Annotated in this window: 420 protein-coding genes, 3 tRNA genes, 25 pseudogenes and 1 riboswitch (2 of these 449 cut by a window edge); of the genes and pseudogenes, 202 read left to right on the forward strand and 246 right to left on the reverse strand. The window is 69.5% G+C overall.

What is annotated here, in order from left to right:
• From MJQ72_RS08295 to MJQ72_RS08305, 3 genes and pseudogenes are all read left to right on the forward strand, one after another.
• A protein-coding gene (locus tag MJQ72_RS08295; protein WP_240598544.1) for an amidohydrolase crosses the window boundary here: on the forward strand, positions 1–592 show its 3' end. It extends 1019 nt beyond the left edge of the window; the window shows 592 of its 1611 coding nt (coding positions 1020–1611); the start codon falls outside the window, past its left edge; the stop codon is at positions 590–592.
• Positions 593–601: 9 nt separating this feature from the next.
• Positions 602–2194, forward strand: a complete 1593-nt coding sequence (lnt, locus tag MJQ72_RS08300) for an apolipoprotein N-acyltransferase (RefSeq protein ID WP_240598545.1) — start codon at positions 602–604, stop codon at positions 2192–2194.
• 26 nt (positions 2195–2220) lie between these two features.
• Positions 2221–2987 (forward strand): annotated as a pseudogene (locus MJQ72_RS08305) (polyprenol monophosphomannose synthase).
• Here the strand turns inward: MJQ72_RS08305 and MJQ72_RS08310 are convergent.
• The gene (locus MJQ72_RS08310) at positions 2941–3738 is read right to left on the reverse strand and encodes a DeoR/GlpR family DNA-binding transcription regulator (protein ID WP_240601279.1); all 798 of its coding nucleotides are present in this window, start codon (positions 3736–3738) and stop codon (positions 2941–2943) included. The pseudogene MJQ72_RS08305 and the gene MJQ72_RS08310 sit on opposite strands and share 47 nt — an antisense overlap.
• 51 nt (positions 3739–3789) lie before the next feature.
• Between MJQ72_RS08310 and MJQ72_RS08315 the strand changes: the two genes are divergently transcribed.
• The 3 genes from MJQ72_RS08315 (at position 3790) to MJQ72_RS08325 (ending at position 6329) form a co-directional block, all read left to right on the forward strand.
• A complete protein-coding gene (locus MJQ72_RS08315; protein WP_240598547.1) occupies positions 3790–4164 on the forward strand; it encodes a DUF4406 domain-containing protein in 375 nt (124 codons plus the stop codon).
• Between the two features lie 44 nt (positions 4165–4208).
• Positions 4209–5477: a sigma-70 family RNA polymerase sigma factor gene (locus MJQ72_RS08320; RefSeq protein ID WP_240598548.1), complete on the forward strand. Its 1269-nt coding sequence runs from the start codon at positions 4209–4211 to the stop codon at positions 5475–5477.
• Between the two features lie 66 nt (positions 5478–5543).
• A complete protein-coding gene (locus MJQ72_RS08325) occupies positions 5544–6329 on the forward strand; it encodes an SDR family NAD(P)-dependent oxidoreductase (protein WP_240598549.1) in 786 nt (261 codons plus the stop codon).
• Here the strand turns inward: MJQ72_RS08325 and MJQ72_RS08330 are convergent.
• A complete protein-coding gene (locus MJQ72_RS08330; RefSeq protein ID WP_240598550.1) occupies positions 6222–7223 on the reverse strand; it encodes a LysR family transcriptional regulator in 1002 nt (333 codons plus the stop codon). The genes MJQ72_RS08325 and MJQ72_RS08330 overlap by 108 nt on opposite strands.
• A gap of 73 nt (positions 7224–7296) precedes the next feature.
• On the opposite strand from MJQ72_RS08330, the gene dapA reads away from it, so the two are divergent.
• Positions 7297–8202 (forward strand): 4-hydroxy-tetrahydrodipicolinate synthase, encoded by a 906-nt coding sequence (gene dapA, locus MJQ72_RS08335; protein ID WP_240598551.1) that lies wholly within the window; start codon positions 7297–7299, stop codon positions 8200–8202.
• Positions 8203–8329: 127 nt separating this feature from the next.
• Here dapA and MJQ72_RS08340 read toward each other — a convergent pair.
• The 3 genes and pseudogenes from MJQ72_RS08340 to MJQ72_RS08350 form a co-directional block, all read right to left on the reverse strand.
• Positions 8330–8676: pseudogene (locus MJQ72_RS08340) on the reverse strand (RNA polymerase-binding protein RbpA).
• Positions 8677–8902: 226 nt separating this feature from the next.
• On the reverse strand, positions 8903–9661 hold the full coding sequence (locus tag MJQ72_RS08345) for a thymidine kinase (RefSeq protein ID WP_240598552.1): 759 nt from the start codon (positions 9659–9661) through the stop codon (positions 8903–8905).
• Positions 9662–9691: 30 nt separating this feature from the next.
• Positions 9692–11092: an MFS transporter gene (locus MJQ72_RS08350; RefSeq protein ID WP_240598553.1), complete on the reverse strand. Its 1401-nt coding sequence runs from the start codon at positions 11090–11092 to the stop codon at positions 9692–9694.
• Between the two features lie 270 nt (positions 11093–11362).
• Here MJQ72_RS08350 and MJQ72_RS08355 point away from each other — a divergent pair, with 270 nt between their 5' ends.
• Positions 11363–12037: a transglycosylase family protein gene (locus tag MJQ72_RS08355; protein WP_240598554.1), complete on the forward strand. Its 675-nt coding sequence runs from the start codon at positions 11363–11365 to the stop codon at positions 12035–12037.
• A gap of 57 nt (positions 12038–12094) precedes the next feature.
• Here the strand turns inward: MJQ72_RS08355 and MJQ72_RS08360 are convergent, their stop codons facing one another.
• A complete protein-coding gene (locus tag MJQ72_RS08360) occupies positions 12095–12874 on the reverse strand; it encodes a glycerophosphodiester phosphodiesterase (protein WP_240598555.1) in 780 nt (259 codons plus the stop codon).
• A gap of 66 nt (positions 12875–12940) precedes the next feature.
• Here MJQ72_RS08360 and MJQ72_RS08365 point away from each other — a divergent pair, with 66 nt between their 5' ends.
• Entirely contained in the window at positions 12941–13324 is a 384-nt protein-coding gene (locus MJQ72_RS08365) for a hypothetical protein (RefSeq protein ID WP_240598556.1), read from the forward strand.
• Between the two features lies 1 nt (position 13325).
• Here the strand turns inward: MJQ72_RS08365 and MJQ72_RS08370 are convergent, their stop codons facing one another.
• Positions 13326–14306, reverse strand: a complete 981-nt coding sequence (locus MJQ72_RS08370; protein ID WP_240598557.1) for a tyrosine-type recombinase/integrase — start codon at positions 14304–14306, stop codon at positions 13326–13328.
• A gap of 603 nt (positions 14307–14909) precedes the next feature.
• On the opposite strand from MJQ72_RS08370, the gene MJQ72_RS08375 reads away from it, so the two are divergent.
• Positions 14910–15431 (forward strand): DUF4303 domain-containing protein, encoded by a 522-nt coding sequence (locus MJQ72_RS08375; protein WP_240598558.1) that lies wholly within the window; start codon positions 14910–14912, stop codon positions 15429–15431.
• Between the two features lie 45 nt (positions 15432–15476).
• Positions 15477–15905, forward strand: coding sequence for a VOC family protein (locus MJQ72_RS08380; RefSeq protein WP_240598559.1), 429 nt, complete (start codon positions 15477–15479; stop codon positions 15903–15905).
• Here the strand turns inward: MJQ72_RS08380 and MJQ72_RS08385 are convergent.
• Positions 15874–16242, reverse strand: a complete 369-nt coding sequence (locus MJQ72_RS08385; RefSeq protein WP_240598560.1) for a helix-turn-helix domain-containing protein — start codon at positions 16240–16242, stop codon at positions 15874–15876. The genes MJQ72_RS08380 and MJQ72_RS08385 overlap by 32 nt on opposite strands.
• Before the next feature lie 93 nt (positions 16243–16335).
• Between MJQ72_RS08385 and MJQ72_RS08390 the strand changes: the two are divergent.
• Positions 16336–17171: pseudogene (locus MJQ72_RS08390) on the forward strand (SDR family oxidoreductase).
• 49 nt (positions 17172–17220) lie between these two features.
• Entirely contained in the window at positions 17221–18060 is an 840-nt protein-coding gene (locus MJQ72_RS08395) for a class I SAM-dependent methyltransferase (protein WP_240598561.1), read from the forward strand.
• A 1-nt stretch (position 18061) separates the two neighbouring features.
• Here MJQ72_RS08395 and MJQ72_RS08400 read toward each other — a convergent pair whose 3' ends face one another.
• Genes MJQ72_RS08400 through MJQ72_RS08415 form a run of 4 tightly spaced genes read right to left on the reverse strand, consistent with a single transcriptional unit; the run spans position 18062 to position 20754 of the window.
• Positions 18062–18703: a class I SAM-dependent methyltransferase gene (locus MJQ72_RS08400; protein WP_240598562.1), complete on the reverse strand. Its 642-nt coding sequence runs from the start codon at positions 18701–18703 to the stop codon at positions 18062–18064.
• A gap of 10 nt (positions 18704–18713) precedes the next feature.
• A complete protein-coding gene (locus MJQ72_RS08405) occupies positions 18714–19472 on the reverse strand; it encodes a putative protein N(5)-glutamine methyltransferase (protein ID WP_240598563.1) in 759 nt (252 codons plus the stop codon).
• The gene (locus tag MJQ72_RS08410) at positions 19469–20236 is read right to left on the reverse strand and encodes an NAD(P)-binding domain-containing protein (RefSeq protein ID WP_240598564.1); all 768 of its coding nucleotides are present in this window, start codon (positions 20234–20236) and stop codon (positions 19469–19471) included. The genes MJQ72_RS08405 and MJQ72_RS08410 overlap by 4 nt, the downstream gene beginning before the upstream one ends.
• Positions 20237–20238: 2 nt before the next feature.
• A complete protein-coding gene (locus tag MJQ72_RS08415) occupies positions 20239–20754 on the reverse strand; it encodes a DinB family protein (RefSeq protein WP_240598565.1) in 516 nt (171 codons plus the stop codon).
• Between the two features lie 144 nt (positions 20755–20898).
• Here MJQ72_RS08415 and MJQ72_RS08420 point away from each other — a divergent pair, with 144 nt between their 5' ends.
• The 5 genes and pseudogenes from MJQ72_RS08420 to MJQ72_RS08440 all read left to right on the forward strand — a co-directional run bounded on the left by MJQ72_RS08420 (position 20899) and on the right by MJQ72_RS08440 (position 24835).
• A complete protein-coding gene (locus MJQ72_RS08420; protein ID WP_240598566.1) occupies positions 20899–21432 on the forward strand; it encodes an RNA polymerase sigma factor in 534 nt (177 codons plus the stop codon).
• A gap of 21 nt (positions 21433–21453) precedes the next feature.
• Positions 21454–21911, forward strand: a pseudogene (locus MJQ72_RS08425) (peroxiredoxin family protein).
• Positions 21912–21943: 32 nt separating this feature from the next.
• Complete coding sequence (locus tag MJQ72_RS08430) at positions 21944–22549, forward strand: TetR/AcrR family transcriptional regulator (protein WP_240598567.1); 606 nt, start codon at positions 21944–21946, stop codon at positions 22547–22549.
• A complete protein-coding gene (locus tag MJQ72_RS08435) occupies positions 22533–24152 on the forward strand; it encodes an acyl-CoA dehydrogenase family protein (RefSeq protein ID WP_240598568.1) in 1620 nt (539 codons plus the stop codon). Before MJQ72_RS08430 ends, MJQ72_RS08435 begins: the two co-directional genes overlap by 17 nt.
• A 251-nt stretch (positions 24153–24403) precedes the next feature.
• Positions 24404–24835 (forward strand): hypothetical protein, encoded by a 432-nt coding sequence (locus tag MJQ72_RS08440; protein WP_240598569.1) that lies wholly within the window; start codon positions 24404–24406, stop codon positions 24833–24835.
• A 4-nt stretch (positions 24836–24839) separates the two neighbouring features.
• On the opposite strand, the gene MJQ72_RS08445 is transcribed toward MJQ72_RS08440, so the two are convergent.
• Complete coding sequence (locus MJQ72_RS08445; protein WP_240598570.1) at positions 24840–26006, reverse strand: 4-hydroxybenzoate 3-monooxygenase; 1167 nt, start codon at positions 26004–26006, stop codon at positions 24840–24842.
• A gap of 53 nt (positions 26007–26059) precedes the next feature.
• Here MJQ72_RS08445 and MJQ72_RS08450 point away from each other — a divergent pair, with 53 nt between their 5' ends.
• Together MJQ72_RS08450 and MJQ72_RS08455 are read left to right on the forward strand one after the other, a co-directional pair.
• Positions 26060–26809 carry a helix-turn-helix domain-containing protein gene (locus MJQ72_RS08450; RefSeq protein ID WP_240598571.1) on the forward strand — a complete coding sequence of 250 codons (750 nt, stop codon included), beginning with the start codon at positions 26060–26062 and terminating at the stop codon, positions 26807–26809.
• Between the two features lie 149 nt (positions 26810–26958).
• Positions 26959–27606, forward strand: coding sequence for a DUF4865 family protein (locus tag MJQ72_RS08455; protein WP_240598572.1), 648 nt, complete (start codon positions 26959–26961; stop codon positions 27604–27606).
• Here the strand turns inward: MJQ72_RS08455 and MJQ72_RS08460 are convergent.
• On the reverse strand, positions 27543–28703 hold the full coding sequence (locus tag MJQ72_RS08460) for an SWIM zinc finger family protein (RefSeq protein WP_240598573.1): 1161 nt from the start codon (positions 28701–28703) through the stop codon (positions 27543–27545). The two genes, MJQ72_RS08455 and MJQ72_RS08460, sit on opposite strands and share 64 nt — an antisense overlap.
• On the reverse strand, positions 28700–31417 hold the full coding sequence (locus MJQ72_RS08465) for a DEAD/DEAH box helicase (protein ID WP_240598574.1): 2718 nt from the start codon (positions 31415–31417) through the stop codon (positions 28700–28702). Before MJQ72_RS08465 ends, MJQ72_RS08460 begins: the two co-directional genes overlap by 4 nt.
• Positions 31418–31485: 68 nt before the next feature.
• Between MJQ72_RS08465 and MJQ72_RS08470 the strand changes: the two genes are divergently transcribed.
• Positions 31486–32280, forward strand: coding sequence for a TetR/AcrR family transcriptional regulator C-terminal domain-containing protein (locus MJQ72_RS08470; RefSeq protein WP_240598575.1), 795 nt, complete (start codon positions 31486–31488; stop codon positions 32278–32280).
• An 88-nt stretch (positions 32281–32368) separates the two neighbouring features.
• Here the strand turns inward: MJQ72_RS08470 and MJQ72_RS08475 are convergent, their stop codons facing one another.
• From MJQ72_RS08475 to MJQ72_RS08495, 5 genes are read right to left on the reverse strand one after another with little or no spacing between them, the layout of a single operon-like run.
• A complete protein-coding gene (locus MJQ72_RS08475) occupies positions 32369–32596 on the reverse strand; it encodes a hypothetical protein (protein WP_240598576.1) in 228 nt (75 codons plus the stop codon).
• The gene (locus MJQ72_RS08480; protein ID WP_240598577.1) at positions 32593–33129 is read right to left on the reverse strand and encodes a hypothetical protein; all 537 of its coding nucleotides are present in this window, start codon (positions 33127–33129) and stop codon (positions 32593–32595) included. The genes MJQ72_RS08475 and MJQ72_RS08480 overlap by 4 nt, the downstream gene beginning before the upstream one ends.
• Positions 33113–34513 (reverse strand): WXG100 family type VII secretion target, encoded by a 1401-nt coding sequence (locus MJQ72_RS08485; RefSeq protein ID WP_240598578.1) that lies wholly within the window; start codon positions 34511–34513, stop codon positions 33113–33115. Before MJQ72_RS08485 ends, MJQ72_RS08480 begins: the two co-directional genes overlap by 17 nt.
• The gene (locus tag MJQ72_RS08490) at positions 34510–34797 is read right to left on the reverse strand and encodes a hypothetical protein (protein ID WP_240598579.1); all 288 of its coding nucleotides are present in this window, start codon (positions 34795–34797) and stop codon (positions 34510–34512) included. Before MJQ72_RS08490 ends, MJQ72_RS08485 begins: the two co-directional genes overlap by 4 nt.
• Before the next feature lie 36 nt (positions 34798–34833).
• Positions 34834–35781: a hypothetical protein gene (locus MJQ72_RS08495; protein WP_240598580.1), complete on the reverse strand. Its 948-nt coding sequence runs from the start codon at positions 35779–35781 to the stop codon at positions 34834–34836.
• Between the two features lie 43 nt (positions 35782–35824).
• On the opposite strand from MJQ72_RS08495, the gene MJQ72_RS08500 reads away from it, so the two are divergent.
• The 3 genes from MJQ72_RS08500 (at position 35825) to MJQ72_RS08510 (ending at position 39035) form a co-directional block, all read left to right on the forward strand.
• Entirely contained in the window at positions 35825–36958 is a 1134-nt protein-coding gene (locus tag MJQ72_RS08500) for a glycosyltransferase (protein ID WP_240598581.1), read from the forward strand.
• Positions 36955–38187, forward strand: coding sequence for an RNA polymerase sigma factor (locus MJQ72_RS08505; protein ID WP_240598582.1), 1233 nt, complete (start codon positions 36955–36957; stop codon positions 38185–38187). Before MJQ72_RS08500 ends, MJQ72_RS08505 begins: the two co-directional genes overlap by 4 nt.
• Positions 38188–38261: 74 nt before the next feature.
• Positions 38262–39035, forward strand: a complete 774-nt coding sequence (locus MJQ72_RS08510; protein WP_240598583.1) for an alpha/beta fold hydrolase — start codon at positions 38262–38264, stop codon at positions 39033–39035.
• A 50-nt stretch (positions 39036–39085) separates the two neighbouring features.
• Here MJQ72_RS08510 and MJQ72_RS08515 read toward each other — a convergent pair whose 3' ends face one another.
• Positions 39086–39577: a DUF1772 domain-containing protein gene (locus MJQ72_RS08515; RefSeq protein ID WP_240598584.1), complete on the reverse strand. Its 492-nt coding sequence runs from the start codon at positions 39575–39577 to the stop codon at positions 39086–39088.
• 32 nt (positions 39578–39609) lie between these two features.
• The gene (locus MJQ72_RS08520) at positions 39610–40437 is read right to left on the reverse strand and encodes an NmrA family transcriptional regulator (RefSeq protein ID WP_240598585.1); all 828 of its coding nucleotides are present in this window, start codon (positions 40435–40437) and stop codon (positions 39610–39612) included.
• A gap of 81 nt (positions 40438–40518) precedes the next feature.
• Here MJQ72_RS08520 and MJQ72_RS08525 point away from each other — a divergent pair, with 81 nt between their 5' ends.
• Complete coding sequence (locus MJQ72_RS08525; RefSeq protein WP_240598586.1) at positions 40519–41457, forward strand: AraC family transcriptional regulator; 939 nt, start codon at positions 40519–40521, stop codon at positions 41455–41457.
• Here the strand turns inward: MJQ72_RS08525 and MJQ72_RS08530 are convergent.
• Entirely contained in the window at positions 41436–42389 is a 954-nt protein-coding gene (locus MJQ72_RS08530) for a YafY family protein (protein ID WP_240598587.1), read from the reverse strand. The two genes, MJQ72_RS08525 and MJQ72_RS08530, sit on opposite strands and share 22 nt — an antisense overlap.
• Before the next feature lie 111 nt (positions 42390–42500).
• Here MJQ72_RS08530 and MJQ72_RS08535 point away from each other — a divergent pair, with 111 nt between their 5' ends.
• Positions 42501–43139: an SDR family NAD(P)-dependent oxidoreductase gene (locus MJQ72_RS08535; protein WP_240598588.1), complete on the forward strand. Its 639-nt coding sequence runs from the start codon at positions 42501–42503 to the stop codon at positions 43137–43139.
• A gap of 5 nt (positions 43140–43144) precedes the next feature.
• On the opposite strand, the gene MJQ72_RS08540 is transcribed toward MJQ72_RS08535, so the two are convergent.
• Positions 43145–43948, reverse strand: a complete 804-nt coding sequence (locus tag MJQ72_RS08540) for a pentapeptide repeat-containing protein (protein WP_240598589.1) — start codon at positions 43946–43948, stop codon at positions 43145–43147.
• Between the two features lie 260 nt (positions 43949–44208).
• Here MJQ72_RS08540 and MJQ72_RS08545 point away from each other — a divergent pair.
• A pseudogene (locus MJQ72_RS08545) lies at positions 44209–45392 on the forward strand (S8 family peptidase).
• A 354-nt stretch (positions 45393–45746) separates the two neighbouring features.
• On the opposite strand, the gene MJQ72_RS08550 reads toward MJQ72_RS08545, so the two are convergent.
• Positions 45747–46613: an SGNH/GDSL hydrolase family protein gene (locus MJQ72_RS08550; protein WP_240598590.1), complete on the reverse strand. Its 867-nt coding sequence runs from the start codon at positions 46611–46613 to the stop codon at positions 45747–45749.
• 110 nt (positions 46614–46723) lie between these two features.
• Between MJQ72_RS08550 and MJQ72_RS08555 the strand changes: the two genes are divergently transcribed.
• Positions 46724–47956 carry a helix-turn-helix domain-containing protein gene (locus tag MJQ72_RS08555; RefSeq protein WP_240598591.1) on the forward strand — a complete coding sequence of 411 codons (1233 nt, stop codon included), beginning with the start codon at positions 46724–46726 and terminating at the stop codon, positions 47954–47956.
• Here the strand turns inward: MJQ72_RS08555 and MJQ72_RS08560 are convergent.
• The gene (locus MJQ72_RS08560) at positions 47906–48757 is read right to left on the reverse strand and encodes a helix-turn-helix transcriptional regulator (protein ID WP_240598592.1); all 852 of its coding nucleotides are present in this window, start codon (positions 48755–48757) and stop codon (positions 47906–47908) included. The two genes, MJQ72_RS08555 and MJQ72_RS08560, sit on opposite strands and share 51 nt — an antisense overlap.
• Positions 48758–48842: 85 nt before the next feature.
• Here MJQ72_RS08560 and MJQ72_RS08565 point away from each other — a divergent pair, with 85 nt between their 5' ends.
• Together MJQ72_RS08565 and MJQ72_RS08570 are read left to right on the forward strand one after the other, a co-directional pair.
• Complete coding sequence (locus tag MJQ72_RS08565) at positions 48843–49622, forward strand: SDR family NAD(P)-dependent oxidoreductase (RefSeq protein ID WP_240598593.1); 780 nt, start codon at positions 48843–48845, stop codon at positions 49620–49622.
• 103 nt (positions 49623–49725) lie between these two features.
• Positions 49726–51375 (forward strand): hypothetical protein, encoded by a 1650-nt coding sequence (locus MJQ72_RS08570; protein WP_240598594.1) that lies wholly within the window; start codon positions 49726–49728, stop codon positions 51373–51375.
• Between the two features lie 14 nt (positions 51376–51389).
• Here MJQ72_RS08570 and MJQ72_RS08575 read toward each other — a convergent pair whose 3' ends face one another.
• Both MJQ72_RS08575 and MJQ72_RS08580 read right to left on the reverse strand, forming a co-directional pair.
• The gene (locus MJQ72_RS08575) at positions 51390–52310 is read right to left on the reverse strand and encodes a methylenetetrahydrofolate reductase (RefSeq protein WP_240598595.1); all 921 of its coding nucleotides are present in this window, start codon (positions 52308–52310) and stop codon (positions 51390–51392) included.
• A gap of 44 nt (positions 52311–52354) precedes the next feature.
• Positions 52355–53455: a response regulator receiver protein gene (locus MJQ72_RS08580; RefSeq protein WP_240598596.1), complete on the reverse strand. Its 1101-nt coding sequence runs from the start codon at positions 53453–53455 to the stop codon at positions 52355–52357.
• Between the two features lie 395 nt (positions 53456–53850).
• Here MJQ72_RS08580 and MJQ72_RS08585 point away from each other — a divergent pair, with 395 nt between their 5' ends.
• Positions 53851–55044, forward strand: coding sequence for a tyrosine-type recombinase/integrase (locus MJQ72_RS08585; RefSeq protein ID WP_240598597.1), 1194 nt, complete (start codon positions 53851–53853; stop codon positions 55042–55044).
• 37 nt (positions 55045–55081) lie between these two features.
• Here the strand turns inward: MJQ72_RS08585 and MJQ72_RS08590 are convergent, their stop codons facing one another.
• From MJQ72_RS08590 to MJQ72_RS08610, 5 genes are all read right to left on the reverse strand, one after another.
• Entirely contained in the window at positions 55082–55774 is a 693-nt protein-coding gene (locus MJQ72_RS08590; protein WP_240598598.1) for a class I SAM-dependent methyltransferase, read from the reverse strand.
• Between the two features lie 23 nt (positions 55775–55797).
• Positions 55798–55873: transfer RNA gene (locus MJQ72_RS08595), tRNA-Leu, on the reverse strand.
• Positions 55874–55878: 5 nt separating this feature from the next.
• Positions 55879–55952, reverse strand: a tRNA-Leu gene (locus MJQ72_RS08600).
• Between the two features lie 266 nt (positions 55953–56218).
• On the reverse strand, positions 56219–56965 hold the full coding sequence (locus tag MJQ72_RS08605; protein WP_240601280.1) for a dienelactone hydrolase family protein: 747 nt from the start codon (positions 56963–56965) through the stop codon (positions 56219–56221).
• Positions 56966–57008: 43 nt separating this feature from the next.
• Positions 57009–57782 carry an MBL fold metallo-hydrolase gene (locus MJQ72_RS08610; RefSeq protein WP_240601281.1) on the reverse strand — a complete coding sequence of 258 codons (774 nt, stop codon included), beginning with the start codon at positions 57780–57782 and terminating at the stop codon, positions 57009–57011.
• A 90-nt stretch (positions 57783–57872) separates the two neighbouring features.
• Here MJQ72_RS08610 and MJQ72_RS08615 point away from each other — a divergent pair, with 90 nt between their 5' ends.
• Positions 57873–58493, forward strand: a complete 621-nt coding sequence (locus MJQ72_RS08615) for an ABATE domain-containing protein (RefSeq protein WP_240598599.1) — start codon at positions 57873–57875, stop codon at positions 58491–58493.
• Here the strand turns inward: MJQ72_RS08615 and MJQ72_RS08620 are convergent.
• Positions 58484–59617, reverse strand: coding sequence for an NAD(P)/FAD-dependent oxidoreductase (locus MJQ72_RS08620; RefSeq protein WP_240598600.1), 1134 nt, complete (start codon positions 59615–59617; stop codon positions 58484–58486). The genes MJQ72_RS08615 and MJQ72_RS08620 overlap by 10 nt on opposite strands.
• A complete protein-coding gene (locus tag MJQ72_RS08625; protein WP_240598601.1) occupies positions 59614–60288 on the reverse strand; it encodes a TetR/AcrR family transcriptional regulator in 675 nt (224 codons plus the stop codon). Before MJQ72_RS08625 ends, MJQ72_RS08620 begins: the two co-directional genes overlap by 4 nt.
• A gap of 235 nt (positions 60289–60523) precedes the next feature.
• Here MJQ72_RS08625 and rox point away from each other — a divergent pair, with 235 nt between their 5' ends.
• Both rox and MJQ72_RS08635 read left to right on the forward strand, forming a co-directional pair.
• Positions 60524–61951 (forward strand): rifampin monooxygenase, encoded by a 1428-nt coding sequence (gene rox / locus MJQ72_RS08630; RefSeq protein WP_240598602.1) that lies wholly within the window; start codon positions 60524–60526, stop codon positions 61949–61951.
• Between the two features lie 68 nt (positions 61952–62019).
• Complete coding sequence (locus MJQ72_RS08635) at positions 62020–62400, forward strand: VOC family protein (RefSeq protein ID WP_240598603.1); 381 nt, start codon at positions 62020–62022, stop codon at positions 62398–62400.
• Positions 62401–62424: 24 nt separating this feature from the next.
• Here MJQ72_RS08635 and MJQ72_RS08640 read toward each other — a convergent pair whose 3' ends face one another.
• Positions 62425–62871, reverse strand: a complete 447-nt coding sequence (locus MJQ72_RS08640) for an Lrp/AsnC family transcriptional regulator (protein ID WP_240598604.1) — start codon at positions 62869–62871, stop codon at positions 62425–62427.
• A 92-nt stretch (positions 62872–62963) separates the two neighbouring features.
• Between MJQ72_RS08640 and MJQ72_RS08645 the strand changes: the two genes are divergently transcribed.
• Together MJQ72_RS08645 and MJQ72_RS08650 are read left to right on the forward strand one after the other, a co-directional pair.
• Entirely contained in the window at positions 62964–63833 is an 870-nt protein-coding gene (locus MJQ72_RS08645; RefSeq protein WP_240598605.1) for an LLM class flavin-dependent oxidoreductase, read from the forward strand.
• Positions 63830–64255, forward strand: coding sequence for a nucleoside deaminase (locus tag MJQ72_RS08650; protein WP_240598606.1), 426 nt, complete (start codon positions 63830–63832; stop codon positions 64253–64255). Before MJQ72_RS08645 ends, MJQ72_RS08650 begins: the two co-directional genes overlap by 4 nt.
• 44 nt (positions 64256–64299) lie before the next feature.
• On the opposite strand, the gene MJQ72_RS08655 is transcribed toward MJQ72_RS08650, so the two are convergent.
• Positions 64300–64488 (reverse strand): hypothetical protein, encoded by a 189-nt coding sequence (locus MJQ72_RS08655; protein ID WP_240598607.1) that lies wholly within the window; start codon positions 64486–64488, stop codon positions 64300–64302.
• Positions 64489–64513: 25 nt separating this feature from the next.
• Between MJQ72_RS08655 and MJQ72_RS08660 the strand changes: the two are divergent.
• Positions 64514–65025 (forward strand): annotated as a pseudogene (locus tag MJQ72_RS08660) (CGNR zinc finger domain-containing protein).
• Here MJQ72_RS08660 and MJQ72_RS08665 read toward each other — a convergent pair.
• Entirely contained in the window at positions 65022–66242 is a 1221-nt protein-coding gene (locus MJQ72_RS08665) for a hypothetical protein (RefSeq protein ID WP_240598608.1), read from the reverse strand. The pseudogene MJQ72_RS08660 and the gene MJQ72_RS08665 overlap by 4 nt on opposite strands.
• Before the next feature lie 151 nt (positions 66243–66393).
• Here MJQ72_RS08665 and MJQ72_RS08670 point away from each other — a divergent pair, with 151 nt between their 5' ends.
• Complete coding sequence (locus tag MJQ72_RS08670; protein WP_240598609.1) at positions 66394–67149, forward strand: SDR family oxidoreductase; 756 nt, start codon at positions 66394–66396, stop codon at positions 67147–67149.
• A 52-nt stretch (positions 67150–67201) separates the two neighbouring features.
• Complete coding sequence (locus MJQ72_RS08675) at positions 67202–68077, forward strand: LysR substrate-binding domain-containing protein (RefSeq protein ID WP_240598610.1); 876 nt, start codon at positions 67202–67204, stop codon at positions 68075–68077.
• Here the strand turns inward: MJQ72_RS08675 and MJQ72_RS08680 are convergent.
• Positions 68074–68538 (reverse strand): MarR family winged helix-turn-helix transcriptional regulator, encoded by a 465-nt coding sequence (locus tag MJQ72_RS08680; RefSeq protein ID WP_240598611.1) that lies wholly within the window; start codon positions 68536–68538, stop codon positions 68074–68076. The two genes, MJQ72_RS08675 and MJQ72_RS08680, sit on opposite strands and share 4 nt — an antisense overlap.
• A gap of 95 nt (positions 68539–68633) precedes the next feature.
• Between MJQ72_RS08680 and MJQ72_RS08685 the strand changes: the two genes are divergently transcribed.
• On the forward strand, positions 68634–69716 hold the full coding sequence (locus tag MJQ72_RS08685; RefSeq protein WP_240598612.1) for an epoxide hydrolase family protein: 1083 nt from the start codon (positions 68634–68636) through the stop codon (positions 69714–69716).
• A gap of 11 nt (positions 69717–69727) precedes the next feature.
• Here the strand turns inward: MJQ72_RS08685 and MJQ72_RS08690 are convergent, their stop codons facing one another.
• From MJQ72_RS08690 to MJQ72_RS08700, 3 genes are read right to left on the reverse strand one after another with little or no spacing between them, the layout of a single operon-like run.
• Complete coding sequence (locus MJQ72_RS08690) at positions 69728–70387, reverse strand: response regulator transcription factor (protein ID WP_240598613.1); 660 nt, start codon at positions 70385–70387, stop codon at positions 69728–69730.
• Positions 70384–71625, reverse strand: a complete 1242-nt coding sequence (locus MJQ72_RS08695) for a sensor histidine kinase (protein ID WP_240598614.1) — start codon at positions 71623–71625, stop codon at positions 70384–70386. Before MJQ72_RS08695 ends, MJQ72_RS08690 begins: the two co-directional genes overlap by 4 nt.
• Before the next feature lie 52 nt (positions 71626–71677).
• Positions 71678–72403, reverse strand: coding sequence for a TetR family transcriptional regulator (locus MJQ72_RS08700; RefSeq protein WP_240598615.1), 726 nt, complete (start codon positions 72401–72403; stop codon positions 71678–71680).
• A gap of 87 nt (positions 72404–72490) precedes the next feature.
• Here MJQ72_RS08700 and MJQ72_RS08705 point away from each other — a divergent pair, with 87 nt between their 5' ends.
• Complete coding sequence (locus MJQ72_RS08705; RefSeq protein WP_240598616.1) at positions 72491–72946, forward strand: glycogen operon protein GlgX; 456 nt, start codon at positions 72491–72493, stop codon at positions 72944–72946.
• 10 nt (positions 72947–72956) lie between these two features.
• On the opposite strand, the gene MJQ72_RS08710 is transcribed toward MJQ72_RS08705, so the two are convergent.
• The 4 genes from MJQ72_RS08710 to MJQ72_RS08725 form a co-directional block, all read right to left on the reverse strand.
• Positions 72957–73685 (reverse strand): VanZ family protein, encoded by a 729-nt coding sequence (locus MJQ72_RS08710; protein ID WP_240598617.1) that lies wholly within the window; start codon positions 73683–73685, stop codon positions 72957–72959.
• Between the two features lie 124 nt (positions 73686–73809).
• The gene (locus MJQ72_RS08715) at positions 73810–74415 is read right to left on the reverse strand and encodes a TetR/AcrR family transcriptional regulator (protein ID WP_125693492.1); all 606 of its coding nucleotides are present in this window, start codon (positions 74413–74415) and stop codon (positions 73810–73812) included.
• 28 nt (positions 74416–74443) lie between these two features.
• Positions 74444–75487 (reverse strand): hypothetical protein, encoded by a 1044-nt coding sequence (locus tag MJQ72_RS08720; protein ID WP_240598618.1) that lies wholly within the window; start codon positions 75485–75487, stop codon positions 74444–74446.
• Positions 75484–76959 carry an NAD(P)/FAD-dependent oxidoreductase gene (locus MJQ72_RS08725; protein WP_240598619.1) on the reverse strand — a complete coding sequence of 492 codons (1476 nt, stop codon included), beginning with the start codon at positions 76957–76959 and terminating at the stop codon, positions 75484–75486. Before MJQ72_RS08725 ends, MJQ72_RS08720 begins: the two co-directional genes overlap by 4 nt.
• A 229-nt stretch (positions 76960–77188) precedes the next feature.
• On the opposite strand from MJQ72_RS08725, the gene MJQ72_RS08730 reads away from it, so the two are divergent.
• Positions 77189–79012, forward strand: a complete 1824-nt coding sequence (locus MJQ72_RS08730) for a hypothetical protein (protein WP_240598620.1) — start codon at positions 77189–77191, stop codon at positions 79010–79012.
• 54 nt (positions 79013–79066) lie between these two features.
• Here MJQ72_RS08730 and MJQ72_RS08735 read toward each other — a convergent pair whose 3' ends face one another.
• The 4 genes and pseudogenes from MJQ72_RS08735 to MJQ72_RS08750 form a co-directional block, all read right to left on the reverse strand.
• Entirely contained in the window at positions 79067–79312 is a 246-nt protein-coding gene (locus MJQ72_RS08735; protein WP_240598621.1) for a hypothetical protein, read from the reverse strand.
• A gap of 63 nt (positions 79313–79375) precedes the next feature.
• Positions 79376–80114, reverse strand: a pseudogene (locus MJQ72_RS08740) (transposase family protein).
• Positions 80115–80170: 56 nt separating this feature from the next.
• Positions 80171–80896: a class I SAM-dependent methyltransferase gene (locus tag MJQ72_RS08745; RefSeq protein ID WP_240598622.1), complete on the reverse strand. Its 726-nt coding sequence runs from the start codon at positions 80894–80896 to the stop codon at positions 80171–80173.
• A gap of 198 nt (positions 80897–81094) precedes the next feature.
• Entirely contained in the window at positions 81095–81424 is a 330-nt protein-coding gene (locus tag MJQ72_RS08750; RefSeq protein WP_240598623.1) for a hypothetical protein, read from the reverse strand.
• 500 nt (positions 81425–81924) lie between these two features.
• Between MJQ72_RS08750 and MJQ72_RS08755 the strand changes: the two genes are divergently transcribed.
• The gene (locus tag MJQ72_RS08755) at positions 81925–82545 is read left to right on the forward strand and encodes a dihydrofolate reductase family protein (RefSeq protein WP_240598624.1); all 621 of its coding nucleotides are present in this window, start codon (positions 81925–81927) and stop codon (positions 82543–82545) included.
• 16 nt (positions 82546–82561) lie between these two features.
• Here MJQ72_RS08755 and MJQ72_RS08760 read toward each other — a convergent pair whose 3' ends face one another.
• From MJQ72_RS08760 to MJQ72_RS08770, 3 genes are all read right to left on the reverse strand, one after another.
• Positions 82562–83047, reverse strand: a complete 486-nt coding sequence (locus MJQ72_RS08760) for an NUDIX hydrolase (RefSeq protein WP_240598625.1) — start codon at positions 83045–83047, stop codon at positions 82562–82564.
• A gap of 104 nt (positions 83048–83151) precedes the next feature.
• Positions 83152–83673, reverse strand: coding sequence for an RICIN domain-containing protein (locus tag MJQ72_RS08765; protein ID WP_240598626.1), 522 nt, complete (start codon positions 83671–83673; stop codon positions 83152–83154).
• Positions 83674–83917: 244 nt separating this feature from the next.
• Positions 83918–84799 carry a barstar family protein gene (locus tag MJQ72_RS08770; protein WP_240598627.1) on the reverse strand — a complete coding sequence of 294 codons (882 nt, stop codon included), beginning with the start codon at positions 84797–84799 and terminating at the stop codon, positions 83918–83920.
• Positions 84800–85039: 240 nt separating this feature from the next.
• On the opposite strand from MJQ72_RS08770, the gene MJQ72_RS08775 reads away from it, so the two are divergent.
• Positions 85040–85810 (forward strand): SGNH/GDSL hydrolase family protein, encoded by a 771-nt coding sequence (locus tag MJQ72_RS08775; protein WP_240598628.1) that lies wholly within the window; start codon positions 85040–85042, stop codon positions 85808–85810.
• Here the strand turns inward: MJQ72_RS08775 and MJQ72_RS08780 are convergent.
• From MJQ72_RS08780 to MJQ72_RS08800, 4 genes and pseudogenes are all read right to left on the reverse strand, one after another.
• On the reverse strand, positions 85801–86373 hold the full coding sequence (locus MJQ72_RS08780; RefSeq protein ID WP_240598629.1) for a TetR/AcrR family transcriptional regulator: 573 nt from the start codon (positions 86371–86373) through the stop codon (positions 85801–85803). The two genes, MJQ72_RS08775 and MJQ72_RS08780, sit on opposite strands and share 10 nt — an antisense overlap.
• 30 nt (positions 86374–86403) lie before the next feature.
• On the reverse strand, positions 86404–86841 hold the full coding sequence (locus MJQ72_RS08785; RefSeq protein WP_396426979.1) for an SRPBCC domain-containing protein: 438 nt from the start codon (positions 86839–86841) through the stop codon (positions 86404–86406).
• Positions 86838–87155: a metalloregulator ArsR/SmtB family transcription factor gene (locus MJQ72_RS08790; protein WP_240598631.1), complete on the reverse strand. Its 318-nt coding sequence runs from the start codon at positions 87153–87155 to the stop codon at positions 86838–86840. Before MJQ72_RS08790 ends, MJQ72_RS08785 begins: the two co-directional genes overlap by 4 nt.
• Positions 87156–87256: 101 nt before the next feature.
• A pseudogene (locus tag MJQ72_RS08800) lies at positions 87257–87540 on the reverse strand (VOC family protein); the annotation flags it as partial.
• A gap of 138 nt (positions 87541–87678) precedes the next feature.
• Here MJQ72_RS08800 and MJQ72_RS08805 point away from each other — a divergent pair.
• Genes MJQ72_RS08805 through MJQ72_RS08815 form a run of 3 tightly spaced genes read left to right on the forward strand, consistent with a single transcriptional unit; the run spans position 87679 to position 90073 of the window.
• Complete coding sequence (locus MJQ72_RS08805) at positions 87679–88263, forward strand: NADPH-dependent FMN reductase (RefSeq protein ID WP_240598632.1); 585 nt, start codon at positions 87679–87681, stop codon at positions 88261–88263.
• Positions 88260–89702 (forward strand): DHA2 family efflux MFS transporter permease subunit, encoded by a 1443-nt coding sequence (locus tag MJQ72_RS08810; RefSeq protein ID WP_240598633.1) that lies wholly within the window; start codon positions 88260–88262, stop codon positions 89700–89702. The genes MJQ72_RS08805 and MJQ72_RS08810 overlap by 4 nt, the downstream gene beginning before the upstream one ends.
• Complete coding sequence (locus MJQ72_RS08815; protein ID WP_240598634.1) at positions 89699–90073, forward strand: MerR family transcriptional regulator; 375 nt, start codon at positions 89699–89701, stop codon at positions 90071–90073. Before MJQ72_RS08810 ends, MJQ72_RS08815 begins: the two co-directional genes overlap by 4 nt.
• Here MJQ72_RS08815 and MJQ72_RS08820 read toward each other — a convergent pair.
• From MJQ72_RS08820 to MJQ72_RS08850, 7 genes are all read right to left on the reverse strand, one after another.
• Complete coding sequence (locus MJQ72_RS08820; RefSeq protein ID WP_240598635.1) at positions 90063–90545, reverse strand: pyridoxamine 5'-phosphate oxidase family protein; 483 nt, start codon at positions 90543–90545, stop codon at positions 90063–90065. The genes MJQ72_RS08815 and MJQ72_RS08820 overlap by 11 nt on opposite strands.
• Positions 90546–90716: 171 nt before the next feature.
• Entirely contained in the window at positions 90717–92069 is a 1353-nt protein-coding gene (locus tag MJQ72_RS08825; protein ID WP_240601283.1) for an SPFH domain-containing protein, read from the reverse strand.
• A 58-nt stretch (positions 92070–92127) separates the two neighbouring features.
• Positions 92128–92559 (reverse strand): NfeD family protein, encoded by a 432-nt coding sequence (locus MJQ72_RS08830; RefSeq protein WP_063276642.1) that lies wholly within the window; start codon positions 92557–92559, stop codon positions 92128–92130.
• A 95-nt stretch (positions 92560–92654) separates the two neighbouring features.
• Positions 92655–93470 (reverse strand): DUF3097 domain-containing protein, encoded by an 816-nt coding sequence (locus MJQ72_RS08835; RefSeq protein ID WP_240598636.1) that lies wholly within the window; start codon positions 93468–93470, stop codon positions 92655–92657.
• A 50-nt stretch (positions 93471–93520) separates the two neighbouring features.
• Positions 93521–94414: an aminoglycoside phosphotransferase family protein gene (locus tag MJQ72_RS08840; RefSeq protein ID WP_240598637.1), complete on the reverse strand. Its 894-nt coding sequence runs from the start codon at positions 94412–94414 to the stop codon at positions 93521–93523.
• Positions 94399–95181 (reverse strand): SCO1664 family protein, encoded by a 783-nt coding sequence (locus MJQ72_RS08845; RefSeq protein WP_240598638.1) that lies wholly within the window; start codon positions 95179–95181, stop codon positions 94399–94401. The genes MJQ72_RS08840 and MJQ72_RS08845 overlap by 16 nt, the downstream gene beginning before the upstream one ends.
• Before the next feature lie 4 nt (positions 95182–95185).
• Positions 95186–95761: a DUF3090 domain-containing protein gene (locus tag MJQ72_RS08850; RefSeq protein WP_016334235.1), complete on the reverse strand. Its 576-nt coding sequence runs from the start codon at positions 95759–95761 to the stop codon at positions 95186–95188.
• A gap of 121 nt (positions 95762–95882) precedes the next feature.
• On the opposite strand from MJQ72_RS08850, the gene MJQ72_RS08855 reads away from it, so the two are divergent.
• From MJQ72_RS08855 to MJQ72_RS08870, 4 genes are read left to right on the forward strand one after another with little or no spacing between them, the layout of a single operon-like run.
• Positions 95883–97823, forward strand: coding sequence for a prolyl oligopeptidase family serine peptidase (locus tag MJQ72_RS08855; RefSeq protein WP_240598639.1), 1941 nt, complete (start codon positions 95883–95885; stop codon positions 97821–97823).
• A complete protein-coding gene (locus MJQ72_RS08860) occupies positions 97820–98707 on the forward strand; it encodes an LD-carboxypeptidase (protein WP_240598640.1) in 888 nt (295 codons plus the stop codon). Before MJQ72_RS08855 ends, MJQ72_RS08860 begins: the two co-directional genes overlap by 4 nt.
• A 48-nt stretch (positions 98708–98755) precedes the next feature.
• Positions 98756–99382 carry a bifunctional 2-polyprenyl-6-hydroxyphenol methylase/3-demethylubiquinol 3-O-methyltransferase UbiG gene (locus tag MJQ72_RS08865; RefSeq protein ID WP_240598641.1) on the forward strand — a complete coding sequence of 209 codons (627 nt, stop codon included), beginning with the start codon at positions 98756–98758 and terminating at the stop codon, positions 99380–99382.
• A gap of 14 nt (positions 99383–99396) precedes the next feature.
• The gene (locus MJQ72_RS08870; protein WP_240598642.1) at positions 99397–99813 is read left to right on the forward strand and encodes a TIGR03668 family PPOX class F420-dependent oxidoreductase; all 417 of its coding nucleotides are present in this window, start codon (positions 99397–99399) and stop codon (positions 99811–99813) included.
• Positions 99814–100046: 233 nt separating this feature from the next.
• On the opposite strand, the gene mptB is transcribed toward MJQ72_RS08870, so the two are convergent.
• The 6 genes and pseudogenes from mptB to MJQ72_RS08900 all read right to left on the reverse strand — a co-directional run bounded on the left by mptB (position 100047) and on the right by MJQ72_RS08900 (position 109197).
• A complete protein-coding gene (gene mptB / locus MJQ72_RS08875) occupies positions 100047–101606 on the reverse strand; it encodes a polyprenol phosphomannose-dependent alpha 1,6 mannosyltransferase MptB (protein ID WP_240598643.1) in 1560 nt (519 codons plus the stop codon).
• A 14-nt stretch (positions 101607–101620) separates the two neighbouring features.
• Positions 101621–103291 carry an ABC transporter ATP-binding protein gene (nikE, locus tag MJQ72_RS08880; protein ID WP_240598644.1) on the reverse strand — a complete coding sequence of 557 codons (1671 nt, stop codon included), beginning with the start codon at positions 103289–103291 and terminating at the stop codon, positions 101621–101623.
• Positions 103288–104193 (reverse strand): ABC transporter permease, encoded by a 906-nt coding sequence (locus MJQ72_RS08885; RefSeq protein ID WP_016334228.1) that lies wholly within the window; start codon positions 104191–104193, stop codon positions 103288–103290. The genes nikE and MJQ72_RS08885 overlap by 4 nt, the downstream gene beginning before the upstream one ends.
• Positions 104190–105221, reverse strand: coding sequence for an ABC transporter permease (locus MJQ72_RS08890; RefSeq protein WP_240598645.1), 1032 nt, complete (start codon positions 105219–105221; stop codon positions 104190–104192). The genes MJQ72_RS08885 and MJQ72_RS08890 overlap by 4 nt, the downstream gene beginning before the upstream one ends.
• Before the next feature lie 9 nt (positions 105222–105230).
• Positions 105231–107014, reverse strand: a pseudogene (locus tag MJQ72_RS08895) (ABC transporter substrate-binding protein).
• 392 nt (positions 107015–107406) lie between these two features.
• Positions 107407–109197, reverse strand: a complete 1791-nt coding sequence (locus MJQ72_RS08900) for a hypothetical protein (RefSeq protein WP_240598646.1) — start codon at positions 109195–109197, stop codon at positions 107407–107409.
• A 110-nt stretch (positions 109198–109307) separates the two neighbouring features.
• Between MJQ72_RS08900 and MJQ72_RS08905 the strand changes: the two genes are divergently transcribed.
• The 3 genes from MJQ72_RS08905 to MJQ72_RS08915 are packed head-to-tail and all read left to right on the forward strand — an operon-like array spanning position 109308 to position 111027.
• On the forward strand, positions 109308–109664 hold the full coding sequence (locus tag MJQ72_RS08905; protein WP_240598647.1) for a hypothetical protein: 357 nt from the start codon (positions 109308–109310) through the stop codon (positions 109662–109664).
• A complete protein-coding gene (locus MJQ72_RS08910) occupies positions 109661–110884 on the forward strand; it encodes a hypothetical protein (RefSeq protein ID WP_240598648.1) in 1224 nt (407 codons plus the stop codon). The genes MJQ72_RS08905 and MJQ72_RS08910 overlap by 4 nt, the downstream gene beginning before the upstream one ends.
• On the forward strand, positions 110881–111027 hold the full coding sequence (locus MJQ72_RS08915; RefSeq protein ID WP_240598649.1) for a hypothetical protein: 147 nt from the start codon (positions 110881–110883) through the stop codon (positions 111025–111027). The genes MJQ72_RS08910 and MJQ72_RS08915 overlap by 4 nt, the downstream gene beginning before the upstream one ends.
• A 263-nt stretch (positions 111028–111290) precedes the next feature.
• Here MJQ72_RS08915 and MJQ72_RS08920 read toward each other — a convergent pair whose 3' ends face one another.
• A complete protein-coding gene (locus MJQ72_RS08920; RefSeq protein WP_240598650.1) occupies positions 111291–112220 on the reverse strand; it encodes a toll/interleukin-1 receptor domain-containing protein in 930 nt (309 codons plus the stop codon).
• Between the two features lie 147 nt (positions 112221–112367).
• Positions 112368–112934, reverse strand: a complete 567-nt coding sequence (locus MJQ72_RS08925; RefSeq protein WP_240598651.1) for a TetR/AcrR family transcriptional regulator — start codon at positions 112932–112934, stop codon at positions 112368–112370.
• A 61-nt stretch (positions 112935–112995) separates the two neighbouring features.
• Here MJQ72_RS08925 and MJQ72_RS08930 point away from each other — a divergent pair, with 61 nt between their 5' ends.
• Positions 112996–113604 (forward strand): DUF2867 domain-containing protein, encoded by a 609-nt coding sequence (locus MJQ72_RS08930; protein ID WP_240598652.1) that lies wholly within the window; start codon positions 112996–112998, stop codon positions 113602–113604.
• A 58-nt stretch (positions 113605–113662) separates the two neighbouring features.
• Here MJQ72_RS08930 and MJQ72_RS08935 read toward each other — a convergent pair whose 3' ends face one another.
• Complete coding sequence (locus MJQ72_RS08935) at positions 113663–114100, reverse strand: helix-turn-helix domain-containing protein (RefSeq protein WP_043848115.1); 438 nt, start codon at positions 114098–114100, stop codon at positions 113663–113665.
• Between the two features lie 89 nt (positions 114101–114189).
• Between MJQ72_RS08935 and MJQ72_RS08940 the strand changes: the two genes are divergently transcribed.
• The 4 genes from MJQ72_RS08940 (at position 114190) to sigJ (ending at position 118795) form a co-directional block, all read left to right on the forward strand.
• Positions 114190–115371, forward strand: a complete 1182-nt coding sequence (locus MJQ72_RS08940) for a thiolase family protein (protein ID WP_240598653.1) — start codon at positions 114190–114192, stop codon at positions 115369–115371.
• Positions 115368–116402, forward strand: coding sequence for a (4Fe-4S)-binding protein (locus MJQ72_RS08945; protein WP_240598654.1), 1035 nt, complete (start codon positions 115368–115370; stop codon positions 116400–116402). The genes MJQ72_RS08940 and MJQ72_RS08945 overlap by 4 nt, the downstream gene beginning before the upstream one ends.
• A gap of 93 nt (positions 116403–116495) precedes the next feature.
• On the forward strand, positions 116496–117842 hold the full coding sequence (locus tag MJQ72_RS08950; RefSeq protein WP_240598655.1) for an FtsX-like permease family protein: 1347 nt from the start codon (positions 116496–116498) through the stop codon (positions 117840–117842).
• A 65-nt stretch (positions 117843–117907) separates the two neighbouring features.
• Positions 117908–118795 carry an RNA polymerase sigma factor SigJ gene (gene sigJ, locus MJQ72_RS08955; protein WP_240598656.1) on the forward strand — a complete coding sequence of 296 codons (888 nt, stop codon included), beginning with the start codon at positions 117908–117910 and terminating at the stop codon, positions 118793–118795.
• A gap of 72 nt (positions 118796–118867) precedes the next feature.
• On the opposite strand, the gene MJQ72_RS08960 is transcribed toward sigJ, so the two are convergent.
• On the reverse strand, positions 118868–119947 hold the full coding sequence (locus MJQ72_RS08960; RefSeq protein ID WP_037337618.1) for a glycoside hydrolase family 5 protein: 1080 nt from the start codon (positions 119945–119947) through the stop codon (positions 118868–118870).
• A gap of 177 nt (positions 119948–120124) precedes the next feature.
• Between MJQ72_RS08960 and MJQ72_RS08965 the strand changes: the two are divergent.
• Positions 120125–120878 (forward strand): annotated as a pseudogene (locus MJQ72_RS08965) (PIG-L deacetylase family protein).
• Here MJQ72_RS08965 and MJQ72_RS08970 read toward each other — a convergent pair.
• Entirely contained in the window at positions 120867–121433 is a 567-nt protein-coding gene (locus MJQ72_RS08970) for a CGNR zinc finger domain-containing protein (RefSeq protein ID WP_240598657.1), read from the reverse strand. The pseudogene MJQ72_RS08965 and the gene MJQ72_RS08970 sit on opposite strands and share 12 nt — an antisense overlap.
• A 208-nt stretch (positions 121434–121641) precedes the next feature.
• Positions 121642–122487 (reverse strand): LLM class flavin-dependent oxidoreductase, encoded by an 846-nt coding sequence (locus MJQ72_RS08975; protein WP_240598658.1) that lies wholly within the window; start codon positions 122485–122487, stop codon positions 121642–121644.
• 181 nt (positions 122488–122668) lie between these two features.
• Here MJQ72_RS08975 and MJQ72_RS08980 point away from each other — a divergent pair, with 181 nt between their 5' ends.
• A complete protein-coding gene (locus MJQ72_RS08980) occupies positions 122669–123934 on the forward strand; it encodes a family 1 glycosylhydrolase (protein WP_240598659.1) in 1266 nt (421 codons plus the stop codon).
• Here the strand turns inward: MJQ72_RS08980 and abc-f are convergent.
• Positions 123918–125540, reverse strand: coding sequence for a ribosomal protection-like ABC-F family protein (gene abc-f / locus MJQ72_RS08985; protein WP_240598660.1), 1623 nt, complete (start codon positions 125538–125540; stop codon positions 123918–123920). The two genes, MJQ72_RS08980 and abc-f, sit on opposite strands and share 17 nt — an antisense overlap.
• Positions 125541–125825: 285 nt before the next feature.
• Between abc-f and MJQ72_RS08990 the strand changes: the two genes are divergently transcribed.
• From MJQ72_RS08990 to MJQ72_RS44790, 4 genes are all read left to right on the forward strand, one after another.
• Positions 125826–126422: a hypothetical protein gene (locus MJQ72_RS08990; protein WP_240598661.1), complete on the forward strand. Its 597-nt coding sequence runs from the start codon at positions 125826–125828 to the stop codon at positions 126420–126422.
• Between the two features lie 42 nt (positions 126423–126464).
• On the forward strand, positions 126465–127292 hold the full coding sequence (locus MJQ72_RS08995; RefSeq protein ID WP_037337603.1) for a M55 family metallopeptidase: 828 nt from the start codon (positions 126465–126467) through the stop codon (positions 127290–127292).
• The gene (locus tag MJQ72_RS09000) at positions 127285–128580 is read left to right on the forward strand and encodes a M20/M25/M40 family metallo-hydrolase (protein WP_240598662.1); all 1296 of its coding nucleotides are present in this window, start codon (positions 127285–127287) and stop codon (positions 128578–128580) included. The genes MJQ72_RS08995 and MJQ72_RS09000 overlap by 8 nt, the downstream gene beginning before the upstream one ends.
• Positions 128581–128653: 73 nt before the next feature.
• Positions 128654–129784 carry a maleylpyruvate isomerase family mycothiol-dependent enzyme gene (locus tag MJQ72_RS44790; protein WP_315860844.1) on the forward strand — a complete coding sequence of 377 codons (1131 nt, stop codon included), beginning with the start codon at positions 128654–128656 and terminating at the stop codon, positions 129782–129784.
• Between the two features lie 6 nt (positions 129785–129790).
• On the opposite strand, the gene MJQ72_RS09010 is transcribed toward MJQ72_RS44790, so the two are convergent.
• Complete coding sequence (locus MJQ72_RS09010; protein WP_240598663.1) at positions 129791–131005, reverse strand: MFS transporter; 1215 nt, start codon at positions 131003–131005, stop codon at positions 129791–129793.
• Complete coding sequence (locus MJQ72_RS09015; protein ID WP_240598664.1) at positions 131002–132279, reverse strand: ATP-grasp domain-containing protein; 1278 nt, start codon at positions 132277–132279, stop codon at positions 131002–131004. The genes MJQ72_RS09010 and MJQ72_RS09015 overlap by 4 nt, the downstream gene beginning before the upstream one ends.
• 198 nt (positions 132280–132477) lie before the next feature.
• On the opposite strand from MJQ72_RS09015, the gene ovoA reads away from it, so the two are divergent.
• Positions 132478–134748 (forward strand): 5-histidylcysteine sulfoxide synthase, encoded by a 2271-nt coding sequence (gene ovoA, locus MJQ72_RS09020; RefSeq protein ID WP_240598665.1) that lies wholly within the window; start codon positions 132478–132480, stop codon positions 134746–134748.
• A 38-nt stretch (positions 134749–134786) separates the two neighbouring features.
• Here ovoA and MJQ72_RS09025 read toward each other — a convergent pair whose 3' ends face one another.
• Positions 134787–135389, reverse strand: a complete 603-nt coding sequence (locus MJQ72_RS09025) for a TetR family transcriptional regulator (protein WP_240598666.1) — start codon at positions 135387–135389, stop codon at positions 134787–134789.
• 66 nt (positions 135390–135455) lie between these two features.
• Between MJQ72_RS09025 and MJQ72_RS09030 the strand changes: the two genes are divergently transcribed.
• A complete protein-coding gene (locus MJQ72_RS09030) occupies positions 135456–137009 on the forward strand; it encodes an FAD-dependent oxidoreductase (RefSeq protein ID WP_240598667.1) in 1554 nt (517 codons plus the stop codon).
• A 1-nt stretch (position 137010) separates the two neighbouring features.
• Here MJQ72_RS09030 and MJQ72_RS09035 read toward each other — a convergent pair whose 3' ends face one another.
• Positions 137011–137850 (reverse strand): oxidoreductase, encoded by an 840-nt coding sequence (locus MJQ72_RS09035; protein ID WP_240598668.1) that lies wholly within the window; start codon positions 137848–137850, stop codon positions 137011–137013.
• Positions 137851–137946: 96 nt separating this feature from the next.
• Here MJQ72_RS09035 and MJQ72_RS09040 point away from each other — a divergent pair, with 96 nt between their 5' ends.
• Together MJQ72_RS09040 and MJQ72_RS09045 are read left to right on the forward strand one after the other, a co-directional pair.
• Entirely contained in the window at positions 137947–138849 is a 903-nt protein-coding gene (locus MJQ72_RS09040; protein WP_240598669.1) for a LysR family transcriptional regulator, read from the forward strand.
• 70 nt (positions 138850–138919) lie between these two features.
• Positions 138920–139993 (forward strand): GDSL-type esterase/lipase family protein, encoded by a 1074-nt coding sequence (locus MJQ72_RS09045; RefSeq protein WP_240598670.1) that lies wholly within the window; start codon positions 138920–138922, stop codon positions 139991–139993.
• 155 nt (positions 139994–140148) lie between these two features.
• On the opposite strand, the pseudogene MJQ72_RS09050 reads toward MJQ72_RS09045, so the two are convergent.
• The 5 genes and pseudogenes from MJQ72_RS09050 to MJQ72_RS09070 all read right to left on the reverse strand — a co-directional run bounded on the left by MJQ72_RS09050 (position 140149) and on the right by MJQ72_RS09070 (position 143560).
• Positions 140149–140447: pseudogene (locus MJQ72_RS09050) on the reverse strand (hypothetical protein).
• The gene (locus MJQ72_RS09055; RefSeq protein ID WP_007035425.1) at positions 140434–140661 is read right to left on the reverse strand and encodes a hypothetical protein; all 228 of its coding nucleotides are present in this window, start codon (positions 140659–140661) and stop codon (positions 140434–140436) included. The pseudogene MJQ72_RS09050 and the gene MJQ72_RS09055 overlap by 14 nt, the downstream one beginning before the upstream one ends.
• Before the next feature lie 46 nt (positions 140662–140707).
• Entirely contained in the window at positions 140708–141160 is a 453-nt protein-coding gene (locus tag MJQ72_RS09060; RefSeq protein ID WP_016334198.1) for an Lrp/AsnC family transcriptional regulator, read from the reverse strand.
• Entirely contained in the window at positions 141157–142299 is a 1143-nt protein-coding gene (locus tag MJQ72_RS09065; protein WP_240598671.1) for a Xaa-Pro peptidase family protein, read from the reverse strand. Before MJQ72_RS09065 ends, MJQ72_RS09060 begins: the two co-directional genes overlap by 4 nt.
• Positions 142300–142309: 10 nt before the next feature.
• Positions 142310–143560 (reverse strand): MFS transporter, encoded by a 1251-nt coding sequence (locus tag MJQ72_RS09070; RefSeq protein ID WP_240598672.1) that lies wholly within the window; start codon positions 143558–143560, stop codon positions 142310–142312.
• Positions 143561–143822: 262 nt separating this feature from the next.
• Between MJQ72_RS09070 and MJQ72_RS09075 the strand changes: the two genes are divergently transcribed.
• From MJQ72_RS09075 to MJQ72_RS09085, 3 genes are all read left to right on the forward strand, one after another.
• On the forward strand, positions 143823–144359 hold the full coding sequence (locus MJQ72_RS09075; RefSeq protein WP_240598673.1) for an NADPH-dependent FMN reductase: 537 nt from the start codon (positions 143823–143825) through the stop codon (positions 144357–144359).
• Positions 144360–144434: 75 nt separating this feature from the next.
• The gene (locus MJQ72_RS09080; RefSeq protein ID WP_240598674.1) at positions 144435–145379 is read left to right on the forward strand and encodes a 5'-3' exonuclease H3TH domain-containing protein; all 945 of its coding nucleotides are present in this window, start codon (positions 144435–144437) and stop codon (positions 145377–145379) included.
• Positions 145376–146344 carry a pirin family protein gene (locus tag MJQ72_RS09085; RefSeq protein WP_240598675.1) on the forward strand — a complete coding sequence of 323 codons (969 nt, stop codon included), beginning with the start codon at positions 145376–145378 and terminating at the stop codon, positions 146342–146344. Before MJQ72_RS09080 ends, MJQ72_RS09085 begins: the two co-directional genes overlap by 4 nt.
• Positions 146345–146401: 57 nt before the next feature.
• Here MJQ72_RS09085 and MJQ72_RS09090 read toward each other — a convergent pair whose 3' ends face one another.
• From MJQ72_RS09090 to MJQ72_RS09110, 5 genes are all read right to left on the reverse strand, one after another.
• Entirely contained in the window at positions 146402–147622 is a 1221-nt protein-coding gene (locus tag MJQ72_RS09090) for a GNAT family N-acetyltransferase (RefSeq protein WP_240598676.1), read from the reverse strand.
• A 43-nt stretch (positions 147623–147665) separates the two neighbouring features.
• Complete coding sequence (locus MJQ72_RS09095; protein WP_240598677.1) at positions 147666–148064, reverse strand: DUF4333 domain-containing protein; 399 nt, start codon at positions 148062–148064, stop codon at positions 147666–147668.
• A gap of 34 nt (positions 148065–148098) precedes the next feature.
• Entirely contained in the window at positions 148099–149298 is a 1200-nt protein-coding gene (locus MJQ72_RS09100) for a GNAT family N-acetyltransferase (protein WP_240598678.1), read from the reverse strand.
• A 41-nt stretch (positions 149299–149339) separates the two neighbouring features.
• Complete coding sequence (locus tag MJQ72_RS09105; protein WP_240598679.1) at positions 149340–150119, reverse strand: DUF4333 domain-containing protein; 780 nt, start codon at positions 150117–150119, stop codon at positions 149340–149342.
• Positions 150120–150340: 221 nt separating this feature from the next.
• On the reverse strand, positions 150341–153118 hold the full coding sequence (locus MJQ72_RS09110; protein WP_240598680.1) for an RNA helicase: 2778 nt from the start codon (positions 153116–153118) through the stop codon (positions 150341–150343).
• Positions 153119–153230: 112 nt separating this feature from the next.
• Between MJQ72_RS09110 and MJQ72_RS09115 the strand changes: the two genes are divergently transcribed.
• Positions 153231–153818, forward strand: a complete 588-nt coding sequence (locus MJQ72_RS09115; protein WP_240598681.1) for a hypothetical protein — start codon at positions 153231–153233, stop codon at positions 153816–153818.
• On the opposite strand, the gene MJQ72_RS09120 is transcribed toward MJQ72_RS09115, so the two are convergent.
• The 7 genes and pseudogenes from MJQ72_RS09120 to MJQ72_RS09150 all read right to left on the reverse strand — a co-directional run bounded on the left by MJQ72_RS09120 (position 153802) and on the right by MJQ72_RS09150 (position 158737).
• Positions 153802–154677, reverse strand: coding sequence for a diacylglycerol kinase family protein (locus MJQ72_RS09120; protein ID WP_240598682.1), 876 nt, complete (start codon positions 154675–154677; stop codon positions 153802–153804). The two genes, MJQ72_RS09115 and MJQ72_RS09120, sit on opposite strands and share 17 nt — an antisense overlap.
• Before the next feature lie 7 nt (positions 154678–154684).
• Entirely contained in the window at positions 154685–155656 is a 972-nt protein-coding gene (gene tatC, locus MJQ72_RS09125; RefSeq protein WP_240598683.1) for a twin-arginine translocase subunit TatC, read from the reverse strand.
• A 96-nt stretch (positions 155657–155752) separates the two neighbouring features.
• Complete coding sequence (gene tatA, locus MJQ72_RS09130) at positions 155753–156085, reverse strand: Sec-independent protein translocase subunit TatA (RefSeq protein WP_240598684.1); 333 nt, start codon at positions 156083–156085, stop codon at positions 155753–155755.
• Between the two features lie 38 nt (positions 156086–156123).
• Positions 156124–156333, reverse strand: coding sequence for a bacteriophage holin (locus tag MJQ72_RS09135; RefSeq protein ID WP_005150907.1), 210 nt, complete (start codon positions 156331–156333; stop codon positions 156124–156126).
• A 9-nt stretch (positions 156334–156342) separates the two neighbouring features.
• Complete coding sequence (locus MJQ72_RS09140) at positions 156343–157320, reverse strand: YafY family protein (protein ID WP_240598685.1); 978 nt, start codon at positions 157318–157320, stop codon at positions 156343–156345.
• Positions 157317–158296: pseudogene (locus MJQ72_RS09145) on the reverse strand (helix-turn-helix transcriptional regulator). Before MJQ72_RS09145 ends, MJQ72_RS09140 begins: the two are co-directional and overlap by 4 nt.
• Before the next feature lie 9 nt (positions 158297–158305).
• Positions 158306–158737: a helix-turn-helix domain-containing protein gene (locus tag MJQ72_RS09150; protein WP_240601285.1), complete on the reverse strand. Its 432-nt coding sequence runs from the start codon at positions 158735–158737 to the stop codon at positions 158306–158308.
• 103 nt (positions 158738–158840) lie between these two features.
• Between MJQ72_RS09150 and MJQ72_RS09155 the strand changes: the two genes are divergently transcribed.
• From MJQ72_RS09155 to MJQ72_RS09165, 3 genes are read left to right on the forward strand one after another with little or no spacing between them, the layout of a single operon-like run.
• Positions 158841–159776: an NADP-dependent oxidoreductase gene (locus MJQ72_RS09155; protein ID WP_240598686.1), complete on the forward strand. Its 936-nt coding sequence runs from the start codon at positions 158841–158843 to the stop codon at positions 159774–159776.
• 32 nt (positions 159777–159808) lie between these two features.
• A complete protein-coding gene (locus MJQ72_RS09160) occupies positions 159809–160261 on the forward strand; it encodes an SRPBCC family protein (RefSeq protein ID WP_240598687.1) in 453 nt (150 codons plus the stop codon).
• A complete protein-coding gene (locus MJQ72_RS09165) occupies positions 160258–160956 on the forward strand; it encodes an SDR family oxidoreductase (RefSeq protein WP_240598688.1) in 699 nt (232 codons plus the stop codon). Before MJQ72_RS09160 ends, MJQ72_RS09165 begins: the two co-directional genes overlap by 4 nt.
• Here the strand turns inward: MJQ72_RS09165 and MJQ72_RS09170 are convergent.
• The 6 genes and pseudogenes from MJQ72_RS09170 to pafA all read right to left on the reverse strand — a co-directional run bounded on the left by MJQ72_RS09170 (position 160953) and on the right by pafA (position 165694).
• A complete protein-coding gene (locus MJQ72_RS09170; RefSeq protein ID WP_240598689.1) occupies positions 160953–161816 on the reverse strand; it encodes a TIGR03620 family F420-dependent LLM class oxidoreductase in 864 nt (287 codons plus the stop codon). The genes MJQ72_RS09165 and MJQ72_RS09170 overlap by 4 nt on opposite strands.
• Positions 161817–161886: 70 nt before the next feature.
• Positions 161887–162228, reverse strand: coding sequence for a helix-turn-helix transcriptional regulator (locus tag MJQ72_RS09175; RefSeq protein ID WP_240598690.1), 342 nt, complete (start codon positions 162226–162228; stop codon positions 161887–161889).
• Between the two features lie 12 nt (positions 162229–162240).
• Entirely contained in the window at positions 162241–163284 is a 1044-nt protein-coding gene (locus tag MJQ72_RS09180) for an oxidoreductase (protein ID WP_240598691.1), read from the reverse strand.
• Positions 163285–163360: 76 nt separating this feature from the next.
• The gene (locus MJQ72_RS09185) at positions 163361–163867 is read right to left on the reverse strand and encodes a hypothetical protein (protein WP_240598692.1); all 507 of its coding nucleotides are present in this window, start codon (positions 163865–163867) and stop codon (positions 163361–163363) included.
• 50 nt (positions 163868–163917) lie between these two features.
• Positions 163918–164247, reverse strand: a complete 330-nt coding sequence (locus tag MJQ72_RS09190) for a hypothetical protein (protein ID WP_240598693.1) — start codon at positions 164245–164247, stop codon at positions 163918–163920.
• A gap of 89 nt (positions 164248–164336) precedes the next feature.
• Positions 164337–165694 (reverse strand): annotated as a pseudogene (pafA, locus tag MJQ72_RS09195) (Pup--protein ligase).
• Positions 165695–165841: 147 nt separating this feature from the next.
• Here pafA and MJQ72_RS09200 point away from each other — a divergent pair.
• The gene (locus MJQ72_RS09200) at positions 165842–167320 is read left to right on the forward strand and encodes a bifunctional phosphatase PAP2/diacylglycerol kinase family protein (protein ID WP_240598694.1); all 1479 of its coding nucleotides are present in this window, start codon (positions 165842–165844) and stop codon (positions 167318–167320) included.
• On the opposite strand, the gene MJQ72_RS09205 is transcribed toward MJQ72_RS09200, so the two are convergent.
• Positions 167317–168291 (reverse strand): helix-turn-helix transcriptional regulator, encoded by a 975-nt coding sequence (locus MJQ72_RS09205; RefSeq protein WP_240598695.1) that lies wholly within the window; start codon positions 168289–168291, stop codon positions 167317–167319. The genes MJQ72_RS09200 and MJQ72_RS09205 overlap by 4 nt on opposite strands.
• Before the next feature lie 284 nt (positions 168292–168575).
• On the opposite strand from MJQ72_RS09205, the gene MJQ72_RS09210 reads away from it, so the two are divergent.
• Positions 168576–169214, forward strand: a complete 639-nt coding sequence (locus MJQ72_RS09210; protein ID WP_240598696.1) for an RICIN domain-containing protein — start codon at positions 168576–168578, stop codon at positions 169212–169214.
• A 389-nt stretch (positions 169215–169603) separates the two neighbouring features.
• On the opposite strand, the gene prcA is transcribed toward MJQ72_RS09210, so the two are convergent.
• The 4 genes from prcA to dop all read right to left on the reverse strand — a co-directional run bounded on the left by prcA (position 169604) and on the right by dop (position 173126).
• On the reverse strand, positions 169604–170365 hold the full coding sequence (gene prcA / locus MJQ72_RS09215) for a proteasome subunit alpha (protein WP_240598697.1): 762 nt from the start codon (positions 170363–170365) through the stop codon (positions 169604–169606).
• Between the two features lie 52 nt (positions 170366–170417).
• Positions 170418–171254 (reverse strand): proteasome subunit beta, encoded by an 837-nt coding sequence (gene prcB / locus MJQ72_RS09220; RefSeq protein ID WP_240598698.1) that lies wholly within the window; start codon positions 171252–171254, stop codon positions 170418–170420.
• A 77-nt stretch (positions 171255–171331) separates the two neighbouring features.
• Positions 171332–171526 (reverse strand): ubiquitin-like protein Pup, encoded by a 195-nt coding sequence (locus MJQ72_RS09225; RefSeq protein WP_034306633.1) that lies wholly within the window; start codon positions 171524–171526, stop codon positions 171332–171334.
• A gap of 97 nt (positions 171527–171623) precedes the next feature.
• On the reverse strand, positions 171624–173126 hold the full coding sequence (gene dop, locus MJQ72_RS09230; protein WP_240598699.1) for a depupylase/deamidase Dop: 1503 nt from the start codon (positions 173124–173126) through the stop codon (positions 171624–171626).
• A 43-nt stretch (positions 173127–173169) separates the two neighbouring features.
• Between dop and MJQ72_RS09235 the strand changes: the two genes are divergently transcribed.
• On the forward strand, positions 173170–173688 hold the full coding sequence (locus tag MJQ72_RS09235) for an NUDIX hydrolase (protein WP_240598700.1): 519 nt from the start codon (positions 173170–173172) through the stop codon (positions 173686–173688).
• Here the strand turns inward: MJQ72_RS09235 and MJQ72_RS09240 are convergent.
• Genes MJQ72_RS09240 through MJQ72_RS09250 form a run of 3 tightly spaced genes read right to left on the reverse strand, consistent with a single transcriptional unit; the run spans position 173685 to position 175641 of the window.
• On the reverse strand, positions 173685–174290 hold the full coding sequence (locus MJQ72_RS09240) for a hypothetical protein (protein ID WP_240598701.1): 606 nt from the start codon (positions 174288–174290) through the stop codon (positions 173685–173687). The two genes, MJQ72_RS09235 and MJQ72_RS09240, sit on opposite strands and share 4 nt — an antisense overlap.
• A 56-nt stretch (positions 174291–174346) precedes the next feature.
• Positions 174347–175300: an aldo/keto reductase gene (locus MJQ72_RS09245; protein ID WP_240598702.1), complete on the reverse strand. Its 954-nt coding sequence runs from the start codon at positions 175298–175300 to the stop codon at positions 174347–174349.
• Positions 175297–175641, reverse strand: a complete 345-nt coding sequence (locus tag MJQ72_RS09250) for a hypothetical protein (protein WP_240598703.1) — start codon at positions 175639–175641, stop codon at positions 175297–175299. Before MJQ72_RS09250 ends, MJQ72_RS09245 begins: the two co-directional genes overlap by 4 nt.
• Before the next feature lie 144 nt (positions 175642–175785).
• Between MJQ72_RS09250 and MJQ72_RS09255 the strand changes: the two genes are divergently transcribed.
• Positions 175786–176697: a DMT family transporter gene (locus MJQ72_RS09255; protein ID WP_240598704.1), complete on the forward strand. Its 912-nt coding sequence runs from the start codon at positions 175786–175788 to the stop codon at positions 176695–176697.
• A gap of 54 nt (positions 176698–176751) precedes the next feature.
• Here the strand turns inward: MJQ72_RS09255 and arc are convergent, their stop codons facing one another.
• On the reverse strand, positions 176752–178554 hold the full coding sequence (gene arc, locus MJQ72_RS09260; RefSeq protein WP_037337492.1) for a proteasome ATPase: 1803 nt from the start codon (positions 178552–178554) through the stop codon (positions 176752–176754).
• Between the two features lie 363 nt (positions 178555–178917).
• Here arc and MJQ72_RS09265 point away from each other — a divergent pair, with 363 nt between their 5' ends.
• Together MJQ72_RS09265 and MJQ72_RS09270 are read left to right on the forward strand one after the other, a co-directional pair.
• Positions 178918–179739: a hypothetical protein gene (locus MJQ72_RS09265; RefSeq protein ID WP_240598705.1), complete on the forward strand. Its 822-nt coding sequence runs from the start codon at positions 178918–178920 to the stop codon at positions 179737–179739.
• 7 nt (positions 179740–179746) lie between these two features.
• Positions 179747–180202 carry a hypothetical protein gene (locus MJQ72_RS09270; protein ID WP_240598706.1) on the forward strand — a complete coding sequence of 152 codons (456 nt, stop codon included), beginning with the start codon at positions 179747–179749 and terminating at the stop codon, positions 180200–180202.
• 121 nt (positions 180203–180323) lie between these two features.
• On the opposite strand, the gene MJQ72_RS09275 is transcribed toward MJQ72_RS09270, so the two are convergent.
• Complete coding sequence (locus MJQ72_RS09275; RefSeq protein WP_007035384.1) at positions 180324–181148, reverse strand: tRNA (adenine-N1)-methyltransferase; 825 nt, start codon at positions 181146–181148, stop codon at positions 180324–180326.
• Between the two features lie 98 nt (positions 181149–181246).
• Positions 181247–182397, reverse strand: a pseudogene (locus MJQ72_RS09280) (site-2 protease family protein).
• A gap of 128 nt (positions 182398–182525) precedes the next feature.
• Between MJQ72_RS09280 and MJQ72_RS09285 the strand changes: the two are divergent.
• The 3 genes from MJQ72_RS09285 to MJQ72_RS09295 all read left to right on the forward strand — a co-directional run bounded on the left by MJQ72_RS09285 (position 182526) and on the right by MJQ72_RS09295 (position 185295).
• A complete protein-coding gene (locus tag MJQ72_RS09285; protein WP_240598707.1) occupies positions 182526–183419 on the forward strand; it encodes a RecB family exonuclease in 894 nt (297 codons plus the stop codon).
• 87 nt (positions 183420–183506) lie between these two features.
• Positions 183507–184292, forward strand: a complete 786-nt coding sequence (locus MJQ72_RS09290) for a thioesterase family protein (RefSeq protein ID WP_240598708.1) — start codon at positions 183507–183509, stop codon at positions 184290–184292.
• A 67-nt stretch (positions 184293–184359) separates the two neighbouring features.
• Entirely contained in the window at positions 184360–185295 is a 936-nt protein-coding gene (locus MJQ72_RS09295) for a ParA family protein (protein ID WP_037337476.1), read from the forward strand.
• Between the two features lie 58 nt (positions 185296–185353).
• Here the strand turns inward: MJQ72_RS09295 and hisG are convergent, their stop codons facing one another.
• The 5 genes from hisG to MJQ72_RS09320 form a co-directional block, all read right to left on the reverse strand.
• Positions 185354–186199, reverse strand: a complete 846-nt coding sequence (hisG, locus tag MJQ72_RS09300; protein WP_037337473.1) for an ATP phosphoribosyltransferase — start codon at positions 186197–186199, stop codon at positions 185354–185356.
• Between the two features lie 32 nt (positions 186200–186231).
• On the reverse strand, positions 186232–186495 hold the full coding sequence (locus MJQ72_RS09305) for a phosphoribosyl-ATP diphosphatase (RefSeq protein ID WP_016334149.1): 264 nt from the start codon (positions 186493–186495) through the stop codon (positions 186232–186234).
• A gap of 72 nt (positions 186496–186567) precedes the next feature.
• On the reverse strand, positions 186568–187059 hold the full coding sequence (locus tag MJQ72_RS09310; protein WP_240598709.1) for a methylated-DNA--[protein]-cysteine S-methyltransferase: 492 nt from the start codon (positions 187057–187059) through the stop codon (positions 186568–186570).
• Positions 187060–187073: 14 nt separating this feature from the next.
• Positions 187074–188537, reverse strand: coding sequence for an AlkA N-terminal domain-containing protein (locus tag MJQ72_RS09315; RefSeq protein WP_240598710.1), 1464 nt, complete (start codon positions 188535–188537; stop codon positions 187074–187076).
• A gap of 56 nt (positions 188538–188593) precedes the next feature.
• Positions 188594–189274: an HAD family phosphatase gene (locus MJQ72_RS09320; RefSeq protein WP_240598711.1), complete on the reverse strand. Its 681-nt coding sequence runs from the start codon at positions 189272–189274 to the stop codon at positions 188594–188596.
• A 178-nt stretch (positions 189275–189452) separates the two neighbouring features.
• Here MJQ72_RS09320 and MJQ72_RS09325 point away from each other — a divergent pair, with 178 nt between their 5' ends.
• On the forward strand, positions 189453–190352 hold the full coding sequence (locus tag MJQ72_RS09325; RefSeq protein ID WP_037337460.1) for a PAC2 family protein: 900 nt from the start codon (positions 189453–189455) through the stop codon (positions 190350–190352).
• A gap of 60 nt (positions 190353–190412) precedes the next feature.
• Here the strand turns inward: MJQ72_RS09325 and MJQ72_RS09330 are convergent.
• The 3 genes and pseudogenes from MJQ72_RS09330 to MJQ72_RS09340 form a co-directional block, all read right to left on the reverse strand.
• Positions 190413–191235 (reverse strand): annotated as a pseudogene (locus MJQ72_RS09330) (metallophosphoesterase family protein).
• 15 nt (positions 191236–191250) lie between these two features.
• Positions 191251–192489, reverse strand: a complete 1239-nt coding sequence (locus MJQ72_RS09335) for an MFS transporter (RefSeq protein WP_240598712.1) — start codon at positions 192487–192489, stop codon at positions 191251–191253.
• Positions 192486–193064: a helix-turn-helix domain-containing protein gene (locus MJQ72_RS09340; RefSeq protein ID WP_240598713.1), complete on the reverse strand. Its 579-nt coding sequence runs from the start codon at positions 193062–193064 to the stop codon at positions 192486–192488. The genes MJQ72_RS09335 and MJQ72_RS09340 overlap by 4 nt, the downstream gene beginning before the upstream one ends.
• A gap of 222 nt (positions 193065–193286) precedes the next feature.
• Here MJQ72_RS09340 and MJQ72_RS09345 point away from each other — a divergent pair, with 222 nt between their 5' ends.
• Positions 193287–193757 carry a MarR family winged helix-turn-helix transcriptional regulator gene (locus MJQ72_RS09345; RefSeq protein ID WP_240598714.1) on the forward strand — a complete coding sequence of 157 codons (471 nt, stop codon included), beginning with the start codon at positions 193287–193289 and terminating at the stop codon, positions 193755–193757.
• Positions 193758–193905: 148 nt separating this feature from the next.
• Positions 193906–195513, forward strand: coding sequence for an ABC-F family ATP-binding cassette domain-containing protein (locus MJQ72_RS09350; protein ID WP_240598715.1), 1608 nt, complete (start codon positions 193906–193908; stop codon positions 195511–195513).
• A 51-nt stretch (positions 195514–195564) separates the two neighbouring features.
• Here MJQ72_RS09350 and mshC read toward each other — a convergent pair whose 3' ends face one another.
• From mshC to MJQ72_RS09370, 4 genes are all read right to left on the reverse strand, one after another.
• Complete coding sequence (gene mshC / locus MJQ72_RS09355) at positions 195565–196803, reverse strand: cysteine--1-D-myo-inosityl 2-amino-2-deoxy-alpha-D-glucopyranoside ligase (RefSeq protein WP_240598716.1); 1239 nt, start codon at positions 196801–196803, stop codon at positions 195565–195567.
• 75 nt (positions 196804–196878) lie between these two features.
• On the reverse strand, positions 196879–197643 hold the full coding sequence (locus MJQ72_RS09360) for a MerR family transcriptional regulator (protein WP_240598717.1): 765 nt from the start codon (positions 197641–197643) through the stop codon (positions 196879–196881).
• 18 nt (positions 197644–197661) lie between these two features.
• On the reverse strand, positions 197662–199620 hold the full coding sequence (locus MJQ72_RS09365; RefSeq protein WP_240598718.1) for a VWA domain-containing protein: 1959 nt from the start codon (positions 199618–199620) through the stop codon (positions 197662–197664).
• Complete coding sequence (locus tag MJQ72_RS09370) at positions 199617–201014, reverse strand: ATP-binding protein (protein ID WP_240598719.1); 1398 nt, start codon at positions 201012–201014, stop codon at positions 199617–199619. The genes MJQ72_RS09365 and MJQ72_RS09370 overlap by 4 nt, the downstream gene beginning before the upstream one ends.
• Positions 201015–201256: 242 nt before the next feature.
• On the opposite strand from MJQ72_RS09370, the gene MJQ72_RS09375 reads away from it, so the two are divergent.
• Entirely contained in the window at positions 201257–202054 is a 798-nt protein-coding gene (locus MJQ72_RS09375) for a hypothetical protein (protein ID WP_240598720.1), read from the forward strand.
• Positions 202055–202063: 9 nt separating this feature from the next.
• On the opposite strand, the gene MJQ72_RS09380 is transcribed toward MJQ72_RS09375, so the two are convergent.
• Complete coding sequence (locus MJQ72_RS09380) at positions 202064–202684, reverse strand: VC0807 family protein (RefSeq protein WP_240598721.1); 621 nt, start codon at positions 202682–202684, stop codon at positions 202064–202066.
• Positions 202681–203565: an alpha/beta fold hydrolase gene (locus tag MJQ72_RS09385; RefSeq protein ID WP_240598722.1), complete on the reverse strand. Its 885-nt coding sequence runs from the start codon at positions 203563–203565 to the stop codon at positions 202681–202683. Before MJQ72_RS09385 ends, MJQ72_RS09380 begins: the two co-directional genes overlap by 4 nt.
• Positions 203566–203653: 88 nt before the next feature.
• On the opposite strand from MJQ72_RS09385, the gene MJQ72_RS09390 reads away from it, so the two are divergent.
• Complete coding sequence (locus MJQ72_RS09390) at positions 203654–204229, forward strand: TetR/AcrR family transcriptional regulator (RefSeq protein ID WP_240598723.1); 576 nt, start codon at positions 203654–203656, stop codon at positions 204227–204229.
• Between the two features lie 331 nt (positions 204230–204560).
• Here the strand turns inward: MJQ72_RS09390 and MJQ72_RS09395 are convergent.
• A pseudogene (locus tag MJQ72_RS09395) lies at positions 204561–205606 on the reverse strand (ferrochelatase).
• Between the two features lie 85 nt (positions 205607–205691).
• Between MJQ72_RS09395 and MJQ72_RS09400 the strand changes: the two are divergent.
• The 3 genes from MJQ72_RS09400 to MJQ72_RS09410 all read left to right on the forward strand — a co-directional run bounded on the left by MJQ72_RS09400 (position 205692) and on the right by MJQ72_RS09410 (position 207942).
• Positions 205692–206276: a TetR/AcrR family transcriptional regulator gene (locus tag MJQ72_RS09400; protein ID WP_240598724.1), complete on the forward strand. Its 585-nt coding sequence runs from the start codon at positions 205692–205694 to the stop codon at positions 206274–206276.
• 71 nt (positions 206277–206347) lie between these two features.
• Positions 206348–207529, forward strand: a complete 1182-nt coding sequence (locus tag MJQ72_RS09405) for a Cmx/CmrA family chloramphenicol efflux MFS transporter (protein ID WP_240598725.1) — start codon at positions 206348–206350, stop codon at positions 207527–207529.
• Positions 207530–207537: 8 nt separating this feature from the next.
• A complete protein-coding gene (locus tag MJQ72_RS09410) occupies positions 207538–207942 on the forward strand; it encodes a nuclear transport factor 2 family protein (protein ID WP_240598726.1) in 405 nt (134 codons plus the stop codon).
• 63 nt (positions 207943–208005) lie between these two features.
• Here the strand turns inward: MJQ72_RS09410 and fabI are convergent, their stop codons facing one another.
• Both fabI and fabG read right to left on the reverse strand, forming a co-directional pair.
• A complete protein-coding gene (gene fabI / locus MJQ72_RS09415; RefSeq protein ID WP_240598727.1) occupies positions 208006–208773 on the reverse strand; it encodes an enoyl-ACP reductase FabI in 768 nt (255 codons plus the stop codon).
• Positions 208774–208823: 50 nt separating this feature from the next.
• The gene (gene fabG, locus MJQ72_RS09420; RefSeq protein ID WP_016334125.1) at positions 208824–209528 is read right to left on the reverse strand and encodes a beta-ketoacyl-ACP reductase; all 705 of its coding nucleotides are present in this window, start codon (positions 209526–209528) and stop codon (positions 208824–208826) included.
• A gap of 192 nt (positions 209529–209720) precedes the next feature.
• On the opposite strand from fabG, the gene MJQ72_RS09425 reads away from it, so the two are divergent.
• The 6 genes from MJQ72_RS09425 to MJQ72_RS09450 all read left to right on the forward strand — a co-directional run bounded on the left by MJQ72_RS09425 (position 209721) and on the right by MJQ72_RS09450 (position 216010).
• Positions 209721–211079, forward strand: a complete 1359-nt coding sequence (locus tag MJQ72_RS09425; RefSeq protein ID WP_240598728.1) for an MFS transporter — start codon at positions 209721–209723, stop codon at positions 211077–211079.
• Positions 211080–211095: 16 nt separating this feature from the next.
• Complete coding sequence (locus MJQ72_RS09430) at positions 211096–211758, forward strand: response regulator transcription factor (RefSeq protein ID WP_240598729.1); 663 nt, start codon at positions 211096–211098, stop codon at positions 211756–211758.
• Positions 211759–211761: 3 nt separating this feature from the next.
• Positions 211762–213165 carry a HAMP domain-containing sensor histidine kinase gene (locus MJQ72_RS09435; RefSeq protein WP_240598730.1) on the forward strand — a complete coding sequence of 468 codons (1404 nt, stop codon included), beginning with the start codon at positions 211762–211764 and terminating at the stop codon, positions 213163–213165.
• Entirely contained in the window at positions 213162–214103 is a 942-nt protein-coding gene (locus tag MJQ72_RS09440; RefSeq protein ID WP_240598731.1) for a TAXI family TRAP transporter solute-binding subunit, read from the forward strand. The genes MJQ72_RS09435 and MJQ72_RS09440 overlap by 4 nt, the downstream gene beginning before the upstream one ends.
• A 100-nt stretch (positions 214104–214203) precedes the next feature.
• On the forward strand, positions 214204–215490 hold the full coding sequence (locus tag MJQ72_RS09445; protein WP_240598732.1) for a lipase: 1287 nt from the start codon (positions 214204–214206) through the stop codon (positions 215488–215490).
• A gap of 118 nt (positions 215491–215608) precedes the next feature.
• Positions 215609–216010, forward strand: a complete 402-nt coding sequence (locus tag MJQ72_RS09450; protein ID WP_396426980.1) for an acyl-CoA thioesterase — start codon at positions 215609–215611, stop codon at positions 216008–216010.
• Here the strand turns inward: MJQ72_RS09450 and MJQ72_RS09455 are convergent.
• Complete coding sequence (locus tag MJQ72_RS09455; RefSeq protein WP_240598733.1) at positions 215998–217593, reverse strand: alkaline phosphatase; 1596 nt, start codon at positions 217591–217593, stop codon at positions 215998–216000. The two genes, MJQ72_RS09450 and MJQ72_RS09455, sit on opposite strands and share 13 nt — an antisense overlap.
• A gap of 111 nt (positions 217594–217704) precedes the next feature.
• On the opposite strand from MJQ72_RS09455, the gene MJQ72_RS09460 reads away from it, so the two are divergent.
• Positions 217705–218166 (forward strand): tRNA (cytidine(34)-2'-O)-methyltransferase, encoded by a 462-nt coding sequence (locus MJQ72_RS09460; protein WP_240598734.1) that lies wholly within the window; start codon positions 217705–217707, stop codon positions 218164–218166.
• A 151-nt stretch (positions 218167–218317) separates the two neighbouring features.
• Here MJQ72_RS09460 and MJQ72_RS09465 read toward each other — a convergent pair whose 3' ends face one another.
• The 7 genes from MJQ72_RS09465 to MJQ72_RS09495 form a co-directional block, all read right to left on the reverse strand.
• Positions 218318–219298 (reverse strand): VWA domain-containing protein, encoded by a 981-nt coding sequence (locus MJQ72_RS09465; protein ID WP_240598735.1) that lies wholly within the window; start codon positions 219296–219298, stop codon positions 218318–218320.
• On the reverse strand, positions 219295–220179 hold the full coding sequence (locus MJQ72_RS09470) for a DUF58 domain-containing protein (RefSeq protein ID WP_225950060.1): 885 nt from the start codon (positions 220177–220179) through the stop codon (positions 219295–219297). Before MJQ72_RS09470 ends, MJQ72_RS09465 begins: the two co-directional genes overlap by 4 nt.
• Positions 220180–220248: 69 nt before the next feature.
• The gene (locus MJQ72_RS09475) at positions 220249–221319 is read right to left on the reverse strand and encodes a MoxR family ATPase (protein ID WP_037305078.1); all 1071 of its coding nucleotides are present in this window, start codon (positions 221317–221319) and stop codon (positions 220249–220251) included.
• Between the two features lie 92 nt (positions 221320–221411).
• Positions 221412–223007 carry a hypothetical protein gene (locus MJQ72_RS09480; RefSeq protein WP_240598736.1) on the reverse strand — a complete coding sequence of 532 codons (1596 nt, stop codon included), beginning with the start codon at positions 223005–223007 and terminating at the stop codon, positions 221412–221414.
• On the reverse strand, positions 223004–223687 hold the full coding sequence (locus MJQ72_RS09485; protein WP_240598737.1) for a hypothetical protein: 684 nt from the start codon (positions 223685–223687) through the stop codon (positions 223004–223006). Before MJQ72_RS09485 ends, MJQ72_RS09480 begins: the two co-directional genes overlap by 4 nt.
• Positions 223688–223731: 44 nt before the next feature.
• A complete protein-coding gene (locus MJQ72_RS09490; RefSeq protein WP_240598738.1) occupies positions 223732–224274 on the reverse strand; it encodes a molybdenum cofactor guanylyltransferase in 543 nt (180 codons plus the stop codon).
• Between the two features lie 3 nt (positions 224275–224277).
• On the reverse strand, positions 224278–225627 hold the full coding sequence (locus MJQ72_RS09495) for an NlpC/P60 family protein (protein WP_240598739.1): 1350 nt from the start codon (positions 225625–225627) through the stop codon (positions 224278–224280).
• A 341-nt stretch (positions 225628–225968) separates the two neighbouring features.
• On the opposite strand from MJQ72_RS09495, the gene acnA reads away from it, so the two are divergent.
• Both acnA and MJQ72_RS09505 read left to right on the forward strand, forming a co-directional pair.
• Positions 225969–228776 (forward strand): aconitate hydratase AcnA, encoded by a 2808-nt coding sequence (gene acnA / locus MJQ72_RS09500; RefSeq protein ID WP_240598740.1) that lies wholly within the window; start codon positions 225969–225971, stop codon positions 228774–228776.
• A 75-nt stretch (positions 228777–228851) separates the two neighbouring features.
• Positions 228852–229655: an alpha/beta fold hydrolase gene (locus tag MJQ72_RS09505; protein ID WP_240598741.1), complete on the forward strand. Its 804-nt coding sequence runs from the start codon at positions 228852–228854 to the stop codon at positions 229653–229655.
• A gap of 398 nt (positions 229656–230053) precedes the next feature.
• Here MJQ72_RS09505 and MJQ72_RS09510 read toward each other — a convergent pair.
• Positions 230054–230497, reverse strand: a pseudogene (locus MJQ72_RS09510) (MgtC/SapB family protein); the annotation flags it as partial.
• A 135-nt stretch (positions 230498–230632) separates the two neighbouring features.
• Positions 230633–231586, reverse strand: a complete 954-nt coding sequence (locus MJQ72_RS09515; RefSeq protein WP_240598743.1) for a LysR family transcriptional regulator — start codon at positions 231584–231586, stop codon at positions 230633–230635.
• Positions 231587–231660: 74 nt separating this feature from the next.
• Between MJQ72_RS09515 and MJQ72_RS09520 the strand changes: the two genes are divergently transcribed.
• Genes MJQ72_RS09520 through MJQ72_RS09530 form a run of 3 tightly spaced genes read left to right on the forward strand, consistent with a single transcriptional unit; the run spans position 231661 to position 234421 of the window.
• Positions 231661–233154: an MFS transporter gene (locus MJQ72_RS09520; RefSeq protein WP_240598744.1), complete on the forward strand. Its 1494-nt coding sequence runs from the start codon at positions 231661–231663 to the stop codon at positions 233152–233154.
• 13 nt (positions 233155–233167) lie between these two features.
• Positions 233168–234058: an SDR family oxidoreductase gene (locus MJQ72_RS09525; protein ID WP_240598745.1), complete on the forward strand. Its 891-nt coding sequence runs from the start codon at positions 233168–233170 to the stop codon at positions 234056–234058.
• Positions 234059–234073: 15 nt separating this feature from the next.
• The gene (locus tag MJQ72_RS09530) at positions 234074–234421 is read left to right on the forward strand and encodes a darcynin family protein (protein WP_240598746.1); all 348 of its coding nucleotides are present in this window, start codon (positions 234074–234076) and stop codon (positions 234419–234421) included.
• Here the strand turns inward: MJQ72_RS09530 and MJQ72_RS09535 are convergent.
• The 8 genes from MJQ72_RS09535 to MJQ72_RS09570 all read right to left on the reverse strand — a co-directional run bounded on the left by MJQ72_RS09535 (position 234411) and on the right by MJQ72_RS09570 (position 242984).
• Positions 234411–235130, reverse strand: a complete 720-nt coding sequence (locus MJQ72_RS09535) for a nucleotidyltransferase domain-containing protein (RefSeq protein WP_240598747.1) — start codon at positions 235128–235130, stop codon at positions 234411–234413. The genes MJQ72_RS09530 and MJQ72_RS09535 overlap by 11 nt on opposite strands.
• 218 nt (positions 235131–235348) lie before the next feature.
• Positions 235349–236953 carry an alpha/beta hydrolase gene (locus MJQ72_RS09540; RefSeq protein WP_240598748.1) on the reverse strand — a complete coding sequence of 535 codons (1605 nt, stop codon included), beginning with the start codon at positions 236951–236953 and terminating at the stop codon, positions 235349–235351.
• A 156-nt stretch (positions 236954–237109) separates the two neighbouring features.
• The gene (locus MJQ72_RS09545; protein ID WP_396426981.1) at positions 237110–237532 is read right to left on the reverse strand and encodes a nitroreductase family deazaflavin-dependent oxidoreductase; all 423 of its coding nucleotides are present in this window, start codon (positions 237530–237532) and stop codon (positions 237110–237112) included.
• A gap of 46 nt (positions 237533–237578) precedes the next feature.
• Entirely contained in the window at positions 237579–238556 is a 978-nt protein-coding gene (gene egtD, locus MJQ72_RS09550; RefSeq protein WP_240598750.1) for an L-histidine N(alpha)-methyltransferase, read from the reverse strand.
• Positions 238553–239317, reverse strand: a complete 765-nt coding sequence (gene egtC / locus MJQ72_RS09555; RefSeq protein ID WP_240598751.1) for an ergothioneine biosynthesis protein EgtC — start codon at positions 239315–239317, stop codon at positions 238553–238555. Before egtC ends, egtD begins: the two co-directional genes overlap by 4 nt.
• Before the next feature lie 5 nt (positions 239318–239322).
• Positions 239323–240672, reverse strand: coding sequence for an ergothioneine biosynthesis protein EgtB (gene egtB, locus MJQ72_RS09560; protein WP_240598752.1), 1350 nt, complete (start codon positions 240670–240672; stop codon positions 239323–239325).
• Complete coding sequence (locus MJQ72_RS09565) at positions 240669–241931, reverse strand: glutamate-cysteine ligase family protein (protein ID WP_240598753.1); 1263 nt, start codon at positions 241929–241931, stop codon at positions 240669–240671. Before MJQ72_RS09565 ends, egtB begins: the two co-directional genes overlap by 4 nt.
• 129 nt (positions 241932–242060) lie before the next feature.
• A complete protein-coding gene (locus MJQ72_RS09570; RefSeq protein ID WP_037337353.1) occupies positions 242061–242984 on the reverse strand; it encodes a LysR family transcriptional regulator in 924 nt (307 codons plus the stop codon).
• A 163-nt stretch (positions 242985–243147) separates the two neighbouring features.
• Between MJQ72_RS09570 and MJQ72_RS09575 the strand changes: the two genes are divergently transcribed.
• Entirely contained in the window at positions 243148–244335 is a 1188-nt protein-coding gene (locus MJQ72_RS09575) for a Glu/Leu/Phe/Val dehydrogenase dimerization domain-containing protein (RefSeq protein WP_240598754.1), read from the forward strand.
• Positions 244336–244380: 45 nt separating this feature from the next.
• Here MJQ72_RS09575 and pip read toward each other — a convergent pair whose 3' ends face one another.
• A complete protein-coding gene (gene pip / locus MJQ72_RS09580) occupies positions 244381–245286 on the reverse strand; it encodes a prolyl aminopeptidase (protein ID WP_396426982.1) in 906 nt (301 codons plus the stop codon).
• A gap of 255 nt (positions 245287–245541) precedes the next feature.
• Here pip and MJQ72_RS09585 point away from each other — a divergent pair, with 255 nt between their 5' ends.
• Positions 245542–246363: an SCO6745 family protein gene (locus tag MJQ72_RS09585; RefSeq protein ID WP_240598756.1), complete on the forward strand. Its 822-nt coding sequence runs from the start codon at positions 245542–245544 to the stop codon at positions 246361–246363.
• Between the two features lie 4 nt (positions 246364–246367).
• Here the strand turns inward: MJQ72_RS09585 and MJQ72_RS09590 are convergent, their stop codons facing one another.
• The 4 genes from MJQ72_RS09590 to MJQ72_RS09605 are packed head-to-tail and all read right to left on the reverse strand — an operon-like array spanning position 246368 to position 249485.
• Entirely contained in the window at positions 246368–247099 is a 732-nt protein-coding gene (locus MJQ72_RS09590) for an ESX secretion-associated protein EspG (RefSeq protein WP_240601287.1), read from the reverse strand.
• A 24-nt stretch (positions 247100–247123) separates the two neighbouring features.
• Positions 247124–248461, reverse strand: coding sequence for a hypothetical protein (locus MJQ72_RS09595; RefSeq protein ID WP_240598757.1), 1338 nt, complete (start codon positions 248459–248461; stop codon positions 247124–247126).
• The gene (locus tag MJQ72_RS09600; protein WP_240598758.1) at positions 248458–249084 is read right to left on the reverse strand and encodes a DUF3558 domain-containing protein; all 627 of its coding nucleotides are present in this window, start codon (positions 249082–249084) and stop codon (positions 248458–248460) included. The genes MJQ72_RS09595 and MJQ72_RS09600 overlap by 4 nt, the downstream gene beginning before the upstream one ends.
• 2 nt (positions 249085–249086) lie before the next feature.
• Positions 249087–249485, reverse strand: a complete 399-nt coding sequence (locus MJQ72_RS09605; protein WP_240598759.1) for a hypothetical protein — start codon at positions 249483–249485, stop codon at positions 249087–249089.
• Between the two features lie 204 nt (positions 249486–249689).
• Between MJQ72_RS09605 and MJQ72_RS09610 the strand changes: the two genes are divergently transcribed.
• From MJQ72_RS09610 to MJQ72_RS09630, 5 genes are all read left to right on the forward strand, one after another.
• On the forward strand, positions 249690–250286 hold the full coding sequence (locus tag MJQ72_RS09610) for a TetR/AcrR family transcriptional regulator (protein WP_016334088.1): 597 nt from the start codon (positions 249690–249692) through the stop codon (positions 250284–250286).
• Positions 250287–250444: 158 nt separating this feature from the next.
• Positions 250445–251791, forward strand: coding sequence for a hemolysin family protein (locus tag MJQ72_RS09615; RefSeq protein ID WP_240598760.1), 1347 nt, complete (start codon positions 250445–250447; stop codon positions 251789–251791).
• Positions 251788–252831, forward strand: coding sequence for a hemolysin family protein (locus MJQ72_RS09620; protein WP_240598761.1), 1044 nt, complete (start codon positions 251788–251790; stop codon positions 252829–252831). Before MJQ72_RS09615 ends, MJQ72_RS09620 begins: the two co-directional genes overlap by 4 nt.
• Positions 252828–253739 carry a 3-methyladenine DNA glycosylase gene (locus MJQ72_RS09625; protein ID WP_240598762.1) on the forward strand — a complete coding sequence of 304 codons (912 nt, stop codon included), beginning with the start codon at positions 252828–252830 and terminating at the stop codon, positions 253737–253739. The genes MJQ72_RS09620 and MJQ72_RS09625 overlap by 4 nt, the downstream gene beginning before the upstream one ends.
• Before the next feature lie 93 nt (positions 253740–253832).
• Positions 253833–254519, forward strand: a complete 687-nt coding sequence (locus tag MJQ72_RS09630) for a hypothetical protein (protein ID WP_240598763.1) — start codon at positions 253833–253835, stop codon at positions 254517–254519.
• A gap of 475 nt (positions 254520–254994) precedes the next feature.
• Here MJQ72_RS09630 and MJQ72_RS09635 read toward each other — a convergent pair whose 3' ends face one another.
• Together MJQ72_RS09635 and MJQ72_RS09640 are read right to left on the reverse strand one after the other, a co-directional pair.
• A complete protein-coding gene (locus MJQ72_RS09635) occupies positions 254995–255819 on the reverse strand; it encodes an aldo/keto reductase (protein WP_240598764.1) in 825 nt (274 codons plus the stop codon).
• A 48-nt stretch (positions 255820–255867) separates the two neighbouring features.
• Positions 255868–256686 carry a helix-turn-helix domain-containing protein gene (locus MJQ72_RS09640; protein WP_240598765.1) on the reverse strand — a complete coding sequence of 273 codons (819 nt, stop codon included), beginning with the start codon at positions 256684–256686 and terminating at the stop codon, positions 255868–255870.
• Positions 256687–256799: 113 nt separating this feature from the next.
• Here MJQ72_RS09640 and MJQ72_RS09645 point away from each other — a divergent pair, with 113 nt between their 5' ends.
• A complete protein-coding gene (locus MJQ72_RS09645; RefSeq protein ID WP_240598766.1) occupies positions 256800–257162 on the forward strand; it encodes a nuclear transport factor 2 family protein in 363 nt (120 codons plus the stop codon).
• 3 nt (positions 257163–257165) lie between these two features.
• Here MJQ72_RS09645 and gcvP read toward each other — a convergent pair whose 3' ends face one another.
• Together gcvP and MJQ72_RS09655 are read right to left on the reverse strand one after the other, a co-directional pair.
• Entirely contained in the window at positions 257166–260045 is a 2880-nt protein-coding gene (gcvP, locus tag MJQ72_RS09650) for an aminomethyl-transferring glycine dehydrogenase (protein WP_240598767.1), read from the reverse strand.
• 170 nt (positions 260046–260215) lie between these two features.
• A riboswitch (glycine riboswitch) is annotated at positions 260216–260317 on the reverse strand.
• Between the two features lie 46 nt (positions 260318–260363).
• The gene (locus MJQ72_RS09655) at positions 260364–260945 is read right to left on the reverse strand and encodes a MerR family transcriptional regulator (protein ID WP_315860845.1); all 582 of its coding nucleotides are present in this window, start codon (positions 260943–260945) and stop codon (positions 260364–260366) included.
• 267 nt (positions 260946–261212) lie between these two features.
• Between MJQ72_RS09655 and MJQ72_RS09660 the strand changes: the two genes are divergently transcribed.
• Positions 261213–261857, forward strand: a complete 645-nt coding sequence (locus MJQ72_RS09660) for a TetR/AcrR family transcriptional regulator (protein ID WP_240598768.1) — start codon at positions 261213–261215, stop codon at positions 261855–261857.
• Positions 261858–261936: 79 nt separating this feature from the next.
• Here MJQ72_RS09660 and MJQ72_RS09665 read toward each other — a convergent pair whose 3' ends face one another.
• From MJQ72_RS09665 to MJQ72_RS09695, 7 genes are all read right to left on the reverse strand, one after another.
• Positions 261937–262410 (reverse strand): bifunctional nuclease family protein, encoded by a 474-nt coding sequence (locus MJQ72_RS09665; RefSeq protein ID WP_005150031.1) that lies wholly within the window; start codon positions 262408–262410, stop codon positions 261937–261939.
• A gap of 220 nt (positions 262411–262630) precedes the next feature.
• A complete protein-coding gene (locus tag MJQ72_RS09670) occupies positions 262631–263392 on the reverse strand; it encodes a MerR family transcriptional regulator (RefSeq protein WP_240598769.1) in 762 nt (253 codons plus the stop codon).
• Positions 263389–263856, reverse strand: coding sequence for a glycogen accumulation regulator GarA (gene garA, locus MJQ72_RS09675; RefSeq protein ID WP_016334077.1), 468 nt, complete (start codon positions 263854–263856; stop codon positions 263389–263391). The genes MJQ72_RS09670 and garA overlap by 4 nt, the downstream gene beginning before the upstream one ends.
• Before the next feature lie 125 nt (positions 263857–263981).
• Complete coding sequence (gene gcvH, locus MJQ72_RS09680; protein WP_005150021.1) at positions 263982–264365, reverse strand: glycine cleavage system protein GcvH; 384 nt, start codon at positions 264363–264365, stop codon at positions 263982–263984.
• Positions 264366–264428: 63 nt separating this feature from the next.
• A complete protein-coding gene (locus MJQ72_RS09685) occupies positions 264429–265040 on the reverse strand; it encodes a CDP-alcohol phosphatidyltransferase family protein (RefSeq protein ID WP_046199794.1) in 612 nt (203 codons plus the stop codon).
• A gap of 37 nt (positions 265041–265077) precedes the next feature.
• Positions 265078–265311 (reverse strand): hypothetical protein, encoded by a 234-nt coding sequence (locus tag MJQ72_RS09690; RefSeq protein WP_240598770.1) that lies wholly within the window; start codon positions 265309–265311, stop codon positions 265078–265080.
• A 238-nt stretch (positions 265312–265549) separates the two neighbouring features.
• Positions 265550–266134: a hypothetical protein gene (locus MJQ72_RS09695; protein WP_240598771.1), complete on the reverse strand. Its 585-nt coding sequence runs from the start codon at positions 266132–266134 to the stop codon at positions 265550–265552.
• 18 nt (positions 266135–266152) lie between these two features.
• Between MJQ72_RS09695 and MJQ72_RS09700 the strand changes: the two genes are divergently transcribed.
• The gene (locus MJQ72_RS09700) at positions 266153–266536 is read left to right on the forward strand and encodes a hypothetical protein (RefSeq protein WP_240598772.1); all 384 of its coding nucleotides are present in this window, start codon (positions 266153–266155) and stop codon (positions 266534–266536) included.
• A 15-nt stretch (positions 266537–266551) separates the two neighbouring features.
• Here the strand turns inward: MJQ72_RS09700 and MJQ72_RS09705 are convergent, their stop codons facing one another.
• A complete protein-coding gene (locus tag MJQ72_RS09705) occupies positions 266552–266986 on the reverse strand; it encodes a hypothetical protein (protein ID WP_240598773.1) in 435 nt (144 codons plus the stop codon).
• 110 nt (positions 266987–267096) lie between these two features.
• Here MJQ72_RS09705 and MJQ72_RS09710 point away from each other — a divergent pair, with 110 nt between their 5' ends.
• Genes MJQ72_RS09710 through MJQ72_RS09725 form a run of 4 tightly spaced genes read left to right on the forward strand, consistent with a single transcriptional unit; the run spans position 267097 to position 270861 of the window.
• On the forward strand, positions 267097–268065 hold the full coding sequence (locus MJQ72_RS09710) for an adenylate cyclase (protein ID WP_240598774.1): 969 nt from the start codon (positions 267097–267099) through the stop codon (positions 268063–268065).
• A 2-nt stretch (positions 268066–268067) separates the two neighbouring features.
• Positions 268068–269042, forward strand: coding sequence for a hypothetical protein (locus tag MJQ72_RS09715; RefSeq protein WP_240598775.1), 975 nt, complete (start codon positions 268068–268070; stop codon positions 269040–269042).
• Positions 269039–270232: an adenylosuccinate synthetase gene (locus MJQ72_RS09720; RefSeq protein WP_240598776.1), complete on the forward strand. Its 1194-nt coding sequence runs from the start codon at positions 269039–269041 to the stop codon at positions 270230–270232. Before MJQ72_RS09715 ends, MJQ72_RS09720 begins: the two co-directional genes overlap by 4 nt.
• A complete protein-coding gene (locus tag MJQ72_RS09725) occupies positions 270229–270861 on the forward strand; it encodes an NUDIX hydrolase (RefSeq protein ID WP_240598777.1) in 633 nt (210 codons plus the stop codon). The genes MJQ72_RS09720 and MJQ72_RS09725 overlap by 4 nt, the downstream gene beginning before the upstream one ends.
• A gap of 1 nt (position 270862) precedes the next feature.
• Here the strand turns inward: MJQ72_RS09725 and MJQ72_RS09730 are convergent, their stop codons facing one another.
• From MJQ72_RS09730 to MJQ72_RS09740, 3 genes are all read right to left on the reverse strand, one after another.
• Positions 270863–271621, reverse strand: coding sequence for a D-Ala-D-Ala carboxypeptidase family metallohydrolase (locus MJQ72_RS09730; RefSeq protein WP_240598778.1), 759 nt, complete (start codon positions 271619–271621; stop codon positions 270863–270865).
• Positions 271622–271816: 195 nt separating this feature from the next.
• Positions 271817–273520: an AMP-binding protein gene (locus MJQ72_RS09735; RefSeq protein WP_315860846.1), complete on the reverse strand. Its 1704-nt coding sequence runs from the start codon at positions 273518–273520 to the stop codon at positions 271817–271819.
• A 40-nt stretch (positions 273521–273560) separates the two neighbouring features.
• Positions 273561–274403: a crotonase/enoyl-CoA hydratase family protein gene (locus MJQ72_RS09740; protein WP_240598779.1), complete on the reverse strand. Its 843-nt coding sequence runs from the start codon at positions 274401–274403 to the stop codon at positions 273561–273563.
• A 128-nt stretch (positions 274404–274531) separates the two neighbouring features.
• Here MJQ72_RS09740 and MJQ72_RS09745 point away from each other — a divergent pair, with 128 nt between their 5' ends.
• Together MJQ72_RS09745 and MJQ72_RS09750 are read left to right on the forward strand one after the other, a co-directional pair.
• Complete coding sequence (locus tag MJQ72_RS09745) at positions 274532–275419, forward strand: alpha/beta fold hydrolase (protein WP_240598780.1); 888 nt, start codon at positions 274532–274534, stop codon at positions 275417–275419.
• A complete protein-coding gene (locus MJQ72_RS09750) occupies positions 275409–275966 on the forward strand; it encodes a GNAT family N-acetyltransferase (RefSeq protein ID WP_240598781.1) in 558 nt (185 codons plus the stop codon). Before MJQ72_RS09745 ends, MJQ72_RS09750 begins: the two co-directional genes overlap by 11 nt.
• Positions 275967–276064: 98 nt before the next feature.
• Here MJQ72_RS09750 and cobA read toward each other — a convergent pair.
• The 6 genes and pseudogenes from cobA to rpmB form a co-directional block, all read right to left on the reverse strand.
• Positions 276065–277281, reverse strand: a pseudogene (cobA, locus tag MJQ72_RS09755) (uroporphyrinogen-III C-methyltransferase).
• A 54-nt stretch (positions 277282–277335) separates the two neighbouring features.
• Positions 277336–277743 carry an ankyrin repeat domain-containing protein gene (locus MJQ72_RS09760; RefSeq protein ID WP_240598782.1) on the reverse strand — a complete coding sequence of 136 codons (408 nt, stop codon included), beginning with the start codon at positions 277741–277743 and terminating at the stop codon, positions 277336–277338.
• A gap of 63 nt (positions 277744–277806) precedes the next feature.
• Positions 277807–278055, reverse strand: coding sequence for a 30S ribosomal protein S18 (gene rpsR / locus MJQ72_RS09765; RefSeq protein WP_240598783.1), 249 nt, complete (start codon positions 278053–278055; stop codon positions 277807–277809).
• Positions 278052–278357, reverse strand: coding sequence for a 30S ribosomal protein S14 (rpsN, locus tag MJQ72_RS09770; RefSeq protein ID WP_125678321.1), 306 nt, complete (start codon positions 278355–278357; stop codon positions 278052–278054). The genes rpsR and rpsN overlap by 4 nt, the downstream gene beginning before the upstream one ends.
• The gene (rpmG, locus tag MJQ72_RS09775; protein ID WP_240598784.1) at positions 278357–278524 is read right to left on the reverse strand and encodes a 50S ribosomal protein L33; all 168 of its coding nucleotides are present in this window, start codon (positions 278522–278524) and stop codon (positions 278357–278359) included. Before rpmG ends, rpsN begins: the two co-directional genes overlap by 1 nt.
• Positions 278524–278760: a 50S ribosomal protein L28 gene (gene rpmB / locus MJQ72_RS09780; protein WP_005149951.1), complete on the reverse strand. Its 237-nt coding sequence runs from the start codon at positions 278758–278760 to the stop codon at positions 278524–278526. Before rpmB ends, rpmG begins: the two co-directional genes overlap by 1 nt.
• An 84-nt stretch (positions 278761–278844) precedes the next feature.
• Between rpmB and mrf the strand changes: the two genes are divergently transcribed.
• From mrf to MJQ72_RS09800, 4 genes are read left to right on the forward strand one after another with little or no spacing between them, the layout of a single operon-like run.
• Positions 278845–280098: a ribosome hibernation factor-recruiting GTPase MRF gene (mrf, locus tag MJQ72_RS09785; RefSeq protein ID WP_240598785.1), complete on the forward strand. Its 1254-nt coding sequence runs from the start codon at positions 278845–278847 to the stop codon at positions 280096–280098.
• Positions 280095–280352 (forward strand): type B 50S ribosomal protein L31, encoded by a 258-nt coding sequence (locus MJQ72_RS09790; RefSeq protein WP_034306403.1) that lies wholly within the window; start codon positions 280095–280097, stop codon positions 280350–280352. Before mrf ends, MJQ72_RS09790 begins: the two co-directional genes overlap by 4 nt.
• Complete coding sequence (gene rpmF, locus MJQ72_RS09795; RefSeq protein ID WP_005149940.1) at positions 280352–280510, forward strand: 50S ribosomal protein L32; 159 nt, start codon at positions 280352–280354, stop codon at positions 280508–280510. The genes MJQ72_RS09790 and rpmF overlap by 1 nt, the downstream gene beginning before the upstream one ends.
• The gene (locus MJQ72_RS09800; protein ID WP_240598786.1) at positions 280507–281604 is read left to right on the forward strand and encodes a GTP-binding protein; all 1098 of its coding nucleotides are present in this window, start codon (positions 280507–280509) and stop codon (positions 281602–281604) included. Before rpmF ends, MJQ72_RS09800 begins: the two co-directional genes overlap by 4 nt.
• Positions 281605–281907: 303 nt before the next feature.
• On the opposite strand, the gene MJQ72_RS09805 is transcribed toward MJQ72_RS09800, so the two are convergent.
• The 14 genes and pseudogenes from MJQ72_RS09805 to MJQ72_RS09865 all read right to left on the reverse strand — a co-directional run bounded on the left by MJQ72_RS09805 (position 281908) and on the right by MJQ72_RS09865 (position 294608).
• Positions 281908–282204: a hypothetical protein gene (locus MJQ72_RS09805; protein ID WP_240598787.1), complete on the reverse strand. Its 297-nt coding sequence runs from the start codon at positions 282202–282204 to the stop codon at positions 281908–281910.
• A gap of 53 nt (positions 282205–282257) precedes the next feature.
• Positions 282258–283110: pseudogene (locus MJQ72_RS09810) on the reverse strand (LLM class flavin-dependent oxidoreductase).
• 51 nt (positions 283111–283161) lie between these two features.
• Positions 283162–283653 (reverse strand): class I adenylate-forming enzyme family protein, encoded by a 492-nt coding sequence (locus MJQ72_RS45025; RefSeq protein WP_396426983.1) that lies wholly within the window; start codon positions 283651–283653, stop codon positions 283162–283164.
• Positions 283648–284576 (reverse strand): annotated as a pseudogene (locus MJQ72_RS09815) (AMP-binding protein); the annotation flags it as partial. The pseudogene MJQ72_RS09815 and the gene MJQ72_RS45025, both read right to left, overlap by 6 nt.
• Before the next feature lie 22 nt (positions 284577–284598).
• Entirely contained in the window at positions 284599–285291 is a 693-nt protein-coding gene (locus MJQ72_RS09820) for a DUF899 domain-containing protein (protein ID WP_240598789.1), read from the reverse strand.
• Complete coding sequence (locus MJQ72_RS09825) at positions 285288–285737, reverse strand: SRPBCC domain-containing protein (protein ID WP_240598790.1); 450 nt, start codon at positions 285735–285737, stop codon at positions 285288–285290. Before MJQ72_RS09825 ends, MJQ72_RS09820 begins: the two co-directional genes overlap by 4 nt.
• Positions 285734–286069, reverse strand: coding sequence for a helix-turn-helix transcriptional regulator (locus MJQ72_RS09830; protein WP_240598791.1), 336 nt, complete (start codon positions 286067–286069; stop codon positions 285734–285736). Before MJQ72_RS09830 ends, MJQ72_RS09825 begins: the two co-directional genes overlap by 4 nt.
• Complete coding sequence (locus tag MJQ72_RS09835; protein ID WP_240598792.1) at positions 286059–286490, reverse strand: SRPBCC domain-containing protein; 432 nt, start codon at positions 286488–286490, stop codon at positions 286059–286061. Before MJQ72_RS09835 ends, MJQ72_RS09830 begins: the two co-directional genes overlap by 11 nt.
• Before the next feature lie 75 nt (positions 286491–286565).
• Complete coding sequence (locus MJQ72_RS09840) at positions 286566–287966, reverse strand: aminotransferase class V-fold PLP-dependent enzyme (RefSeq protein ID WP_240598793.1); 1401 nt, start codon at positions 287964–287966, stop codon at positions 286566–286568.
• Entirely contained in the window at positions 287963–289267 is a 1305-nt protein-coding gene (locus tag MJQ72_RS09845; protein ID WP_240598794.1) for an MFS transporter, read from the reverse strand. Before MJQ72_RS09845 ends, MJQ72_RS09840 begins: the two co-directional genes overlap by 4 nt.
• Before the next feature lie 34 nt (positions 289268–289301).
• On the reverse strand, positions 289302–290261 hold the full coding sequence (locus tag MJQ72_RS09850) for a sphingomyelin phosphodiesterase (protein WP_240598795.1): 960 nt from the start codon (positions 290259–290261) through the stop codon (positions 289302–289304).
• Positions 290262–290278: 17 nt separating this feature from the next.
• On the reverse strand, positions 290279–292294 hold the full coding sequence (locus tag MJQ72_RS09855; RefSeq protein WP_240598796.1) for a neutral/alkaline ceramidase: 2016 nt from the start codon (positions 292292–292294) through the stop codon (positions 290279–290281).
• Positions 292295–292649: 355 nt separating this feature from the next.
• Positions 292650–293675, reverse strand: a complete 1026-nt coding sequence (locus tag MJQ72_RS09860) for an LLM class F420-dependent oxidoreductase (RefSeq protein WP_240598797.1) — start codon at positions 293673–293675, stop codon at positions 292650–292652.
• A 12-nt stretch (positions 293676–293687) separates the two neighbouring features.
• Positions 293688–294608, reverse strand: a complete 921-nt coding sequence (locus MJQ72_RS09865; protein ID WP_240598798.1) for an oxygenase MpaB family protein — start codon at positions 294606–294608, stop codon at positions 293688–293690.
• A gap of 90 nt (positions 294609–294698) precedes the next feature.
• On the opposite strand from MJQ72_RS09865, the gene MJQ72_RS09870 reads away from it, so the two are divergent.
• A complete protein-coding gene (locus MJQ72_RS09870; protein ID WP_063273524.1) occupies positions 294699–295292 on the forward strand; it encodes a TetR/AcrR family transcriptional regulator in 594 nt (197 codons plus the stop codon).
• Here MJQ72_RS09870 and dmpG read toward each other — a convergent pair.
• Positions 295283–296317, reverse strand: a complete 1035-nt coding sequence (gene dmpG / locus MJQ72_RS09875) for a 4-hydroxy-2-oxovalerate aldolase (protein WP_240598799.1) — start codon at positions 296315–296317, stop codon at positions 295283–295285. The genes MJQ72_RS09870 and dmpG overlap by 10 nt on opposite strands.
• A complete protein-coding gene (locus tag MJQ72_RS09880) occupies positions 296314–297216 on the reverse strand; it encodes an acetaldehyde dehydrogenase (acetylating) (RefSeq protein ID WP_240598800.1) in 903 nt (300 codons plus the stop codon). Before MJQ72_RS09880 ends, dmpG begins: the two co-directional genes overlap by 4 nt.
• Positions 297217–297257: 41 nt before the next feature.
• On the opposite strand from MJQ72_RS09880, the gene MJQ72_RS09885 reads away from it, so the two are divergent.
• Positions 297258–298025 (forward strand): IclR family transcriptional regulator, encoded by a 768-nt coding sequence (locus MJQ72_RS09885; protein ID WP_240598801.1) that lies wholly within the window; start codon positions 297258–297260, stop codon positions 298023–298025.
• Positions 298026–298029: 4 nt separating this feature from the next.
• Here MJQ72_RS09885 and MJQ72_RS09890 read toward each other — a convergent pair whose 3' ends face one another.
• The 4 genes from MJQ72_RS09890 to MJQ72_RS09905 all read right to left on the reverse strand — a co-directional run bounded on the left by MJQ72_RS09890 (position 298030) and on the right by MJQ72_RS09905 (position 301019).
• Entirely contained in the window at positions 298030–298431 is a 402-nt protein-coding gene (locus tag MJQ72_RS09890; RefSeq protein WP_240598802.1) for a nuclear transport factor 2 family protein, read from the reverse strand.
• A 124-nt stretch (positions 298432–298555) separates the two neighbouring features.
• Complete coding sequence (locus MJQ72_RS09895; protein WP_240598803.1) at positions 298556–299659, reverse strand: LLM class flavin-dependent oxidoreductase; 1104 nt, start codon at positions 299657–299659, stop codon at positions 298556–298558.
• Between the two features lie 106 nt (positions 299660–299765).
• A complete protein-coding gene (locus MJQ72_RS09900; protein WP_240598804.1) occupies positions 299766–300476 on the reverse strand; it encodes an MBL fold metallo-hydrolase in 711 nt (236 codons plus the stop codon).
• Between the two features lie 18 nt (positions 300477–300494).
• Positions 300495–301019 carry a DinB family protein gene (locus tag MJQ72_RS09905; protein ID WP_240598805.1) on the reverse strand — a complete coding sequence of 175 codons (525 nt, stop codon included), beginning with the start codon at positions 301017–301019 and terminating at the stop codon, positions 300495–300497.
• Positions 301020–301060: 41 nt separating this feature from the next.
• Here MJQ72_RS09905 and MJQ72_RS09910 point away from each other — a divergent pair, with 41 nt between their 5' ends.
• Positions 301061–301912: a hypothetical protein gene (locus MJQ72_RS09910; RefSeq protein WP_240598806.1), complete on the forward strand. Its 852-nt coding sequence runs from the start codon at positions 301061–301063 to the stop codon at positions 301910–301912.
• Here the strand turns inward: MJQ72_RS09910 and MJQ72_RS09915 are convergent.
• Together MJQ72_RS09915 and MJQ72_RS09920 are read right to left on the reverse strand one after the other, a co-directional pair.
• Positions 301893–302930 (reverse strand): iron chelate uptake ABC transporter family permease subunit, encoded by a 1038-nt coding sequence (locus MJQ72_RS09915; RefSeq protein WP_240598807.1) that lies wholly within the window; start codon positions 302928–302930, stop codon positions 301893–301895. The genes MJQ72_RS09910 and MJQ72_RS09915 overlap by 20 nt on opposite strands.
• A 38-nt stretch (positions 302931–302968) precedes the next feature.
• Entirely contained in the window at positions 302969–304012 is a 1044-nt protein-coding gene (locus MJQ72_RS09920) for an iron ABC transporter permease (RefSeq protein WP_240598808.1), read from the reverse strand.
• A gap of 197 nt (positions 304013–304209) precedes the next feature.
• Between MJQ72_RS09920 and MJQ72_RS09925 the strand changes: the two genes are divergently transcribed.
• The 3 genes from MJQ72_RS09925 to MJQ72_RS09935 all read left to right on the forward strand — a co-directional run bounded on the left by MJQ72_RS09925 (position 304210) and on the right by MJQ72_RS09935 (position 308848).
• Positions 304210–305895: an ABC transporter ATP-binding protein gene (locus MJQ72_RS09925; RefSeq protein ID WP_240598809.1), complete on the forward strand. Its 1686-nt coding sequence runs from the start codon at positions 304210–304212 to the stop codon at positions 305893–305895.
• A complete protein-coding gene (locus MJQ72_RS09930; protein ID WP_240598810.1) occupies positions 305892–307649 on the forward strand; it encodes an ABC transporter ATP-binding protein in 1758 nt (585 codons plus the stop codon). The genes MJQ72_RS09925 and MJQ72_RS09930 overlap by 4 nt, the downstream gene beginning before the upstream one ends.
• Positions 307650–307762: 113 nt before the next feature.
• Positions 307763–308848, forward strand: a complete 1086-nt coding sequence (locus MJQ72_RS09935) for an iron-siderophore ABC transporter substrate-binding protein (RefSeq protein WP_240598811.1) — start codon at positions 307763–307765, stop codon at positions 308846–308848.
• A gap of 232 nt (positions 308849–309080) precedes the next feature.
• Here MJQ72_RS09935 and MJQ72_RS09940 read toward each other — a convergent pair whose 3' ends face one another.
• The 4 genes and pseudogenes from MJQ72_RS09940 to MJQ72_RS09955 all read right to left on the reverse strand — a co-directional run bounded on the left by MJQ72_RS09940 (position 309081) and on the right by MJQ72_RS09955 (position 334070).
• Positions 309081–310106 (reverse strand): metallophosphoesterase, encoded by a 1026-nt coding sequence (locus MJQ72_RS09940; RefSeq protein WP_240598813.1) that lies wholly within the window; start codon positions 310104–310106, stop codon positions 309081–309083.
• Positions 310107–310211: 105 nt separating this feature from the next.
• Complete coding sequence (locus MJQ72_RS09945; RefSeq protein WP_219152184.1) at positions 310212–310421, reverse strand: MbtH family protein; 210 nt, start codon at positions 310419–310421, stop codon at positions 310212–310214.
• Positions 310418–332681: pseudogene (locus MJQ72_RS45030) on the reverse strand (non-ribosomal peptide synthase/polyketide synthase). The gene MJQ72_RS09945 and the pseudogene MJQ72_RS45030 overlap by 4 nt, the downstream one beginning before the upstream one ends.
• Positions 332682–332726: 45 nt before the next feature.
• Entirely contained in the window at positions 332727–334070 is a 1344-nt protein-coding gene (locus MJQ72_RS09955; RefSeq protein WP_240598814.1) for a lysine N(6)-hydroxylase/L-ornithine N(5)-oxygenase family protein, read from the reverse strand.
• 137 nt (positions 334071–334207) lie between these two features.
• Here MJQ72_RS09955 and MJQ72_RS09960 point away from each other — a divergent pair, with 137 nt between their 5' ends.
• The 7 genes from MJQ72_RS09960 to MJQ72_RS09990 all read left to right on the forward strand — a co-directional run bounded on the left by MJQ72_RS09960 (position 334208) and on the right by MJQ72_RS09990 (position 342004).
• Positions 334208–335155, forward strand: a complete 948-nt coding sequence (locus MJQ72_RS09960; protein WP_240598816.1) for a methionyl-tRNA formyltransferase — start codon at positions 334208–334210, stop codon at positions 335153–335155.
• A gap of 100 nt (positions 335156–335255) precedes the next feature.
• The gene (locus MJQ72_RS09965; protein ID WP_240598818.1) at positions 335256–336221 is read left to right on the forward strand and encodes an RNA polymerase subunit sigma-70; all 966 of its coding nucleotides are present in this window, start codon (positions 335256–335258) and stop codon (positions 336219–336221) included.
• Complete coding sequence (locus MJQ72_RS09970; RefSeq protein WP_240598819.1) at positions 336221–336658, forward strand: PPOX class F420-dependent oxidoreductase; 438 nt, start codon at positions 336221–336223, stop codon at positions 336656–336658. Before MJQ72_RS09965 ends, MJQ72_RS09970 begins: the two co-directional genes overlap by 1 nt.
• A gap of 120 nt (positions 336659–336778) precedes the next feature.
• Positions 336779–338884 carry an alpha-galactosidase gene (locus MJQ72_RS09975; protein WP_240598820.1) on the forward strand — a complete coding sequence of 702 codons (2106 nt, stop codon included), beginning with the start codon at positions 336779–336781 and terminating at the stop codon, positions 338882–338884.
• Between the two features lie 138 nt (positions 338885–339022).
• Positions 339023–340294 carry an extracellular solute-binding protein gene (locus MJQ72_RS09980; protein WP_240598822.1) on the forward strand — a complete coding sequence of 424 codons (1272 nt, stop codon included), beginning with the start codon at positions 339023–339025 and terminating at the stop codon, positions 340292–340294.
• A gap of 7 nt (positions 340295–340301) precedes the next feature.
• Complete coding sequence (locus MJQ72_RS09985) at positions 340302–341189, forward strand: carbohydrate ABC transporter permease (RefSeq protein ID WP_240598824.1); 888 nt, start codon at positions 340302–340304, stop codon at positions 341187–341189.
• Positions 341186–342004 (forward strand): carbohydrate ABC transporter permease, encoded by an 819-nt coding sequence (locus MJQ72_RS09990; RefSeq protein WP_240598825.1) that lies wholly within the window; start codon positions 341186–341188, stop codon positions 342002–342004. The genes MJQ72_RS09985 and MJQ72_RS09990 overlap by 4 nt, the downstream gene beginning before the upstream one ends.
• Before the next feature lie 383 nt (positions 342005–342387).
• Here the strand turns inward: MJQ72_RS09990 and MJQ72_RS09995 are convergent, their stop codons facing one another.
• The gene (locus tag MJQ72_RS09995) at positions 342388–344025 is read right to left on the reverse strand and encodes an ABC-F family ATP-binding cassette domain-containing protein (RefSeq protein ID WP_240598826.1); all 1638 of its coding nucleotides are present in this window, start codon (positions 344023–344025) and stop codon (positions 342388–342390) included.
• Between the two features lie 146 nt (positions 344026–344171).
• Here MJQ72_RS09995 and MJQ72_RS10000 point away from each other — a divergent pair, with 146 nt between their 5' ends.
• The 3 genes from MJQ72_RS10000 (at position 344172) to MJQ72_RS10010 (ending at position 348364) form a co-directional block, all read left to right on the forward strand.
• Complete coding sequence (locus MJQ72_RS10000) at positions 344172–345062, forward strand: PaaX family transcriptional regulator C-terminal domain-containing protein (protein ID WP_396426935.1); 891 nt, start codon at positions 344172–344174, stop codon at positions 345060–345062.
• A gap of 36 nt (positions 345063–345098) precedes the next feature.
• Entirely contained in the window at positions 345099–345878 is a 780-nt protein-coding gene (locus tag MJQ72_RS10005) for an enoyl-CoA hydratase/isomerase family protein (RefSeq protein WP_240598828.1), read from the forward strand.
• 269 nt (positions 345879–346147) lie between these two features.
• Positions 346148–348364: a glycosyl hydrolase family 18 protein gene (locus tag MJQ72_RS10010; protein WP_240598829.1), complete on the forward strand. Its 2217-nt coding sequence runs from the start codon at positions 346148–346150 to the stop codon at positions 348362–348364.
• 66 nt (positions 348365–348430) lie between these two features.
• On the opposite strand, the gene MJQ72_RS10015 is transcribed toward MJQ72_RS10010, so the two are convergent.
• Entirely contained in the window at positions 348431–349138 is a 708-nt protein-coding gene (locus MJQ72_RS10015) for an SDR family NAD(P)-dependent oxidoreductase (RefSeq protein ID WP_240598830.1), read from the reverse strand.
• 42 nt (positions 349139–349180) lie between these two features.
• Between MJQ72_RS10015 and MJQ72_RS10020 the strand changes: the two genes are divergently transcribed.
• From MJQ72_RS10020 to MJQ72_RS10045, 6 genes are all read left to right on the forward strand, one after another.
• Positions 349181–350197 (forward strand): lactonase family protein, encoded by a 1017-nt coding sequence (locus tag MJQ72_RS10020; RefSeq protein ID WP_240598831.1) that lies wholly within the window; start codon positions 349181–349183, stop codon positions 350195–350197.
• Positions 350198–350330: 133 nt separating this feature from the next.
• Positions 350331–351500 carry an alginate lyase family protein gene (locus MJQ72_RS10025; protein ID WP_240598832.1) on the forward strand — a complete coding sequence of 390 codons (1170 nt, stop codon included), beginning with the start codon at positions 350331–350333 and terminating at the stop codon, positions 351498–351500.
• A 139-nt stretch (positions 351501–351639) separates the two neighbouring features.
• Positions 351640–351713, forward strand: a tRNA-Pro gene (locus MJQ72_RS10030).
• A gap of 240 nt (positions 351714–351953) precedes the next feature.
• Positions 351954–352574, forward strand: a complete 621-nt coding sequence (locus MJQ72_RS10035) for a hypothetical protein (RefSeq protein ID WP_240598833.1) — start codon at positions 351954–351956, stop codon at positions 352572–352574.
• Positions 352567–353367 carry a bifunctional 2-polyprenyl-6-hydroxyphenol methylase/3-demethylubiquinol 3-O-methyltransferase UbiG gene (locus tag MJQ72_RS10040; protein WP_240598834.1) on the forward strand — a complete coding sequence of 267 codons (801 nt, stop codon included), beginning with the start codon at positions 352567–352569 and terminating at the stop codon, positions 353365–353367. Before MJQ72_RS10035 ends, MJQ72_RS10040 begins: the two co-directional genes overlap by 8 nt.
• A 631-nt stretch (positions 353368–353998) precedes the next feature.
• Positions 353999–354610: a VOC family protein gene (locus tag MJQ72_RS10045; RefSeq protein WP_240598836.1), complete on the forward strand. Its 612-nt coding sequence runs from the start codon at positions 353999–354001 to the stop codon at positions 354608–354610.
• Between the two features lie 37 nt (positions 354611–354647).
• On the opposite strand, the gene MJQ72_RS10050 is transcribed toward MJQ72_RS10045, so the two are convergent.
• The 3 genes from MJQ72_RS10050 to MJQ72_RS10060 form a co-directional block, all read right to left on the reverse strand.
• Entirely contained in the window at positions 354648–355796 is a 1149-nt protein-coding gene (locus MJQ72_RS10050; RefSeq protein ID WP_240598837.1) for a family 43 glycosylhydrolase, read from the reverse strand.
• Positions 355793–356596: an endonuclease/exonuclease/phosphatase family protein gene (locus MJQ72_RS10055; RefSeq protein WP_240598838.1), complete on the reverse strand. Its 804-nt coding sequence runs from the start codon at positions 356594–356596 to the stop codon at positions 355793–355795. Before MJQ72_RS10055 ends, MJQ72_RS10050 begins: the two co-directional genes overlap by 4 nt.
• A gap of 104 nt (positions 356597–356700) precedes the next feature.
• Positions 356701–357054, reverse strand: a complete 354-nt coding sequence (locus tag MJQ72_RS10060; protein ID WP_240598840.1) for a VOC family protein — start codon at positions 357052–357054, stop codon at positions 356701–356703.
• A 118-nt stretch (positions 357055–357172) separates the two neighbouring features.
• On the opposite strand from MJQ72_RS10060, the gene MJQ72_RS10065 reads away from it, so the two are divergent.
• From MJQ72_RS10065 to MJQ72_RS10075, 3 genes and pseudogenes are all read left to right on the forward strand, one after another.
• Positions 357173–357541, forward strand: coding sequence for a hypothetical protein (locus tag MJQ72_RS10065; protein WP_240598842.1), 369 nt, complete (start codon positions 357173–357175; stop codon positions 357539–357541).
• Between the two features lie 56 nt (positions 357542–357597).
• The gene (locus MJQ72_RS10070) at positions 357598–358266 is read left to right on the forward strand and encodes a thioredoxin domain-containing protein (RefSeq protein ID WP_240598844.1); all 669 of its coding nucleotides are present in this window, start codon (positions 357598–357600) and stop codon (positions 358264–358266) included.
• Positions 358263–358828, forward strand: a pseudogene (locus MJQ72_RS10075) (vitamin K epoxide reductase family protein). Before MJQ72_RS10070 ends, MJQ72_RS10075 begins: the two are co-directional and overlap by 4 nt.
• Here MJQ72_RS10075 and MJQ72_RS10080 read toward each other — a convergent pair.
• Positions 358807–360038 (reverse strand): annotated as a pseudogene (locus tag MJQ72_RS10080) (MDR family MFS transporter). The pseudogenes MJQ72_RS10075 and MJQ72_RS10080 sit on opposite strands and share 22 nt — an antisense overlap.
• Positions 360035–361084, reverse strand: coding sequence for a PLP-dependent cysteine synthase family protein (locus MJQ72_RS10085; RefSeq protein WP_240598848.1), 1050 nt, complete (start codon positions 361082–361084; stop codon positions 360035–360037). Before MJQ72_RS10085 ends, MJQ72_RS10080 begins: the two are co-directional and overlap by 4 nt.
• Positions 361085–361601: 517 nt before the next feature.
• On the opposite strand from MJQ72_RS10085, the gene MJQ72_RS10090 reads away from it, so the two are divergent.
• From MJQ72_RS10090 to MJQ72_RS10105, 4 genes are all read left to right on the forward strand, one after another.
• Positions 361602–362648: a C40 family peptidase gene (locus MJQ72_RS10090; RefSeq protein ID WP_240598850.1), complete on the forward strand. Its 1047-nt coding sequence runs from the start codon at positions 361602–361604 to the stop codon at positions 362646–362648.
• A 37-nt stretch (positions 362649–362685) separates the two neighbouring features.
• Complete coding sequence (locus MJQ72_RS10095; RefSeq protein ID WP_034306262.1) at positions 362686–363048, forward strand: BlaI/MecI/CopY family transcriptional regulator; 363 nt, start codon at positions 362686–362688, stop codon at positions 363046–363048.
• The gene (locus MJQ72_RS10100) at positions 363045–363950 is read left to right on the forward strand and encodes a M56 family metallopeptidase (protein ID WP_240598851.1); all 906 of its coding nucleotides are present in this window, start codon (positions 363045–363047) and stop codon (positions 363948–363950) included. Before MJQ72_RS10095 ends, MJQ72_RS10100 begins: the two co-directional genes overlap by 4 nt.
• A gap of 309 nt (positions 363951–364259) precedes the next feature.
• Entirely contained in the window at positions 364260–365348 is a 1089-nt protein-coding gene (locus tag MJQ72_RS10105) for a S1 family peptidase (protein WP_240598853.1), read from the forward strand.
• Here MJQ72_RS10105 and MJQ72_RS10110 read toward each other — a convergent pair.
• From MJQ72_RS10110 to MJQ72_RS10135, 6 genes are all read right to left on the reverse strand, one after another.
• Positions 365321–365746, reverse strand: a complete 426-nt coding sequence (locus MJQ72_RS10110) for a hypothetical protein (RefSeq protein ID WP_240598854.1) — start codon at positions 365744–365746, stop codon at positions 365321–365323. The genes MJQ72_RS10105 and MJQ72_RS10110 overlap by 28 nt on opposite strands.
• Positions 365747–365850: 104 nt before the next feature.
• Positions 365851–366321 (reverse strand): RDD family protein, encoded by a 471-nt coding sequence (locus MJQ72_RS10115; RefSeq protein ID WP_240598856.1) that lies wholly within the window; start codon positions 366319–366321, stop codon positions 365851–365853.
• A complete protein-coding gene (locus MJQ72_RS10120) occupies positions 366267–366971 on the reverse strand; it encodes a VanZ family protein (protein WP_240598857.1) in 705 nt (234 codons plus the stop codon). The genes MJQ72_RS10115 and MJQ72_RS10120 overlap by 55 nt, the downstream gene beginning before the upstream one ends.
• Positions 366964–367269, reverse strand: coding sequence for a hypothetical protein (locus MJQ72_RS10125; protein WP_240598858.1), 306 nt, complete (start codon positions 367267–367269; stop codon positions 366964–366966). Before MJQ72_RS10125 ends, MJQ72_RS10120 begins: the two co-directional genes overlap by 8 nt.
• A gap of 95 nt (positions 367270–367364) precedes the next feature.
• Complete coding sequence (locus MJQ72_RS10130; RefSeq protein WP_240598862.1) at positions 367365–367529, reverse strand: hypothetical protein; 165 nt, start codon at positions 367527–367529, stop codon at positions 367365–367367.
• A gap of 77 nt (positions 367530–367606) precedes the next feature.
• On the reverse strand, positions 367607–368533 hold the full coding sequence (locus tag MJQ72_RS10135) for a MurR/RpiR family transcriptional regulator (protein WP_240598864.1): 927 nt from the start codon (positions 368531–368533) through the stop codon (positions 367607–367609).
• A gap of 145 nt (positions 368534–368678) precedes the next feature.
• Here MJQ72_RS10135 and MJQ72_RS10140 point away from each other — a divergent pair, with 145 nt between their 5' ends.
• From MJQ72_RS10140 to MJQ72_RS10150, 3 genes are read left to right on the forward strand one after another with little or no spacing between them, the layout of a single operon-like run.
• Complete coding sequence (locus MJQ72_RS10140) at positions 368679–370070, forward strand: MFS transporter (RefSeq protein WP_037337101.1); 1392 nt, start codon at positions 368679–368681, stop codon at positions 370068–370070.
• Complete coding sequence (locus MJQ72_RS10145; protein ID WP_038514261.1) at positions 370067–370507, forward strand: GAF domain-containing protein; 441 nt, start codon at positions 370067–370069, stop codon at positions 370505–370507. Before MJQ72_RS10140 ends, MJQ72_RS10145 begins: the two co-directional genes overlap by 4 nt.
• Positions 370504–371718: an amidohydrolase family protein gene (locus MJQ72_RS10150; RefSeq protein ID WP_240598866.1), complete on the forward strand. Its 1215-nt coding sequence runs from the start codon at positions 370504–370506 to the stop codon at positions 371716–371718. The genes MJQ72_RS10145 and MJQ72_RS10150 overlap by 4 nt, the downstream gene beginning before the upstream one ends.
• 460 nt (positions 371719–372178) lie before the next feature.
• Here the strand turns inward: MJQ72_RS10150 and MJQ72_RS10155 are convergent, their stop codons facing one another.
• From MJQ72_RS10155 to MJQ72_RS10190, 8 genes are all read right to left on the reverse strand, one after another.
• Positions 372179–373549 (reverse strand): aldehyde dehydrogenase (NADP(+)), encoded by a 1371-nt coding sequence (locus MJQ72_RS10155; protein ID WP_240598867.1) that lies wholly within the window; start codon positions 373547–373549, stop codon positions 372179–372181.
• Complete coding sequence (locus MJQ72_RS10160; protein ID WP_240598873.1) at positions 373546–374988, reverse strand: amino acid permease; 1443 nt, start codon at positions 374986–374988, stop codon at positions 373546–373548. The genes MJQ72_RS10155 and MJQ72_RS10160 overlap by 4 nt, the downstream gene beginning before the upstream one ends.
• Positions 374989–375128: 140 nt before the next feature.
• Positions 375129–376130 carry a proline racemase family protein gene (locus tag MJQ72_RS10165; RefSeq protein WP_240598875.1) on the reverse strand — a complete coding sequence of 334 codons (1002 nt, stop codon included), beginning with the start codon at positions 376128–376130 and terminating at the stop codon, positions 375129–375131.
• The gene (locus MJQ72_RS10170; protein ID WP_240598876.1) at positions 376131–377042 is read right to left on the reverse strand and encodes a dihydrodipicolinate synthase family protein; all 912 of its coding nucleotides are present in this window, start codon (positions 377040–377042) and stop codon (positions 376131–376133) included.
• On the reverse strand, positions 377039–378400 hold the full coding sequence (locus MJQ72_RS10175) for an NAD(P)/FAD-dependent oxidoreductase (RefSeq protein WP_240598878.1): 1362 nt from the start codon (positions 378398–378400) through the stop codon (positions 377039–377041). The genes MJQ72_RS10170 and MJQ72_RS10175 overlap by 4 nt, the downstream gene beginning before the upstream one ends.
• Complete coding sequence (locus MJQ72_RS10180) at positions 378397–378705, reverse strand: (2Fe-2S)-binding protein (protein ID WP_240598879.1); 309 nt, start codon at positions 378703–378705, stop codon at positions 378397–378399. Before MJQ72_RS10180 ends, MJQ72_RS10175 begins: the two co-directional genes overlap by 4 nt.
• Entirely contained in the window at positions 378702–379865 is a 1164-nt protein-coding gene (locus MJQ72_RS10185; protein WP_240598881.1) for an FAD-binding oxidoreductase, read from the reverse strand. The genes MJQ72_RS10180 and MJQ72_RS10185 overlap by 4 nt, the downstream gene beginning before the upstream one ends.
• A gap of 78 nt (positions 379866–379943) precedes the next feature.
• Positions 379944–380543, reverse strand: a complete 600-nt coding sequence (locus tag MJQ72_RS10190) for an XRE family transcriptional regulator (RefSeq protein ID WP_199750068.1) — start codon at positions 380541–380543, stop codon at positions 379944–379946.
• A gap of 225 nt (positions 380544–380768) precedes the next feature.
• Here MJQ72_RS10190 and MJQ72_RS10195 point away from each other — a divergent pair, with 225 nt between their 5' ends.
• The gene (locus MJQ72_RS10195; RefSeq protein ID WP_240598883.1) at positions 380769–381902 is read left to right on the forward strand and encodes a metalloprotease; all 1134 of its coding nucleotides are present in this window, start codon (positions 380769–380771) and stop codon (positions 381900–381902) included.
• Between the two features lie 329 nt (positions 381903–382231).
• On the opposite strand, the gene MJQ72_RS10200 is transcribed toward MJQ72_RS10195, so the two are convergent.
• Complete coding sequence (locus tag MJQ72_RS10200; RefSeq protein WP_240598885.1) at positions 382232–383647, reverse strand: aminopeptidase P family protein; 1416 nt, start codon at positions 383645–383647, stop codon at positions 382232–382234.
• Positions 383648–383737: 90 nt separating this feature from the next.
• Between MJQ72_RS10200 and MJQ72_RS10205 the strand changes: the two genes are divergently transcribed.
• Both MJQ72_RS10205 and MJQ72_RS10210 read left to right on the forward strand, forming a co-directional pair.
• A complete protein-coding gene (locus tag MJQ72_RS10205; protein WP_240598886.1) occupies positions 383738–384727 on the forward strand; it encodes a LysR family transcriptional regulator in 990 nt (329 codons plus the stop codon).
• Between the two features lie 56 nt (positions 384728–384783).
• Positions 384784–384996, forward strand: a complete 213-nt coding sequence (locus MJQ72_RS10210) for a hypothetical protein (RefSeq protein ID WP_240598888.1) — start codon at positions 384784–384786, stop codon at positions 384994–384996.
• Here the strand turns inward: MJQ72_RS10210 and MJQ72_RS10215 are convergent.
• Positions 384993–385532: a carboxymuconolactone decarboxylase family protein gene (locus MJQ72_RS10215; protein WP_240598889.1), complete on the reverse strand. Its 540-nt coding sequence runs from the start codon at positions 385530–385532 to the stop codon at positions 384993–384995. The two genes, MJQ72_RS10210 and MJQ72_RS10215, sit on opposite strands and share 4 nt — an antisense overlap.
• A 69-nt stretch (positions 385533–385601) precedes the next feature.
• Here MJQ72_RS10215 and MJQ72_RS10220 point away from each other — a divergent pair, with 69 nt between their 5' ends.
• Together MJQ72_RS10220 and MJQ72_RS10225 are read left to right on the forward strand one after the other, a co-directional pair.
• Positions 385602–385940: a helix-turn-helix domain-containing protein gene (locus tag MJQ72_RS10220; RefSeq protein ID WP_240598891.1), complete on the forward strand. Its 339-nt coding sequence runs from the start codon at positions 385602–385604 to the stop codon at positions 385938–385940.
• 220 nt (positions 385941–386160) lie between these two features.
• A complete protein-coding gene (locus tag MJQ72_RS10225) occupies positions 386161–386589 on the forward strand; it encodes an STAS domain-containing protein (RefSeq protein WP_240598893.1) in 429 nt (142 codons plus the stop codon).
• Between the two features lie 3 nt (positions 386590–386592).
• Here the strand turns inward: MJQ72_RS10225 and MJQ72_RS10230 are convergent, their stop codons facing one another.
• Positions 386593–386937 carry an STAS domain-containing protein gene (locus MJQ72_RS10230; protein WP_240598895.1) on the reverse strand — a complete coding sequence of 115 codons (345 nt, stop codon included), beginning with the start codon at positions 386935–386937 and terminating at the stop codon, positions 386593–386595.
• A 153-nt stretch (positions 386938–387090) separates the two neighbouring features.
• Between MJQ72_RS10230 and MJQ72_RS10235 the strand changes: the two genes are divergently transcribed.
• Positions 387091–387504, forward strand: a complete 414-nt coding sequence (locus tag MJQ72_RS10235) for an ATP-binding protein (protein WP_240598896.1) — start codon at positions 387091–387093, stop codon at positions 387502–387504.
• Between the two features lie 6 nt (positions 387505–387510).
• Here the strand turns inward: MJQ72_RS10235 and MJQ72_RS10240 are convergent, their stop codons facing one another.
• The 4 genes from MJQ72_RS10240 to MJQ72_RS10255 form a co-directional block, all read right to left on the reverse strand.
• Positions 387511–388344 carry an ABC transporter ATP-binding protein gene (locus MJQ72_RS10240; RefSeq protein WP_240598898.1) on the reverse strand — a complete coding sequence of 278 codons (834 nt, stop codon included), beginning with the start codon at positions 388342–388344 and terminating at the stop codon, positions 387511–387513.
• Positions 388345–388383: 39 nt separating this feature from the next.
• Entirely contained in the window at positions 388384–388959 is a 576-nt protein-coding gene (locus MJQ72_RS10245; RefSeq protein WP_240598900.1) for a dihydrofolate reductase family protein, read from the reverse strand.
• An 87-nt stretch (positions 388960–389046) separates the two neighbouring features.
• Positions 389047–389718, reverse strand: a complete 672-nt coding sequence (locus MJQ72_RS10250) for a response regulator transcription factor (protein WP_240598901.1) — start codon at positions 389716–389718, stop codon at positions 389047–389049.
• Positions 389719–390900 carry a sensor histidine kinase gene (locus MJQ72_RS10255; protein ID WP_240598903.1) on the reverse strand — a complete coding sequence of 394 codons (1182 nt, stop codon included), beginning with the start codon at positions 390898–390900 and terminating at the stop codon, positions 389719–389721.
• A gap of 251 nt (positions 390901–391151) precedes the next feature.
• On the opposite strand from MJQ72_RS10255, the gene MJQ72_RS10260 reads away from it, so the two are divergent.
• A complete protein-coding gene (locus MJQ72_RS10260) occupies positions 391152–391385 on the forward strand; it encodes a hypothetical protein (RefSeq protein WP_240601291.1) in 234 nt (77 codons plus the stop codon).
• An 89-nt stretch (positions 391386–391474) separates the two neighbouring features.
• Positions 391475–393787 (forward strand): LuxR C-terminal-related transcriptional regulator, encoded by a 2313-nt coding sequence (locus MJQ72_RS10265; RefSeq protein WP_240598905.1) that lies wholly within the window; start codon positions 391475–391477, stop codon positions 393785–393787.
• A 3-nt stretch (positions 393788–393790) separates the two neighbouring features.
• On the opposite strand, the gene MJQ72_RS10270 is transcribed toward MJQ72_RS10265, so the two are convergent.
• The 3 genes from MJQ72_RS10270 to MJQ72_RS10280 all read right to left on the reverse strand — a co-directional run bounded on the left by MJQ72_RS10270 (position 393791) and on the right by MJQ72_RS10280 (position 398142).
• Positions 393791–394903: a helix-turn-helix domain-containing protein gene (locus tag MJQ72_RS10270; RefSeq protein WP_240598911.1), complete on the reverse strand. Its 1113-nt coding sequence runs from the start codon at positions 394901–394903 to the stop codon at positions 393791–393793.
• 215 nt (positions 394904–395118) lie between these two features.
• On the reverse strand, positions 395119–396798 hold the full coding sequence (ilvD, locus tag MJQ72_RS10275) for a dihydroxy-acid dehydratase (RefSeq protein ID WP_063275280.1): 1680 nt from the start codon (positions 396796–396798) through the stop codon (positions 395119–395121).
• 63 nt (positions 396799–396861) lie between these two features.
• Positions 396862–398142 carry a hemolysin family protein gene (locus tag MJQ72_RS10280; protein WP_240598913.1) on the reverse strand — a complete coding sequence of 427 codons (1281 nt, stop codon included), beginning with the start codon at positions 398140–398142 and terminating at the stop codon, positions 396862–396864.
• A gap of 130 nt (positions 398143–398272) precedes the next feature.
• Here MJQ72_RS10280 and MJQ72_RS10285 point away from each other — a divergent pair, with 130 nt between their 5' ends.
• Together MJQ72_RS10285 and MJQ72_RS10290 are read left to right on the forward strand one after the other, a co-directional pair.
• The gene (locus MJQ72_RS10285; RefSeq protein WP_240598915.1) at positions 398273–399598 is read left to right on the forward strand and encodes a cytochrome P450; all 1326 of its coding nucleotides are present in this window, start codon (positions 398273–398275) and stop codon (positions 399596–399598) included.
• Positions 399599–399654: 56 nt separating this feature from the next.
• Positions 399655–400623, forward strand: a complete 969-nt coding sequence (locus MJQ72_RS10290) for an LLM class flavin-dependent oxidoreductase (protein WP_240598917.1) — start codon at positions 399655–399657, stop codon at positions 400621–400623.
• Here MJQ72_RS10290 and MJQ72_RS10295 read toward each other — a convergent pair.
• Entirely contained in the window at positions 400551–401195 is a 645-nt protein-coding gene (locus tag MJQ72_RS10295; protein ID WP_240598919.1) for a TetR/AcrR family transcriptional regulator, read from the reverse strand. The two genes, MJQ72_RS10290 and MJQ72_RS10295, sit on opposite strands and share 73 nt — an antisense overlap.
• 39 nt (positions 401196–401234) lie before the next feature.
• On the opposite strand from MJQ72_RS10295, the gene MJQ72_RS10300 reads away from it, so the two are divergent.
• The 9 genes and pseudogenes from MJQ72_RS10300 to MJQ72_RS10340 form a co-directional block, all read left to right on the forward strand.
• Positions 401235–402341 (forward strand): abortive phage infection protein, encoded by a 1107-nt coding sequence (locus tag MJQ72_RS10300; protein WP_240598920.1) that lies wholly within the window; start codon positions 401235–401237, stop codon positions 402339–402341.
• Between the two features lie 52 nt (positions 402342–402393).
• Positions 402394–402876 carry a hypothetical protein gene (locus tag MJQ72_RS10305; RefSeq protein WP_240598922.1) on the forward strand — a complete coding sequence of 161 codons (483 nt, stop codon included), beginning with the start codon at positions 402394–402396 and terminating at the stop codon, positions 402874–402876.
• 81 nt (positions 402877–402957) lie between these two features.
• Positions 402958–403938, forward strand: coding sequence for a helix-turn-helix domain-containing protein (locus tag MJQ72_RS10310; protein ID WP_240598924.1), 981 nt, complete (start codon positions 402958–402960; stop codon positions 403936–403938).
• Between the two features lie 40 nt (positions 403939–403978).
• A complete protein-coding gene (locus tag MJQ72_RS10315; RefSeq protein ID WP_240598926.1) occupies positions 403979–404746 on the forward strand; it encodes a MoaF C-terminal domain-containing protein in 768 nt (255 codons plus the stop codon).
• A 9-nt stretch (positions 404747–404755) separates the two neighbouring features.
• Entirely contained in the window at positions 404756–405148 is a 393-nt protein-coding gene (locus MJQ72_RS10320) for a nuclear transport factor 2 family protein (protein WP_240598927.1), read from the forward strand.
• Positions 405145–406323 (forward strand): ABC transporter substrate-binding protein, encoded by a 1179-nt coding sequence (locus MJQ72_RS10325; protein ID WP_240598929.1) that lies wholly within the window; start codon positions 405145–405147, stop codon positions 406321–406323. The genes MJQ72_RS10320 and MJQ72_RS10325 overlap by 4 nt, the downstream gene beginning before the upstream one ends.
• Positions 406324–406409: 86 nt before the next feature.
• Positions 406410–407270 carry an ABC transporter permease subunit gene (locus tag MJQ72_RS10330; RefSeq protein ID WP_240598931.1) on the forward strand — a complete coding sequence of 287 codons (861 nt, stop codon included), beginning with the start codon at positions 406410–406412 and terminating at the stop codon, positions 407268–407270.
• On the forward strand, positions 407257–408960 hold the full coding sequence (locus tag MJQ72_RS10335; RefSeq protein WP_240598932.1) for an ABC transporter permease subunit: 1704 nt from the start codon (positions 407257–407259) through the stop codon (positions 408958–408960). The genes MJQ72_RS10330 and MJQ72_RS10335 overlap by 14 nt, the downstream gene beginning before the upstream one ends.
• 47 nt (positions 408961–409007) lie before the next feature.
• Positions 409008–409361, forward strand: a pseudogene (locus MJQ72_RS10340) (ATP-binding cassette domain-containing protein); the annotation flags it as partial.
• A 372-nt stretch (positions 409362–409733) separates the two neighbouring features.
• On the opposite strand, the gene MJQ72_RS10345 reads toward MJQ72_RS10340, so the two are convergent.
• From MJQ72_RS10345 to MJQ72_RS10355, 3 genes are all read right to left on the reverse strand, one after another.
• Positions 409734–410663, reverse strand: a complete 930-nt coding sequence (locus MJQ72_RS10345; protein ID WP_240601615.1) for a hypothetical protein — start codon at positions 410661–410663, stop codon at positions 409734–409736.
• Between the two features lie 477 nt (positions 410664–411140).
• A complete protein-coding gene (locus MJQ72_RS10350) occupies positions 411141–411938 on the reverse strand; it encodes an SDR family NAD(P)-dependent oxidoreductase (RefSeq protein ID WP_240598933.1) in 798 nt (265 codons plus the stop codon).
• Between the two features lie 14 nt (positions 411939–411952).
• Complete coding sequence (locus MJQ72_RS10355) at positions 411953–412672, reverse strand: SDR family NAD(P)-dependent oxidoreductase (RefSeq protein ID WP_240598934.1); 720 nt, start codon at positions 412670–412672, stop codon at positions 411953–411955.
• A 114-nt stretch (positions 412673–412786) separates the two neighbouring features.
• On the opposite strand from MJQ72_RS10355, the gene MJQ72_RS10360 reads away from it, so the two are divergent.
• The 4 genes from MJQ72_RS10360 to MJQ72_RS10375 are packed head-to-tail and all read left to right on the forward strand — an operon-like array spanning position 412787 to position 417721.
• Positions 412787–414652, forward strand: coding sequence for a primary-amine oxidase (locus MJQ72_RS10360; RefSeq protein ID WP_240598935.1), 1866 nt, complete (start codon positions 412787–412789; stop codon positions 414650–414652).
• A 10-nt stretch (positions 414653–414662) separates the two neighbouring features.
• Positions 414663–415454, forward strand: a complete 792-nt coding sequence (locus tag MJQ72_RS10365) for a molybdenum cofactor biosynthesis F family protein (protein ID WP_240598936.1) — start codon at positions 414663–414665, stop codon at positions 415452–415454.
• 3 nt (positions 415455–415457) lie between these two features.
• Complete coding sequence (locus MJQ72_RS10370) at positions 415458–417092, forward strand: amidohydrolase (RefSeq protein ID WP_240598937.1); 1635 nt, start codon at positions 415458–415460, stop codon at positions 417090–417092.
• Positions 417093–417133: 41 nt separating this feature from the next.
• A complete protein-coding gene (locus MJQ72_RS10375) occupies positions 417134–417721 on the forward strand; it encodes a TetR/AcrR family transcriptional regulator (protein WP_034306161.1) in 588 nt (195 codons plus the stop codon).
• A gap of 282 nt (positions 417722–418003) precedes the next feature.
• Here MJQ72_RS10375 and MJQ72_RS10380 read toward each other — a convergent pair.
• A pseudogene (locus tag MJQ72_RS10380) lies at positions 418004–418938 on the reverse strand (alpha/beta hydrolase).
• The gene (locus tag MJQ72_RS10385; RefSeq protein WP_240598939.1) at positions 418935–419921 is read right to left on the reverse strand and encodes a methyltransferase dimerization domain-containing protein; all 987 of its coding nucleotides are present in this window, start codon (positions 419919–419921) and stop codon (positions 418935–418937) included. Before MJQ72_RS10385 ends, MJQ72_RS10380 begins: the two are co-directional and overlap by 4 nt.
• Positions 419922–420155: 234 nt before the next feature.
• Between MJQ72_RS10385 and MJQ72_RS10390 the strand changes: the two genes are divergently transcribed.
• The 5 genes from MJQ72_RS10390 to MJQ72_RS10410 are packed head-to-tail and all read left to right on the forward strand — an operon-like array spanning position 420156 to position 426062.
• Positions 420156–421898, forward strand: coding sequence for an ABC transporter ATP-binding protein (locus MJQ72_RS10390; protein ID WP_240598940.1), 1743 nt, complete (start codon positions 420156–420158; stop codon positions 421896–421898).
• Positions 421895–423475 carry an ABC transporter substrate-binding protein gene (locus MJQ72_RS10395; protein WP_240598941.1) on the forward strand — a complete coding sequence of 527 codons (1581 nt, stop codon included), beginning with the start codon at positions 421895–421897 and terminating at the stop codon, positions 423473–423475. The genes MJQ72_RS10390 and MJQ72_RS10395 overlap by 4 nt, the downstream gene beginning before the upstream one ends.
• Positions 423472–424416 carry an ABC transporter permease gene (locus MJQ72_RS10400; RefSeq protein WP_240598942.1) on the forward strand — a complete coding sequence of 315 codons (945 nt, stop codon included), beginning with the start codon at positions 423472–423474 and terminating at the stop codon, positions 424414–424416. The genes MJQ72_RS10395 and MJQ72_RS10400 overlap by 4 nt, the downstream gene beginning before the upstream one ends.
• Positions 424413–425333, forward strand: a complete 921-nt coding sequence (locus MJQ72_RS10405) for an ABC transporter permease (RefSeq protein ID WP_240598943.1) — start codon at positions 424413–424415, stop codon at positions 425331–425333. Before MJQ72_RS10400 ends, MJQ72_RS10405 begins: the two co-directional genes overlap by 4 nt.
• A 30-nt stretch (positions 425334–425363) precedes the next feature.
• Entirely contained in the window at positions 425364–426062 is a 699-nt protein-coding gene (locus MJQ72_RS10410) for an alpha/beta fold hydrolase (RefSeq protein WP_240601292.1), read from the forward strand.
• 55 nt (positions 426063–426117) lie between these two features.
• Here the strand turns inward: MJQ72_RS10410 and MJQ72_RS10415 are convergent, their stop codons facing one another.
• Positions 426118–427059: an aldo/keto reductase gene (locus MJQ72_RS10415; RefSeq protein ID WP_240598944.1), complete on the reverse strand. Its 942-nt coding sequence runs from the start codon at positions 427057–427059 to the stop codon at positions 426118–426120.
• Between the two features lie 69 nt (positions 427060–427128).
• On the opposite strand from MJQ72_RS10415, the gene MJQ72_RS10420 reads away from it, so the two are divergent.
• Positions 427129–427845, forward strand: coding sequence for an SDR family NAD(P)-dependent oxidoreductase (locus tag MJQ72_RS10420; RefSeq protein WP_240601293.1), 717 nt, complete (start codon positions 427129–427131; stop codon positions 427843–427845).
• Here MJQ72_RS10420 and MJQ72_RS10425 read toward each other — a convergent pair.
• Complete coding sequence (locus tag MJQ72_RS10425) at positions 427762–429141, reverse strand: amidohydrolase (protein ID WP_240598946.1); 1380 nt, start codon at positions 429139–429141, stop codon at positions 427762–427764. The genes MJQ72_RS10420 and MJQ72_RS10425 overlap by 84 nt on opposite strands.
• Before the next feature lie 50 nt (positions 429142–429191).
• Between MJQ72_RS10425 and MJQ72_RS10430 the strand changes: the two genes are divergently transcribed.
• From MJQ72_RS10430 to MJQ72_RS10440, 3 genes are read left to right on the forward strand one after another with little or no spacing between them, the layout of a single operon-like run.
• Complete coding sequence (locus tag MJQ72_RS10430; RefSeq protein WP_240598948.1) at positions 429192–430295, forward strand: zinc-binding dehydrogenase; 1104 nt, start codon at positions 429192–429194, stop codon at positions 430293–430295.
• 8 nt (positions 430296–430303) lie between these two features.
• Positions 430304–431263, forward strand: a complete 960-nt coding sequence (locus tag MJQ72_RS10435; protein ID WP_240598950.1) for an aldo/keto reductase — start codon at positions 430304–430306, stop codon at positions 431261–431263.
• Entirely contained in the window at positions 431260–432183 is a 924-nt protein-coding gene (locus MJQ72_RS10440) for an alpha/beta hydrolase (RefSeq protein WP_240598952.1), read from the forward strand. Before MJQ72_RS10435 ends, MJQ72_RS10440 begins: the two co-directional genes overlap by 4 nt.
• Here MJQ72_RS10440 and MJQ72_RS10445 read toward each other — a convergent pair.
• The gene (locus MJQ72_RS10445; protein ID WP_240598954.1) at positions 432167–433612 is read right to left on the reverse strand and encodes a GMC family oxidoreductase; all 1446 of its coding nucleotides are present in this window, start codon (positions 433610–433612) and stop codon (positions 432167–432169) included. The genes MJQ72_RS10440 and MJQ72_RS10445 overlap by 17 nt on opposite strands.
• 138 nt (positions 433613–433750) lie before the next feature.
• On the opposite strand from MJQ72_RS10445, the gene MJQ72_RS10450 reads away from it, so the two are divergent.
• Positions 433751–435184, forward strand: coding sequence for an aldehyde dehydrogenase (locus tag MJQ72_RS10450; RefSeq protein WP_240598956.1), 1434 nt, complete (start codon positions 433751–433753; stop codon positions 435182–435184).
• Positions 435181–435852: a GntR family transcriptional regulator gene (locus MJQ72_RS10455; RefSeq protein WP_240598958.1), complete on the forward strand. Its 672-nt coding sequence runs from the start codon at positions 435181–435183 to the stop codon at positions 435850–435852. Before MJQ72_RS10450 ends, MJQ72_RS10455 begins: the two co-directional genes overlap by 4 nt.
• Positions 435853–435993: 141 nt before the next feature.
• On the opposite strand, the gene MJQ72_RS10460 is transcribed toward MJQ72_RS10455, so the two are convergent.
• Positions 435994–436881: a helix-turn-helix domain-containing protein gene (locus tag MJQ72_RS10460; protein WP_240598959.1), complete on the reverse strand. Its 888-nt coding sequence runs from the start codon at positions 436879–436881 to the stop codon at positions 435994–435996.
• 202 nt (positions 436882–437083) lie between these two features.
• On the opposite strand from MJQ72_RS10460, the gene MJQ72_RS10465 reads away from it, so the two are divergent.
• From MJQ72_RS10465 to MJQ72_RS10475, 3 genes are all read left to right on the forward strand, one after another.
• Positions 437084–439339 carry a hypothetical protein gene (locus tag MJQ72_RS10465; RefSeq protein WP_240598961.1) on the forward strand — a complete coding sequence of 752 codons (2256 nt, stop codon included), beginning with the start codon at positions 437084–437086 and terminating at the stop codon, positions 439337–439339.
• A gap of 111 nt (positions 439340–439450) precedes the next feature.
• Positions 439451–440839: an alpha/beta fold hydrolase gene (locus tag MJQ72_RS10470; protein WP_240598963.1), complete on the forward strand. Its 1389-nt coding sequence runs from the start codon at positions 439451–439453 to the stop codon at positions 440837–440839.
• Positions 440840–440873: 34 nt separating this feature from the next.
• Positions 440874–441785 (forward strand): DUF2268 domain-containing protein, encoded by a 912-nt coding sequence (locus tag MJQ72_RS10475; protein ID WP_240598965.1) that lies wholly within the window; start codon positions 440874–440876, stop codon positions 441783–441785.
• On the opposite strand, the gene MJQ72_RS10480 is transcribed toward MJQ72_RS10475, so the two are convergent.
• Together MJQ72_RS10480 and MJQ72_RS10485 are read right to left on the reverse strand one after the other, a co-directional pair.
• Positions 441763–442374 carry a VOC family protein gene (locus tag MJQ72_RS10480; RefSeq protein ID WP_240598967.1) on the reverse strand — a complete coding sequence of 204 codons (612 nt, stop codon included), beginning with the start codon at positions 442372–442374 and terminating at the stop codon, positions 441763–441765. The genes MJQ72_RS10475 and MJQ72_RS10480 overlap by 23 nt on opposite strands.
• A gap of 78 nt (positions 442375–442452) precedes the next feature.
• Positions 442453–444069 (reverse strand): choice-of-anchor A family protein, encoded by a 1617-nt coding sequence (locus tag MJQ72_RS10485; RefSeq protein ID WP_240598968.1) that lies wholly within the window; start codon positions 444067–444069, stop codon positions 442453–442455.
• Positions 444070–444245: 176 nt separating this feature from the next.
• Here MJQ72_RS10485 and MJQ72_RS10490 point away from each other — a divergent pair, with 176 nt between their 5' ends.
• Positions 444246–445208 carry a permease gene (locus MJQ72_RS10490; protein WP_240598970.1) on the forward strand — a complete coding sequence of 321 codons (963 nt, stop codon included), beginning with the start codon at positions 444246–444248 and terminating at the stop codon, positions 445206–445208.
• The gene (locus MJQ72_RS10495; RefSeq protein WP_240598972.1) at positions 445205–445852 is read left to right on the forward strand and encodes a TIGR03943 family putative permease subunit; all 648 of its coding nucleotides are present in this window, start codon (positions 445205–445207) and stop codon (positions 445850–445852) included. Before MJQ72_RS10490 ends, MJQ72_RS10495 begins: the two co-directional genes overlap by 4 nt.
• Here the strand turns inward: MJQ72_RS10495 and MJQ72_RS10500 are convergent, their stop codons facing one another.
• Positions 445853–446761 (reverse strand): helix-turn-helix domain-containing protein, encoded by a 909-nt coding sequence (locus MJQ72_RS10500; protein ID WP_240598976.1) that lies wholly within the window; start codon positions 446759–446761, stop codon positions 445853–445855.
• 193 nt (positions 446762–446954) lie between these two features.
• Between MJQ72_RS10500 and MJQ72_RS10505 the strand changes: the two genes are divergently transcribed.
• The 6 genes from MJQ72_RS10505 to MJQ72_RS10530 form a co-directional block, all read left to right on the forward strand.
• Positions 446955–449078 carry a metallophosphoesterase gene (locus tag MJQ72_RS10505; protein WP_240598978.1) on the forward strand — a complete coding sequence of 708 codons (2124 nt, stop codon included), beginning with the start codon at positions 446955–446957 and terminating at the stop codon, positions 449076–449078.
• 276 nt (positions 449079–449354) lie between these two features.
• The gene (locus MJQ72_RS10510) at positions 449355–450569 is read left to right on the forward strand and encodes an MFS transporter (protein ID WP_240598980.1); all 1215 of its coding nucleotides are present in this window, start codon (positions 449355–449357) and stop codon (positions 450567–450569) included.
• A 52-nt stretch (positions 450570–450621) separates the two neighbouring features.
• Positions 450622–451464 (forward strand): hypothetical protein, encoded by an 843-nt coding sequence (locus MJQ72_RS10515; RefSeq protein WP_240598982.1) that lies wholly within the window; start codon positions 450622–450624, stop codon positions 451462–451464.
• Positions 451461–452489 carry a hypothetical protein gene (locus MJQ72_RS10520; protein ID WP_240598984.1) on the forward strand — a complete coding sequence of 343 codons (1029 nt, stop codon included), beginning with the start codon at positions 451461–451463 and terminating at the stop codon, positions 452487–452489. The genes MJQ72_RS10515 and MJQ72_RS10520 overlap by 4 nt, the downstream gene beginning before the upstream one ends.
• A gap of 9 nt (positions 452490–452498) precedes the next feature.
• Positions 452499–453602: a sensor histidine kinase gene (locus MJQ72_RS10525; RefSeq protein WP_240598986.1), complete on the forward strand. Its 1104-nt coding sequence runs from the start codon at positions 452499–452501 to the stop codon at positions 453600–453602.
• Positions 453595–454240, forward strand: the 5' portion of a protein-coding gene (locus MJQ72_RS10530; protein WP_240598988.1) for a histidine kinase. 425 nt of this gene lie beyond the right edge of the window; only the first 646 of its 1071 coding nucleotides appear in the window; the start codon lies at positions 453595–453597; the stop codon falls past the right edge of the window. Before MJQ72_RS10525 ends, MJQ72_RS10530 begins: the two co-directional genes overlap by 8 nt.

Consider the following 454240-nt stretch of genomic DNA (forward strand, 5'->3'; position numbering starts at 1 on the left):
GGCCGCCCGGCACCACCGGCTCGAACACGTCGAGATGATCGACACCGACCAGGCGAAGGCGCTCGCCGGCTGGGGCGTGGTCGCCTCGGTCCAGCCGCAGTTCGACGCGGAATGGGGCGGCACGCACGGCATGTACGTCGACCGCCTCGGCGGCGAACGGGCCCCGAAGCTCAACCCCTTCGCCGCCATGGCCGCCGAAGGGCTCCTGCTCGCTTTCGGCTCCGACGCTCCCGTCACGCCCATCGACCCGTGGGCCACCGTCCGCGCCGGCACCTACCACCGCACGCCGGGCTCGGGGCTGTCCGCTCGCGCGTCCTTCACCGCCCACACCCGCGCCGGACACCGCGCCGCCGGCGTGAACGACGGCGTCACCGGCAGCCTGGTCCCGGGTGCACCCGCGCACTACGCGATCTGGGACGCCGAGGATCTCGTCGTCGCGACCCCGGACTCACGGGTGCAACGCTGGTCGACCGATCCGCGCGCGGGGGTGCCCCCGCTGCCGAACCTGGCCGAGGGGGCGACGCTGCCCCGGTGCCTGCGCACGGTCCGCGACGGAGAGGTCATCCACGATGTGTTCACCCGCACGGCCTAGGGTTCAGGAGTGTCCTCGACCGTGACCGATCCGGACCCCGAAGCGGCGCCCCGGAAGCGGTTCTCCCGCGCCTGGCTCCTGCGTTTCCTCGTCGCCGCGGCGTCGGGTTTCGCGCTGTACCTGAGTTTCGCGCCACGTCCGCTGTGGTGGCTCGCGCCGCTGGCGTTCACCGGTTTCGCGCTGGTGGTGCACGGCCGCAGGTTCCGGGGCGCGTTCGGCTACGCGTTCGTGTTCGGGATGGGGTTCTTCCTGCCGCTGCTGACGTGGCTGCTGGACTTCCTCGGCCCGGACTTCGGGCCGTGGCCGTGGATCGCGCTGTCGATGGCGCTGTCGGTGTATCTCGGTTTCGGCGGGGCGTTCGCCACCGTGGTGTGGCGCCTGCCGCTCGGGCCGCTGTGGGCCGCGTTGGTGATCATCGCGCTGGAGACCCCGCGCACCTGGTTCCCCTTCGGCGGATTTCCCTGGGGTCGCGTCGCGTTCAGCCAGCCCGAGGGTGCCTTCGTCTCACTGGCCTCGATCGGCGGCGCTCCGCTGGTCGGCCTCGCGGTCGTGGCGACCGGTTTCGGGCTCGCGGCGCTGTGCCTGCGGCTGCGGGGCGCCGATCCGCGGCGTTCCCTGGTGGCCGCGGCGGCGGTGACGCTGGTGCCGGTGGTGGCGGGTCTCGCGGTGTGGCCGACGATCGGCACCGAAGCCCAGGACGGCGAACTCACCGTCGCCACGGTGCAGGGCAACGCCCCGGACATCGGCCTGGCGCTGGAGGGCCGCCGCGACGAACTGCGGAGCAACCATCTCACCGAGAGCGCGCGGCTGCTCGAAAAGCTCAAGGCGAGCAACACTAAGGTCGATCTGCTGGTGTGGCCCGAGACCGCGATGGCCATGCGCACCGGTGACGCCGGCGTCGATCAGATGGTCCGCGACTACGGCACGCAGGCGATCATCGGCGCGCTGGTCCGGCTGCCCGACGGCAGTGCCCAGAACTCCGCGCTGGTCTGGGATCCGGCGACCGGCCCCGGCCAGCGCTACGCCAAGCAGCAGCTCGTCCCGTTCGGTGAATACGTCCCGGCCCGCGAGATCGCGAAACTGGTGACGCCGTTCGTCGACAGCGTGGCGAACATGACACCGGGTGACGGCGCCAACGCCGCGCTGTCGGTCGCGGGCACCAAGGTCGGCGTCTTCATCTGCTACGAGACCGCGTTCGACTATCCGGCGAGGGAGTCGGTCGCCGACGGCGCGGAACTGCTCGTCGTGCCGACCAACAACGCCTGGTACGGGCCGGGGGAGATGAGCTATCAGCAGCTGGCGATGTCGCGGCTGCGGGCGGTCGAGCACGGGCGCGCGGTGATCGTTTCGGCCACCAGCGGGGTCAGCGCGATCGTCGCTCCCGACGGTTCGATCACGGCCTCCACCAGCCTGTTCACCGCAGACTCCCTGGTGGGGCGCGTACCGCTGAGGCAGCAGACTACGCTGTCGGATCTACTCGGTGTGACGACGGAGTACGGACTGCTGGCCCTGGCGATCGCCGGGGTTACCGGCGGGTACGTGCTCCGTTTCCGCACCCGGCGCGCGAGCGCCGCCAAGGCAACGAGGGAAGCGGCGGGCTGACCCGCCGGAACACGGAGGAAAAGCGGATGGCGCAGGCGCCGCGGGGGCCCAGGGAATCGACCCGGTGCTGGTGGTGGTCCCGACGTACAACGAGCGGGACAACATCGGCCCGATCCTGGAACGTCTGCTCAAGGCACTTCCGGACGTGCACGCCCTCGTCGTCGACGACGGCAGCCCGGACGGCACCGGTGACGTCGCCGACGAGCTCGCGAAGGCCGACGAGCGGATCCACGTCATGCACCGGACCGAGAAGGCCGGCCTCGGCGCCGCGTACGTCGCGGGATTCCGCTGGGGGCTCTCCCGCGACTACGCCACCATCGTCGAGATGGACGCCGACGGTTCGCACGCGCCGGAGGATCTGCCCCGGGTGCTGGCGGCCCTGGAGGACGCGGACCTGTCCATCGGCTCCCGCTACGTTCCCGGCGGCAGCACGGTGAACTGGCCGTTCCAGCGCAAGGCGCTGTCGTGGATGGCGAACTTCTACGCGAGGGTCGCGCTCGGCACGAAGATCAAGGACATCACCGCGGGTTTCCGCGCGTACCGCCGCACAGTGCTGGAGAAGCTCCCGCTCGACGAGATCGCCTCGCGCGGCTACTGCTTCCAGATCGACCTGGCGTTCCGCACGGCGCTCGCCGGGTTCGAGGTCGTCGAGGTGCCGATCACCTTCACCGAACGCGAGGTCGGTCAGTCGAAGATGAGCGGCTCGGTCGTGCGCGAGGCGATCGTCCTGGTCGGGTTCTGGGGGATCAAGCGTCGCTGGGAGCAGCTTCGCGGGCTGGCCAAGAAGGGCTGACGCCCAGCACGCTCACGCCGAGTTTTCCCAGTTCCTTCACCGTCGGCTCGTCCGGCGCCGCGTCGGTGATCACGCCCGCGACGTCGGACAGGGGGAGCACGGTGAACGGCGAGGCCGCGCCGATCTTCTCCGAACTGGCCAGCACGTAGGTGTCGGCGGCCCGTTTGGCGAGGGTGCGTTTCATCGCGGCCTCGTCGGAGTCGCCGGTGGTGAGCCCGGTTTCGGGGTGCACCCCGGTGACGCCGAGGAAGAACAAGTCGGCGTTGACCCCCATCGCGGCCTCCGCCGCGGCCGCCCCGCACGTGACGGCGGAGTGCTTGAAGAGCCGTCCGCCGATCAGGAACACCTCGACCTTCGGATGGGTGACGAGCGCGGCCGCGACCGTGGGACTGTGCGTGACGATCTTCGCTTCGAGATCGACGGGGAGCGCCTTCGCCAGCGCGAGCGCGGTCGTCCCGCCGTCGAGGATGACCGTCGAGCCGAGCCGGATCAACGCTGCTGCACGTTTCGCGATGCGTTCCTTGCCCGCGATGCTGACCGCCATGCGCGTCGCGTAGTCCGCGGTGGCGGGCGAGACCGGCAAGGCTCCGCCGTAGACCCGTTGACACAGTCCGGCGTCCGCGAGATCTCGCAGGTCACGGCGGATACTGTCCTCTGATACGCCGAGTTCGGCGGCGAGGTCCTTGGCCACGATCCGGCCTTCGGTTTTGAGTCGTTCCATCAGCAGGTCTCGTCGCTGCGCAGCCAACATGTGCACGTTCCTCCTTGTTCCTGCCGATTGTTGCACATTATGCTCCGGCGCATGAGCAAACCTCTGATGATCCTCATCGCCGGACCGTTCCGCTCCGGGACCGGCGACGACCCCGAACTTCTCGCCCGCAACCTCGCCCGGCTCGAAGAGGCCGCCTGGCCGATCTTCCGCAGCGGACATGTGCCGATGATCGGCGAGTGGGTCGCGCTGCCGGTGCTGCGCGGCGCGGGCGGGAAGACCGTCGCCGATCCGATCGCCGAGGAGGTCATGTACCCGACGGCCGACCGGCTGCTGCATCACTGCGACGCCGTCCTGCGGCTGCCGGGCGAATCCACCGGCGCCGACCAGGACGTCGCCATCGCGCTGTCCCGCGGGCTCGACGTCTACCACCGTGTCGAGGACATCCCGGGGTACCAGGCCGCATAATGCGTAACTCGATCCAGCGTTACGTTTCCGGGGGATGGTGAGCGGTGACCGGTCAGGCCTGCGCGAACTGTGGTGGCCCGTTGCCGCCGAGAGCGGCGACGAGAGGGCGCACCGCCGTCTACTGTTCCGCCGCGTGCCGCCAGCAGGCCTACCGGTCACGGCGCAGCCCCGCACCCGACATGGACACCCTCATCGCCGAGGTCGGCCGGGTCGCGAACCGGCTCACACCCCAGCCACCGGACACCTTCTTCGCCGACCTCACCACGCTCACCTCCGACGTCGGCAGGTTGCGGCGCATCGCGCGGCTCGCCCTCCGGGCGCGGCCGGAAAACGTCACCCCGGCCCCCGTTACGGAATCCCTGGACGAGGTCGCCTTCGCCGAGAGGGTCGAGCAGCACGAGCGTGAGCTGCGCGTGCACTGCTATCGCATGGTCGGGTCCTACGACGACGCGCAGGACCTCGTCCAGGAGACCTTCCTGCGGGCGTGGCGCGGCCGCGAAGGCTTCGAGGGCCGGGCGAGTTTCCGCGCCTGGCTCTACCGCATCGCCACCAACACCTGCCTCGATTTCCTGCGGCGCAACAAAAGGGTCCCGCGCCCGTACGACCCGCTGCCCGACGTCGACCAGCAAGGCGAGCCACCCCAGTTCCTGCCCTGGCTGCAACCTTTCCCGGACGACCCCGACGAAATCGCCGAGACCAGGGAGACACTGGAACTCGTGTTCCTGGCCGCCATCCAGCACCTTCCGCCGAAACAACGGGCCGTGGTCATCCTCAACGACGTCCTCGGCTGGAAGGCCGCCGAAACCGCGGACCTGCTGGAAACCAGCGTCGCGTCGGTCACCAGCGCCCTGCAGCGCGCCCGTCCCACGCTGCGCGAACGCCTGCCGGAACGCCGCGCCGACTGGGCCCGGACCGTGCGGCCGACCGAGGAGGAGCAGGCGATCCTGCGGCGCTACATGACCGCCGCCACCGCCAACGGGGACAGCCGGGTCATGGCCGAGCTGCTCAGGGAAGACGTGTTGGTCACGATGCCGCCGAATCCGCTGTGGTTCTCCGGCCGCGATGTCTTCCTCGAGTTCGTCGCCCAGTCCCTCGACCCCGCCTCGCCGACCTACTTCGGGGAGTGGAAACACCTCCCGGCCGTCGCGAACGGGCTTCCCGCAGCGGCAGGCTACGTCCGGCGGCCGGGCACCCGGGTCTATCGGGCACAGGTGCTCGACGTGCTGCGCATCGAGGACGGGAAGGTCGCCGAGATCACCGCTTTCGAGCCGCATTTGTTCCCCGCGTTCGGGCTGCCGTTGACGCTCACCTGAGGACCGATGAGGTTCACGCCCCGTCCGCGTCTCAACGGTCGAACCCAACCACGCGGAAGGAAACCCATGAGCCTCCAGAACAAGAACGCGATCATCTACGGCGCCGGCGGGGCGATCGGCAACGGCGTCGCCAAGGAGTTCGCCGCCCGCGGGGCCCGCGTCTTCCTCACCGGACGGCACCGGCCGGCGCTGACGAAGCTCGCGGGCGAGATCGAGCAGAGCGGGGGACTGGCCGAAGTCGCGGTGGTCGACGCCATGGACGAGACCGCGGTCGACGAGCACTCGGCGGCCGTGGCCGCCGAGGCGGGCAGCCTCGACATCTCGCTCAACCTCGTCCCGCGTGGCGACATCCAGGGCATCCCGCTCGTGGAGATGTCGGTCGAGGACTACGTCCGCCCGATCACCGCCGGAATCACGACGAACTTCATCACCGCACGGGCCGCCGCCCGGCATATGGCCGCCCAGGGCTCCGGCGCCATCCTCGCCCTCGACAGCGGATCCGCCCAGGGCAGCCCGATGATGGGCGCCACGGGCTCGATCGACGCGGCACTGGACACCTTCATCCGCAATCTCGCCGTCGAGATCGGGCCGCACGGCGTCCGCGCACTCGGCATCTGGGTCGCGGGTATCCCGGAGACCTTCACGCCCGAGAAGCTCTCCGCGGTGAACAGCCAGCTGCCGGCGAGTCCCGAGATGGTGCAGAACGTGCTCGACGGCCTCACCGAGGCCCGGATGACCAAGCGTTCACCGCGTCTCGCCGAGGTCGCCGCCACGCTGGCGTTCCTCGCCTCCGACGATGCCATGGGGATCACCGGCACGTTCGTCAACGTGACCAGCATGTTCCCCAGCTGACCGAGCCGCCCCGAGTTCCGCCAGCACCGCCCGGATCGCGGGGCTCGACTCGGCACTGCGGCGCCACGCGGCGTGCACCTCGCGCGCCGGCGGGCGCCGCAGCGGCCGGGCGACGAGCCCCGCGGCCAAGGGCGGACGCGCCAGCCTCGGGATCAACGCGACGACCTCGCCCGAGGCGACCAAAGACAGCTGGGTGGAGAAGTCGTCCACCAGGTGCCGTACGTCGGGTTCTTCGGGAAGGCCGGCGAACACTCGGCGGAACCATTGGTGGCAGACCGTGCCCGGCGGACTGGTCACCCACGCGTGCCCGGCCAGGTCGGCACCGTCCAGCGGCGGCCCGGACCGTGCCAGCGGATGGGTCTCGGCCATGACGACGTCGCCGAGGTCGGTGTGCACCAGGCGCCGTGACAGCGCGGGGGACAGCGGGACCGGCAGACCGTCGGCGTCATGCAGGAGCGCGAGGTCGGCCGTTCCGGCCTCGACCGAATGCAGGGCCTGGTCGGGATCCTGCTCGGTGATGTGCAGGCGGAGTTCGGGGTAGCGCGTCAGAAGCCGTGGATGAACCGGGGCGAGCAGGCCGCGGATACCGGTCGAGAACGCGGCCACCCGGAGAACACCGCGCGGCGCGCCCTCCGCGACCGACTGGGCGGCCTCGGCGCACCGTTCGAGTGCCTGGAACACCTCCAGTGAGGAGTCGACGACGGCCTGGCCCGCCGGAGTCAGCACCACGCCGCGGCCTGCCGGAGCGAGCACCGGCAGGCCGATCTGGCGTTCCAGCCGCTTGATCTGCTGCGACACCGCGGACGCCGTGAATCCCAGCTCGTCCGCCGCCCGCGCCAACGTCCCCAACGCGGCCACCGACCGCAGCGCCCGCAGAGCCCCGACCTCGATCATGAAGCCAGGCTACGCAATACCGTCCAAAAACCATCGCTGGACCACAGGTATCGGCGCCGAGAAGATCGACCACATGACCGAAACCCTCTTCGGCTCCAACCTCGTCGCCATGGTCACCCCGATGGAACCCGGCGGCGCGCTCAGCGAACCCGGCCTCACCGGCCTGGTCGACCACCTGCTGACCACCGGCTGTGACGGCATCGTCGTCGGCGGAACCACCGGGGAGTCACCCACCCTGACCGACGCCGAAGCCGCGCGGCTCGTCCACACCGTGGCGAACCTCGCCGGGAACCAGGCGCGCGTGATCGCCGGAGTCGGCACCTACGACACCACCGCCTGCATCCGACGCGCGAAGGAAGCCGAGGCAGCCGACGCCGACGCGCTCCTGCTCGTCTGCCCCTACTACTCCAAGCCGACACAGGCCGGCATCGTGGCGCACTGCCAGGCGGTCGCCGACGCCACCGACCTGCCCGTGATGCTCTACGACGTCCCGGCCCGTACCGGGACGGCCATGGAAGCGGCCACCCTGATCGAACTCGCCCGCCACCCGCGGATCCGGGCCGTGAAGGACGCCAAGGGCGACCTGTTCGAAGCGATGGCCGTCATGGACCGCGCACCGCTGGCCTATTACTGCGGTATCGACGAGCTCAATCTGCCTTATCTCGCCGCGGGCGCCACCGGCCTGGTCAGCGTCGTCGGCAACGCCTTCGCCGACCGCAACGCCGAACTCATCGCCGCCGTGCGCGGGGGAGACCTCGACACCGCGCGATCGCTCAACGCCGCGCTGCTTCCCCTGGCGGAGGCCGTCATGCGCACCTCGCAGGGAGCGATCATGGCCAAAGCCGCACTCGCCGAGCTCGGCGTCATCCAGCACGCGGCTGTCCGGCTCCCGCTCCTCGAATCGCCACCCGAGCACCTACGGCGCCTGCGCGACGCGTTGGCGCCTCTCGGCACCGGCGCTCTCGTGAGGACCTCGTGAGTGGTAAAGACGGCTAGAACCGTCCTTACCACTCACGAGGCTGACCCCGGACACGGCGAAGCCCCCGCGGAGGGAGGTCGCGGGGGCTTCGCCGGTTCGTGGTGGGGCTAGCTACTTGTGCCGTGCGTCAGGCGGACCGGGTGGTCCTGCGTCCCTTCAGCTCGGCGAGACGTTCGTTGAGCAGATCTTCGAGCTCCGGGATCGAACGGCGCTCCAGGAGCATGTCCCAGTGCGTCCTCGGGGCTTGACCTTCTTCTGCTCCGGCTGCCCGCCGTCCACGATCTCGGACTCGCTGCCGTGCAGCCTGCACTCCCACACCGAAGGGATCTCGGCGTCGTCGGAGAAGGGCACCTCGAACTCGTGGTTCTTGGGGCAGGCGTAGCGCACGGTGCGCCGAGGCGCGAGGTCGTGGTTGCGGTCGGTCTCGTAGCTGACCGCTCCCAGCCGGCTTCCACGGAGAACACGGTCGGCCATGATGGGGGTCCTTTCAGTCAGCTCCGGGTGGAGCCAGGGTGATGCTCACCCTATGCAACGACGATGAGGCCCAGGAGATTCCCTGGGAAGCATGTCCTTGCTCACGATGAGCTGTGTCACCCGGTGGCAACAGCTTCTCCTAGTAGGAGTGGTTTCGCGCTCTGGCGTGACGTCAATACGGCCATCTTGGTGCGGATATCCCCCAGATGGGCTAGTAGTACGCCTGTCACGTCAACCGTAACTGACCGTGTTGGGCCGAGGCGGGCCCCAGGTCGCCCAGTCGAAAGTGCCGACGGCACAATACCTGATAACGGACGGTGTTCGACTCACCCTCGGAACGTGATACCGGTGAACTTTCAACTAGCGACTGCTCGGTATCCGCAACCACCACGGTGTCCCCGGCCCGCAGCACCTCACCGTCGGACACCCGCGCGTTGAACCGCCCCGTCTGCCCGCACCAGCACAACACCTCGACCTGAACCGGCTGCAACTCGTCCGCCAGCTCGAACAACCGCGCGGCACCGGGGAACAGCATGCTCCGGAAATCCGTCGCGATCCCGAAGCAGTACACGTCGATCTGGACGTCATCGGCCAGTTCAGCCAGCTGATCCACCTGATCGGGCGACAAGAACTGCGCCTCGTCGACGATCAGATAGTCCACGTGCCGCCCGGCCGCCCACTGCTCACGCACCAGCAACCGCAGATCGGTCTCGTTCCCCACCTCGATCGCCTTACGCGTCAACCCGATCCGGCTGGTGATCTGCGGCTCCCCGGACCGGTCATGCCGCACCAGCACCATCCCGCGACGACCCTGCCTCGCGTGGTTGTGGTCGATCTGCAACGCCAGCGTCGACTTCCCGCAGTCCATCGGCCCGTAACAGAACTTCAACTTCCCGACGACCGGCACACCCCGCCGTGAACCCGCCACCGGCACCGACGACAACGCGTCCGTGGGATCCGGGCCACTCTCCTTCAGTACGGTCACGACGCCCGACCCTATCGGCACGCTCCGTCCTCACAGCACCGCCGGTGGTCGGTTACCCGCCGCCTCGATCGCCCGGCGCACCGGGACCAGCCACACGAACACGAAACCGAGCACGAAGAAGATCACCAGCGCGATGATCGCGTACCGGAACGAGCCGGTGATCTGCCCGACCGCGGCGAACAACAGCGGACCGAGCCACGACGTCCCCCGCTCACCGACCACGTACAGCGAGAAGTACTGCGCGTCCTTGCCCTCCGGGATCATCTGCCCGAACAACGACCGCGACAACGCGTTCGTCCCGCCCAGCACCAGCCCGATCCCGACCGCCACCGCGTAGAACTGCAGCGGCTGACCGGCCTCGATGAAGAACGCGAAACACAGCACGGCCACCCACGCCACCAAGCTGCCCAAGATCGTCTTCTTCGCCCCGATCCGGGCCGCGATCGCACCGTGGATCATCGCGCCGGCGTAGGCCAGGAACTGGATCACCAGGATCGTGACGATCAGCACCTGAGTGCTGTACTTCAGCTCGTCCTTGCCGTACTGCGCCGACACCGCCACCACCGTCGTGATCCCGTCGGTGAAGACCAGGTAGCTGCCGAGGAACGCCAGCGTCAGGGGATAGGCCCGCGCGTCCTTGATCGTCCGCCCCAGCTCCTTGAACCCGGCCGTCAACACCGACAGGCCCCGCTCGCCCGACTTCGGCACGTGAGTCTGGGGGAGTGCCCGCACCGCCGGGATCGTGAACACCGCCCACCAGATCCCCGACGTCAGGAAGCAGATCCGGACGGCGAGCGACTCGCTCACCCCGAACGCATCGTGGCCGAGGAAGAACCCCAGCTGCAAAGCCAGCGCCAGACCACCACCGAGGTACCCGAAAGCCCACCCCTTCGACGACACCGCGTCCCGCTCGTCCGGCTCCGCGATGTCCACCAGGAACGAGTAGTAGACGACCAGCGCACCGCCGTAGCCGATGTTGGCCAGGATGAACGTCCAGACCCCGACCTCCCAGTTCGTCCCCGCGATGAAGAACATCAGCGCCGACGCCACCGCCCCCAGGAACGCGAACCCGCCGAGGATCCGCCGCTTGTGCCTGCTGCGGTCCGCGATCGCGCCGGCGATCGGCAGCACCAGCACCTGGGTCACCGTCGCGATCGACAGCAGGTACCCCCAAAGCGAGCCGGCGGGGAACTGCAGCCCGAACAACGAGACGTCACAGCTCTGCAGGGTGCTCGAAGCTCCACTCGAATCGGTACACGCCCTGTCCCCGTTAAGGGTGAAATTCGCCTTCGCGTCCGCGGACGCGATCTCACTCAAATAGAGCGCTCCGAAGACGGTGATCACCGACGAATAGAACGGCGAATTGGCCCAGTCGTAGAGGTACCAAGCCCGCCACACCCGCTTGCGTTCACGGGTCACGGCCACCGTCATGCACAGCTCCTGAAGTCGAGAACGTCGAGGTCAGCGGGAGACTACTGGTGATCACACCCACCTGTCCGGCACGAGTCCGGACCGTGTTCGTTTCGACGCGAGACGAACCCTCGCCGGACACCTTCCCGACCATCGTCGGCGTGTCGCTGCCACGATCCCCGTGTGTTTCGTGTGAGGCTGGTGTGCGAGCTGTGACTCTTGTGAAGCAAGTGTCCAGAATTTACTGTTCCGCTCATGAGGACCCATCGCCTTCGCACAGCACACCGCGTAGTGGCGAGAACGCTCCTGCTCGCCCTAGCCGTGACGGGCCTGCAGATCGCCACCACCGGATCCGCCGCCGCGGATCCCCACGGCTCCTACTGGGCCAAGCTCCGCATGTGTGAATCGAGCGGGCGCTACAACATCAACACCGGCAACGGCTATTACGGCGCCTACCAGTTCGACCTGCCCACCTGGCGCAGCGTCGGCGGCCAGGGACGACCCGACCAGGCCACCCCACGCGAACAGGACTACCGGGCCCTCTACCTCTACCGCATGCGCGGCTGGCAACCCTGGGAATGCGCCGGCAAACTCGGCTTCCGCAACGACAGCGACGCCCGCAGCAAACGCGTCCCGTCCTACGCCGACTCCGCCTACATCGGCGGGGGAGGACAGCCCGCCCCGCCGCCCGCGCCCAAACCGAAGCCCACCCCGCCCGCACCGCCCGGCGGCCCCAAACCCGCCTGGCCCGGCGTGGTCTACGCCTACGGTGACTGCGCCGTCCCGCTCAAGCAGTTCCAGCTACGGATGAACGCCTTCGGCTACGGCTTCACCGGAACAGGCTGCTACTACGACAAAACCCGCGAAGCCGTCCTCGCCCTCCAGCGCGCCAACGGCATCAACGACTCCGGACGACTCGGCCCCAAGACCTGGGACGCCGCCTGGAACGGCAAACCACCCCGCTGACCCCTCGTGAGTGGTAAGGACGGTTCTAACCGTCCTTACCACTCACGAGGCCGCAGCTCACGAAGGCCAGGAACCCCGCTCCCGAAGCACCTCACGCAGCAGATCCGGCCGGTCCGTCACGATCCCGTGCACCCCCAGATCCAGCAGCAACCGCATCTCCGCCGGATCGTCCACCGTCCACGTGTGCACCTCGAAACCCCCACGCGTCGCCTGCCGCAGGAACGCCCGGTCCACCACCTTCAACCGCCCCTGCCGCACCGGCACCTGCGCCATCGCACCCCGCGACAACGCCCGCAGCGAGAACAGCGGCAAGAACCCGTTCGCCCACATCACCGCCACCGAACGCGGCCCCATCGCCGTCACCAGCTTCGGCCCCGCCAGCTTCCGGATCCGGGCCAACCGCGCGTCGGAGAACGACGCCGCCGCGACCCGGTCATGCGCACCGGACCGCTCGATCGCCCGGACGAAGGGCTCCACCGCCTCGTTCGACTTCACGTCGATGTTGAACCGCGCCTCCGGCAGCTCCTCGAGCACGTCCTCCAGCCGGGACAACGGCACACGCCCACCGATCTTGACCGTCCGGAGCTGCGCCCACGTCTGCCGGGAGATCAACCCCGCGCCGTCGGTCGTCCGATCCAACGACGCGTCGTGATGCACGACCACCACGCCATCCGAAGTCGCGTGCACATCCGTCTCGAGATAGCGGTAACCCTCCGTCACCGCCTGCTGGAAGGCCGGCAACGAGTTCTCCAGTCCTTCCAGGTCACCGATGTGCCAGCCCCGATGGGCGAAGGCACGCGGGAGCGGATCAGCGAGGTACGGAAACAGTGTCGGCACCCCACTAGTGTGCACTTCGGTCGTGGCCCCGGCATGATCGTCGGGTGGCCAGCTAGGGTCTGAACCGTGAGGGAAGTGGCCGAACACCCGAAGACGTCCGCCGAAGAGGTGTCCGAGCTACGCCGCGCGGGGGCACCCAAACACTGCGGATGGTGCGGCCGACGGCTCGAACAGGGCGGCAACGTCGGCAGGCGCCGCCGCTACTGCGGGCAATCGTGCCGCCAGCGCGCATACGAACGCCGGACCGCCCTCCAACGCAGCGGCCTCCCCGAAGACGCCGTCGTCCTCTCCGACACCGAGATCGCCACCCTGCAGGACAGGCTCTTCCAGCTCCGCTGCGCCGCGGAAGACGTCGTCACCGCGGCCGACGACGGCGCCTCAGTCGCCGAACTCCGCAGCCTGGCGAGCGAAATCGCCCAGGCCGCCAAGGACCTCGAACAACTCCGCTGAGCTACACGATCCCGTCCAACGCCCGGTACGTCCGGTTGCTCGCGGCCGCCGCCCGCTGCTCACGACCGGTCGCCTCGATGTAGTTCTGACTGGTCGCCAGGCTCGCGTGCCCCAGCAGCGCCATGATCTCCGACGCCGTCGCGCCGTCCTCCGCCAGCCGTGTCGCGAAGGTGTGCCGCAACGCGTGGAGATTCGCCCCGACCGGCACGCGGTCGTGCAGACCCGCCCACCGGTAGCAGGATTTGACCAGGTACTCCAGCGCGCCGCGGCCGATCGGCTCGCCGGCCCGATCCCGGAGGAGGGGAGTGGAGGGCCCGAACCGCTGCTGCGGGAACCGGCGGCGGCAGGAGGCGAGATACTCCTCGATGATCTTCTCCATGATCGGCTGTACCGGGATCGATCGGTCCCGGCTTCCCTTGCCGTGGACGTGCAACCGCATCTCGCCCTGACGACCGACCAGCGACCGCGCCGTCAGCGCCCGCATCTCCGCGGCACGCAACCCGGCGACCAGACCGAGCGCGATCACCAAGACGTCCCGCTCGGGCCACGGATCCCGCGTCCGGCGCGAACCGTCGGCGGCGGCCGCGAGCAACTGCTCCGGGGTTTCCTCACCCCGCAACGGTTTCGGTGTCAACGGAGGCGCCTTCGGCCGGGCGACGGCGCCCATCGGATTGCCCGCGAGCAACCCATCGGACACGCAGAAGGTGAGGAACTGGTTCCAGGTCGACCACGCACGGAGAACCGAGCTCTTCGCGTGGGTGTCCGCGAAGGCGCCGAAGGCGTTGCGGAGTGCCTGGGCGGTGAGCATCTCGACCATGAGGTCGTCAGGGGAGCGGCCCAGCTCGCGGAGAAGAAGAGCGGTGATGCCGGCGAGATCGCGACGGTAGGCGTCGGTGGTGTGAGGAGAATCCTTACGGGGACGACGTGCGGCGAAAAAGGCTTGCTGTGCCTCGGAAACCCTCATGAGCATCTTGTACCGCATGGCACCGACAGTCTTACACTGGGTTATATTCCGTTTCATGCATAATAGTGATTATGCATGAAACGGAGTGATGGATCCGGAAACCCCTCGCGGGGATCTCGGTCTCTCTGCTGCCTCTCCGGGTGTCAGGAAAGGGTCGCTCCTGACGTTTTTCGTCCTGAACGACCCTTTCCTGACACCTCGAACCGTCGGGGCGTCTCCAGGTCGCCGGTGCCGCCGAGCCGGCCGACTCGGCGAGATCCACTCGCGCCTGGCGCCCTCCGATGATCATCGGCAGCTTGAGACGTCCCCAGCAATTCGTCACAGTGACGTATTGAGGCCGGGTGATCGGACATCCGTTTCGCCTCTCCGGGGGTGCCCTCTGGCGGCATGGGCGCCCAGGTGCTGGGTCGAGCCCACCCGGAAGCGAAGGGAGCCATGCCCGCGTCAGACGCGACGAAGGGAGCTTTCGCTGCGTGACATGCGGTGAAGGACGCTTTCAGCCCACCTCTGAAGGCCCCTCTCGACCGCTGTTCTCCAGGTCGGCCAAAGTGCCGATAATGTACATTATGTCAAGTAAGCGTCGTGGGGCGTCTTCCCCGCGGGGTGTGGTTCGATGCCCCGATGATCCCGACCGAAGTCGACCTCGCTGACGCCTTGACCGCTGCCACTCGTGCGGCTGTCGCAGACCTGTTCCGTGACAACCCCGGCCACACCTTCTACTACGTCACGCTGACGACGCCCGGCGAAGCGTTCGGTCCGGCGCTGTCGGCGTGGTCGCACGAGGCGCTGGCTCAGCGGCCGGATGCCGACGACGTCCGGTACTCCTATGCCGATTCCCCGTTTTCGATCTTGGGTGAGGAACACCTGAAGCCGGTCCGCGATCTGTTCGCCGCCCGGCCGGAGGTGTTCGATCTCGACGACGACGCGTCCGACGCCGAGTTCGAGCTTCGGCTGCGTGCAATGGAGACCGCACTGCGCAGGCTGGCCGACGAAGGACTGTTCGGTGTCGGCGAGGCTCGTGCGGAAGTCCTGATTCTGGCCGAGGTCGTTCCTGACGACGAGGACAATGTCGCCCGGGCTCGTCGGCTCAACCCACCTGGGCCGGCGCTGGATGCTTGGCTGGCTTACTGGGACGTCGGCTGATACACGACACAAGGTGTCGCGTATCCGATGGAATGCTCTCTTGCCATGGGATCTCGACTCAACCCGTACATCAGGTACAACGGGAACGCGCGCCAGGCGATGGAATTCTATGGGGAGATCTTCGGAGGCAAGCTGGAAGTCGGCACGATCGCGGATTTCCGCTCTCCGGATTCACCCGCCGCCGACAAGGTCATGCACGCTCGGCTCGACACCCCGAACGGGTACACGCTGATGGCCTGCGACGTCGATGGGCAGGTCGAGGACGTGCCCCACTCCCCTGGCAACAATGTCGCGGTCTACCTCGGCGGTGACGAAGAAATCCGTGGCTATTTCGAGCAATTGTCCGCCGGTGGCACCGTGACCATGCCTCTGGAGAAACAGTTGTGGGGCGACGAAGCCGGCGCGCTCGTGGACAAGTTCGGGGTTTCCTGGATGTTCGACATCACCCCGCGGCCGGAGCCGACCGCCGGGTGATCCGGTCGAACAAGTCCATCAGCGGCTCGCTGACGTCCCGGCCGAAGTCGGTCAGCCCGTAGGTGACCTGTGGCGGCGTCGTGGGCTCGACCTGTCGCCAGATCAGGCCGTCCTGGACGAGCGCGCGCAGTGACTGGGCGAGCATCTTCTCGCTGATCCCCTGGATGCTCTCGCGTAGCTCGTAGAAGCGGAGATCGTTGCGCTGCAAGGAGATCAGCACCCAGATCCCCCAGCGGCTGGTGACATGCCCGACCACGCCGGCGGCGGCACAGTCGGTGTGAAACACCTCATACCGCGGCTCGGTGTCGGCCGGTTTGAACTGCGTGCCTCCTGCCATGGCAGGAGCTTACCTCCAGGTATGTACTTACGATAAGTAAGTCGCTCTCCCTAGCGTCGTCGTCACGAGAAGGATCGAGCGAAGGAGTTGTTCATGATCGTGGTGACCGGGGCTACCGGGAACATCGGCAGGCCGTTGACGCAGGCACTGGCCGAGGCGGGCGAGCAGGTGACGGCGGTGTCGCGGCACGTCGCGACACCGCCGGGAGGCAGGCACGTGGTGGCCGACCTGGCCGAGCCCGCCACGCTCGAACCCGCCTTGGCCGGGGCGAAGGCGTTGTTCCTGCTGCTTTCCGGTGATCTGCATGCGGTCGGGGCGAACCCGGCCGAGATCGTCGGACGGGCCGTGGCGGCGGGTGTTCGCCGGATCGTGCTGCTCTCGACGCTGGGCGTGGCGACGCGGCCGTTCGGCACGACGCGGGTCGCGATGCGCGAGCTGGAGGATCTGGTGCGGGAGTCCGGTTTGGACTGGGCGACTCTGCGGCCGGGTGGTTTCGCCTCGAATGCTCTGTGGTGGGCCGATTCCGTGCGCTCGCGGCAGGCGGTCGCGGCGCCGTTCGGGATATCGGGGTGCCGGTCGTCGATCCGGCGGATATCGCGGAGGTCGCGGCCGCTTGTCTGGTGGACGATCGTCATCTCGGTGAGGTGTACGAGCTGACCGGTCCGGCGGTGATCACGCCGCGGGAGCAGGCGGCGGCACTCGCCGGCGCGTTGGGCTCGCCGGTGCGTTTTCAGGAGCTCACCCGGGAAGAGGCCAAGGCTGGGATGGTCCTGAGCATGCCGGCGGAGCTCGCGGACGACACCTTGGACATCATCGGTTCGCCGACTCCGGCCGAGTTGCGGGTGAGTCCGGACGTGGAGCGGGTGCTCGGTCGCGCGCCGCGATCGTTCGCCGAGTGGGCTGCCCGGAACGTCGCCGCGTTCCGCTGACGAGTCGCGCTAGGGTCGTCCCCGGATACCGAATCTGGGGGTTGCCGAAATGTCCGAGAGCACCGCTGTGCGTGTCGATCCGTCCAACGAGCGGATGTTGAAGGCATGGGACGGTGACGACGGCTCGCTGTGGGCGAAGCGTGCGCAGCGTTTCAACGATGGTGTCGCCGCGTATCGGGACGTCTTCTTCGCCGCGGCGGATATCCAGCCGGCGGACCGGGTCCTCGACGTCGGCTGTGGTGCCGGCCAGACGACACGGGACGCAGCCCGGCTGGCTGCCGAGGGTTCGGCGCTGGGTGTCGATCTCTCCAGCGAGATGCTCGGCGTCGCTCGTCGGCTCGCCGAGGAAGAGCGTGTTCCCAATGTCTCTTTCGAACAGGCGGACGCGCAGGTCCACTCGTTCGCCGAGGCGCGGTTCGACGTGGTGATCAGCAGGCATGGCTCGATGTTCTTCGGTACTCCCCTGGCCGCGTTCGCCAATCTGGCCGGGGCGACGCGGCCGGGTGGCCGTCTTGTCCTGCTGACGTGGCAGCCGTTTCGGCTCAACGAGTGGATCACCACGTTCCGGACGATCTTCGCGGCCGGCCGTGTGGTGCCGTCGGCGGATCTCGCGCTGAGCGACCCCAGGGAGATCGAAGAGCTGCTGAGCTCCGCCGGGTACGCCGACATCGAGTGCACCGCGGTGAACAAGCCGATGTACTTCGGTGAGGACGTCGACGACGCGGCCGAGTTCATCGTCGAGCAGCACGGTGGGCGGTTGGGCGACCTGGATGGCACCACGCGGGACGGTGCCATCCAGGCTCTGCGCGCGGATCTCGCCGAGCACCAGACCGACCGAGGCGTTTTCTACGGCTCGGCGGCCTGGCTCGTCGAGGCGCGGCGCCCTTGAGCTACTGCTTGCGGGCGATCAGGTAGGCCTGCTGGGTGCTTTCGAACTCCTCGGACGGCTCCCGGACGAGGGTGGAGAGCACGCCGAAGCCGGCCTCCCCCAGTTGTGCGGCGATCTTCTCGGGCGCCAGGCGGTAGGCGTCGCAGGAGATGTCGTGGCCGTACGCGTGCTCGATGTGGCGTACTTCGTCGCCGACCTGGAAGGCGAGCAGCAGGTGGCCGCCCGGGGCGAGGATCCGGTGGAAGTCGGCGAAGACCTCCGGCAGCCGCTCTCGTGGGGTGTGGATGATCGAGTACCAGGCGACGACGCCGGCGAGCGCACCGTCCTCAAAGGACAGACCGGGCATCTCCCCGACCTGGAAGTCGAGGTGGGGATACCACTTCCGGGCGACGGCGACCATCTCCGGGGAGAGGTCGACGCCGTGGATGTCGAGCCCCAGGCTGTGGAGGTACTCGGTGATGCGGCCGGGGCCGGAGCCGATTTCGGCGACGCGGCCGCCACCGGCGGCCAGGACGAGCTCGGTGTACGCGCCGAGCACGGCCCGGTCCCAGGTGGAGCCGGCGAGGTGGTCGCGGAGGAGTTCGGCATAGTCGGCCGCGACCGTGTCGTAGGCGGTGCGGGTGGTGTGGAGGTAGTCGGTCACGGCGGCGACCCTATCCCCGGGCACCGACAACAATCGTCGCGTACAGCTCGTCGTCGGTGCTCACTTCGGGGGTCAAACCGTTGTGCGCCATGGCTTCCGCGGTGCTCGCGGCTTGACTTTCCCCGGTTTCGATCAGCAGGTGCCCGCCGGGTGCGAGCCATTGGAGGGCTTCGGCGGCGACTCGGCGGTGGACGTCGACGCCGTCATGCCCGCCGTCGAGTGCGACGCGGGGTTCGTGGTCGCGCGCCTCGGGCGGCATCATCGCGATGGCGTCGGTGGGGACGTACGGGGCGTTGACGACCAGGATGTCGACGCGGCCTCGTAGCGCCGCGGGAAGCGGTGCGTACAGGTCGCCTTCGAAGACCTCTCCCCCGGCTTGGGCGACGTTCTTGCGAGCGCAGCGGACGGCGGCGGGTTCGATGTCGGCCGCGTAGAGCCGGATTTCGCCGAGTTCGGCGGCGATGGCCGCGCCGAGCGCGCCGGTTCCGCAGCAGAGGTCGAGGACGACCGCTCCCGGTCCGGCGAGGGCGACGGCGTGGCGGACGAGGAGTTCGGAGCGTTGCCGTGGCACGAAGACGCCGGGTTCGACGGCGATGCGGAGTCCGTGGAACCCGGCCCAGCCGAGGATGACTTCGAGTGGTTCGCCGTCGACGCGGCGTTGGACCATGGTGTCGAGTTGGGCTTGGGTGTGGGCTTCGGCGGTGAGGAGCTGGGCTTCGTCTTCGGCGAAGACGCATCCGGCGGCCCGCAGCTTGTCGATGATGGTCACTTGTCCCGCAGTCTGGTGAGGATTCCGTCGAGGGCCTCGCGGACGGTGTCGGGGACGCCGTTGGTGCGCAGGTCGGTGAGGAATTGTTCGTTGAGCCCGCCGGGGGTCATGTGTTTGCCGGTGAGGGTCTCGAGGGAGCCGTTCTGTTCGGCGAGGGAGTGGCCGAGCTGGCCGAAGATGTGGCTGGTGAAGGCGGTCGCCGTGGTGTCCTCGATGCCCTGGTCGGTCATCCAGGCGGCGATGGTGCCGAGATAATCGAGGTGGGCGGCGAAGGTGGCGGTGGCGCCGCTGAAGACGTCGAGGTCCTTTTCGGCGGCGGGGACGATGCTGCCGCCGATGCTGTCGAAGAGGGCTCGGGCTTCGGGGTTGTCGGGGTACATCGCGGTGAGGCTTTGACGGCGCGCGGCGGGTGGCAGCGGGATGCTGCGGACGATCTCGCCTGCCGGGGCTGCCCAGTCGCGGAGCCGGTCGAGGGGGACGCCGGCGAGGGCGCTGATCAGGACGTGCTCGGGCCGGAAGGTCAGATCGCGGAGGACTTCTTCGGCGATCGGCGGGCGGACGGCGAGGATGATCGTCGTGGCGCTGTCGACGACGGCCTGGTTGCTGTCGCGGACTTCGACGTTGGCGAAGCGTGCCGAGAGTTCTAGTCCGACGCTGCGGCTTCGGGGTGAGAGGAAGATCGAGGGCGGGTCGGCGATGTCCTTGCTGAGGCCTTCGACGATGGCGGCGGTGATCTCTCCCGCGCCGATGAATCCGTAGTCCATGGTCAGGCTCCCGTGTGGCCGTCGACGCGTTCGCGGATGAGGTCGGCGTGGCCGTTGTGGCGGGCGTATTCGCCGATCATGTGGAGGTAGAGCATGCGGAGCGAGAACGGGTTTCCGCCGAGGTCGAAGGTGTCGTCGAGGGATCCTCCGGCGGCGGCCTCGTCGGCCAGCCGGATCTCTTCGAGGAGGATGTCGTAGGCCTCTTCGGCTTTGGCGGCGTCGAGGACTTCGAAGTCGTGGTCCTTGCCGAGGGCGGGGTCGTAGAGCGGTTCGATGTCCTGTGCGGCGTAGCGCAGGCGGAACCAGAAGCGTTCGACCTTGGCGAGGTGCCGGATGAGGCCGAGGAGGGTCATGTTCGACGGCGGGACCGACGCCGTGGCGAGCTGTTCTCCGGTGAGACCGGCGAGCTTGTGGAGGAAGGTGCTGCGGTGCCAGGTCAGCAGGGAGGGCAGGAGGATCCGTTCGTCGGCGGCGGTGTCGCCGGACGGCCGAGTGACCTCGGGGGCGGTCCATGTCATAGCGGCGATCATGCCATCGGGTGACATGGGATTCGGGCGCGCCTGCCGGGGTGAGCGGGGTCACGTGGGACGGGCTGAATCCTTTCGCGGGGTTCCTGGCTCTTGTAAGGGCCGGGACAAGCCCGGCGCGGGAGGAGGTTCGTCGTGGAGGCCGAGTGGCCGCGGGACTCGTTGATCGTGGCGGCGCAGGGCGGGGACGCGTCCGCCATCGCCGCTTTGGTCTCGGGTTCCCATCCGCATGTGCAGCGGTTCGCGCGGTCGTTGTGCGCTTCGCCGGAGGACGCGGAGGATTCCGCGCAGGAGGCGCTGATCATCCTGTATCGGAAGATCGGCACGTTGCGGGCCACCGGTGCGCTGGCGTCGTGGATGTTCCGGATCGTGCGCAACGAATGTCTTCGGCGGGCGCGCCGGGCGTGGCGTGGTGACGATCTGGCGGATTCCGCGGTGATGGTGTCGGCCGAAGAGGACGCCTTGGATCGGCTGGAGGCACAGCGGGTGGCGGCGGCGATCGCCGAGCTGCCGGCCGATCAGCGGCGCGTCTTGATCATGCGTGACATCCAGGGCCATTCGGGCCGCGCGGTGGCGGACGCACTCGGGCTGAGCCAGGCCGCGATGAAGTCCAGGCTGCATCGCGCGCGGGCGACGGTCCGTGCCTTTCTCGACAACCCCGCTTCCTGACCTTTCTGTTGAGGAGTCTTCATGCTCGAAATCGGTTCCACGGTCCCTGAGGTCGTTCTGGAGGACACGTCCGGGCAGGTCGTCCGGCTTTCGGAGGTCCGTGGCACGGGCAACGTGCTGATCTATTTCATGCGGTCGACGTCGTGCCCGGTGTGCAACAGCCATGTGAAGGATCTCGTGGGCGGGCGGAGGAGCTGGCGTCCGCCGATGTGCGGGTGCTGGTCGCCGTCCCCGAGGACCGGGCGGAGGCCAAGGCGTGGCGGGCGAAGCGCGGGGTGCCGTTCCGGGTGGTCACCGGCCGGGGCGGTACGCCGCACGAGGCCTTCGGGCTGGGTAAGAAGCTGCTGCAGCAGTCGGGCAGCGTGTTGTTCGACCGGGACGGGGTGGTCCGTCACGCGCATGCGGCGACCATGCCGACCAGCGCTTACGACAAGAAGGGCATCGCCAAGGCCGTGGAAGGGCTCGCGAAGGTGCGTTGACTGAAGGTGTGAATCGGTGCTTCACTTCTTGAGTGCCGTATCGACGTACACCGAAGGTCCAGGAGCGTCTGGACGCCCAGCGCGACGCCGTCCTCGCCGCCGCCATGGAGCAGTTGGCCGAGCGCGGGTACGCGGGCTGCTCGGTGGCGGCGGTCGCGGAACGGGCGGGGGTGGCGGTCGGCAGCGTGTACCGCCACTACCCCACCAAGGCCGCCCTGGTCGTGGAGTTGTTCCGCAAGGTGGTCACGCGTGAGGTCGAGGCTGTGCGCGAGGTGTCGGAGCGGCCCGGTACGCCCGCCGATCGGATCGTGGCGGTCTTCGACACCTTCGCGAGCCGCGCGTTGAAGACCCCGCGCATGGCGTACGCGCTGCTGGCCGAGCCCGTCGACGCGCCGATCGAGGCCGAGCGTCTGGTGTTCCGGCGCTCGTTCCGTGACGTCGTGGCCCAGCACGTGGCCGACGGTGTCCGGTCCGGGGTCCTGCCCGCCCAGGACGCGGACGTCACCGCGGCGGCGCTCGTCGGCGCGGCCGCGGAGGTGCTGATCGGCCCGCTGACCACGGGCAGTGCGGACGAGGTGTCCGGGCTGCGCACTTTCGTCCTGCGTTCCTTGGGAGGTTCCGATGCCGGTCACTCATGAGGTCACCAATCAGGTCCCGCCGCTGGCGGAGTACGACGTCGCCGCCGATCCGGCCTTGCTGGAGGGGCTGGAACGCGCGGGCGCGGGCTGGGCGGTGGCCGAGGTGCACGCCCTCGGCAGGCTCGCCGGCAGTGAGCAGGCGCAGGAGTGGGGCAGGCTGGTCAACGAGAACGAGCCGGTGCTGCGGACGCACGACCGGGTCGGGAACCGGATCGACGAGGTCGAGTTCCACCCGTACTGGCACGAGCTGATGGACGTCGCGGTGTCCTACGGGCTGCACGCGGCGCCGTGGCGGGATCCCCGTCCGGGCGCGCACGCGGCACGCGCGGCGAAGATGTACGTGTGGGGGCAGGTCGACGCGGGGCACACGTGCCCGATCTCGATGACGTACGCGGCGGTGCCGGCGTTGCGGTTCAATCCCGAGCTGTCCGCGCGGTACGAGCCGTTGCTGGCGGCGACGGAGTACGACTTCGGGCTGCGTGAGCCGAGTTCGAAACGCGGGCTCATCGCCGGGATGTCGATGACGGAGAAGCAGGGCGGTTCCGACGTCCGGGCGAACACGACCACGGCGCGTCCGCTCGGTGACGGCAGCTATGTGATCGTCGGGCACAAGTGGTTCACCTCGGCACCGATGTCGGACATGTTCCTGACGCTGGCCCAGGCGCCGGGCGGGCTGTCGTGTTTCCTGCTCCCCCGCGTCCTGCCGGACGGCTCGCGCAATGGGATCCGGCTGCAGCGGCTGAAGGACAAGCTGGGCAACCGGTCCAACGCGTCGTCGGAGATCGAGTACGACGACGCGATCGGCTGGCTGATCGGCGAGGAGGGCCGCGGGGTGCGCACCATCATCGAGATGGTGAACAACACCCGGCTGGACTGCGCGGTTGGGAGCGCGTCGGGGATGCGGTACGGCGCCGTGCGGGCGATCCACCACGCGCGGCATCGGCGCGCGTTCGGGGCGAATCTGGTGGATCAGCCGCTGATGGGCAACGTGCTGGCGGATCTCGTCGTGGAGTCCGAGGCCGCGACGACGGTCGGGATGCGGCTGGCGTCGGCGACCGACCGGCCGGACGACGAGCAGGAGCAGGCGTTCCGGCGGCTGGGGCTGGCGGTGACGAAGTACTGGGTGTGCAAACGTGGTCCCTCGCATGCGGTGGAGGCGCTGGAATGCCTGGGCGGCAACGGGTACGTCGAGGAATCGGGGATGCCGCGGCTCTACCGTGAGGCTCCGCTGATGTCGATCTGGGAGGGTTCGGGCAACGTCGCGGCGCTGGACGCGCTGCGGGCGATGGCGAAGCAACCCGAGTCGGTGGCGGCGTATTTCACCGAGGTCGAGCGGGCGTCCGGCGCCGACGCCCGGCTGGACGACGCGGTGGGCAGGCTGCGCAAGGAGCTGTCCGATCTGTCGGACATCGAGTACCGGGCGCGTCGGCTGGTCGAGTCGATGGCGCTGGTGCTGCAGGGTTCGCTGCTGGTGCGGCACGGGACGCCGGCGGTGGCCGACGCGTTCTGCGCGTCGCGGCTGGGCGGCGACTGGGGTGTCGCGTTCGGGACGCTTCCGTCCGGAGTGGACACGGGGGCGATCATCGCCCGCGCGGAGGTCTGAGTCTCCGCGCGGGCCCTTTGGGCGATCTCGCGTGCTTGAACGGCGATCTCGCGTGCTTGGAGACGTAACTCGCGTGATTGGACGGCGAACACTCGGGCGCGAGTTTCGGACTCTCAGTGCCCGGGTGACCACGTGCTGCGGCGGTCCGGTCGATTCACCCGGCCGGACCGCCGCCGAGCACTGCGAACAGCCGCAGGATTGCGGAATTCGGGTGCATGCAAGGGCTCTCGCGTCGGCTACGTTCCTCGGTCATGGTCGATCGCCGAAGATGCCTGGTCCTGGTTCCCGTGGTGCTGTTCGCCGCCGGCTGCGCGACGGCCGCGCCGACGCCGATCTTCGCGGCGGCGAGTCCGGCGCCTCCCGCGGAGAGCGCGCCGTTGCTGGGGGCGGCCGCCCCCTCCGGTGCGCCGTTCGTCGCGGCGGACGGACGGGATCTGAGGGCCTGCGCCGACGGCGAGTGCGAGGTGCTGGTCCGGACCGGCGACCAGATCCCCAACGACGGTGGCGCCGGACCGCTCGCGGTCGCGATCCAGGCCGGGAAGGTGGGGCTCGCCCCGGCTTCGGGCGGGATGGGCGCGGCGGTGTCCGGTCCGCCGGGGATGGCCCACCAGATCAACCGGCAGGTGATCGTCGTCGTCGCGGTGCAGGGCGACGAGGGGATCGTCCGGCTCAGCCGGAAATAGCGGATCAGTTCAGGCCGGCGACGAATTCGCTGAGCAGCCGGTTCGCCGTCGCCGACGTGTACAGGCGGTCGAAGTCGGCGCGCGCCACCCGGTGCCGGAACTCCCCGCGGTAGGACGGATCCCCGGCGTCATGGACGGTGTCGGTGAACCACGTCGCGAAGGCCTGGTAGTTCCACACCTCGCGCAGCCGGTTGTCGGAGTAGGCATCGAGCCGGCCGGTGTCGCCTTTCTCGTAGTAGTGGATCAGGGCGTCGGCGAAGACGTCGGCGTCGTGCAGGGCGAGGTTCATGCCCTTCGCGCTCATCGGCGGGACGATGTGCGCGGCGTCGCCGAGCAAATGGAGCCTGCCGTGGCTCATCGGGCTGAGCACCTCGCCGCGCAACGGCAGTAGCTGTTTCTCGACGATCGCGCCCTTTGTGGCGAGCGGTTCGCCGAAGCGCGTTTCGAGTTCGCTCCAGATCCGTTCGTCCGGCCAGTCGCCGGTGGTGTCGTCGAGCGGGCACTGGAGGTAGAAGCGGCTCGCCCGCGGCCCCCGGCCGAACTGCGCCGCGAATCCGCGCCGGTGGATCGCCATCAGCGTCTGACGGGTGGCGGGCACTTCGGCGAGGACGACCAGCCACGCGTAGCCGTATTCGTGGGTGTGGCGGGTGATCCTGTGTTCGGGGATGGCGGCCCGGGAGGCGCCGCGGTTGCCGTCGCATCCGGCGATGAAGTCTCCTTCGACGATCGACCCGTCGCCGAGCCGGACGCGGGGGCGTTCGCCGTCGATGTCCTCCACGGACACTTCGGTGTCGAAACGCAGGTCGCCTCCGTCCTGTTCGAACGCGGTGATGAGGTTCCGGACGAGGACCTGTTGAGGGCAGAGCCTGCCTTCCTGGTGTTCTTCGCCGGTCAGTGGCAGGCGACGGTCCTCGCCGTCGATGCGAAAGCCGAGGCTCGGTTCGACGGGTGCCCCGCCGACGACGCGGTCTTCGAGGCCCCGTTTCCGGAAGACGCGCGTGGCTCTGGTGTCGATGACCCCGGCGCGCTGTCGTCGCTCGACGTACTCGCGGTCGCGCCGTTCGAAGACGACACAAGGGATTCCCTCGCGCAGGAGGAAGTTGCCGAGCGCGAGTCCGGCGACACCGGCTCCGACGATCAGGACGGGTTCGTTCGCTTTTCCTGTGGTCATGCTTCAAGTTTCGACGCACCCACGGCGTCCTACCACCGGTATTCTGACGCTCGATGCTGGAAAACCGCCAACCGCTGAGTGATACCGGCCGGGGCACGATGACCCACGGCCAGATGATGGGTTCGCACACCCACACCCGAGGACAGCTGCTCTACCCGTCGGCGGGCGCGCTCGCGACCACGACGGAACGGGGTACCTGGCTCGCCCCCGCGAACCGGGTCACCTGGACGCCTCCGGGCTTCGAGCACGCCCACCGGGCGTACGGCGAGACCGAGATCAGGCGTATCGATCTGCCCGTCCGGTTCTGCCGCTTCCTGCCCGCTGTGCCGTCGGTCTTCGCCGTGTCCCCGTTGCTGCGCGAGGCGCTTCTGGCGCTCAGCAACGGACGCTCCCGCGCTTCGGGTCCACGCCACCGGCTCCGCGGGCTGGTCATCGACGAACTCGTCGACGCTCCGCCGCAGGAGCTGTACCTGCCCGAGCCCGTCGACGACCGGCTCCGCGCGGTGACGTCGCTGCTCCATGCCGATCCGTCGAGTTCGGCGACCTTGCGCGAACTCGGCCACGCCACCGGCGCCAGCGAGCGCGTGCTCAGCCGGCTGTTCCAGGGAGAGCTGGGGGTGAGTTTCCGGCAGTGGCGGAGCATGCTCCGCGTCCAGCACGCCCTCGTCCTGCTGGGCGAGGATCTTCCGGTGACCACGATTTCGAGCAGGTTGGGCTGGGCGAACCCCACCAGCTTCATCGAAGCGTTCGTCGCCGTCGTCGGTGAGACGCCCGGCCGCTACCAGGCCGGGTTAGGGAGGTAAGTCAAACCTCTCCGACTTCGTACTTCGTCTGGCCGCCCTGGACGGCGGGATGAAGGCTCCCTTCGCCGCGTCTAATGCGGTAAAGGGAGCCTTCACCCCTGGTCAAGCGCAGGTCGAAGGTGATCCCTGTACCTACTAGTATGTACGGCATGCATGCGATGCAGTACGAGATCACCCTCCCCGCCGACTACGACATGGGCATCATCCGCGACCGCGTCGCCACCCGCGGGCATCTTCTCGACGACTTCGGCGGACTGGGGCTGAAGGTCTACGGGATCCGTGAGCGCGGCGTCGACGGCTCGACGCTGAACCAGTACTCGCCCTTCTACCTGTGGCACGACGAAGCCGGGATGAACGCCTTCCTGTTCGGCGGACCGTTCAGCGGCATCGTCGAATCCTTCGGTCGTCCCGCCGTGCAGCACTGGACCGTGCTCGGCTTCGAGGAAGGACCCGCGTTCGGCTCCCCTCCGGTCACGGCGGAAAAGCACGTCGTGCGGATCCCCGACGAGACCGATCCGGTCGCCTTCCTCGGCGAAGCCCTCGACGGGCTTCGCGAGCACCTGCGCCAGGACGGCGCGCATTCGGGCGCGCTCGCCGTCGATCCGCGGACCTGGCAGGTCGTCCGCTACAGCCTGTGGGCGGGCGAGGCGCCGGAGTCGGACGAGGTCCGGTACCGGATCCTCCACGTGTCCTCGCCGCAACTGGATCAGCTGCGGCGAGGACGGCAGTGGGATCAGCCGAGCAACGCGGCGAACAGCGCGCCGGGATCGGCTTCGGGCGGACCGGCGGGCCACTGATCCCGGTACGGGTACCAGAGCCCGTCCCTGCCCAGCCGCACCTGCACCCCGGTCCCGTGCACCGTGCAGCGGTTGCGTTCGACGTCCAGGCCTTCGCCGGGATCGTCCACGACCTCGGCGAAGGCGGCCCGTGCCCGGCCCATCGCCTGTGACGGCGGCGTCCACGCGGTCTCCAGGACGTCGAGACCGGCGCGGCCACCGTGCCGCCAAGCCAGCACCGCCCGATCGAAGTCCTCACCGTTCCCGGCCGGGCGCAACCGGTCCGCGGTCTCCGGACGTGTGGCGGCGAGGCGGACGGCGTCCTGCTTGCGGGTGAGTTTCGGCTGCGACGCCAGCAGCGCGCCGGCCATCTGTCCCGCGTTGGCGACCAGCAGGGCGAAGGCCTCGGCCGGGATGCCGGGCGCACCGGGCACGGTCGGGCCACCGGTGGGCGCGAATCCGGCGAGGTCCGGCAACGGTCCCGGCTCGTCGGCGTACGCCCGCTCGGCGTCGATGCCGTCGTCCCCGGTGCGCACGAACCGGGGCGCGTTGCGCCGTTGCAGCTCGTCGAGCAGCTCCCGCTCCCCCTTGCCACGCATCAGCAACAGCACGAACGGGTCGGCGTCGAGCAGCCAGGACGCCTGGAACGACAGCGCCGCGGCGTGGCGGCACGGCAGCTCCCAGCCCGGGCAGTCGCAGTCCGGATCGAGATCACCGATACCGGGCAGCAGATGCACCCCGGCGTCGTCGGCGGCCTCGACGAGGTCGTGCGGCATGTCCCGGTCCAGCAACGCGGCCAGGTGCCCGGCACGGGAGGCGACCCGGTCGAGGAAGCGGTCCCATTCGTCGCCGGTCAGTTCCGCGAGGCGGACCTCGGTGCGGTACTGGCCCTCCTGGTCGTCGACCACCGCGGCGATCCGGCCGGGGCTGACCGTGATCGGGCCGACGCGCCCCGCCGCGGCGTACTTGCGGCCCTGTTTGAGCTGCCGCAGGTCCAGCGCGGTGTCCTCCATCGCGCTGATCCACGCGCGACCCCACCACGAGCGGGCGAACTGGCCGCGTCCACCTTGCGCGCCGAAGGCGGGGAAACCGCGGACACGGTCTTCGGGCGTGCTCATCGGCGGCTCCTCAGCTCGACCAGCTCGGCCAGCTCCTCGTCGGTCAGTTCGGTCAGGGCGGCCTCTCCGCCGGCGAGCACCGCGTCGGCGAGCGCGCGCTTCTCCCGCAGCATCGCCGCGATCCGGTCCTCGACCGTGCCCTCGGCGATGAGCCGGTGCACCTGCACCGGCCTGGTCTGCCCGATCCGGTACGCGCGGTCGGTGGCCTGGTCCTCCACCGCGGGATTCCACCAGCGGTCGTAATGCACGACGTGATCGGCGCGGGTCAGGTTGAGCCCGGTCCCCGCCGCCTTGAGCGACAACAGGAACACCGGCACCTCACCGGCCTGGAACCGGCGCACGAGATCCTCGCGTTTGGGCACCGGCGTGCCACCGTGCAGCAGCTGCGTGCCGATTCCGCGCTGCGCGAGATGCCGTTCCAGCAGCCGCGCCATGGCGACGTACTGCGTGAACACCAGCACCGCGCCGTCCTCGGCGAGGATCGTGCCCAGCAGTTCGTCGAGCAGCTCGAGCTTGCCCGACCGGCCGTCCAGCACCGCTTCCGACGGCTCCTTGAGGTACTGCGCGGGATGGTTGCAGATCTGCTTGAGCCCGGTGAGCAGCTTGACGATCCGGCCGCGGCGCGCGATGCCCTCGCTCCCGGCGATCTCGGCCATCAGCTCGCGCACCGTCGCCTCGTACAGGGCGGCTTGCTCGGCCGTGAGCGTCACCGGGCGGTCGGTCTCGGTCTTGGCGGGCAGCTCCGGCGCGATCCCCGGATCGGATTTGCGCCGGCGCAACAGGAACGGGCGGACCAGCCGGGACAGCCGTTCCGCGACGTCCGGGTCCTTGCCGGACTCGACCGGTTTCGCCCACACCCGCCGGAAATCGGCCATGGTGCCGAGCAGCCCCGGTGTCGTCCAGTCGAGGATCGCCCACAGCTCGGCGAGGTTGTTCTCCACCGGGGTGCCCGTCAGCGCCACCCGCGCCGACGACGTCAGCGTCCGCAACGCCTTCGCCGTGCCGGAGCGGTGGTTCTTGACGTGCTGGGCCTCGTCGGCGACCAGCAGTCCCCAGTGGACGGCTCCCAGCGGTTCCGGGTCCACGCGCAAGGTGCCGTAGGTCGTGAGCACGAAGCCGCCGCCGAGATCGTCCAGCGAACGTTCGGTGCCGTGGAACCGCCGCACCGGGACACCGGGGGCGAACTTGGTGATCTCGCGTTCCCAGTTCCCCAGCAGTGAGGCCGGGCAGACGACCAGGGTCGGGCCGTCCGCGCGATGCAGATGCAGCGAGATCAGCGTGATCGTCTTGCCGAGACCCATGTCGTCGGCGAGACAGCCGCCGAGCCCGATCGACGTCATGGCGGTGAGCCATTGCAGCCCGCGCATCTGGTAGTCGCGCAGGGTCGCGGCCAGGCCTCGTGGCGGGGCCTGCGGTTCGGGTGGGGCGAGCAGCCGCTCCCGCAGCGCGGCGAGCCAGCCGTCGGTGAGGACGTCGACGCGTTCACCGTCGATCTCGGTGGTCCCGCTCAAGGCGGCGCCGAGCGCGTCGATCGGCGTGAGCGGCTTCAGCGCGCGATCCCGCGCCTTCGCCGCGAGCGCCGGGTCGACGAGCACCCACTGGTCGCGCAACCGCACGACGGGACGGTGCGCCTCGGCCAGCGCGTCCATCTCGGCCGCGGTGAGCGGGGCCCCACCGAGGGCCAGCTGCCAGTCGAATTGCAGCAGCGTGCCACCGGCGAAGAACGACGGGAGATCGGCGGGCGGCGCGTCACCGCCGCCGACGACCGCCTTCGCGCTCAGGTCGCGAGCGAGTTCGGCGGGCCAGTGCACGTCGATGCCCGCCGTGGCCAGCAGCGGCGCCGCGGTGGTGAGCAGTTCGGTGATGTCGGTGTCGCCGAGCCCGACCTCGTCGGGGACCGCGGCGCTCAGCAGGGGTTCCAGCGGTGGCCACAAGTGCGCGGCACGGCGCAACGCCAGCATCACGTCGATCCGCGCCCTCGGGCCGAACCGGTCGTCGCCCGCCCAGAGCGCGGCGGCGTCGGCCAAGACGCCCGGGTCGGCCAGGCTGTGTACCTGGACGACCCCGCTGAACCGGCCGATCGTGAAGTCGTCGCCCGGTGCTTCGATCCGTACCGAGACCCGGACCCCGGAATCCAGCCCCGCCGCGACCTCGGCCGCCCAGTCCCGAAGCTGTGGAACACGGTGCGACGGCGTGGCGGCGAACGCCTTCACCCCGGCCGCTTGAGCGGCAGCGGGCGTGCGGGGAAGGGTGTCGGCCACGGCGTCCAGGAACGCGCGCAGCAACGGATACCGTGCGGGAAGCAGGTTTCCCTCACCCGGGATCGCCCGCGCTCGCGCAGGCATCGCTTCGGACAACTCCCGCAGCCAAGCGGCGTCGGCGGGTTCCAGCGGTCCGGCGCGCCAGGCGTCCACATCGGACTCCGTGAGCCCGGGAAGCAACCTTCCCGCCTCGGCGAGCTTCAATGCCGCCGCGGCCGCCGTGCTCCAGAAACGCGCGGAGAGGTCGTCGCTCTCACGCAGGCGCAGCAGCGCGGGGAGCGCCTCGGCCATCGGGAGCCGGACGCACGGCGCCGTGGTGATCGCTGGGAGGGCGACGGTCACCTCCTCGGCCCCCGGCGTGTTCCCCTCGGCGCTCCAGAAGACGAATCCGCTGGTCCGAGGGGGATTGTTCGGTTCGAAAGCGACACTGCCGAAACCGTCGTGAGACGCCACTCAACCCCAATCTCTGTACGGTGTACAGTTCAGGATAACACAACTCCGTACACCGTAGAGAGAATGTGATGACGGACGCGGACCACACCGGTGCGGGCGATCCACGGCGGACCATCGAGCTGCTCTGGGGCGTGCGCGAGAAACCCCGCCGCGGCCCCAAACCCAAGCTCACCGTCGACGAGATCGTCACCGCCGCGATCGAGATCGCCGACACCGAGGGCATCACCTCGCTGTCGGTGCGCCGGGGCGCGGAGAAGCTCGGCGTCTCCCCCATGACGATGTACACCTACATCCACAGCCGCGCCGAGCTGCTCGACTTGATGATGGACCGGGTCCACGGTGAACTGACCGATCCCCCGGAGAGTCACGACTGGCGGGTCACGATGACGATCCTCGCCGAGGACGCCTGGGAGATGTACCACCGGCATCCCTGGATGCTCCAGCTCACCACCGGCCGTCTCCCGCTCGGCCCGCACACCTTCGCGAAACACGAACGCGAGCTGAAGGCCGTCGACGCCATCGGGCTCACCGATCTGGAGATGGACGCCGTCGTGGCGATGGTCAACGGATTCGTGCAGGGCATCGCGCGCGGTTCGGTGGAATCGGCGAGTCTCGTGCGGCGATCCGGCCTGACGGACATGGAGTGGTGGACGGCCAGCGCACCCGTGCTCGCGGAGATCCCCGAAGCCGACGCCGGCCTGTTCCCGCTGGCGGCGCGCATCGGGCAGGCCGCCGGGGAGGCGCACGGTGCGGCGAGCGCGCCGCTGCACACCTTCCGATTCGGGCTGGCACGGATCCTGGACGGCGTCGAGCAGCTGGTCACCGGGGGCTCCGGCACCTCGGGGACCGAACTTCCCTCCTGAGCCGATGAGAGATGAGGCGAAAGCTCCTTTCATCGCATCAGACGCGGCGAAGGGAGCCTTCAGCCCGCCACCGGCACCCGCGCCGAGGTCACTTCCCGTGTCGTCGCAGCCGGCGATAGAGCAGCCACAGCGCCAGCGCGACCGGCGTCAGGACCGCGGTGAACAGGATCCCCGCGAACATCCCGTAGCCGTGCGGATCGGACGACAGTCCTGTCGCACTGAGCACCGCGCTCCCGGCGAGCAACACGATCACCGCCACGACACCGACGAACGCGCCGAGAACGACGCGCCGCACCACCGTCCGCGAGGCCGTCATGCCGGATCGGGAGTGCAGACGGTCAGGAACGACTTCCGGTTCTCTCGCTGCACAGCCGCCGCGTCCATCCAGCCGCTCCGGCCGAACAGGTAGCTCCCGGCCGGATGCCCGGCCGACTCACGCAGCACCTGGGCGACATCCGCCTTGGCACCGTTGGCTTTCGGGCCGTCGACGGCGATGCTGACCGAGCCCGCCTTGGTCCAGTCGTACGCGGCAGGCAGCGGTGTCCGGACCTGGAGGCCACCGGTGTCCGAAGAGGACGCACCCAGCAGGTCCAGCCGTTCCACCCGCACGCCCGGACGCGGCGCGGCCCACACCTGCTCCGTGCTGTTCCGCGTGCCGGAGTCGAAGGTCAGCCTCAGTCCGGTGACGCCCTCGCACGGGGTGCCCGTCCACAGCTTCAAAACGCCGCCGTCGACGCGGAACCCGGCCTCCGGCGGCAGTGACGGCGCGAACTGCGCCTTGGTGTCGCATGCCGCGGTCACCGCCACCACGAGCAACGCGCCGCAGATCCGCCTAGTGATATCCGCCATCGGAGAGTCCCGCGTCTTCCTCGGTTTCGTTGCCGCCAGTGACCTGCTCCCACGCGTAGGAGGCGAGGAAACCGGCATAGCCTTCGCGTGCCCATTGCTGGGAGTGGCGCTCCTCGTGGTGCAGCAACCGGTCCAGGTCGAGCGAGCCCTGGGACGCGCCGTTGTCGTCCTCGTACCAGGCGTGCCCCGACTTCACCACCTCGCGAAGTTGCTGCGCCGGATCCTCCGCGTCGTCGATGTTCACCATGAACGTGTCGCCCCAGGCGGTCCCGCCCTGTTGGCTGAACTGGTCCTGGATGAGGTTCCCGCCCAGGCCCATCATCATGCCGTTCGGGGTGGTCACCAGCCGCCCGCCGTTGCCGTGCACGAAACCCACGTCGTCGTCGTAGCTCCAGGAGTTCTCCCGCTGCCGGTCGGTGATCCGCCGCAGCTCCTCGGATCCGTACGGGGTCGGCGCGAAGTCGGTCTTCTCGCCTTCGGTGCCGTAGTCGGTGCCCGCGTTGAGGATGTAGGTCATCCGCACCGCCTTGGCGGCGTCGTCCCCGCTGATGTCGGTCGGCATCAGGAAGTACGACTTGTAGGTCCCGTCGCCGTCCTCGTCCTCGCGGATCTCCTCCATCCCGTCGAGGACCTTGAAGTCCTCCGGGGTGATGTCGTGGTCGTCGGCGATCTTCTTGATGGTGTCGATCGATACGCCCCGGCGCACGGCGTTCTCGAGCCACTGCCGGTAGTGGCCGGACGCGGGCGGACCGGTCAGCAGCCCGGCGTCGCGCAGCGCCTGCTCCATCTCGACCACTCCGGCGTCGATCTCCCCGCCTCTCCTGGCGCCTGCCAGGTCGGTCGCCTCGTGGTCGCTGATCTGGCCGTCCTGTACGAGCCGCATCACCCGGGCGAGGGCGGCGTCGATGCTGTTCGCCGCGGTGAGGATCGCCTTGGTTTCCTGCTCCAGCTGCTTGCGGATGGTTTCGCGGTGCCGTCGGGACTCGGCCTGCTCTTCGGCCTCGAACCGTGACTTCGGCGGCGGGTCGGCGGGTTTGCCGTCCACGATCGCGCCATCGGCCGCGACGCTGAACTGGTAAGTGCCGGCGAGGGAGTCGTTGTTGGCGACCCTGGTCTTCAGCGCGGACACGTCGTCCGAGGCGTTCTGCAGGGCACGTTCGACGGCGGACAGTTCCGCGATCAGGATCTCGGCCTTGTTCCGCGTGTCGCCCAGCGAACCGCGGGCGCGTTCGCCCGCGGGGCCGCGCCAGTCGGGCAGCTTCCTGGCGTCGTCGAGTTCGTCCTGCAGCCCGATGAGCTTGTCCCGCCGCCCGGCCAGGTTGGTGGCCGTCGTGTGGAGTGCCTCGGCGTCCCATTCGCGGACGTCGTCGTAGCCGACCGTCATCCTCCGAAAGCCTCCTCCGCGGAGTTCTCGTTTTCGGAGTACGCCTTGGCGGCCGCGGTGATCGATTCGCTCCAGCGGTCGATCTCGCCGGCCCACCCCTTCGCGCGCTCGGTGCACGTCGACGCCAGCGCCGGCGCGCTCTTCGCGGCCTCGCCACCCGGCAACGCCGTCGCTATCGCGTCCAAGCCTGTGCCCGGTTCCACGGCTCTGGCCTGGTCCGCGGCGGATCCCGCGGCCTTGGCCGCGGTCCGCAGCTGACCGATCTGGACCTCGTACCCGCTCACGCCCGTGCCCCAAACCCTGGATAGGTGAGCGGCACTCTACGTCAGCTCGGAACGCTCCACAGCCGATTCGCGCGAAGGGGTGGCAGCGTCGGCCAGCCGCCGGACGACGTCGTCGTACCGCGCTTGATCGGCTGCCGCACGGGCCTGTGCCCGCTCCAGTTCCTCGGCGAGGGCCGTCGCCCTGGCTTCGGCGAGGCTTCTGGCGGTGTGTTCTTCCGAGAGCGACGCCCGGAGCCCGGCCGATTCCTTTTCGGACACCGTCGCCCGCGTCTTGGCCTCGTCGAGCCGGTGCCGCAGCGCTTCGAGTTCCGCGACCGCTCGGGCCAGCGCCGTGTCGCGTTCGCCCAGCTCCGCGGTCAGCCTGGACTTCTCCTCACGCAGCGTCCCGAGTTCGGCGGCAAGCGCGTCACGGGCACGTTCGGCCGCCACGGTCGCGGCTTCCGCGGCGCCACGGGCTCGTTCGTGGGCGGCGACCTCGGCCCAGGAACGCTGCCTGGTCTCCTCCGCGTCCTTCAAGGCCTGTTCGGCGGCGCGTTCCGCCTTGGCCTTGGCCGTCTTGTCGTCGCGGGACGCGGCCAACGCCGCCGCACGGGCGGTGTCGGCCTTCGCGGCCGCCTGCTGCGCGTCCTCAGCCTCGCGCCGGGCAGCCGCCGCGTCCGTCTCGGCTTCGGTCACCCGGCCCAGCGCCGCCTCGCCGGCGTCGTCGAACCGCGAACGCATCGCGTCCAGCAGTTCCACGAGCGACGCCGCCAGCGGTGTGAACTCGTCGGCGATCCGGCGGACTTCCAGCAACGGATCCGCCACACTCGCCACCGCGGCCGCCCGCCGGGCGCGCGAGGCGGCATCGGCGTGGGCCTTGCCGCAGTAGGCCGAGGGACGGCCGCCCTTGCGTTTCCCCTCGGCGTCCACCGCGGGCGGGGGCAAGGGATTCTCGCAGCCTTCCAGCGCGCAGAGCCGGACCTCGTCGGCGTCCGTATCGATCACCGCAGCAGGGTAGCGCTGCCGCCCCGGCGATAGGGTCGCTCACATGCGTGTCCTGTTCACCTTTGCCGGTGGCAACGGCCACTTCCGGCCGCTGCTCCCCCTCGCCGGCGCGCTCGCCGACGCGGGGCACACGATCGCCTTCACCGGCGAGCCGCTGATGGTCCCGATCGTCGAGGCGGCGGGGTTCACCGTGTTCCCGTCGGGACCGAATCTCGGCAGCGACGGCGCACGTCGGCCGCTGCTCCCCGTCGACAGGGATCGCGAGGACAGCGACCTCCGTGACGGTTTCGTCCGCCGCACCGCACCTCTGCGCGCGAAGGACGTCTTGGCGCTCTGCGAGAGCTGGGAACCGGATCTGCTCGTCTGCGACGAAGCCGATCACGGTGCGATGATCGCCGCCGAACGGTCCGGCCTCCCGCACGCCACCGTCCTGGTGACCGCGGCGGGCGTGCTCATCCGCGCCGAGCTCATCGACGACGCGCTCAACGAGGTCCGCGCCGCCCACGACCTTCCGCCGCAACGAAACCTGGAGATGGCGTACCGCCACCTCGTGCTTTCCCCGTTCCCCGCGAGCTTCCGCGATCCCCGGTTCCCGCTGCCGCCGACCGCGCGGCCGTTCCACAGTCCCCTTCCCGGTCGCGGGCCGGCACCGGACTGGCACGTGGACGGCCGGCCCACCGTCTACTTCACCCTCGGCACGATCTTCAACACCGAGTCCGGCGACCTGTTTAACCGGGCACTGGCAGGCCTGCGGGAGGTCAACGCGACCTGCGTCGTGACCGTCGGGAACCTCATCGACCCCGCCGAATTCGGCACCCAGCCCGAGCACATCCATCTCACGCGTTACCTGCCGCAGGACGACGTCCTCCCGTACTGCGACGCGGTCCTCACCCACGGCGGTTCGGGCAGCCTGCTCGGCGCGATCGTCCACGGGCTGCCGATGGCGCTGCTCCCGATGGGCGCCGACCAGCCCCACAACGGCGACCGCGTCACCGAACTCGGTCTCGGCGTCGTCCTCGACGTCATCGACGCGACCGCGCGGGACATCCGCGACGCCGTGACCACGGTGCTGGCGGAACCGTCCTACCGGGAGACCGCCGGGCGGTTGCGGGACGAGGTCACCGCGTACCCGGCGCCGGAGAAGATCGTCCCGCTATTGGAAGGACTGCTCCGGTGACCTCCGAACTCGACGCCGCGATCACGCGGGCGTTCCGCGAGGAATCGGGGCAGGTGATCGCCACCCTGATCCGCGTCACCGGCGACTGGGACCTCGCCGAGGAATGCGTCCAAGAGGCGTTCGCGCTCGCGTTGCGCACCTGGCCCCGCGACGGCGTCCCCGCGAAACCCGGCGCGTGGCTGACGACAGCGGCGCGCAACCGCGCCACCGACCGGATCCGGCGAGAGGCCGTCGGCGCGGCGAAACTGCGCGAAGCCGCCGAACTGAACGTCCCCGCCGAGCCGGAATGGGACGAGAGTGGCGTCCACGACGACCGGCTCCGGCTGATCTTCACCTGCTGCCATCCCGCGCTGCCGCTGGAGGGACAGGTCGCGCTCGCGCTGCGGACGTTGGCCGGGCTCACCACCGCCGAGATCGCCCGCGCCTTCCTCGTCTCCGAGGCGACGATGTCGCAGCGCCTGGTCCGGGTGAAACGGAAGATCCGCACGGCGGGCATCCCGTACCGGGTCCCGCCCGCCGATCTGCTGCCCGAACGCACGGCCGCGGTGCTGGGGATGCTGTACCTGCTGTTCAACGAGGGCTACTCGGCCAGCGCCGGCACCGATCTGCTCCGGCCTGACCTGTCCGTGGAGGCCATCAGGCTCGCCCGGATCCTTGCGAGCCTCATGCCGGACGAACCGGAAGTCCTGGGGCTGCTGGCCCTGCTGCTCCTGCACGACGCCCGCCGGGCTACGCGCGTCGACGGTCAGGGCACGCTCGTCTCGCTCGAAGACCAGGACCGCGGCGGCTGGAACTCCGCCGAGATCGCCGAGGGCACGGAGTTGCTGGAGACCGCGCTCCGCCGCGGGGTTCCGGGGCAGTACCAGATCCAGGCCGCCATCGCCGCCTGCCACGCGACGGCCGCCCACGCCTCCGACACCGACTGGGCGCAGATCGCCGCCCTCTACGGGGAGCTACTGCGTTTCGTGCCCTCACCGGTCGTCGAGCTGAACCGCGCGGTCGCCGTCGCCATGGCCGAAGGCCCCGACGCCGGGCTCGAACTGGTCGACAAGCTCACCGCGGACGGCAGTCTCCCCGGCTACCACCTGCTTCCCGCTACCCGCGCGGACCTGCTCCGGCGGCTCGACCGGCTCGACGAGGCCGCCGACGCCTACCGCGAGGCGCTCGCGCTCGCCGGCACTGACGCCGAGCGCGCCTACCTGTCGGGAAAACTCGCCGAAATCTCCTGACTCCCGGCTGTCTGTCCGCGACGTCCCCGTTCGTCGGTGGGCGACAAGTCCCGAAAAGAGGAAGGGGTCATCCGATGGCCGTTCTCGACGTCCCCGGCGCCCGGCTGCACCACACCGTGACCGGCAGCGGTCCGGTTCTGCTGTGCATTCCCGGTGGCGCGGCCGATTCCGCCATGTTCGCGCCGATCGCGGGCCTGCTCGCGGAGCACTACACGGTGATCACCTACGACCCGCGCGGGATCTCCCGCAGCCCCCTCGACGATCCGGACGGGGAACAACGGATCGAGGCCCACACCGACGACGCGCTGCGCCTGCTCGACAGTGTGAGCTCGGAACCGGCGGTGATCTTCGCGTCCAGCGGTGGTTGCATGCAGGCCTTCGATCTCGTGACCCGCCATCCCGGGCGGGTGAAGACTCTGCTGGCGCACGAACCGCCGCTGACGGCCCTGCTGCCCGGCCAACCCGACGGTGACCCGGACGAACTGCAGCGCCTCCACCGTGAACACGGCATCGAGGCGGCGATGGCGAAGTTCATGGCCGACGCCGGTTTCGAGATGGACCAGAGCGTTCTCCCACCGGAGATGCGGAAGAACATGGAGTTCTTCGTCGTGCACCTGATGAACATGATCGGAGACTTCACTCCGGACTACGAAGCGCTGAAGGCGTCGGACACCCGGATCGTCGTCGGTGTCGGGAAGGACTCGGCCGGGCAGCCCGCGCACGAGGCGGCGGTGCTCGCGGCCGCTCGTCTCGGGGTGGAGCCGACCTACTTCCCCGGTGACCACGGTGGTTTCGCCGCCGAGGCCGCCACGTTCGCTCCGCTGCTTCGGGAGGTGCTCGACGCCTGATGTCAGGGAAGGGTCGTTCTTCGTCCTGAACGACCCTTCCCTGCCCCGCGTCAGGCGCGGACGTGCACGATCAGCCCGCCCACCAGAGCGCCGAAGCCACCGATCGCGGCCAAGGTCCGGACCAGGTTCCACCGCTCCCAGACACCCTCGAACTTCGCCCGCAGCGCCTCGAAGTCGGTGCTGTCGCCGTCGAAACCCGCTTCGAGCGCGTTGTTCAGCGGCACGTTGATCGCCATCGTCACGATCAGCATCACCAGCAGCAGGACGAACCCCGCGATGAGCCACGGCAGCGCGGGCCGCAGTTCCGACCGGAAGTGCAGCGCCGCCGCCACCGCGGCGAGCAGCGGCGCACCGCCGAAGCTCAGCCCGAACCAGCCGTTGAGGATCGCGATGTTGATCTCCCGCATCCCCGTCACATACGTCCGGGCGTCCGCCCGCCCCAGCCCCGGCATCACCGAGCACGTGTACGCGTAGAACAAGCCGGCGATCAACCCCGCCGTGATGACGGCCGCGATCAGGACGATCTCGCTCAGCGTCGCCATTCCTGTCGCCTCCCTTCCGATTCCAGCTCGTTTCATCGATTCCAGACCCCGGTGGCCGCCGCTTTCGCGGCATATTCGGAGAAGTCCCTCGCGGGCCTGCCCAGCACCCGCTCCACATCACCGGTGATCGAAGAGTTCCGGCCGTCGAGGACGCGCGTGAACAGATCGGTCAGGCCCTCGATCTCCTCCTCCGGCACGCCCTGTTCGGCCGCTCCCGCGGCGAATTCCGCGGCGGAGACCGGAACGTACCGGACATCCCGCCCCGAAGCCTTGCCGATTTCCGCCGCCGCGTCCGCGAAACTCAGCAATCGGGGGCCGGTCAGCTCGTACACCTCGCCGTCGTGCCCGTCGGTGGTCAGCGCCGCCACCGTCACGTCGACGATGTCCTCGACGTCGATGAACGGCTCGGTCACCGACCCGGCGGGCAGCACGATCTCCCCGGCGAGCACCGGTTCCAGCAGGAAATGCTCGCTGAAGTTCTGCGCGAACCAGCTGGCCCGCACGACCGTCCACTCGGCACCGGACTCCCGCACTCCCTGTTCGCTGACCACGGCTTCCTCTTCGCCGCGGCCGGACAGCAGGACCAGCCGCCGGACACCGTGGTCCACGGCCAGCTTCGAGAAGTCGCGGATGGCTTCCGCCGCACCGGGGAAGGCCAGATCCGGGTAGTAGGTCAGGTAGGCGGCGCTGATTCCGGTGACCGCGGCCGACCAGGTCGACCGGTCGTCCCAGTCGAACACCGGCCGCGAAGCCTTCCGGACGTCGATCCCGAGGTCGGTCAGCCGCTGCGAGACCCGGCTCCCGGTCTTGCCCGTCGCGCCGAGGACCAGGACCGTCTCGTTGTTCTTCGTGTTCGTCATGGCACTAGTCAAGCGCCTGCGAATGAGACGGAACATAGTTCAGAGGCTCTCTTCCATGTTTCATCGTCTACACTTCGGGGCATGGATCCTCTCGCCGGCCTGCTCGACGGACCCCGCGCGCGCGGCGCGTTCCTGCTGAAGTCGGTCATGACCCCGCCGTGGTCACTGCGGATCGAGGACGAGGCGCCGCTGACGGTGATGGCGCAGGTCCGCGGCGAGTCCTGGGTGGTGCCCGAACACGGGGACGCGGTCCGCCTCGGCACCGGCGACATCGCCATCGCCCGCGGCCCGGACCCGTATCTCGTCGCGGACGACCCCGCCACGCCACCGCAGGCGATGATCCTGCCGGGGCAGGAATGCCTGACCCCGGACGGGAAACACCTCACCGACCTGTCGGATCTCGGCGTCCGCACCTGGGGCGACGACCCGGACGGCCCCGTCGTCCTGCTCACCGGCACCTACCCGCTGGAGGGCGAGATCAGCAAACGGCTCCTCAACGCGCTGCCGTCGCTGCTGGTCGTCCGGGACGAGGAGTGGGACAACCCGCTGGTGTCACTGCTCGCCGCTGAAATCGTCAAGGACACGCCCGGTCAGGAAGCCGTCCTGGACCGCGTGCTCGATCTGCTCCTGGTCGCCGCGCTGCGCACGTGGTTCGACCGGCCAGACGCCGCGGCACCCGCCTGGTACCGCGCGCATAGCGATCCCGTCGTCGGACGCGCGCTGAAACTGTTGCAGCACAAGCCTTCCGAACCGTGGACCGTGGCGAGCCTCGCGGCCGACACCGGCGTGTCCCGTGCCGCGTTCGCCCGGCGGTTCACCGCCGCGGTCGGCGAACCGCCGATGACCTACCTCTCGAGCTGGCGGATCGCGCTCGCCGCGGATCTCCTGCGCCAGCACCCCGACGTCACGATCGGCGCGGTCGCCCGGCAGGTCGGCTACGGCAGCTCGTTCGCGCTCAGCACCGCGTTCAAACGCGAACACGGCGTCAGCCCGCAGGGTTACCGCGCCGGCGTCGCGTAACGCTCGACCAGTTCCGCGCCGATCCGCGCGAGTTCCTCCTGGACCGACGCCGGGCCCAGCACTTCGATCATCGAGCCCCAGCCCGCGAGCTGCTGGGCGATCATCCACGCCACCGGCGCCGACACCGTCACCCGCACACGCCCGTCGTCGAGCGTCTCCTCGACCCGCGCCTGCCGTCCGAAGTGGTCCTGGAGGATCGGCAGATGCCGCTCGGCGATGAGCACGGTCGCGTCCAGGCCCGAACGCCGTTGCTCGACCCGGTCGACCACCTGCTCCCACGCGCGCGTCAGTTCGAAATCGTCCGGCCGCGCCGCGGGCAGATCGGTGACCTCGGCGTCGGACATGCGGTCGACGCGGAAGGTGCGCTGGCCCTTCTCGGTGCCCGCGATGAGGTACCAGATGTCGTCCTTGTCCACGAGCCCCCACGGATCCACCACCCGCTCCACCGGTTCCGCGCCCTTCTTCGCGTAGCCGAACCGGACCTTGCGACGACGCACGATCCCGGCTTGCAGCACGGTGAGCAATTCGGGCCGCTCCTTCTCTCGCTCACCCCACCGCGACGGGTCGATGACGACCGCGTCCGCGGCGGCCTGCGCGTCGGCGCGGAACGTGTCCGGCAGGGCCCGGACCAGCTTCCGCAGCGCGGATTTCACCTCGGGCGAGATCGACGCCGCCGGACCGGCGAGCAGGAACAGCGCCTGAGCCTCCGACGCCGACAGTCCACTGAGGTCGGTCCGCGCGCCGCCGACGAGCGACCAGCCGCCGCCCCGGCCGGGCTGCGGGTACACCGGGACGCCCGCGGCCGACAACGCCTCGAGGTCGCGCCGGGCGGTGGCGACCGAGATCTCCAGCTCGTCCGCCAGTTCTGAAGCCGTGACGCGGCCACGCGCCTGCATCAGCAGGAGGGTGGCCACCAGGCGATCGGCACGCATGCGCCCAGTCTCGCAGGTAAACCGCTCATCCGGTGACCACTTTGCAGCGCGGCACTTGACCTTCACACCGATGTCAGGCCCTACGGTCACCCCACTCGAAAGGAGAACCACATGGCAGGCGCAGTGATCATCGGCGCGGGACCGGGTATCGGCCGCTCGGTCGCGCACCGATTCGCCAAGGAAGGGCTGCCGATCACCTTGCTGGCCCGAAGCGCGGCGACCCTGGAGCCGCTGGCCGCCGAGCTCGGAACCACGCTGGCACTCACCGCCGACGTCACCGACGAAGCCTCCCTCAGGGCCGCTCTCGACACCGCCGTGCGGGAGCACGGGGTGCCCGACGTCGTGGTCTACAACGCGGCGATCATCCAGGCCGACGCTCCCGGCGAGCTGTCCGTCGAACGGCATCTCGCGGCGTGGTCGGTCAACGTCGTCGGAGCGATCACCACCGCCGCCCAGGTCGCGCCGGGCATGGCCGAGCGCGGATCGGGCACCATCATCGTGACCGGCGGGATGCCCGAAACCGTTCCCGCGTACACCAGCCTCTCGCTCGGAAAGGCGGGTGTCAGAGCGCTGGTTTCCCTGCTGGACAAGCAATTCGGTCCTTCAGGGGTGCATGTCGCCACGGTGACCGTCGCCGGTCCCGTCGCGAAAGGAACCCCGTTCGACCCCGACGACATCGCCGAGCACTACTGGCGGCTGCACACGCAGCCACGAGACAAGTGGCAGCAGGAAATCGTCCACGAGGGGTAGCAGACTCACCAGTGCGCCGGAGGGGACAGCGACTCCGGCAGTTTCGTCGTCGCGTCGCCCTTCGCCGCGTCCAATTGCGACTGGAGGAGGAAGAGCGCGTCCCGGAAATCCGCGCCGCGGAGGTCGGCGTCACGCAGGTCCGCCCCGGTGACGTCGGCCTGCCGGAGATCGGCTCCCCGCAGATCTGCGCCGATCAGGTACGCCCCGCGCAAAAGAGCGCCGCGCAGGTTCGCTCCCTTGAGCTTCGCGCCGATGAGGTCGGCACCGCGGCGGTCCTTCTTCTTGCCCGGCACGGCGGCGCGGGCGAGTTCGCTCGCGCGCAGCAGCAGCCCGTTCACCGCGCCCCGATGCGAGTGGACGTCCAGTTTCCGCAGCACGCCGGGCGTGTCCAGCGTCATCCGCTCGGTCCGGTCGATCAACTCGGCCAGGTCGTCACGGATCGGCGCGGACGTCGGCAGCGAAGCCGCCTCGGTGAGGTAGTAGAGCAGCTCCTGCAGATCCCGCATCACCGGGAAGACCGCGAACATCGTTTTCGCCGTCTTCGGCGACTTCCGCCAGTCCTCGCCGTCGAAGGTGACCTGCGAGACCTTCTGGCCCGCGCCGAAGCAGTCGTAGACCGTGCAGCCGGTGAACCCCGTCTTGCGGAGCTTGTCGTGGATGCCGCACCGCGAGTCCTCACGCAGGTTCGGGCACGCCTGGCCCGCCGGTTTGGTGATCGCGAAGTCGGCCGACGCCGCGAAGGCCGGGACGACACAGCACAGGCCGAAGCAGTTCGCGCAGTCGGCTCGCAGGCTGGAAAGGGCTGGCACGGTGGTTCGGACTCCAGAAGCTCGGCAAGGTGTTCCAGCCACAGGGTACGGAGAGCACTTTCCGTGCAGGGCACCCGCCGCCAATGGCCGCCAGACGAAGGTCGGGGCCTGCCCCATTCAGTCGATTCGGACACCTCAGACGCTCAATAACCTCGATCTCCGTGGGATTCGGCAGGTGCCGTCCCATGCGGTCGAGCTGGACCGCTTTCGCCGCTGTGGTCCTTGACCGGCCGGTCCCCTGCGAACGACAGGACGAACACATGCGAGAGACGAGACAAGCGCGTTGGCTGTCGCGTGCCGGAATGGCGAGCGCGGTCGCGGTGGCGATCAGCGTCACCACGGGCGCTCCCGCGCAAGCCGCCGAAGGACAGATCCTCGCCGCGGGATCCGCCGGAGCGATCCCGAACAGCTACATCGTCACGCTGAAGGACATCGGCGCCGTGAGCACGCTGGCGAACCGTTTCGGCGCGAAGGTGGAGCAGGTCTACAGCAGCTCGCTCAAGGGCTTCTCCGCGACGCTGTCGGAGCGGCAGGCCAAGCGGCTCGCCGCCGACCCGTCGGTGGCGTCCGTCGAGCAGAACCAGGTCGTCCACGCGGACGCGACCCAGACCAACCCGCCGTCCTGGGGCCTCGACCGCGTCGACCAGCGCAACCTCCCGCTCGACAAGAAGTACAGCTACACCAGCACCGGCGCGGGCGTGAACGTCTACGTCATCGACACCGGCCTGCGGGTCAGCCACCAGACCTTCGGCGGCCGCGCCCGCAACGGCTACGACTTCGTCGACAACGACGCCGTCGCGCAGGACGGCAACGGTCACGGCACCCACGTCGCCGGCACCATCGCCGGTTCGCAGTACGGCATCGCCAAGGGCGCGACCGTCTACGGCGTCCGCGTGCTCAACAACTCCGGCAGCGGCACCACCGCCGGCGTCATCGCGGGTATCGACTGGGTCACCAAGAACCACGTCAAACCGGCCGCGGCCAACATGAGCCTCGGCGGCGGCGCCTCCAGCACGCTCGACGACGCCGTCCGCCGCTCGATCGCCGCGGGCGTCACCTACGGCGTGGCCGCCGGGAATTCGAACTCGAACGCGTCCGGTTTCTCCCCGCCCGCGTGACCCAGGCGATCACCGTCGGCTCGGCCACCGACACCGACGCGCGCTCCAGCTTCTCCAACTACGGCAGCGTCGTCGACATCTTCGCGCCGGGCACCAACATCACGTCGTCGTGGAACACCAACGACACCGCCACGAGGACCATCAGCGGCACCTCGATGGCGACCCCGCACGTGGTCGGTGTCGCGGCCCGCTTCCTGCAGAACAACAAGACCGCCACACCCGCGCAGGTGGCCACCGCGCTGATCAACGCGGCCACTCCCGGCAAGGTGACGAACCCGGGCTCCGGTTCCCCGAACCGGCTCCTGTACTGGGCGCCGTCCGCCTGACCAGCTCGGTCTCGTGAGTGGTGAGGACGGTTCTAACCGTCCTCACCACTCACGAGACTTGACCCACCAGTCCACCGCCGCCCCTTGCACGCCCCTGAAGTATGTGAAGGCCCGCTTCACTGCGCTAGACGCAGTGAAGGGGGCCTTCACATACTTGGGACGGTATGAAGGTCGAGTTCCCTCGGCTCAGCCGAGGGAAGGAGTCCTTCACACGCCCCTGTGACTACTGGGACAGGTGGTGTTCCCGGGGCTGCGGTGGCGATCGCGTAGTCCAACGACCACGCCCAGTCAGTACCTAAGACACCCTTGGCGCTAACCGTCCTCACCACTCACGAGACGTGCCCCGCCCCTGCGCTACAGCACCTTCCGGATACTCGGCACCACGGCTGCGAGCCCGGCGGCGTTCGGGTGCAGCGGGGCGAAGCTGTTGTTCACCACCGACGGGATGAGCCCTTCGATCCATTTGACGCCGATCGGCTGGCAGGCGTCGTGACCGATGCTGGGCGTCCGGATGTCGACGTACTTCGCGCCGTGCGCGGCGGACTGCTCGGCCATCCGCGCGTTGAGCCGGTCGATATTGGCCTGGATGTAGTCGGCGTCCTGCGGCAGGACCGGGACGAGCGGCCAGCAGCCGCCGGATTTGATCCCGGTCGGGTAGCCCACCATGACGATCTCGGCCCGCGGGGCGCGCTGGCGGATCTGCTCGATCACCGTGCCGTAGGTCGCGGCGAACGCGTCGATCTTGGTGGCGTACTTGTCCACCCCGCCCGTGGTGTTGGCCGCCTTGCACGAGGCGCCCACCGGCAGCAGGTTCACGCACGAGGTCGCGAGCCCGACCAAGCCGATGTCGTTGCCGCCGATGCCGACGGTCACCAGGGTCGTGTCGGCCGAGAGCGCGTCGTACTGCGGCGGGTTCGTGCCGGAGATGATGCCCTTCTGCGGGTTGCTGAAATGCGACGTGGTCGCAGCGCCGCAGGTGACATCGCGCAGTTCGTCGACGTCGATCTCCTTCGCCAGCAGGCCCGCGTAGTTGATCGCCGACCGGGCGCAGGTGAGCAGATCGGACTGCGGCAGCACCACCGAGCCCGCCGAGAACGAGTCACCCATCGCGACGTACACCTGCCGCTCCGCCGAGGCGAGGGCCGGTGTCCCGATTCCGACGAGGGTCAGTGCGGTGCCCGCCACCGCGGCGATCCGGGCGAGTCTTCCCCAGCGTGTCACTGCCGCCTCCTGCATGCGTCGTCGAATGCCGCGATCAGCGTCCGCCGCGCCGGGCAGAACCACTAGAACGGAGGCGCGCGTTCTTGATCGGAGTTTTGTAGGTTCCCTCTATGACGAAGGCGCCGGCACAGCCCTGGCGCAGGCTCGACGCCTCGGTGCTGACCCGGCTGGAGCCCGACACCGCCGCGATCGCGTCCGCCGCGATGGACCAGGTCCGTGCCGGGCTGCGGACCCCGCTGGACGACCGGACCGCGGCGAACCTCCAAACCACCCTCGACGTCGCTTTGCACGCCTTCTTCAGCGAAATCGGCCATCCCGACATCACCACCGACCGGGAGGTCTACCGCGCGCAGGGCCGGGCCCAGCACACCGCGGGCCGCAGCCTCGAGGAGATGCTCGGCTTCTACCAGTCGGCGGCGCTGGGCGTCTGGCGGCAGCTGACCTCGGCGGCACCGGCGGTGGATCTGCCGACCCAGGCGATCGTCGAACTCGGCGAGGCGCTTTTCGCCTTCATCGCGGAACTCTCGGCCGCGGCCGCCGACGGGTACGCCGAAGCACGCTCGCAGGCGGCGAGGGCGGGGCAAGCGCGGCGGGACCGGCTCCTGGGGCTCCTGCTCTCCGAACCGGCCGCCACCCGGGACCTGCTCGACGACGCCGCGAGCCAGGCCATGTGGGTCCTGCCCGGCAGCCTCGTCGTCGCCGTCACCAGCGCCGACGTCGCATCGCGGCTGCTGGACCGGATGCCGGGGCGCGTGCTGGTCGGCCGCCACCACGACCTGACCGCGGTGGTCATGCCCGCCGACCGGCTCGAGTGGTACCTCGGCCGGTTGCGGGATCTGCTCGGCGACGACCAGGCCGGGGTGGGCCCGGTCGTGCCGCTCCGCTCGGCCGCGCTCAGTGCCCGCCGGGCGAGCGCGCTCTGGCGGCTCGCCCGCACCGGCGCGCTCGGCGACAGCCCCCTCGTCCACACCACCGATCACCGCATCGATCTGCTGCTGACCGCCGACCCCGCACTCGCCGCCGAATTCTCGAAAGACGTCCTCGCGCCGTTGGCCGGTCTGCCCGAACCGGCGAGGCAACGGCTCACCGCGACGCTGGCGGCCTGGCTGGCGCGGCCGGATCAGCCGCAGGCGATCGGTATCGAACTGCACGTCCACGTCCAGACCGTCCGGTACCGGATCCGGCAATTGCGGACGCTGTTCGGCGGCACGATCGACGATCCGGCCGGCCGCTTCGCGCTCGCCATCGCACTGAGGATCGACCCGCTGGTATCGAGGGAACCTACAAAAGGCTCAGAGCGGAGCGTCCATCCGCTGCGTCCCGACAACGGACAGCAGCCGTAACGCGTTCTCCGACGGCGTGCCGGGGTCGGCGGTGTAGATCACGACCTGCTGGTCCCGGTCGCTGATGTCGAGGACGTCGCAGTTCACGCTGACCGGGCCCACCACCGGATGCCGGAACGTCGTGCACAGCATCGGCGCGGCGCACACGTCGTGCGCGGCCCACAGCCGGGCGAATTCCTCACTGCCGTCGAGAAGTTCCCGGATCAGGCCGCCGACTTCGGGATCGTCGGGATAGCGGCCGGCGGTGGCCCGCAGGTTCCGGACCGCGCTCGCCGCGAAGTCGTCCACATCGGACACTCCGTACAGCCGCCTCCCGTCCGGCCGCGGCCCGAGGAACGCGCGGCGCACGAGGTTGCGCTCCCGTCGGGGCAGCGCGGAGAAGTCCTCCATCAGCGCCGCGGCGAGGTCGTTCCAGGCGAGCACCTCGTAGGTCGCCGACAGCACGATGGCCGCCGCCTGCGGAAGACGGTGCAGCAGCGCGAGAATGCTCGGCCGGACCTCGCGGGACGGGCCGGGCGGCGGTCCCGGCGGCGCGCCGGCGAGGTGGTGCAGGTGATCCCGTTCCACGTCCGACAGCCGAAGCGCCCTGGTCAGCCCGCCCAATACCTCGCGCGAGGGCCGTGGACCGCGAGCCTGTTCCAGCCGCGTGTAGTACTCGGTCGAGATGAACGCCAGCTGCGCCACCTCCTCGCGTCGCAGACCAGGGGTGCGGCGGCGGGGCCCGGCGGGTAGGCCGACGTCGGCGGGCGTGATCCGCTCGCGCCTGCTGCGCAGGAAGTCCGCCAGTTGTCGTCTGTCCACCACTCCAGTGTGGACGATGGCGGCCCGCGAGCCAGGTACCGCCGATGCCTGGATAGGCGCCGAGGGCGGGAGAACCCTCGGTGCCATGACCAACACAACGACTGTTTCGGGCCTGCTCGACGGCAAGGTCGCCTTCGTCACCGGTGCCGGCCGAGGTATCGGCGCCGCCGCCGCGCGCTTGTTCGCCAGGGAAGGCGCCAGTGTGGTGCTCGCCGCCCGCACCGAGTCCCAGCTCAAGGCCGTGGCCGAGGAGATCCGCGCGGAGGGCGGCATCGCGGACCACGTGGTGTGCGACCTCGGCGACGCGGCGAGCATCCGCGCGGCCGTCGACCGGGCGGTGGAGCTGCACGGCAGGCTCGACGTCGCGTTCAACAACGGCGCGACCAACGTGCCGCCCGGCCCGATGGACCGGGTGACCGCAGCCGATTTCGACCGTATCTACGCGGTGAACCTGAAAGGTCCGTGGCTGGCGATGGTCGCCGAGATCGAGGCGATCCGGGCCACCGCGAAAACCGGGGCCATCGTCAACAACACCAGCGTCGGCAGCCTGATGGCCAACCCGGAACTCCCCGCGTACGGCGCGATGAAACGCGGTGTCAACAGCCTCACCGCGTCGGCCGCCACCACCTATGGTCCGGAAGAGATCCGGATCAACGCCGTCGCACCCGGCACGACGCTGACCGAGATGTTCTCCGAGTGGGTCGAGAGCTCGCCGGGCATCCTGGAGCGGCTCAACGCCCAGACCCCGCTGGGACGCGTGGCCGAGCCCGACGAGATCGCGCAGGCCGCGGCGTGGCTGCTGAGCGACCGCGCCTCCTACGTGACCGGGACAGTTCTGCGGGTGGACGGCGGCATGCTGTCCTGACCCCTGGGGGCAGGGGTGGGTGATGCGGGGGAACCGGTGCCGGACTTCCGGCGTCTGAACGCGCACGACCCACCCTGACCTGGGGTTGCCCGAGGAGAAGCCGATGCCGTTCCTGGATCCCGAACCGCTCCACGCCAAGCTCACGTCGGGGGACGCGGCGGGAATCGCCGAGGTCGGCGCCACCATCGCCGACGCCAAGACGTCGTTGCAGACCGTGGCGGACGGGATCTCCGAGGGTGCCCTGCGGGCGGCGCGGTCCTGGCGCGGCACGGCGGCCGCGGAGTTCGTCGGCAAGGCGAAACAGTCCTCGCGAACCGTCGCCGAGGTGTACGCCCGGCTCGACGCGGCCGAGGCGGCGGTCAAGGGCGCCGCGGAGGCGTACTCCGCGCTGCGGACGTCGGCCGACGCCGCCATCGCACCATGGCGCAAGCTCGGCCTGACCGACCTCCTCGAAGCGCCGGAGATCGCGATGAAGACCATCCGGGCGCTGACCGTCGCCCAGCAGACCTACGAAAGCAGGCTCACCGCGCTGGCGGCCACGACCGACGGCGGCGGGAGCGAGGGCTGGGACGGCGACGGCAACGCCGACATCAGCGGCGTCGATCCAGGGCAACCGTGGACGTCCCAAGGTCTGGCCTACGACGGCGAGAACCTGCTCGTCGGCTCGTACCACGACGGCGACGGAGACGGGAAGGGCGACAGCCCGATCGGCCCCGGGCTGACCCCCAGCAGGCTGACCTACGTCGACTACGAGACCGGAGTGGAATCGGGCAACGTCTACCTCAACGGCAACGGCGAGGTCGGCGCGCCGACGCACACCGGCGGTGTCGCGACGGACGGCAAGCACGTCTGGGTGTCGTCCAACGGATACGTGTACGTCTACGACAAGGCCGAACTCGACGCCGCGCAGGACAGCGGTGTGCCGGTCGACGCCGTGGACGTGGTCGACACGCCCGCTCACAGTTACGTCACCTACGCGCAAGGCAAGCTCTTCGTGGGCGACTACACCAACAACCGGCTCTACGAGGTCCCGGTCGGCCCGGACGGCTCACCCCGGCCGGACGAGGCCGGAGATCCGATCGAGACACCGAACAACGTCCAGGGCGTCGTGGTGCGCGACGACGAGTTCATCTTCTCCTCCTCCGACGGGCACAGCGGCAAGTTCTACCGGCAGGACCGGACGCCGGAGTGGTACGACTTCAACGATCGCGAAGAGATCGAGCTGAAGGGCGGCGAGCCGGGCAACGAAGACGGCTACGACTCGCACGGCGTCGAAGAGGCCGTCGAGATCGACGGGGAGATCGTGCTGGCGCACGAATCCGGCGCCTACGGCTACCAGAAGAACCCGGGCTCGAAGTGGGACGAACCCGAGCTGACCAGGATCTCGCTGGAAGAACTCGGCCTCGACCCCGACGGCGCGCTCTCCCCCGGCGACGCCGGATACGAAACCGATCCCGACTCGCTGGTCGGTGCCGCGGGTGTCCTGGACGGGGCGACGTCGACGTTGAGCACCGCGGCCGGCGCCATGTCGCGGCTGCAGCTGGTGCCGCATCTGCTCGGCGACGTCCCCGCGGCCACCGCCTTCAGCGACACGCTGACCAAGCACGTCACGGCGGCGGGCGACCGGCTGGCGGCGGGGGTGGAAACGGTCGGCGGCATCGCGGACAGCCTGGTCACCGGGGCGGACACGTACCGGCGCATCGAGGACGGGATCAAGGAGGGGCTGGTCAAGCTCGGCGACGTCCTCCCCTGATTCCTGTCGCCGACCTACCGGCGCAGTTCCTTGCCGAGGGCCTCCGCGAGAGCCACCGACGCCTCGATTTCGGCCGCTCGGATCGACACACTTTCGACATTGATGCCGAACGGGACGTCCTTGCGCCGGCAGAAACCCACGAGTTCACGGGCCGTCGCCAACGCTTGGTCGTACGACTCCTGGAGTGTGTCGTCCGCGTGTCGAAGGTCGTTCTGGATCCACCGTGGCACATCCACACCGAGCCATTGGAGGAACTCGAGGGTCTTCGAGGAGCCGCATACCGAGAACGTGAACACGATCGGGACCGGTCGCAGCCCGAGCGCGGCGCATCGGTATCGGTAGTCCGACACCATGTCTTTCGCCGCGTTGACGTCGTAGACGACCTGGGTGACGAAGAACGAGCAGCCTGCTTCCTGTTTGGCGATCAGGCGCAGATGCTCCTCGCCTCGGCGGGTGTGCCGCTCCGGAATCGCGACGCCGCCGAGCAGCAGGTCGGGCCGCGTCTCCGCGCGTAGCTCCTGAGCGCGGACCAGCGACGTCGCGGACGGCTTGTCGCGCGAAGAGGCACCGACGAACACGGTGAGCGCCCGGTCGGCGTCCTGGGCGTCGAGCCAGGAACGGAGGTCGCTTTCCTGATACTTCCCGACCGCCCGGTAGACCACGACCGGCGTGTGCCAGTCGGTGAGGTGCCGGTCCAGGAAGGTCGCCGGGTCGATCGTGGGGAGAAACGGAAAGGGCCGCTCCTCCGGGTTGCGATCGCTCTCGTCGTCGATGTCGTAGAGCACGAGCCCGTCGAGGTTCAACCTCGACAGCCGCTTGCGCGTGGCGTCGGCGATCTCCTGCGTCCGCTCCGGCGAAACCGTGAGTCGAGGAGGCGTCACGGCGAACAGCAGGAACTCGCTCCCACGTGCGCCGATCCTCTGCTGTAGGTCCATGTCCTGAAGTTAGCCGACGGCAGGGCCCGCACCGAGTTCGCTTGCTACTCCGACACTGGCGTCTCTTCGCCGAGGAGGATTTCCAGGAGGTCGTTTCGCAGCGGCGCCGACGGTTCCTCTGTCGCGACGAGGGCGCGTTGGCGGATGCGGGACAGTGTCGCCGTGGTCTGATCGTTCACTGCCTGGGATTGAGTGAGCCGAAGCTGGGCCGCGGCAAGTTGCTCGCGCACTGTGGTCAGTTCAGCTTGAACGTCCGCGAGCTGCTCGCGCGAAGCCATGTCACGCGCTGTCTGCTCGGCGAGAGCTTCCCGATGACGGACGTCTTGATCTCGCAGTTCCCCCCGGACTACGTCCAACTCCGCGGTCAGCTCGCGCTTCTGCGTGTCCACAAGCCGCTCCCATGTTTTACGACGCTCGTCTGACTCGGCCAACGCAGTCTGTGCGGCGTCTCGCTCGGCGGTCCGTGTCGCCAGTTCCTCACTACGGGCCGAGAGCGTGGCCGCCAGCTCATCGGCTCTGGTTCGCAGTGCCGCCGCTTCCTCACCGACCTCCTTCACACGCCGGGTGATCACAACGGTGGCCGATTCCGCTTTGGCTTGAGCCAGCTGGGCGGCAGCCCGGGCCTCGACCGCCTCGTCCGCGGTCGCCTTGGCCAGTGACTCGGCGAGCTGAGCCGTCCGAGCCGCTCCCAGTGCCGCTTCGGCTTCGGCTTCGGCTTCGGCCGCTCGTGCCAGCGCGGCGTCCCGTTGCCGATCGGCCTCCACCGCGGCCCCATGCGCGGCGTCGGCCTGACCAACGGCCGCAGCGATCTCATCCCGCAGATGGGCGGTGACCGCGTCCAGCGCGTTGCTCAACGTGCGGAGGGGATCGGTCAGCGCGGCAGCCGCCTGATCGAAGGCCTGACCGGCGTCCAGCAGAGCCGCTGACGGCACGGCGTCGTCCCCCAGCGCCTCCCGCAGGGCCTGCTCCGCCGCGGCCAGCTGCTTGCAGCTCTTCCCGCCGGGCCACGTCCTGTCCGGGCAGAACTCGTAGGGCCTCCCTCCGCGTGGCCCCGGCGGCGGCAGCGGCTCGCGGCATTTGCGAAACCCGCATCGCGCCTGCTCCGGCGCACGTTCCCCGGCTACCGCACCCTCGTTCTCGACCATGCCCAAAGCCTACCTTGGTAGTTATGAAACCTATAACTGAGGTATTGGAAACCTCAACTCCAACCTAACTCAGCTACAAAAGATACATTTTGTAGCTGAGTTCCGATCCCGCTCTCAGCTCGACCGAAAGGGGTGTGATCACCCTGGAAAACGGGGTCGATCGACCCGCCTGAAAACGTGTTTGCCGTTACCGGCGGCAACATGTGCCGTCCGCCATCTCGGATGACCGCCTCGTTTCGTCACGGTGACGATGGCTCGATTCCCGCGTTCTCGCGTGCCTGGCACGACCACTACGGTGATCGGATGATCGACACGAGCGCCCGGAGCCCGGAGGGCAGCCGACAGTGAAGCTCCTGCCCGGCCTCGATTCCGCCGCTGTCTCCCCCGGAGAAAACGTGGGAGACAGCGAAGTCTGGCCGGGAGTCGCGAATCCGGCCGGCCTGCTGTCCGGCATCACCGAGTGGCTGACCGGATACGGCAACCACCAGACCCGCCGCACCTACGCGGAAGGGCTGGGGCTGCCCGTGACCACCGCCGACATCGGTGCCTGGATGCGGCCCCGCATCGGCGGCCCGGCCGAGGATCAGTGGGCTGACGCGGTGGCCGACTACGCCCAGGCCGTCATCATCCCGCGGGCGGCCGATCCGGCGGGCCGGACAGGGCCTCCCCGCGCGAGCCGGGGCCGGCTACGGGCCTGCCACTGGCTGCGGTGGTGCGCGGCCAACGGAGTGGATCCGACGGTGGCGACCTCGGCACAGGTGAAGACGTGGCTGAGGGATCTGGAGTCGGCGGGCGCGGCGCCGTCGACGCGGGACCGGATGCTGGCGACGGTGAAGACCATGTACTCGTCTCTGGCCGACGCGGGTCTGGTCGCGGCGAATCCGGCGGCGCTGGACCGGAGGCGGTTGGGGCTGGCCGCGGCGGCGGCGAGCACGTCGGCGACGGTCACCTTGACGACCCGGCAGGTCGCGGCGCTACATCAGGCGGCGGGGACACCGAGGCGCGGCGCGAGTGCCTGTGATGTCGCGCGCTCGGTCGCGATCATCGCGTTGTTCACGCTCGGCTTGCGGGTCAGCGAACTGTGCGGGCTCGACTGCGCCGACCTGCACGTCACCCGGGGGCGGCGGGCGCTTCGCGTACACGGAAAGGGCGGGAAGGTCCGCATCGTGTATCTGAGCGTGCCCGCCGAGCGCGCGCTGCTGGACTATCTGGCGCTGCGCACGGACGGTACGGGGGCCGAGGTGGTGACCGGTGCGGGTCGTCGCACCCGGACCTCCGACCTGCCGCTGCTGGTGACCCGTGGCGGACGCCGGTTCTCCCGGCAGGCGATCTGGCAGCTCCTGCGCCGTATCGCCGCGGCCGGCGGCCCAGAGCTGGCCGATGTCGCCGAGGCGATGCATCCCCACGCGCTGCGGCACTTCTACGTGACCGCCGCGGTCGAGGCCGGAGCGTCGCTGGAACACGTGCAGGCAGACGTGGGGCACGCCAGCATCGACACCACCAGCGGCGTCTACGATCACGCGGCCCGTGACCCGGCGCGCAGCGCGGTCGACCTCGTCGCCGACGCCTGGCATGTCAGCGACGCCTGACCTGGTTCTCTCAACCGAGAGACACGAAGGCGTGGTGCTAGACCGCCTCCAGGACGAAGAACAGGAAACTCAGGAAGGCGGTCTTGCCCGCGAGCTCTTCCGGGAAGCGCTCCCGTGCACCCGGCGCCGGATGCGGCTCGCTGACGACGGCCGTCCGGAAACCCGCCGCGGTGAAGGCGTCGGTCATCGCGTGCAGTGGCCGATGCCAGTACGTCAGCACGGCTTTCTGGCCGCCGAAGGTGTACTCCTCTGACCACTTGACGGTCTGGAAATAGTCGCCCTCGGGGTGGACCAGCTTGAAGATGATCGGGTGGTTGACGGCCATGATCAGCCTGCCGCCGGGTTTCAGCACGCGCCGGATCTCGGCCAGCGGCCCTGTCCAGTCTTCCAGGTAGTGCAGGACGAGGGCGGCGATGACGTCGTCGAAGGCAGCGTCGGGGTAGGGCAGCGGTTCGCCGATGTCGGCGATCCGCAGTGCCGCGTCGTCGCCGAGACGTTTCCGGGCCAGCTCCAGCATTTTGGCGCTGGAGTCGAAGCCGGTCACGATGGCGCCCCGATCGCGCAGTGCCTCGGACAGCGGGCCTGCGCCGCACCCGGCGTCGAGGATCCGCCTGCCGGTCACGTCTCCGGCCAGATCGAGAATCGCGGGCCGAGTGTAGTAGGCGTTGATCAGGCTGGTCTCGTTCTCGGCGGCGTATGCCTCGGCGAAGGGGTCGTAGTCGTTTTCCACCAAACCCACTATGGCAGGTGCCGTGGTACCCCTACCAGGATTCGAACCTGGACTGGACGCGTTCTGAGCGCGTTGCCTCTTCCGTTGGGCTATAGGGGCATTAGTGCGGTTCCGGGGAGTCGAACCCCGACTGTCCTGGTTCTCGACCAGGTGCCTCTGCCAGTTGGGCTAGAACCGCGAGACGAGCGAATGTCCGGAAATCGCCGGCGGGAATTCCTCGCACCATAAAGAAAGCCGCCTGATCGAAGGCTCGACCGGCGGCTCCCTGACCTGACGTGCTACGTCACGACGAGGAGCCTGAACTGCCCAGAAGGCTTTGATAGTCCAGTTGTGCATTCATCGTGACCGCCCTTCGCCTTCTCGGTAGGCGCTCATCATCGCGAATACCGGGAGCGGGCGTCAATTGCATTATCGAGTGCCTTTGCCGCGCCGCTCCCGGGCTGCTCAAGATTTCAGCGTGCTGCCGAGGAGTGCGAGGAGCCGCTCCCAATGGCGTCGCGAACCTGCGGCGTCGAATGCTTCGGTGTCGGACATCGTGAAGCCGTGAACGGTGCCGGGGTAGGTCTCGCAGCTGTATTCGACTCCGGCGGCGTCGAACGCCTTGCTGATCTCGGTGATCGCCTCGGGTGTCAGGTCGCCCTCGGCGAGGCCGAGGTGGACTTTCGCGGTGAGGTGCGGGATCTGCCGGTGCGGGCTGTCGGGTTGATCGGTGACGAGGGCGCCGGGGTGGAATCCGGCCAGGGCGGCGACCTTGCCGGGGTGGGCCGTCGCGGTGCGCATCGCGAGGACGGCGCCCATGCAGTAGCCGATCGCGGCGACCGGTCCGGCGCCGACCTCGGGCCGGGCGGTGAGGAAGTCGAGGTAGGCGCCGGCGTCGCTCAGCGCACGTTCGGCGGTGTGCACCTCGACGAGCGGCATGATCTGGCCGAACAGCTCGGGGCGGTGTTCGGCGGTGATGTGCTCAGGCAGGTCGAACACGGGCGCCGGGCGGTGCCGGTAGAAGACGTTGGGAACCAGGACGTAATAGCCGTGATCGGCCAGTTCCCGGGCCATGTCCCACAGGACGGGGCGTGGCCCGAACGCGTCCGGGTACAGGAGGACACCAGGATGCGTTCCGCCCTCGCCGGGGTACGCGGCGAAGGCGTCGGACTGGCCGTCAGGCGTCGGAATGCTCAGCGTGGTGGAGGGAATGGCGGTGCTCGCTTTCTCGTCGGCGTACCTCGAACGTAGACGATCAAGCCCGGCTCAGGCGCAGCCGATCGGCCAGCCCGGCCGAGGTGAACGCGGCCACCAGCTCGTCGCGGCCTTCGGTGAAGTGGGTCCAGCTGTCGATGTGCACCGGGACGACCGTGCGGGCGCCGAGGATCCGCGTCGCCTCGGCGGCCAGCGCGCTGTCGAGGACGAGCAGGGCACCGTCGAAGACCGGCTTCAGGCGCGGGGCGCCGGCGAAGAGCACCGCGGTGTCGATCGGCCCGAATCGATCCGCGACCTGCCGGACGACGTCGAGCGAGGCGTTGTCGCCGCTGACGTAGACCGTCGGCAGGCCGTCTCCGGTCAGGACGAAGCCGACGACGTCGCCGGTGATCTTCTCCGAGCCTTCCGGCCCGTGGAGCGCGGGCGCGGCGGTCACCGTCACGACTCCCCCGCCCGGCCGGTCGAGTTCGACCGTCTCCCAGGTCTCCAACCCTTTCGCGGTGCCGCCGAGCCGTCCCGCGCCGCTGGGTGTGGTGAGGGTCAAGGGCACGTCCGCCAGCAGTTTCCGGCCGGAGTGGTCGAGGTTGTCCGGATGCTCGTCGTGGGAGAGCAGGACGGCGTCGACGCGGCCGAGGTCCGCGGGGCTCGCCGAAGGCGGCGCGGTCTTGGTGAGGCCGGGTCTCCCGTCGGGCCTTTCGTAGTGGCCGGGCTCGTCGAAGGTCGGGTCGGTCAGGAACCGCACTCCGCCGTAGTCGATCAGTGCGGTCGGCCCGCCGAAGACCTGGACGGAGAGCTGGTCGCTGATCTGGTCCATCATCCACCTCACGGATAGGTATTGTTCTTTCCGTGAGTGACATTAGCGAGTTCTCACGGAAGACCGCAACTACTTCCGTGAGAGTTTCTCATGGATGAGCTCGGCGCCTACCATGAGAACGTGGACGACACCGCTGCCCTTCCTCCTGCCCCGGGCGCCGAGCAGTACGTCGCGCTGGCGCTCGCCAACACCACGATCGCGCTGCCCGGCGGCCAGTTCATCGATTTGCTCGGCACTCCGGCGGCCGCGACCGGCTGGCTCGCCGAACAGGGGCTCGCCCCGGTCGACGCCGGTCTGCAGGAGATGTGCGCGGGCCTGGTGCGCTCGCTGCGTGAGCAGGTGCGGGTGCTGCTCGCCTCGCGCTCCTGTTCGGATCCGGCGCCGCAGAGCGCCCTCAACGCCGTCAACGAGGCGCTGAGCAAGGCGCCCACCGCCGAGCTCCTGCGCTGGGATCCGGCCAGGGGGCTGTACCGCACCGCGTCGCATCCGATCACCCAGATCGTCGAGCACGCGCTGGCGACCCTCGCCGCCAACGCCGCGGACCTGGTGACCGGGCCGGACGCGGAGCGGATCGCGGCCTGCGGTTCTCCGCCGTGTACTCGGTTCTTCCTGCGCAACGGGCGGCGTCAGTGGTGTTCCGTGCGCTGTGGCGACCGGGCCCGTGCCGCCCGCGCCTACGCCAGGCGCTCCCAGCCTGCCGGTCAGCGGTAGGCCGCGAACTGGTCCAGCAAGGGCTTCGGGGAGTCTTCGGCGAAGCAGAGGGCGAGGTTTTCGGCGGATTCCGCCGCTGAGGCCTCACTTCGCGGGAACAGCTCCGTCTCGTAGGCCTTGAGCGCGGCTTCGACGTCGCCGGGATGCGCGGCGAGGGCGAGGCCGAGTTCGGCGCCGTCGAGCATCGCGAGGTTGGCGCCTTCACCGGCGAACGGTGACATCAGATGGGCGGCGTCCCCGAGGAGGGTGACGCCGGGGACACGGTCCCAGCGGTGACCGATGGGCAGCGCGTGGATGGGCCGCGGAGTCAGTTCACCGTCGGCGTCGGTGATCAGCGCGCGCAAACCGGCGTCCCAGCCGTCGAAGTGGTCCAGCAGCGCGGTTTTCGCCGAGGGCGTGTCGCTGAAGTCGATGGTGGAGATCCAGTCCTCGGCGGTTTTCAGCGCGATGTAGACGTGGAGGCTGCCTGAAGTGTCGAGATGCCCCAGAAGCCCTTTGCCCCCACCGAGTGCGAAGAACATGCCGTCGCCGGTGAGCGCGGCGCTAGCGGGGTGGCGATTCGCGGCATCGTGCAGGTGCACTTCGACGAAGGAGATGCCTTCGTAGGCAGGCAGGGCACGGGAGACCAGGGGGCGGACCTTGGACCACGCGCCGTCGGCACCGATCAGCAGGTCCGTGGTGAAGGACGTGCCGTCGGCCAGGGTCACCTCGTGCCCGCCGCCGGGGAGCGGGCGTGCGCCGGTGGTTTTGGCGCCCCAGCGCACGGTGCCTTCGGGCAGGGAGCCGAGCAGCAGATCGCGCAGATCGCCTCGGGCGACTTCGGGACGGCCGCCGTCGCCGTCGTCGGTCTCGTTGAGGTGCACGATCGCGTGCCGGTCGAGGACGCGCATGGCCTCGCCGCCGGGATGCACCAGCGCGCGGAACTCGTCGTGAAGACCGGCCGCTTTCAGCGCCGCCTGGCCGGATTCGACGTGGATGTCGAGCATGCCGCCCTGTGTCCGGGCGGACGGCGACGCGTCGAGATCGAAGACCGCGGCCTCGACGCCGTTGACGTGCAGGACGCGGGCCAGGGTGAGTCCGCCGAGGCCGGCGCCGATGATCGCGATGGGGTGATGGGTGGTCATGTCGGGTTCCTTTCCGGCGGCAGGCCGGTCTGCGTGATTCCGGTGATCAGCACCTGCAATCCCCACGACATCCGCTGCGCCGGCCGCCCGCTGAGCAGGTCGGCCGCGTGGGCGGCGATCTGGGGGTGAGTCGTCTCGTCGGCGTCCCGCACGGCGCGCTCCAGTGCGTCCCAGTCGTCCGGCGATGTCCGCTCGGCGTGCTCCGCCGCGGTCGATGTCGCGTGCTGCAGGAGGATGTCGATCCCCCAGGCGCGCCGCTCGGCGGGCACTCCGCCCTCGGCGAGTAGGGCGAGCAGGTTCTCGACCAGACCGAGGTAGTTCTCACCGCTCGGGCGGGCCACCAGTGCCGACAGGGCGAGACCGGGATACTCCAGCAGCGTCGCGGTGTAGGCCGTGAGCAGCCGTTCGAGCCGGTCACGCCAGCCGCCTTCGGCCGGCGGCGGGGCGATGGTGCCGAGGAGTTCGTCGAGGATCGCCGCGTGCAGTTCCGCGGTGTTGCGGACGTAGACGTAGAGCGAGGCCGCGCCGGTGTCGAGTTCCTGCGCCAGCCGGCGCATCGTGAGCTTCCGCAGGCCTTCTTCGCGCAGGATCGCGACCGCGGCGGCGACGATGCCGTCACGGGTCAGCGCGGGTTTGGCCGGTCGCTCCCGGCGGCTCTTCTCTGGTGCCATGCCACCACTGTAACGAACATGTTCGTTACGAACAAGTTCGTCCCAGGTCACAGTGATGCGATACGGCCTCGAACGGGGGTTTGTCCGTCCACTGCGGACTGAAATGACAACGGCAGGGAGATCGACTCTCCCTGCCACTTCTAACGTATAACGCACCTGGGGGCTTGCGGCAAGACCCCGGTCATGCCGCAGAATCCCCGGCCGGATAACACGAGCTCGACAATCGGGGGAACTCTTGATCGACGTGATCATCGCCGGCGGCGGACCGACCGGCATGATGCTGGGCGCCGAACTGCGGCTGCACGGCGTCCAGGTGGTCGTCCTGGAAAAGGACCTGGAACAGTCCAAGGTCGTCCGTTCGATGGGCCTGCACGCGCGCAGCATCGAGGTGATGGACCAGCGCGGTCTGCTGGAGCGCTTCCTCGAACACGGCAAGAAGTACCCGGTCGGCGGCTCCTTCGCGGGCATCGTCAAACCGGCGCCCACGCTGGACAGCGCGCACGCCTACATCCTCGGCATTCCCCAGACCGTCACCGATCGCCTGCTGATCGACCACGCCGCCGAGGTCGGCGTCGACATCCGGCGCGGCCGCGAACTGGTCGGAGTGACCCAGGACGAGGACGGCGTGGACGTCGAGCTGGCCGACGGGACGACGCTGCGCTCGCGCTACCTCGTCGGCTGCGACGGCGGCCGCAGCGCGGTGCGCAAGCTCCTCGGGATCGATTTCCCCGGTGAGCCCGCCACCGCCGAGACCCTGCTGGGCGAGATGGAACTGACCGAGGACTGGGAAACGGTGCTCGCCGTGATGACCGAGGTCCGCAAGACCCAGCTCCGGTTCGGCCTCTCCCCCATCGGCGACGGGGTGTACCGGGTCGGCGTGCCCGCCGAAGGCCTGGCCGAGGACCCGCGGATCCCGCCGACCTTCGACGAGATCAAACGACAGCTCAAAGCGGTCGCCGGCAGCGACTTCGGCGTGCACTCCCCGCGCTGGCTCTCCCGCTTCGGCGACGCCACCCGGCTGGCCGAACGCTACCGGGCCGGACGCGCGTTCCTGGCGGGCGACGCGGCGCACATCCACCCACCGGTCGGCGGGCAAGGGCTCAACCTCGGCGTGCAGGACGCCTTCAACCTCGGCTGGAAACTCGCGGGCGCGATCAACGGCTGGGCACCGGACGACCTGCTGGACACCTACCACACCGAACGGCATCCTGTGGCCGCCGCGGTACTCGACAACACCCGCGCGCAGATGCAGCTGATGTCGCTCGATCCGGGCTCGCAGGCGGTCCGGCGGCTGCTGGCGGAACTGATGGACTTCGAGGACGTCAGCCGGTATCTGACCGAGAAGATCACCGCGACCGCGATCCGCTACGACTTCGGCGAAGGGCACGAGCTGCTCGGCCGGCGGATGCGCGACCTGGAACTCAAGCGCGGCCACCTCTACGGGCTGACCCGCGGCGGCCGCGGCCTGCTGCTCGATCAGACCGGCTCCCTCTCGGTGCGGGGCTGGGCGGACCGGGTCGACCACGTCGTCGACGTCAGCGAAGAACTGGAGGTACCGGCGGTACTGCTGCGGCCGGACGGTCACGTGGCGTGGGCGGGCGAGGACCAGGACGAGCTGCTCGCGGCGTTGCGCCGGTGGTTCGGAGAGGGCGAAGTCCTCTAGCGCGCCAGGTCCGGCGGCTATTGGCTGGTGGCGTTCCGAATCCGACGCCACGACAGGAGTTGATGACCATGGCCGGACGGGTCGTGCACTTCGAGATTCCGTTCGAGGACGGCGAGCGCGCACGCGGCTTCTACCGGGAGGTCTTCGGCTGGAAGGCCGACACGATGCCCGGGATGGACTACACGATGGTCGCTTCGGGGCCGACCGCCGAGACCGGCATGCCCGCGGAGCCGGGGTACATCAACGGCGGCATGCTCGCCAAGGAACTCAGCCCCGCGTCGGGCCCGGTGATCGTGCTCGACGTCGACAGCGTCGACGACACGCTCGCGGTCGTCGAGAAGCAGGGTGGTTCGACGCTCGTCGGCCGGACCGCGGTCGGGGACATGGGTTTCTCCGCGTACTTCAAGGACCCGGAAGGCAACGTCATGGGGCTCTGGGAGACCGCGTGATCCGGGGGCCCGTGGCCGGTGCGGTCACGGGCCCTGCGGCCCCCGGTAGGGCAGCGTCTGGTTGTAGACGATGTTGGTGTTCGTGCTCCCGAACAGCGCGAGCTCGTTGACGATCTCCTCCAGCCGTCCCATCGACGGGGCCGCGATCTTCAGCGAATAGCAGTCGTCACCGGTGGTGCGGAGGCATTCGAGGATCTCGGTCCGCTCGGCCAGGAGCTTGTGCAACGGCGCGTGCTTGCTGCCCGGGTACTTCAACCGCACCACCGCGAGCACGACGTACCCGGCCTTCTCCAGGTCGACCTCGGCGCGGTAGCCGGTGATCACCCCGGCCGACTCCAGCCGCTTGACCCGGTCGGTCGTCGCCGACGCGCTCAAGCTGACCCGCTTCCCCAGCTCGGTGAGCGGAAGGCGCCCGTCCTTCTGGAGCTCCACCAGGATCGCCCAGTCCGTCGCGTCGAGAGTCTCGGCCATCCGGTGAGAATACCGGCAGATCCACGGCGGAAACCGCCATACGCCGGGAAAGATCCCTTCCCGGGTTTCCGCCTCGTCGATAGCCTTGACCTGTGCGAATAGGTGTCAACGTCCCGAACTTCGGACCGGGGACCGACCCCGGGATCCTTCGCGGCTGGGCCACCACGGTCGAAGGCCTCGGCTACGACCTGCTCATGGTGTCCGACCACGTCGCCATCACCCCCGACGTCGCCGAGCAGTACCCGGCGCCGTTCTACGAACCGTTCACGACGCTGTCGTGGCTCGCCGGCGTGACGGACCGGATCCGGCTGGGCACCACCGTGCTCATCGTCCCGTACCGGCACCCGCTGCTGATCGCCCGCATGGCCGCGAATCTGAACCAGCTCAGCGGCGGACGGCTCGTGCTCGGCGTCGCGTCCGGCTGGGCGCGTCAGGAGTTCGAGGCGCTCGACGTCCCGTTCGAGAAGCGGGGACGGCTGACCGACGACCACCTCGACGCCGTCCGGAAGGCCTGGGCCGACGACGCCGACTACCGCGCCGGGCACATCCCGATCTGGGTCGGCGGCAACAGTGACGCCGGGATCCGCCGCGCCGTCCGGGTCGGGGACGCTTGGCATCCGCTCCGGGCCACGCTGCCCTGGCTCACCGAAGCGCTCACCAGGGTCAAGACCATCGCCGACGCGCACGACCGGCCGGTCCCCGCGTTCGCGCCGCGGATCCTGCTGAACGTCACCGAACGCCCGGTCACCACACCCGGCCGCGCCGCCGGGGAAGGCACGATCGAGCAGATCGTCGACGACCTCGACCGGCTTCGCCACCTCGGCGCCGAGACGGTCGTACTCGACCCGTTCTCCGGCGATCCCGACGAGACCCTCCGCCCGGAAGCCGCCTGGCAGGCATTGGCGACCGTGGCGGCGCACTGGGAACTGGGCCGCTACCGAACCGAACAGGACCGACCATGACCGACGAAGACGAGAAGTTCCTCCGCCGCGCCATCGAGCTGGCCGCGAAGTCCCGCGAGGACGGCGACCCGCCCTTCGGCTCACTGCTCGTCGGCCCCGACGGGGCGGTGCTGGCCGAGGATCACAACACCACGGTGTCCCAATCGGATATCAGCCTGCACCCGGAGCTGAAGCTCGCCGTATGGGCCGCGCGCGAACTCGAACCCGCCGTCGCCGCGGCGACCACGATGTACACCAGCTGCCAGCCGTGCGGGATGTGCCAAGGCGCCATCGAACGCTCCGGCCTGGGACGGGTCGTGTTCGCCCTTTCCGGCGAACAGGTCACCGCGCTCAAGCCGCCGGCCACCGCGCCGCCGGTTCGCCTGCAGGGTCCGGCGTTGTACGACGAGGCCCGTGTCCCCGTCGAGGGCTACTACACCTGAGCTGAAGGCTCCCTTCGCCGCATCCGATGCGGCGAAGGGAGCCTTCAGCCCGTCACCGACCCCAGCTGGGACCTCGTCGCCCCGATCACCACGCCGTCCACCCGCGCCAGCCAGCTCCCACACAGGCACCGGACGTACTCCAGCCTCCCCTGCGAGACCCGCTGGGACGTCGTCGCGCTTCCAGGCAGTTCGGCCAGCGGCCAGCCGCACCGCGGGCACTTGTTCGCTTCCATGCCCCGATGGTGCTGTAATGAGTCAATGCACTTCAACCCTTACGGCGGGGCCGCCGCGCAGATCGCCGCCGAACTGGTCAACCTCGGCGACGCCGCCGGCCCGGCCACGCTCACCGCGATCTTCCGGGACCGCATGACCGTCGACGCCGTACAGGACCACGAAGCCACCGAGATCATCGCTTGGACCAAGAGACTCCGGCGCGTCTTCGAAGCCGACCCGGCCGCCCGCGTCGACCTGGTCAACGGGCTTCTCCACGACTCCGCGTCCAAGCCCTACATCTCCACCCACGACGGCAAAGCGCCCCACCTGCACTACGTCGACGCGGAGGCAGGCACCACGCCGCGGGTCCGGGCCTACACCGCCGGGGACTCGCCCACCTCGTCTGCGACGCGCCGGACCGCTTCGGCGTCTGCTCACGCGAAGGCTGCGAAACCGTGTACGTCGACGTCTCGCGTAACGGCCGCCGCCGTTTCTGCTCGACCCGTTGCGCGACCAGGGTCCACGTCGCCGACCACCGCAACCGGCAAGCGTCTTAGATCGCGTACCGCCACGCCGTCAGGGCATGCGCCGAGAACCACGCGCCCAGCACCACCCAGGCCACCGCGGCCGCCACCGCCGTCGCCGTCCGCCGCTTCGACAACCCGATCGCGATGGGCACCAGCACCGGGAAGGCGGGCAGGATGAACCGGATCTTCGCGTCCGGCAGCCCCCGTGTGCCGATGGCGAGCAACAGCACCCCGGCCCCATACAGCGTCAACGGCCACGGCACCCGGATGAACACCGCCGCCAGCGCCAGCGCCACCGCACCCAGCAGCAACAGCACCGTCAGCGTGCTGAACACCGACTCGTCCCCGGTCAATCGCGCCAGCACCGAATCCACGGTCTCCGCACCGAAGTCGAACTCGGTGTTCCAGCCCCGCAGCTCGATGTCCTGCCAGCCGGTCCAACTCCCCGTCCGGTACGCGACGAACCCCAGGTATCCCGCGACCCCCAACGGAGCGATCACCGCCCCCGCCAGCGCCCACCAGCGTTTCCCGTCACGACGGAAGACCTCGATCAACGCCGCCACGACGACCACCGCGACCAGCACCACGGCCGTCGACCTCGACAACCCGGCCGCGAAGGCGCACAGACCGGCCAGCATCCAGCGCCGCTCCAGCACACCCACCAGCGCCCACACGGCGAACGCGCAGAACACCGCCTCCGTGTAGGCCATCGAGAACACGATCGCCATCGGCGCCCCGGCCCACAACGCCACCAGCAACAGCCCGGTCCGGTCACCCCGATCCGGCGACACCGCCCGCCCGATCCGGACCAGCCCGCACGCCAGAACCAGACCGGCCAGCACCGACACCGTCAACGCCGCCGTCACGACATCTGGCCCGAGCCACATCACCGCGCCGACGAGCTTCGGATACAACGGGAAGAACGCCATCGGCGCGTCCGCGTACGGCTGCCGCGCCGCGTCCAGCGTTCCCGGCAGATCCGCGTACCCGTGCACCGCCAGCCGCAGGTACCACTGCCCGTCCCACGCGGTCAGCCGATCGGTCAACGTCGCCCCGCGCCGGGCGGCCAGCAGATCGAGCAACTGGACGCTCGCCGTGCGGATCACGAGATACAGCAGGATCGCCCTGGGATAAGGCGACCGAGCCAGTCTGTCGAGGACTCTCTCGAACACACGCGCCGGACGCCCCTGCCGGGGCGCCTCCTCGGGGGCGGCGGGCTGATCAAGGTCGTCGACTTCTCGGAGCACGATCAGAGTGTCCACAATGCGAAGTCATCTCGCCGTTCGATCCCGAAGATTCCCAGGTCCGCGCGGGTGGGAAAGCCCACAAACCCGGCTTGTGACCCCACCTCGATCTTGTGTTTCCCAGGCACTGCCCCCGGCTCCTACGGTCGAAGTCATGAGCGAACAGAACCTGAACGGAACCGTGGCGATCATCGCCGGCGGCGCGAAGAACCTCGGCGGGCTCCTCTCCACCACGCTCGGCGAAGCCGGTGCCAAGGTCGTCGTCCACTACCACGGCGACGCCTCCGCGGCCGACGCCGAGAAGACCGTCGAGGCCGTCCGTGGCGCCGGCTCCGAAGCCGTCGCCGTCCAAGGCGACCTGACGAAGGTCGCCGACGTCCGCCGCCTCTTCGACACCGCCGTCGACACCTTCGGCGGCGCCGACATCGCGGTCAACACCACCGGCATGGTCCTGCGCAAGCCGATCCTCGAAACCACCGAAGAGGATTACGACCGCATGTTCGCGGTCAACGCGAAGGCCGCCTACTTCTTCATCCAGGAAGCCGGACGGCGCCTGTCCGACAACGGCAAGATCATCAGCCTCGGCACCTCACTGCTGGCTGCCTTCACCGACGGCTACTCCACCTACGCCGGCGGCAAAGCCCCGCTGGAGCACTTCACGAGGGCGGCCGCCAAGGAGTTCGCCGACCGCGGCATCTCGGTCAACGTCGTCGCACCCGGCCCGATGGACACGCCGTTCTTCTACCCGCAGGAAACCCCCGAGCGGGTCGAATTCCACAAGTCCCAGGCCAAGGGCGGACGGCTGACGAAGATCGAGGACATCGTGCCGATCATCCGCTTCCTGGCCACCGACGGCGGCTGGTTCACCGGCCAGACGATGTTCCCGAACGGCGGCTACACCACGCGCTGACCCTTACCCTGGCCAAGACGCCGTAGACCGGACACGGAAGGGGAGCCCCGGGGTGGGTCTGGACCTGTACAAGCTGAACCACCTCATCGCCGTCGCCGAAGAAGGCAGCTTCACCCGCGCGGCGGCCCGGCTGCACCTGAGCCAGCAGGCGCTCTCGACCTCGGTGCGCACGCTCGAGCGGGAGGTCGGCGTCCCCCTGCTCGAGCGAAGCGCCACCGGGGTCACCGTGCTCCCCGCCGGGCAGGCCTTGATCGCCGACGCCCACCTCCTGCACGGCATCGCCGACTCCGCCGTCCAGCGTGCCCGCCGCATCGGCCGGAGCGAACCGGAACGGCTCCGCGTCGGCCATACGCCCGCCGTCACCGGCGACGAGGTCACCGCCCTGCTGCGCAAACACCAGACCGACCCCGGGCTCGTCATCGACGTCAACCAGCGCTACCCCGACGAACTCATCGCGCAATTGCTCGGCGGGCAGCTGGATCTCGGCCTCGGCCGTGCGCTGACCCTCGCGCACGGCCTGGTCGGGACCACGCTGATCCGGCAGCGGCTCAACGTGGCCGTCGCCGCCGGCCATCGGCTCGCCGACCGCGAGGACCTCGGGTTGAGCGACCTCGACGGCGAAGAGATCACCGTCTGGGGCCACCCCGGCCGGTCCGGGTACACCGATCTGCTCGTCAACCTCTGCCGCGACGCGGGATTCGAACCACGCGTCCACCGCAACCCCATCCAGGGAACGCCACCGGTCACCGCCGTCCTCGACACCGAAGGGGTCGCCTTCGTGACCGCGCCACCCGGTCCGGCCGCGGGCGGGGCCGTCGTCGTCCGGGAACTGCACCCGGCCGTGCACGTACCCCTGCAGGCCCTTTGGCCACAGCACAGCACTTCCGACGCCCGCCAGGCGTTCTTGGCTTCCGCCCAGGGGTTCTAGACCTCGCCGCTGCGCCGGTCGTGGTGTTCCAGCAGCTTCGAAAGCAGGGCGGTGAACCGCTTCCGCTCGTCGGAAGACAGTGGTGCCAGTAGTTCGTCCTGGCGTTCGGCCAGCTGTTTCTCCAGCCTCCGCAGCTGCCGCTTGCCCGCCGTGGTCAGCGAGACGACGTTGCGCCGCCGGTCAGCCGGATCCGGGGCACGCTGGACCAGTTCGCGCTCGGCGAGCTCGTTGATCGTCGCGACCATCTCGCTCACGTGGATGCCGCTCAAGCGGCCCAGCGCCGCCTGGCTTGCGGGCCCGAACTCGTCCAGCGTCGCCAGCACCCGGTAGTGGTAGCCGCGGGCGTCGACCGCGGAGAACCCGTCGGTCACCAGGCGATGCGCGTGGTTCGCGGTCTGCGTGAGCAGCCAGCTCGGCAGCTTTCGCCAGCCGCCACGCGGCTCCTGTGCGGGGTCGTCCATGTGATGAGTCTAACGAATCGTTGGGCGCCCGAACGATTGCGGTATCGTTGGGTCACCAAACGTTTAGTGACTCAACAAAGCGAGGAGATCACGCCGTGATCAAGCCCTTCCGCATCGACATCCCCCAGGCCGACCTCGACGACCTCGCCGACCGGCTGGCCCGCACCCGCTGGCCCAACGAGGTCGCCGACGCGGGCTCGGACTACGGATTCCCGCTCGCCCGGCTCAGAGAACTCGCCGAATACTGGCGAACCGGCTACGACTGGCGCGCCCACGAGGCCGAACTCAACGAGCTGCCGCATTTCATCACCGAGATCGAAGGCCAGGACATCCACTTCGTGCACGTCCGGTCGGCGAATCCGGACGCGCTCGCGCTGGTGCTCACCCACGGATGGCCCGGCTCGTTCTTGGAGTTCCTGGGCATGATCGAGCCGCTGTCACGCGATTTCCACCTCGTGATCCCCTCGATCCCTGGCTACGGCTTCTCGGGGCCGACCCTGGAACGCGGCTGGAGCGTCGAGCGGATCGCGCGGGCCTGGGCCGAGCTGATGCGCCGCCTCGGCTACGAGCGTTACGGCGCCCAAGGCGGCGACTTCGGCTCAGGCATCTCGACAGCACTCGGCGCGGTGGCACCGCAACACGTCGTCGGCGTGCACGTGAACTACCTGCCGACCAGGCCGGATCCCGACGCCGGCCTCGAACTGTCCGAAGAGGACGAAGCCCGCCTAGCGAAGGTGAAGCAGCTCATGGCGAGTCGTCCGCCGTATCAGGCTTTGCAGGCAGCCACCCCGCAGACCATCGGCTACGCGTTGACCGACTCGCCGGTCGGCCAGCTGGCGTGGATCGCCGAGCGTTTCGCGCAGTGGACGGACCCACGCACACCGGTCGACGACGACCGCATGCTCACCGACATCTCGCTGTACTGGCTGACCGCCACCGCGGCCTCGTCCGCGCGGCTGCACCACGACGCCGGAAAGGTGAACGTCCCCTGTCGTGTGCCGGTCGGTGTGGCCGTCCTCCCGCACGACATCACTCGATCGGTGCGTCCGCTCGCCGAGCGGCTGTTCGACATCAGGCACTGGTCGGAATTCGAACGCGGTGGTCACTTCGCCGCCATGGAGGTTCCGGACCTGCTCGCCGCGGACGTCCGGGACTTCTTTCTCGGCCTCGCCGAGTAGTCGCGCCGGTTTCAGGAGTTTCCCGGCACGACGAGCCCGGCCTCGTACGCGACCACGACCGCCTGCGCGCGATCACGGACACCGAGTTTGGCGAAAACCCTGCTGACGTGGGATTTCGCCGTCTGCTCCGCGATCACCAGCGCTTCGGCGATCTCCGCGTTGGACAGGCCGCGCGCGACCAGCCTGAGCACTTCCGTCTCGCGCGCGGTCAGCTCGGCCACGCTGGAACGACCCGCGTGCGCCGGGGCGTGTGCGCGGGTGAACTCACCGATCAGCCGCCTGGTGATCGTCGGCGCGAACAGCGCGTTGCCCGCGGACACCACCCGGACGGCGGTGACCAGGTCGTCCAGCGGCGAATCCTTCAGGAGGAAGCCGCTGGCGCCCGCCCGCAGCCCGCCGAACACGTACTCGTCGATGTCGAAGGTGGTGAGGATCAGCACGCGGACCTCCGGCAGGCCCGCCACGATCCGCCGGGTCGCCTCGAGACCGTCGAGATCGGGCATGCGGACGTCCATCAGCACGACATCCGGTTCGAGTTCGGTGCACAGCGCGACGGCGGCGTTCCCGTCCGCGGCCTCCCCGACCACCCGGATGTCGTGCTGCGCGTCGAGCACCGCGCGGAAACTCTGCCGGACCATGGTCTGGTCGTCGGCGATGACCACCGAGATCACGGTTCCAGGCGCCCCTCACGATCGAGCGGAACGGTCAGTGCGACGCGGAACCCGCCGTCCGCGCGCTCCCCTGTGTCAAGATCGGCCGCGAGCATAGCGGCCCGCTCCCGCATCCCCACCAGACCGTGCCCGCTTCGCAGCTGCTCCGTCCTCTTCGGACCGTCGCCGGGGCCGTTGTCGATACGCAGCCGGACCTGCTCCGGACCGGCCGTGAGTTCGACTGCGATGGCCGCTCCGGGCGCGTGCTGGATAGCGTTGCTGAGGGCCTCCTGCACGATCCGGAACACCGACAAGGCGACCCCGACCGGAACGGTGTCGAGGTCGCCGCGCAGGTCGAGCTCACAAGCGGTGCCGGCGGCCTTGACCCCTTCGACGAGTTCGACCACCTTGCCCAATCCCGGCTGCGGAGCGACCGCCGGCACGTGCTCCTCGGACCGCAGCACCCCGAGCAGCCTGCGCAGCTCGGTCAGGCCCTCGCGGGCGGTGCCGGCGAGATCGGCGAACTCCCGCCAGATTTCGGCCTCACGATCGGCCTTGTCGTGCTCCGCGAACCGGAACCGCGCCGAGTCGGCGCGCAGGGCGAGCACGGACATGTGGTGCGCGACCACGTCGTGCAGCTCCCGGGCGATTCCCGCGCGTTCCTCCAGCAGGGCCGCCCGGGTCTCCTCGGCGAGCCTACGTTCCTGTTGCGCCGCGCGTTCTTCTTCGGCGAGCTTGCGCTGACGCACCGTGTTGCCGAGAAAGAAGAGGATCCCGCCCAGCAGCACGAGCAACGCCGCGTCGCGCCAGTCGTCGAGGAAGGGGGTCGCGGCACCGAACGAGATCAGCCCGGCCCAGGTGAGTTCCGGCTGATCGTTGCTCTCCCCCACCAGGTAGAAGACGAGTGCCGCGGTGACCGCGAAACCCGGCGCCCATGGCCAGCCCCACGATCCGGCGATACCGGGCAAGGTCGGCGGCGTGCTCACGATCCCGAGGATCAGGAGGCGCCATCCCCACAGCGGCGAGCGCACCGCCAGCAGGCACGGCAGCACGGAGATGAGGACGTTGAACGTCTTCACGGGCGGCGGTACCGAAACCGTCGAGAACGTGACGAAACCCGCCCACAGTCCACAACCGACGATCGCGAGCGCGCGCAGCCAGCGCAGCCCCGCCGAGCGCTTCGGCGGGGCGTCCGTTCCGGCGTAGGCCGTGTACCGCAGGGCGGCCCGCCACACCCGCAGGCGCTGTCGGTCGATCATCAGGCGTCACCCTACCGTCGGATCGACCCGTGGCACTGAGTGCCAGATGTGCCTACGGCTCGGTCAAGGCGGCGTTGACCTTGGCGATGACGGCGTGCAGGGGCGTCGCCGTGGTCATCACCGCCACCACCGTCGTTTCGTCCGCGGGCTCTTCGACCCTGAACGCGTCGATCACCAGCGCGAAGGCCTCCGCCGCGCTGGCGGCGATGTCGTCCTGGCCGCCGCTGCGCAGCCAGCGCCGCAGCACATGGTTGTTCGCGGCCGCGATCGCCGCGGCGGCCACCGCCGCCCTCAGGCTCGCCGTCTCGTCGCCCTGCTCCGTGAAACGCGCCCGCAGGTAGCGGGCGAGCACGCGCTGGTACCGATCGACGGTCGCGACTTCCTTGTCCCGCAAGGAAGGAACCGTGCGCGTCAGGGTGAACCGCTTGAGCGATACGTCGAGTTCCGCGGCGTAGGAGTCGAGGACCAGGCCGACGGCGGCACAAGCCACCTCCACCGGGTCGCGATCCGGGTCCGCGGCGGCGAACGTCTCCTCCATCTCGGCCACGATCTCGTCGTGGTTGGCGAAGAGCACGTCGTCCTTGGCGTCGAAGTACCGGAAGAACGTCCGGCGGCCGACTCCCGCGGCGGCCGCGATCTCGTCCACCGTGGTGGCCTCGTACCCCTTGGCCACGAACAGGTCCACGGCCGCCGCGGCGAGCGCGCGGCGCAGTTTGCGCCTCCCCGCGGGGGTGGCGCCGGCTCGGGTCACCGGCGCTCGGCGCGGCGAATCGGTCATAGCGGGACGGTAGCAGCCACTTGCTAGTGGCACTGAGTGCCGTTAGGCTGTGCCGAGTCCCCACTCCCCGTTCGGAAGGCGCCGACGATGTCGCTGGACCACCAAGTGCTTCCGGTCGAGTCACGCTCGATCCGCCCCCGCGGCGACGCCTTCTACGGCCGACTCTTCGGCTGGTCACTGAAATGGCGGGGCCCGCAGCCGTTCCTGGTACTGGAAGGCGGGATCTGCGCGGTGACCCTGCCCAAGATCAACGGCACGGAAGTCCTCGCCCGGCTCGCCGACACCGGTTGCGGAGGTCCCGCCATGGCGGTGCTGACCCAGCAGGGTCCGCGCGTGGCCATCCTCGCGGAGATCGACGGCCTGATCCCTCCTCGGATCTCCCTGCCGCAGCACGTCGAAGTACTCGCCTGGGGCACGCTGCTCCCTCTCCCCGCCGACGCCGGGCGCGCCGAGGCCCACGCGGAATGGCTCTCGGCGCCGGATCCCCGGCAGCGCTGGCTTCCCAGCCTGGACGCGGTCCTCGCCGCCGTCCGGCCGAGGTAGCGCTCGCGGTTCACGCCGCCACCGAAGCCTGCGCGGAAACGAGGAGGGCGCCACCGTCCGATTCGGACAGGGTGATCTCGAGGGTCGCGCCTTCGGCCAACGGTGGCAGGTCGCTCAAGGTCACGCGGCCGATCAGCCGCTGCCCGCGGCGTGCGTGCGCGACACCGGAACGCCGGACCTCGATCCCCGATCGGTGCCACACGCGGACACTGCCCGCCGTCGCCGTCCGGCCATGCCACCGGCTTCCGCACCAGGCCGCGAGCGCGGCTCCCGCCGTGTTGCACAGGACGTCGTCCAGCGAACCCACGCGGCCGGCGTCCTGCCAGACCTGAAGACATTCGATCGACACGGACACCAGGAACGCCGACAGGACGATCCGCGAAACGGGCTTCGCCCAGCCGAACCGCACGGGCAGCAGGATCGCGAGCGGTGTCAGCAGGAAGACGTTGCCCGCCAATTGGAACAACGCGAGTTCCGGACGATCGCTGAAGACGGGCAGGACGTCCGCCAGCAGGTGAAGACTCACCGACGAACCTCGTGCCGCCGTCGGCGCCGGCACGAAAACGACCAGGATTGTCGCCAAAAGTGTTGCCAGTAAAGCGAAATCCAGTGCGACCACGACTAGGCCACGCCGTTTTCCGCTCAGCCGCGCGATGAATTCGGCGACGCCCGCACCGGCCGCGGCGACGAGCAGCGACCACGGTGCGGCGTCGAAGAACGCCTGCCACCACCAGCCCATGCACTCCCCTTTCGCCGATGATCGTCTTCGGCGAGGGTGGCAGCATCGTGAAGGCCAGACAAGAACCCCGGCTATTGTCGGTGAATTACTACCATCCGCGTTGATACTTCACAGACTTCGATTGTCACGGCCGTGCGGTCAGCGCGGGGCCGATCCAGCGGCGGACCATGGAACGCAATCGCTCGTCGGTGTGCGCCGGCGTCGAGGGGTACTGCAGGAACGACAGGAACAGCCGCATCAGCATTTCGGCGAGCCCCTCGAAGTCCTCGTCGGTCGTGACGCCCACCGCCGCCCAGTCGACCGGCACGTTCCGGAGGATCCGCGCGCCGAGCGCGAACGACTGCGCCGAGGTGACCGCGACGGTGAAGACGTCGGCCTCGCCCGCTTTCAGGAGCAGTCCGAGGTACGGCTCGTCGGGGACCGCGCGGACGCCGAACACCACCGATTCCACGGCGACTTCGGCGGGGTCGGCGAACGTGGCCAGATGCCGTTCCATCCGCCCGGCGAACTCCTCGACCCGGTCCAGCGCGACCGCGCTGAGGATGTCCGCGAGGCTCGGGAAGTAGCGATAGACGGTCTGCCGGGTCACGCCCGCTTCCGCGGCGACGTCGGAGAGGCTGGTCTTGGCGAGGCCGACCCGGTCGATGCACGCCGTCGCCGCCTCGACGATCCGGCGGCGCGCCTCGCGCTCCGTTCCGGGCGGGTTCCCCCGCCATCCGTGGTGCCCCATGCGCCTCATCTTCCCCGAACGGAGAATCTCAGGCGGTGGCAGGTGCCGCGCGGCGCACGCGATAGAGCGCGGCCAGCATCGACCCGGCGGCCACGAAGCAGGCCAGGGCGTACAGGCCACTCCCGACCGAGGTGCCGTTCTCGATGACGGCGCCAACCCAGAACACGGCCATCCCACCCAGGAAGACAGCGGGATAGAACCGGGCGAAGGGCGCCAAAGGCTCTTCGGGACGGCTATTCCGGACGAAGATCCAGATGCCGGCCAGCCACAGCAGGGCCAGCTCGGCGCCGAGGATCCAGGCCTGAGCGGTCACGTTCCCGTCGAAGAGGCTCGACGGGAGTCCGGCGATCGCCATGCTCAGCGGGGTGAGGACCCCGGCCGCCACGATGCGCGCCACCAGCGACCATCCTCGCCGCGCTCCGCCCGCCAGCCGCACCACCAGATAGGTCATGGCGCCCATCGACACGGACGCGAAGAGCAGCATGCTGGTCATGGGCACCGAATCCAGCGACGGGTGATTGACGATGCGGTTGTTCCCGTTCCAGGCCCACCATTTCACTTGCGGGCCGAGGTGATCGAAGACCTCGTAGAAGACCTGGCAGGCGAAGGCGACGGCCACCGACCCGATCAGGGCGCCACGGGCGCGGAAGATCCCGAGCGACCGGACGAGTTCGTAGGCGAGCTGACTGATCATCGGGTAGAACGCCACGATGTAGAGCGGCAGCCGATCCCACATGAACTGCACGGTGAACCGGTTGTGCGCGAAGATGAAACCGTACTGGCGTTCCAGGCCGAACCACTCCGGGAAGTACAACGGCGGTTCGATGACGAAGAGGTAGACCAGCGAAGCGCACCACAGCGCCAGGTTCGTCGAGTCTCCCTGGCGGTGCCGCCGGACGGCGTGCACCAGCGCGAACACGGCTCCGCCGAGGACGAGCAGTTCCAGCAGCGGCATCGTCCAATGAGCCTCCGCCCACGGCGCGCGGATCGAGAACCACGGGGAGACGTCATGGCAGTCGAAGCCGAGCCCTCGGGTGACGGCTTCCGCGTCCGTCCCGCACAGGGCGCTCATCGGGAGATCGCCGGCTGGACGGCGCTTTTCGGCGAGTAGTCCGTGACCGGTGGTTCGGCCTGGGCGTCGAAGTCGAACGGGACACGGTGCCGTCCCAGCGCAGCCCGGATCCGATAGCGCAGGAGGCCCGCGATCACCCGCGGGTTCGTCATCATGTCTCGCAGCGATTCGTCGAGGTTGAACACCTTCGCGAAGTGCTCGTCGACGACGTCGTCTTCGCGGGCGGCACCGACGATGAGCCTGAAGGCCGGGCCGGACACGGCTTCGAGCAGCCGTCGCTTCCACTCGGGCGCCTTCTCGGTGCCCACCGCGCAGGCGTATCCCTGATCCCTTGCCATCGCCAGGCTCCACGGTACGTTGAGCAGCTTTCGTTGCGCGGCAAGGAATCGTGCGGTGAACTCCGGGCCGAGCCGTACGGCGCGGGAAAGGTGTTCGCGCAACAGCAGCGCCGAACCCGCGGCGGAGCTGATGCCCTGCGCGTAGAACGGGTTGAACGCGCAGATCGAGTCGCCGACGAACGCCAGGCGTTCCGGCGGGGTGCGGAGCCGGTCGTAGCGGCGCCACTTGTTCCCGGTGGAGCGGGTCAGATGCACCTCGGAGGTCGGGGTGGACCGGTCCATCGCGGCCGCGAACAACGGCGCCCGCACCCGGCGGGCCGACTCGACGAACGCCTCGGTGGTCCGTGGCATTTCGAGGCCCCACGAGCCCATGCACGCGATGACACGGTTGTCCTCGATCGGGAAGAAGTTCACCAGGAACTCGTGCTCGTCCGGATGCGCGCCCTTGTCGGGGGTCGGCATGATCACCAGATGCCGCCACCACCAGGACGGCGGCCGGTCTTCGGGTGAGGGCAGGTCGTACCAGCGCGAGGTATAGGTGACCTTGGCGTCGAGGGTCCGCACTTCCGGTTCGGGCCAGCCCGCGGCCACCAGCCAGGCGGCGACCGAGGAACCGCGGCCCATCGCGTCGACCACGAAGTCGGCGTCGAGGTGTTCGGCGCCGTCGTCAGCGGAGAAGCCGACGCCGGTGACGACGCCCGCCCGTGTGGTCAGCCCGGTCACCGACACGCCCTCGCGGATCGCGACGTTCGGCAGACTTCGGACCTTGTCGCGCAGCACGCGTTCGATGAGGATCCGAGAGCCGTAGATCATCGTCATCGCACTGCGTTTCCGCGCCGACCAGCCCTTTCCGTCGAGGTACGCCGCGTCCATGGACGGCATCAGATGCAGTCCGCCGGCGGCGACGAGGTCGTCTTCGAAGCCGGGGAACAGCGCGCCGATCGCGCGGCGGCCCGAATTCAGCAGGAAGTGCGGATGCTTGCTCTGCGGTACCCCGCGCCGATGTTCGGCCTCGGCGGGCAGTTCGTCGCGTTCGAGCACCACGACCTCGTCGAAGTACGGGGCGAGCGCTCCCGCGGTGCAGAGTCCGGCGGCGCTGCCACCGAGGACGACGGCGGTCTTGCCGAGTCGCATGCGGACCAGCTCCCAGCGTCATTCATACAGAATGACATTGGCTGTATGAATGTATGAACGGCGCCGAAGGCTGTCAAGGGCTGCCCCTGAGTCTGCCCCGCAGGACATCGACGTCACCGCCGCCTCCCCGGAGGCTGAGCGGGTGCCAACCTTTGCGCACCGTTCGCCCGAGCCCGGCTCCGACAAGGCCAAGCGACGTTCTCACCACCACGCCGGAACACCTGTGCCGTTGACGGCGGTACCCCACGCTGCGGGCAACGCCGCCGTCACCGCCTGGGTACAGCGACAGCAACGGCCGTCCGCCACGCCGACACGGCCGGCCCCGGTCGGCGACCTGACCAACACCGGTCTGCTGGACGAACTCGAGACGGTTCGCCAGCAGCTCGCGCGGCCTGAGCTCCCCGCGGCGGAACGGCAGACCGCCACCACCCGCCAGACCGCGCTGGAGCAGGAACGCCAGGCCCGCGTCGACGCCGGACAGGTCTTCCTCGCGGAGCAGAGCAACGCCGGTGGCCGCGGCCAGCTCCTCGCCATCACCGATGGCTCGCAGGTCGTCGATGTGGGCACCGCGCCGCTGGGCTGGGGCAGGTCGGCGCCGGCCGTCGTCGTGACGCAGCGGCAGTTCCAGCGAGCCCTCACCGGCCTGGGTATCCCGATCACCAGCCTGGACGAGGCCGCGGCCGCCGGAGTCCTCGGGCCGCGGCTGCAGAGCGGCGCGTTCGAACGGCAGCTGCCCGGCGTGGTCGGCACCGACGTCAGCGGGCCCGGCGTGCTGAACAGGGGGTTCACCGGCGATGTGGGCGAACTGTCGTTCGCCGCGCGTCAGGGTTCTCCGCTGGCGGGCGACTTGAACGCGGTGCCTTGGCGGCCGGCGGGCCCCGGCTCGACGCCCCGGTCGGGCAACTACCCGGTCTGGGATTTCACCGACACCGGCGGACGGCTGGTCAGCGTCAAGGCGTCCACCCAGGCCCCCGCCGGGCGCGGCGGTTACTACCGTGACTCGTTCAGGACGCTCACCGGTGCGGGCGGCGGCACGGCGTTCGACCGAGCCGTGTGGAACCAGCACCCGACGCTGCCGTGGCCACCGGCCGCGACCCCCGCCTGGCAGGCAGCGCGGCAGGACGTCATCCGCCGAGGCAGGCTCGCGGTCAACGCCGACGACGTGACCTCCTTCCGCGCCACGGTCTCCAATGGCGTCATGACCAACCCGGCGAACCACCAGGCCGCGATCGACGCCCACCTCGCTGTCGCGAACGAACGCGTCGGCGGCACCCAGATCCGAACACTGGCCCAGCTCAACGCCCTGCCGCCCGCCCAACGCACCCCGATCCTCACCCGGCTGGCGCGGGCTCTGTCCGAGCAGGTGGTCAGCCACGGCATGGACACCGCGGGCCTGCAGTCCGTCCAGAACGTGCGCCGCGCGGCAGGCCTGGGAGGCTCCGGCCGTGGTGCCCGGCCGGACATCGCGATGCGGACGTTCCCCGAGGCGCTGTCGGTGGCCGAACGCGGCGCGTCCGGCGCGATGGGCCGCGCCGGCGTGCGATCGGGCACCATGGGCGCGGGCGCCGCCGTGTTGTTCCAGGCAGGTGGTTCGCTCGCCACCGAGGGCAGGCTGCCGTCCGCCGCGGATCTGGGCACGACCGCGGCCTCCACGGGTGTCGGTGCCGGCGTCGGTGGCGCGGTGGAGACCAGGGTCGGCGCGGCGGTCGGCAACGCACTGATGACCGGCGGCGCCGGCCGGGTGTACGTCGTGCTGGGCCGTGCCGGGACGAGCGCGGCCGGTGCCGTGGTCGCGGCCCCGTTGATCGAGACGGGACACATGGCCATCGAGGAGCTGCGCGGCACCGCCGACTACAACGCGACCGATTACCTAGCGCGTGGTGGCCGGGCTGCGGCGTCCGGCCTGCTGGCCGCCGGAATCACGGGCGCCATCATCGGCGCACCCGCCACTCCGCTCGGTTCCGCCGTGGGGTTCCTGGTCGGCGTGGGCGCGTACATGCTCACGGACTACCTCATCGGTGACACGGTCGAGTCGACGATCAGAGGCCAGTGAGCGACGGCGCTCTTCCAACGAACCGCGGATCACCGAGATCGAGGCACGCGATCGCTACTTGTACAAGGTCTGGACGTTCGTGAAGGTGATGTCGTCCGTGGTGGTGTTGTCCAGGCCGAACCGGAAGACGATGTTGTCCGCGCCCCCGGCGCGCATCGTGAAGGTCGAGGTCATCGTCACCGATCCGCCCGCGACGAGCTGCTCCGGTAAGTCGGTGGAGCCGCCTTTCTGAACGGCGGAGTTCGTCGCCTTGCCGTGGTTGGCGCCATACAACAATTCGGTGCGGACGTTGCTCTTCACCGCCGGGAAGACGAATGTCGCGTTGCCGGTATTCGTGATCTCAGTGAGCCTTTGCCAACCTGATCATGCGCTGGCGATCATGAGGGTCTGAACTGCGGCGATGAGCCGGTGGGCGGTGTTCGGGCTGGAGCGGATCTTCCGCAGGACCCGCCAGTTCTTCCGCTCGGCGTTGGCCCGCTGCCGGGTCCACGGCGGCGGGCGTGGGCGGTGTTGACGTCCTTCTGGTTCCGGGACAGGCGCCGGTCGCGGCCGGTGCCCAGATCCTTCCGACGGCGCCGCTGCGGAACCGCGACCGTCGGCCCGGCGCCCTGATAGGCGGTGTCGGCCGCCGCGGGGATCTCGTAGGTGGCCAGTTGCATCGATAATCCCGTGCTCACGGGCAGCGCCCCTGTCATGTCTCGCGCCGGGCAGCGGCGGCGAGATCCACACCAGCCGGCCGATCGGGTCGGCGACGACCTGCACGTTCAGCCCGTGGGCCTTGTGCTTACCGGAGTAGAACGCCCGGTCATAGCCCGATGTCATGCCTACCCGGTCGATGCGCAGCAGGGTGCCGTCGAGGATCACGAACGCCTTGCGGCGGGCGACCTCGATCGCCTGGGCCAGGGTGGGAGCCATCGCGGCGAGCAGTTCGAGCGCCTCACGGATGTACCGGTACACCGTCGAGGTCCCGACGCGGAAGCCGCAGGCCGGGCGAGAGCTTCCGCCACCAGGTTCGGCGCTGGTTGCACTGCGCTCGCAGCGCATCGGAGAGCACGCCGAGGGCGCGGCTGGACACGGTCATCCCGGACGGGTAGGACAGCACGTTGAAGCTCCTGGTGGGACGTGTTGATCTAGGCAATCGCCCGTCTACCAGGAGATTCACCCATTCGAGGTCACGCCACGCTGCACACCGCTGACTGCCCGCCCAGGTCGGCAAAATTCATTCGTTACTTCTGGCGTCATGGCGCGCCAGCAGGTATCCGGCGGGGGCTTGCCTGGCGCCGGAGCAACGATTCGCAGGCGTCCGAGCTCGGCGAAGTCGTGCTCGCGCAGTCGGTCGGCGAGCGCGTCGAGGGTCCACAGATACGCCGGTGAGGCTCTGTGGTCGTACGGGACCCAACCGTTGGCGTCTGCGGTGTCGGTGATCTGCACACCGATCAGCAGGGGTCCGCCCGGCTCTACCACTCGGGCGAACTCGGTCAGGACGCGCGGAAGCAGGTCCGGCGGCGTGTGGATCAACGAGAAGTGCGCCAGGATGCCCGCGATCGACTCGTCCCCTGCGTCGAGATGGAGCATAGAACCGACCTCGTAGCGCAGGTCAGGACGATACCGGCGGGCGATCGCGACCATGGCCGGTGACAGATCGATCCCGTAAACCCGGATACCTGCTCGATCCAGGTGATCGGTCCACTGTCCGGGACCGCAACCCGCATCGACCACAGCACCCACCGACCCACCGGCGCGGACGAGGTCGGCGAAGGCGTTGATCATCCCTGTTGACAGCGCATCGATGACTTGGTCGCCCTGTCGCACCATGTCGTCGTACAACTCGGCGACCTCGTCGTAGTCTCGGCGGGTCTGATCCAACGCTTCGTTCTCACTCACCCGCCGGACTCTAGGGAACAGGTCGGACGTAGGAGTGTCGGACACTCCAACCGCGAAGGCGACGCGATCGATCCGTCCGCCCAGGACGGTGGGCACCACCTTTACCACCGCCCCCACCAAGCTGTCCACGACGGCCGCAGCGCTGGCACATCCACTCCCGGGCCGCACGCCCCGCCGCACAACCGTCGGCCAGCCCCCTCACCAGGTTGGCAAAGGCTCAGTAGCTAGGGTTACCAGGACATTCTCGGTTGGGCCGGAGTCGTAGGCGTTCGAATCCGCGGTCACGGACTTCGCGGAGACGATCCGGACCTTCAGGCCGTTGGGCAGGGTGGCGGCATCGGTCGCCGGGGTTTCCGGGTTGGAGGCGTTGTCGACGCAGAACTCCGTGTGAGCGCCAGCGAAATTCGGGTCGGCGCACTTCGCGGGGTCCAGGCTGGCAGCGCCCGGCGCGGCAGAGCCGTCGCACGCCGCCAGTACGACGGCGCAGGCCACGACGAAGAGGCCGACCGAAAGTCTTCTGTTTGACACAACGGCCCGCCGTACGTCACGTGAGACGCTTCGAAAATCGTGCCCTGTCCAGGAGAAATGCAGAAACTGGGCCGATGGCCGTCGCAGGGCTTCCTCTTGCAGCCACTGTGGACAGTCGCCCGACGAGCCACGGGCGACCTGATTTCACGATCATCCGGCGTGCCCGGTTCGATCCCGCTCCGCGGCACGTCCGCGAGGGCGGACAGCACGGTCAGGTGTTCCTCGGCGAACATCCGCGCCCGCCCTGCACCCATGATCCCTTCCGGGGCGGGATCGACCGCCGGCGGGCGCTGGTCATGGTGTTCCTGCTCCGCCAGCCGGGTTCCACGAACATCGTGGGTAAGGCCGCTGCCGTGGGGAGGGAATCTCGGCTCCGTTGTCGAATCCCGTGCCGCGCGATCGACGTACGGGTATGAGACCGGCCGGCGGATCGAACGTGTCCGGAGGCCCGAATGCCACGTCGACGGCACCGCCGACTGGCCAGAGGAAGGGGAATACGGATGTCCAGGACACCACTGCGGCTGTACATGTCCATGTCGCTCGACGGATACATCACCGGGCCCGACGACCGGCCGGGCCAGGAACTCGGCCGCGGCGGAGGGCGGCTGTTCAACTGGCTCGACGACCGGATGTCCGAAGGGATCAACGGGCAGGTGTACGCCGAGGCCTGCTCGACCGGCGCCGTGATATCCGGACACCGCACGTTCGAGCTGGCCGGCCGCTGGAACGGCGACCACCATGACGGCGTGCCGATCCACGTGCTCACCCACACCATCGACCCTGCCGACGAGCCACCGGGTAGCGCGAAGTTCTACAGCGACGTCAACGCGTGTGCCAACGAGGCCCGCGAAGCGGCGGGAGGTCGTGGCGTCCTGGTTCACGGCGCCGGCGCGGCACGAGCTCTGCTGGCAGCAGGCCAGCTCGACGAACTCGAACTGCACCTCGTCCCCGTGCTGCTCGGCGACGGACGGCGGTTGTTCGAGCCGGCCGGGCTCGGCCACATCGAACTGGAGCCCGTCCGGCGGCTCGAAGGCCGCGACGTCACGCACCTGCGATACCGCGTAGTCCCGCCGATTCCCCCAGATCCTCGAACTCCCATTGGCGAGCGACCCGCGGCATAGCGACACAACCGGCCCCTCAACCTGCAGGTGATCGGACCACTCGCCTGGCGATCTCCGCGTCCAGCGGGCTCATATCCTCGCTCACCGGTTCCGATGGCGGCCACCAACGAAAGTCCAGCGCTTCACCGTTGACGGTCAACCGAGGCGCGACCTGGAGCTGAACCCGATATACGGCCAAGAGTTCCCGACGCTCCGGCTTCGTGAGATCGAACTCGGCCACGGCGGCGAACGACAGACCCACGCCGTGGATGCCGGTCTCCTCACCCAGTTCCCGCGCCGCGGCCTCGAGCGGGCTCTCACCCGTCTCCCGCATCCCTCCGGGAAGCTCCCACTGCCTCCGCCGGCTGTCGAACATCATCAGGACTGATTCCGCGTGGATGGCGACGACCAAAGACGCGGGCATGGCCACCTGCTTGGCCAGACTCCCCAACTCCTCTTCGGCGACAAAACGGAAGTCGACCAAGGCGTTGCCGACACGATCGCGGATCGGAAGTTCGACCATGACGCCATTCCACCGCATTACCGGCAGAAAGCACACCAGACGAACCGACTGCTCTGGTCGCGGCACGTGCCCGAGCACCAGCCCTGACGCCGAAGGGACTCTGGTCAGGCCCGGTTGCGCCAGACCTGGTTACGCGCCGCGAGGCTGCATGGCCACTGGATGAGCTGGACCCCGTTGCTGGTGGAGCTGCCAGGTATGTCCAGGCATTTACCGGACCGGACGTTCTCGATGTAGTGGTAGTGCCAGCCGTTCTCAGAACGGACGTGGCGGAACCGCCACGACTGGCTGCCGCCGGAGTCGGACTGGCAGTCCCAGAGGTGGAGTTTGGCCCCGGCGGCGGTGCTCTTGCCGGGTACGTCAAGGCACTTGGAGTTCCCGCTTCTGACCTGTAGCCGGAAGGTGTTCTCCCGGTTGAAGTCCTGGGAGAAGTACCAGAGCTGGTTGGTGTCCCCATGGCAGGGCCACTGGATGGCTGTCGCACCCTTGGGAGTGACCTTGGACCCGTTGCCGTGCGCGTCGAGGCACTGGCCGTTCAGCGCGCTGACAATGGGCGACTCGATCGCCGCCGAGGCCGGCTGGGCGGTCAGCAGGGCGGCGGCCAGCGCGGCCGAGCAGACGGTGGGCAATACGCGGAGGTTCGTCACGTCTTTTGGGGCTTTCCGGTGGATGATCGGGTCGGTTTCGGGCCTTATGGACCAGCGACACCTATTTTGATTTTCAAGTCGCTAAATAGCGATACTCCCGAACAGAATCAGTCATTCGGGTGTTCTTGGCAGCTGCGTGCGTCCAGTGCCGTCTCACGCTGGGCGTCACCATGATCAGCCTCGAACTCGAGCTGGTCGGCTGGGCCGAGATGATATGCCGTACGGCTCAGCGCAGGTCGATTTCGATTCGGTGTTTCGCGAGCATGTCCAGAAGGTATTCGCGGGTGATCGCCGGGCCCAGCCGACGCCGGTCGTAGCCGGCAGCAAGGTGCTCGCGGGCGACGGCCGACTCGTGCCACACCAGATGAAACGGGGCCTGCGCGCCGAAACCTCCACGGAGGCAGTCCTCCAGGGCGTCGAGGTTCCAGCCGAAGTACCCGCCTGGGCCGTTGATCGCCTCCCCGAGCGCGCAGTAGAACCCCTCGATGTCGGTCACGAACCGGCCGTCGAGATCGTAGGTGGTGCCGGGTGGCCCGTCAGGTGCGCCGGACAGGTGTCCGAGCGCCACCCCGGCCCACCGGTGCCGCATGTCTCGGTCGTAGCCGGCCCACAGGTTCCGCCTGGATGGCCGTCCAGTGCGCCAATGCTCCAGGATGCCAAGGACCCCCACCGGCAACCGCTCCCCCTCGCCCAGCTCGACCGTCACGTCCAGAAGTCCGGCGACGGACCGTGACGGACCGGCCGCATTGACCGTTCCGGAGACCCCAGCGCCGATCACCAGGCCGGTGGAACCATCGGTGGCGACCGCATGGACCTCGCCGCGGATCCGGCGGCGGCGCAGTCCGGCCCTGGACGACTGTCCCAGCGCGCCGAGCGCGACCAGCAGCGCCGGTTCCGGCCGGCAGTCGAGGAGCCTGATCTCCGGCACCGGTGCTGCCACCCCGTCGGCGGGAGTGTCGACGAACAGTCCCTCGATGTCCGCGCACAGCGCCAGCGGGACGTCGTCATGGGAATCATCGAAGCCGATGTCACCACGGAGCAGCCAGCGTGGGCCGACCGGATGCGCCCATGTCCACCGTCGGAGACCGGCATCGCGATTGACCACCACCCTGAGGACACTATCTGCGGCGAGTCGCGACGGGTCAGCGAGCCAGAAAGAGTGACCGTCGGTGGCTACGATCGGCGCTCTTGGGCGTGCCCTCTCCTGCCACGCAGTGCAGGGCGACGGTGTGAATGGTCGAGGGCCTGGCCAGGTCAGCAACGCTGCCGGGTAGCGCCGACGCATCCACCATCACACAGCGTCAGTAGACTCGGCGGGTATGTCGTCACCGATTTGGGGATCCATCCTGTGCTTTCCACTACCAGCAACCGCTTAGTTTGTCTCGGTGACTCCTTCACCGAGGGTGTCGGTGACGAGGACCCCTCGTCACCCAACGGCGTCCGCGGCTGGGCCGATCGCGTCGCGGGCACCCTCGCGGCCAACCACCAGGACTTCCGTTACGCCAACCTCGCGATCCGCGGCAAGCTCCTCGGACAGGTCCTCGCGGAGCAGCTCGACCCGGCGCTCGCGCTGAACCCGGATCTCGTGACGCTCTACGCCGGCGGCAACGACCTGATGCGGCCGAAGGTCGACATCGACGCTCTCCTCGAGGATTACGACGTCGCGGTCGGCAAGGTGGTCGCCACCGGGGCGCGGGTCGTCCTGTTCACCGGGGTCGACGGGGTCGAAGACGCGTTGTTCCGCAGAATCCGTGGCCGCGTCGCGATCTACAACGAGCACGTCCGCGGTATCGCCGCCCGGCATGGAGCACTGCTGGTGGACATGTGGGCGATGCGCCAGTTGCGGGACAGGCGTCTGTGGGCGCCGGACCGTCTGCACCTGAACTCGTTGGGGCACAACGAGATCGCCATCGCCGTCCTCGACGCGCTCGGTGAGCCGCACGAGCTGGCGCCCGCCGTGCTCGGGCCGCGGCCGTCGCTGAGCCCGCAGGCGCGGCGCACCGAAAACCTCCAGTGGGGCAAGGAGCACGCCGTCCCGTGGATCAAACGCAGGCTGCGTGGCGAGTCCTCGGGCGACGCGCTCCTGCCGAAGCGGCCGACGATGGCCCCCTACACCTGACGCGGCCGAAGCCCGTCGAAGAGGATGCAGATCGTCCGGGCCCGGAACTCGGGCCCGGCATGCTCGGCCGCTTTCGCGGTTCCGATGATCACCGCGATCAGTTCGTCGACGCCGAGATCCTTGCGGACGTCGCCGGTGTCCTGCGCCCGGCGGAGCAGCACGCCGAGCGCGTCCTTCAGGCGGACGCCGATGACCGACCCCGCCGACGGCACGCTGACTCCGGCCGCCGACAGGGCTTCGAAGTAGGCGTTCTTGGCGCCGGACATCTCGATCCAGCCGGTCAGGAAGCCGAAGAACGCGGCGCCCGGGTCGGGTGAGTCCGCGGCCACCGTGGCCTCCGCCTCGTCGACGAAGCGGTGCAGGCGTGCGAAGAGCACCGCTTCCAGCAGCGCTTCTTTCGTCGGAAAGTGCCGGAACACCGTGCCGACGCCGACGCCTGCTTCGCGGGCGACTTCCTCGGTCGGCGCACTGGTGCCTTTGGCCGCGAAGACGCGCTCCGCGGCCTCCAACACCCGTGTGCGGTTACGGCGGGCATCGGCTCGGAGCGGTTTCTCGTCCGTCACAGCGGGGATCCTAGACCCGTTGTCGAGAGGCTAGTCCGGCATCTCGTCCAATACGCGCGCCAAGGCCTTCGGGACGCCGGTGCGCCAGCCGCCGCCCATGATCCGGCGCGACATACGTTGGAATTCGTCGTCCGGGTCGAAGCCCTCGTGACTGAGGAACAGCCGTGTCCCGTGCCCCTCCGGCTCGAGCCGCCAGGTGACCGTCCACTCCGGACCCCAGCTGATGCTGAGCAGCCGCTCCGGCTCCACCGCCAGCACCTCGCAGGCGACCGGGCCGCCCGCGAAGCCGGCGGCGGGCACAGGATCCGCGAGCAGCTCGAACCTGTGTCCCACAACGGGTTTGATGTCGTTCGGCATGCGGAGCCAGCGCTCCAGCAGCTGCGGTTCGGTCAGCGCGCGCCACACCTTGCGCGGCGGATGCGCCAGGAACTGGTCGACGTGAACGGCCGTCGGATCCTCGTCGTTCAGAACTCCTCCTCGTCCAGCAGTTCACGCAGGTTGCCCAGTTTGCCGCGCCAGTACCGCTCGTACGGCGAAAGCCAGTCCGAGACCTCTCGCAGTGGTGCGGCGTCCAGAGAGTAGACGCGATTGCGGCCCTGCCTCTCTTCCCGGACGAGCCCGGCCTCGCGGAGCACCCGAAGGTGTTCCGAAAGGCTCGGCCGCCGCATGTCGAACCGTTCGGCGATCTCCCCCGCCGCCCGCGGACCGTCGAGGAGGATGCCCAGCACTTCACGGCGGGCCGGGTTGGCGAGCGCGGCGAAGACGTCGTCGTTGACCGGCACTAGCGCGGCCAGTTCCCGTAGCCCGAAGCTTCGAGCAGCCCCATCGCGTTGCCGTCCGGATCCTTCAGAGCCGTCACACGGCCCCAGGGCATCTCCTCCGCGTCGTCGACCTCGACGCCTTGAGCGCGGAGCTCCGCGATGTCGGCGTCGACGTCCGTGGTGGTCAGCTGGAAGTGGACACGCGAGTCGTGATCCAGCCCGCCGACGGCGCGATCGACGAGGACGATCCCGGTGTCCGCCCCTTGGGGCCGACCATGACGAACGGCCCGTGCGGGCCGCTGACGTCGACGAGCAGGTCGAAGCCGAGCTTGCCGAGGTAGAAGTCCCGCGCCTCGGTCAGGTCGGAGACCGGCACGGTGAGGAACTGGATGCGGTCGATGTTCATGCCGGGAACAATACGTAGGAGATTTCCTACATGTCAACCGTGCCCCGTACGACCTCGACCTAAATAGAGGTCCAGGGTTCGTGACCAGCGCCGCAACGGCTTGAGTTCGCCTATGGACGAACTTTTAGCGTCGTCGGCATGAGCACAGAAACCACCACGCAGTCCCCCATCCTCCTCGCCGTGATCATCGGCAGTGTCCGGCACGAACGCTTCGCCGACGCCATCACGGGATGGCTGCTGGCCGAACTCGCCACCATCGACGGTGTGGAGGTCGATCCGATCGACCTCGCCGACATCGATCTCCCGCTGCAGGGAACGCGGCCCGGTGGCACCGAGACGGTGATCAGCGACAGGCTGCGCGACGCCGACGCCTTTCTCGTCGTCACCCCTGAGTACAACCACAGCTTCCCCGCGGCGCTGAAGAACGCGATCGACTGGCACTTCACCGAATGGGCGTACAAGCCCGTCGCGTTCGTCGGCTACGGCGCCGGATCGGGCGGCATCCGGGCGATCGAGCAACTCCGGCTGATCTTCCCCGAGCTGAGGGCCACCACCATCCGAGACGCGGTACTGCTGAACGCTCCCTGGACCCGCCTCGGCCCGAACGGCTACGAAGGAACCGAAGGCGAGCGCGGCGCGCTGGCCGCGACGATGACGGAACTGGGCTGGTGGGCCCGCACCCTGCGTGCCGGACGCGTCGCGGTCGAGGTGAGTGCGGCATGAACCGCCTGACCGGTCGAGAGCTGCGCATCGCGGCGGTGATCGCACTCGGCGGGTTGATGGCCGTTCTCGACACCACGATCGTCGCCGTCGCGCTGCCGCGATTCATGACCACCTTCTCCGCGTCCCTCACCACCATTCAGTGGATCGCGACCGGCTACGCGCTCGGCATGGTCGCGGCGATGCCGCTGGCGGCGACCTTCGCCCAACGATGGGGAGCGCGCCGGGTGTACCTGGCCGCGCTGTTCGTGTTCGCGGTGGCGTCCGTGGCCGCCGGAGCCGCCGGTGATCTGGGCTGGCTGATCGCCGCACGGGTGGCGCAAGGCCTCGCCGGCGGGCTGATCAACCCCTTGGGGATGACCATCGGCTTCGGCGCGGTGGCCCCGGAACGCCGGAGCCGGATGACCGCGATCACCGGCCTCCCCCTGCTGGTCGGGCCGATCCTCGGTCCGATGCTCGGCGGGATCCTGCTGGACGGATTGTCTTGGCGGGCACTGTTCTTCATCACCGTCCCACCGGCCCTGCTCGCGGTCGCGGGTGTGCTCCGCTGGGTGCCCGCCGATGCCCCGTCCACCGAACGCACTCCGATCGACGTCGCGGGCGGCCTGCTGCTCGTGCCCGGTGTCGTCGCGGTGGCGTACGGATTCAGCGAAGAGGCGGCCAGCCTCGGGATCCGGGTGGCGATCGTCGCCATCGGGCTGGCGCTCATGGCGGTGTTCACGCGCCGCTCGTGGCGTCATCGCGCACCACTGCTGAACGTCCGGCTCCTGCGCGACCGGACGTTCGGGCGCAACACCGCGATCCTCGTCCTGTACGCCGGGCCGTACTTCGGCTCGATGCTGCTGATGCCCGCCTACATCCAGGTGATCCGCGGCGACTCGGCCCTGATCAGCGCGGCGATGATGGTGCCGGGCACGATCGGGATGGGGATCAGTATCCAGTTCGCCGCCCGCCTCCTGGAGCGCTTCGGCCCGCGGATCGTCGTCGGGACCGGGCTGACCCTCGCGGTCGCGTCGACCGCGTTGACCGTCCTCGTCCTCGCACCGGACACGTCGTACCCGGTGCTGGCGATCTTGGGAGTGCTCCAAGGTGCGGGCACCGGGGCGATCATGATGCCCACCATCGTCAGCGCGGGCCGTGATCTGCGGGGACCGGATCTCGCGTCCGGTTCCGCGATCCTCCCCCTGGCCAGCACCATCGCGAGCGCGGTCGGCACCGCTGTGGTGAGCGCGGTGTTCACCGGGCTGATCGCGGCCGCCACCGGAGGACAGGGGCTCGCCGCCTTGCGCCTTTCGCCGTCGCTCACCGGGGAGATCGTCGACGCGTATCGTCTGACTCTCGTCGGTGTGCTCGCGGTCATGGTGCTCGCCCTGGTGGTCAGGCTGCGAACCCGGCCCACCATCCCGACAGTGCAACCCACGACGGTACGGAGCGCGGCATGACGACAACGACACGATCCCCGCTCGACGCCCACCTGACCATCAGCGAAGTCGCGAGCAAGGCCGGGGTCTCGGCCAACGCCGTCCGGTACTACGAGCGCTACCGCGTCATCACCGCCGAACGCACCGCGGGCAACGCACGGCGCTTCACGGTCGACGCCATCTGCCGGATCCGGCTCGCGGTCGCCGCCCAGCGGGTCGGGCTGAGTCTCGCCGAAAGCGCGGAGATCCTGGCCGAGATCCCGCCGATGTCCCCGGATCTCGAGCAGTGGTCGCGCGCGGGACAGCGGCTCATCGACGCCGGGCAGGCCCGCATCGCCGAACTGGCCTCGGTGGTCGACGAGTACCGGACGCTCGCGTTCCTCAGGAGCTGAACGGTGCTTCCGCGGGGTTCGACCAGCGGAACACCGGGCGGTTCTCCAGACCGGGGTAGGCCACGGCCATACCCCGGTCCGGGGACATCGACCACAGCCGCGCGTCCGGCGACGCGGCATGGTTCGCCCAGTCCGGTGACCAGCCGGGGACGTAGCGCTCGTAGATGCGACGGATCCGCGCCAGGTCCTTGGCCTCCAGCCTCGCCGGGCCGCTCGCACGCACCTGACGGACGTCATCGGGCGGATCGAACGTCGCGACCATGACGGCGACTTCCCGGTTGTCGCGAGCCGCGGCCAGGAACGGCGACGGCAGGCCGTCCGGCACCGGCGTGTGGAACCAGAACCTGCCCTCCTCGGCGACGAACCACATCGTCGCCAGCGCCGGGTTGCCCCGGCCGGTGGTGGTGGCGACGCTGGCAGGCAAACGCGGCTCGTCGAGAAGAGCTCGTACCGCGAGAATCGGTCGGTCCATGTGGCCAGCCTGCAACTTCGACCGCGGTCGAGGTCCAGCGCCCGCGGAGCAAGTCCGTGAAGGCCTCCTTACCTACCTTGAGGGTAGTGAAGGAGGCCTTCACGGACTCCCGCGAGAAAACACAAAAGAGGGCCGCCCCGGACGGGACGGCCCTCTCTCACTTCAAGCGGCTCAGCGCTGCGGCGGCGGACCACCCTGCGGACCACCGAACGGACCCTGCTGCGGGAACGGGCCACTGCGCGGCCCCTGCGACGGCGGACCCTGGTACGGCCCGCCCTGCGGACCCGTAGGCGGCTGCGGCTGCGGCAGCTGGGAAGGCGGCGGGACCTGCTGCTGCGGAGGCTCCGGAGCGGCCTCCGGCTCGGGAGCCGGCGTGGCCTTCGGAACCTGACGCGGAGCAGGCGGCTCCTGCCGCGGCGTCGCGACACCCAACGCCGGAACTTCCTTACGCGCCACGGCTTCCGCGGCCGCGACGGCCTCGGCGACCTTCGGGTCGCTGGAGGTGTCGAACCAGCCCTGGACCTCTTCGTCCTCCAGGTCCGGCTTCTCGACGGGGTCTTCCTTCGGCGGCTCGTAGCGGAAGACGCCGTCGTCGCCCGGGGCGCCGAGCGCACGGGCGAAGCCCTCCAGGGCCTTGCCGTAGTCGCTCGGGATCATCCAGACCTTGTTCGCGTCGCCCTGCGCCATCTGCGGCAGCGTCTGCAGGTACTGGTACGCCAGCACCTCGGGCGTCGGGCGCCCGGCCTTGATCGCCGCGAAGACCTTCTCGATGGCCTTCGCCTGACCCTGCGCCTGCAGGTACCGGGCGGCACGTTCACCCTGCGCGCGCAGGATCCGGGACTGCCGCTCGGCCTCCGCGCTCAGGATCGCGGCCTGCTTGGCACCTTCGGCCGCGAGGATCTGGCTCTGCTTCTGACCTTCGGCGGTCTTGATCGCCGATTCCCGCTGACCTTCGGCGGTCAGGATCATCGCGCGCTTCTCCCGGTCGGCGCGCATCTGCTTCTCCATCGAGTCCTGGATGGAGGGCGGCGGGTCGATCGCCTTCAGCTCGACACGGGCGACGCGGATGCCCCAGCGGCCAGTGGCCTCGTCGAGCACCCCGCGCAGCTGGCTGTTGATCGAGTCACGCGAGGTCAGCGTCTGCTCAAGGCTCATGCCACCGACGACGTTACGCAGCGTCGTGGTGGTCAGCTGCTCGACACCGACGATGTAGTTCGAGATCTCGTAGACCGCGGCACGCGAATCGGTGACCTGGAAGTACACGACCGTGTCGATGGACACGGTCAGGTTGTCCTCGGTGATCACGGGCTGGGGCGGGAACGAGACGACCTGCTCTCGGAGGTCGATCCGCGCCCGGACCTTGTCCAGGAAGGGCACCAGAAACGTCAGGCCGGGAGAAGCCACCGTCCGGAACCGGCCCAGCCGTTCGATCACTGCGGACTGGGCCTGCGGCACCACCATGATCGCCTTGACCACGACGACGACCACGAACAACGCGAGCAGTCCGACGACGATGAACACCACTGTCTCTGACAACTACCTTCCCCTTACGTAGAAACCTGCTGCTGTGCGGCCGTCCGGCTCACAGCTCGGCCGAGACGACCGCCGTGGCACCCGAGATCTCGACGACCGTCACCGACGTCCCCGGGGCGATCGGTTCCCCTTCGGTCATGGTCCGTGCCGACCAGACGTCGCCCGCCAGTTTGACCTGGCCCGCATCGCCGTCCACTGTGGACACTACTACCGCTCGCGCGCCGATGAGCGCGTCGGTGTTGGTCTTGATGTCCGGCCCCGCGAGAAACCGGCGTTTGAGGGTCGGCCGGACGAGGACGAGCATCCCGACCGAGGCCACGGCGAACACCGCGACGTCGATGAACGGGTTGCCGGTCAAGGCCGCCGAGCCCGCCCCGAACAGGGCTCCGACGCCGACCATGAGCAGGAACAGATCACCCGAGAGCAGCTCGGCGATGATCAAGAGGATGCCGGCGATCAGCCAGATGAGAGCGCCTGTCATGCGTTCATGCTCCCAGATCGCGCCGATTCATACCGAAGAAGCGAAACCGACGTGACCGACGCGTGACCTTGAGTGACCTCGCGCAAATCGGTCATTCAGGACTCTTCACCCGGGTCGGAGACGAAGTCGATGAGCCGTTCCACCGCTCCGATCAGCGGCGTTTCCAGATCCCGGTAGCTGCCGACCGCCGCCAGGACCCGCTGCCAGCCCTCCCACGGCTCGCCCCAGCCGAGCGCGTCACAGACACCCTCTTTCCACTCCGTGCCGCGCGGGATCTTCGGCCAGGCGCCGATACCGACCACCGAAGGCTTCACCGCCTCCCAGATGTCGATGTACGGATGCCCGGTGATCAGCACGTTCTCGTCGCGGATCGCGTCGACGATCCGCGACTCCTTGCTCCCCGCGACCAGATGATCGACCAGCACACCGAGCCGACGGCCGGGACCGGTGCCGAACTCGTCGATGCGATCGGACAGCACGTCCACACCATCGAGTGGTTCCACCACCACGCCCTCGACCCGCAGATCGTGCCCCCACACCCGCTCGACCAGTTCGGCGTCGTGCTTGCCCTCCACCCAGATCCGCGAATCACGCGCGACCCGGGCCTTGAGCCCCTGCACCTGGACCGACCCGGACGCGGAGATCCGGCGGGCCGGGGCCTTCGGGGCCGCCTTCGACGGCACCAGCGTGACCGGCTTTCCTTCGAGCAGGAAACCCGCCGGGTTCAGCGGGAACACGCGATGCCTGCCGTGGCGGTCTTCGAGGACGACGTTGCCGTACTCGATCTTCACCACGGCACCGCAGTAGCCGCTGGCCGGGTCTTCGACCACGAGCCCCGGTTCCGCGGGCACCTCAGGGATCTTCCGCTTGCGCGGGCCGGACAACACGTCGTCGTACGAATGGGAGCGCACGGCGCCCGACGCTAGCGGTGCGGCGTGGCGGCGTCTCCCCGCCACGCCGGTCAGGCGGCCAGCCGCAGCATCGCTTCGACGAACGGGGTTCGCTCACCCCGCTCCAGCGGGCGCATCACGAACAGCGGCGCGAGCGCGACGCACCACGCGCGCACCCGTCCGGCGTCGAAACCCGGCAGATACGGCGCGATCGCGTCGAAACCGTCTTCGAGCGTTCCACCCTCACGCATCGGCAACGTGACCCAGTCGGCCAGATCGAACGACGGATCGCCGACGCTCGGACGCGGGTCGATCGCGACCGCTCCCCTGCCCGGCCCGCCATCGAGGACGTTGCCCGGATGCAGGTCGCCGTGCACGATCGCGTTCCCACCCCCGCCGGTCGCGAGTGCGAGCGCCCGCCGCCTCGCCCGATCGAGGGTTTCCAGCGAAAGCGTGGCCTCGGCCACCGACCCCCGCAGCCCACGCTCGGCGAGGTCGTACATGAAGACGACCCGGTCTTCCAGCGTCGAGAAATCCGGCGGCGGCGCCACCGCGTGGATCTGGGCCAGCAGGTCGCCGACCTCGGCCCACGGGACATCCGCCCCCGCCTCCAGCAGCTGCGTGCCAGGGTCGATGCCCTCCAACAGAATCGCCCCGTCGGCAAGGCAGGTGTCCAGCACCTGCACGACCCGGGAACAGCCGTCCCACGCCCGCAGCGCGGCGGCCTCGGACGCGGCGATCGACCGATCCGGCGTCAGCTTGAGAACCTTCTTGGCTCCGTCGTCCCAGGTACAGATCAGGGTCCGCCCGGTGTTACCCGGTTTCGCGTCGACGACGGTGAGCCCCCACCGTGCCGCCAGCCGCGCCACGAGAGCGGGCAGCTCGTCGCACCACGCCGCGACCTCTCCACCGAACCGCTTGACCAGACGCCCCCGCGCCTCGTCGTCGATCAGAACAACGGCCACGGGATGGCACGCCAGTCGTCGCCGGGCTCCGGGAAGACAGCCTCCGCCAGGAGCAGATCGGTGCGCTCGGCCAGCGCACGGATCTCGAACCCGGTGAGATGCTCGCCGAGCGCGTCACCGAGTTCACCGTCCAGCTTCTCGCGCAGGCCGCGCAGCTTGCCGATCTCGTCCTCGGTCAGCCGCTCGCCGATCCAGCCCCAGAGCACCGTCCTCAGCTTCGGGTCGGTGTGCAGGCAGATCCCGTGATCCACGCCGTAGACGCGACCGTCGGCGCCGGCCAGCACGTGGCCGCCCTTGCGGTCGGTGTTGTTGACCACGATGTCCAGCACGGCCAGTTCCCGCATCCCTTGCCGGTTCGCGTGTGCGAGCACCGCGGGTTCGCCGTCGCGATCGTGCGCGTGCAGCACGACACGCCAGTCCTCCGGCACGCTTTCCGGCGACCGGACGTCGACCAGATCCTCATCCGTGGTCTCGATCCACAGCTGCACCATGCCCGGCCCGAACGGCCCGTCACGCAGCACCGTCGGCGGGATCGCGCCGAGCCCCGAGGCGTCGGCGATCATGGCCGTCGCGACCTCCCGGCCCGCGAGCGTCCCGTCCGGGAAATCCCACAGCGGCCGCTCACCGGAAACCGGCTTGTACACCACGTTCCCGGTGACGCCGTCGAGCTCGATCGTGCAGAACAGCGTGACGTTGGAGGCGTCGACGAGCCTGCCTTCGACGTCGATCTTGCCGCGCGTCACCAGCTCCCGCGAAGTCTCCGCCACCGGGTCAGTCCTCGAGGACGTCGACGTCGCGCCGGTACCCGTTCTGGCGCGGGCAGATATGGCCCGCCGGGTCGAGCGGCTCCGCGCACAGCGGGCACGGCTTGCGGCCGGCGTTGACCACCCTGTCCGCCCGTTCCGCGAAAGCGCGCGCCGCACCGGGAGTCAGGAAGACACGGACCGCGTCCGGCCCCTCTTCAGTGTCGTCCAGAACGACCGTTTCGTCCACCTCGCCTTCCGTCATCGCGAGCAGTTCGATGACGACAGCACTGCTGTCGGCGTCCCAGCCGAGCCCCATCGTGCCGACGCGGAACTCCTCCTCGACCGGAACGGTCAGGGGGTCGACGTCGAGAAGCTCGTCGGGCGCGTCGTCCGGAACATCCGCGCCGAACCGGCTGGCGACCTCTTCCAGCAGCGAGCTGAGCCTTTCGGCCAAGACCACGACCTGCTGTTTTTCGATCGTCACACTGATCGTGCGGACGTCCTCGGACGCCTGGAGGTAGAACGTGCGGTCGCCGGGCTCACCGACGGTTCCTGCGACGAACCGGTCGGGCTGGCGGAAGACGTGGATTACGCGAGACATGGCACCTTTGACCCTAGGCCACGGCCACTTGATCGGCATCCGCCGCCCCACGGTTCAGCCCAGGGCGAAACCGCCGCGCCCCGAGCCGCCATAGGCAAAGAGCCGAACCTAGTCTTCCCCTGTGGTTGAGATCGCCCCTTACGGCACCTGGACGTCTCCCCTGTCGGCCGCCGACGTCGCGGCCTCGGGAGTCAGCGCGCAATGGCTCGGAACGGCGGGAAACGAGGTGTGGTGGGCCGAAGCGAGAACCGGTGAAGGCGGCCGAGTGACCCTCGTACGCTCCCGCTCCGACGGCACGGTCGAGGACGTCCTTCCCGCTCCTTGGAACGTCCGGAACCGGGTCCACGAGTACGGCGGCCGCCCCTGGCTCGTCCTCGACGACGTCCTGGTCTTCACCCACTGGACGGATCAGCGCGTCTACCGCCGCGACCTGACCACCGGCGAGACGACACCACTGACCCCGGAACCGGCCACACGCCACCAGATCCGCTACAGCGACCTCCGGCCCGGCCGGCCCGGCGAAGTGTGGCTGGTCCGCGAACGCAGCACCGGCCCCCGGCGCGTCGACATCGCCCGCGACCTCATCGCGGTCCCCCTCGACGGCGGCCCGGAACGCGTTCTGACCGCCAGCCACCACTTCCTCACCGCACCGCAGCTTTCGCCCGGCGGGACACACGCGGCGTGGCTCGGCTGGAACCATCCCGCGATGCCTTGGGACGGCACCGAACTGTGCGTCGCCGAACTCCTCGAAGACGGGACCTTCGGGCCGCACCGCGTGCTCGCGGGCGCGGCCGACGTCTCCGTCTGCCAGGTCGAGTGGGAGTCGGCGGACAGCCTGCTCGCCCTGCTCGACCCGCACGGCTGGTGGAATCTGCACCGCGTCGACCTCGACGGCGGCATCACGAACCTGGCCCCCGCCGAACAGGAGATCGGCGGTGCGCAGTGGAAACTCGGCGCCCGCTGGTTCACGCCGCTCGGGAACGGCCGGTACGCCGCCATCGCCTCGGGCGGGCTCGCCGTCCTCGACGAGACGACCCGCGAACTGACCCCGGTGCCCGCCGCCGCCGACCTGACCGCGTGGTCCACCAACGGGTTGGCCGTCCACGAAGGCTGCGTCGTCGGCGTCGCCGCGGGCCCGACGCGCGAAGCCGCAGTCGTGAAGGTCGACCTCGAAGCCGGAACCGTCACCGAGCTCGCCTCCGCACCCGAACCACCGTCGCCCGCCTACCTGTCGACGCCCGTGGAGCGGATCTTCAAGACCGACGACGGCGACCGGATCCCGGCCTTCCTCTACCTCCCCGCGAACCCCGACTTCGCCGCCCCGGACGGCGAACTGCCACCGCTTTTCGTGTACCCGCACGGCGGGCCGACCGGCCGGGACAGCGCGGTGCTCGATCACGAGATCGCGTACTTCACCAGCCGCGGGATCGCCGTCGTCACGGTGAACTACGGCGGCTCCACCGGCTACGGACGCGCCTACCGCGAACGGCTGCGGGAACAGTGGGGCGTCGTCGACGTCGCCGACTGCGTCACCGTCGCCGAAGCCCTCGCCGCCGAAGGCACCGTCGACGGCGACAGGCTGGCGATCCGCGGCGGCAGCGCCGGCGGCTACACCTCCGCCGCGTCGCTGACCACCACGACGACCTATCGCGCGGGCACCGTCATGTACCCGATCCTCGACCTCACCCAGTGGACCGGCGACGGCGGCGAGACGCACGACTTCGAATCCCGCTACCTCGACGGGTTGATCGGCCCCCTGCCCGGCGCCGAGCAGCGCTACCGGGACCGGTCGCCGATCAACAACGCGGACACTCTCGCCGGTCCCCTCCTGTTCCTGCAGGGACTGGAGGACGAGATCTGCCCACCCGAGCAGGCGGACCGGTTCGTCGCCGGACTGGCCGGGCGCGGCATCGAGCACGCGTACCTGAGGTTCGAGGGCGAACAGCACGGCTTCCGGAAGGCCGAGACGATCGTGGCCGCGCTCGAAGCGGAGTTGTCGTTCTACGGTCAGGTCTTCGGCTTCGAGACCCCCGGCGTGCCGAAACTCCGGCTGAGCCGGTGAGGCCGCCGAAGACACGACCGGGCGACACGATCGCACTGGTCGCCCCGGCGGGCCCGGTCCCGCCGGACCTCGTCGAGAAGGCGCTGCCAGTGCTCCGAAGCTGGGGCGTCGAGGTCCACGTCGGCGAATGCGTTCGCGCGACCTCCACCGGCTATCTCTCGGCTTCCGACGAGGCGCGGGCCGCCGAGTTCACCCGGGCCTGGCTGGATCCGGGCGTGACCTGCGTCCTCGCCGCCCGTGGCGGCTACGGCTCGCAACGCATGCTCGACCTGGTCGACTGGACGGCACTGAAGTCCGCCGGCCCCAAGACGTTCGCCGGATCCAGCGACGTCACCGCGCTGCACCGGGCGGTGAGTGTCCACTTGGGACTGGAGACGCTGTTCGCCCCCTTGCCCGCGACCACCCTGTTCGACGCGGTGGCCGCCGAACACCTGCGGCTGTCGTTGTTCGAACCGGAAGGCGTGCGGCTGATCACCTCGCCGACGTCGTCGCCGCTGGTGGCCGGTACGGCGACCGGAACGCTCATCGGCGGCAACCTCGCCCTGCTGACCTCCGGTCTCGGCGCGCCGGAAGCGGGCTCGGCGCGCGAGTCGATCGTCCTGCTGGAGGACGTCACCGAGAGCCTCTACCGGATCGACCGGATGCTCACCCAGCTGCTGCGTTCCGGCTGGCTCGACGGTGTTCGCGGTTTCGTGCTGGGTTCGTGGAAATCCTGCGGCGACCCCGAGGACATCCGCGCACTGATGCTCGACCGGCTCGGACCGCTCGGCGTGCCCATCGCGTGGGACTTCGGCGTCGGACACGTGCCCGCGTCTCCCACCATCCCCCTCGGCGCGCGGGCCACCCTCGACGCCGACGCGGGAACACTCCAGGTTTTGCCATAACGGCAACGGAACTTGCGAAGACGGCCGGACCGCGGGCATCTTGCGGTCATGGATTCGACACAGCAGTTCTGGGAAGACTTCTACCGGGACAAGGACCAGGTCTGGAGCGGGAAGGCGAACCCGATCCTGGTGAACGAGGTCGCCGCCCTCACCCCGGGCACGGCACTCGATCTCGGCTGCGGCGAGGGCGGTGACGCCATCTGGCTCACGCAGCAGGGCTGGCGCGTCACCGCCGTCGACATCTCGGACGTCGCGCTCGAGCGTGCCGCCGCACACGCGGCCGAAGCCGGCGTCGAGGGCATCACCTGGGAGCGCCACGACCTGGCCAAGTCGTTCCCGGAAGGTCGTTTCGACCTCGTCTCCGCGCAGTTCTTCCACTCCCCCGTGGCGGAGGACGGCGAGCGGGACAAGGCACTCCGGCGTGCCGCCGAGGCCGTCGCGCCGGGCGGGACCCTGGTGGTCGCCGGCCACGCGGGCTGGCCGACGTGGATGGACGAGCCGCCGCACAAGGACGTCCACTTCCCCACGACCGCCGAGGTCCTCGAAGCGCTGGCCTTGGCCGACGGCGAATGGACCGTGGAGCGGCAGGAGCTGATCACGCACGACTTCCCCGGCCCGGAAGGCCAGCACGGAACGCGATCGGACAACGTGCTCCGCGTGCGCCGCTCGGGCTAGGTACCGTCACGGGCATGCGGATGACGCCTGCCGAAGCCCGGTCACGGTTCGAAGGCGAGCGGATCGCGCGGCTCGCGACGGCCGGCTCGGACGGTGTCCCCCATCTCGTGCCGGTGACGTTCGTCGTCGAAGGCGATTCGGTGGCCTTCGCGATCGACCACAAGCCGAAGAGTACGACGGCGTTGCGGCGGCTGAAGAACATCGCGGAGAACCCTGCCGTCGGGTTCCTGACCGACCGCTACGACGAGGACTGGGCCGGGCTGTGGTGGGCTCGGGCGGACGGCGTCGCCCGGGTGCTGACGGATCCCGACGAGCAGGCGCTGCCGGTGCGGCTGCTTCGGGAGAAGTATCCGCAGTACGAGACGCAGCCGGCTCCGCATGCCGTGGTGAGCACGCTCATTCACTCGTGGAGCGGGTGGCGGGCTTCCTGAGCTTCTTTTTCGGCTTTGTTGCCGTTCTACGACAACAAAGCCTTCGCCCTGCCGTATAGGTCGTTATACACTTCGAGTTGGACGTGAAGGCCTCCTTGAGGGACCCAGAGTCCCTGAAGGAGGCCTTCACGGAACGCCGGCTCGCCTCAGGAGTCACAACCGCTCCCCCAGAACGCCGTGAGGGCCTCCTTCCCTACCCTGAAGGTAGTGAAGGAGGCCCTCACGGACCAAAGTCAGGACCGGGGTGCCTCAGCGGGCAGGAACTGCTCCGTCGGCTTCCCCCGCCAGGCGGCGATGATCCCCAGCGGATCCGGCCGCAGCAGCGAAGCGGCCGCGTACACGCTCGCCGCGACGACACCGGCCATGAACCACCAGTCGTACAGCGCCTGCTCCCCCGTCGGGTAGTAGACCAGCGTCACGAACACCGACACGGCGACGACCACCGCGAGGTTCCGGCGGCGCCATTCGAAGGCCGACAGGACCACGAAACCCCAGGTCAGGTACCACGGCAGCGAGGGCGGCGGGACGATCGCGCCGGCCAGCAGGACGATCGCCATCCGGTGGATCGCCGGGTTGCCGCCGTCGCGGGCGAGCCACCACTGGCGGCCGGCGAAGACGAACAGGCCGACCATCGCGATCGCACGGAACACCGTGACGAACGGCGAGACCTCGACGTCGATCACCAGGTTCACCAGCGAGTAGAAGATCTCGCCGATCCCGGTCGGGAAGTTCATCCAGTTCGCGATGAGCGTCGGCGCCTTGAGGCCGGTCAGCCAGCCCAGGTTGAACGAACCGAGCGAAAGCCAGGTGCCCACGACGAACACCGGCAGGAAGATCCCGACCGACGCGGCGCCCGCGCGGAAGAAGTTGACCACCTTCCGGTCGCCGGGCAGGTGGTTCGCCCATACCCAGACCAGGAACGGCAGCGCCCACGCCGCGGTGGGCTTGATCAGCATGCCGATGGTGACCAGGACGATCGCGACGACATGCCTGCGTTCCAACGCCGCCAGCACGCCCACGGTGAGGAAGCCGAGCATCAGCAGGTCGTTGTGCGGGCCGCCGACGAGGTGGATCACCGTCATCGGGCTGGCGATGGCGAGCCACAGGGTGATCGGCAGTTTGCCGCCGAGGTGCTTGACCAGCCGCGGCAGTGACCACAGCATTCCGGCCAGGCCGATCATCAGCACCAGCCGGGTCGCGATGACACCGGCGATCATGTCGTTGCCGGTGACCGAGATGATCCCCTTGGCGACCAGCAGGAACAGCGGGCCGTACGGCGCGGGGGTGGTCTGCCACAGCGGGTGGACGTTCTGCACGACGTCCGGCAGCACGGTCAGCTCGGCCGGGCCGTTGGCGTACGGGTCGAGCCCGTGCAACAGCTGCGCGCCCTGCGCGAGGTAGGAGAAGACGTCGCGGGTGAACAGCGGCGGCGACACCAGCAGCGGCGCCATCCAGCAGGCGGCGGCGATGACGATCGGGCGGCTGCCGATGCGGCCGGCGAGCGCATAGCGGCCCAGCCGGACCCACGCCCAGATGATCAGCGCGAAGCCCGTGTAGAGCATCACGTTGGCGAGGATGCGACCGTGGCCGTAGCGGATCCACGACAGCGGCCCGTGCCCCAGGATCGGGTCACGGATGAGGATGCCACCGGCGCCGAGCGCCGCCAGCATCAGCAGCGTGCTGCCGATGGTCCCCATCGCGATGGTGCGGTACGGGAACCGGGAAGGCACCCGTAGCCGCTCGCCGAGGGAACCGGCCGAGGGCGTCTGCTGGGGGTCTGTCGTGGTCGCCATTTCGAGATTGGAGGTTACACACCGCGCCTGTGCGTGTGCGCGGCAATGGGGGTTTCCCGCGCCGTTCCACCGGGCAACGCGGCGAGCAGCGACTTCGTGTAGTCGTGCTTCGGGTCCAGCAGGACCTCCTCCACCGTGCCGACCTCCACCAGCTCGCCGCGGTACATCACGGCGACCCGGTCGGCGATGTTCCAGGCCAGCCCGAGGTCGTGGGTGATCACGAGCCCGGCGAGACCGAGTTCACGCCGCAGTCGCAGCAACAGCGCGAGGATCTCCCCTCGCACCGACGCGTCGAGCGAGGCCACCGGTTCGTCCGCCACGATCACGCCGGGGTCGAGCGCGAGCGCGCCCGCGATGACGACCCGCTGCCGCTGCCCGCCGGACAGCTCGTGCGGAAGCCGGTCGAGGAACTTCCCCGCGGGCCGGAGTTCGGCCGCTTCCAGAGCCTTGATGACGATCTCGTGCTCGTTCGCGCCCATCCCGTGGATGCGCGGGCCCTCCGCGACGGCCTCGTACACCGTGTGGTTCGGGTTCAGCGCGCTCGTCGGGTCCTGCAGTACGAGCTGGACCTGCCGCCGGTACGCCTTGAGCCCGGCGCCGCCGAGCGGGACCGGCTTGCCGTCGTATCGCACCGCACCGGAGTCGGGTTTCTGCAGCCCGAGCAGCGTCCGGGCCAGCGTCGTCTTTCCGGAGCCGGACTGGCCGACGAGTGCGACGATCTCGTCCTTCCGCACCTGGAGGCTCACCCCGGCGACGGCGTTGATCCGCTTCCCGGTGCGGTCGCGGAAGCTGACGCGCAGGTCTTCGGCCTCCAGCAACGCAGGCTGATCGCCACTGCGTTCCGGCTCCGGTGGCAGCGGCGTGCTGGTCGCAGGCGCGAACCGGGACACCGGGTCTCCGACGGTCGGGAACGCGGCCGCCAGCGCCTTGCTGTGCTCGTGCTGAGGCGCGCTCATCAGTTCCGCGCTCGGCCGCTCCTCGACGATCTCACCGTCGTACATCACCGCGATCCGGCGGCAGGTCGCGGCGAGCACCGACAGGTCGTGACTGATCATGATCAGCCCGATCCCCTGTTCGGCGACGAGCCTGCCCAGCAGGTCCAGCACCTGGGCCTGGACGACGACGTCGAGCGCGGTCGTCGGCTCGTCCGCGATGATCAGCCGCGGCGAACACGCCAGCGCCATCGCGATCATGACGCGCTGCTTCTGGCCACCGGACAGTTCGTGCGGGTACGCCCCGGCCCGGCCGGGCGGAAGGTCGACCTGTTCGAGCAGTTCCTTGACCTTGGCCTGGATCTCGCCGTCCGAAAGCGCCTTGCCGCCGGGCGGGTGCAGCCGGATCGGCTCCGCGATCTGCTCGCCGATCTTCCGCACGGGGTTGAGCGCGTGCATCGCGCCCTGGAACACGACCGAGGCCTCGGCCCAGCGCACCGCGCGCAGCCTGCCCCACTTCATGGCCGTGACGTCTTCACCGTCCAGCAGGATCTCGCCGCTGACCTTCGCCGACCGCGGGAGCAGCCGCAGCACGCTCATCGCGACCGTCGACTTCCCCGACCCCGACTCCCCCGCGACGCCGAGGGTGTCGCCGGGTTCGAGCACGAGGTCGACACCCCGGACGGCGGCGACCTCGCCGCTTCCGGTGGCGTACGTGACGCCGAGGTTCTTCAGTTCCAGCAAGGGGCTCATGAGTGCTGTCCCTTCAGGCGCGGGTTCAGCACGGTCTCCAGCGCGCGTCCGACGAGGGTGAAGGCGAGGACGACCACGACGATCGCGACCCCCGGCGGCAGCAGGTTCCACCAGGCGCCCTTGCTGATCGCACCGTTGTTCAGCGCGGTCTGCAGCATGGCTCCCCAGGAGACGGTGTTCGGATTGCCGACACCGAGGAAGGCCAGCGTCGCGTCCGCGATGACCGCGTTGCCCACGACGAGTGTGGTGTTGGCCAGCACGAGCGGCATGACACCGGGCAGGACGTGCTTGCCGACGATGTGCAGATGTCCGCCACCGAGCGCCTTCGCACGCTCGATGTACGGACGGCCTTCGATCGTCAACGTCTGCGCACGGACCAGCCGCGCGGTGCTCGGCCAGGCGGTGACGCCGATGGCGACGATCACCGTCATCGCGCCCTGCTCCAGCACCGAGGCCAAGGCCACGGCGAGGACGAGCGACGGCAGAACCAGGAAGAAGTCCGTGAACCGCAGCAACAGTCCGGACAGCCAGCCACCAAAGTGCGCGGCAGCGATCCCGATGATCGTGCCGATCAGCACCGAGAGGAAGGCCGCCGAGAACCCGACGAGCAGGGAGATCCGCGCGCCCCAGAACGTCATCAGCAGCACCGAGCGGCCATCGATGTCGGTGCCCAGCCAGAATTCCCCGCTGGGCGGGTTCAGCGAACCGCCATGGGCCTTGGTGACGTCGAGACCGGATTCGTCCGAGATCACCGGCGCGAGGATGGCCAGCACGGTGAGGATGCCGAGGAAGGCGAGCCCGAACACGCCCGCCTTGTTCGTCGTGAACTCGTGCCAGCGCTTCGCCACTGCCTCGCGGCGTCGGCGCCAGACGATCGAACCGGGTTTTTCCGCAGTGGTCATGCCGTCCGCACCCTGGGGTCGAGCACGCGGTAGAGCAACTCCGCGAGCAGGTTCATCAGCACCACCGCGCCGGCCAGGGTGACGAAGACTCCTTGCAGGACAGGCAGATCAGGTCCGCGGAGCGCTTCGTAGAGCAGCTGCCCGAGCCCCGGCCAGCTGAACACGGCCTCGACCGAGACCGCGCCCGAGACGACCATGCCGAACTGCATGAAGACCAGCGTCACCGTCGGCAGGAGGGCATTGGGCACGGCGTGCCGTTTGCGCACCAGGTCGTCGCGCAGGCCCTTGGCCCGTGCGGTGGTGAGGTAGTCCGAGTTCATCTCGCCGATCAACGACGACCGCATGACCAGCATGTACTGGGCGTAGAACACCACCAGCAGGGTCACGCACGGCAGCACCAGATGGTGGAGAACGTCGAGTCCTTCGCTGAAGAAGCCCGGCGCGACGTCCGGGGAATGCATGCCCCGGCTGGGAAAGAGCCCGTCGGTGGCCACCAGCAGCATGAGCCCGAGCCAGAACTGCGGGACCGACCACAGGGTCAGCGCGAGTCCGGTTTGGGCCTTGTCGAATCCGCTCCCCCGGCGCCAGCCCGCGCGGATGCCGAGCCACAGGCCGAGCGCGACCGCGAGCACCGTCGCGCTGCCGACGAGCAGGATCGTCGGCCACAACCGCTCGCCGATCATGTCGAAGACCGGGCGCCGCTGCAGGTACGAGACCCCCATGTCGCCCTGGAGCAGGCCGACGATGTAGTCCCAGAACTGCTGCAGCAGCGGCTTGTCCACGCCCATCTGCGCGCGCAGCTCCGCCATCATCTTCGGATCGGTCGGCCGGTCGCGGACCATGAACCGCACGGGATCACCGGGCAGCGTCCGGAACAGGAAGAACCCGAGCACGACGACGAGCGCGAGGCTCGCCAGCGCGCCGCCGATCTTGGAGAGCACGAACCGGGCGGTGCCGGTCCCGCCCCGGCGCTCGTCGGGATCGACGAGCGCCGGGGATTGGTCGAGGGAACTGAGTGCTTCGGTCAACGCGGTCCTTTACTCCCGGTCGTCGGCCGACTTGCCGCGCCGCCCGAGCAGCACGCCGCCGCCGACGAGCACCACGAGCACGACCGCGCCGATGCCGATCCACAATCCGGTGTTGCTGCTTTCCTCGGCGGCGGCCGCTGCCGCGTCGGCCGGGGTGGCGCCGTAGACGCCCCAGTAGCCGGACTGCTCGAGGATCGCGCCGTCGGGCTGCGGCTGCTTGGTGAACGAGGAGAACTTGTCCGACCGGTACGCCTCGAGCACGTTGTCGTAGTCGAGGACGACGTCGACGTACTCCCCCGCCAGCACGGCCTGCGCCTGCTTGACGAGCTCGGCGCGCTTCGCCGGGTCGAACTCGGTCAGCTGCTTCTTGTACAGGTCTTCGTAGCGCGGGTCGCAGAAGAACGTCGCCGAGCTGCCGCCGTTGCCCTCGGCGTTCGGGCGGCCGGCGCAGGTGTTGAGGCTCAGGGCGTAATCGGGGTCGGGCGAGGTGCCGTAGCCGGAGATCGCGAGGTCGTAGTTGCCCGCGGTGGTGCGGTCGTCCAGTTCGTCGTCGGAGACGAGCTCCTGCTTGACGCCGATACCGACGTCCTTGAGCCAGCCGGTCAGGAACTGCGCCACCCGCTGGTCGAACGGCCGGTTGGCGTGCCCGGCGAGGCGGAACTCCAGCTTCGCGCCACCGGGGCGACGCGGATCCCGTCCGCGCCCTTGGCGTAGCCGGCCTGGTCGAGCGTGGCGTTCGCGGCCGCGATGTCGAACTTGGTCTTCTCCGCGTCCGACGGGGTCCAGGTGTAGGCCTTGTAGATCGCCGGCACGACGCCGGTCCCGGGCTGGCCGTAGCCGTTCATCACCTTTTCGACGATGGTGTTGGTGTCGACGGCCTGCGCGATCGCCTTGCGGACGCGGAGATCCTTGAGGATCGGGTTCCCGTCACCGATCGGCTGGTCGAGGACGTTCTTGACGCCGAAGTTGATGATGAGCTCGTTGTACCGGCGGCCCGGCGCCTTGTTCGTCGTGATGTTCTTCTCGCCCTTGAGCGCGTCGAACTGCGTCGGCGTGAGGCGGTTGATGACGTCGACCTCGCCCTGCTTCAACGCGTTGACCGCCGCCTCGGCGTCCTTGAACTGCAGCAGCTGCAGCTCGTCGACCTTCGGCGCGCCGCGCCAATAGTCCTTGTTCGCCTTGAACTTCACGAACTCGTTCTTCTTGTACTCGGTCAGCAGGTACGGCCCGCTGCCGACGCCGACCACGGCCATGTCGTCGGTCGAGGGGGCGTTGAGATCCTTGATCGGCTCCCAGATGTGCTTGGGCACGATCGGGACGTCGAGCGAGGTCATGCTCGACTGCGGGGCCTTGGTCTTGATGACGAGCGTCTTGTCGTCCGGCGCCGACACCGAGGCGAAGTTGGTGACGTAGCTGCCGTTCGCGGTGCGGGCGTTCTCGTCGTCGAGCATCCGCTGGAAGGTGTACGCGGGGTCCTGCGCGGTGATCGGCTTGCCGTCGGACCACTTCATCCCCTGGCGGATGGTGAAGGTCCAGGTGAGCTTGTCGTCCGACGTCTTCCACGACTCCGCGATCCCGCCGGTGGGCTGGGTGTCCTCGGCCGAAGGCAGGGTCAGGAACTCGTAGTTGAACCGGCCGACCTGGGTCGACGCCGCCAGCTGGGCGGTGAAGGGGTTCAGGTGGTCGATGCCGGTCGTGAGCGCCACCCGGAGGACCTTGCCCTGCTGCTGTGCCGCCGCGGCGGGCACGAAAGGCACCGTCGCGACCGCCGAAGCGGCGAGGACGGCGACCACGCGAAGACCACGTCGTCGCCTCGGAAAACGCTCTGTGCGCACGAAGACCACCCCATCGAAACTCGCTGTAACCCAACCCCCGAGGCGGAAAAGTAACCACATGTCGCGGTAACCGCGCAATGACTCGCCAATACCGATCGTGCACGGCGGATGTCGTCGCGTGGTCGACAGCTACTTTACGTCTCGCCAACGTTGCACAGTGTCACCATTTCGGCGCGCGAAACGGCGACACGTGCAGTGTCCTGGGTATTCAAGGGAAGCGGGCTTGCAGAAGCCTTGCGCGCGATGATGCCCAATCGATACGTGCGACGAAGTGGGAGCAAAGCGTTTCGTCCTCTGGATGCGGTCGTTGCGCACGCAAGTACCGCATCCAGAGGACGAAACGCGGGGCGTCAGCCGACGGAGACCTCACGCCGCCGCGCGGTGGCCGCGGCCGCGTAGAGCCACGCGAACAGCGCCCACATCCCGGCGAAGATGAGCCCGACGGTCACGTACGCGACCGTCCACAGCACGGCGGGCGTCTCCGACTTCCGCTCTCGTTGCAGGAACTCGATCTCGGACATGAACGGGCGCGTGCCGGACGTCGCGTCGATCGACGGCGCGTTCGCGGCCGGGTCGGCGGGCGCGTAGATCGGGGCCAGCCCCATCACGCGGTTCGGGACGTGCACGCGGATCCCGGTCTTCCACTGGCCGAACACCGGCAGCGGCTGGGCCGTGCGGTAGACCCCGTCGCCGATCTTCTCCAGCGGCGCGGTGTAGAAGTCGCCGCCCTGCCAAGCGAATCCGTTGAGCCACACGGCGTCGTCGGCAAGGTCGGGCCGCGAGATCGTGACGGTCGCGTCGACCCAGCGAGGCGTGCCGCCGCCGTGCGGATTCGAGATCGGCAGCCCGGTCGCGGCCTCGGTCAGCCGGACGTCCGCGGTGAATCCCGGTTCCGGATCGGCCGGGACGGCGACCGCCGACATCAGGGCGACCGCGCCCAGCGCGCCGACGAGCCCGACCGCGTGCCGGGGACCGGGAGCGGGCACCAGCGTCGCCGTCTCCTCCACTCGCTGGAACTGCCAGACACCGATGAACGCGCCCGCGAGCGCCGCGCCGGTCCCGAACAGGACGAAAAGCGGCAGATGTGCCGTGGGCCAGGGGTTCGGCATCAGCCACTGGGTGAACGCCGCCTCGGCGAGCATCCCGGCCGTCCCCACGAGCAGGCCCGCGACGGCGGCGAACGTGTAGCCCTGCCGGTTGCGCATCGCGAAGGCGACGACCTCGATGATCACCGCTTCGGCGACGTACGGCAGCAACGACGCCACATGCAAATCGGCGAACAGCGGGATGACGGCGAACGACGCACGGGAGGCGAGGAAGACCGCGAGGACGATCAGCGCGCCACCGGGGCCCCAGGACAGCCGCCCGTAGGTCAGCGTCCAGGCTCCGATCAGGCCGACGAGCACGACCTGCGACAGCATCGGGAACTGCGGGACGCCGAGATCGAACTCCATGAGGAACGCCGAAGCGCCCATCATCCAGGCGCCGGCGAGGACCGGGCCGAGCAGGCGCACCACCGGTCCGGTCGCACCGACCTGACGCGCCTCGCCGAGCAGCAGCTGCAGACCCAGCACGACGCAGACACCGCCGCCGATCATCAGGACGTGCGTCGGCCCCCACTCGGTGACGTCCTGGCCGAACAGGCGGTGCCAGACGTCGTCGAGCGGGAAACCCGCGATGCCGACCAGCCCGGTCGCCATCATCTGGATGGATCCCATCGGCGCCCGCCAGTGCGGGCCGATCTTGAACGTGCGCTTGGGCAGATCCTTCGTCGCCAGGGTCGCGCTGAGCACGCCGCTCGCGAAGATGCCCATCAGTCCGAAGTAGATCGGGTAGTGCGAAGGGTTCGCGAGCGGGCCTTCGTCGCGGCCGAGCTCCATGTGGATCGGCACGTCCCAGTAGACGCCGATCAGCGCCGACATCCCGGAAAGGAAGGCGACGAACATCGGCAGCGCCGCCCAGCGCGGCAGACCGGCGAGCTCGCCCATCCAGTCCGCGACGCGACCGAAGACCGTCCGCTTCCCCGCGCGCTCGCGAAGCACGAAGAGGGCCAAGGGCAGGAAGACCGCCGTGAACATCAGGCCCGCGATGACGATCTGCCCGAATTGCGCACCGCCGGCAGGCGGGCTCTCCTGAGCCATGAACACCGTTCTCGCCTTCCTGCTAACCTGAGTAACTGTTACCTTGGGTAACACGATAGGCGCAAGGTCCCGAGCGGGCAAGCCGGGGCGTACGACTTGGAGGGACCTCGATGCGGAGGATCTGCGGGATCGCCGTGGCGACGCTGCTGGCCGTGACCGGCTGCTCGGGATCGACCGACACGGAACCGGCCCCGTCCACCGGCACCCGGACCGTCAAGTTCTCGGTCGCCGAGGGCAAGCGCACGGCGGGCCCCGAGGAGGTCGCGGTGCGCACCGGCGAGAACGTCGCGCTCGAAGTCACCTCCGACCAGCCGGACGAACTGCACGTCCACGGCTACGACAAGGCCGCCCAGCTGACTCCCGGCGTTCCGGGGACGGTCACCTTCACCGCGAACATCGACGGCATCTTCGAGGTGGAACTGCACAAGAGCGGCGCGGCGGTGACGAAGCTCCGGGTGAGCGGATGATCCTGGCGCACGGCCTCGGCGGCCGGTCCGATCTGCCGGTCCCGCTGTGGCTCGCGCTCTACGCCGGAGCGGCGGCCGTCGTGGTCTCGTTTTTCGCGCTCACCGCGCTCTGGAAGGAACCCAGACTCCGCGGCGCCGACGCCGGCCGCCCACTCCCCCTCGCGCTGCAACGGTTCGTCGACAGCGCGTTCTCGCTTGTCGCGTCGCGCGTGATCGGAGTCCTGCTGTTCGCGGGCTTCCTGGCGATGGCGTGGGCCGGGCCCGAAAGCTCGGCCGGCAATCCGGCTCCCGCCTGGTTCTACGTCTGGTTCTGGGTCGGACTGGTTCCGCTTTCGCTCCTGTTCGGCCCGGTCTGGCGACGACTGAATCCACTGAGGACGGTCGCGTCCCTGATCCCGTCCCGGCACCGTGAACTCCCGGACCGGCTCGGCTATCTGCCCGCGATCGTCGGCCTCCTGGCGTTTTTGTGGCTGGAACTGGTGTTCCCGCATTCGGACTCGCCCCGGGCGATCGCTCTTTTCGGCACCGTGTATGCCGTTATACACATTGCGCTCGGTGTGGTGTTCGGTCCGCGCTGGTTCGACCGCGGTGAGGCTTTCGAGGTCTACGCGCGCTTGATCGCGGCCCTCTCCCCTTTCGGCAGGCGGGCCGACGGGCGTCTGGTGGTCCGGAATCCGCTGGACGGTCTGCTCACCCTCTCCCCCGCGCCGTGGCTGACCGCGCTGGTGCTGGTGGTGCTCGGCTCGACCGCGTTCGACGGCCTGACCCGGCTCCCGTTCTGGACGTCGCTCGACGCCGGCGTCCTCGGCGGCACCGCCGGACTCGCGGCCTGTATCGCGCTCACGTACGGCGCCTACGCGGGCGCGATCAGCCTGACCAGGCCGTACCTGCGCCGAGGGTTCGACCCGTATCCCGCGTTCGCGCCTTCGCTGATCCCGATCATGGTCGGCTACACCGTGGCGCATTACTTCTCCTTCGCCGTGTTCTCGGGCCAGCAGGGTTTCGGCCGCACGATCGACTACACGGTCGTGTCGACCGGCGTGATCGCGCTGGTGCAGATCGCCGGAATCGTCGTAGGACACGTGTTGGCCGTAACCTCGGCACATGACCGTTCCGTCGGCGTGCTGCGCGCGAACTACGTCAAGGTGGGCCAGTACCCGATGCTGGCGCTGATGATCGGCTACACCGCGCTCGGGATCGCGCTGGTCTCCGGCTCATGACCATCGCGGCGCGGGTGGTGATGATGCACCAGGGCGGCTGGGACGAGATCCTCATCTTCGTCGGCCCCGTGGTGATCATCGGGCTGCTCGTCTACGTGGCGCGCAAGCAGGTCCCGACCACGCCCGAGGAAGACGACGAGTAGCCAGCAGCCTGCACGAGCTGATCTTCGCAATGGACAAGGAGGGCTGCTCGAACGACGAGGCCGGGGCACGGCAGTTCGTCTCAACCTAGGCGGACGAGAGCGATGTCCAGCGAGCTCTCCACTAGGCCTATGGTATTGACCTAGCAGTAGTCACGTGGAGCACGCCTGCAATCTCGTGGCATCCCAGGAGTACAGTGCATGAATAGTCGCGAGTCGCATGAGACTCGGCGCGATTTCGCCCACTCGAAATTAGCAGGCTCACGTCAGCGAGCAGTCTGTTCCAGAAATTTTACAATCTTATCCCATAGCGCGTCGAAGAGTTCCTCTGCGGTAAGCAACGGATCTGCTCCACCCATTGACATATCTTGAAACCGCAGCTTTGCCACCCTGGCCTCGGAATCCCATTCAGGACGCACGAAACCATTGACGCCATCGCTGACTCGCGGCCACTGAAAGGCAACTGTCAGCGCCCCCGACCAGACACTTTCACCCCGAGCCACCTTGAGTTCACACGCCGGACGCCCCCTTGCCTCCACCAAGACAGATACTTCTCCTGCAGACGCTCGGACATGCGATCGGAAGCCATACTCTTCCAGCGCAGGAACCTCTGCCGTGAAACGCATTCCGATATACTGTAGCGCTTCATCCATGGTGCTTTCGGCACTGAATCTAGTAGGCGCAAGCTTTGGCAGCTGCAGTGAGCTTGATCGGGACATCAGGCTTACGTCCGAATTTTCCACCGAGGGCACTGGCCACACTTGCCGACCCCCTGGGGTGATACGTTCCAGAATAGCGCGAGCGAGCCGGTCAGGTGAATAGTCCGCAGAACGAAGGTAGATCGTAGCCGGGCTGAGGTATTCGACCGGCACCTCAACGTCATCCATAAGTACAGGCAGGATAAAATCCTCCTGATCTATCGCTCGGATCAGCGCGGCACGAAACTCGTCCATCGGATACGCTCCGGCCAAGTATTCGCGCGACAGGAACGGCACGACATACCTTGTATTCACACTGCTATAGATCTTGCGGAGCTCGGTAATCACATTTCGCCCCCACAGCATGACCTGTTCATCCAGGTCATAGAAGACCTTCAAGCCAAGTTTCCTACATTCGCGCACTACCTCCTCAACATACGCACGCTGCGCACCGGAAAACGAAACTGCGATATCATGATTGTCGTTCAGAGTGGTCATTCAGATTTCCCGGATTGCCGTAAAGTCGGATCGAACCTGCGGACAGTGCTGATACTACTTCCCAGACCGGCGCGGATCGCTGCACCAACGCCCGCTCGCCAGGAGCGTGGCTGACCGCCAGCACAGAGCAGCCGCCGGTCAGCCACTTCAACTGTCATCACCAGGTCCGCCACCCAGAAGCAACGCCCCAGCCAGCTCGGTGACCTCGTCCCGGGACCGGCCGTCGTGGTCGGCGGCCATGAAATGCTTGCCGATCAGAAGCGAGAACGCGAGCAGGCAGCGGGCTTCGACCTCGTCCTCGTCGGTGAAGATCTCGCGCATGAGGGAACGCAGGTAGTCCATCCGCTGGTTGTCGACCCGCCGGAGGCGTTCGGCGACCGCCGGGTCGCGCCGGGCCCAGTCCCGGATGGCGAGGTCGATCGGCAGCAGACGCTCGCCGGCGAGCAGCCCCGCGCGCCGGATCTTCGCCCTGGCGTCGCCGCCTTCGCTCTCGACGCTTTCGAACAGCAGCTCGGTGCTCATCCGCTCCCAGGTGGCGAGCATTTCCGCCAAGAGTGTGCCTCGATCGGCGAAATAGCCGTAGAAGCCGCCTTTGGTGACACCCAAGGCTTTCGCGAGCGCCTCGACGCGGACCGCGTCGGGACCTCCGGCGGCGAGGGCGGTCAGCCCCGCGTCGATCCAGGCGCTCGGCGGGGTCCGGGTTTCGGCGGCCATGGGATCACCGTATCTCCCGTCACTCCAGCACCACGAGGACGATATATACGCTACCGTACAGATGGCGGAAGTACTGGGAGGAACTACGACGTTGAAACTCGCGGAAACGGCCCACACCGCCCACGCCTGGCGGATCCACGAGATCGCCGGGGACTTCGACCTCGAAGACGTCTGGGCACTCGGAACACCCGGCGGACCGGACGACTTCGGCGAACTGGTGAAACAGTTCTCGTCGGGGAACTTCCCGGACGGGTCACCGCTCCCCGTCCGGGCGCTGTGGGCGCTGAGGTGGAAGCTCGGCGGGTTGCTCGGGCTGGACAAGCGGGGTTCCGGTCTCGACACCAGGGCGGGATCGCTGCGCGGCAAGCTGCCGGAAGACCTCCGCGAAACACCCACCGGCCCGGACGAGGACTGGCTGCCGTTCACCCCGCTCTACCGGCTCGACGACGAGTTCGCCGCCGAGATGGCGAACCGGACCATGCACGGCGTCCTGCACATCGCGTGGGTCGAGGACGGGCAGGGCGGATACCGCGGCCAGATGGCGGTGCTGGTCAAACCCAACGGCCTGCTCGGGCGGGCGTACATGGGATTCATCAAGCCGTTCCGGTACCTGATCATCTATCCGGCGCTCATGCGGATGATCGCGCGGGAGTGGAAGGGCAACTCCTAGCCCCAGCCCTCGTGAGTGGCGAGGACGGTTAGAACCGTCCTTGCCACTCACGAGGCGGTCAAGAGCGGCGCGTGCTCCGCACCAGCGTCATGTCCTTCTCCCGCACCGGTTCGTGGCAGTGCGCGCACACGGTCTCCGGCGCGAGCACCTCGCCGCAGGAATGCCGCCACACCGTCGGCGGCGGCCCCTCGGTGACATACGTGTCACCCCACGCCATCAGGTTCAGCAGCACATGGTTGAGCGCGTGCCCCGCCTCGGTGAGCACGTACTCGTAGCGCGGCGGATGCTCCTCGTAGAGCCGTTTTTCGAGGATGCCCGTCTCGACGAGCTTCCGCAGCCGCGCGGTCAGGATGTCCCGGCTCGCCCCGGTGTTGCGGACGATCTGGTCGAACCGCCTCGCCCCGAAGAACACCTCGCGCAGCGCGAGCAGGCTCCAGCGCTCCCCGATCACCTCCATCGCGTTGGCGATCGAGCAGTCCCTCGGTCCTTCGGTCATGCGACCAGCGTAAACCCAGTGAGTCTTGATTTCCAACCCACTCGATGCCACAGTGAGTTGGAGATCCCAACTCACTACTGGAGGCAGCCGTGCACGACGCGGTCATCGTCGACGCCGTCCGTACCCCGATCGGCAAGGGCAAGCCCGGTGGGGCCCTGAACGAGATCCACCCGGTCCAGTTGCTCGCCCACACGTTGCGCGCTCTCGTCGAGCGCAACGGACTCGACCCCGAACTGATCGACGACGTCATCGGCGGCGCGGTCGACCAGGTCGGCGAGCAGGCCCAGAACGTCACGCGGTGGGCGGCACTCGCCGCCGGGCTGCCGGAAACCGTGCCCGCCACCACCGTCGACCGGCAATGCGGGAGCAGCCAGCAGGCCGTGCACTTCGCCGCGCAAGGCGTGATGGCGGGCGCGTACGACGTCGTCATCGCCTGCGGCGTCGAGTCCATGAGCCGGGTCCCGATGTGGTCCAACGTGCTGCCGGGCACCGATCCCCTCGGCCCCGGCGTCGCCGAGCGCTACCCGGAAGGCCTGGTCCCCCAAGGGATCAGTGCCGAACTCATCGCCGCGAAGTGGTCGCTCAGCCGGGAGGCGATGGACGAGTTCGCCCTGTCCTCGCACCGGAAAGCGGCGCGGGCACACGAACTCGGGCGGTTCGCGAGCCAGATCGTCCCGATCGACACGCCTTCGGGCCGGGTGTCCACCGACGAATCCGTCCGGCCGGGCACCGACCTCGCGACCCTCGCCAAGCTGCGCCCGGCATTCCAGGACGCGGACGTGGCCGCCCGGTTCCCGCAGATCGACTGGTCGGTGACCGCGGGCAACAGCAGCCCGATCAACGACGGCGCCTCCGCCTTGCTGATCACCTCCAGCGAGACCGCGGCAAGGCTCGGCCTCCGTCCGCGCGCCCGGCTGCACAGTTTCGCCGTCACCGGATCCGACCCCCTGCTCATGCTCACCGGCGTCATCCCGGCGACGGAGAAGGTCCTGCGGCGCGCGGGGCTGAGCCTGGCGGACATCGACCTGTTCGAGATCAACGAGGCCTTCGCCAGTGTCGTGCTGGCGTGGCAGCAGGAAACCGGGGCCGACCCGGCCAAGGTCAACGTCCACGGCGGCGCGATCGCGCTGGGCCATCCGCTCGGCGCGAGCGGGACGCGGTTGATGGGCACGCTCGTCAACGCGTTGCACCACCACGGCGCCCGGTACGGCCTGCAGGCGATGTGCGAAGGCGGCGGTCAGGCCAACGCGACCATCCTGGAGGCGTTGTGACCGACCGGCTCCCCAGGAAACTGAAGGATCATCCGTCGGTACAGGCGGTGCTCGCCAAACCGCGGGACAAACCGTCGCCGGTGATCGACGCCGCCTGGCTCAAGGAGATCTGCCTCGCCGCGGGCGCCGACGACGCGGCCGCCGTCTCGCTCGACCATCCGGATCTGGCGGGTGAACGCGAGCACGTCGAGCGCGCGTTGCCCGGGACCAAGACCCTCGTCTCGCTCGTGGTGCGCATGAACCGCGACGACGTCCGCTCCCCCGCCCGCAGCGTCGCCAACCAGGAGTTCCATCGCACGGGCGAGATCATCAACGAGGCCGGGCACACGATCGTCCGGACGCTGCAGGACGCCGGATATCGCGCGATCAACCCGTCCGCGACGTTCCCGATGGAGATGGAGCACTACCCCGGGCGGATCTGGGTCGTCGCGCACAAGACGGTCGCCGTCGCGGCCGGTCTCGGCGCCATGGGGCTGCACCGCAACGTCATCCACCCGAAATTCGGCAACTTCGTGCTGCTGGCGACCCTGCTGGTCGACGCCGAGGTGTCCACCTACGGCGAAGCGCTCGACTACAACCCTTGCCTGGAGTGCAAGCTGTGCGTCGCCGCATGCCCGATCGGCGCGATCTCGAAGACCGGCGAGTTCGACTTCCTCGCCTGTTCGACGCACAACTACCGCGAGTTCATGAGCGGCTTCACCGACTGGGCGCAGACCGTGGCCGACAGCGAGGACGCCGCCGACTTCCGGTCCAGGGTGACCGATTCGGAGAACGTGTCGATGTGGCAGAGCCTCGCGTTCAAACCGAACTACAAGGCCGCGTACTGCATGGCGGTCTGCCCGGCGGGCGAAGACGTGCTCGGGCCTTACCTCGAAGACCGGCGCGGCTTCCTCGGCACCGTGGTGAAACCGTTGCAGGACAAGGTGGAGACGTTGTACGTGCGGGAAGGTTCACCGGCGAAGGCCTATGCCGAACGCCGCTTCCCGCACAAACCGGTGAAGGAGGTCGACGGCGGCTACCCGCGGCGGTAGGGCCGCCCCTACCCCGCGGCCGGGGGCCTGTCCCCTGTCCGGCGCCGTCCGTACTCCCTAACCTGGCGGCAAAGCCTGGGGAGGACCTTCCGCATGATCGCGACCAAGCTGGCGTTCTCGTCGCTCCGCCGCCGACCCACCGGATTCGTCGCGAGCTTCGTCGCGATGTTCTTCGGCGCCACGATCCTGATGACGTTCGCGTCCCTTTTGGACACTCGGGCGGCGGCCGATCCGGAGACCGCGAAGACCTTGCTGATCATGGCGAGCGTCGTCGGGGGCTGGGGCCTGGTGATCGTCCTGTTCGCGACGCTTTCGACACTCTCTCTGTTGATCCGGCAGCGCATCCCGGAGATGGCGTTGCTGAAGAGTGCCGGCGCGACGCCGTCGCAGATCGGCCGGATGATCGTCGGCGAGGCGGCGGTCGTCGCCGTCGTCGCCGCGGCCACGGCCGTCGTGCCGTCGGTCTTCGCGGGGCGGTGGCTGGTCGCGCTGCTCGGTGACACCGGCCGCATACCCGCCGGGCTGGAGGCACGGTTCGGCGCGATCGCGGTGTCCATGGGCACCGGCATCACCCTTCTCGCCGCACTCGCCGCCGCGACGGTCGCCGCCCGGCAAGTGGCCGGGCGCGGGACGATGGAGGCGATTCGCGAGGCGGGGATCGACACCCGGCCGACCGGAAGGCTCCGGATGATCGGCGCCGTGATCGTGCTCGCCACCGGGCTCGGGTGCGGGGTGCTGACGATGACCGTGTTCACCGGCGCGGAGCCCGCGTTGATGGCGATCGGCGGCCAGGGCGCGATCCTCGCCGCGATCGGTTTCGCACTCCTCTCCCCCGCCCTGCTCGGCCCGATCGCCGCGGTGCTGGCCGCGCCGCTGCGCCGGGCGGGCGTCTGCGGTCATCTCACGGCGGCGCACCTGCGCGTTCGCGGCCGTCAGCTGGGCGGAGTGCTGGTGCCGATCATCCTGTTCACCGGCATCGCGACCGGAACGCTGTACATGCAGGCCATCGAGAACTCCGCGGGCACCGCGCCCGCGACGATCGCGAACAGCATCGAGACCCTGAACTACGTCGTCGTCGGCATGATCGCGCTGTTCGCCGCCGTGATGCTGGTGAACACCGTCGTGGCCGCGATCGTCGGACGGCGCCGCGAGTTCGGGCAGCAACGGCTCATCGGCTCGACACCGTCACAGGTCCTGCGGCTCGTCGGTACCGAAGGCACCGTTCTGGTGGCGGTCGGCATCCTGTTCGGCTCGCTCTCCGCCGCCGTCACCGTCGTCCCGTACAGCGTCGCGAAGACCGGGAGCCCGGTGCCGGACGAGACGATCGGGGTCTACCTCGCCGTTGTCGCCATCGCCGTGATCCTGACGCTCGGTTCGCATGTGGGCGCGGCGGTGAAGGCGATGCGGACCCCGGCGATCCAGGCGGGCACCCGCGGCTGAAGGCCTGTCACATCTTCGTTCCCCCACCCGTCAGGGTTACGACTGAGCGATGAAGGATGGGGACCGTGGACGAACACGACTGGCTGGCGCGGCGCTTCGAAGGGCACCGGACGCATCTGAGGGCGGTGGCGTACCGAATGCTCGGTTCGCTGAGCGAGGCCGACGACGCCGTGCAGGAGGCTTGGCTGCGGCTGAGCCGGTCGGACTCCGGCGAGGTGGACAACCTCGGCGGCTGGCTGACCACCGTCGTCGGCCGGATCTGTCTCGACATGCTGCGCTCGCGCAAGTCCCGGCCGGAAGAGCCGGTGGGCGCCCAGCTCCCCGACCCGATCATCGGCCGTGAGGGCGGGATCGACCCGGAACACCAAGCCCTGCTGGCGGATTCGGTCGGGCTGGCGCTCCTCGTCGTGCTCGACACCCTCGACCCCGCCGAGCGGCTCGCGTTCGTCCTGCACGACATGTTCGCCCTGCCGTTCGACGAGATCGCGCTCATCGTGGGGCGGTCTTCCGCGGCGACCCGGCAGCTCGCCAGCCGCGCGCGCCGCCGTCTGCAGGGTTCGCCGACGGTCCCGGACGCGGACCTGGGCCGTCAGCGGGAAGTCGTCGACGCGTTCTTCGCCGCCGCGCGGGGCGGCGACTTCGACGCGCTGGTCTCGGTGCTCGACCCGGACGTCATCCTTCGCGCCGAGGGTGGCGCGGCCCCGGCGGGGACCTCGCGGTTCGTTCGCGGTGCGGCCAAGATCGCGAGCCAGGCGCTCATGTTCCGAGCCGCGGGCGAGGGCAGGGAGCTGCGGCCCGCTCTGGTCAACGGCGCGGCCGGGATGGTCGTCACCAAGGACGGCGTCCCGACGACGGTCTTCGCGTTCACCGTCGTGGGCGGGAAGATCGCGGCGATCGACATCCTGGCCGATCCGGACCGCCTCGCCGCGCTGGACTTCGAACCGCTCGGCTGATCCGTCGGGGAAGGGTCGTTCAGGACTTTTCCCGTCCTGAACGACCCTTCCCCGACCTACGCGCTGCCGGGATCAGGAGGTCGGGAAGTTGTCCGCGGTGCGGATGCGGTCCCGGATCCAGACACCGGCGGGCTTCAGCGGAGCCGTGCCGGTGAACGAGCTGCCCGAGCAGGTGCCCGGCTTGAACACCGCGCCCGACCGGCTGTCGTCGGAGAAGTTCCAGTTGGTCCAGCTGATCTTCTTCGACGCCAGGAAATCGAGGTACTTCTGGGAGTTGGTGAAGTCGTTGCCGCCGTCACCGCTGGCGGTCTGCGTGCCGAACTCGGTCACGAACAGCGGGATCTTGCTCGCGGCGCGGCTCAGCGCGTTGAAGTACTCGGTCTTGTGCGAAGCCGCGTAGAAGTGGAACGTGTACATGAAGTTGCTGGCACGCACCGGGTTGTTGATGATGTCGGTCTCGTTGCGGCCGTCGGAGATGCCGAGCGAGCCCCAGCCGTGCGTGCCCACCAGCACCACGCCGTCGGAGTCCTGGGCGCGGATGACCGGGATCATCTGCTCCGCGTAGCTGCGGACGCGGTCCCAGCTGACGTTGTTGGGCTCGTTGGCGATGTCGTAGATGATGTTGGTCTTGTCCTTGTGCCGCTGGGCGATCTCGGTGAAGAACGTCTTGGCGCGGCTGAGGTTCGCGTTCGGGTCGCCGGGAGTGAGCTGGTGCCAGTCGACCAGGGCGTACATCCCGCGTTTGGTGGCCTCCTCGATGTACCCGTGCACCATGTCCGTGAACTTGCGCGGGTTGGTCTCGTAGCCGCCTTCCTGGATGTACATCGAGATCCGGAGGACGTCGGCCTTCCAGTCGTTGGCCAGCGCGTCGAGCGAGGCGGTCTTCACGCACTGGCTGAACCACTGGATCCCGTGGGTGCTCATGCCCCGGAGCTGGATCGGCTTGCCCGCGGAGTTGCAGAGCTGGAGGCCGCAGACCTTCAGCTGTCCGTTGATCGCCGCCGGACTGCCCGGCGGCAGCGCGGCGGCGGCCTGCGTTGCGGGTTCTGCCGCCGTCTCGGTCGCCATCGAGGTGCTCGCGGCGGCGACCGGGGCCAGCAGCCCGGCGGCCAGTGCGGCCGTCACCCGGAGGCGGATCTTGTCCCAACGCATTCGGCTTCTCCTCTCGCGTCGACGGCACCGACGTTGGCGCGCCGACGGTCAGGGCGGCGGAGTTAAATAGGAAACTTTCCTTACTATTGGAAAGTAAAGGGAAGATTACCCACAGGGTCGACGGACGGTCAAGAGTCGACCACCGACGGTTCCGGCGAGCTCGGGCATGATCGGACCGTGACGACCATCGTGGCCTTCCACGCCCACCCCGACGACGAAGCCCTGCTGACCGGCGGCACCCTCGCGCGCGCCGCCGCGGACGGCCACCGGGTCGTCCTCGTCGTCGCCACGATCGGCATGCGAGGCGCGGACGCGGCGCGCCGGGCCGAACTCGAAGCGAGCGCGAAGGTGCTGGGCGTCGATCGGGTCGTCCACCTCGGCTACGCGGGCAGTGGCCACGGCGCGGTCCTCTACCCGGATCCGCCGGGCTGGGTCCGGTTCGTTCGCGCGAGCACCGACGAAGCGGCGGCGCGGCTCGTGGCGATCCTGCGCGCGGAGAAGGCGTCCGTTCTCCTGAGCTACGACCGCAAACGGCGGCTACGGCCACCGCGACCACGTCAAGGTGCACGAGGTCGGCAGGCGGGCGGCGGAACTCGCCGGCGACGTCCGGCTGCTGGAGGCCACGATCCCCCGCGACGTCGTCGCGCGCCTGGTGAGGATCGTCCGCCTGGCACGGATCCCGTTCCGCTACGACGTCGACGAGCTTCTTCGCGCCTACAGCGCCCGCTCGGAGATCACGTACACCTTCGACGTCCGGCGTTACGCACGCCAGAAGCAGGCCGCGATCGCCGCCCATTCCTCGCAGGTGAAGGGGAACGGCAGGCTGGCGCCGCTGATGCGCGTCGTGACCCGGCTTCCGGCACCGCTCTTCGGCCTCGCGTTCAACCGCGAGTGGTACGTCGACGCGACCCCGCGCGGATCACGATCCTGACCGGCGGGCGCGGTACGCGGCGGCCTTCACCCGGTTCTGGCAGGCGAGCCCGCAGAACCGCTTGATCTGCGCCTGGCTCGTGTCGAGGTACACCTGATCGCATCGCGGCGCCGCGCACAGCCCGACGCGATGCGGGATGTGGTCGCCGAACGCCGCGGCCACCGACACCGCGAGCCCGGCCGCCCACTGCTGGACGAGGTCGGCCTCGGGGCCGTGGAAATGCAGATGCCAGGACTGTTCGCCGTGGCGCTGCAGGGACGGGCGGGCCTTGCTGTCGACGAGCATCCGGTTGAGCAGTCCCGCCGCCTCGTCGTGCTCCCGCCGGGCCAGCGACTCGATGATCTCCCGCAGCCGCGACGCGAGATTCCGCAGCCGCTCCGCGGTGAGCAGGTCGATCTGGCCGTTGCCGAGCGTTTCCGTGACGACACGGACCAGATCGTGGCCGCCGAGCGCCGGTTTCGGCCTGCCGTGGACGTGCTCCCCGGTCAACGCGTTGATCAGCGTGACCCCGGTTTCCAGCCGCATCGCGTGATGCCCGTCGGGCTCGTCGACCATTCGACCCCCTCCCCCACGCGTCACTGGTTCGCAGGACGCCCGCGGTGACGCTACCAAAGGCGAGCGGCACCGCAAGGGCGATGAAGTCGTTCGGAGCAACGAAATCCTGCGGACGGCGCAGTGCTGGTCCACTGTGGACACACGTCGGTCTCGTGAGTGTTCAGGACGGTTAGAACCGTCCTTGCCACTCACGAGACCGATCGGCCCCTCACCACCGAGGCGGACCGGCGTCCACGATCTTCTGCGAGAGCTCCAGCGGATCGAGATGCATCAGCGACTCCATCCACCAGGTCATCCCGGCCTGCCCCAGCGACGGCAGATCGACCTTGATCGGTTCCTCCCACGCCGGGCTCGCGTTCCCCGCCACCGCGACGTCGAAGGGACGGCCCGGCTCCAGTCCGGCGAGACCGAGCGCACGGTGGGTCTCGGCGATCTCCTCGGCGGTCGGCGTGTGGTCCTCCGGGTTCGGGAAGATCCCGTCGCACAGCGCCGCCCGCCGGACGACGCGCGGGTTGTCGGTGGAGCTCGCCACCCAGATCGGGATCGGGAACGGCTCGGGCGGGGCCTCGGCGAGCGCGACCTGGTAGTGCGCGCCGTCGTGGTCGAACCGCCTGCCGGACCAGATCGCGCGGATGACGTCGAGGCCTTCGTCGAACATCGCCGACCGGGTGAGCAGGTCGGTCTGTTCACCGAATCGGCTGAAGTCACCGGATTCGTCCGACCCCAGACCGGTGCCGAGGATCAGCCTGCCGCCGGAGAGGCGGCTGACCGTCGACGCGTGCCGCGCGACCACCCACGGGCGGCGCCGGGCGGGCGGCGTGATCATCGGGCCGAACAGCAGCCTGCTGGTCGCGTGCGCGATGGCGCCGAGCGTCGTCCAGGGATCCGCGATGGGCATGGTGTCCGCGACCACGTGGTCCCACAGGAAGAATCCGTCCCAGCCCGCCGCCTCGGCGCGCACGGCGAGGTCGACGAGCACGCCCGGCTCACCGAACGGGCCGAAAGGCGGCAGATAGACGGCATGGCGGACCGTGCTGCCGGTCAAGTCGATCATCTCCCCAACGTCATCGTCGAAGTCCCCGGACGGCCGCTTGTTTACGCCGTTCACTCACGTTAGCGTCCGGAAGATGGCGGACGACGGTGAACGATCGACGAAGTGGCCGGAGCATCGGAGAAGGTTACGCCGGGTGTTGTCCTCGGTGGTCGCCGTCTCACTATGCGCGACACTTTCGGCGGTGAACGCGTCCGCATCGCAGGATGACGACTGGTCCCGGGACTTCTACTGGGGTGTCGCGTCGTCGGGTTACCAGTCCGAGGGCAGCGCACCGGACAGCAACTGGAAACGGTTCGTGGACCGTTCCGCCGGCAAGGACGGCGTCGACGAGTACCGCGACTCCGTGGACTTCCGGCACCGCTACCCCGACGACATCCGGCTCGCGGCCGGTCTCGGCGTCAACACCTACCGCTTCGGTGTCGAGTGGGCTCGCGTCGAACCCTCGCCCGGCCGGTGGGACGAAACCGAACTGGCCTTCTACGACGACGTGTTCCGGCAGGTCCGCGCCGCGGGCATGACGCCGATGATCACGCTCAACCATTGGGTCTACCCGGGCTGGGCACTCGATCAGGGCGGCTGGGCCGAGTCGCGGACGGCCGACGCGTGGTTGGAGTTCAGCCGGAAGATCGTCCAGCGCTACGCCGGGCAGGACGTCCTCTGGGTGACGTTCAACGAGCCGCTCATCTTCCTCCGGAACGAGCAGAAGGTCGGCGCGCTGGACGCCACGCGGTACTTCGCGGCGCAGTCCAACGTCGTCCAGGCGCACCGGCGGGCTTACGACCTCATCCACGAACTCGACCCGACCGCGAAGGTCACCAGCAACCAGGCCTACATCACCGGGGTCAACGGGATGGCCGACTGGTTCTTCCTCGACCAGGTCAAGGACAAGCTCGACTTCATCGGCATCGACTACTACTACGGCCTCAGCATCGACAACTGGACGGTGTTCGCCGCCGCCACCGACAAGTTCTGGGACGTGAAGCTCCAGCCCGAAGGCATCTACTACGCGCTGCGCAGCTACCACAACCGGTTCCCGCGCCTGCCGCTGTACATCGTCGAGAACGGCATGGCGACAGACAACGGGAAGCTCCGCGACGCGGACTACACCCGCGGCGATCACGTGCGCGACACCGGGTACTGGCTCCAGCGAGCCAAGGCCGACGGGATGAACCTCATCGGCTACAACTACTGGAGCCTCACCGACAACTACGAATGGGGCAGCTACCGCGCCCGGTTCGGACTGTACACAGTGGACGCTCTCGCCGATCCCGCGCTGACCCGGCGCCCCACGGACGCCGTTCCCGCCTACCAGGATCTGGTGAAGGCGGGTGGCGTGCCGCAGGGCTACCGGCTCAAACGCGGGCCCGGGCTCTGTTCACTCGTGGACGGGCTGAACAGCTGCCTCGATCCGGCCAAAGTGGACGGACCGCTCACGCCGCTGAAGTGACCAGTTCGAGGCGCCTGCCCTCGAACGTCCGCCGCATCCGCCGGTCGTGGGTGACGACCACGAGCGCGCCGGAGTACGCCGCGAGCGCCTGCTCCATCTCCTCCACGAGATCCGGGGAGAGGTGGTTGGTCGGCTCGTCGAGCAGCAGCAGGTCGGTCCTGGCCGTCACCAATCTGGCCAGTTCCAGCCTGCGGCGCTGCCCGATGGACAGCTCGCGGACCGGTTTGCGCAGATCCGGCGCCCGGAACAGGCCCAGCGACAGCAACGTCTCGGCCGCCTCGTCCTCGTCACCGTCTCCGGCGAAGACCCTCAGGACGGTCCGCGCGTCGGCCGCGAGCCCGCCGTTCTGGTGCAGGAACCCGATCCGGCCCGCCCGCTCCGTCGATCCCGTCGACGGCGCGAGCTCGCCGGCGAGCACGCGCATCAAGGTCGTCTTGCCGGCCCCGTTGGGTCCGGTCACGAGGACCCGTTCGCCGGGCAGCACGCTGAGCGACGTCCGCGGCAGACGGCCGTCGACCGACACCTCGCTCGCCTTCACCACGTACTGACCGGCCTCCGTCTCCCCCGCGGCGATCCGCGCGGTGAACCGGAGCGGCTCGGGTGGCGGTGGGACCGGGTTCGACTCCAGCCGCTGGATCCGCTCGCGGGCCGACCGGATCCGGCTCATCGCCCCGTGCGCCCGGGAGCGCGCCCGGAACGCGCCAGCCCCGCTGAAGGCCGCCGGGGCCTTGCGCGGGATCGCCGAGAACCGGTCGATGTTGACGTCCGCCATCCGTTCGTAGCGGGACTTCTCCAGCCGCCACTCCTCGTACTCCCGAACCCATCGGGCCCGGGCGGCCTCCTTCGCCGCGAGGTAACCCGAGTACCCGTCGCCGTGCCGCTGCACGGTCCGGCGGCCGGCGTCGACCTCGAGGATCGTCGTGGTGACGCGGCTGAGGAACATCCGGTCGTGGGTGATCGCGACGATCCGGCCGCGATGCCCGCGAAGGTGGTTCTCCAGCCAGGCGACCGCGTCGTCGTCGAGATCGTTGGTCGGCTCGTCCAGCAACAGGAGTTCGGGCGACGCGGCCAGCGTGGCCGCGAGCGCCAGCCGCGACCGCTGGCCACCGGACAGGCTGCCCAGCGCGCGGCCGCGATCCAGGCCCGGCTGCCCGAGCCCGTGCAGGGCGACCTCCACCCTGGCGTCGGCCTCGTAGCCGCCGCGGGCTTCATAAGCGGTCATGAGGTCGCCGTACGCGGCCAGGTCTTCCGGGGTTTCGAGTGACTTTTCGGCCGTCCGCAGCCGGGATTCGAGGTCCCGGATGTCGGCCAGCGCGAGGTCGATCGCGTCGCCGACGGTGGCGGTGCCGGGCAGGTCCAGCGTCTGCGGGAGATAGCCGACGCCGCCGGGCGCGGTGACGGTCACGGTGCCGTTGTCCGCCCGGTCGCGGCCGGCGATCAGCCTGAGCAGGGTGGACTTGCCCGAACCGTTGTCGCCGATGACGCCCGCCTTCTCCCACGGTTTGACGGTGAAGGAGATCTGGTCGAGCACGACGTGGTCGTCGAAGCGTTTGGTGACACCGGAGAGCACGAGTTGTGTTCCGGGATTTCGATGCGGGGTGCGCACAGGGGCGTCCTCCTGATTCTCGCGAGGAAGAAAGAGCAGACGAGGAAGGACGCGACCCGGCGGAGCGAAGGCTCTACGCCAGGGCCGCGTCGAAGGCGAGAATCACAGAGTGAAGAAAATCCCCATGCCGAAGACGGTAGCGGGAGAACCCGGACGGGCAAAACGAATAAAAGGTTGTGTACGGGTTCACAGAGTGGTCTGTGTCCCCATACCGCGACAGCGGCGCCCCAGTGGACGAGAATCGAGGGTGGAGGTATTTCGCGGTCTGAGGGAATGGGGTTCCTCGTGCACGGGTCCAGCGGTCCGATCGCCCGGTTCCGGCGACGGCTCTTCCCTGGTCACAATTCGCTGGCTCGCGGCTCCGACCGGTTCGAAGCCCTCCTCCTCAAGCTCGTGATCCTCGCGGCGCTGCTCGCCATCCCGGTCGCGGCCGCCGTCGGCTCGGCCAACCACGGCAGGCAGGTCGCCGCGGCCGCCGCCGACTCGACCGGCCGCACACCCGCCACCGCGTACCTGCTGAAGGCGGCGCCCATCCGCGTCGTCGACAGCGAGAGCGTCGGGACCGACACCGCCACCACCGAGGCGACCTGGACCGACGCGCGCGGCGCCCGGCACACCGGCGGTGTCCTCGCGGCGCCGGGCAGCCCCGCCGGATCGGCCATGCCGATCTGGATCGACGCCCGCGGTGAGCTCACCACCGCCCCGAGGACCGCGTCGACGGCCGTGTTCGATTCCGTGCTCGTCGGCCTGTGGCTCTGGTTCGCGGTGGTCGCCGCGCTCGTCCTGCTGCAGCGGGTCGTCCGGCTGGTGCTCGACCGGCAGCGGGCCGCGGCCTGGGAGCGCGCCTGGGCGGTCTACCCGCGTTCCGGTTCCTGGCCCTGATCCCGGCGGCGAGGGCAAAGAGCCTCGGCTAGGGTGCCCCGCATGCGCATCATGATCTCGGCGGACATGGAGGGCGCCACCGGCGTCACCTGGACCGACGACGTCATCCCCGGCACCGAGCAGTGGCAGCGATTCCGCCGCCTGTTCACCGGTGACGTCAACGCCACCATCGCGGGCCTGTTCGACTCCGGCGCCACCGACGTGCTGGTCAACGAAGCGCATTCCTCGCAACGGAACCTGCTGCTCGAAGACCTCGACGGCCGGGCGCGCATGCTCACCGGCAGGCACAAGCCGCTCTCGATGATGCAGGGGATCGACAGTGGCGTGGACGGCGTCGTCTTCCTCGGCTACCACGCCGGTGCGGGTTTCGACGGCGTCCTGTCCCACACGTACCTGGAGAATCAGATCACCGGCGTGTGGCTGGACGACGTCCCCGCCAGCGAAGGCAGGCTCAACGCGGCGATGGCCGCCGAGTACGGCGTCCCGGTGCTGGTCGTCTCCGGTGACGACAAGGCCTGTGACGACGCCCAGGACTACGCGCCGGAAGCCGAGCTGGTCACGGTGAAGGAGTGCGTCAGCCGCTACGCCGCGATCTGCCTGCCGCCCGCCAGGACGGCCGAACTGCTGTCGTCGGCGGCGGCGGACTCGATGAACCGGGCGGGCCGGGTCGAGCGGTACACCACTCCCCACCGGATCGAGGTCGAGTTCGACGCGAGCCACCTCGCGCAGGCCGCGGCGGTGATCCCGACGGTGGAACAGATCGGCGTGCGGCGGGTCGGCTTCGACGCGCCGGACATGACCGAAGCGATGAAGGCGTTCAAGATCGTCACGGCGATCGCGGCCGGGGCGGTGCAGGGTATCTATGGCTGAGCTCGACGTGGTCGAAGTCTGTTCGCGGCTGATCCGGTTCGACACCACGAACCGCGGCGACGGGGACTCCGAGGGCGAGCGTGAGGCCGCCGAGTACGTGGCATCGCTGTTGTCGGGGCTCGGGATCGACTCGAAGATCATCGAGTCCGCGCCCCGCCGGGCGAACGTGATCGCCCGGGTCCCCGGCACCGACCCGAGCCTGCCCGCCCTGCTCGTGCAGGGGCATCTCGACGTCGTCCCGGCGGACGCCGCCGACTGGTCGGTGGACCCGTTCTCCGGCGAGGTCCGCGACGGATTCCTCTGGGGCCGCGGCGCCGTCGACATGAAGGACTTCTGCGCGATGGTGCTCGCCGCCCTCGCCACCGGCGTCCGGCCGCGACGGGACATCGTGCTGGCGTTCGTGGCCGACGAGGAGGACAAGGGCGAGTACGGCGCGCACTGGCTCGCCGCGGCGCACCGCGAGCTGTTCGACGGCTGCGCGGCCGCGATCAGCGAGTCGGGCGCGTACACCTATCACGTCCCCGCCGCCGACGGCCGGAACGTGCGGCTCTATCCGGTGGCGACGGCCGAGCGCGGCACCGCGCACCTGCGCCTGACCGCCAAGGGCCGCGCGGGGCACGGCTCGCGGCCGAACGACGAGAACGCGGTCACCCGGCTGGTCACGGCGCTCGGCAAGATCGCCGCGCATCGCTGGCCCGTCCAGCTGACCCCGACCGTCCAGGCCTTCCTCGAACGCACCGGGGAAGCGCTCGGCGTCCCGGTCGATCTGTCCGATGTGGACGGAACGATCGCCCGGCTCGGGCCCGCCGGGGCGCTGGTGGTGCCGACGGTCCGTAACAGCACGACGCCGACCATGCTCGACGCCGGCTACAAGGTGAACGTGATCCCGACCTCGGCCCAGGCCCAGGTGGACGTCCGAGTCCTTCCCGGCGCCGAACCGGAGCTGCTCGCCGAGATCGACGCGATGCTCGGCGAAGGCGTCACCCGCGAGTTCGTCGCGCACCAGCCGCCGGTCCAGGCTCCGGTGGATTCGCCGTGGTTCGACGCGATGGCGGACGCTCTGCGTTCGGAGGACCCCGAAGCCGTCGTCGTCCCCTACTGCATGGGCGGCGGAACGGACGCGAAGGCGTTCAGTCCCCTCGGGATCGACTGCTACGGCTTCGCGCCGCTGTCGCTGCCGGAAGGCTTCCCGTACCGGGCGATGGCGCACGGCGTGGACGAGCGGGTCCCGGTGGAGGGGCTGCGGTTCGGCACGCGGGTGCTGCGGCACTTCCTGGAGAACTGCTGAGCCACACGCCTCGTGAGTGGTGAGGACGGTTAGAACCGTCCTCACCACTCACGAGGCTTTTCACCGGGCGTGCGTGCTCCTGATCGGCCTCGGCACGGTCCTCTCGGCGTGCCGGGGCGGGTTCCCGATATCGCGCGCCGACTCTCCACCCGAGAAGTCCACGTACTCCGCTCCCCCGGCCGAGACCCGGACCGTGACCATGACGCCGACAGCGCCATCTACGTCGACCGCGCCGGGCCTCGAACCCGCCGCGATCGACCGCGTGTTCCAGGTCTACATGAACGGGCTGGCCAATCACGACATGACCGCCCTGCGCAGCGGGACCTGCCCGCGCCTGAGGCCGACACTGCTCGGGTTCGAACTCCACGGGCATTACGTCGAGCGTTGGGAGATGCTGCCGTACTCCGTCCCATCGGGACAGGAGTTCGTGACGGTCCAGGCCAAGGCACCCAGCGGAACGCGCGCATCGGCAAACTCGCGGGCGACGTCGTCTATTCCTGGTATGTCGAGCGGAACGAGGACACGAACTACTACGTTTGCGGGTGGCTCGACCACAAATGACCACAGGAGGCCGCCGATGCCAACCGTCGCGCGACTCGCCAGGGACGAACGGGCGGACTTCGCCGCGTTCCTCCGCACGCTGTCCGCGGAACACTGGGACGCGCCGACCTTGTGTTCGGAATGGACGGTCCGCGAGGTGGTCGCCCACGTCGTCGACTACGACACCCAGCGCTTCCGCGACCTGATCGGCCAGGCCGTCCGCGGCGGGCTGCGGCTGAACCGGATGAACGCGCTCGGGGTCGCGCGAAAGCCGGACCGGACGCCGGAAGAGCTGATCGCCAGGTTCGAGGAGCACCTCGAACCGCGCGGTCTGACCTCGGCGTTCGGTGGCCGGGTGGCGCTGCTCGACGGGCTGCTCCACCACCAGGACATCCGGCGGCCCTTGGGGTTTCCCCGCGAAGTGCCGCCGGAAAGGCTGCGTCATGCGCTGGCTTTCGCCCGTTACGCACCGCCGGTCAAGGCCGGCAAGCGCGCCCGCGGGCTCCGGCTCGTCGCCACGGACCTGGACTGGTCGGCCGGATCCGGGCCGGAAGTGCGCGGCCCCGGCGAGGCGGTCCTGCTGTCGATCGCCGGCCGGAGCGTGGCACTGCCCGAACTTTCCGGCCCCGGTGCGGCGATCCTCGCGTCCAGAATGGACGGTTGAGACCGGTCAGCCGACGGCCGCGACGGGAACCGCCGTGGTGGCCATCCGACGACGGACCGCGTTGCCGAGCAGCAGCTGGCCGACGGCCGCGGCCAGGCACAACCCGAGGCAAACGGTCCACAACACAGGTGCGCCCAGTACCAGCAGCTGGGTGCCGCCGAGCGGGGCGACGAACGCGGCGAGACCCGCCGCCGTGCCGTAGGCGCCGTTGTACCGGCCGCGCAGATGCGGCGGCGCGAGCTCGGCCACGATCGCGACACCCACCGACTGGATCACGATCTCGCCGAGGGTCCAGAACACCGCGCACACCGCATACACCGGTATCGTCGACGCGAAGGCCGTGGCCCCGAAACCCAAGCCCGTCACCAGAATCCCGAACGTGAGCACCCGCGACGGATCCCACCGCCCCAGCCGATGCCCCACGAGCGGCTGCACGACCACGATGACGATCCCGTTCACCGCCATCACCAGCCCGTACCCCGCCGGGGAAAGGCCGTCTTCGCGCATCGCCAGCGGCAACGTGGCCAGACTCTGCAGGAACACGAACGCCACCACGAGCGAGACCAGCATCAGCCCGGCCATGACCCGGTCGCGCAGGACGACGGTGAAGCCGCCCCGCTCTCGGGGGCCACCGCCACCACGGGTCTCCGGCACCGCCCGCCACACCAGCAGCCCGAACAGCACGCACGTCGCCGCGTCCACCCAGAACAGCGTCGTGAAGCCCGCGCGGGCCAGCGTGCCGCCCAGCACCATGGCGATCGAGAAACCGAGGTTGATCGCCCACAGCAGCAACCCGAAGGCCCGCGTGCGGTCGGCGCCGGGCACCAGGTCCGCCACGATCGACTGGGTGGCCGGGCGGAACACGTCGAGCGCCAGCCCGAGCAGGAGCGCGGCGACCGCGATGAGTTCGAGGCGTTCGACGTAACCCAGCACGAGCATGATCGCGCCGGTCGCGAGCATGCCGCCGGTCAGCGTCGCGCGCCTGCCGATGCGGTCGGCCAGCAGGCCGCCGATCAGCTGCGAGAACACCTGGCCGATGCCGAGCAGGGCCAGCACGGTTCCCGCCGTCGCCACCGAAAGGCCGCGTTCGCTGGTCAGGTACAGCGCCAGGAACGGCAGGACCATCGTGCCGAGCCGGTTGACGAGCGTGCCCGTCCACAGCACCCAGAACGACTTCGGCAGCCCGCCGAGCCGGGTCCGCAGGAACCCGGGCGCCGTCATGGTTCGAGCTCGTAGCAGCCCACGCCGTCGAGGTACCGCAGCGTGCCGAGATCACGCAGGACGTACTCCTCGATCTCGTGCATGAACGTGACCACCACCGGGAACGTCGTGTCGTCGACGGTGCGGCGCAACGGTTTCCCCGGTTCGGTCAGCACGAACATCTCGTGGAAGCTCTCCAGCCGCTCGATCTCGTCGAGCACCGTGTACCGGCGGAGCGTGCCTTCGACCGGCGAGAGCAGCGCGGACCAGGCGTAGTGCCGCTGGATCCGGTAGTCCTCGCCCCACCGCTCGCGGAACCTCTCCGGCCGCAGCACCGCGTCCGCCATCCAGTCCAGCTGGGACTCGCCGATCGCGAGCCGCGCCAGATGCGGCAGGTCACCGCCCGAAAGGCGCGAACCCGCCTCGATCAGCCGCGGGCCCCGTGGGGTCCGCTTGATTTCGACGTGCGCGGCGCCGTGCCGGATGCCCAGCGCGTCGAGCACCGCGAACGCGTAGTTCACCAGTTCGTCGTGGCCCGGCCCGCGCCTCGGCACGATCTGGCAGGCGCCGAGCAGGTCGGACACCCCGTTGATGGCGAAACGCGAGGTCTTCCATATGTCGCACACCTGGTGCAGGCCGTCCATGCTGACCGTGTTGACCATGTACTCGGTGCCCGCGAGGTATTCCTGCGCGATGACGAGATCGTTGTCCTCGGAGAACACGTTCTGCCGGCCGGTGATCGTGCGCAGCGCCTCGACGGACCGCTCCGGAGTGTCGCAAAAGGACACACCGTCGCCGCCGGCACTGCGGTTCGGCTTGACGACGATCCGTCCGCCCACCTCGCGGTGCCATGCGGCGAGTTCGGCCTCGTCCGCGGTCGACAGCTGCCGCGCGACGGGCAGGTCCGCCGCGGCGACCGCCTCGCCCATGGCGGCCTTGTCCCGCCTGGCCAGGGAAAGCGCGGTGCCGTTCGAGGGCACTCCCAGCGCCTCGCTGAGCTCGTCGGTGAACGCGACGGCGTACTCGCCGCCCGCCACGACCGCGACCGGCCGGTGCACCGCCAGCGCGTCCAGCGTCTTCGCGAGGTCGCCGTCGTGGACGATGTTCTCGCGATAGTTGCTCATGGTCGGCGAGGACTGGCGGTACTGCCCGGGGGCGTCCGGCGCGCTCTGCACACGCACACAGTCCGCGCCCAGCGCCATGAACGTCGGCGCGATGTGCCGGGCGGTCTGCGGCAACCCGTGGTCGGCCGTTTCGTAGGTGTCCACGAGCACGACACAGGGCTTCGTCGACAAGAGGTTCACCTCTCAACCGGTGGATCGGGACACCGACGGTTCCAGCATCGCGATCACCGGGCATCTCCCCGCTTGCGCTCTCGCGCCGGGCTTCTTCCGGCGCGCGATTCAACGCACGAATGGAGAGGAAATGACCTTTTCGAAGATGCGACGGTTTCGGCACCCGCCCCCAGTGCCCCAGAACCGAAGTGAGGTCACATGACGTCGACGTCCACCTTGGAACCTTGGGAGAGAAACGCGGTCAAGCACTCCGACGAGCGGCTGAACGGAGCCCGCGATCCACAGTGGTGGTACACCGGGGTCCGTCCCGAACCCGGCCGCTGCCCGGGCGTGGCCGAATCCGGCGAGATCAGAGCGCTGCCGCTGCCCGATCTCTCCGTCTGCAGCCGCGAAGAGGTGCTCGACTACTTCGACAACGCGTGGACGCTGCACGAGGTGCTCTTCGCCGGATTGAAGGGCGCGGAAGCGTTCTATCGTCCTCCGGACCACAACCTGCGGCACCCGATGATCTTCTACTACGGCCACACGACCGCGCTGTACGTCAACAAGCTGCGGGTCTCCGGGCTGCTGGACGCGCCGATCGACGCCTACCTCGAGCATGTCCTGGAGATGGGCGTCGACGAGAACTCGTGGGACGACATGTCGAAGAACGACATGGTGTGGCCGTCGGTTTCGGAGGTGAAGGACTACCGGGCCGAGGTGTACCGGACGGTCGTCGGCATCATCGAGCGCACCCCGTTCGCCCCGGATCTCGGGCGTCCGGTGACGATGGACGACCAGGCCTGGGCCCTGCTGCTGGCGATCGAGCACGATCGCATCCATCTGGAGACCAGTTCGGTGCTGATCCGCGAAATGCGGCCGAGCCTGGTCGAACGGCCCGCCGCGTGGCCCGCGCCGTCGCCGCTGCGCCGCACCACCGAGACCGGTAAGCCCGAGCCGGATTCCGTGCCCGCCAACGGCACCGTCACCGTGCCCGGGCGCACGGCCCGGCTGGGCAAGCCGCAGTCCTTCCCGTCCTACGGCTGGGACAGCGCGTACGGCTCGCGCCGTCAGGAATTGCCGGACTTCGAGGTGGCCCGCTGTCTGGTGAGCAACGGCGAGTTCCATGGTTTCGTCGCCGACGGCGGTTACCGGCGGCCGGAGTTGTGGTCGGCGGAGGGCGAGGCGTGGCGGCGTTTCCGCAACACCAAATGGCCGCGGTTCTGGGTGCCCACCGGACCGACCGGGCTGCACGCGTTCCGGTTGCGCACGCTGTTCGACGAGATCGACATGCCGTGGGACTGGCCGGTGGTGGTGAACTACCACGAGGCCAAGGCCTTCGCCGCCTGGCGGTCCGAAAAGGACGGACGGGAGTACCGGCTGCCGACCGAAGCGGAGTACTTCCTGCTGCGCGACCTTCCGGAACGCCCCGGTGTCGCGGACGACGTCGTCATGCGGCTCGACGGCGCGCAACTGCGTGAGACGGGTATCAACCTGGGCCTGGCCTGGGGTTCGGAGGGCCCGGTCGACCACTCGCCGACGACGTCGCAGGGCCTGCACGACGCCGGCGGCAACCTGTGGGCGTGGAGCGAGGACACCTTCAACCCGCTCGAAGGGTTCACGCCGCACCCTTACTACGAGGACTTCTCGGTGCCCAGTTACGGCGGCCAGCATCAGCTGATCCTGGGCGGCGCCTACATCAGCACCGGCGAGCTGGGCAGCATCTGGGCGCGGCACTTCTACCGGCCGCATTTCCTGCAGCAGGCGGGAATCCGGCTGGTCGTCACGCCGGAGTCCACTATGGACGGTGCTGCCCGGACGGACCTCGACAGGGCTCTGCTCGGCCAGTACGGCACCGCCGAACAGGTCTTCGGCCGGGCCGGGCATCCGCTGGCGGCGACCGTCGGCCATCCGGACCGGCTGGTCCGGAGGTTCGTCGAGGCCGCCGACGAAGCCGGGGTCGAGCTGCGGCGGGTCGCCGATCTCGCCACCGCGGCGGGCGGGCTGGCGTTCTCGCTGGCCGGGCGGCCGATCGAGGTCGTCGGCCTCGACGACCGGCCGTTGTTCGTCGCGACGGCGAAGCGGCTGGCCGAAGGCTGGGACGTCGGCTTCCAGGTACCAGGGCGCGGCGAGCAGCACGCGCGGCGGCCGTCGATCGCGCCGGGCGGCGACGTGTCCTTCACCCTCGCCGAGGCCGGACGCCCACCCGCGGCGCTCGGCACGTTCGACGGCGTGATCGTGGCCGACGCCTTCGACCGGCTCGGCGGCGCCGCGGGCTACCTGCGTCCGCTCGCCGGCTCGGAGAACTTCCTGCGCGCCGGAGGGCTGCTCCTCGTGGCACTCCCCCGGGCGTCGGCCGCCGAGCTGGCGAACGTCCTCGGCGAGGCGTTCGAGCAGCTGTCCGAAAGCACGGAGCCGAGCCTGACCAAGGCCGACGGGCACCGGTACGAGATCACCGATCTGGAGGTCTCCATCTGGCGTAAACGCTGACCCTTGAGGGCGGGCCACCGCGGCCCGCCCTCAAGGCTTCACAAAGCCTTGGCCAGCGCGCCGAACGCCGCGTTCAGCCGCTCGCGGTGGGCGGCGGCGACCTCGCCGAGGTCATCCCCGGCCAGGCGGCGACGCGTCGTCGCCACGGCGACGGTGCGGTACGCGGCGACGATCAGCGCGGCGGCCAGCTCACCGTCACCCGAGAACCGGGTGTCGCTTTCGAGCTCATCGGCCACCTCGGCCTCGATCTCGTGCTCGAACTCACGCAGCCGCGAAATGAGCGCGCGCGAGCCGGCGACGGTGCGCGCGAGCGGCTCGCCCGCCTCGCTCAGCCCCGACAACGGATGCCGCTCCTCCGCGAGCGCGAGGGTCATCAGGCGGAACGCCTCGACGACCCCCACACCGTCCGGCCGGTCCCGGATGGTCGCCCGCGCGATACCGACGGCGTCGGGCAGCCGATCGAGCGCGAGGTCCTCCTTGCGGTCGAAATGCGAAAACACCGTCACCTTGGAAACACCCGCGGCGGCGGCGACCTCGGCGACCGTGACGTCGTCGAAGCCGCGCTCCACGAACAGCCCTGTCGCGACCTCGGCGATATGCGCCCGCGTCCTCGAACCGCCCCGGTCTCCTCGCTTCGCCATGTGACAAGCCTACCTTTACTCGGTAACCTTACCGAGTAAGTTTACTCAGTAAGGCTTGGAGACATCATGAACCGGACCGACGTGATCGTGGTCGGAGCAGGGCCCACCGGCCTGTTCCTCGCGAGCGAACTGGCGTTGCGAGGAGTGCGGACGACCGTGCTGGAGCGGCTCGAAGAACCGGATCCGACGATCAAATCCGGGTCGATCAACGTCGCCACCGCCGAGATCCTGGACCGGCGCGGCCTGCTGCCCGCCGCGGAGGACGTGCAGCGCCGTCGCCTGGCCGAAGCCAAGGGCTTCACCGGCGGCCGCTCGAACCGGACGGTGCGCGACCTGACCGACGCGGCGGGCCGGGCCTCCCGCCGGTTCCCCGTCCTCGGGCATTTCGCGGGGATCATGTTCCGGCACGTCCTGGTCGACCAGGACGACCCGGTGCTCGCCGCGCATACGGCCGTGGCCAACGGGATCCTGGTGCCCCAGCACGATCTCGAACTGCTGCTCGGCGACCACTGCGCCCGGCTGGGCGTCGAGATCCGCCGCGGCGTCGAGGTGCGGGATCTACGGAGCGCCGGCACCGGGCTCGACGACGACGCCGACGTGGTCGTCAAGACCAGCGCCGGCGACTTCGGCGCCGGATGGGTCGTGGCCGCCGACGGCGGCCGAAGCGTCGTCCGCAAACGGCTCGGTGTCGAGTTCGCGGGCACCGACCCGGAACTCGTGGGTTATCAGGCCATCGCGGATTTCGACGACCCGAGCGAACTGCGCCGGGGCTGGAACTGGACGCCTCGCGGTATCTACACCTACGGCCCGGTGCCGGGACGCATCCTCGTCGCCAGGTTCGCGCCACAGCCGGAGGACAAGAACGCACCCGTGACCGTCGACGAGCTGCAGAGCGCGGTTCGCGACGTCACCGGCGTCCCGGTGACGATCACGGGATTGCGGGGCCGGGCGACCCGGTGGTCGGACAACGCGCGCCAGGCACGGGCCTACCGCCGCGGCAGGGTGCTCCTGGCGGGCGACGCCGCCCACGTGCACTCGCCGTTCAGCGCACAGGGCCTGAACCTCGGCATCGGCGACGCGGTCAACCTCGGCTGGAAACTCGCCGCGACCGTCCAGGGCCACGCGCCGGCGGGGCTGCTCGACACCTATCACGCCGAACGGCATCCGATCGGCGCGTGGGTCCTGGACTGGACAAGGGCCCAGGTCGCGCTCATGCGCGGCGACGAACGGACCGCCCAGCTGCGGAAGGTCGTCGGCGGCGAACTCTTCGCGGTCCCCGGCGCGACCAACCGCATGATCGCGCTCTCCTCCGGAATCCTGCAGCGGTACGACGTCGCCGACGACGCCTCCGAGCCGGTCGGCTCGATCGCCGGGGACGTCGAACTCGCGTCAGGAACGAGACTCGCCGACCACGCTCACGACGGCCGCTTCGTACTCGTGGACCGCACGGCCGACAGCCGCTACGCCGGATCGGAGAGCCGGGTCGCCTACGTGGCGGATCCCGATGTGGCACAGCCGAGTCTCTTGGTGCGCCCGGACGGGATCATCGCCTGGGCCGACGATTCGACCGACCACGCGCGGAAGCTGCTCGACATCGCGATCCAGCGCTGGCTCGGCTGAGTCACAGGGCGGTGGAGCGGCTCAGCTCCTCCCAGGCGGCCAGCTCCGCCGCCTTCGCCTCGTGCGTGGCTCGTAGCCCGTCGACAGCGTCGTCGCCGAGCGCGAGCCGCAGCGGAGCGTCGTCGCTGTCCAGCACCTTCAGGATCGCGGCGGCGGCCTTCGCCGGGTCACCTGGCTGTGAGCCGTCCATCCCCTCGACGAAATCCCGGATGTCGCCCGTGGATTCGCGATAGGCGTCGATCACCCGGGAGCGGTGCAACCGGCTGCCGCCGAACTCGGTGCGGAACGCGCCGGGCTCCACGATCAGCACCTTGACGCCGAACGGCGCCACCTCGGCGGCGAGCGATTCCGACATCGCCTCCAGCGCGAACTTCGCCGAGCAGTAAGCCCCGAAACCGGGCGGGCTCTGCTGTCCGCCCATCGAACTCATCTGCACGATCGCGCCGCTTCCCTGCTCCCGAAGGTGTGGCAGGACGGCTTTCGTCACCTCGACGGCACCGAAGAACATCACGTCCATCAGCGACCGCAGCTCGGTCATGGTCAGTTCCTCGACCGCGCCGACCGAACCGTGGCCGGCGTTGTTCACGACGACGTCGATCCGGCCGAACTCGGCGAGCGTCGCCCGCACGGCGGCCTCGACCTGCGCCGGATCGGTGACGTCGAGTGCCGCGACGCGCACCCGGCCCTTGCCGAGCTCTTCCAGTTCGGCCAGCGTCTCCGGACGGCGCGCCGTGGCCATCACGCGGTCGCCCGCGTCGAGCGCGGCCAGGACGAGGTGCCTGCCGAACCCGGACGAGCAGCCGGTGATCAGCCAGACACGGCCGTCGGTTTCCTTCGTCATTCCTGTTTCCTCCAGTGAAGTTCCTGCGATCCATCGTGCGAAGGCCGCACCTGTACCGCCAACACCGGCTTCCTGGTGCGGCTACAGTCAGAGCCTGTGACCCCCGAGCTGCGGCAGTTGCGCTACTTCGTCGCCGTCGCCGAGGACGCGAGCTTCACCAAGGCCGCGCGGCGCCTGCACATCGCCCAGCAGTCCCTTTCGCAGCAGATCACCGTGCTGGAACGGGTTCTCGGCACGAAACTGCTGCGGCGCGACAGCCGGGGAACCCGGCTCACCGAAATCGGCTCGCTGTTCCTGCCGGAGGCCCGGGCGGTCCTGGCCCGCAACGACGAGGCGCTGTCGGTGCTGGAGCGGGCGGTGCGCGGCGAACTCGGCACGCTGCGTCTCGGTTTCCTCACCACCACGGCCAACTACCTGCTCCCGCCGGTGGTGCGCGCGGTCCGCGAGCGGTTGCCCGATCTCACCCTCACCACGGACGACACCCGGATCGCGCCGCTCGTCGACGGGCTCGGCAGCGGCCGCTACGACCTCATCTTCACCCGGCCTCCCCTGATCGAGGGTTTCGAGACCCGGACGCTGATCATCGAGGAGGTTTGTGCCGTCCTCCCGGAGGGGCATCGGCTCGCCGCCGCGACCGAACTGAAGCTCGCGGAGCTGGCCGACGAGCCCTGGGTGCTCACGCCACGGAGCTCCTGGGAACCCTGGCATCGCCGTTATGACGACGAATTCGAGGCGGCGGGCTTCACGCCGCGCGTCGTCCAGCGGGCCGCGACCGTACAAGGGCTGCTCGGTCTCGTCGCCGCGGGAATCGGCGTGACCAGGCTGGCCCGGTCTTCGCACAGCCTGCGCCGGAGCGGGGTGGTGTTCGTGCCGCTGACGGGCGACACGGCCCGGACGGTGGTCGCCTGGTCGCCGGAAAACGACAAGCCCGCCCTGCCAGGCGTGCTCGACATCGTGACGGAACTGGCGGCCGGAACGGATCTGACGGAGGCGGGCTGAGCGGGCATCGCGACCGTCACACCGCCATGATCACCCTCTCGGGCCACGGGGTCCGTAGAATCCGGTGACGATGCGACGTTTCCGGTGGTGGTGGGGTGCTCTCGCGCTCACGTTCGTGGTGGTTCTCGTCGGGTTCATTGCCTTTACCGGGTCGGAAAGCCGCCCGGGGCAGCCGTCCCCGCGCCAAGGGCCGCCCGGGACGGGGCCGCTGACGGTCGTCTCCATCGGCGACAGCACCGTTTCCGGCGAGGGCGCGGGCGACTACACGCCCACCACCAACGGACAGGGCGGCAACTGGTGCCACCGCTCCCCCAACGCCTTCGTCGAGCAGATCAAGATCCCCGACGTCACCGCACGCGTCAACCTCGCGTGTTCGGGAGCGCCCTCGGAGCAGATCGCCTTGGGTGAGGCCAAGCAGTGGACGGAGCCGTCGCAGGCGCAACAGCTCGCGAACCTCATCAAGGACCACCGGGTCGCCGCGGTGGTGATCGCGATCGGCGCGAACGACGAGCCGAAGTTCTCCGCTCAGGTCAACGAGTGCTTCAAGGCGTGGTTCTCGCCGCAGAATCCGCCGTGCAGCGCGGCACTTCGCACCACCTGGAAGTCCAAAGTGGACGCCATGGTCCCGAAGGTGACCAACGCCGTCGCCGACGTCAAGAAGGTGCTGGCGCAGGCGGGTTACGTCCCCGCGGACTACCAGCTCGTGCTGATGTCGTACGCCTCGCCTGTCGGCCCTCAGATCCCGGAAGCGCTGCGCAGCCTCAACGGCTGCCCGTTCCGCACCGAGGACCTGGAGTGGATGCGCCGCGACGGCGTCTCCGTCCTGTCGGACGGGCTCAAACAGGCATCCAGGGCGACCAGTGCGCGCTTCCTCGACCTGTCGCGAGCCGGCGCCGGGCACGAGGCGTGCAGCAGCGACCCGGCGAACGAATGGTTCAGCAGGCTGACGCTGCAACTGCGCGACCTCGGCCAGGTGGACCGCGCGAGCCACGCGCTGCAGGAGTCCTTCCACCCCAACGCGAACGGCCACGCGCAGGTCGCGAACTGCCTCAACGAGTTCCTCGCCGCGCGGGCGGGCAACGCGTCGTGCCTCTCCGGACCCGACGGCAAACTGCACGCTGCACCCGAGGTGGTCGCGCGCTAGAGCCGGGATCCTCGCTGGAGATCCGTATCGGCATCGGCCGTTGTGCGCCTGCGCCGGGTCGCAAGGTGAAGGGCGCTTTACCCGCGTCGCATGCGGCGAAAGTCCCCTTCAGCCCCCGAAACCCGAAGACCTCAAGGCGCTCGGCGCAACAGAGGCTAGAGGTCGAGGGCGGCGCGCAACGCGATGTCGATGCGCTCCTGGACCTCTTGGTCGATCTCCGCGATCTTCTCGTCGAACCACGGCCGGTACAGGCGCGTGAGGTTCAGCGTGGAGACCCAGTACCGCGCGTCGACGGCGACACCGAGGATGTCCTGCGGATCACGGTCCAGCAGTTCGGTGCCGAGCAGCCACGGCCGCTCGGATTCGTTCACCCCGTCCGAGGACAGCAGGACGACGGTGCGCTGCCGTGCCGGTTCGGTCGGGGGTGGTACGTCCAGACTTCACCCCTGTGCACGCAGATCCTTCTCCGCGGCGGTCAGCTCGGCCTCGTCCGATTCGGCGGACGGTTCGACCGGGGCGCGCTGCGGGGTGTATCCGGTGCGCACGGCCTCCCTGCGGGCCGCTTTGGACAACCACGACGAGACCGAGATCCCGTGTGCCTTCGCGGCCCGCTCGGCGAACTCGAGCGCACCACTGTCGAGTGAGAGAGTGACCTTACGTGTTGCCATACCTTTTATCGTACCAGCGCCGCGCAAGCCCACCCTTCCTCTCGTCTCACAGGGTGGGCGAGCGTCCCTCGAACGGCGTCGACAGCACCACCGTGGTCCGGGTCGAGACCTTGGCGGACTCGCGGATCCGGCGGAGCAGATCCTCCAGCCCGAGCGGCGACGCCACCCGGACCAGGAGGATGTACGACTCGTCGCCGGCGACCGAGTAGCAGGACTCGATCTCCTTGATGTGCTCCAGACGCTGCGGGTAGTCGTCCGGCGCGGCCGGATCGTTCGGCGTCAGCGAGATCAGCGCCGTGAGCGGCAGGCCGATCTGCTCGCCGTCGAGCCGCGCGGTGTAGCCGAGGATGACCCCGCGCTGCTCCAGGCGGCGCACCCGCTGGTGCACCGCCGACACCGAAAGCCCGACCCGTTCCGCCAGATCGGTGAAACTGCGCCGTCCGTCCGCGGCCAGCTCCTGCACGATGGCCTGATCCAGCGGCTCCAGGGAACCGGTCATGCGTCGAGCACGATCAGGTCGTGCGGGCGCTGGTTGACCGATTCGACGCCGTCCTCGGTGACCACGACGATGTCCTCGATGCGGGCGCCCCAGCGGCCGGGCTGGTAGATGCCGGGCTCGACGCTGAAGGCCATGCCCGGCTCGAGCGGCAGCGCGTTGCCCTTGATGATGTAGGGCTCCTCGTGCACGTCGAGGCCGATGCCGTGACCGGTGCGGTGGATGAAGTACTCGCCGTACCCGGCCTCGGCGATGATGTCGCGCGCCGCGGCGTCGATCGACTCGGCGGTGACACCGGGACGGACGGCCTCGACGGCGGCCTTCTGGGCACGCTGCAGCACGGCGTACGTCTCGGCGACGTCGGCGTCACGCGGCTCGCCGACCGCGTACGTGCGGGTGGAGTCGGAGTTGTAGCCCTCGGCGATCGGGCCGCCGATGTCGACCACGACGACGTCGCCGCGCTCGATGACCCGCTCGGAGACGTCGTGGTGCGGGCTGGCGCCGTTGGGGCCCGAGCCCACGATCACGAAGTCGGCGTGGGTGTGGCCCTCTTCGACGATGGCGGCGGTGATGTCCGCGCCGACCTCGGCCTCGGTGCGGCCGGGGCGCAGCCATTCGTGCACGCGGGCGTGCACGCGGTCGATCGCCGCTCCCGCGTCGCGCAGCGCCTGGATCTCGGCCGCGTCCTTGCGCATCCGCAGTTCGCGCACGATCGGCCCGGCCAGCGTCTGCTCGGCGTCGCCGAGCGCGCCGCGGAAGGCGAGCACGTGCAGGGCCGGGGTGAAGTCGCTGACCGCCACGCGGCCGGGCTTGCCCAGCCGGTCGGCGACCAGTTCGTAGGCGTTGTCGCCGTCGACCCAGGTGACGATCTCGATGCCGAGTTCGTCGGCGGGGACGTCGGCGTAACCGGGGGCCTCCAGCTTCGGCAGGACCAGCGCCGGGACGCCGTCGGCCGGGATCACCAACGTGGTCAGCCGCTCGAAGGAGCCCCCGGCCTGGCCGATGAGGTACCGCAGGTCCGAGCCGGGTGCGATCAGCAGGGCGTCGGTGTCGGCGGCGGCCGCCGCGGCGCGGGCCCGGTCGAGGCGGGCGCGGAGGCTGGCGGCGTCGGGGGCTGGGTTGTGAAGGGAACGGCGCGACATGATGGCGAGCCTAGTCGGTCCGCGCGCCTTGGCTCACCGGCCGGTCACCCCCGATCGGGGCGGGATCGTCGAGTCCGCGCCAGACCCGGAAGATCGCCGGGAAGGTGCCGGCGATCAGGTACAGACCACCGAACACCGCGAGCGCTCCGACGAGTCCGATCCCGTCCAGCAGCAACCCGGCCGCCATCGAGCCGAGCGGCATCGCGGCGAGCACCCCGCCCACGAGCAGACTGAGCACGCGGCCTCGGACGGCTTCCGGTACCCGCTCGTAGACGGCCGGGAGCACGATCGGATTGAGTGCGCCGGCCCCGATCCCGGCGACCACGAGACCGGCGAGCAGGACCGGCGGCGCGGGCTCCAGCGCGAGCAAGGCGAACCTCGGCGCCCCTTCGATGCCGACCGCGACGAGGATCGCCGTCCGCCGGGAGACCCGGTGGCCCACCCAGCCGTAAATCGCCGAACCGAGCAGCGCCCCTGCCGCGACCGCGGTGATCATCGCGCCGATGAGCGCGGTGCTGTGCAGGACCTGGTCGCCATAAGCCGGATACAGGACACCGAGCAGCCCGAAGTCGAGGCTGTTGGTGAGCATCAGCATGCCGACCAGCGCCCGCAGCACCGCGTCGCGTTTGACGTATCCCAGCCCTTCGCGCAACTGCTTGAGGTAGCCGCCCGACGGCGGCCTCGGCGGACCGGCCGCGACCGGGACGAGCGCGAACACCAGGGCCGCGGACACCAGGAGCACACCGGCGTCGACGAACAGGACCGGGATGGGCCCGATCAGCGCGATCAGCGCGCCGGCCGCGGGTCCACCCGCCATCCTGCCGGTCCTCATCGCCGCCTCGACGGCACTCGCCGCCCGGCTCACGCGGACATCGCCGAGTTCGGCGACTCCGGGAAGCAGCACCTGCTTGGCGGTGTCGGCGGGCCCGCGGGAAACGCCCATCACGAACGACAACGCGATCAGCCCGGGCAGGCTGAGCCCCGTCGTGCCCATCGCGAGCGGGATCAGGAGCACCGTCACGGTGGTCAGCAGATCCGCGCCGACGCTGGCCCGGCGGGTGCCGACCCGGTCCACGACCGGCCCGCCCAGCAACGCCGCGACCATCAGGCCCAGCACCTCGGCCGCGGTCACTAGGCCGGTCTTGGTACCGCTGCCGGTGCTCTGCAGGACGAACCAGGGAATCGCGAGCAGCGTCATCATCACCCCGGCCGAGGAAATCCCCGAAGCCACGACCAGGGCCCCCAGTGGCACCCGGCTCATGGCGTCTCCGGACGGCGGTATCGGCTGATCACATCGAGGATCTCGTCGCTCGACGCGGCGCGCATCTGGCTCCGTTCCCCGCCCGTTTCGCCAGTCCGGACGACTGCGCCCGCACGACACGACCGTCGACCCGCGCGAGATCTCCCTCGCTCTTCCCCATGCTCGCCACCCTACGAGCGCGAAGAGCTCGCTGCGATTGGTTCTGAAAAGCGAGGTTCTGGAGTTTGACTTCAACTTAACTGTAGGTTTTACGGTCTGTGCCATGACAACGAACTCGCCTTACCAGCTCGCCGTCGTGATCAGCAGCGTCCGCGAGGGCCGCTTCGCCCCCGTCGTCGCGAACTGGTTCCTCGACCGCGCCAAACAGCGCGACGACGTCACCCTGTCCGTCATCGACCTGGCCGAAAGTCCCGGCGATCTCTCCCCCGGCGTCGCCGGCGCGGACGCCGTCGTCGTGATCGTGCCCGAGTACAACCACAGCTACCCCGGCCCGCTCAAGACCGCGCTCGACGCCACCGGCCCCGAATGGCACGGCAAACCGGTCGCCTTCGTTTCCTACGGCGGGATCTCGGGCGGCCTGCGCGCGGTCGAGCACCTGCGCCCGGTCTTCGCCGAGCTCCACGCCGCGACGATCCGCGAGACCGTCAGCTTCCCGTACGCCTGGAACCACTTCGGCCCCGACGGCGAGCACGACGACTTCGAAGGCGCTTCGCTCGCGGCCACCACGCTGTTGAACCAGCTGAACTGGTGGGCCAACGCCCTCCGCGACGCACGCCGGGTGCGCCCCTACGCGGCCTGACGGTGTCCGTGGAGGACCCGGCTGGGGGTCGGGTCCTTCGCGGACATCCGGGGCGGAACGTGGCAGGCTGTCCGCGTGACCGGACCACTCGCTCTCCTCGATTCCGCGAGCCTCTACTTCCGCTCGTTCTACGCACTGCCCGACTCGATGACCGCCCCGGACGGGACACCGGTCAACGCCGTACGCGGGTTCACCGACACGATCGCGCGGATCCTCGTCGACCGGCGGCCTTCCCGGCTCGTGGCGTGCCTCGACGCGGACTGGCGGCCGAAGTTCCGCACCGATCTGCTGCCCAGCTACAAGGCGCACCGGGTGGCCGAAGAAATCCCGGAAGGCAGCGACGTCGAAGAGGTACCGGACACGCTGACCCCGCAGGTGCCGATCATCCTCGAACTGCTGGAGGCCTTCGGGATCGCGACGGCCGAGGCGGCCGGGTACGAGGCCGACGACGTCATCGGCGCCCTCGCGATCCGCGAACAGCGGTCCCCGGTCGAGGTCATCACCGGTGACCGGGACCTGTTCCAGCTGGTGCGCCACGAGCCGACGTCCACTGTGGTCATCTACGTCGGCAAGGGCTGGAACAAGGCCGAAGTCCTCGGCCCGGACGAAATCGCCGAGAAGTACGGGATCCCGGCGGGGAACGCCGGTCCCGGGTACGCCGACATGGCCGCGTTGCGCGGGGACCCGTCGGACGGGCTGCCCGGCGTCGCCGGCATCGGCGAGAAGACCGCGGCGAAGCTGATCACCCAGTTCGGTTCGCTGCAGGAGCTGATCGAGGCGTCCAACGCCGGCGACTCACGAGTGCCGCTCAAGACCCGGCTGCGGCTGACCGACGCCGCGGACTACCTCGCGGTCGCCCCGACCGTCGTCCGGGTCGCGGCCGACGCGCCGGTCGAGCAGTCCCGCCCGGACACCGTCCCGTCCGAGCCCGCCGACCCGGACAAGGTCGCGGAACTCGCGGAGCGCTGGAATCTCGGCCGTTCGGTGGAGCGTCTGCTGGCCGCGCTCCCGAAGTCATGAGCAACACCGAGGCCGACCCGGCCGAGTTGCTGTGCTCCGAACGGCCGGGCGAAGGCATCACCGTGCTGACCCCGCGCGACGTCCCGCTCGGCGGCCCGCGCGCGATCCGGGTCCGCCGCACGCTTCCGCAACGGCGGCGGTCACTGATCGGCGCGTGGTGTTTCGCCGACCACTACGGCCCACAGGACGTTTCAGCGTCCGGCGGAATGGACGTCGCACCGCATCCGCACACCGGATTGCAGACCGCGAGCTGGCTGTTCAGCGGCGAGATCGAGCACCGCGACAGCATCGGCAGCCACGCCATGGTGCGGCCCGGTGAACTCAACCTGATGACCGCCGGGCACGGGTTCGCGCATTCCGAAGTCTCCACATCGGACACCACGACGCTGCACGGCGTCCAGCTCTGGATCGCGCTGCCGGACGAACATCGCGACACCGCACGGGATTTCCGGCACTACGCGCCGCCGCTGCTCGACCTGCCCGGCGCCACGGCACGGGTCTTCCTCGGCAGCCTCGCCGGGGCCACCTCGCCGGTCCCGGCGTTCACTCCCCTGCTGGGCGCCGAACTCACCGTGGAGCCCGGCGCGACCTTGGCCCTCGACGTCGATCCCGCCTTCGAACACGGTGTCCTGCAGGACATCGGCTCCGTCACCATCGCCGGAGCCGCGCTGGACACCGGGGAGCTCGCCTACCTCGCGCCCGGCGCCGGGCGGTTGGAGCTGGTGAACTCCGGCACCGGACCGGCTCGGGTGCTCCTGCTCGGCGGGACCCCGTTCACCGAGGAACTCGTCATGTGGTGGAACTTCGTGGGCCGCAGCCACGAGGAGATCGCCGAGTACCGCGAGGCGTGGCAGGCACGGGCGGACCGCTTCGGGCAGGTGGAGGGTTATCAGGGCACCACGGCGTGGCTGCCCGCACCCGCGCTGCCTCAGGTGCGGATCAAACCGCGGCGCAATCCGTCGTAGGCCTCGTGAGTGGCAAGGGCGGTTCTAACCGTCCTTGCCACTCACGAGCGCTCAGGCCTAAAAGAACGTCCCGCACCACGGCGAGCGCGCGGTGTGGAACAGGGAGTCGGCACGGGCGACGGCCCCCGCGTTCAGCACCTCGACCTGGCCGGCCAAGGCCAGATCGCTGAAGAGACCGTGGCCGAGGTACAGCGCCGACAGCGTGGCCACGTCCAGCCTCAGATCGGCCTCGGCGGTCGTGCGCTCCACACCGTCCGGGCCGACGACGTAACGGCCATTGTTGTCCGGAAGTTGCTTGTCGAGCACTTCGAGCACCACGGGTTCGGCGGTGCCGTAGGCGCGCGCCCGCAACGCCGCGAGGACGTCGACGAGCCGCAGCCACAGGTCGTCGATGACCTCGGTCGTGTTCACCGCCCGCGGATCGGTGAGCAGTTCGGCGATCGGCTCGTCCAGCGGGCGGCCCCGCCCGGCGACCGCCGAGACCAGGTCGATCGACAGCAGGAAACGCCACAGCCCGGCCCAGGCCTGCGGTGTGGCGGCATGGAGTTCACGGATGTCCAGGATCGCCCCGCGCTCCGGCGCCAGCCGGTCGCGCGCATCGATGGACTGGTAGACGACGAAACCGTCGTCGCCGTCCGGTCCACTGTGGACAGCCACCCGATAGCCGTCGTTCCCGGTGACCACCCGATCGAAGAATCCCGGCCACCATGCCTGCGGACGGGAGACGAACCCCGGCCGGGAACCCTCGAAGCGGTGGTACAGGGCCGGAACTCGCTCCACGGCTTCGGCGGGGGTGACGAACCTGACCTCACCGCCCCGGCCAACGCCGTCCCGCAGCCGGGCGCGCGGGCGTTCGATGGACACACCTTTGCCGAAGGTCGCCGGGCCGTACCCGAAACGGCCGTAGATGACGGCCTCGGAGGCATGCAACGCGGCCAGCGGGACACCCCGCGCCGCGAAGTCCTCCAGCTGTGCGGCCATCATCGCGGTGAGGATGCCGCGGCGTGTCCAGTCGGCACGGACGCCGACGCCGTCGACGGCCCCTGTGACGAGCTTCTGTCCACCCGGGACGGTCAGCTCGACGTCGAAGGAACTGGCGATCCCCACCGGGGCGCCGTGCTCGTCGAACGCGGCGAATTTCCCCGCGGCGGACCAGGACGGAGCCATCTTCGCCCAGACCTCGTCCGTGGCGGGCTTGCCGTGCAACGACTCCGACAGGACATCGAGGCAGGCTCGCTGTTCGCCTTCGGCCACGGCACGCACCAGGAATTCGCTCATACCGTGGATCCTGCCGTCCGATCCGGGGAGCCCCAACCGGTTTTCAGCTGGGCGCGCCGACTTCATAGCGGCCGTCTTCACCGGTGACGGTGATCGTGACGGTCTTGCCCTCCCCGCCGACCTGCACGGTGCAGGTGAACGTGCTGCCGTCCACGACCTTCTGGTTCGCCGGGCACAGCACGTCGCCGACTTCTCTCACCTGATAGGTCTCGGTGAGGATCTTCCGCACGTCCGCCTGCATCGTCCTCGGGTCGAAGACCCTGCCGGGAGCGTTGGAGGACGAACCGCCGGAGGTCGCGGGCGCGCTCGACGAAGCTCTCGACGTCGGCGGGACCGTGACGGTCTTCGTCGCCGGCGCGGGCGCCGGGGTGTCCGAACACGCCACCAGCACCGCGAAAGCCGCACCACACAGACCGACCGTCGCGACGGCTCGCCTGCTCAAGCTTCTCCACCCCCACCGGTGTGATCATCCAACGTCAGAAGAAGGTACCGCACCAGGGGTTCACCCGCGTGGCGAACAGCTGGTCCGCTCGTTCCAAGGCGGTCTCACCGGTAGCGCGGATACGTCCGGCGAACGCGAGATCCGAGGGACGCCAGCCGCCGAGATACACCATCGACAGGGTGTCGGCGTGCAGTTCGAGATCCGCCGGCTCGATGGTGCGGATGGCACCGTCCTCGGACAGGCGGTAGCGGCCGGAGTTGTGCTCCAGGAAGGGATCGGTGACTTCGATGACGACCGGCTCGCCCTGGTAGGTGCGGGCGCCGAGCATCGTCTCGACGTCGACGAGCCGGAACCAGCCTTCGTCCTGGACCTTCGTCACCGCCGCGTCGCGTGGGTCGGTGAACAGCAGCTCGACCGGTTCGTCGAGTGGCCGTTTCTCGGCGGTGATGCTGTCGACCAGGTCCACGGACAGCAGGTAGCGCCACACCCCGGCGAACGCGTCGGGATTCGCATAGTGGAACGAATGGATTTTCAGCTGCGCCGGAGCGCCGAAATGGGCCCTCTCGACGGTGTAGGTGACGAAGCCGTCGTTGCCGTCCGGGCCTTGGTGCACGGCGGTCGTGACCGGCGTTGTCGCGCGCCGCACTTCGCGTTCGTAGCCCGGCCACAGATTCGGGCTCCGCGCGATCATGCCGGGCCGGGTGCGCGGGAGCGCGTCGAACAGCGACGGCCACCGCTCGATGGTGCTTTCCAGATCGAGCACCGAAATCTCGCCGCCGGCCGGTGCCTCGGGACGGAACCGGGCGCGGCGCCGGTCGACCTCGATCGACTTGGCCCGCACGGCGTTGCCGTATCCGAACCTGCCGTAGATGGCGCCCTCGGAGGCGTGCAGCATCGCCGCGGGAACCCCACGGGCGGCGAAATCCTCGAACTGGGCGCGCATCAACGCGGTCAGCACGCCCCGCCGGATGCGATCGGCACGGACACCGACCAGGCTGACCGCGGCGAGCGGCGTGGTACCGCCACCGGGCACGGTCACTTCCGAATCGAAGGATCGGACGGTGCCGATCAGCTCCGGGTCGAACGCGCCGAAACCGCGATCCGGCTGCATCGAGGTGGCGATGGCCGACCATTCCTCGTCGGTCATCTCCTTGACGTGCAAGGCTCGCCTGAACAGATCGGTCGCGGCCCGCTCCTCGTCGGACCGCAGCAGCCGCACTGAAAAGTCGCTCATGACACGATCATGCAGGATCGACCGTGCCCGGCGCCCGCCCTTTACTTGGTGGTGGCGGGCGGGGAGACCTCGTAGTTGCCGGTATCACCCTTCACGGTGATCGGCACCTCCTGCGGCTTGCCCTCGATCGTGGCGGTGCAGGTGAACTTCACCCCGTCCTTGACCTCCTGGCCGGAGGGGCAGGTGACCGCGCTGATCTCCTTGATCCCGTAGGTCTCGGTGAGCAGCTTCTGCACGTCGGTCTGCATCTGGGTGTTGTTGAAGACCTGGGTGTTGAACCAGCCCGGCGTGACGAACCCGAGGACGCCGACCGCGGCGATGATCACCACGAGCGCGCCGATCCCGATGAACAGGCCCTTCTTGGACTTCGGTTTGTCCTGCGCCTCGCCCTGGGTGCCCGGGAACTGGCTCTGGCCGTAGTCGTACTGGCCGGGCTGCTGCTGCCCGTACTGGGGCTGCTGCTGCGGGCCGCTCTGCGGGTAACCCGGCTGCTGCTGGGGCCCGCTCTGCGGATACCCCGGCTGCTGACCGTACTGCGGCTGCTGGCCCCACTGCTGAGGCTGCTGTTGCTGCGTCTGGGAAGGATCCTGCTGCGGATACCCGGGCTGCTGCTGAGACGGGTCGTACGGCGCGGGCTGCTGACCCCACTGAGGCTGTTGCTGCTGGGTCTGCGACGGGTCGTACTGCGGCTGCTGGCCCCATTGCGGCTGCTGCTGCGGGCCGCTCGGCGGTTGAGCGCCGCCCGGCTGTTGGCCGTAGCCCGGCTGCTGCCCCCACTGGGGCTGCTGCTGCGGGTCGTTGCCGCCATACGGCGTGCTCATCGTTCGCCTCCGCCTGTTCCGCCATCGTCACCGGCCGACCTGCATGGCCGTCGTGGGCGATCCAACCACAGGACGGCGCCCCTGCCCACTGTTCCCGGGCGGTGTCGGGCCAACTCTCCGCGACCGTGCTCACACCGGAGGCGCGTTCACTCCGCCGGTCGGCCCAACGCCTCGTGAGTGGTAAGGACGGTTCTAACCGTCCTTACCACTCACGAGGCCGATCAGGCGCCGCCGGCCGCCACGACCCCGCGGCGCAACGCCTTCACCGCGTCCGAAGCGGCCGCCCCGACCGGATCCGCCTTCCCGAGGACGTCACGGATCTGGTCGAGCAGGTCGATGACCTGCCGCGACCACCGCACGAAGTCACCGGCCGAGAGCTCCTGTCCGTTCGCTTCGGCGGCGGTGAGGACCTTCTCCAGCGATTCGCCGCGCGCCCACCGGTAGACGGGCCAGGCGAAACCGGCGTCGGGTTCGCGGGTGCGGTCCAGCTTGTGCCGTCGCTCGTCTTCGGTGAGCTCCATCCACAGGCGCGTGGTCGCCTGCCAGGCGTCGACCACCTTGCCCGCGGGCAGGCGAGGCTCCCCCGCGGTGTCCCGGCGTGCCTCGAAGACCAGCGTCGAGACGACGGCCGCGAGTTCGGCGGGCGACAAGCCCTTCCAGACGTCGTGCCGGATGCATTCGGCCGCGAGCAGATCGGACTCGCTGTAGAGGCGGGTGAGCCGTTTGCCGTGTTCGGTGACCCGGTCCTCTCCGTCGCCCTTCGACGCCGGACCGAGGTAGCCGCGCTCGCCGAGCAGCCGCAGGATCCGGTCGAAGGCGCGGGCGAGGGAATGCGTGGTCGCGGCGACCTTGCGTTCCAGTTGCTCGGTCTCGGCGGTGAGCCGCTGGTACCGCTCGACCCAGCGCAGGTTCGCCTCGCGTTCGGCCAGGCCGTGGCACGGATGCGCGCGCAGCGCCCGCCGCAGCGCGGCCAGCTCACCGTCCTCATTGGCCCCGGCGCGGCGCTTTTGCCTGCCGGGCAACGAGATTCCCGCGTTGCGCAGGCTCGACGCGATGTCGCGCCTGGTCTTGGGCGAACGCAGCTCGATGTGCTTCGGCAGCTTGATGTTCCCCAGTGCCTCCACCGGTGACGGGAAGTCCGAGACCGACAGTGGTCCGGACCAGCGGTCCTCGGTGACCACGACGGGCCGTGGTTCGCGGATCGGGTCGAGCCCCGGGTCGACGACGACCGCCAGCCCGGCGCGCCGTCCCGCGGGCACCGCGATGACGTCACCCTTGCGGAGTTTCTCCAGCGACTCTGCGGTGCCCGCGCGGCGGGCGGAGGTGTTCTGCCGCGAAAGCGCCTTCTCCCGCGCCGAGATCTTCGCCCGTAGCTCGACGTACTCCAGCATCTCGTCGAAATCGCCGGTGATGGCGGAGGTGTAGCCCCGCAGGGCCTCCTTGTTCCGCTCGATCCGCCGCGCCGTCCCGACCACCGACCGGTCGGCCTGGAACTGGGCGAACGACTGTTCCAGCAGCTCGCGGGCCGCCTCGGCGCCGACCTGGGCGACCAGGTTCACCGCCATGTTGTAACCGGGCCGGAACGACGACCGCAGCGGGTACGTCCTGGTCGAGGCGAGGCCGCCGACCTGCTTCGGGTCGATCCCCGGCTGCCAGACGACGACCGCGTGGCCTTCGACGTCGATCCCGCGCCGCCCGGCCCGCCCGGTGAGCTGCGTGTACTCGCCCGGCGTCAGGTCGACGTGCGCCTCGCCGTTGTACTTCACCAGCCTTTCCAGCACGACCGTGCGCGCGGGCATGTTGATGCCGAGCGCGAGCGTCTCGGTGGCGAAGACGACCTTCACCAGCCCTTGGACGAACAGCTCCTCGACGGTCTCCTTGAACGCCGGGAGCAGCCCCGCGTGGTGCCCGGCGATGCCGCGTTCGAGCGCCTCGCGCCACTCCCAGTAGCCGAGGACGCCGAGGTCGCCTTCGGGCAGGTCCTTGGTGCGCTCGGCGACGATCCGACGGACCTTCTCGACCTCTTCCGGTCCGTTGAGACGCAGTCCGGACCGGACGCACTGGCCGACCGCGGCGTCGCAGCCGGCGCGGGAGAAGATGAACACGATGGCGGGGAGCAGACCGGCGTTGTCCAGCCGCTCGACCGTGTCCGTGCGGGACGTCGGCCGGAACCGCGGCATCCGTGACGGCGCCCCTCGCCGTCCGCGCGGTCCGCGCAATCCCGCCGGGGCGAACCGGCCGCCGACCTCCTCGGTGCGGCGCAGCAGGCCCGGGTTGATCCGCAGTTCGGCGCCCGGTGCGTGCTCCTCCTGGCCGGCGAACAGGTCCATCAACCGGTTGCCGACCAGCATGTGCTGCCACAGCGGCACGGGGCGGTGCTCGTCGACGACGACCGTGGTGTCGCCGCGGACCTCGACGAGCCACTCGCCGAACTCCTCGGCATTGCTCACCGTGGCCGACAGGCCGACGACACGCACGTGCTCGGGCAGGTGGAGGATGACCTCTTCCCAGACGGCGCCGCGGAACCGGTCGGCGAGGTAGTGGACCTCGTCCATCACCACGTACGCGAGCTCGCCGATGGTCGAGGACCCGGCGTAGAGCATGTTGCGCAGGACCTCGGTGGTCATGACCACGACCTGCGCGTTGCCGTTGATCGACGTGTCACCGGTCAGCAGGCCGACCGCGTCGGCGCCGTAGCGGCCGACGAGGTCGGCGTACTTCTGGTTCGACAACGCCTTGATGGGTGTCGTGTAGAAGCACTTCCGCCCCTCGGCGAGGGCGAGGTGCACCGCGAACTCGCCGACCACGGTCTTCCCGGCGCCGGTGGGCGCGCAGACGAGCACGCCGTGACCGTCTTCGAGTGCCTCGCAGCCGCGGACCTGGAAGTCGTCGAACTCGAACGACGACTCCGCCGCGAAGCGGGTCAGCTGGGGGTACTGAGCGCGGCGCTGGGAGGCGGCATATGCCTCGGCCGGGGTCTGAGAAGGGCTGTTGACCACTTCGTCAGGGTTCCATACCCCACCGACAGTTCGCACTCGGTGTGACGATCTCGGGAACGACCGCCACGTCCCTGTCATCCAAGGGGCGGATTCGTGATCGAGAGGGGACTCCATGGAGATCGCTTGCCCGCAGTGTGCGCAGGTCGACCAGGTGCAGAGCGTGCCGGCGGTGTTCCAGAGCGGGCAGACGACCTACCGGGTGCAAGGCGGTATGACGGCCATCCCGGCCGGTGACGGCGTGGTCTACACCGCGACGACGCATACGGGTGTGTCGGTGACCGCGACCGCGGCGTCACTGAACCCGTATCCGGTGCTTCGCGGCGGCGGATGCTTCCTGACGCTCGCACTGGTGCTGCTGATCCCCGCGTTCGTGTTCCTCGCCTTCGCCAACGACGTGCTGGACGAGAACGTCGCGCCGACCGCCGACGGGAGGGTCGCGCAGTTCATCGGAGCGTCGATCTTCCCCTTCGGTGCCTTCGCGCTGGTCGCCTTGTTCGCCGTCCTGTTCGTGCTCCGGTTGCGGCGCAACGCGCGGATCCGGCGGGGCATCCCGGGCGCGCTGGAGTACTGGCGGCAGGCGTGGTTCTGCCATCGCTGCGGCGGGGTGTTCTTCCCGCGCGGCGACCTGATGTCCGCCGCGACGTTCCGCGGGCAGGTGTGGCGGGCTGGCGACTACGCCGGGCTCACCCGACGACGGTGAGCGCTCCGGGGACGCAGGTGACGTCGATCGGCAGCCCGCCCAGCGGCTCACCGTCGGCGTAGACGGGCAGATCGCTGCCCGCGAGGTGGATCTGACTGGCTTTGAGGGTCCGGACCGCCGGATGCGCGATGTGCTCCCCGGCACGGACCCCGGGCAACATGCGGAGCAGGTCACGCCGGGTCGCGTTGCCCACGACGGTGACGTCGAACAGGCCATCCTCCGGATCGGCACCAGGACAGATCGGCATGCCGCCGCCGTAGTACGGGGTGTTGCCGACGGCGATCATCGTGGCGTCGAGTTCAAGTGTCTCGACGTCCGTGCGAAGCACCACCGGCCGGGGCCGGAACGCGGCGAGTTCGGCCAGGATCGCGACGTCGTAGCGGCGCGGGCCGCGCGGCCAGGTCAGCCGGTTGGCTCGTTCGGTGACCAGCGCGTCGAAGCCGGAGCACAGCACGGTGGCGAACCATTCGCCACCGGCCCGGCCGAGGTCGACCCGCCGCCGTTTCCCCTCCGCGATCCGCCTGGCGGCGAGATCCGCGGCGGCGTGCGGCCGTTCGGGGATGCCGAGCGCCCTGGCGAAGTCGTTGCCGGTGCCCGCGGGCACGAGTCCCAGTGCGACGCCGGACTCGGCGCAGAACTGCACGCCCTGGTGCGCCGCGCCGTCGCCGCCGAGCACGATGAGGACGTCCAGCCCTGCCGCGCGCGAGTCGGTCATCAGCGCGCGGGATTCCTCGACCGTGTGGGCCACGAGGACGTCGAGCCGGTCCACGACGGGTCGCAGCCGCGCCGCGACCGACTCCATCAACCGTCCCGCGGCCCCGTTACCGGAGGCGGGGTGGACGGCCAGCGCCGCGTGCATCCCCGGCTCAGGTGACGTCGTCGGTGCTGGTGCGCTTGCCGTTCGTGGCGGCCGACGGCTCCTCGTCGATCGTGCTCGGCGTGTAGTCGAACGGCGCGGCCTCGTCGTCGGCGAGCTGGTCCCAGCCCTCGGTGCCGCGTTCCTTGTCGAGCTTGCGGTCGTGGAAGCGCGCGATCTGGATGGAGAGCTCCAAGAGCACCACCAGCGCTCCGGCCAGGGCGATCATCGAGAACGGGTCCGAGCCTGGCGTCGCGAAGGCGGCGAAGACGAACACGACCATGATCAGGCCGCGGCGCCACTTCTTCAGCGTCTGGTACTTCAGGACGCCGACGCGGTTCAGCATCACCACGAACAGCGGGAGTTCGAAGCTGACGCCGAAGATCAGCAGCAGCGACAGGATGAACGAGATGTACTTGTCGCCGGTGAGGGCGGTGATGAACTGGTCGCCACCGAAGTTCATCAGCAGTTCGAGAGCGTGCGGGATGAGCAGGTACGCGAGCACCGCGCCGCAGGCGAAGAGGATCGACGCGAAGAAGACGAAGGTGAGCGCGTACTTGCGCTCCTTCGAGTAGAGGCCGGGCGCGATGAACGCCCAGATCTGGTAGAGCCACAGCGGCGCGAACAGCACCGCGCCCGCGGCGAGACCGACCTTCAGCTGGATCATGAAGGCTTCGAACGGCACCGTCTGCAACAGCTGACAAGGGCCGTGCTCAGAGCCGCCGAGCCTGCGCTGGTACGGAATGCCGCAGTACGGGCCGGTCATGATCTGGCCCAGCGACGGGATCGGGCCGACCCTGGTCTGGAACCAGAGGAAACCGATGATCCCGCCCGCCAGGATGGCGAGCAGCGCGAAGCCCAGACGGCGCCGGAACTCGTAGATGTGCTCGATGAGCGTCATCGTGCCGTCGGGGTTGGTCCGACGGCTGCGCTTGCGCCGCTTCGTGCCGCGGCGCTCCTCACCGGAGGCGGAATCCGCCACTGGACAGTCCGTTCTCGTCAGGGTCCACCATGAGCGCGCCGCGACTTCGGCGCGCTCATCCGCGAACAGGCTCCGCTGGGCTTACTGGAAGAGCGCTCAGCTGGCGTTCTTCTGCGCCTGCTCGGCCGGAGCGGGCGTGGCGGCCTGCTGCTTCTTGAGCTCGTCGAGCTGACGCTGGAGGTCGGCGACCTGCTTGTCCTGCGCGCTCGCGGCGGGCGCGGGCGTGGCGGCCTGCGGCAGCTGCTTGGTGTCGACCTCTTCGGTCTCGGCGGCCTTGTCCTTGTCCCCGGCCATGTCCTTGGTCTCGGCCTTGAAGATCTTCATGGACTTGCCGATGGACCGCGCGGCGTCCGGAAGCCTCTTGGCGCCGAACAGCAGAACAACGACGAGCACCAGGATGATGATGTGCCACGGCTGCAGCGCGTTCATCGTTTGCGGCCTCCTTCTCGAGTCTCTCGTATGTGATGTTACCGGTCTTCGAGCCCACGTCGTTGCGCGATCGCCACGCGGAGCGCGGCAGACCTGGCACGAAGGAGCCCTGTCCGTTTTCGGGTGTTCGTAGCCACCATGCTCATCGTATGGGTGAGCACGCGCAAGACTCTGCGTAATTTGATTAGCAAGACGAAGAGCAGGATCAGCCCGGCGACGGCGAGCGCGATGCTCGGCAGGTACGACACGGCGTCACCCTACTGCTCGTAGGTTGACGTTAGGTGACGAGCCCGGGCCAGCGCGTCGGCCGCTCGTCGACGAACTGCCTCCCCGAGCGCGGCCGGGCTTTCGACCTGCGCGTCTCCACCGAGGCCGAGGATCAGCCGGACCATCCAGGACTCGTCGGCGTAGCGCATCCGGATGCGCAGCCGCCCGCCGTCGAGCTCGTCGAGCTCCTCGCAGGGGTAGTACTCGGCTACCCAGCGTGTGTCGGGATCGAGGACCAGGACGGCTTCCTGCTGGTCGGGACGCGGCCGGAAAACACCATCGGAAATGTCAGTGGGCTGGGCGTGCGCAGGCGGGACGGCGGGTTCGTCGAGCACGGTCAGCTCGTCGATGCGGTCGAGCCGGAACAACCGGACGCCCTCGGCGCGGCGGCACCACGCTTCGAGGTAGCCGACCGCCTGGACGATGAGCAGCCGCATGGGATCGACGGTGCGTTCGGTGATCTCGTCCTTCGACGCGGTGTAGTACCGGATCCGCAAGGCACGCTTCGCGGTGAGAGCGGACCGGACCGCTTCGCGTGTTCCGGCGGTCTTCTTGCCTTCACGCACTCCCCCGCCGACGACGATCCCCGACGGCTGCGCCTGCCCCGCGGCGACCTCGATCTTCGCGATGGCGCGACGGACCGCGTCGGCGTCGACCACTCCGGGCGTCTCGGCCAACGCTCGCAGCGCGACGAGCATGGCCGTCGCCTCGCCGCCGGTGAGCCGCAGCGGACGGTTCATGCCGGCGTCGTGCGTGACGACGATCGTGTCGCCCTCGAAGGAGAGGTCGATCAGGTCGCCGGGGCCGTAGCCGGGCAGCCCGCACATCCACAGCAGTTCGAGATCCTTGCGCAGCTGTTTGGGCGTCACGTCGAAGTCGTGGGCGGCGTCGTCGATCTTGATCCCGGGCCGGGCGAGGAGATACGGCACGAGCGCGAGCAGGCGCGGCATCCGACCGGTGGTGCTCATCGGGCACCACCGGCGTGCGCGATGGCTTCGAGGCGGCTGAAGACCGACTTCGCGAGGACCTCGGGTTCGAGGACGAGGACGTCCGGGCCGTGGGCGGTGAGCCAGTCCGCGGCGGATTCCGGGTAGTACAACTCGATCTCCACGAGGTCGCCTTCTTCTCCCCCGGCGTCGCTGCGGCCGACCACCCGGCCGCGGCGGCGGACCCCGGCGGCCCGGCCGTCGGCGACCCACACACTGGCGGTGGTCGGAGCGGACGGATCCTCGCCACTGCTGGCGGAGACCATCTTCAGCAGGTTGACCCCTTCCGGGCGTTCGACGACGCCGGTTTCCCCGAAGGTGTCGACCTTCCCCGTCACGCGCGAGAGGCGGAAGCAGCGGGACGCGCCACGGTCCCTGTCGTGCCCGACGACGTACCAGCGGCCCTTCCACGACACCACGCCCCACGGTTCGAGGGTGCGGATCTTGCGCTCGGCCGAACCACTGCGGCGGTACTCGAAGCGCACCGCCTGCCCGGCTTGGACGGCGGCCAGCAGCGGGCCGAACGCCGGCTCGGCCCGCACACGGGGCTCGACGACGGTCGGGGCGTGGTCGTCGACCTCGACCCCGGCGGCGCGGAGTTTCACCAGCGCGCCTTGGGCCTCGCCGGTCAGTTCCGGGGAATCCCACAGCCGGACGGCGAGCCCGACCGCGGTCGCCTCGTCGGGCGCGAGGTCGATCTCGCCGAGTTCGTAGTCGCGGCGCGCGATGCGGTAGCCGTCGATCGCGTCGAACGCCGAGTTGCGGCCGGTCTCCAGCGGGATGCCGAGCTCGCGCAGTTCGGTCTTGTCGCGCTCGAACATGCGGAAGTACGCCTCGTCGCTGGCCGCGTCGGCATACCCGGGCACGATGCCCGGATCCGCTCGGCGGTGAGGTACTGCCGGGTGGACAGGAGGGCCAGAACCAGGTTGACCAGACGTTCGGCGCGTGCGGTGGACACCCGGCTACCCTAGCCCGCGCCGTCCGACCCGATGGTGACAGCCGCCGATCGCGCGTCGTAACGATCTCTGGCGGTCTCCACCTCGTCGAACCGGGTCTCGGCCCAGTCCTTGATCCCGGCCAGCAGCTGCCGGAGGCTCCGGCCGAGCTCGGTCAGTTCGTAGTCCACCCGCACCGGCACGCACGCGGTGACGGTGCGGGTCAGCAGGCCGTCCCGTTCCAGGGTCCGCAGCGTCTGCGTGAGCATCTTCTGGCTGACGCCGGCGATCCGGCGGGAGAGGTCGCTGTAGCGCTGCGGCCCGTCGCCGAGCGCCACGAGGACGAGGCTGACCCATTTGCCGGAGACCTCGTCGAGCAGTTTCCGGGCGGGACAGGCCGCGAGATAGGCGTCGTAGGCCCGCTTCTGCTCGTCCCGACGTTCCTGTGCCGTGCGCGTGACCACGGTGCGCGTACCTCCGCGTGGGTTGGGCACCTCGAGGTGCGTACTTCCCGATGGAGAGTAACTCCCCATACGTTCGCAGGGAACGATCCCTTGGAGGAGAACGATGCGTGCAGTGGTGGTCCGCCGGTTCGGCGGTCCGGAAGTCCTGGAATTCACCGAGGTCCCGATGCCGGTACCGGGGCCCGGTCAGGTGCGGGTGAAGGTCGCGGCGGCCGGGGTCAACCCGGTCGACGCCGGGACCAGGTCGGGTTTCCTCACCGAGGCGGGGATCGTCCCGCCTCGCGAGGCGTTGGGGATCGGCTGGGACGTGGCGGGGACGGTCGACGCCGTGGGTGACGGCGTCACCGGGTTCGCCACGGGTGACAGTGTGATCGGCCTGCTTGACCGGCCGTCGGCGGCGCTCGGCACGTACGCCGAGTTCGTCGTCCTCGACGTGGACGCGCTCGCCGCCGCACCGCGGACGGCGTCTCCCACGGAGGCCGCGACCCTGCCGTTGAACGGTCTCACCGCGGTCCAGGCGCTCGACCTTCTCGACCTCCCGCCGGGAGCGACGGTCCTGGTGACCGGTGCCGCGGGGGCTGTCGGCGGCTACGCGGTCGCCTTGGCCGAGGCGCGCGGTTTCCGGGTGGTCGCGGTCGCCGACACCGCCGACGAAGCAGTGGTCCGAGGGTTCGGTGCCGAGATCTTCGTGCCCCGTGGCGATTCCCTCGCCGATCGCGTGCGGTCGGTCGTCCCCGGTGGCGTCGACGCGGCACTCGACACCGCATTGCTCGGGCTCGAAGCCCTGGACGCCGTGGCGAATCGCGGCCGGTTCATCGTGTTCGCGGCCGGCGCCGCCCCGCTCCCCCTGCGCGGTATAGAGGTCGACCACGTCTGGGTCCACGCCGACGCCGCCGCGCTCGCCGGACTGGTCGCCCAGGTCGACGACGGCACGCTCGCCCTGCGGGTCGCGGACACCCTGCCGTTGGGCGAGGCGGTGAAAGCCCACGAACGGCTCGCGGCGGGCGGTCTCCGCGGACGGCTAGTACTCATAAGTTGACGCTTAATTAAGCCCACGGTTATCTTCCTCCCATGGACAACGACGTGACCCGGCTCGAACTCCGGCGCGAGTACCCGGACCCGATCGAAGACGTCTGGTCGGCGCTCACCGAATCCGAGCGCACGGCACGGTGGATCGGCCCATGGACGGGCGAGGCGGGGGTCGGCAACACGATCATGCTGACGATGACCGCGGAGGAGGGCTCCGAACCGGGGCCCGCCATCATTCGCGAATGCGACCCGCCGAAGCGGCTGGTGATGGATCTCGGCGTGACCGATCAGCCCGCGTGGCGGGTCGAACTGACCTTGACCGAGCGCGGCGACACGACTGTGCTCGACTTCGTGCACCTTCTGCCCAAGACCGAGTGGGACACCTCGGACATCCTCAAGGGCTGGCACTTCTACCTCGACCGGTTGGGGGCCGCGCTCCTCGGCGAACCGGTGCCGGAGTGGGACACCTACACGCCGCCTAGTTTGGAGGCATGAACGATCGAGTACTGCTGATCACCGGCGCCTCCCGCGGTCTCGGCGAGGCGACCGCACGCCGGGCCGCGGCCGCCGGTTTCCGGCTGGCGCTGCTCTCCCGCGACCGCGAGGCGCTGCTCCCGCTCGTCGCCGAATTCGGCGACGAGCGGGCCCTCGCGCTCGCGGCCGACGTCACCGACTGGGGTTCGCTGTCTGCGGCCGTCGAGACGGCGAAGGACACCTTCGGCGGCCTGGACGCGGTGTTCGCCAACGCGGGTCAGAGCGTCGTCGTCTCGTTCTTCGGCGACGGCGGCGCGGATCCCGAACAGTGGCGGGACATGGTGCTGACGAACGTCTACGGCACCGCCCTCACCGCGCGGGCGACCCTGCCGTCGCTCGCGGAATCGAAGGGACACCTCGTGCTCACCGGCTCGGTCGCCGGGCGCTACCACCGGCCCGGGAACCTCTACTCGGCGACGAAATGGGCGGTGACCGGGCTCGCCGGATCCATCCGCGAGGAGGCCGTCGGCACCAGCGTCCGGGTCACCGTCGTGCAGCCGGGACTGGTCGACACCTCGATGATCCCCGAGGACTCGAAGTCCAAGCCGAAACTGGAACCCGACGACATCGCGAGGGCGGTGCTCTACGCGCTGGAGCAGCCGCCCTCGGTCGACGTCAACGAGATCGTGGTCCGCCCGACCGGCCAGCTCCGCTAGCGCGGCAGCACGGCCTCGGCCAGCCGCCGCCAGTGCGGCATGGCCGACTCGCCGGGCTTCACCCCGATGACCTGGATGCCCACATGGTCGGCGCCGGCGTCGAGATGCCCGTGCAGTTTCGCGACGATGGTGTCGAGGTCGCCCCAGAACACGAGATCGTCGACGAGCCGGTCGCTGCCGCGGCCACCGTCGATGTCGGCTTCGGTGTAGCCGAGACGGCGGTACTTGGCGACGTTGTACTCGGACGTCAGGTACACGTGCAGGTGTTCGCGGGCGATCTCGCGCGCCTTGCCCGGGTCGGTTTCGAACAGCACCGCGTGCTCGACGCCGAGGAAGGCCTTCTCCCCCAGCACTTCCCTCGACTGCGCGGTGTGCTCGACCGTCACGTGGTAGGTATGCGCCCCCTCGGACCGGTCGCGGGCCAGGCCGAGCATCTTCGGCCCGTACGCCGCGAGCAGCCGCTGGATCGGCACGCCGGGCAGCGGGTTCGAGCTGGTGACGGTGTCGAGCTCGTCGAGGTAGTCGCTCATCGCGTCCAGCGGCTTGACGCCCGGCTGCGCGCCGCCGAAGCCGAGCCCCAGGACGTGCCTGCCCGGATACGCGTCGGCGAGCAGGAGCGCCGCACCATGGGTCCAGCGCGCGCCGCGGGAGCCGATGCGCGCGATCCCGTTGACCACGGCCATGCGCTCGGTGGACGCGAGCAGGAATCCGGCGTGGGTCAGCGCTTCGCGTCCGTCCCGTTCCGGGATCCAGATCGACGGCCAGCCGAGCTCTTCCAGTTCCCGCACCGAATCCCGCAGCATGCTCGCGGGCTGATCCTCGAAGTCGAACGTCCAGATCCCGAAACGCCCCAGTTCCATCTGTCTCTCCTCAGGTCGAGTCCAACATATCGAAGTATCGCAGATTCTCGATATGTTATTCCCGGCGAGTTCAGATGGAGCGTCCCAGCAGGTCGACGAGCTGCTCGATCCGCTTCTCGTCGCGGCGGTAGTGCGTCCACTTCCCCACCCGGGTGGACTCCACGAGCCCGGCGCGCTGCAGCAACGCCATGTACGCCGACACCGTGGACTGCGCGAGCCCCAGCTTGGCCTGGAGATGACTGACGCAGACGCCGACCTCGTTCTGGTCGGCGATCGCCTTCTCCGGCGGGAAATGCCGATCCGGCTCGCGCAGCCATCCGAGCACCTGGAGCCGGATCGGGTTGGCGAGCGCCTTCAACACCTCGACCAGATGATCGGTCGTCTCCGGGACTGGTTCGGCTTGTGCGGTCATAGTCCTTCGAGCTTAGGCCGTGCCGAGCCGAGCGGCCCGTCCCTTCGCCCCGCTCGCCCAGCAAGCGCCACGAGCGCAGTCGACGGAGTCCAGTGATCCGGTGTCGAACTGCTTCCAGTGCCGTCCGCCATCCGGGCTCAGGTCGCTCCCGCCGGGGCCGACGGCCAGCACTGTGTTCCCCAGCCACGCCAGGCCCGAGCGGTAGCCGACCGGTGCCTCCGACGGCGTCCGCCAGGTGCGGCCCTTGTCCGCGCTGAGCGCGACCGCCGGGCCGGGCGCGTTCGGCGCGGCGTAATCGCCACCGATGGCCACGCCGTGCCGGGGATCCCGGAACGTCACCGAAAAGACGCCGGCGGACGCGCCACTGGGCAGCGGCGTGTCGGCCGCCTCCCAGGTCGTCCCGCCGTCGCCGGAGTGCAGCACCCGTGCGCGGGCCCCGCCGCCGGTGGCGATCCAGGCGTCACGCGGACCCGACGTCGTGAGGCACTGGCCGCTGGCGGCGAAGCCGAACTCGCCGTCGAGCGCGGGAACCATGCCCTCGGCGGGCACGGGCCGCCACGTGCGGCCGCCGTCCGAAGTGGACTGCAACCGGAACTTGCCGTCCACCGGATCGCTCATCGCGAGACCCCGCCGGTGGTCGAAGAACGCGACACAGTCGTAAAAGGCGGCGGGATCGCTGTTCTGGAAGGACAGTCGCCAGCTCTCGCCGCCGTCGTCCGTGCGGTAGATCCGGGACGCGTCACCGGGCCCGATCGAGAGGGCGACCGCGTGATCGGCGTCGAAGGCCTCGATGTCGCGGAAGTCGAGCGCCTCGGTGCCGGCCGGGGCGACGGGTTTCCAGGTGCGGCCCCGGTCGGTGGTGCGCAGGATGGTGCCCCTGCTGCCGCTGACCCACGCCGTACGGGAATCCACCGCGGAGAGACCGCGGAGCTGGGCGTCCGTGCCTGTCGGAGTCTCCACCCACGCGGGATCGGGACACTCCGGCGCGGCGTGCGCGACGCCGGTGAACGCCAGCGGGACGACCGCTCCCAGCACGACCAGCAACGCACGGCGCATCGGCGCACCTCTCCCTCGGTCGAAGAATCGCGCGGGTCACCCTAGCCTGGGCGACGGCGACGTGGCGAGACCCGAGTCAGCCGGACTCCCGCGCAAGATGCTTCTGCACCTTCTCGACGGTCGGGAAGAACAACCGGTGGGCGACGACGAGGTTGACGGCCGTCAGGATCATGGCGAGAACCGGCAGGAGTGTGTACATCACGATGCCGGGCGTCACCGCGATGCGATCCTGCGGGTCGTACCGCCCGGAACCGGCGACCCCAGGAACGTAGAAGAACAAAAACGCTGCCATCGCGAAAAACGCTCCTGCGCACAACCCCGCCTCGACTCCTCGCAGGATGATGGCACCTTTCGTCTCGACACAGCCTGTTCTCACGAGCGTCCGCGAAATCACCATGGCGAGCCCCGACAACAGCGACGCACCGGCCGCGAAAGTGGCCATCCCCATGGTGACGACATTGGCGCCATCACTCGCGGTCGGAAGAATCCGTCCCGAGATCTGTATGACGATCACCATGGCCAGGCCGACGACGCCCGTTCCGGCCCCGAGACTGGTGGCTATTTCCCGGATACTTCCGATCATGCCTGGCGGTAGCCGCCGATAAGGCTCCTCCGGCCACACAGTCGGGTACGTCACGACTGCCGCTTCCAGTCTGCCGAATGCGCCACCCCGATGCTGTTGGTGAGCGAATCCACCGCGCTGATGGTCGTGAAGATGGACGCGACGCCGGCGCCGATCACGCCTACCAGAATCACGATCGCGGCTGGGAGACCGACAACGCTGATGGCACTGACGGCCGCCGCAGCGACAGCGATGCTCAAGCCTGCGAGGGTCCCATGTATCTGGGTCCAGAAGCTGTCCAGACCGTTGGCGAGGTTGACGAGCGAGTTCCGGATCTGCAGCCCCAGATCCTTGAGGGAGTTCAGCCCCGCGACTTGGGCCGGCACGGTGGCCTTGTCCATCCTCGCCCTCCCCGGCTCAGAACCCACAGCGACGTACACGGTACCTGGAGTGACAACCGTGTGTCGGCCGATTCTGAGCCGGGTGTCGATCAGAGCGAGGAGATGAGCCTTTCGACGCGCTCGTCCACCGAGCGGAACGGGTCCTTGCACAGCACGGTCCGCTGCGCCTGGTCGTTCAGCTTGAGGTGCACCCAGTCCACGGTGAAGTCGCGCCCGGCGGCCTGCGCGGCGGCGATGAAGTCACCGCGCAGCTTCGCCCTCGTGGTCTGCGGCGGAGTGTCCTTGGCCAGCTCGATCTCGCCGTCGTCGGTGACCCGCCGCACGAGTCCCTTCCGCTGCAGCAGATCGAAGATGCCACGGCCACGCCGGATGTCGTGGTAGGCCAGATCCAGCTGGGCGATCCGCGGGCTCGACAGATCGAGGTCGTGCTTGTTGCGGTAGCGCTCGACCAGCCGGTGCTTGATCGCCCAGTCGATCTCGGTGTCGATCTTGCTGAAGTCCTGCTGCTCGACCGCCTCCAGCGCCCGCCCCACAGCTCGACGACGCGCTCGGACTGCGGCGACGAACCCGTCTCCTTGACGTGCTGGACGGCGCGGGCGTGGTACTCGCGCTGGATGTCCAGCGCCGAAGCCTCGCGGCCGCCGGCGAGCCGCACCTGGCGGCGGCCGGTGAGGTCGTGGCTGATCTCGCGGATGGCCCTTATCGGGTTGTCGAGCGTGAAGTCACGGAACTGGACGCCCGCCTCGATCATCTCCAGCACCAGGTTCGCCGAGCCCGCCTTGAGCATCGTGGTCGGCTCGGCCATGTTCGAGTCGCCGACGATCACGTGCAGGCGCCGGTAGCGCTCCGCGTCGGCGTGCGGCTCGTCGCGGGTGTTGATGATCGGCCGCGAACGCGTGGTGGCGCTGGAGACGCCTTCCCAGATGTGTTCCGCACGCTGGGACAGGCAGTAGACCGCGCCGCGCGGCGTCTGCAGCACCTTGCCCGCACCGCAGATCAGCTGCCGGGTCACCAGGAACGGCAGCAGCACGTCGGCGATCCGGGAGAACTCCCCGGCACGGGTCACCAGGTAGTTCTCGTGGCAACCGTAGGAGTTGCCCGCCGAGTCGGTGTTGTTCTTGAACAGGAAGATGTCGCCGCCGATGCCCTCGTCCGCCAGCCGCCGCTCGGCGTCGACCAGGAGGTCCTCGAGGATGCGCTCACCGGCCTTGTCGTGCGTGACGAGCTGGACCAGGTCGTCGCATTCGGCCGTCGCGTACTCGGGGTGGGAGCCCACGTCGAGGTAGAGCCGCGAGCCGTTCGACAGGAAGACGTTCGACGAACGCCCCCAGGACACGACACGCCGAAACAGGTAACGCGCCACCTCGTCCGGGGAGAGCCTGCGTTGCCCGTGAAAGGTGCACGTGACCCCGTACTCGGTCTCGATGCCAAAGATCCGCCGCTGCATCCCACCAGAGTAGGCGGTGAGGACCCACTGAAGGTGCGCCGTTCGGGCGGCGACACGCGGTCGGTACGTTGCATTCGGTGAAAGGTGTGCGGGAAGTCCCGATCGGGTATCACGCGCATGACGTCCTGGCCCGGAAGTGGGGAACCCGTGTTAAAGCAGCTCAAGCGCCCTTTCCGCAAGGTCGGACGGACCGATCGACGGCTGATGGCACGGAGCGCTGCCTTGCCGAGGACCAGGGCCGACGAGGTGATCACCTCGCTCTCCAAAAGTGCGGACAAGTCCAAGCTCTGGTGGTGTGTCGCGATCGCTCTCGCGGCGAAGAAGGGCCCGACGCGCCGGGGTGCGCTCCGCGGCGTGGCCGCCATCGCCGGGGCGAGCGCGGCGGCGAACCTGATCGGCAAACCCCTGTTTCCGCGCCGCCGCCCCGCGGCTGAGCAGGTGCCCATGCACCGGCGCCTCGTCCGGCGCCCGACCTCGTCGTCGTTCCCGTCCGGACACTCGGCGTCGGCGGCCGCGTTCGTGACGGCGGTCGCGATGGAATCGCCCAAGGCGGGCGCCGCACTGGTCCCGCTGGCCGCCGCGGTCGCCTATTCCCGGGTCCACACGGGCGTCCACTGGCCCAGTGACGTCGGGGTGGGGATCGGTATCGGCGTCGGCGCGGGCCTGCTGACACGGCACTGGTGGCCGCTGAACGACGACGTCCCCGGCCGCACCGCGCACACCGCCGAAGCGCCGGAGATGCGCGACGGCGAGGACATGCTCGTCCTGGTCAACCCGCATTCCGGGATCGACGGTCAGGACCCGACCGAGGAAGCCCGCTTCGCCTGGCCCAAGGCCACCATCCTGTATCCGGACGCGAAACGGGACCTGCGTGATCAGCTCTGCGACGAGATCGCCGCCCGTGACAACACCGTGCGCGCGCTCGGTGTCGCCGGTGGTGACGGGACCGTGGCCGCGGTGGCCGCGGTCGCGGCCGACCACGATCTGCCGCTGGCGCTCATTCCGGCCGGCACCCTCAACCACTTCGCCCGCGACGTCGGCATGCGCTCGATGCCCGACGCGGACGCCGCGACCGAAGCGGGCAACGCCGTCGGAGTCGACCTCGGCGAGGTCGAGATCAACCACGACGACGACCACCGCTATTTCGTCAACACCGCCAGCCTCGGCGGCTACCCGGAAATGGTCCGGATCCGGGAAAGGCTGCAGAAGCGGCATCCGAAGTGGCCGTCCGCGGCGATCGCGCTCGCCCGCACCCTCCGGCGCGCGAAGCCGCTGGAAGTGACCCTCAACGGCAAGCACACCAGCATCTGGCTGCTGTTCGTCGGCAACGGCACCTACTCGCCGAAGGGGTTTGCGCCCTCGCGCCGCCCCGCCCTCGACACCGGCCTTCTCGACGTGCGCTACCTGCGCGCCGACGTGCCGTATTCGCGGGCGCGGTTCATCCTCGCCACGATCACGAACAGCCTCAACGCCAGCCACGTCTACCAGGAGCTCGACGTCCCGGAGCTGCACGTCCGGCTGCTCAACGGCAACCGCCGGGTCGCCACCGACGGCGAGGTCGGCCCGCTCGGCAACGATTTCCGCTTCCGGTCGCGGCCCAGCGCGCTCACCATCTACCGGCTCTAGGAGCCCAGGAGCGCGGTGCCCAGCGGCGTCAGCGAATGCAGCACGGCGTTGCGGTCCCGTTCGGTGGTGATGAGCCCCGCGCGCCGCAACACGGCGGCGTGCTTGCTCGCCGCCGACGGGGTCACGCCCAGCCTGGCGGCCAGCTCCGAGGTGCTGCAGCCGACCGCCAGGACCGCCAGCGTCGCCGCCCGGGTCGGGCCCAGCAGGTCGGCGAGGGCGGTGTCCGGCGATCTCCGCACGTCGCGGCCATATCCGGTCGACGGGGCGGCCTGCCGCACCGAGGGGTAGAGCAGCCGAACCGGTGCCCGCCCCGCCGCTGGGACGATCACCGGGCACACCGCGAAGTACGTCGGCGAGATGATCAGCCCGGCGCCGTCCGCACCGCGGGAACCGACGATCCCGTCGCCGACCTCCAGCACCGGCGAGGACCAGCGCACCAGCGGCCGCAGGCTCGTGAGCATCGCGTCCACCCCGTCGTGCAGGAGCAGCTGCGCGCGCATCCCCCGGTCCGCGTCGACCTGCGCCCGCGCCGGCTCCCAACCGGGCGCCAGCGACAGTTCGAAGTAGTCCTGCATCGCCTGGACGAGTTTCGGCAGCCCGGCCGTGTCGCCGTCCGGCAATCCCGCCGCCCACGACGGCAGCTCCCGGTTCACCGGGAGATCCCGCAATGCCGTTTTCAAGCCGACCGAGTCGGTACGGGCGACCTCCGCGAGTCCCGCCTCCAAACCACTTTCGTCGATGCCCGGCACGAGGAACGCCGGGATCGGCGCATACGGGCGGCACAACCACAGCAGCACCGAAGCCGACTCCGCCAAGCCGAGCCGGACCCGATGCCGCCACCGGTTGAACAACGCCGAGCCCGCGTCGCGCCGTTGCAGGATCTGCAGGCTCGAAACCAGCTCGGCCAAGGGATCGGCTTCGGGCGCGAGCCGAACGCGCGTCAGGTCCTGCAACGTCAGCTCGATGCGCACGGATGTCCTCGCCTTGATCGAAGTCGTCGCCGTGAGATCGCGAGGCGCACCATTCCGTTACATCGCTGAACTGCCCTATTGCCGCTATCGGAAATCTCCTCGACGACCGTGGTTCAGACCTGAATGATGTTCGGAGAAGGCCCGCTTCTCGGGGTTTACGCGGCGCCTTCCACGAGGGGGATTCACCGGCTGGGCCAACGGGCCGCGTTTCGTCGCGGCCCGTCGTCTTCTGCCGTTCCCCTTCACCTCACTGGGAGAAAACGCTTTCCAAAAGGGGAAAGAAAATGACGAAAATGAAGCGCCTGGCGGGAATCATCGCCGCCGCCGCGGGTGTCCTGACCCTGGTCACCGCTCCGGCCGCGACCGCGGCCCCGAAGCCCGCCGGCGACGGGTTCAACACCGTCACCGTGCACGGCATCAAGCTCATCCCGGTCAAGCGCACCTCGACCGGTGCGCGCACGCAGGCCGCGGGTGTCGCCGACGCGGACATGTACCTCATCCCGTCCGGGCTCAACCCGAACAAGTGCTGGGACGCCGACCTCAACACCATCAACCGCAACGGCACCAAGATGCAGCTCTGGGACTGCAACCTGAACGCGGACCACCAGGCGTTCTACATCACCGACAACCCCGAGGGCTACTCCCGCTTCCAGAACGTGGCCAGCGGCCGCTACCTGGACGCGGACCTCAACAGCATCAACAAGAACGGCACCATCGTCCAGCTCTGGGACTTCATCGCCGGTGCCAAGAACCAGTGGTGGGCCGGCACCGTCAACCCCGAGGGTTACGTCCGCTTCCAGAGCCCGGCCAGCGGCCGCTACCTGACCGCTGAGGGCAACTCGTCCACCAACGGCACCCGGCTCCAGCTGTGGAGCTTCATCGCCGGTGGCCGCAGCCAGTGGTGGGGCGACACCCCCGCCTGATCCCGGCTGACCGCTCCGTGAGGGCCTCCTTCCCTACTCTCAAGGTAGGGAAGGAGGCCCTCACGGCCTTCTGGCGCCGAGGGCGGTTTGTCACGAGGCGGCACCTGCGGCCGAACCGCCGCTCCCGTAGCCGACACCGGGGGCGAAGGCTCCTTTCGCCGCATCAGACTCGGTGAAGGGAGCCTTCAGCCCACACCACTCCGCTAGTGCCTACCCGCGCAGGTTGGATCAGCCCAATGGCTACTGGTGGCGACCATCGCGTCCGTGAAGGCCTCCTTGAGGGACTCTGGGTCCCTCAAGGAGGCCTTCACGGCATTCCACTGTGTACAGGGGCCGAACGCGAAGGGCCCCTTCCCAACGCGGGAAAGGGGCCCTTCGCGTACAGAGGCTCAGTCCTTCTTGGACTCACCATCCGGCTTGTCGCCGTCGGCGTCGTCCTTCTTCGGCTCTTCCGGCTCGGCGGGCAGCAGCGCCTCCAGCGCCGCACCGGCGACCCGGCGGAACTTGCGGCCCCGCCGTTCCCGCTCCAGCACGGCGACCTCGAGCTTCACCGGGTCCGAATCGCCGTTCGAGGGCGTGGGGGTGTTGTCTCGCAACGCCTTCACCGCGACGCCGAGCGCCGCTTCCAGCTCCATGTCCGACTCGAAGCTCTCCTTGAGCTTCGTGCTGAGCGTGTCGGCCTGACCGCCCATCACGACGAACTTCGGCTCGTCGAAGATCGAACCGTCGTAGGTCAACCGGTACAGCTGGTCCTCGGCGGCGGTCGCGCCGACCTCGGCGACGCAGACCTCGACCTCGAACGGTTTCAGCTGCTCGGTGAAGATGCTGCCCAGCGTCGCGGCGTACGCGTTCGCCAGCGCACGCGCGCTGACGTCCCGCCGGTCGTACTGGTAGCCCTTCAGGTCCGCGTGCCGGATACCGGCGACACGGAGGTTCTCGAACTCGCTGTAGCGGCCCACGGCCGCGAAACCGATCCGGTCGTAGATCTCCGACACCTTGTGCAACGTCGCCGAGGGGTTCTCGGCCACGAACAGCACGCCACCGCGGTACTTGAGCACGACCACGCTCCGGCCACGCGCGATGCCCTTGCGCGCGATCTCGGAACGCTCCCGCATCAACTGCTCGGGAGAGGCGTACAACGGCATCGTCACTGTGGTGCTCCGCTCTTTCGGGCTCTCATCGGAAAGGGGACAGGGAGGACGGCTAGCGCCCGCGCTCGGCTCGTCCGGCCACGACCGCCTCGGCCACCGCGGTCGTCTGCTCGAGCGGCAACGCCACCGCACCCTGCTCCGCGGTGACCGTCACGATCGTCGGGAAGATCCGGCGCACCAGATCCGGCCCGCCGGTCGCGGTGTCGTCGTCCGCCGCGTCGTACAACGCCTCCACCGCCGTCCGGATCGCGCCTTCGGCGTCCGCGTCCGGGTCGTACAGCTTCTTCAGCGAGCCCTTCGCGAACAGCGAACCCGAGCCGATGGCGTGGTAGCCGGCGTTCTCCTCGTAGCGCCCGCCCGTCGCGTCGTACGAGACGATGCGGCCCGCGTGCTTCGCGTCCTCGGCGTCGGGGTCGTACCCGACGAACAGCGGCAGCACGGCCAGCCCGGCCATCGCCATCTCGAGGTTGGACTTCACCAGCCCCGCGAGCTTGTTCGTCTTGCCGTCGAGCGAGAGCGAAACACCCTCGATCTTCTCGTAGTGCGCCAGTTCGACCGCGTACAGCCGCACCATCTCGATCGCCAGCCCGGCCGAGCCCGCGATGCCCACCGCCGAGTACTCGTCGGTGACGTGGACCTTCTCCATGTCGCGTGAGGCGATCAGGTTGCCCGACGTCGCCCGCCGGTCACCGGCGATCAGCACCCCGCCCGCGAACTTGACCGCGACGATCGTCGTGCCGTGCGGCGCGTCCAGCCCGCCCGCGCCCGTCGCGACCCGCCGCTCCGGGAGCAGCTCGGGCGCCTGCGCCCGAAGGAAGTCCGAGAACGACGAGGTCGCCGACGAGAAGTACGCGGCGGGCAGCGCCGACTTACCCGAGGTGTGTTCCATACGTGCTCAAAGTTCCAATCTGTGTGATCCGCCGGCTCCGCACAGGCGGCCCCGGCCAGGGGCCGCCGGGAAACGAGCTACTCGCCGCCCTTTTGCACGTACGCGCGCACGAAGTCCTCGGCGTTCTCCTCGAGCACGTCGTCGATCTCGTCGAGGATCGTGTCGACGTCCTCACCGAGCTTCTCGCGCCGCTCCTGGCCCGCCGGACCGCCTTCCTCGAACTCTTCGTCCGAGTCGCCGCCGCCGTGCTTTTCGATCTTTTCCTGAGCCATCTCGCCTCCCGGTGTGGCCGATGTTTCCTAGCCTACCCAGCGGTCCCGACATTCCGTGGGATCCGTGATCGCTTAACCCCGATGAAAGGAAATCCCGCTAGTCCGAACCGGTGAGCGCCTCCACCAGCTCCTCGGCGGTCGCGGAGTCGTCCAGCAACTTCCCCACGTGGGCCTTCGTGCCCCGCAACGGCTCCAACGTCGGGATCCGCACCAGCGATTCCCGGCCGACGTCGAAGATGACCGAATCCCACGACGCCGCGGCGATGGAGTTGGCGTACTTCTCCAGCGTGCGGCCCCGGAAATAGGCCCTGGTGTCCGAAGGCGGGGTCGTGATCGCCTCCAGCACCTCCTCCTCGGTCACCAGGCGCTTCATAGAACCCCTGGTGACGAGCCTGTTGTACAGGCCCTTGTCCAGCCGGACATCCGAGTACTGCAGGTCGACCAGCCGCAACCGCGGCGCGCCCCAGGCCAGCTGGTCCCGCGCGCGGTAGCCCTCGAGCAACCGCAGCTTCGCCGGCCAGTCCAGCCTGTCCGCGCATTCCTGGGGGTCCCGTGCCAGCGCGTCGAGGATCTCGCCCCAGACCCGCAGGACCTCCTTGGAGGCCTCGTCCGCGCCGGTGCGCTCCAGATTCGCCGACGCGATCTCGTGATAGGCGAACTGGAGGTCCAGCCCGGTGTACTTGCGCCCGTTGGCCAGCGACACCTTCGCCTTCAGCGTGGGGTCGTGGCTGATCTGGTGCACGGCCCGCACCGGCTCGTCCAGTTTCAGGTCGTCGAACCGGATGCCCGCCTCGATCAGGTCCAGCACCAGCGCCGTCGTGCCGACCTTGAGATACGTCGAGTACTCGGCCAGGTTCGCGTCGCCGATGATGACGTGGAGACGGCGGTACTTGTCGGCGTCGGCGTGCGGCTCGTCGCGGGTGTTGATGATGCCGCGTTTGAGGGTCGTCTCCAGGCCGACCTCGACCTCGATGTAGTCGGACCGCTGCGAGAGCTGGAAACCCGCTTCCTCGCTCTGCTGCCCGACGCCGACCCGGCCGGAGCCCGTGATCACCTGACGGGAGACGAAGAACGGCGTCAGTCCCCCGATCACCGCGGTGAACGGGGTCGACCGCTGCATCAGGTAGTTCTCGTGCGTGCCGTAGCTCGCGCCCTTGCCGTCGACGTTGTTCTTGTACAGCTGCAGCGGGGGCTGCCCGGGGACGGTGGCGGCCTTGCGCGCCGCCTCTTCCATGACCCGTTCGCCCGCCTTGTCCCAGATGACCGCGTCGCGCGCGTTCGTCACCTCGGGCGCCGAGTACTCCGGGTGAGCGTGGTCGACGTACAGCCGCGCCCCGTTGGTCAGGATCACGTTCGCCGCGCCGAGGTCCTCGACGTCCGGGTCGTGCCCTGGGCCGCTCGGGCCGGTCAGGTCGAACCCGCGGGCGTCGCGCAGGGGCGATTCCACCTCGTAGTCCCACCGTGCCCGCCTGGCCCGCGGGATGTCCGCCGCGGCCGCGTAGGCGAGCACGACCTGGGTCGAGGTGAGTACCGGGTTCGCCGTCGCGTCGCCCGGCACCGCGATGCCGTACTCGACTTCGGTTCCCATGATCCGCCGCATACCCACCACCCTACGGGGTCGGGGGCGTGCGACGATGCCCCCCATGTCAGGCAGTGACGAACTCGTTGCGCTCTATGACCTCGACGGAACCGCGGTGGGCGCGGCCACGCGCTCCCGGGTCCGCGCCGAGGGGCTCTGGCACGCGGCGGGCGTGGTGTTGGTCCGTTCGAGTGACGGAGAGCGCGTTTACGTGCATCTCCGTACGGCCACCAAGGACGTCTATCCCTCCACATGGGACTGCTGGGCGGGCGGCATCGTCGCCGCGGGCGAGACCCCGGAGGAATGCGCGCGCCGGGAACTGGCTGAAGAACTGGGTGTTCACGGAGTGGAACTGCGGCCGCTTTTCGTCCACGTCACCGACGACGAGACGATCCGTGCCCACAATTTCGCCTTCGAAACGCGCTGGGACGGCCCTTTCGTCCATCAGCCGTCCGAAGTGGTCGAAGGACGCTGGCTGACGCTGAGTGAGTTGCGTTCGTGGCTCGACGATCCGGAGAGCCGGTTCATCCCGGACGGACGTCTGGGCGCCCTGGAGTGGTTCCGGCGACGAGATGCGCGCTAGGCCGAACGGAGCCGCTGCGCGACGATCGGCAGCAACCGCTTCGCCGCGTCCGTCGCCCGTGCCTCGGTTCCGGCGGTCACGCTGAGGGCGGAGACGAGCTTCCCCTTGGCGAGCAACACCGTGCACGTCGTGCCCTCGCACCAGGCGCGCTGGATCTCGACGCCGGTCTGCTTCGTCAGGGTGAGTTTCTTGCCGTCGCAATCCGCCTGGGTGACGACGTCCGACGCGTCACGGTCGGTGTACTCGGTGACCTGGTGTTCCAGCGTCGAACCGCTCGGGTACGACCATGTCGCCGAGCGGCTCGTCCCGCGGGTGAGACCGGTCAGACAGCCGGACACCTTGCTCTCGCCGGGAACGACCTCTTCCTCGGCGACATCCTCGTCGGTCAGCAACGCGGCGGAGACGGCCGCGGGGACGGGAGCCTGGGTCGACGGCGGCGGAACCGGGTTCGCCTGCGGCTTGACCGAGGGCTGTGCGGGCTCGACCGTGGGCGTCGGCGCCGGGTCGTCGTAGTAGGTGTCGAGGTCGTTGGGCCGGTCGGCGCATCCCGACAGACCGAACAGCGCGACCGTCGCCACCGCGAGCACCTGCCGATGACGCACTCTCGAGTCCTCCCCGATGTCCCGCCTGACGTTTGCCGCGAGACTAGTCCAGCCCTTCACCGCCAGCCGAGGCAGGACCTGTGCCGCCAGTAGGCGGACGGCTCCTCGGCGAGTGTCGCGAGTTCAGCGAGTTCGTCGGCGGTCAGGTTCGCCTTCGCGGCAACGAGATTCTCCCGCAGCTGGGCCGTACTCGACGGGCCGATGACCGCGACCGGCCGCCAGTCCTGCGCGAGCACCGCCGCGATGGCCACCGCGTCCGGACCCGTCCCGTGCTCCCGCGCGATCCGCGCCAGCGGTGACGGCGGCTCGACCACGAGCCGTCCGTTCGCGACGGTTTCCTTGACCAGCACCCGTTTCCCGGCGGCGTGCGCTTCCGCGAGCGCCGGGCCGACGGAGGGTTCGAGCAGGTTCCACGTCGACTGCACGGCGCCGAAGACCGGGATTCCGGCCACCTCCAGCTCGAACGCCCGCCGGACCGCGTCCGCCTGGGCGGGCCCGGAGGTGGAGAAGCCCACCGGGACACCGCCGGCGGCGAGTTCCGCGAGCGCGCCGATCAGCCGGTCGTCGGCGAACAGCGGACTGTCCACAGTGAGCGAGTGGACCTGGTAGAGCGAGACCGCTTTCCCCAGCAGGCCAACGGTTTCCGCCCACTGCTCGGCGAACCGCGCCGCGGTGTGTTCCTTGACCTCGTGCACCTCCGCGTCGAGCTTCCACTCCCCCACGTAGCGGTAGCCCCATTTGCTCGACACCGTCACGTCCGCGTGCCCGCGGTCGGCGAGCCATCCGGCCAGGAACTCCTCCGAAGAACCATACGAACGGGCGACGTCGATCCAGCGGACGCCCGCGCCGTAGGCGTCGTCCAGCACGTCGTACGTCGCCGCGCGCATCGCCTCGAACTCGCGGCCCGGCGGCAACACCTCGGCCCGGCCGAGGTTGATGTACGCGGGCCTGCCGAGTGCCGCCAGCCCGACGGCGATCCGGTCGCCGACGGGGGTTTCCGTGTCCGTCACCGGGCTCCTTCGTTCTTGTGGCGGAGGATCGCGAGCCACTGGCTCGAATTCTGTGCCTGCCGGTGAAGCTTTTCGAGGCGGGCCGCCGGGGCTCGAACGTAACCCTTGCCGAACACCGGCGCGATCTGGCGGAGGCTGGCGCCCTCCTCCCTCGCGGCGAGCAACGCCCAGTCCGAGGCGTCGGCACAAGCCGCGGAGGCGCGGCGCAACTCACCCAGCAGCTCGATCAGTTCGGGGGCGCTCACGTCGCCCGACCGGACGGCGGCGGCCGTCGTTTCCAGCCAGGCCAGGACATCGGCTTCGGTGATCGGCGCGCGCGGGCGCCCGGCGGATTCGCTCACGGCCCGGAAGTATAGGTCGTTATACGGCCGGTTCGGGCGAGCGCCACGCGGGAGGCGTCGAACACATCGTCCGAAAACCGCTGGAGCGCAAGGGGGACGCCGGGATTCACTGGGCCCGGACTTGCGGAATCAGGAGAAGGACAATTGGGACGTTTCAGTATCGCGATCCGGTTCGCGGCGCTCGCGATCGTATGGGGTGCGAGTTTTCTGTTCATCAAGGTCGGCCTCACCGGCCTCTCGCCCGCTCAGGTGGCACTCGCCCGTATCTGCCTCGGCGCCTTGGCGCTGCTGGCCATCGCGGCCTGGCGTCGTAAGCCACTCCCCCGCGATCCGGCGCTCTGGGGCCATCTCGCGGTCGTCTCCGTGCTGCTGTGCGTCATCCCGTTCCTGTTGTTCTCCTGGGCCGAGCAGTACATCTCCTCCGGGCTCGCGAGCATCTTCAACGCGACGACACCGCTGATCACCATGCTCATCGCCGCCGCGGCCCTGCCGTCGGAACGGTTCACGAAGGCGCGCACGACCGGACTCGTCCTCGGCTTCCTCGGAGTGCTCACCATCGTCGGGGTCTGGCAAGGGATCGACGTCTCCCACGAGCTGACCGCGCAGCTGGCGTGCCTGGGCGCGACGACCTGCTATGGGATCTCGTTCGTCTACGTGCGACGGTTCATCTCCTGGCGGAACCTCGACGCGCCGACCATCGCGCTGGGACAGGTGTGCTGCGGCGCGGTCGTGATGCTGGCGCTGGCCCCGTTCATCGCGACGACGCCGGCGCGTCTCGACACGCCGATCGTGCTCAGCATGATCGCGCTCGGAGCGCTCGGCACCGGGCTCGCCTACGCCTGGAACGCGTCGATCATCGCGGCGTGGGGAGCGTCGAACGCGTCCGCCGTGACCTACCTCACACCGGTCGTCGGTGTACTGCTCGGCGTCCTCGTGCTCGACGAACCCCTGGCGTGGAACCAGCCCGTCGGCGCGCTGCTCGTCGTCCTGGGCATCCTGGCCGCGCACGGGCGGCTCAGCCCGCGCAAGAAGGTCGAGGAAGCCGTAGCCGTGTGACACGAAGGGGCCCTTCACCGCGACGCATGCGGTGAAGGGCCCCTTCGGCTCGTGCTACAGGTACTGACCGGTGTTCGTGGCGGTGTCTATCGCCCGCCCCGAATCCTGGTTCTTGCCGGTGACGAGCGTGCGGATGTAGACGATCCGCTCGCCCTTCTTGCCGGAGATCCGGGCCCAGTCGTCCGGGTTGGTGGTGTTGGGCAGGTCCTCGTTCTCCGCGAACTCGTCGACGATCGCGTCCAGCAGATGCTGCACGCGCAGGCCGGGCTGCTTGGTCTCCAGCACCGACTTGATGGCCGACTTCTTCGCCCGGTCCACGATGTTCTGGATCATCGCGCCCGAGTTGAAGTCGCGGAAGTACAGGACTTCCTTGTCACCGTTGGCGTAGGTGACCTCGAGGAACCGGTTCTCGTCCGTCTCCTCGTACATCCGCTCGACGGTGTGCTGGATCATCGCGTCGAAGGTCGCCTTCACGTCCCCGCCGAACTCGGCGAGGTCGTCCGCGTGGATCGGGAGACCGTCGGACAGGTACTTGGAGAAGATGTCCTTCGCGCCTTCGGCGTCCGGACGCTCGATCTTGATCTTGACGTCGAGCCGGCCCGGCCGCAGGATCGCCGGGTCGATCATGTCTTCGCGGTTGGAGGCGCCGATGACGATGACGTTCTCCAGGCCCTCGACACCGTCGATCTCCGAAAGCAGCTGCGGGACGATCGTGGTCTCCACGTCGGAGGACACGCCCGAACCGCGGGTGCGGAAGATCGAGTCCATCTCGTCGAAGAACACGATCACCGGGGTGCCTTCGGAGGCCTTTTCCCGAGCCCGCTGGAAGATCAGGCGGATATGCCGCTCGGTCTCCCCGACGAACTTGTTCAGCAGTTCCGGACCCTTGATGTTCAGGAAGTAGGACTTCCCGTCCGCCGAGTCGCCGCGGGCTTCCGCGACCTTCTTGGCGAGCGAGTTGGCCACCGCCTTGGCGATGAGGGTCTTACCGCAGCCAGGAGGCCCGTAGAGCAGCACGCCCTTCGGCGGGCGCAGCTGGTACTCCTGGTACAGATCGGCGTGCAGGAACGGAAGCTCGACGGCGTCGCGGATCTGCTCGATCTGTCGGGTGAGGCCACCGATGTCCTCGTACCGGACGTCGGGCACCTCCTCCAGCACGAGATCCTCGACCTCCGCCTTCGGCACGCGCTCGTAGGCGTAACCGGCCTTCGAGTCCACCAGCAGGGAATCGCCCGGCTTGAGGGGCTGTTCGGCCAGCGGATCGGAGAGCAGGACGACCCGCTCCTCGTCCGCGTGCCCGACCACGAGCGCACGGGGGCTGCCGCCCTCGACGTCCGGGGCCAGCACCTCGCGCAGCGCGCAGACCTCGCCGATCCGCTCGAAGTCACCGCCTTCGACGACGGTGAGCGCCTCGTTGAGCCGCAACGCCTGTCCGCGCTGCAGCGACGAGACCTCGACCGCGGGTGAGACCGAAACCCGCATCTTGCGGCCCGCGGTGAACACGTCCACCGTGTTGTCCTCGTACGCGGTGACGAACACGCCGTAACCGCTCGGAGGCTGGGCCAGCCTGTCGACCTCCTCCCGCAACGCGAGCAACTGGCCACGCGCCTCGCGGAGCGTCTCGACCAGTTTCGTGTTGCGTTCCGTGAGTTGGCTCACTCGTTCCGACGCCTCGGCGAGTCGCTGCTCCAGCACTCGGTTCTGGCGTGGGGAATCGGTGAGCTTCCGGCGCAGCAGGGCGACTTCCTCCTCGAGGAAGCGGATCTGACGTGCCTGCTCGTCGGACGTGGTTCCAGCTCCGGTCGTTTCTGAAGGGTCGGCCTCCTCGCGCCGACCTCCGGGAAGGTCATGATGCATCGGGCACCTCCTCGGAGTGCTTTTCATTCCACGGTACCGGCGATCACCGACAATAAAAGGCCTTTCCGCATCACAAGATCGGCGCGTCGCGTTCCGGACGGCCCGCCAGCACGTACCTGCGCGCCGCGCAAGGGGCCATCCCGGTGCCGGGTCCGGCGCACTCATGGTCACAATCCGTCCACCTGGCCTGACCTGCGACGGAATACCCGGCTCCGTCCGGGTGCAAACGGGTTTCCGGTCTCAGTTCGGCCCTAATCGAGCGGCGATCCGGCTCGATGGCTAGCATCGGGCCGACGTTCGCCGGGGAGGCGGACCCGCAGGTCATGTTGAGCATTTTCGCAGAACAGCTAGGGGGCACCAGCCATGACTTACCCGCCGCAGCAGCCCGGCGGCTACGGACAGGATCCGTACGGCCAGCAGGGCGGGTACCCGCAGAGCGGCCCCCAGCCGCAACAGGGATACCCCGGTGCCGGCCAGTACGGACAACAGGACCCGTACGGCCAGCAGCAGGGTGGTTACCCGCAGAGCGGTCCTCAGCCCCAGCAGGGATACCCCGGTGGCACGCAGCAGTTCGGCCAGCCGGATCCGTATGGGCAGCAGGGCGGCTTCAACGCGTACCCGCAGGAAGGCGGTTACGGCGGCGGAGAGCCACCCAAGAAAAAGAAGACCGGCCTGATCGTCGGTATCGCGATCGGCGCGGTCGTGCTGGTCGGTGGCGGTGTCACCGCACTGGTCATCGCGCTGAACTCCGGCGACGACAACCCGGTCGCGGCGCCGCCCTCCAGCAGCGCCGCTCCGTCGGAGGCCCCGTCCTCGTCGCAGAAGCCGAGCTCGACGCGCACCAGGTCCAGCTCGCCGAGCACGTCGTCGACCAAGAGCTCCGGTCCGGCGCCGGGCGGCAAGGCCACGCCGCAAGAGGTCTTCGAAAGCGCCGCGACCTCCTACAGCGCGGGTGACAAGCAGACGTTCCTCAACCTGATCTGCCGTAGCGAGAACACCAAGGACGAGGGCAAGCCGCTCGACCCCATCAAGCTCGAAATCATCGAGCCCGCCAAGGAAAGCGGTGACCGGGCGACCGGGCGCTACCGCGCGACCCAGGGCACCAAGACGGCGGAAGGCACGATCACGGCGGCCAAGGAATCGGATCTGTGGTGCCTCAAGGACATCAAGGCCGACAAGAAGTGACCTGCCCGTGACGGTGAGCCACAAGCTGACCGCCGTCGCGGTGGTGTGCGGCGCGGTCGTGGCCGGGGTCGTGGTGGGGCTGCTCCTGGTGGCCCCGTCCGGCTCCGACCCGGCCGCGTCGAGCGGTGTCACGCCCGGGCCGCCGCCGGGTTCGTCCCGTCCCGTCCCGGTTGATCCGGACGTGGCGGCGGTCGAGGTGGTCGGCAAGGCGATCGCCGCGGCCATCGTCAACCACGACGCGACGGCGTTCGGCAAGCTCACCTGCGTCCAGCAGCCCTCGGCCGATCTGGCCGAGCTCAAGCGGAAGTGGGAGGCCGCGGGGAAGGTGACCGCGACCGTCCCGGATCCACCCGCTGTCAGCGGCGACACCGCCTCCGTGACCGTTCACGTCGAGGGAGCGGGAGGCCAGAAGGACACGCCGTTCCCGCTCAAGAAGCGCGACGGCAAGTGGTGCGTGCCGTAATTTTTGTCGACCGCTGACGAAAACTCGCCGAAGGGGCGCCGAGCCGCTTGCAACTTGCGTTCTGCGCGGAAGGCGCCCTTGAGGAGATCGTTCGGTACAGCGGCTCTGCCCCGTGTTCTGCTTAGCCCTTGCCCGACCGCCGGTGCACCCGCGGCGACACGGTCCCGTCCGCCAGACGGCGCGCCGTCAGCAGGAACGCGGTGTGCGCCACCATCCGGTGGTCCGGCCGCACCGCGAGACTCACGACGTGCCACGGCCGCATCAGGGTCTCCCACGACTCCGGTTCGGTCCAGCACTGCTGATCCCGCAGGGCTTCCGTGATCCGCGAAAGTTGTGTGACCGTCGCCACATAGACCGTGAGCACGCCGCCGGGCACCAGATGCGCGGCGACCGTCTCCAGCTGATCCCAAGGCGCCAGCATGTCGAGGACGACACGATCGACCTCGCCGGTGTGCGTCGACAGGTCCGCGACCGTCAGCGACCAGTTGTCCGGCTTGTGGCCGAAGAACTTCTCCACGTTCCGCTCGGCGTGTTCCGCGTGGTCGTCCCGGATCTCGTAGGACTGCACGGTGCCTTCGGAACCGACCGCCCGCAGCAGCGAGCAGGTCAGCGCGCCGGAGCCGGCGCCCGCTTCGAGCACCCGCGCCCCCGGAAAGATGTCGCCCCACATCACGATCTGCGCGGCGTCCTTCGGGTAGATCACCTGCGCGCCGCGCGGCATCGACAACACGTAGTCCGGCAGCAGCGGGCGCAGCGCCAGATAGTGGCTGCCGCCGGCCGAAGTGACGACCGAACCCTCCTGCGCACCGATCACGTCGTCGTGCGCCAGCGCGCCGCGGTGGGTGTGATACTGCTGTCCCTCGGCCAGCACCATGGTGTAGTGCCGCCCCTTGGAGTCGGTCAGCTGAACCCGGTCACCAACACGAAACGGCCCTCGGACCGACACTGAACCTCCATACCCGCGAACTGCTGAGCCCATGCCGTCCTCGGCGGGAAAGAGTGCCTCGGACGGGACGACCGATCCTCGCAGGTGGCCCCGCCGCGCTACGCCGGGGGTCGGCTCCGGGTCATCGCGGCGCGCAGGTCTTCACGCCGGAGCACCCCCGCCGGCCTGCCTTCGTCGTCCACGACGAGGAACTGCCACGCGGCGGTTTCCCTGACCCGCTCGGCGATCTCCTCCCCCGACTCCGAGGAGAGCAGCACGGTGTCGGCGCGGATCGGCTCCGCGGCCATCTCCGCGGGCGCGTGCGGCGACGTCCCGGCGAGCTGCGCGGCGGCCGTCTCGTCGAGCAGCCCGGCGGCGACGCCGTCCGCGCGCACCAAGACCACCCCGCGGCCCGCCGAAGCGGCCAGCGCGTCCGAAACAGGGCTTTCCGCCGGCAGCTGGAGAACGGGCCGGATGAGTTCGCTGAGCCGGACACCTTCCGGCCATCCACGGCGTGTTTCGGCGGCGAGTTCGCTTCGCGCGCCGAGGATCACGAACCACGCCGTCACGACGCAGACACCGAGCCGGAGCCAACGGTCCTCGCTGCCCGCCGCCAGACCCCACAGCGCCCAGACGACCAGCCCGGCGGCGACGACACCGCCACCGACGACCGCCGCCCGCGTGCCCTTCTCGCGGCGCCCCGTGGCCGCCCAGACCCCGGCCCGGACCAGACGGCCGCCGTCGAGCGGGAGTCCGGGAAGGAGATTGAAGATCCCGACGGCGAAGTTCGCGACCGCGCATTCGGCGATGAGCAGCCATGCGGCGCTTTCCGGCGGGACGGCGAACATCAGCAGCCCGCAGAATCCCCGAGCAGCAACGAAACCACCGGTCCGGCGGCGGCGACGAGCCCTTCCTGCCGAGGCTGGCGGGGAGTCCTGGCGACCTCCGAGAGACCGCCGAGCAGGAACAGCCGCAACCGCCGGACCGGGATGCCGAGGCGCAGCGCGACCAGGCAGTGCCCGAGCTCGTGCGCGAGCACCGAGAGGCCGAGAAGGACCGCGAACGCGGCCGCCAGCAGCCAGGAGGTCAGCGTGGTGACGCCGGGCAGGATCCGGCCGACCAGCGGCGTGTAGAGCACCACGATGATCAGGGAGCCGATCCACCACGAAGGGGCCAGCAGCACGGGGATCCCGGAGACCCGGAACAGCAGGAGCCCACCCTCTGGTGCCACGCCTCGTCGAGGCGGGCCCTGCTCACCCGTCACCGCCATGTGTCGAAGCGTAGATGCCCAGGTGTGGGGTGCCGGTAACCCGCCCTTCCCGTCCGGGTGGTGTCGGTCATGCCGCTCCGGTGCGTTGCGGTCCCGAAACTGTCGGTGCCCGGCGATACGCTCCCTACATGCCCGACACCGACACGGTCACCGCCGATCCGCCGCCCGGCGCCGAAGTCCCGCGCCGTCGGCCGGCCCTGTCCCCGTCGCGTGCCAGCGACTTCAAGCAGTGCCCGCTGCTCTACCGCTTCCGCGCGGTCGACAGACTGCCCGAGATCCCGACGAAGGCCCAGCTGCGCGGCACGCTGGTGCATTCCGTGCTGGAGCGCCTCTTCTCCCTGCCGCAGGCCGATCGCACCCCTCCGCAGGCCAAAGAGCTGCTCGCCCCGGCGTGGGAGGAGCTCTCCTCGGAACGTCCGGAGTGGATCGAGCTGTTCGATCAGGAGGATCCCGACGCCGTCACGTCGTGGCTCTCGTCGGCCGAGCAGCTCGTCGACACCTACTTCGGCCTTGAGGATCCGCGTCGCCTGGAGCCGGAAGCGTGCGAGCTGCACGTCGAGATCGAGCTGGGCTCCGGAGTGCTGCTCCGGGGCTACGTCGACAGGCTGGACGTGGCGCCGACCGGTGAGATCCGCGTCGTCGACTACAAGACCGGTGCCGCGCCCCGCGAGATCGGCGAGGCCAAGGCGATGTTCCAGATGAAGTTCTACGCCGTGGTCCTCTGGCGGCTTCGCGGTGTCGTGCCGCGCCAGCTGAAACTGATGTACCTCACCGACGGGCAGTCTCTGGCCTACACGCCCGACGAGGGCGAGCTGATCCGCTTCGAGCGCACGCTGGAGGCGATCTGGCAGGCGATCCTCAAAGCGGGCAAGACCGGCGATTTCCGGCCGAATCCGAGCAAACTCTGCGCGTGGTGCGACCACCAGGCCCTCTGCCCGCAGTACGGCGGCACTCCCCCGCCGTACCCCGGCTGGCCGGAGCCGGATCCCGGCGAAGAGTCCGTATTGGACCGTGCGGATTAGGCCGTGTCCGGTATGTCATCTTCGATGGGCCCTCACGAGCTGCTGGGCGCGGACGGGACCCAGCGGTCACGGCCTTAGGCTGCCTTTGTGACAGAAGCCTTCTACGTGCCGTCAGGCGACGGCGTCTTCCTCCCGACCCCGCACACCGCTGGCCCGTGGACGCCGGAAGCGCAGCACTTCGGGCCGCCCTCGGCGTTGCTGGTCCGCGCGCTCGAAGAGGTCGAGGCGCCCCACGCGAGCCAGCTGGCGCGGGTGACGGTCGAGATCCTCGGCCCCGCGCCGCTGAAGGAACTGTCGGTACGGGCCCGGGTGGAACGACCGGGCCGGTCGGTCGAGTGGCTGACGGCCGAGCTCTCCCACGGCGAGCGGGTCGTCGCCCGCGCCTCGGCGTGGCGTATCGCGACGTCGGACACCACCGCGGTCGCCACCGCCGAAGGCCCCGCGCTGCCGTCGCCGGACGGTCTGCCCGCGTCGACCTGGCCGGAAGGCTGGCACGGCGGGTACCTGCAAGCCGTCGAGTGGCGCAGCGTCAAGGGCGCGCTGGACGAACCCGGGCCCGCGACCGTCTGGGGCAGGCAGCGCGTCGCGCTCGTCGACGGGGAGAAGCCGAGCCCGCTGCAGCGGCTGTTCGTGCTGGCGGACTCCGGCAACGGGATCTCGAACTTCCTGGACCCGCGGGAGTGGTGGTTCATCAACTCCGAGCTGACGGTGCACCTCCGCCGCCCGCCTCTCGGCGACTGGATCGGCGTCGACGCGGCCACCCTCGTCGGCCCGAACGGGATCGGCACGGCGACGACGACACTGCACGACGCGTCGGGGCCGATCGCCTCCGGGGCGCAGGCGTTGCTGGTGCGACCGCGACAGGCGGGCTGATAGACGCGCTTTCTCGGCGGGTTTCCAATAGCCTTCCCGGAACAACAGACACAGGGAGCGCTTCGGCATGCAGATCACCTCGGTGGTCAACCAGAAAGGCGGGGTCGGCAAGACCTCACTCAGCGTGGGCGCGGCGGCCGCACTGGCCGAACGCGGCCGCCGGGTGCTGCTGATCGACCTCGACCCACAGGGCCACGCGACCACCGAACTCCTCGGGCTGGACGAGGTGGCACCGGACATGCCCAGCCTCGCGAAAGCCCTGACCAAGGTGTGGAAGGGCCCGATCGAGGAACTCGTCGTACGGCATCCGCGCAGCAACCTCGGGCGGGGCGGCGCGTTCGACGTCATCCCGACCTCGCCGGGGATGTTCGACCTGATCCGGCGGCTGGACCAGTTCCGGGTGCCCGGCTGGCAGCTGGCCAGGGTCATCCAATTCGCGAACTACGACCACATCATCATCGACTGCCCGCCCGCGCTCGACGTCCTGACCAACAACGCACTCGCCGCTTCGCACGGGATCCTCGTGCCGGTGCAACCGGACCGGACGAGCATCCGCGCGCTGCGCCTGCTTTCGGACCAGGTGCGTTACGTCGAACAGACCGTCGGCCGTCCGCCGATCGCCTACTACGGCCTCGTGCCCGGGCTTTACCGCCGGCCGATCTCGCACTACGCGGCCGCTGCGTTGCAGGAGCTCTACGCGTTCGGGATCCCGATGCTGTCGCACGTCCCGCTCGGTGTCGTGATGAACGAAGCCGCCGCGCACGGCGTGCCGGTGACGACGTACGCGCCGGAAACGCTGCAGGCACTGTCGTTCCGGGAGATCGCGGAGACGCTGGACGGCTACCTGCGGAACCATCCGGCAGCGGCGATCGTGCCCGCGGACGAGGAGTTCGTCTTCGAGGACTTCATCACCGAGGTCTCGGTGACGCGCAGCGCCAAGGACAACGGAGCACGAAAGAAGCTCTACGACCTGATGCCGAAAAAGCCCAACCGGCCCCGCTGACACCTTGAGCTCGTGAGTGGTGAGGACGGTTCTAACCGTCCTCACCACTCACGAGGTCTCAGAGGCGGCAGGCCCGGATGTCCGAAGCGAGGACGGCCTTGGCGCCGGTCTCGGCGAGCTCGTCCATGATCCGGTTGACCTCCTTGCGCGGCACCATCGCCCGCACGGCCACCCAGTCCGCGTCGGCCAGCGGCGCGACGGTCGGCGACTCGAGACCCGGCGTGATCGCGATGGCCGCGTCGAGCAGCGACCGCGGGCAGTCGTAGTCCAGCATCATGTAGTGCTGGGCGAAGACGACACCCTGCAGCCGCGCCTTCAGCTGGTCCTTGGGCCGGGTGTGCTCGGTGCCCGCCCGCTGCAGCAGCACCGCCTCCGACACGCAGATCGGGTCCCCGAAGGCCACGAGGTTGTGCTGACGCAACGACCGTCCCGACTCGACGACGTCCGCGATCGCGTCGGCCACGCCGAGCTGGATCGAGATCTCGACGGCGCCGTCGAGCCGGATGACCTCCGCCTCCACCCCGTGCTGCTTCAGGTTCTCGCGCACGAGCCGCGGGTACGACGTCGCGAGCCGCTTGCCCTGCAGGTCTTCGGCCCGCCACTCCCGGCCGGCCGGTGCGGCGTACCGGAAGGTGGAACCGCCGAAGCCGAGGCCGAGGATCTCCTCGACCGGGGCACCGGAATCGAGCGCGAGATCGCGGCCGGTGATGCCGAGATCCAGTTCGCCGGATCCGACGTAGATCGCGATGTCCTTGGGACGCAAGAAGAAGAACTCGACCTCGTTGACCGTGTCGAGCACGGTCAGGTCGCGGGCCTCATGTCGCTTGCGGTAGCCGGCCTCTCCGAGCATCTCCGACGCGGCGGCGGCGAGGGCTCCCTTGTTCGGCACGGCGACACGCAGCATTGCTTCTCCTTGGTTCTCCGGACGCGAACGCGTCACAGGTACCGGTACACGTCCTCTGTCGACAGTCCTCGGCCGAGCATGAGCACCTGCACGCGGTACAGCAGCTGTGAAATCTCCTCGGAGAGCCTGTCGTCGGATTCGTGCTCGGCGGCGATCCACACCTCGCCCGCCTCTTCGAGCACCTTCTTGCCCTGCGCGTGCACTCCCGCGTCCAGCGCGGCGACGGTGCCGGAACCGTCAGGGCGCGTGCGGGCGCGCTCGGCAAGCTCGGCGAACAGCTCATCGAAGGTCTTCACGGTCTGGAGATCCTTCCATCCGCGCCCGCGTCGCGCTGCCCCGGGCCGGTGTGTTGCCGCTCGCATCACACTTCAGAACAGCGCGGCGCCGCCCCGTTCGAAGTCGAGCAGGTGGCGTTTCCGTTCGACACCACCGCCGTAGCCGGTGAGATCGCCGTTGGAACCGATCACGCGGTGACACGGCACGATGATGCTGATCGGGTTCTTCCCGTTCGCGAGCCCGACCGCGCGCGACGCGGTGGGCCTGCCCAGACGGTCGGCGAGCTGGCCATAGGAAACCGTCTCGCCATATGGGATGCCGAGCAGACCTTCCCAGACCATCCGCTGGAATTCGGTGCCGCCGAAGCTCAGCGGGAGATCGAATTCCTTCCGTTGTCCGGCGAAGTACTCCTTCAGCTGCTTCTCGGTGTCGACGAAGATCGGCGCGCCCGGGTCCGGGTGGCCGAAGCTCTCCTCGGCCGGGCGGTGCCGCTGCTGGACCATGTAGACCCCGCAGAGGCTTTCGCCGTCCGCGACCAGGGTCAGCTTGTCGTACGGGCTGTCGATGACGGTGTGCGTGCGCATGGCGCTCCTCGAAGTCAGGCGGCGGGCAGCCGGTTGATCGGGTGGTCTCCGGTCGCCCAGAGGTGCTGGACGGCGTAGGCGCGCCACGGGCGCCAGCGTTCGGCGTGCGCGGCGAACGCCGCCAGGCCGAGCCCGAAGCCCTTCGCGGCGACCTTGACGCCGAGGTCGGTCGGCAGGAAGGCGTCGGGATCGCCGAGCGCGCGCATCGCGATGCTCTCGACGGTCCACGGGCCGAAGCCGGGCAACGCGTGCAGGCGTTCGCGGGCGCGCTGCCAGTCGCTTCCCGCGCCGAGATCGAGTTCCCCGCCGTTCAGTTCCGCGACGAGGCCGAGCAGGGTCCGCTTACGGCTCTGCGGCATCGCGAGACTTTCCGGGTCGATCTCCGCGAGCGCGGCGGCGCCCGGGAAGACGTGGGTGAGCCCGCCGTCCGGATCGTCGACGGGGTCGCCGTGCGCGAGGACCAGCCTGGCGGCGTGGGTGCGGGCGGCGGCGGTGGACACCTGCTGGCCGAGGACCGCGCGGACGGCGAACTCGTCACCGTCGACCGTCCTCGGCACCCGCCTGCCCGGCGCGGCGGCCACGAGCGGCCCGAGCAGCGGGTCCGCGGCCAGCGCCTCGTCGACCGCGGCCGGGTCCGCGTCGAGGTCGAGCAGACGGCGGCAACGGCTGATCGCGGTCGAGAGATCCCGCAGGTCCGACAGGGTGAGCCGGCAGCCGATGTAGCCGTCTTCCGGCTTGAGCGCGACGACGGCGGCGCCGTGCGGGAGGCGCAGCGTGCGGCGGTACGCGCCGTCCCGCCATTCCTCGACGCCGGGGACACCGGTCGCGACGAGATGCCCGAAGAGGTTGTCCGGGAACAGCGGCTTCCGGTACGGCAGGCGCAGGTTCAGCGTCCCGGGCGCGGCCGCCGGCGCAGTGCGGACGCGGGCCCGCAGTTCCGTCGGGGACAGGGCGAAGACCTCGCGGACGGTGTCGTTGAACGTCCGGACGCTGCCGAATCCCGCCGCGAGGGCGACGTCGATCATCGACAGGCCCGTCGTCTCGATCAGCAGCCGCGCCGTCTGGGCCCGTTGCGCACGGGCGAGGCTGAGCGGGCCCGCGCCGAGTTCGGCGCGGACATGCCGCTCCACCTGCCGGACGCTGTAGCCGAGCCGGGCGGCCAGCCCGCTCACGCCGTCGGTGTCGACGACGCCGTCGGCGATCAGCCGCATCGCCCGCGCCACCAGGTCCGCGCGCTCGTTCCACTGCGGCGACCCGGGGCTGGCGTCCGGACGGCACCGTTTGCAGGCACGGAAGCCGGCCTCCTGCGCGGCCGCCGCGCTCGGGTAGAACGTCATGTTCTCCGGCTTCGGCGGGACGACCGGGCAGCTCGCCCGGCAGTAGATCCGCGTCGTCAGGACGGCGGTGAAGAACCAGCCGTCGAACCGGGCGTCCTTCGCTTGGACCGCCCGGACGCAGCGTTCGAAATCCTCATGCACCAGGCCAGCATCACCGACCGCACCGGGTGCGGTCTAGCGGAAATGCGACATGGCGGTCAGGGCAGGAGCGCGGTGAGCGCCGGGACGTCGAGCCCGACCAGCGACGAGCGGAACACCCGCCGCTCCCCCGGTTCGACGTCGACGTCGTTCGGGATCACCACCACCGTGCAGCCCGCAGCGGCCGCGGAAGCCGCGCCAGGCGGGGAATCCTCGATCGCGACGCACCGGGAAGCCGGGACTCCCAGCAATTCCGCGGCCAGCTGATACGGTCTCGCGTCCGGTTTGTTCAGACCATCGACCTCGTCTCCGCAGACCGTGGCGGCGAAGTACTCGCGGCCGATGGTGTTGAGCGCGAGTTCGGTCAGCGACCGTTCGGTGGAGGTGACCAGCGCCATCGGGACACCGTTGGCGCGCAACAGTTCGAGCAGCTCCTGGGCGCCGGGACGCCATGGGAGCGGGCCGTCGAACAGGTTGGCCGTGCGGCGGCGGATCCACTGCCCCATCTCGGCGATCGACTCGGGCGTCACGGGCCTCGCGCACACGTCGAGCAGGAACGCGGCCGTGTCGTCCATATTGGACCCGACGAGGCTCAGGCGCTGTTCCTCGGTCAGCGTGCCGCCGAGGCTTTCGACGGCCTCGTAGAGCGCGACGTCCCACAGCTTCTCCGAGTCGACCAGCGTGCCGTCCATGTCCCACAGCACGGCGGCGAGTCCGTCCGGTGTGGACGGTTCGGTCACGGCTCCCCCTCACGTTCGGTCAGGCCTTCCGGAGCCCACGGTAGCCGAGACGGATTCACGTCGGCGGCCAGGTGGGTGCCCGAAATGTCGCGTTATGTCGGCTCCGCGCGGTTCGCCGCCGCGAAACGCCACTGGACATGCCCAACGGCGAACGGCCGCCTGGTCGTAGGCTGGTCCGGTGAGTGAGCCCGTCGACGAGACCCAGCGGCCCGGCCGCGACCACCCGGATGACACCAAGCCGATCATGATCGTCGCCTTCGAAGGATGGAACGACGCAGGTGACGCGGCCAGCCGGGCGGTCGAGCATCTCCAGCTCAACTGGGATGCGACCCCACTGAGCGAGCTGAGTCCTGACGAGTACTACGACTTCCAGGTCAGCAGACCCACCGTGCGCATGGTGGACGGCGTCACCCGGCGGGTCGACTGGCCGACCACGCGGCTCTCGGTGTGCCGCCCGGAGGGCTTCAGCCGGGACATCGTGCTGGTCCAGGGGCCCGAGCCGAACATGCGCTGGCGCGCCTTCTGCGCCGAACTGCTGGAGCACATCCAGCAGCTGGAAGTCTCTACCGTCGTCACTCTCGGGGCGCTTCTGGCCGACACCGCGCACACCCGGCCCGTCCCGGTCACCGGGACGGCGTACGACAAGGACACCGCTTCGCAGTTCGGCCTGGAGCTGAACAACTACCAGGGACCGACGGGCATCGTCGGGGTCCTGCAGGACTACTGCGTGCAGGCGGGTGTCCCGGCGGTCTCGATCTGGGCGGCCGTGCCGCATTACGTCTCGCATCCGCCGTCGCCCAAGGCCACGCTGGCGCTGCTGCACAAACTCGAGGACGTCCTCGACGTCGAGATCCCGCTCGGCGCCCTTCCCGAGCAGGCGGAGGAGTGGCAGCGGACGGTCACCGAGATGGCCGAGGAGGACGAGGAGATCAGCGAGTACGTCCGGGGACTCGAGGAGCGCGGCGACGCGGAGACCGAGTTCACGCTGGACGACGTCAGCGGGGACAAGATCGCGGCCGAGTTCGAGCGGTACCTGCGGCGGCGGCGTCCCGGCCAGGACGGTCCCGGACGCGGCTGAGCCCTGAAGGCCTCGTGAGTGGTGAGGACGGTTAGAACCGTCCTCACCACTCACGAGGCGTCAGAAGATGCGCCGCAGCGGGATCGGCCCCCGCGCCCGCTTCCGCCACTCACGCGGATAACCGAGCGAGACCTCTTCGAAGCGCACGCCGTCCGCCTCCGTGGAACGCGGGATGTGCAGGTGCCCGTAGACGGCGACCTCGGCACGGAAGCGCACATGCCAGTCCTCGGTCTCGGTCGTCCCGCACCACAGCGCGAACTCCGGGTAGTACAGCGGTTCGGTCGGGTGGCGGTGCAGCGGCCAGTGCGACATGAGGATCGTCCCGTGGTCCTCGGGATCGCCTCCAGCCGTTCCGTGCTGATCTTCACCCGGTCGGCGCACCACGCCTGCCTGCTGGGATACGGATCGGGGTGCAGGAAGAACTCGTCCGTGCACAGCACGCCCGCCTCGCGCGCCTGCTCGATGGCCGTCAGCATCGGCAGCCCGTCGGCCTGCGGGGTGCGCCAGCTGTAGTCGTACAGGACGAACAGCGGCGCGATCGTCAGCGGCTTCTCCTGGTGCTCCCACACCGGGTACGGGTCCTCCGGGGTGAGGACGTCGATCTCGCGGCACCGTTCGACCAGATGCTCGTAGCGCGCCTGTCCGCGCAGCTGACATTCGTCCTTCTGGGTGGTCCACAGCTCGTGGTTGCCGGGTACCCAGACGACCTTCGCGAAACGTTCACGCAAGGTCTTGAGCACCCCGATCACGGATTCGGCGCGTTCGGCGACGTCACCGGCCACGAGCAGCCAGTCGTCGGGGTCCGGGGGACGACCTCGTCGACGAGCGGGGCGTTGCCCTCATGGGTGACGTGGAGGTCGCTGGTGGCGAAGAGATGCGGCACCCCACCACCGTAGCTTCACCCGGTCCGGGGAACCGCCGGAATAGCGTCACCGCGCAGCCTGCCCGACGCCGACACGGCGAGCACGATCAACGCCGAGACGGTGTGCAGCCCCGCTTGGACGTTCAGCAACACGCCTGTGCCCAGCACGTTCAGCAGCCAGCCGGTCAGCAGGGCGCCCAGCGCCGTGAACCCCGCGGTCCCGGCGAAGACGGTGCTCAGCACGCGGCCTGAGCGTTCCGAGGACGCGGCGGTCTGGACCATCGAGAGCAGCCCGGATCCGGCGAGCACCCCGGGGGCACCGACCAGGCCGAAGAGCCCGATGAAGACGCCCAGCGAAGCGGTCAGCGCGGGCAGGTTCCAGATCACCGCCGACAGCAGGCCGAGCGCGAGCCCTCCCCAGCCGAGCAGAGCGGCGGGTGCGACCTTGCGGGCGACGGTGGCGACGGCGAATCCCGCAGCCAGCCCGCCGAGCGCCTGTACGCCGCGCAGCAGGCCGACGTCGCCTTCGGTGCCGTCGAGGATGTCGAGCACGAAGACCACGAACAGCACCAGGAACATCCCCTGCGCCAGCGACGTCAGCACCACGACGACACCGGCGAGGCGAAGGCGCCCTTCGCGGCCGATCTCGCGAAGCCCGTCGAGCCACGCCCTCAGCACCGGCTCGTGCGGTCCGGCCGCCTTCGGTGCCGCGACGCGCCGGAACGGACGCGCCAGCAGGGCCGAGCCGATCACCAGCACGCCGAGATAGGCGACCACGACCCAGCCCAGGCCGCCGAACCCGAGCAGGAGACCACCCGCCCAGCCGCCGGCGAGCCGCGCGACACTGCCGTTGATGCTCATCAGGCCGTTGGCGCCGATCAGCTCGCCGGCAGGGACCAGTTCGGGCACGAGCGCGTTGCGCGCGGGCTCGAACAAGGACGCCAGGCCCGCCTGCGCGGCCATCACCCCGTAGATCACGAAGACCGGGCCGCTGGACGCGACGAACAGCAGAGGCAGCGCCACGAACGCCTGTCCGGCGCACACCACGCACAGCACCAGCCGCCGGTTCCAGCGGTCCGCGATAACGCCGGCGACCGGGCTCAGCAGCACCGCGGGCACCAGGCCGAGGACGATGCTCAACGCCGTGGTGGCCGCCGAACCGGTCGCTTGGAAGACGAACACCGGCAATGCGATCTGCAGCATCCACTCGGCGGTCTCGGAGAAGAAGGCGGCGATCCACAACCGCGCGAAGGCGGGCTCCCTCAACGGTTTCATCTGCTCGGCTTCCCCTCGGCGTCGATGCGGAGGAACGCCCGCAGTCCCAAGTGGACCGGGAGCGCCTCCGCGGGAGCGTCTTCACGGATCGCGCCGACGTACGGTCGCACGAGCGCGTCGATCCGCTGGACCAGCTCTTCCAGCTCGCCCGCGGTCACCCGCAGCGAGTAGTTGTTGATCCCCGACGCGTCCCGCCAGTCCTCGCCGAGCCGGTGGGCGGCGTCGAGGTAACGCTCGGTCAGCTCCTTCTCCCGCGCGAGGGTCGTCCCCACGACCGCCAGTTGCGCCCCGCGCAGCTCCGGGTCGTCACCGAATTCGATGCCGACCTGGCACGCCCGCCACGGCCGCTCCCGCCCGTCCTCCCCCTCGACCCGCTCCACGAGACCGTGCCGCGCCAGCTGACGCAGATGCCAACTGCAGTTCGAGGCGGTCGAGCCGACGGCCGCCGCGCATTCGCTCGCGGTCCGCGGGCCGACCGCCATGAGGTGGTCCACCAGCGCCGAACGCAGCGGATGCGCCAACGCCCGCATCAGCTCGACGTCTTCGATCCGCTTGCGCGGCGGCAACCCGGTCATCGCCCGATCCAATCTGAAAGAGTTCTTTCGAAAGTTCTCTTTCAGATTCACAGGCGCTCGCCCGGAAGTCAAGACGCGCCATCGAGCCCGCCCGGCGAGTTACGCCTCCAATCACGCGAGTTACGCACCCGAACACGCGAGTCACGCCTCCGATACCCTTGCCGGGACAGTCACTGCACAGAACAGTTACTGCGCAGCTCAACTACTGCCCCAGGGAAGCACATGCCTGACCAGCGAGAACTCGCCACCGCGGCGGCCTTGGAGATCCCCCGGTTCGTCAGCGCGACCGTCCTGTTCCAGACGGCCATGGCGGAACGGCTCGGGATCAGCCCCACCGAGCTGCACGGGCTCCAGCTGGTCATCAGCGGCGCCGCGACCTCGCCGACCCAGCTGGCGCGGGCGCTCGGCATGACCACCGGCGCGGTGACGCGGATGCTCGACCGCATGGAGACGCGTCGGCTGGTCGAGCGCGTCCCCGATCCCGCCGACCGGCGCCGCCTCGCGATCCGCCCGCTCCCCGACCGGCTCGACGACGTCGCCGACCTCTACTCCCCCATGGCCCGGTTCTTCGGCGACCGCCTCGGGAAGCTCGACCGGCGCCAGCTCGCCGCACTGCTCGGCGTCATGACCGACGGGCGCGCGTTCGCCGAAAAAGAGGCTGCTCGCCTGCGCACCGAAACAGGGGTTGACTAACGCTACAGGTGTTGCGTTAGACTGTGCGCATCATGGACAACTGACATCGCGCCTTCCCCGCTCCGAGGCGGCTTCGGTCGAGCACCGCTCCCGTAAGCCACGAAGCCCGGCGGGGTTCCTCATGTCCGAAGAAGCACGGTGATGTCGTATGTCTCTTTCCCTGATCGCCAAGGACCTCGTCCACTCCTACGGTGCCCGCGTCGTCCTCGACGGCGTGAACCTGACCGCTTCGGCCGGGCAACGGCTCGGACTGGTCGGCGAGAACGGCGTCGGCAAGTCCACGCTCCTGCGGTTGCTGGCCGGGGTCGAAGAGCCACAGGGCGGCGAGGTGCTCCGAGGCGACGACCTCGGGTTCCTCCTGCAGGAGTTGCCTTTCCCGCTCACGGCGAGGTTCTCCGACGTCATCGACGACGCGCTCGCCGAGATCCGGCGAGCGTCCGCGCGGCTCGACGAACTGACCACGGTGCTCGCTCGGCGTCCGGACGACGCCGCCGTGCTCGACGAGTACGGCACGGTGCTCGAATGGGCCCAGGCACACGACCTGTGGGACGCCGACAGGCGCGCCGAGGTCGTGTGCGCGGGGCTCGGACTGGCCGGGATCGACCCGGCGCGCGAACTGGGCACGCTGTCGGGCGGCCAGCGGTCGCGGCTCGGCCTCGCCGCGTTGCTGATCCGGCGGCCGGGCACCCTCGTGCTGGACGAACCGACGAACCATCTCGACGACGCCGCGATGGAGTTCCTCGAACAGCATCTCGCGTCGCTGACCGGTGTCCTCGTGCTGTCGTCGCACGATCGCGTGTTCCTCGACGCGGTGTGCACCGACATCGTCGACCTCGACCCGGCACTGGGCGGCCCGACCCGCTACGGCGGCGCGTATTCCGGCTACCTGGACCGGAAACGGGCCGAACGGGCGCGCTGGGAACAGCGCTACGCCGAGGAGCAGGACGAGCTCAAGGAACTGCGTGAATCGGTAGCCGTCACCGCGCGCAACGTCGCGCACAACCGGCCGCAGCGCGACAACGCCAAGATGCTCTACGACTTCAAGACCGGGAGGGTGCAGAAGCAGATCTCGCGCCGGGTCCGCAACGCCCAGCTGCGGCTGGACGAACTGGAACGCGACCAGGTGCGGAAACCGCCCGCGCCGCTGCGGTTCCAGGGCGATCTGACCGGCGAGCCCGGCGAGGGGAAGACGGCGATCTCGGTACGGGACATCGAGATCGCGGGACGCCTGCGGCTGGCGACCTTGGATGTCACGACCACGTCGAGGCTGCTGATCACCGGCGGCAACGGTGCCGGGAAGTCGACGCTGCTGTCCGTCCTCGCCGGCTCCCTGACCCCGGACTCCGGGACCGTCCTTTCCGGACGCGGTGTGCGGATCGGCCTGCTGGCACAGGACGTCGCGTTCGCCGAGCCGGAGAAGACCGCGCAACGCACCTACGCCGAAGCCCTCGGCGAGGGCGCTCCCCCGTTGCGCGGGCTGGGGCTGCTGGCCCCGCGCGATCTCGGCACCCGGGTGGGCGCGCTGTCGGTCGGGCAGCGGCGGCGGCTCGCGCTGGCGCTGCTCATCGCCGACCCGCCGGAGGTCCTCCTGCTGGACGAGCCGACGAACCACATCTCGCTCACCCTGGCCGAGGAGTTGTTCACCGCGCTCGATTCCGCGCCGGGCGCCGTCGTCATCGCGTCTCACGATCGATGGCTGCGGCGGGACTGGTCAGGTGACCACCTGAGGCTCGAAGCCGGGCGCGTCGCCGTGTAGGGCGTTATACACACTGCTGGGCGGCGGTTTTCCTCCGCCCCAGCAGCGGTTTCAGAGCTCGATGCCGAGCAGCGCGTCGACCGCGTTCCGGATCAGGCCCGGCGCGGCCGGGTCGGTGCCGGAACGGTTCAGCGCCTGCTCCACCCAGGCGTCGACGGCCGCGAGCGCCTTGGGCGTGTCGAGGTCGTCGGTGAGGTGGTCCCGCAGGCGCGCGACGGTGTCCTCCGCCGCGGGACCGGTGCCGAGCGAGACCGCTTCACGCCAGCGCGCCAGCCGCGCTTCGGCGTCGGTCTGCAGCTGCGTGGTCCACGGCCGGTCCTCGCGGTAGTGGCCGGCGAACAGGGCGAGCCGGATCGTGCCGGGGTCGACCTTGTCGGCGCGTAGCCGCGAGACGAACACGAGATTCCCGCGCGACTTCGACATCTTCTCGCCGTCGAGGCCGATCATCCCGGCGTGCACGTAGTGCCGCGCGAACGGCCTGTCCCCCGCGACGGCCTCCGCGTGCGCGGCGCTGTACTCGTGGTGGGGGAAGATCAGGTCCGAGCCACCGCCCTGGACGTCGAAGCCGAGGCCGAGCCGGTTGACCGCGATCGCGCTGCACTCGATGTGCCAGCCGGGCCTGCCCGCGCCCAGTTCGGACTCCCACGACGGCTCGCCGGGGCGCGCCATCCGCCACAGCAGCGCGTCCAGCGGGTGCTGCTTGCCGGGACGGTCCGGGTCGCCGCCGCGTTCGGCGAAGAACTTGGCCATCGTCTCGGCGTCGTAGTTCGACTCGGAGCCGAAGTGCCCGGTGGCGTTGTGGTCGAAGTAGATGTCCGGGTACTCCGCGTCGTCCGCGCGGTAGGCGCTGCCGTTGGCCAGCAGCTTGGCGATCACCTCGACGATCTCCGGGATGCTCTCGACGGCCCCGACGAACTGCCGCGGCGGCAACACCCGCAACGCGGTCATGTCCTCGCGGAACAGTGCCGTCTCGCGCATGCCGAGGACGACCCAGTCGTCCTTGTCCCGCTCGGCGCGCTCCAACAGGGGCTCGTCGATGTCCGTCACGTTCTGCACGTAGTGGACTTCGTGCCCGGCGTCCCGCCACAGGCGGTTCACCAGGTCGAACGTCAGGTACGTGGCCGCGTGCCCCAGATGGGTGGCGTCGTACGGCGTGATGCCGCAGACGTACATCCGGGCGGTGGGCCCGGGCGCGGTGGGACGGATCTGTCCCGTCGCGGTGTCATGGAGCCGCAGCGGACGGGGGGTGCCGGGGATACGGGGCACGTCGACCGATGACCAAGTCTGCATACCCCGACTGTAAGCGGAGCCGCCGCGCCGTTCCCGCCCGGTGGGAGACGAACACGGCCGGAGTAACCGCATCCGCTATCCGGCTGCCCGGTCCGCGTTGGCGTGGACGGCGTCCCGGATGTACTCGCCGAGGCCCGGCCGCTGGTCCGGCTCACGCACCAGGAAACCGAGCTGGACCGGTTCGGTCGCGTACAGCCCGGCGAGCTCACGGTGCGTCGTGAGGTCGCAGTCACCCATGAACGCCGCGAGCATCCGACGGTGTTCCTCGGCGAGGTCCATCGCTGGGGAGCTGTCGGCGGGCGCGCCGGAGTCGAACACGGCGAGCAGCCGCCGGACCCAGTCCTCCCGGGCCTTCTCCGCTTCGAGCCATTCCTCCTTGGACCGCGGCACGGCCGCCGCCCGCCATTGCGGGGTCTCACCCCACCGGCGGACGGCCTCCTCCGCGTAGCCCTCCGGCTCACGGAACTCGCCGAAGACCTCGAACCGCTCCTCCGGGGTCAGCACGCTCCCGACTTCCTTCGCCGCGATCACCCGCTCGACGGATTCGGCCATCCGCGTCAGCTCGCCGATCCGGTCGGCGAGCAGCTCACGCTGACGCCGCAGATGCTCCAGCGCGTCCACTCCCGGATCTTCGATCATCTTCGCGATCGTCTCGAGGCCGAACCCGAGCTCCCGGTAGAACAGGACGCGCTGGAGACGGTCGAGGTCGTCGTCGCTGTAGCTGCGATACCCCGCGGCCGTCCGCCCGCTCGGGGACAGCAGGCCGATCTCGTCGTAGTGGTGCAGCGTGCGCACGGTGACGCCCGAAAGCGCCGCGACCTTCCCGACCGGATACCCCATCGCCCCAGCGTAGGTGAGTCAGCGCCTCCTGGTCCGCAGGTAGTCGCCGACCACGGCGGCGCCGAGCCCGTCGAGATCGGGCGCGACCACCCGGCCGCCGGAGCGACGGGCGAGCAGGTCGACGAACTCCGTCAGTCGCGGGTCGTCCCCGAGCCGGAACACCGTCGTCGACGCGCCCAGTTTCGCCAGACGGTCCACTTCGGACAGGGTCTTCAGCAGCGTCCTCGGCTGGGGCGGGTAGTCGAATTCCGCCGATCCGTCCGGTTCCAGGTGTGCGGTCGGCTCGCCGTCGGTGACCATCAGGACCACCGGCTGCGCGTCGGGATGCCGCCGCAGATGCCGTCCGGCCAGGAGCAGGGCGTGATGGGCGTTGGTGCCCTGTTCCCAAGCGCCTTCCAGACCGACCAATTCGGCCAGTTCGACCGATGTCGCGTAGCGGCCGAACGTGATCAGCTGGAGAGCGTCGTTGCGGAACCGGGTGCTGATCAGCTGGTGCAGCGCGAGCGCCGTCCGCTTCATCGGCAGCCAGCGGCCTTCCTGCACCATCGACCACGAGGTGTCCACGAGCAACGCCACCGCCGCGCGCGACCGGTGCTCGGTCTCGATCACCTCGACGTCGGCAACGTCCATCCGGACCGATCGCTCCCCCACCGAAACCGAGCGCAGGACGGAGTTGCGGACCGTCCTGGAGACGTCCCACGGCTGCATGTCCCCGAACCGCCACGGCCTGGTCGCGCCGGTCGGCTCGCCCGCGGCACCGGCGGACTCGGTCTCCCGCTGCCCGGTCTTGCCGCGCAGCGCGTTCACGACGTCCGCGAGCGCCGTCTGGCCCAGCCGCCGCAAAGCCTTGGGAGACAGGCGAAGCGTGCCATCGGGAGCGCGTTCGAAGAGTCCTTGCCGCCGGAGCTCGCGGTCCAGTTCGGACAGCCGCCGCGCGTCGACACCGGCGTCCGGTCCGAGCTGGCGCCTCAGCGCGTCGACGTCGATGTCCTCCAGTCTCGCGCCGGGATACGACTGGCCGAGCTGTTCGGCCAGCGCGTCCAGTTCGGCGAGATCGGACATCGCCCGGGCTCCCTCGCCGAGGCCCAGTGGATCGTCGCCGCGGAACCGTTCCGAAGAGGTCCAGTCCTCGCCGGGGCGCAACGCGCGCAGCTGGGCATCCAAAGTGGACAATTGCTGCGCGAGCCGGGGGTCGCCGAACGCCTGCTGGGACAGTTCGGCCAGCTCGGCGCGCTGTTCGGGAGTCATCGAGTTCAGCATCCGCTGCGCGGCCGCGGCACGAGCGGCGAGGACGTCGATCAGCTCTTCGACGTTCTTCGGGTTCTCCGGGAAGAACTCGCCGTGCTGACGCATGAACTCCGTGAACCGCTCCGGGACGTCCTCACGACCTTGGGCATGCGCGGCCAGGAGCTCGTTCAGGTCGGCGAGCATGCGGTTCGCCTGTTCGACCTGTTCCGGCCCGGCGTTCCGCAGTGCCTCCTTCATCCCCTCGAAACGGGAATCCAGCAGCTCACGGCCGAGCAGGTCGCGGATCTTCTCGTAGTTCTCCCTGCCTTCACGCGATCGCCAGTCGTACTCGGCGAGTTCGCGCACCGCCGCGGCCGTCCCCGGCGGCAACGCGTCCAGCTGTGCCTCGCGGAAACGGGCGTCGTCGTCCGGGTCGGGGAACAGTTCGCGCCGCTCGGCCTCCAGCGCCTGGTCGAGCAGCCGCTGGACCTCCTGGAGCGTGCCGTCGAGCCGGTGCCGCCGCTGGATCTCCGACCGGCGCTGCCAGAGCCGCCTGGTCAGCTCGTCGAGACCCGCGGTGCGCGGGGTGCCGCGCCGCAGCAGCTCTTCGAGCGCGGACCGGGGCGAGGCGCCCGCCATGACGTCGCGGCCGATCTCGTCGAGCGCGTCCCGCAGATCCGCGGGCGGCGCCAGCGGATCCGGGCCGTCGTGCCACGGCCCGTACGAATAACCTTCCGGGAGGAAACTCATCGGCCGTAGACGGTCGTCGAGTCGTCCGAGTCCTTGGCGAGTCTCCTCGACAGGAACAGGGATTCCAGCGCCAGTTCGACCGCGGCCGCGATCCGCCCCGCCGGCTCGTCCGGCGCGACACCCGCACGCGCCGCGACGTCGTGCAGTACCGGCAGTTCCGGCAGCGCGGCGAGGACGTCCTTGCCGGGAACGCGTTCTCCGGTGGCCACCAGATGCCCGGACTCGACGGCGTCGGCCAGCGGCAGCAGGTCCAGGCCGGCGAACCGCGAACGGGCCGTCTCCGCGACCGCCCGGCGCAGCAGGTGCACGAGGTGCTCGGTCTCGCGTCCCTCCTCCCCCGGCTCGAATTCGAGCTTGCCGCGCAGGACGGCGGGCACGGCGTCGAGATCGACCGGACGCGCCACCGCGGGCTCCTCACCGGTCAGCGCGGACCGGCGCAACGCCGCGGCACCGACCGTTTCCGCCGCCGCGACGGCGAACCGGGCCGAAACACCGGACCGCTGGTCGATCGCGGGCGACTCGCGCAGGTTCCGCACGAACCGCGCGAGCACCTCCAGCAACGGCTCGCCGACCTCGGCGACCAGCCGCGCCTCCTGCCGGACGACCGCGATCTCCGCCTCGACGTCGAGCGGGTAGTGGGTGCGGATCTCGGCGCCGAACCGGTCCTTGAGCGGGGTGATGATGCGGCCGCGGTTGGTGTAGTCCTCCGGGTTGGCCGTCGCCACCAGCAGCACGTCCAGCGGCAGGCGCAAGGTGTAGCCGCGCACCTGGATGTCGCGTTCCTCCATCACGTTCAGCAACGCGACCTGGATGCGCTCGGCGAGGTCCGGCAGCTCGTTGATCGCCACGATGCCGCGGTGGGCACGCGGGACGAGTCCGAAGTGGATGGTCTCGGGATCGCCGAGGCTGCGGCCTTCCGCGACCTTCACCGGGTCGACGTCGCCGATCAGGTCACCGACCGAGGTGTCCGGTGTGGCCAGCTTCTCCGTGTACCGCTCGTCCCGGTGGCGCCAGGTCACGGGCAGGGCGTCGCCGAGTTCGGCCGCGCGGCGGCGCGACTCCGGGGTGATCGGGTCGAGCGGGTGCTCGCCCAGCTCCGCACCCTCGATGACGGGAGTCCACTCGTCGAGAAGTCCCGCGAGGGTCCGCAGCAGCCGGGTCTTGCCCTGGCCGCGTTCGCCGAGGAGGACGACGTCGTGCCCGGCCAGCAGCGCGCGTTCCAGCTGAGGCAGCACCGTGCGCGAGAAGCCGACGATCCCGGGCCAGGCGTCTTCGCCGTCACGGAGTTTGGCGAGCAGGTTGTCGTGCAGTTCTTGGTTGATCGACCGCGGCAGGTGACCCGCCGCGCGGAGGTCCCCGGCGGTCCGGGGCAGGTTTGCGGGAACATCGTTCACCCGTTCGACGCTACGTCGCGAGCGTGGCCGCTGTCGACGTGAAGCAACTCCATCTCCGCATCAACCGTTCGGTTGATCGATCTTCGGAAGATCGGTCGATGTGGCGCCGGCGTCCGTCCGGGAGGCTTGAGGCATGGCACCCGTCCGAGGTCGTTGTCCCCACATTGGAGAGAGGAGAAGTCAAGCCGGGGTTAACCCGCCCATTTCCTGGTTTCGCCGAAAGCACGACTAAAATCAGTCCGGTGTGCCGTCCTAGTGCGACCCTCGCGGTCTGGTCTTCGGCGTGGCTGAACGGAGCCGCGGCCTCCGACGACGTCCTTGACGCCCTGCAGGTCTGGGGCGAAGCCCACGACTTCGTCGCCGCGGACGCGGCGGCCGCCGAGGCGTTCGATCTGCCGCTCGCGTTCAACCGGGCCGCGACGCCGGTCCAGCTGCTGCTCGCCCTCCGTTCGCAGGGGGCGAAGAGCATGCAGCTGCTGCTCCCGGTGCCCGGTGACGTGCGAGGGCTCGGTGGCGGCGGGCCGTTCGCCGCGGCCGCGCTGCGGACCGGAGAGGCCGTCGTGCTGCCGGATCTCGGCTACGGGGTGGTCCCCGAGGCGATCGCCGAAGGTCTCATGCGCTGGACCGTGTACTCGGTGCCCATGCCGGGCGTCCTCGAGTACCGACCGCTGGGCGAGGCCGAGCACGGCCTGACCGACGCGATCCGCGCGAGCGCTGGTGCGCTGCAGGCACTGGACGTCGCCAGCGAACGGCCCGGGGTGCGGGCGGAGCTCTCGGCTCGGCTCCGAGCGGCCACCGACGCGCCCTGGCCCGCCGGAATGCCCAGCCGGGCACTGCGGGTGCTTCAGCGCTCCCAAGAGATCGCGGCGATCCTCGCCATCGCCGAATCCGACGATCCGGGCGGAGCGCTCTCCTCGTCGGCGGCGCTTCGGCGGGCGGAAGCCTTGCGGCCGCTGACCGAAGCCGTCCGCAACGCCCGGTGCGCGGCGATCAACGAGGCCGTGCGGGTGTTCGCCGAGCAGGCGGACAGGCACCCGTAGCCGGGTGGTTCACGTGGCCACGGCGTGCTTCCGCTGGATCCTCTCGGCGTACCGGACGGACCACAGCGAAAGCCCGCCGATGACGGCGAGCAGCAGGATCACGCTGAGCGCGTTCATCACGTCGGCCGGCAAGGTGTAGACCAGCGGCACCCGGATCGCGGCCTCCAGCAACAGCGCCACTCCCCACACCGCCGACATCCGGGTGAACGCCCGCCGGAACGCGGGGACCTCGTCGCCGAGCCGGTCGATCTCCGCGCGTTTCGCCGCGCTGGAACCGGCCCGTACGGCGACGAGCACCATGGGCGTGCGGCTGAAGCAGCTCAGCAACAGCACGAGCGCGGCGGTCGCGGTGGCGAAGGATTCCTTCAGCAGCAGGAAGTTCGCGTCACCGGTGACGAGCGAGAGCACGAGCCCGACCCCGAGCACACCGGCCAGCAACGCGGCGAAGCCGTCGAAGGACCGGTCGCGGACGGCGACCCATGCGATCCGCGCCGCGGCCAGCCCCGCTCCGGCCAGCAGCGAAACCTGCTCGCTCTGGCCGGCGAGCCGGAGCCCGTAGTAGGCGGCCAAAGGAAGCGCGACGTCCCAGAGCAGCAACGACAGCGTGGGGTTCTTGCCGCGCGCGGTCACGAGTCCGCTTCGCAGTCGGCCAGGAACTTCAGGACACGCGTGTTGACCTCCGCTGCGGATTCACCGGCGATGGCGTGGGTCGCCGACGGCCAGAGTTCGACCTGTCCCCGCGCCAGGAGCTCACGCGCGCGGGCGGCCGCGCGTTCCGGATCGTGGATGACACTGCGCCCGGCGATCAAGGCCAGCACCGGCATCCGCAGTGAGCGCAACTGCTCGTCGGTGAACAACCTGGGTGACGGCAGGGCGATGCGGTAGGTCCGCATACCTTCGTCGATCACCCGCGCGACCGGATCCGTCGCGTCGACCTCCGCGCCACCGGAAATCCAGTGGAGGAACGAAGGGCGGGCCCATCGATCGACGCCGGGGATCGCGGCGAGGGTGGCGCGGACGACCAGGCCCGCGGTCAGTCCGCCGAAGGTCAGCACGGGGTCGATCACGGTGAGCGACCGCAGCCGCTCCGGCGCCCGCACCGCGAGATTGGCGGCGAGCCAGCCACCGAACGAGTATCCGATCAGGTGCACGGACGGCAGGTCGAGTTCCGCGAGCACCGTACTCAGCCAAGCGGCCTGATCCGCGCCGCCGCGGATCGGGACGGTCTGTTCGCTGCGGCCCGGCTCACCGATGAGGTCCACCGCGTAGACCTCGCCGTGCCGCAGCAGCGCCGCGAGGTTGGGCTCCCACATCACCGCGCTGCCCGCGCGACCGGGCAACAACACGATCGGCGTCCCGCCCGGCTGCCCGAACCGGTACACGCGCGCCACCCCGAACGCCGTCTGGATGTCGTGCACACCGGCCGGCGCGGGCAAAGCCGCCAATCCTCGTTCGTACACGGCCTCGTACTCGGCTCGCGCCGCCGACGAGGCGAAACCGCCCACCTTCATTCGCACCCCTCCTCTTTACGATACGATCGGATTGTAAACAGTTGGTGAGAAGTTTGCAATCCGATCGGACTGTCAAAAGGAGGAGTGGGTGCCCAAACGCGTCGATCACGAGGACCGGCGGCGGCAGATCGCCGCGGCCGTTCGCCGCATCGCGGCCGACCGGGGGCTCGAAGGGGTCAGCCTGAACGAGGTCGCGGCCGAAGCCGGCATCTCGAAAGGGTTCGTGCAGCACTACTTCGCGTCACGGGACGACATGCTGCGGTTCGCGGCGACCACCCTGCGAGGCGGAGTCGAGGAGCGCATCGCCGCCCCGTCCGAGGGCGAGCTTCGCGCCCGGGACCTGCTCGTCGCCTTGCTCCCCCTCGACGACGCGGGCCGGGACGACGCACTGGTCGCCAACGCCTTCCTGGTGCGCGCGCTCAAGGATCAGGAGATCGCCGGCCACTTCCGGACCGGCCACGGGCTGCTTCGCGACGCGGTGGCGGCGCTGCTCGCCGAAGCCCAGGCGGACGGCGATCTCGCCCAGTCCGTCGACCCGGCCGCTGAAGCCACCCTTTTGCTGGCGCTGGTTTCCGGCCTCGGTGACGCGGTGCTGCTCGGGTACCAATCCGGCGACGAGGCCATCGCCCTGATCGATCTCCACCTGTCGAGGATCGCCGCCTGAAGACGGTCCGTGAGGGCCTCCTTGCCTACCCTGAAGGTAGGGAAGGAGGCCCTCACGGACTACCCGAGCGCCACCGTAACCCCGGCGACACCACAAGCCCCAGCAGTCACAGCGACGGCGCGTGAAGAGCCCCTTCACCCGGCTCAGCCGAAGAGACTCGACCTTCGCGCCTTCCCAAGTACGTGAAGGCCCCCTTCATTGCGTCTAGCGCAATGAAGGGGGCCTTCATGTACTGCAGCAGTGAGTGAAGGCGGCGGTGGCATGGTGGGTCAAGTCTCGTGAGTGGCAAGGACGGTTAGAACCGTCCTTGCCACTCACGAGGGCGGGGCGCTTACGGGCGCGCGGGCCTCTTCGCGGGCTCGCAGCACCCCACCGCGCAAGGCGCCCCGTTGATCGTGCACCCGGCCGCCGGGAACGGCGACAGCTTCCGCGCCGGCGCCCCCTCGACGTGTTCCCGGATCAGCTCCACGACGAGTTCGGCGAACCGAGGGTCGGTGTCCGGCGTGGCGGCGCGCGCGAAGCCCATGCCGTGCTCCGCGGCCCTCTCGGCGGCCTCGTTGTCGAGGTCCCAGATCACCTCGAGGTGGTCGGACACGAAGCCCACCGGGCAGACCACCACCGACGTGACGCCTTCCGCGTGCAGCGCGTCGATGTGGTCGACGATGTCCGGCTCCAGCCACGGCACCTGCGGCGGGCCGGAGCGCGACTGCCAGACGACGTCGTAGGTCTCGATCCCCGCTTCGGCCGCGACGAGCCTGGCCGCTTCGGCGATCTGACGCGAGTAACGCCGTCCGCCTTCCGACGGCGGGCCGGATGCCTTGTCGGCGGACTCGGGCACCGAGTGCGCGCAGAACACCGTCCTGGTCCCGGGCTGGTTCCCCAGCTTCGCGTGCGCGGCACGGACCGCGTCGGCGAAGGCGGCGATGAACAGCGGGTGGTCGAAGAACTGCCGCAGTTTCACCAGCTCCGGCGCGCCGTCGCCGACCGACGCACGAGCCCGCTCGATGTCCTCGTCGTACTGACGGCAGGCGGAATAGCCGCCGTACGCGCTCGTGGGGAAGACCAGGACGCGCCGAGCACCCGCCTCGGTGATTTCGGCCAGGGTGTCCTCGACCATCGGGCGCCAGTTGCGGTTGCCGAAGTGGACGGGCAGATCGATGCCGGCGGCCGCGAGTTGTTTCTCGACCGCGGAGATCGCGTCCCGGTTCAGCCGGTTGATCGGCGAGACCCCGCCGAAGTGCTGGTAGTGCTCGGAGACCTCGAGCAGCCGTTCCCGGGGGACCCCTCGGCCCGAGTGACGTTCTCCAGGAACGGCATCACCTCGTCGGGTCCCTCGGGACCACCGAACGAAAGCCAAAGCAGCGCGTCGTAACCCACCCTGTCATCTTGCCGTTGTGGCGCTCCGCACGCTGACCCGACCCGTTTTGAACCGACCGATCCAAAACCTGGTACGGTCGCTTCCATGGCCAGGCCGAAGGAATTCGACGAGCGCGCCGCGGTCGGGCGCGCCATGGACGCGTTCTGGGCACGCGGTTACGAGGGCACGTCGACACAGGCCCTCTGCGAAGCCACCGGTTTGGGTCGCAGCAGCATCTACAACACCTTCACCAGCAAGCACGCGCTGTTCATGCGCGCGCTCGACCACTACGCCGAACGCGGGATCGCGGCCAGGACCGCCTTGTTCGAAGAACCCAGGACCGGCATCGAGCGGATCCGTGCCCTGTTCGCGTACACGATCGACGAAGAGGTCGAGCATCACGGCCGGGGCTGCCTCGTGGTCAACACGGTGGCCGAGTTCGGCGAGCGCGATCCCGAGATCAAGGCACGGATCGACGCCGACACCCGGCGGCACCTCTCCCTTCTTTCGGCCTGCGCCAAGGAAGGACAACTCGACGGGACGATCGACAGCGGTCGCGAACCCGGCGCCGTCGCCGAGTTCGCGCACAGCACCGTCGCCGGACTCCGGCTGATGTCCCGCCGCGGCGCCGACCGGGCGGCGATGGAGGCCGTCGCCGCCATCGCCGTGGACGCGATCGCCGCGAAGTAGACCGAAACAACCCCTGTGCGCAACGCTGCCCACATTTTGGACTGAACGATACAAAACTGGAGGGAAGTCCCTTGCCTTTGGCAGTCTGCGTTCTCGGACTGAGCGTGTTCGCGCTCGGCACGTCCGAGTTCATGATCACCGGCCTGCTCCCGGGAATGGCGGCCGATCTGCACGTCGGCATCCCGGAGGCCGGGCTGCTCATCTCGGCCTTCGCGATCGGCATGGTCGTCGGCGCTCCCCTGCTCGCGATCGCGACGCTGAGGGTGCCGAGGCGCGCCACCCTGATGGCCCTGCTCGTCGTCTTCGGCCTCTCGCACGTCGTGGGCGCGCTGGGATCCGGGTACGCCCTGCTCTTCGCGACACGCGTCGTCAGCGCGGTCGCCTGCGCCGGATTCTGGGCGGTCGCGGCGGCCACCGCGGTCGCGCTCGTCCCGGTCGAACGCCGCGGCCGCGCGCTGGCCATCCTGGTCGGCGGGCTCACCGTCGCGAACATCGCGGGCGTGCCCGCCGGGACCTTCCTCGGCCAGCACGCGGGCTGGCGGGCGGCCTTCTGGGCGGTCACGGTGCTGACCGTCATCGCGTTGATCGGGGTCTTCGCCCTGGTTCCGGAGACGCAGAACGGCGAAGACAAGACCGACGTCGCGACCGAACTGCGGCTCTACCGAGGCGGCCGGTTCTGGCTGGCGCTCGGCGTGATCGCGCTCGCGCAGGCGATGATCTTCGCGACCTTCAGCTACCTCGCCCCCTTGCTGACCGAGGTCGCAGGGCTGCCGGAAAGCTGGGTGCCGGGCGTGCTTTCCCTGTTCGGGCTCGGCGCGCTGATCGGTATCACCGCCGGCGGCAGGCTAGCCGACGCGAGGCCCTTCGCGACCCTCTACGGCGGCCTCGCCGTCGCCCTGCTCGCCCTGGTCCTGCTCGCGCTCTCCGGCCCAGCGACGCCGGTCGCCATCTTCGCCGTGTTCCTGTTCGGCGTCGCCGGATTCGGGGTCAATCCCGCCTTGAACGTCCGCGCCTTCGCCGTGGCGGGCAACGCGCCCACGCTCGTCGGCGCGAGCACGACCGCCGCGTTCAACGTCGGCAACACCGTCGGCCCGTGGCTCGGCGGCGAGTCGATCGACGCCGGTCTCGGCTATCCCAGCGTGGCGTGGGTGAGCGTCGGGCTCGGGGTCGCCACCGTCGTCGCACTCACCTTCGCCGCCGGTGTCCAGCGCACCGACGACACCCGTCTGCTCCGCGAACCCGTTACCCAGTAAGGAGAAACATGTCCGAGCGAACCAAGGCCACCCTCGACGAGTTCTTCCGCCGGATGTCCACAGGAGACACTGACGGCGCCACGGAACTCTTCGCCGACAGCGTCGCGTGGGACATCCCCGGCGCGACGGAGCTGGTCCCGTGGATCGGCCCGCGCCGGAACCGGGCGGAGATCCGCGAGTTCTACGACCTGCTCGACAAGGGCCTCGTCAAGGACCGGTTCGACGTCGAACGCGTCCTCGTCGACGGGCCGCACGCGGTCGCGATCGGCCGTCTCCGCTCGACGATCCGCAGCACCGGCAAGGTGATCCAGACGGCCTTCACGATCGAGTTCGAGGTGGACGACGCCGGCCTGATCACCAAATACCTGCTGCTCGAGGACTCCTGGCACGTCGCGAACGCCGTCCTCCCCTGACACGCGTGAAGGCCCCTTCCCGCGGCTCAGCCGAGGGAAGGGGGCCTTCACGCGCATCGAGACTCAGATGCCGAGTGCGTGCACTCCGCCGTCGACCATGATCATCGAGCCGGTGGTGGCGGGCAGCCAGTCCGACAGGACGGCGCAGACGGACTTCGCCGTCGGGTCCGGGTCGGAGCTGTCCCAGCCGAGCGGCGCGCGGTCGCCCCAGCCCTCCTCCAGGTCGGAGAAGCCGGGGATCGACTTCGCGGCCATGGTCTTCATCGGACCGGCGCTGACCAGGTTGACCCGGATCCCCTTCGGGCCGAGGTCGCGCGCCAGGTACCGGTTCACCGACTCCAGCGCCGCCTTCGCCACGCCCATCCAGTTGTAGACGGGCCACGCGACGCGCGCGTCGAAGTCCATGCCGACGATCGACGAACCGCGCGAGAGCAGCGGCAGCGTCGCGACCGTGAGCGCCTTGAAGGAGTACGCCGAGACGTCGACGGCCACCTTCACGTCCTCGCTCGGGGCGTCCAGGAACGGCGCGCCGAGGCAGGACTGCGGGGCGAACCCGATCGAGTGCAGCACGCCATCGAGCCCGTCGACGTGCTCACGCACGCGGTCGGCGAGGGAGTCGAGGTGCTCCTGGTTGGTGACGTCCAGCTCCAGCACCGGCGCCGGCTCGGGGAGCCGCTTGGCGATGCGCTCGACGAGCGACAGCCTGCCGAAGCCGGTGAGCACGACCTTCGCGCCCTCCTGCTGCGCGATCTTGGCCGCGTGGAACGCGAGCGAGGCGTCGGTGATGACGCCGGTGATCAGCAGGCGCTTGCCTTCGAGCAGTCCTGGCACGGGACCTCCAGTCCGGAGTGGTTTGCGATCGGTACGGGAAAACGGGGACGTCAGTGGCCCATGCCGAGGCCGCCGTCGACCGGCAGCACCGCGCCGTTGACGTAACCGGCCTCTTCGGAGGCGAGGTAGCGGACGGCGGCGGCGATCTCCGACGGCTCGGCGTACCGGCCGGAGGGAACCTGGGCGAGGATCTCCTTCTTGCGGTCCTCGCCGAGCTCGTCGGTCATGTCCGTGGCGACGAAGCCCGGCGCGATGACGTTCGAGGTGATGTTGCGCGAGCCCAGCTCACGTGCGAGCGAACGGGCGAGGCCGACGAGGCCCGCCTTGCTGGCCGCGTAGTTGACCTGGCCGGCCGAACCGGTGAGGCCCACGACGGACGAGATGAAGATGTAGCGGCCCCACTTGCCGCGCAGCATGCCGCGCGAGGCGCGTTTGGCGACCCGGTACGCGCCGGTGAGGTTGGCGTCGACGACGCGGGTGAACTGCTCCTCGCTCATGCGCATGAGGAGGGTGTCGTCGGTCATCCCGGCGTTCGCGACGAGGACCTCGACCGGGCCCTGGTGCTCCTCGACGAGCTTGAACGCGGCGTCGATCTGCTCGGCGTCCGTGACGTCGGCCTGCACGCCGAAGAGGCCTTCGGGCGCGCCGGAACCGCGGTGCGTGATCGCGACCTTGTGCCCCTGCGCCGCGAGGTCCTTCGCGATCGCCAAACCGATGCCGCGGTTGCCGCCGGTGACCAGTACCGACCGTCCCACTTCAGCTCTCCTCGCCTCGTCCTGTCGCGCTGACGGCACTGAGGCTATCGGCTCGCCTGGTTCGCGCCGGAGCCGCGCCACCCCTACCTCCGGGTAACCGCGACCGTCCTAAGCGGATGTTAGGAACCGCGCCGAAACCTTGCCCGGCGGTCACGGATTGTTCACCGTGAGCCGGAACACAGGAGGTCAAAGATGACAACCCGGATCGGCGAATCCACGCCGCCCGTGAGCGAACGTCGAGTCGTCGGCAACGTGCTGCGCGGCTCGATCGGCAACCTGGTCGAGTGGTACGACTGGTACGCCTACGCCGCCTTCACCACGTACTTCGCCAAGTCCTTCTTCCCCACCAAGGACACGACGGCGGCCTTCCTCGGCACCGCGGCGGTGTTCGCCGTCGGCTTCCTCATGCGGCCGCTCGGCGGCTGGATGCTCGGCCGGTTCGCGGACCGCTTCGGGCGACGAAGCGCACTCGTGCTTTCCGTCACGTTGATGGCGACGGGGTCGCTGATGATCGCCGTGACACCGACCTACGCCACGATCGGGATCGCCGCGCCGATCCTGCTGCTGGTGGCCCGGCTCGTCCAGGGGCTCTCGGTCGGCGGCGAGTATTCGACCTCCGCGACCTATCTGTCCGAAGTGGCCACTCCGGGCAAACGCGGTTTCTACTCCAGCTTCCAGTACGTGACGCTGTACGGCGGCCAGCTGCTGGCGCTCGGCCTCCAGCTGCTCCTGCAGGCCGTCCTGACCGAGCAGCAGCTGACCTCGTGGGGCTGGCGCATCGCCTTCGTCGTCGGCGCGCTCGCCGCGGTCGTGGTGATGGTCCTGCGCCGCGGAATGGACGAGTCGGCCAGCTTCGAGGAGACCAAGGCCTCCGGCACCGGCAAGGACGCGGGCGACAAGGGCACGCTGCGCGCGCTGATCAAGTACCCCAAGGAGATCGCGCTCGTCGTCGGCCTCACCCTCGGCGGCACGGTGTCGTTCTACACCTTCGCCACCTACAGCCAGAAGTTCATGGAGAACACTGCGGGCATCCCGCGCCGGACGGTCACGCTGATCCTGTTCTGCGCGATCCTCGTCGCCGCGATCCTGCAGCCGTTCGCGGGCAAGCTCTCCGACCGCATCGGCCGCCGTCCGCTGCTGATGTTCTTCGGGATCGCGGGCACCCTGCTGACCGTCCCGATCATGACGCTGATGGGCGGGACGAAGGAGCCGGTGCTCGCCTTCCTGCTGATGCTGGCCGGCCTGGTGATCGTCACCGGGTACACCTCCATCAACGCGATCGTGAAGGCCGAGCTGTTCCCGACGAAGATCCGCGCGATCGGCGTCGGTCTCCCCTACGCGCTCACCGTGGCGATCTTCGGCGGCACCGCCGAGCTCATCGCACAGGCGCTGAAGGGGGCGGGCCACGAATCGGTGTTCTTCTACTACGTCGCGGGCTGTGTCCTGGTGTCGCTCATCGTGTACGGCACAATGCGGGAAACCTCGAAGACCTCGGAGCTGGACAAGAAGAAGCGGCCCGAGCCTGAGCTCGTGTCCGGCCGCGAAGGCTAGGCGGGAAGGTGTGGCCGTGCGGGTGCTGCTCGTCGAGGACGACACCGGTGTCGCCGACGCGATCGCCGAAGCGCTGCAAACGCGCGGCCACACCGTCTCCCACGCGATCCGCGGCAGCGACGCGCTGCACCGGCATCGCGCCGCGGACGTGATCCTGCTGGACCTCAACCTGCCGGACATGCACGGGCTCGACGTGCTCAGGAAGGTCCGTCAGGTGTCGCCGGTGCCGGTGCTCGTGCTCACGGCGAGCGGGGACGAACGGTCGGTGGTGCGCGGGCTGCGGCTCGGCGCCGACGACTACCTGACGAAACCGGTCCGCTTGGCCGAGCTGCTGGCGAGGATGGACGCCGTCGTCCGCCGCGCCGCCGTCTCCGCGGCGCCGCAGGACGGCGTCGTGCGCGTCGAGGACGTCGAGATCGACCTCGGCGCGCGACGGGTGCTGGTCGACGGGCACGACATCGGGCTCACCGCCAAGGAGTTCGCCGTACTGGCGGTGCTCGCCGCCCGCCCGGGTACCGCGGTGAGCCGCCAGCAGCTGATGGACGAGGTCTGGGGCGACGCGTACCTCGCCGTCTCCCGTTCGCTCGACGTGCACCTGACCCAGCTGCGCGCGAAGCTCGACCGGCCCGGCCTGCTGACCACCATCCGGGGTTTCGGCTACCGGCTGGGCCGGGGCTGACCGGTGCGCACCCGGCTGCTGGTCGTCCTCGTCGCCCTCGCGCTGACGGTGGTCGCCGCGTTCGCGATCCCGCTGTTCGGGTCGACCGCCGCACAGCGCACCCAGCAGCTCGTGATCGCCCGCAACGCCGACGTCGACCGGTTCGTCGTCCTCGCCCAGCAGGCGGTCGACGCCGCCGATCCGACCGCGCTGGCGGTCGACGCCGAGCGGTATTCGTCGTTATACGGCGAGGCGGTCGTGGTGGTCGACGCGCGCGGCGTGCCACTGGTCGAAACCGGCGGGATGACCGCCGCGGAACCGGTGGTCCGCTCGCTCGTCGAGGCCGCCCTGCGCAACCAGCCCGCGAAGGGCCCGGAACAGCTCAGCCCGTGGTCGGCCGATCCGGTCCATTTCGCCCGTCCGGTGGGCACCGGGACCCGGGTGGCCGGTGTCGTCGTGCTCCGCGCGTCGGTGACCACGGCGGCGGCCGACGTCGCCGCCCGCTGGGCCGCGATCGTCGCGGGCGCGGTGCTGGTCGCGGCGGTGTTCGTGCTGCTCGCGGTGCTGCTGGCCCGCTGGATGGTGCGGCCACTGCACGAACTGGAGACGGGCGTGCAGGCGGTGACCGAAGGACATCGCGCGCAGGTCCCCGACCGGGCCGGGCCCCGTGAGCTGCGTTCGCTCGCGACGTCGTTCAACCGGATGTCCGACGCCGTCGTCGAGGCCTCCGAACAGCAACGGAGGCTGGTCGCGGACGCGTCGCACCAGCTGCGGAACCCCATGGCCGCTTTGCGGTTGCGGGTGGACTCGCTCGCCGCACAGGTCGACGGCGACGGTCAGAGGGCCTACCGGGCGACCGTCGCGGAGGTCGAGCGCCTGGAATCCCTGCTCGACGGATTGCTCGCGCTGGCGCTCGCCGAAAGCGCCGCGACCCGGCTCGCCGCGGGCGAGTCCGGTGAAGAACCCTGCGATCTCCCTGCCGTCCTGGCCGAACGCGTCGACGCGTGGCGGCCCTCCGCCGAAGACGCGGGCGTGGGTCTCGCGGCGGCGGAAGGCCACGACGAGCCGGTGCCGGTGCGGTGCGAGGAAAGCGAACTGGCGCAAGTGCTGGACGTCCTGCTGGACAACGCGGTGCACTACGCGGGGCGCGGCGCCACGATCATCACCGGCTACGAAACCGGCGACACGACGGCGACGCTCTTCGTGTCCGACAACGGTCCCGGACTGTCCAAAGAGGACCGGGAGCGCGCGACCGAACGGTTCTGGCGTGCCGGGGGCGACGGCGCGCCACGCGGCACGGGCCTCGGCCTCGCGATCGCGAGCCAGCACGTGCTCGCCAGGGGCGGGAAGCTCGAACTACGTGAGGCGAAACCGCACGGCCTCGAAGTCCGCGTCGAACTCCCTCTCGCGGCAGGGGAAAAGGCATGACTGTCACCAGGCGCACCGCGCTCCTCGCCGGGCTCGCGACGATCGCCGGATGTTCGGCCACGGGCTATCAGGGACCGGAACGTGAGGTCCTCATCGCGGCGGGCGAGAACGGCGGTTTCTATCTGGCCTTCGCGGAACTCTTGGCCCAGCAGCTGAACCGGGCGGAACCACGGCTGCGGGCGACGGCCGTGGCCACCGAGGCCAGTGTCGAAAACCTGCGGCGGCTACGGGACGGCAGGGCCGATCTCGGACTCGTCCTCGGAGACGTCGCCGAATCCGCTTTCCTCGGCGCGGAGCCGTTCTCCGTCCCGATCGCGTTCTCGGCCATCGGCCGCGTCTACGAGAACTACCACCAGCTCGTCGTCCGGGTGGACGGCGGTGTGCGGTCACTCGCCGACCTGTCCGGCCGGCCGGTGGCGATGGGCGCGAGCGGGTCCGGCGTCGCGGTGTTCAGCAGTCGCCTGTTCGCCCGCGCCGGGGTGCCGGTGAAGGCGAAGAACCTGCTTCTGGGCGAAGCGATCAACGCGCTGGCCGCGCACGAGGTCGACGCGCTGCTCTGGTCCGGCGGGATCCCGACCCCCGCGCTCACCGAGCTGAACCGCACCACCCCGATCACGCTCCTCCCGCTCGACGGCCACCTTCCCGCGCTGCGCGCCGGCTTCGGTCCGGTGTACGACCAGGTCCACGTGCCGGCGCAGGCCTATCAGGGGGTCGGCGAGCTGCGGACGATCGGCGTCGCGAACCTGCTGCTGGCGGCTCCTTCGCTGCCCGACGACGTCGCGGCCGCGGTGGCGCGCGTGCTGGCCGGGCACGCCGCCGATCTCGTCCCCGCGGCCGCGGTGGGAACGCAGTTCCTCGACGTCCGGACGCTGATCGGCACCGGGAAGGTCCCGCTGCATCCCGGAGCCGCCTCGGCCTACCGTGCCCTGCACGGGTGATCGCGGCTCCATCTTCAGATGGATGCGCGTCGCACCGGGGCGCTGCCAGGGTCGGAAACAGGCGGCCACCGGGCCGCCCCGATCCGGAAGGATTCCAGCATTGGGATCGAGACACACCAGGGTGGTGCGGAGTTCGGCGCTGATCGCGGGCCTCGCGCTCGCGGGCGGGCTCGCCACGGCGGCCCCCGCCGTCGCGGCCGACCAGGCCAAGCTCACCGCACCGGCCCTCACCGGCCCCTACGACGTCGGCACCACCGACCTCCACCTCGTCGACCGCTCCCGCGCCGATCCGTGGAAACCGGAGCGGCGCCGGGAGCTCATGGTCACCGTCACCTATCCGGCGGACCGGTTCGCCGACGGCCCGCGGGCGCCGTGGCTCACGCCCGGCGTGAGCGGCGTCATCGATCAGACGTTCGCGGCCGAGGACTATCTCGGTCTCCCGGTCGGCTCCATCGACTGGGCGTCGGCGAAGCGGCACGCCGAAACCGGCGTCCCGGTGGCGCACGGCGCACCGAAACCGGTGGCGCTCTTCTCCCCCGGGTTCGGCGGCCCTCGCGAGACGTACACGACGATCGTCGACGACCTGGCCAGCCGCGGGTACGTGGTCGTCTCGCTTTCGCACACCTACGAAAGCGCCGCGGTCGAATTCCCCGGCGGCAGGCTCGAAACGGCCGTTCCGCCGGGCGAGGGACCGGAGTTCATGAAGAAGGCGCTCGACGCCCGGGTCGCCGACAGCCGGTTCGTCCTGGACAGGCTGTCGGACATCACCCGCGGACAGAACCCGGACGCCGAGAACCGGCCGCTCCCCCGTGGGCTCGGCCGATCGCTCGACCTGTCCCGGGTCGGCGCCTACGGCCACTCCTACGGCGGGTTCACCGCCGGCGAGACGATGGTCCACGACCGCCGTGTCGACGCCGGGATCAACCTCGACGGCGCGATGGCGACCGCGTTCGGCTACCCGCCGGGCAGTGCCTACGTGCCCGGCGAGGTCACGAAACGCGGCCTCGACCGGCCGTTCCTGCTGATGGGCGCCGAGGGCGTCGACGAGAACGGCAAACCGCTGGAGCACACGCACCGGCACCCCGAGTTCGACCGCAGCTGGGCGGACTTCTGGGCGAACCAGCGCGGATGGAAGCGGGACCTCCTGCTTCGCGGTGGCAGCACGCATATGGCGTACAGCGATCTGCAGGTCGTGGTGCCGCAGCTCGGCTCGCGAGTCGCGCCGGAGAAGCGGGAGGCGGTCATCGGCACGATCGATCCCCGTCGTTCGGTGGCCGCTCAGCGGGACTACATCGGCGCGTTCTTCGACCTGCACCTCCGCGGCCGGGACAAGCACCTGTTCGACGGTGAGTCGCCGCGGCATCCGAATATCGATTTCATCGAGTAGGGGGCTGAAGGGGACTTTCCCCGCATGCCATCGGGCGAAGGACGCTTTCACCGCATGCGATGCGGGGAAAGCGTCCTTCGGCCCCTACATTGGTCGGGTGAAGAAACCCATCGTCGAGATGCCGCTGCGCGTGCGCTACCACGAATGCGACGGACAGGGCATCGTGTTCAACGCGCACTACCTCGCCTATGTGGACATGGCCATGTTCGAGGTGGAGAAGGCCCTCTTCGGCTCGCACCAGGAGGCGCTGGCCCGCGGTGTCGACGTCGTCGTCGCCGAATCGAACCTCCGCTACCGCGCGCCTTGCCGCTACGACGACCAACTGATCGTCGCCGTGTTCCTGAACCACCTCGGCACGACGTCGCTGATCATCGACTTCCAGATCACCCGCGACGGCGTCGTGTGCGCGGAAGTGAAGACCCGCTACGTCTTCGTCGATCCGGCGACGCTCACGAAGGCGGCGCCGCCCGCGGCGGTGCGCGAGGCGTACGCCCCCTTCGTGCCCGCTCAGGCGGACTGAACGCCGGGCCGCCGGTCTTCGACGACGTAACTGGCCCGTGTGCTGATCGGCGCTCCAGGGGTGTTGACGTACGGCACCACCCGGAAGTCGCTCCGCCAGCGCTGCCGGTTCACGTTCACCCGGACGTAGCCGCGCTGGCTGTTGAAGAACTTCATGTGCGGGTTGGCCTTCAGCAGGTTCTCACCGCCGGGTGTCATGTCCGCGCCGTTGCCGCCGCTGGTGATCGACGTCCCGACGAACTCGCTCGCCACGGTGGGCGAGCCGGGGTCGCCGAAGTCGCGCTTGAGGTCCCAGGCGTAGTTCTGGTGCCTGTCGCCGGTGATGACCACCAGGTTGCGCACTCCACGGTCCTGCGCCGCGGCGAGCACGCGGTCGCGGTCGGCGACGTAGCCGTCCCACGGGTCGAGGTAGACGTTCGTGGCCTCGCCCGCGTCGGTGTCGGTCTGGCCCATCGGCGCCTGGTTGCCGAGAATCTGCCACCGCGCGCGGGACCGCGAGAACCCGTCGAGCAGCCATTGCCGCTGCTCCGAGCCGAGCAGGGTGCGGTTCTCGTCGAACCGCTCGGTGCAGTTCGCCGACTGGCCGTCGCCGCACGGCTGGTCGTCGCGGTACTGGCGGGTGTCGAGCATGGTGAAATCGGCCAGCGTGCCGTAGCTGAGCCGGCGGTGAAGCCGCGCGTCCGGGCCCTTCGGCAGCTGGGCGATGCGGTACGGCAGGTGCTCGTACATCGCCTGGAACGCCTCGGCCCGCCGCTGCCGGAACACCGCGCGGTCCTGGTCCGGTTCCTTGTCGATCTGCGAGATGTCGCCCGCCCAGTTGTTCTCCACCTCGTGGTCGTCGTTGACGTGGATCCACGGGAAGGCGGCGTGCGCGGCCATCAGCGGCGCTTCGGACTTGTAGAGCGCGTACTGGAGCCGGTAGCGGGCCAGGTCGAAGGTCTCGCCCTTGAACTGCGGCCCCACCGGCGTACCGCGGCCGATACCGGTGACACCGCTTTCGTAGAGGTAGTCGCCCAGGTGCACGACCAGGTCGAGGTCTTCGGCCGCCATGTGCTCGTAGGCGGTGAAGTGCCCGGCCTCCCAGCTCTGGCAGGACGCGAACGCGAAGTTCAGCTCACGCGGCGACGACCACGCGACCGGCGCCGTCCGGGTGCGGCCGACCGGCGAGATCACGCCGCCCGTGCGGAAACGGTAGAAGTACTCGTGATCCGGCGCGAGACCGTGGACCTCCGGGTGCACGGAGTGGCCGAGTTCGGGCGTGGCGACCACGGACCCGCGGCGGACGACGGCGCGGAAACGCTCGTCGAGCGACACTTCGTACTCGACCCGGACCGGCGTTCGCGGCATGCCGCCGAAACCGTCGGCCTCGTACGGCTTCGGCGCGAGCCTGGTCCAGAGCACGACACCGCCGGGCAACGGGTCGCCCGACGCGACACCGAGGGTGAACGGGTCGCCGGCACCGCGGGCGAGCGGCATCGCGCCGGCGGCGTTCCAGGCACCGGTCCCCAGCAGGACGGCGGCCGCGCCGGCGGAGCCATAACCGAGGAAGCGACGCCGCGACAGGGGGTGAGGGAGCGAAGGCATGAAGCCCTCCTGTGGTGGGATGGTCACGGGCGGGCCTCATGCTCGTCCGGCTTGATGGCCGCCCGGCCGCGCTCAGGCGAAGCGCCCGTGAACGAAAGACGATCAACCCTCGTGTTCCGCATCCTGTTCTACCGCCCCGAAATCCCGCCCAACACGGGTAACGCGATCCGCTTGACCGCGAACACCGGCTGCGAACTCCACCTGGTGGAGCCGCTCGGTTTCACGCTGGAGGACAAGCAGTTACGGCGCGCCGGGCTCGACTACCACGACCTCGCGCGCGTCCACGTCCACGCGGATCTCGACGCCGCATGGGCGGCGCTGCTGCCCGCCCGGGTCTACGCGTTCAGCGCCTCGGCGACGCGGCTGCACACCGACGTCGCGTACGAGCCCGGTGACGTGCTGATGTTCGGGCCGGAGTCGGCGGGGCTGCCTCGTGAAGTGCAGGAGTCGGCCGAGGTGACCGACCGGGTACGGCTGCCGATGCTGCCTTCGAGCCGGTCGCTGAACCTTTCGAACACCGCTGCGATCAGTGTGTACGAGGCTTGGCGGCAGAACGGCTTCGCGGCCCCCTGACCGCCCCGCCCCGGAGGCTATGAACGGTCCGTGAGTCGGTGGCGGGATGAAGGCTCCCTTCGCCGCGTCTAATGCGGTGAAGGGAGCTTCATCCCCGAGCCAGCGTTGCGAAGGTGGCTTTCGCGACACAGCCGCCGCCCAGAAAGGCCGCTTACGGCAGGCGCTGCCCCAGGAAGAGCGAAGCCGCGGCACCGATCATCAGCACCAGAGTCCCGATGATGACCCATGGCCTGCTCGCGTCGGCGTCCTTGAGCTCGTACCCGATCTGCTCGCCGAGGTCGTCGTACACGCGTTTCAGCTCTTCAGCGCTGGCCGCCTTGTAGAAATCGCCGCCCGAAAGCCGCGCGATCTCCTCCAGCGACTCGACGTCGACCTTGACTTCCTGCGGTTTGCCGTCGATGTCGACCGAGCCGTGCGTGGTCCCGAACGCGATCGACGAGATCGGCACCTGCGCCTGCTTCGCGGCCTGAGCGGCCGTGTAGCCGCCTCGCGGCGCGTACAGGTCGTCCGGGACGGTCTGCTTGCCGTCGCTCATCAACACGATCCGCGCGGGCGGCGGGCCCTCAGCGCCACCGACGATCGCCGAGAAGCTCTCGATCGACTGCAGCGCGGCGAAGATCCCTTCGCCGGTGGCGGTGGACTGCGCCAGCTTGAGATTGTCGATCGCCTTCACCACGCCACCGCGATCGGTGGTCGGCGCGACCAGCACGGTCGCCGTGCCCGCGAACGAGATCAGCCCGAGGTTCACGCCCGGGGTCATGTTCTGCGCGAACGACCGCGCCGACTCCTGGGCCGCCTTCAGCCGGGTCGGGGCGACGTCGGTCGCTTCCATCGACAGCGAGGTGTCGATCACCAGCATCACCGTGGCCCGGTTCCGGGGCACCTTCTGCTCGGCCGTCGGCCCGGCGAGCGCGACGGTGAGCACCAGCAGCGAAAGCACGATCAGGATGGCGGGAACGTGCCGCACCCATCCTTGGCTCTTCGGCGCGACCTTCTCCAGCAGTTCCAGGTTGGCGAACCGCATGGTGCGCTTGCGCCGCGCGCGCTGGGAAAGCACATAGCCCACGGCCACCGCGGCGACCGCCAGCAGCAGCAGGAACCACCACGGTGACGCGAATCCGGTGAGGCTCACGCGACACCACCGGACCAGCGTCGTTTGCGGGCCACCACGAACCGGACCATGTCCGCGATCCAGTCCGAATCGGTGCGCAGCACCAGATGCGCGGCACCGGCGCGGCGCAGCGCGGCCGCGACCTCCTGCCGGTGTGCGTGCGCCGCGGCGCCGAATTCCTTGCGCAGCAAGGCCGAAGCGTGCACTTCGCGCTGTTTCCCTGTCTCCGGGTCGGCCAGCACGACGGTGCCCACGTCGGGCAGGTCGATGTCGCGCGGGTCGAGGACTTCGATGGCGATGAGGTCGTGGTGCCCGCCGAGCGCCCGCAACGGGCGCTGCCATTCGGTGTCGCCGAGGAAGTCGGAGATCACGACGGCGAGCCCGCGACGACGCGGCGGACGGCGCAGTTTCTCCAGTGCCGCGGCGAGATCCCCGCGGACGCCTTCCTCGGCGCGCGGGGTCTCGGCGATCTTGCGGACCAGCCCTCGCGCGTGCGGGAGCCCGCCGCGCGCCGGGATGCGCGTGATGCTGCCCGCCCCGTTGGAGACGAGCGCGCCGATCCGGTTGCCGCCACCGCCGGTCAGATGGGCGACCGCGGCCGTCGCGCAGACGACCAGGTCGCGCTTCTCGCACAGCGCCGTGCCGAAGTCGAGGCTCGCGGACACGTCCGCCACCAGCCACGTCTCCAGTTCGCGATCGGCGACGGTTTCCCGGATATGCGGGCTCGTCGTCCGCGCGGTGACCGCCCAATCCATCCGGCGGACGTCGTCACCGGGCTGGTACGGCCGGGCCTCCCCCGGTTCCGAACCGGGCCCCGGCACCAGGCCGAGATGGTTCCCCTGCAACAGCCCGTCGAGACGGCGGCGCACGTCGAGTTCGAGCGTGCGCAGGCCCGCCTCCATCCGCTCCCCGCGGAGTACCGGCGGAGCCCAGGAAGGACGTTCGCCCTTCTCGTTCTTCACTCGGATCCCTTACCTGACGGGCGCGCCGGCCGGGACCGGTCCGCCCTGCCCGGCGCCGCCCTGCGGACGGGCCGAGACCTGCGGCAGCGGCACGGTCTGCAGCACCCGCGTGATGATGTGGTCGATGGGGACGCCGTCGGCCAGCGCGTCGTAGGACAGCACGAGCCGGTGACGCAGCACGTCGGGAACGACGTCGACGACGTCCTGCGGCAGCACGTAGTCCCGCCCGCGGACCAGCGCCAGCGCGCGGGCCGCGGCGATGATGCCGAGGCTGGCGCGCGGCGAGGCGCCGTAGGACACCCAGCCCGCGACGTCGGCGAGGCCGTGGTCGTTCGGCGTACGGGTGGTGAGCACGAGGCGCACGACGTAGTCGACGAGCGCGTGGTGCACGAAGACCTGCGAAGCGACGTTCTGCAGCCGCACCAGCTCCGCCGGGCTGAGCACCTCCTGCGGGGTGGGCGGGGTGACGCCCATCCGGTAGATGATCTCGCGCTCTTCCTCGGCCGTCGGGTACTCGACGACGATCTTGAACAGGAAGCGGTCCCGCTGCGCCTCGGGCAGCGGGTACACCCCCTCGTTCTCGATCGGGTTCTGCGTGGCGAGCACGAGGAACGGGTCGGGCATCGGGAAGGTCTGGCCGCCGATCGACACGTGCCGCTCGGCCATCACCTCGAGCATCGCCGACTGCACCTTCGCGGGCGCGCGGTTGATCTCGTCGGCGAGCACGAAGTTCGCCACCACCGGGCCGAGCTCGACGTCGAACCGCTCGGCGCCCTGCCGGTAGATCCGGGTGCCGAGGATGTCGGCGGGCACCAGGTCCGGGGTGAACTGCACGCGCGAGAACGAGCCGCCGACCACGCGCGCGAAGGTCTCGACGGCGAGGGTCTTCGCGACACCGGGAACACCTTCGAGCAGGAGGTGGCCCCTGGCCAGCAGGCCGACCAGCATCCGCTCGACCAGCCTGTCCTGGCCGACGATGATCCGCTTGACCTCGAACACGGTCCGCTCCAGCAACTGGGCGTCCCGCGCCGGCGTTCCGGGCTGCTGCTGCGCGCCGTCGGCGTAGCCGGGCTCGGTCACTCGTGCCTCCTGTGTTCCCCGCTTGCGTTCTTGCGTCCGGATGTGACCGTAGTGGTCGGTGACACAGCCGTTCGTGACGGTAGCCAACCCGATCAGCGGTATGACGGCTGTGAAGGGGCCTCGCCCCGGAACTTCACCAGGTCGTCCCACGCCTGCTTCGGGTGCATCGCCATCCGCTGCCGGACGACGGCGAGCAGGTGCAGGCGGGGCGTCAGCCGGTCGCCGGTCAGCGTGTCGTCGAAGACCTCCAGCACGGTGGCGCAGAACAGGACGAAACAGCCGCTGTGCCAGCGCAGATCGCTGATCGCGGCGGCATCGCCGTCGCCGTCGGCCACCAGCCGCTCGGCGATCGCGGCCAGCGCCTCCGGCTCCTCCGTCCCCGGGATGCCGAGCAGCTCCGTGGTCAGCGCGACCAGTTCCGGCGAACGGTCCAAGGTGGCCGCGGTGGCGATGAAGGCGCGAGCCTTGCCCGCCAGCTCCCCGGTGACGAGGCTTCGCGCGACGGTCTCCAGCGACGGCTGGTAGACCTCGTTCGCGAGATCGACCATCTCGGTGGCGCAGCGTTTGAGGTCCCGGGGCAGTCCTCCCGACAGACAATGCGCCAGGTAGCAGAACTGTTCGGAGATCCCCCGCAACCGCAAGGCGATCCAGAGCCTGCTCTCGTCCAAAGTGAACGGTTCGAGCCGCACCATCTCCGAGAACGCGCTGTCGAAGGCGTCCCGCACGCCGAGCCCCCGCTGTTCGAAACCGAGGACGGCGTCGTCCGAGACGGACACGAAGAACAGGCACCCAGGAACGTCGAAGACACCCTTCACGTCGTTGATGAACTGATGCGCCTTGTCGGGTTCGCCGATCTTGTCCAGTTCGTCGATCGCGATCACGACCCGGCCGGCGATCCTCTCCGCCGCCAGCCGCAGAGCCGCCTCCTCGGCGAACTCGCGGAACTTGTCGACGACCTCCGGATGGGTGAGCTGCTGTTCGGCACGCTGGGTCGACCAGGTCCGGCCGGCTTCACCCTTCAGCGGCATGCTGAGCTTCCCGGACCAGCCGGTCGTGTAGGTCTGCAGGAACCGGATCCGGTCGAGCTGCTGTTCGGTGAGCCGGCGGAAGCCCGCCAGCCGGATGACCCGGCGGCGCGCGATCAGCAGCCGGACGACGGCGGCACCGGCCGCCACCACGCCGAACACCAGCCGCAGCAGGAACAGCGACACCACGCCGAGGGCCAAAAGCTTCGCTGTGGGCTGTCCCGTCCACAGCTGCTGCGGCGAAACCCGCCCGTTCACGAGATCGAGCGCGAGCGTCCAGAGGTCCCGCCACGGCGCCCCGCCCCACAGGAGCCAGACGGCCGACGCCGCCACTCCCCAGAACACGAGGAACGCCAACGCCTTCCGGAGTGAACGCCCGAGCATCCGCCGCCGACGGAGACGGCCGGACACCGCTCGCGAGCCCATCGAGATCTTCGCCAGCACGGCCTTGCAGAGCAACGCGTGCAGGTGCAGCACGAAGTCGCGGGCCTCGTACGCGGCGGGCGCGGAGGCGACGACGACCAGCGGCGCCGCCCGGTCCGACCGGCTCAGCAGGCCCTGCTCCAGCGAGCGGATCGCCGTTGTCTTGCCGGTCCCCCGGTGCCCGGCCAGCGCGACGGCCACCGAATCCGCCCGATCGACGATCCGGCGCAGCCGTTTCACCGCGGCCGTCCGCACAAGCCCCCTTCCAGCTCCGCCGAGGCGTCCGGCTCCTCGAAGACGAGATCGACGCCCGATCGGATCCGCCGGTGATCCCGCAAATGAGCCCGAAGCGCCGGCAGGACGATCTCCCTCAGCGCGAACTCCCACCGGTCGCCCAAGCCGATCATCTCCGGATGCGCCCACTCCTCGGTGCGTTGCCAGCCTTCGGTGACGAAGAGTCCGGGGATCCGGCGGCCGATGACCAGGACCGCCATCCCGATCACCGCGCCGAGCCCCAGCACGCCGACCAGCTGGAAGGGCGACGGCATCGACGACCACGTCAGCTGCAGGATCCGGAGGTATCCCACGAGGAGCGCGCAGGTCACGAGCAACCAGCCCGCCTCACGGACGGTCACCCGCCGGAACGGGAGGCGCCGGGGCCGTTCGAAGACCACACCCGCCCGCTCCCGCTCCATCCGGATCCGCGCGAGTGCGGTGACATCGCCGAGAACGGCCGTGCGGGCGTCTTCGGCTCGCAGTCCTTCCCTGCGGAGCCCCGAGGCGATCTCCGGTTCGGTGAGCGCTTCGTCGAGCACGGCCTCCAGTGCGAGCAGCGCGGACCAGGTGTCGAAATCCTCGATGAAGCCCTCGCCGTCGCGCAGGAGGTCCGACTCGTACTCGTCCGGATGCAGGTCGCTCACCGGCTTATGATGCCGAACCGCCCGCCCGCGTACCCCTGCTCGGGTCAGGAAAACCGGTCCAGATCCTCCGGCGTGTCGATGTCGTCGCTCTCTCCCGGCTCTTCGGGCACCTCGACGATCTCCAGCCCGCCCAACGTCCGCCGCAGCGACGCGTTCTCCACCGTTTCCGGCAGGGCACCGCGCAAGGCCTCCGCACGCCAGGCGCCAAGCAGCCACTGCCGCTCCCCCGCCGCGTCGACCAGCACCGCTCCGGCAGCGGAACCGAGCCCGGCCAGCAACCGGTCCACAGTGGACTTCCGGACACCGGCGAGGTCGCCGGCCAGCACCACGACGAGCTCCGTGCGCACCAGCGCGAGCCCGGCCGCGAGCGCGGCCACCGGACCCGTTCCCGGTGACGATTCCCTGGTCCAGACGACATCGCCGAAGCCGGGCCGTTCCGGGCCGACGACGATCACCGGATCCGCGTGCGCGAGTGCCGCCAACGCCCTGGCCAGCAACGGTTTCCCACCGACGGGGAGCGCGGGTTTGTCCACACCGGACAGGCGACGCGCGGCGCCGCCCGCCAGCACGATCCCCGTGTAAGGCACGCTCTAGCCGATCAAGCGGGTCGCGTACGGCATGATGCCGCCGTACCGCACCGGCGCGATCCGGACCCGCAGGCCCGACTGCGGCGCCTCGACCATCTGGCCGTTCCCGAGGTACATCGCGACGTGGTGGATACCGCGCGCGCTGCCGCCCCAGAACAGCATGTCGCCGCGGCGCATCTGCGAGAGCGGCACCTTCCGCCCGGCGTTGTACTGGTAACCGCTGTAGTGCGGAAGCGACTTCACCCCGGCGAACGCGTAGATCATCAGGCCCGAGCAGTCGAACCCGATCTTGTTGTAGTCGCCGTAGCGGTCCGCCGTGCCACCGTCGCGGATACCGCGGGTCGGGCCGGAGGTGTTGCCGCCACCCCACGCGTAGACCACTCCGAGCTGCGAGAGCGCCCGCCGGACGACGGCCTCGACGCTCGCCCCGGCCGGGGCCGACTGGACGGGCCGGGCGGACGGACGGCCACCGCCGCCCTGGCTGGGCCTTTCCGCGGCGAGCGCGGCCTGACGAGCGCGCTCCTCGTCCTCACGGGCCTTCTGCGCCTTCCAGTCCTCGTAGCGCTGGCGCTGGCCCTGCAGGCCGTTGACCTTCTGCTGCGCTTCGAAGAGCTGCTTCTCGACACTGGCCTTGTCGGCTTCGAGTTTCTGGTTCTGCGCGGCCTGGGTGTCCTGGGCGTGCTGCGCGGCGCTCTGGGCGTTGTCGGCCTCGTGCTTGGCCGCCTCGGCCGCGCGCTTGCGCTCCTGCGCGATCTCCAGTTTCTTGCGCGCGGTCGCGTCCTTGTTGGACTTGTCCGTCTGCGCCCGCTTCATCGCGTCGAGCGCGTTGAGCCTGCTGCCGCCGACCGCGTCGAGCATCTGGGCGCGGCCGAGGAGTTCCTTCGGGCTGTTGGCGGTCAGGTACGCCGACACCGAGCCGATCGCGCTGCCCTGCTGGAAACTCGCGGCGGCGAACTTGTCGAGGTCGGCGCGGGCCTTGTCGATGGTCGCCTGCGCGGCGTCGGATTCGGTGCGCGCGGACTTCGCCTCGCGATCGGCCTGCGCGGCTTCGTCCTGCGCGGTCTCCGCGTCGACCCGGGCCTTGTTGGCCTCTTCCATCTTCAGCTCGACGTCGTCGTTGAGCTGGGCGAGCTTCGACTCGGCCTGGGCCAGCTGGTTCGTGAGCCTGCCGACGTCGCCCGCCTTGGCGTTGGCGTCGGCCTTGCTGGAGTTGATCTCGGAGTCACTGGGGTTCGGCGGGGGCGGCGGTACCGCGATGGCGGTACCCGTCACCCCGAGCAACAGGGCGATCCCCAGCGCACCGATGGTCGTGCCACGGCGGGCACCGGTCCTCGACCCGGCTTCACCACGCACGATCCACCCACCTCCTGATCTTGAACAATGAGCTCACTGTGCCACTGCCGTCACAGCATTACCAGAAGCACCACCAGGAACTTACACACCGTAGGCACCATTTCCCCTCAACGGGGGACGAACAGACGAACGTTTCGTCACTCGAACGGCCGCAGGTCGATGAGACGTTCCCTACGCGCGTGTCGGCTTGCCAGCCAAAAAGGACAGGCGTACTGTTTGAAGGGACGAACGAGGTGTGCCATCCCGGGTCCGGACCTACGGTGGGGGTGCGCAACACTCGCTCCGGGTCGGCCCGAACGACCTGGAGAACACACCGAACTGACCCGCCACTGGAGTTAGAAGTGACCGCACCCGCCAGCAAGGACAGCTTCGGCGCCAAAGACACGCTGAAGGTGGGCGACGCCTCCTACGAGGTGTTCCGCCTGAACAAGGTCGAGGGCTCCCAGCGCCTTCCCTACAGCCTGAAGATCCTGCTCGAGAACCTGCTGCGGACCGAGGACGGCGCGAACATCACGGCCGACCACATCCGCGCGCTCGGCAACTGGGACGCCAAGGCCGACCCGTCGATCGAGATCCAGTTCACGCCCGCCCGCGTGATCATGCAGGACTTCACCGGTGTCCCCTGCGTCGTCGACCTCGCCACCATGCGCGAGGCCGTCACCGACCTCGGCGGCGACCCGGACAAGGTGAACCCGCTCGCCCCCGCCGAGCTGGTCATCGACCACTCCGTCATCATCGACGTCTTCGGCCGCGCCGACGCCTTCGAGCGCAACGTCGAGATCGAGTACGAGCGCAACCGCGAGCGCTACCAGTTCCTCCGCTGGGGCCAGGGCGCCTTCGACGAGTTCAAGGTCGTCCCGCCGGGCACCGGCATTGTGCACCAGGTCAACATCGAGCACCTCGCGCGCACGGTGATGGCCCGCAACGGCCAGGCGTACCCCGACTCCTGTGTCGGCACCGACTCGCACACCACGATGGTCAACGGCCTCGGCGTGCTGGGCTGGGGCGTCGGCGGCATCGAGGCCGAGGCCGCCATGCTGGGCCAGCCGGTCTCCATGCTCATCCCGCGCGTCGTGGGCTTCAAGCTCACCGGCGAGATCCCGACCGGCGTGACCGCCACCGACGTCGTGCTCACCATCACCGAGATGCTGCGCAAGCACGGCGTGGTCAGCAAGTTCGTCGAGTTCTACGGCGAGAGCGTCGGCGCGGTGCCGCTGGCCAACCGCGCCACCATCGGCAACATGAGCCCCGAGTTCGGCTCCACCGCGGCGATCTTCCCGATCGACGAGGAGACCGTCCGCTACCTCAAGCTCACCGGCCGCTCCGAGGAGCAGGTCGCGCTCGTCGAGGCCTACGCCAAGGAGCAGGGCCTCTGGCACGACCCGTCGCACGAGCCGGAGTACTCCGAGTACATCGAGCTGGACCTGTCGACGGTCGTCCCGTCGATCGCCGGCCCGAAGCGCCCGCAGGACCGCATCGAGCTCACCGACGCGAAGAACTCGTTCCGCAAGTCGATCCACGACTACGTGGGCGGCGAAGAGGTCCCGCACACCAACGTGGACGAGACCGTCGAGGAGACCTTCCCGGCCAGCGACCCGGCCGCCCTCTCCTTCAAGGACGAGGACGCCGTCGAGATCCAGTCGGCGGCGAACGGCCACACCGGCCGCCCGACCAACCCGATCAAGGTCACCAGCGCCGACCGCGGCGAGTTCATCCTCGACCACGGCGCCGTGGTGATCGCCTCGATCACCTCGTGCACCAACACCTCCAACCCGTCGGTCATGCTCGGCGCGGCGCTGCTCGCGCGGAACGCGGTCGACAAGGGCCTCTCGGTCAAGCCGTGGGTCAAGACCTCGATGGCGCCGGGTTCGCAGGTCGTCACCGACTACTACGACAAGGCCGGCCTCTGGCCGTACCTGGAGAAGCTGGGCTACCACCTGGTCGGCTACGGCTGCACCACCTGCATCGGCAACTCCGGCCCGCTGTCGGACGAGATCTCCGCGGCGATCCAGGAGAACGACCTCACCGCGGTTTCGGTGCTCTCGGGCAACCGGAACTTCGAAGGCCGCATCAACCCCGACGTGAAGATGAACTACCTCGCGTCGCCGCCGCTGGTCATCGCGTACGCGCTCGCCGGCACGATGGACTTCGACTTCGAGGCCCAGCCGCTCGGCCAGGACTCCGACGGCAACGACGTCTTCCTGAAGGACATCTGGCCCTCGGCCAAGGAGATCCAGGAGACCATCGACTACGCGATCACGCAGGAGATGTTCACCAAGGACTACGCCGACGTCTTCGACGGTGGCGAGCGGTGGAAGTCGCTGCCGACCCCCGAAGGCAAGACCTTCGACTGGGACGCGGAGTCCACCTACGTCCGGAAGCCCCCGTACTTCGAGGGCATGCAGGCGGAGCCCGCCCCGGTCACCGACATCTCCGGCGCGCGCGTGCTGGCGAAGCTGGGCGACTCGGTCACCACCGACCACATCTCCCCCGCCGGCGCGATCAAGCCGGGCACCCCGGCCGCGCAGTACCTGACCGAGCACGGCGTGGAGAAGAAGGACTTCAACTCCTACGGCTCGCGTCGCGGTAACCACGAGGTCATGATCCGCGGCACCTTCGCGAACATCCGGCTGCGCAACCAGCTGCTGGACGACGTGCAGGGCGGCTACACCCGCGACTTCACCCAGGACGACGCCCCGCAGGCGTTCATCTACGACGCGGCGCAGAACTACGCGGCGCAGGACATCCCGCTGGTCGTCCTGGGCGGCAAGGAGTACGGCTCCGGATCGTCGCGTGACTGGGCGGCCAAGGGCACGCGCCTGCTGGGCGTGCGCGCGGTGATCACCGAGTCGTTCGAGCGCATCCACCGGTCGAACCTGATCGGCATGGGCGTCATCCCGCTGCAGTTCCCGGCGGGCGAGTCGGCCTCGTCGCTCGGCCTCGACGGCACCGAGACGTTCGACATCTCGGGCATCACGAAGCTGAACGACGGCGAGACCCCGCGCACGGTCCACGTCACCGCGACGAAGACCGACGGCACCAAGGTGGAGTTCGACGCGGACGTCCGCATCGACACCCCGGGTGAGGCGGACTACTACCGCAACGGCGGCATCCTGCAGTACGTCCTGCGGAAGATGACGCAGGCGTAAGCACCCCACGCGAAGGCCCCTTTCCCCGCACTTTCGGGAAAGGGGCCTTCGTGCGTTCTTCGGTAACGTCGCCGTATGCCCCATGGTCGAATCCCGGTCGAGAACGGCGAGCTCGCGTACGAGATCCGCGGCGAGGGTGATCCCGTCGTCCTGCTCCACGGCGGGATACTCGATTCCCGGATGTGGGACGCCGAGATGGCGGCGCTCGAACGGCACCACACCGCCATCCGGTACGACGCGCGCGGACACGGCGACTCCTCGACGCCGACGGAGCGCTTCAAGCACTACGAGGATCTCCGTGAGCTGATGACCGCGCTGGAACTCCCCCGCGCTTCACTGGTCGGGCTGTCCGGCGGCGGGCGGATCGCGGTCGATTTCGCGCTGACGTATCCGGATCTGGTCGAGAACCTCGTCCTCGTCGCCACCGGGCTCAGCGCGATGGTGACGAAGGATCCCTTCGTCTTGGAACAGAACAAGAAACTCGAAGAGGCGGGCACGCCGGGCGATCTCCCCGCCGCCATCGAATGCATCCTGCGCATGTGGGTGGACGGGCCCCGGCGAGCGCCCACCGACGTCGATCAGCGAGTCCGTGGGCTGTGCCAGGAGATGTACACCCAGACCGTCGTTCGGCACAGGCTGACCGGCTTCACGCTGATGGACGAGCTACGGGCCGTCGAGCGCACCGGCGAGCTGATCCCGCGCACCTTGACCTTGGCGGGGGATCTGGATTCCTCGGACATCCTCGCCATCGCGGACCAGATCGAAAGAGAGGCACGCGACGCCCGGAAACTGGTCGTCCCCGGGGTCGCGCACATGATCAACCTGGAGAAGCCCGCCGAGTTCTCCCGGATACTGCTGGACTTCCTGGCCTGCTCGTGAGTTTCGCCGCGAGGGGTAAGGCAAGGGTGGCGTGTCGCTGTCCGCCACGAGTCGTCCGCCTGGACACGCGTGTCGTCCGTCTGATCACGTGTGTCGTCCCTGCCGTCACGCGAAACCGCCCGACTGCAGGTAGCTGAGACACGGTTGGTTCTCTTGACCCGTAGGGCGAAGGTGGCGCCCCGGCGCGCCCAATGTGGCATGGCGTCCCCAGTGCCCCATTGGGCGCACTCAACTCGCCAGCACGGTGCCCCAGCAAGACGCGAAGGGGCCCATCACCGCATCAGATGCAGCGAAAGCCCCCTTCACCCAGCAGACGAGCACGCCACCTTCGCCTCACCCCTCACGAACGGGCCCTGTGGGTACCGTTCGTGCTAACCGTCCTTACCACTCACGAGCTCGTCTTCCCGCTGTTCCGGGCGCCGGTCGACGACGCGGCCGAGCGGACGCAACAGCACGTTGACCCCGACGATCACCGCCGTCCCGGCGAGCGCGACGCTGTAAAGCCCCGCTCCCGCAAGGGATCCGACCGCCGCCGAGCACCAAAGGGTGGCCGCGGTGTTGAGCCCGCGCACGTTCAGGCCGTCGCGCAAGATCACCCCGGCACCGAGGAACCCGATACCGGAGACGATCTGGGCGGCGACCCGCGTGGGGTCGGCGTCACCGCTGGTGTTCAGCCCGCCGAAACCGTGGGCGGACAGCAGGACGAAGAGCGTCGCGCCGACGGCGACGAGGGCGTTGGTGCGGAGTCCGGCCATCCGGGCGCGGTACTGGCGCTCGATGCCGATGACGGCGCCGAGGCCGACGCCGGTGCCGACCCTGAGCAGCATTTCGAAGGTGTTCATAATTCCGGCTCTTTTCTGGCGTGCGTACACAAAGCCAGACAGGGAAAGGAGACCGGAGAAGGTCAGCGCACCGCGCACACGGGTGAACGGCGACCACGTCCGGTCGGTCCAGAACTGTCTTCCGGCATGTGCCGCTCACCTCGCTTTCGTACTCGATCGGTGTTGATCAACCTTCGAGACTCTACCACCGGACGGCCCGAACGCGGCGTGGATCGTGTCACGTAGCCAGCGCTGGGCCGGATCGGCGTCGAGCCGCGCGTGCCAGAGCTGGCAGACCTCGATCCGCGGGAGGTCCGCGGGGATCGCGAACCAGCGGATGCCGAGCGACCGGCCGTATTGCTCGGCGAGCCGCTGGGGCGCGAGCCCGATGTAGTCGCTCGACGCGACCAGGAACGCGGCGACGGCGGAGGTCGGGACGACCGCGGCGACCCGGCGCTGGAGCCCGGCCGCCTCGAGCACGTCGTCGAGCGGCCCTCTACCCCTTCCCCGCCGAGACGCGGAAACATGGGGATAGCGGCAAAGGTGCGCCAGCGTCGGACGCCGCACACTCCCGAGCGGACCGTCCGCCCTGACGATCGCGACCACACGTTCGTGGTACAGCAGCGTCGAGTGGATGTCGGGCGCCGTGATGTCACCGGCGCCGATGTCCAGGTCCACAGAGCCGTCGCGCAAGGCTTCGGCGCTTTCGCTGCCTTCCGCGACGAAGCGCAGGACGACACCCGGAGCGACGGCGGCGGTCGCCTCGACGGCGGCCGTGACCAGCGTCGCGGCGACGCCGTCGTTGATGCGGATGGTGAAGGTGCGTTCGAGGTCGCCGATCGACAGCTCCCGGTCGGCGCTGATCAGCGCCGACGCCTCGTCGAGCAGCGAACGCACCCGCGGCGCCGTGCGGAGCGCGAACGGCGTCGGCACCATCCCGCGGCCGGCGCGTACGAGGATCGGATCCCCCATCGCGCGCCGCAACCGGCCCAGCGCCCGGCTGGCCGCCGGGATCGACAGATGCAGACGTTCGGCGGCCGCCGTCACGCTGCCCTCGCGCAGCAAGGCGTCGAACACCCGCAAGAGGTTGAGGTCCAGCTGATCGACCATAGTTGCATGGTACGCAACTCTGCCTTGCCGAAGTTGCGTGGCACGAAGAACATGCCGCCCATAGCGTCGTGGACATGCCACTCCGACTTCAACTCCGCGAAGCCACCGCTGCCCCGGCAGACTCGCGGCGCGGCCTGTTGACCGCCATATGCGCCTGTGTCGTGCTCGTGGTCGGGATGGTCGCCGCGATCAACCTCGCCGTCCCGATGCTCGCCGCGAGCGACCTCCACCCGTCCGCGTCGGCGCTGATCTGGATCGTCGACACCTATGTGATCTTCTTCGCCTGTCTCGTGATTCCCGGCGGAGCGGCGGGCGATCGCTTCGGCCGCAAGGGCGTCCTGCTCTCGGGACTCGCGCTCTTCGGGCTCGGCGCGCTGCTGTCGGCGATCGCGCCGAACGTGCCGTTCCTGCTGGCGGGCCGGGCGATCACCGGGATCGGGGCCGCCGCCGTGCTGCCGAACACGCTCGCCGTCCTGCTGCACGCCGTCCCCGCCGAGCGCAAGGGCGTCACCATCGCGACCTGGGCGTCGATGACCGGGATCGGCGGTGTCGTGGGGAACGTCGGCGGCGGCGCCGTGCTGGCGGGCGGATCGTGGCGATGGCTGTTCGCCGCCGCCGTCCCGCTCTCGCTGGTGCTCGTCGCGCTCGTCGCCCGGATCGCACCGGTGTCCCCGCGGCACGAGCGGCCGCTCAGCCCGCTCGGCGCCGTCCTGCTCGTGGCCGCTTCGGTCGCGCTGCTGCTCGGCATCGTCGAAGGTCCCGAAGCGGGTTGGACCAGCCCGATCGTCCTCGCCGGATTCGCCGGTTCGGCCGTGCTGTTCGCCCTGTGGGCGTTCGTGGAACTGAAGGCCGGGCACCCGCTGCTCGATCCCCGGTTGTTCCGGGTGCCCGCACTGCGCAGCGCCTGTCTCGGCATGATCGCGATCTTCTTCGGGATGTTCGCGCTGTTCTACGTCAACGCGTCCTTCCTTCAGTACGGCAAGGGTTTCGGTGTCCTGCTGACCGGGCTCGGGATCATCCCGCTGACCGTCCCGGTCATCCTCGGCGCGCGGCACGTGGGCAAGGCCGTCCAGCGCTTCGGAGTCGACGTCGTCGTCGCCATCGCGTTCCTCTCCTGCGGCTGCGGCCTCATCGGACTGTCCACAAGCGACGCTTCGACGCCGTATCCGGTCTACGCGGCCTGGCTCGTGGTGACCGGGATCGGTGTCACGCTGGCCCTTCCGACACTGTCCGCCGCGATCTCCGGTTCACTGCCGCCGGCGCAGGCCGGTGTCGGCGCCGGGCTGCAGGCCACCACGCGCGAATTCGGCAGCGCGCTCGGTGTGGCGGTCATCGGCACCGTCCTCACCGGACGGTTCGTCGCGGCGCTGCCGTCCGACATCCGCGCGGATCACGATCCGCACACAGTCGCGCAAGCGCTGGCCGTCGCCGCGCCCGGCCGCTCGCCGGAGGTGATCTCCGCGTTCATCACCGGCGCGAGCACGGCACTCCGGGTGATCGGCGTGAGCGTGCTCGTCCTCGGGGCGCTCGTCGTCCTGCAATCACGGCTTTCCCGCAACACCAAGTAGAAGGAGCGTTCCCATGCACGTATTCGTCACCGGGGCGACCGGCTGGATCGGCTCGGCCGTCGTGGACGAACTGCTCGACGCCGGGCACGAGGTCACCGGCCTCGCCCGATCGGACGCCTCCGCCGCCACGCTGGAGCGCAAAGGCGCCCACACCCGCCGCGGCGACCTGGACGACCTCGACGGCCTCCGCGCAGGCGCAGAGGCGGCCGACGCCGTCATCCACCTGGCGAACAAGCACGACTGGGGCAACCCCGCGGAGTCCGACCGGGCCGAACGGGCGGCCGTCCGAACCTTCGCCGACGCCTTGGCCGGCACCGGACGGGCCTTCGTCCTCGCCGCGGGCCTCTCGACCCTGGCCACCGGACGCCCTGCCACCGAGGCCGACCTCTCCCCCGCCGTCGGCCCCGATTCCCACCGCGGCGGTGCCGAGAACCTCGCGCTCGAGTACGCCGAAAAGGGCATACGGGTGATCAGTGCCCGCTTTGCGCCGTCCGTGCACGGTGTGGGCGACCACGGTTTCGTCGCCGCGCTCGTGGCGGCCGCTCGCAAGCACGGAGTGTCCGGCTACCTCGGCGACGGCGGCGCGGCCTGGGCGGCCGTGCACCGCACCGACGCCGCCCGGCTCGTCCGGCTGGGCCTGGAAGGCGCGCCCACCGGCTCGCTGCTCCACGCGGTCGCGGAAGAAGCCGTCACCACGAAGGAAATCGCCGAAGCCGTCGGACGGGCGCTCGACGTCCCGGTGGTGTCCGTGGCACCGGAGAACGCCGCCGAGCATTTCGGGTTCGTCGGCCGGTTCTTCGCGCTGGACATGTCCGCGTCCAGCGCGCGCACCCGCGAACTCCTGAAGTGGGCCCCATCCGGACCGAGCCTGGCCGAGGACATCGAAGCCGGCGCTTACACCTGACCGAAAGGGAACATCATGTCCGCAGTGACCGCTTTCATGCTGGTGAAGACCACGCCCGAGTGGCTCGGGCTCACCGTCGAACAGCGCGTGGAGGCCTTCAAGACCGAGGTCCTCCCCGCCATCGAGAGCAAGGTGAAGGGCGTCCGGTCCCGGTTCTTCGACACCGAGTTCTACTCCGCGCGGGTGACCGACGTGTGGGTGTGGGAGGCCGACGACCACCACTCGTACCAGCTGCTCGTCGAGGCGCTGCGCGAGACGCCGTTCTGGGACCGGTACTTCGAGGTGGTCGACCTTCTGGTCGGCGTGGAGAACGCGTACGCCACGAACTACGGCCTGGACGCGTACGCGAGCGTCAACGTCTGAAACCGGTGGGAGCATCCCGTCGGTAGCCCACGAGAAGACGGCCTCCCACTCCGTCGAGGACAACGGCGACGACCTGCCGCAACAACGTGGGATCGCCCGCGCATACGACCTGCCGGTAGCCGAGCAACAGCTCCCGGCAGGTCTTCGGATCGGCCTCCCGGAGCCGTCGCAGGAGCCACTTGCCGTGGGACCGCCATCGCCCTCCCATGAGGAGGATCAGCTCGGCCACGGCGATCAGCAGCCGGTCGGCGACGAAGACCAGTTCGTCGGGGTCGTCCGCCCCGTCGAGGTCGTCCAGGAGATCCGTGATCAGGTAGCGGTGGTCCTCCAGATCGGTCGAGGAAAGCGGCGGAGGCCCGGCACGCAGTCGTGCCTGGGCCTCCGCCTGCGTCCGTTGACCGAATCCGTCGCGGTCGAGGAGAACGAGGCCTTCGCCGCACATGTGCAGCAAAGGCGAACGGCGGCTGGCGGTCTCCTGGGTGGCGAAGGCCTCGTAGGACTCCGGGGTATGGCAGAACAGTTCCACCGGCACGCCGTCGTGTTCGATCGTTTCGCGGTACGGCGCGGGCGGCCCGTCGAGGAAGACGACGACGTCGAGATCCGATTTCGCGGTACGCGATCCGGTGTTCGCGCTTCCGCCCAGGATCGCGGCCCTCGCGGCGGGAAAACGGGTCTCGACCACCTCGCGGGCGATACGGACGGGATCCATCCGTCCAGCATGCCGGTGGGGTGAGCCAGGCGCACCGGCGGCCGCGACCAAGCCGAAGCCGGTGCCCTGGTTACCCACCCGGATCTCCTGGACGAGCAGCCGCCCGGCCGATCCGGCCCTCCCCGTCCGGAACCCTAGGGCCGGGAGTTCGGGACCGGTCCCCGGACGCCACGAAGGCCACCGCCGAGACGGTGGCCTTCGTGTTCTTCAGCCCGGGATCAGGCGGTTTCGAACGGCTGGACGTTCGGCTGGAAGACCTGGCCGTTGGCCGGGACCTTCAGATCGATCAGGTAGTCGGCCGTCACCTTGTCCACCCCGAGCGAGTCGCCCAGGATGCAGTGCCCGAAGGCGTCGACCGAGAGCAGGCGGGCGTTGCCCAGCTGGTCGGCCATCCGCTTCGAGAACAGGTACTGGGTCGCCGGGTCGTAGTAGTTCCCGATGACCAGGACCGGGGTGTCGGTCTTGGCCTGCCACGGGCCGCGGTAGACGTCCGGCTTCTTCGCCGGCCACACCGGGCAGCCCGCCACGTCCGAGAACGCCTGGTAGCGACCGAAAGTGGGCGATTCCTTCTCCCACTTCGCGGCGATCTCGGGGACCTTCTCCTGCTTGATCGTGATCTTCTTGTCCGAGCAGTTCACGGCGAAGTACGAGTCGTCGCCGGTGTAGGGGCTGTCCGGGTTCGCGTCCGCGCGCCCGTTCGCCCCGGACCGCAGCACCTTCAGCTCGACGGCCTGCGCCGTCTGCGTCTGCGCCGCGGGCGGGTGGACGATGTTGTACAGCGCCTGCAGGTCGTCGGCCAGCGGCCCGAACGACGTCGGCGAGTACAGCACCCCGGCCACCGTGCTGGTGAACGCGTTGATGTCGTAGCTGCTCCCGTCCGGCAGCTTGATCGGCTGCTGGCGCAGGTGGCCGCGGATCTCGTCGAACTTCTCCCGCGGCGTACCGGCGCTGAAGGAGCACTTCGGCCCGACCTGCGCGCACTTGCGCAGGAAGGCGTCCAGCGCGATCTCGAACCCGCGAGCGCGCTCGCGGTCGTACTGCACGCCGTCGCTGGTCCGCAGCGCCGGATCGACGTTGCCGTCGACGACGATCGCCCGGCTCTGCTTCGGGAACATCCCCGTGTACGTCGACCCGATCAGGGTCCCGTACGAGAAGCCGACGAAGGTCAGCTTCTGGTCGCCGACGGCCGCCCGCATCTTGTCGAGGTCACGCACGACGTCCTTGGTGGACATGTGGTTCAGCAGCACGCCCGCGTTGTTCTTGCAGAACTGGCCGTAATCGCGGTACGAGGCCAACGTCCCGGAGATCTCCTGCCGTGACAGCGGCACGGGGATCTGCGCGGCGAAGACGTCGTCCGCGTCCTCCTGCGTGGTGAAGCATTTGAGCGGGTTGCTGGCCCCGACCCCGCGCGGATCGAACCCGATCAGGTCGAACCGGTCCAGCACCTGCGGCTGGAAGTAGTTCGCCGCGCCGATCGGCATCCGGAACCCGGAGCCGCCGGGACCGCCCGGGTTGAGGAACAGCGAACCGACCTTCTTGTCGGGCGTCTTCGCCGCCCGCTTCAGCATCGCGATGTCGATCGTGCCGAGCGCCGCGTTGTCGTGGTCGATCGGCACGCGATACCGCGCGCAGCTGTAGAACTTCACCTGATCGGCCGGAACACCGCGGAGCTGGTCCGCCGTGCAGGCACCCCAGTTCACCGGCGCCGTCGCGCCGACCTGGGCGGCGGGCGGCCCGGCCTCCTGAGCGGCGACCGCCGTCCCGGACGCCCCGGACAGCGCGGCGCCCGCCACGAGTGCCCCTACCAGTGCGAAACCGCGCACCGGCCTCCTTGTGGATCTCGGCAAAACGACTCCTCCCTCGGCTGGCGACGTGACGGACCACGTCGCACGGCGCGCCGCCGACGTCACGGCGCGTAACACCAAGCGAGCCTCGCACAAGCCCGTAACCCAGTCACCGGCCGAAAGGATGGTACGAACCTATCGAGTGGTTGTCTTCAACTCGAAAATCGGTAACACACGGCGAGCGGCGTCGGCCTCCATGGAGTAACCGGGCCAGAACTCCAGCAGCAGTTTCCACATCGCTTCGTACTCGTCACCGAGCAGTTCCCTGGCCCTGACCGGGATCTCCTTGCCCGCGAGCGCGACGACGGCCTCGGGACGCGAGCGCAGATTGTGTGTCCACGCCGGATCGTTCGGCCTCCCCCAATTGGAGCCGACGAGCACGAAACCCTCCTCGTGCGGAAAGTACAAAAGATTGGTACTGCGGGGCAGCCCGCTCTTCCGGCCGGTCGTGGTCAGCCGGAGGGAAGGGAGCCCGGCCAGCGCGACCAGGCTCACCTTCCCCTTGAAGAGCCGGTGGAGTCTCTTGTCCACCCAGATGATCCCGCCCGCGAGCCCCATCAGCCACGGTCTGGTGCCGAGCACGCGGGCGAGCGACGTGAGAGGGTTAGCCACGGACAGATCTTGCCAGGCTCACCCCGAACCGCGATTCCGAGTCCGTCCACCATTCCTCCACGGAGAAACCGGCTTCGGCCAGTTCCGCGGCGATTCCCTCCCGCCGGAACTTCGCGGAGATCTCGGTGCGCACGTATTCGCCCTCGGCGAACTTCACCTGCAGGTCGGCGCCCGGGATGTCGACGGTCAGCGGTGCACGGGCCCGCAGGCGCATTTCGATCCATTCGTTCTCTTCGTCCCAATACGAGACGTGGTCGAACGCGGCCGGGTCGAAGTTCGCGCCCAGGCCGTTGTTGATGACGTGGAGCATGTTGCGGTTGAACTCGGCGGTCACCCCGGCGGCGTCGTCATAGGCGCGCTCCAGGGTCTCCCGGTCCTTCACCAGGTCTGTCCCGAGGAGGAACCACTCCCCTTCGTCGAGCACGTCGCGGACCGAGCGCAGGAAGGTGGCGCGGTCGGCGGGGAAGAAGTTGCCGATCGTGCCGCCGAGGAAGACCACCATCCGCGGCCGGTCGCCCGGCAGCAGGTCCAGATGCCGGGTGAAGTCGCCGACCACGCCACGGACCTCCAGGGAGGGGTAGTCGGCCGTGATGGCTTCCGCGGCCTCGGCGAGCGCGGTTTCGGAGACGTCGAGCGGGACGAACTCCTTCAAGGTGCCGTGACTCGTCAGCGCGTCGAGCAGGAGCCTCGTCTTCTCACTCGATCCGGATCCGAGTTCGACGAGGGTGTGCGCGCCCGAGATTTCGGCGATCTCACCACCGCGCGCGGCGAGCACCTCCCGTTCGCTCCGGGTCGGGTAGTACTCGGGCAGGGCGGTGATCTTCTCGAACAGCTCGCTGCCGCGCGCGTCGTAGAACCATTTGGGCGACAACCACTTCTGGTCGGCCTCCAGGCCGGCGCGGACGTCCGCGCGCAGCTGCTCGGTGATATCCGATTCGCTGTGGTGTACGTCGAGGTCGAGTTCGGTCATCGTGCCTCAGGGCTCCGATCGGCTTCGAGGGGCAGGATCTCCACGCCCGCGCCGGTGACCCGGACGGCGTGGTGGTCGGGAACGGGAGTCCAGCCGGGATCGTCGTCGCACGGTTCCGACGCGACGAGCACACCGTCACCGGTGTCCCGATAGGACAGGGAATGCGTCCACGCGGTACCGATGAGCGTCCGGCCGTCGGTCAGCAGGAGATTGAGCCGCGAACCCGGCCCCGCCTCCTCGACCACTCCGGTCAGCCAGGTGACGGCCGCGAGCGGGTCTTCGCCCGCCTCCAGCCGTTCACGCAGCAAAGCCCACAGCAGTACCGAATCCGTGGTCGCCTCCAGCGTCAGCAGGCGGGTGATCGGCAGCTTCGCGGCGAGCTCGGCCATCGAGTCCGGCCAGCCCCGCACCAGCCCGTTGTGGCTGAAGAGGTAGCCGCCGCCGGTGAACGGCGCGTTCGCCGCCTCGACGACCGGCATGGCCGTCGTGCCGTTCCGGACCGCGGCCATGAAGGCGTGCGAGCGGACCGACCCGGCCAGGGCGGGCAGATCCCCGTCCGTCCACAAGGGAGCGGACCGGCGCAGCCGCAGCGGATCGGGACCCTCGGCGTACCAGCCGAGGCCGTACCCGTCCGCGTTGACCGAGCCGCCGCCCCGCATGTCGCGGGGGGCGTACGACTGCACGAGCAGCGAATGAGGGACGTGGAAGAGCATCTCGGCGGGCGAACGCGGCTCGCCGAGATACGCGAGGTGACGGCACATGCCGCTCAGGCCACCTCGCTCGGCCGCGCGTCCCGGGCACAGCGGAACCCGGAGAAGATCTGTCGCCGGATCGGGTGATCCCAGTTGCGGAACGTGCCGCGGATGGCCGCCGCGTCCGTGCCGAACGAGCCACCGCGCAGGATCCGGTAGTCCCCGCCGAAGAACACCTCGGAGTACTCCTTGTACGGGAACGCGGCGAATCCCGGATACGCCTCGAAGCCGCTGCTGGTCCACTCCCAGACGTCGCCGATCAGCTGGTGCACGCCCAGTGGTGAAACGCCCGCCGGGTACGCGCCGACCTCCGCGGGCCGCAGGTGCCGTTGCCCGAGGTTGGCGTGGTCGGGGGTGGGTTCCTCGTCGCCCCAGGGGAACCGGCGCGATCGGCCGGTCGCCGGGTCGAACCGGGCGGCCTTCTCCCACTCCGGCTCCGTCGGCAGGCGCCGTCCCGCCCAGGCGGCGTACGCCTCGGCCTCGTGGAAGGAAACGTGGACCACGGGTTCCGCGGCGGGCACCTTCTCGTAGACGCCGAACCGCGTCCGCCACCAGCCGTCCTGCTCCCGTTTCCAGAACCGCGGCGCGTCGATGCCGTGCTCGCTGCGGTACGCCCAGCCGCGCTCGCTCCACCACTTCGGGTCTTCGTAACCTCCGGAGTCGAGGAACTCGACATACGCCCCACAGGTGACCGGTGCGGTGTCGATGAAGAACGCCTCCACCGCGACCTCGTGCGCCGGGCGCTCGTTGTCCAGCGCCCACGGCTCGGCGGAGGTGCCCATGGTGAAGGCACCACCGGGCACGAACACCTCCGCGGGCAGCGGCCCGGACCGCGACGGCGGCGGGGCGGGCGCGTGCAGCACCGGGTCGCCCTTGCGCAGCTGATGGGTGGCCAGCATCGTCTCGTCGTGCTGCTGCTCGTGCTGGGTGATCATGCCGAAGGCGAAGGCGTCCTCGGTGAGCCGCCTGCCTTGCAGCGGAACGGTTTCCAGGATGTCGAAGGATTTCTCCCTGACCTCGCGGACGTACTTGCGCGCTTCCTCCGGGCCCAGCAGCGGCAGGGCCGGGCGATCCGCGCGGGCGTGCTGGAACGCGTCGTAGATGTCGTCGATGTCGGGCCGGAGCGCCTCGCGGCCGCCGACGTCGCGTACCAGCCAGAGCTCCTCCTGGCTGCCGATGTGCGCGAGGTCCCAGACCAGCGGCGACATCAGTTTCGAATGCTGGCGGATCAGGTCTTCGTCGTCGACGCTCGTCAGCGCGATGCTGCGCTCACGGGCCCTGGTGAGCGCCTCGGCGGCGTGGGCCCGCAGGTCTTGCGGGCTCAGCGCGCGAAGCGGGTTGGTCTCGGTGCTTTCCACGCTCATGACTGGTGGCTCCTCGAACCCCGTACGAGGGATTGCACGCCCTCGCTGATCTCCGTGATGGTCTCCGGCGGCAGACCGGTCGTGCCCAACTCGGCACAGCCGAGGTCCACCACCTTGCTCGCGACGGCGGCGATCTCCCGGTCGGCGAGGCCGAACCTGGCCGCGCACTCCCATCTGCCGATGACCGGTTCGCACAGTTCGAGCACCTTGTCCACTGTGGACGGGCGAGCGAGCAGCGCGGCCAGCAGGGCCACCGGGTGCAGCCACCTGGCGGCGGGCTGGGCGTCCAGGTAGCGGATCTCCAGATACCCCTGTGGACGGACCGGCGTGAAGAACGTCGTCAGGTGATAGGCCAGGTCTTCCTCGGTCGGCTTGCCGAGCCGGGCACCCTCGCCCCGTCCGTCGATCCAGTCGGCGAAGGTCAGGGAATCGGGCGCGTCCCAGCGGCCGTCGGAACCGGGAAGGACCATCAGCGGCGTGTCGAGGATCCTGCCCGCCCATTCCGCGGCCGGATCCTTGCCCGGTTCCGCCGACCGGGTGCGGGCCTTTTCCGTTTCCATGACGGCGAGCCAGCGCGCGGACGCGTGGCCGGTGTCGCGGCCGGCGTGGATCCGGGAATTGGCGAAGGTGGCGAGCAGGGGCGGACCGAGCGCGTGGACGGCGGCCCAGCGGACCGCCAGCTCGTGCTCCTCACCGGCGTCCACGCAGACCTGCAGGCCGGCGGTGCTGCACATCATCGTCGCGCCGCCGTCTCCCATCGGGGCGAAGCGGCGTTCCATCGCGGCGTAGCGCGGGGTGCCCAGCTTGCGGGCGGGCGCGCGATGCCTGTCTATCCCGGTGTCCCCCAGGTACAGGCCTCGTGCGGTGAGAAGACTTTCGAGATGGGCCAGATCGGCCGAGACGACGGCGTCCAGGTGGCGCAGCGTGGTCTGTGGTCGAGCGGAGATCTCCACCTGACATCCGGGCTCGAGGCTCAGCGGTGAACCTGCCGGAAGCGGGAGGGCGGGGCTGTCGGGGCGCAGCGTCCGCGGTGTGTGCGGGCCGAGCGCGGTGGCGAGATCGTCGGGATCGAGAGGCCGGGCGGGTTCGTCGGCGTAGTGCACGGTGAATTCCAGCTCTACGCCGAGAAGTCTCGGTGGCCCGTGTTTGAAGCACACGGAAGCCACATACGCCTCACCTTCGGCGCGGTCCGACAGGACCTTCGCCGTCGCGTTCGACGCGCTCCCGGACTTCTCGGGGAAATCATGAACAGTAGTCATCTTTCCGCCGTCCAGTCGGTTGTCCGATAACTGAGATACCTTGACTTCGGACGCTACACGCGAGGTCCGACAAAATCAGTCCGGTTCTTGCCGGGCAGGATCGCCGGACCACCTTCCGGGACGGGACGATCAGGGCAAAGCGGGCTCCGTGCCCAGGCCCAGCGCGGCCGCCGCGTTTCGCACCGCCTCGATCACCAGCTGCAGTGCCGGCCGCCGTGACGAGGTCGTCCGGTAGGCGATCGAAACCGTCCGGAGCAACGGTGTGGTCAGCGCGACGACGTCGATCCCCGGCGGCCGGAGCCCGAGCCCGAGGTCGGAAACGAGCGTCACCCCGAGCCCGGCCCTGACCATCGCCATCGCCGTGGACTGCTCCTCGACCTCGTGGTTGATCTTGGGCTCGAACCCGTGCCGGTGACACGCCGTGCGCACCGCGCGGCCGAAATGACTCTTCGGGCTGGCGAGGATCCAGGGATGCTCGCCCAGTTCGAGCAGGGATGCGCTCCCGGCGGGCACCGCACCGGCGGGTACGGCGGCGTGCAGCCGCTCGACCGCGATCACCGCGCGCTCCAGGCCCGCGTCCCACGGCATCGGCGCGTCGGAATAGTCGAGGACGAACGACAGGTCCAGTTCGCCGTCACGGACGGCGTCGGCGGTGTCCTCGGGAGCCAGCTCGCGGGTCCGGACCTGGATCCCCGGATGCTCACCCGCGAGCGCGGCCAGCGCGTGCGGCAACAGCCCCGAAGCGACCGACGCCCACACCCCCGCCATGAGGCGCACCGAAACGGTCTCCTGCGCCTCTTCCAAGGCCAGCGTCGCCCGTTCGACCGACCCCAGGATCTCCTCGGCGTGCTCGGTGAGCAGCAGCCCCAGTTCGGTCAGCTGCACCCGCCTGCCGAATCGTTCGAACAGCTTCGCGCCCACGTCCCGCTCCAGCTGAGCCAGCTGCTGCGACACCGCCGAAGCGGTGTAATGCAGCGAAGCTGCGGCCGCCGTGACGGTGCCGCGCCTGCTCAGCTCGCGGAGCATCCGCAGGCGGTGCAACGAAAGCTCCATGGCCCCAACGTAATCGGGCGCGGTCGCGGACGCCGGGTGACGCGTTACACCAGTTTCTCTGCACGACATCGTTCAGATTCGGTAAATGGACGCGCGCGCCCGCGGGGGCGCACCCTCGGAAGTGCCGCAGGAACGACCCCGAATCCACGAAGGAGGTGGCCGCATGGCCGCGAGGAACGCCGAACCGCTGATGAGGCTCGTCTGGACCGACCCCGTCACCGGTGCCACCGGCTACCTCGTAGTGCACAGCCTGGTCTCCGGTATCGCGACCGGCGGGACCAGGATGCGCGCGGGCTGCACGATGACCGAGGTCGAGGACCTGGCGAGGGGGATGGCGAACAAGACCGCGACCTTCGGCCTGCCGGTCGGCGGGGCCAAGGGCGGCATCGACTTCGATCCGAAGGACGAGCGCGCTTTCGGTGTGCTGGAACGGTTCTGCGCCTTCCTTCGGCCGTGGATCGACAACCACTGGGTGACCGCCGAAGACCTCGGCGTGCCCCAGCACCTGATCGACGAGGTGTTCGCGAAACTCGGGCTCGAGCAGTCGTACCACGCGGCCATCCGTCGTTCGGCCGATCCGGCGCACACCCTCCGCCGGGTACAGGCCGGGCTGAGCACTCCGGTCCCGGGCGGGCTCCTGCTCGGCGACGTGATCGGCGGTTACGGCGTCGCACAGGCCTGCCTCGGTGTCGCCGACGCGTGGGAGTGGCCCGCCGGGAAGACCACGGTCGCCGTCCAGGGCATCGGCACCATGGGCGGCGGCGCGGCCTGGTACCTGCACGAAGCCGGGATGAAGGTCGTCGCGGTCGCCGACGCGGCCGGCACGCTGTACCGGCCGGAAGGCCTCGACATCCCGGCGCTGCTGGAACTGCGGGACTCCTACGGCGAGGTCGACCGCAGCCGGCTCCCCGCCGACGTCCGGCTGCTCCCCCGTGACGAGATCGTGGCGACCGACGCGGACATCCTCGTCCCGGCGGCGATCTCCTACGCGCTCCGCGCCGGGAACCAGGGCCTGGTCAAGGCGAAGGTCGTGATCGAAGCGGCCAACGCGGCGACCACGCCCGACGCCGAAGCGGGACTGGCGGCCCGCGGCATCCCGGTGATCCCGGACTTCGTCGCGAACGCCGGCGCGGCCGCGTGGGCCTGGTGGCTCCTGCTCGGCGAGGTCGGCGCCGATCCGGCCGATTCGTTCCTGCGCCTGCGGACCGAGATGCGGGCGAAGGTGGCCCTGCTGCTCAGTTCGTGGAACCTCGACCGGATCGCACCCCGCACCACCGGGTTGCGGCTCGCCGAAACCACCCGTTCGGACGCCACCGCCGCGGAAACCTCCCCCGCGCTGGTCATCCCTTGAAGGCACGCGTGAAGGCCCCTTCCGCGAAGGGGCCTTCACGCGTGTTCAGGAGGCGAAGCGGTCCGTCGCGCCGATGAGCACTTCGCGCATCGGCTCGTCCTGGGTGCTGTGGCCGACCTCGTCGATGACCACCAGCTCGCTGCCGGGCCACGCGTGCGCCAGCTCCCATGGGGTGCCGATGAGGTTGCTCAGGTCGAGACTTCCTTCGGCGAGCACCGCCGGGATGTGGGCCAGTTTCCCGGCTTCCCGCAGCACCACACCTTCGTCCAAAAAGGACCCTTGGCTCCAGTAGTGGGTGACCAGCCTGGCGAAGGCGAGCCGGAACTCCGGGCTCTCGAAGCTCTTGTACGGCGGGGAGGTCGGGATGATCGCGTCCTCCCAGGCGCACCAGTCGGCCGCCGCCTTCCCGTGCACCGCCGGGTCGGGGTCCATCAGCAACTTGAGGTACGCCGCCGCCAGGTCGCCATCGCGATCTTCTTCGGGAACGCCGTCGCGAAAGGCCGCCCACGCCTCGGGGAAGACACCGCCGAGGCCGCGGGTGAGCAGGTCGGTCTCGCTCCGCCGCCCGGTGGCCAAGCCCATCAGGACCATCTCCGAGACCCGGTCCGGATGCCGCTCGGCGTACACCAGCGCGAGCACCGAGCCCCAAGAGCCGCCGAAGAGCAGCCACTTCTCGATGCCCAGATGCTCGCGAAGCCGTTCCATGTCGGCGATCAGGTGATCGGTGGTGTTGGCGGAGAGGTCGGCCTCGGGCTCGCCCGCGTGCGGGGTGCTCCGGCCGCAACCGCGCTGGTCGAACAGCACGACGCGGTACTTGGCAGGATCGAAGTACCGGCGCAGGCCGGTACTGCAGCCGGTTCCGGGGCCGCCGTGCAGCGTGACCGCCGGTTTGCCGTCGGGGTTCCCGCAGACCTCCCAGTACACGAGGTGCCCGTCGCCGACGTCGAGCATCCCGTGGTCGTACGGTTCGATTTCCGGATACAGCCGTGTCACGTCCTCGTCCTCCCAGACCCCGCCAGAAATACAACAGCACTGTCACAATAGCCGGGGCGGGTGTCCGGGCGCGCGGGATTTACGAGCGGGCGGACGGCGGGACTCGCCGTCCCGGAAAATCTCCGTGAGCCGGGTGTCTGTTCCGGCTTCGGACATTCGTGGAGAAAGTGAGCGGCCGCCACGAGGGCGCCGCCACGAACCTCAGGGGATGAGATGTCGCACGCCCGCCGCATGTACGACCTGGTCGAGCCCATCGGTCTGGTGCCCTACTTCGCCGACGAGTCGGACGATGCCCTGATCGCGCTCGGCCTGCGCAACCCGTGGGACGCCTACTTCGCCGGCCGGGCCGCACCGTTCGGCCGGTCGGTGCCCGCCGAGGCGATCCACGCGATCTTCTACAACTTCGCCCCCGGCGAGGTGGCCCGCCACATCCCGAAGGTCTGGGAGCTGACCACGCCGGAGGCGGCGCTGGCCGCCCGCGAACGGGGATGCGTCGCGGGGATACGGCGGATCCTCGGCGAACTCGCCGACGCCCCCGAGGTCACCCGCGCGGGTGACCTCCTGCTCAAAGCGGCGACCAGCGCGCCCGTGGAGGGACGCGCCCTCTACGCCGCGCTCCGCACGCTTCCGATCCCGCAGGAACCCGTAGCCAGGCTGTGGCACGCCGCCACCCTCCTGCGTGAGCATCGGGGCGACGGCCACACCGTCGCATTGCTGGCCGAAGGTATCGGCGGCACCGAGTGCCACGTGCTTCACGCCCTGTCCGTCGACATCCCCGCGAACGAGTTCGGCCGGGTCGGCCATCTCCCCGCCGCCCGGCTGACCGCGGTCGTCGACGGCATGCGCGACCGCGGTCTCGTCGGGCCGGACGGCTGGCTCACCCCAGCCGGGCAGGCCACGAAGGAACGCGTCGAATCCATGACCGACCGGCTCGCGGAGGCGCCGTACAACGCCCTGAGCACCGACGAGCTAGAGCGCCTCGTCGCCGACCTCGAACCGATCTCGGCCGCCCTTCGAGCGGTCTTTCCGATGTGACGGCCTAGCCGGCTAGGGTGCTGGAGACGTGCTGAAGCGCGTCTGCCAGCTCCGCCGGGCCGGCGGGTCCGATGTGGACCACGGCGTCGTTGCCGCGGCCGGTGGTGTAGCTCAGGTACCGGCCCCAGTCGGTGTCGGCGAAATGCAGCGGATCCTCGCTGGCCACATGCCTGCCGACCTCGTCCCGCTTGCCGACGTAGAGCTCGCCGCTCCCCTCGACCGGCCGCTGCACGAGGCTGACGATGTCCGCGATCACCGGCGGCAGCGAATGCGTGTCCGGGCCGCGCCGGGCCGCTTCTTCGAGCTCGTACGCGCGGACCGTGCGCAGCCTGCCACCGCCCGCCGGGACGGGCGGCAGCTGCTCGATCAGCGTTTCGGGCAGCCGTCGCCGATCGATCTCCTGCAGCCCGACCCAGTCGCCGGAGGCCACCGCCAGGACCGCCTGCAGTCCCAGCGAGGCGGCGAGGACGCCGTAGGTCTGGCCTCCGGTGTTCACCCAGCCGTAGTACTCGATGGCCGGTTTCGTGAGCACCGGAAGCCAGTCCAGGAAGTCGACCGACGCGCGGCCGCTCGAATCCAGCAGCCCGGCCTGTGCCAGTGCCGCTTCCACTCGCTTGTCCGCCTCCGCGCGGGCCGTCCTCGACAGCCAGCGCGGTTCGGGACGCAGCGTGATGTGCAGGTCGCCGACGCGTTCGCGTTCGGCGAGCACCGCCAAGGCTTCGACCGGGACGTCCACCCGGCCTGTTCTCACGGTCATCCGCTACTCGCCGATGACCGGCGGGCTGGTCCGCTGGTCGGTGCCGAAGATCGCGTCCGGGTCGGCCTCGATCAGGTAGTCGGGACGCTGGTGCTCGTCGTCCTCGTCGCCATCGGCACGCCTGCCGCCGGCGCCCATCGGGCCCATCGCGCCGGCGCCACCGCGCCCGGCCGCTCCGCGACCGCCGGCCAGGTGATCGGCGCCGCCCAGGCCGCCGATACCGCCCATGCCGGATCCCCGGCCCGAGCCGAGACCGCCGGAACCGGGAGCGCCGGCCCTGCCACCGGTGCCGCCCTCGCCGCCGAGCAGCCTGCCCGCGGCGCTGTTGGACGGGGGCACGTTGCGACCGCCGGTGGTTCCCGGCGGATTCTGGCCGGGACCATTGGGGTTGTAGTTCTGGCCGGGGCCGTTCGGCAGGCCGATGACGTTGTCCGAGTCGCCGCCGGGACCACGTCCGGGGATCCGGCCCGGGATGTCGGTCGTCGGTCCCGGTTTGCCCTTGCCACCGCCGCTCGGGCGCGTGGTGTCGTCGCCCCCGGTACCCGGCGGCTTCCGCGTCGGCGTGGTGATGTTGGTGTCGGGCTTGTCCCTCGGGGGCACCGGACGGTCGTCGTTGGTCCCCGGTTTGGTCTGGTTCTGGTCGCCGCCCGGCTTGTTCTGGTTCGGGTTGGTGCCGTTGTCGTCCGTGCCGCTGGTGTCGGTGCCGTCGTTGTCGTCCCCGCTGCCGTTCCTGCCCGGCCTGACCGGGATGACCGGCGGCGGCTGGATCGGAGGCGGAGTGCCCGGGGTCTTGACGCTGACGTTCGCGCCGTCGTTCTTCAGCACGCCGTAGTCGGTCGGCAGGCTGGAGCTCGTGCTGCTGGTGACCGAGTCGTACTGGTCCATCACACGGACGTTGTTCTGGTTCGCCGCCTCGTGCTTCGCGACACCCTCTTGGTAGTTCTTGATGTCGTTGTTGACCATGAACGGCCCGGCGATCGGGATCGCGCCCTTCAGGCCGGTGGTCCAGGGGTTGGGCTTGTCCGGCTTCGGCGGCACGGGGACGACCGTCTGCCCGGAGTCGTCGAAGCTGTCGGCCTGCGTCGTCACCGAATCCCTGGTCTGGAACAGCGGCTCCGCGGTCTCCTTGAAGGCTTGTTCGAGCGGGCCCGCACCGGCGTTCGCCGCGTCGGCGGCGGAACCGGTCCAGGAGGAGGTCATCCGCGTCTGCAGGGACTTGATGGCCATGCCACGCTCGACGTAGGCGTCCGAGAGTTCGGCGATGCGATCGGCCGCCGAGCGCAGGTTGCGGGTGTCGCCCTGGGTGAAGTTCTCGAAGATCTGCTTGCCGTCCACTCTCATGCCCCCTTGAGTGTCTTGATCATGGCCGACGCGAGTTTCTGCGCGGTCCCGCACGAATTCTGTTCGTCGCCGTAGCCGGCGGCCAGGGTGTTGATCGTCAGGTCGTCCGCGACGCCCACCGCGAGATCGCAGTTGCCCCGCGCTCGCCTGTCCTGGATTCCGTAATAGACGGTCGGATAGCCGTCGACCTCGGGACCGGGCTCCAGGAACCTCAGCTGCCCGGACTCCTTGGCCTTGTACATCCCGGCGAGGCCACCCACGCCCTTTTCGCGGTTTCCGCTGCCGAGGATGATCTGCAGCGTCTCCCCTTTGCCCCTGATGAACCAACCGCAGCCCGGATTGCTCGACTCGGACCTGGGCTCGCCCGGATCGGTGAACCCCAGTTCCGCCGCCGCGGCGGCGGGAAGCAGCTTGCACGCGTCACCGACGTACGCCGAAGCGTCCAGCGGATTCGCCACCTTCGGGACGTTCGGATCCTCCGGGGCCGCCGACGAGTCCGACGACGGCGCCGATCCGCTGGTGGGCGACGGTGTCCCGGGGTTCTCCCCCGTGCAGCCCGCCACCGCGGCGGAAACGAGCATGAGCGCCGCCACCGCGGCACGTTTCCTCAACACGTTCGGCATCCTCAGGTCGTGCGCAGGGTGTTGGCCTGATCGGTGGCCATCGTCTTCGTCCGGGCGATCTCGAGCTTCGCGATGTAGCCCGTGATGTACTCCTTCATCGAGTCGTTCTGCTTCTGCAAGGCGAGCAGCGAATCGACGCCGGAATCGACATAGCTGGAGCTGGCCTCGTCCCGGCCCGGGGGCCTCAGATCGGCGAGGATGTCCTCGATCTTCATGCCGTCCTCGGAGACCTTCTTCAGCTCGTCCTGCCAGAGCCCGATGACGGTCTTCAGCTCCTCCGGGCTCATCTCGAACCCGCCGCCACCGCCGCCCCCACCGCCGTAAACGGTCGGTTCCTTCGGCGTGGTGAGGTCACCCCAGACGGCCTTGATCGCGCTCGCGGCATCGCCGATGATGTTCACACCCGCACCTTCCCCTCAGCACTCACACACGGTGATGGACAAAGAGTAGCCAAGCGGCGGACGGCGTGTCAGCCGATCCGGCCGAGTGGTCGGACGTGTCTCGGAGCCGTCCGGTTCCCGGTCCGGGTGGAGTCATCCCGCGAACTGGTCACAGTACGTACGTACGGATTGCATGAACCGGGTCCCCGGTGTCAGGATTCCAGGATGCCACGGGTCAGCCAGGATCACCTCGACGCACGCCGGCGCCAGATCCTCGACGGCTCGCGCGTGTGCTTCGCACGCCATGGCTACGAGGGCGCCACCGTCCGGCGGCTGGAAGAAGCCACCGGCCTGTCCCGCGGCGCGATCTTCCACCATTTCCGCGACAAGGAGTCGCTCTTCCTGGCGCTGGCCGAGGACGACGCGGTGCGCATGGCCGACATCGTCGCCGAGCAGGGTCTGGTCCAGGTGATGCGCGAGCTGCTGACGAACCGCAGCGAGCATCCCGCCGACTGGCTCGGCACGCGGCTGGAGGTCTCCCGGCGGCTGCGCACCGACCCCGAGTTCCGTGCCCGCTGGGCCGAGCGGTCCCATCAGCTGACCGCCGCGACCCGCCGCCGCCTGGAGCGTCAGCGCGAAGCCGGGATCCTGCGTGACGACGTCGACGTCGACATCCTGACCGCGTACCTCGAACTCGTCCTCGAAGGTCTCGTTTCGCACCTCGCGATGGGCCAGCCGGGTGATGATCTCGGCCCCGTTCTCGACCTGGTCGAGGAGAGCGTGCGGCGGCACCGGGCCCACGCGGCCGGGGGAACGCGTTAAGATTGTCCCATCGTCGCAGGACAGCGGCGGTGTCTGTTGGTTTCCGATCGAGGAGTGACTCTTTTCGTGCGCGACGCGCAGTCACCTGGTGACAGTATCGAGCCGGGTGGCACACCCGGCTGTTCCGCGGCTCTTCCCGCCGACCCAGACGGCAGGGAATGATGGAAATCCTGCTCGCCGTTCTCGGCATTCTTCTCTTCCTCCTGCTGACCGTCGGCACCGGCCTCGCCGTCGCCGCCGAGTTCTCCCTCACCGCGCTCGAGCGCAGCACGGTCGACGCGAACGTCCGCCAGGTCGGCGACAAGCGTGCGCATACCGTGCAGAAGGCGCATCGCACGCTCTCGTTCCAGCTCTCCGGCGCGCAGGTGGCGATCACCATCACCACCCTGGTCACCGGTTACCTCGCGGAACCGGTGATCGGTGACCTCCTGCACCCGCTGTTCACCGCCGTCGGGTTCTCCGAAGGCGTGGCGAACGGCGTGTCGCTGGCGGTCGCGCTGATCCTGGCCACGTCGCTGTCGATGATCCTCGGCGAAATGATGCCGAAGAACCTCGCGATCGCCAGGCCGCTGCAGACCGCGCGAGCCGTCGCGGGATACCACTCGCGGTTCTCTTCGCTGTTCCGCTGGCTTATCACCCTGATGAACAACAGCGCCAACTTCCTCGTCCGCAAGTTCGGCGTCGAACCGCAGGAGGAACTGCGGTCGGCCCGGTCGCCGCAGGAGCTCGGCTCGATCGTGCGGTCCAGCGCGGAAAGCGGCACGCTCGACACGTCGACGGCCGAGCTGCTGGACAAGTCGCTGCGCTTCGGCGAGCGGACGGCCGACGAGCTGATGACGCCCCGCGTCCAGCTCGAATCGCTGACCGTGGACGACACCATCTCCGACCTCATCGAGATCTCGCGCCGCACCGGTTTTTCCCGCTTCCCGGTCTACACCGAGGATCTCGACGACGTGCAGGGCGCGGTGCACATCAAGCAGGCGTTCACCGTCCCGGCCGCCCGGCGCGCCACGGTCCGGATCGGTTCGGTCATGCGGCCGATCCCGACGGTGCCCGAATCGCTGCCGGGCGACTCGCTGCTCAACCGGCTGCGCGATTCCCGGTTCCAGCTCGCGATCGTCGTCGACGAGTACGGCGGCACCGCGGGTCTGGTGACCCTGGAAGACGTCGTCGAAGAGATCATCGGCGACGTCCGCGACGAGCACGACGAGCGTGAAGAGCCGTCGTCCCAGCAGGTCGGCGCCGACAACTGGCTCGTGTCCGGGCAGCTTCGCGCCGACGAGGTCACCGACGAGACCGGGTTCCGGATGCCCGACGGCGACTACGAGACCATCGCCGGGCTGATCCTCGAACGGCTCGGCCGGATCCCCTCCCCCGGCGACGCCACCGATCTCGACGCCTGGCGGCTCACGGTGACCAAAATGGACCGTCTCCGCATCGCCGAGGTCGAAGTCCGCCGGGTCAGCGAAACCGCGACCTCCGCCGAGCAGGAGCCCGCCCGATGAGCGACTGGTTCAACATCTTCCTCGTCGTGATCCTGTTGCTGGCCAACGCGTTCTTCGTCGGCGCCGAGTTCGCGCTCATCTCGTCGCGGCGCGACCGGCTGGAAGCCTTGCTGGAGCAGGGAAAGACACGGGCCCGGATCGTCATCAACGCGAGCAGGAACGTCTCGCTGATGCTGGCGGGCGCACAGCTCGGCATCACCATCTGCTCACTGCTGCTGGGACGGCTGGGCGAGCCCGCCGTCGCGCACCAGCTGGCCGGATTCTTCGAGTTGCTCGGGATTCCCGAGGTCCTGCTGCACCCGATCTCGTTCGCGATCGCGCTGGCGTTCATCACCGTCCTGCACGTCCTCATCGGCGAGATGGTGCCGAAGAACCTCGCGATCGCCGAGCCGGAGCGGCTGGCGCTGTGGCTGGTCCCGGTGCACGTGGCCTGGGTGAAGCTCGCCAACCCGTTCATCTGGCTGCTGAACTTCGTGGCCAACTCGCTGCTGCGAGTGGTCAAGGTCGAGCCGAAGGACGAACTCGAAACGGCCTACACCTCCGACGAACTCGCCGAACTGCTCAGCGAATCCCGGCGCGAAGGGCTGCTGGAGCACTCCGAGCACCAGCGCCTGAGCAAGACGCTGTCCTCGGTGGAGAAGACGGTCGCGGACGTACTGGTCCCGACGGCTCAGCTCACCACGCTGCCCTGCTCGCCCACGCTGGGCGACGTCGAACGCGCGGTGTCCTCGACCGGGTTCTCCCGCTTCCCCGTGTGCACCGACGACGGGACGCTGACCGGCTACATCCACGTCAAGGACATCCTCGACCTCGTGGGCGAGGACCCGACCACCGTGGTGCCGCCGGACAAGACGCGGGCGCTCACCGAGCTGCACGCCGACTCCCGGCTGGACGTGGCGTTGTCCGCGATGCGCAAGGAAGGCAGTCACCTGGCGCGGGCGCTGAGCCCGGCGGGGGCGGCGGTCGGCGTCGTCGCGCTGGAGGACCTCGTCGAGGAATACGTGGGAACTGTCCGCGACGGTACCCACGTCATGTCATGACCGGCCCGATCGTCCTTCCCGAGCCCGTCTGGCGGGCCCGGGAAGACGAGCACGTCACCCGGATGCGGCGCTGGACGACTCCGCACCAGCGCCGCCGCTCGCGGGGCGAGAAGCATCCGGTGCTCGACTTCCTCTTCAGCTACTACTCGCACCGGCCAGGCCATCTCGAGCGCTGGCAACCAGGGCCGGGAGTCGTGCTCGAAGGCGCGTCCGCGCGCCGCTTCCTGGAGCGGAAGGGCTACCTGGAGACACCGGATGGCGTCACGCTCGATCCGGCGGGCTTCACCGAGGGCCGGGCCAAGACCGCCGAATTCGTTCTCAGGCTGCTTTCCGCGACCGCGTCCCGCTCGCCGAGACTCAGTTGTTTCGGGCTCCACGAATGGGCAATGGTTTACCGGGAATCGGCGAATGAGGTTCGTCACTCACAACTTCCGCTCCGGCTCGGTTCGGCCGGAACCGACGACGTCGTCGAGTCCCTGGAGATCCGATGCGGGCATTTCGACGCGTTTCGGTTCTTCACCGAGCCCGCCCGGCCGCTCAACACCCTGCGGCCGGCGCGGGAGGACCAGGTCGACTTCGAGCAGCCTGGCTGCCTGCACGCCAACATGGACCTGTTCAAATGGGCGTACAAACTCGATCCGTTCGTCCCCGCCGAGCTGGTCGGGGACTGCTTCGAGCTGGCCGCGGACATCCGGGAGCTGGACATGCGGGCCAGCCCGTACGATCTGGCGTCGTTCGGGTACTCGCCTGTGCGGATCGAGACCACGGAAGGCCGTGCCGAGTACGCCCGCGCGCAGGCCGGTTTCGCCCGCCGGGCCGCGCCGCTGCGTGAGCACCTGATAGCGCATTGCCAACGACTCCTGGCCGAGTTAAAGAAGGTCACCGCGACACGCGGAAAACAACTGTGAGTCGTCGCATTCCCCGTAACATCCTCCCCTGTTAGAGTGATAACGGTTTGATTGCATACGCAGCGCGAGCGCGCACGTTTCGAAAGGACAACGATGGGGCGACACAGCGTGGCCGAGGAGCCGGTGCCGCATCCCCTCGACCCGCCGAAGCGGCCTCAGGGCCGGGGTGAGGCGACCGGTTCGCACCGGATCGTCGGGAAGAAGGCCCCGCGGCGGCGGATCGCCAAATGGCCCATCGCCTGCCTGGTCCTCGTGGTCCTGGTCGCGATCGGCGTGTTCGGCTGGAACTGGGCGGACGGCGAGCTCAACACCCGCGCCGAAGCCCAGGCCAAGGCGTGCAGCGCCGGCGACACCCCGATGCGGGTCATCGTCACCCCCAGCATCGAGAAGCCGGTCCGTGCGGCGGCCGAGCGGTGGAACAACGCCGCCACCGTGGTGCGCGACCACTGCGTGGTCATCCAGATCGACGCGCTGTCCTCCGCCTCCGTGCTCGACGGCCTCGTCGGACGGACCAATCTCGACTCCATCGGCGGCCTTCCCGCCGCCTGGATCCCCGAGTCGTCCTACTGGGTGACAGAGCTCAACACCGCCAAACCCGAACTGGTCGGATCGCCCGCCCAGTCGGTCGCGACGGCGCGTTCGGCCGACTACCCGCTCGTCGGGCTCGCCGGCAAGAACATCGACGAGGTCCAGATGCGCGCCGCGCAGACGTTCCGCCAGTACCTGCAGCAGCCCGCCCAGCAGGCCGACTTCGCGGCCGCGGGCATCAAGGCCACCTGAGGCCCCGAACCACGGGAAAGGCCCCTTCGCCGCTCGGGAAGGGGCCTTTCCCGTACCTCGGGTCTCGTGAATGGCAACGACGGGCGTCTCAGGCACCTACTTGATCATGGCGGCCCGTTGGTCGCAGGTCCGTGAGGGCCTCCTTCCCTACCCTCAAGGTAGTGAAGGAGGCCCTCACGGACCGCACGATCGGCACCGAAGCCCCGGCAACACCACCAGTCCCAGCGACCACGGCGGTGGCGCGTGAAGGACTCCTTCTCTCGGCTCAGCCGAGGAAACTCGACTTCCCGAGTACATGAAGGCCCCCTTCATGTACTTCACTCGAGCAAGGGTGGCAGTGATCATCGCCGACATGGCGCCACCAGCAAGAGGCGAAGGGGCCCATCGCCTCGTCAGACGCAGCGAAAGCCCCCTTCGGCCCAGCTGACGAGCACGCCACCTTTGCCTTGTCTCTCAACGAGAACCGTCCACCCGCTCACGAGCCGAAGGTGTCCGGGTCCGGGCCGGTGCGTGTCCCGTCGTCGAACTCGGCGAGCGCCGCGAGATCGTCTTCGGCGAGTTCGAAATCGAAGACGTCGGAGTTCTCGCGGATCCGGGACGGGGTCACGGATTTCGGGATCGCGACCGTGCCGAGCTGCAGATGCCAGCGCAACACCAGCTGCGCCGGGCTCTTGCCGTACTTGGCGGCGAGGGCGGTCAGCGTCGCGTCCGAGAGCAGCGATCCCTGCGCGAGCGGGCTCCACGCCTCGGTGACGATGCCGTGCTCGGCGTGGAACTCCCGCAACGCCTTCTGCTGGAGCCGGGGATGCAGCTCGACCTGGTTGACCGCGGGCACGATCCCGGTCTCGTCGAACAGCCGCCGCAGATGCGGGACGTGGAAGTTCGACACCCCGATGGCCCGCGCTCGCCCGTCCGCGTAGAGCTTCTCCAGCGCCCGCCAGGTTTCGACGTACTTCCCGCGGGACGGCATCGGCCAGTGGATCAGGTACAGGTCGACGTGATCCAGCCCGAGCTCGGCGAGACTCGCGTCGAACGCCCGCAGCGCCTCGTCGTAGCCGTGGCCCGGATTGGGGAGCTTCGTGGTGATGAACAGATCGTCGCGGGGCACGTCCGATGAGCGGATCGCCTCGCCGACGCCGGCTTCGTTCCCGTACGACGCGGCGGTGTCGATGCTGCGGTACCCGGCCTCGATGGCGGTCCGGACGACCTTGGCCGTGTCGCCCGCAGGCACCTGCCAGACGCCGAAACCGAGCTGGGGGATGGCTACCTCGTTGTTCAGGACGACGGAAGGTACGGCCATGGAAGGGAAATCCTCACTGGGGTGTGCGGCAGGGCTTCTTGCCCCGCATCATTCCACCCCGCGCGCGGCATACGCGCGCAAATACTCCGCCGTGTCCGCGTCGGCCGGGAAGAAGGACTCGATCACCAGCTCGGCGACCGTGACGTCCAGCGGCGTCCCGAAGGTGGAGACCGTGCTGAAGAACGTGAGTTCGGCGTCCTCGTGCCGCAGCTTCAACGGGACGAAGATGTCACCCGGTCCGGGGACCTCCACCTCGGGGACGGGATCCTCGCACGGGTAGGTGAGCAGTTCCTCCAGCAGCTCGGTCAGCACCGGGTCGGCGGTCTGGATCACCTGACGCCGCAGCCTGCCGAGCAGATGGGCGCGCCACTCCCCCAGGTTCAGCACGTGCGGCGCCATCCCGTCCGGATGCAGGGTCACCCGCAGGACATTGACCGGCGGTGTCATCAAGGCGGGCGAGACCAGGTCGGTCATGAGCGAGATGCTCGCGTTGGCGTCGACCAGGTTCCACCAGCGGTCGACGACGGCGGCCGGGTACGGCTCATGACCGGTCATCAGCTGGCGAACGGCCTGACGGACGGCCGCCAGCTCCGGGGCGCCGAGACCGGTTTCGGCGTACGCGGGCGCGTAACCCGCGGCCAGCAGCAGCTGATTGCGTTCCCGCAAGGGCACCTCCAGGTGTTCGCCGAGCCGCAGCACCATCTCGCGGCTGGGTTTCGACCGGCCGGTTTCGACGAAGCTCAGATGCCGGGTGGAGATGTCCGCCGAGATGGCGAGGTCCAGCTGGCTGATCCGGCGGCGGTCTCGCCATTCACGGAGGAGCTCCCCGACGGGGCGGCCCGCGGTCACTGTGGTCGTCACGGTCACGAACCTACGGCTCCGGGTGCCGCGCCGCCATTACCTCCGGCGTAATCGACGGGCCCGCCTCCGGCCGACAGAGTTGCGGCATCGGTTACCCCACAAAGAAACGAGGAGACACCATGTCGGACATCCAGCGCGTCGCCGAGCAGTACATCGCCGTGTGGAACGAGACCGACGCGGACAAGCGCCGCGCGCTCATCGCCGAAGTGTTCACCGAGGACGCCGCCTACACCGACCCGCTCGGCGCGGTCACCGGCCACGACGGTGTCGACGGTTTCATCGCCGGCGCGCAGGCCCAGTTCGCGGGCCTGAAGTTCAGCCTGCCCGCGGTGCCCGACGCGCACCACGACATCGCCCGGTTCCAGTGGTACCTCGGCCCGGAAGGCGCGGAGGAACCGCTGGCGATCGGGTTCGACGTCATCACCGTCGAGGACGGGCGGATCAAGCAGGTGCTGGGCTTTCTCGACAAGATGCCCGGCTGACCGTCAGGCGAAGGCCTCCGGTGGCGGGCAGGAGCAGACGAGGTTGCGGTCTCCCGCGGCCCCGTCGATCCGCCGCACCGGGGGCCAGATCTTCGACGCGGTGAACCCGGCCGGGAAGACCGCGATCTCCCTGCTGTACGGGCGATCCCACTCGCCCGCGAGGCAGCGCGCGGTATGCGGGGCGTTCCGCAGCGGGCTTCGTTCCACCGGCCACTCCCCCGCGGCGACCTTCTCGATCTCGCCGCGGATGGCGATCATCGCGTCGCAGAACCGGTCGAGTTCGCCGAGATCCTCGCTCTCGGTGGGCTCGACCATGAGCGTTCCCGCGACCGGGAAGGACATCGTCGGCGCGTGGAGTCCGTAGTCGGCCAGCCGCTTGGCGACGTCGTCCACGGTGACGCCGGTCCGTTTGGTGAGCGCGCGGAGATCGAGGATGCATTCGTGCGCGACCAGGCCGTCGTGCCCGGAGTACAGCACCGGGTAGTGCTCGGCGAGCCGCTTGGCGACGTAGTTGGCGTTCGCGACGGCGGTCAGCGTCGCCCGCCTGAGGCCTTCCGCGCCCATCATCCGGACATAGGCCCAGGAGATCGGCAGGATCGACGCGCTCCCCCACGGCGCCGCGCTGATCGGGCCCACGCCGGTGGCCGGGCCCGCGTCCGGTTGCAGCGGGTGGTTCGGCAGGTACGGCGCCAGATGCGCGCGGACGCCGATCGGCCCGATGCCCGGCCCGCCGCCGCCGTGCGGGATGCAGAAGGTCTTGTGCAGATTGAGATGCGAGACGTCCGCGCCGAACCTGCCGTACTGCGCCACCCCGATCAGGGCGTTCAGGTTCGCGCCGTCGACGTACACCTGACCGCCCGCGTCGTGCACCAGCGCGCAGACCTCCCGGACGGTGTCCTCGTAGACGCCGTGCGTCGAGGGATAGGTGATCATGATCGCGGCGAGGTCTTCCGCGTGCTCGTCCACAGTGGACTTGAGGTGGCCGAGGTCGATATTGCCGTCGTCGTCGCATTTCACGACGACCACGCGCATCCCGGCCATCACCGCGCTGGCCGCGTTGGTCCCGTGCGCGCTGGACGGGATCAGGCAGACGTCACGCGCCGCGTTCCCGCGTTCGCGGTGGTACGCGCGAATGGCCAGCAGCCCGGCGAACTCGCCCTGGCTTCCGGCGTTCGGCTGCAGGGAGACCGCGTCGTAGCCGGTGATCCCGGCGAGCCAGCGCTCCAGATCCCGTACGACGGCGAGCAGACCGGCCGCGTCCTCCGCGGGCGCGAACGGGTGCAGCCCGGCGAACTCGGGCCACGTGATGGGCTCCATCTCGGCCGTGGCGTTGAGCTTCATCGTGCAGGAGCCCAGCGGGATCATGCTCCGGTCGAGCGCGACGTCCTTGTCGGACAACGCCCTCAGGTACCGCAGCAACGCCGTCTCCGAGCGGTGCGCGTGGAAGACCGGATGGGTCAGGTAGCCGCTGGTACGGCGCAGATCCGGCGGGAAGCCGTCGGCGGTGTCCGCGTCGAGCGAGTCCACATCGGACACCGCGACCCCGAACGCCTTCCACACCAAGGAAAGATGTTCACGAGTCGTCGTCTCGTCGCAGGCGACGGCGACGTGGTCCGCGTCCACGAGCCTCAGGTTCACCCCGAGCTCCCGTGCCGTGCCGACGATCGCCGTCGCATGGCCTGGGACGGAGACCGTGACCGTGTCGAAGAATTCACAGTGCACGACGTCGACACCGCTTTCGGCGAGCCCCGCCGCGAGCACCGTGGCCATCCGGTGTGCGCGGTTCGCGATGGCGCGCAGCCCTTCGGGGCCGTGGTACACCGCGTACATCGACGCGATGACCGCCAGGAGCACCTGGGCGGTGCAGATGTTGCTCGTCGCCTTCTCGCGGCGGATGTGCTGCTCGCGGGTCTGGAGCGCGAGCCGGTACGCGGGGGCGCCGTCGGCGTCCTTCGACACCCCGACCAGCCGGCCGGGCAGCTGCCGTTCGAGACCCTGCCGGACGGCGAGGTACGCCGCGTGCGGCCCGCCGAAGCCCATCGGGACACCGAACCGCTGCGTCGTCCCGATCGCGACGTCGGCACCGAGTTCACCGGGCGGGCGCAGCAGGGTCAGCGCGAGCGGATCCGCGGCCATCACCACGGCGGCGCCCAGCGCCTTGACCTCGGCGATCGTGTGGTCCCATTCGCGAACGACGCCCGACGCGCCGGGATACGACAGCAGCACTCCGAAGAAGTCTCCACCGAGCCCGAGCCCGGTGATGCCCTGCGACAGGTCCGCGGTCACCAGCTCGATGCCGAGCGGTTCGGCGCGGGTGCGCAGGACCTCGATCGTCTGCGGAAGGGTGTCCTCGTCGACCACGAACCGGTTCGACTTCGCCTTGCCCGCCCGGCCGACCAGCGTCATCGCCTCGGCCGCCGCGGTCGCTTCGTCCAGCATGGAAGCGTTGGCGATCGGCAGACCGGTCAGGTCGGAGACCATGGTCTGGAAGTTCAGCAACGCTTCGAGGCGCCCTTGCGAGATCTCCGGCTGATACGGCGTGTACGCGGTGTACCAGGCCGGGCTCTCCAGCACGTTGCGGCGGATCACCGGCGGGGTCACGGTGTCGTGGTAGCCGAGGCCGATCATCTGGACCATCGGCCGGTTGCGCGCGGCCAGCGCGCGGAGTTCGGCGAGCGCGCCGGTCTCGGTGGCGGGAGGCGGCAGGTCCGGCGGGGTCGCGGACTCCCGCAGCGACGCCGGGACGGCCCGCTCGGCGAGCTCTTCGAGGGAGGCGACCCCGACGACGTCGAGGATGCGCGCGAGCTCTTCGGCGCCGGGACCGATGTGCCGGTCCGCGAAGGGGGTTCCGGATTCGAGGGCGGCCAGTGAACCGGGCTCCATCGGGGACCTCCCAAGACGCGGGGGTGGGGCCGGGACGATTGTCCTGGCCCTCCCCACTCTGTCCGTACCCCCGAGGGGGCGCCTGAGAGTTTCGCCCGAGTGTTGAGCCGGGCTTGCACCGTCGGCGGGGCCGCCAGGCTGTGACCTGGCGAACCACTTTCCAGAGGCGTCTCTTCCGCGCGGTCCAGGGTGCCTGAGAGGTTCCGGGGAGGACTTGCTCCTTCGGCGCCGAGCTCAACGGTTATCGACTCGGTCTCTCCCGCGCGGATTCGTCGACCGCGGAAGTGAGCCTACCCTGCCGCCCGCGCGGCCTCATGATCAGCCGGTGCGACGCGCGTTACGGCGCTGCGTGAGCTCGTCGGGCGCGACCGTTTCGATCACGCCGCCGTCGGCCCGTTCGGCCGGGAACTCGTGGATGGTGCCGCTGATCTCCTGCATCGCGCCGCTGACCGCGATCCCGAAGACACCCTGCCCGCCCTGGAGTAAATCGACGATCTCTTCGGGCGAGGTGCACTCGTAGACGGTGGTGCCGTCGGAGAACAGGGTGACCTTGGCGAGGTCGCGGACGCCACGCAGGCGCAGGTGGTCGACGGCGACGCGGATGTTCTGCAGCGAGACGCCGGTGTCCAGCAGCCGCTTGACCACCTTCAGGACGAGGATGTCCTTGAACGAGTAGAGCCGCTGCGAACCGGAGCCGTGCGCCGTGCGGATACTCGGCGCGACCAGCTTCGTGCGGGCCCAGTAGTCGAGCTGCCGGTACGTGATCCCGGCGATCTGGCAGGCGGCGGGGCCGCGGTAGCCGACGAGTTCGTCCGGGAGGGAAGAGTCGGGGAACAGCTCGCCCTGCTCGCCGTCAGCGACCGGAACGAGCGGCTCTTGAGGGCTACCAGCCTCGACCACGCCATGCCTCCCCTCGCCCGACCTGGCGGCCGGCGAACAAAGCCGCGCGGACCCACGGGAGTCCGCACCGGAGTTCCTCGTCAAGACGGATGCCCCAGACATCCGAATCACACCTTGGCGATTCACCTTCATTGAAGGTAAGCGCGTCCGGCAAACCGGTCAACGCGACGCGCGGTCGGCCTCAAGCTCTTCTTGAGGCTTGTCGAGGACAGTCCCCCATTCGGCGGCACGCTTGCCGGATTTACTCAGCCGTGTTAATTTTTACTCATGCAAGTAAATCCCTCCACCCAGAGCGCCCTTCAAGAGGTCCAGGCGGAGCTGGGGCTTTCGGTCACCGAGGCGGCCCGGCGGGCCCAGATCGTCGGGGCCACGATCGCGACGATCTCCGATCTCGGCTACCACAAGACGTCGTTCGCGAAGATCAAGGAGCGGGCCGGGCTGTCCAGCACCCGGATCATCTCCTACCACTTCACCAACAAGGCCGGCCTGATGCAGGCCGTGGTCACCACCGCGACCGGGATGAAGGACAAGTTCCTCGAGGAGCGCATCGAGGGCACGACCGATCGCGCCGGGCTGCTGCGCGGCTACATCGAGGCGGAGATCGCCTTCCTCGGCTCGTACCCGGAACTGGTGCGGGTCATGGTCGAGATGGCTTCCAGCGGCTCGGATGCCGAGGGCTGGTTCATGTCGGCGCCGCTCGTCGAGGAGTTCCGGACCGGGCGGCTCGAACGTCAGCTGCGCCAGGGCCAGCAGGAAGGCGCTTTCGGCGCTTTCGCGGCGGACGTGATGGCGCTGTCGATCGCGCAGGCCATCGACGGCGTCGCGGCGAAGTTCGCGGCCGATCCGAAGCTGGACCTGGAGCGGTACGGGCGTGAGCTGGCGGACCTGTTCCTCAAGGCGACCGCGGCCTGAACTGCATCCAGAGGACTAAACGCGCATGAAAGAAGGGGCGGCACCACCAGGCGCCGCCCCTTCTTTCAAGTTCCCAGGATCAGGTGTCCGCGCCGCGGAAGTCCTCCGGCGAGACCGAGTCGAGGAACTCACGGAACTTCTCGACCTCGTCCTCCTGCTCGTCGGGGATGATGAGGCCCGCTTCCTCCAGCACCGCGTCGACGGCGTGGATGGGCACCCCCACCCGCAGCGCCAGCGCCACCGAATCGCTCGGCCGCGCCGAAACCCGGATGTCCCCGTCGAAGACCAGTTCCGCGAAGAACGTGCCTTCCTTCAGGTCGGTGATCACGACCTGCTCCAGCTCGCGGCCCAGCGCGCCGATGACCTCCTTGAGCAGGTCATGGGTCAGCGGACGGGCCGGGCGGACTCCCTGCTGCTCCAAGGCGATGGCGGTGGCCTCGACCGAGCCGATCCAGATCGGCAGGTAACGCTCGCCTTCGGTTTCCCGCAGCAACAAGATCGGCTGATTCGCGGGCAGCTCCACCCGCACGCCGACGACGCGCATCTCGCTCATCGGGCTTCGCCTCCCTCTCGTGCGCACGGGCCGCAACGCTTGTCTCGACGACCAAGCGACGGTAGTCCCGACGCTACCCGTCTTCCGAGCGCTGTGCTCGCTGTCTCCGACATTCCTGGTTCGCCCGTGGCAAACCCGACTCTCACGGTACGGCATAGGGTGCCGAACATTCAGGCATTGACAAGTGGCCTCGCAACGGCTCCCGGCTCCCCGGAACCGTTCAACCGCCCGTGACAGCCCGTATTCCGGCCTTCACCAAGAGCGTGTGCAACGCCACGGTCAAGGCGGCGAGCTCCCGGACGACTTCGTCGCCCCTCGCCTTGGCGTCCTCGTCACGATGCCGATACACCGGGGTCACGATCTGCTCCAGCAGGCCGACCTCGCGGTCGGCCGCGGCCCGGAAGGCACGCAGATGTCTCGGCTCTATACCGAATTCGGTCATCGCTTTCACGGTCTTCGCCACGAGGACCGCGTCGGGGTCGAAGAACCCCGCCGCGCCCGGGCGCACCAGACCGTATTGCCGCAGCTCAGCCAGGGTGGCGGCGTCGACGCCCGCCTGGCGGAGCAGATCTTCCTCGGTCAGCCTGATCTCGCGATCGGTCTCGAAGTCCCCCGGGGACGGCAGTCCGCCGTTCTCCCCGGGGGCGTCGAGTGAAACGAGTTTCCGCGGCAGCCTCGGCATCCCCGCCTCGGGGGCGGCGCCTCGATCCGCAGCGTCCAGCTGTTCCTTGATGACCTTCAGCGGGAGGTAATGATCCCGCTGGGCGGACAGGACGAATCGCAACCGCTCCACGTCCGCCGGAGCGAACTGCCGGTACCCCGACGGGGTCCGGCCCGGCTGGACCAGACCCTCCGCCTCGAGGAACCGGATCTTGGAGATGGTGACATCGGGAAAGTCGCCGCGCAGCTGTGCCAGCACGGCCCCGATGCTCAACCCATCGCGCTGCGACGCATCCCGATCAGGCCGCCCGGCCGCCGTCACCGTGCCCCCTGGCCCCCGGATCCCGGGCCGGTCAGGAAGACCAGGCGGAACTTGCCGATCTGCACCTCGTCGCCACCGGCGAGAACGGCCTGGTCGACCGGCTCGCGGTTGACGTAGGTGCCGTTGAGGCTGCCGACGTCGATGACGACGAACTCCCCGCCTTCACGGCGGAATTCGGCGTGCCGCCGGGAGACCGTGACGTCGTCGAGGAAGATGTCGCTGTCCGGGTGCCGGCCCGCGCTGGTGGTGTCGCGATCCAGCAGGAAGCGCGAACCCGCGTTCGGGCCCCGCTTGACGACCAGCAGCGCGGAACCCGCGGGCAGCGCGTCCACACCCTGGACGGGGGCCTCGGCAGCCGGAGGAGCCTCAGTGCCTTCGACGTCGGCCAGGAAGTCGGCCCGGAAGACAGAAGTCCGCTCCGGAGACTGCTCCGGGGGAACGCCGGGCCCGTCGTTCGTGCTCACCTGAGCTCTCCTAACGCATGTGTGTTGCCACTACTCAAGAACGTGTGGAGGTCAAACGTACCGTGCCTGATCGAATCTCCGGCCCGCGGCTCCCCCTACTCTTCCCGGAGGGCCGCGGCCTGCGGCTATTCCTTGATCAGCGCCTGGTACGCCTCGGCCTCCAGCAGGGATTCCACCGAGCTCGCGTCGTCGAGACGGAGCTCGATCAGCCAGCCTTCGCCGTACGGGTCGCTGTTGATCAGCTCGGGCGACTCGGTCACCGCGTCGTTGACCGCGACCACCTCGCCGTCGAGCGGGGCGAACAGCTCCGAAACGCTCTTGGTCGACTCGACCTCGCCGAACGCGTCACCCGAACCGACCTGCTTGCCGACCTCGGGCAGCTCGACGAACACCACGTCACCGAGCTGGTCCTGGGCGTACTCCGTGATGCCCACGCGCACGAGCCCGCCGTCGCGCACGGAGACCCACTCGTGCTCCTCGGTGTACCGCAGTTCTTCTGGAGTGGACAACGCCGCTCCCCTTTCTGATGCCCTCACTCGAAACCGACGCGCGCAGTTTCGCATCCCGCCGGGTCACGCGCCCGGCGCCTCCCGCAAGGCGCGCACGGTCTGGACGATGTACAGCACGCCCGAATAGACGTACAGGACCGCACCCCATGCCGTGAAGGCGTAGCCGATCGGGCGGGCGATGGCGGCGATGTCGGAACCGCCCTGGGTGAGCAGCAGGAACGGGAAGGCGTACATCAGCACGAAGGTGGCGCCCTTGCCGATGTAGGTGACCTCCGGCGGGGCGAACCCCCGGCGCCGCAGCAGCAGGACGCAGACGCCGAGGACGGCCTCCCGGACGACCAGCGGGACCACCAGCCACCACGGGATGATGTCGCGGATCAGGAAGGCGATGAGGGTCGCGAGGATGTAGAGCCGGTCGGCGGCGGGGTCGAGCAGCTGGCCGAGCCGCGACATCTGGTTGAGCCAGCGGGCGAGTTTGCCGTCGAGCCAGTCGGTGAGCGCGCTGAACACGAGCAGCGCGAGCGCCCAGCCGTCCTCCTTCGGGCCGAGGAGCAGCCACAGGAAGACCGGCACCCCGGCGAGCCGGAGGATCGAAAGCATGTTGGGGACGTTCAGGGCCTGCCGCAGCAGAGAAGGCTCTTCGCTGGTCACGCTCGGTTCGGGGGGCGTACTCACCCGCTCAGCCTATCCAGCGGCGGCAGGTCCTCCCGCGTCAGCTGGCCCGGGTGTGCGTCCAGCCGCGGCGTTGCAGGTCCGCGCTGGTCAGCGCCACGGGCCTGCCTCGGTGGTCGGTGCCCATCCAGCGAGGGTGGCCCGCCGAGTTCTCCAGGACGTACGGGCGGCCGCCACACCAGACGACGGTGCACGGGGCCGTCGGGGGAAGCTCCGTGCTCGCCGGTGCGGTGGCCTGGGGTGACGCGGGGTCGGTCTGTTCGTCGGTCTTCATCGCTCTCACGGTTTCGGTGACGGGGACTGGGACACGCCGGAGCGCTACTTGTCTTTTCGGCAGAACGGGGCCGCGCGTTAACGGCTCGGCGCCGGATTCGTCCGATCGGTTCGCGACGACAGCATGGTGTTGCCGCGCCGTGAACGGCATATTAATTGTCCACAGTGGACAGTGATTGTGCGGTCCTCGCTTATCGCGGCGGCGGGGGCGCGATAGCCTCCCGCGAACCGAACGTGGCTCAATGCCACGACATCGGGCCCGGCCGGGTCAGAATGGGCCGGCCACGACCGGCCGACGAAAGGATCGCCTTGCCCGTCTCGACGACCACGGGAACGTGGCGGCGCCTGTTCGCGGTCTGTGCCGCCGCCGGAACGCTCGCCGCCTGTTCGGGCGAAGATCCGCCACCGCCTGTCACTTCGACGTCGGTCGCACCGCCCGCGCCCCCGTCGAGTGTTTCCCCCGTGTCGGTGCCGCCGATCCCGTCGCAAACCGCGCCGAGTCCGTCCGCCGCACCGACTTCCGCTCCCGAACCGAAACCCGCTGAACCGGTACAGGGTTCGTGCGGAACGGTCACCGCGGCGAGCGGGCTGACCTTGCAGGTGCTCAACGGGCCGGGCGTCTCCTGCGCGGAGGCGACCGGGATCGTCGATTCGTTCCACAAGAGGATCGCCGGACGCCAGTCCGCGGGCTCGGACGAACCGGTCAGCGAGACCGTGGACGGCTGGCTGTGCGTCTCCGGTGCTCCCGCCGCCCAGGGCGGCACGAGTTGCAGCAAGGGCGAGCAGAACGTGTTCGCCGCCGTAGTCCCCGTCGAATGAACCATCCCCGAGAAGAAGGGCCCATGAAGAGCCTCGCCGTGCTTCCCGCCGCGCTCGCCGTCGTCCTGCTGAGCGGCTGCGGAGCCGATCCCGCGCCCTCGGCCGCGCCGCCGCCGTCATCCCCGGCCGCCGCGGCGGACCAGGCCCTCGCCGGAACACCGTGCGGCGAAGTCGCCGGACTTCAAGGCGCGAAGAACAAGGTCGTGGCACGCGGGAAGACCGACTGCGCCGAAGCGACACAGGTGCTCACGGACTACTTCGCCAAGCTGACACCCGCCGAAGCGGCGTCACCACAGGGTCCCGGCCCCGTGGTGATCGGCGCATGGACCTGCGGGAGCGGGCCGAACGATCCGGTGACGAGCTGTTCGACCGAGGACGAGCGGCAGATCGAAGCCACCCGGAACTGAGAACGCCCGGCGGCGTCAGCGCTCACGACGCCGCCGGGTCCGGTCCATCCGGTACAGGACGCCGAGCCCGATCAGCATGCCCAGCAGCACCAGGCCGCACAGCGCGACCATCACCAGGCTCAACACCCGGTTGGACCTCGACGGGTAAGCGAATCCGTCGCCGGCGAAGATCCTGTCGCCCTCCGTGACCCTGTCGCCGTCGATCCTCCCGCGAGCGGCGCGCCCGTCGTCGAACCGCCACTCCGCCTCGCAATAGGGAAACCGGCCACTCATCGGCGGGCCTTCCTCGACGCATCCGGAGACGGCGGTGACCGTGACGTCCTCTCCGGTGTTCAGCTCGCGCACGCGGTCGCCGAGGGCGCCCCCGGTCACCCACAACAGGAAAACGAACGGGATCCCGGCCAGCAGCATCCGGGCGGGGACCCCGGGTTTCCGCGGTTCACCTGACAAGAAAGTCCTTTCCGTTCGGCTGTTTCAGGCTATTCGGCGAAGTGGCGGAGCGGCACGGGATTTGTACCCACCCCCTTGCCACCTAGGTAAGAGTCGTCTAGACTCAAACTATGCTCACCAGGGAAGAAGCCGTGAAGGCGGTCGAGAACACGGCCGACGCGGCCGCACTGTTCGCCCGCCACCGCTACCGCGAACTGGCGGCCGTGCTCCACCCCGACCGCAACCCCGGCGACGCGCGGGCCCACCGCGCGGCCGCCCTGCTCAACCGCCTCCACGACGAGTGGAAACGGCCCCGGCGGCAGACGGTCACCACGGCGACGTCGGAATACACCCTCCTCGCGCCGCACGCGGTGGGCAGTGTCGCCACGACCTACCGGACCACCGGCCCGCATCTGGTCAAACTCGTCCGCGATCCGGCGCACAATCCGCTGATCCACGCCGAATGGGAGGCGTTGCGCGCGCTCGACGGCTTCACCGAACGGCACCGGTGGCTGCGCCCCTACTACCCGCGGCTGCTCGACACGTCGGGGCCGGTCGCGAGGGGCGACCGCGCGTTCAGCGTTCTCGATCCGCTCGTCGACGGCTTCATCACCCTCGCCGACATCGGGAAGGCCTTCCCCGGCGGGCTCGACGGCCGCGACTACGCCTGGATACACCGTCGCCTCCTGCGTGCCGTGGCAGGCGCGCATCGGGCGGGTGTCGTCCACGGCCATCTCACCGCGGACAACGTGCTCGTCCATCCCGGACAGCACGGCATCGTCCTCGTGGGCTGGTCCTTCGCCGTCGAGGACGGCGTGCTCCCGCTGGCGGCGGACAAGTCCGTCGGCTACCCGCCGGAAGTCCACAAAGGACTGCCGATGACCGCGGCCACCGACGTCCACATGCTCCACACCTTGATGCTGGAACTCCTGGCACCGGGCGAAACCCGCCAGCGCGAGTTCGCCAAGTGGTGTCTCCAGGAGATCCCGGCACAACGACCCGAGGCCGCCGATCTGCTCGACGAGTACGACGAACTGCTCGCCGACCTGTACGGCCCTCGCACCTTCCGACCGTTCACCATCCCCGAGACAGGAGCCTGACCATGGGACACGGACACTGGGACGACAACGCCTACGCCGCCGCGAAGACCTTCCGCGCGGCCAAGGGTGAGGACGATTTCGGCTACACCGCCGATCTCCGCTCCAAGCCCGCGAAGGACTGGAAGGTCGCGCCCGCGCTGGACCCGCTGAACGCCGTGCGGGAATGCCGGGATTCGGCCGACCACACCGATTCGACGCCGATCGCGGTGCTGTTCGACGTCACCGGGTCGATGCGCCGGGTGCCGCGGATCATGCAGGGCAAGCTCGGCAAACTGCACGGCCTGCTGAAGCGCCGGGGCTACCTGGCCGACCCGCAGGTGCTGTTCGGCGCCATCGGCGACGCCGACAGCGACCGGGTTCCCTTGCAGGTCGGGCAGTTCGAATCGGACAACCGGATGGACGAGCAGCTGCGCACGATCTTCCTCGAAGGCGGTGGCGGCGGGCAGAAGAGCGAGTCCTACGAACTGGCCGCGTACTTCATGGCCCGCCACGTGGTGACCGACGCGTGGCAGAACCGCGGCCGCAAGGGCTATCTGTTCATCATCGGCGACGAACTGAACAAGCCCGCGCTGGAGGCCCGCCACATCCGCCGCGTGATCGGGGACGACGTGCGGGAGGACATCGACCCGGCCTCGGTGTACCGGGAGCTGGCGCGCAAATGGCACGTCTACTTCGTGCTGCCGAACCAGTCCTCGTACTACAACGACCCGCAGATCGGCGAGCACTGGAGCGATCTGCTCGGCCAGAACTTCCTGAAGCTCGACGACCCGGGCGCGGTGTGCGAACTGATCGCCGCCACCATCGGGCTGGAGGAACGGGTGGTCGACGTCGACCGGGCGCTCGCCGACCTGGCGGACGTCGGCTCGGTCGCCGAAAGCAAGGCGGTCGGCAAGGCGCTGGCGAAACTGGGCACCAAATCGGTCGTCACCTCGGCGGTGCCCGAGGCCGGCGGTCCGAGCGACGTGGTGCTGCGATGAGTCTTCTCGGCGGTCACGTGGTGGTGGTCGGGCTCGGCTTCGGCGACGAAGGCAAGGGCGCGGTGGTCGACGCGCTCTGCGCCGCCCGGCCCACCACCGCGGTGGTCCGCTTCAACGGGGGCGCGCAGGCCGCGCACAACGTCGTCGTGGACGGACGGCACCACACCTTCAGCCAGTTCGGGGCGGGCACGTTCGCCGGCGTGCCCACCCATCTGTCGCGGTTCGTGCTCGTCGAGCCGTTCGCGCTGGCCGCGGAAGCGCGGCGGCTCGAAACGGCCGGCGTCCGGAATCCGCTCTCACTGCTGAGCATCGACGGCCGGGCGTTGCTCACGACGCCGTTCCACATCCACGCCAACCGGGCCAGGGAGGAGGCCCGGGGCGTGAACCGGCACGGCTCGTGCGGGAAGGGCATCGGCGAGACCGTCTGGTACTCGCTGTTACCCGGGGCCGCACCCGGTGACGTGGTGGAGAGCCAGGAGGTGATCGGGACGCCGGGGGAAGCGCCCACGGTCGCCGACTGCGCCCGGCCGTCGGTGCTGCGGCGCAAACTGGACGCGCTCGCGCGGTTCTACGCGCCGCTCGCCACGCCGCCGCACAGCGTGGACGAACTCGTGGCGCTGTACCGCGATTTCGCGGGCGCGGTGCGGATCACCGACGGGGACGAAACGGGGCGGCTGGCGGATTCCGGGCGGCTGGTCTTCGAGGGGGCGCAGGGGGCTCTCCTCGACCAGTACCACGGGTTCCATCCGCATACGACCTGGTCGACGACCACGCCGCACAACGCCCGCACCCTGTTGGGCGGACGCCCGCACAGGGTCGTGGGGGTCACGCGGACCTACCTCACCCGGCACGGCGCGGGACCGCTGCCGACTGAATCCGCCGCCGTGCTCGCTCGTTTTCCCGAGCGGCACAACGAAACCGGCGAATTCCAGGGCGCGTGGCGGGCGGGCCATCTCGACGCGGCCCTGCTGGACTACGCGATCGCGGCCTGCGACGGCGTGGACGCGCTCGCGGTCACCCATCTCGACGCGACCGGGTTGAAGGTCGTGCCCCGTGACGGCTCCCCCGCCGTCGACCTGCCGGATCCGCTGGCGTGGTTCGGCGCGCGGCTGCCGGTGGCGGTCACCGGGTACGGCCCGGACAGGGCCGGTTACCGGGTCGTGGAAGCAAGGTCGACAATCAACGCGTGATCGAGTCGACGCCGGTGTCCGTTGACGTGCTCGTGGTGCGGTTCGCCCCCGGCACCCGGAACGTCCTGCTGGGAATCGCGCCGCGAGCGGCGGAGCCTTTCGAGGGGGAACTCGCCCTGCCCGGGGTGCTGCTCGGGCTCGGAGAACGGCTGCGGGACGCGGCGGGCCGGGCGGTGGTCGGCAAACTCGGCCTCCCGCCCGACGCGGTCTCGGCGACGGGACAGCTCGCCACCTTCGACGAGCCGAACCGTGACCCGCGCGGTCCCACGCTCTCCATCGCCTTGTGGGCCACCGTGAATCCCGCGCTCGACGTCCCGGGGAACGTCGTGTGGGCGCCGCTGGACGAGGTGCCACCGCTGGCTTTCGACCACGACCGGATCGTCGCCGACTGCCGTCCGATGCTGGCCGAACGGCTGTGGCGGGACGTCGCGTTCACCGCCGGCCTGCTGGGACCGATCTTCACCACGGCACAGGCGCTGGACGCCACCGAAGCGCTGACCGGGGACCGCCCCTATCCCGCCAACCTCGGCCGGACCATGGAGCGGGTCCCCGGTTTGCGGCGTACCACCGAACACGCGGCCGCCCTCCCCAAGGGAGGACGGCCGCCGTCGCTGTGGCGCTGGGAGTGACTCAGATCCCGCAGGAGGAGGCCGACCAGAACCGCGTCGACCGGTGTGCCACGTGCGTGTGATCGTTGTGGCCGGGGTAGCCCGGCCCGAGGATCTCGGCGAACCCGTGGTTACGGGCCTGCTTCGCCAATCCGCAGAAGCCCTGCGAGCCGGCGCCGAGGTCGACGGCGTCACCGTAGAGATGACGGCTGTTGGTCGCGCCGCCGACCGCGTTGTTGCAGGCGACGCTGCGGAAGCCGCCGTTGACGTCGATCGGCCGGTCGCCCATGGCGTGCCGCATGGCCTGCAGCTTCCACATCGAGACCAGCGCGTTGGCCTTCGCCGTCGCCGGCGGGACGTTGCCGCCCGACCAGTCGGAGTTGCACCGGTTCAGTTCCGCGTAGGTGAAGTTGACCGGCGTGCAGTCGTCGTCCTGCAACGCGTAGAGCTTCGAGAACGTGGCAGAACCGGCGATGCCGTCCGCCGCCAGCCCGTACGCCTGCTGGAAGCGCGTGACGGCGGCCTTCGTGCCCGCGCCGAACTGGCCGTCGAGGGCGAGCACGCCACCGTAACCGGGGTACCCGGCGACGCGGATCTGCAGTTGCCGGACGTCCTCACCGGACGCCCCCTCGGACAACGTGCGTCCCCAGGAGTAGCAGGCGTCGGCGACGGACACTTCGCCCGCCGTCACCGGGCCCGGATCGGCGGCGGCCGGGGCGGCCACCGCGGTACCGAGCCCGGCCACCAGGGCGAGCATCGGCAGGAGGAAACGAATGCGCATGACAGGAACACCTTTCAAAGCAGGGAAGGTGAGACCCGTGACCCCCACGGGTTGTCAACGATTCACTGCCGAGGATGCTAACGCGGTTCCTCCTACCGCGCTGTGGGTCGTTCGACCCACACGATGAGCCTGCCTGGTCTCGTGAGTGGTAAGGACGGTTAGAACCGTCCTTACCACTCACGAGGCCATGTGCCGTCAGCCCTTCAGCTGCGGGAAGTCCTCCTCGCGGAACTCCCCCGCCGGCCGCCCGTCGGCGTCGTTCTCGCGGCCGCGCAGTTCGACCCGGCGGATCTTGCCGGAGATCGTCTTCGGCAGGTCGGTGAACTCCAGACGCCGGATTCGCTTGTACGGGGCCAGATGTTCCCGGCAGAAGGCCAGGATGGACACCGCGGTGTCGGCCGTGGGTTCGTGCCCGTTCGTCAGGACGACGTACGCCTTCGGCACCGCGAGGCGGATCGGGTCCGGCGCCGGGACGACCGCCGCTTCGGCGACCGCCTCGTGTTCCAGCAGGACACTTTCCAGCTCGAACGGCGAGATCCGGTAGTCCGACGCCTTGAAGACGTCGTCCGTCCGGCCCACGTAGGTGATGTAGCCCCGTTCGTCGATCGAACCGACGTCACCGGTGTGGTAAAAGCCGTTCGCGAACGCCGCGGCGGAGCGCTCTTCGTCGTCGGCGTATCCGGCCATCAGCCCGACCGGCCGCTTGTCGAGGTCGAGGCAGATCTCGCCTTCCTGCGCGCGTTCGCCGGTGACGGGGTCCACGAGCGCCACGGTGAAACCGGGCAGCGGACGGCCCATCGACCCCGGCACGACGTCCTGTCCGGGCGTGTTGGCGATCTGGACGCTGCTTTCCGTCTGCCCGAAACCGTCGCGAATCGTGACGCCCCAAGCCTTTTCGACCTGGTCGATCACCTCGGGGTTGAGCGGTTCGCCCGCGCCGACCACCTTGCGCGGCGGCGTCTTCAGCACGGTCAGATCCGCCTGGATGAGCATCCGCCACACCGTCGGCGGGGCGCAGAAACTGGTGATCCCGCACCGTTCCATCTGCGCCATCAGCGAGACCGCGTCGAACCGCGCGTAGTTGTAGAGGAACACCGTCGCCTCGGCGTTCCACGGCGCGAAGACGTTGCTCCACGCGTGTTTCGCCCAGCCGGGCGAGGAGATGTTGAGGTGGACGTCGCCCGGCTCGAGGCCGATCCAGTACATTGTGGACAGATGCCCGATCGGATACGAAACCTGCGTGTGCTGCACCAGTTTCGGCTTCGCGGTGGTTCCCGAGGTGAAGTACAGCAGGAGCGGGTCTTCCGCCGCCGTCGGGCCGTCGGGCGTGAAGGTGTCCGCTTCCTCGTAGGCGTCCACAAAGGACCGCCAGCCCTCGACCGGTTCACCGACGGCGATGCGCGTGTAGTCGCCCTCGACGTTCTCGAACTTGTGCGCGTCGACGGATCGGATCACGACGTGTTTCGCCGCGCCCCGCTCGACCCGGTCGGTGAGGTCCGCCGGGCCGAGCAGAGTCGAGGCCGGGATGATGACGGCGCCCAGTTTGATCGCGGCGAGGATCGTCTGCCACAGCTCGCCCTGGTTGCCCAGCATCACGATCAGCCGGTCGCCCCTGGCCACGCCGAGCGAGCGGAGCCAGTTCGCGACCTGGTTGGACCGCCGAGCCATCTCCGGGTAGGTCCAGCGGTTCTCGATGCCGTCCTCTTCGACGATCCACAGCGCGTACCGGTCCTGATTGGCCGGATCGGCCGCGACCACGTCGAACCAGTCCAGGGCCCAATTGAACTCGGCGGGCTGGGGCCAGGTGAAGTCCCGATAGGCGGTGTCGTAGTCCTCGCGATGGGCCTGCAGATAGTCCCGTGCCTCGCGGAACGTGCGGTATGCCTCCGAAGCGCTCACGATCGTCCTCCTGGTCCGCTGGTTGGGCCGCCGGTTCTTTCTACTCTCCCTTGAACTCGGGCGCGCGGCGCTCGAGGAAGGCCTGCACGGCCTCGCCGAGGTCCTTGCTGGGCAGGAAGGCCGCGTTCCAGGCCGAGACGTAACGCAGGCCGTCCGCGACCTGACGTTCGGTGTTGGCCGAGAGGACGTTCTTGGTGCCCTGCACGACCAGCGGCGGGTTCGTGGCGATCTCCGCCGCCAGCTTGCGGGCCTCGGCCAGCAGGGTCTCCTGATCCGCGTGGACGTCGTTGACCAGGCCGATCTTCTCGGCGCGGGCGGCGTCGATGTCCTTGCCGGTGAGCGCCAGTTCGCGCAGGTGCCCCTCACCGATGATCGGCGCGAGCCGCTGGAGGCTGCCGAGGTCGGCCACGATCGCGACCTTGACCTCGCGCACGCTGAACTTCGCGTCGGCGCTCGCCAGCCGGATGTCCGCGGCCGCGATCACGTCGACGCCACCGCCGATGCACCAGCCGGAAATGGCCGCGATGACCGGTTTGCGGCATTCCGCGATCGAGGAGACGCTCGCCTGGAGGGTCTTGACCTCGTCGAGGAACTTGGTTCGCGGGCCCGCGAGCGCGTCGCCGCCGAGCATTTCGCCCCAGCTGGGCATCATGGCGGGCAGGTCGAGCCCGTAGGAGAAGTGCTTGCCGCTCCCGGTCAGCACGACCGCCCTGACCTGCGGGTCCGCGTCGAGCGCGCGGAAGACGATCGGCAGCTCGCGCCAGAAATCGGGGCCCATCGCGTTGCCCTTGGACGGACCGAGCAGCGTCACTTCGGCGACGTGCCCGTCGATCTCCACCTTGAGCGAAACGAGATCGGGAAGACTGTCAGCTGTAGCGGTCATGGGGTCATCTTGACTCATGTGATTGACAGGCTGCCAACGGCCACTGTGCCCGGCCGCGCCTGAGATGCTTTCCTGGTACCAGCGAGTACTACCGGTGAGTACCGACGATCGACGAAGGACGGTGGGAGATGAGCCCGGCCAGCAGTGCCACCGCGGTCGCCGACCTGCCCGCACCGACCCCCGGACGGCGACGGGAACGATCCTCCCGGCCGATCGAACTGTCGGGATCCTTCACCCATGAGGGTCACCGGCTCGCCTACACCGAGTTCGGCTCCGGCGACCGGGTGGTCGTGCTCACCCACGGCATCATGCTGACGAGGCGGATGCACGCCCCGCTCGCCCGTAGGCTGGCCCGCGCCGGTTTCCGGGCGGTGACCCTCGACCTGCTCGGGCACGGCGATTCGGACCGCCCCACCGACTCGTGGCTGTACTCGATGCCCGCGTTCGCGGAGCAGACCGTCGCGCTGCTCGACCACCTGGAGATCGACGCCGCCGTCATCGGCGGGACCTCCCTGGGCGCCAACGTCGCGCTCGAAGTGGGCGTCGCCGCGCCGGAGCGGGCGCTCGGCCTGGTCGTCGAGATGCCCGTGCTGGACAACGCGATCGTCGCCGGGCTGATCACCTTCGCGCCGCTGCTCATGGCCGCCCGGTTCCTGCCGGTGACCGTGCAGGGTGTGGCGCTGGCGGCGAAACTCGTGCCGCACGGCAACCAGTGGGTCGACGTCGTCACCGACACGCTGTCCCAGCGGCCCGCGCCGATGGCCGCGCTCCTGCACGGCGTGCTCTTCGGGCGGATCGCGCCGCCCAAGTCGATCCGGTGCAAGATCGAGACCCCGGCGCTGGTCATCGGGCACGAACGCGACCCGATCCACCCCTTCGGCGACGCGGACACGCTGGCCGCGGACATGCCGGCGGCCGAGTTCGTCCAGGCCCGCAGCCCGGTCGAGCTGCGCTTCGACCCCACCCGCCTGACCGACACCATCGCCGACTTCTCCGCGCGCTGCCATGACCGTTGATCCGGCGCCGGTCCGCGACTCGGAGGAACTGCGGACCGCGCGGCTGATCCTGCGCAGACCGGGTCCCGAAGATCTCGACGCGATCTTCGCCCTCCACACCGATCCCGAGGCCTGCGCGCACAACCCTTCGGATCTGCTGGAGACGCGTAAGGACGCGGAGCTGCTGCTGCTCCGCTGGTCTCACCAGTGGAACCGGTACGGCTTCGGGTACTGGACGATCCGCCGCCACGACTCACCGCAGGCGCTGGGATTCTGCGGGGTGAAGATCGTCGGCTTCCGGCGCCGCCCGGTCCTGAACCTCTTCTACCGCTTGTTCCCCGCGTCCTGGGGTTCCGGGTACGCCGGCGAGGCCGCCACCGCGGCGGTGGACTGGGCCCGTGCCCACCGGCCGGACGACCTCGTGATCGCCCGCGTCCGGCCGGAGAACGTCGCGTCGCAACGGGTGGCGCTGCGAGCCGGGCTGGTCCGCGCGGAGCACCTCGACACCCCCGGCGACGACGGGACCGACTGGTTCTACGTCTCGGACCCCGGCTCAGTCTGTTGGTGAACCCGCGTCCGCGATCGACGTCGGCAGGGCGACCTGGTCTTCGTCAAGGCGCCCTGCCACCGCGATAGCGGGCCTTCGGCCAGCTCCGCCAACAGGCACTACGAGGGCTGAGCCAGCCCCGCCACCGGGCCGAAGACGATCACCGCGGGCGGCCGCACCCCGGCCGCCGCCGCGTCCTCGACCACCTTGTCCAAAGTGGAGCGGAGCACCCGCTGCGTGCGCATGGTGCCGTCCTCGACGATCGCCACCGGCGTGTCGCCCGGCCGCCCCGCCTGGAGCGCCTTGGCGAACAGCGGGAGCCGCTCGACACCCATCATCAGCACGATCGTGCCGCGCATCTTCGCCAGCAGATCCCAGTCCACCAGCGACTTCTCGTCGTCCGGCGCGACGTGCCCGGACACCACGACGACCTCGTGCGCGACGCCGCGATGCGTCACCGGGACATCCGCCGCGGCGGGGACGGAGAACGCGCTCGTGATGCCGGGGACCATCGTCACCGGGATGCCCGCTTCGGCGCAGGCGAGGACCTCTTCGAAGCCGCGGCCGAAGAGGTACGGGTCGCCGCCCTTGAGCCGCACGACGAATTTCCCGGCCTTGGCCCGCTCGATCAGGGTGGAGTTGATCACGTCCTGGCTGGCGGCGCGGCCGTACGGGATCTTCGCGGCGTCGACGATCTCGACGTGGGGTGCGAGTTCGTCGAGCAGTTCGCGTGGGGCCAGCCGGTCGGCGACGACGACGTCGGCCCTCGCGAGGAGACGGCGGCCGCGGACGGTGATCAGTTCCGGATCCCCGGGCCACCGCCCACGAGGGCGACGCCGGGGAGGTCTCCGTGGGCGTCCGGCACACGGCCGTCGGCGACGGTGCCGGCACGGAGGCCGTCGAGGATGCTGTCCCGGACGGTGGCCGACCGCAGCGGCTCACCGCCGGAGAGGACGCCGACCAGGAGCCCGCCGTGCCTGCCGGAAGCCGGGGTGACCGCGCTGCCGAGGTCGCCGTCGTCGGCGCGGACGCAGAACACCCGCGCGCGTTCGGCCTCGGCGCAGACGGCGGCGTTGACCTCGGGATCGTTCGTGCACGCCAGCGCGTACCAGGCGTCGGCGAGGTCGCCCTCGGCGTAGCGTCGCTCATGCCAGACGATCTCGCCGGCGTCGGCCATGGCGCTCACCGACGGCGTGGTGTGCGGCGAGACCAGTTCGACCCGCGCGCCGGCGCTGATCAACCGTGGCAGGCGGCGCTGGGCGACCGTCCCGCCACCGATCATCACGACACGACGGCCGGCCAGGTCGAGGCCGGAGAGGTAATGCGGGTCATCCATGCGGGGCAGTGTAAGGATTCAGCGCCCCGGACCGCGATCCGAGTGAGAACCGCCTCAGCTCTCCAGCAGCGTCAGCAGCTCGGTGTTGCCGAACATCCTGGCCGCGTCGATCGCCGACGGTTCCCCCGCCCTCGCGTCCGCGCCGCCCTTGAGGAGCGCCTTCACGACCTCGGGCTCGTTCTTGAAGACCGCTCCCGCGAGCGGGCTCTGGCCGCGGTCGTTCTCGCGGTTCGGGTCGGCGCCGCGCTCGATCAGCGCCCCGACGGTCTCGGCGTGACCGTGGTACGCGGCGAGCATGACCAGCGTGTCGCCCCGGTCGTTGGTCAGGTTCGGCGAGATCCCGGCGTCGACATACGCGGCGAGCTCGGCCGTCGCGCCCGAGCGGGCGAAGCCGAACACCTTGGCCCACAACTCCAGCAGTTCGGGATCGAATTCCTCGGCCTGTCCGGGGTTCTCCGTCATGGGGCCGATTCTTTCACAGGGCCGCGGTCCGGGCGGCGCGTCGCACCGCCCGGACCGGCGGCGTCAGCGCCCCGCGTTGGGGTAGGGCAGCAACGCCATCTCGCGGGCGTTCTTGATCGCCGTGGCGACCTGTTTCTGCTGCTGGGGCGTCAGCCCGGTGACCCGGCGGGCGCGGATCTTGCCGCGGTCGGAGATGAACTTCCGCAGCAGGTCGACGTCCTTCCAGTCGACCTCGGTGATCTTGTTGGCGTGCAACAGGTTCGTCTTGCGCTTGTACGGACGGTCGCGGTTCGGCTTGCCCATCGCGCTCACCAGCTCGACTTCGTGACGCCGGGCAGTTCGCCGTTGTGCGCCATCTGCCGCATCCGGACCCGCGAGAGCCCGAACTTCCGCAGGTAGCCACGCGGGCGGCCGTCGGCGGTGTCGCGGTTGCGGATCCGGGTCGCGCTGGCGTCGCGCGGCATCGCCTGCAGGGCCGACACGGCCGCGGCCTTCTCCTCGGGCGACGCGGAGGGCGAGGCGATGGTGGCCTTCAGCTCACGACGTCGTTCGACGTAGCGCGCGGCGACGACCTTGCGCTGTTCGTTCTTGGCGATCTTCGACTTCTTGGCCATCAGCGCTCCTCCTTGAACTCGACGTGCTTGCGCGCGATCGGGTCGTATTTGCGCAGCACCATGCGATCCGGGTCGTTCCGGCGGTTCTTCTTGGTGACGTAGGTGTAGCCGGTGCCGGCGGTCGAGCGGAGCTTGATGATCGGCCGGACGTCGGTGCTCTTGGCCATCAGAGCTTCACCCCTTTCGCGCGGAGCTCGGCCACGACGGCCTCGATCCCCCGCTTGTCGATGGTCTTCATGCCCTTCACCGAGACCCGCAGCCGCACCCAGCGCCCCTCGCTCGGCACGAAGTACCGCTTGGCCTGCAGGTTCGGCTCCCAGCGCCGGGACGTGCGCCGATGCGAATGCGACACCTGCTTCCCGTAGCCCGGTTTGCGGCCGGTGACCTGGCACACGGCGGACATATACCCTCCCAAGTTGATATCGGTTGTCGTTTTCATTTACTCTACACAGCCGAACCAGAACGCCCTCGACGCCCCGGAGCTTCAGTGACCGACAACCCCCGCGTGCCCCTCGTCCTGATCAGTGGCCTCGCACCGGGACCGAACGCCGACCTCGCCGAGCGGCTGCGCCTCGCCGAACCCGGCACCGCCGTCGTGCACCACGACCTGAGGCAGATTCACTCCGGAGTGGTCCGGCGGCGGATCCGGCTCGCCGACCGCGACCAGCTGACCGTCCTCGAACTGGCGCACGGCTGCGTCTCGTGCACGTTGCGCGAGGACTTGTTGCCGCTGCTGCGCAAGCTCTCCCAGATGCCGCAGGTGCGGCGGATCGTGGTGCGGCTCGACGAGGCGATGGAGCCCGAGCCGGTCAGCTGGGCGCTGCACAACGTCCTCGTCGGCGAGCGTCCGGTGATCGAGGACGTCGACCTGCGGGCCGTGCTGACCGTCGTCGACTGCGCGGGCTGGCTGGCCGACAGCACCGGAGACGACACGCTGGCCGAGCGGAACCTGCGGGCCAGCCCCGAGGACGAGCGCACCGTCGCGCAGGTCGCGCTGTCCCAGGTCGAGTTCGCCGATCTGCTCGTCCTCTCCGGCGCGGCGACCGACGCCTGGTCCGCGGCGAAGGCCTCGGCCGTGCTCGACCGGGTCGCGCCGTCGATCCCCCGCGTCGAGCTGTCCTCCGTGGACGGGAAGACCGTGCTCGACGCCGTCCCGGCCGATGCCCGGCGCGGCGAGGTCACCGACATGCACGGGCCGCTGCTGCGCGGCCAGCCGCCGCTGCACACCGACTGCGGGATCGGGCTGCTCACCTTCACCTCGCAGCGCCCGTTCCACCCGGAGCGCCTCCACGACGCGATCGACGTCCTGCTCGACGGCGTCGTCCGCACCCGGGGACGGCTCTGGGTGGCGAGCCAGCCGGACATGGCGCTGTGGATCGAGTCGGCGGGCGGCGGCCTCGGCGTCGGGCACGCGGGGCCGTGGCTCGCCGCCCCGGACGGTCCGGACTGGGCCGCCGTCTCCCCCGAACGGCGCACCCTCGCGTCCCTGCGCTGGAACCCGCTGTTCGGCGACCGCGCGCAGGAACTGGTCGTCGTCACGGATCAGGCCACCCCGGACGAGATCGAAGCCGCCCTGAACGGGGCGCTGCTGACCGAGGAGGAACTCGCCGCCGGCGAGCAGGAATGGCTCCAATACCCGGATCCGTTCGGCGAGTGGCACGAAGAACCGTGTGAGGACACGGAAACCGACCCTGAGAAGCACGACGTGAACGCGTCGAACCGAAAGGACGAAACGCAGTGAAACCGGGAATCCACCCCGACTACCACCCGGTGGTGTTCAAGGACCTCTCCACCGGGGACGCCTTCCTGACGCGCTCCACCGCCACCTCGGAGCAGACCATCGAATGGAGCGACGGCAACACCTATCCGCTGGTGAACGTCGAGATCAGCTCGTGGTCGCACCCGTTCTGGACCGGCAACCAGCGGATCATGGACAGCGCCGGCCAGGTCGAGAAGTTCCACCGCCGCTACGGACGCCGCGGAGGGTCGAAGTAATGGCCGTCCCGAAGCGGAAGATGTCGCGCAGCAACACCCGGTCCCGTCGTTCGCAGTGGAAGGCGGCCGTGCCGGATCTGGTGCCGATCAAGGTGAACGGCGAGACGAAACTCGTGCCGCGCAAGCTCATGAAGCACTTTCATCAGGGTGGAGAGTGACGACGCCGGTCACGGTGCTGTCCGGCTTCCTCGGCGCGGGCAAGACGACCGTGCTCAACCACGTCCTCGCCAACCGCGACGGGCTGCGGGTGGCGGTGATCGTGAACGACATGAGCGAGGTCAACATCGACGCCGCGCTGGTGCGGGACGGGAACAGCCTGTCCCGCACCGAGGAACGGCTCGTCGAGATGACCAACGGCTGCATCTGCTGCACCTTGCGCGACGACCTCTTGGAGGAGGTCTCGCGGCTGTGCGAGGACGGGCGGTTCGACTATCTGCTCATCGAATCGAGCGGGATCTCCGAGCCGATGCCCGTGGCGGCGACGTTCTCCTTCGCCCGTGAGGACGGCGCGACCCTGCTGGACTCCGCGCGGCTCGACACGATGGTGACCGTGGTCGACGCGGTGAACTTCGAGCGGGAACTGGCGGCCGGGGACGCGCTGACCGAACGCGGGCTGGACCAGTACGACGGGGACGAGCGGACGGTCAGCGACCTGCTGATGGACCAGATCGAGTTCGCGGACGTCCTCCTGCTGAACAAGGCGGACCTCGTCCCGGCCGGCTCCCTCGACCGGCTGACGGCGGTGCTGCGGCGGCTCAACCCGGCCGCCGAGGTCGTCGTTTCGACGCACGGCCGGGTTCCGCTCCATCGGGTGCTCGGCACCGGGCGCTACGACGTCGAACGGGCGCAGGAGGCACCCGGCTGGGTGGCGGAGCTCAACGGCGATCACGTTCCGGAGACGGAGGAGTACGGGATCTCCAGTGTCGTCTTCCGCGCCTCGCTCGCTTTCGACGCCGAGCGGCTGTGGGATTTCGTCGGCAGGCTCGACACCGGGGAGTTCGGGACGGTCCTGCGGTCGAAGGGGTTCTTCTCGCTGGCGTCGCGGCCGGGGGTGACCGGGTTGTGGTCGCAGGCCGGTTCGGTCGCCCGGTTCGAGCCGCAGGGCGTCGAGGAGGCGCCGCGGCAGGAACTGGTGTTCATCGGCGTGGGGCTGGAGAAGGACGCGCTGCTGGACTCGCTTCAGGCCTGTCTGGCCACCGATCCGGCCGGGGCGGACCCGTTCCCGGAATGGGAAGCGGTGCACGTCCACTGAGCAGTACGCCTCGTGAGTGGTGAGGGCGGTTCTAACCGTCCTCACCACTCACGAGACTCGACCGGCGATGTCACGTGACCGACCGGACGACACGCGTGATCCGGCGGACGACACGCGTGGCTGGAGGAACGACACGACCGCCGCCGGGGTTCCCGCCACGAGCCGTCCGTCTAATCACGTGTGTCGTCCATCCAGCCACGCGTGTCGTCCGGTCAGTCACGCGAACCCGCCGCCGGCGCACCGGCGATAGGTACCTAAGCCACCCTTGGCTCTCACCGTCCTCACCACTCACGAGGACGAGGGTCAGTGGTCGTCGTAGTGGTCCCCGTGCGCGGCGTGGCGGTGGCCGTCGTGCAGGTAGTCGACGTGGTCGCCGTGCGGGACCGCGACGTGACCGCAGCCCTCGCCGTGGGCGTGGTCGTGCCCCTGATGCGGAATGTGGCCGCTGGCCTCGCACTCGTCGAAATGCCCGTCGTGCGCGCGGTGCAGATGCCCGTCGTGCACGTAGTCGACGTGGTCGCCGTGGGGTACGGCGACGTGGCCGCATCCTTCACCGTGAGCGTGCGTATGGCCGGCGTGTTCGGTGTGCGCGGCGGTCATCACCGGGTCCTTCCTGATCGAAAATGCCTGATCAGGCGGACCGTAGCACCGGTCTACGGGCCCAGCAGCGCTCTCACCCGACCGAGTGCCCGCACCTGGTCGGCCCAGCGCGGGCCGGTCAGCCCGACGACGATGTGGGCCGCTCCTGCCTCCCGGTACTCCGCCAGCCGTTCGGCGACGGCCTCGGCGGAACCGGTCAGCGGCAAGGAGAGCGCCTGGTCGAGCGGCATCCCATAGGTGCCGGTGATCCCTGCCGCCAGATCAGCCGCTGTCGGCAGGTCCGCGCCTTCGCCCAGCGCGCCGGTGGCGCCGACCGCGATCACCGGGTTCGCGAGGCCGAGATCCGTCAGCCGTCGTCGTCCGTCGGCGACGGCGTCCGGCGGCAGGAGCGACGGGAACCACCCGGTGCCGTGCTCCGCGACGCGCTGGAGCACGAGCCGTCCCCGATTGCCCACCCAGATCGGCGGAACCGCCACCGCCGGCGCCAAGGCGACGACGGCATCGCCGATCCGCACCTCGTTGCCCGCCAGCAGCTCCGGCACCAGGCGGAGCGCCTGGTCGGTGCGGGGGCCGCGTTCGCCGAACGGTACCCCGGCCGCGGCGAACTGGGCCTCTCCCCCGCCCGAGCCGATGCCGAGGATCAGCCGTTCGCCCGACACCTGCTGCAGCGTGGCGATCTGCTTTTGCCGCCCACGCCAACGGCCGCAGCGCCGGGACGAAAACGCTCAGCCCGATGCGGATCCTGGTCGTGACCGCGGCGGCGACCGCCAGCCCGACCGTGCTGTCGAGCGAAGGACGGCCGGTCATCAGGTGATCGCCGAGGAACACACTGTCGAGGCCCGCGTCCTCGGCCTGCCGGGCGGAGACACGGAGGTCGCCGGACGGGAGGATCACACCCAGTTTCATGAGCCCATCGTGCGACCTCCACTCGACTGGCGGTCAAGGCGCGGAGCACGGTCAGGCGATGCGGCGGTGATGCCCGGCCCAGAACGGCTCACGCAACGCCCGCTTGTCCACCTTGCCGATCGCCGTCAGTGGCAGCGCTTCGGCGAAGTCCACATCGGACGGTACGAAATGCTCGCGGCCGAAGACCTCCCTGGCGTGCGCACGGACTTCTTCGGCCGACAACGCTCCCGAAGCGACCGGCACCACCACGGCGTGGACCCGCTCGCCATCCTCACCCGGCACACCGAACACGGCCGCGGAACGGATCAGCGGATGCCGCGCGAGCACGTTCTCGACCACGGTCGAGTACACCTTGGTGCCGTGCTCGCCGGTGACGATGACGTCGTTCGCGCGGTCCAGCAGGTAGAGGTACCCCTCGTCGTCGAACCGCCCGAGATCACCGGTCCGCAGCCAGCCGTCCCCGATCGGCGCCGACCCGTGGTAGCCGTCCATCATGGACAGTCCGCGCACCAGGACCTCCCCGTCGTCGATCCGTGCCTCCATGCCCGGGACGATCCGGCCCACGGACTCGAGCCGCTCCGGCCGCCCGTCGAGCTCCGCCGCGGAGATACTCGCGATCATCGGCGCCTCGGTGAGCCCGTATCCCTGCCCGACCACGGGCCCGAACACGTCGAGGGCCTGTGCCAGCCGCCGCGGCGGAAGCGGGCGGCACCAAACGAAAGCCCGCGCACACTGCTGACGTCGCACGACGCCATGGCCGGATGATCGAGCACGGCGGCCAGCCGCGCCGGGGTGAGGGACAACGTGGTGATCCGGTGTCCCGCGATCGCGTCCAGGACGGCGCCCGCGTCGAAACCTCGCAGCAGCACCACACTTTCCCGCCGCAGGATCGCCCCCAGCACGGTGGCGTTGCCGGTCATATGCGTCATCGGCGCGATCAGCAGGGTGCGTCCCGGCCCCGCCGGATCCGGCGCGAAGATATGGGCCATCCCGTCGTAGATCCCGCTGTGCCGGATGAGTTTCGGCGTTCCGGTCGTGCCACCGGTGGGGAAGACGACGGTGACCGACCCCGGCAGCCGCACCGGGTCGGTACCGTCACGGTCCATCAGTTCGTCGAAGGTGGTCACCCGCTCGTCACCGGCAGGCCAGTCCGCCGCGTGCTCGGCCACCAGGGTCGTGACCCCGGCCGCCTCGACCGCGGCGAGCCGATCCGGCGAACTCGCCGACGCGGCGACGAGCAGGACCGTCGAGCCTCGCAGCTGGGCGGCGATCTGCAGGAGGACGGTTTCGGGCCGGTTGCCGGCGTCGATGGCGACCACCCCGCCCTCCGGCAGCGCCGCGTACATCCGGCGCAGGAGTTCGAGCGCCTGCCCGTAGCCGGTCTCCACGCCGTCCTGGACGAACAGCACCTCGTCGCCACCCGAACGAAGCGCGTCCAGCACCCGGGTCAAGAACAGACTCTCCACCGGCCGGACCCTAGCCCAGGGCTCACGACCCCGAGCAGCACCCGCCGCCGGCCGAAGCGGAATCCTCGTAGGCGTCGTGCCAGTTCCACCACTCGTACGGCGGCGTCTGCGGATAGCCCTCCGGCGAGTCCTCCCACTCCTCCTGCCGTCCCAGCGCGGTGATGTCGAGGTAGCTCCAGGTGCTCCCCATCGCCTCGTCGCCGCGATCGTTGACGAAGTACGTCCGGAACACCTGGTCGCCGTCGCGAATGAAGGCATTGGTGCCGTGCCACTCGTCGACACCGAAGTCGACGTCGAAGTCGCCGGTGATCGTGTACCACGGCATCGTCCAGCCCATCCGCGTCTTCAGCCGCGCGATGTCCGGCTGGGTACCTCGCGAGGCGAACGCCAGCGTGGTGTCGCGGGCGTTCAGATGCGCGACGTGCGCGACCTGGTCGGCCACCAGCGAGCAGCCTTTGCAGGCGTGGTCGGGGAAACCTTCCACACCGGGATCGAAGAACGCCCGGTAGACGATCAGCTGACGGCGTCCCTCGAACAGGTCGAGCAGGTTCACCGTCCCGGACGGGCCTTCGAACTCGTACGGCTTCTCCACCGCGAGCCACGGCATCCGCCGCCGCTCGGCCGCGAGCGCGTCGCGGGCGCGGGTCAGCTCCTTTTCCTTCACCAGCAACCGAAGGCGCGCTTCCTCCCATTCGGCCGCGGACACCGTGTTCATCGCGCCAGCTCCGCGGGCAGCACGCTCTTCCGGTTCGGCTGCCCCTCGCCCGTGGTGATCAGGTCCCGCAGGCTGGTGCCGACGTAGAACGTCCACGCCTTGTGGCAGACGTCGAAGCATTCGTACTCCGGGACCAGCCCGTGATGGGTGAAACGCGCTTCGGTCTTGCCGTCCTTCTCCTCGATCTCGAACGTGATCGTGGTGCCGACCCATTCGGTCTCGTCGCGGGTGAAGTCGAAGTGGTTTTCCAGCACCAGCCAGGAGACCTTGCGGCCGGGCACGGATTCGGTGATCCGGATCCGGCAGCGGTGCACCTCTTCGTAGTGGTACTCGAACTCGTCCCCGGTGAACTCGATCTCTTCCGACCACCACCGGCGGACGTCGGTGAACGCGTCGAAGACCTGCCGCGGCGTCCGGTCCACGGTGAAACTCGTCGTGAAGCTCATGATGAACCCTCCAGATGGTCTTTCAGGGCCGCGAGCGGCCCGTCCCAGTCACGGGCGAGCGCGGCGAGGAATTGCTGGGCGACCTGCATCGGCGCCGAGTGCAGCCGGTAGCGGACGCGGCGCCGCTCCCCTTGTTCCGGGGTCACCAGGCCGGCGTCGGTGAGCAGGGCGAGGTGCTTGGCGATGGCCTGCCGCGTGATGGGCAGCCGGTCGGCCAGGTCGGTCGCCGTGGCCGGGCCGCCCGAGGCGAGGACGGCGAGAATGCTCCGCCTGCTCGGGTCGGCCAGTGCGACGAAGACCTGTTCGGCGATCGCTTCGATGTCAGGCGGCATCGAGGTATTCGATCAGTTCGCCCAGCTCGGCCGCCCACCCCTTCGTGTTCCTCTCGAAAGCGACCTGGTGGACGTCGTCCGGCAGCTGGGAGAAACCGGTCTCGACGACCGTGAGCCGCGTGCCTTCGCCGTTCGGGGCGAGGGTGAACTCGACATAGGTACGACGCGGGTCGTCGTCGGGCAGGCCGTAGATGTTCCAGGTGAAGCCGAAGACCTCCGGCTCTTCGACGCGCTCGACGCGCATGTTCGCCTTGTGCCCCTCGTCCCATTTCATCTCGGCGTCACCACCGGGCCGCAGGTCGATACTGGCCTGGTTGCCGAACCAGGTGCCCAGGCCCTCGGCCGTGGTCAGCGCGGCCCAGACCTTCGCGGGCGGGTGGGCGATCTCGACGGTGCGTTCGATCCGGTCGGGGAATCCCACGACAGCCTCCTCAAGTAGCAATCAATCGGTTGCTATAACTTTGTATAGCAACCGGCTGATTGCGTCAAGGGGAGTTCAGGAAGCCGTGTACAGCGCGCCGAGGAATTCGAGCAGCAGCCGCTCCCGCAGCGGGCCGGGTGCCGTGGCCAGCAGGGCGTTGATCTCCGCCATCCGCGTGGGCAGGCCCGTGTCGCCGCCGAGGCCCGCGGCGGTGAGCAGCCCGGCGAACTGCTCCGGCGTCAGCGTCGCGGGGTCCAGTGCGGCGACGAACTCCGCCACCTGTGGATCGACGACGACCGGCCCGGCCTCCCGGGCGGCCGCGACCGAAGCGGCGAGATCGGCCAGGAAGTCCTTCTCGCTCCCCCGGTTCGCCGCCGTCACGGTCAAGTGCAGGTTGGCGGGCGACGACTCGTGGGCGAACTGCGGCTGGACGTACCAGCCGCGCTCACGCATCTCGTCCGCGACGGTGAACAGGTCGAACCCGGCGCCGTCCGCCACGGTGAACGCGAGCAGGGTCGACACCGGATCGCCGAGAACGCGCAACCCGTCCAGCGCCTCGATCCCGGCACGGAGCTCCACGGCCGCCTCACGCGCCGCCGAGGCCAGCTCCCGGTAGCCCTCTTCGCCGACATGGCGCACGACGGCCCACGCCGCGGCGAGCGGACCACCCGATCGCGTGCTCTGCAGCGTGGTGTTCAGCATCGTGTAGCCGGGCCAGTCGGCACTGGCGAAGTACTGCGAACGGCGCAGCCCGGCGTCGGCGTGCAAGAGGACCGACACGCCTTTCGGGCAGTACGCGTACTTGTGCAGATCCACCGAGACGCTGGTGACCCCGGGGACGTCGAAGCCGAACGGGCCGAGCCCCAGATACGGCAGCACCCAGCCGCCGATACAGGCGTCGACGTGGAACCGGACGCCGTCCAGCGACGCGGCGATCTCCGGAACCGGGTCGAGGACGCCGTGGGCGTACGACGGCGCGCTCGCGACGACGAGCACCGTGCTGTCGTCGACCGCCGCGGCCATCGCCTCGGGGACGGCGCGGAAGCTCACCGGATCGACCGGCACCGAAACCACTCGCACGCCGAAGAAATGCGCCGCTTTGTGGAAGGCGGCGTGCGCGGTCGTGGGCAGCACGATGTTCGGCGAAGCCACTTCCGGACGCGCGTCGCGGGCGGCCAGGACGGCGAGCATGCACGACTCCGTGCCGCCGGACGTCACCGATCCGGCCGTGTCCGCCGTACCGCCCAGCAACCGGGCGGCGGTGCCGACGAGGTCGTTCTCCATCCGCAGCAGGCTCGGGAACGCCGTCGGGTCGAGGCCGTTGGCCGACGAGGCCAGCGCGTGCGCCGCCGCGCCGAGTTCGTCCACTTCGGACAGACCGCTGTCGTAGACGTACGCCAGCGTCCGGCCGCCGTGGGTCGGCAGGTCTCCCGCGCGCAGGTCCCGAAGCTCCTTCAGGACGTCCTCGGCGGTCACGGGCGGCGCTCCAGCACCGATTTACGCAGCAGCGGGATGCCGAGCACGATCAGCACGGCAGGCAGGATCGACGCGCCGAGCAGGATCGCCGTGAGCGCGCTGTCCGGCTGCGCGGCCTTGGCGTCGAGGCTGGACTGGTAGCCGCCGAACTGCAGCACCAGTCCCCAGAGTCCGGGGCCGAGCGCGAGCCCCAGCGTCTCGGACGCGGTCCACACCCCGGCCGCGACCCCGGCCCTGGTCTCGCCCGTCCGCCCCTCCTCGTCGCTGATCAGGTCCGGCAGGATCGCCAGCGGGAACACCGAGATGCCCGCGTACCCGACACCACAGAACGCGACGAACACCATCGTGACGGCGAACGGGAGCACCTCGGCGCCGAGGAGCCCGAGCAGGCCGATCCCGAACGCGGCGGTGGCGATCCGGAACCCGGCCAGTTTCCCGACGCTCGCCCCGAGCCTCGGCCACAGCGGCATGGTCAGCAGCGCCGGACCGACGAACCCGACGAACAGCACCGTCGAGTACCCGGAGCTGCCGAGGATCCGCTCGGCGAAGAACGGGATCGCGGCCAGCACCGTGCCGATGCCGAGCGCCTGGATGAAATAGACCCCGAGCAGCCAGCGGAACGGCCGCCATTGCGCCAGTGTCCGCAGCAGCTCGCGCGGGCTCACCGTGTTGGGCCGCAGCGCGCCGACGGGAGCGTCCTTGAGCCCGAAGTACACGCCGAGGGTCGCGAGCAGGATGACCACGGCGATGAACAGGCCCATGACCCGGTAGCCGGTGACCCCGCCGACGAGGTCGGTGATCGCGGGCGCGCCGCCACCGGAGACCAGGATGGCGACCGCGAGAAAGCCGATCCGGACGCTGGTGAGCTTCGTGCGCTCTTCGGCCGAGTCCGTCAGCTCGGCGGGCAGCGCGTTGAACGGCACCTGGAAGAAGGCGTACGCGGTGGCGCACAACAGGAACACGACGACGACGTAGATCGCGTCGGGCACCGGGCCGCCGAAGCCCGGGTGCGCGAACAGTGCCGCGAAGAGAATCGCGACGCCGATGCCGCCGTACAGCAGGAACCGGCGGCGGCTGCCGGTGCGGACCATGTCCGCGTCCGACAGCCGTCCCGCGATCGGGTTGAAGAGCACGTCCCACGCTTTGGGAACGAAGACGATCAGGCCGGCCACGCCCGCCGCGACGCCCATCGTGTCGGTCAGGTACTTCAGGAGGAGCAGGCCGGGAACCGTGCCGAAGGCGCCGGTGACGAACGAGCCGAGCGAGTAGCGGTACCTCGTCCGTGCTGGCAGCGATGCCATGATCCTCCTCGAGGCGGTTCTCCCGATGAAGGCCTCAGTATTGGATCTTGGCCACCACCGGGTAGTGGTCGGAGGGAATCGTGCCACCGTCGTAATGCACGAGCTGTACCGGGCCGACAGCGGCGAGTGGACGGCCGCCCGCGCGTACGGCTCCGATGTAGTCGAGCGAGTCTCGGTAGGTCGCCGGAACCGACTTCGCCGCATTGGGGTTCGTCGCCGCGTCGAAGGTGTACGCGCCTTCGCCCGTCGTGCGGAGAATGCCGTCGAGGAAGGCCTCTCCCTGCTGAACCTGGGTCCGGCCGAGGGAATCCTTGCGCGCTTGTCCCGCCCAGTACTCGATGTTCAGGTCGCCCGCGATGACGACCGGCTCATGGGCGGGGGCGTATTTCGTGACCAGGTCCCGGATCTCGCCGAGTTGCGCCATCCGGACGTCGTGCGCCTTCGGCAGTGTCTCCGGCCCCTCGTCGGCCTGCATGTGGGTACCCGCGATCCAGACCGGCTTCCCAGCGACGACCAGGCGGGCGAGCGCGGCCCCCTTGTTGGACAGGTAGTCCGCGGTGCCGGAATGGGAATTGCGGAAGACCAGCTGGTGCTGTTCGGTCACCGGCGCCTTGCTGAGCACGGTGACCCCGCCGTTGACCACGATCGGGGAATTCGAGCAGTCGCCGTTCACCGAGTTCCAGCCCGGTGAGGTGGAGCAGTACTGCCCGACGAGCGGGGTCTGATGCGGCCAGACGTCCTTCAGCCGGTTCCGCATTTCCTCCGCCTGGGCGCTGAAAGCCTCGTCCAGGACGACGATGTCGGCGTCGTTCGCGCGGATGACCGCCTCCGCCGCGCGGGCCCGCGCTTGTTTGTCCGAGGTGTTCGGGCTGGCGATCCAGGGCAGCTGCCAGATGTTGAACGCCATGACCTTCACCGAGACCGCCGCCTGGGCGGGGACGGCGGTTCCGGCGAACATGGCGGCGGCGATGGCGAGTACGGCGAGCTTCCGCACGAAAGATCCTTCCGGTGTCAGGAGACGACGAACGTCCGCGAGGTCCCGCTGAACGCGGAGATCGCTCCGTTCCAGCCGTTCTTCCAGTTGCCGAAGTGGACCACGCGATATTTGCCGATCGGGGCGTTCGCGGGGATCTTCCAGTGGACGACGGCTTTCGATTCGGCGACGAACGTCCGCGCCCAGTGGTACTTCGTGTCCCAGTCGCCGTCGTCGGCGTGACGGACCCACTCGCCGTCGACGAACCGCTGGATCTCCAGGAAGGTGTCACCGCGCCGGAGGTCGTTCTTCGGATGCCCGGTGACGAACTCAACCGCGACCTGTTCGCCGCGCGCGTACGTGCTTTTCGCGTCGGACAGGACGTCACCGAAGTCCTTGAACGCGGGCGGGCTGTCGAACACGACGCCGGGCTGGAAGTTGATCAGCTTGCCGCGCAGATCCCTCGGCGTCGGCCCGTGCGGGACCGAGGTCCCCGCCTTCATCGCGGCCGCGAGCTTCGCGAATTCCTGCTGGTACGCGGGAAGCGTGTAGCGGCCGTAGAGGGTCGACGCGCCTTCGTACTGCTGCGAGTCGTACTCCTCGGGCGTGGTGACATATTGGCTGTAGGCGTTGGCGTAGCCCTGGATGAGCACGTTCTCCAGCGGGACACCGAGTTCGGCCGCGACGGTCCGGCGCAGGCGCAGCCCGGCGACGATGGTCAGCTCGGCCGGTACGGCCACGAGATGCAGCTGCCCGATCCGGACGAGCTGCAGTGGCAGGACCTCCGGCGTCCACGGATACGGCTTCATCGCCCCGAACGGCACCGCGATCACCTTGGGCGCGTGCGCGTCGGCCAGCGCCTGCGGGATCGGCGCGTCGATGCCGCCGAGCCAGTCGATGAACGGGTTCTTCACGCCTTCCGGGAGGGGAAGGCCGGGGCCGTCCTCGCGGCTGCCCGCCAGCATCGAGACCCCGATCGCGGCCGTGCAGGTGCGCTGCGGGCGCCCGTTCGGGGTGTACTTCGCGTCGACGGACACATCGGACATGTCCACGTAGCACATCCGGTGGTCGACACCGCCCGTCACGGCCTCGGCGGCCGCGTCGAACGCGCTCTTCGCCGCGCGGAACTGGAGATCGCCGATGGTGCGGGTGTTCTCGAACTCGGTTTCGGGCGTACCGGGTTCCAGGTTCAGGTTCGGGCTCATGTCGCCGGTGTTGGTCTGCGGGAACGCGGCGACGAACCGCGGGTTCCCGTCGAGGTAGCGCACGCCGGCGTGGTCGTGCTCCCATTCGTAGGCGGCGTACCCCTTGTTGTCGCCGCTGATCAGGTGGTTGCCGTTGCTCATCGACGTCCCGTGCGTGGCGAACCAGCTGATCGCGCCGACGTCGACGCCGTTCTGGCTGAACCGCAGCACCGTGACGGCCGGGTCGATCGCCTGCGGGAAGTGGTCCCGGTCAGCCTGCGGATTCAGCTCGAAGGCCTTGCGCGAGCGGTTGACGCTCGCCTTGGTGAGCTCGGCACGGCCGAGCCGGATCGACCCGGGCGCGAGGTTCGCGTGTGCCCGGCCGATGGCCTCGAAGATCCCGTCGACGTGCGCGTCGTACACCTGCTGCTGAAAGCCGAGGATCGCCAGATCGTAGGCGGCGTAATGGGAATCCCCGCCGCACGCGGAGTGGGTGTGCGTGGCGTTGAGTAGCACGTTCTGCTCGGTGTACAGGTCGCCGTACGCGGCCTGGAGCTTGCGCATGACGCCCTGGTGGACGGACTGGAACAGCGCGCCGAGGTCGGCGGTGACGAAGGCGATCCGCTTGGTGCCGTCGTCGACCACGAACGCCCGTGCCCGGGTGCGGAGGTGGATGCCGGCGGTCTGCTGCTGCGGCATCGAGTAGCCCATCATGCCGTTCTCGGCGGCCGGGCCGGTGACGTCGGAAATACCGGCACCGACGCGGAAACCCTTCGACGGCGCCGCTTGCGCCTGCTGGGCGCCGAGCACGCTCGCCGCCACGGGCAACGCCGCCGCACCCGCGAGAACCCGCCTCCGGCTCACCGTCATGAGTCGCACCTCCCGGCCACGAACATGAACCGACTTCATGTTCGTGGCCGGGACGCTACGTGATGGGGCTCACTGCCGCAACCCACGAAAGGCCGGGGGCTGAAGGGGCCTTTCACCGCATGTGACGCGGCGAAGGGCGCTTTCACCGCGTGTGATGCGGTGAAAGCGCCCTTCAGCAGAACGACACCTGGCCACGACCGCCGCTCTCCGCCGGTCACCCGTCAAGTGACGCGAAAGCCACTTTCGGGACACCAGACGTCGCGAAAGTGGCCTTCGCGACAGCACTTCCGACCGAATTCCTCGTGAGTGGCAAGGACGGTTCTAACCGTCCTTGCCACTCACGAGACCGGAGCGGCTACGCGAGGGTTTCGGCGACCTTCGTGAGCGTCGCGGCATCGCCACGCAACAGCAGCGTGGTCACCACGGTCTTTTCCCACGCGGCGAGTTCGTCGCGGATCTTCTCCGCCGGCCCGATCAGCGACGTGTCCTCGACCAGCGACGTCGGGATCGCGGCCGTCGCCTCGTCCTTGCGGCCGGCCAGATACAGCTCCTGGACCTTGTCTGCGACGTCCTCGTACCCCATCCGGGCGAAGACGTCGTGGTGGAAGTTGACCGATTTCGCGCCCATACCGCCGATGTAGAGCGCGAGCGACGGTTTGATCCAGCTCGCGGCCTCTTCGACGTCGTCGTGGACGAGCACCGGGACGGACGCGGCGACCTCGAAGTCACCGAAACCGCGCCGGGCGCCGGGGCGCGAGAAACCTTCCTCCAACGCCGTCCGGTAGAAGGCGTCGCTCTTGGGCGAGAAGAACAACGGGAGCCAGCCGTCGCAGATCTCCGCCGACAGCGCCACGTTCTTCGGCCCTTCCGCGGCGAGGAAGATCGGGATCTCCTTGCGGAACGGGTGCACTGTGGACTTCAACGGTTTGCCGAGCCCGGTGCCGCCCCGCAACGGAAGCTGGAAGTGCTGTCCGTCGTGGGTCACCGGCGCCTCGCGCGCGACGACCTTCCGCACGATGTCGACGTACTCGCGGGTGCGGGCGAGCGGCTTCGGATAGGGCTGCCCGTACCAGCCTTCGACCACCTGCGGCCCGGACGCGCCGAGCCCGAGCACGAACCGGCCACCGGACAGGTGATCCAGCGTCAGCGCGTGCATGGCGGTGGCGGTCGGGGTGCGCGCCGACATCTGGACGATGTTGGTGCCGAGCTTGATCCGGCTGGTCGACGCACCCCACCAGGCGAGCGGGGTGAACGCGTCCGAGCCGTAGCCCTCGGCGGTCCACACCGAATCGAAGCCGAGTTCTTCGGCCCGCAGGATCGTGTCCAGCGCGCCCTCCGGCGGGCCGGAGGACCAGTAACCGAGGTGGTAACCAAGCTTCATCGAGGCTCCTCGTCAGACGTTCGGTGAGTAGTGCTCGGGTTTGCCCCGCTCCGAAAGCGGCGGAAGGTTCCTCGCGGGAGTCTCGACCAACGGCGCGTCCGGGGCCAGTCCGCCACGCTCGCGGCGCCACCCCGCCCTGGCGCGCGGATGGTAGCGGCGATCGCGCGGGACCAGCTTGAACGCCGCGTTGATCAGCTTTCCGACCCGGCGATGGCGTCGCTCGTCGCGTTCGGTCCAGGTGTAGCCGAGCCGCTCGCGGATCGGCGGGTCGTACAGGCCGACCGTCAGCCAGACGAAGTTCCGCGCCACCTGCCCGCGGACCAGGTTCCACGCGAAATCCGGCAGCCAGGGCAGGAAATGCGGTTTGGCGATGTCCTGGATCTCGAGGACGTCGCGGGTCGCCTTGTTGTCCTCCAGGACGTCCTCGCACATGCGCTTCCAGTACAGCTGGAAGTCCTCCCACGATTCCGGCACCGGGCGCATGCTCATCCCGTACATCTCGTACCACTGCACGTGCTCGTCGAAGAGCTTCCGCTTCTCGGCCTCGCCGATACCGCCGCAGAAGTTGTCGGCGATGAGGATCGCGCTCACGAAGAACGTCGAGTGCGCCCAGTAGAACGTGTCCGGGTTGAGCGCGTGGTAGCGCCGCCCATGTTTGTCGACGCCCTTGATCCGATCGTGGTAACCGCGCACCTCCAGCGCGGTCTGCCGGGCCCGCGGACCGTCGTAGATCACTCCCCCGATCGGGTAGAGCGAGCGGAACAGCCGCTGCCAGCGCTCCTCGAAGAACCGCGAGTGTTCCTCGACGCCCGCGCCCAGCTCGGGGTGCATGTTCTGCATGGATCCGGCCCAGAGCGCGATGAGCAATCCGCGCCAGTCGCCGAAGTACTTCCAGGTCAGCGAATCCGGTCCCAGCGGCCGCGGCTGTGTCATCCCCGGTCTCCTCAATGAGCTGGTTAAATTGACCACAACTGTTGTCAGGTTAAGGTTGACAACGGCCGTAGTCAACAAGAGGAGCCGATCATGGCCGGCCGCAGCTGGGCAGGCACGACCCTGGACGACCGCAAGGCCGCGCGGCGGGGACAACTCGTCGACGCGGGCCTCGACCTGCTCGGGACCCAGGGCAGCGCGGGGGTGAGCGTCCGCGCGGTGTGCCGTCACGCCAAGCTCACGGAGCGGTATTTCTACGAGAGCTTCGCCGACCGCGAGGAGCTGGTCGTCGCGGTCTACGAGCACATCGGCGAGCAGGCGCGGCAGGCTCTCGTCGACGCGGTCAGCGACACGGCCGAACCCGCCGAACGGGCGAAGGCCGCGGTCCGCGCCTTCGTCGAGTTGATGCTCGACGATCCGCGCAAAGGCCGCGTGCTCCTGCTCGCGCCGATCACCGATCCCGCGCTGACCACGCGCGGGATCGCGCTCCTCCCCTCGTTCGCCGAGCTGGTCAGCGGGCAGCTGTCCCACGGTGACGCGGCCGAGCGGCAGATGACGTCGATCGGGCTGGTGGGCGCGCTGAGCAACGTGTTCATCGCCTACCTCGACGGCTCGCTCAAGGTGAGCCGCGAGCGCCTGATCGAGCATTGCGTCCGCCTCGTGCTCGGCGCCGACCGTCAGCCCTGACCGCGTTCGGCGACCAGTTGCAGGGCGATGTCGATGATCATGTCCTCCTGTCCGCCCACGTACTTCGCGGCGCCGACGCGGTAGAGGATTTCGTGCGCCGGGACGTCGTAGCGTTCCGCCGCGCGTTCGGCGTGCAGGAGGAAACTCGAGTACACCCCGGCGAATCCCTGCACGATCGACGACCGGTCCATCACCGGCAGCCGGGTGATGTAGGGCTTCACGACGTTCTCGGCCGCGTCCATCAGCACGTCCTTGTCGACGCCGGTGCGGATCCCGAGCCGCTCGAACGTCGCCGCGAGGACCTCGGTCGGCGAGTTGCCCGCGCCCGCGCCGAGCGCCACGAGCGAACCGTCGATCTGCCGCGCGCCCGCCCGGTAGGCGAGCACCGAGTTCGCGACGCCGAAGCTCAGGTTCTGGTGCCCGTGGTAACCGACCTGCGCCTCGTCGCCGAACTCCGCCACCAGCGCGGCGACGCGGTCGCCAGCGTCCTCCAGGATCAGCGCCCCGGCGGAGTCGACGACGTACACGCATTGGCACCCGGCGTCGACCATGATCCGGCCCTGTTCCGCCAGCGCCTCGGGCGTGGACATGTGGGACAGCATCAGGAAACCGACGGTCTCCAGCCCGAGTTCCCGTGCCGCGCCGAAATGCTGGACGGAGACGTCGGCCTCGGTGCAATGGGTCGCGATCCGGACGGCGCCCGCGCCGAGGTCGGCCGCCACGCGCAGATCGCCGACCGTGCCGAGGCCGGGCAGCAGCAGTACCGCGATCTTCGCGTGCCGCGCCTCGTCGACCGCCGCCTCGATCAGTTTCCGTTCGTCCACAAGGGAAAAGCCGTAGTTGAACGTCGAGCCGCCGAGCCCGTCGCCATGGCTGACCTCGATCAGGGAGACCCCGGCGTCGTCCAGCGCCCGGACGGTGTCGCGCACGTTCTTCTCGGTGAACTGATGCGCCATCGCGTGGCTGCCGTCGCGGAGGCTCGTGTCGACGAGCCGGACCTCACGGCTCACTTCGTCCCAGCTCATGCCGCCACCTCCTGAGTGGCCAGCAGATCGCCGACGCGGGCGGCCGCGGCCGTCATGATGTCGAGGTTCCCGGCGTACTTCGGCAGGAAGTCCCCGTTCCCGGCGACCTCCAGGAACACCGCGACCCGCGCTTGCCCGCTCCACCCCGGCCGGGGCGGGTCGTATTGAGGGTCCGCTTTGAGCGTGTAGCCCGGCACGTAACCCTGGACCGTCTCGACCATCCGGTGGATGGATTCGCTCACCGCGTCGAAGTCCGCGTCCGGGTCGATCGCGCAGAACACGGTGTCACGCATGATCATCGGCGGTTCGACCGGATTGATGATGATGATCGCCTTGCCGCGGCTCGCTCCCCCGACGAGTTCGATCCCGCGCGCCGTGGTCGCGGTGAACTCGTCGATGTTCGCCCGCGTGCCCGGCCCGGCCGAGCGCGACGAGACGGACGCGACGATCTCCGCGTAGGGCACCGGCGTCACCCGCGACACCGCGTGCACGATCGGGATCGTGGCCTGGCCGCCGCAGGTGATGAGGTTGACGTTGGGCACGTCGAGCCGCTCGGGCAGGCCCACCGCGGGGCAGGTGAACGGGCCGACCGCGGCCGGGGTCAGGTCGATCGCGCGGATCCCGGCGGTGGCGTACCGCGGAGCGTTCGCCAGATGCGCCTTCGCCGACGTCGCTTCGAAGACCAGATCCGGCAGCTCGTCGCGCGACAGCAGCCAGTCGACGCCGCCGGCGGAGGTCTCCAAGCCCAGTTCCGTGGCCTTCGCCAGCCCGTCCGAATCCGGGTCCACGCCGACCATGTACCGCACCTCGACGTGCTCGCTGCGCCTCAGCTTCGCGAGCAGGTCGGTGCCGATGTTCCCGGGACCGACGATCGCGGCCACCGCTTTCCGTTGCGCCATGTCGGATGACGCTCCCCGTTCGGATAGGGCACACTCAACCCATGCGTGCCGCTGGGCGGAACGACGACCCGGAACGAACCGGAGCGGACGGCCTCGTCGCCGCCCGGATCTCCGCGCTGCTCTCGGCCTTCCGTCCCGGCGACGACGCGCTCGGGGTTTCCGAGCTGGCGCGGCGGACCGGCCTGGCGAAATCGACCGTCCACCGGCTCACCGGGCATCTGGTCGCGACCGGCCTGCTCGAACGGGACGGCGCGGCGCTGCGGCTCGGGCTGAAACTGTTCGAGATCGGCCAGCTGGCCGTACGGCGCCGCGGGCTCGTCGAGGCGGCGCGGCCGTATCTGGCCGATCTCCGCGAGGCGACCCGCAACACCGTGCATCTCGCGGTCCTGGAAGGCACCGAGGTCGTCTATCTCGACATCCTGCGAGGCCCCGACGCGCCGTCACTGCCTTCCCGGATCGGTGGCCGGTTTCCCGCGCACGCCACCGGCGTCGGCAAGGCCATCCTCGCCTTCTCCCCGGAATCCGTGGTGACACAGGTGATCGACGCCGGGTTGCCGCGCGTCAGCGTGCGGACGATCACCGCCGCGGGCCTGTTGCGGCGTCAGCTGGCCAAGATCCACGGTGAAGGAATCGCGTTCGAGCGCGAGGAATCCGGCGTCGGTGTCGTCTGCGCGGCGAGCCCGCTGCTCGACCGGCAAGGTGTCGCGGTGGCGGCGTTGTCGATCTCCGGCTGGGCGAATCGCATGCACACCAACCGGGTCGCGCCCGCGGTGCGGACCGCCGCTTTGGCGTTGTCGCGCACCCTCTGAGCCGTCAGGGTGCCGCCGACGGGAGGCCCATGATGCCGGTGGCCTGCGACCAGACGCAACGCCACGTGCCGCCGTCATCGGTGTAGACGTCGGTGTGCCAGGCCTCGTGCCGCGGGATGTCCGCACCGTCCACGGTGAGTTCTATGACGCACCGGTAGCGGAGGACGACGACGTCGGTGCCGACGATGGCGTCCATGTCGCCGGCCAGTTCCAGTTCCCGATAGGCGACCCGCCCGGTGGCGAGGAGATCGAGGTATTCGGCTTTCGACCACACGGTGCCGGTCGGGTTGCACAACCGGTACTCGGCGGCGTGCAAGCGATCGTAGGCGGCGCGATCCACGTCGAGGAGACATCGGATCCGATCCCGCTCGGCCTTGATCACCTGGCCGGCCACATCGTCGCTCATACCGCTCCTGTTCACTCGTGCCGATGCCGGGCCCTTGAGCATGGCCGTCGGCTACACGGTATCGAGGGACCAGGAGTACGTCACGGCTTCACCAGGTATGCCGGGCTCGCCGCCGAGACACGGCCTAGGCGACGAGCCCTCGCCGGACCAGCTCCGGACGCACGCCCTCGCCGAACCAGTACGCCTCCTCCAGATGCGGATAGCCGGAGAGGACGAACTCCTCGATGCCGTGCGCGTGGTACTCCTCGATCAGGTCGGCGACCTCTTCGTGGCTGCCGACGAGCGCCGTGCCCGCGCCACCACGCACGAGACCGATCCCGGCCCAGAGATTGGGGTACACCTCCAAGCCCCGGACACCGCCGTCGGTCTTCCCGCCGTGCAGCGCGGCCATCCGCCGCTGACCCACGGATTCGCTGGAGGACAACTGTTCCTGGGTGTGGGCGATCCGCTCCGGGTCGATCGCGTCCAGCAGTTTGGCCGCCTCCGCCCAGGCTTCCGCCGACGTGCCACGGGAAAGGGTGTGCAGCCGGATGCCGAAGCGGAGCTTCCGGCCCTGTTCCTCCGCGAGGTCACGGACCTTGGCGATCTTCTCGGCGACCTGCGCGGGCGGCTCGCCCCACGTGAGGTAGACGTCGGCATGCCTCGCCGCGACCGGCAGCGCCGCCTCGGACGAACCACCGAAATAGATCGGCGGTACCGGATCCGGCGCCGCGCGTGTGGTCGCGCCCTCGACTCCGAGGTGCTCGCCGTCGAAGTCGAACGGCTTGCCGCTCCACACTCCGCGAACGATCTCGAGGAACTCGCCGGTGCGGGCGTATCGCTGATCGTGGTCGTGCCGGTCGCCGAAACGGCGCTGCTCGACGGCGTCGCCACCGGTGACGACGTTGAGCAGCACCCGTCCCTGCGAGATCCGCTGGAACGTCCCGGCCATCTGCGCGGCCAGCGTCGGCGAGATCGTCCCTGGCCGGAACGCGACCAGGAATTTGAGGGTGCTCGTCTCGCTGATCAGCGCGGCCGTCGTCAGCCAGGCGTCCTCGCACCAGGTGCCGGTCGGCGTCAGCACGCCTTCGAAACCGTTGGCCTCGGCGGCGCGGGCGACCTGCGCGAGATAGCCGAGGCTCGGCTCACGGCCGGCGGACGCTCCGGCGGCGCGGCTGGCATGGAAGTGCTCGACGATCGTCCGGCCGTCACCGGTGGTGGGCAGGAACCAATGCAGCTTGAGCGTCACGGTTCCGAGCTTCGGCTTCCGGGGCGGGCCCGGTCAATCGGCGGGCTTCGCTTCCCGCGATCTGGACGCCCTTCCCCGCGTTTAGTCCTCTGGATGCGGGAGGCGGTCAGCCGCCGAACATCAGCCGCCATTCCTCCAGCGACTTCGGCCGGAAGACGAAGTTCGTGTCCTTCACCCGTGACAGGTTCGCCGACGGCTCGGCCGAGTACTGGTGGCCCGGGTAGACGACCGGATCGCCGTCCAGCCCGGCCAGCCATTGCAGGCTCCGGTAGATGGCTTCCGCGTCACCGCCGGGGAAATCGGTGCGGCCGCAGCCTTCGAGGAACAGCGTGTCCCCGGAGACGAGCTTCCCGTCGACCAGGAAGCACTGGCTGCCCGGTGTGTGCCCCGGCGTGTGCAGCAGCCGGATCGGCACGGCGCCGACCTCCACGACGTCGTCGTGCTCGTGCGACCTCAGGTCGGTTCCGGAGACACCGGTGATGCGGCGGACCCACTCGGCTTCCGCGCCGTTGACGTGGATCGGCACCTGGACGCGCTCCAGCAGTTCCGCGATCCCCGGCAGTGAGAACCCCATCATCTCGCCGCCGACGTGGTCGGGGTGGTGATGCGTGGCGAGGACACCGGTGAGCCGCATGCCGTCGGCTTCCAGCAGGTCCAGCAGATCGCCGACGGCGTACGCCGGGTCGACGAGCACGGCCTCGTTCGTCTCCCGGTCGCCGATCAGGTAGGCGAAGTTGACCATCTGCGTCGCGACCGGATCCCCCACCGCGAAGTCACGGCCCGCGAGCAACTGCCGGAAGTACAGCCTGTCAGCCATGGCGCCTACCTTACGGCGCTACTCCCCCGTGGTTCCGTCGGCCAGCTCACGCAAGACGTCCAGATGCCCGACGTGGCGCGCGGTCTCCTGAAGGACGTGGGCGAGCACCCAGCGCACGGTGAACTCCCCCGACCTGCGCGCCCGCTCGTCCGGCGAAACTCCGGCCAGCGACGACTCCGACAACGCCCACTCGGCGCGATACGCCTCGACGACCGAACGGGGGTCGTCGTCCTCGGACAGGTCCCAGCTCGGATCCGGTGAGCCTTCCCACAACGAAGGCAGATCGGCACCGCCCGCCTCGATCGAAAGCCACCAGCGTTCCACCGCGGTCAGGTGTTTGAGCAGCCCCAGCGCGCTCGTCCGCGGGGACGACGGCAGCGGTGTCGCGGCCGCCTGTTCCCTGGTCAGCCCGGCGACCTTGTTGACCGCCGTCGCGCGGAGGAAACGCAGGAAGTCCCACTGGATCGCGGTTTCGTCCTCGGCGATCCCGTCCGGCCAGGCGCGGTCCACCGGCTCGGCAGCACTCGAACTCGTGTTCGACATGCGGTCACTGTACACAGCGGACAGGGCTAGGCTCACGATCCATGTGGTGGGGATTGATTTGCGCGTTCTTCGCGGCCTGTGCCTACGGTGTCGCATCGGTGATGCAGGCGATCGCCGCGAAAGCGACTTCGGGCGCCGAAGACCGAGTCGATCCCCGGCTGCTCGTGCGGGTGCTGCGGCAGTGGAAGTTCGTCGCGGGACTGGCGCTGGACGTCCTCGGGTTCGTCGCCCAGGTCGCGGCCCTGCGGGTGCTGCCGCTGTTCGTGGTCCAGGCGGCGCTGGCGGGAAGCCTCGCGGTGACCGCGGTCGCGGCGCGGACGCTCGGCGTCCGGCTCGGCCGTCGCGAATGGACGGCGGTCGCCGTCGTCTGCGCCGGGCTCGGGTTGCTCGGGATGTCGGCGGAGAGCGAGGGCTCGGAGCCGACCGGAACCGGTTTCCGGCTCGTGCTGATCGGCGCGGTGGTCGTCCTCGGTACGGCCGGGATGTTCGCCGGCCGCGCGGCACGGCGGATCCGGACACCGGCGCTGGGCCTGATCGCCGGCCTGTGCTTCGGCGTCGTCGCGCTTTCCGGCCGCGCGCTCACGAGTCTCGCCCCGCTGGATCTGCTGGCCGACCCGGCCACGTACACGCTGGGCGTGGCGGGAGCGCTGGCGATGTTGTTCTACGCCACCGCGTTGCAACGCGGCAGTGTCACCACCTCGACCGCGATGATGGTGATCGGCGAGACCGTCTTCCCGTCCCTGATCGGCGTGCTCGTGCTGGGCGACACCACACGACCGGGTTTCGCGGCCGTGGCGGCGGTCGGCTTCGTGCTCGCGGTTTCGGCCGCGCTCGCGCTGGCCCGCTTCGGCGAGCCCGCGCCGATCGAGCCGGTCAGCGCGCAGCTCGGCTGACCCCGCGCCGGGACACCAGCAGCCAGGCGAGGTACAGCCCGCCGATCGCGCCGGTCACCAGGCCGACGGGCAGGCCCGCCAGGAACTGCTGGGTGACCAGATCACTCGCCACCAGCAGGAGCATGCCCATCAGCGCGGCTGCGGCGAGCCCTGGTCCCGAAGACCGGGTGAGCCGCTTCGACAGCTGAGGCGCGGCGAGGGCCAGGAACGCGATCGGGCCGGCGGCCGCCGTCGCGATCGAACACAGCCCCACACTCACACCGAGCAGCACGACCCGGCTCCGCTGGACCGGCACGCCGAGCCCCATGGCCGAGTCGTCGCCCATCTCCAGCAGTGAAAGCCTTCTGCCGTAGACGAAGCCGGGCGGCAGCAGGACGGCGATGGCGATCGCGACCGGGACGACGTGCTCCCAGCCGCGTCCGTTGAGCCCGCCGACCAGCCAGGCCTGCGCCGCGAGCCCGTCCTGCCAGGCGGCCCTGGTGATCAGGTAGGAGTTGAACGCGATGAGCATCGCGTTCACGCCGATGCCGACGAGGATCAGCCGGAAGGTGTGCGCGCCGCCTTTCAGCGCGAGCAACGCGATCAACGCCGCCGTCACGACGCCGCCGACCAGCGCGCCCAGCGACACCTGGAGCATGCCGCCGTGCACCACGATGATCGTCAGCAGCGCCCCCGCCGCCGCGCCTTCGGTGAAACCGATGAAATCGGGGCTGCCCAAGGGATTCCCGGACAGGCTCTGCAGGATCGCGCCGCTGACCGCGAGCGCGCCGCCGACCAGCAGGGCGGTCAGCAGCCGGGGCAGCCGCAGGGTGGTCACGATGAACTCGGTGCTCCGGTCACCGAAACCGAACAGCGTCTGGATGACCTCGCCGACGGACAGCGGATAGTCGCCCGTGGTCATGCTGACCGCGCCGACGAAGAACACGGCGACGGCCAGCACGGCGACGACGATCGCCGCCCGCGGGGTGACGCGCAGGGAAAGCCCGCCGCCAGGGCTGCGCAGAACGCGGGTGCTCATTCGTGGGTGCTCCTTGATCGCGGTCCCCTTGCCTGATGTCACAGGCGGGCCAACTTCCTGCGGCGGCAGAGCGCGATGAACACCGGCGCCCCGAGGAACGCGACGACGATCCCCGCCTGAAGTTCCTCCGGCGGGTTCAGCACGCGGCCGACGACGTCGGCGCCGATCAGCGCGATCGGCGCGAGGAGCATCGAGTACGGCAGCACCCAGCGCTGATCCGGGCCGACCAGCATCCGCGCGGCGTGCGGCACGGCGAGCCCGAGGAACAGGACCGGTCCGATCGCCGCGGTGCCCGCGCCGCAGAGCAGCATCACCACGATCGCGCCCAGCACCCGGGTGCGGCCCACGTGGGCGCCGAGCGCCTTGCCGGTCTGGTCGCCGAGCGCGAGGACGTTGAGTGGGCGGGCGAGCAGCAGCGCGATGATCACGCCGAGTACGACGAACGGCGAGATCTGGAGGAACACGTCCCATTTGCGGCCGCTGAGCGAACCGACGTTCCAGAACCGGAACTGGTTGAACGTCTCCGGCATCAGCAGCAGCACACCGACGATGTACGCCTGCAGCACCGCCATCACGGCCGAACCGGCGAGCACGAGCCGGTCCGGCGTGGCGCTGCGGCCCGCCGAGCCGAGGACGTACACCACGACCGAGGCGATCGCGGCGCCGGCGAAGGCGAACCAGATGTAGCCGAGCACGCTGGTGACACCGACGAACGCGATGCCCGACACCACCGCGGCCGCGGCGCCGGTGTTGACGCCGAGCAGGCCGGGGTCGGCGAGCGGGTTCCGGGTGAGCGCCTGCATCACCGCGCCCGCGAGCCCGAGCGCCGCCCCGACGACCAGTCCCAGCAGGGTCCGCGGGATGCGGAGGTCGTGGATGATCACCGCGTCGGTCGAGCCGTCGTTGTGCCACAGCACCGACCAGGTGGAGGTGAACGGGATGTTCTTCGACCCCACCCAGATGCTCAGCAGGAACACCAGCGCCAGCAGGGCGAGCCCCACCAGCAGACCGCCGGCGCGGAACGTCCGTGCCGCCGCGCTGGGCGGGGACGCCGCTTCGGGCGGGCGTTCGGTGACGACCACAGGACCTCCTTCAAGTGAGGCGAGGCTAACCGAACGCCGGAGTTCACCTCAACGAGCTACCTACTTAGACTAGCCTTACCTACCTGAACCCAGGGGCGGAGCCGAGGTCGCACGGACAACGGACCGACGCGTGAACGCCCTGTCAACGCGATCGCGAACGCGGGTTCACCCAACCGACAAGAGGATCGGAGGCGCCGGTGACCGCAACGGCCACCACCAGCCGAAGCGTCCTGCGCCAGGCGATTTCCGGGCAGCGACGGCAGGTCACGCTCGCGTCCGTGCTCGCCGCCGGGCACCAGGGCGGTGAAGCACTCGTCCCGGTGATCATCGGCGTGGTGATCGACCAGGCGGTCGACGGCGGTTCCGTCGGCACGCTCGTGCTCTGGCTCGCCGTGCTCGCCGCGGTCTTCGCCGGGCTGTCCTACAGCTACCGGTTCGCCGCGCGCGCGGCCGAGGGCGCGTCGCTGCGGGCCGCGCACGACCTCCGCATCGCGATCAGCCGCCGGGTCCTGCATCCCGGCGGCGGCGCCGAAAACGGCAAGCTGGCGGGCGAGCTGGTCAACATCGGCACCAGCGACGCGCAACGCGTCGGGGTGGTGAACGCGGTGCTGCCGTTCGGGATCGCGGCGCTGGCCGGCGTCCTGGTCAGCGCGGTCGCCCTCCTGCGCATCTCGCTTCCGCTGGGTCTCCTCGTGCTGCTGGGGACGCCACCGCTGCTGTACCTCGCGCATCTCATCGGCAAACCGCTCGAGCGCCGCAGCGAAGCGGAACAGGAGCGGTCCGCGCACGCGTCGGGGGTCGCCACGGATCTGGTCTCCGGGTTGCGGGTGCTCAAGGGCATCGGCGCCGAACCGGCCGCCGTCGCCCGCTACCGCGACACGAGCCAGGACTCGCTCAAGGCGACGTTGCGCGCAGCGCGGGCCAAGGCCTGGCACGACGGTGCCGTGCTGGCCCTGACCGGCATCTTCATCGCGATCGTCGCCCTCGTCGGCGGGCATCTCGCGTCGTCGGGGTCGATCAGCGTCGGCGACCTCGTCGCGGCCGTCGGGCTCGCCCAGTTCCTGCTCACCCCGTTCCTGATCTTCTCGTGGGTCAACGGCGAACTGGCGCAGGGCCGCGCGTCCGCGTCCCGGGTCGCCGATCTGCTGACCACGCCGTCCGCGGTGGAACCGGGCGACGGCGAGCTTCCGTCGCCCGCCACCGGGAACGTCCGGCTCTCCGAGGTCTCGTACGGCTGCCTTCGCGGTGTCGACCTCGACATCCCGGCCGGGCAGCTGATCGGTGTCGTCGCCGCGGATCCGGCCGCCGCGACCGATCTGCTCGACTGCCTCGGCCGGGCGGGCGATCCCGCCGAGGGCGCGGTCCGCGTCGACGGGGTGGATCTGTCCACTGTGGACCCCGAACGGGTACGGGAAGTCGTCCTGGTCGCGGCGCACGACGCGGACCTGTTCGAAGGGACGCTCGCGGAGAACGTCGGCGCCGGGGACCGCTCGCCCGACGAGGCACTGGCCGCGTCGGCGGCGGACGAGGTCGCCGCGGCACTGCCGGACGGCACCGCGACCGCGGTCACCGAACGCGGCCGTTCCCTCTCCGGCGGCCAGCGGCAACGGGTCGCGCTCGCCCGCGCGCTCGCCGCGGACGCGCCGGTGCTCGTCGTCCACGACCCGACGACGGCGGTCGACACGGTGACCGAGGCGAAGATCGCCACCGGGCTCGCCCGGCTACGACGAGGACGGACCACGATCCTGGTGACCACGAGCCCCGCACTGCTCGCCGTGGCGGACCGCGTCGTCGTCCTCGACGGCGGCCGGATCACCGGCGAGGGCGGCCACGCCGAACTCGTCCGCGATCGCGCCGACTACCGCGCGGCGGTGCTGTCATGAGCCGCGAACTCCTCCCGACCGCCGACGGCAAGCGGATCCGGGCGGTCCTCGGCGAACTGCTCCGCACTTCGAAGGCCCGTGCCGCGGGCGCGCTCACGATGCTCGTCGGCGCCACCGCGATCGGGCTGCTCACCGCCCGCCTGCTCGGCCACATCGTCGACCTGGTCATCGAGAAGCGGCCCGCGACCGAACTGGCGACGCCGGTGGTGGCCCTGGTCCTGGTCGCCGTCGCACAGGCGATCGCGACGGCGGTGGGTGTCTCGCTCACCGCGAAGCTCGGCGAAACACTGCTGGCGGAACTGCGCGAACGGTTCGTCGACCGCGCGCTGGGACTCCCGCTGGAGCAGATCGAACGCGCGGGCTCCGGCGACCTGACCGCCCGCGTCACCAACGACGTCACGGTGGTCGCGAGGGCGGTCCGCGAGGCCCTGCCCGAACTGGGCCGCTCGGTGCTCACCATCGTGCTGACCCTCGGCGCGCTCGCCCTCCTCGACTGGCGATTCCTGCTCGCCGCGCTGCTGGCGGCGCCGATCCAGCTGCACACCGTGCGCTGGTACGTCCGCAACGCCGTGCCGTTGTACGCGAAGCAGCGGATCGCGACGGGTTCGCAGCAACAGCAGCTGCTCGACACGATCGGCGGCGCGAAGACCGTCCGCGCGTTCCGGCTCGCCGACGCCCACGTGGAGCGCGTCCGGCAGCGGTCCGAGGGCGCGATGGACCTGATGCTGCGCGGTGTCCGGCTGATGACGAAGTTCTTCGCCCGGCTCAACCTCGCCGAGTTCATCGGTCTCTCGGCCGTGCTCGCGGCCGGTTTCCTGCTGGTGGGCGCCGACGCGGTGACCGTCGGCGCGGCGACGGCGGCGGCGTTGTACTTCCACAGCCTGTTCGGCCCGATCAACACCGCGCTGGCGCTGGTGGACGACGCGCAAGCGGCCGCCGCGAGCCTCGCCCGGCTGATCGGTGTCGCCGACCTGCCCGCACCGCGCGAACCCGCGCGGCCGGCGAGGCCCGTCGACGCGTCGGTGAAGGCGGCCGGGATCTCCCATTCCTATGTGGACGGACACCCGGTGCTGCGGGACGTCGACCTCGACCTCTCCCCCGGCGAACGGGTCGCCCTGGTCGGGGCGAGCGGGGCCGGGAAGACGACGCTGGCCAAGCTGATCGCCGGGATCCACACCCCGGCTTCGGGCACGATCTCCGTCGGCGGGGTCCCGCTCGACGAACTCGGGCCGTCCGCCACGCGGCGGGCGGTCGCGCTGATCAGCCAGGAGGTGCACGTCTTCGCCGGCTCGCTGGCGGACGACCTCCGGCTGGCCCGTCCGGACGCGTCCGACACGGATCTGGTGGCAGCACTGGAAAAGGTCGGCGCCCGCGGCTGGGCGGAGGCGCTGAGCGACGGGCTCTCGACCGTCGTCGGGGAGGGCGGGCATCAGCTGACCGTCACCCAGGCGCAGCAGCTGGCGCTGGCCAGGCTGGTGCTCGCCGATCCGCCGATCGCGATCCTCGACGAGGCCACCGCGGAAGCCGGGAGCGCGGGCGCGAAGACCCTCGAAGCCGCCGCGGCCGCCGCCTTGGAAGGGCGGACCGGCCTCGTGGTCGCGCACCGGCTGACGCAGGCGGCGGCTTCGGACCGCGTCGTCGTGCTCGACGCGGGCGTGATCGTCGAAAGCGGGACGCACGACGAACTCGTGGCCTCAGGTGGTCAGTACGCAACGCTTTGGGCGGCCTGGTCCGACAACCGTTCACAGACGTGACCCGGGACGCAGCGTCACCGGTTGCAATCGGCGCGTCGGCGTCTTAGGTTAGCCAAACCTGATTCTCGATTAATCCGGCATTACGCCGGACAGCCGATCACGAAGGACGGATGATGGCCCGAATCCCCACCCTCTCCGCCGTGCGAGGACGCCTGAAGACCGCCGGACTGCTGGCGTCCACCCTGGTGCTGGCCGCCTCGCTCACCGCGTGCGGAGGAGGCGGCGAGTCGGCCACTCCGGCCGCGCAGAACTCCGCCGGCTCCGCGGTCGACGCCAACGCGTTCCCGACCACCATCGAGCACAAGTACGGCAGCACCACCATCACGCAGGAGCCCAAGCGCGTCGTCACGGTCGGCCTGACCGAGCAGGACGCGCTGCTCGCCCTCGGCGTGGTGCCGGTGGGGGTCACCGAGTGGCTCGGCAAGTTCCCCGGCACGATCGGCCCGTGGGCGACCGACAAGCTCGGCGGCGCCGCGCTGCCCGAGGTCCTCAAGGACGTGGACGGGCCGCAGTACGAGAAGATCGCCGCGCTCAAGCCGGATCTGATCATCGCCCTGTACTCCGGGCTCACCAAGGAGCAGTACGACAAGCTGAGCCAGATCGGCGTCCCGGTCGTCGCGCAGCCCAAGGAGTACAACGACTACGGCATCCCGTGGAACGAAGCGACCAAGAAGGTCGGCCAGGCCGTCGGGCGCGCCACCAAGGCGAACGAACTGGTCAAGGCCGTCGAGGACAAGTTCGCCCAGGCCCGCAAGGACCACCCGGAGTTCGCGGGCAAGTCGGCGCTGATGGCGTCGACCTACGAGGGCTACTTCGTCTACGGCAGCCAGGACGGCCGCTCGCACATCCTCGAATCGCTCGGCTTCAAGCTGCCCGCCGACCTCGACGCCGTCATCGGTGACAAGTTCGGCAAGAGCCTCAGCGCGGAACGCACCGACCTGCTCGACCGCGACGCGCTCGTCTGGCTCATCGACACCCCGGCCAAGGCGCAGGAGATCCTCGGCAAGGACGCGCTCTACACCGGCCTCAAGGTGGCGAAGGAGAAGCGCGAGGTCTTCATCGAGAACGAAGGCAACTACGGCAGCGCGGTCTCCTTCGTGACCGTGCTGAGCCTGCCGTACGTGATCGACCGGATCGTCCCGCAGCTGGCCGCGGCGGTCGACGGTGACCCGAAGACCGAGGTCAAGCCGGCGAGCTGAGCCTTTTGGCGATTTGCGCGTGAAGGTCTGGTGGCCGACAGCGAGCGGGGAGGATTTCGGACGTTGAATGTCCGGAATCCTCCCCGCTCGACCTCACTTCGCATCCCTGAACTCGACGATGGAGGAATTGGGACGTTGAGTGTCCTAGTTCCTCCATCGTCGGCGACAGCGATCATCATGAGGCGGCGTGCCGTCCCTCCAGTCACGCGACTTCCTTGGTTCTAACCGTCTTTCACCACTCACGAGGCCAGGAGTTGTGCAGGGGCACGGTGATCTGCTTGAGCCAGGTCTTCGTGGTGAAGTCGCGGGCCTTGATCACCACCGAGCCGGGCGACACCTCGACCTGCAGCCCCTGGTTGAACGCGCCGCCGAGGGACACTTCCCCGCCCTTGCCGTCGTCCGTCCATCCGGTCTGGACGGCCGCGGTGTTGACCACGGTGAACCCTTCGAGGTTGGCGGTGCCCGGGACCACCCGGCGGACCACCCAGTCCGACAGGTTGAGGTCCCAGTGCGTGTGCCCGGAGAACAGGAACACGTCCCGGTGCCGCCCGAGGATCGAAAGCAGCCTGTCCGGCTGGAGGTAGTCGGACCGGTAGAGCTTGTTGTGCGTACCGGAAACCGTGTTGGGCAGCGGATGATGGGTCAGCACCATCACCGGGCTGCGCCGGTTCGACCAGTACCGGAGCCGCTGCTCCAGCCAGGTGAACTGGCGGTCGCTCATCCAGACCTCGTCCCACAGCTTGGGGTCGTGGTACTTCGCGTACCGCTCGGTCCCGAGGCAGAGCACCGGAACCCCGCCGAACGACGTCTCGCTGTAGACGGTGTTGCGGCCCGCGAACCGGTAGAAGCTGCGGAACAGCGAGTCCTCGGTCGTCCCGTTGGGCCAGGTCTCCTGCGCGAGCGTGTCGGGATCCCGCCATTTCGGGACGTAGAACTCGTGATTGCCGATGGCCCACGCGACCTCGCGCGGATGCGGGTGCTTGTCGAACGTCGAGCGGAGCTGGGCGTACTCGAAGTCGTAGCCGCGCGGGGTGAGATCACCCGCGATACCGAGCCCCGCACTGCGCGGGTTGATCGCGTGCAGGTCGTCGAGCGCCTTGCCGAAGTCGGTGAGATCACCCTGGATGTCACTCAAGATGTTGAAGCGGACGACCGGCCCGTGCGGCCCCCGCTTCTCCTGTGCCTCGGCCTGTCCCGGCAGCATCGCCGCCCCCGCCGCCGCACCGCCGGCGGCCACCATGAACGCTCTTCGATCCATAACCCGAACGCTAGTCACGTTTTATGGACGAATTCGGTCGCGCTTCTGAACAACGCAAGTCCGTGAAGGCCTCCTTGAGGGGACGCCTTCACGGACCGAAGCGGGTCAGGACTCCATGGCCTTGACGAGCGAAGCGGGCCGCAGGTCGGTCCAGTGGGTCTCGACGTACTCGAGGCACTCCGGACGCGAGGCCGGGCCGAACTTCGTGGTCCAGCCCGCCGGGACCTCGACGAACTCGGGCCACAGGCTGTGCTGCCCTTCGTCGTTGACGAGCACCAGGTACGTGCCGTCGGGGTTCTCGAACGGGTTCGTCATTCCTTGTTCTCCTTCTCTACGGCCGGTGAATCAGCCCGGCGGACGAGCGCTTCCAGCGCGAGGAACCAGCCTTCCGCGAGTTCCCGCACCGAGTCTTCGGTGAGCACGGCCTCCGGCCACGACCAGTGTGCGCCCAGTTCGGGGCCGCCGGGGCGGTCCTCGGCCAGGACGTTGACCGTCAGCGCGTGCGAGACCGGCATCCCGTCGTCGGCGCCGAGTTCGGCGGCCTCGGCCTCCGGCGCGTACGACCAGTCGGTCGCTTCAGGGACGCCGATACGGCCCAGGTAGTTGAACTCGATCTGCGGTTTCGCGAACTTCGCGAGTTCAGGCCCGGTGCGCGGGTCGAGGTAGCGGAGCACACCGTGCCCGATACCGCCGTCCGACAGCCCGTCGAGATGGGCCCGGACCCGTTCCAGCGCGTCATCGGCGGCGGGTCCGCCCGCGAACGCGTCGTCCAGGTCGACGTCGCCCAGGTCCAGGCACACCGGGACGACGCTGGTGAACCAGCCGACAGTCTGCGAAAGGTCAGCCAGTTCCTCTTCACGGCCGTGCCCCTCGACGTCGACCAGCACCGCCTGTCCCCCGTCCCGGCGCCAACGGGCGACGGCGAGGGCGAGACCGGTGAGCAGGACGTCGTTGATCGTCGCCCGCGACAGCAGCGGGGCCGTCCGCTCGACCGGCAGCCTCAGCGACACCTTTCGCACGGTCGCCTGCACGTCCCGGGCGGGGTCGAGCGGCCGGTCCAGCAGGATCGGATCCCCGCCGCCCAGCACCGATTTCCACCGGTCCAGTTCACCGGAACGGTCCTGTGTGGACAGTGTTCGCGACCATCGCCGGAACGACGTGTCCACAGAGGACAGCGCCGGCACCTCACCGCGTGCGACCGCTTCCCAGGCGGAAGCGAGGTCCGGCAGCAGGATCCGCCACGAGACGCCGTCGACGGCCAGGTGATGGATCATCAGCAGCAATCGGCCGGGGCCCGACGCACCCGCGTCGAACCAGGTCGCGCTCAGCATCACGCCGTCGTCCGGCTTCAGCCTGGCGCGGGTCGGCTCCGCGTGCCGCTCGATCAGAGCGAACAGATCGCCGTCCTCGGCGTCGACACGTTCGACGGGCACTTCGGCGGATTCGGCCACCCGGAGCACCCAGCCGTCCTCGGACCGGTCGAGCCGCGCGCGCAGCATGTCGTGCCTGGCCACGAGCGCACCGAGCACGGTCTTCAGCTGCTCACCGGTCATCCCGGCGGGCGTCCGCACCAGCGCGGCCTGATGGTAACCGTCGATCGGGCCGCCGAGTTCGCGAAGCGCGTGCATGATCGGCGTGAGCGCGACCGCGCCGTCGTCCTCGATCCGTTCCGCGACCTCGGCCAGCGCCGCGACCGTCCGGCGCGCGAACACCTCGTGCGGCGTGATCTTCAGCCCGGCCGCGCGTGCCCGGCCGACCAGCCGCATCGCGACGATACTGTCCCCGCCCAGGGCGAAGAAGTCGTCCTCGGCACCCAACTCCGGCACATCGAGCACTTCCGCGAAGAGCGCGCACAGCGTCTTCTCCAGCGCGGTCTCGGGCGCGCGGCCACCGGCCAGCTCCGAGTAGTCCGGCGCCGGCAGCGCCTTGCGATCCAGCTTCCCGTTCGACAGCACGGGAAGCGCGTCGAGCGTGACGAACGCGGCCGGGACCATGTAGTCCGGCAGCGTCCCGGCCGCGAACCGCCGCAGCTCGTCCCGATCCACAGTGGACACGACGTACGCCACGAGCTGCTTGACCCGGGGACGGTCCTCGCGTACCAGGACGACGGCTTGAGCGACCTCGCCGTGCCGTTCGAGCACGGCTTCGATCTCACCGGGTTCGACCCGGAAACCGCGGATCTTCGCCTGGTCGTCGGCGCGACCGCCGAAGTCCAGGCGCCCGTCCGCGGTCCAGCGGGCGAGGTCCCCGGTGCGGTACATCCGGGCTCCCGCCGGGCCGAAGGGATCCGCCACGAACCGCTCCGACGTCAGCGCCGCCCGCCCGAGATAACCGCGGGCGAGCCCGGCTCCGGCGAGGTACAGCTCACCGGTGACGCCGGGCGGCACCGGCCGCAGCGCGGCGTCCAGCACGTAGGCCCGGGTGTTCGCGACCGGCCTGCCGACCAGCGGCTTGTCGCTGTCGCCGATCCGCGCGACCAGCGCGTCCACTGTGGACTCGGTCGGGCCGTACAGGTTGAAGGCCTCCGTGCCGTCCAAAGTGGCCAGACGGCGCCACAGGCTCTCGGGTACGGCCTCGCCGCCGACACCGATCACCGCGAGGGGGCATCGGTCGCCGTCGAGCAGGCCCGCGTCCGCCATCTGCGCGAAGAACGACGGCGTGACCTCGATGAAGTCGAAGCCCTCCCGGTCGATCATCGCGGCGAGCAACTCGGGATCGCGCCGGGTCTCCTCGTCCACGATGTGCACGGCGTGCCCGTCGAGCAGCCACAGCTGGGGCTGCCACGAGGCGTCGAAGGAGAACGACCACGCGTGCCCGACCCGCAGATGCGGTTTCCCGGTGGCCTCGACCGCGGGCCGGTGCAAGGTGGCGCGGTGGCTGTGGAACAGGTTCACCACGCCGCGATGCGGGACGACGACCCCCTTGGGCGTCCCGGTCGAGCCCGACGTGTAGATCACGTACGCCGGATGCTCCGGGACGAGCGGGCGGACACGGTCCCGGTCGGTCAGGTCGTGTGCCTGCCGGTCCTCGGTGACGAGCGCGCAGAGCGCCAGTGTCTCGATCTCGGTCCGGGGCAACGACTCCAGCAGCTCGGGTTCGGTCAGGATCATCTTGGGCCGCGCGTCGGCGAGCATCGCGGCCAGCCGTTCGGCCGGGTAGTCCGGGTCGAGCGGCAGGTATGCCGCCCCCGCCTTGTGGACCGCGATGATCGCCAGCAGCACGTCGGCCGAACGCGGCAGCGCCAAGGCGACGAAGTCTTCAGGGCCTGCACCGTGTGCGACCAGCGCCCTGGCCAGCCGGTTGGCGCGCTCGTTGAGTTCGGCGAACGTCAAGGCGACCGCACCGGACACCACCGCCGTCGCGCCGGGCGAACGCCGCACCTGATCCTCGAACAGACCGGCCACAGTGGACGGTTCGACGTCGCGCGCCGTCCCGTTCCAGCCGCGCACGATCAGCTCCAGGTCCGCCTCGCCGAGGATGTCGGCCCTGCCGACGGGAGCGTCCACGTCGGACACCATCGCCGCGAGCACGCGCTCCATCGCGGGGAGAAGCCGTTCCGGCAGGCCGGCTTCGAACAGGTCGGAGCGGTACTCCGCGGTGAGCTTCAGCCGTGCTCCCGGCTCCACCGCCCAGGTGAGCGGATAGTGCGTGGAGTCGTCGTGGCGCACGATCTCCCGCGCAACCCGGCGCCGGTCTCGTCCTCGTCCGCGCCCGGGTAGCTCTCGAACACCATCAGGGTGTCGAACAGCTCTCCCAGCCCGGCGCCGCGCTGGATGTCGGCGAGCCCGTAATGCTGGTGCGCGAGCAGTCCCGACTGCTCGTCCTGGACCCGGTCGAGCAGGTCGCCCAGCTTTTCGGCCGGGTCGAGCACGATCCGCACCGGGACGGTGTTGATGAACAGGCCGATCATCCGCTCGACCCCGGCCAGTTCGGGCGGGCGCCCGGCGACCGTCGCGCCGAAGACGACGTCCGACCGGCCGGTCAGCCTGCCGAGCACGATGCTCCACGCGGTCTGGACCAGCGTGTTCAGGGTCAGGCCGCGCGAGCGAGCCACCGCGGTGAGCGCCTCGGTCGCCTCTTCCGGCAACTCCAGCGACAGCCGCTCCGGCAGGGCCGGGACGCGCTGCGGGTCGTGCGGGACGAGATGGGTCGGCTCGGTCAGGCCGTCGAGCGCCTGCCGCCAAGCGGCCTCCGCGGCCGCCCGGTCCTGGTTCCCGAGCCAGCCGAGATGGTCTCGGTACTGGCGTGCCGGTGCCGGATCGGCTCCGGCGTAGAGCTGGGACAGCTCCGCGAACAGCTGCGGCACCGACCAGCCGTCGAGCAGCACGTGCTGGTGGGTGAACACCAGCCGGTGCCGTCCGTCCGGCAGGGCGAGCAGCAGGAAGCGCAGCACCGGCGCGGCCGCCGGATCGAAGCGGCGCCTGTCGTGGGCCATCTCCGCTTCGACGGCGTCCGGCGAAGCCACGAAACGCCAGGGAACCGTGACCGAACGCGCCACGAGCGCGACAGGACGGCCGGACGCGAGGTAGCGGTAGCCGGTCCGCAGGACGGAGTGCCGGTCGACGAGCGCCTGAGCGGCGTCACGCAACCGAGCCGGGTCGAGCGGCCCTTCGAGATCGAAGGAAACCTGGACGGTGTAGACGTCCGGTCCGTCCTCGTCCATCGTCGCGTGGAAGAGCAACCCGGCCTGCAGCGGCGTCAGCGGCCACACCTCGGCCGTGTCCGGCGCGACGTCGAGGATCTCCGCGCGCTCGCCCGTGTCGAGTTCCACCAGCGGCTTCCCGCTCTCGGGCGCGGGTGCGTCGAGCCGCACGGCACTGACCTCGGCCAGGGCCGCGACGGTCCGGTGCCGGAAGACGTCACGCGGGCTCAGGAGCAGCCCGGCGCTCCGCACGCGGCCGACCAGCTGCATCGCGACGATGCTGTCCCCGCCGAGGCGGAAGAAGTCGTCGTGGACACCGACCTTCTCCAGCCCGAGCACCCCCGCGACGAGCGACGCGAGCAGTTCCTCGCGAGGCGTGCGCGGGGCGTCGTCGCTGACCTCACCGGAGAAGTCCGGCGCGGGCAGCGCCTTGCGGTCGAGTTTCCCGTTGGGCGTCAACGGGAAGGCGTCCAGCACCATGAACGCGGACGGCACCATGTACTCCGGCAGGGTGGCCTCCGCGAGCCGCCGGGCCTCCTCGACGTCGGCTTCCCCGGTCAGGTACGCGACGAGCCTGCCCTCCCGCAGGACCACCCGCGCGGAGAGGACGGACTCGATCTCGCCCAGTTCGATCCGGAAACCGCGCAGCTTGACCTGGTCGTCGGCGCGGCCGAGATACTCGAGCACGCCGTCGGCCCGCCACCGCGCGAGGTCTCCCGTGCGGTACATCCTCCCACCCGTCTCCCGGCCACCACCCCGCATCGAGGCGCCTTGCGCCGCTGTGTCTTCGGCTGCGAACGGGTTCGCCACGAACCGCTCCGCGGTGAGCCCGGCCCGGCCGAGGTAGCCACGCGCGAGCTGCTTGCCCGCCAGGTACAGCTCTCCCGCCACACCCGGTGGCACCGGACGGAGCCGGGAGTCGAGCACGTGGACCTGCGTGTTCCACACCGGACGTCCGATGGGGACGGTGTCATCGACGACCTCCCACGAGGTCACGTCCACCGAAGCCTCTGTCGGCCCGTAAAGATTGTGCAGCGGCACGGTCACGCGAGCCGCCAGCTCCGGCGACAGTGCCTCGCCGCTGCACAGGACGCGGCGGACGCCGTGCCACTCCGGCTCTTCGGCGAGGAACGCTTCCAGCATCGACGGGACGAAGTGCAGGGTCGTGATCCGCTGGTCCCGGATCAGCGCTTCGAGATACGCCGGATCGCGGTGCCCGTCCGGTTTGGCGACCACCAGCGTGGCGCCGGTGATGAGCGGCCAGAAGAACTCCCACACCGACACGTCGAAACTCGACGGCGTCTTCTGCAGCACCCGATCGTCGGCCGTGAGCCCGTACTCGTCCTGCATCCACAGCAACCGGTTCACGATGCCCTCATGGGGCACCACGACACCCTTCGGGCGACCGGTCGATCCGGATGTGTAGATGACGTACGCCGGGGACGCGGGATCGACGGTCCGCCGCAGGCTCTCGCCGGAGTAGCCGTCCAGCACCGGCAGCTCGTCGAGAACGACCGCCGGAGCGGCGTCTTCGAGCATGAACGCGAGGCGATCGGCCGGGTAGTCCGTGTCGAGCGGCAGGTAGGCCGCACCGGCCTTGTGTACCGCGTACAGGGCGACCACGAGATCGATAGACCGCGGCAGCGATACCGCCACCACCGACTCCGCACCCACACCCTGCTCGGCCAGCCACCGCGCCAACCGGTTCGCCCGCGCGTCGAACTCGGCATAGGAAAGCTCGATGTCCTCGAACACCACCGCGGTCGCATCCGGTGTCCGCGCGACCTGTGCTTCGAACAACTCCGGCAACGTGCTCGCCGGGACCTCGTGCGAGGTGTCGTTCCACTGCCCGAGCACCGTGCGCTCGTCCTCGCCGAGGACGTCGAGCTCGCCGACCGGGACGGCGGGATCGGCGGCCACCTGCTCCAGGACGGTCACCAGCCGCCGCGCGAACGACTCGGCGGTGGCGTGGTCGAACAGGTCGGCGCTGTACTCGATCGCGCCGGAGATCCCGTCGCCGTTCTCCAGGAAGCCGAATTCGAGGTCGAACTTGGCGACGCCCTGCGCGAACTCCTCTTGCTCCGCGCGAAGTCCGGGCAGCTTCAGGCCGTCCTCGGCTTCGGGCAGGTACACCACCATCACCTGGAACAGCGGGTGCCTGGCCAGCGAACGTTCCGGGTTGACCGCGTCGACCAGACGCTCGAACGGCAGCTCCTGGTGTTCGAAGGCCGCCAGGTCGGTCGCGCGCACCCGCGCCAGCAGATCGCCGAACGCCGGCTCGCCGGACAGGTCGGTGCGCAGCACGAGCGAGTTCACGAAGAAGCCGATCAGCGGCTCCAGCCGTTCGTCGACGCGGCCGGAACTCGGTGCGCCGAGCGGGATGTCGTCTCCGGCGCCGAGCCGGTGCAGCAGCGCCGCGACCGCGGCCTGCGCCAGCATGAACATGCTGACGTCGTGCCGCTGGGCCACCGCACGCAGCCGTGCGGTGAGCGCGGCGTCGATCGGGAAGGTCACGAGACCGCCGCGATGGCTCGATTCGGCCGGACGCCGCCGGTCCACGGGCAGGGGCAGTTCGTCGGGCAGGCCCGCCAGCGTTTCCTGCCAGAACCCGAGGTGCTCGGAGGCCGTGGAATCGAGCAGTTCGCGTTGCCACAGGGCGTAGTCCGCGTACTGGACCGCCAGGTCTGTCCACTGTGGAGCGTTTCCGCCGAGACGCGCCTCGTACGCGGCGGCGAGGTCGGCCATGAGCGGTCCCTGCGACCACTCGTCCGTCGCCACGTGGTGGATCACCAGCAGCAGGACATGTTCGGCCGGCGAAACGGCGAAGACGGCGGCCCGGATCGGGAGTTCCTCGTCCAGAGCGAAGCCGCGGCCGGCCTCGGTGGCCAACTGTGCCTGGAGGTCATTCGCTTCCTCGAAGCGGACCTCCGGGCGCGCGTCGGTCAGGATGTGCTGCGCCGCGACGCCGCCTTCTTCGACGAACACCGTGCGGAGCGGCTCGTGCCGCTCGACGAGGTCGCCGATCGCCGCACGCAAGGCGTCCACGTCCAGCTCGCCGTGCAGCCGCCAGGCGAGCGGGATGTTGTAGGTGGGCGTGCTCCCTTCGAGCCGGTACAGGAACCACAGTCGTTGCTGCGCGGGTGAAAGCGGCAGCAGGTCCGGCCGGTTCCCGGCACGCAGGACGGGCTGGGCCGACGGTTCGGCGAGCCGTTCGGCCAGCGCGGCGACGGTGGGGGCGTCGAAGACGTCGCGAACCGTCACGGTGGCGCCCAGGCTCGCGGAGATCCGGCTGACCAAGCGCATCACGAGGAGCGAATGGCCGCCGAGGGTGAAGAAGCCGTCGTCGATACCGACCCGCTCGACGCCGAGCACGTCGGCGAACAACGCGCACAAGGCCTCTTCCCGCGGGTTGCGCGGTTCACGGCCTTCCGCGGCCGCGAACTCGGGTGCGGGCAGGGCTTTGCGGTCGAGCTTCCCGTTCGGGGTCAGCGGGATCTCGTCGAGCACGACGAACGCCGACGGCACCATGTGCTCCGGCAGCTTCGCGGCCACCACGTCCCGCAACCCGTCGGCGGAACCGACGACGTACGCGACCAGCCGGTCTTCACGGGCGACGACCACCGCGCGCGCGACGGACCCGGACGCGGTGAGAGCCGCCTCGACCTCGCCGAGTTCGACCCGGAAGCCGCGGATCTTGACCTGGTCGTCGACCCGGCCCAGGAACTCCAGCGCGCCGTCGTCCGACCAGCGCGCGAGATCCCCGGTGCGGTACATCCGCTCCCCCGGGCCGCCGGACGGGTCGGCGACGAACCGCTCGGCGGTCAGCGCCGGGCGGGCCAGGTACCCGCGAGCGAGCTGCGCACCCGCGAGGTAGAGCTCACCGGGAACACCCGGCGGGACCGGGTTCAGGCGCGCGTCCAGCACGTACGTCCGCGTGTTCCACACCGGACGCCCGATCGGGACGGACGGCGTCGTCTCGGCACCGGCCCGCCAAGCGGTCACGTCGACGGACGCTTCGGTCGGCCCGTAAAGGTTGTACAGCGGGACGTCCACGCGAGCCGCCAGGTCCGACGGCAACGCCTCGCCACTGCAGATCACGCGCCGCAAACCGGTGCAGTCCGCCGTCTCCAGGAAAAGCGCGAGCATCGATGGGACGAAGTGGACGGTCGTGATACCGGCCGTGCGGATCAGCTCGGCGAGATACGCCGGGTCCTTGTGCCCCTCGGGTTTGGCGACCACCAGTGTCGCGCCGGTGATGAGCGGCCAGAAGAACTCCCACACCGACACGTCGAAACTCGACGGCGTCTTCTGCAGCACCCGATCGTCTGCCGTCAGCCCGTACTCGTCCTGCATCCACAGCAACCGGTTCACGATGCCCGCATGCGGCACCACGACACCCTTGGGCCGCCCCGTCGAACCCGATGTGTAGATCACATACGCCGGGGACGACGGGTCGACGATCCGCCCCAAGCTCTCGCCGGAGTACCCGTCGAGATCGGGCAGCTCGTCGAGCACGACCGCGGGCGTGGTGTCTTCGAGCATGAACGCGATGCGATCCGCCGGGTAGTCACGGTCGATCGGCAGGTAGGCGCCACCGGCCTTGTGCACGGCGTACAACGCGACGACCAGGTCGATCGACCGCGGCAGCGACACCGCCACCACCGACTCCGCACCCACACCCTGCTCGGCCAGCCACTGCGCCAGCCGATTCGCCCGCGCGTCGAACTCCGCATAGGAGAGCTCGATGTCCTCGAACACCACGGCGGTCGCATCCGGTGTCCGCGCGACCTGTGCTTCGAACAACTCCGGCAACGTGGCGGCCGGGACTTCCCAGGCCGTGCGGTTCCACTCCGTGACCCGCGCGAGCTCGTCGCCGACGAGCAGGTCGAGGGCGGCGACCGGCCGCTCGGGGTCGGCGGTGACCTGCTCCAGCAGAGCCGTGAGCCGGTCCAGCAGGCGCGCGGCCGTCGTCTCGCCGGCGCGGTCTTCGGCGTACTCCAGCATCACCGTGGCCGTGGTTCCGTCGTCGACCATCGTGAAGTGCAGATCGAACTTCGCCATGCCGGTGTCCATCTCGAACCACTCGGCGGGCAGTCCGAGCACGTCGCGCGCGTCGCCCTGCCGGTGGTAACCGACCATCACCTGGAACAGCGGGTTGCGCCCCGGCACCCGGGGCGGGTTCAGTCGCTCGACGACGCTTTCGAACGGCAGGTCGCCGTGTGAGAACGCGGCCAGGTCGGCCTCGCGCACCCGGTCGAGCAGGGCGGCGAACGTCGGCTCGCCGGAGAGGTCGGTCCGCAGCACCAGGGTGTTCACGAAGAACCCGACGAGGTCGTCGAGCGCCGCGTCGGTCCGTCCGGCGATCGGGGCGCCCAGCAGGATGTCGTCCCCGGCACCGAGCCGGTGCAGCAGCGCGGCCACCGCGGCCTGGAGCACCATGAACGGGCTCGCTCCCGCCTTCGCCGCCAGGTCGCGCACCGCGGCCGAAAGTTCCTCGGAGAGCGGGGATTTCACCTTTCCGCCCTTGCCCGTCGGCTGGAGCGGGCGGGGGCGGTCCAGTGGCAAGGTCAGCTCGTCCGGCGCGCCGCGCAGCGCATCGGCCCAGAAGGCGACCTGCGCCGCACCGTGCTGGTCGAGGAAGTTCTCTTGCCACAAAGCGAAATCGGCGTACTGCACCGGGAGGTCCGTCCACAAGGGACTGTCACCGGCGAGCCGCGCCCGATAGGCCGACGTCAGGTCGCCGAGGAACGGCCGGTCGGACCATTCGTCGGTCGCGCTGTGGTGCAGGACCAGCGAGATCACCTGGTCGTCTTCGCCGAGGCGCAGGACCCGCAGCCGGACCGGGATCTCCCGCGCCAGGTCGAACGGTGCCCGCGAGAGCTCGGCGATCCGGGCGTCCAGCCCGGTCTCGTCGCAGTCCTCGACCGCGAACGGGATCTCCGGCGCGTCGAGAACGCGCTGGTAGGGCTCCCCGTCGTGCTCGTCGAAGACGGACCGCAGGACTTCGTGCCTGCCGAGCACGTCGCCGAGCGCGGCCCGCAGAGCTGCCGGGTCCAGATCGCCGCGCAGACGGAAGGTCAGCGGGAAGTTGTAGGCGACCGCGTTCGCTTCCATCCGATCGACGAGCCAGAGGCTGCGCTGAGCGGCCGAAAGCGGGATGCGAGCGGGTCGCTCGGCGCGGACCACGGCCGGCCGCGCCGGTTCGCCGCCGCCCGCGCGAGCGGCCAGCTCGGCGACCGTCGGCGCTTCGAACAGGTCACGGATGGCCAGTTCGGCGCCGAGTTCGGTGCGGGCCCGGCTGATGAGCCGGGTGGCGAGCAGGGAATGGCCGCCGAGGTCGAAGAAGTTGTCCTCGACGCCGACCCCCTCCACGCCGAGGACCTCGCCGAAGAGCGCGCACAGCTTCTCTTCCTCGGCGGTCTCGGCCGGACGGCTTTCGGCGAGCCGCACCGTCTGCTCCGCGTCCGGGAGCGCGCGGGTGTTGAGCTTGCCGTTGTCGGTCAACGGCAGGGCGCCGAGCGTGACGAACGCGGCCGGGACCATGTAGTCCGGCAGTTCCGTCTTGAGCCGGTCCCGCAGGCGTTGCACCAGTTCGCCGCCGCCGCGGGCCGCCGTCGGGCTCGTGGCGTACTTGGCCAGGCTCGTGCCCACCGAAACCGGTTGATGCACACCGGTGACCAGCCCGTCCATCTGTCCCTTGTGGACGAATACGGCTTCGAACGCGCCGTCGGCCGACCAGGTGCTGAACACCCGGAACCCGAGCCGCTCGCCGAGGTCGTGCACGTCCTCCGGCTCGACCCCGGCCGGAGCGCGGAACAACTCCAGGACGTCGATGAGCGGCGCACCGGCGTCCAGCGCGCGGGTGGCCTCGACCTCGGGCATCTGCCGCGCGTCCGGGATCCGGCTCACCCGCAGCGTTTCCACGCCGGTGAGGCGGTCTTCCAACGCGGCCAGGGAGCCCACTTCTTCCCACGACAACCGCGGCGCCTGCGCGACCGAGAAGGTCTCAGTGGGCTCTTTCACCAGGACCGCGTCGTAGCGGTACCGGCTCAGCTCGTTGTGCAGCCGGGCCCGTTTGATCCGGACCTGCGCGGCGACGTCCGGGAGCCGCCGCGCGAGCGCGGTGAAGTAGTCCGGGTCGATCAGCAGTTCCTTCTCCAGCGCGGCACCGCGTTCGATCGCGCGCCGTACCTGGGCGACGTCGGAGGTGGCGTCGGCGCGGGTGAGCTGGATCGCGGTGTGGAAGGCGCGGGCGAGCCGCAGGTTCCGGACGTCGCCGACGAACAGCGCACCGCCGGGCGCGAGCAGCCCGATCGCCTTGGTGATGACGTCGGTCAGGTAATCGACGCTCGGGAAGTACTGGATGACGGAGTTGATCACGATCGTGTCGAACCGGCCGGCGGGCAGGCCGTCGAACACGTGCGCCGGCTGGGCACGCAGGTTCACCTTGGCCGCCAGCGCCGGATCCTGTTCCAGCTCGCGGTTCAGCTTCGCGATCACGGGCGCGGCGAGGTCGGTGCCCCAGTACTCCCGGGCCAGCGGCGCGATCTGCCCCATGAGCAGACCGGTGCCGACACCGATCTCCAGCACCCGTTCCGGCTTGAGTTCGGCGATGCGGTCGACGGTCGCGCGCCGCCATTCCCGCATATGCTCCAGCGGGATCGGGTCGCCGTCGTAGCTGGAGTCCCAGCCCGCGAAGTCCTCGGTGAACAACGCGGTCGGGATCTCGGTGTACTCGTCCGAGTAGATCTGCTGCCATTCGCCGACCTGGTCGGCTTCCGCTTCGGCGCGGGCGTCCCCGCTCAGCTCGGCCGGGACGACGTAGCCGATGAGCCGCTGCAGACCGGGCGCCGACGGGTCGGGCCGCGCGATGACGGCGGCCTGCGCGACCTCCGGGTACCGGCTGAGCGCGGTCTCGATCTCGCCGAGTTCCACGCGGTAGCCCCGGATCTTGACCTGGTCGTCGGTGCGGCCGAGGAAGTCGAGGTTCCCGTCCGGTCGGCGGCGCACCAGGTCACCGGTGCGGTACATCCGCCCGCCCCCGGCACGAACGGGTCGGCGACGAACCGTTCGGCGGTCAGGCCGGGACGGCCCAGGTAGCCGCGCGCCAGGCCTTCGCCCGCGATGTAGAGCTCACCCGCGACACCGTCGCGGACCGGCCGGAGCCAGGCGTCGACGATGTAGGCGCGGGTGTTCCAGATCGGCTTGCCCACGGTCGGGGTGTCGCTGTCGGTCGTGCCGCCGCCGAGCGTGTTGATCGTGTACTCGGTGGGGCCGTACAGGTTGTAGCCGTAGGTGCCGTCGGTGTCGCGCAGCCGGTTCCACACCGACTCCGACACCGCCTCGCCGCCGAGCAGGACCAGCGCGGGCCGGTGCCCCTCCAGCAGCCCTTCCTCGATGAGCAGGTGCGCGTACGTCGGCGTCACGTTGACGACGTCGACCTCGTGCTCGTCGCAGTACGCCACGAGCGCCCGCGCGTCCCGTCGCAGTTCCTCGTCGCAGACGTGGACCTCGTGCCCCTCCACGAGCCACAGCAGCTCTTCCCAGGACATGTCGAAGGCGAACGACACGGTGTGCGCGATCCGCAGCCGCCGCCCGCCCGCCGACGCGATGGCCGGGGCGAAGATCGCGCCCTGGTGGTTGAGCTGCATGTTCGTCAGGCCGCGGTACGGCGTGACGACGCCCTTGGGTTTACCCGTCGAGCCCGAGGTGTAGATGACGTACGCCGGGTGTTCCATGCGGTCCGCGCGGCTGCGCGCGAACAGCGGGCGTTCGGCGTCGGAGATCGGGCCGCCACCGAACGCCCTGTCTTCGTGGTCGTCGACGAGCACCCGGGGCGTGGCGCCGGGCAGTGTCGCCGAGACGTCCTTTGTGGACACCAAGCAGAGCGGCCGCGCGTCCTCCAGCATCATCGCGAGCCGCTCGACCGGGTAGTCGAGTTCCAGTGGCAGGTACGCAGCGCCCGTCCGCAGCACGGCGAACAGCGCGACGACCATGTCGATCGAACGCGGCAGGCCGAGGGCGATCACCTGTTCCGGCGCGGCGCCCTTGGCCAGCAGAAGCCGGGCCATCCGGTTGATCCGCGCGTCGAGTTCGGCGTAGGTCAGCTGCTCTTCACCGAACACCAAGGCCGTCTCGTCGGGAGTCCGCTCCGCTTGGACGGCGAGCAGATCCGCGATCGTGTCCTCGATGACCGGGTGTTCGGCCTCGGCCCAGCCCGCTTCCAGCGCGGCACGGTCCTCGGTGGACACCGTGGCCAGCGCGGCGACCGGTTTCGCCGGGTCGTCGACGATCTGCGCGACCAGTGACGTGAACCGGTCGAGCACCGACGCGGCCTCGGCGGCGTCGATGACGTCGTCCCGGTAGGACAGCGTGACCCGCGTTTCCTCGCCAGGGGTGACCACCAGCGTCAGCGGGTAATGCGTGGCGTCGATGTTCAGCAGGTCGGTGATGCCGTGCCGGTGGCGGAGGCCGTCGCGCCGTTCGTCACCATCGGCGTTGCGCAGCACGAAAAGCGTGTCGAAGAGGACGCGGTGCCCGGCTTCGCGTTGCAGGACCCCGAGGCTCATGAACTCGTACGGGGTCAGGTCCATCCGCTCGGACTGCAGGCGTCGCACCAGGTCGAGCACCGATTCGGCCGCGTCGAGCCGCACCCGGGTCGGCACGGTGTTGAGGAACAGGCCGATGGTGTTCTCGATCTCGGGCACGGCGGCCGGCCTGCCCGCGACCGCGGCGCCGAACACGACGTCCTGCCGTCCGGTCATGGTCGAGAGGACCAGGCCCCAGGCGGCGTTGAGCACGGAGTTCACCGTGAGACCGTGCCTGCGGGCCTGCTCGCGCAGCCCGCGGCTCAGGCCGGCGGGCAGCACGGTGTCCAGATTGACCGGGGTCGCCGGGGCCAGGTCACGGCCTTCGGGCCCGACGACGGTCGGCTCGGCGAGACCGGAGAGCGCTTCGCGCCAGGCGCTCGTGGCGGCCTCGATATCCTGCCGGTCCAGCCAGCGCAGGAAGTCCACATAGGACCCGGCCGCGGGCAGTGTCCGGTCGTCGCCGCCGAGGTCGTACAGCGCGAACAGCTGCTCGATGAAGAGCCAGGCGGACCAGCCGTCCCAGAGCAGCAGATGCCGGTTCAGCACCACCCGGTCGCGGCCGTCCCCGAGCCGCACCAGTTTCAGCCGGAACAGCGGCGGGGCGCCGAGGTCGAACCGCGTCGCGCGGTCCTGCGCCATGAGTTCTTCGAGCCGTTCACGCTGCTCGTCTTCGGGCAACGTCGAAAGGTCCACTTCGGACACCGGTGGCGCGACCGCGGCCGCCACGAACTGCACCGGACCGCGCAGCCCCTCGCTGGTGAAACCGGCGCCGAGGCTCGGGATCCGCCGCAGCAGCGCGGACACCGCCGCCCGCAGGCGATCGGCGTCGAGGCGGTGATCGAAGTCGATCGCCTCCTGGATCGTGTAGATGTCGACTCGGCCGGAGTTGTAGCTGGAGTGGAAGAACAGGCCTTCCTGCAGCGGTGACAACGGCCAGACGTCGGCGACCGGCACCGGGCTGGACCGCTCGACGCGAGCGATCTCCTCCTGGGTCAGCGACACCAGTTCGAGGTCGGACGGCGTGAGCCCCACCGGCGCGTTCGTGTCCACGGCCGCGAGATCGGCCAGGGCGGCGGCCCACCGTTCGGCGAGCGCTCCGCCCGCCCCCGCGAACGTCGCGGTCAGCCTCGGCCCGTCCTCGGTCTCCTCGCAGGCGACCCCGATCCGCACGACGTGGTCGCCCGACGGCGGCACGGCGGCGTACCCGGCGACCTGCCAGTCCCCCTGCCCGGCCGGGATTCGGCCGTCGTACCGCAGGGCGATCGGCGGCTTCGCGAGCCCGGCGAGCAGCGGCCCGGTCTGCGTGTTGAGGTACCGCAGCGGGCCGTAGCCCTCGGGTGTCCTCCGGACGGTTTCCTTGACCGCCTTGAGCATCGCGAGCGGTTCGCCGGAGGCGGTGATCCGCACCGGACGCACCGAGGTGAGCGCGCCGATCGTGTCCGACGGGTCGACCCGGCCGTGCAGATCGACGAGGAGGTCACCGCCGACGGCGATCTTCAGCGCCGTCAGAAGCACGTCGGTGACGTCGCCGTGCACGGCGGACGGCAGCGCTCCGACGAGGGTCCGGGTGTCCTCGACGGACAAGGTGATCCGGCGTTCAGTGCCACCATCGCCGTCGACCTCGAAGGTGACCGGCGTCAGCGTCTCGGCCCAGTGCTCGATCTCGCCGAGCAGCGCGGGGTCCTGCGCCGCGTCGGCGATCCGGCGGGCGATCGTCCGCAACGACGTCCGCGCTCGCGTGAACACCGGCGGGCGGCCCTCGGTCACGGCCTGCCAGGCGATCGCGAGGTCGGCGGTCAGCGTCGTCAGGCTCCGCGCGTCCACCAGGACCGGATGCGCGACCAGGAGCAGCCCGCCCGGTTCGTCGAACAAGACGGCCTGCAGCAGGTTGTCCGGCAACCGGCCGGCGGCGGCCCGGCGTTCGTCTTCGAGAGATCCGGTCGCGTGACGGAGCAGGTCCGCGGCCTGGACAGTCCCTTGTGGACGGACTTCGAGCGACCACAGCACCGACGCGACACGCGACAGCCGCAGCCGCAGGCCGTCGTGGTGGTCGAGCACGAGCTGCAGGGCCGCGGCGAGCGTCTCGACGTCGGCCCCGGCCGGCACGGTCAGCAGCACGGACTCCGGCTGCACGTCGTCGCCCAGCTCACGCAGCCGGAGAACTTCCGGCAGCAGGGGGACGGCCCCGATACCGTCGGCGTCGGCCACCGGCTCGGCCGGCATCGCGGACGCGGCGAGCGCGGCCGGGGTCCGGAGTTCGAACACGTCCTTGGGGCTCAGTTCGAATCCGGCCCGCCGGGCGCGGCTCGACACGGCGATCGACGAGATGCTGTCGCCGCCCAGCAGGAAGAAGTCGCCGTCGGCGCCGACGGTCTCCAGGCCGAGGACGTCGGCGAAGATCCGCGCGAGCGCGCGCTCCTGATCGTTCCCCGGCGCGGCTTCGGTCCGGCTGGTCTCGGGTGCGGGCAGGGCCCGGATGTCGAGTTTTCCACTGGGGGTCAAGGGGAATTCGTCGAGGACGACGAATGCCTGCGGGACCATCGGCGCGGGCAGTGCCTCGCCGAGCGCGGTCCGCAGGCTCTCCGGATCCGCGTTCCCGGCGACGTAGCCGACGAGCGCGCCGTCCTTCGCCACGACCGTCGCGGCCGTGACCTCCGGCTGCGCGACGAGGACGGCTTCGATCTCGCCGAGTTCGATCCGGTTGCCGCGGATCTTCACCTGCCGGTCGGTGCGGCCGAGGTACTCGATCTCGCCGTCGGCGCGGCGGCGCACCAGGTCACCGGTGCGGTACAGCCGCTGCCCGGGTTCGCCGAACGGGTCGGCGACGAAGCGTTCGGCGGTCAGGCCGGGCCGTCCGTGGTAACCGCGGGCCAGCTGGACACCGGCGAGGTACAGCTCGCCCGCCACGCCGTCGGGCACCGGGCGAAGGCAGTTGTCGAGGACGTGTAGCCGCGTGTTCCACACCGGACGTCCGATGGGGACGGTGGTGCCGTCGTCGCCGGTGCTGGCGAAGAAGGTCACGTCCACGGCCGCCTCGGTGGGGCCGTAGAGGTTGTGCAGCGGGACACCGGTCAGCGAGCGCCACCGCGCGGCGGTCTCGCCGGGCAGCGCCTCTCCGCTGGAGAACACCTGACGCAACGATCCGAGGTCGCCGGTGGCCTCGTCGCTGCCGAGGAAGGCGGCAAGCATCGACGGGACGAAGTGCAGGGTGGTGATCCGCCGGTCGCGGATCACGCGCGCGAGATAGGCGGGATCGCGGTGACCGTCCGGTTCGGCCAGCACCACCGTCGCGCCTTCGCACAGCGCCCAGAAGAACTCCCACACGGACACGTCGAAACTCGACGGCGTCTTCTGCAGCACGCGGTCCGAGGCCGTGAGCCGGTATTCGTGCTGCATCCACGCGAGCCGGTTGACGATCGCGCGATGGGTGACGGCCACCCCCTTCGGCCGCCCCGTCGATCCGGACGTGTAGATCAGGTAGGCCGTGTTGTCCGGTCCGGCGGCGAGACCCTCGATGTCGTCGACGGGCTCGCCGGTCACGGGGACCTGAGTCAGTCCGGCGACATTCGGGATCCGCGCCGCCGTCCCGGGTTCGGAGAGCACGAGACGCGCGCCGGAATCGGCCAGCATGTATTCGAGCCGGTCGGCCGGATAGTCGAGGTCGATCGGCAGGTAGGCGGCCCCGGATTTGAGGACGCCCAGCAGAGCGACCATCAGCTCCGCCGACCTGGGCACGGCGACCGCCACGACCTCTTCGGGACCGGCGCCCAGGGAACGCAGCCTGCGGGCCAGGCTCTCCGCGCGCGCGTCGAGGTCCGCATAGGACAGTTCGATGTCCTTGAACATCACCGCTGTCGCGGACGGTGTCTTGGCGACCTGCTCGGCGAAGGCCTCGGCCAGCGTGCGCTCCGGCACGGGGTGCGCGGTCGCGTTGAGTTCGGCGAGGCGGCCGCGTTCGGCGGGCGACAAGAGGTCGAGCGCGGCGACCGGCAGGCCGGGGTTCGCGGTCAGCGTCTCCAGCAGCCGGGCGAACCGTTCCGCGAGCTGACCGGCCGCCACCGCGTCGATCCGGGCGGCGTCGAATTTGAGGCTGAACCCCAGGTCTTCACCCGGTGTCGCGATCACCGCGACCGGGAAGTGCACCGCGTCGGTGACTTCGACTCCGGTGAGGCGGAGAGTTCCGGACGCGCGCTCGTCGTCGCGCGGGAAGTTCTCGACGACGACAAGCGTGTCGAACAGTTCTTCCTGCCCCGCGCCCGCGAGACGCTGCAGTTCACCGAGGCCGAGATGCTGGTGGTCCAGCAGGGCCGCCTGCTCGTCCTGCAGCCGTCGCAGCACGGCGCCGACGGTCTCGGCGCCCGACCAGCGCAGCCGCACGGGCACCGTGTTGATGTAGAGGCCGACCGCCGATTCGAGGCCGGCGGCGCCGGTGTCACGGCCGGAGACCGTGCTCCCGAACAGCACGTCGTCCCGGCCGGTCAGCCCGCCGAGCAGGAGGCCCCAGGCGCCGTGCAGGACGGTGCCGAGGGTGAGCCCGTACTCGCGTGCCATCGCGGACAACGCCGTCGTCGCCTGTTCGCCGAGGCTCAAGTGCAGCCGCGAGGGCCGTCTCGCCACGCCGGCCCGTTCGTCGATCAGCCGGGTGGGTTCGTCCACTCCGGACAGTGCTGCCCGCCAGGCCTCGCGTGAGCCCTCGTGATCGCGCGACGCGAGCCGCCGCAGGTGATCGGCGCGCGTCGCCGGTTCCGGAAGTACGGGTGCTCCCCCGTATGCCGCCAGCAGTTCACGGAGCAGCACCACGACCGACCAGCCGTCGGCGATGATGTGATGGAACGTGAGCGCCAGCTTGGCGCGATCCCGACCGAGCCGGGTCAAGGTCGCCCGCAGCAGCGGCGGCCGGGCGAAATCGAACCGGCGCGCGCGATCGGCTTCGAAGGCCGCCTCGGCGTCTTCGGAAGCGACTTCGCGCCAAGGAAGCTCGGCGTGCCGCGCCACCGTCTGGACGACCCGGCCGCCGTCGAGCTGCCGGAAACCGGACCGCAACGACGAATACCGGTCCAGTAGCGCCTGCACCGAACGGCGCAACGCCTCGGGGTCGACGTCGCCTTCGAGGTCCAGGACCTCCTGGACCGTGTAGATGTCGGCTGCCGAGCCGCCTTCGAACTCCGCGTGGAAGAAGAACCCTTCCTGCAACGGCGTCACGGGCAGGACGTCGGCGTACTCGGCGAGCGACGCATGTTCGGCGTCGGTCAGCTCCAGCAGTGGCCGCCCGTCCACAGTGGACTCGGTGCGCACTGCTTCCGCGCAGACGGCCAGGGCTTCGGGCGTCCGGTGCTGGAACACCTGGCGCGGGGTGATGGCGAGACCGTGTTCCGCCGCGCCCAGCACGAGCCGGATCGAGAGGATGCTGTCGCCGCCGAGGGAGAAGAAGTCGTCGTCCGCACCGAACGTGGCCAGGCCGAGGACCCGGGCGGCGACGTCGCACAGGATCCGTTCCCGTTCGGTGCCCGGCGCGCGACCGGTGGCGGCGGCGCCGAAATCGGGCAGGGGCAGCGCGGTGCGGTCCAGTTTGCCGTTCGGCATGATCGGCAGCCGGTCGAGTTCCACGAAGGCCGACGGCACCATGTAATGCGGCAACGCCGATTCCGCGTGGGCGCGCAGTTCCTTCGGCAGCGACGGTGATCCGCCGGCGCTCGGGACGACGTACGCCACCAGGCGCCGGTCCCCCGGCTTGACCTCGCGCGGCACGACGGCGATCCGCTCAACCCCGGCGTACGCGGCGAGAGCGGATTCGACCTCCCCGGGTTCGATCCGGAAGCCGCGGATCTTGACCTGGTGATCGGTGCGGCCGAGGAAGTCGAGGTTCCCGTCCGCGCGCCACCGCACCCGGTCGCCGGTGCGGTACATCCGCGCGCCACCACCGGCGAACGGGTCGGCGACGAAACGCTCCGCCGACAGCCCCGGTCGTCCCGCGTAGCCCCGGGCGAGACCGCGACCGCCGACGTACAGCTCCCCTTCGACGCCGACCGGGACCGGCCGCAGCGCGGTGTCCAGGACATAGCAGCGGGTGTTCGGATCCGGGACGCCGATCGGGATCGGCCCGCTCCAGCCGGGCTCGGCCGCCCACAGCGTCGAGTTCACCGTCGCCTCGGTCAGCCCGTACGCGGCGACGACCTTCAGGTCTTCGGCCCAGCGCGCGATCAGTTCCGGCGGGACGGTTTCGGTGCCGACGATCAGCACCGCGCCCTTCGGCAGTTCGCAGTCCGCCGGGAGCGCCGCGACCAGCGACGGCGGCAGGATCATATGCGTCGCCGCGTTGGCGGCGATGTAGCCGGTCAGCTCGACGCCCGCGACGCGGCGGTGCGACGGGACCACGATCAGCGTCCCGCCGACGCACAGCGACATGACCAGATCCCAGACCGTCACGTCGAACCCGGTGGAGGCGAACTGCACCACCCGGCTGTCCTCGCCGATGCCGATCCGTTCGGTCGCCGTGCTGATCAGGCTGCCGATCCCATCGTGGGACAGGACAACACCCTTCGGCTTCCCCGTCGAGCCCGAGGTGTAGATGACATACGCGGCCTGACTCAGCGCGATCCCGCTCACGTCCACAGTGGACGGATCGAGCTCCGCGAGTTCGGCGGCGATCGCAGGGTCGTCGAGCAGGATCCGTTCGACGTCCACCCCGGACGGCAGCTGCGCCGACTCCTCCACAGTGGACACCACGATCCCCGCACCCGCGTGCGCGAGCATGTACGCGAGGCGGTCCTCGGGGTGGTCCAGGTCGAGCGGGAGATACGCGGCCCCGGCCTTCATGACGCCGAGCAGGGCGACCACGAGCTCGGCCGAACGCGGCATCGCCACGCCGACCACGTCCTCGTCACCGACCCCGCGTCGCCGCAGCAGCCGCGCGAGCCGGTTGGCCGCCGCGTCGACCTCGGCGTAGGTCATCCGGACGTCTTCGCAGACGACGGCCTCGGCGTCCGGCTTCCGTGCCACGACCCTGGCGAACGCCTCGGGCCAGGACACCTCGGGCGACTCCGCGACGGCGGTCCCGAGTTCCAGGACCCGGGCCCGTTCCTCCGCCGAAAGCAGGTCGATGGCGGCCAGCGGCAGGTCCGGGCCCTCCAGCAGGGCGTCCAGGACGGCGGCGAACCGGCGGCGATGGTCGGCGAGTTCGTCGTCGGAAGAGACTGCCTCGTCGGCGTCGAAGTCGAAGCGGAGGCCCCTGCCTTCACCGGCGTCGTACACGGCGATGGCGACGTCGCTGATCGGCCCGAGTTCGAGGTTGCGCACCGCCGCGCTCGCGTCGCCGAACGCGAGTTCGCCGTCCACGGCCATGTAGTTCACGCTCAGCCCGACGAGTTCGTGCACCCCGCCGCTCGCGCCGAGTTCGCGGGCCAGGTCCTCCCCGCGGTACCGGCTGTGCTCCAGCATCGCGGAGACCTTCTCCGCGACCTGGGCGACGAGCCGCGACGGCGTCGTCTCGGGCCGAACGGTCAGCCGCAGCGGCAGGACGTTGGAGACCATGCCCGGCTGCTCACGCAGCGCGCGAGTGGTGCGAGCGGTGACCGGCAGGCCGAGGACGAGGTCTTCGGCACCGGTCACGCGGTGGGCGTACGCCGCCACGGCGGCGATCGCGACCCGGGACAGCCTCGTCCCCGCGTCCAGCGCGAACTTCCGCAGACGGCCGGCCTCCGCCGCGGGCAGTTCCAACGAATGCCGCCGGAGCCGGACCCGGCCCGCCGACGCGCGGCCGAGCAGCCGCACCGGATTCGGCCTGCCCGCCAGTTCTCCGAGCCAGTAGCCGCGATCGGCTTCGCCGTCGTACCCGGACTCGGCCAAGCCCGCGAGCGGCCAGGAAACCTCCTCGGCGGTACCCGAATAGAGGGCCGCCGCGCGGCGGGTCAGGACGGCCTGCCCGTGCGCGTCCATCACGAGGTGGTGGTAGCGCTGGAACCAGCGGACCCGGTCGACGGCCAGGATCAGCAGCGTATGCGCGGTGAGCGGCCCCCTGGCGGGGTCGGTCACGACGGCGAGTTCGGCCCGCGTCCACTCGTCGGCGGCCCGCTCGGGATCCGGCTCACCGCTGAAGTCGAGAACGGTGATCTCCCCGGGGGCGACCGGGCGCTGGACCGGCGTGTCGCCGTCCAGCTCCACCGTGACGTGCAGGCATTCCGCCTCCGCGACCGCCCGCCGAACGGCGCCACCCAGCCGGGTGATGTCGACCTCGCCGCGAAGCTCCACGACCCAGCCGATCGTGTACACCGGATCGGCCGGGTCGAGCTGCTGGGCGAGCCAGATCCCCTGCTGTGCCGGGGTCAGGGGAAAGCCGCGGTTCATCGGGTTGCCTCCACCGTTCAGAAAGCGCTTGGGATCGTCCGGGCCTCAGGCGGGCCCGGACCCGCTCACCGCGTACTCGGGCCGGGACGCGTCGGCGGCCCGCCGGTCCACAATGGACTGGAGGATCTCGCCGACCCGGACGGCGGTGTTGGACAGCAGCGAAGACGTGATGCCGTGCGTGTGCTCGGTGCCGCCCTGCAGATAGATCCCGCCGTCGAGCGGCGGTTCGGTGACGATCCGGTAGTCGCGTTCGACGCGGAGCCTGCCCTCGTCGTCGCGCGCGCAGGTGGAGGCGAGCTCGCCGAGCAACGGCGTCGGGTCCGCCGGGCTGTACCCGGTGGCGTACACGACGAAATCGGCGTCGAGCCTGGTCCGCTCGCCGGTCTCCAGCGCCTCGACGGTGACCCGCACTTCGGAGCCGGTGTCGGTGACCTCGGTGGGCCGGGAGACGTTGATCAGCTTCAGCCGCTCGATCCCCTGCACCTTCTCGCGGTAGACGCGCCGGTACAGCTCGTCGATGAGCTCGATGTCCACGGCCGAATAGTTGGTCGCGCCGTGGTAGCGCATCAGGCGGTCCTTGACCTCCGCTGGCGCCTCGTAGAACCGGCCGACCGCTTCGGGGTCGAAGATCCGGTTGGCGAAGGCGCTGTCATCGGCCGGGCTGTAGCCGTAGCGCGCGAACACCGCGCACACCTCGGCCCGGGGGAAGCGGTCGTGCAGCAGCGCGCTGACCTCCGCCGCGCTCTGGCCGGCGCCGACGACGACGAACCGGCGCGGTTCCTCGGCGGCCATGCCTTCCAGCCGGTGCAGGAGTTCGCTGTTGTGCCAGATGCGTGTGCCCGGCGTCACACCTTCGGGGAGATTCGGCCGCAGCCCGGTGCCCATCACCAGATTGCGGGCGCGCAGGTTCACGAGTTCGCCGTCGGTGCGGGCGTGCACGTCGAAGAACACGATCTCCTCGCCGTCGAACACCGGCGTGACGGAAAGCACTTCCGTGCCATAGGAAACCAGGTCGTCGACCTTCTCCGCCGCCCATTCGAAGTAGTCGTGGAACTCGATCCGCAACGGGAACAGGTTCTTGTGGTTGATGAAATCGACCAATCGGTCCTTGCTGTGCAAATACGACAGGAAGCTGAACGAACTGGTCGGGTTCCGCATCGTCGCGAGGTCCTTGAGGAAGGACACCTGCATGGTCGCGTTGTCGATCAACATCCCGCGGTGCCAGCCGAAACGCACCTGGCGCTCGAGGAAGTGGGCCGTGACGGTCTCCGCCCCGGGCGCGGCGTTGTGCTCGGTGACGGCGATGGCGAGCGCGAGGTTCGAGGGACCGAACCCGACCCCGACCACGTCGTAGACCGGAACCCGTTCACCGACCACTGCTCGTGCCATCTTGAACCCCTTGCGCGGCTCAGCCGCATCTCGGTACTTCGCAACAAAGACCAGGGAACCCTAACCTAAGTTAGGTGAGGCTCAACTAGTACTTTCAGTGGTGATGTTCATCCCTCGACCAGGAGGAGGCCGGTCCCATGCGGGTCGCCATGTTCGGATACCAGACCTGGGGACACCGCACCCTGCGGGCGTTGATCGACGCGGGCCACGATGTCGCCCTCGTCGTCACCCACCCGAAGAGTGACCACGCCTACGAGAAGATCTGGTCCGACTCCGTCGCGGACCTCGCCGAGGAGAACGGGATCCGCGCGCTGCTGCGGCAGCGTCCCGACGACGCGGAACTGCTGGCGGAGCTGAAGGAAGCCGATCTCGACCTGATCGTCGCCAACAACTGGCGCACCTGGCTGCCGCCCGAGATCTTCGAGATGCCGCGGTACGGCACGCTCAACGTCCACGACTCGCTGCTGCCCGCCTACGCCGGCTTCTCGCCGCTGATCTGGGCGCTCATCAACGGCGAGAAGGAGGTCGGCCTCACCGCCCACATGATGGACGCCGACCTCGACGCGGGCGACATCGTGCTGCAGCGTTCCGTCCCGGTCGGACCGAAGGACACGACGACCGATCTGTTCCACCGGACGGTCGACCTCATCGCGCCGATCACCACCGAAGCCATCGAGCTGATCGCGAAGGGGAACTTCACCCCGGTCAAACAGGACAGGTCCAAGGCGAGCTTCTTCCACAAGCGGGCGCTCGAAGACAGCCTCATCGACTGGACCTGGCCCGCGGACGAGATCGAGCGGCTGGTGCGCGCCCAGTCCGACCCGTACCCCAACGCCTTCACCTACCACCGCGGCAAGCAGCTGCGCGTGATCCGCTCTTCGGTGTCGGTGGGCCAGTACGGCGGCACCCCCGGCCGGATCTTCATCCGTGAGGGTGAAGGCGTCGTGATCGTCGCCGGCCCCGAGTCGCGCCGCGGCCGGTCGCACGGGCTCGTCATCGAGCGGGTGCGGACCGAGGACGGCACCGAACTGGCCGCGACCGACTACTTCCGGACCATGGGCGGATACCTCACCACCCGCCCCTGACCTGCGGTTTCCTCGGTCCCGCGAAAAAGTCATCGCGGGACCGATGAGTTCCGGCGAAGGGCGCCGTTACATCGGGTAAGAACACTCGATGGGAGGCGCCATGACCGACACGATCGCCGCGGCGAAGGCGGGAGACGAAACCGCCTTCGCCGCGCTCACCGGCGGCCACCGGCGGGAACTGCACGTCCACTGCTACCGGATGCTCGGCTCGTTCGACGAGGCGGAGGACGCCGTCCAGGAGGCGCTGCTCAACGCGTGGCGCGGGCTGGGCACCTTCGACGGTGGCAACTTCCGCGCGTGGCTGTACCGGATCGCCACCAACGCCTGCCTCGACGCGCTCCGCAAGAAGGATCGACGGGTGCCGTCGGCCCGCTCGTTCGCCGAAGTCCCTTGGATCCAGCCGTATCCGGACCGCCTGCTGGACGAGATCGCGCCGTCGGAGGCCGAACCGCACGCGCTCGCCGTCGCCAGGGAGACCATCGAGCTCGCCTTCCTCGCGGCCCTGCAGATGCTGCCGCCGCGGCAACGCGCGGTGCTGATCCTGCGCGACGTGCTGGGCTGGCAGGCCGCCGAAACCGCGGAACTGCTCGACCTCTCGGTCCCCGCCGCGAACAGCGCCCTGCAACGGGGCCGCGCGACCCTGCGCGAACGTCTCCCCCAGCAGCGCGGCGAATGGTCGGTCCCGGCTCCCTCCGAAGAGGAACGCGCACTGGTCCGGCGGCTCGTCGAAGCCCACGACAACGGCGATTTCGGCACTTTGAGCAGTTTGGTCCGCGACGACGTCCGCGTCACCATGCCGCCGGAGCCCCACTGCCACCTCGGTCTCGAAAACCTCGCCCGGCTCGGCCGGATCGCCGAGGAGATGGGCGAATGGCGTGCCGTCGCGGTCGACGCCAACCGCATGCCCGCCTTCGCCTCGTACCTGCGGCGCCCGGGCGACACCGTCTTCCGTGCCTTCAAGCTCGACGTCGTTCGTCTCGTCGGCGGCAAGGCCGCGGAGTTCACCACGTTCGACAGCCACCTGTTCCCGGCCTTCGGCCTGGACACCGTCCTGGAGGGACAGTAATGCCGGAGAAGATGACCGACGACCAGCGCCGCGCCTTCCTCGCCGAAGGCACCCGCACCGCCGTCTTCGCGACGGTCCGCCCGGACGGCAGGCCGCACGCGGTGCCGGTCTGGTTCGCCCTCGACGGGGACGACATCCTGGTCAACCTGGGCGCGGACACCGTCAAAGGCAAGGCGCTCAAGGAGAATCCGCGGGTTTCGGTGGTTGCCGACGACCCGCTCCCGCCGTACTCGTTCGTCAGTGTCGAGGGTGTCGCGGAGATCGTTTCGGATCCGGACGGGGTCCGTCTCGGCTCGGAACCGATCGCGCGGCGGTACCTCGGCGACGCCGGGCAGGAGGCCGTCGACGGGTGGCTGGCGTACGCGACGTCGCCGGGGAAGGTGATCGTGCGGGTGCGGCCGGAGCATTTCGTGGCGATCGCGAAGGTCGGCGGCTGACCGCTTCGGGCCTCGTGAGTGTTCAGGACGGTTAGAACCGTCCCTGCCACTCACGAGGCCCGATGTACCGCCGAGCGGGAGCCACTGGCCGCCGCCGCCGTTCGGCGCCAGGATGTGCTCGTGGCCGAGATCGTTTTCGAAGACAGCACCCGTTCCTGGCTCATCCGCACGCCGGCCACGAGCTACGCGCTCAGGCTGGCCGAGGACGACGCGCCCTCCCACGTCTACTGGGGCCCGGCACTCACCGCCGGCCAGCTCGCCGACGTCCTCAGCCGGACCGAGGAACGCTGGGACTCCTTCAACGATCCCAACGAGGGTCTGGACGAACTCGCCGCCGACGGCGGCACCCGCTACTGGACCCCCGCCCTCCAGGTCCGGTTCGCCGACGGGACCCGCGCCCTCGAGTGGCGGTACCTCGGCCACGACATCGACGACGATCAGCTGCGCGTCCATTTCCGCGATCGCCACTACCCGCTGCGGATCACGCTCGGCTACCGTGTCCCGGCGGGCACCGACGTCATCGAGCGCTGGACCGAACTCGCCCACGACGGCACGGACGGCCCGATCGAGATCATCCGCGCAGACTCGGCGACCTGGGTCGCACCGATCAGGCCGGACTACCGGATCAGCCACGTCACCGGCGGCTGGGCCGCCGAGAGCCGGCTGCTCCGCGAGCCCGTCCCCCACGGCGAGACCACGTTCGGCAGCAGGCGCGGCATCACCAGCCATCACGCCAACCCGTGGGTGATGCTCGACGACGGCGAAGCCACCGAGCGGCACGGCGAGGTCTACAGCGCCGCGCTCGCGTGGAGCGGTTCGTGGCGGATCACCACCACCCGCTCCTCCACCGGACGGCTCACCGTCACCGGCGGCTCCGGCCAGGACGGCGTCGTCCCCCGGCTCGCACCCGGCGACACGCTCATCACCCCGGTCTTCGCCGGGTTGTACACCGACGGCGGATTCGGTGCCGCGAGCCGCGCCTGGCACGCGTACACGCTCGGCCATGTCCTGCCGTATCCCGGCGAGCTCCGGCCGGTGCTCTACAACTCCTGGGAGGCGACGGGTTTCGACGTCACCGAGGCCGGGCAACGCGCGCTGGCGGAGAAGGCCGCGGCGCTCGGCGTGGAACTGTTCGTGATGGACGACGGCTGGTTCGGCGCCCGCAGCGGTGATCACGCGGGCCTCGGCGACTGGCAGGTGAACCGCGACAAGTTCCCCGACGGTCTCGAACCGCTCGTCCGCGAAGTGCACCGGCTCGGCATGAAGTTCGGGCTCTGGGTCGAACCCGAAATGGTCAACCCAGACAGCGATCTGTACCGCGCCCACCCGGACTGGGTCCTGCACCATCCACATCGGACACGTTCGGAACTGCGACGCCAGCTGGTGCTCAATTTCGCCAGGCCGGATGTCGCCGAATGGGCGTTCGGCACGCTCGACGCCCTCGTCGGCGAGCACGGGATCGACTTCCTGAAATGGGACATGAACCGGCCCTTCAGCGAAGCGGGCTGGCCGGACGGCAGCGATCCGGACACGCTGTGGGTGGAGCACACCCGCTCGGTCTACGCGATCATGGACCGCCTGCGCGACCGCCATCCCGGGCTGCGGATCGAGGCGTGCAGCGGCGGTGGCGGGCGGATCGACCTCGGGGTCATGGCCAGGACCGATCAGGTCTGGACCTCCGACAACACCGACGCGCTCGACAGGCTCGTCATCCAGCACGGCTACGGCCAGGTGTACCCGGCGCGCGCGATGTCCGCGTGGGTCACCGACGACCCCAACTTCGTCACCCGGCGGTCCACTCCCCTGCGGTTCCGGTTCCACGTCGCGATGGCGGGCGTGCTCGGCATCGGCGGCGACATCGTGAAGTGGCCGGAGGAGGATCTGACCTACGCGCGCGAACAGATCGCGCTGTACAAGGACATCCGGCCGGTCGTCCAGCACGGCAGGCTCCACCGTCTCGTGCCGCCGGCCACCGACGGTGTCTCCGCGCTGCAGTACGTGGCGGCCGACGGTGGACGCGCGGTGGTGTTCGTGTTCCGGCAAGCGGCACATTTCCACACTCCCGAACGACCCCTCCGGCTCGACGGTCTCGACCCCGCCGCCCGCTACCGCGACGAGGACACCGGAAAGGTGTGGCACGGCGCCTCGCTCCTGGCACACGGCCTGTTCCCCGGCCTTCCGGACGGCGATTTCGCGAGCGCGGTGATCCGGTTGACGAAGGTCTAAGCCCCGCGATAGATCAGATGTATCACCTCATTTCGCCCGCGTAAGGCGGATTTCGCCGCTTGACAACCCCCTAGACATCCGATCGAATGCCGTCGTATATGAGACGTCGTGCATCGCCGCGAGAAGGGTGACTGGGGCATGAGAAGGTCCTTCGCGTTGGGAGCCGCACTACTCCTCGCCGCGAGCCTCACCGGATGCACCGTCGGCGGCGGGACGAACGCCTCCGGCGGCGAGATCACCTTCCTGACGTTCGAGACGCCGAACCTTCCACCGTCCTATTGGGACTCCGCCATCAAACGCGTCACCGACCGCGATCCCGGCCTGCGCGTGAAGAAGCTGGTCGCCCCGTCGACCGACCGCACGGGTTACGCGAAACAACTCCTGCAGTCCGGCCAGTTCCCCGACGTCGCGATCGCGGTCGATTCGGCAGGCTTCGCCGAATCGGGCAACCTCTACGCCTGGACGCCCGAGGAGCTCAAGGACTTCCAGTTCCCCGGCGCCAACCCGATCAAGGGCGGGCACCACCAGCTGCCCGCCAACACCCAGACCATCCCGCCGATCTACTACAACAAGAAGCTCTTCGCCGACGCCGGGATCACGTCGACGCCGTCGACCTGGAACGAACTCCTCGCCGCGTCGGAGAAACTGAAGGCGAAGGGCGTCACCCCGTTCACCATCGGCGGCGGCAAGGAAGGTTTCCCGTCCGCGATGCTGTTGGACGGCCTCGTCAGCGTCGACGTCTACGGCAAGACACCGGACTGGCTTTCCCAGCGGCGGGCCGACCAGGTCAAGTTCACCGATCCGGCCTTCCAGCAGGCGTTCGGCAAGTTCGCCGACCTGGTGGCCAAGGGCTACCTCGACAAGACCCAAGTCTCGCGGGACTACTCGGCGACCGAGGCGGCCTTCCTCAACGGCGAAGGCGCGATGTACCCGATGGGCAACTGGTTCGCCGCGAGCGCCGACGCCAAGAAGCCGCCGTTCGAGATCGGCGTCTTCAACTTTCCGTCCGAGGACGGGAAACTCGTCGTCCCCGCGTACACCGGTGGCGGAATCGTCGTCAACGCGAAATCGCGGAACCTCGACGCGGCAAGGAAGTTCGCGCTCGCGTTCCAGCTGGACAAGCAACAGATCGACGCCTCGGTCAAGGCCGACGGCCTGTTCCCCGCGATCAAGGGCTACACGCCGCCCGCCGACGTCGGCCCGGTCTTCAAAGCGGGATACGAGCTGTACAAGGAAGCCGTCGCGAAGGACGCGGTCGTGAACGCCTTCAGCTGGGAGACCGCGGACGACGGGCTCCTGCCGGGTATGAAGGACAAGGTGTACCAGGCCGCGCAGGACGTCATCACCGGCCGCAGAACGGTGGCCGACGCGTGCGCCTTCCTGGACACCGAGTGGGCGAAGGCGCGCTGACACCACGATGCGGAGAAAACCGATCCTGCCGAGGGTGTGGCATTTCGCCTCGTTCGGCGCCCCCGGCGTCGTCGTCTACCTGTGCTTCGTCATGGCACCGATCCTCATCAGCTTCGGCTACAGCCTGACGAACCACAACCCCTTCAACCCGCCCGCGGAATTCGTCGGCCTCGAGAACTATCGTCTGCTGTTCCAGGACGAACAGTTCCTGACCGCGCTGCGGGTCACCACCATCCTGACCGTGATCGTCGTGATCGTGCCGAACCTCCTCGGGCTCGGCGTCGCGGTGCTGCTCGACCGGAAAGGCTGGCTGTACAACGCTTTGCGGAGCATGTTCTTCACGCCCGTGATCCTCAGCTCGGTCGTGGTCAGCATCATCTGGACGAAACTGCTCGACGACCGGGGCCCGGTGAACGACGCTCTCCGCGCTCTCGGCGTCGAACATCCACCGGGCTGGCTTTCCGACCCTGATCTGGCGCTGTACTCGGTCGCGTCGATCGTGTGCTGGCAGATGCTGGGGTTCTGCGTGGTCGTGTACCTCGCGGGCCTGCAGGGCGTCCCGGCCGAACTACTGGAGGCCGCGGAGATCGACGGCGCCGGACCGGTCCGCCGGTTCCGCGCGGTGACGTGGCCGCTGCTCGCGCCATCACTGACGATCAACACCGTCGTCCTGCTGATCTCGGCGTTCAAGACCTACGACTACGTCAAGGTCGTCACCAACGGCGGGCCGGGTTCGGGCACCACGGCCACCATCGCGTTCGACGTCCTCGCCACCGGCCTCGACGCGAACCACGTCGGCTACGCGTCCGCGATGGCCATGGTGATGCTGGTGATCGTGGCGACCTTGACCACGATCGTGCTGCGTTTCCTGCGGCGGCGGGAGGTGGACCTGTGAGGTCGAAACTCCGGCCCGTCGCCGCGATCCTGGTGAGCGCGCTCTTCGCCGTGCCGCTGTACTACGTGCTCGTCAACGTGTTCAAACCCGGCGATCAGATCGCCCGGACGCCGGCGTCGGTCCCGCTGCCACCGACGCCGGCCAACATCCACGCCGTGCTCACCCGGCCCGACGGCCTGTTCTGGGTGAGCCTGGCGAACAGCGTGCTCGTCACCCTGCTGTCGATCATCGTGCTGACCGTGCTCTCGGCCATGCTCGGGCACTACCTGGCGCGTTCGGCCAAGCGGTGGACCAAGGTGCTCGCGCTGATCCTGCTGGCGGGCTTGATGATCCCGCCCCAGGTGATCCTCATCCCGGTCACCGAGGTGCTGCGGCTGACCGGGCTGATGGCGACGATCCAGGGCCTGGTGCTGTTCAACGTCGGCTACTACGTGCCCTTCGGGGTCTTCGTGTTCACCGGGTTCATCCGCGGGGTGCCGGTGGAACTCGAGGAGGCCGCCCTGCTCGACGGCGCGAGCCGGACGCAGGTGTTCTGGCGGATCGTGTTCCCGCTGCTGCGCCCGGCCACGGCGAGTGTGCTGATCTTCCTCGGCGTGTGGATCTGGAACGACTTCATCGACCCGTTGATCATCCTCGGCCCCAGCCAGGGGACCACGGTCACCACCGGGATCTACCGCTCGATCGGGCAATACCAGGCGGATCTCGGCAGCGTCTTCGCGTTGATGTTCCTGGCGACGCTGCCGGTGCTGATCTTCTATCTGGCGCTGCAGAAGCAGTTCGTGAAGGGGCTCACCGGGGGCGCGACCAAGGGCTGACCCGCGCTATTCGAGGATCAAGGCAAAGGTGGCGTGGTACTCGCGATCGGTCACTGAGGGACTATGTCTCCGCCCCTCGTGATCACTCGGCGTGGTCGATGAAGTATGGGTGTTACCGCGGGTGAGGGGTGTGTGGAAATAGGGACGTTCAACGTCTCTATTTCCACACACCCTCACATCTCCGGCGGTCTGCCCGTCGTGACCGGACCGGTCACGACGGGACCGTGTGGATTTCTGGTCATCCAACGCCCCAAAATCCACACAGTGCGCGTCCTGGGGCCGGACGTTCCGCAAGGCCGCTGACCAGCACCCACAGACACGCCACATTTGCCTTAACCCTCATTAGTCCTCTGAATGCGTGCCGCATTCAGAGGACCAAACGCTCAGAGTTCGGTGACCTTCCCGTCGGCCACTTCCAGCCGCCGCGTCGTCGCCACCGCGTCCAGCATCCGCCGGTCGTGCGTCACCAGCAGCAGCGTCCCCGGATACTCCGCCAGCGCCGACTCCAGCTGCTCGATCGCGGGCAGGTCGAGATGGTTCGTCGGCTCGTCGAGCACCAGCAGGTTCACCCCGCGCGCCTGCAGCAGCGCCAGCGCGGACCGGGTCCGCTCCCCCGGCGACAGCGTGGCCGCCGACCGCAGGACGTGCGCGGCCTTCAGCCCGTACTTCGCCAGCAGCGTGCGCACGTCGGCGTCGGCGAGTTCCGGCACCTCCCGGGCGAACGCCTCGACGAGCGGAAGGTCGCCGAGGAACAGCTTCCGCGCCTGATCGACTTCGCCGACCACGACACCGGAACCGAGCGAAGCGGCGCCCTCGTCGACCGGGACCCGCCCGAGCAACGCCGCGAGCAGCGTCGACTTCCCGGCGCCGTTGGCCCCGGTGATCGCGACCTTGTCCGCCCAGTCGATCTGCAGGTCGACCGGGCCGAGGGTGAACCCGCCCCGCCGCACCACCGCGCCGCGCAGGGTCGCCACGACCGCGCCCGCCCGGGGCGCCGCCGCGATCTCCATGCGCAGTTCCCATTCCTTGCGCGGTTCTTCGACGACATCGAGCCGCTCGATCATGCGGTCGGTCTGGCGCGCCTTCGACGCCTGCTTCTCGGTCGCCTCGCTCCGGAACTTGCGGCCCACCTTGTCGTTGTCGGTGGCCTTGCGCCGGGCGTTCTTGACGCCCTTCTCCATCCACGAACGCTGCATCGCACCACGGGCTTCGAGCGAGGCCTTGGTGTTCGCGTACTCCTCGTACTCCTCCCGGGCGTGCCGACGCGCGACGGCACGCTCCTCCAGGTACGACTCGTAGCCGCCTCCGTAGGTCCGCACCTGCTGCTGCGCGTAGTCGAGCTCGACGACGCGGTCCACGGTGCGGGCGAGGAACTCCCGGTCGTGGCTGACCAGCACGGTCCCGGCGCGGAGCCCGGTCACGAACCGCTCCAGCCGTTCCAGGCCGTCGAGGTCGAGGTCGTTGGTCGGCTCGTCGAGCAGGAAGATGTCGTACCGGCTCAGCAGCAGCGAGGCCATCCCGGCGCGCGCCGCCTGCCCGCCCGAGAGCGACAGCATCGGCTGGTCGAGGTTGACGGTGAGCCCGAGATCCGCGACGACCTCCCCCGCCCTGTCGTCCAGGTCCGCCCCGCCGAGCGCGAGCCACCGGTCGAGGGCGAGCCCGTAGGCGTCGTCCGCTCCGGGTTCGCCCGCGGTGAGCGCCTCGGTGGCGGCGTCGAGCGCGGCCTGGGCGGCGGTGACGCCGGTGCGCCGGGAGAGGAACGCGCGGACGGACTCACCCTCGCGGCGTTCCGGTTCCTGCGGGAGGTGACCGACGGTGGCCGTCGGCGGGTTCAGCCGGACACTGCCCTCTTCCGGCGGCACGAGGCCGCCGAGCGTCTTCAGCAGGGTCGATTTGCCCGCGCCGTTCACACCGACGAGACCGATCACTTCGCCCGGGGCGACGACCAGGTCGAGACCGGAGAACAGAACACGGTCGCCGTGGCCGGCGGCGAGATCCTTGGCAACGAGTGTGGCGCTCATGAGATCGGTAAGTCTACGGGGACCGATTGAACAGCTCGTGGTCCCTCGGAAGAGTGGCAAGTATCCAAGCGATCACGGAACGTGGGTAACCTGGTTGTTCTTCTGGACCCGAACGAATCCCCGAGCATTGAGGTCGGTGACAGCAAATGGCGGACTCCGCCACCCCGGTCCCCGTCGTCCACCAGCAGAAAGGCGGTACCCGTAGGCCGACGTTGAGCAGGCGGCGGGAAGTCGGCCATGCCAGCGCGCGGTCGCTGCTGATGACGATCCTCGGCGAGTACGTCCTGCCCCGTGATCAGGCGATCTGGACGTCGACGCTGGTCGAGGCGCTGAGCGTGCTGGACATCGAAGAGAAGTCCGCGCGGCAGGCGCTGGCCCGGTCCTCCGCCGAAGGCTGGGTCGTCTCCGAACGCGTCGGCCGAAGAGTGCGCTGGTCGCTCACTCCGCCAGGCAGGCGTCTGCTGACCGAAGGCGCGGAACGGATCTACGCCTTCGGCAACGAGGAGAAGGTGTGGGACGACCGCTGGCTGATGCTGATCGTCTCGGTCCCCGAGGCGAAGCGGGATCTCCGGCACAGGTTGCGCACGCGCCTCACGTGGGCCGGGTTCGGCTCACCGGTGGCGGGCGTCTGGGTCAGCCCCGATCTCAGCCGCCAGCGGGAGGCCCAGCAGATCGTGCAGGAACTCGGCCTCGACGCGCAGGCGATGTCGTTCACCGCCGCCTACGGCGACGTCGGCGACCAGGAGACGATGGTCGCGCGCTCCTGGGACCTGAGCGAGCTCAAGGACCGCTACGAGGACTTCATCGACCGCTTCACCGGTTTGCGTCCTTCCGGTGAACGCGGCGTCCTGCGCGCGCAGACCGAGCTCGTCCACGAATGGCGCAGCTTTCCGTTCCTCGATCCACGCCTCCCGCTAAAACTTCTCCCCGACGGTTGGAGCGGCGTGCGCGCGGCGGACCTCTTCCACCGCAAGCACGTCGAATGGCGACCAGAAGCACAGGCGCAATGGGACGAACTCGCGGCGACCTCGGGCTAGGGTCACGGGAAACCGACCCACCGGAGGGAACCCGCCTTGGCCACCTCGATCCGCCTCGACCGTGAAGACGACCTCGCCATCTTGACCATCGCTTCGCCGCCGCTGAACCTCTACACGGCGGAGCTTCAGCGCGAGCTGGGCGAGGCGATCGGCGAACTGGAAGCCACGCCGCCGCGCGCGGCGCTGATCCGCGCCGAGGGCAAGATCGTCAGCGGCGGGGTGGACGTCTCCCTGTTCGACGCCCAGTCGAGCGCCGCCGAGGCGAAGGTGCTCTTCGACGAGATGCTGGCGATCCCCGACCGGATCGCCGCACTCCCGTTCCCCACCGTGTTCGCCGCCCACGGCCTGTGCCTCACCTGGGCGTTCGAGGTCGCGGTCGCCTGCGACATCATCCTCGCGAGCGAGAAGGCCAAATTCGGCCTGGTCGAACGGGTCGTCGGCCTGACCCCGACGATGGGCGGCACGCAGCGGCTCGCCGCCCGCGCCGGCGTCGGCCGCGCGAAGGAGTTCGTGATGACGGGCGCGACCTATGACGCCGCGACGCTCGAACGCTGGAACGTGGTCAACCGGGTGTTTCCGGCGGACGGCTTCGACGAGGCCGTGCGCGCCTTCACGATCGACCTCGCGCAGGGGCCGACGCGGGCGCACGCCGCCACCAAGAAGGTCTTGGAGCACTACGAGCACGGCGGTGTCGCCGAGGCGAACGCGCACATCACGACCATCGCCGCCGGGCTCTTCGACACCGAGGACCTGCGCGGCGCGGTGAAGTCGTTCCTCGCCGACGGCCCGGGGAAGGCGACCTTCACCGGCCGCTGAGCCTTCCGCACCACTTCGAAACCGCGGCGTCGCCCCGAGCGACGCCGCGGTTTTCGTTTCAGGGGGCCGGTTCCGGCGCCGGAATCCGCCGAGCGCACGACGGGACGGTTCATGACCGACGAATCGGTCTAGACCTTTTATGCGCTCCGCGCTACATTCATCTGTGGTCTAGACCACACGCGCCATTGCAGAGCAGGCCAGTCTCGCCGCCTCTTTTGGAGAGAACCGCCATGAGACGCACCAGAAGAAGACTACTCAGCGCACTCACCGTGACACTCCTCGCCGCCGGGCTCCTCGTGGCCGCGGGTAATCCGGCGTTGGCGGCGGGCCGCCTCCGCGCCGCCTTCACCTTGACCGGGACCACCGGCGAGTACACCGTCACCAACCCCAGCAGCGAAACCGTCGCCGACTGGTCCATCACCTTCACCCTCCCCGCCGGCGTGACCGCCACGAGCGGCTCCAACGGCACGGTTTCCCAGACGGGCAACCAGGTCACCCTCACCCCGGCGTACTACATCAAATCCCTCGCGCCGGGCCGTTCGACCTATCCCTACAGCCCATCGTTCCGGCTGAGCTCCGCGGTCAACCCGACCACGTGCCGGATCGACGACGCCAACTGCGACGGTTCCGGCGACGCCCCGCCGTCGACCCCCGCCAACCTGCGCCTCGTGGCGAAGACGACCACGACCGCCGCGCTGGCCTGGAACGCCGCGGCTCCCGGCTCGCTGCCCGTCGTCGGCTACGACGTCTACCAGGGCACCACGCTGGCGGCCTCGGTCACCGGCACCGAAGCGAGGATCACCGGGCTGACGCCGAACACGGCCTACAGCTTCACCGTCGTCGCCAAGGACCGGAAGGACGCCAAGTCCCCGCCCACCCCGGCGCTGGCGGTGACCACCAACAACCCGAGCGACGACACCCAGGCGCCGACCGCGCCGTCGAACCTCCGCTCGACCGCGGTCACCTCGGGTTCGGTCGCACTGACGTGGAACGCGTCCACGGACAACACCGGCGTCGTCTCCTACGACGTCTACCGCGGCACGACGCTGGCCACCACGGTGACCGGGACGACCGCGACGGTGACCGGGCTTTCACCGTCCACTTCGTACTCTTTCACGGTCAAAGCCCGTGACGGGTACGACAACGTCTCCGCGGCGAGCGCGGCCGTCAGCGCTCGCACCGGCGACATCGTGAACGGGTACGCCCGGGTCGGCTATTTCGTCCAGTGGGGTATCTACGGCCGCCAGTTCTTCGTCAAGAACCTGGTGACCAACGGATCGGCCGCCAAGCTGACCCATCTGCTGTACGCCTTCGGGAACATCGACCCGGTCAACCACACCTGCCTTTCGGGTGTCACCAAGGGAACGACGTCCAACCCGCAGGACCCGAACCAGGGTGACGGCGCGGGCGACGCGGAAGCCGACTACTCGCGGCCGATGTCCGCGGCCCAGTCCGTCGACGGTGTCGGCGACACCGGCTGGGAGACGCTGCGCGGCAACTTCAACCAGCTGAAGAAGCTCAAGGCCAAGTACCCCAACCTGAAGGTGCTCATCTCCTTGGGCGGCTGGACCTACTCGAAGTACTTCTCCGACGTCGCGGCCACGCCCGCGTCGCGGCAGAAGTTCGTCGCCTCGTGCATCGACACGTACCTGAAGGGCAACGTGAAGCCGTACGGCGGCGCCGGCGGGCCGGGCACGGCCGCGGGCATCTTCGACGGTATCGACATCGACTGGGAGTGGCCTGGCAGCCCCGACGGGCACCCCGGGAACCACTGGAGCGCCAACGACAAGACGAACCTGACCGCGCTGCTGGCCGAATTCCGCACGCAGATGGACGCCTACGGCGCGACCACCGGCAAGCGGTACGAACTGCAGGCGTTCACCCCCGCCGACCCGGCGAAGGTGAAGGGCGGCTGGGAGATCCCGAAGATCTTCGACTACCTCGACGTCGCGAACGTGCAGGGCTACGACTTCCACGGCTCCGGCAGCGACAACTCGTGGGAGCCGAACCGCACCGGTCATCAGGGGAACCTCTACGCCGACGCGGACGATCCGTACAACTTCAAGTTCAGTGTGGAGTCGGCGATCAACGCCTACACCGAAGCCGGTGCCAATCCACGGAAACTGACCCTGGGGCTCGCCTTCTACGGAAGAGGCTGGCAAGGGGTCGCGGACGGCGGCAAGAAGGGTGAATGGCAGAGCGCGACGGGAGCCGCGCCAGGCCAGTTCGCCGAGGAAGCAGGTACTCGTGGCTACGCGAATCTCTTGGCCAGTGTCCCCAACTGCGCCGTCCAGCACGACACCGCGGCCGTGGCCACGTCGTGCTACACCGGCAACGGCGGGCAATGGTGGACCTTCGACGACGCCTGGTCCATCCAGCAGAAGGTCGCCTGGCTCAAGACGAGAGGACTGCTCGGGGTCATGGCCTGGGAGATGTCCGGTGACACCGGATCCCTCATGACCACAGTGGACAACTCGCTGAAGTGATGCCTCGTGAGTGGTAAGGACGGTTAGAACCGTCCTTACCACTCACGAGCGCGACTGCGCCCTCGCCTACACCGAGTCCTTGGTCGCGGACCAGCCGCCGTCGACCACCAGTTGCGTCCCCGTGACGTACGAGGCCGCGGACGAGGCCAGGAACGCGATCACCTCGGCCACCTCGGCGGGCTCCCCGAGCCTCCCCGCCGGGGTGGCCTTGACCGCGCGAGCGCGATCGGCCTCGTCCACCTTGTCCCAGGCCGGCGTGCGGATCGGGCCGGGCAGCACGGAGTTCACGCGGACGTCGGGCGCGTACTCCACGGCCAGCTGACGGGCGAGCGCCACCAAAGCTCCCTTGCTCGCCGCGTAGGCGGGACGCCCGGGCAGGCCGATCATGGCGTGCACCGAGGAGACCAGGACGATCGATCCTCGCCGCTCCCGCAACGACGGCAGGCAGGCCTTGGCGCCGAGATACGCGCCCGCCAGATTGACGTCCAGCTGGCGGTCCCAGTCCTTCCTGCCGAGCTCGTGCAGCGGCGCCATCACCGAGGTGAACGCGTTGCTGACCAGGACGTCGACCCCGCCGCACGTCTCTTCCGCCAGCTCGACGGCCCGGCGCCACGTGTCCTCCTCGGACACGTCGCCGACGACGCTGTGCCGGAGTCCGGGCTGCCCGGTGATGTCGATGCCGACGATGGTGTGGCCCGCCGCGCCCAAGCGGGCGGCGGTCGCCGCGCCGATACCGGACGTCGCTCCCGAAACGATCGCGCAGGATGTGGTCAAAAGGGATTCACCTCCACGTCGGCTTGCTGCACAGTGTGCCTCGTGACTTCTGCGAACGACGACCGGACTCTGCTCATCGTCGGCTCCTACACGGCCGCGAGCAACGGCAGCGGCGAGGGCATCGGCACGTTCTGGCGCGACGCCCGGACCGGGGAGCTGACCCCGGCGGGCTCGCTCGAACTGGATTCGCCGAGCTGGCTGACACCGCATCCCACTCTTCCGGTGCTCTACGCCGTCAACGAGACGGCCGAAGGCGCGGTCACCGCCGTGGCGGTCGCCGAAGACGGGACCCTGTCGGCCTTGAACTCGCTGCCGACCGGCGGGGCGGATCCGTGCCATCTGTCGGTCACCCCGGATGGCCGGTTCCTGCTGTGCGCCAACTACAGCGGCGGCAGCCTGGCCGCGTTCGCGCTGGGCCCGGACGGGGTGCCCACCGTGCGGACCGCGCTGGTCCAGCACGAAGGCAGCGGCCCGAACACCGAACGGCAGGAAGCCGCGCACGTCCACATGGCCGTCGTCGACGAGACCGGCACGCTGGTCAGCGCGGTCGATCTGGGCACCGACGAGATCCGCGGCTACCGGCTCGGCGAGGATGGCGAACTGATCCCCTTGTCGGTGTCGACGCTGCCCGCCGGGACCGGGCCACGGCAACTGGTCCGGCGTCCCGGTACGAGCCACGCGTACGTCGTCGGCGAACTGGCCGCGTCGCTGGTGACGGTGCGCGAAGAGCCGCCGGGCACGTTCGTCGTGGAGAACTCCGTTCCGGCGACGCTCGAACCGGGCGGCGAGAACCTCCCGGCGCAGCTCGTCCTGCACGACAACCGGCTGTTCCTGTCGAACCGGGGCCCCGAAAGGATCACGGAGTTCACTTTCGACGGTGTGGCCGTGGCCGACCACGGCACCGGCGAATGGCCACGGCACTTCTCCGTCGTCGGCGAGCATTGTTATGTCGCGGCGCAGAGCGGTGACGCGATCGAGGCCTACGAACGCGCGACCTGGCGCCTGATCGGCAGTTATCCGGTCGGAAGCCCGGCCTTCGTCGGCCTGTGGCCGCATTGATTCGTTCAGCCCGCTGAACAGGACGGGCTTCTTTCTTTTCGAGGCGAATAAAGGTCTTGACGCAACTGGTTCAGACCATGACACTGAATCGCACGCCGCCGGTGACCTGGCTCACACCCGCCCGAGGAGAACCATGTCCCTACCGAGGAAACTGCTCACCCTGGCCACGCTCGTCCCGTTGGCACTAGGCCTTTTCAGTGCTCCCGCACAGGCCGCACCCGCCACTTTCACCCATCCCGGCGTGCTGGTCAGCCGCCCGCAACTGGACTTCGTCCGCGCCAAGGTGCAGGCCGGCGCGCAACCCTGGAAACAGGCCTACGACGCGATGATGTCGAGTTCATACGCCTCGCTGTCCCGGTCACCGAAACCACGCGCCATCGTCGAATGCGGTTCCTATTCGAACCCGAACATCGGCTGTACCGATGAACGGCAAGACGCGATCGCCGCGTATTCCCTTTCGCTGGCGTGGTACATCACGCGCGACGCGAAATACGCGACCAAGGCGATCGAGATCATGGACGCCTGGTCCGCGGTGTTGAAGGATCACACGAACAGCAACGCTCCCCTGCAATCGGCGTGGTCGGCCTCCTCGTGGCCGCGCGCCGCGGAGATCATCAAACACACCTACACGAGCTGGCCGAACTCCGGCCGCTTCGGCACCATGCTCCGGAACGTGTACCTGCCCGAGGTGATCAACGGCAGTCACAGCAACGGGAACTGGGAACTCAGCATGACCGAGGCCGCGATCGGCATCGCCGTGTTCCTCGACGACAAGACGACCTACGACAAGGCCGTCGCGAAGTTCCGCACCCGCGTCCCCGCCTACCTCTACCTGACCAGCGACGGCGCGCTCCCGAAGACCGCGCCCGGCAGCGGCCTGGACACCCGCGACAAGATCGTGAAGTACTGGCAAGGCCAGACGACGTTCGTCAACGGCCTCTCGCAGGAGACCTGCCGCGACTTCACCCATACCGGCTACGGTCTCGCCGCCATCGCGGACTTCGCCGAGACCACCCGCATCCAGGGCCAGGACCTCTACCCCGAGATCGCCGACCGCCTCCGCGAAGGCCTCGGCTTCCACGCGAAGTACCAGATGGGTGCCGCCGTCCCGTCGTGGCTGTGCGGCGGCAGCCTGAAGCTCGGCCTCGGCCCGATCACCGAGGTCGGATACAACCACCTCCACACCCGCCTCGGGCACACCATGAGCAACACCGAGGCCCTCACCCTGCGCCAACGCCCGGCGGGCACCAACAGCCTGTTCGTCGCCTGGCAGACCCTCACGCACGCCGGCAACCCTCAGTGACCCCGTGGGGGCCGCCCGAATGCGGCAGGGCGGCCCTCACGGACCGTTTTCCCAGCTCAGACACACAGTGACCCCTGGTTGCAAGGCCCTGTTCGGGACCCGCTAAAGTACTCACATCGCACTCCACGGAGCGCGGGTCCGGGCTGTGGCGCAGTTTGGTAGCGCACTTGACTGGGGGTCAAGGGGTCGCAGGTTCGAATCCTGTCAGCCCGACCGGAAGACGAAGCCGCTTGGCTTGGGTGAAGACCCAGGCCAGGCGGCTTTTTCGATTGTCAGCCAGAAAGCTTCCGGTCGGGTTGACGACGCGACTTGGGACCACCCGGGGACAGCGTGGTCCGGTCTAGGCGAGCACCCAGACACTCGATGGGCCGGACAAGGCTTCGGCGGTCGGTGCCGTAACAACCAACATCGTCACTGCGACGAAGAGATGCAGGCACCGACGGGAAGGACTCAGTGAAGCAACTCGTACGCAACTTGATCGTCAGCATCGGGGCGCTGGCCTCACTCGTCGGACTCGTGCTGACTATACGTCCACCCAGTCAGCCGTGGACCGCTTGGCAGGTTGCATTTTTGGCGCTCGCTGGACTATTTGGCTTATTCTCTATCGTTCTCGACGTAATCGAGTTCAAAGCACGCCCAGTCAAAAGCTACAGAACCAGTCAGCAAGTGGTTAACTACATGAGGAACTGGCTAGGAACCTCTGGACAAGCCGCCGTATTCACGCGCGACCTAAGCTGGGTCGACGACGAGACGACTCGTAAACTACTAGAGACCAAGTCTCGAAAGCAAGAACTCACCTTGGTTCTTCCACGAGAGATACCCCTAACGCGCAAACTCGAAAAACTCGGGGCCGAAGTAGTCTACTATCCGGACATTGACTACATCATCAAGTCACGGTTTACCATAATTAACATGAATAGAAATGATACTCGGGTCGCGATCGGGCAAAGCGTTGGCGGCAGGCACAAGATCGAAGAGCTATCAGCCGGAGAAGAGCCCGCCTACTATCTTGCACAAGACCTTTTGGAACTAGTTAAACGTTTCACAAAGAGGGAAAACGGCAAGCATGCTTGAACGCCCGCCTTCTCGCGAAGTATCAGTTCGTTCAATATCAGCACTATCTAAAGAATGGGATCAACTCGCCTCCATTCGCCACCAGGAACTCCAAGACGGCAGCGACGTGAGCTTTTCGGAAGTTCTAGTACCTGAACTCCTGAAGCAAATCAGACCAGCAAAGCCGCGATCTATCCTTGACTTTGGTTGCGGCACCGGCGTCTTGACCGAGATTCTAGCCAGTCAGCACGACAACGTCGTAGGCGTTGACCCAAGTTCGAAAAGTATCCAAATAGCCCAAGGTAGTCCGCAACGCAAAGCTCAATACCACCTTGAAAGCATTGAGTCTTACGCCCAGCAGAACAGATCGGCGCGCTTTGACGCCATAGTTGGAAACATGACAATTATGGATGTTCCCGATCTTCGTTCGGCATTAACAGCGTGTCATCAATTATGCAGAGACGGCGGCTTGGTCTGCCTCACTCTGACACATCCAAACTTCTGGCCAACCTACTGGGAATACGACAGCGAAGAGTGGTTCGATTACGGCAGGGAAATATTCATTGAGGCCGAGTTTAAAATAACAAAGCATCATTCAGGACTTTACACCACACATGTACACAGACCGCTAAGTATGTACATTGCTACAGCAGCGAAGTGCGGACTTTCCCTACTTGAACTAACTGAGCCACTTCCATCAAAATCCACCGAAAGTCTATATGGGATAAAATGGAAGTTCCCACGTTTTCTTATCCTAACTTTCGTCCGCAGATCCGAACAGTCAGACAGCCTGCAGACGACGCCGCTTTGGTGACCTGAGATGCAGCGCACATCAGGAGCGCGGTGTCAGCTTTCACCCAGGACAATGGGGGCCGGATCTCGGCGACCAGGCACACCGACTTGCGGGCAACTCCTCCTCCCGGAGGCCGCCCCCTCGTCATTGATCGTCTAACGGCGGACAGACACCATCAGGGTTGCCTGCGGCGTCGCTCTCGCGGTGAACTGCCTCCCCTTGACAGCGCCACCCCGACGCTAGATGCGGCAGAGAATAGAAAGAGGGGCCGGGCTGCCTCCGTACAGCGACCACCGCGTCAGGGAAAGCATTGCAATGCATACGCGCGACCGACACCTGGGCAAGCTCGACCTTGGGGACCACATGTCGTGCACGCCGATGAACGACCAGGCGTTCCTGCACGCCAGTTGATTACCCACACGCCCTCTGAGCTGTGAAGACCACAATCCCCCGGTCTTCGGGGATCAAGGGGTCGCAGGTTCGAATCCTGTCAGCCCGACCGGAAGACGAAGCCCCTGGCTTGTACCTCAGGTACAAGCCAGGGGCTCTTTCGTGTTCGGTCACTTTATGGGCCGAATCCGGCCTCGGCTCGATGTGACGCCGCCCACTGCGCGCGTGGTGTCGAGCCGGGCCGCCTCGCTACCTTCGCGAGATGAACTTCCTTGATCATGTTCTTTTGGGGATACGCGATCTTGAGGCGGCGGCGGACCGGTTCCGTCGCGAGTGGGGCCTGGGCACCGTGCCCGGCGGCTCGCCGGTCCCTGGTGTCACCAATGCGGTGGTTCCTCTCGAACCACCGCTGTACCTGGAACTCGTCACCGCCACCGACCCCGCCGCAAGTGAGGCCGCGGCGCGTTTGGCTGCCGTCACAGCGGCGGGAGACCGCCTGTTCACCTGGGCGATCGAGCCGGACGATCTCGACTCCCGCGCCGCGGGTTCGGGGATCGAGCCGTCGAGCGGCGGCGGAGACACCGGGCGCTGGCGTTTGCTCGGCGAGGTCGAACAGGGACGGCCGTTCTTCATCGAATACGACATCGCTCGCGCCCACCGCGTCGCGGGATGGCGAAGCGCTTATGCCAAGGCAGCACACGACTGCGTGCCCGGCCGAGTGACGTATCTGGAAGTCGGCGGCGACGAATCCGGCATGCGGCGGTGGGTGGGCGAGCTCGATGTGCCGCTGCGGATGGCCGGCGGTGAACCACGCCTCGTGGCTGCGGGGATCGCGACCGATCGGGGTGAGATCCTGCTGCGCTCAAACCGCTGAGGAAGCGGGTCTCCGCGGCCGCGGAGACCCGCTTCACTCACCAGCTCACGCTGAACTCCGCCGCAGCCCCGCTGCCGGTTTTCGTCAACCGAGCGATCCGGCTCCGCCGTTCCGGAGACGGATCCTCGTGCGGAAGCAAGCTCGCGTCGGTGATGTAGTTCCACGAAGCCCACCACGACCCATCGGGCGCCTGGAAGGCGTTGAACGCGCCGGGGCCCCGTTTGTTGCCCGGCAGGTTCTTCTTGCGGAACTCGTCCGGCAGGCCCGGCCGGAACCGAGGCTCGCCGTCCGGGTCGGGCGCGTAGGAGAAGTACGCGCGCTGTTCGGCCATCGGGGTGCACCGGTTGTCCGTCAGCGCGGTTCCGCAGTAGGCGACGCCGGTCGAGTAGCGGTTCGCGTACCAGTTGTTCCCCGAGTAGAAGAGGTACCACTCACCGTCGATGCGGACGGCGTTGGGATTCTCGATCGTGAGGACGTCGTCTGCCGGACTGTTGTGGTGCGTCCACTCCAAATTCGCGTTGTCGATGAGTTTCTTCGCGTCGGCTTCCGCTATCCGCCGCACGTGACGGGGACGGTCGAAGTCCAGTTTGGCGGCACCCAATGCGGTGACTCGGTCTTGTGTCCAAGCGCCGTTGCGGAGGGTCAGCCAGACTTCGCCCTGTCCCCTGCTCACGTCGGCATCGATCGCCCATCCGCGGTCCGGGCAGAACAGCGGATCGGCGTTGGCGACGAACCCGCCCGTGGGGCGCAACGAGGTCGCGTAGCCGATGCAGTGTTTCGCCTGCCCTGCGGGTTCGGGGCCGGGCAGTGCCGCGCTGTAGAACACGTAGTAGACGACACGGCCGTCCTCGTGATGCGCGAACAGTGCCGGTGTCCACAGTGGAGAGTCCGGTCTCGCCCAATAGCCCGCGGGGAACGTGACACCGTCCCAGGCGTCTCCGTCGACGGCGCCCCGGCGCTGGAAGGTCCCACCACTGAACTCGACCTTCGTGTACGGCAGCTTCTTGCCCGCGACGCTCGCGCCGACCGCGATGTAGGTGTTCGTCTCCGGTATCCGCATCAGATCCGCCGCCGGGAACCGGAAGTCCAGCGACTCGTCGCGGGGCCCGGTTTCGGCCGTGGCGCTCGGCGCGGCCGTCAGGAGGCCGATGCCGCACAGGACTGCGATCAGGGCGCGCCGCATCATCGGGTCACCGTCACACGGGCACGCACCGGACGGTGGTCGCTCCCGTAGCCGCCGAGGGCGTCCACCTCGGACCCGGCCGAGTCCTTCTTCGCCCACACGTGGTCGATGGACCTGGTGCCGTGGCTCGGCGCGCTGTAGGAGTCGGCCACGCGCCGCAACCCGGCCATCAGGTCCGAACCCGGTTCGGCGTTGAAGTCTCCCAGGACGATCGGTTCGGCCGCCCGTGACGAGAACCAGTCCGCGGTATTGCGGACCTGCAGGTTGTGCAGTTCGCGGTTGAGGGCGAACCGCTGCGCGGACGGGGTCAGGTGCACGACGCCGACGACCCACTCGAAGCCCGCGCCTCCCACCCGCACCCAGTTGACGTACTTGGGCGGCACCCAGCAGCCGCAGTCACCGGGTTCGGCGGGGCCGGTGCCGGGTGTGGAGGGGTCCACTTTGGACGCGGGTGAGATCTCGCCCGCACCGTGGCCGGTGACGGTCATGTTGCCGCGCACCAGGATGGCGTTGTGCTTGATCGCGCGGCGGTCCGTCTCGTAGATCGCGACATAGCCCGTCGCCGCCGCGGCCTCCCTCACGACGTCCTCGCGGTCGGCGACCTCCTGCAGTCCCAGGACGGCGGGACGCTCGGTCTCGATGAGACGGACGAGGTCGGCCTTGAGCCCGCCCGCGTCGCCCACGTTGTAGGTGACGACCTTGATCGTGCGCTCGGTCGCGGCCTCGGCGCTGGGCACCGCGACGAGTGAGGCGAGCGGAACGAGCAGTGCCAGCGCGAAAGCCTTGCGCCTCGAATGTTTCATGGAATTCCCTCCAGTGTCGATGACGGAGGGAATCGGACCATCGGCGGCCCGCCACGGGCAACGGCAAGCGCGATGCCGTCATTTTCCGGAAAGAATTGGCCCGGTCACTCCGGCGAAGGGTTCTCCCAGACGAAGGTGACCTTGTTGCCCGCCGGATCCACGATCTCCGTCAGCTTGACGAAGCCGAAGTCCTGGATCGGGCCGCATTCCACGCCACGCTCCGCGAGGTCGCCGACGGTCTCGTCGATGTCTTCGACGACGATGACCACGGTGCTCTTACCCGAGGGTTCCGGGTCGTGGGCGACCTGGATGCCGGCGCTGCCGGCGATGCGCCATTCCGCGACGCCTTCCATGGGTTCGGTGTCGGGCCGCCGCCCGATCCACCGTTCGTACCAGGCGACCGCCGCGGCATGGTCCGAGACCGGCAGCACGGCGTAGACATCCTTGAACCTCGGCACGGCACAGCGTCCTTCCACTCGGGATCGCCGACCACTGTAGGCCGTTTTGTCCGAGTTCGCCTCGGCTTTACAAGGTCACCTCTACCCTGCTCCCGTGACCGGCAGAAGGACAGTGAGGATGACCGCGCGGCTTTTCGCCGTGTTGTCCGTGCTCACCGCCGTCGCCCTGCTGCAGGGCGCGCTGTGCAGTGACGGCGCCGCGGCTGCCGGTTCGCCTTGCGCTCCCCTGTTCGCCGCCGAGGCGACGCACACCCCGGGCCCGGTCGACGAATGCGAGCCGGCGACCTCCAGGCTCAGCCCGGCGGAGCAGCCCGTCACGGACAACCACCTCGACGACCTCACAGGTATCGGCGTGGCGCTGCTTGCCGTGCTCTTCCTGCTCGTCCGGCACCATCGGCCCCGCACGGCGGGCGTGCCGCCGTCCTCGCCGGCGAAGTGTTCGACCAGCACTCCGCCGCTCGTCCGGCTCTGCGTTTCCCGTACCTGATCGGCGAAGCCCCATGCCGTTTTCAGTTGCCGGAACCGAGCCGAGGACACAACAGAATGACCAAGAACACCAAGGTTTCCCTGACGGTCGTGGCCGTCGTGATCGCGGTGGTGGCCGCGCTACTCGTCTTCACCAACCTGGGTGAAGACACCCCGGCCGCGCAGGCGGACGCACCGCCGTTGGTACCCGCGTCGATCCTCGTCCGGCCGGACAGCCATCGGCTCTCCGACCCTCCGGGCAGCAAGGTGACCGTCGTGGAGTTCCTCGACCTCGAATGCGAGGCGTGCGGCGCGGCGTTCCCCGGCGTCGAACGGCTCCGCGCCGAGTACGGCGACCGGGTCACCTTCGTCCTGCGCTACTTCCCCATCCCCAGTCACCAGAACGCCGAACTCGCCGCCCGAGCCGTGGAAGCCGCCGGTAAGCAGGGCAAGCTCGAACCGATGTACCGCCTGATGTTCGAGAAGCAGCCGGAGTGGGGCGACCAGCAGGTCTCCCACCGCGAAACCTTCCTCGGCTTCGCGCGACAGCTGGGCCTCGACCTGAAGGCCTTCGAGACCGCGCTGGACGACAAGGTCACGCTCGGCCGGGTGCTGGCCGACCGCAACGACGGCGCGAACATCGGCGTCGAGGGCACGCCGACGTTCTTCGTCAACGGCGTGAAGTTCGCGGGAGCCCCGTCCTATCAGGGCCTCAAGGCCGTCATCGACCGGGAACTGGCGAAATGAAGCCGTTCGCCGTCCGGGTGACGCCGTGGGTGCTGCTCGTCGGCGGGTCGATCGGGCTGCTGGCCTCCTTCGTCCTCACCGTCGAGAAGATCAAGCTGCTCAAGGACTTCTCCTACATCCCGACCTGCAGTATCAACCCGGTCCTCAGCTGCGGCTCGATCATGAAGACACCGCAGGCGGACTTGTTCGGCTTCCCCAATCCGTTGTTGGGGATCGCCGGCTTCGGCGTGGTCGTCACGACCGGGGTCGCCCTGCTCGGCGGAGCACGGCTCCCCGGTGGTACTGGCTGGGCCTCCAGATCGGCTCGGCGCTCGGCGTCGTGTTCGTGCACTGGCTGATGGTCCAGAGCCTGTACGTCATCGGTGCGCTGTGCCCCTACTGCATGGTCGTATGGGCGGTCACCATCGCCGTCTTCTGGTACACGACCCTGCACAACCTCCACAAAGGACCGGAGGTGAAGGCGGCGCTCCGATACCACAGCGTGGTGCTCGTGGTCTGGTACGCCGCCGTCACCGTCGCGGTCCTGCAGGCCTTCTGGAGTTACTGGACGACGCTCGTCTGAAGACGGCTCCGGTCGAGACCACGCAGTCCCCAGGCGCAGACGGCGCCGATCACCGTCAGGGCGAGCCACGGGAACTCCGGGAAGCCCGCCCGGCGTGCGAGGTCGAAGACGGTGCCGGTGAACAGGTTGCCGAGGAGGATGCCCACGCCGACGATCGTGTTGTAGAAGCCGTAATGTGTGGCGACGAGCCGGTCGCCGGAAAGCCGCACGACGGTGTCCATTTCGAACGGGAAGACGACGACCGTCCCCACCGCCAGCAGGGCCGCGGAGACGAGCAACCCGGCTCCCGCGACGACCGGGCCCGCCCTGGCGACGGTCAGCGGCGCGAGGAAGGCCGCGGCCATGAACGTCATGCCCGCGGCCAGGCACGTGCCGGGCGGCCACCGGTCCTTGAACCAGGCGGTGATCCTGAGCTGCCCGGCGATCGCGAGGCCGCCCGAGATCACGAACAGCCCGGCGATGAGCACGGTCGCCGACGTCTCCGATCCGGTGATCCGGCGGGCCTCCATCGGAAGCGCCAGATAGGTCTGGAACGACAACACGTACGAGCCGATCATCACCAGCGCGAAGAGCAGGAAGGACCGATTCGCCACGACGATCCGCCAGTCCGACCAGACCGAGGAGCGGTCCCGTTCGTTCTCGTGCGCGGGCAGCGCCCGCACCTGCACCACGGTGAGGACGCCGAAGACCGCCGCGGCGACCAGGCAGGTCAGCCGGAAGTCGACGGCGGTCAGCGCGAGCCCGACCACCGGCCCGGCGAGGATCCCGCCCTGGTAGAACACGTTGAACACCGAGAAGGCTTCGAGCCGCCGCTCCCCGCGTCCGCGGCCAGATAGGCGCGGACCGCCGGATTGAACAACGCCCCGGCGAATCCGGTGGCGGCGGACGCGACGATCAGCGACGGCAAGGACGAAGTCACGCTCAGCAACGCGAACCCCGCCGTCCTCAGCACGCATCCGGCGACGATGAGCGGTTTGTAGCCGAACCGGTCGGCCAGCGTGCCTCCGAGGAGGAACATGCCCTGCTGGGAGAAGTTGCGGACGCCCAGCACCAGGCCGACGGCCCAGCCCGCCAGCCCCAGCGGACCCGAAAGGTAGCCCGCCAGGTACGGCATCAGCATGTAGAAGCCGACGTTGATGGTGAACTGGTTGACCATCAACACCTTGCTGGGCCGGTCGAACGAGCGGAACCGTCCGGCGAACCCGGTCACAGCGCGGGATCCACGATCGTGCGGCACCGGGTCCAGCGTTCCACCACGCGTTCGCCGGGATGTCCGATGACGTCCGGTTCCCTGGCCGGGACCACGTCGAGCAGCCCGTGCGCCGCGCAGTACTCGTCGTTGTAGACGGTGTCGAAGTAGCGCTGGGGCCCGTCCGGGAAGATCGCGGCGATCCGCACGTCCGGATCGTGCGTGCGGGCCAGCCAGGCGGCCACGAGAGCGACCGCTCCGACGCTCCAGCCGCCGGTCGCGTACTGGGCGGCGGCGAGACGGCGGCAGGTCCACACCGCTTCGGCCGGGGCGACCCAGTGGACCTCCTCGAACGCGTCGTAGTCGACGTTGCGCGGATGGATGCTCGACCCGAGCCCGCGCATCAGCCGCGAGGTGGCGGGCTGGCCGAAGATCGTCGAGCCGACGGTGTCCACGCCGATCAGGCGCAGCTGCGGGGAATACCGCCGCAGCGCCCGGAAGGTCCCGGCCGAATGCCCGCCGGTGCCGACCGAGCAGACCAGCACGTCGATCCGGCCCAGCTGCGCGGCCAGTTCCTCGGCCAAGCCCGCGTACGCGTCGACGTTGTCCGGATTGTGGTACTGGTCGGGGCACCAGGAACCGGGCTGCTCCGCCAGCACCCGCCGGACCCGGTCGCGGCGCGCCTGCTGCCAGCCGCCCACCGGATGGGGTTCGGTGACGAGGTCGACGCGGGTGCCGTGCGCGGTGAGCATCCGCCGCACGATCGGTTCCATCCCGGGATCGGTGACGAGGGTGACCGGATGCCCGTGGACGATCCCGGCCAGCGCGAGGCCGAGCCCGAGCGTCCCGCTGGTCGACTCGACGATCGTCGCGCCGTCGGCAAGGTCGCCGCGTGCCTTGGCCGCTCCCACCATGTGCAGCGCGGGGCGGTCCTTCATGCCGCCGGGGTTGAAACCCTCCAGTTTGGCCCAGAAACCCTTACCGGAGCCGGTGAGTCGTTCGTCGATCCAGAGCACGGGCGTGTTGCCGACGGCCAGGGCCGCGTGCCGGGGCAGGACAGCGTTCATCGAGGATTCGTCTTTCTGTGCGGTGCGGGCAGGACAACGACGGCGCGAGGTCCGTCACGTCCGCGAAACGCACAGCTCGACGAGTGTCCGGTGCCCGCTCCAGCCGGCGGAAAGCAGACGCGTTTTCTCTTGCGGCACAGGCGAAAGCGCACGCGGCACTGGAGATGGAAGATCCGGCGTGGAAGGAGATTCCTCGCTTCGCACGGCGAGGGCGGAGAGCGAGCTGGGGTGCGCGTGTCCCTCGCGCGGCGGGCAGTCATGCGAAGCCGACGTGGCGTCTGCCTCGACGTGCCCGTCGAGGCAGACGGCGGTTCCCGACCCCGCCACGACCAGCAGCAGCAATACCACCACGAGTCGACGAAGAGTAGCCGAAGAGACACTCACGGTTCCCACCGTAGCAAATCTCCCATGAGACCTAGTACTAGCCGTCTTAGTAGGACTTCACCGCGCGCTCACAACCGTCCCCGTACTACTAAGCGCGATAGTTGCACCCTGCGCGACAGGAGATTCGGCACCCGTGACCTCATATCGGCGCTCGCCGCGGCATCCCCTCGCCGCCACCGCCGCCCTCATGCTCCTCGGCTTCGGCGCGCTCCCTGCGAGCGCGCAACCGGCGCCGGACGGCCAGGATCCGATGCGGCGCTATCAGGAACTCGGCGCCCAAGCGGCCAAGGCCGACGAGGACCTGCAGGAATCCCAAGACCGGCTGAAAACGCGCGAGACCGAGCGCGACCAGGCGTCGGCGGCCCTCGGCCGGGCCGACGGCGACCTCACGCAGGCCCAGTCGGCGATCGAGCGCTTCCGGCCACAGGTCGAGGCGATCGCGCGATCCGCGATGAGCGGCGAGCGGCTCGGCAACGCCGTCCTGCTGCTCGACAGCGGCAGCAGGCAGGAGTTCCTCGACCGTTCCTCGGCGCTGTCCGTGCTGGCCGACGAGAAGGCCAAGGCGCTGAACGGCCTGCGTGACGCGCTCGGGAAGGCCCAGGCGGCACGCGCCACGGCGGCGGACGCGCGGGAAACCGCCCAGCTCGCGGCGAACGACGCGACGGTGGCGCTGGAGCAGGTCCGCACCCGCAAGAAGGACCTCGACGACCAGATCACCAAGGTGCGGCAGGCACTCGGCGCGCTACCGGCCGCGGACAAGGCGAAACTCGGCAAGGTCCGGGACAAGGGCTCCTATCTCGGCCCGCCCGGCGCCGCGAACGACGCGTTGCAGGCGGCGCTGTCCAAACGGGGCTCACAGTACGAATGGGGCGCCACCGGGCCGGGCGAATTCGACTGTTCCGGCCTGACGTCGTGGGCGTACAAGCAGGCGGGCATCTCCCTTCCGCGCACCAGCCGTCAGCAGTACACCGTGGGGAAGGCCGTGCCGCTGGACGCGCTCGTCCCCGGCGACCTCGTCTTCTACGACGACGGCACCGGCAATCCCGGCGCCATCCACCACGTCGGCATGTACGTCGGCAGCGGCAAGATGGTCGACGCGCCGACCGAGGGCCAGCTCGTCGACGTCCGTTCGGTCAAGGGCGACGGGCATTTGATGGGCGCGCGGCGCGTCGTCGGCTGAGCGGGGGCGGCACAGTATCCTTCCCGGCGGAGGTGTCATGCAACGGCTGGGCGAGCTCGAAGCGTCGGTGATGGACGTGCTCTGGGACGCGGCGGAACCCTTGCGGGTGCGCCAGGTCCTCGAGGCGATCAACCGGGATCGCGATCTCGCCTACACCACGGTGATGACGGTGCTCGACAACCTGCACCGCAAGGAATGGGTCGAACGCGAAATGGAGAATCGCGCGTACCGCTACCGCGCCGTGGCGACCCGCGAAGAGGCCACCGCGCAAAGCCTCCGCGAACTCCTCGACGCCTCGGAGGACCGGGAGTCCGTGCTTCTGCATTTCGCGCGCTCGGTCACCGAAGAGGAGTCGGACATCCTGCGGCGGGCCTTGCGGCGGAAGCCCGGGAAACGATGATCCTGGCGGCGGTGCTCCTGTTCGGCGTGGTGGTGACCGGCTGGTTCTCACCCCGGCTGCTGGGCAGGCTGACCGCCGGCGGGATCAGCCCCGGCACGGCGCTCGCGTGGTGGCTGCTGACCGCGGCGGGCGTCCTCGCCGGCACGCTCGGCGCCGTCCTGCTCCTCGTCCTGCCGGACCACGGTCCCGCCGGGGCCATCACCCGGATCCTCCACAAATGCTGGGCGGCCGTCGGGCACAGCGGCCTCCCGGGCCTGGATCCGGCCGCCGGGACCTTCGCCGCCACCGCGCTCGCGATCGCGGCGGCCCGGCTCGCGCTGTCCACCGCCCGGCGACGGAAACGCAGCTCGCTGCTGCACCGGCGCCATCTCGACGTGCTCCGGCTGTCCGGCGCACGCCCCGGGCCGACCCTGTGGCTGCCCGACGACCGTCCGATCGCCTACAGCCTCGGCGGCCGCGACGGCCTGATCGTCGCCAGCCACGGCCTTGCCGGACGGCTGTCATCCCGCGAACTGGCCGCGGTGCTGGCCCACGAACGCGCTCATCTTCGCGGCAGGCATCACTTCCTGGCCGGCTGCGCCGAAACACTCGGCCGCACGTTGCGGTTCGTCCCGCTCATGCGCGAACTCCCCGGCGCGGTCCGGCTGCTCGTCGAACTGGCCGCCGACCGGGCGGCCGCGGCCGGGCACGGACCGGAGACCGTGCGCTCGGCCCTGTTGTCGATCCACGCGGCGGACGGTGACACCGCGCTCCGGCTGCGCTGGCTGGCGCGGCATCCGGGCGGGCCGTCGCGATTCCCGGAACTGGTGCGGGCCGTCGCGGGCGGAACACTGGCGCTGTTCGCCCCGCCCGTGCTCACCGTCGGCCTGATGTTCACGGCGGGCCTCATTTCCTGCTGGTGAAAGAAACGCGTTCGTCACCGATGCGGACGAACGGGTTCGGCACGGACACCATCAGGTGATCCGCGTTTTCCGGCCATGAACGCCCCTTTCCCGAATGGACGTACGCACGTCGCTGTCAGTCGTTCACCGGTCAGGGAATCGGGGACGGCAAATCGTGCAGTTTCCACTCACAAGAGTGAGGCGACGCTATTCCACTGCGCCGGAAAGGCGAATTCCCAGCGCTACTCAAATGGCGGCATTCGCCCGGTATCCCCTTGTCGTAACGTCGAATGGGGAACACTTCCCGCACTGAATTCCCTGGAGGTTTTCGTGATCCGACGCCCCCTGCGCACACTGACCGTCCTGATCGGCGCCGCCGCGGCCGTCACCGCCTTCGCGGCCCCGGCATCGGCGGCGACGTCGGTCCTGAACGAAGCGGCCGGACCGGCCACTGTGGCCGCCGCACAGCAGAAGCTCGGCACTTCGCTCGGCGCCGCGTTCGCCGGAACCTGGCTGGACGCCGCGACCGGCGAACTCGTCGTCGGCACCACCGACGCCGGCCAGTCGGACAGGATCCGCGCCGCCGGCGCGATTCCGAAGGTACTCCGGCACAGCGCCGCCGAATTGAAGAAGATCCAGTCCACATTGGACAGCAGAACCGCGGGGCTGCCCGGCTCGGTCGCCGGCTGGTACGTCGACGTGCCCGCGAACGAGGTCGTGGTGAGCGTGGTGGGCGGCGATCCCGCGGGCCGGGCGTGGGCTGCCTCCGCCGGCGTACCGGTCCGGGTGGAGCACGTGACGAGCGCACCGCGGCCGTTGTGGAGCGTGGTCGGCGGGCAGGGTCTGTACTTCAGCGGTGGCGCTTGCTCGGTCGGGTTCAACGCCTACGACGATGACGATCATTACGTGATCACCGCGGGCCACTGCACCGAACTCGGCGGCACCGTCCGCGGCGCCGGTGGCACGATCGGCAAGGTCGCGAGGTCGTCCTTCCCCGGCAACGACTACGGCACGGTGAAGGTGACGCATTCCGACGTCTCGACCCCGCCCCGGGTCGACCGCTACGAAGACGGTTCCGACGTGCGGATCGAGGGGGCCGACGTGGTCGGCGTCGGCGGCCGGGTCTGCCGGTCCGGGATCACCACCCACTGGCACTGCGGGCGGGTGGAAGCGCTGGACCAGACGGTGAACTACGGCAACGGGAACATCGTGCGAGGTCTCACCCAGACCGACGCCTGCGCCGAACCCGGTGACTCCGGCGGCTCGTTCGTCAGCCGCCCTTCGTCCGGCTCGAAACTGGTGCAGGCACAGGGGATGACCTCGGGTGGCTCCGGCGACTGCGACGAGGGCGGCACCACCTTCTTCCAGCCCGTGAAGGAGGTGCTCGACCGCTACGACCTGAGGCTGGAAAAGGACTGATCTCCCGCGGCGAGGGGCGGCCGGTTCTCCGGTCGCCCCTCGATCGATGCGGCGAGCTCCCCCGCCTCGAGGACGAGCGTCTCGATCTCGGCCCAGCGGCGGCGGATCCGCTCGCTATCGGCGACCAGCGTGCCCGAAACCATGCCCAGCAGCAGGTTCGCGTCCGTCCCGATCTCCGCGAGACGCAGGAAGGGACGGCGTTCTTCGTCGGTTCCCGTTCCGTGCGCGGCCCGTTCGCGGGCTCGCATCCCGGCGTCGTGGCAGGCGTCGACGAGCAGGGTCCGGATCTCCTCCGTCCGGTTCCCCGGGCTCGCGGGAGGTTTCCCCATCAACGGGAAGATGTTCCAGGCCACCGACAGCAGGCAATCGGCCACGTCGTCCATCGACTCCACGTCCACCGGGCGAGTGTTCCGGCCCGCGCCTCCTGCCAGCCGGAATGACTCGCGCGATCGGCAGGGTCGACCCGATCGGGTGGCAAGCCTCGTGAGTGGCAAGGACGGTTCTAACCATCCTTGCCACTCACGAGACTGGGCACATCCTGGTCGTCGAACGCCCGTACATCGGCCATCCGCAGGCCGGCGATGAGGCCGGAAAGTCCTTGGTGACCTTCGGGCCGGATCGCGAGGATGCCGCTGGCGAAGAACAGCAGGTTCGCGAGCGGCTCGAAACCGCCGTTGACCACCGATGCCAAGGTGAGCAACGTGAAGTAGCCGCCCGCCCCGGTCAGGAATCGCACGATCGTCCGCCACAGGGCGGGCTTCCCGCCGTCCGGGCCGACGGGGCGGAGCAACACGACCCGCTGGCCGAAGCTGGCGCCGTTTCCCGCGACCGGGATCACGAACAGCAGGAGCAGCGCGGGCAGGAAGGTGCCGATCAGCGCGGTGACCACGGTGTCCGGTTCGCCCACGAGCAGCGTCGTCACGATCCCGACGGTGGTGCCGAGGAGGACGACGGACACCACGTCGACCGCCATCCCGAGCAGGCGGCGGCGCGCGGTGACCGGCCGCGGTGTCCCGGCCGCGGTGTCCCGGCCGGCGCGGACGGCTCGTTCCCCGGAAGCAGCCGCAGCAACGGCGCGAGCCCGAAACCGACGGCGGCGCCGAGCGTGTTGGTCAGCAGATCGTCGACGTCGGCGAGCCGGTACGGGCACTCGAACAGGAACCAGACCCCGGTCAGCTGGGTGGCTTCGATGAACAGCGAGACCACGAAGCCGATGGCGATGGTGGTGAGGAAGCCCCGCCGGAACAGGTGCCGTACGAACATCCCCAGCGGCACGAACAAGGCGACGTTGAACACCGCCTGCTGGACGGCCGGATTGCACAGGAACGCCCGCAGGCCCGCGCCGGTCTGTTCACGGCGGATGTCGGCGACGAACTGGAGCGGGCGCAGTTGCAGATGACCGGCCGCGTGCCCGGCGCACGTCGTCGCCTCCGGGATGGGGAGCAGCGTGTAGGTCCACAGGGACATGGCGTAGACCAGGAAGCCGAACACCAGCAGGACCCGCCAGAGCCCGAGTTCGCCGCGGCGCCGGTAGCTCGCGGCGATGTACGGGACGGCGAGGAAGCCCGCGAGCACGAAACCCGCGAACACCGCGATGACCGCGGAAACGGTCGGATCAGTCACTCGCGGAAGCTAACAACGCGCGCTCCGGCGCACCCGTCACACCACCTGGCCGGGTGACGGCGTCGGCGGGCGTCAGCGTCCGCTGATGCGCGAGCGCCGCGATGGCGAAGGTCAGGTGGACGACGACCCAGTTGCGGTCTTCGCGATGAACCCGCTGCAGCAGGTCGAGAGAAGCATCGCCCGGCGTACGGCCCTGACGGCAGGCGTCGATGAACGCCTGGGTCAGTTCGTCGACGTTCCTCCGGAACTCCGCGAAGGTGTCGGAAGGCTGGGCGTTGGTGCAGAAATCCACGGTCACGTCACAGAGCGTTCCATAACGCGACACAAAGTTACGAATTGGCGGAGCGCGAATCACTCACGTGAGGTAGTTCACGAGCGAATCTGTGCTCTGCGTCACGCCGACGCGAGTCCGGCGGGCATCCGGCGTTCCCGTTCGGCCGCCTTCGCCCGGCGAGTGACCGGGAAACGCTGGTCGAGTTCGACCAGCAGCGGCGTCGCCGCCATCAGCGCCAGCAGAGCGAGCCCGGCGTAGGCACCCAAGGTCGCGATGATCGTCATTCGGCCTCCTCGATCCCGTGCCGCCTGTTCCGGCGGCCTGGAACCAGGATCACCTCCCGGCAGGGGCGGCGGATCGGTCATCCGGCGGAGACGCCTCCACCGGTCGGCCTTTTCGGCACTGTCCGATCGGCCGACCCCGGGCGGCGGTGCAGGAGGTCGAACCGCGACCACATGGCCTCGGCCGCCTCGATCGACTCACCGGTGCGGGCCGGGTCGACGGCGGCGAGTTGCGCGACGATCGCCTGCACCAGGCTCATCCCGGCGGTCAGCGACGGGAAGAAGGTCACGCCCTCGGCCGGCACCATCAGCACCTGCTCGACAGCGCCCGCCAGCGCGGAGCTCGCCGCGTCGGTGATCGCGAAGGCACGCGCTCCCCTGGCCTTCGCCTCGTTCGCCGCGAGCACGGTGCTTTCGTACAGGCGCCAGAAACTGATCGCGATGAGCACGTCTTCGGAAGAGAGCTTCGCCGTGGCGTTGGCGAGCTCGGCGTCGCCCGCGGTGATCGCGTGGACGTCGTATCCGGCGAGCCGGGCGTTGTGCGCGAACGCGATCCCGACCGCGGCGTAACTGCCGTCGGCGATGACGACCGTGCGGCGCGCCCCAGCGACCGCTTCGGCGACCTGGCGGATCTCGTCCTCGGCGAACCGCCGGTTCAGCAGGGCGAGGCTGTCGAGGTCCCGGCGCAACGACGCCGACCCCGGGGAATCGACGTCCCGGTGTTCCTCGGCCACCTGCGGCGCGCTCAGCGACGACATGTACCGCGCGCGCAACTCCTGTTGCAGCGCGGGCCATCCGGCGAACCCGAGCGCCTGCGCCGTCCGGGTGACGGTGGCGACGTTGACCCCGGCGAGCTGGGCGAGCTCCGCCGTCGAGCCGAACGACGCCCGGCGCGGTTGCGAGACCAGCACTTCGAGCACCGCGGCCGACTTCGGCCGCAGGCCGCGTTCCGGTGTCCGATCCCGCAGCCACGCCTCGAAACCGTCGTCGGTTCCCGTCTCTGTCACGCACGCCCTCCCTCGACCGCGCCACGGTAACGCATCGTGCCCGTCGAACCACTTGCAACAACCATTGCAGTTTTGCCGAAACGCAGTATACGTTGTCCGAACTCTCGTCACCTCCTCGTCGCCCGAACCACGGAAGGCGTTCCCCATGACGCTTCTGGCACGACTGGACCGGCTCCCGCTGAGCCGTCCCCACTACAAACTCCTGCTCATCGGCGGACTCGGCTACACCTTCGACGGCATGGACTCCGCCGTCGTCGCCTTCCTCCTGCCGAGCGCGAAAGCCGCCTGGGGCCTCGACAACGGCCAGCTCGGCCTGATCGGTTCGGCGACGCCGTTCGGCTTCCTCTTCGGCGCGATCGCCGCCGGGCTGCTGGGCGACCGCATCGGCCGCAAGAAGGTCATGATGTACGCACTGGCCTTCTACGCGGTGTTCTCGGTGGTCGCGGCCTTCTCCCCCAACTACGAGGTCTTCCTGGGTGCCCGGGTGCTGGCCGGGGCGGGCGCGGGCGCCGAAAGCGCGATCATCGCGCCGTTCCTGTCGGAATTCGTCCCCGCCAAACGACGCGGTTGGTTCGTCGGCGCGCTGGCCGGGTTCTTCTCGTTCGGATTCGTCATGGCCGCGCTGATCGGGCGGTTCGTCGTCCCGACAGTGCCGGAGGGCTGGCGGGTCGCGCAGCTGATCACCGCGCTGCCGATCGTCATGCTGCTGTGGTGGCGCCGCTCGCTGCCGGAATCACCGAGGTTCCTGGTCGCGAACGGACGTCATGCCGAGGCGGAGAAGATCGTCTCGAAGCTGGAGCGGGACGTCGAAAAGGCGACAGGGCAAGCACTTCCGGCTGTCGCCGAGGCCGATGCCCAGCCCGCGACGGAGACTCCCAAGGTCAACCTCCTCAGCGCGTTGAAGTTCCTGTGGAGCCCGGCGATGGCCCGCCGCACCGCGGTGATCTGGACCGTGTGGTTCGTGATCACGTTCTCCTACTACGGCTTCTTCTCCTGGATCCCGACCCTGCTCGTCGAGCGCGGCATCACGGTGACCAAGAGCTTCGAGTTCTCGATCATCATCTATCTGGCGCAGATCCCCGGGTACTTCTCCGCCGCGTGGCTTTCGGAACGGCTCGACCGCAAGCACACCATCGCGTTGTACCTCGCGGGCTCGGCGGTGAGCGCGTTCTGGCTCAGTCAGATGGACGCGCCGTGGTCGATCACCCTCGCCGGCGCGGTGCTGTCGTTCTTCCTCAACGGCACGTACGCCGGCGTGTACTCCTACACTCCCGAGGTGTTCCCGACCTGGATCCGCGCCAGCGGCACCGGGCTGTCCAGCGCGTTCGGCCGGGTCGGCAGCATCCTGGCGCCGACGATCATCGGCCTGTCCGCCGCGAGCCTGGGCTTCGCGGGCGTCTTCGGCCTCACCACCGCCGTCCTGGCGGCCGGGGTGGTGTGCGTGGTCGTGTTCGGCCTGTCCACCGCCGGCCGGTCCCTGGAAGAACTGACCGAACACGGCGCGCCCGTGAAAACCGCTAAGGAGATGACGAAGTGACCGTGTCGCTGTCCACTGTGGAGGACAAGACCCGAGCCACGATCGGCGTACGGCTGTTCACCGTGCTGGCCTGGGTGCCCGAGCGGCGAGCCCTGCGGCGGGTGCACAGCAGCCACCCCGTCGAATACCCCGTCGGCGGTGAGAAGACCGTCGAGGTCGCCGCCGGCTGGCTGGAGCGGTGCATCACTGGCCAGGAGCCGTACTTCGGCCCGGACAGCGCTGCGGTGCGAGAGATCTTCGCCGACCACGAACTCATCGACAGCCTCGGTTGCGGCGCGGTGATCAACGTGCCGGTGGTGGACGACGGCCGCACCCTCGGCGTCCTCAACCTCCTCGACGCGGAAGGCCACTACGACGACGATTCCGTCGCGGTGGCGCGATCTCTGGCACCGTTGGCGGTCCCGGCCCTGCGCGAACTCCTGGAGGAGACCCGATGAACGGATCGCTGCTGCTGCGCGACGCCCGCCTGCTCGACCCGGTCACCGGCGAATACACCGAGGGCGACCTGCGGTGCGCCGACGGCCGGATCGTCGAAATCGGCGCCGGTCTCACCGCGGGCGACGCGCGGACCGAGGACCTGCGCGGGGCGTTCGTGCTGCCTGGGCTCGTCGACGCCCATGTGCACGTCACCGCGTCGACCGCGGATCTGGGGTCGCTGCCCGCGTCGTCACCGTCCTACGTGGCCGCGCACAGTGCCCGCACCATGAGCCGGATGCTGGACCGTGGCTTCACGACCGTCCGTGACGCTTCCGGCGCCGACTACGGTCTCGCCGACGCGCAGGCCGAAGGTTTGTTCCGCGGGCCGCGTCTGCTGTTCTGCGGCCGCGCGCTGAGCCAGACCGGCGGGCACGGCGACAGCCGGACGCGCGGTGCGAACACCAGCGAAGACCACCCGTGCTGCGCCGGTCTCGGCCGGGTCGCCGACGGCGTCGACGCGGTCCGCGCTGCGGCGCGCGACGAACTGCGCAAGGGAGCGCACCACATCAAGGTGATGGCCTCCGGCGGCGTCGCCTCCCCCACCGACCGGATCGACTCGACGCAGTACTCCGGCGAGGAACTGCGCGCCATCGTCGAGGAGGCGGAGGCGGCCAACCGTTACGTCGCCGCGCACGCCTACACCGCCCGCGCGGTGAACCGCGCGCTGGAGCTGGGCGTCCGGTCGATCGAACACGGCAACCTCATCGACGACCGCAGTGTCGAACTGTTCCTCCGGCACGACGCGTACCTCGTGCCGACCCTGGTGACGTACTGGGCGCTGAAGGAGGAGGGGCGCGAGCACGGGCTGCCGGAATCCAGCTGGCGCAAGGTCGACGACGTCCTCGGCGCGGGCATGGCCGCACTCGAGAAGGCGGCCGGGGGCGGGGTGAAACTGGTGTACGGCAGCGATCTCCTCGGCGGGATGCACCGGCACCAGAACCACGAGTTCCGGTTGCGCGGAGAGGTGCAGTCCGCGCTGGAGGTGATCCGCTCCGCGACGTCGACGGCGGCGGACCTGCTGAACCTGACCGGCGAGATCGGCACACTCGCGCCGGGCGCGCACGCGGACCTGCTGGTCGTCGAGCGGGACCCGCTGGAGGACATCGGCGTCCTCGCCGAGCCGGAGAAGTTCCGGTACGTCGTGCAGGGCGGGACGGTGGTCTCCGCCTGAATGCCGGGGACCGGTATCGCCCACCCACGGGATTCCGTTTTGTCTTGATGCCCTCGGGGTCGTGTCGGGGAGGATTTCGGACGTTGAACGTCCGAAATCCTCCCCACTCGGCCGCGAGCCGGGAGGTGGCGGGGTCGCACGAGCTTGATCAACGGAGGATCGGGGACGTTGAGTGTCCCCGATCCTCCGTTGATCAAGCTTCGGGCCGTGCCTGTGCCTTACCCGCCTGAGTACATGAAGGACCCCTTCCTTGCGTCTAGCGCAGTGAAGGGGTCCTTCATGTACTCGGCAAGCTGTGAAGGTCGAGTTTCCTCGGCTGAGCCCGAGGGAAGGGTGCCTTCACGCGCCGCCGCTGCGACTGCTGTGACTGCTGGTGCTGCGGTGGCGATCCCGTAGTCCGTGAGGGCCTCCTTCCCTACCTTCAGGGTAGGCAAGGAGGCCCTCACGGACTTCACGCGAGTCAGGAGAAGCGCTGCGGAACGTCCCACGGGTTGTCGTCCCGCAGCGGTTCCGGCAGCAGCTCAGACGGCCAGTCCTGGTAGGACACCGGACGCAGGAAGCGTTCCACCGCCGCCGTCCCGACCGAGGTCGACGCCGGTGACGTCGTCGCCGGGAACGGTCCGCCGTGCTGCATCGCGGCGGTCACCGCGACCCCGGTCGGCCAGCCGCCCCACAGGATCCGCCCGCTTCGGTCGGCCAGTACCGGGCGCAGCGCCTCGACCTCGGAGGCTTCTTCGGGCAAGGCGTGCAGCGTCGTCGTGAGCTGGCCGGGCAACGCGGAAAGCACCGGCAGGACGTCCGAAAGCCGCGAATACCGCACGACGACGCCCAGCGGACCGAAGCACTCTTCGGCCACATCGGGCACGAAGTCGGCCAGGTCGATTTCGAGCAGCCGGGCTCCGGGGCCCGGGACGACCTCACGCATTCCCTGGATACCGGCCATCCGTCGCGCGCCGTCGAGGAACCCGGACTCGATCCGGTCGTTCAGGAACGGCGCGTCCGGGATCCCGCGCAACCGCTCGGCGACGAGGTCCACGAACGGACCGGAGGCAGGCGCGAACACGAGGCCCGGGTTCGTGCAGAACTGGCCGTTGCCCAGCGTCAGCGAACCGGCGTAGCCCGCCGCCAGTTCGTCGGCCCGCTCCCGCGCGGCGCCGGGCAGGACGATCACCGGGTTGACGCTGCCCAGCTCGCCGTGGAACGGGATCGGGACCGGCCGCTCGGCCGCGATCCGCGCCAGTGCCAGCCCGCCCTTCACTGACCCGGTGAAGGCGGCGGCCGCGATAGCCGGGTGACGCAGCGCCTCGACGCCGGCGGCTTCTCCTTCGACAAGGCCGAGAATCGCGCTCCATCGACCGAGCGCCTCGCCGACGATCGCCGCCGTGCGACGGGACAGCTCCGGATGCCCGGGATGCGCCTTGACCACCACCGGGCACCCGGCCGCCCACGCCGACGCCGTGTCTCCGCCCGCCACGCTGAACGCGAACGGGAAATTGCTCGCGGCGAACACCAGCACCGGCCCGACCGCGGTCCGGTAGCGACGCAGCCCCGGACGCGGGCCGGGCGGCCACGACGGGTCGGCCCGGTCGATCCGGACGTCGTAGTGCGAGCCGCTCCCGGACGCGAGCAGCCGCAGCTGGAACGTCGTCCTGGCCAGTTCGCCGGTCAGCCGCGCGGTCCCCAGCCTGGTCTCCGCGTCGGCGATCTCGATCAGGGACGGCCCGGCCGCGTCCAGCGCGTCGGCGACGCCGGTGATCACCTCCGCCCGTGTCGCCGGCGACACCGCGGCCCACGCGCCTGCGACCTCCGCCGCCCTCTCGATCTGCTTCATGCTTCCTTCCTCTCCGGGTTCTCCGCCGAGTTCCGGAATCCGAACACGGCGTACACCACCAGGCCGAGCACCATCCAGGCCGCGAACCGCAGCCACGTCAGGGCGTCCAGGTTCGCGATCAGCCACACCGCGAACGCCACCCCGGCCAGCGGCACGAACGGGACCCACGGGGTGCGGAACGACCGCGGCAGATCCGGCCGGGTGCGCCGCAGCACCACCACGGCGATCGACACGACGATGAACGCGGCCAGGATCCCGATGTTCGTCAGATCCGCGGCCTCCTTGATGGGCAGGAAGCCCGCGATGACCGCGGAGCCGATCCCGACCGGCCAGATCACCCGTGTCGGCACCCGCCGCCGAGGGTGGGTGCGGGCGAAGTACCGCGGCAGCAGGCCGTCCCGGCTCATCGCGAACCAGATCCGCGACACCGCCAGCATGTTCGCGAACGCCGACGTGGTGATTCCGAGGATGCCGCCCACCGCGACGACCGTGCCCAGCCCGGCCAGGCCGACCGCGGCCAGCGCGCTCGAAAACGGGCTGTGCACGTCGATCTGGTCGTAGCGTTGCATGCCGACCAGCACGATGGACACCAGCAGGTAGATCACCGCCGCGATGGCGAGCGACACGATGATCGCCTTGGGCAGCAACCGTTTCGCCTCCACGCTTTCCTCCGCGGCGGCCGTCATCGCGTCGTAGCCGTACACCGCGAAGAACGTCGTCGCCGCGCCCGCGACCGCGCCGCCGATGCCGTAGGGCAGGAACGGGCTGAAGTTCCCCGCCGAGATGTGGAACGCGCCGGCGACCACCACCAGCGCGACGATCGCCAGCTTGATCACCACCAGCGCCGTCTCGAACCTGGCGGATTGCTTGCTGCCACGGGAAAGGACGAACGCCAGCAGCAGGCACAGCAGCGCGGCGAACAGGTCGACGCGGTGCCCCGGCCCGGTTCCCGGCGCCCCGAGCATCCACGACGGCAGGTCCAGGCCGACCTGCTCCACGACGTAGGACAGGTAGCCGGACACCGCGATCGCCACCACCGCGACGATCGCGGTGTACTCCAGCAGCAGATCCCAGCCGATCAGCCAGCCCGCGATCTCCCCCAGCGCCGCGTAGGAATACGTGTACGCGGATCCGGCACGCGGGATGAGCCCGGCGAATTCCGCGTAGCACAGGGCCGCCGCCGAGCTGGCGATGATCGCGATCAGGAACGAGATCATCACGCCGGGTCCGGCCTGCTGGTTCGCGACCACGCCGGCCAGCGAGAAGACACCGGCGCCGACCAGGCCGCCGAGGCTGAGCGAGACCAGCTGCCAGAGGCCCATTGTGCGGGGCAGCCCACCGGGCCCGGCCTCTTCGGGACCTTCGAAGGACTTTCGCCGGAAGAGCCCGGAGCGCGAGAAAAGCTTGGGCCGGGGCCGGATCGTCGTTGATTCGGGCATGACAAATCCCTTCCGGACCGCGCGGGGCGGGCCGGGTCGGCGGTGGGGGAAGGACGGGCTGAAGGACGCTTTCGCCGCATGCCACGCGGTGAAGGACGCTTTACCTGCGTCCTATGCGGGGAAAGCGTCCTTCAGCCCCGTCAGAGGACGAACCCCGCGGGGAAGGGGTCGTCCGGGTCCAGCAGATAGGTGGCGTTGCCGGTGATCCAGGCCCGCCCGGAGAACTCCGGCACGACGGCGGGGACGCCGCCGACGGTGGTCTCGGCGACCAGCTCGCCGGTGAAGGTGGTGCCGATGAACGAACTGTTCTCGAACGGCGTGTGCAGCGGGAGTTCGCCCCGGGCGTGGAGCTGGGCCATCCTGGCCGAAGTGCCGGTGCCGCAGGGCGACCGGTCGAACCAGCCCGGATGGATCGCCATCGCGTTCCGTGACGCCCTGGCGTCCGAACCAGGGGCGAGGAACTGGACGTGCTTACAGCCGCCGATCAGCGGGTCGGCCGGATGTTTCGGCGGGCGCTGCTCGTTGATCGCCGCCATGATGTCCAGCCCGGCGGCGAGGATCCGGTCCTTCTCCGCCCGCTCGAACGGGATGTCCACTTGGGACAGTTCGAGGATGGCGTAGAAGTTGCCGCCGTAAGCCAGGTCGTACCGCACCTCACCCAGGCCCGGCACCTCGACGACGGCGTCCCGCTCCGCGAGGAACGACGCGACGTTGCGCAGCTTGACGCGGACCGCGCGGCCGTCGGAGACCTCGACCTCGGCGTGCACGAGCCCGGCCGGGGTGTCCAGCCGGACCACGGTCTTCGGTTCGGTCACCTCGACCATGCCGGTCTCCACCAGCACGGTCGCGACGCCGATGGTGCCGTGCCCGCACATCGGCAGGCAGCCGGACACCTCGATGTACACCACGCCCCAGTCGGCGTCCGCCCTGGTCGGCGGCTGCAGGATCGCGCCGCTCATCGCCGAGTGCCCCCGCGGCTCGTTCATCAGGAACTGCCGCAGATGGTCCATGTGCTCCATGAAGTACCGGCGGCGTTCGGCCATCGTGTCGCCGGGGATGACGCCGACCCCGCCGGTCACCACCCGGGTCGGCATCCCCTCGGTATGCGAGTCGACGGCGGTGACCGACCGGATCGACCGCACCTACTCCACCCCCAGCGAGGCGAGCGCGCGGCGCATGTCCGCGGTGACCTGCTCGCGATGTTCCTCGGTCAGCGGACCCCTCGGCGGACGGCACGGCCCGCCATAGCGGCCGACGAGGTCCATGCCGAGTTTGATCGCCTGGACGAACTCGGTGCGCGAGTCCCAGCGGAACGCGGCCACCAGCGGTTCGTAGAGCGCCCTGGCCTCGTCGAGCTTGCCCGACCGCGCCAGGTCGAACAGGCGCACCGACTCGGCGGGGAACACGTTGGGGAACCCGGCGAACCAGCCTGTCGCGCCCATCAGCAGGCTCTCCAGCACGACGTCGTCCGCGCCGCTGATCACGTCCAGGCCCGGTGCCTGCTCGCGGATCTCCAGCACCCGCCGGACGTCGCCGGAGAACTCCTTGACCGCGACCACGTTGTCGATCTGCGCGATCTCGGCGAGCAGGGCGGGGGTGAGGTCGACCTTGGTGTCGATGGGGTTGTTGTAGACCATCACCGGCAGCCCGACCGAGGCCACCGCCTCGAAATGCGCGAGCACCTCGCCGCGGTTCGCGCGGTACATCGTGGGCGGCAGGCACAGCAGGCCGCCGGCGCCGTCCTCGGCGGCGACCTCGGCCCAGTACTTGGCCTGGTGCGAGCCGGGGCCGTGCACACCGACGACGACGATCCCGTCCTCGCCGACGGTTTCGATCGCGGTGCGGGCGACGCGGCGGCGCTCCTCGTCGGTCAGCGACGAGTATTCGCCGAGGGAGCCGTTCGGGCCGACTCCCCGGCAGCCGTTGTCGACCAGCCACCGGCAGTGCGCGGCGTAGGCGTCGTAGTCCACGGCCAGCCCGGCGGGGGCCGACGGGTCCGCCCGGTACGGGAGAGCGGTCGCGACGACGACGCCACCGAGGTCGGGGGTGCTCATTCAGGTTCTCCTTCGGTTCGGGCGGCGAGTTCGCCCAGCCGGATCGGCTGGGCGATCGGGCGGTGGTGCCGTTCGGCTCCGCCGCAGAGTTCGGACACGGTCGGGCCGCAGATCCGGCCCTGGCACGGGCCGAGACCGGCCCGGGTGCCGAGTTTCAGTGCGTGCGCGCCGGGACGGGAGTCGTCCTCGGCCGCACGCGTCAGTTCGCCGTATGTGGTTTCCTCGCAGCGGCAGACGATCGTGTCGTCGCGCAGCCAGCTTCGCCAGGCGGTGCCGATCGGATGGGCGGCCGCGAGACGTCCGGCGAACGCGCGGGCCCGGTCGCGGGCACGGATCAGTGCCGGGCCCGGCTTTCCACCGGCGGCGACGCGGCCGGCCACCGCGCCTTCGGCCGCGGCGGTGACCGCGCCGCCGATCCCGGTGATCTCGCCCGCGGCGAAGACACCGTCCACCGTGGTCCGTTGGGCGGCGTCGACCCGGACGAAACCGTCGTCCAGGACGCAGCCCGCGGCGACGGCCAGTTCCGGCTGCGGGCTGAAACCGTGGCCGACGCAGACCGCGTCGACCTCGTAGGGGCGCTCGGTCCCGGGGACGACGGACCAGTCCGCGCGGACCTGCGCGGTCACGACCTCGCGGACGCGGTCCGCGCCGCGGGCCTCGACCACCGCGCGGCCCGTCAGGTACGGGACCCGGTGCCTGGCCAGCGTCGCGGCGTACCGCGCCAGTTCGCCCGCCTTTCCCGCATGGGCGGCGAGTCTCCACGGCCGGGACGACCATCCTTTTCGGACGGTCGAGACCGGGTTCGCCTCCAGTACCGCGACCACCTCGGCCCCGACGCCCAGCAAGGATTCCGCCACCGGCAACAGGAACGGCCCGGCACCGGCGACCAGGACCCGCCCGCCGATCGCGACCCGCTCCCCTTTCGCCAGCGCCTGTGCCGCGCCGGCGGTGTACACGCCGGGCAGTTCCCAGCCGGGGAACGGCAGGGTGCGGTCGTGCGCACCGGTCGCCAGGATCAGCGCGTCCGGGACGAGGGTCAGCCGCCGCCGTCCGGAACCGTCGGACGGTCCCCGCAGGATGTGCACCCGCTTCTCCGCCCGGTCGAACGCCCAGACGGTCGAGCCCGGCCACCACCGGCATCGCGGATGCGCGAGCACCCGGCGGCGCCGGTCGAATTCCGCGCGGCCATGCTGGATCCGGTCCGGGCGTTTCGCCGCGTACGCCTCGGGAAGCATCCGGTGGTACTGGCCGCCGGGGGTCTCCGCCTGGTCCAGCACCGTGACCTGGGCGCCTGCTCGCAACGCGTGCTCGGCCGCCGCGAGCCCGGCGGGTCCGGCGCCGACGATCACCACGTTCACGCGGTCTCCTCCCGTGACTGGGTGCGGACTTCGTCCCCGTCGGCGGCCGGACGCCGGCACGCACGGACGTCGGGCACGTCGTTGACCGTGAGCAGGCAGTCGAAACACGCGCCGATACCGCAGAACACGCCGCGCGGTGCCCCGGAACGCGTGGTCCGCCAGGAGGTCCGGCCCGCGGCGAGCAGGATTCCCGCCACGCTCTGGCCCGCTATCCCGGTCACGGGTTCGCCGTCGACGGTGATCCGGATCGGCCGGTCGGTCCGGCCCACCGGATCACGATCACGCGGCTGCAGCCATCCGCTCATGCCGCCACCACAGCCCCACGGTCCACGGTGAACTCTTCCACCGGCATCGCGGGTTCGGTTCCGGTGAGCAGTTCGCGCAGCAGGCGCGCGGTGCCGACGCTCAACCCGATGCCCGCGCCCTCGTGCCCGGTGGCGTGCCAGAGATTTCCCAGCCGCGGATCCTCGCCGAGCACAGGGAGGTGATCGTCGACGTAGGGCCGGAAGCCGCCGTACGCGCGCATGATCGCGACGTCGGCGAGCGACGGGAACAGCCGCAGCGCCTTGACCGCGATGGCGCTCAGCACTTCGGGGCGGATCGTGTCGTCGAACTCCACCCGGCGGCGTGACGAGCCGATGAGCACGGTGCCGCCCCAGGTCGACTCGACGACGGCGGAGGTCTGCAACTCGCCCGAATCGGCGCCGACCGCGCCGACGTAATCGGCGTCGTAGACCTTGTGCCGGACGACTCCCGGCATCGGCGTGGTCACCAGTACCTCACCGCGGCGGGGACGGACGGCGATCGGGGCACCGAGGCGCGCCGACACCTGACCGGCCCACGGGCCCGCGGCGTTCACGACGACGTCGGCTTCGATCACCTCGCCGGGCACGCGGACGCCGGTGATCCGTCCGTTGTGGACGGTCGCGCCGACGACCTCGGTGTCGGAGCGCAGCCTGGCGCCATGACGCAGCGCGGAGCCCAGCAGGGCCAATGCCGCGCCCGCGGGCTGGACCTGCGCGTCCTCCGGGTAGTGGAACGCGGCGGTCACGTCGCGGGTCAGCGCGGGCTCGGCTTCGGCGAGTTCCTTGTGGGACAACGGTTCCGCGCGTACCCCGGTTTGCGAGGCGGCGAACGCGGTGAGGCCCCGGGCGCCGTCGTCCGTGGTGGCGACGACGATGCCGCCCTTGGGGTCGTACTCGATCGACGAAGCGGCACGCGCGTCCTCGTCGGCGATCTCGGCGACCACCTGGGGCCACAACGCGGTCGACAGCTTCGCGAGTTCGAGTTCCGCACCAGGCCCCTTGTCGGAGACCAGGATGTTGCCCTCGCCGTGCGACGTGGTCCCGCCGGCGGGACGGCCGCGATCCACGACCACGACGTCGAATCCCGCCAGCGTCAGCTCACGGGCACACGCTGCGCCGACGATCCCCGCGCCGAGGACGACCACACGCGTTCGGTTCATCGACCCTCCAGCGTTCGGTAAAGCGAACGATCGGAGAGTAGGTTCCACCCCGGACGGGTGTCAATACCTCGTGCGCCCTCAGCCCTTCAGCACCGGATGCGGCCTGCCGTCGAGCCGTTCGTCGGCGCGGTACTGCAGCAGGAGGACCGAGTGCACCGGCCCGTCCGACGCGGTGTAGCAATGCGGCTCGCGGGCGTCGAAGGCGACGTAATCCCCCGGGCCGACCTCGACGGTCCGTCCGGCCACCTCGACCAGCAGCGATCCGGTCTGCACGATGGTGTGCTCGACCCCGACATGCCCCTGCGAACGCTGCGGCGCGTCCCCGCGCACCACCTGGTCGTACACCTCGAAGACGCCGTCACCGGTCTCGATCCTTCGCAGTGGCCGGAGATCCACTCCCTCGCCGCTGAGCACCTCGACGTCGGCACCGCGCACCACGGTGAGCGCGCCGCCCGCGCGATGGTCCAGCAGATCGGAGATCGCCACTTCCAGCACCCTGGACAGGCTGAACACGGTCTCGATGGTCGGATTCCCCCCGCCGGATTCCAGCTGGGACAGCGTCGCCTTGCCGATTCCCGACCGCCGCGAGAGCTCCGACAGCGAAATCCCCCTCGCCGCCCTGGCCGCGCGCAGATTGACCGCCAGCATGTCCCGGATCGAGGGCGTCTCGTCCTCCACCGCTTCTCCCCTGTCGTTCGTCAAACCGTACGACCTCGTTCGCTTTGCCGATCGAGTTCGCGGACATCATGACACGCTGTCCGCCAAGCGGGGCATAGCCGCGGCCGATGGGCCGACGCGATGGTGGGCGGCGCCCGCCGCGATGAAACTCCTTCACCAACCGGTGTGTCACCGTCGACACAGGGTCACGGGCGCACCGTCGTTCCTGCCAGCGAGGAGATTCCCGTGCAGCTGATCCGCAGATCCGCAGGCCGACGACTTCGGGCGTTCGGCGCGGTGCTCATCACCACCCTCGGGTTGACCGCGGCCGTGGCCGCCGCGCCGGCGACGGCCGCCGCGAACGCCTGTCTCACCGGCACGCTCGTCTTCGACCATCTCGACGCGGAGGCCGGGACCAGCAAACCCCTGCGCACGCAGGTCGCCCGGAACGCGAACTGGGAACTGTGGGGCCACACCGGTTCCGGCACCGCGACCAGGCTCGCCCGCGGTATCACCGGCGCCTCCGACGGCCGGTTCACCGCCTGCCACACGGCACCCCTCGCCGAGGCGTACGTGCGCTTCCGGTCGAGCAGCACCTCGATGTGGCGGGTCGTGAAGGCCGCGAACAACACCACCGACTACACGTTCGACTCGGCGCGCCGCACGAACGTCAACGGAAGCCAGGACCTCGGCACGGTGAAGGTACCTTCCACGCTCCAGCGCGCCTGGAAGGTCGTGGACACGCTCAACGTCTTGTACTGGAAACGCGCCAACCCGGTTTCGTCGTGCTGGACGGCCCGGCAGTCCGACGGACGCTGTGACCAGATCACCTTCGTCTGGGATCCGAAGGTCGCCGACGGCGGCTACTGGGACTACCCGAACACGAACTACGTCTTCCTCGGCAACACCATGCCGGACTCGAAGCACCTCATCCTCCACGAGGCCGGGCACTGGCTGCAGTGGCAGCTGTACGGCCGCGACTTCCCCGTCGTCACCGGCTGCAACCCGCACTACATCGAAAAGCACAGTTCGGAATCGTGCGCGTGGACCGAAGGCTTCGCCGACGCCGTCGCCGCGTACGCCCTCGGCGACTACCGCTACGTCTACGACAACGGCACCTCCTACAGCTTCGAGAACGACGCTTCGACCCCCGGCTGGGACGACGGCGACACCGTGCAAGGGCGGGTCGGCTCGTCGCTGCTCGACCTGTGGGCGGCGGACGGGCCGGACGGCGGGAACTGGAATCGGACGATCGCACTGATGACCCGCGACTTCAGCCAGGACTTCCGCGAGTACTTCACCGAGGACCGGCCCGCCGCCGGCCTGTCCACGACCGGCGCCGCCGAGCGGATCCTCGCCGGGCACACCATCCGGTACTGAGTTCGCGACGGGTGCCGACGCCGTGACGGAATGGACGGCACGCGTGATCAGACGGACGACGAACGTGACCGGACGGACGACACGAGGTGCGACTCGGCCGCGAGCGTGTCGTCCGTCCAGACACACGTGCCGTCCGCTCAGTCACGCGTGTCGTCCCTACGGTCACGCGACATCGCCCGACCGCAGGGTTGGCTCTCACCGTCGTTGCCACTCAGGGGCGGAAGGCTCCCTTCACAGCGTCTGATGCGGCGAAGGGAGCCTTCAGCCCACCGGTGTCGATTCCGCCATCTTGGGCCCCTTCACCGCGTGGGACGCGGTGAAAGCGTCCTTCAGCTCCTGGCCGCCCGGACCCAGGCGGTGATCTCGTCGGCGGTCGAAGGGAACCCGTCGGAGAGCAGGTCGTATCCCGAGCCGGTGACCACGACGTCGTCTTCGATGCGGACGCCGAGACCGCGCAATTCGGGCGGCACGGTGCGATCACCGGCATGGAAGTACAGGCCGGGCTCGACCGCCAGCGCCATCCCTTCGGCGAGGGTGCCCTCGCGGTACGTGGAGGGATGCGCGGACGCGCAGTCGTGGACGTCCAGCCCGAGGAAATGGCCGGTCCCGCAGACGATGTACCGCCGGTGCTGCTGTCCGTCCGGCGACAGCGCTTCGTCCACCGACACCGGGAGGAGGCCCCAATCGTGCAATCCCTCCGCGAGCACGCGCAGCGCCGTCGCCTGGAACGCGCCGTAGTCCTGGCCGGGGCGGACCTCGCCCAGCGCCGCGATGTGCGCCTTGTGCACCAGGTCGTAGACGTCGCGCTGGGCCTTCGTGAACTCCGCGCCGACCGGGAAGGTCCGGGTGATGTCGGCCGTGTACAAGGAATCCACCTCGACACCGGCGTCGAGCAGCAGAAGGCTGTCTTCGGTCACCTGCCCGTCGCAGCGCGTCCAGTGCAGGATCGGGGCGTGCGGCCCGGCCGCCACGATGGAGGTGTAGCCGGGCCCGGTCCCCTCGGTGCGGGCGCGGCGGTCGAAGGTGCCCTGCAGCCAGCGTTCCCCGCCGCCGCGGACCGCCTCCGGGAGCGCGGCCAGCACGTCGGCGAACCCGAGGGCGGTCGCGTCGACGGCGGCGCGCAATTGCCCGATCTCCCAGTCGTCCTTGATCCGGCGCAGCTGGGCGAGGACGGTCCGGAGCCGCTCGCTGTGGCCGAAGCGGTACGCGTCGAGCACGGGATCGACCCCGGCACCCACCAGGAAGCTCGGGTTCCGCCCGCGCAAACCGTGCGGAAGATCCTCCAGCGGGCGGCATTCGATGCCGAGGGCGTCCCCGTACGCGGCCGGTCCGGCGGCGGAGCCGACCCACAACGGACTGGTGTCGGCGTCGCCCACGAAGTCGGGCTCGTGTGCCTCGGCGGGACGCGGGACGTACAGCGTGGCGTGGTGGCTGTCCCCCGCCGGGGTCATCACGAGGATCGCGCCCTCGCGCTGGCAGCCGGTGAGCCACACGAAATCGCTGTCGGCGCGGAAGCCGTGGAAGGTGTCGTTGGAGCGCACGACGGCCCGGCCCGCCGCGAGCGCGATCCGCTGACCGGGCAGTTCGGCCGACAGCCTGCCGCGATGGGCGGCGGCCGCCTCGGCGGTGCCCGGCGGCACGTCCACCGCGTCGTCGGCCGGTTCCCAGCCGTCGCTGATCCAGTTCCGGAACCCTTTGGCGGCCAGCAGCGCGCGCAGATCCGGCCGGGTTCGGTCGCCGGTCATCGGCTCCCCTTTCAGGTAGTCATCGTCCTGGCCGCACCTTCGCACCGCGACGGACCCGGCCGTAATGACCGGCGGCGATAGACTCCGCCTATGGCCCTGGAGATCCGGCACCTGCGGGCGATCTGCGCCATCGCCGAAGCGGGCAGCCTCTCGCAGGCGGCCGCCGCGCTGGGTATGTCCCAGCCGTCGCTGACCTCGCTGCTGCAGCGGCTCGAACGGCAGATCGGCGCGCCGTTGTTCGTCCGCAGCCACACCGGCGTGACCCCGACCCCGGTCGGCGAGCAGACGTTGCGCCGCGCGCTGACCCTGCTCGTGGAGTTCGACCGATTCGAGAGCGACCTCCTCGGCGCGCTCGGCGACGGCCCGGTGCGGCTCGGATCGTCCCAAATGGACTGTCTGCCCACCTTCGTCGAACGGCTGGACGAAGCGCTGCCGGGGCTGGACGTGACCGTCCACGTGGAACCCTCCAGCGCGGTGCTGGCGCAGGCACTGGCCCGCGCGACCCTGGACATCGCGGTCATCGCCATGTCCGACGACCAGGAAGTGCCGCTCGCGAAGCATCTGGGGCACCGGGTGCTGTTCGCGTGGGTGCCGGTCTTCATCGGCCTTCCGGCCGGGCACCGGCTCGCCGGCGGTCTCGAAGTCGACCTGGCCGACCTCGCGGACGAAGCGTGGATCGGACCGCCCGGCCCCGAGGACGGCTCGCTGACGTCACTGCGCGCGGCGACGCATCGAGCGGGGTTCACCCCGCGGATCCGCTTCGAATGCCCGAACGGCGGCGGCCGGCACCTGATCGCCGCAGGGCAGGCGGTGCAGCTCGTGGAACCCACCGCGCCCGAACTGCCCGGCATGGTCGTCCGGCCGCTGAAGGGCGACCCCATGCGGATGCGGCTCGTGCTGGCGTGGCGCAAGGAACGGCTGACCTGGGACCAGGCGGAGAACGTCTACCGCGCGATGATGACGTCGTACACGCGGCACGCGATGGCGTCGACCCCGTTCCGGACGTGGTGGGAGCGGCGGCGGGACTCCCGGTCGTGGGACGGGCTGGTGGACTTCTTCCGGGTTTCGAACAGCCTGTAACCCGATCCCGCCCCGCCGCGATTGACCACCCGTACCGGGCGAACGGAGACGGGGGGATGATGACGCGACGGCTGTGGCTGGGACTGGCGGTCGTCTACACGTGCACCGCCGTGGTCCAGCTCTATCTCCTCGGCAGCACCGGCGCCGTCTGGGCCGGGACACTCGCCGCGGTCGGCTTCGTGGCCGCGTTCCTGTGCTTCCTCGCGGCCTGGAAGGCCCCGAAACGGGAACGCGACGGCACAAGGGAAATCGACTCGCACCGACCCTAGGCCCATGGCTCCTCGTCGAGGCCGACGCCGTTGGCGACGTACGCGATCGTCCGGTACCAGCCCGCCAGCACGAGGAACTCCAGGAGCTGCGAAGGCGGATAGTGCTCGGCGAGCGCGGTCCACGCGGCGTCGGAAACCGTTGCCGTGTCGTGGAGTTCGTCGACGGCGCCGATCAGCGCGCGATGCCGCCCGGACCAGGCGGGGTGACCGGAGTCGCCGGACACGGTCGCTTCGAGCTGTTCCGGTGTCAAGCCGACCACCGGCGCGAAAACCGCGGCGTGGACACCCCATTCGTAACGGCATCCGCAGCGGGCGGTCACCCGCGCGATGACGATTTCCCGGTCCAGTGCGGGTAATTCGCCGTGCGCGAGCAGGCCGGCCCCCAGGACGCGCATCCGCGACGCCAGCTCCCGGTGGTGCTGCAGCAACCGGAACAGCGCCAGCGGCTCCTCCGTCACCCCCGGCGGCATCCACTTGCGCAGGGCCTGTTCGACGTCGGCCTCGTAGGGCGGGGCGAGTGGGGCGATACGCGGCATGACCACCTCCGGCGCTTCGATTTCAGAACCACTATGCTGCTTCGAAAGTCGAAGCACAAGGGGGTTGCCATGCCCGACGACCCGATCCCGCGGCCCGGGCGGCCGGTCCGCGGCTCCGAAACCGGCCGTCCGCTCATGGCCGCGCTCGATCTGCTGGGGCGCCGATGGACCCTGCGGGTGATCTGGGAGCTGCGCCAGGGCGACGTCGGCTTCCGGGAACTCCGGCGGCGCTGCGAACACATGTCGTCGAGCGTGCTCGCCACCCGCCTTGGCGAACTCACCGAGGCACGCATCGTCGAGACCGGCGAGGAGGGTTACCGCCTGACCCGGCTGGGGGAACGGCTCCTCGACGCGTTGCACCCGCTGGAGAAATGGGGCCTCGCCTGGGAAAAGGCACTACGCGAATGAGCTGATGGCCCGCCGTTCACCGCATCCGGTCTTGCCAGGAGTTGTGATCGGCGTACGGTGAGCAGTACGTGAGGTTGAGTCCACCAGCCCGCGCGAACGACCCGCATGTCCGCGGCCCAGCACCTTTCCAGGGCGACGCGGCGGCGAGGTTGACTTGCGCAGCAGTTGTGCAGGCTTGCCCGTTGTCCGTCTCGTCCCCGGCTGTCCGGGAGACACCATCATGACCGAACGAATTCCGTTCACGCGGGGCAGCCGTGACGGCCCCACCTTCCACTCCGCCATTCCGCGACCGCGCCCGTCGGCCGAGAACCTGTTGCGGATTCAGCGGATCCGGTGGAACGACGATCTGCTCGTCGTCGCCGCGGCCGGGGAGATCGACCTCGCCACCGCGGGACGGCTGGAGCAGGCCCTGCGCGGCCGCCTCCCGGCCGCCACCGTGCTCGATCTCAGCGAAGTCGGCTTCCTCGGCGTCGCCGGGTTACGGGTCATCGAGTCCGCCGCGGCCCGCGCCCGCGCGGAACGCCGCACGACCGGTGTCGTCGCCGACGCCCGGCCGGTGCTGCGCCTGCTGCAGCTGTTCGGCGCCGACACCCAGATTCCCGTGTACCGGCACCTCGACCACGCGATCCTCGAAGTGCCGAACCGCTGACGATCAGGCGAGCGGCAGGAGCGTGGACAGTCCCGTCTTCGACGCCAGCCGCCGGATCGTGGGTGACGGCAGGAAACTCAGCGCGACCCCCTGGCTGCCGCACCGGTCGTTGATACCGACCAGGGTCGCCAAACCGGTGGAATCACAGAACTCCACGCCTTCGAGGTCGACGACGAGCTTGCCCGGCACGGGCTCCAGCGCTTCCTCGAAGGTCTCCTTGAGATCTTCGGAGGTCGTCAGATCGATCTCCCCCGCCACCGCGATGACGACCTCGGCGCCATCGGGCCTGGCGACGGACACCGAGAACGGAACCTCCCGGTGTGCGCCGTCTCCGCTCGTCACCGTCATCCACCCCTCACGATCGGTACCCGACTGCTCCGAACATATCGGATGACGGTGCCCGCTCGCGCGGCTCTCGTGTCCGGGTCCAGGCGGTGCCTTAGCCTTGTCGATGGATCCGGCGGTCGTGGACCGCGGCGGACGACGAGGAGAAGCTTCGTGATGCCGATCGACGAGCCGGTGCGCAAGCACACCGACGAGCTGGTCCTCGAGGTCGCCGCCGTCCCCGCCCAGGCCGCCGCGTTGCGCGACGTCCTGGCGAACTGGGCCCTCGAACGCGGTCTTCCCCGGGAATTGGCCGAGGATCTCAAACTCACCGCCTACGAAGCGATGACGAACGTCGTCAAACACGCGTACCCGGACGGCACCGAAGGCAACGTCATGACGGTGACCGCCGCCCACGACGACGGCCACCTCAGGATCAGCGTCGCCGACGAGGGCCGCTGGCGCGACGGCCGCCGCCCGGACGGCGGACGCGGTTTGCCGATCATCCGCGCCTTCGCGCCGGAGGCCTCGGTGACCAGCACACCCACCGGGACCGTCGTCCGGCTCGCCTGGCCCTGCCCCACCCTCTGACCGGTTTCAGGACCGCCGGATCGCGTGCGCGGCCCACCGTCCGTTGATGCGGTGGACCTCGACGTCCCGCTCGTAACAGGCGGAAAGCCCTTCGTCGGTGAGCACCTCGTCGATCGGCCCCGCGGCGGTGACCTTGCCGCGGCGCACCATCAGGGCGTGCGTGGCCGTCGACGGGATCTCCTCCAGATGATGCGTCACGGTGACCGTGGCCAGCTCCGGCTGGGCCAGCGTCAGGTTCTCCAGCGCCATCAGGAGATCCTCGCGGCCGGGCAGGTCGAGACCGGCGAACGGCTCGTCCAGCAGGAGCAGCAGCGGATCGGCCATGAGCGCCCTGGCGAGCCGGACCCGGGCGCGCTCGCCCTGCGAGCACACGCGCACCGGCCGGTCGCGCAGTTCGGTGCAGCCGACCAGTTCGAGCAGCTTCGACGCCCTGTCCCGGATCGCGTCGTCGTAGCGATCCCAGAGCGGGAGCACGCTTCCGCTGTGGCCGGTGAGCACCACGGTGTGCGCGTCGTGGTTCTCCGCGTCGGGCAGCCGCTGGTTCGCGCCGACGAAGCCGATGTGCGTCCGCACGTCACGCAGGTCGACCGCGCCCATCCGGTGGCCGAGCACGATGGCCGTGCCCGCGCTGGGAAACCGCTGGGTCGAGGCCACCGAGAGGATCGTCGACTTCCCCGCCCCGTTGCGGCCGAGGACGACCCAGCGCTGGCCGTAGTCCACCCGCCAGTCGACGTCCGACACCAGCGGCACCCGGCCGACGTGCACCTCGACCCCGGACAGCTCGACCGCCGGTCCGTCGAGGTTCGGTTGTACGAAGACGGGCTTGTTCACGCGGTTCATGATCGCAGGGCACGCGGCCACCGGCCGGCCGGGGTCCGATCATCGGATGACGTCGTAGACCAGCTTCTGGATCCCGTTGCCGTAGGCCTCGCTCTCGACCAGCTTGAGGCTCTGCTTGTCCTTGTCGGTGTCGCTGAACAGCTTCTTGCCCGCGCCGAGCAGGACCGGGAACAGCAGCAGGTGGTAGCGGTCGATCAGGCCGGCGTCGGCGAGGTTGCGGTCCAGTTCCGCGCTGCCGTGGAGGATGATCGGCCCGCCCTCGGTCTCCTTGAGCTTCGCGACGTCGTCGAGCGAGCGCAGGATCGTGGTCTCGCCCCAGTTGTCGACGAGGTCCTCGTCCCGCAGCGTGGTCGACACGACGTACTTCGGCATCGCGTTGTACCCGGCGAATTCCTCGGTCATGCCGGGCCAGACCGGCGAGAACGCCTGGTAGCTGACCCGGCCCATCATCATCGCGGTGGCCTCGCCCTGCTCACGCCCCTTGAGCTCGTAGGCCGCTTCGTCGAACTCGATGCCGTTGAAGGTCCAGCCGGAGTTGCGGTAGCCCGGCTCTCCGCCGGGGCCTTCGACGACGCCGTCGAGCGAGACGAACGCGGTGGCGATCAGGGTGCGCATCTGGTTTCTCCTTGGTGGTTCGGAAGTGCTTTCGACACTGCGTCGACCGGGGAACGACGGATTCGACATCGCGGCGGAAAGAATTTCTCACTCTTCGGCGTCGCGGACCAGCAAGGCGATCTGGACCCGGTTTTCGACGCCGAGCTTGGAGAGCATGCTGCTCGTGTGCGCCTTCACCGTCGCGACGGTGATGTCCAGCCTTCGCGCGACGTCGGTGTTGGAAAGCCCTTCGGCGATGGCGCCCGCCGTCTCGCGTTCGCGGTCGGTCAGCGTGGCCAGCAGCCCGCGGGCGGTTTCCCGCGACGCCCGGCGCGCGTCGGACGAATGCGGTCCGGTGGCAGCGGTGATCAGCCGGGCCGTGGCGGCGGGCGAGAGCGCGGGTTCGCCGGTCGCGACCGTCCGGATCGCCGCGAGGATCCGCGGCGGCGGGGTGTCCTTGAGCAGGAATCCGAGCGCGCCGACGCGCAGCGCGCCCAGCACCATCTCGTCCGAGTCGAAGGTGGTGAGCACCAGCACCCGGGGCGGCTCCGGGAGGCCCAGGATCTCCTCGGTCGCGCTCAGCCCGTCGCGTCCGGGCATCCGGACGTCCATCAGGACGACGTCGGGCCGCTGCTCCCCCACCACGGAGACCGCGGCGTCGCCGTCCGCGGCCTCACCGACCACGACGAGGTCGGGTTCGCCGTCGACGATGAGCCGCAGCGCCATCCGCACCAGATGCTCGTCGTCGACCAGCACGACCCGTACCCGTTCGCCGTCCATTCACTCGCTCCCTTCGCGGACCGGCCACGGCAGGCGCGCGGCGAGCACGAATCCGCCGCCGGGTTCCGCGTGGTGGTCCAGTTCGCCGCCTGCCAGTTCGACCCGCTCGGAGAGACCGAGCAGGCCGAATCCCGACGCGGGCGGGCCCGAGACCGCCCGCACCGCACCGGAATCCCGGACCGTCGCCCGCAACCCGTCGCCCGGACTTCCTTCGACGGTGACGACGACGTCCGCGCCGGGCGCGTGTTTGCCCGCGTTGGTCAGCCCTTCCTGGACGATCCGGTAGACGGTCCTCGCGATCGCGTCGGGCGGCTCGCCTTCGGTCGTGGTCTTCATCGTGACGGCCAAGCCCAGCGCCCGCGCGTCGGCGACGAGCGCGGGCAGGTCGGCGAGCGAGGGTTGCGGCGGCTCCAGTCCGTCCGGGTCCGCCCGCAGCACGCCGAGGACGTCCCGCAGTTCCTCCAGCGCCTGGTGGGAGCCGTCGGCGATGCCGCGCGCCAGCTCCGCGACCTGATCGGCGGGCAGATCCGGGCGATGCCCCAGCACCCCGGCCTGCATCGCGACCAGCGAGACCCGGTGCGCGAGGACGTCGTGCATCTCGCGGGCGATCCGGTGGCGCTCCATGATCCGTGCCTCGGCCGCCCGCGCGGCCTGCTCCCGTTCGGCGCTCTCGACCCGGTCCCGCAGCGAGCGCACCTCCTCCCGGCGCGCGCCGATCGCGGCGCCCACGGCCACCACGATGCCCACCAGCAAGGTGGGGAGACTGATCACCACCCACAGCTGTGGCACCTCGCGCTGTGGGTAGAGGTCGGCGATCAGCACGGCCGTGGCCACGGACAACACCGCCGCGACCGCCGTTTCGGCCGGTCGCCGCCGGGTGGCCAGCGAACAGAGCGCCAGCAGCGCCGCGCCACCGGCCAGCACCGACGCCGTCGAGGCGAGGATGACCGCGATGGCGATCACGACCGGGAAGCGGCGGCGCCACACCAGGGCGATCAGGCAGGCGAGCGCGATCAGCGGATCACCGGTGATCATCCACTCGACCCTCGGTCCCGACGCGCCGACCGGCAGTTGAGCCGCCGTGATGACCCAGAGCAGCACGCCCAGCGCGGCCGCGGCGAGCAGGCGCCAGGCCTGTCCCCACGGACGGAGGGGCGGCTGGGCGCCGGCGTCGGTGATCACCGGCCCATCATGGTCGACCGGCCCGCGGCGGCGCAGCCGGACACGGGACTATCCCGGCCCCGACCTCGGTCGCGACGGGGATCGACTTTGGTCGGACACGAGGCGCGACGCGCTGCCGATGTGCGCCGGGGCCCGCGCGCGCGACGCTGTCGGCGGGTGCGGGGCGCAGCGTGTCGCGAAAGTGGCTTTCACGACGTCCTTTCTTCCCGCCCGGCGCAAGATTCACGACCGTGGACCAGGAGGTAGGAAGCATGACCAAGGGCGGCTATCTGGGACTGCAGATCTTCGGGATGGTGGCCCTCGCCGTCTTCGCGCAGGCCGCCATCCGCAGCCTTTTCGATCGTTCCGCGACCCAGCTCTGGGGCGCGTTCGACTGGGTACCCGGTGAGTGGGGCGGCAGGTTGATCGTGTTCCTGCTGCTCGCGGCCACCGGAACGGTCCTGGCGGGCTGGGCGCACGACCGCGCCAAACGAGTGCCCCGCTAGGAGGACGCCGGTCCGCTAGTATCCGCAGCCGGGCGTTTTCCGTCTACATCGGACCGAAAACGCGGGGCTGGTCGATCGCGGGAGAGTGCATGGCGGACGGAGTCGGCTCGCTTGCGGGGTGGTCGGCCGATCCCACCGAAGTGACCAGCTACGTCGGCCGGGACGCCGAGACCGGTGAGGCGAAGCGCCTGCTGGAGGCGTCGTCGCTGGTCACGCTGACCGGGCCGGGCGGTGTGGGCAAGACCAGGCTGGCCTGGCGGATCGCGGCGGCCCACCGGGAGGCCACGGCCGACGAGGTCGCGTTCGTGTCGCTGGCCGAGCTGCGGGAACCCGCGTTGCTGGTGCCGACGGTGGCGAACGTCCTCGGTTTCGGCGACCGCTCGGCGAAACCGGCCATCGAGGTCGTCGTCGAAGCCCTGCAGGCGAGCCGGTTGCTGCTCGTGCTCGACAACTGCGAGCATCTGGTCGACAGCTGCGCCTGGTTCGCCGACACCGTGGTCAGGGCCTGTCCCCAGGTGACCGTGCTGGCCACCAGCAGGCAGTCGCTCGGTGTGGCGGGCGAGCGCGTCCTGCCGGTGCCGCCGCTGGCGATCCCGGAACAGGGCGACTCCTTGGAACGCGTGCTGAACGACGATTCCGTGCGGCTGTTCGTCGACCGGGCGACCGCGGTCGCGCCGTCGTTCCGGCTCACCGAATCCGACGTCGAGCCGCTGATCCGGCTGTGCCGCAGGCTCGACGGGCTGCCGCTGGCCATCGAGCTCGCCGCCGTCCGCGCGCGGGCGCTGTCCGTGCGTCAGCTCGCCGACCGCCTCGACCGGCAGTTCTCCGTGCTGACGAAGGACCGGCGGGGGCGGCCGGAGCGGCACGAGACCATGCGGGCCCTGATCGACTGGAGCCACGACCTGTGCACCGGGCCCGAGCGGCTGCTGTGGGCACGCGCCTCGGTGTTCTCCGGCAGCTTCGACCTCGACGCCGCCGAACAGGTGTGCAGCGGCGGCGAACTGCCACGCGAGCACGTCCTCGAAGTCGTCGACGGGCTGCTCGACAAGTCCCTCCTGCTGCGCGAGGAATACCCCGGCGGGGTGCGGTACCGCATGCTGGAATCGGTGCGCGAGTACGGCGCCGACAGGCTCGGCGAGACGGGCGGGACGGCGGAGTTCCGGAAACGGCACCGGGACTGGTTCGCCGAACTCGCCGGCCGGTACGCCGCCGAATGGCTGGAGACCGATCAGCTCGCCTGGATCGGACGGCTGCGGCGCGAACACGCGAACCTGCGCGTCGCCCTCGACTACTGCACCGGCGCCCCGGAGGACGCGAGCATCGGGCTCCGGATGCTGCGCGACAGCAAGGAGTTCTGGATCGTCCGCGGACTGAACACCGAAGGCCGGATGTGGGTCCGCCGCCTCGACGAGGCCGCGGCACCGGGTGTCCCGGAGCGGGCGCACGGGCTGTGGCTCTCCGGTTTCCTGGCGGTGGTGCAGGGCGACATGGACGCCCACCGGTGCATGCTGGAGAGGGCGGCCGCCGAAGCCGAGACGAGCGGCGACGAACTCGCCGCGGCGTACGTACTCCACGTCCGCGCCTACGCCGCGCTGATCAACGACGAGATGGCCGAAGCGTCACGCCTGTTCGGCACGGCCATCGACCTGTTCCGCGCCCACGGCGAAGAGGGCGGGGACCTCTGGGCGAGTTACAACCACGGGCTCGCCGTCTGGCTGAACGGCGACATCGACCGCGGCCGGGCGATACTCGCGGAAGCCGTCGAGCGCTGCGTGCGGCGCGGCGAGGTCTTCTGGCGTGGCTGGGCACTGTGGTCGCGCGCCGCCGCCGAATACCTCCAAGGGGATCTCACCTTCGCCGAGCGCTGCTGCGAGCAGGTCCTGCGCTTGCACGAGCGGGTGGACGACCGCGTCGTCGTCGGGTTCACGCTCACCGTGATGGCGGGCTGCGCGGCCCGGACCAAGCGCCCCAACCGGGCGGCGATCCTGCAGGGTGCCGCGATGAACGTCTGGCGCACGGTCGGCGCGTGGCCGACGCGGTACGAGGCGTTCACCGAACCCCTGCTCGCCGACACCGACACCGTGACGACCGCACTGGGCTGGGAGGTCGCGGTCAAGGAATTCGCCGACGGCGCCGCGATGCCCACCCGTGACGCCATCGCGTACGCCCTCGAAGAACGCACCCCCGGCCCTCGGAAGCAACCCGCGCAGGTGCTCACCAAACGCGAGACCGAGATCGCGCACGTGATCGCCGAGGGCCTGACGAACCAGGAGATCGCCGACCGGCTCGGTATCGCCCGGCGCACGGTGGACACCCATATCGACCACATCCTCACCAAGCTCGGCTACTCGAACCGCGTCCAGGTGGCCACCTGGGTGACCCGGTCCGCGGATCCCGCCTGACGCTCACGCCACCTTCATCGGGGCGGCGGGCCCGGCCGGTTCGGCCGTGAGCAGCTCCGCGCGCAGGGCGATCCTCAGGTCCAGGCGGGACTGCGGGTCGTCGAGCCGGGCACCGAACAGCACCCGCAGCCGGCGCATGCGGTTCCGGACCGTCTGCGGGTGGACACCGAGGTTGGTCGCGATCTCGGGCGCCCCGCCGCGGGCGGAGAGCATGGCGTCGAGGGTTTCGGCGAGTTTGGTGCGCTCGTTGGCGGGCAGCTCGGCGATCGGCGCCAGGCTGCGGGTCACCAGCGCGGTGGTGAGCACCTCGTCCGCGAACAGCCAGTGCGTGGTCAGGTGATCCGACCAGCGCACGAGCGGGCCGTCGTCGATCACCTCGCGGCGGACCAGCTCCAGCGTGCGGCGCGCCCAGCGCAGCGACACCGCGGCGTCGGCGGGTGCCACCGCGGGGCCGACCGCGGCCCGCGTCCCCGCCAGGACACCGCCGATCTCGACGTCGTCGGGCACGAGCAGATGCGGGTACTCGCCGGTGAGATCGGCCAGCACCTCCGGGCCGAACGAGGCGCGGACGGCGCCGGGCTCGGCGGCGATGGCCACCACGCGCGCGGGCGGCACCCAGCCCGCCTCGGCCGCGAGTCCCGCCCATTTGGCGGGCGGACGGCCGCTCAAGATCTCTTTCAGCAGGTCTCGGCGCAGCTCGGCGATCGAGGGCGTGTGCGCGGCGCGGTAGGCCGCGGTGGACAGCCGGATCAGGACGTCGGAGCAGCGGAGCAGGGCCTCCACCCCGGTGTCCATCAGGGCGGACCCGGCCCCGGGCTGCCGCGACAGCGAGGCCAGCGCGGGAAGGGCGCCGCGGCCAGCCGAGTGGTAGGCGCGGGAGAGCCGGTCCAGTTCCTTGCCCGCCGCGTACTCGGCGACGCCGACCTCGCGGAAGGCGTCCGCACCCGCCGCGATGCCCAGGTTCACCCCGTCGCGTTCCAGTACCGAGGCGACGAACTCCGTGGCGCGCGCGTCGAACAGCGGCGCGTGCTCGGGCAGCGAATGCCGGATCCCGTCGACGACCACGCGGGCGATCACGAGGGCGGCGGAGCGGGCTGGGGCGTAGGACGCGGTCATCGTCGACCTCCGGAGCAGCGGGAATCGTCGGGCCGCCGAGTCTGCTACTCCGGAGTAGCGGGGCACATCGGGTGAATTACGTACTCGGGCCTGTCCGGCCTACGCATCACCCGTTCGTGAGGGGCTGAAGGGGACTTTCACCGCATGCGATGCGACGAAGGGGCCTTCACCGCGTCACATGCGGTGAAGGGCCCCTTCAGCCCACGGGCAGGGCTCTACTCGCAAACGGCTCCGTGCGCGGCGCTCCGCACGACCTTGGCGTACTTGCCGAGCACCCCGCGCGTGTACGCGGGCGCCTTGGGCGTCCAGCCCTCCTTGCGCGCCTCGATGTCGTCGATCCCGACTTCGAGCGTCCGGTTCGCGACGTCGAGCGTGATCGGATCCCCGTCACGCACGAACGCGATCGGCCCGGCGTCGACGGCTTCCGGGGCGATGTGGCCGACGCAGAGCCCGGTGGTGCCGCCGCTGAACCGGCCGTCGGTGATGAGCAGGACGTCCTTGCCGAGTCCGGCGCCCTTGATCGCACCGGTGATGGCGAGCATCTCCCGCATCCCCGGCCCGCCCTTGGGACCTTCGTAGCGGATGACGACGACGTCCCCGGCGACGATCCGGCCCTCGGCGAGCGCGTCGAGGGCCGCGCGCTCGCCGTCGAAGACCCGCGCGGTACCGGTGAACGTCGACTCGTCGAAGCCCGCCGACTTCACGACCGCGCCCTCGGGCGCCAGCGAGCCCTTGAGGATAGTCAGCCCGCCGGTCTTGTGGATCGGGCGGTCGAGCGGGCGGATGATCTCGCCGTCGACCCCGGCGGGCGCGATGCCTTCGAGGTTCTCGGCCATCGTCTTCCCGGTCACGGTGAGCACGTCGCCGTGCATGAGCCCGGCGTCGAGCAGCGCCTTCATCACCACGGGGATGCCGCCGACCTTGTCGACGTCGTTCATCACGTACTTCCCGAACGGTTTGAGGTCGCCGAGGTGCGGGACCTTGTCGCCGATCCGGTTGAAGTCGTCGATGCGCAGATCGACCTCCGCCTCGCGCGCGATCGCGAGCAGGTGCAGGACGGCGTTGGTCGAACCGCCCAGCGCCATCACGACGGCGATCGCGTTCTCGAACGCCTCCATGGTCATGATCTGCCGCGCGGTGATGCCCTGGCGGAGCATGCCGACGACGGCCTCCCCCGACCGGTGCGCGAAACCGTCACGACGCCGGTCGACCGCGGGCGGGGCGGCCGATCCGGGCAGCGACATGCCGAGCGCTTCGGCCACCGACGCCATCGTGTTGGCGGTGTACATGCCGCCGCAGGCCCCTTCGCCGGGGCAGATCGCGCGCTCGATCTTGTCCACTTCGGCGCGGCTGATCTTGCCTGCCAGGCACGCGCCCACGGCTTCGAACGCGTCGATGATCGTGACGTCCTGGCCGTCGACCTGACCCGGCATGATCGAGCCGGCGTAAAGGAAGACGGAGGCGAGATCGAGCCGGGCCGCGGCCATGAGCATGCCCGGCAGGGACTTGTCGCAGCCCGCCAGCAGCACGGAGCCGTCCAGCCGCTCGGCCATCATCACCGTCTCGACCGAATCGGCGATCACCTCGCGGGACACCAGCGAGAAGTGCATTCCCTCGTGTCCCATGGAAATGCCGTCGGACACCGAGATCGTGCCGAACTCCAGCGGATAGCCACCGGCCGCGTGCACGCCGTTCTTGACCGCCTTGGCCAGCCGGTCGAGGGACAGGTTGCACGGGGTGATCTCGTTCCACGACGACGCCACCCCGATCTGCGGTTTCGCGAAGTCGTCGTCGCCCATCCCGACCGCACGGAGCATCCCGCGGGCCGCCGCGCGCTCGAGGCCGTCGGTCACGTCGCGCGAACGAGGTTTCAAATCCGGCTGGTCTTGCGGCATCGGGGCACCTTCCTTCGTGGCGGGACACCGGGCACGCTGCCAACCCCGCGCGTCCGGCGCAACTCACCGCTCCGCGTTCGGCACACGGTGCAGCGCCACCCGGGTGATCGCGTGATGCTCGACGCCGAGCACTTCGGCCGTCCAGCCGGAGACCACCACGCGGTCGCCCGGCTTCTCCGGGATCCGCCCGAGGATCACGAGGATCAGCCCCGCGATCGTCGCGTACTCCCCCGGCGGCGCGTCGTGCAGCTCGACCCCGACGTCGACAAGGTCGTGCACCGGGAAGGTGCCGGGCAGGACCAGGGCGCCGTCCTTGCCGTCGCGCACGGCCAGCACGTCACGGTCGGTCTCGTCGTAGATCTCGCCGACGATCTCCTCCAGCAGGTCCTCCAGCGTGACCATGCCCGCCACGGCGCCGTGCTCGTCGACCACCAGCGCCATCTGCTCCCGTTCGGCCTTGAAACTCCGGATCGCGTCCGACACCCGCAACGAATCGGGGAACACCACCGCCGGCCTGACGACCTCGGCGAGGTCCTCGTGCTCGCCGAGCAGGTCGCGTAAATGCACCACGCCGACGACGTCGTCCAGATGGCCGCCGCGGGCGACCGGCGCCCGGGAATGGCCGGATTCGGCCAGCTGCCCGCGCGCGGAGCGCAGATCCTGCTCGGCGGCCAGGGTCACCACCGCCCGGCGGGGCACGAGTACTTCCCGCAGCCGTCGTTCGTGGATCTCCAAGGCGCCGTTGATGATCATGCGCTGCTCGGCGTTCAGGCCGCGTTGCGCCGAGACCAGTTCCCGGAGCTCCTCGGGGGACATCTGGTCCGGATCGGCTTCCGCCCGGCCGCCCAGCGCCCGCACGACGAAATTCGTCGACACGCTCAGCGCCCACACCACGGGCCTCGAAATCGCCGACAACAGGTTCAGCGGACGCGCCACCAGCAACGCCCACCGCAGCGCGTTCTGCATCGCCAGCCGCTTCGGGGCGAGTTCGCCGAGCACCAGTGTCAGGAAGGTGAGGACCATCGTCACCAGCGCGACGGCCACCGCGCCCGCGGCGTTGCCGAGGAAACCCAGCAGTGGCACCAGGGGTTGCGCCAGTGACACCGCCGCCGTCGCCGAGGCGAGGAACCCGGCGAGCGTGATGCCGATCTGGATCGTCGCCAGGAAACGATTCGGGTCGCGCGCGAGCCGCACCAGCGTGCGGGTGGCCGCGCGGCCGTCGCGTTCCAACGTCCGCAGCTGCCCTTCGCGCAACGAGATCAGCGCCATCTCGCTGCCCGCGAACACCGCGTTGAGCACCACCAGCACCGCGACCAGCGCGATGTCGAACCCGTAGCCGCCCACAAGCACTCCCCGGCCCGCCGGAAGTGCAGAACATTACCGAGGTGGAAGCCCGTTCGCAGGAGTGCCGAGCCGGTGGCTACTGACACGTAGTTCCGATACCTTCGAAGGAACCCGTACGGACGGAGTCCTGATGTTCGCACTCAAGACCGCTCCCTTCCGGCGCAAGGCGGAGGCGATCGCCAAACCGGTCACCCGCTGGAGCATCGGCCACGCCATCCCCCGGGTCGCCCTGCGGGCCGCGGCGCGCCGGGGCGACCTCCAGGGCAGGCTCTCCGTCGAGGCGAGCGGCGGAGCGGACCTGACCGGCTTGTTCGACGAGATCCGCTCGCACGGTGCCATCGCCACCACCCGGGTCGGGCACGTGACCACCCGGCATTCGGCGTGCAAGGAGGTGCTGACCAGCGACGCGTTCAAGACCGTGCGGTTCGTGCCGGACAACCCGCTGCTCAACCGGCTCGTCGCCTGGTCGTCGTCCGGTCTGCTCCATCCGATCGAGCCGCCGTCGCTGCTCGCCAGCGAACCGCCCGACCACACGCGCTACCGGAAACTGGTCACCCGTGTCTTCACCGCCCGCGCGGTGGAGCAGCTGCGGGAGCGCACGCAGGCGATCACCGACGAACTGCTCGACGGCCTCGACCCGACGAGCCCGGTCGATCTCATCGAGCAGTACTGCGGGCTCCTGCCGGTGACCGTGATCAGCCAGATCCTCGGTGTCCCGCCGGAAGAGCGCGACAAGGTGCTCGCGCTGGGCGGCGCCGCGGCCCCGAGCCTCGATCTCGGCCTGCCGTGGCGGACGTTCCGGACGGTGGAGGCGACGCTGGCCGAGTTCGACTCGTGGCTGACCACCCATCTGGAGAAGCTGCGGGCGAATCCCGGCGACAACCTGCTCAGCAAGCTGATCGCCGCGCGCGAGGACGGCGTGGGCCTGACCGAGCGGGAACTCAAGGCCACCGCGGGGCTGGTGCTGGCCGCCGGCTTCGAAACGACCGTCAACCTCCTCGGCAACGGCATCGCCCTGCTCACCCGGAATCCGGGCGAACTCGCGAAACTGCGGGCGGATCCAGGCCTGTGGAGCAACGCCGTCGACGAGATCCTCCGCTACGACCCGCCGGTCCTGCTCACCGGCAGGCTGGCCGCCCGGGACACCGAGATCGGCGGGAGCCCCATCGCCCGCGGCGCGATCGTCAGCACCGTGCTCGCGGGCGCCAACCGGGACCCGGAGATCTTCGACGACCCGGCCGCCTTCGACGTCGGACGGGCGAACGCGCGGGATCACGTGTCGTTCGGCGCCGGGCGGCACTACTGCCTCGGTGCCTCGCTGGCGAGGATGGAGGGCGAGATCGGGCTGCGGTCGATCTTCGAGCGCTTCCCCGGCCTGCGGCTGCTGAGTGGCGCCCGGCGGCGGGAGACCCGGATCCTGCGCGGCTTCGAAACGCTTCCGGCCGCGCTCATCTGACTCGTGAGTGGTAAAGACGGTTCTAACCGTCCTTGCCACTCACGAGAGGTGACCGAATGTCTTCCGCCGTGCTTTCGGTCCTGGACACCTCCCCCATCGTCGAAGGCTCGACACCGCGCGAGGCCCTGCTCAACACCGTCGACCTCGCGCGGCTCGCCGAAGATCTCGGCTACCACCGCTACTGGGTTCCCGAGCATCACGGCATGCGCGGTGTCGCCAGTTCCGCGCCCGCGGTCCTCATCGCCCACCTCGCGAACGCCACGCAGCACCTCAGGCTCGGCGCGGGCGGGGTTCTGCTGCCCAACCACCCGCCGCTCGTCGTCGCGGAACAGTTCGGGACGCTGGCCGCCCTGTATCCGGGACGTATCGACCTCGGCCTCGGCCGCGCTCCGGGTGGTTCGAAGGCGGCCTCCGCCGCGATTCGTCCACAAAGGACGAAAGACTTCGGCGAGCAGCTGGCGGAACTCCAGCATTACCTCGACCCGCCCGAGGACGCCGAGGTGAAGGCGATCCCCGTGCTCGGCGGCAATGTCCCGGCGCTCTGGCTGCTCGGCAGGTCTCCCGACAGCGCGGCCCTCGCCGCCGGACGCGGACTGAAGTACGCCTTCGCGCATCATCTGGCACCGGACGCGCCGATCAAGGCCGACCTGGTCAGTGTCTCCGTCATCGCGGCCGAGGACGACGAGCGCGCCGAGTGGCTCGCGGGTTCGACCAGGCTGAAGGTGCTCAGCCGGATCCGCGGCACCCGCATCCGGTTGCCCAGCCCCGAAGAAGCGGCGGCTTTCCCTTACACCGCCGACGATCGCGCCGAAATAGCGAAACGCTCCGGCGCCGTGCTCACCGGCAGCCCGGACACGCTCGTCCCGAAACTGCAGCGGATCCTCGACGAGACGGGTTCCGGCGAGATCATGGTGACCACGCCGCTCTACCACCACACCGACCGCCGTCGCTCCTACGAATTGCTCGCCTCGCTGGCCGGACGCCTCACGGCGTGTTCGAACAGGTCGGCCAGTTCGCGCGCGTAGGCCGCCACATCGGTGTCCGGCCGGGTGATCAGCTCGGCGGGGGCGGCTTCCATGGCGGCGATCACCGACACGGCCATCACCCGCGGCGAGAATTCCCGCAGCTCCCCCGCCTCCTGCCCTTCACGGAACATGTCCTCCAGTTCGGTCAGCGTCTTCGCGTTCTGCTGTTCGAACCAGCTCCGCGCGGCCTCGGCATCCCTTGACGCCGAAGCGATCTGGCCGATCGCGATGATCTCCTTCGGCCGCTCGGCGTAATAGAAGACGAAACCCTCGATCAAGGCACGCAGTGCGGCCGTGTAGCTCTCGGCACCTTCGACCTGCGCGCCCAGCGCCTGCTCCATCGAGGCGTGCACGGTCAGCATGACCTGCTTCATCAGCTCTTCACGTTTGGCGAAGTGGTACGTGATGAGCCCCGGGCTGATCCCCGCCCGCCGCGCGATCTGCACGAAGGACGCCTTCGCGTAACCGATCTCGGCGATGGTCTCGATGGTCGCCGAGACGATCTGCGCGCGCCGGGCCTCTTCGATGAACGACCGCCGCTCCTGGTCGCCCGGCTCGTTTTCTGGTTGCATGAACAGTAGCCTAGTTGAGCAACTAGCGAGGGGAAAATCATGATCAGTCGCAAGACGTTCTTGAAATCCGTCGCGGGAGCGGTGGCGGTCACGGGTCTCGGCGGGGGCATGGCCGAGGCGGCGGGCAGGACTCGACGGCTACGCGGCGGGGTCGCCTACGACACCGGGGTCCTGCACGCCGCGGGCGATCCGCTGAGCCGGGTGCGCTGGAGCAGAGGACAGCTGGAGCGCGAGATCCGCGTGATCGCCGACGAGCTGCGCTGCCCGTCGATCACCGCGTTCGGCACCGACATCGGCAGGCTCACCGAGACGACGTCCGCGGCGCTGCGCCGCGGAATGGAGGTGTACGTACAGCCCCGGCTGTACGACCATCCCCAGGATCAGGTCCTCGAGCACCTGGCCGAGTCCGCCCGGCAGGCCGAGCGCCTTCGCCACGGCGACGACGTCAAATTCGTCGCCGGCTGCGAGCATCTCCTCTTCACCCCCGGCATCGTGCCCGGGGAGACCTACCTGGAGCGGATCGCGAACATGGCCACGATCCCACCGGACGAATGGCCGAAGATCATGGAGCGGCTGGCCGGTTTCCTCGCGCGGGCGGCCGACGTGGCGCGCCGGAACTTCCGAGGCCGGATCACCTACGCCTCGATCGGCGGGGCGGAGCCGGTCGATTGGAACCTCTTCGACATCGTCGGAATCGACTACTACCCCTACTTCGCCACCGACGCGGAGTACACAAAGGACCTCGCCCAGTACCGGAAATGGAACAAACCGGTGGTGGTACTGGAGTTCGGCTCGTGCACCTTCACCGGCGCGGCGCAGGCGGGCGGGATGGGCTGGGACATCGTCGACTACGAGCAGGTCCCGCCGAGGATCGAACCGGGCCACGTGCGGGACGAGGGCGAACAGGCAGGCCACCTCGCCCGCCTGCTGCGCGTGTTCGGCACCGCGGGGATCCGAGGCGCGCACGTGTACACGTTCATCGCGCCGAACCTGCCGCATCATCCGGCCCGGCCGGAGTTCGATCTCGACATGGCGTCCTACGCCTTGGTGAAGACCTTGCGCGAGCGGCACGAGGACGAGAATTCGCCGTACCGGTTCGAGCGCAAGCTGTCCTTCGAAGCGCTCGCCCGGCACAACCGCGGGTAAGCGGGCATTTTTACCGAACCGGCGACGGAAACCGGCCAGTAACCTCACGCCGGTGAAGACGGACCGCGAAGGCAAGGAAGCTCCGGAGCTGCCCGCCTTCACCGTCATCGGCTGCCTTTTGGGCTTCTTCATGACGGTGCTGGTGCTGATCGGCCCGGCCCTGCTCTGGATCAGCACCCGTTTCGACCCCGGCGACGACGACCGCCTGGTCGTCGTCGCCATGGGCGCCGTGTTCACGCTCGGCGGCGTCGGCACCGTCGCCTCCCACCTCTGGCAGAACGCCATGGCCAGGGAGGCCCATCGCGGACTCGACCGGAAAGGTGTCCGCGCGACCGCCGAAGTCGTTTCCAGCAAGCGGATCTGGGTCGGCGAGCTGAGCACGCCCGCCGACGACGTCGACCTCGTCGTCACCGGCCCCGGCGTGGCCCCGTTCAGCGCGCGAGTGCTCACCGAGGACGTCGGCCGCTATGAAACGGGCACGGTGGTCCCCGTCGACGTGGACCCGGGAACCCTCCTGTTCCGCCTCGCCGACTGACCTCGCCGCGATCATTGCCCGGCAGCATCGTATCGCTTATCGTATATGAAATTCACCCCCCGATGCTGCGAGGTGACCCCCGTGACCACCGCCACCGCCGACCCGACCACCACCACGGTCGCGCGAGATTTCACCGATTTCCGCACGGTGGTGTCACAATCCTTCGTGCCGCTGCACGTGACCAGCGAGCACCGGGACCACTTCCGCGGCCGCATCCGCTCGTGCGGAGCCGACGAGGTGCAGCTGACCGAGGTGACCGCGTCGGCGCACGTGGTCGAGCGCACCCCCGAGCTCATCGCCAGGGCGGACAGGCATTACTACAAGCTGAGCCTGATCCTGTCCGGCACCGGCCTGCTCGTGCAGGACAACCGCGAGGCGATGCTGCGTCCCGGCGACGTGGCGTTGTACGACACGCACCGGCCGTACACCCTGGCGTTCGAAGAGGATTTCCGCACGCTCGTGGTGATGTTCCCGCAGCGGCTCATCGATCTCCCCCGCGACCTGGTCGGCCAGCTGACCGCGGTGCCGATGTCGGGCAAGCGGGGCATGGGCAACGTGGTGGTGCCCTTCCTCGCGCAGCTCGGCAGCAACCTCGATCAGCTCGGCGGGCCGGCGGGCGTCCGGCTCGCGCACACCGCGGTCGATCTGCTCGCCACCCTGTTCGCCAGCGAGCTCGACCTCGCCCGCGCGACGGCCGGGCCGCATCACGAACTGATGCGCCGGGTCCTCGCCTACATCGACGCGAACCTCTCCTCCACCGACCTGGGACCGGCGCAGATCGCCGCCGAGCACTACATCTCCACCCGGCATCTGCACGGCCTCTTCCATGAGCAGGGCACCACCGTCTCGGGCTGGATCCGCACCCGGCGGCTCGAACACTGCCGCCGTGAATTGCTCGACCCCGTGCACACTTCGCGGCCCGTCGCGGCCATCGCGGCGAAGTGGGGTTTCGTCGACGCGCCGCATTTCAGCCGGGTGTTCAAGACGGAATTCGGCTGCTCGCCGAGCGAACTGCGGCGCGGCTTGACCGTGAGCGATCGGTTGTTGCCGCCCAGCGCGTGACAGCTGGCCCTTCCCGGGCGGTCGCCCCGACGATGACCGCATGCCCGAAGCACCCGAGGAACAGTGGCGTACCTATGACGAGTTCGCCGCCGGAATAGCCACCTACCGCCTGCCGAACGCGGACCTGTCGGGACGCGAGCTCACCGTCACCCTCGACGACGGGACGACGCTCGCGCTGCGGTTCGAAAACGCTGAAACCGTCACCTGCAACGGCATCGAGGATCCGTACGACGCGGTCGCCGTCCGGGAAGACGTCTTCTTCGTCAATCTCCCACACACCAGCGTCGAAGGGGAAGCGCTCACCGTCGTCTTCTCCACGACGACGCATCGCGCGCTCGCCGTGCGTTCGGTCATCGGCGCCGAGGACGTCGAAGGCGTTCCCCGGGTCTCCCAGACGTTCTGGTCCGGCACGACCGACGCGGGCACGCCGACCGGCGAGGTCCCCGGCCCGTCGCGCGACCTGATCGGCAAGCGCAACATCTACCGCTACAGCCCGGAACACCTCTACGAGCACGTGTACGTGTCTTCGCAACGCTATGCCTGGCAATGCCTCGAAGGCGTGCAGCGTGGCCACGGGGACATGGACCTGTCGACGGTGTGGAAGTTCCAGGACGGGCTGTACCTGTTCTGCTTCCGCGAATTCCGCATCGCCGTGGCCAGTGTGTGGCTGCACGACCTCGGCTACGCGCTGAAGACCACCGGCGTCTTCCTCGGCCTGACCGGCGACGGCCGGTCGGAGCACTCCCGCGCGGGCGGGCACATCTACCCACTCGGCGCCGTCGCCTACCCCGACGCCCAACCGGTTTAAGGAGTGTCAGTGTCCAATCTCGACATCATCGCCGCGCATTACGCCGCGAGCGACCGGGGCGATCTGGCGGGCATGCTGGCCCCGCTCGGTCCCGACACCACCTGGACGGAGGCGGCCGGTTTCCCTTACGCCGGCACGTACACCGGTCCGGAAGAGGTGCGGGACAACGTCTTCGGCGCCATCGCGAAGGACTGGGAGGGCTACACCTTCACCCTCGGCGACCTTCTCGACGCCGGTGACACGGTGATCGGGCTCGGGACCTACCAGGCCAAGCACCGCGAGACCGGCCGCTCCTTCACCGCCCGCGTCGCGCACGTGTGGAGGTTCGACGGCGGCAAGGTGACCTCGTTCGAGCAGATCGTCGACTCGGTGCCCGTGGTCGAAGCCATGGAGAACCGGTGAAACCCGCGCGGCGCCTCGTCGCCCTCGCCTCGGCCGTCCTGCTCGCGACGGCCGGGTGCGCCGGATCCGACAGCGGTGCGAGCGGGCCGATCGTGGTCGGCTCGGTCAACGCGCTGAGCGGCGCGGCGACCTTCCCCGAGGCCTCGCAGGCGGCCAAGGCGGTCTTCGACGCGGCCAACGCGAGCGGCGGCGTGAACGGCAGGCAGATCCAGTACAAGGCCCTCGACGACAAGGGCGACCCGGCGGCCGCGGCCGCCGCGGCCCGTGAGGTCGTCGGGCGCGACGAGGCGGTGGCGCTCGTCGGCTCGTCCAGCCTCATCGAATGCGAGATCAACAACAAGTACTACGAGCAGCAGAAGATCCTGTCCATGCAGGGCATCGGCGTGGACCCGGCCTGTTTCTCCAGCCCGAACATCGCCCCGGTCAACGTCGGGCCGTACCACGACATGACGCTGACCCTGCTCTACGGCTCGGAAACGCTGAAGCTGAACGACATCTGCGCGCTGCTGGAGATCGCGGGCAACACGCTGCCGTCGTACCAGGCGGCGATCGACGAGTGGACGGCCATCACCGGCAAGAAGCTCAAGTATCTCGACGCGACCGTGCCCTACGGCGGCTCCGACTACACCTCCTACATTGTCAAAGCGCGCAACGCGGGCTGCAAGGCGATCACGGTGAACCCGGTCGAGCCGGATTCCATCGGGCAGCTGAAGGCCGCCGCGGCGCAGGGCTGGAACGACGTCACGTGGCTGCTGCTCACCAGCGTCTACAGCGAGAACTACGCCAAGGCCATCACCAACGCCGGCGCCGGGGTGTACGTGCCCGCCGAGTTCTACCCGTTCACCGACGCGACCAGCCCGCAGAACAAGGACTGGCGTGAGCTGATGACCAAGAACAACATCCCGCTGACCTCGTTCAGCCAAGGCGGTTACCTGGCGGCGAAGTACTTCCTCGACGTCGTTCGCGGCATCCAGGGCGACATCACGCGCGAATCGGTGACCAAGGCGCTGCGCGAGATGAAGCCGATCACCGATCCGATGGTCGGCACGCCGTACGTGTTCGGCCCTGGCCAGACGCACCACGACAACACCGCGGGCTGGCCGATCAAGCTCGCCTCCGGCTCCAACAAATGGGAGCTCGTCGCGAACGACTGGCTGCGGATTCCGAAGAAGTAACGGTCGCACTGGCCGGGTCTCGTGAGTGGCAAGGGCGGTTCTAACCGTCCTTACCACTCACGAGGCCCCTCATACAGGAGGAAACGATGCTGCAGGGAGCGCTGGCCGGCCTGGCCGCCGGCGGACTGTACGCGGTGTTGGCGGTGTGCCTGACGCTGATGTCGCGCCTGGTGCGGGTGGTGAACTTCGCGCAGTCGGCCACCGGGATGTTCGGCTGCTACGTGGCCGTGTTCCTGTCCGTCCACGCGGGACTGCCGACGTGGCTGGCCACGGTGGCGGGGATCGTGCTCGGCGGGCTGCTCAGCGCGCTGCTCGGCTGGATCGTGTCCACCTGGCTCGCCGAGGCGGACACCGGCACCCGCTCGGCGGTCACCGTGGCGGTGCTGCTCCTGCTGATCTCGTTGTCGTTCATCCTGTTCGGCAACAAACCGCAGCCGTTCCACCCGATCCTGGACGGTCCGGCGGTCACCGTCGGCGGTGTGGTGATCAGCCAGGTCACCGTGGTCACCGTCGCACTAGCGGTCCTGGTGGCGGTGGCCAGCCGGATCGTGCTGAGCCGGACCCCGGCGGGTGTCCAGCTCAGGGCGCTGTCGGAACGCCCGACGACGGCGGAGCTGCTGGGCATCCCGGCGAAACGGCTCAGCGTCGCGGTCTGGGCGGTCACCGGGGTGGTCAGCACGCTGGTCATCTCGATCGTGGCGCCGTCGCAGTCCAACGACGCGACGTCGCTGGCGATGCTGGTGGTCCCCGCGGCCGCGGCGGCCCTGCTCGGCGGGTTCCGGCGGCTCGACCTCGCCGTCGCGGGCGGGCTCGGCCTCGGCCTGATCCAGGGCGCGGCCGCGCAGGTCGACGGCCTTTCGGTGGTGCGGTACTTCCTGCCGTTCGCAGTGATCGTCGCGCTGCTGCTGTGGTCGCAGCGCAAGGAGGTGTGGGATGCGGCTCGCTGAACGCGGGATCCCGTTCGTGGTCGCCATCGTGGCGATCGCGGCCGGGTACGGCCTGAGCGTCGGGCTCGACGGGTATTTCGTCTACCTCGGCATGAGCGCCGTCGTCGCCGGGATCTCGTTGCTCGGCCTGGGCGTGGTCACCGGCAGCGCCGGCATGATCTCCCTGTGCCAGCTGACCTTCGGCGCCGTCGGTGCCTGGACGGTGTCGGCGCTGAACGAGGCGCAGGCACCCGGCGGGTTCCTCACCTGGCTGGTGCTCGGCGGTCTCGCCGCCGGAGTGGTCGGGGTGCTCGTCGGGCTCCCGGCGTTGCGGCTGCGCGGGATCAACCTCGCCGTCGTCACGCTGGGGCTCGCCGCGGCGGCCGACCTGGCGCTCGTCCAGCTGCAGTTCCCCGGTGTCTCCGCCGGGATCTCGGTCGAACGGCCGGAGGCCTTCTCCGACGACCGGTCGTATTTCCAGCTCGCCGTCGTGGTGCTGGTGCTGTGCTGCCTCGCCGTGTACTTCCTGCGCCGCGGGCGCTGGGGCAGCGCCTGGCAGGCGGTGGCGTTCTCCGAACGCGGCACGGCGGCCGCCGGCACGAGCGTGCGGACGTCGAAGCTGACCGCGTTCGCGGTGAGCGCCACCCTCGGCGGGATCAGCGGCGGCCTGCTCACCGGGCAGGTCGGGATCGCCTTCCCGGCCAGTTTCACCGCGATCCAGTCGCTGGCGCTGTACGTGCTGGCGATCATGTCGGGCGCGCATCTGATCGACATGGCCGTGTTCGGCGCGATCCTGTGGGTCGGGGTGCCGGAACTGCTCAAACGCTGGGGAATCCCGCAGGACTGGGGTTTCGTGGTGTTCGGCGTGCTCGGGGTCCAGGCGCTGGCCAGTGGCGGCAACCTGGGCACCACGGTGCGGCAGGTGTGGTACCGGCGGTCCAGGAAGGAACCGGCGAAACTCGATCTGGCCGCCGGTACCGCGGACATCGAGGCCAAGGCGCCCGGTCCGCCGGTGCTCACCGTCCGCGGCCTGAGCGTGGACTTCGGGCACGTGTCCGCACTGTCCTCAGTGGACATCTCGGTGCCGGAACACGGGGTGCTCGGCGTCATCGGGCCGAACGGCGCGGGCAAGTCGACGCTGGTCGACGCGATCAGCGGCTTCCTGCCGAACGCCGAGGGCGCCGTCGAACTCGGTGGCCACCCGCTGACGGGATCGCCGTCGAACCGGGCCCGCGCCGGCTTGCGCCGGACGTTCCAGCAGGACCGCGTCCCGCCGGGGCTGACCGTCGGGGCGTATCTGAAGTTCCTCGCCAGGCGACGGCTCACGGCCGACGAGATCGGCGACGCACTGGACTTCTTCGGCTGCCCCGCCGCCCGCACCCCGCTGTCGCAAGTGGACGTCGGAGCGCGGAGGCTGGTCGAGGTCGTCGGGCATCTGCTGGCGCGGCCGCGGGTGCTGCTCCTCGACGAGCCCGCCGCCGGGCTTCCGCACGAGGAGCACGTCGCGTTCGGGGAACGGCTGCGGCAGGTTCCCGCGCGGTTCGGGGTTTCGGTGCTGCTCATCGAGCACGACCTGGATCTGGTGCGCTCGGTCTGCGACACGATCACCGTCCTCGACTTCGGCCGCGTGCTGGCCTCCGGCCCGCAGGCCGAAGTGCTCGCCGATCCCGCCGTGCTCAAGGCGTACATGGGTGAAACGGAGATGCTGTGAACGCTTTGCGGATAGCGGGGCTGACGGTGACCCGCGGGGCGGGGCCGGTGATCCGCGACGTCGACCTGACCCTGGAGCCGGGGCGGATCACGGCGCTCGTCGGCCCCAACGGTGCCGGGAAGACCAGCCTGCTCGAAGCCGTGTCCGGCGTGGTTCCCGCCGCTTCCGGGACCGTCCACATCGGAGCCGACGAGATCACGAAACAGTCGCGGGTCGCCCGCGCACGGCGGGGTCTGGCGCATATCGAACAGGGCCGCGCGGTGTTCGGCGGCCTGACGGTGCTGGAGAACCTGATGCTGACCGCGCGCACCCGCGCACGGGCCGACGAACTGTTCGAGGCGTTCCCCGAACTGGAGAAACGCCGCGACTCACCGGCCGCGCTCCTCAGCGGCGGCGAACAGCAGATGGTGGTGCTGGCCCGCGCCTTCGCCGCGCGGCCCTCGTTCCTGCTGATCGACGAGATGTCGCTCGGCCTCGCGCCCGTGGTGTTCACCCGGCTGCTGCCGATGGTGACCCGGTTCGCCGAGGAGGGCGCGGCGATCCTGCTGGTCGAGCAGTTCACGCAGCTGGCCCTCGGGTGGCGAGCGACGCTGTGGTGGTTTCCTCGGGGCGAGTCACCTACGCGGGTTCGGCGCAGGGCTTGCTGGACTCGCCCGGCACCCTGCATTCGGCCTACCTCGGGGAATCCTGACGCGTGTGAAGGTCCCCTTCCACGGCTGAGCCGACGGAAGGGGACCTTCACACGCAACGGATTGAAGTGCTCCTTTGCCGCACTATCGCAGGGCCGACACCGTCCCGAGCCGGGACAGGTCGTGCGGCGCCAGCGCTATGGCCCAACCCAGTGTCCGTCCGGTCTTCGCGTCGATCGTCAACGTCAACACGTTGCCCCTGGGCGCTTTGCTTCCCCGAGGAACCTTCGCGGCATGCCCGACGAACTCCCCGGTCATCTGAATGAGATAGGCCGGGTCGTCGGAGGTCGTCCGGCTACCGTCCAGGCCGGCAAGAGCCTGCCTGCCGGTCTGGACGTACTCGATATTCCCTGGGTTGGGCTCGCCGTTCAGGCTCGCCAGCTTCTTGGCCGCCGCCAGCAGGCCGGCCGGCGTCGGTGGTGTCGCCTCGTCGTTCTCGGTCATCGTGCCCACTTCGTCCACACACGGCTTGTGTGTTCCGGCGACGACATTCTTCCCGTTCGTATAGCCGAAAAAGAGGTCGGGCCGGTCGTTCTCGATGTAGGTGGGAGCGGTGTGCCACACATTGCCGGTATCCTGGTATTGAAAGTTCGTCGAAGCACCGGCGATCCGGGCACCCGGCGTGGTCACCTCCAGTCCGTTGTCCGCTCGCCCACCATACGCCCCGTTACCCGCGGACACCGCGACCCGGTCGCCGTCCTGGTGAATTTCCCAGTCGCCGCTACCGGGCACCCATTTGAACGTCACATTCTCGAACTCATTCGTGCGCGCGGGCTTGATATAACTCTCACGGTAAGGCGATCCAGGACGCGAGTCCGCCCAGTACCAGAGAAAACCTTTCTCCTGCCCCGGTGAGGCGTCGAGTGTTCCCGCGGTCATTCCCGCTTCCACCCAGGTGTCCAGCTTCGGGTCGTTGAGGTTCGTGAGGATCCACATCTCCCAATTCGCGAACTCGTTGTCCCGATCGTCGACATGCAGGCATCCCACTCCGAGATCCGCGCCGACCGCGTTCATCCACAAGGGTTCCGCTTGGGATCCGATGACCCCGACAGAGTAGCAATGATCCGTCGCCGTGCATTGCGGCGCATTGTCCGCGTGCGCCGACACGGCGCCGAGAACCGATGTAGTCATCATCAGTCCGACTGCGGAAAGCGCGCTGACACGTCTGTCTACCACGAGTTCCCCATCTCGATAGGTGTCCAGAATGAACCGAGGGCACGCGAATTCCGCGGCCGCACATATCCATGACGGTGAGAAATCCCCGATCCCCCTCGATCGTTGGTTACCACCAACCAATGGCCACTCTGAACCTCCAGGCATCGAGCCTGAAACCGCCGACCGGGTGACGAGGCACCAGCGATTCACGCCGCCTCCCGCCTCAATCAACCGGGCACCCGACAGGAAGGCGAATCAGTAGCGAACGGCTCTGTCTCCAGCGAAATCCTGAAGCGCGTGAAGGCCTCCGTCTGCCATGCCGCGAAAGCCACGTCGCTAAGAACCCATCCCCGCCCGTTCGAAGGCCAGCGTCGGCAGATCGACCGCGTGCGCGCCGCCGTCCGCCACGATCACCGCGCCGGTGATGTACGACGACTCCGAAGACCCCAGGAACCGCACGATCGACGCGATCTCCTCCGGTTCGGCGGGACGGCGCAGCGGGACCTCGGCGGTGACGCGCCGGTAGCCCTCGTCGTGGCCGCCGTCGAAGCCCGCCGCCTCGGCGAACTGGTCCATCTCGCCGTCCGCCATCGGCGTGCGCACCCAGCCGGGGCAGACCGCGTTCGCGCGGACGCCCTTCGGCCCGTAGTCGCGGGCGATCGAACGCGTCAGCCCGATCAGCGCGTGCTTCGCGACGGTGTAACCGGCGACGTTCGGCCCGGCGAACAGTCCCGCCAGCGATGACACGATGACGACCTGGCCGCCGGTTTCGATCAGCGAAGGCAGCGTGGCCCGGCAGAACACGAAGGCGCTCGACAGGTTCGAGCGCAGCGCCAGTTCCCATTCCTCGTCACCGGTGTCGACCACCGAAGACAACCCGTGCCCGCCGGCGTTGGCCACCACGACGTCCAGCCTGCCGAACTTGCCGACGATCTCCGCCACGGCGTTCTCGGCGGCTTCGCGATCGCTGGCGTCGCACGAGACGACGTACCCGCCGGTTTCGGCGGCCACCTTCTCCAACGGCTCGAGTCGCCGTCCGAGCACCACCACCTGGGCGCCCTCGTCGGCGTACCGGCGGGCGACAGCGGCGCCGATTCCGGTACCGCCACCCGTGATCGCGACAACCTTCTTCACTTGCGGAGTCCTTTCTAAGCGGGAAAACCGGAGCGGGCCGAGACACCGAAGTCGGCGAGCACGGCCTGGCCGTTGACCGCCCGCGAACGCGCGGACGCGAGGTGCAGCACCTGCCAGGCGACTTCCTCGGGAGCCTGCACCGGGAACGCGGGATCGTCGAGCACTTCGCCGAGATCGCCGCGCGCCATCGGGGTGTCGACCACCGACGGGCAGACGCAGTTCACCCGGACACCGGGGAGATCCACCGCGAGAGCCCTGGTCATCGCGACCACGGCCCCTTTCGAAGCGCAGTACGGGACCATGCCGGGCGCGCTGGTGAACGCCGAGTCGCTGGCCAGCAGCACCACCGAGCCACCGGACGCGGTGAGCCAGGGCGCGGCGTGTTTGACCAGCAGGAACTGGCCGGTGACGTTGACCGCCATCAGCGCGGCGAAATCCGCCGCGGCGGTTTCGGTGACCGGCGTCCCCACCGGACCGGAGATCCCGGCGCAGCCGACCACGACGTCGAGCCCGCCGAAGTGGCTCACCACGGTTTCGATCGCAGTGGCCATCGACGGCTCGTCGGTCACGTCGGCCCGCACCGCCAGGAGACCGTCGGCCAGGGTGGGCACGGGTGCCCGGTCGAGGGCGCCGACCCGCGCGCCCTCGGCGAGGAACGCCTGGACGCAGGCAAGGCCGATACCGGATGCCGCGCCGGTCACCAGCACGGCCTTGCCCGCGAGATCCAGTCCCATGACGTCATCCTCCGGTCCGGACCTTTCCTGGAGGTTGGCCGTCAGTGCACCCTTCTTGTCGGCAGCCGCACGACGGTCTTTCCAGCCGGAGGCGGACCGGCAAGACTGCGAAGCATGACCAGGCCGCATCCACTCGACCCGCTGACCGCCGACGAACTCACCGCAGGCCGAGCGATCCTGACCGCCGAAGGCCTGCTCACCGCCACCACGCGGTTCCCGGCCGTGCTGCCGGTGGAACCGGAGAAGGGCGACGCCGCCCCCGACCGCCGCGTCCGGTACACGCTGCTGGACACCGCGACCGGCGTTGCCCGCGACGTGGTCGTCTCGCTGGCGAAACGTGAAGTGGTCTCCACCGAGGACTGTGGCCCCGGCCAGCCCGCGTACCTGTTCGAGGAGTACGACCTCGCCGCGTCGATCACCAAGGCGTCGCCGGAATGGCAGGCCGCCATGGAGCGGCGCGGGCTCGCCGACCGGATCGAGCACGCCTTCTGCGCTCCCCTGGCGCCCGGCTTCTTCGGCAGGCCGGACGAGACCGGCCGGGTCATCCGCTCGCTGACGTTCCTGCGCGACGACGCGTCGGACAGCCCGTGGGCGCATCCGGTCGAGGGCCTGATCGTCCACATCGACCTGACCGGGCAGCGGGTCATCCGGGTGGAGGACGAGGGCGACGTGCCCGTGCCGCCGGAGCACGGCCGCTACGGCGACGTCCCGGCGCGCACCACGCTCAAACCGATCGAGATCACCCAGCCGGAGGGTCCGAGTTTCACCGTCGACGGCAACGAGGTCACCTGGGAGGGCTGGAAGCTCCGTGTCGGCTTCAACGCCCGCGAGGGCCTGACGTTGCACCAGGTCGGCTTCCAGGACCGGTCGGTGCTGCACCGCGCGTCGGTACCGGAGATGGTGGTGCCCTACGGCGACACCGCGCCCGGCCGGTTCTGGATCAGCTACTTCGACGCGGGCGAGTACCTGCTCGGCAAGAACGCCAACGATCTGCGGCTGGGCTGCGACTGCCTCGGCGTCATCCACTACTTCCCCGCGTTCGTCGCCGACGACCACGGCCATCCGGTCGAGATCCCGCGCGCGATCTGCATGCACGAGGAGGACTACGGGATCCTCTGGAAGCACACGGATCTCGACGGCCGCGCCGAGGTCCGCCGGTCGCGGCGGCTGGTGATCTCGTCGATCTCCACCATCGGCAACTACGACTACGGTTTCTTCTGGTACCTCTACCTCGACGGCACCGTGGAACTGGAGGCGAAGGCCACCGGCATCGTGTTCGCCGGCGCCGCGCGTCCGGGCACGGATCACCCGCACGCCAACGAGATCGCCCCCGGCCTGTTCGCGCCGGTGCACCAGCACCTGTTCTGCGCGCGGCTCGACGTGGCGATCGACGGCGAACGCAATTCGCTCGTCGAGGTCGACGTCGAACGGGTCCCCATGGGCGAGCAGAACCCGTACGGGAACGCCTTCACCTGGAAGGAAACCCCGCTGCGGACCGAGCAGGAGGCGCAGCGGTTCGCGGATCCGGCCAAGGCGCGGGTATGGGAGATCCGCAGCGCGGATCGGACCAACCGGCTCGGCAAACCCACGGCATACCAGCTCGTGCCGCGGCCGTCGGCGACCCTGATGGCGCAGCCGGAATCGACCGTCCACCAGCGGGCGACGTTCGCCACCCGTCACCTGTGGGCGACGCCGTACCGCGCGGACGAACGCTACCCGGCGGGCGACCGCCCGAACGCGCACCCGGGCGGCGCGGGCCTGCCCGCCTGGACGGCCGCCGACCGCGACCTCACCGACACCGATCTCGTGCTGTGGCACGTGTTCGGCCCGACTCATATCCCGCGTCCGGAGGACTGGCCGGTCATGCCGGTCGATTACTCCGGTTTCTCCCTGCGCCCCTACGGCTTCTTCGACCGAAACCCGGCCCTCGATCTGCCCTCCGGCGCCGCCGGCGATCACTGTTCCGCCCACGAGCACTAGGACTGCACCAATGCCCGAACTGACCCTGTCCGACACCTCCACCTGGCTGCCGCTGGACGGGCTCGCGCCCGGCTTCGACGCGAACAAGGCGCCCACGGTCGGCGACCTGCGCGGCCGCTCGTTCGAACTCGGCTGCGAAGACGGCACCACGTTCACCGCCGCCTTCTCCGGCACCCGGATCGACTGGACCTACCACGGCACGGGCACCGACCGCTGCGAGACGTTCCTGGTCGACGACGACCTGTATTACGTCCAGTTCCACCCGCAGGCACGGCAGGAGGAGGCGTTCACCCTGCTGCTCGACCTGCGCCGCGGCCGGGCGCTGCTGGTGCTGAGCAAGATCGGCGACACCTCGCCCCGGGTCACGCAGTCCTTCGTGGCCGCCACGATCGGCGGCGTCGAGCCTGCCGGGGAGCCGCTCGCGCCGACCACGTCGCTGGTCGGACGCCGGGTGCTGTGGGTGTACAGCACCGAGCACGCCTACGAGCACGTGTACCTCAGCCCGCACTGGTACACCTGGCAGTGCCTGGCCGGACCGGAGCGGGGGCTCGCGGACACCGACGAGAACTCGGTCTACGAGCTGCGGCCGGGGATCTACGTCTTCGCGTGGCGGGAGAAGGTGATCCCGTGCGCCTCGGTGACCGTCGCCGACCACCGTGACGCGAAGCGGCTGCGTTCGCACGGTGTCCTTTTCGGACTGGACGCGTCCGGGAGCACTCCCACCCACTTCACCTTCGGCGCGCACGGCAAGCTGCTGAGCACCACCGTGCACCCCGAGGCGTACGACCCGGCCGGGAGCTGAGCCTTGACCGCCGACATCGTCCTCACCAACGCCACGGTGTACACAGTGGACGGTCATCGTCCCTGGGCGTCGTCACTGGCCGTCAAGGACGGCAAGGTGCTGTCGCTGGAGGACATCGAACGCGGCCCGAGCACCGAGGTCGTCGACCTCGGCGGCGCGTTCGTGATGCCCGGCCTGGTCGACGTACACAACCATCACGCCCTGGCCGGGCGCGCCGCGCTGTTCGAGCTGAACTTCGGCCTCGACGCGGGCCTGGACGACATCCTCGCCGCGGTCCGCTCGCGGGCCGCGGGGCTCGGACCGGACGAGTGGGTGGTCGGCGGTGCTTGGGCGTCCACGCTGGTCGGCACCCTTTCGCGGGTTTCCGCCCGGCACGCGCTCGACGAGGCCGCCGGCGGGCGTCCGGTCATGCTTTCGGACGACAGCAGGCACAACCGCTGGGTGAGCAGCCGCGCCTTGGAACTCGCCGGGGTCACCGCCTCGACCCCTGATCCGGCGGGCGGCGAGATCGTCCGCGATCCCGACACGGGCGAACCCGTCGGCATCCTGCTCGAAGCGGCGGGTGTCGCCGTCGAGCGGGCGCTCAGCGAGACACGGACGCTCACCGCGGAGCAGCACGCGGCGGCGTCGCGGCACGGGATCGGCACCCTGCATTCGTACGGGGTCACCGCGTTCCAGGACGCCGGGGTCTCCGCGGACATCCTGCGGGCGCTGAAATCGCTCGACGACGCGGGCGAACTGCACGCGTGGGTCGTCTCGTCGCTGCTGATCAACGACCCGATCTTCGGTTTCGACCCGATCGGGGCACCGTTGCTGGAGGTCGCCGGGCAGTACCGGAGCGAGCACCACCGGCCGGATTTCGTGAAGATCTTCCTCGACGGGGTCCCGCCGACACGGACCGCCGCCTTCCTGGAGCCGTACCTGCCGGACGCCGCGCACGGGGCCTGCCACCACGGCGCCACCACCATGCCGGGCGACGAACTCGTGGGCTGGCTGCGCACGGCGGCCGCGGCGGGGCTGTCGGCCAAGGTGCACTGCACCGGGGACGCGTCGGTGCGCGCGACGCTCGACGCCGTCGAGAAGGTGCGTGCCGAGGGCTTCGCCGACGCGCGGTTCCAGGTCGCGCACGGCCAGTTCGTGCACCCCGACGATCTCCCGCGCTTCGCCGCGCTGGGTGTCGCCGCGGACATCTCGCCGTTCCTGTGGGTCCCCGGCGTCATCCCGGCGGCCATCGCCGAGGTGCTGCCGGGCGAGCGGGCAGGCCGGATGCAGCCGAACCGGTCGCTGCTGGACGAGGGCGCGCTGGTGGCGGGCGGTTCGGACTGGCCGGTCAGCGAATCGCCGAACGCGTGGGAGGGCATCCACGGCCTGGTCACACGCCAGGACCCGACCGGCACGTTCCCCGGCGCGCTGTGGCCCGAGCAGGCGATCACCCTCGCCGAGGCGATCGAGGTCTTCACCCTGGCCGCCGCCCGCGCGATGGGGCTGGGCGACGTCACCGGCTCGCTGGCCCCCGGCAAGTCGGCGGATTTCGTCGTACTGGACCGCGATCCGTTCGAAACCGATCCGTCCGCGCTCGTCAAGACAAAGGTGACGCAAACGTGGTTCGCTGGGCACCGCGTGTATCAGCGCGCCTGATCTCCTACACTGGTAGAAGAACCAGTGCGGGAGGTCTGCCGATGCCGAAGATCATCGACCACGACGAGCGGCGCAGCCATATCGTCGACGTCACCTGGGATTTGATCACCCAGGGCGGGATCGAGGCCGCCACCATGCGCGAAATCGCGGCGGCCGCCGGCTTCGCCAACGGCGCGCTCAAGCTGTACTTCCCGAGCAAGGAAGACATCATCCAGGCCACCTACGAGCGCGCGCTCGGCATGATGCGCGAGTACGTGGAGCTGGACGAGCTGCGCGGGCTGACCGCGCTCCGCGAGCTGTGCGTCTCGTCGATGCCCATCGACGAGGACCGCATCGCCGCGGGGCGCGTCCTGCTCACCTTCTGGCAGCTTTCGCTGACCAACCCGAAACTGCAGGACAAGTACCTGGAGCACATCCGCTCCTGGCGGGGCCTGCTGCACCGGTATCTCACCGAGGGCCGGGAGGACGGCGACATCGTCACCGAGACCCCCGACGAGCAGCTCGTCGACGAGGTCGTGCTGATCAACGCCGGGGCGAACGTGATGAGCCTGGTCGCCGGGGAGTTCTCGACGATCGCCCTGCAGCGGCAGCACCTGGAGTCCTTCTTCGAGCGCCTAACCCGCCCCTGACCCTACGCACTACCGCATTTCGTCCTCTGAATGCGGTAGTACGTAGTGCGAACGGCCGCGTCCAGAGGACTAAACGCGGTGGCCGCGCCCTCACGCGAGTTCCGGCTCGCTTGAGGGGTAAGGCAGTCTGGCGTGTCGCGAAAGCCACTTTCGCGACGTCTGATGTCCCGAAAGTGGCTTTCGCGACATCGGTGGGATGCGGTGCGCGACACCACGTTTGACGTAACCCCTGACCAATCAAGCGAGATCGACATCTGGTCATCGCTGACCGCATCCAGAGGACTAAACGCGGTGGTCGAAGGTCCGGGTCAGGAAGCTCGCCACGTGCCCGTGCGAGCGCGGCGAAGCGGGAAGATCCGTGTAAAGACCGTAGAACCCATGGATCTGGCCCGAATACCGCGTCATCTCCACCTGGGTCCCGGCATCGGTCAGGCGCCGCGCGAACTCCTCCCTTCGTCGCGCAGGACGTCGTACTCGGCCGTGAGCACCAACGCCGGCGGGAGCCGGGTCAGGTCGTCGGAGCGCAGCGGCAGGAGGTACGGATCGTTCAGATGCGCCGGATCCGGCACGTACTGCTCGAAGAAGAACCGCATCGCCCCGGCGGTCATGCCGAAGCCCTCGGCGAAGTCCACATAGGACCGGAAGCCGTCGTCCGGGTGACCGTAGACCGGACAGATAAGCACCTGCGCGGCCAACGACGGGCCACCCCGGTCACGGGACATCATCGACACCACCGTCGACAGGTTGCCGCCCGCGCTTTCCCCGCCGATCGCGATCCGCGCCCCGTCCACCGAGGGACCGGCGCCACCCGCGGCGAGCCATTCGACGACGGCGTAGCAGTCGTCCGGGGCCGCCGGGTACGGATGTTCGGGTGCGAGCCGGTAGTCGACCGCGACGACGGCGACCCCGGCCGCGTTGCACACCGCCCGCGACGCGACCTCGTTCTCGTCGATCGAGCCGATCGTCCAGCCACCGCCGTGGATCCAGACGAACGCGGGGACCGGCGCCGCGGCCTCGGGCAGATAGATCCGCACCCGCACGCCGGAAGGCAGGACGTGGTCGGTCACCGAAGCGACCTCTTCGACCGAATCGGGGCGCCGCCACGAAGCGGCGAAGGCGGCTCTCAGCTCGGGAGCCGTCAGAGGCCCGGCCGGCGCTTCCGCCGGAGCGCTGCGGGCCAGCAGTTCCTTGACCGCGGGATCGAGGGTCACGGTCACACCGCTTCCGCGACGAGCACGCGCGGGCTGCCCGGCAGCGCGAGCCGGTCGGTGACGCGCCAGCCCGCCGCGCTCAGCCACTCCCGGACCTCCGCCTCCGGATAGACGACCGTCCCGTCGATCACCAGGTACTCCCCCGCGTGCAGCGCGTCGATCGGCCGCTGGACGGCGTCGTCGTCGAGGAAGAAGTCGAGCAGCAGCAGCGTCGCTCCCGGCGCGGCGGCGGCGCGGGCGTTACGGAGAATCCCGGCGTTCTGCCCCGCGTCGAAACGATGGACCACGTGATTGACCATCACCAGGTCGAACTCGCCCTCGGGGCGCGCGGTGGGCGTCTCCGCCCCGATCACGGTCGCACGGTCGGCGAGCCCCGCTTCGGCCGCCGCCGTGGTGACCGACTCGGTGAAGCCCGGGTCGAAGACGAACGTCGTGTGCAGTTCTTCGTTGGTCTTCATGGCTTCGACCGCGAACGCGCTCGACAGGCCGCCGAGGTCCAGCGCCTTCCGGTGCGGGCCGAAATCGTACGCGCCGGCCAGCATCTTGGCGTGCAGGGCGTTATACGTCATGACGCCCGCCATGAACGTGCCCCAGCGCGCGTCGTCCATCTCCAGCTTGCCCGGCTCGCCACTGTCGGCCGTGTGGCCGAACTGCAGCCAATGCGGGTAGCTGATCGAGTCCAGGAACGTCAGGAACGGCGCCAGATCGAGGTCTCCACCGCCGAGGTACTCCGCGGCGTCCTCGGCCAGTGCGTAGCGTCCGTCCACACGGGACAGCAGACCGAGTGATGACATGGCGTCACCGAGGATGAGGGTGATCTTCTCCGGTTTGCCGGTCTTCCCCGCCAGTTCCGCGGCCGTCAGCGGCCCGGCGGCGAGCGCGGTGAACAGGCCGATCCGGCTCGCCGCGAAGAGTTGCTTGGCCGCCATGTACCCCACGGCGATGTCCACGATCCGCTCGGGACCGGCAGTCTTGGTCGACCCGCTCACGGGTGCCCTCCTTAGCTCGTTTCCGCCGAGAGTCTACAGGTGTAGACAAAAGAATCCAGTGCAAGTTTTCGCCCACCACCAGGAAAAACCCGCCGGATATCAACTTCCTACATTCGTAGAATATACCCATTGACAGCACACTCCCCCAGTGTCAACATGCGTAGAACTACCCCCGCCGGAGGTCCGTTCCCCGGCAGTGCGGTCCGCTCCGGGCGGGCTCGGGAAAGGGGATTCATGACCCTGCTCGAATTACGAGAACTCACCGTCGGTGTGATCGCCGACGAAACCGAACGCGAACTGGTCCGCGAACTCTCGTTCGACCTCGACCAAGGCCGGACACTCTGCGTGGTCGGCGAATCCGGCAGCGGTAAAACGGTGACGGCCTTGTCGATCATCCGGTTACTGGAGTTCGTCGCGCCGGTGTTCACCCGCGGCGAGATCGGCGTCGACGGCGTGGATCTCACGCGGCTTTCCGCCGACGAGATGCGCGCGTACCGCGGCCCGCGGATCGGCATGATCTTCCAGGAGGCGCTGGATTCGCTCAACCCGAGTCAACGGGTCGGCAAGCAGCTCGTCGAGGCTTACCGGAAGCCCGGTTCCCTGCCACGGCAAGCCGCGCGCAAGGGAACGCCGTTGCACCGTGAGGCCGAGGCGAAGGCCCGCGGCCTGTTGACCGAAGTCGGCCTCACCGACACCGACCGCGTGCTTTCCCTGTACCCGCACCAGATGTCGGGCGGGATGCAGCAGCGCGTGATGATCGCGCTGGCCCTGATGGCCGACCCGAGCCTGCTGATCGCGGACGAGCCGACCACGGCACTGGACGTGACCACGCAGGCCGAGATCCTCACCCTGTTCGACCGCGTCCGCCGCGACCACGGCACGGCGTGCGTCTTCATCACGCACGACATGGGCGTGGCCGCGCAGGTGGCGGACCGGATCGCGGTGATGTACCGCGGCGAACTGGTCGAGCTCGGGTCCACAGAGGACATCCTGCACACGCCGAAGCATCCTTACACCAAGGCGTTGCTCGACTGCGTCCCGCAGCTCGGGGTGAGCAGACGCGACGGCTTCCCCACCATCTCCGAAGCACTGCTCGAAGCCGCGATGAACGGCGAATCGGCGGTCGCCACCGAGACCAGGTCCTTGAGCCGCCCGAAGACCAGGGAAACGAGCGAGGGTACCGCGCTCGTCATCGACTCGGTGTCCAAAGTGTACGGACGACGCGGCCGGTTCTCCCTGAACCGCGAGCCCGAGGTGCACGCGGTCAAGGACGTCTCGCTGGAGATCGCGCCGGGCGAGTTCTTCGGCCTGGTCGGGGAATCCGGTTCGGGCAAGACCACGCTGGGCCGTCTGGTGAGCGCGCTCGAAACCCCCACCGAAGGCACCATCGCCTTCGGTGAGCACCGGTGCACGCCATCCGGTCTCGACGGCGACGAGCGCGCGTTCCGCCGCCGCGCGCAGCTCATCTTCCAGGATCCGCAGAGCTCACTCGATCCCCGGCACACGGCCGCCAGGATCATCGCCGAACCGCTGCGGGAGCTCACCGGTCTCCGCGGCGCGGAACTCGACCGCCGCGTCACCGAACTGATCGACGAGGTCGGGCTTCCCGCCGACACCGCGAAGAAGCTGCCCTCGCAGCTCTCCGGCGGACAGCGGCAGCGCGTCTCGATCGCGCGCGCGATCGCGGCCGAGCCCGACCTGATCGTCGCCGACGAGCCCACTTCCGCGCTCGACGTCTCGGTGCAGGGCCAGGTGATGAACCTGTTGCTGGACCTGCGGCGCACCCGCGCGCTCAGCTTCCTGTTCATCACGCACAACCTCAGCCTCGTGCTGTCGGTCGCCGACCGGGTCGGCGTGATGTACCGGGGCGAACTGATCGAAATCGGCGGACCGGACGAGATCCGGCTCCACGCCCGGCACGACTACACCCGCCGTCTCCTCGCGGCGAATCCCGAAATCGGAGTGCGGAACCCATGAGACGAACCCTGACCTCGGCCGCCCTCGGCCTGGCGACCGTCCTGCTGATCGGCTCGTGCATGGGAGGGCAGGCGGGCGGTGGCGCCGCCGACGGTCCCCCGAAACCCGGCGGCAACCTCAATGTGGCCGTGCCCACCGACCCGCAGTCCCTCGACATGGTCGCGAACCCCGGCCAGGTGACCGCGCATATCGGCAACATGATGTACGAGAAGCTGTTCGAGGTGGACCGGGGTTTCACCGCCCGGCCCATGCTGGTCGAGGACTACACCACCAGCCCGGACAGGCTCACCTACACCTTCAAGCTCCGCCAGGGCGTCACCTTCCACGACGGCAACCCGCTGACGTCCGAGGACGTCGTGGCGAGCCTGAAGCGGTGGCAGCAGGTGCACCGCACCGGTCAGCTGGTCACCCCGGACATCGAGGCGATCACGCCGGCCGATCCGGCGACGGTGACCATCAAGCTCAAGCAGCCGCGCTACCCGCTGATCAACGAACTCGCCGGCGCCGGCACGGAGATCTACGAAGCGAAGAACCTCGCCGGTGTCGCGCCGACCGGTTTCGGCCAGGAGAAGGCGATCGGGACCGGGCCGTACAAGCTGAAGAGCTGGGACATCGGCCGTGAACTGGTGCTGGAGCGGTACACCGGCTACAAGTCACGGTCCGAAGAGGACTGGGGCGGGCAGGCGGGCGCCAAGCACGCCTACCTCGACACCGTGACCTACAAGGTGGTCTCCGACCAGGACGCGCTGATCAACGGCCTGCAGACCGGGCAGTGGGACCACATCATGCCCACGAACGACCAGTACGAGCCGCTGCGCAACAACCCGGCCGTGGTCGTGCACAACCTCCCCGGCGGCAACGACAACGTGGTGATCCCGAACTTCAACCCCGGTTCGAAGTTCGCCGACCCCCGTGCCCGCGAGGCGCTGAACCTGCTGCTGGACAAGCCCGCGATCAACGCGGCCACCGGTGGCAGCAAGGACCTCACCCTCGAAACCGGCGCCTTCGCCTCGCCGGACAACAAGCAGTTCTATTCCACCGCGGGCGAAGAGGTCTACAAGGCGCACGACCCGGAGAAGGCCAAGCAGCTGCTGGCCGCGGCCGGGATCACCGCCGGTGCGACGATCCGCATCGTCACCACGAACTCGTACCCGGAGTTCGGCAAGTGGGCCGTGCTGATCCAGGACAGCCTGTCGAAGATCGGCATCAACACCAAGATCGACACCTTCGACTTCGCCACCATGCTCGGCACGCTGACCAAGGAGCCGGGCGGCTGGGACATCACCACGCTGTTCTTCGACTCGGCGCTGACCTCGCCCGCGCAGATGCCCGCGCTCACCCTGGGCACGCTGAACGGTTCGACCTCGCCCGAGCTGGACGGGCTCATGGCGGAGTTCAACGCCTCGACCACCCCTGAGCAGGCGAAGGCGGTGGTGGACAAGCTTCAGGCGTTCACGTGGAAGCAGCTTTCGGTGATCACGCTGAGCCAGTCCAAGCTGTACGCGGCCTACTCCCCCAAGCTCAAGGGATACGGCGATTTCTACCGCGTCTTCTGGAACACCTGGCTGGCGTCATGACCGGTCTGCTGCTGCGCAGGCTGCGCGATCTGCTGATCATCCTGGTGATCGTCGGGACGATGATGTTCTTCGTCATCCGGCTGATCCCCGGTGACCCGGCGCAGGCCATCCTCGGCCCGACCGCGCGACCGTCCGATGTGGACGCCCTGCGGGAAAGCATGGGACTGAACGGACCCCTGTGGGAGCAATACCTCAAGTGGGCCGGGAACGTGCTGCGCGGCGACTTCGGCACGTCGATCACCTATCACGCGCCGGTGCTCGGCGTGGTAGCCGACCACATCCTGCCCACGCTGACGCTGGCCGTGCTGTCGACGGTGATCAGCTTCTTCCTCTCGGTCGCGATCACCTCGTGGCAGGCGGTGTCACCGCGCAACCCGGTGGCCCGGGCGCTGGACCGGCTCTCCGCGCTCGGGATGGCGATGCCGGACTTCTGGATCTCGCTGATGCTCGTGCTGGTGTTCTCGGTGACGCTGCGCTGGTTCCCGTCCAGCGGCTACGAGAACCTGTTCACCGATCCGGCGACGGCGGTGCCCGCGCTGGTGCTGCCGCTGACCGTGCTGGTCATCGGGCAGACCGCGTTGTTCGTGCTCACCCTGCGGGAAAGCCTGCTCGGTGAGCTGCCGCTGGCGTATCTGCGCACCGCGCGGGTCAAGGGGCTGTCGGAGCGGCAGGTGATGACCAAGCATGTCCTGCCGAACGCGCTGATGCCGCTGATCACCCAGCTGGGCAGCAACTTCGCCATGCTGGTCGGCGGGATCGTGATCATCGAGTCCATCTTCGTCGTGCCAGGGCTCGGCCATCTGCTGATGGGCGCGGTGTCCACCCGCGACTTCCCGCTGATCCAGGGTGTGACGCTGTTCGTCGCGGTGCTGTTCGTGCTGGTCAACCTGCTGGTGGACCTGTCGTACGCGCTGCTCGACCCGAAGGTGCGTGTCTCGTGAGCGTGGCTCTCGTGGAAAAGACGTCGCCGGTGCGCGAAAGGCCGTCGTCCGGCCGCGCGGCCCGGGTGTTCCGGCGCAACCGGATGCTCGTGATCACCTCGGCGGTGCTTGCGGTGATCGTCCTAGCCGTGATCGTGTTGCCGTTCTTCCTGCCGAGCGTCAGCGCGACCGACCCGGTCAACCGGCTGCTGCCACCGTCGGCCGCGCATCCGCTCGGCACCGATTCGTTCGGCCGTGACGTGCTCGCCCGGCTCGTGTCCGGAGGCCGTGCGTCGCTCGGGCTTTCCGCCCTGATCACCCTGTGCGCCGCCTTCACCGGGCTGGTGATCGGGCTGATCAGCGGGTTCTTCCGCGCGGCCGACGCGGTACTGATGCGGGTGATGGACGCCTGGATGTCGTTCCCGGCAATCATCCTCGCGATGGCGCTGGCGATCTCGCTCGGCGCGAGCATCTGGACCGAGCTCATCGCGCTGACGGTGATCTTCACCCCCTTCACCGCCCGCGTCATCCGCAGCCGCGTGCTCGGGATCGCCGGCCGCGCCTATATCGGCGCCGCCCGCGTCTCGGGGATGAGCCGGTGGAAGATCCTCGTCGTGCACGTGTTCCCGAACGTGCTGCCGCTCGCACTGGTGCAGGTGGTGATCCTCTCCGCGGCCGCGATGCTCGTGGACGGGGCGATGAGCTTCCTCGGTCTCGGTATCGCTCCCCCGACCCCGACCTGGGGCAACATGATCGCCGAAGGCCGGTCGTACCTGGTGCAGGCGCCCTGGCTGGTGATCGTGCCCGGCGTGACGATCATGGTGTGCGTCTTCCTGCTGAACCTCATCGGATCGTCGCTGCGGATCGCCGTCGACGCCCGCGCGCGGACGCTGAGCGAGATGCAGCGCCTGCGCACCCGCCGCCCCTCCGGCAGCTGAGAAAGGATCCCGTTGTCTGCCACTACTTCCCTGGCCGTGCGCCGGTTCGCACCCGAAACCGTCTCGGGACCGCCTGTACTTCTGGTGCACGGATTCGCCTCCGACGGGCACACCGACTGGATTACCACCGGCTGGCCGGCCGCGCTCACCGCCGCGGGCCGGCCGGTGTTGATACCGGACCTTCCCGCGCACGGCTCCAGCCCGGCCCCTTCGGGTTCGCTCGGCGCCGCCGCGATCGCCGGGGAACTGACCCGGCTGGTCGGTGATCTGTCCGAAGTGGACGTCGTCGGGTACTCGCTGGGCGCGCGGCTGTCCTGGGAGCTGCCCGCCCAGGCTCCGGTGCGGCGGCTCGTGCTCGCGGGGGTGAGCCCGTTCGAACCGTTCGGTGCCGTCGATGTGGCTGCCGTGCTGGCCTTCGCCGGTGGCGGCAAGGCCCCGTCGGATCCGCTGACCGGCGTGATCGCGCAGATGATCACCGCGCCGGGGCGGAATCCCGCGGCACTCGCGCGGTGCATCGAGGATCTGCGCGCTGAACCTTTCGCGCCGGTTCTCGGCGCGGTGTGCGTGCCGACCCGGTTCGTGGCGGGGTTGGAGGATCCGGTGAGCCAGGGCATCGAGACGTTGGTGGAACTGGTGCCGGGCGCGGATCTCGTGCGGGTGCCCGGGGATCACGGCGGGGCTTTGCGGAGCGCGGAGTTCAAGGCGGCCGTGCTGGACTTCCTCCAGTAGGCCTCGTGAGTGGTAAGGACGGTTCTAACCGTCCTTACCACTCACGAGGCCGAGGTCAGAAGGTCCCATCGGCGGCCACCGAGCGGTCCAGCCACAGCTCCGCCAGCGCCGAACGCACCTCCTCGCCACGAGAAGCGGCCAGAGCGACAGCGCCCAGGTTGTCCTCCAGCTGCGCAAGACGGCTCACCCCGAACAGCACGTTCGCCACCGGTTCGTACGCGAGGCAGAACGCGAGGGCCAGCTGCGAGGAGCTCACCCCGAAGTCCCCGGCCACGGCGGCGACACGCGACGCGGCGTCCCGGATGGAGTCCCGGATACCGCCCGGATCCGCGCCGATCTTCCGCGAAGGGGTCTTGCCGAGCAACACACCACCCTCGAACACGTCCGACGCCTGCAAAGTCAACCGCCCCGCCTCGAAATGCCTGCCGTAGAAGGAACCTTCAGCCATCGAACGGCGTGCGACGCTGTACTTCAGCTGAGCGAACCGAGGAGCCGGAAGTCCTTCGTGCGCGGCGAATCCCAGCGCGAGTTCGAGGTCCGGAGCGCGCCAGTTGTTCACGCCCCAGACGTCGAACCGCCCGAGCCGGATCTGTTCGGCCACCTCGGTGACGATACGCGGGATGTCCGGTCGTTCGAAGTAGTCGCCGACCACCACGGCTTCCGCACGATCGACGCCGACGCGGTCGAACGAGGTGTCGAGCTGCTCGGCGAAACCGGTGTTCGGGTAGTCCCAGAGCCAGAGCTTTCCGCACAGCTGGTACTCGTCACGCCGGATTCCCGCGGCGCGAACGGCCTCGCCGAACAAGAGATCCGTGCGCGACTGTTCGGCGTGCGGCCCCATGTCGTAGTGGGCCACGTCGAACAGCGTGACCCCGGCGTCGACGGCGTGCCGGACCAGGCGCACCGCGTCGTCGAAATCCATGCGGTCCCAGGTGTTCCAGGATCCCAGGCTCAGTACCGAGGTGGCGAAGCCCAGCCCGTCCTTCTTCTCGTCCACGAGTTTTCCTTTCGACGGCAACGGAAACAAGTTTTAGTCTACGATCGTAGAATGAACAAGAGACTCGTAGTGGTGACCGGCGGCGCCAGCGGTATCGGCCGCGGAGTCGCCGAAGCCTTCCAGTCCGCGGGCGACCGTGTGGTCATCGCCGACGTCGACGCCCGGGCGGCGCACGACCTCGCCGCCGAGCTCGGCGCGGAGCACGTCGAACTCGACATCTCCGATCCCGGCTCGGTCGACGCGGCCTTGGCGCTCGTCACCGATCGCTTCGGCCCGGTCGAGGTCCTGATCAACAACGCCGGTCTCGCCGGCGGCGGCGGGCCACTGGTCGGGCTGGACATCGGCGTCTTCGACCTGTGCGTGCGGGTGAACTTCCGCGGCACCTTCCTGATGACCCGCGCGGTCGGCGCGCACATGGTCGAGGCGGGCACCCGCGGCGCCATCGTCAACATCACCTCGATCGGCGCCCGGCAGCCGACCCCGGGGCTCGGTCACTACGAGGCCACCAAGGCCGCCGTGGAGGCGCTCACCCGCTCGGCCGCGCTCGAACTGGCGCCGCACGGCATCCGGGTCAACGCCGTCGCACCCGGCCCGGTCCTCACGCCGATGACCGCCGGATTCGCCTCCGACACCGCCGCCCGCGCGGCGTGGGAAGCGAGGATTCCCTTGGGGACCATCGCTTCCGTCGCCGATGTGGTGCCCTCAGTCCTGTTCCTCGCCTCCGCCGACGCCGGCCATCTCACCGGGGTGAGCCTCCAGGTCGACGGCGGGCAACTGCTCACCTGAGTACACGACGCGGCCGCCGGACACGGTGAGTTCCACACCGACGTCCGGCAGGTCCGCGAACGCGACCTCGAGCGGATTCGCCGCCAGCACACAGAAGTCCGCGACACGGCCCACGGTCAGCGATCCCTTCCAGTCCGCCGCGCCGTCCTGCTCGGCGGACGCGACCGTGTAGCAGCGCAGCAACCGGGCCATCAACGCGGTGTCCACTTCGGACGCCGCCAGCATTTGCGCGGCAGCGGCGATGTGCACACGCCAATCGGGCGTCACCACCGGCGCGTCACTGCTCAGGGTCAGTGGGACGCCCGATGCCAGCATTTCCGCCAGCGGCCAGGCTCGCGCGCCGGCCTCGGCGCCCAGCGCGTCCGTCAGCATTCCCCTTGTCGCCACCGCGATCGCGGGCTGTGTGGTGAGCCCGACCCCCGCCGAGGCCATCCTCGCCAGCTGATCCGGCGTCACCAGATCGCCGTGCACCAGATGATCGCCGCGGCGAAGCGACCCGAGCGCGGCTTCGATGCTGCGATCCCCCGTGGCGTGCACGGCCACCGTCATCCCGGCGTCATGGGCGAGCCGGATCATCGCGGCCAGATTGCCCGCTCGCCCCGGATCGTCGTCACCGTCGACGAGGAGCGCGCCCTGTGAACCGTCGGCGTAGCAATGATGCGTCCACGCGGATCGCATCGGCGGAATACCGTCGGCGAAGATCTTGACGCCGGGAACGGTGAGCCACAACGGATTCGCGGCCGGTGACGGGGTCGTCAAACCTTGCTCGAAGTCCGCCAGCGAGCTCGCGCCGTCGAGCAGGCCGAACAACCGTAGCGCGGTCACCCTCGCGCGCAGCAGACCTTCCTCAGCCAGCGCCGCGTATTCCTCCAGCACTTCGGCGCCGAAGCAGCCGGTCTCGCCGGGACCCAGACCCGGTTCGGTGTAGCTCGTGATGCCCAGCGACGCGCACAGATCGCCCGCGCGCAGGATGGCGGCCCGCCGTTCCGCCGTGGTCCGCACCGTTTTCTCTTCTCCCCCGGTGAATCCGGCGGCACCGATGAGTGTGTCCGGCCACCGTGCGCCGAGCCAGGTCGCGTGCAGGTGCGCATCGTTGATCCCGGGCAGGACGGCTCTCCCCGCGAGGTCGATCAACTCGGTCTCCGGGCCGATGTGGTCCAGCGCGACGTCACCGAGGGCGACGATCCGATCGTCGCGCACGGCCATCGCCCGGACGACGGTGCCAGCCGGGTCGAAAGTGAGCACAGGACCGCCGCGAACCACGAGCGAAGCGGGGCGAATACGTTGCGACGGCATGGTTTCCTCCAGGATCTGGACTTTTTCTCCTACGACTGTAGACTAAAAAGATGGTCAACAGAACCGAAGCGGCGGTGCTCACCGAACACGGCTCCGCGCTCACCTTGCGGGAACTGCCGCTGCCCGAGGAGCCGGAACCGGGCGCCGCGCTGGTCCGGATCACCTGCACCACGCTGTGCGGCACCGACGTGCACCTCTGGTCCGGCCGGATGACCTTCCCCGGCATGCTCCCGATGGTGCTGGGCCACGAAATGGTCGGCGAGGTCGTCGCCGTCGGGCCGGGCACCACCGACACCCTCGGCCGCGAGATCGCCGAGGGCGACCGCATCGGCTGGTCCGAGTCGACCTGCGGCAAGTGTCACGGCTGCGCGATCCTGCGCGAACCGGTCGCCTGCGAGAAGCGCGGTTACGGCTTCCTCCAGCGCTCCGACGTCTTCCCGTACGCCACCGGCGGACTCGTGCGGTACTGCTACGTGACTCCCGGTGCGGCCAAACTCCTGCTTCTCGACGATGTCAAGGACACCTGGGCGTCGATGTCGGGCTGTGCGGGCAAAACCGTGCTGCGCGCCGTCTCCCGCGCCGGCGGGATTCGCCCGGGTGCGACGGTCGTGGTCCAGGGCGCGGGCGCGCTGGGCGTGTTCGCCACCGCGGTCGCGCGGATCTCCGGCGCGGGCGACGTGATCACCATCGGCGGACCCGCCGACCGGCTGAAGACCGCCGAACGTTTCGGTGCCACGTCGACGATCCCGGTCGATGGCACCGTCGAAGAACGCATCGAACGGGTCAAGGAACTCACCGACGGCCGGGGCGCCGAGCACGTCTTCGACTTCGCCGGCGGGCCGACCATCGGCGAGGAAGCCGTCGCCTTCGCCGCCCAGCGGGGAACGGTCGCGATCGTCGGCTCCACCGGTCCCGCCCCCTCCCCCGTGGCGCTGGGCACGGTGATGGGCAAGGAACTCACCGTCGTCGGTTCGCTCAACGGCGACATCGCCGACTACCACCGCTCGGTGGACTTCTTCCGCACCTTCGCCGATCGGCTGCCCTGGGACGAGCTGTTCAGCGAACCGGTCGGCCTTTCCCAAGCGTCCCAACGCGTCGAGTCGATGTCGCGGCTCGGCGAACTCAAAGCCGTCATCGATCCCCGCCTCCCCTAGGAGAATCCGTGACCGTCATCCCCCAGCGCCGCATCGGCCGCGACGGCCCGCTCACCGGCGTGCTCTCGCTCGGCTCCTGGCACACCTACGACCGGATGGACTTCCGCGAGGCGGTGGACCTCGTCCGCACGGCGGTCGATTCCGGCATCACGCTCTTCGACGTCGGCGTCTACGGATTCCCCGGCGCCGCACCGGTCTTCACCGACGTGCTGTTCTCCGCGATGGTCCGCGCCGCGGGTCTCCGCCGCGAGGACTACCTGCTTTCGGCCAAGCTCTGGCTGGAGGGCTATCCCGAGCACAATCTCCGCGACCAGCTGGACAACGCGCTGTTCCGCGCGGGGGTCGAGCACGCCGATCTCGTGGTGCTGGGCGATCTCCGGCGCGACGACACCGACCTGCATCGGCTCGTCCTGGACCTGAACGAGCTCCGCGAGGCCGGGCTCATCCGGCAGTGGGGCGTCAACAACTGGTCCGCCACCACGATCCGGGCGCTGCACGATTTCGCCGCGGCCGAGAACGTTCCAGGCCCCGCCATCGCGCAGCTGAAGTACAGCGTCGCGCGACGGTCCATTCCGGACGGTGAGCCGTTCGCGAAGGTCTTCGGCGACCTGGGCGTCACGCTCCAGTCTTCGGACATCTTCGAGGGCGGTGTCCTGCTGGGCAAGAACAGTGGCGCGCGCCAGGTGGGCCGCGATCCCGGTGACATCCGCGAGCGCATCTCCGCCTCCGCCCCAGCACTGGCGAAGATCGCGGCCGAGCTGGACGCGACACCGGCACAGCTGTGCCTCGCGTTCACCCTCACCCACCCGGCCAACACGACCGCCCTCTTCGGTGCGACGAGCACCCGGCAGCTCAAGGACAACCTCGGCGCGGTCGACCTCGTCGAACGCGTGGGCGCGGAGCGGCTCCGGGAACTGGTCGAGCCGTACTGGGCCGACCGCGGTGTCGTCGATCCGGAGGGCCCGTGACGGCCTTCGATCCCGAACTCGCCGAGGCCCTCGAAGGCCTGCCGTCCGGGCCGCCCTTGAGCGCCGAATCACTGGCAGGGATCCGGCGGGCGATGGCCGAGGGGAACCTGACCTGCGCCGAGGCGATCGGCGACCGGGACCTCGTCTGGGAGGACCATGAAATCCCCGGCACCGCCGTGGTCGTCACGGTCGTCAAACCGAGGGACGCCGAGGGCGCGCCGGGGTTCTACAACATCCACGGCGGCGGCATGGTGCTCGACGACCGGTTCGCCGACCTGCCCCGGATGGTCGCGCTGGTCGAGGAGTTCGGCTTCGTCGCGGTGACCGTCGACTACCGGCTCGCGCCCGAGCATCCACATCCCACCCCGATCGAAGACTGCTACGCGGGCCTGACGTGGATGGCCGGGCACGCGGCCGAACTCGGCTTCGATCCCGGCAGGCTGATCGTCGGCGGCGGCAGCGCGGGAGGCGGGCTCAGTGCGGGGATCGCCCTGCTGGCCAGGGATCGCGGCGGACCGGCGCTGGCGGGTCAGCTCCTGCTGTGCCCGATGATCGACAGCCGCAACGATTCGGCGTCCACAGTGGAATTCGCGGAACGTGGAGTGTGGGGACGCGAGGCCAACGGATTCGGTTGGCGATCACTCCTCAATGGACAGACGTCGCCATACGCGGTCCCCGCGACCGCTGAAGACCTCACCGGGCTCCCGCCCGCCTTCATCGAAGTCGGCGCGGCCGAGATCTTCCGTGACGAGGACGTCGACTACGCGCGGCGGCTCTGGCAGGCGGGCGTGCCCACCGAACTGCACGTCTGGGCGGGCGCGTACCACGGCTTCGACCGGATCGCCCCGGACAGCGAGGTGACCCGGGCCGCGCTCGCCGCCCGGGCCTCCTGGCTGCGCCGCACTATCGGCCGAGCATGAACCGGGCCGCCTGCTCGCCCACCAGCACCGACGGCGCGTTGGTGTTGCCCGTGGTCACCCGCGGCAGCACCGACGCGTCGGCGATCCGGAGCCCGCTCAGCCCGTGTACGGCGAGTTCCGGGCCGACCACGGAGTCCGCGTCGGTGCCCATCCGGCAGGTCCCGACCTGGTGGTGGTAGGTGATCGCGGTGCGGCGGACGTACTCGCGGACATCGGCTTCCGGCCCCGGATACAGCTCGCGGGCCCCCCACTCTCCGGCCAGCGCGGACGCGCGGCCGATCTCCCGGCACTGCTCCACCGACGCGACCAGGCTCTCGAAGTCGGCCGGATCCTCCAGCGCGGCGAGATCGATCAGCGGCTCGTCGAGCGGGCTCGGCCCCGAAAGCCGCAGACTGCCCCGGCTGCGCGGCGTGACCATGCCCGCCATCAGCGAGAACCCGGTTTCCGGGCCCGTCATCCACGGCTCGTACATCGGCACGCTGAAGTGGATCGGCTGGGTGTCGGGCACCGCCAGGCCGGGGCGGCTGCGCCAGAACAGATGGGTCTGCGTCACCGACCGCCCCGGCGCGGGCGGATCGACCTGGCGGCGATCGGTCGCGAAGATGACCGGCGAGAGCAAATGGTCGTGCAGGTTCTTGCCGACGCCCGGCAGCTCGGCGACGACGTCGATACCGTGCACCTCCAGTTCGTCGACCGGGCCGACGCCGCTGCGCAGCAGGATCGCCGGTGACGCGAGCGCGCCGGCGGCGAGCACGACCTCGTCGGCGAAGACCTTGCGCAGTTCGCCGTCGACCTCGGCCAGCACGCCGGTCACCTTGTCGCCCTCGAAGAGCAGCCGGTGGACGAGCGCTCCCGTGTGGACGGTCATCCGCCCGGCGGCGGGCTGCCCGTAGGCGAGCCAGGTGTTGAGGCGTTTGCCGTCGCGGGTGGTGACCCGCTGCACGGACACACCGTCGAGCTCGGCGCCGTTGTAGTCCGGGTTGAACGGCAGCCCGATCTCCACCGCCGCGTCCACAATGGACTGCTGGATCGGGTGCAGCGGCTCGTTCGGCACGACGTCGAGCAGATCCTTCTCGATCCGTTCGAACACCGGGCGCACGTCGTCCCAGCGCCAGCCGGGCAGGTCCCAGCCGTCGTAGTCGGCCGGGGCGCCGCGCACCCAGATCATCGCGTTGAGCGCATGCGACCCGCCGAGCACCTTGCCGCGCGGCAGATGCAGCCGCCGGTTCGCCGCGTGCGGCTGCGGCACGGTGTAGTAGTCCCAATCCTCCGGGCCGTGCCACAGCTCTCCGGCCCGCGAAGGATCGTGAATGGCCGGATTGGTGTCCGGCCCGCCCGCTTCGAGCAGGGTGACCCACGCCCCGGAGTCGGCCAGTCTCCTGGCGACCACCGAACCGGCCGAACCCGCTCCCACCACGATGACGTCCATGGCCCCCACCCTCGCAAGGCGGGACGACGTCCGGCGGATTCGGTTCGCTGGCCGACAATCGGCGTGCCCTGGCGGGCAAGACCGGAGAGCTCACGGCGCCCGATACTCGATCACACACCGGTCGAGGAGGAGCTAGCCATGGCCACACGCCTGTTCATCGACGGACAGTGGACCGCCGCGGGAGGCGGGTCCCTGCCGACGTACGATCCGGCCACCGGCCAGGTGATCGAGGAGGTCGGCACCGCGTCGGCCGCCGACGTCGACGCCGCCGTCGGTGCCGCACGGAAGGCACTGAACGACCCCGCCTGGGCGGGGTTGCCGCCGGTCCAGCGGGCCGCGCTGCTGTTCAAGCTGGCGTCGCTGGTCGACGAGCACCACGAGGAGCTCGCCGCGCTCGAAACCCGCGACCAGGGCCAGCCGATCGGGATCTCCCGCCAGGTCAGCGTCACCGGCGCGGCCGAGCACCTGCGGTACTTCGCGGGCTGGGTCACCAAGATCCAGGGCACCACCAATCCGGTGTCCTTCCCGGACACGCTGCACTACACCCGCCGCGAGCCGGTCGGGGTGAACGCGCTGATCACGCCGTGGAACTTCCCGCTGATGATCCTCGTGTGGAAGCTCGCGCCCGCACTGGCCACGGGCAACACCGTGGTGATCAAGCCCAGTGAGGTCACCCCGCTGACCAGCATCCGCCTGGTGGAGCTCGTGCACGAGGCCGGGTTCCCGCCGGGCGTGGTCAACCTGGTCACCGGTGACGGCGCCGTGGGCGCGCTCCTGAGCAGGCACGACGACGTGGACCACCTGTCCTACACCGGGTCGACCGCGGTCGGGAAGCTGATCACGGCGGCGAGCGCGGAATCGAACCTCAAGCGGCTCACCCTCGAACTCGGCGGCAAGGCGCCCAGCATCATCTCGGGCGACGCCGACATCGACGCCGCCGTCGCCGGCAACCTCGCGGGCGCGACGCTGAACAGCGGGCAGGTCTGCGCCGCGTACACCCGGTTCTTCGTGGACCGCAAGCGTGAACAGGAGTTCGTCGCGAAACTCGCGGCCGGGCTCGAAGGCCTCAAACTCGGCCCGGGTCTGGACGAGTCGACGCAGCTCGGGCCCCTCGTGTCCGCGAAGCACCGCGAGCACGTGGACTTCCTCGTCTCCACCGGCAACGAGCAAGGCGCTGAGCTGGTCACCGGCGGCAAGCCCGTCGATCGTGACGGCTACTTCTACACGCCGACGCTGTTCGCCGGCGTGGCCGACGACATGACGATCATGCGCGAAGAGATCTTCGGCCCGGTCCTCGCCGTCACCGCCTACGACGATCCGGACGAGCTGCTGGCGCGGGCGAACGACACCGAATACGGGCTCGCGGCCACCGTGTGGACGCGCGATCTGGGCGTCGCGCAGCGATTCGCGAACGGCATCCGCGCGGGCGCGGTGTTCGTTAACATGCCGCCGATCCCCGACATGGCGGCGCCTTGGGGCGGCTACAAGGCTTCCGGATGGGGCCGGGAGATGGGACCGTGGGCGATCGACGCCTACACCGAGATCAAATCCGTCTGGCTGCACTACTCGTGACCGCGGGCGACGCGGTGAATTCGACCGCGATGAGCAAGTCGCAGATCGCCTATCACTGGATCAAGGCGAGGATCGACGACGGCACCTTCTCCCCCGGCTACCGCCTCGTGTTCGGACAGATCGCGCAGGAACTCGGGGTCAGCACCGTGCCCGTGCGCGAGGCGGTGCGGCGGCTGGAGGCCGAGGGGCTGGTGACCTACGAGCACAACATCGGCGCGCAGGTCGCGATGGCCGACGAGAGCGACTACCAGCACACCATGCAGACGCTCGCGCTGGTCGAGGGGTACGCCGCCGCGCTGGCGGCGCCGTCCTTGCCCGGCGAGGCACTCGACGAGGCGAAGGGGCTCAACGCGGAACTGACCGCCTGCCTGGACAATTTCGAGCCGTCGCGGTTCACCGCGCTGAACCGCGACTTCCACCGTGTCCTGTTCGGCACCTGCCCCAATCCGCAGGTGCTCGATCTGGTCAACCGCGGCTGGAACCGGCTGGCCGGGCTGCGCACGTCGACGTTCAGCTTCGTGCCCGGCCGCGCGCACGAATCCGTGCAGGAGCACCAGAAGATCCTCGACCTGTTCGACCGGAACGCGCCCGCCGGGGAGATCGAACTGGCCGTGCGTGAGCACCGGTTGACCACTTTGGAGACCTTCCTGGCCTGGCGGCATCCCTGAGCCGGCCTGTCCATGTCACGCCCCCGCCGGGGCTGAAGGCTCCTTTCGCCGCATCAGACGCGGCGAAGGGAGCCTTCAGCCCACTGGCTTTCGCGTCACACCAGCCAAGACCCACCCAGTCCTGAACCCACCGGCAGGCTGTCAGACCGGAACCCTCTCCGGTGGCGGGAAGGCGTAGAAGCGCACGGAAAGCTCCTTCGCTTGCGCCGCCGGACGGCGTCGGCAGTACCGCGTGATCAGCTCGCGGTATTCGGCTTCCAGTTCCCGGAATTCCGCCTCGGTCAGCCTCGTCGTCGTCCGCTGCGCCGTCGCCCAAGGGCCGAACTCCTCGCGATGCTTCGCGGCCCAGGACAGGACGGCGACCTCGTTCGCGTACTTGGCGTCGAGGAACGCGGTGACCCGTTCCCGGTCCGCGCCGTCGTAGTCGTCCGGCTTCGGCTCGCGCAGGTCCTGCGGGATCGCGATCCAGTTCCCCTTCCGGTCACGACGCACGAACCCGGTGTCCTGCAGGGTTTTCAGGCATTCGGCGACTTCAGCGCGCCCCAGCCCCGTCCGGCGCGCGACCTCCTCCGCGGCGGCGGGAAGCTCGCGCGTCACCAAGTGGTATCGCGGGTCTTCGCGCATCGCGATGTCGTGCAGGCTCACCGATCGCATCGGCAGCGCGTCACCCAACAGCCGACGCGCGGCGAAGGCCAGCACCACGGCGACCGGGATCTCGACGAAGACGGCGAGCGCGACACTGGTCCACCGCTCGGACGACGTCCAGCCCAGCATGACGTCGAACCACGCGTCGCAGCACAACATCGCGGCCGTCGCCGACAGCAGCGGCACCGCCGCCCGCCGCCGTCGCGTCCCCAGCCAGGCCCCCACCGCGAAACACACCAGGAGGGCGATGTCGAATCCGACCCACGCGGCGCGCCACTGACCCGTGTCGTACCGGTCGGGCAGGGTGTGCGCGAGATAGACGGTCCAGGGCACGAGCAGGACCGCCGCACCGGCGAGCACCGTCAGGAGTATCCGTCGGATCATGATCACGACGGTAGAAGCGGGCGGCGACGGGGACATCCGGGCTTTCCCCTGGTCCGGTCTCAGGGTCGTGGCACTCGCCCGAACGGCCGCTACCGCAGCTCACCCGGGCGAAGGTAGATTCCCTGAGCCCGTTTTGGGCTTCTCTGGGGGAAACATGGATACTTCGCGTCCACAGTCGACTTTCAGATCCCGAGTGGCGGCCTTGGCCGCAGGGATCCTCACGCTCTCGTCGGTCTTGACGGGCTTCACCGCCGAAGCCGCGCCCGCCGCGGCCCTCACCTCACCGGCGTCGAGCTTCACCGCCGTTCAGCCGACCCGGTTCCTGGACACCGTCCGCGGCGTCGGGATCCTGGTCGGACCGGTCGGCGCCCGCACCACGGTCACCGGCAGCGCGGCGAGCCTCGCGCCCGAAGGCACCACCGCGGTCGTGTTGAACGTCTGGGCGGAAGGCCCGACAGCGGACACCGCGGTGACCGTCTTCCCGCACGGGACCGCGCGCCCGAGCCTGCCGAACCTGCTGGTGCAGAACGGCAAACGACGGTCCAATCAGGTCACCGTGCAGGTCGGCGCCGATCGGGCGCTCGACTTCCACAACGAGTCCGGCACGACCCACCTGGTCGTGAGCATCATGGGTTACTACACGACGGCGCCGGGTTCGCGGTACACCCCGACCAGCGCCGAGCGACTGCCGATCGCCTCGATCGGCCACAACGCCACGACCCGCATCGCCCTGACCGGCAAAGTCCCGGCCACGGCCACCGCGATCACGTTCAGCCTGACGCTGAGCCAGCCCACCGTCGCCACGTACGTCACCGCTTCTCCCGCCGCCACACCACGGCCGACCATGTCCAGCGTCGCCGCGTATCCGGGCGGTCAGGGCTCGAACCTGATCACGGTCAAGATCGGCGCCAACCGCTCGATCGATCTGTACAACCTGGCGGGCACGGTGCAGGTGGAAGCCAACCTGATCGGTTTCTACGCCACCGACTACGGGGCGCTCTTCACTCCGGTGGCTCCGGAACGAGTCCTCGACAGCCGCACCGGTCTCGGCGTCTTCGACGGCCAGGCCCGGAAGATCGGCCCGAAGAGCGACCTGTCCTACCGGGTGCAACGGTCGATTCCGTCCAACGCCCTCGCGCTGGCGCTCAACCTGACCGGGTACTCGGCGACGGCGAACACCGCCATCACCGCCTGGGAGAATCGATCGACCAGTGAACCGCCGCCCAGTGTGCACGTGGTTCCGGGGCAGACCATCTCGGTGGCGGTGGCCCCGCTCGTCGAATCCCTCTTCGGGTCTCCCGCCACCGCCGGTGACGTCGTCCGCACGACCTACGTCCACAACCGCGCCGGCTCGATCGACGTGACGGCCGACCTGTCGGGCTATTTCACCGTGCCGCCCGCCGACTGCCTGGCGCGCTGTGTGACGACATGGGGTCCCTACTCCTGGGAACAGGGCGACGTGCTCCCGATGACGATGAAACCGTTCAGCGGCCTGAGTGACATCGTCGAGCTCGCCGGATGGTCCGACAGCGGATACGCGTTGCGCGCCGACGGCACCGTCAAAGCCTGGGGCGCGACCTGGGCCGGGCGGCTCGGCAACGGCTGGTCGGCGGGCGGCGCCACCACCTCGCAATCCCCGGTCCCCGTCGTGGGGCTCACCGGGGTCAAGGCCATCGCGAGCGGCGACACCACGGGCTATGCCCTGAAGTCCGACGGCACCGTGTGGCAGTGGGGCCGGAACGTCGTCACGCCGGTGCAGGTCTCCGGGCTGTCCGGGGTCACCGCCATCTCGGCGGCCAGGGAAACCGGATACGCGCTCAAAGCCGACGGCACGGTGTGGTCGTGGGGTGGCAACACCCGCGGCGAGCTGGGCAACGGCTCCACGGTCGCGAGCTCCTCGACTCCGGTGCGGGTCTCCGGCCTCACCGGGATCAAGGCACTCGGTTCCGGGGGCGGCGACAACGGCTACGCGATCAAGACGGACGGCACGGTCGCGGCTTGGGGCGCCAACTCCGAGGGCCAGCTGGGCAATGGGGTCACCTGCACGACCCCGTCGGCCTGCTTTTCGCGGGTCCCGGTCCAGGTTTCCGGCTTGACCGGGGTCACGTCGGTGACCGGTAGCTGGTCGCGCGCGTTCGCCCTGAAGTCCGACGGCACGGTCTTCTCGTGGGGCAGCAACAGGAGCGGCGGGCTGGGCAACGGCTCGGACTGTGGCCCGGACTGCCTGTCCGCGGTCCCCGTCCAGGTCCGCGACGTGACCGATGCCCAGGCGATCGGGCGGTTCGGCGGGGGCGGTTACGCCGTCCGCGCGGACGGGACCGTCCTGGGCTGGGGCAGCAACGAAAGTTTCGGCCTGGGCGCCGCTGTCATGAATTATCCGTACTACACGACGGTACCGGTCGCGGTTCCCGGTTTGAGCGGGGTCAAAGCCGTCACGGACGGCCTCGCCCTGCGGTAGAAAGCGCCGGTGACCGCCGGTCCGGCTCCGTACCGGGCCGGCGGTCCGCCGACCGGACCAACTTGGGCGAAACCCGAGCGCCACCCCGTCATCCCTGGTCAGAATCGGTCCATGCGATCGAAGACGCTCGCCCTCGCCGTGATCGTCGCGGCGACCGCGGGGCTCGCCGGACCCGCCACCGCCTCGGCCGCCGGGCCGCGGCTGGAGGACGCGCGGCCTTGCGCGCACGACGCGCGGTTCACCTGTTCGACGTTGACCGTGCCGCTCGACCATCGCGGCCGGACACCCGGCACGCTCAAACTCCAGGTCGCCACCGCGAACAACGCGAACGCGGCCAAGGGGGTGCTGCTGTTCCTCACCGGCGGGCCGGGGCAGCCCGGAGTCCCGTTCAGTACCGGCCTCTTCGACCGGATGCCGGAGGTGTTCGCCGATCACCGGCTGGTGATGATCGACCAGCGCGGTACCGGCGCGAACGCCCTCGACTGTCCGGATCTGCAGGCCCAGGTGGGCAGTTCCGATATCGAACCGCCCACCCGCGAGGCGGTGACCCGGTGTGCCGCGGCGCTCGGCGACAAGGCCCGGTTTCATGGCAGCGACGCGACGGTCGCCGATCTCGATCTGCTCCGCCGGGCCCTCGGCGTGCCGAAGATGGTGGTGGACGGGGTCTCCTATGGTTCCTTCACCGCGTCGCGGTACGCCATCGCGCATCCCGGCAACGTCTCGAAACTGGTCCTCGATTCGGTGCTCCCCCACCATGCGACGGCCGGCCAGTCGCTGTACCTCCCAGCGCTGAAGGCGACCGCGCGCGTCCTGCGGGACGCCTGCGCCGAGCCGCCCGTCTGCGGCTCCGATCCGGCCGAAGATCTCGCTTGGCTGGTCCGGAACCGGGACACGGCGGCGGGTGTCGCGCTGTTCGACATGATCGTCACCTACGAGTTCGTCGACCCGAGCTATCGGGACCCGTCGGCGCTGGGGACCGACCTGATCACCGCGCTGCGGACCGCGCGCGGTGGCGACACCACGAAACTCGACTCACTGCTGCGGAATCTCGCGTCCGGCGGCGACCCGCTCGCGTCGTTCAGCGCGGGCCTGCACGCCGCGACACTGTGCGCGGACATGCGTTTCCCTTGGGGTGACGCGGGAACGCCGGGCCCCGTCCGCGAGCCGTCGCTCGACCTGACCGAGAAGCGGTTGAGCGCGCGGGACACGTGGCCGTTCAGTCCCGCCGTCGCGACCGGGGTCGGATTCGTCCAGACCTGTCTGCCGTGGCCGGTCGTCCCGCCGAGCTCCAACCCGGGCGGGAAGCTGCCGGCCGTCCCGGTGCTGCTGCTCAACGGCGACCGTGACCTGTCGACGCCGATGGAGTGGGCGTACGCGGAGGTGAAAGCGGCGCCACGGGGCAAGGTCGTGATCGTCGAAGGAGCGGCACATTCCATCCAGAACCGGGAGCCCGGGGTGGCCGGGCGGAAGGCGGTGGCGGAATTCCTCGCCGAGGCTTGAGTCTCCACCCACTGGAGCCTTTACCGTCGTTCCCATGACGATCACCGTTCTCGACACCTACCCCGCCATGCGCGAGATCCTGCACGCGCCGCAGACGGACCGCGCGCGGCTGCTCAAGGCGATGGTCGAGCCCGCCGCCGGGATGTACCGCTACTTCCCCGGCGACGTGGACCTCGTGGCGATGCACGCGATGGGTTCCGGATTCCCGCTCGACCGCGACGAGGATCGCTGCCTGGAGGCGCTCGAAGCCCTGCACGACGCGGATGCCTGGAATCGCATCCAGCGGGCGCTGGACGACGCCGTCACCGCGCAGTTGGCCGCGACGCCCGGGCTGGCGATCCCGGACATCACCGTGCTCACCGTGCTGGGTGATCCCGGCGACCGGCACTTCATGGGCCCGAACCTGGGGATGTCGGCCAACGGCAGCGTGACCGGCTACATCTACCTCAACTTCTGGCCGTATCCGGAGAATTTGGCGCGGCTGGAGGCCACCGCGGTCCACGAGCTGAACCACAACCTGCGCTACAGCCCCGGTGGGGTGATCTGGGATCCGGCGACCGTCACGGTCGGCGAGCAGATCGTGTCCGAGGGCCTGGCCGACGCGTTCGCCCGCCAGTTGTACGGCGACGAACTCGGCTACGCCCGCATCGGTGTCCCGCATCTGCGTGACGACGCGGTGTTCGAGAAGGTCGTCTTCGGTCTGGAGATCACCGGTATGCAGAACTTCGCGGCCTGGGTTCATGGCGACGAGACGGCCGCCCGCTACGGCGGCACTCCCGTCGGCCTGCCGACCGGCGCCGGATACGCGGTCGGCAACCGGCTCGTCGACGCCTACCTGGCCGCGACCGGCCGGACCGCCGCGGAGGCCCTGCTGGTGGACCGCCGCGACGTCATCGACACCGCCCTCGCCGCCGACGCGCGGATCAGCCAAGCCCCTCAGGGGTGACCAGGCAGAACGGATGTCCGATCGGATCGGCGTACACGCGGTAGCCGATGGGTTTGTCCGAGCCGTCGAGAAGCTGCCCACCGAGGGCGAGCACCTCCTGCTCCGCCTCGTCCAGGTCGGTCACGAGCAGATCCAGGTGCAGTTGCTGCGCCGGTTCGCCGCTCTTCCAGTCCGGCCGGACGAAGTGATCCGTGCGGTGCAAGGCGAGGCCGGGCTGGTCGCCGTCCAAGGCGATCCGGACGTGATCGGGACCGTCCACAGTCCGGCGCACGCCCAACAGGCCTTCGTAGAACGGAGCCAGGGCCTGGGGTGCGGGGCAATCCACCACCACGACCGCCAGTTTCGGGCGTGGCCGGAACAAGCGGTCGAGGTGGTAGTCGACGGTCGCCAGAACCTCGCCGGTCCGGCGCTCGTCCACGACCGCAGGCGCGCGCAGGAGATTCGCCACGCTCCACAGGAGATGCGCCTCCCGTGCCGGATCACGGTCCGCGGCGATGTCGCCTGCCTCCCGGGCGGCCCGCAGGGCACCGGTCAGGAAGTCGATTCCGGCCTCGGCCAGGTGGGTGCGTATGAGCTCCCTGGGAGACAACGGGTCCTCCTCGGTGTCCTGCGGGGATCACTACCCGAAGGCTCATTCGTACACCCGGCAGCCTGCGCGGAGCGAGTATCAGGACTCGCGGCGCCTCGACCGGATCGTGAGCGCCACCAGCACGCCACCGACCAGCAGCAGGAACAGGCCGGACACCAGCAGGCCTCGGATCTCGCTGCCGGTCGAGGCCAGCGGGCCGCTGTCCGATGGTCCGCCGCCCGGTGTGGTCGCTCCCGGCTGCCCCGGTGTCGTGTAGGTGGTCACGCCGGGGCCCGGGGTGGTGCTCGAGGAGCTGCTGGTGGTGGTCGGCGAAGTGCTGCTCGAACCGATCGGGCTCGACGACGTGGTGGCACTGCTCGAAGTGGCGCTCGACGAGGTGGCACTCGACGACGTCGGGCTGGACGAAGCGCTGCTCGACGTCGGGCTGGTCGACGTGCTGCTCGTCTGACTCGACGACGTGGTCGACGTCGGCGTGGTGGAAGTGGACGTGGCCGACGTCGACGAGCTGGACGTCGAAGTGGACGTGGTCGACGTGGGCGAGCTGGACGTGGACGTCGAGGTCGAAGTCGGGCTCGTCGACGTAGAACTACTGCTGCTCGTCGTGGTCGAGCTGGAAGAAGAAGTGCTCGGCGTGGTCGTCGGCGTGCTGACGCATTCGGGCAGATCGCCGTCGAACGGGTAGGCGTGGAACTCCTGCCCGCCACCGCCGGTCGCCTCGGAGCTGTGCACCAGCGAGCCCGTGGTGAAGAACCGGCCGTTCATCCCGGACGCGGTGACGGTCGCGGTGCTCCCGGGCTCGCCGATCAGCACACTTCCCTGGAATTGGGCGCCACCGGCGATCTTCACCTGGGTGGCGTCGGGGAAGTTCCACAGCAGCCGCTCGCGCAGTTTGTTCAGCGGGTCCTGGTCGTTCAGGTCTCCGGTGTAGGTGTTGATCGTCCGGGCGGCCCCCACCATGTTGACCAGGATCGTCGCCCCCGCCGGGATGCCCTCGAACTCGATCCCCTGCATCCCGCCGGTGGCACCGGTCAGGTCGAAGTCCACGGTGAACACCTGCAGCGCGGATTTGCCGTCTCCGGTGAACAGGGTGCGATAGCCCTGGTTCACCGCCGTGCCCGTGGCCGGCCGCGGTGTGGTGCCTTCGCGTGCGTAGCACTTGCTCGCCACCCGGAGATCCTCACGCAGGCCCACATAGGGTTTCGCCGCGTCGGGGTCCTTTTCGAGTGTGCCGGTCACCGTCCCGGTGACGGTTCCCGCGTGCCGGACGACCCCGCCGTCGGCGAGCAGCCGCTGGTCCGCCGCGACGCTGACGTTTCCGCCGGTGGTCAGGAAGTCGGCGCCGTCCGGCGGCGGAACGCGTGATCCGACACCGGCGATGCCGACGTTGTACACAGAGGACGCGCCCGCTCGTTTCGCCATGTCGAAATCGCCGAGGACGACGACCCGTCCTTCGGCTTCGGCCGCCGCTTCCCGTACCTGGAATTCACCGCCGACATAGACGTTGATGCCGTTGTCCCGGCCGGCGTAGTCCTTGTTGTTCACCGGCGGGTATTTGTCCGGGCAGGCCGGACCGACGCACGGTCCCAGCCCACCCGGTAAAGGGGCGGCGGCCGCGCCGTCGGTGACCACGAGAGCCGCCACGCACACCGCGGCGGCGGCACCGGCGGAAAGAGAGGCGAAACGCCTTGCACGCATGCGGCGATTCTTGTGCCCACCGACCGGGGGAACACAATCGGAATCCGGAAATACCCCCGACCGGGCGAGGCGGGTAACCCGGTCCATTCAGCCGCGTTCAGCGTTATCCAGACAACGAAATTCCAGGTGGACCGCGAAATCCCTAAAGTCCTGACCGACGATGGGAGGTTCGCCACATGAGCGACACCGAAGTGGGACGGCGCACCGGTTCGGTGGAAGTGCTCGCGGGCTTCCTCGTGCTCGTTCTGCTCGCGCGGATCCTGCTCGGCGACGTCCTCGGGACGCCGATCGTGCAGACCTGGACGACGGTCTTCGTTTCGATCGTGCTCCAGGCCGTTCCGTTCCTCGTCTTCGGTGTGACCCTTTCCGCGGCGATCGCGGTCTTCGTGCCGCAGGAATTCTTCGCGAAAGCCCTGCCGAAACGTCCGGCCCTCGCGGTTCCGGCGGCCGCGGCGACCGGAATGGTGCTGCCGGGCTGCGAATGCGGTTCGGTCCCGGTCGCCGGAGCCCTGGTGCGCAAGGGGGTCACCCCGGCCGCGGCGCTGGCGTTCCTGCTCGCGGCGCCCGCCCTCAACCCGGTCGTGCTGGCCGCGACGGCGATCGCGTTCCCGGACCGGCCGTCGATGGTCTTCGCCAGGGCGGCGGCCGGGCTCGCCGCTTCGGTCGTGATGGGCTGGCTGTGGCTCGGCCTCGGCCGGACGGAGTGGATCAAGCTGCCCGAACACGCCCACGGTGACACGCGCTGGCGGGCGTTCGCCGGCGCCGCGGGCCACGACCTGGTGCACGCGGGCGGCTTCCTGGTCGTCGGGGCCATGGCGGCCGCGACGCTCAACGTCCTGATCCCGGGCCGCTGGCTGCAGGTCGTCGCCGACAACCCGGTGCTCGGTGTCCTCGCGCTGTCGCTGCTGGCGGTCCTGCTGTCGATCTGCAGCGAGGCGGACGCCTTCGTCGCCGCCTCCCTGACCCAGTTCTCCCTCACCGCCCGTCTGGCATTCCTGGTGGTCGGGCCGATGGTCGACCTGAAACTGTTCGCCATGCAGGCCGGCACCTTCGGCAGGCGGTTCGCAACGCGGTTCGCGCCCGCCACGTTCGTGGTCGCGCTCACCTGCGCGACGGTGACCGGGACGGTGCTCTGGTGAACCGGACTGCCGCGACCGTCGTACTGCTCCTGCTGGGCGCGGCGGTCCTCAAGGTCTGCCTGACCGGCCAGTACCTGCGCTATGTCAAGGAAGGGCTCTGGCCGTTCCTGCTCGCCTCGGGTCTCCTGGTCCTGGTGCTGGCGGCCGCGAACCGTCATCGCCACCCGAAAGTGGGATGGCTGCTCCCGCTTCCGGTCCTCGCCCTGCTGCTGGTCGCCCCGCAGCCTCTCGGCAGCTACGCCGCGGGCAACGCGGGCATGGCGCTGACGCGTTCCGACGAATACCCGCCACTGCCCGACGGCGACCCGGTGAAGGTGACCGTCTTGGACTACGCCTCGCGCGCGGTGTACGACGAGGGCCGGTCCCTCGGTGCGAGACGGGTCGTGCTCACCGGTTTCACCGCCACCGGCGCGGACGGCGCGTCGCTGCTCGTCCGGATGATCCTCACCTGCTGTGCCGCCGACGGACGGCCGGTCAAGGTCGTGCTGGACGGCCGCGTCCCGAGCGAACCCGACACCTGGATCGAGGTCACCGGCACGTTCCGGCCGGGGTCCGTGGTGGACGAGGTCAACGGGGAACGCATCCCGTTCCTGAAGGTCGAAAGCGCCACACCGGTCCCCGCGCCCGAACGTCCTTACGAATAGTCAGGTCCAGCTCCACTGGATCCCGTACTGACCGGGCGGCGGATCGAGGGTGATGAACTGGAAGGTGCTGGTGTCCCGGTCGAACGTCGCCTCGCACCGCTCCTCGGGCGGCAGGACGCCGCGCGGCCGGAAGAAACCGGCGCATCGCCGCGGCACCCGGCCGGGATCGAAGCTGACCTGCACCGCGACGTCCCGTGCCGGCCGGTAGAGCGCGACCTGGACGTGCGTCCTGCCTTGGCCGGGCGGATAGCGCACACCGAACTCCACGACGGCGAGTTCGCCCGCCGCCAAGGTGCGGTCGAGGACGAATTCGAAGACGCAGGTGGACGACGGGACGTCCGCGCGGAACCGCGCCGGGCGGCAACCGTCGGTGAACAGCACGGACGGCGGCTGGGTGATGCTGGAACACCGGTTCACGAAGACGAACCGCGAGGTGCCGTCCCGATCGGCACGGATCAGCCGGCGGACCCGGACCGATTCCTGGTTGCCGTCACCGTCGACACGGTAGGAGAGGAACTGCGAAAGCCGGTGCGGGGTATCGAGTTCGTCGGGTGTCGCGTCCATTTTGGCCAGTGCGCGCACCACCTCTTCCGGCCGCCGCCACACCTGGTCGTAGGACAGGGCGTCGCCGGTGCGGACGGTCCAGCGACCGCGGGGGCGGCGCGGGCCGAGCAACCCGGTCAATGTTTCCGGCGGTTGCCCGAGAATGGCCTCCAGCGCGGCCACCGCGGCGAGGGAACTCGCTCGTTCCGGCCGGTTCTCCCCATTTTGCCAATAGCTCAGCGCGCTGATGCTGACCGGCGTCTCGTGGTCACGCAATCGGCGGCTGATCTCGCTGAGACTCAGCCCGCTGCGTTCGATCGCGGCGCGCAGTGCGGCACCGAATTCCGCCGGAGCGAGACTCGTCATGAAGGCGCAGCGTACCGTCCGAAACGCCCGACTTTCGTCGGGTGAACCGGCGCCGTTCAGAGTTATCCAGCCTCGCCGTGACTTTTCGTTGACGCTCACGAGGCCCGGATTAGGGTCGGAATCGTCGGAAGAATCCCCGAATCGCCGACGACTCGCACGTCCTCCCGCCGATGACCGAAGAGGATGATCTCCCATGCGTTCACCCACCACACGATGGCGCCGCCGCACGCTCGCCGTCGCGACCTCCACCTTGGCGGCCGGCGCCTTCCTGGTCGCCGCGCACCCCCAAGCGGGTGGGGCCGCACCGCCCGCCGTGCCCGAAGTGGCCGATCAGGTTCCGCAACTGACCGAAGCCGGCGTCACCGGCGGCCCGGCGGCGGTATCAGGTGGCGGCGCGTCCACTTCGGCCGACCGGTCCGTCTGCGCGCCCGGCGCGCATTGGCTCCGCGTCCGGTTCACGGAGCTTTCGTTGCGTGGCAACGACTCCGTGACCTTGACCGGCAGCAGCGCGGGCTCGTACACGCTCACCGCGCGGCACTGGCCGGGCAAGGCGTTCCACACCCGCGCGTTCGAAGGCGACTGTGTGCGGGTGTCGGCAGCGCTGTCCGATCCCGCCAGCCGTTTCGCCATCGACGCCTACCAGGCGGGTGACCGGCCGCTCGCCGAGGCGACGACCACGGTGGCCGCCGTGGGCGACGTCTGCGGGTCTTCGTGCAACCAGACCGCGCCGCTGATCAAGAACATGAATCCGCAGGCGCTGATCCTGGCCGGGGACAACGCCTACAGCTCGGGCACGCTGTCGGAATACAAGAACAACTACGACCCCTACTACGGGCAGTTCAAAGCGATCACCTATCCGACGCCGGGCAACCACGAATACAACACGTCCGGCGCCTCCGGTTACTTCGATTACTTCGGTGCGCGGGCCGGTGAACGCGGCAAGGGCTACTACAGCTTCGATGTCGGCGACTGGCATTTCGTGGCGCTCAACTCCAACATCTCCCGGAGCGCCGGTTCGGCGCAGGAGACCTGGCTGAAGAACGACCTGGCGGCGAGCACCAAACCGTGCACGGCCGCGTTCTTCCACCATCCGCGGTTCAGCCGCGGCTCGCACGGCGACGACTCGTCGGTCACGCCGTTCTTCCAGGCGCTCTACACCGCGAAGGCCGATCTCATCGTCGTCGGCCACGACCACAACTACCAGCGTTACGCGCCGTCGCGGCCGGACGGCACGCGCGACGACGTGAACGGCGTCCGCGAGCTGCTGATCGGTACCGGCGGACGGGGCTACTACAACTTCGACCAGTCCTCGGCCGCCGTGCAGGAGGCGGGCAACACCAACACCTTCGGCGTCGGGAAGCTGACGCTGAGCGCCACCGACTACCGCAGCGACTTCGTGCCGGTGTCGGGCCGCACCTTCACCGACACCGCGACCGGCAAGTGCAAGAAGGCCGCCTCCTCCCCCGCCTTCTCCGTCGGCACCACACCGTCGTCGGTGTCGGTGAACCCGGGTGGGACGGCGTCGGTGACGGTGAACGTCGGCAGCACCGGCGGCTACACCGCGGCGACCGCGCTTTCGGTCTCCGGCCTGCCCTCGGGCGTGACCGGGACGATCTCCCCGTCGTCGGTCACCCCGCCCGCCAACGGCACCGCGACCGCGACGCTGACCTTGACCGCTTCGGACACGGCGTCCGGGTCGGCGGCCGCCACGGTCACCGGATCCTCGGGCTCCACGACCCAGACGGCGAAGGTCACGGTGAGCGTCGGCGCGGCGGGCGGTGAGGCGTTCGCCGACGACTTCGAGACCGACAAGGGCTGGCGGCTCAACGCGGCCGGGGCCGACACCGCCACGGCGGGCAAATGGGAACGGGGCGACCCCGAACAGACCACCTCGACCTACAGCAATCAGATCAAACAGCGCGGCGACACCACCAGCGGCGCGAACTGCCTGGTCACCGGGCGGGCGGCCGGTTCCGAATACGGCGTCAACGACCTCGACGGCGGGGCGTCGTCGTTGGCCTCACCGTTGTTCACGGTGCCCGCGGGCGGGAAACTGACCTTCTCCTACACCTTCGCGCACGGCGACAACGCGACGTCGGCGGACTACCTGCGGATCCGCGTCCTCGACGGGACCACACCGACGACGGTGTTCGAGAAGACCGGGTCCGCGACCGAGGTGGCCGGGGTCTGGCAGAACGCGACGGCGGACCTGTCGTCGTTCGCCGGCCGTAGCGTGCGGCTGCTGGTCGAGGCCGCCGACGCGAGTACCGCGTCGCTGTGGGAGTCCGCGGTCGACGACATCCGCGTCACCGCTTAGTGCCGTGCGGCTGCGATTCGCGCTGTAAGACCGCATGGTCTCGGCCGGGTCGATGGTGGGATGAAGGCTCCCTTCGCCGAGTCTCATGCGGTGAAGGGAGCCTTCATCCCTGGCCCGGTGGTCGTGAGTGGTGTTTCGGGTTGGAACCCGAAAGGTCACTCACGACCCCGCACGAGGTGGCCGAATCGGGCGTTCCACTCTCGCACTTGTCCTTTGTGGACATTCACGTCACGGTCCCTTCAGCCACTCACGACAGCAGCGCCGGGAAGGCCCGCCATGTACCTCTCCTCCCTCCGCTCCGCCGACCACGCCCGGCCCGCGAGCCGCACGAAGCACGCGGTCTCCAGCACCGTCATCGGTCTGGGCGTGGTCAGCCTGATCACCGACATGTCCGCCGAGATGGTCACCGCGGTCCTCCCGCTCTACCTCGTGTACGGCCTCGGCGTCGGGTATCTGCAGCTGGGCGCGATCGACGGGCTGTACACCGGGGCGACGGCGCTGCTGCGGCTGGCGGGCGGCTACTTCGCCGACCGTCTCGGCCGTCCGAAGGCCGTGGCCGTGGTGGGCTACGGCCTCTCGGCGGCGACCAAACTCGCCTTTCCCGCCGCCGGGTCCTCGCTCGGCGCGATCGGCCTGGTGATCGGCGCGGACCGGGCGGGCAAGGGCATCCGTACCGCGCCGCGGGACGCGATGATCACCCTCGCCACCCCGGCCGACGGGCTGGGCCGCGCGTTCGGTGTCCATCGCGCGATGGACACCGCCGGCGCGCTGCTCGGGCCGGTCGCCGCCTTCGGCCTGCTGACCGTGCTCGTCGGCGACTACCCGGCGGTGTTCGGGGTGAGCTTCTGCCTCGCCGTGATCGCGGTGATCGTGCTGGCGGTGTTCGTCCGTGCCCCCGCCGGGGCCGTCGAGCGGTCCCGGGTCCGGTTGCGCGCCGGATTCGCCTTGCTGCGCCGGCCGGAGCTCCGCGGAACCTGCCTGGCAGCGGCGCTTCTCGGTGTGTGCACGGTCGGCGACATGTTCCTGTTCGTCGGCGTGCAGCGGTCCGCCGGATTGCCGCCAGGGGCGCTTCCCCTGCTGCCGCTGGCGACGGCGCTGGCGTTCATGGCGCTGGCTTCGCCGATCGGGCGGCTCGCGGACCGGCTCGGACGGTGGAAGGTGTTCCTCGCCGGGCACGTCGTGTTGCTCGCCGCGTACGTCGTGCTGGCCGCTTCGGCGACCGGATGGCTCGTCGCGGTGGTGGTCCTGGCGGCACACGGCGTGTTCTACGCGTGCACGGACGGCGTGCTGATGGCCCACGCGGCGCCGCACGTGCCGGAGTCGTTGCGGGCCACCGGTCTCGCGTTCGTCCAAACCGGACAGGCCTTGGCGAGGGCCGCCGGCGCGGTGCTGTTCGGCGCGCTCGCGGCGGGGGTGTCGCTCGGTCCCGCGTTCGCGGTGTTCGCCGTGGCGCTGCTGGTGTCGATCCTGGCCGGAACGAGGGTGGCATGAGGCGGATCTGGGCGGGTGTCGCGGCGCTCGTGGTGACGGTGGTGGCCGGGCGGTGTTCGTCGGGCTGCGCACCGGCGACGCGGTGGCGGAACAGCGGCTGGACCTCGCTCACGGCGGGATGCTGTACGTCGACGAGTCGGGCCGCGTCCGGCAGGACGAGCGCGTCGGCCCGTCCTGTCAGCGCGTGGACGTCGCCGCGGGCACCCTGGCGTGCCTGCGCGCGACGGCGGTGCCCGACCAGGCCGAACTGGTCGTCACGAAACCGGGGGCCGAACCGGCGCGGATCTCCGAATGGGGAACGCCGTCCCGGGTCAGGATGTCGCCGTCCGGACGCCTGGTGGGCTGGACGGTGTTCCGCGCCGGGGACTCGTACCTGGGCGGGGTGGGCACGTTCTCCACCACCGCCGGGATCTACGACCTGGCCACCGGAAACCACTACGGCTCGCTGGAGGACTTCGCGCTCACCGTCGACGGAAAGCCTTACCCCGCCCAGGATCTGAACTACTGGGGTGTGACCTTCGCCCGCGACGACCTGACCTTCTACGCCACTGCCCGGTCCGCGGGCGGCACCTGGTTGGTCCGAGGCGATCTCCGCGGCCGCACGCTGACCGCGCTGCGGCGCAACGTCGAATGTCCCTCCCTCTCGCCGGACGGCACCCGCGTCGCCTACAAGTTCCGCGACGGCGACCGCTGGCGCCTGCACGTCCTGTCCCTTGTGGACGGACGTGACGTCCCGCTCGCCGACCCGGCGCATCTGGACGACCAGGCGCAGTGGCTGGACGACCGGACCGTCGCCTACGGCCGGGACAAGGCGATCTACTCCGTCCCCGCCGACGGCACCGGCGCGCCCGCGCTCCTCCGCGCGAACGCCTCCTCGCCCGCGGTGGTGCGGTGATCCCCCGTGACTGCACCCCGATCGGCCTGGCGCTCGCGGCAGTGGCCGCCGTCGTGGTCGTGGTCCTGCCCGCGCCGGTCCCGGCGGCCAAGGCTCCGGTCTCCGCGTCCGTCACCGACGTCTGGCCCGGCGCGAGGATCGCCGCGAACACGGTCACCGGGTCGCCGTACACACCCTTGGCATACCTCGATTCCGGGACCTCGGCCGGGATCGCCCGGGCCGGCGATTCGCTCCGGCTGACGCTGGGAGAACGGGTACTCCGCGAAGTCCCGCTCTCGGGCTCGCCCCGGTTCGTTCTCGCCACCTCCCCGGAGTCGCTGGTGTGGCTGGAACTGTCCGATATCACCGGGACGGGCGCCTTGTGGCGCTCCGGGCCACGCGGGGAGAACCCCGTCCTGGTCACCGCCGACACCGGGCGGGTCGTGCTCCTGGACTCCGAGTACGACCTCGTCGTGCGCGAGGGCCGGGCGTCCTGGGTCGCCGTGCGGGACGACGCCACCGAGGTGCGGACGGTCGCGTTGTCCGGCGGCCCGGTGACCCGCACCCCGCTGCCCGGCGAGTTCGCGCTCACCGCCTGGCCGTTCGCGACCTCGGCCGCCGTCGAGCAGGCGGGACCGTCGGAGCTGGTGGACCTCCGCGACGGCCGGGTCACCCGGGTCGGCGGGCAGAACGTCGAACTGGTCGACTGCACGCCGCCCTGGTGCCGGGTCCAGGTCCTGCGCCAGAGCGGGACGGCCCGGTTCGACCTGATGAAACCCGACGGCTCCGACCGCAGACGTGTCGGCGGGAAGGGGGTCCGGCCCGCGTTCGGCGACGTCGTCGTACTCGACCGGTACGCGGTCGTGGTCGACGACGACCGCGGTGTGCTCGCCCTCTACGACACCGCCACCGGCCGGATGGCCGACCTGGCGGCGGAGTTCGGCACCGTGCTGGCGCGGGGGCCGTACGTGTGGTGGTCGGTGGGCGGGAACGAGGCGCTCACCTGGCGGGTACTGGACCTGCGCACGCTCGAGGCATCTGTTTGACTTGCTGCCGTGCCGTCCGATCGTGAGACCTCCGTCGAAGCGGAGTTCTCGCGGGTGGTCGGCCGGTTCGCCGGCCCGGCCAGGGGTGCCGGACTGCTCGTGATCAGCGTTTTCGGCGTGCTCGCCACGCCGTCGGACGCGCTCCCGCTCGCCTTCGGTCTGCTCGCGCTGGCCTTGGTCACCGCCGTGGCCGAGTACGTCGTGGGGAAGACGGGCCGCGGCAGGCCGGCGGCGTTCGCGCTGACCTTGGTGCGTGCCGCGGCGATCTGCGGCACCCAGTTCCTGACCGCGCCCGAAGCGGGCGAGCTGAACCAGTGGGCGCTCAACGTGCTCACCCTCACCGCCATCACCCTCCAATGGGAATGGCCGCCGAAGATCACCGTGCCCGCCATCGCCTGCCTGCTGGCGATCGAGGTGGTGCCGCTCGGCTTCGAGGACGGCTTCTCGGTGATCCTGCGGGTGCTCATCGAAGCCACACTCGCCCGCGTCGCCTTCCTTCTGCTGTCACGGACGACGCGCCGGATCGACCACCTCCGCGAGCGCCGGGCCCGGCTGACGCGTGAGGAATCCCTTGCCGTGGAAAGGCGATTGCGGGAACGGGAGTATCTGGCCGTCCTGCACGACACGGCCGCGGCCACCTTTCTCACCGTCGCCCAGCGCGGGGAGACGACGGATCCGGCCGAGGTCGCCGGATACGCCCGCCGCGATCTCGCGATCCTCACCGGCGAATCCGGCCCCGGCAGCGTGGTCGATCTCGAAACCTCGTTGCGCGGCGTGCTCGCGCAAAGCCCGGTGAAGGTCGAGACGCGCTGGTCGCCGGTCGCGCCGATCCCGGCGTCGGCGGCGCTCGCGCTGGTCCGCGCCGTGCGCGAGGCGCTGCTGAACGTCGACCGGCACGCGGGTGTCCGCGAAGCCCGGCTGACGGTCGAAGACGGCGTACGCGTGACCGTCCGGGACGAAGGCCGGGGTTTCGATCCGGCGAAGACCCCGGCCCAGCGGCGCGGTATCCGGGAATCGCTCGTCGAACGCATGGCCGCGGCGGGCGGCCGGGCCGAAGTGATCTCCGCGCCCGGTGCGGGGACCACGGTGGAACTGGTGTGGCCGCATGAATGAGACCGCGGACCGCGTCCTCGGCGGCTGCCGGATCGCGGTCCTGCTCGCGACGGCGGCGATCCAGATCGGGCTCAGCCTGGCCCGGCTGACCGGCGCCCCCGGCCGGATCGCGTTCGCGGCGCTCGCCCTCGTGCTCGTCGTGGCGGCGTGGTGGGTGCTGCGCTGGAAGCCGGTCCCCCTGCCGGTCGCGCTCGCGGGGGCGGTGGTGGTGCTCGCCGCGTCGACGCTCGCCGTCTGGACGCTGCCCGCGGACCGGCTCTTCGGCGACGAGAACTGGGCGTCCGGGCTGGCGGGCTGGCATCTGCTGGTGCTGCTGATGGACCGCCCCGCGATCGCGATGGCCGCGCTCGTCCTCCAGATGACGCTCGCCGTCGTCCGGCAGTTCGGCGCGGAGCTCACCGATCGCGGCGAGATCGGCAGCGTGGTGATCGTCGGGCTCAGCGTGCTCACCTTCCAGGCCGCGACGCTCGCGCTGATCGGGGTGGTCAACCGGCGGGCGGGCGAAGCCGCGGAGGCCTCGGCCGAACGGGACCGCCAGGCCCACCGCAAGGCACTCGCCGAGGAGCGGGAGGCCGACCAGCGGAACCGGTTCGCCGGACAGCTCGGTGCCACCCTGCCGCTGCTGGCCGGGCTGGCCG

The organism is Amycolatopsis sp. EV170708-02-1 (genome assembly GCF_022479115.1).
GTDB lineage: Bacteria > Actinomycetota > Actinomycetes > Mycobacteriales > Pseudonocardiaceae > Amycolatopsis.

Bases quoted from the DNA above. Each gene is read 5' to 3' on its own strand.
- MJQ72_RS08705 (WP_240598616.1), top strand. From the start codon at position 72,491: ATGTCGCTGGACCACCAAGTGCTTCCGGTCGAGTCACGCTCGATCCGC.
- MJQ72_RS10500 (WP_240598976.1), bottom strand. From the start codon at position 446,761: ATGACGAGTCTCGCTCCGGCGGAATTCGGTGCCGCACTGCGCGCCGCG.
- MJQ72_RS10485 (WP_240598968.1), bottom strand. From the start codon at position 444,069: ATGCGTGCAAGGCGTTTCGCCTCTCTTTCCGCCGGTGCCGCCGCCGCG.
- MJQ72_RS09995 (WP_240598826.1), bottom strand. From the start codon at position 344,025: ATGAGCGCCACACTCGTTGCCAAGGATCTCGCCGCCGGCCACGGCGAC.
- MJQ72_RS09160 (WP_240598687.1), top strand. From the start codon at position 159,809: ATGGACAACGACGTGACCCGGCTCGAACTCCGGCGCGAGTACCCGGAC.
- MJQ72_RS09890 (WP_240598802.1), bottom strand. From the start codon at position 298,431: ATGAGCGACGATGTGGCCGGCCAGGTGATCAAGGCCGAGCGGGATCGG.
- MJQ72_RS09505 (WP_240598741.1), top strand. From the start codon at position 228,852: ATGCCCCATGGTCGAATCCCGGTCGAGAACGGCGAGCTCGCGTACGAG.
- MJQ72_RS08460 (WP_240598573.1), bottom strand. From the start codon at position 28,703: ATGAGCACGCCCGAAGACCGTGTCCGCGGTTTCCCCGCCTTCGGCGCG.
- MJQ72_RS08350 (WP_240598553.1), bottom strand. From the start codon at position 11,092: ATGACGGTGGCCGTGACCCGTGAACGCAAGCGGGTGTGGCGGGCTTGG.
- MJQ72_RS09350 (WP_240598715.1), top strand. From the start codon at position 193,906: ATGTCTCTTTCCCTGATCGCCAAGGACCTCGTCCACTCCTACGGTGCC.
- mshC (WP_240598716.1), bottom strand. From the start codon at position 196,803: ATGCAGACTTGGTCATCGGTCGACGTGCCCCGTATCCCCGGCACCCCC.
- MJQ72_RS09360 (WP_240598717.1), bottom strand. From the start codon at position 197,643: ATGGGGTATCCGGTCGGGAAGGTCGCGGCGCTTTCGGGCGTCACCGTG.
- MJQ72_RS10295 (WP_240598919.1), bottom strand. From the start codon at position 401,195: ATGCAACCAGAAAACGAGCCGGGCGACCAGGAGCGGCGGTCGTTCATC.
- MJQ72_RS08410 (WP_240598564.1), bottom strand. From the start codon at position 20,236: ATGGACTACGGATTCATCGGCGCGGGAGAGATCACCGCCGCCATCGTC.
- MJQ72_RS10085 (WP_240598848.1), bottom strand. From the start codon at position 361,084: ATGAACGCTGTCCTGCCCCGGCACGCGGCCCTGGCCGTCGGCAACACG.
- MJQ72_RS09035 (WP_240598668.1), bottom strand. From the start codon at position 137,850: ATGACGAAGGAAACCGACGGCCGTGTCTGGCTGATCACCGGCTGCTCG.
- MJQ72_RS08480 (WP_240598577.1), bottom strand. From the start codon at position 33,129: ATGGCGGATATCACTAGGCGGATCTGCGGCGCGTTGCTCGTGGTGGCG.
- MJQ72_RS10510 (WP_240598980.1), top strand. From the start codon at position 449,355: ATGTACCTCTCCTCCCTCCGCTCCGCCGACCACGCCCGGCCCGCGAGC.
- MJQ72_RS10185 (WP_240598881.1), bottom strand. From the start codon at position 379,865: ATGAACCGAACGCGTGTGGTCGTCCTCGGCGCGGGGATCGTCGGCGCA.
- MJQ72_RS09570 (WP_037337353.1), bottom strand. From the start codon at position 242,984: ATGGAGCTTTCGTTGCACCGCCTGCGGATGCTCCGCGAGCTGAGCAGG.
- MJQ72_RS08615 (WP_240598599.1), top strand. From the start codon at position 57,873: ATGGATGAGCTCGGCGCCTACCATGAGAACGTGGACGACACCGCTGCC.
- dmpG (WP_240598799.1), bottom strand. From the start codon at position 296,317: ATGAGCTGGGACGAAGTGAGCCGTGAGGTCCGGCTCGTCGACACGAGC.
- MJQ72_RS08370 (WP_240598557.1), bottom strand. From the start codon at position 14,306: ATGCGGTACAAGATGCTCATGAGGGTTTCCGAGGCACAGCAAGCCTTT.
- MJQ72_RS09710 (WP_240598774.1), top strand. From the start codon at position 267,097: ATGCTCACCAGGGAAGAAGCCGTGAAGGCGGTCGAGAACACGGCCGAC.
- MJQ72_RS09715 (WP_240598775.1), top strand. From the start codon at position 268,068: ATGGGACACGGACACTGGGACGACAACGCCTACGCCGCCGCGAAGACC.
- MJQ72_RS09425 (WP_240598728.1), top strand. From the start codon at position 209,721: ATGACAACCCGGATCGGCGAATCCACGCCGCCCGTGAGCGAACGTCGA.
- MJQ72_RS09115 (WP_240598681.1), top strand. From the start codon at position 153,231: ATGGAGATCGCTTGCCCGCAGTGTGCGCAGGTCGACCAGGTGCAGAGC.
- MJQ72_RS08565 (WP_240598593.1), top strand. From the start codon at position 48,843: ATGACCAACACAACGACTGTTTCGGGCCTGCTCGACGGCAAGGTCGCC.
- gcvP (WP_240598767.1), bottom strand. From the start codon at position 260,045: ATGGAGCCCGGTTCACTGGCCGCCCTCGAATCCGGAACCCCCTTCGCG.
- MJQ72_RS10335 (WP_240598932.1), top strand. From the start codon at position 407,257: ATGCGGCTCGCTGAACGCGGGATCCCGTTCGTGGTCGCCATCGTGGCG.
- MJQ72_RS09120 (WP_240598682.1), bottom strand. From the start codon at position 154,677: ATGCACGCGGCGCTGGCCGTCCACCCCGCCTCCGGTAACGGGGCCGCG.
- MJQ72_RS09585 (WP_240598756.1), top strand. From the start codon at position 245,542: ATGTCGCACGCCCGCCGCATGTACGACCTGGTCGAGCCCATCGGTCTG.
- MJQ72_RS10160 (WP_240598873.1), bottom strand. From the start codon at position 374,988: ATGCCCGAATCAACGACGATCCGGCCCCGGCCCAAGCTTTTCTCGCGC.
- MJQ72_RS10395 (WP_240598941.1), top strand. From the start codon at position 421,895: ATGAGACGAACCCTGACCTCGGCCGCCCTCGGCCTGGCGACCGTCCTG.
- MJQ72_RS08830 (WP_063276642.1), bottom strand. From the start codon at position 92,559: ATGACAGGCGCTCTCATCTGGCTGATCGCCGGCATCCTCTTGATCATC.
- MJQ72_RS09155 (WP_240598686.1), top strand. From the start codon at position 158,841: ATGCGTGCAGTGGTGGTCCGCCGGTTCGGCGGTCCGGAAGTCCTGGAA.
- MJQ72_RS09945 (WP_219152184.1), bottom strand. From the start codon at position 310,421: ATGACGAACCCGTTCGAGAACCCCGACGGCACGTACCTGGTGCTCGTC.
- MJQ72_RS08815 (WP_240598634.1), top strand. From the start codon at position 89,699: ATGACGACAACGACACGATCCCCGCTCGACGCCCACCTGACCATCAGC.
- MJQ72_RS08385 (WP_240598560.1), bottom strand. From the start codon at position 16,242: ATGGCAGGAGGCACGCAGTTCAAACCGGCCGACACCGAGCCGCGGTAT.
- MJQ72_RS09455 (WP_240598733.1), bottom strand. From the start codon at position 217,593: ATGCCTTCGCTCCCTCACCCCCTGTCGCGGCGTCGCTTCCTCGGTTAT.
- MJQ72_RS10230 (WP_240598895.1), bottom strand. From the start codon at position 386,937: ATGACGGTGACGAGCGGAGACGGCGCACACCGGGAGGTTCCGTTCTCG.
- MJQ72_RS09960 (WP_240598816.1), top strand. From the start codon at position 334,208: ATGCGGGTCGCCATGTTCGGATACCAGACCTGGGGACACCGCACCCTG.
- MJQ72_RS09520 (WP_240598744.1), top strand. From the start codon at position 231,661: ATGCCACTCCGACTTCAACTCCGCGAAGCCACCGCTGCCCCGGCAGAC.
- MJQ72_RS10130 (WP_240598862.1), bottom strand. From the start codon at position 367,529: ATGACGATCATCGCGACCTTGGGTGCCTACGCCGGGCTCGCTCTGCTG.
- MJQ72_RS10365 (WP_240598936.1), top strand. From the start codon at position 414,663: ATGCCCGAACTGACCCTGTCCGACACCTCCACCTGGCTGCCGCTGGAC.
- MJQ72_RS09955 (WP_240598814.1), bottom strand. From the start codon at position 334,070: ATGGCACGAGCAGTGGTCGGTGAACGGGTTCCGGTCTACGACGTGGTC.
- MJQ72_RS09065 (WP_240598671.1), bottom strand. From the start codon at position 142,299: ATGTCGCGCCGTTCCCTTCACAACCCAGCCCCCGACGCCGCCAGCCTC.
- MJQ72_RS08850 (WP_016334235.1), bottom strand. From the start codon at position 95,761: ATGTCTCGCGTAATCCACGTCTTCCGCCAGCCCGACCGGTTCGTCGCA.
- MJQ72_RS09285 (WP_240598707.1), top strand. From the start codon at position 182,526: ATGCCCGACACCGACACGGTCACCGCCGATCCGCCGCCCGGCGCCGAA.
- MJQ72_RS10225 (WP_240598893.1), top strand. From the start codon at position 386,161: ATGACCGAACGAATTCCGTTCACGCGGGGCAGCCGTGACGGCCCCACC.
- MJQ72_RS08435 (WP_240598568.1), top strand. From the start codon at position 22,533: ATGCCGGTCACTCATGAGGTCACCAATCAGGTCCCGCCGCTGGCGGAG.
- MJQ72_RS08865 (WP_240598641.1), top strand. From the start codon at position 98,756: ATGGATTCGACACAGCAGTTCTGGGAAGACTTCTACCGGGACAAGGAC.
- MJQ72_RS08455 (WP_240598572.1), top strand. From the start codon at position 26,959: ATGCATGCGATGCAGTACGAGATCACCCTCCCCGCCGACTACGACATG.
- MJQ72_RS09055 (WP_007035425.1), bottom strand. From the start codon at position 140,661: ATGGCAACACGTAAGGTCACTCTCTCACTCGACAGTGGTGCGCTCGAG.
- MJQ72_RS08440 (WP_240598569.1), top strand. From the start codon at position 24,404: ATGGTCGATCGCCGAAGATGCCTGGTCCTGGTTCCCGTGGTGCTGTTC.
- MJQ72_RS09470 (WP_225950060.1), bottom strand. From the start codon at position 220,179: ATGGAGGCGGGCCTGCGCACGCTCGAACTCGACGTGCGCCGCCGTCTC.
- MJQ72_RS08715 (WP_125693492.1), bottom strand. From the start codon at position 74,415: ATGGGGCACCACGGATGGCGGGGGAACCCGCCCGGAACGGAGCGCGAG.
- MJQ72_RS09310 (WP_240598709.1), bottom strand. From the start codon at position 187,059: ATGCGCACGCACACCGTCATCGACAGCCCGTACGACAAGCTGACCCTG.
- MJQ72_RS08485 (WP_240598578.1), bottom strand. From the start codon at position 34,513: ATGACGGTCGGCTACGACGACGTCCGCGAATGGGACGCCGAGGCACTC.
- MJQ72_RS09450 (WP_396426980.1), top strand. From the start codon at position 215,609: ATGCCGCTGCGCGTGCGCTACCACGAATGCGACGGACAGGGCATCGTG.
- MJQ72_RS09880 (WP_240598800.1), bottom strand. From the start codon at position 297,216: ATGGCGCAACGGAAAGCGGTGGCCGCGATCGTCGGTCCCGGGAACATC.
- MJQ72_RS08610 (WP_240601281.1), bottom strand. From the start codon at position 57,782: ATGGACCAGATCAGCGACCAGCTCTCCGTCCAGGTCTTCGGCGGGCCG.
- MJQ72_RS09915 (WP_240598807.1), bottom strand. From the start codon at position 302,930: ATGAGCACCCGCGTTCTGCGCAGCCCTGGCGGCGGGCTTTCCCTGCGC.
- MJQ72_RS10425 (WP_240598946.1), bottom strand. From the start codon at position 429,141: ATGCCGTCGCAACGTATTCGCCCCGCTTCGCTCGTGGTTCGCGGCGGT.
- MJQ72_RS10205 (WP_240598886.1), top strand. From the start codon at position 383,738: ATGGCCCTGGAGATCCGGCACCTGCGGGCGATCTGCGCCATCGCCGAA.
- MJQ72_RS08680 (WP_240598611.1), bottom strand. From the start codon at position 68,538: ATGGACGACCCCGCACAGGAGCCGCGTGGCGGCTGGCGAAAGCTGCCG.
- MJQ72_RS09845 (WP_240598794.1), bottom strand. From the start codon at position 289,267: ATGGCATCGCTGCCAGCACGGACGAGGTACCGCTACTCGCTCGGCTCG.
- MJQ72_RS09575 (WP_240598754.1), top strand. From the start codon at position 243,148: ATGGCCGCGAGGAACGCCGAACCGCTGATGAGGCTCGTCTGGACCGAC.
- MJQ72_RS09410 (WP_240598726.1), top strand. From the start codon at position 207,538: ATGTCCGAGCGAACCAAGGCCACCCTCGACGAGTTCTTCCGCCGGATG.
- MJQ72_RS08720 (WP_240598618.1), bottom strand. From the start codon at position 75,487: ATGAGCGCCCTGTGCGGGACGGACGCGGAAGCCGTCACCCGAGGGCTC.
- MJQ72_RS09980 (WP_240598822.1), top strand. From the start codon at position 339,023: ATGAGAAGGTCCTTCGCGTTGGGAGCCGCACTACTCCTCGCCGCGAGC.
- MJQ72_RS10450 (WP_240598956.1), top strand. From the start codon at position 433,751: ATGGCCACACGCCTGTTCATCGACGGACAGTGGACCGCCGCGGGAGGC.
- MJQ72_RS09185 (WP_240598692.1), bottom strand. From the start codon at position 163,867: ATGATCGGAAGTATCCGGGAAATAGCCACCAGTCTCGGGGCCGGAACG.
- MJQ72_RS08710 (WP_240598617.1), bottom strand. From the start codon at position 73,685: ATGGGCTGGTGGTGGCAGGCGTTCTTCGACGCCGCACCGTGGTCGCTG.
- MJQ72_RS08635 (WP_240598603.1), top strand. From the start codon at position 62,020: ATGGCCGGACGGGTCGTGCACTTCGAGATTCCGTTCGAGGACGGCGAG.
- MJQ72_RS08450 (WP_240598571.1), top strand. From the start codon at position 26,060: ATGCTGGAAAACCGCCAACCGCTGAGTGATACCGGCCGGGGCACGATG.
- MJQ72_RS10345 (WP_240601615.1), bottom strand. From the start codon at position 410,663: ATGAACGCGGTCGGCGCGGATCTCGGAGTGGGATGCCTGCATGTCGAC.
- nikE (WP_240598644.1), bottom strand. From the start codon at position 103,291: ATGAGCCCCTTGCTGGAACTGAAGAACCTCGGCGTCACGTACGCCACC.
- MJQ72_RS09625 (WP_240598762.1), top strand. From the start codon at position 252,828: ATGACCGGCCCGATCGTCCTTCCCGAGCCCGTCTGGCGGGCCCGGGAA.
- MJQ72_RS10505 (WP_240598978.1), top strand. From the start codon at position 446,955: ATGCGTTCACCCACCACACGATGGCGCCGCCGCACGCTCGCCGTCGCG.
- MJQ72_RS10215 (WP_240598889.1), bottom strand. From the start codon at position 385,532: ATGCCGCGTATCGCCCCACTCGCCCCGCCCTACGAGGCCGACGTCGAA.
- MJQ72_RS09805 (WP_240598787.1), bottom strand. From the start codon at position 282,204: ATGACCGCCGCGCACACCGAACACGCCGGCCATACGCACGCTCACGGT.
- MJQ72_RS08315 (WP_240598547.1), top strand. From the start codon at position 3,790: ATGAGCAAACCTCTGATGATCCTCATCGCCGGACCGTTCCGCTCCGGG.
- MJQ72_RS08725 (WP_240598619.1), bottom strand. From the start codon at position 76,959: ATGCGACTCGGCAAGACCGCCGTCGTCCTCGGTGGCAGCGCCGCCGGA.
- MJQ72_RS09720 (WP_240598776.1), top strand. From the start codon at position 269,039: ATGAGTCTTCTCGGCGGTCACGTGGTGGTGGTCGGGCTCGGCTTCGGC.
- MJQ72_RS08575 (WP_240598595.1), bottom strand. From the start codon at position 52,310: ATGGACCTACAGCAGAGGATCGGCGCACGTGGGAGCGAGTTCCTGCTG.
- MJQ72_RS08920 (WP_240598650.1), bottom strand. From the start codon at position 112,220: ATGACCACTCTGAACGACAATCATGATATCGCAGTTTCGTTTTCCGGT.
- MJQ72_RS08755 (WP_240598624.1), top strand. From the start codon at position 81,925: ATGTCCAGGACACCACTGCGGCTGTACATGTCCATGTCGCTCGACGGA.
- MJQ72_RS08935 (WP_043848115.1), bottom strand. From the start codon at position 114,100: ATGACCGAAGGACCGAGGGACTGCTCGATCGCCAACGCGATGGAGGTG.
- MJQ72_RS09750 (WP_240598781.1), top strand. From the start codon at position 275,409: ATGACCGTTGATCCGGCGCCGGTCCGCGACTCGGAGGAACTGCGGACC.
- MJQ72_RS08640 (WP_240598604.1), bottom strand. From the start codon at position 62,871: ATGGCCGAGACTCTCGACGCGACGGACTGGGCGATCCTGGTGGAGCTC.
- MJQ72_RS08915 (WP_240598649.1), top strand. From the start codon at position 110,881: ATGACCATCGCGGCGCGGGTGGTGATGATGCACCAGGGCGGCTGGGAC.
- MJQ72_RS09870 (WP_063273524.1), top strand. From the start codon at position 294,699: ATGGCCGGCCGCAGCTGGGCAGGCACGACCCTGGACGACCGCAAGGCC.
- MJQ72_RS09070 (WP_240598672.1), bottom strand. From the start codon at position 143,560: ATGAGCCGGGTGCCACTGGGGGCCCTGGTCGTGGCTTCGGGGATTTCC.
- MJQ72_RS08995 (WP_037337603.1), top strand. From the start codon at position 126,465: ATGCGCATCATGATCTCGGCGGACATGGAGGGCGCCACCGGCGTCACC.
- MJQ72_RS09225 (WP_034306633.1), bottom strand. From the start codon at position 171,526: ATGGCTCAGGAAAAGATCGAAAAGCACGGCGGCGGCGACTCGGACGAA.
- MJQ72_RS09700 (WP_240598772.1), top strand. From the start codon at position 266,153: ATGAAGAGCCTCGCCGTGCTTCCCGCCGCGCTCGCCGTCGTCCTGCTG.
- MJQ72_RS08905 (WP_240598647.1), top strand. From the start codon at position 109,308: ATGCGGAGGATCTGCGGGATCGCCGTGGCGACGCTGCTGGCCGTGACC.
- MJQ72_RS09385 (WP_240598722.1), bottom strand. From the start codon at position 203,565: ATGAAGGTGGGCGGTTTCGCCTCGTCGGCGGCGCGAGCCGAGTACGAG.
- rpsN (WP_125678321.1), bottom strand. From the start codon at position 278,357: ATGGCCAAGAAGTCGAAGATCGCCAAGAACGAACAGCGCAAGGTCGTC.
- MJQ72_RS09610 (WP_016334088.1), top strand. From the start codon at position 249,690: ATGCCACGGGTCAGCCAGGATCACCTCGACGCACGCCGGCGCCAGATC.
- MJQ72_RS08395 (WP_240598561.1), top strand. From the start codon at position 17,221: ATGTCCGAGAGCACCGCTGTGCGTGTCGATCCGTCCAACGAGCGGATG.
- MJQ72_RS08625 (WP_240598601.1), bottom strand. From the start codon at position 60,288: ATGGCACCAGAGAAGAGCCGCCGGGAGCGACCGGCCAAACCCGCGCTG.
- MJQ72_RS10245 (WP_240598900.1), bottom strand. From the start codon at position 388,959: ATGCGCACCCTGATCGCCACCGCGTTCGTCTCGCTCGACGGCGTCGTC.
- MJQ72_RS08310 (WP_240601279.1), bottom strand. From the start codon at position 3,738: ATGTTGGCTGCGCAGCGACGAGACCTGCTGATGGAACGACTCAAAACC.
- MJQ72_RS10390 (WP_240598940.1), top strand. From the start codon at position 420,156: ATGACCCTGCTCGAATTACGAGAACTCACCGTCGGTGTGATCGCCGAC.
- MJQ72_RS08930 (WP_240598652.1), top strand. From the start codon at position 112,996: ATGGCGGAAGTACTGGGAGGAACTACGACGTTGAAACTCGCGGAAACG.
- MJQ72_RS08870 (WP_240598642.1), top strand. From the start codon at position 99,397: ATGCGGATGACGCCTGCCGAAGCCCGGTCACGGTTCGAAGGCGAGCGG.
- MJQ72_RS08555 (WP_240598591.1), top strand. From the start codon at position 46,724: ATGACGAAGGCGCCGGCACAGCCCTGGCGCAGGCTCGACGCCTCGGTG.
- MJQ72_RS08700 (WP_240598615.1), bottom strand. From the start codon at position 72,403: ATGACCGATTCGCCGCGCCGAGCGCCGGTGACCCGAGCCGGCGCCACC.
- MJQ72_RS10430 (WP_240598948.1), top strand. From the start codon at position 429,192: ATGGTCAACAGAACCGAAGCGGCGGTGCTCACCGAACACGGCTCCGCG.
- MJQ72_RS09665 (WP_005150031.1), bottom strand. From the start codon at position 262,410: ATGAGCGAGATGCGCGTCGTCGGCGTGCGGGTGGAGCTGCCCGCGAAT.
- MJQ72_RS09025 (WP_240598666.1), bottom strand. From the start codon at position 135,389: ATGGCGAAGCGAGGAGACCGGGGCGGTTCGAGGACGCGGGCGCATATC.
- MJQ72_RS10065 (WP_240598842.1), top strand. From the start codon at position 357,173: ATGACCGCGCGGCTTTTCGCCGTGTTGTCCGTGCTCACCGCCGTCGCC.
- MJQ72_RS08950 (WP_240598655.1), top strand. From the start codon at position 116,496: ATGATCGCGACCAAGCTGGCGTTCTCGTCGCTCCGCCGCCGACCCACC.
- MJQ72_RS10270 (WP_240598911.1), bottom strand. From the start codon at position 394,903: ATGACCGCGTCCTACGCCCCAGCCCGCTCCGCCGCCCTCGTGATCGCC.
- MJQ72_RS10260 (WP_240601291.1), top strand. From the start codon at position 391,152: ATGACCAAGGGCGGCTATCTGGGACTGCAGATCTTCGGGATGGTGGCC.
- dop (WP_240598699.1), bottom strand. From the start codon at position 173,126: ATGCGGCGGATCATGGGAACCGAAGTCGAGTACGGCATCGCGGTGCCG.
- MJQ72_RS10475 (WP_240598965.1), top strand. From the start codon at position 440,874: ATGACGATCACCGTTCTCGACACCTACCCCGCCATGCGCGAGATCCTG.
- MJQ72_RS09545 (WP_396426981.1), bottom strand. From the start codon at position 237,532: ATGGGGCTCGCGGGCGGGATCATCTGGGTGGACAAGAGACTCCACCGG.
- MJQ72_RS08975 (WP_240598658.1), bottom strand. From the start codon at position 122,487: ATGATCGACTTGACCGGCAGCACGGTCCGCCATGCCGTCTATCTGCCG.
- MJQ72_RS10235 (WP_240598896.1), top strand. From the start codon at position 387,091: ATGCCGATCGACGAGCCGGTGCGCAAGCACACCGACGAGCTGGTCCTC.
- MJQ72_RS09615 (WP_240598760.1), top strand. From the start codon at position 250,445: ATGATGGAAATCCTGCTCGCCGTTCTCGGCATTCTTCTCTTCCTCCTG.
- MJQ72_RS09635 (WP_240598764.1), bottom strand. From the start codon at position 255,819: ATGGCCGTACCTTCCGTCGTCCTGAACAACGAGGTAGCCATCCCCCAG.
- MJQ72_RS09170 (WP_240598689.1), bottom strand. From the start codon at position 161,816: ATGGAACTGGGGCGTTTCGGGATCTGGACGTTCGACTTCGAGGATCAG.
- MJQ72_RS09745 (WP_240598780.1), top strand. From the start codon at position 274,532: ATGAGCCCGGCCAGCAGTGCCACCGCGGTCGCCGACCTGCCCGCACCG.
- MJQ72_RS09900 (WP_240598804.1), bottom strand. From the start codon at position 300,476: ATGGCTGACAGGCTGTACTTCCGGCAGTTGCTCGCGGGCCGTGACTTC.
- MJQ72_RS09905 (WP_240598805.1), bottom strand. From the start codon at position 301,019: ATGTCGAACACGAGTTCGAGTGCTGCCGAGCCGGTGGACCGCGCCTGG.
- MJQ72_RS09620 (WP_240598761.1), top strand. From the start codon at position 251,788: ATGAGCGACTGGTTCAACATCTTCCTCGTCGTGATCCTGTTGCTGGCC.
- MJQ72_RS09075 (WP_240598673.1), top strand. From the start codon at position 143,823: ATGACAACGAACTCGCCTTACCAGCTCGCCGTCGTGATCAGCAGCGTC.
- MJQ72_RS08510 (WP_240598583.1), top strand. From the start codon at position 38,262: ATGGCCGTTCTCGACGTCCCCGGCGCCCGGCTGCACCACACCGTGACC.
- MJQ72_RS09695 (WP_240598771.1), bottom strand. From the start codon at position 266,134: ATGGTTCATTCGACGGGGACTACGGCGGCGAACACGTTCTGCTCGCCC.
- MJQ72_RS08810 (WP_240598633.1), top strand. From the start codon at position 88,260: ATGAACCGCCTGACCGGTCGAGAGCTGCGCATCGCGGCGGTGATCGCA.
- MJQ72_RS09600 (WP_240598758.1), bottom strand. From the start codon at position 249,084: ATGCCGAACGTGTTGAGGAAACGTGCCGCGGTGGCGGCGCTCATGCTC.
- MJQ72_RS10050 (WP_240598837.1), bottom strand. From the start codon at position 355,796: ATGATGCGGCGCGCCCTGATCGCAGTCCTGTGCGGCATCGGCCTCCTG.
- MJQ72_RS08535 (WP_240598588.1), top strand. From the start codon at position 42,501: ATGGCAGGCGCAGTGATCATCGGCGCGGGACCGGGTATCGGCCGCTCG.
- MJQ72_RS10045 (WP_240598836.1), top strand. From the start codon at position 353,999: ATGAACTTCCTTGATCATGTTCTTTTGGGGATACGCGATCTTGAGGCG.
- MJQ72_RS09645 (WP_240598766.1), top strand. From the start codon at position 256,800: ATGTCGGACATCCAGCGCGTCGCCGAGCAGTACATCGCCGTGTGGAAC.
- MJQ72_RS10240 (WP_240598898.1), bottom strand. From the start codon at position 388,344: ATGAACCGCGTGAACAAGCCCGTCTTCGTACAACCGAACCTCGACGGA.
- MJQ72_RS09855 (WP_240598796.1), bottom strand. From the start codon at position 292,294: ATGACGGTGAGCCGGAGGCGGGTTCTCGCGGGTGCGGCGGCGTTGCCC.
- MJQ72_RS09085 (WP_240598675.1), top strand. From the start codon at position 145,376: ATGAGCAACACCGAGGCCGACCCGGCCGAGTTGCTGTGCTCCGAACGG.
- MJQ72_RS08580 (WP_240598596.1), bottom strand. From the start codon at position 53,455: ATGGTCGAGAACGAGGGTGCGGTAGCCGGGGAACGTGCGCCGGAGCAG.
- MJQ72_RS08445 (WP_240598570.1), bottom strand. From the start codon at position 26,006: ATGACCACAGGAAAAGCGAACGAACCCGTCCTGATCGTCGGAGCCGGT.
- MJQ72_RS09400 (WP_240598724.1), top strand. From the start codon at position 205,692: ATGGCCAGGCCGAAGGAATTCGACGAGCGCGCCGCGGTCGGGCGCGCC.
- MJQ72_RS08470 (WP_240598575.1), top strand. From the start codon at position 31,486: ATGACGGACGCGGACCACACCGGTGCGGGCGATCCACGGCGGACCATC.
- MJQ72_RS08695 (WP_240598614.1), bottom strand. From the start codon at position 71,625: ATGATCGACCGACAGCGCCTGCGGGTGTGGCGGGCCGCCCTGCGGTAC.
- MJQ72_RS10360 (WP_240598935.1), top strand. From the start codon at position 412,787: ATGACCAGGCCGCATCCACTCGACCCGCTGACCGCCGACGAACTCACC.
- rpmG (WP_240598784.1), bottom strand. From the start codon at position 278,524: ATGGCCAAGAGCACCGACGTCCGGCCGATCATCAAGCTCCGCTCGACC.
- MJQ72_RS08900 (WP_240598646.1), bottom strand. From the start codon at position 109,197: ATGGCTCAGGAGAGCCCGCCTGCCGGCGGTGCGCAATTCGGGCAGATC.
- MJQ72_RS09985 (WP_240598824.1), top strand. From the start codon at position 340,302: ATGCGGAGAAAACCGATCCTGCCGAGGGTGTGGCATTTCGCCTCGTTC.
- MJQ72_RS10290 (WP_240598917.1), top strand. From the start codon at position 399,655: ATGTCTTCCGCCGTGCTTTCGGTCCTGGACACCTCCCCCATCGTCGAA.
- MJQ72_RS10315 (WP_240598926.1), top strand. From the start codon at position 403,979: ATGCCCGAAGCACCCGAGGAACAGTGGCGTACCTATGACGAGTTCGCC.
- MJQ72_RS10330 (WP_240598931.1), top strand. From the start codon at position 406,410: ATGCTGCAGGGAGCGCTGGCCGGCCTGGCCGCCGGCGGACTGTACGCG.
- MJQ72_RS09440 (WP_240598731.1), top strand. From the start codon at position 213,162: ATGACTGTCACCAGGCGCACCGCGCTCCTCGCCGGGCTCGCGACGATC.
- MJQ72_RS09910 (WP_240598806.1), top strand. From the start codon at position 301,061: ATGTGGTGGGGATTGATTTGCGCGTTCTTCGCGGCCTGTGCCTACGGT.
- MJQ72_RS10400 (WP_240598942.1), top strand. From the start codon at position 423,472: ATGACCGGTCTGCTGCTGCGCAGGCTGCGCGATCTGCTGATCATCCTG.
- MJQ72_RS09190 (WP_240598693.1), bottom strand. From the start codon at position 164,247: ATGGACAAGGCCACCGTGCCGGCCCAAGTCGCGGGGCTGAACTCCCTC.
- tatA (WP_240598684.1), bottom strand. From the start codon at position 156,085: ATGAACGCGCTGCAGCCGTGGCACATCATCATCCTGGTGCTCGTCGTT.
- MJQ72_RS08960 (WP_037337618.1), bottom strand. From the start codon at position 119,947: ATGCGTTGGGACAAGATCCGCCTCCGGGTGACGGCCGCACTGGCCGCC.
- MJQ72_RS09515 (WP_240598743.1), bottom strand. From the start codon at position 231,586: ATGGTCGATCAGCTGGACCTCAACCTCTTGCGGGTGTTCGACGCCTTG.
- MJQ72_RS09105 (WP_240598679.1), bottom strand. From the start codon at position 150,119: ATGAGCACGCCGTATGGCGGCAACGACCCGCAGCAGCAGCCCCAGTGG.
- MJQ72_RS10070 (WP_240598844.1), top strand. From the start codon at position 357,598: ATGACCAAGAACACCAAGGTTTCCCTGACGGTCGTGGCCGTCGTGATC.
- MJQ72_RS09180 (WP_240598691.1), bottom strand. From the start codon at position 163,284: ATGCGCCGTGCGTTGCTGGTCGTGCTGGGAGCGGTCGTCCCGCTGGCG.
- MJQ72_RS10445 (WP_240598954.1), bottom strand. From the start codon at position 433,612: ATGGACGTCATCGTGGTGGGAGCGGGTTCGGCCGGTTCGGTGGTCGCC.
- MJQ72_RS09865 (WP_240598798.1), bottom strand. From the start codon at position 294,608: ATGACACAGCCGCGGCCGCTGGGACCGGATTCGCTGACCTGGAAGTAC.
- MJQ72_RS09030 (WP_240598667.1), top strand. From the start codon at position 135,456: ATGAACCGGACCGACGTGATCGTGGTCGGAGCAGGGCCCACCGGCCTG.
- MJQ72_RS08515 (WP_240598584.1), bottom strand. From the start codon at position 39,577: ATGGCGACGCTGAGCGAGATCGTCCTGATCGCGGCCGTCATCACGGCG.
- MJQ72_RS09970 (WP_240598819.1), top strand. From the start codon at position 336,221: ATGCCGGAGAAGATGACCGACGACCAGCGCCGCGCCTTCCTCGCCGAA.
- MJQ72_RS08620 (WP_240598600.1), bottom strand. From the start codon at position 59,617: ATGACCACCCATCACCCCATCGCGATCATCGGCGCCGGCCTCGGCGGA.
- MJQ72_RS08330 (WP_240598550.1), bottom strand. From the start codon at position 7,223: ATGATCGAGGTCGGGGCTCTGCGGGCGCTGCGGTCGGTGGCCGCGTTG.
- MJQ72_RS10375 (WP_034306161.1), top strand. From the start codon at position 417,134: ATGCCGAAGATCATCGACCACGACGAGCGGCGCAGCCATATCGTCGAC.
- MJQ72_RS09940 (WP_240598813.1), bottom strand. From the start codon at position 310,106: ATGGATCGAAGAGCGTTCATGGTGGCCGCCGGCGGTGCGGCGGCGGGG.
- MJQ72_RS10000 (WP_396426935.1), top strand. From the start codon at position 344,172: ATGGCGGACTCCGCCACCCCGGTCCCCGTCGTCCACCAGCAGAAAGGC.
- MJQ72_RS09345 (WP_240598714.1), top strand. From the start codon at position 193,287: ATGCCTGACCAGCGAGAACTCGCCACCGCGGCGGCCTTGGAGATCCCC.
- MJQ72_RS10265 (WP_240598905.1), top strand. From the start codon at position 391,475: ATGGCGGACGGAGTCGGCTCGCTTGCGGGGTGGTCGGCCGATCCCACC.
- MJQ72_RS10155 (WP_240598867.1), bottom strand. From the start codon at position 373,549: ATGAAGCAGATCGAGAGGGCGGCGGAGGTCGCAGGCGCGTGGGCCGCG.
- MJQ72_RS09740 (WP_240598779.1), bottom strand. From the start codon at position 274,403: ATGACCGCTACAGCTGACAGTCTTCCCGATCTCGTTTCGCTCAAGGTG.
- MJQ72_RS10300 (WP_240598920.1), top strand. From the start codon at position 401,235: ATGATCAGTCGCAAGACGTTCTTGAAATCCGTCGCGGGAGCGGTGGCG.
- egtB (WP_240598752.1), bottom strand. From the start codon at position 240,672: ATGAGCGTGGAAAGCACCGAGACCAACCCGCTTCGCGCGCTGAGCCCG.
- MJQ72_RS08650 (WP_240598606.1), top strand. From the start codon at position 63,830: ATGACCGACGAAGACGAGAAGTTCCTCCGCCGCGCCATCGAGCTGGCC.
- MJQ72_RS10140 (WP_037337101.1), top strand. From the start codon at position 368,679: ATGACGCTTCTGGCACGACTGGACCGGCTCCCGCTGAGCCGTCCCCAC.
- MJQ72_RS08805 (WP_240598632.1), top strand. From the start codon at position 87,679: ATGAGCACAGAAACCACCACGCAGTCCCCCATCCTCCTCGCCGTGATC.
- MJQ72_RS10040 (WP_240598834.1), top strand. From the start codon at position 352,567: ATGCTTGAACGCCCGCCTTCTCGCGAAGTATCAGTTCGTTCAATATCA.
- MJQ72_RS09235 (WP_240598700.1), top strand. From the start codon at position 173,170: ATGTCAGGCAGTGACGAACTCGTTGCGCTCTATGACCTCGACGGAACC.
- MJQ72_RS10470 (WP_240598963.1), top strand. From the start codon at position 439,451: ATGCGATCGAAGACGCTCGCCCTCGCCGTGATCGTCGCGGCGACCGCG.
- MJQ72_RS10220 (WP_240598891.1), top strand. From the start codon at position 385,602: ATGCCCGACGACCCGATCCCGCGGCCCGGGCGGCCGGTCCGCGGCTCC.
- egtC (WP_240598751.1), bottom strand. From the start codon at position 239,317: ATGTGCCGTCACCTCGCGTATCTCGGCGAGCCGCGTTCGCCCGCCGAG.
- ovoA (WP_240598665.1), top strand. From the start codon at position 132,478: ATGACGTCGACGTCCACCTTGGAACCTTGGGAGAGAAACGCGGTCAAG.
- MJQ72_RS10210 (WP_240598888.1), top strand. From the start codon at position 384,784: ATGATGACGCGACGGCTGTGGCTGGGACTGGCGGTCGTCTACACGTGC.
- MJQ72_RS08520 (WP_240598585.1), bottom strand. From the start codon at position 40,437: ATGACGAACACGAAGAACAACGAGACGGTCCTGGTCCTCGGCGCGACG.
- mptB (WP_240598643.1), bottom strand. From the start codon at position 101,606: ATGGCGACCACGACAGACCCCCAGCAGACGCCCTCGGCCGGTTCCCTC.
- MJQ72_RS10025 (WP_240598832.1), top strand. From the start codon at position 350,331: ATGTCCCTACCGAGGAAACTGCTCACCCTGGCCACGCTCGTCCCGTTG.
- MJQ72_RS08570 (WP_240598594.1), top strand. From the start codon at position 49,726: ATGCCGTTCCTGGATCCCGAACCGCTCCACGCCAAGCTCACGTCGGGG.
- MJQ72_RS09000 (WP_240598662.1), top strand. From the start codon at position 127,285: ATGGCTGAGCTCGACGTGGTCGAAGTCTGTTCGCGGCTGATCCGGTTC.
- MJQ72_RS09265 (WP_240598705.1), top strand. From the start codon at position 178,918: ATGACTTACCCGCCGCAGCAGCCCGGCGGCTACGGACAGGATCCGTAC.
- rpmB (WP_005149951.1), bottom strand. From the start codon at position 278,760: ATGTCCGCCGTGTGCCAGGTCACCGGCCGCAAACCGGGCTACGGGAAG.
- pip (WP_396426982.1), bottom strand. From the start codon at position 245,286: ATGCTCGACGTCGGCGACGGGCACCTCGTGTACTGGGAGGTCTGCGGG.
- MJQ72_RS10170 (WP_240598876.1), bottom strand. From the start codon at position 377,042: ATGAGCACCCCCGACCTCGGTGGCGTCGTCGTCGCGACCGCTCTCCCG.
- MJQ72_RS08325 (WP_240598549.1), top strand. From the start codon at position 5,544: ATGAGCCTCCAGAACAAGAACGCGATCATCTACGGCGCCGGCGGGGCG.
- MJQ72_RS09010 (WP_240598663.1), bottom strand. From the start codon at position 131,005: ATGACGGCGCCCGGGTTCCTGCGGACCCGGCTCGGCGGGCTGCCGAAG.
- MJQ72_RS10490 (WP_240598970.1), top strand. From the start codon at position 444,246: ATGAGCGACACCGAAGTGGGACGGCGCACCGGTTCGGTGGAAGTGCTC.
- MJQ72_RS08670 (WP_240598609.1), top strand. From the start codon at position 66,394: ATGAGCGAACAGAACCTGAACGGAACCGTGGCGATCATCGCCGGCGGC.
- MJQ72_RS10055 (WP_240598838.1), bottom strand. From the start codon at position 356,596: ATGAAACATTCGAGGCGCAAGGCTTTCGCGCTGGCACTGCTCGTTCCG.
- arc (WP_037337492.1), bottom strand. From the start codon at position 178,554: ATGCATCATGACCTTCCCGGAGGTCGGCGCGAGGAGGCCGACCCTTCA.
- MJQ72_RS10355 (WP_240598934.1), bottom strand. From the start codon at position 412,672: ATGGGACTGGATCTCGCGGGCAAGGCCGTGCTGGTGACCGGCGCGGCA.
- MJQ72_RS09930 (WP_240598810.1), top strand. From the start codon at position 305,892: ATGAGCCGCGAACTCCTCCCGACCGCCGACGGCAAGCGGATCCGGGCG.
- MJQ72_RS10100 (WP_240598851.1), top strand. From the start codon at position 363,045: ATGATCCTGGCGGCGGTGCTCCTGTTCGGCGTGGTGGTGACCGGCTGG.
- MJQ72_RS09100 (WP_240598678.1), bottom strand. From the start codon at position 149,298: ATGAGCGACTTTTCAGTGCGGCTGCTGCGGTCCGACGAGGAGCGGGCC.
- MJQ72_RS10200 (WP_240598885.1), bottom strand. From the start codon at position 383,647: ATGACCGGCGACCGAACCCGGCCGGATCTGCGCGCGCTGCTGGCCGCC.
- MJQ72_RS08475 (WP_240598576.1), bottom strand. From the start codon at position 32,596: ATGACGGCCTCGCGGACGGTGGTGCGGCGCGTCGTTCTCGGCGCGTTC.
- MJQ72_RS09525 (WP_240598745.1), top strand. From the start codon at position 233,168: ATGCACGTATTCGTCACCGGGGCGACCGGCTGGATCGGCTCGGCCGTC.
- MJQ72_RS09565 (WP_240598753.1), bottom strand. From the start codon at position 241,931: ATGACTACTGTTCATGATTTCCCCGAGAAGTCCGGGAGCGCGTCGAAC.
- MJQ72_RS10150 (WP_240598866.1), top strand. From the start codon at position 370,504: ATGAACGGATCGCTGCTGCTGCGCGACGCCCGCCTGCTCGACCCGGTC.
- MJQ72_RS09830 (WP_240598791.1), bottom strand. From the start codon at position 286,069: ATGCCGCCTGACATCGAAGCGATCGCCGAACAGGTCTTCGTCGCACTG.
- MJQ72_RS08910 (WP_240598648.1), top strand. From the start codon at position 109,661: ATGATCCTGGCGCACGGCCTCGGCGGCCGGTCCGATCTGCCGGTCCCG.
- MJQ72_RS08375 (WP_240598558.1), top strand. From the start codon at position 14,910: ATGATCCCGACCGAAGTCGACCTCGCTGACGCCTTGACCGCTGCCACT.
- MJQ72_RS09535 (WP_240598747.1), bottom strand. From the start codon at position 235,130: ATGGATCCCGTCCGTATCGCCCGCGAGGTGGTCGAGACCCGTTTTCCC.
- MJQ72_RS09660 (WP_240598768.1), top strand. From the start codon at position 261,213: ATGCAAGTAAATCCCTCCACCCAGAGCGCCCTTCAAGAGGTCCAGGCG.
- MJQ72_RS09340 (WP_240598713.1), bottom strand. From the start codon at position 193,064: ATGACCGGGTTGCCGCCGCGCAAGCGGATCGAAGACGTCGAGCTGATG.
- MJQ72_RS10285 (WP_240598915.1), top strand. From the start codon at position 398,273: ATGTTCGCACTCAAGACCGCTCCCTTCCGGCGCAAGGCGGAGGCGATC.
- MJQ72_RS09690 (WP_240598770.1), bottom strand. From the start codon at position 265,311: ATGAAGACCGACGAACAGACCGACCCCGCGTCACCCCAGGCCACCGCA.
- MJQ72_RS10095 (WP_034306262.1), top strand. From the start codon at position 362,686: ATGCAACGGCTGGGCGAGCTCGAAGCGTCGGTGATGGACGTGCTCTGG.
- MJQ72_RS08380 (WP_240598559.1), top strand. From the start codon at position 15,477: ATGGGATCTCGACTCAACCCGTACATCAGGTACAACGGGAACGCGCGC.
- MJQ72_RS45025 (WP_396426983.1), bottom strand. From the start codon at position 283,653: ATGGAGGCACGGATCGACGACGGGGAGGTCCTGGTGCGCGGACTGTCC.
- MJQ72_RS08925 (WP_240598651.1), bottom strand. From the start codon at position 112,934: ATGGCCGCCGAAACCCGGACCCCGCCGAGCGCCTGGATCGACGCGGGG.
- MJQ72_RS09935 (WP_240598811.1), top strand. From the start codon at position 307,763: ATGGCCCGAATCCCCACCCTCTCCGCCGTGCGAGGACGCCTGAAGACC.
- MJQ72_RS09210 (WP_240598696.1), top strand. From the start codon at position 168,576: ATGACGAAAATGAAGCGCCTGGCGGGAATCATCGCCGCCGCCGCGGGT.
- dapA (WP_240598551.1), top strand. From the start codon at position 7,297: ATGACCGAAACCCTCTTCGGCTCCAACCTCGTCGCCATGGTCACCCCG.
- MJQ72_RS08885 (WP_016334228.1), bottom strand. From the start codon at position 104,193: ATGACCACTGCGGAAAAACCCGGTTCGATCGTCTGGCGCCGACGCCGC.
- ilvD (WP_063275280.1), bottom strand. From the start codon at position 396,798: ATGCCGCAAGACCAGCCGGATTTGAAACCTCGTTCGCGCGACGTGACC.
- MJQ72_RS08760 (WP_240598625.1), bottom strand. From the start codon at position 83,047: ATGGTCGAACTTCCGATCCGCGATCGTGTCGGCAACGCCTTGGTCGAC.
- prcB (WP_240598698.1), bottom strand. From the start codon at position 171,254: ATGGAACACACCTCGGGTAAGTCGGCGCTGCCCGCCGCGTACTTCTCG.
- MJQ72_RS09140 (WP_240598685.1), bottom strand. From the start codon at position 157,320: ATGAGCACCACCGGTCGGATGCCGCGCCTGCTCGCGCTCGTGCCGTAT.
- MJQ72_RS10250 (WP_240598901.1), bottom strand. From the start codon at position 389,718: ATGGACGGCGAACGGGTACGGGTCGTGCTGGTCGACGACGAGCATCTG.
- MJQ72_RS08415 (WP_240598565.1), bottom strand. From the start codon at position 20,754: ATGACATGGACCGCCCCCGAGGTCACTCGGCCGTCCGGCGACACCGCC.
- MJQ72_RS08655 (WP_240598607.1), bottom strand. From the start codon at position 64,488: ATGGAAGCGAACAAGTGCCCGCGGTGCGGCTGGCCGCTGGCCGAACTG.
- MJQ72_RS09295 (WP_037337476.1), top strand. From the start codon at position 184,360: ATGCAGATCACCTCGGTGGTCAACCAGAAAGGCGGGGTCGGCAAGACC.
- MJQ72_RS09825 (WP_240598790.1), bottom strand. From the start codon at position 285,737: ATGAGCTTCACGACGAGTTTCACCGTGGACCGGACGCCGCGGCAGGTC.
- MJQ72_RS09335 (WP_240598712.1), bottom strand. From the start codon at position 192,489: ATGAAACCGTTGAGGGAGCCCGCCTTCGCGCGGTTGTGGATCGCCGCC.
- MJQ72_RS09595 (WP_240598757.1), bottom strand. From the start codon at position 248,461: ATGAGAGTGGACGGCAAGCAGATCTTCGAGAACTTCACCCAGGGCGAC.
- MJQ72_RS09365 (WP_240598718.1), bottom strand. From the start codon at position 199,620: ATGAGTTTCCTCCCGGAAGGTTATTCGTACGGGCCGTGGCACGACGGC.
- egtD (WP_240598750.1), bottom strand. From the start codon at position 238,556: ATGACCGAACTCGACCTCGACGTACACCACAGCGAATCGGATATCACC.
- MJQ72_RS10460 (WP_240598959.1), bottom strand. From the start codon at position 436,881: ATGATCCGACGGATACTCCTGACGGTGCTCGCCGGTGCGGCGGTCCTG.
- MJQ72_RS09165 (WP_240598688.1), top strand. From the start codon at position 160,258: ATGAACGATCGAGTACTGCTGATCACCGGCGCCTCCCGCGGTCTCGGC.
- MJQ72_RS09820 (WP_240598789.1), bottom strand. From the start codon at position 285,291: ATGAACACGGTGTCCGCGGCCGAATGGGAGGAAGCGCGCCTTCGGTTG.
- MJQ72_RS08525 (WP_240598586.1), top strand. From the start codon at position 40,519: ATGGATCCTCTCGCCGGCCTGCTCGACGGACCCCGCGCGCGCGGCGCG.
- MJQ72_RS08530 (WP_240598587.1), bottom strand. From the start codon at position 42,389: ATGCGTGCCGATCGCCTGGTGGCCACCCTCCTGCTGATGCAGGCGCGT.
- MJQ72_RS09060 (WP_016334198.1), bottom strand. From the start codon at position 141,160: ATGACCGGTTCCCTGGAGCCGCTGGATCAGGCCATCGTGCAGGAGCTG.
- MJQ72_RS09730 (WP_240598778.1), bottom strand. From the start codon at position 271,621: ATGCGCATTCGTTTCCTCCTGCCGATGCTCGCCCTGGTGGCCGGGCTC.
- MJQ72_RS09965 (WP_240598818.1), top strand. From the start codon at position 335,256: ATGACCGACACGATCGCCGCGGCGAAGGCGGGAGACGAAACCGCCTTC.
- MJQ72_RS09860 (WP_240598797.1), bottom strand. From the start codon at position 293,675: ATGAAGCTTGGTTACCACCTCGGTTACTGGTCCTCCGGCCCGCCGGAG.
- MJQ72_RS09045 (WP_240598670.1), top strand. From the start codon at position 138,920: ATGCGACGTTTCCGGTGGTGGTGGGGTGCTCTCGCGCTCACGTTCGTG.
- MJQ72_RS09630 (WP_240598763.1), top strand. From the start codon at position 253,833: ATGGGGCGACACAGCGTGGCCGAGGAGCCGGTGCCGCATCCCCTCGAC.
- MJQ72_RS09530 (WP_240598746.1), top strand. From the start codon at position 234,074: ATGTCCGCAGTGACCGCTTTCATGCTGGTGAAGACCACGCCCGAGTGG.
- MJQ72_RS10180 (WP_240598879.1), bottom strand. From the start codon at position 378,705: ATGAGCGGATGGCTGCAGCCGCGTGATCGTGATCCGGTGGGCCGGACC.
- MJQ72_RS10115 (WP_240598856.1), bottom strand. From the start codon at position 366,321: ATGGCGGTCGACGTGGTGTCCGTCGTCCTCCTCGGCACCACCGTCGGG.
- MJQ72_RS08970 (WP_240598657.1), bottom strand. From the start codon at position 121,433: ATGGTCGACGAGCCCGACGGGCATCACGCGATGCGGCTGGAAACCGGG.
- MJQ72_RS08820 (WP_240598635.1), bottom strand. From the start codon at position 90,545: ATGGACCGACCGATTCTCGCGGTACGAGCTCTTCTCGACGAGCCGCGT.
- MJQ72_RS09090 (WP_240598676.1), bottom strand. From the start codon at position 147,622: ATGAGCGAATTCCTGGTGCGTGCCGTGGCCGAAGGCGAACAGCGAGCC.
- MJQ72_RS08500 (WP_240598581.1), top strand. From the start codon at position 35,825: ATGCGTGTCCTGTTCACCTTTGCCGGTGGCAACGGCCACTTCCGGCCG.
- MJQ72_RS09885 (WP_240598801.1), top strand. From the start codon at position 297,258: ATGCGTGCCGCTGGGCGGAACGACGACCCGGAACGAACCGGAGCGGAC.
- MJQ72_RS09760 (WP_240598782.1), bottom strand. From the start codon at position 277,743: ATGACGGAGAACCCCGGACAGGCCGAGGAATTCGATCCCGAACTGCTG.
- MJQ72_RS09175 (WP_240598690.1), bottom strand. From the start codon at position 162,228: ATGACCGCACAAGCCGAACCAGTCCCGGAGACGACCGATCATCTGGTC.
- rpmF (WP_005149940.1), top strand. From the start codon at position 280,352: ATGGCCGTCCCGAAGCGGAAGATGTCGCGCAGCAACACCCGGTCCCGT.
- hisG (WP_037337473.1), bottom strand. From the start codon at position 186,199: ATGCTGCGTGTCGCCGTGCCGAACAAGGGAGCCCTCGCCGCCGCCGCG.